We start from the raw sequence: 461,373 nt of genomic DNA on the forward strand, positions 1-461,373 counted from the left end.
TTACCGGGGCTTCGATCAAGAGCTTCGCGTTAGCTAACCCCATCAATTAACCTTCCGGCACCGGGCAGGCGTCACACCCTATACGTCCACTTTCGTGTTTGCAGAGTGCTGTGTTTTTAATAAACAGTCGCAGCGGCCTGGTATCTTCGACCGGCATGAGCTTACGGAGCAAGTCCTTCACCCTCACCGGCGCACCTTCTCCCGAAGTTACGGTGCCATTTTGCCTAGTTCCTTCACCCGAGTTCTCTCAAGCGCCTTGGTATTCTCTACCCAACCACCTGTGTCGGTTTGGGGTACGGTTCCTGGTTACCTGAAGCTTAGAAGCTTTTCTTGGAAGCATGGCATCAACCACTTCGTGTTCTAAAAGAACACTCGTCATCAGCTCTCGGCCTTAGAATCCCGGATTTACCTAAGATTCCAGCCTACCACCTTAAACTTGGACAACCAACGCCAAGCTGGCCTAGCCTTCTCCGTCCCTCCATCGCAATAACCAGAAGTACAGGAATATTAACCTGTTTTCCATCGACTACGCTTTTCAGCCTCGCCTTAGGGACCGACTAACCCTGCGTCGATTAACGTTGCGCAGGAAACCTTGGTCTTTCGGCGTGGGTGTTTTTCACACCCATTGTCGTTACTCATGTCAGCATTCGCACTTCTGATACCTCCAGCAAGCTTCTCAACTCACCTTCACAGGCTTACAGAACGCTCCTCTACCGCATCACCTAAGTGATACCCGTAGCTTCGGTGTATGGTTTGAGCCCCGTTACATCTTCCGCGCAGGCCGACTCGACTAGTGAGCTATTACGCTTTCTTTAAAGGGTGGCTGCTTCTAAGCCAACCTCCTAGCTGTCTAAGCCTTCCCACATCGTTTCCCACTTAACCATAACTTTGGGACCTTAGCTGACGGTCTGGGTTGTTTCCCTTTTCACGACGGACGTTAGCACCCGCCGTGTGTCTCCCATGCTCGGCACTTGTAGGTATTCGGAGTTTGCATCGGTTTGGTAAGTCGGGATGACCCCCTAGCCGAAACAGTGCTCTACCCCCTACAGTGATACATGAGGCGCTACCTAAATAGCTTTCGAGGAGAACCAGCTATCTCCGAGCTTGATTAGCCTTTCACTCCGATCCACAGGTCATCCGCTAACTTTTCAACGGTAGTCGGTTCGGTCCTCCAGTTAGTGTTACCCAACCTTCAACCTGCCCATGGATAGATCGCCCGGTTTCGGGTCTATTCCCAGCGACTAGACGCCCTATTAAGACTCGCTTTCGCTACGCCTCCCCTATTCGGTTAAGCTCGCCACTGAAAATAAGTCGCTGACCCATTATACAAAAGGTACGCAGTCACCCAACAAAGTGGGCTCCCACTGCTTGTACGCATACGGTTTCAGGATCTATTTCACTCCCCTCTCCGGGGTTCTTTTCGCCTTTCCCTCACGGTACTAGTTCACTATCGGTCAGTCAGTAGTATTTAGCCTTGGAGGATGGTCCCCCCATATTCAGACAAAGTTTCTCGTGCTCCGTCCTACTCGATTTCATGACTAAGAGATTTTCGCGTACAGGGCTATCACCCACTATGGCCGTACTTTCCAGAACGTTCCGCTAATCTCAAAGCCACTTAAGGGCTAGTCCCCGTTCGCTCGCCACTACTAAGGGAATCTCGGTTGATTTCTTTTCCTCAGGGTACTTAGATGTTTCAGTTCCCCTGGTTCGCTTCTTAAGCCTATGTATTCAGCTTAAGATACCTAACTTATGTTAGGTGGGTTCCCCCATTCAGACATCTCCGGATCAAAGTCTGTTTGCCGACTCCCCGAAGCTTTTCGCAGGCTACCACGTCTTTCATCGCCTCTGACTGCCAAGGCATCCACCGTATGCGCTTCTTCACTTGACCATATAACCCCAAGCAATCTGGTTATACTGTGAAGACGACATTCGCCGAAAATTCGCGATTAAACTCACAAATTTTACCTTAGCCTGATCCGTTACCAGTGAAAGTAACGTTCAGTCTATCTTTCTATCACATACCCAAATTTTTAAAGAACGATCTAGCCAAAGACTAGAAATCAACATTCACCACCATCACGATGGAATGCTCATTTCTAAGCTTTATACAATCAGAAGCAGTAGTGGTGGAGCCAAACGGGATCGAACCGTTGACTTCCTGCGTGCAAGGCAGGCGCTCTCCCAGCTGAGCTATGGCCCCGTATTGCTACAGGATCCCACACAAAAATTGGTGGGTCTGGGCAGATTCGAACTGCCGACCTCACCCTTATCAGGGGTGCGCTCTAACCAACTGAGCTACAGACCCAATTTCGGGCTGCTTCTTATCGTCTTCTTCAATGAATCAAGCAATTCGTGTGGGAACTTATGGAGCAGCTGATGTCGTCGATTAAGGAGGTGATCCAGCCGCAGGTTCCCCTACGGCTACCTTGTTACGACTTCACCCCAGTCATGAATCACACCGTGGTAACCGTCCTCCCGAAGGTTAGACTAGCTACTTCTGGTGCAACCCACTCCCATGGTGTGACGGGCGGTGTGTACAAGGCCCGGGAACGTATTCACCGCGACATTCTGATTCGCGATTACTAGCGATTCCGACTTCACGCAGTCGAGTTGCAGACTGCGATCCGGACTACGATCGGTTTTATGGGATTAGCTCCACCTCGCGGCTTGGCAACCCTCTGTACCGACCATTGTAGCACGTGTGTAGCCCAGGCCGTAAGGGCCATGATGACTTGACGTCATCCCCACCTTCCTCCGGTTTGTCACCGGCAGTCTCCTTAGAGTGCCCACCATAACGTGCTGGTAACTAAGGACAAGGGTTGCGCTCGTTACGGGACTTAACCCAACATCTCACGACACGAGCTGACGACAGCCATGCAGCACCTGTCTCAATGTTCCCGAAGGCACCAATCCATCTCTGGAAAGTTCATTGGATGTCAAGGCCTGGTAAGGTTCTTCGCGTTGCTTCGAATTAAACCACATGCTCCACCGCTTGTGCGGGCCCCCGTCAATTCATTTGAGTTTTAACCTTGCGGCCGTACTCCCCAGGCGGTCAACTTAATGCGTTAGCTGCGCCACTAAGAGCTCAAGGCTCCCAACGGCTAGTTGACATCGTTTACGGCGTGGACTACCAGGGTATCTAATCCTGTTTGCTCCCCACGCTTTCGCACCTCAGTGTCAGTATCAGTCCAGGTGGTCGCCTTCGCCACTGGTGTTCCTTCCTATATCTACGCATTTCACCGCTACACAGGAAATTCCACCACCCTCTACCATACTCTAGCTCGTCAGTTTTGAATGCAGTTCCCAGGTTGAGCCCGGGGATTTCACATCCAACTTAACGAACCACCTACGCGCGCTTTACGCCCAGTAATTCCGATTAACGCTTGCACCCTCTGTATTACCGCGGCTGCTGGCACAGAGTTAGCCGGTGCTTATTCTGTCGGTAACGTCAAGACACCAACGTATTAGGTTAATGCCCTTCCTCCCAACTTAAAGTGCTTTACAATCCGAAGACCTTCTTCACACACGCGGCATGGCTGGATCAGGCTTTCGCCCATTGTCCAATATTCCCCACTGCTGCCTCCCGTAGGAGTCTGGACCGTGTCTCAGTTCCAGTGTGACTGATCATCCTCTCAGACCAGTTACGGATCGTCGCCTTGGTGAGCCATTACCTCACCAACTAGCTAATCCGACCTAGGCTCATCTGATAGCGCAAGGCCCGAAGGTCCCCTGCTTTCTCCCGTAGGACGTATGCGGTATTAGCGTCCGTTTCCGAGCGTTATCCCCCACTACCAGGCAGATTCCTAGGCATTACTCACCCGTCCGCCGCTCTCAAGAGAAGCAAGCTTCTCTCTACCGCTCGACTTGCATGTGTTAGGCCTGCCGCCAGCGTTCAATCTGAGCCATGATCAAACTCTTCAGTTCAAACATCTTTGGGTTTTTAAGAAACCCTAAACTTGGCTCAGCAATCGTTGGTTACATCTTTGATTTCTCGCGGAGTAACTTGTGATGCTGATAATCTTGTTGACTATCAGTCTGACTCCACAAGCACCCACACGAATTGCTTGATTCAGTTGTTAAAGAGCGGTTGGTTAAGATCTTTCGTCTCAACCGAGGCGCGCATTCTACAGCGTCCTCTGTATCTGTCAAGCGGTTATTTTCAGAAGTTTTCAAAGTTTCCTTTGCAACTTCAACCACTTGCGCTTCCGATCTCTCGTTAGCGGGAGGCGAATTCTACAGCGTTGTTCGCTGCTGTCAACACCTCTTTTTCTCCGCTTTCGACCGAGAAGATCGAACCGTCAATCAAGCGACAGCACACTGCCTGACCAACTCCTTCTGGGCTTCGATGAACTGAAGCAACTCGCTGTCGAAAACTGCGTAACTCTTTGTTTACCAAGGAGTTTTCCGTTTCGACTGCGCCGGAAGTGGGGCGAATTATAGACTTCCAGAATCTGCCGTCAACTCTTAATTACGCTTTTCTTGCAGAAGATGGCTTTTTAGCGATTAGACGTGGAATTCGGCGGGTTACCGGGGGTAGGCGCAGCACTAACAGCAGCCCCCCTATTGAGGCATAAACCGCCCACTCCTTTAGATCGGCACGCACAATCCACAACATATGCAGCAATCCGAGTCCGAGAACCACATAAACCAGCCGATGCAACTTCTTCCAGCGAGATCCCAAACGCCGCTGACTGTAGCGATTAGAGGTCAACGCCAACACCAACAAACAAAGGAAGCCAAGCGCCCCGACAATAATGTAGGGACGTTTGCGCAATTCGACACCCATCTGGGACCAATCGAAACCGAGAATGAACGCCGTGTAACCGCTCAAATGCAGAACCACATAAGCGAAACACCACAAACCCAGTTGCCGACGGACAGCAATCCACCCCGCCCAACCGCTAAGTTTCTGCAAAGGCGTCATGCTCAACGTAATAAGCAGTAGCACAAGCGCCCCCAGCCCTAACCGATCAACCAGCACCTTACCCGGATCCGGCCCCAGCACATCCGCCCAGGCCTGGTAAAGCCAAAGCAACGGCCATATCGCCGCCGCGATGAAGACCGCCACTCGCCATATCGGATATCGCATCAGTAATTCTTCCGCAGATCGAGCCCTGCATATAAAGAAGCGACTTCATCCGAGTAGCCGTTGAACATTTGCGTGTCGCGCACGTTGGGCTTGAACAGACCACTCGGCAAACGCCGCTCCCGGGCCTGGGTCCAGCGCGGATGATCGACAGTAGGGTTCACGTTCGCATAAAAGCCATACTCATCCGCGGCAATGCTTTGCCAGGTGGTTTTCGGCTGTTCGCTGACGAGGCTGATCCGCACGATGGATTTGATGCTCTTGAAGCCGTATTTCCATGGCACCACCAGGCGCAAAGGCGCGCCATTCTGGTTAGGCAACTCGCGCCCATACATGCCCACCGCAAGAATCGCCAACGGGTTCATTGCCTCATCCAGACGCAGCCCTTCTACATAGGGCCAGTCGATCAAGGCAAAACCAGAGCGCTGACCCGGCATGGTCTTCGGATCCTGCAGGGTTTCGAAGCGTATGAATCTGGCTTTGGAGGTCGGCTCCACTTCCTTGAGCAGAGCCGATAGGGGAAAACCGATCCACGGGATAACCATCGACCAGGCCTCCACGCAACGAAGACGATAAATGCGCTCCTCCAGCTGGTACGGCTTCATGAAGTCTTCCAGCGCATATCGACCCGGCTTGCCGACCTCCCCATCCACCACAACGCTCCAGGGTTCGGTTTTCAGCGCGCCCGCGTTCGTCGCCGGATCACCTTTATCGGTGCCGAACTCATAGAAATTGTTGTAGTGGGTTGCATCCTTGAATGGCGTGATCGCTTCATCCTTGACGTTGACCGCCCCCCACCGGGTAGAAGGAAGTTTCTCGGCAAACCAGGAAGGCGCCTTGCCAGGCTCGACATCCGGATAGCGCACGGCATCGTCCGCGCTGACCCAGCTCGGCAAGCTGCTCACTGCCAAACCGGCGACGGCAGCACCCAGCACATTTCGACGAGATAGATAGAGGGATTCAGGCGTAACGTCCGACTCGTGGCAGTCGGACGTCTTGGGGACTTTGATCAGCATGGCAACTCCGCAGAATTGGAGAACAGATACACCAATAGACTGCGGAGTATGAGGGAAATTACGTGTTTTTGTGCCGACGAAGACGTAACAGATATTGAACCGGACCCGATGCTGCGTAGGCGAGGAAAACCAGCAGCAGGATGCGCGGCGGATCACTGAATACGACGGCGAACACCAGCACGACCGCAAGGATCGCCACAAAAGGTACGCGCCCTTTCAGGTCCAGCTCCTTGAAGCTGTTGTACTTGATGTTACTGACCATCAACATGCCGGCGGCGGCGACCATTAGCGCCACCAGGAAAGACATCTTCGAGCCCTGAATGCCGTAATCGCTGAACGCCCAGACAATCCCTGCAACCACACCCGCGGCAGCCGGACTGGCCAGGCCGATGAAGTAGCGTTTGTCCGCAGTGCCCACTTGGGTATTGAAACGCGCCAGACGCAGTGCGGCGCCAGCGACATAAATGAAGGCGACCATCCAGCCGACCTTGCCCATATCGCCCAAGGCCCAGCCAAAGGCCAGCAATGCCGGTGCGACACCGAAGGCGACCATATCGGAGAGCGAGTCGTACTCGGCACCGAAGGCACTCTGGGTATTGGTCATACGGGCAACGCGACCGTCGAGACCGTCGAGCACCATGGCGACAAAAATGGCGATCGCGGCAAACGCAAAATACTTGCTCGCACCGATTGCATCACCGGCACTCAACGCGCTCTGGGCACTCATCGAGCTGATGATGGAGTAGAACCCTGCGAACAGGTTCGCAGTGGTAAACAGATTCGGCAGAAGATAGATACCACGATGCCGGACTTTACGACCTTCAGCGTCATGCCCTTCTTCGATGTGTTCATCGATGGGCAGCAGGCTTTCGGCGTCAGAAGCCTGGTTTGGCTCTTCGGGACGTTCGCTCATGGACATTACCTTGCAACGGGGTGGAAAGTTTCGACAGGTGTCTGGGACGAGGGTTCGGCCGCAAACGATGCAGCTTTATACCAGAACCGGCCGCGCAAACGAAAAAACGCGGCCTAGGCCGCGTTTTCCGTACAAGTGCGCGACTTAGTTTTTGGCTTTGTCGACGATCTTGTTGGCACCGATCCACGGCATCATGGAGCGCAGTTGCTCGCCGATGATTTCGATACCGTGAGCGGCGTTGTTACGACGCTTGGCGGTCATCGAAGGATAGCCGGTTGCGCCTTCGCTGATGAACATCTTGGCGTATTCGCCGTCCTGAATACGTTTCAGGGCGTTGCGCATGGCCTGACGGGATTCGGCGTTGATCACTTCCGGGCCGGTCACGTATTCGCCGTATTCAGCGTTGTTGGAGATCGAGTAGTTCATGTTGGCGATACCGCCTTCGTACATGAGGTCAACGATCAGTTTCAGTTCGTGCAGGCACTCGAAGTAGGCCATTTCCGGCGCGTAGCCGGCTTCAACCAGGGTTTCGAAACCGGCCTTGACCAGTTCAACGGTACCGCCGCACAGAACGGCTTGCTCGCCGAACAGGTCGGTTTCGGTCTCGTCTTTGAAGGTAGTTTCGATGATGCCGGTGCGACCACCACCCACGCCAGCAGCGTAGGACAGTGCAACGTTTTTGGCGTTGCCGGAAGCATCCTGGTAGATAGCGATCAGGTCAGGAATACCGCCGCCTTTGACGAACTCGGAACGCACGGTGTGACCCGGTGCCTTCGGCGCGATCATGATCACGTCGAGGTCAGCGCGCGGCACAACCTGGTTGTAGTGGATCGCGAAGCCATGGGAGAAGGCCAGGGTGGCGCCTTTCTTGATGTTCGGCTCGATTTCGTTCTTGTACAGGGCAGACTGGAACTCGTCCGGGGTCAGGATCATGACCAGGTCGGCAGCTGCAACTGCGGAAGCAACGTCGGTCACTTTCAGGCCGTGGGCTTCTGCCTTGGCAACAGTGGCCGAGCCTTTACGCAGGCCGACAGTGACGTCAACGCCGGAGTCTTTCAGGTTGCACGCTTGAGCGTGGCCTTGGGAACCGTAACCGATGATGGCAACTTTCTTGCCCTGGATGATCGACAGGTCGCAGTCTTTTTCGTAATAAACTTTCATGAAATTCCCCTATATATCCAGGCCGTTCAGGCCGTTCGCTAATTTGGTTTAGATGCTGAGTACTTTGTCGCCGCGAGCAATACCGGTTACGCCGCTGCGGACGGTTTCCAGAATCGACGCGGTGCCGATGGACTGAATGAAGCTGTCGAGCTTGTCGCTGGTACCGGTCAATTGAACGGTATACACGCTAGCGCTGACATCGACGATCTGCCCACGGTAAATATCGGTGGTGCGCTTGATCTCGGCGCGCTGGGCGCCGGTGGCCTTGACCTTGACCAGCATCAGTTCGCGCTCGATGTGAGCACTTTCCGACAGGTCGACCAGTTTGACCACTTCAATCAGCTTGTTCAGGTTCTTGGTGATCTGCTCGATGACCTCATCGTGGCCCACCGTGGTCAGCGTCAGACGCGACAGAGTCGGGTCTTCGGTTGGCGCCACAGTCAGGCTTTCGATGTTGTAGTTGCGCTGCGAGAACAGGCCGACTACACGAGACAAAGCGCCGGGTTCGTTTTCCAGAAGCAAGGAAATAATATGCCGCATGATTAAGTACGCTCCGTCTTGCTCAGCCACATATCGCGCATGGAGCCGTCTTTGATCTGCATCGGGTAGACGTGCTCGCTGGTATCGACCGAAATATCGAGCACCACCAGGCGATCCTTCATGGCGAACGCTTCTTCCATCTTCGACTTCAAATCTTTCGATTCGGTGATGCGCACGCCGACGTGACCATAAGCCTCGGCCAGCTTGACGAAATCAGGCAGCGATTCCATATAGGAGTGCGAGTGACGGCTGCCGTAACTCATGTCTTGCCATTGGCGAACCATACCCAGAACACCGTTGTTCAGGATGACGATCTTGACCGGCAAACCGTACTGCAGGCAGGTCGACAACTCCTGAATGTTCATCTGGATACTGCCCTCGCCTGTCACGCAGACGACGTCGGCATCCGGGAAGCTCAACTTGATACCCATGGCCGCCGGAAAACCGAAGCCCATGGTGCCCAGGCCACCGGAGTTGATCCAGCGGTTCGGCTTGTTGAACTTGTAATACTGCGCCGCGAACATTTGGTGCTGACCCACGTCGGAGGCCACAAAGGCATCCCCCTTGGTCACTTCGCACAGGGTTTCGATCACAGTCTGCGGCTTGATGATGCTGCCGTCGCCCTTGTCGTAAGGGAACAGGCCGCGATCACCGCGCCATTCATCAACCTGCTTCCACCAGCTCGCAACGGACTCCTTGTTCGGGGTCTCGCCGATTTCCTTGAGGATCGCGACCATTTCGGTCAGGACGCTCTCGACCGGACCGACGATAGGTACGTCGGCCTTGATGGTCTTGGAGATCGAAGCCGGATCGATGTCGATGTGAATGATCTTGGCGTTCGGACAGAACTTCGACGCGCCGTTGATCACGCGATCGTCGAAACGTGCGCCGACTGCGAGGATCACGTCAGCATGGTGCATCGCCAGGTTAGCGGTGTAGCTGCCGTGCATGCCGAGCATGCCGATGAACTGACGGTCGGTGCCAGGGTAGGCACCCAGCCCCATCAGGGTATTGGTCACTGGCAGGTTGAGCATCTTCGCCAATTCGGTCAGCGGCGCGGAGCCACCACCGAGAATCACGCCACCGCCGGCGTACATCACCGGACGCTTGGCCGCCAGGAGCATTTCGGCTGCCTTGCGGATTTGCCCGGAGTGACCGCGAACGGCCGGGCTGTAGGAACGCAGCTTGGCTTTTTTCGGGAAGATGTATTCGTACTTCTCGGCCGGGTTGGTCATGTCTTTCGGGATATCGACAACGACCGGACCAGGACGACCGGATTGCGCCAGGTAGAACGCCTTCTTCATGACTTCCGGGATTTCCGAGGCGTGCTTGATCATGAAGCTGTGCTTCACGATCGGCCGGGAGATACCGATCATGTCGGTTTCCTGGAACGCATCGGTGCCTACCATGGTGCTAGGCACCTGGCCGGAAATGACCACCATCGGAATGGAGTCCATATACGCGGTGGCAATACCGGTGATGGCGTTTGTTGCGCCCGGGCCGGAGGTCACCAGTACCACGCCGGCTTTACCGGTGGCACGGGCATAGCCGTCAGCCATATGGGTCGCAGCCTGCTCGTGACGAACCAGGATGTGTGTCACTTCCGGTTCTTTGAACAGGGCATCGTAGACATGAAGAAGAGCACCACCCGGGTACCCGTAGATATATTTGACGCCTTCGTCACGCAAAAAGCGGACGAGCATCTCACCGCCAGATAAAAGCTCCACGTTGTTCACCTCTAAAACGCCAGAATACCGTCCACATCAAAGGCGGACGGGTCTTAATAGGTTTACTTCTCGGCAGAGCATGAGCGACGGTGGTCGCCGACTACGTCAGCACTGACTGAGCAAGTATTGGGATCGTCCCAAGTGTTGCGGGCCTTTCCCACCCAGCGCGAGGTAACGCGTTGCGGGTGTAACAGGTCGGCGCGGGTGTGCGCCTCATGATCTGCCGAGTGGGTCTGCTTCTGGCAGTCCCTCTACAGCGGACTTTGGATTCTTCTGTTTCGTCCCCTGCAAGTCAAGTCGTCAATGTGCTTTATTGAACTAAGCACATGAGAAAGCAAGAAAAAACCGCGAAACAGCAACTGTGTTAGCTTCGATTGCGCAACTCAATACAAGGAAATGGCATGCGAACGTTTTTCCTGGCCGCCAGCCTGCTGATCGGCATCTGCCCTGTGTCCATGGCGGCCCAGATATACAAATGGGTCGATGAGCAGGGCGTTACCCACTTCGATGCGCAACCGCCCCAGGGCCGGGAAGCCGCGACCGTGGTCACGCCCTCACCCTCTGCGGGCAAGCCGGCTACGCTGCCACGCAGTAACGCCATCGGTGATCAACAAGCCGTCGACAAGACAGTGAAAAAACAGGTCGCCGAGCAGCAAGCCCAACTGAAGGTGTTCTGTGAGCAGGCTCGGACGAACCTGGCGCAACTGCAGAACAATCCGCGACTGCGGGAGGATGTCGACGGTGAGATGCGCCGCCTGACTGACGAACAACGTCAGGAGCGCACCGCAGAAGCGCAGAGACAGATCGCCGAGAACTGCCAGTAACGCCTGTAGGAGCAGAAGCTCGTCCCTACAAAGAACGGGTCAGCGAGAGGCGGTAATCAACAGGTCGAACTCTTTGAGCAGTACCTGCAACTGCCGATCCCTGCCCTGAACATTGCGCGCGGCGAAGACCATTTCGGCCATCTCCTGAATGCCAGAAGCATTGGGCAGCGGTAAATCCTGCTCCAGGATTGTTTTCATGCGAGGCAGGAAAATCCATTGCAGCCACTGCTCGAAATCCAACGTATCGACCGAGAACGGCTCGACGCTGGACAGCGCCTCAGCGGAAGGCGAGACATCGCCCCACCACCCCTGAACGCGCAGCTCGCGCTCGATCAATAGCAACTGCTCGGCAATCTTGGGAAAGCGTGCGTCCATCACGACGAAACCTTGGCCTTTTGACGGGCCAGTGATGCGCCTGCGGAATCACCCTGTTTCTCACGAGCCTGCGCAATCAGTTCCCACAGGCTGGCCTGAAGCGCCGGACGACCATTGGCGAACGTCAGACCGCGACGGGCGAACTGTTCGGCTTGTGCCGCATCGCCTTGCGCCATGCGGACCTGAGCCAGACGATAAAGCACTTGCGGCTCACGCGGCGCGACACGCTGGGCGCGTTCGAGACTGGAAGAGGCACCGTTGAGGTCGCCACCGGCCTGTTGCTGCTGAGCGGTGGTCAGCAATGCCAGCACCGGGCCGTCCAGCTGTTCGTCGGCAGACAGGCCACCGGCGCTCGACGAAGGAATCCCGCTCGGTGTCGACGGCATGCTGTAGCTGCCCTGATTGATCGGCGCCGACTGAACCGGCGAGGTGTCGATCGGACCCGAGGTCATCGGGCCAGGCGTAATCGGCGAGGTGCTGATCGGTGCCGACGCCACTGCTCCGCCACCCGGCACCATGACCACGACGCCAGTGTCGCCTTGCGGAATCGCTTGCGTCTGGGCTTGCACAGGACGCTTGGTCGTCGTCTGACGAAATCCGCCATTTGCCGAAACCCGTTCACTGTTGGAAACGGCGCTGCCGGCATCCACAACCGGAATCGAACCGCGCTGTACGCTTGAGCAACCGCTGAGCAAAGCCACGGCGGTCACCGCTGGAATCAACCACTTGTTCACTTGAAACCCTCTTTGCTTAATTCATCCAGCCCTTGACCCAATCCATCACCGTTTCACCGTTAACAGGGCTTTCGCCACTGCACGCGGCGCCGGGAGGCGGTTCGCTGCCGCGAATATACGGCATCTGCACGGCGCCTGGGCAGTTGGCATCAGAGCCTTGCCCGGTATGTGAATCGACCCAGGCCTGAACCACATTATCCGGCTGCGGCATATCCAGCGGCAACGGATCGGCCTTGCGCATGAAACTGGTCCAGACCTGCAACGCACCGGTGGCACCGGTAAACGGTGTCTTGCCGTTGTCGTCGCGCCCCAACCACACCACCGCCAGCAAGTCCTGACTGAAACCGGCGAACCAGCTGTCTCGCGAATCGTTACTGGTACCGGTCTTGCCGGCCAGCGTCAGGGTTTTCGGCAACACGTTGTAAACCGAACTGCCGGTGCCTTCACGCATGACCCGCTGCATGGCGCTCTGGATCAGGTATATAGAAGCCGGATCGAAACGCTGCTGAATCTGGAACGGATACCGCTTGAGCGGCTCGCCTTCGGCCGTCAGTACGCTACGGATCCCGCGCATCGGCGTATTGAACCCACCGTTGGCGAGGGTTTGGTACATGGTCGCCACTTCGATCGGCGTCATGCCGCCAGCGCCCAGCAGCATCGACGGAAATGCCGGAAACTCACGACTCACACCCAGGCGAGCCACCGTCTTCAAGACATTCGGCACGCCCACCGCCAACCCCAGACGCGCGGTCGACAAATTGTAGGAATGTGCCAGGCCTTGATAAAGGAAAACCGTGCCATGGGAACGGCGGTCATAGTTCTGCGGTTTCCAGACCTGACCGTCCGCGCCTTTGACCGAGAAGGATTCGTCCGACAGCCAGCTGGTCAACGTGTACTGGGTCGGTTTCTCAAGGGCTGTCAGATAGACCGCCGGCTTGATCAGCGAGCCGATCGGTCGGACAGCATCCAGCGCCCGGTTGAAACCGGCGAAGCTCGCCTGACGACTGCCGATCATGGCCTGGACTTCGCCGGTCTCCGGGTTGGTCACGACCATCGCCGCTTCAACGTCATCGGAGCCTTTACGCCCGGACAAGCGCTTGAACGTATCGTTGACCGACGCTTCGGCTTTCATCTGCAAAATAGGATCGAAACTGGTGAAGATCCGCAGGCCTTCTTCGGTCAAGTCTTCATCGCGATAGTCTTCGCGCAGCTGACGTTTAACCAGATCGATAAAACCGGGGAACGAACTGTCGGCCAGTTTGCCGCGTGTCGTCACGCCCAACGGCATTTTCTTCGCCGCAGCGACCTGTTCGGCGGTGGCGACGCCTTGCTGCTCAAGTACGTCGAGCACCAAGTTGCGCCGCTCGAGCGCCCGCTCCGGATTGCGACGCGGGTTGTAATAGGACGGCCCCTTGACCATGCCTACCAGCATCGCAACTTGATGCAGTTTCAACTCGGACAACGGCTGCCCGAAGAAGAACTGGCTGGCCAGACCGAAACCGTGCACCGCGCGCTGACCATCCTGACCGACGAACACTTCATTGAGGTAAGCCTCAAGAATTTCCCGTTTGTCGTAATGCAGCTCAAGCAGCATTGCCATCATGGCTTCGGTGAGTTTGCGGGTCAGGCTGCGTTCGCTGGTCAGGTAGAAGTTCTTGACCAACTGTTGCGTCAGGGTACTGCCGCCCTGGGTCATCTTGCCGCCCGAGGTGTTGACCCAGATGGCGCGGGCAATCGACTTCGGCGACACGCCCCAATGGCTATAGAAGTCCCGATCCTCCACGGCAATCAGGGTTTCCAGCAAATACGGCGGCACCTGATCGATCTTGATCAGAATGCGGTCTTCGAGATTCTTCGGGTAAATCCCGCCGATCAGCAGCGGTTCCAGCCGCACGACAGAAAGCTTCGAACCGTTGGTCGCCGAGAGTTCGGCCACGTAGTCGCCGGAGAATCGCACGCGCACGGGCTGCGCTTTCTCCAGACCTTCATAGAACTGGAAACCACGGGTATTCAAGTCGACGGTGTTGCCGTTGACTGACGCAGCGCCGGGGCCGTTGCTCACACTTTCGCGGCGATAGCCCAAGGCGTCGAGTTCGGTGAGGAAGTCTTCCTTGCTCAGCTTCTGGCCGGTGAACAGCTCAAGCGGGCGCGCATACACCTTGGCCGGGATGGTCCAGCGCTTGCCGGAGAACTTCTCCTGGACAATAGCGTCGAGGTAAACCGCGAATCCGGCGAGCACCACGAGGCCGACCAGACTGAGTTTAAGGGCCCAGCCCAGCCAAGGGCTCAGGCCCCTGGAAGGTGGTTTTTTGGGGGTGCGGGGGGATCGAGTACGAGTCATGGCGCCGGATTATACGCACTTTATTCATACTCAACAGGAGCCCTCCGAGGTTTGCGTCGGGCGGACTTGCGGCCATAATGGCGACCGTGAATTTTCCCAGACTCTGAAGGAACACCTGTGAGCCAGTCCCTGATCGCCGCCCTGCAAAACCCGGCCCTTTACCCGCATCCGGTAGACGGGTTCCAGGTCATCGAAACCCACATCTCCTGGGTAATTCTCACAGGCCCGTTTGCCTATAAAGTGAAGAAGCCGGTCAATTTCGGCTTCCTCGACTTCACCAGCCTTGAGGCTCGCGAGCATTTCTGCGGCGAAGAGCTGCGCCTGAATCAGCGTCTGACCAGTGATTTGTACCTCGAAGTGTTGCCGATTACCGGCAGTGCCGAAGCACCACAACTGGGCGGCGAAGGCCCGGTCATCGAATATGCGCTGAAGATGCGTCAGTTCCCACAGAGCCAACTGCTCAGCACCCTGCAAGCCAATGGCGAATTGACCACCGCGCACATCGACGAGATGGCCGCACAGATTGCGCAATTCCACCTCACCGCACCAAAAGTACCTGCGGAACACGAAGCCGGCACGCCAGACAGCGTCATGGCGCCGGTGCGGCAGAACTTCGAACAGATCCGCCCGTTCCTGAGCGACAAGGCCGACCTGCTGCAACTCGACGCCCTGCAAGCCTGGGCCGAAAGCAGCTTCGAACGCCTCAAGCCGCTGTTCGCCCAACGCAAGGCCGAAGGTTTCATCCGCGAGTGCCACGGCGACATCCACCTGGGTAACGCCACCGTGATCGATGGCAAGGTCGTGATCTTCGACTGCATCGAATTCAACGAACCGTTCCGTTTCACCGACGTCTATGCCGACACCGGTTTCCTGGCGATGGACCTTGAAGACCGCGGACTGAAAAGCCTGGCCCGTCGCTTCATCAGCCAATACCTGGAGCTGACCGGCGATTACCAGGGCCTGGAGCTGCTGAACTTCTATAAAGCCTACCGCGCACTGGTTCGCGCCAAGGTCAGCCTGTTCAGCATGCCGGCCGAAGCCGACCCGGTGCAGCGCGCCACCACCCTGCGCCAGTACCGCAACTACGCCAACCTGGCGGAAAGCTACAGCACCATTCCTTCGCGCTTCATGGCCATTACGCACGGCGTTTCGGCTGTCGGCAAAAGCCATGTGGCCATGCGACTGGTGGAAGCGCTGGGCGCGATCCGCCTGCGCTCCGATGTAGAACGCAAACGCCTGTTCGGCGAGCAAACCGTCGCGAACGATCCGCAGGCCGGCATTTATAGCGCAGACGCCAGCGCCGCGACCTACACCCGTCTGCATGAAATCGCCGCCGTGATCCTGCGAGCCGGCTTCCCGGTGGTGGTCGATGCCACTTACCTCAAGCGCGATCAGCGTGATGGCGCGGCCAGAATTGCCGAAGCCACCGGGGCGCCGTTCCTGATCCTTGACTGCAACGCGCCACAGGCGGTGATCGAAAGCTGGCTGGCCTTGCGTCAGGCAGACAAAAAGGATCCGTCCGACGCCAACCTGGCTGTGATCGCAGCCCAGCAAGCCAGTCGTGAAGCCCTGACGCCAGAAGAAATCCTCTGCAGCAAGCGCGTTCAGACCAATGAAGCCGGAACCCTTGACACCGTCGTTGCGCAAATTCGCCAACGCTTGCCAGGGCTGTAAGAAAGTATTTCAGCCGTGGAGCCTTCGCCGGCTTCACGGCTGTCAAATAGTGGCACTATACTGGCGTCATAAAACCAACAGGTGATGTGACATGAACCAGCCCAAACTTCTCGACACCCCGCTTTATGCCTTGCTGCACAAAGACGACATCACAGGTTTCAACAACGAACGTCCAAAAGACGGGCCTATCGACATGGTCGGTGGTGATTTCCGAGGCCTGGACCTGCGAGAGCTGAACGCCGACGGCGTCGACTTTACCGATGCCTATTTCCGCTCCGCCGACTTGCGCGGCATCGACTTCACTCACTCCAAGCTGGAAGGGGCCAGCCTGGCCCATGCACAGATTTCCGGCGCCTACTTTCCGCCAGAACTGAGTGCCGACGAAATCTTGATGTCGATGAATTTCGGCACTCGCCTGCGTTATCGCACCCGTTAAAAACGACCGATAACTGACATGTCCAGCGCCCCCGCCTTGCGCTGGACTGTGGGCATTTTCGGCTTGAGAACCTGACACCCTCCTGCCTGTTCCTATCGTGTTCGCGTACTTTTACGCCGCTCATCAATCTTGCCTCTTAGAAGCATTTGCTCCGAAACCGACCAAACAATCACGCTTTTCCTACTGATGGCTACACTCCTCAGAAGCTTGCCCACGCACCGTTCGGCCGTCGCAAGGAGGCTTGATGAATGATGAACTGCAGCACCTGAAGAATCTTGGCAAGACGTCGGCGCAATGGCTGCATGCCGTGGGCATCCACAGCGCCTCGGACTTGCGTCGCCTGGGAGCGGTGGACGCTTATCGGGCCGTGCGCACACGCGGGTTTCGGGCATCCAAGGTGTTGTTGTATGCGATCGAAGGCGCTTTGATGGACGTGCACTGGAACGACATTCCCGCCGAGCGCAAGGAAGCCTTGAATAAACAGCTGGAAGCTATCTCGTCACGCCACAAGAATTGAACGGGCGCAGCGTGTGCTTGCGGAACAAGCAAGTTACGCAGCCAGGCACACCCTGAAACCCAATGTTTACGGGGCTTTTCGGCGACCGAAAGGTGAATTTCAGATAAATGAAGAATCAGCGGTTGACTTGGTAATGAGAATCGCTATGATTATCACAACTGGTCGCGAGACTGGTCGATATTTGAAAAGCCCTTGGTTCGGACTCTCAGATATCTCCTCATCAGGCTAATCACGGTTATTTGACCCGGCTCTTGCCGGGTCTTTTTTTTCCTGTGGAAAAGTGCCTGTTACTTGCCGAACTGCTTGCGCATGTCTGCACAGTAATCCGGTGCCGGCGTGGCAGGTGTGTACCAGACGTAATCGGCCATCGCCGCCGTGACCTCACTGCCCTGTTGCGCCAGCATCAATACCGTTGGCGCTTCGGGCGCGCCCAGATCAAGCGTGTGAATCGGGACACCCACGTCTTTGCGCGCGTGATAAGCGCCGGCAAACAGCAGCGCGGGCGTGGGTGCCGCCAGCAGCCGCTCAGCCATGCGTCGATCACGTTGTTGCTGGACCGCGAGCATCGCCGGCATCTGCGAGGTGGGCAGCAAGCCACAATGAGACTCGCTGATCTGGGCCAATAACTCAGCCTTCACCGGTGCGGCATGGGAACGAGCACCACTCAATATCGGCGGATGGGCGTAGAAAGCACGCACCTCGACGATGTCCAGATTGGCGGCCAGCAGTGGGTACGGTTGGGTCAGGGCGAAACGGACGATCGGGCCGTAGAGATTCCAGTCCCAGCCAGGTTGCCAGGCCAATGCATCGGGCAAATCGATGGGCAGCGTCGAGGCATGACGAGCATCATCGACGCGCGGCTGTTGGTCCGGCGTGAGCATTTCCAACAGCAGACTGCCTTGCGGGCGTTGCTCTCCAAGCACCTGCAATAACCAGCGCTGCAACTCATGGTGATCGCGATTGTCATGCTGTTCACCCACGATCAATCGCGAAGGCTCGGCCAGTCGCAGCACCAGTTCCTGTGCCGTCAGCGCCTGGCCGGTGCGCAGGTCGCGGATTTCGCCGACGACCGGTGGCGGCGTCGAAACATGCTGGCAAGCACTGAGTACCAACACAGCCAGAATCACCATGACGCGCATGCACTCACTCCCATCCTGTATCAGCGGGCGATGATCAGCGGATGCCCGCGCTCCGGGTGCTGTTGCACCAGCACTTCCAGCCCGAACACCGCCTTGAGCGGCTCAGGGCGCAACACCTGCTCGGGAGTATCAAGTGCCACCGGGCGTCCGCCTTCGAGCAGTAACAGGCGATCACAATAGCGCGCCGCCAGGTTCAGATCATGCAGGATCACCAGCACCGCCGCACCGCGATCAGCGAACTCGCGCACCGCTTGCAGCGTAGTGTGCTGATGCAGCGGATCAAGCATCGAAGTCGGTTCATCGAGCAACAGCGTTTGCCCCGCTTCACCCGGCCAGAGTTGCGCCAGCACCCGCGCCAGATGCACCCGCTGACGTTCGCCGCCGGACAATGCCAGATAGCTGCGACCACTCAGATGCCCGGCATCGGCGGCCTGCAACGCAGCGGCGACGATTTCGTCGTCCCGGACCCGGCCGCTCTGATGCGGCAAACGCCCCATACCGACGACCTCCTCGACGCGAAAAGCGAAGTCCAGGGTCGAGACTTGCGGCAACACCGCCAGACGCTGGGCTCGCTGGGCGCCGGTCCAGTCACGCAACTCGCGTTCATCGAGCCATACGCGGCCCTGATTCGCCGACAACTCACCACACAAGGCACCCAGCAGCGTACTTTTGCCGGCACCGTTAGGCCCCAGTACACCGAGGACTTCCCCCGGATTGAGTTCAAGTGTGATGTCCGTCAGGACGATCTTGCGTCCCCGGAGGATTTGCAGATCTTGCGTTCGCAACATCAGGCACGCCCTCGGAGCAGTAAATAGAGGAAGAACGGAGCGCCGATGAACGCGGTGACAATGCCGATCGGAAGTTCGGCGGGTGCCAGCGCCAGTCGCGCCAGCAGATCGGCGAACAACAGGAGACTGGCGCCCGCCAGCACCGAGGCCGGCAACAACACCCGATGATCGGGACCGGCCAGCAGGCGCACCAAATGCGGCACCACCAACCCGACAAACCCGATCATCCCCGCTGCCGCCACTGCCGCCCCGACACCCAGCGCCGTGCAGAACACCAATTCGCGCTTGAGCCTTTCGACGTCGATCCCCAGGTGACCGGCCTCCGACTCTCCCAGCAACAACGCATTCAGGGCCTTGGCCCGACGCGGCAACCACAGCGCCACGCCGACACTGATCAGCAATAATGGCCAAAGTCGCGAATAGCTGGCGCCATTGAGACTGCCCAGGTTCCAGAAGGTCAGCGTGCGCAGGGTCGCATCGTCGGCCAGATAGGTGAACAGTCCCACTGCCGAGCCCGCCAGCGCCGTCAATGCGATACCCGCCAGGAGCATCGTCGCGACATTGGTTTGCCCATTACGCCGGCCCAGTCGATACACCAACGCGGTCACCCCAAGGCCACCCAGAAACGCGCATAGCGATAACAGATAAGGTCCGAGGGATTCCGGCAAACCGCCAAAAACGGAACCGCCGACAATCGCAATCGCCGCGCCCAATGCCGCACCACTGGAAACACCCACCAGGCCCGGATCGGCCAGCGGATTGCGAAACAATCCCTGCATCGCCACGCCCGACAACGCCAACACACCGCCTACCGCCAGCCCCAGCAAGGTACGCGGCAGGCGAATTTGCCCGAGGATCAGTTCGGCCTGCTCCAGCCCGTCGGGCGCAATGGGCAAGCCGATCATGCGCAACGCCGCACGCAAGGTATCGAGCAGCGGCAGGCTCACCGGCCCTAACGCCAATGACAGCCAGATCGCCAGCAAACACAGGAGGCTCAGGCCAATGAACAGCGTTCGGGGTTTTACCAGAACGGTCATTGGGCTGCCGTGCCCGGATAGAAACCGTCACTGACCTTTTTCAACGCATCGGGCAACCGCGGGCCGAGCCCACCCACCAGCAGCGTCGGATCAAGCTCCGTGACACGCCCGTCCCGGGCGGCGCGGGTCGAGGACAGAATCGGGTTTTCCTTGAACAACGCTGCACGCGCTGCGTCGCCGCTCAGTGCGCGGTCGGCAAATACCAGCACCTGTGGGTCCAGACTGATCAAGGATTCATTGGAAAAAGGTTTGTAACCGGTGTGCGTCGCCAGATTGTGCCCGCCGGCCTTCTGGATCAACCAATCGGCAGCGGTGTCCTTGCCGGCGATCAGCGGTTTGCCGCCCGCGTGACCGAGCAGCACCAGTACGCCAGGTGAAGGTTGTGTCAACTGCGCGTGGGTGACCCGAATCCTTTGCTGATCGAGTTGCTGTTGATAAGCCTCGAACAATTGCGCAGCCTTGTCTTCTGCACCGAGCAACTTGCCCAACTGCCGCAAGTTACCCTGCAACGTCGGCAGATCCGGCCGGGCCGAGAACAGTTCGACCTGCACGCCCGCCGTACGAATCTGCGACAGCACCGGCGGTGGGCCCATTTCTTCGGTGCCGACCAGAATTTGCGGGCGTAAGCTCAGGATGCCTTCTGCGGACAACTGCCGCTGATAGCCGATGCTGGGCAACGCCTTGAGGGATTCCGGATGCTGGCTGGTGGTATCGACACCCACCAGTTTCGATTCGCCGCCCAGCGCACTGACCCACTCCGACAAGGCCCCGCCGGCGCTGACCCAGCGTTGTGGCAACTCGGCCGCCGCGGCATGGTGACTGACGAGGAGTCCGACACACAGCGCGGCAACGCGGGTACTCAGGCGCATAAACAGCTTCCTTTAAAGGTTTTCCCGGGCATTGAAGTGACAGGCCAAGTATCCTCGGCATCCGCACCTGCGCCTGATGGGCAAGGCGCCATTTGATAATTGTTTGCATTTGAACGTCAAGCTCGGACATATCCGGTCACGAGCCGACGGAGTTGAGGATAGACATGAAGTTTCTTTGCGCAGGCTCTGAGCTGGCCGAGTCCGGCAGCCGCGGTTTCGACCTAGACGGCCAGAAACTCTTTGCCGTGCGCCGGGCCGGTCAGGTCTACGTCTACATCAACCGCTGCCCACACCGTGGCGTCGGGCTGGAATGGATACCCGACCAGTTTCTTGACCCCAGCAACAGCCTGATCCAGTGCGCCACTCACGGCGCACTGTTCTTGATCGAAGACGGCGAGTGCGTCTCCGGCCCGTGTGCCGGGAAATCCCTGACCACCATTGCAAGCCGCGAAGACGATCAAGGCGTCTGGATCAATCTTTAACCGCCGAACACCACCTCCAGACGCCGGTCGACCACCATTTCTTCGTGGGTCAGGCGCACGCCGTAAGCCAACACCTCGACCCCGCACGACACCGCTTCCCGCAAAGCGGCCGCATAGGCCGAATCGATTTCGTCTGCAGGACGCACGGCATCGATGCCGGTGAGGTTCACGCAATACAACTGCACCGCGCGAATCCCGTCCCGGGCCAAATGGGCCAACTCCCGTAAATGCTTGGCGCCACGCTGGGTGACCGCATCGGGAAACGCCGCGACCGATGAGCCATCGAACCCCAGCGTGACGCTTTTGACTTCCACATACGCCGGCCCGCACGGGTAATCGAGTCGAAAGTCGATGCGACTGCTTTCCTGACCGTAGGCCACTTCACGCTTCAGTTCGGTGAAACCGTTAAGTTCGGTGATGACGCCAGCCCTGAGCGCCTCTTCGATCAAACCGTTGGCTCGTCCGGTGTTCACGCAAAACAGCCGCCCCTGAGGGGTTTCGCCGACTTCCCAGGTGCCCGGCAATTTGCGCTTGGGGTCATTGGAACGACTGAACCACACCTGCCCGCCCTCGACCTGGCAATTGAGCATCGAGCCGGTGTTCGGGCAGTGAATGGTCAACAACTCGCCGTGAACGGTTTCGATATCGGCGAGAAAACGCTTGTAACGTCGAATCAGCCGGCCTTCTTCGAGGGGAGGATGAAAGCGCATCAGCCTTGCCAGCTCTTCAAGCCGCGAGCGATGCGTTCAACCGCTTCCTGCAAGCGCGGGAGACTTTGGGTGTAGGCAAACCGAACGTGATGACCGGCCTGATAACGCCCGAAGTCGAGCCCCGGTGTGATCGCCACGTGCTCCGTTTCGAGAAAATGTCGGCAGAAGGCGAAGGCATCGCCACCGAACTGGCTGATATCGGCGTACAAATAGAACGCCCCTTCCGGCTCGACGGCGATACCGAAACCCAGCTCCCGCAAGGCGGGCAAAAGGAAATCACGGCGACGGCCGAATTCGGCGCGGCGTTCTTCCAGAATGGCGATGGTCGCGGGTTCAAAGCAGGCCAGTGCCGCGTGCTGGGCCATGCTTGGGGCACTGATGTAAAGGTTCTGCGCAAGCTTTTCCAGCTCACCGACCGCCGCTTCGGGCGCCACCAGCCAGCCGAGCCGCCAGCCGGTCATGCCGAAATACTTTGAAAAACTATTGAGCACGAAGGCGTTGTCGTCGACTTCCAGCACACTGGCCGCGTCGGTGCCGTAAGTCAGGCCGTGATAGATCTCGTCCACCACCAGATGGCCGTGGCGTGCCTTGATCGCGGTCGACAGCCCCGCCAGTTCGTCGCGGGTCAGAATTGTCCCGGTCGGGTTAGCCGGCGACGCCACCAAAGCGCCAACGCTGTCGTGATCCCAATGACGATCGATCAAGTCCGGTGTCAGTTGATAGCGCACGTCCGGCCCCACAGGCACCAGCTGCGCAGCGCCTTCCACCAACCGCAGGAAATGCCGGTTGCACGGGTAACCCGGGTCCGCCAGCAGCCAGTGTTTGCCCGGATCCACCAGCAAGGCGCTGGCCAGCAGCAACGCGCCGGAACCGCCGGGCGTGATGAGGATTCGCTGTGGGTCGATGTTCAAACCGTAACGCTGTTGATAAAAGCCTGAAATCGCTTCACGCAGCTCGGGGATGCCACGGGCGGCGGTGTAACGGGTCTTCCCCGCCGTCAGTGCAGCCTGGCCGGCCTGGATGATCGGCTCGGCGGTGGTGAAGTCCGGCTCGCCGATTTCCAGGTGGATCACGTCGTGACCGGCGGCTTGCAGCTCATTGGCCCGCGCCAGCAGCGCCATGACATGGAACGGTTCGATTGCGCGACTGCGGGCACTGTAGGACTGAGCCATTAGCCTTCCTTCAACGGGAAAAAAAAACCGATTCTACCCAAGCGCAGGAACGAGCGAGAACCTAAAGCGGTCAGACGCGTTAAGACCCTGGCCACAAACGACTCATGCGAGTGCGCAAGGTTTGACTAAAATCATTAATTGATCAGGTCTCCAGCACCACCAGTCAAGGCTTTGCAATCTTTTGCAAGCCCTTCGGGCCACTACCTCGACATCCGGGAGTAGCGCGGCCCGATTTGATCTGGTAAGTTCGCCCGCTTGCAGCCGCAGGGCCGGCAGGTGTCGGTGATGGAGCAATCCTGCGCAGATGGATTACAAGAGTAGAGGCGGTCCATTTCATGCCCACCCAAGCAAAGCAGCAAAATCAGTCGATCAGCGGCTTCGAACCCTACAAAGAAGTAAAGGGCGAGGAGTACATGGGCAAACCCATGCGCGCTCACTTCACCAAGATCCTGAACAAGTGGAAACAGGACTTGATGCAGGAAGTCGACCGCACGGTTGATCACATGAAAGACGAAGCGGCCAACTTCCCCGACCCGGCAGATCGTGCCAGCCAGGAAGAAGAATTCAGCCTTGAATTGCGCGCCCGCGACCGTGAGCGCAAGTTGATCAAGAAGATCGACAAGACGCTGCAATTGATCGAAGACGAAGAATATGGCTGGTGCGAGTCCTGCGGCGTCGAAATCGGCGTCAAGCGACTGGAAGCCCGCCCTACCGCCGACATGTGCGTTGACTGCAAGACCCTGGCGGAAATCAAGGAAAAGCAAGTCGGCAAGTAATCTCGACTTGAACGAAGAACGGAGCGTGCGAACGCTCCGTTTTTGTTTCTGATATTTGCCCCGACAGAACCCTGCGGGAGCGAGCCTTTGTGGCGAGGGGATTATCCCCGTTCGGCTGCGGAGCAGTCGCAAACCCGGTTGATGCGTTCTATCTGACGCATCGCGATGACAGAGTTTGGGGGCGCTACGCGACCCGACGGGGATAAATCCCCTCGCCACAAAGGCTCTCCCACAGGGACTTGCGTACGACCGGACAACATAGATCGCCCTTATGACCGCCACCCCCTACATCGGTCGCTTCGCCCCCACGCCAAGCGGCCACCTGCATTTCGGCTCGCTGGTCGCTGCGCTGGCTTCGTACCTCGACGCGCGCTCGGTGGGTGGGCGCTGGTTGATGCGCATGGAAGACCTCGATCCGCCAAGGGAAGAACCCGGCGCGCAAGCGGCCATCCTCAAGGCGCTGGAAAGCTACGGTTTCGAGTGGGACGGCGAACTGGTCCGACAGAGCGACCGGCACGACGCCTACGCCGAAGTGCTCAATCGCCTGTTCAATCATGGCCTGGCCTACGCCTGCACCTGTTCGCGAAAACAGCTTGAGCCCTATCACGGCATTTATACGGGCCTGTGCCGCAATGCCGGCCACGGCACCGAAGACGCCGCGATTCGCCTGCGTGTGCCCGAGCTCGAATACCACTTCATCGACCGCGTGCAAGGCGAATACCGCCAGCATCTGGGCCGGGATGTCGGTGATTTCGTGATCCGCCGCCGCGACGGGCTCTACGCCTACCAACTGGCCGTGGTCCTCGATGACGCCTGGCAAGGCATCACCGACATCGTCCGTGGCGCGGACCTGCTCGACTCCACGCCACGTCAGCTCTATCTGCAAGAACTGCTGGGTTTCTCGCAACCACGCTATCTGCACATCCCGCTGATTACCCAGCCTGACGGCAACAAGCTCGGCAAGTCCTACCGTTCGCCGCCGCTGACCGAAGATCAGGCCACGCCTTTATTACTGCGTGCATTGCGTGCGCTCGGGCAGAATCCGGGCGCCGAACTGGCGTATGCCACCCCACGCGAAGTGCTGAACTGGGGAATCGTCCACTGGGATGCGCTGAAGATCCCGCGCACACTCACCTTGCCCGAAGCGCAACTACAGTGATCACACTTGCAGTGGCGCGCCCATCCGTTACCATCGCCGCACGTTTTCGGGCACGCGCATAAAAAAGAGAGGCCGGGATGTACATCTATCGCTTGGTCCTGCTCCTGGTAGTGGGGATTTATCTGTTCTCCCCGGCCATCATGGATTGGTGGATCGACGCCACTGGCGCCTGGTATCGCCCTTATCTGCTCTGGCTGATTCTGATCGTCGTGACCTTCATCCTGCAGAGCCAAAAAGATGCCGATGAGCTTTAGCCTGACCCAGATGATCCTGATCAGCGCCGCGTACCTGGCGGTGCTGTTCGGCGTGGCCTGGATCAGCGAACGGGGCATGATTCCCCGGGCGATCATTCGCCACCCGCTGACGTACACCCTGTCGCTGGGTGTCTACGCCAGTGCCTGGGCGTTCTACGGCACCGTGGGCCTGGCCTATCAGTACGGCTACGGCTTTCTCTCCAGCTATCTAGGCGTTTCCGGCGCTTTTCTGCTGGCGCCGGTGTTGCTGTATCCGATCCTCAAAATTACTCGCACCTATCAGCTGTCGTCGCTGGCCGACCTGTTTGCGTTCCGTTTCCGCAGCACCTGGGCCGGCGCACTGACCACGATTTTCATGCTGATCGGCGTGCTGCCGTTGCTGGCGTTGCAGATTCAAGCGGTTGCCGACTCCATCGGTATCCTCACCCGCGAACCGGTGCAGCATCGCGTGGCCCTGAGCTTCTGTGCGCTGATTACGCTGTTCACGATTTTCTTTGGCTCGCGCCATATCGCCACCCGCGAGAAACACGAAGGGCTGGTGTTCGCGATTGCCTTTGAATCGGTGATCAAGCTGATTGCGATTGGCGGTGTTGGCCTGTATGCGTTGTATGGCGTGTTCGATGGCCCGCAACAGCTGGAACTGTGGCTGCTGCAAAACCAGACCGCCCTCGCCGCGTTGCACACGCCGTTGCAGGAAGGCCCGTGGCGCACGCTGCTGCTGGTGTTCTTCGCGTCGGCGATTGTGATGCCGCACATGTACCACATGACGTTTACCGAGAATCTCAACCCGCGTTCGCTGGTCAGTGCGAGCTGGGGTCTGCCGTTGTTCCTGCTGCTGATGAGCCTGGCCGTACCGCTCATTCTCTGGGCCGGGCTGAAACTCGGCGCCACCACCAATCCTGAATACTTCACGCTGGGCATCGGCATCGCCGCCAACAGCAAGGCCTTGGCGTTGCTGGCGTATGTCGGCGGGCTGTCGGCAGCGAGCGGACTGATCATCGTCACCACCCTGGCGCTGTCCGGGATGGCGCTGAACCATCTGGTGCTGCCGCTTTATCAGCCACCGGCCGAAGGCAACATCTATCGCTGGCTGAAATGGACCCGTCGGGCCTTGATCGTCGCGATCATCATGGCCGGTTACGGTTTTTACCTGTTGCTGGGTGCCGAGCAGGATCTGGCCAACCTCGGCATCGTCGCGTTTGTGGCGACCTTGCAGTTCCTGCCGGGCGTGCTGTCCGTCCTTTACTGGCCGACCGCCAACCGGCGCGGCTTCATCGCCGGTTTGCTGGCGGGGATTCTGGTGTGGCTGGTGACCATGCTGCTGCCGCTGGTCGGCAATCTGCAAGGGTTCTACATTCCGCTGTTGAACATGATCTACGTGCTGGACGACACCAGTTGGCACATGGCCGCGATTGCGTCGCTGGCCGCCAACGTGCTGATGTTCACCCTGATTTCACTGTTCACCAATGCCAGTCCCGAGGAGGCCAGCGCTGCCGAAGCCTGCGCCGTGGACAACGTGCGCCGCCCGCAACGCCGTGAACTGCACGCGGCCTCGCCCCAGGAGTTCGCCACGCAACTGGCCAAACCCTTGGGCGCCAAGGCTGCGCAAAAGGAAGTCGAGCAGGCGCTGCGCGATCTCTATCTGCCGTTCGACGAGCGCCGGCCTTACGCCTTGCGCCGCTTGCGTGACCGGATCGAAGCCAACCTCTCGGGCCTGATGGGGCCGAGCGTCGCGCAGGACATGGTCGAGACGTTCCTGCCTTACAAGGCCGGCGGCGAAAACTATGTCACCGAGGACATCCACTTCATCGAAAGCCGCCTCGAGGACTACCACTCGCGCCTCACCGGTCTTGCCGCCGAACTCGATGCCCTGCGCCGCTATCACCGTCAGACCTTGCAGGAATTGCCGATGGGCGTTTGCTCGCTGGCCAAGGATCAGGAAATCCTCATGTGGAACAAAGCCATGGAGGAGCTGACCGGAATTGCCGCGCAGCGTGTGGTCGGCTCACGACTGAGCACCATCGCCGATCCGTGGAAAGAACTGCTGCAAGGCTTCATCAACCTGCCCGACGAACATTTGCATAAGCAACATCTGGCGCTCGATGGCCAGACCCGCTGGCTGAACCTGCACAAAGCGGCGATCGACGAACCGCTCGCGCCGGGCAACAGTGGCCTGGTACTGCTGGTGGAAGACCTGACCGAAACCCAGATGCTCGAAGACAAGCTGGTGCACTCCGAGCGCCTGGCCAGCATCGGCCGCCTCGCCGCGGGTGTGGCCCATGAAATCGGCAACCCGATCACCGGCATCGCGTGCCTGGCGCAGAACCTGCGCGAAGAACGTGAAGACGATGGCGAGCTGAAGGAGATCAGCGGGCAGATCCTGGAACAAACCAAACGCGTGTCGCGCATCGTTCAGTCGCTGATGAGTTTTGCCCACGCCGGCAGTCATCAACACAGCGACGAGCCCGTCTGTCTGGCCGAAGTGGCCCAGGACGCCATCGGTTTGCTGGCCCTGAACCGACGCAATTTCGAAGTGCAGTTCTACAACCTGTGCGACCCCGACCACTGGGTCGAAGGCGATCCGCAGCGACTCGCCCAGGTTTTGATCAACCTGCTCTCAAACGCCCGTGACGCCTCGCCTCCCGGCAGTGCGGTACGGGTGAAAAGCGAAGCCGGCGAACACACGGTCGACCTGATCGTGGAAGACGAAGGCAGCGGTATTCCGAAGAACATCATGGACCGATTGTTCGAACCTTTCTTCACCACCAAGGATCCTGGCGAAGGCACCGGTCTGGGCCTTGCACTGGTCTATTCCATCGTTGAAGAGCATTATGGACAAATCACCATCGACAGCCCGGCTGATGTTCAAAGCCAACGCGGCACCCGTATCCGGGTGACCTTGCCGCGTCATGTCGAAGCGACGTCCGCTGTGAACTGAGACCGTCGAGAGTATCGAATCAATGCCGCACATTTTGATCGTCGAAGACGAAACAATTATCCGCTCCGCCTTGCGCCGCCTGCTGGAACGTAACCAGTACCAGGTCAGCGAAGCCGGTTCAGTGCAGGAAGCACAAGAACGCTTCACCATTCCCACGTTCGACCTGATCGTCAGTGACCTGCGCCTGCCTGGCGCGCCGGGCACCGAGTTGATCAAACTCGGCCAGGGCACTCCGGTGCTGATCATGACCAGCTACGCCAGCCTGCGCTCGGCGGTCGACTCAATGAAGATGGGCGCGGTGGATTACATCGCCAAGCCTTTCGACCACGACGAAATGCTCCAGGCCGTCGCGCGCATCTTGCGTGACCGGCAATCGGTGCCGGCCAGCGGTGAACCTGCCGTCGGCAAAGCCGCCAATGGCGCGGCGAAACCGGGCATCGACAACAGCAACGGCGAAATCGGCATCATCGGCTCGTGCCCGCCGATGCAGGATCTGTACAGCAAGATCCGCAAAGTGGCACCGACCGACTCCAATGTCCTGATCCAGGGCGAGTCCGGCACCGGTAAGGAACTGGTGGCGCGCGCCCTGCACAACCTGTCCAAACGCGCCAAGGCACCGATGATTTCAGTGAACTGCGCGGCCATTCCGGAAAGCCTGATCGAGTCCGAACTGTTCGGTCACGAAAAAGGCGCGTTCACCGGCGCCAGCGCCGGACGTGCCGGCCTGGTGGAAGCGGCGGACGGCGGCACCTTGTTCCTCGATGAAATCGGCGAACTGCCATTGGAAGCCCAGGCTCGCCTGCTGCGCGTGTTGCAGGAAGGCGAAATTCGCCGGGTGGGCTCGGTGCAGTCGCAGAAAGTCGATGTGCGTTTGATCGCCGCGACTCACCGCGACCTCAAGAGCCTGGCCAAGATCGGTCAGTTCCGTGAAGACTTGTATTACCGCCTCCACGTGATCGCCCTGAAACTGCCGGCACTGCGCGAGCGTGGCGCCGACGTCAACGAAATCGCCAATGCTTTCCTGGCGCGGCAGAGCGCGCGGGTCAACCGCACCGACCTGAAATTCGCCGCGGACGCCGAGCAGGCGATTCGTCACTACTCCTGGCCGGGCAACGTGCGCGAATTGGAAAACGCGGTCGAGCGTGCGGTCATCCTGTGCGAGAGCCCGGAAATTTCCGCCGAGCTGCTGGGCATCGACATCGAGCTGAGCGGCCTGGAAGACGACGAGTTCATCGGCCTGCCCCCGCAACAGGGCAACGGCGCCGGCAACAACAATCATGAGCCGACCGAAGACCTGTCGCTGGAAGACTACTTCCAGCACTTCGTTCTCGAGCATCAGGACCACATGACCGAAACCGAGCTGGCACGCAAACTCGGGGTCAGCCGTAAATGTCTGTGGGAACGTCGCCAGCGCCTGGGTATCCCGCGTCGCAAGACCGGGGTGGCCAGCGAGAGCTGAGCGGGTAACACATGACTTTGTGAAAAAACTGTTACCTCAGCTTTTTCACGTAACAGAAGCCGGGGCTTACGGTAACGAAGCCCCGGTTTTTTTGGGCCTCGAAAAACCTGCCCAGGTGACGTAACCCCTTGTTTTGCTGGGCCTCACAAAAGTTGGCACGCACCCTGCTATATGTTTGGTACAACAACAATAACAAGCAATGCACAAGACAATAAAAATAAGACGAATCGACTCACGCACAATAAAAACAAGACGGCGAGAGGCGCAGCTAACTGATTCTTTTGGAGAGGCGTTGTATTTGGGGCTTGCCCCACGACCAGGCCGAGAACAACAAAAACTGTCCTGAGACAGAGCCTGAACTGGTTGGATCGCAAGATCACTGCAGCACAGCGACCAAAGCAATCCGTTTGCTCTTGGCTCCCGATTGGGAGGGTCATGAAGGAAAACTTCATGACGCGGGCACTCAACAAAAACAAGAAGCCCGAAACCAATAACAAAAATAGAACATGCAACTACTTCTTGGGGAGCTTCGGCTCCCCTTGTAGTTTCTGCTGTTTACCCCCCGTGCCAGGCATGCCCTTCAAGCGCTTGCGCAGCTTCCTACACCATCCCCCGACTAAATGCTAGAATCCCCGCCCATCATGCGGTCATTCTTCGTTATGGCCGAACATTCCTTCAAACAGTGCATCCCATGCTGAAGAAGCTGTTCCAGTCATTCCGTTCTCCCAAGCGTCATACGCAACACATCCGCAGCACGCCTGAAGTGCTTAACAGCGGCCAACATTCGCTGCAAAAGGCGCAATTCAGCCGTTATGCGGTGAATATCGTCGAACGCCTGCAGAACGCCGGTTACCAGGCTTATCTGGTCGGCGGCTGTGTGCGTGACATGATGCTCGGCATCACGCCAAAAGATTTCGACGTTGCCACCAGCGCTACCCCTGAACAGGTTCGCGCCGAATTCCGCAATGCGCGGATCATCGGTCGTCGCTTCAAACTGGTGCATATCCACTTTGGTCGCGAAATCATCGAAGTCGCGACCTTCCGCGCCAATCACCCGCAAAACGACGAAGAGGAAGACAGCAACCAGTCTTCCCGCAACGAGAGCGGGCGCATCCTGCGCGACAACGTCTACGGCACGCTGGAAGAAGACGCGCAACGCCGCGACTTCACCATCAACGCCCTGTATTACGATCCGGTCAGCGAACGTATTCTCGATTACGCCAACGGCGTACACGACATCCGCAATCACCTGATCCGCCTGATCGGTGACCCGAAGCAACGCTACCAGGAAGACCCGGTACGGATGCTGCGGGCCGTGCGTTTCGCCGCGAAACTGAATTTCGGTATCGAAAAACACAGCGCCCTGCCGATCCGCGATCTGGCGCCGATGCTGCGCGAGATCCCGTCGGCCCGCCTGTTCGAAGAAGTGCTCAAGCTGTTCCTCTCCGGCCACGCCGCGGACACCTTCGAGATGCTGGTCGACTTGCAGTTGTTCGATCCGCTGTTCCCGGCCAGTGCCGAGGCGCTGGAATACAACCCGACGTACACCCACACCCTGATCAGCGAAGCGCTGATCAACACCGACCTGCGGATCAAGCAGAACAAACCGGTGACCCCGGCGTTCCTGTTTGCAGCCCTGCTCTGGCCTGCCCTGCCGGCTCGCGTGTTGCGCTTGCAGGAACGTGGCATGCCGCCGATCCCGGCGATGCAGGAAGCGGCGCATGAGTTGATTGCCGAACAGTGCCAGCGGATCGCGATTCCAAAACGCTTCACCATGCCGATCCGCGAAATCTGGGACATGCAGGAACGCCTGCCACGCCGCAGCGGCAAACGCGCCGATCTGTTGCTGGACAATCCGCGATTCCGCGCCGGTTACGACTTCCTGCTGCTGCGTGAAAGCGCCGGCGAGCAGACCGATGGCCTGGGCGAATGGTGGACCGATTATCAGGACGCCAACGATAGTGAGCGTCGCGACATGATCCGCGACCTCAGCGGCAAGGACGACGGCGCCAGCGGTGCGCCGCGCAAACGTCGCCGCAGCGGCGGTGCCAAGCGCAAACGCGCGGCTGGCGCTCCGAGCGCTACGGGCGAGTAAGCATGGAACGCATCTACATCGGCATGGGCAGCAACCTGGCTGACCCCGCCGAACAATTGCGCAGCGCCGTCGAGGCGCTGGCGCAATTGCCGCAGACCGAGCTGGTCGGGGTTTCAGCGTTTTATCAGAGCGACTCGCTGCTACCCGGCCAACCGCGTTACACCAACGCGGTCGCCGCGCTCGATAGCACGCTCGCACCGCTGGACCTGCTCGACGCGCTGCAAGCCATCGAAAACGGACAGGGCCGCGAACGCCTGGAACGCTGGGGGCCGCGCACGCTGGATCTCGATATTCTGCTGTTCGGCGATCGACTGATCGATGAACCGCGCCTCAAGGTGCCTCACTACCATATGCAGGAACGCGCGTTCGTTCTGTATCCGCTGGCCGAATTGGCGCCGGCGGATTTGCGTTTGGCGGATGGGCGCAGCCTGAGTGAATTGCTCGCAGCCTGCCCGTTCGTCGGGCTGGAACGCCTCCCTCAAAGTTGACACAAAACCACTGTGGGAGCGGGCTTGCTCGCGACGACGGTGTGTCATTCAGTATTGATGCCGACTGATCCACCGCCTTCGCGAGCAAGCCCGCTTGTGTCGTGCATAAGATCTGCGGCTGCTGAATCGCATCAGTTACTCCGGTAACACCCCACGCGTAACAACGCGGTAACACACGCAATTGACTTCCCGAGTTCTCCTCACGACTATAGGCGTCCCGCTGCCGCCAACGCGGCATTGAAGGGCGCAATCCAGGCCTTAAAAGCACGACAACAGACCGTGCGCCTGTATTTAACGAAGAATCACGCGCGTTACTCGCAGTAGTTTCCACAGCGCCTGAATGAGGAACTTTTCATGCCAGCCATCACCCTGACCACTCTGCAAGGTCTCAAGCAAAAAGGTGAAAAAATCACCATGCTGACCTGCTATGACGCGACCTTCGCCCACGCCTGCAATGAGGCTGGCGTCGAAGTGCTGCTGGTGGGCGACTCCCTCGGCATGGTGCTCCAGGGTCACGACAGCACCCTGCCGGTGACCACCGCCGAGATGGCTTACCACGTCGCCGCCGTCAAACGCGGTAACACTGACGCGTTGATCCTCGCCGACCTGCCCTTCATGGCCTATGCCACCCTCGAACAAACCATGACCAACAGCGCCCTGTTGATGCAGGCCGGTGCGCACATGGTCAAGGTCGAAGGCGCGCTGTGGCTGGCAGACTCGATCCGTCTGCTAGCCGAGCGCGGTATCCCGGTGTGCGCACACATGGGGCTGACACCGCAGTCGGTGAACATTCTGGGCGGTTACAAAGTCCAGGGCCGTAACGAGAACCAGGCACGGCAGATGCGCGCCGACGCCATCGCCCTGGAACAGGCCGGTGCCGCCATGCTGCTGCTCGAATGCGTACCGAGCGAACTGGCTCAGGAAATTACCCAGGCAGTGGGGATACCGGTGATCGGCATCGGCGCCGGCAGCGGTACCGACGGCCAGGTCCTGGTGCTGCACGACATGCTCGGTCTGTCGATTACGGGCCGAGTGCCGAAATTCGTGAAAAACTTCATGAACGGCCAACCCAGCATTCAAGCGGCCCTGAACGCTTACGTCACTGACGTCAAAGCGGCGACTTTCCCTGGTATCGAACACGGATTCTCTGCATGAACACCGTTAAAACCGTACGCGAACTGAGGGCCGCCGTGGCCCGTGCCCGCAGCGAAGGCAAGCGCATTGCCTTCGTGCCGACCATGGGCAACCTGCACAGCGGTCATATCGCACTGATTACCAAAGCCAGCCAACGGGCGGATTTCGTGGTCGCGAGCATTTTCGTCAACCCACTGCAGTTCGGTGCCGGCGAAGACCTCGACAAGTACCCCCGCACCCTCGCGGCAGACCAGGAAAAGTTGCTCCAGGCCGGTTGCCACTTGCTGTTCGCGCCGACAGTCGAAGAAATGTACCCCGATGGCATGGCTGGCCAGACTCGCGTCAGTGTTCCGCAACTGTCCGAAGGCTTGTGCGGCGCCAGCCGTCCGGGGCATTTCGAAGGTGTGGCGACGGTGGTCAGCAAGCTGTTCAACATGGTTCAACCGGACCTGGCGATCTTCGGTCAGAAAGACTTCCAGCAACTGGCGGTGATTCGCGCGCTGGTGCATGACCTGAACATGCCGATCCAGATCATCGGCGAGCCGACGGTCCGTGCGGCCGACGGCCTGGCACTGTCATCACGCAATGGGTTCCTCAGCGAAGAACAGCGGGCGGTTGCGCCGGTGGTGTATCGCACGCTGGCCTCGATTGCCGAAGCCATCAAACAAGGTGACCGCGATTATCCGGCGCTGATCGCGGCACAACAACAGCAACTCGAAGCCGCGGGCCTGCGTACCGATTACCTGGAAATCCGTCATGCGCTGACCTTGCGTCCGGCGACGACGGAAGATCGGGATCTGGTGATTCTGGTGGCGGCGTTCCTCGGCACCACACGGTTGATCGACAACCTGCACCTGAACCTCGACGCCACCGCATAAAACACCACAAATCCTTAGGAGCCGGCTTGCTGGCTCCTGCAGAGGGCGGCTCCCTTGCGCCCTGTATTGCTGCCCACAATGCCTTCGGGCAAACTGCCCGCCGTTCGATTCCGACCTGGGGAAACACTCATGCACGCCATCATGCTCAAGGCCAAGCTGCATCGCGCCGAAGTCACCCACGCAGTTCTTGATTACGAAGGTTCCTGCGCCATCGACGGCGAATGGCTGGACTTGTCCGGCATCCGTGAATACGAACAGATCCAGATCTACAACGTCGACAACGGCGAACGCTTCACCACTTATGCGATTCGTGGCGAAGAAGGCTCGCGCATGATTTCAGTTAACGGTGCCGCGGCGCACAAGGCCAAGGTCGGCGACCGTGTGATCATCTGCGCTTACGCTCACTACAGCGAAGCCGAGCTGCTCAACTTCAAGCCGCGCATGCTTTACATGGCGCCGGGTAACGAGTTGAGCCACACCAGCAATGCCATTCCGGTTCAGGTTGCCTGACCGAACCTTCTCTTCCGTTTGTCGGACCGTTCCCCACTTTATGTATAAAAAAGTACCGGGAACGGGTCAGACAAAGTCAAGACAGATCGCAGCGCGAGGTTTACTGTATTCGCCCTGCGCCATGAAATCGTGTCGACGCAGTTGACCGGACGCCCTCACAGCGCTCCGGGATTTTTAGTGTTCAAAAGGCCGTTCAAGTAAAAAGGAAACCCGCAGCGATGGCGTACTACCGCACTCCTCACGACGTGACCGCTCTGCCCGCCTGGCAAGCGCTGAATGACCACCGCCAAGCCATGCAGGATTTCAGCATGCGCGAAGCCTTTAATGCCGACCCGCAGCGCTTTACTCAATTCACCCTCAGCAGCTGCGGCCTGTTTCTCGACTACTCGAAGAACCTGATCAACGCCGAGACCCGCGATCTGCTGGTGGGCCTGGCCAACGAAGTCGACCTCAAGGGCGCGATCAAAGCGCTGTTCGACGGCGAGATCGTCAACTCCTCCGAAGGCCGTCCGGCCCTGCACACCGCGCTGCGTCGTCCAGTGGGTGAAAAGCTGTCGGTCAATGGCGTCAACGTGATGCCCGAAGTACACAAGGTGTTGAACAAGATTACTGACCTCGTGGGCCGCATCCACGACGGCCTGTGGCGCGGTTACACCGAGAAGCCGATCACCGACGTGGTGAACATCGGCATCGGTGGCTCGTTCCTCGGTCCCGAGCTGGTCTCCGAAGCGCTGCTGTCCTACGCCCAGAAAGGCGTGCGCTGTCATTACCTGGCGAACATCGACGGCAGTGAACTCCACGAGCTGACCATGAAGCTGCGTGCCGAGACCACGCTGTTTATCGTTTCGTCGAAATCCTTCAACACCCTCGAAACCCTGAAGAATGCCCAGGCCGCTCGCGCCTGGTACCTGGCTCAGGGCGGTTCGGAAGCCGAGCTGTATCGTCACTTCATCGCCGTTTCCAGCAACAACGCGGCGGCTGTGGCGTTCGGTATCCGCGAAGAAAACATCTTCCCGATGTGGGACTGGGTCGGCGGTCGCTACTCGCTGTGGTCGGCCATCGGATTGCCGATTGCCCTGGCCATCGGCATGTCGAACTTCAAGGAACTGCTGTCCGGTGCCTACACCATGGACCAGCATTTCCAGAGCGCGCCGTTCGAACAGAACATGCCGGTGCTGCTGGCCTTGCTCGGCGTCTGGTACGGCAACTTCTGGGGCGCGCAAAGTCACGCGATCCTGCCGTACGACCACTACCTGCGTAACATCACCAAACACTTGCAACAGCTGGACATGGAATCCAACGGCAAGAGCGTGCGTCAGGACGGCACGCCGGTGTCCACCGACACTGGCCCCGTGATCTGGGGCGGCGTGGGTTGCAACGGCCAACACGCGTATCACCAGTTGCTGCACCAGGGCACCCAACTGATTCCGGCCGACTTCATCGTGCCGATCGTCAGCTTCAACCCGGTCTCCGATCATCACCAATGGCTGTACGCCAACTGCCTGTCGCAAAGCCAGGCACTGATGCTCGGCAAGACCCGCGCCGAAGCAGAAGCCGAGTTGCGTGACAAGGGCATGGCCGAAGCGGACGTGCAGAAACTCGCGCCGCACAAGGTGATCCCGGGCAACCGTCCGAGCAACACGCTGGTGGTCGAACGCATCAGCCCGCGTCGTCTTGGCGCACTGGTGGCGATGTACGAACACAAGGTTTTCGTGCAAAGCGTGGTCTGGGGCATCAACGCCTTCGACCAGTGGGGCGTGGAATTGGGCAAAGAGCTGGGCAAAGGCGTCTACAACCGCCTGGTCGGCAGCGAAGAAACCCCGGCTGACGATGCGTCCACACAAGGGCTGATCAACTACTTCCGCGGTCGTCACCGCGGGTGATTTGACAGTTCACTGCATTACCCTGTGGGAGCGAGCCTGCTCGCGATAGCGGTATGTCATTCAACGATGATGTTGGCTGACCCACCGCTATCGCGAGCAGACTCGCTCCCACAGTTGTTTAGCACACGGCTTGAACCCTTCGGTCACTCGGCGCATCTTTATTACTTGTTTACCAAAACAAGAATAAGGAACCGTCATGTTCGATATCAGCACGTTCCCCAAAGCCGATGCCGTCCGCCGGGCCGCACAACTCAGTCAAGACGACTACAAGCGCCTGTACCGCCAATCCATCGAACACCCCAGCGAATTCTGGGCCGAGCAGGCTTCACGCTTTCTCGACTGGAGCAAACCCTGGGATACCGTCCAGCGCTATAACCTGAAAACCGGTGAAGCCAGCTGGTTTGCCGGCGCAAAGTTGAATGTCAGTTACAACTGCATTGACCGGCACCTGGAAAAACGCGGCGATCAGGTCGCAATCATCTGGGAAGGCGACGACCCCGCCGAGTCCGCCCAGATCACCTACAAAAAACTGCACCACAACGTCTGCCGCCTGGCCAACGTGCTCAAAAGCCGTGGCGTGAAGAAAGGCGACCGCGTGTGCATCTACATGCCGATGATCCCCGAAGCCGCCTACGCCATGCTCGCCTGCACGCGGATCGGTGCGGTGCATTCGGTGGTGTTTGGCGGGTTCTCCCCCGATTCTGTGCGTGACCGGATTCTCGATGCCGACTGCCGCACCGTGATCACCGCCGATGAAGGCGTGCGCGGCGGCAAATTCGTACCGCTCAAAGACAAGGTCGACAAGGCGCTGCAGAGTTGTCCGAATGTCAGCACCGTGATCGTGGTCGAGCGTACTCAGGGTGAAGTGAACTGGGTCGAAGGCCGCGACCTCTGGTATCACCAGGCCCTGCGCGATGTCAGCGACGATTGCCCGCCAGAACCAATGGACGCCGAGGACCCGCTGTTCATTCTTTACACCTCCGGCAGCACGGGCAAACCCAAAGGTGTGCTGCACACTACCGGCGGCTATCTGCTGCAAGCGGCGATGACCTTCAAGTACGTGCTCGACTACCGCGACGACGAAGTCTTCTGGTGCACCGCCGATGTCGGCTGGGTCACCGGCCACAGTTACATCGTCTACGGGCCGCTGGCCAACGGCGCGACCACGCTGATCTTCGAAGGCGTACCCAGTTATCCAAGCAGTTCGCGTTTCTGGCAGGTGATCGATAAACACCACGTGAACATCTTCTACACCGCCCCCACCGCCCTGCGCTCGCTGATGCGCGAAGGCCCCGAACCGTTGAAGGAAACGTCTCGCGCCAGCCTCAGATTACTCGGCAGCGTCGGTGAGCCGATCAACCCGGAAGCGTGGGACTGGTATTTCAATGTCGTCGGCGAACAGCGTTGCCCGATCGTCGATACCTGGTGGCAGACCGAGACCGGCGGCATCATGCTCAGCCCGCTGGTCAGCGCGCAGCGGATCAAACCCGGCTGCGCCACGCAACCGATGTTCGGCGTGCAACCGGTGCTGCTCGATGAAGTGGGCAAGGAAATCAAAGGCGCCGGCAGCGGTGTGCTGGCGATCAAATCCAGCTGGCCGGCACAGATCCGCAGCGTCTACGGCGACCCGCAACGGATGGTCGATACCTACTTCAAACCCTATCCCGGTTACTACTTCACCGGCGACGGCGCTCGCCGCGACGAGGACGGCGATTACTGGATTACCGGGCGTATCGACGACGTGATCAACGTTTCCGGTCACCGCATCGGCACCGCCGAAGTCGAAAGTGCCCTGGTGCTGCACGACAGCATCGCCGAGGCTGCCGTGGTCGGTTACCCTCACGACATTAAAGGCCAGGGCATCTATGCGTTTGTCACGCCCATGAACGGCACCGACCCCACCGACGAACTGAAGAAAGAACTGCTGGCCCACGTCAGCAAGGAGATCGGCAGCTTCGCCAAACCGGACCTGATCCAGTGGGCACCGGCCTTGCCGAAAACCCGTTCGGGCAAGATCATGCGGCGGATTCTGCGCAAGATCGCCTGCAACGAGCTCGACAGTCTGGGAGACACGTCGACCCTGGCCGATCCAAGTGTGGTTCAGGACCTGGTCGATAAACGCCTGAACCAATAAGCCCAGCGCGGCCAGCAATGGCCGCGTTTCATTTTCGCCACTGAGTCGCCATGGAATTCATCCGCAGCCGCATCGAAACCCAGGTCATGAGCCTCACCGGTCTGTCCCTCGGCAAGCTCGACCTGGAAAATCCCAAGGGCGACCCCGGCCTGTTCGGTCCCGATTCGGTGAGTTGGCAGGTTCACGGCGACTTCAGCAGCATGCTCATCGGCGGTATCAGCGCGCTGATGCTGCAAGCCCTGCACCCATTGGCGCTGGCCGGGGTCTGGGACCATTCGAATTTTCGCGAGGACATGCTCGGTCGCTTGCGCCGCACAGGGCAGTTTATTTCCGGCACCACGTTCGGTTCCCGCCGGGATGCGGACTGGCTGATCGAGAAAGTGCGCACCATCCACCTTCAAGTGACCGGCACCGCGCCGGATGGTCGGCCATACGCCGCGAGTGATCCCGATCTGCTGACGTGGGTGCATGTGGCCGAGGTCAGCAACTTCCTCGCGGCGCATTTGCGTTACCGCAATCCGCACCTGTCTGCGGCCGATCAGGACCGCTACTACGACGAAATCGCTCTGGTCGCCGAACGGCTCGGTGCTCGTGACGTGCCCCGTTCGCGACAGGAAATAGCCGATTACCTTGAGCGCATTCGCCCGCAACTGCTGTGCGACGATCGCAGTCGCGAGGTGTTGCGACGGTTGTTGAACGCCCCGGCCCCCAGCCGTCTGGCCAAGCCGTTCGGCGGATTGATGATGCAGGCCGGTATCGACCTGCTGCCGGATTGGGCCAGTGACATGCTGGGCGTCCGCCAGAGTCCGCTGCAACGCACGCTGATCCGCGCCAGCGTCAACCGCAGCGCGCCGATGCTGCGCTGGGCGGTGCGTAATGGCTCGGTGCATCGGGCGAAGCGGCGGATGGGGTTGCCGACCTGAACTCCGGCCCTTGTGGCGAGGGGGCTTGCCCCCGTTCCGGTGCGCAGCACTGGCAAGATTTCGGAAACGCTCGAGATTTTGGAGCCGCTTCGCAGCCCAGCGGGCGCAAGCTCCCGCGCCACAGGCAATCCCCCTTGCCACAGTGTTAAACTCCCGCGCCAAATTCCCTCCCTCCTGCAAGGCGCTCAGCATGTCTTCCTTGAATCAGGCGCTGCGCGCCGCCCTCGATCATCGCCAGGACCTGCTTGCCGAACTGCATCAGCAAGGCACCGATTGCTATCGCCTGTTCCATGGCAGCCAGGAAGGCGCCGGCGGCCTGACCATCGACCGCTACGGCCCGCAACTGTTGGTGCAGAGCTTTCACCAGGCCCTGGAGCGCGATGACCTGCTGCAACTGCACGAGGCGATCAATCAACACCTGGGCTTCGAAACCCTGCTGGTCTACAACGACCGCTCCCGGGGCAACTCGCGCATCGACCGCGAAGACACCGTTTACCGCGCCGACGAAGCCGCCCTGCAAGACCTGGTCGGCCACGAATGGGGCCTGAACTACCGGGTCCGCGGCCGTCACGCCGGTCAGGACCCGCTGCTGTTCCTCGACCTGCGCAACACCCGCGGCTGGGTCAAGGAACACAGCAAGCACAAAAGCGTGCTCAACCTGTTTGCCTACACCTGCGGCGTCGGCCTGAGCGCTGCGGCCGGTGGCGCGAGCGAAGTGTGCAACCTGGATTTCGCCGAAGGCAATCTGGCGGTTGGCCGCGAAAATGGTCTGCTCAATCCGCAGTTGCCGACCATGCAGTTCATCCAGTCCGATTACTTCCCGGCCATTCGCCAGCTCGCCGGCCTGCCCATCAGCCAGCGCCGCGGGCAAAAATTGCCGAGCTATCAACGCCTGGAACAACGTCAATACGACCTGGTGTTGCTGGACCCACCGGCCTGGGCCAAGAGCGCTTTCGGCACCGTCGACCTGCTGCGCGACTACCAGAGCCTGCTCAAACCGGCGCTGCTGACCACCGCCGACAATGGCGTGCTGATCTGCTGCAACAACCTGGCAAAAGTCAGCATGGACGACTGGCGCGAACAGGTTTTGCGTTGCGCCGAGAAAGCCGGGAGGCCGGTGCGCGAGTGGACGGTGATGAAACCGGGCGGCGATTTCCCGTCCATGGATCAACAGCCACCGCTGAAAACCCTGATCCTGCAACTGTGAATCCCAAAGAAAATTTCAGATAAATCCTATAACGCAGGGTGGCTTCGGAACCGGATTCGCGTGCCATACTCCAACGCATTCCGATTCAGACAGATGAAGCCACACATGCCCAAAGGATTGATCCGCGCTATCGGCGCCCTGTTGACTGCTCTGGCCCTCTACAGCCTGCTGGGGTTTCTGATTTTGCCGGGCATCGCATTGCGGGTTGCCAACCAGCAACTGGCCAACTACGCCACGACGCCCGCCACGATTCAGCGAATAGAACTCAACCCCTTCAGCCTTGAAGTCACCCTGTGGGGCCTGATCATCGGAGAGCCGGGCAAGGAACAGGTCGGCTTCGAACGCCTGTACGCCAATCTGCAGATCGACAGCCTCTGGACCAAGGCGCTGCATCTGTCGGATATCGAGCTGGACAAACCCAAGACCGAAATCCTCTTTGGCAAGGACGGCAAGCTCAATCTGCTCGGTCTGTTCAACATCCCCGCCAGCGAACCGACCCCGGCCGACCCGGACGCCAAACCTTTTCCGCTGCGCATAGAGCGGATCAAACTGGCGGACGGTGTCGTGCACTTCAAGGACGATCGCCCCAGCGAAGCCATCGAGTTCCTCTACGACAAACTCGATTTCGAGCTGAACAACCTCAGCACCCTGCCCGAAGACAGCGCCGACATGACCCTTGTGGCCATCGGCCCGAACGGTGGGCAACTCGACTGGACCGGCAATTTCAGCCTGATCCCGATCGCCTCCGAAGGTAAGCTGAAAATCACCGACGGCCAGATGAAAGCCTTTTGGCCTTATGTGCGCGACGCGCTGCCGCTGGTGCTGGAAAACGGCGTGCTGAACCTGAGCACCGACTACAAGCTCAACTTGTCCAAGGAAACCGAACTGCTGCTGAGCAACGTAGCGGTCAGCGTCGCGCCTTTCGCCATCAATGCCCCGGACGGTCGACCGCTGGCGAAACTCGCGCGACTGGACATCACCGACACCACCGTGGACCTGGCCAAACAGCAAGTCGTGGTCGGCAAGATTCGCAGCAATAAACTGGAAACTTGGGCGGCGCTCGAAGCGGACGGCCAACTCGACTGGCAGAAACTGTTCGCCAGCCAACCGTCCAAGGAAGCTACGAAAGCCAAAGCCGAGCCCGTCAGCACGCCGGCAGCCGCCGACTCGCCGAAAGCGCCTGCCGCGCCGAGCAAGCCTTGGCAGGTATTGCTCAAGGACGTGCAACTGCGCGATTACCAGGTGCACCTGGCTGATCGAAAAGCGCAACCCGCCGTGACGCTGGACCTGACCCCGCTGAACCTGGACCTGCAGAATTTCGACAGCCTCAATGGCTCGCCCTTTACCCTCAAGCTCGACACCGGCGTGGGCAAGCAAGGCAAGATCACCGCCGATGGCGAGGTCAATCTGGCCCCGGTCAGCGCCAGGCTCAACGTGCAGACCAAGGACATCGACCTGCGGGTTGCCCAGTCCTACATCAACCCGTTCATTCGCCTCGAACTGCGCAGCGGCATGCTCGGCAGCGACCTCGCAGTCAACCTGAAAAGCACCGAGCCGTTGGCGCTGAGCGTGACAGGACGCGCGCAAATCGATCAGCTGCACACCCTCGACACCCTGAAAACCCGCGACTTTCTCAAGTGGCAGCAGGTGGTGGTCGAAGGCTTGAATTATCAGCACGGCGACAGCCTGTCGATCGACCGGATCAACCTGTTCCAGCCCTATGTGCGCTTCATGATCAACGATGACCGCACCACCAACGTCGATGACCTGCTGATCCCGCAGCCGCCCGACTCCGGGGCCAAAACGGCCGCCGCCAAACCCGCCGCCAGCAAGGACAAACCGCTGGGCATCCACATTGGCGGGGTTGCCATCAATGACGGCTCGGCCAACTTTGCCGACTTCAGTCTGACCCCGAACTTCGCCACCGCCGTGCAACAGCTCAACGGCCAGATCGGCACCATCGACAGCCGTCAGGCGAAACCGGCGACCGTGGACATCAAAGGCAAGGTCGATCGCTACGCACCGGTGACCATCAAGGGCTCGGTCAATCCGTTCGACCCAATGGCCAGCCTCGACATCGCTACCAGTTTCAAACGCGTCGAGCTGACCACGCTGACGCCCTACTCCGGCAAGTTCGCCGGCTACCGTATCCGCAAGGGCCGGCTCAATCTCGACCTGCATTACCTGATCACCAAAGGTCAGCTCAAGGCTGAAAACAAAGTGGTGGTCGAGCAGTTGCAGCTCGGTGAAAAGGTCGACAGCCCGGACGCCGTCAGCCTGCCGTTGAAACTGGCGATTGCCCTGCTCAAGGACGTCGATGGCAAGATTTCCATCGAACTACCGGTCACCGGCGACCTCAACAATCCACAATTCAGCGTCATGCCGATTGTCTGGCAGACCCTGCGCAACCTGATCGTCAAGGCCGCCGCCGCGCCGTTCAAAATGATCGGCGGACTGGTCAGTGGCGGTGGCTCGGAAGACCTGGGCACGGTGTCGTTCGCACCAGGTTCCAGCGACCTGAGCAAGGAGGCCGAGGGCTCGTTGGTCAAACTGTCCCAGGCCCTCAAGGAACGTCCGGCGTTGCGCCTGGAAATCGAAGGCACCGCTGCCGCCAGCAGTGATGGTCCGCCGATCGCCGAGCAACGCCTGGAGCGGGAATACCAGTACAACTACTACAAAATGCTCCAGCGTCGCGGCGACAAGGTGCCGGCGCAGGCTTCGCTGCTGCAAGTACCGGACAGCGAGAAAGGCCCGCTGCTGGAAGGCATCTACCGCACTCGCCTGAAAACCCAGCCACCCGCCGAATGGAAGGATCTGGGCAAGGAAGAACGCACCGCGAAAATGCGCGCGGACGTGATCAAGTTCTGGAGTACCAGCGACGTGCTGTTGCGCCAACTGGGCCAGGACCGTGCCAGCAGCATCAAGGATTATCTGGTCGACAAGGGACAGTTGGCCGACGACCGCGTGTATTTCATCGACGCCAGCCTCGGCGAAGCGGAAAGTGACGGCAAGGTGGTGACACCACTGCATCTGGACGCCGAGTGATGATCAGACAATTGCTGTTCGGCCTGACCCTGGCACTCGCGGCCAGTCAGGCTTCGGCCGCCGATACCCTGCGTTGCGGCAGTCAGTTGGTCAGCGTCGGGGACAGGTCCAGCGAGGTGCTGCAGAAGTGCGGTGAGCCGGTCAGCCGCGATCTGTTGGGCTACAAGCGCAGTGCCAATCGCCGGGAAGAATTCCAGGTCGAGGAATGGACCTACGGACCCAGCGGCGGGATGTACCAGTATCTGCGGTTTGAAGGGAATCGGTTGAAGCAGATCACCAGCAAGCGCGGTAACTGAAGAGCAAAAGATCGCAGCCTTCGGCAGCGCCTACAGGGAATGTGGATATCTGTAGGCGCTGTCGAAGGCAGCGATCTTTTTTTGTGCGCCCACAATAGAACAGGCCCCGAACACGAATGTCCGGGGCCTGTAATGGCCACATCCTTGTGGCCGTCGCATGAACTCTCAAGTCGCGGCGGACGTATGACTCGGCCCGTCTACCGCGTCTTCTCCCGGTCCAGGCGAGAAGTCTTGCCTTACTCGGCTTTCAGGCCGTCAGCGGAGACCGCTTTGACGCCTTTGATTTTCTTGGTGATGGCCACAGCAGTGGCTTTCTGAGCGTCAGTCACCGCGACGGTAGACGACAGGGAAACAACACCTTTGTTGGTTTCAACCTTGATGTCGGTACCAGGAATGCCTTTTTCGGTCACCAGGTCAGCTTTGACTTTGGTGGTGATCCAGGTGTCAGAGGTTGCTTCTTTGGCTTCTGTCACTTCACCAGCAGCCAGCACCATTGGGGACTGGGTAGCCTGGGTGGTTTGAGCAAATGCAGCGTTGGCCATGGTCAGGGTCAGCGCGGTAGCAGTAGCGGCAGCGATAGCGAACTTCTTCATACGAGTAACTCCTGTTTTTTCATAAAGTCTGCTGCATGTCTTGTCAGCAGGGTTACTAGGTATATTGCGAACGCTGTGCCAAGTTTGAGACAGATAAAAAATCGTTATAAATCAATGATATATATAAAAGTGAAATTTTCGGAATCATGCAAATTGCATGACTTTGAAAATATGTACATGCAAGTTGCGGGTTTTGGCGTGGGCCTAAGGCCATGAATTCTCGGGGTTTTCTTTTTTTCCTTTGGGCTATCAAAAAAAATGCCCCGTTTTTAACGGGGCATATTTCAAGCGAGGCAGAACAGGATCTTAGTTAGCAACACATCCGCCTGGGGCATAGTCGGCATCGACCTTGGTCGTACACGCCCAGCCGGTTGTCGGGTCGCGGGTCAGCGTAATGGTCTTGCTAAGAACTGGCGCTGGCGCATTAAGAATCGTGCAACCGATAGTACCTTTGCCGTCAGAGGCTGTACCCGAAGCAGTGATCGTGCAATTGGTGGTAGGCGACGTGCCACCCACTTTGGCCAAATCCGGATTGACCCCCTGATTCAGCACATCTTCAAAATTCACTTTTAAAGCAGAAATCTCAGCAAGCCCGGCCGTAACTTTGGCCCGGGCCTGATATTTCGAATAAGCCGGCAACGCAAATGTCGCCAGAATCCCGATGATCGCCACCACGATCAGCAGTTCGATCAGCGTAAAACCTTTTTGAGTATTCATAGACAAGCTCCATGCATGAGTCGACATCTCATGATCTGAATTAGCCGCAGCACAGCCCGTGCCAATCCGTTAATCCCCTGTTAACGGGGCGCGAGAACAACGCGGCGCTTTTGTCTGCACCCAAGGTCCGCACTAACTGACACTTTTTGTCACCAGAGCAGCGCTGGTTTGGCTCCTTGGGTTGACTAGGCTATAAGTCATGAACTGTCTGCGTCCGGTATCCCAATGAATGACATCGCCCTTAGCGGTCTGGCCAAGCAATTGGTCATGGCCGAACTGCTCACTGACAAAAGCGCGCAACAGGCGTATCAGCAAGCCCAACGCCAGAAACTCTCCCTGGTCAGTTATCTGGTGCAGAACAAACTGGTGAAAAGCCGTCAGATCGCCGAGATCGCCTCCGAGCATTTCGGCATGGCGCTGCTGGACCTCCACTGCCTGGACAAAGAGTCCCAACCCAAAGGGCTGGTCAGCGAAAAACTGCTTCGCCAGCACAACGCCCTGCCCCTCTGGCGGCGCGGCAACAAGTTGTTCGTCGGCGTTTCCGACCCGACCAATTACCAGGCTATCAACGATATCCAGTTCAGCACCGGGCTGAACACCGAAGCCATCCTGGTGGAGGACGACAAGCTCAGCGACGCCATCGAGAAATTTTTCGACAGCCACAATTCCGGCCTCGAAGACATGGCTGACGTCGACCTCGATGGCGTCGACATCGAGTCGATCGACGACCGCAACCAGGACGCCATCGCCGGGCAAGACGCCGACGACGCGCCGGTGGTGCGCTTTGTCCACAAGATGTTGCTCGACGCAATCAAGAGCGGCTCATCCGACCTGCACTTCGAACCCTACGAGAAAACCTACCGCGTGCGGATGCGCACCGACGGCATGTTGCGTGAAGTCGCCAAGCCACCGATTCAACTGGCCAACCGCATCGCCGCGCGCCTGAAAGTCATGGCCAGCCTCGACATCTCCGAGCGACGCAAACCCCAGGACGGGCGGATCAAGATGCGCCTGTCCAAGAGCAAGTCCATCGACTTCCGGGTCAATACCCTGCCGACCCTCTGGGGCGAGAAAGTGGTGATCCGGATCCTCGACCCGTCCAGCGCCCAAATGGGCATCGACGCCCTCGGGTACGAGCCGGACCAGAAAGACCTGTACATGGCCGCACTGAAGCAGCCACAAGGGATGATCCTGGTGACCGGGCCTACCGGTTCGGGCAAGACCGTGTCGCTCTATACCGGGCTGAATATCCTCAACACCGTGGACATCAATATCTCCACCGCCGAAGATCCGGTGGAGATCAACATGGAAGGCATCAACCAGGTCAACGTCAACCCCAAGCAGGGACTGGGCTTTGCCCAGGCGCTGCGTTCGTTTTTGCGCCAGGACCCGGATGTGATCATGGTCGGCGAGATCCGTGACCTGGAAACCGCGGAGATCGCCATCAAGGCCGCCCAGACCGGTCACCTGGTGCTGTCGACCCTGCACACCAACAGCGCCGCGGAAACCCTGACCCGCCTGCACAACATGGGCATTCAGGGGTTCAACATCGCCACCTCGGTCAGTCTGATCATCGCCCAGCGCCTTGCGCGCAAACTGTGCAGCCATTGCAAGAGACCCATCGATATTCCCCGCGAGGCGTTGATCAAGGAAGGCTTCCCCGAGGAACGCATTGGCTCGTTCACGATCTATGAACCGGTCGGTTGCGACCAGTGCAACGTTGGCTACAAGGGGCGCGTGGGAATTTATGAAGTGGTGAAGAACACACCGGACCTGCAACGGCTGATCATGGCCGAAGGCAATTCGCTGGAAATCGATATCCAGATGCGCAAGGACGGCTTCAACGACCTGCGTACTTCCGGGCTGATCAAGGCCATGCAAGGCATCACCAGCCTTGAAGAAATCAACCGGGTCACCAAGGACTGAACATGGCGGTCAAAGCAGCGAAAATCAGCGTTTACGCCTGGGAAGGCACAGATAAAAAAGGCACGAAAATGACCGGCGAACTCAGCGGTCAGAACCCGGCGCTGATCAAGGCGCAATTGCGCAAGCAAGGCATCAATCCCGGCAAGGTGCGCAAGAAGTCCGCCGCGATTTTCAGCCTCGGCCAACGCATCAAGGCGCATGACATTGCCCTGTTCACCCGGCAGATGGCGACCATGATGAAAGCCGGGGTGCCGCTGTTGCAGTCGTTCGACATCATCGGCGAAGGCTTCGATAACCCGGCCATGCGCAAACTGGTGGACGACGTGAAACAGGAGGTCGCGGCGGGCAACAGTTTCGCCGCCGCCCTGCGTAAAAAACCGCAGTATTTCGATGAGCTCTACTGCAACCTGGTGGATGCCGGCGAACAGGCCGGCGCGCTGGACACCCTGTTGGAGCGCGTCGCGACCTACAAGGAAAAGAGCGAAAGCCTCAAGGCCAAGATCAAGAAAGCCATGACGTATCCCCTGGCCGTGGTGTTCGTCGCGATCATCGTCACCGGCATTCTGCTGGTCAAGGTGGTGCCGCAATTCGAGTCGGTGTTCAAAGGATTAGGTGCGCAATTGCCGGCGTTCACGGTGATGGTCATCGGTCTGTCGCAGTTCATGCAGGATTGGTGGTGGGTGATGCTGGGGGCTTTGATTGCTGCGATATTCGGTGCGCGCCACGCCTTCAGGACATCACAAGGCTTTCGCGACCGGACCGACACCTGGCTGTTGAAACTGCCGCTGATTGGCACGCTGATGTACAAGTCCGCCGTGGCCCGTTACGCCCGCACACTGTCGACCACCTTTGCCGCTGGCGTGCCGCTGGTCGAGGCGCTGGAATCGGTGGCGGGCGCGACCGGCAACATCGTGTTCAAGCGTGCGGTGCTGCGCATCAAGCAGGATGTGTCGACAGGGATGCAGCTGAATTTCTCCATGCGCACCTCCGGCATCTTTCCGAACATGGCGATCCAGATGACCGCCATTGGCGAAGAGTCCGGCGCACTGGACGACATGCTCGACAAGGTCGCGAGTTTCTATGAGGCCGAAGTCGACAACATGGTCGATAACCTCACCAGTCTGATGGAGCCGTTCATCATGGTGGTGCTGGGGGTTATCGTCGGCGGCCTGGTGATTGCAATGTACCTGCCCATTTTCCAACTCGGCAATGCGATCTGACATGCCCCTGAACGAAATCCTGACCCTGTACCCGCTGGCGTTTGTCGGCATTGCACTGGTGGTCGGCTTGCTGGTCGGCAGCTTCCTCAACGTAGTGATCTGGCGCCTGCCGAAAATGCTCGCGCGCGAATGGCGACTGCAGGCCTATGAAATTCTCGGCTTGCCTGGCGAAACACCGCTCCCGACCTACAACCTGATGCTGCCCCATTCCCAATGCCCGCACTGTGGGCACCGGATCCGCGCCTGGGAAAACATTCCGCTGCTCAGTTATGTGTTTTTACGTGGGCGATGCGCCAGCTGCGCAACCCCCATCAGCAAACGCTATCCATTGACCGAACTGGCGTGCGGCCTGCTGTCAGCGTTCATCGCCTGGCATTTCGGTTTCGGTGGGCAGGCCGTGATGGTGCTGGTGTTGACCTGGGGTTTGTTGGCCATGAGCCTGATCGACGCCGAGCATCAGTTGTTGCCGGATGTACTGGTGCTGCCACTGTTGTGGCTGGGATTGATCGTCAACAGCTTCGAGTTGTTCGTGCCATTGACCGAGGCACTGTGGGGCGCAATTGCTGGCTACATGGCGCTGTGGTCGGTGTTCTGGCTGTTCAAGCTGATCACCGGCAAGGATGGCATCGGCCACGGCGATTTCAAGCTCCTGGCCATGCTGGGCGCCTGGGGTGGCTGGCAGATTTTGCCGCTCACCATTCTGCTGTCGTCTCTGGTCGGTGCCGTTATCGGCGTTATTTTGCTGAGCCTGCGCAACGCGAAAGCCTCGACGCCTATCCCCTTCGGTCCCTATCTGGCGATTGCCGGCTGGATTGCGTTGCTCTGGGGTGGTCAAATAACCGACTTCTATTGGCAGTTTGTCGGTTTGAAATGAATACCCCTGTGGAAAAACCCTGGATTCTCGGCCTGACCGGTGGCATCGGCAGCGGCAAAAGCGCGGCTGCCCAGCACTTCATCGACCTGGGCGTGCATGTGGTCGATGCTGATCATGCGGCGCGCTGGGTGGTGGAGCCGGGTCGCCCGGCGCTGGCACAGATTGCCGAACATTTCGGCCCCGGCGTGTTGCAGGCCGACGGTCAACTGGATCGTGCGGCATTGCGCAAACTGATCTTCGAAGTGCCTGAGCAACGCCTCTGGCTCGAAGCGCTTTTGCATCCGCTGATCGCCAGGGAAATTGCCGATCACCTAGGCAAGGCACAATCGCCTTACGCGATTCTGGTTTCGCCGTTGCTGATCGAGTCCGGTCAATTCGCCATGACCCAGCGCGTGCTGGTGATCGATGCGCCCGAACAACTGCAGATCGAACGCACCCTGCAGCGCGACCAGACCAGCGAACAACAGGTCCAGGCGATTCTCAAGGCGCAATCCAGCCGCCAGGATCGCCTGAGCCATGCCGACGATGTGGTGGTCAATGACCGCGACCTCGCCTGGCTGCACAGCGAGGTCGAGCGCCTGCATCACTTTTACCTTACTTTGCGTGGAGGCCAGTCATGAGCCAGATCCCAACCGTCGATTGCCCAACCTGCGGCGCCCCTGTCGAATGGACCCCGGAAAGCAAATTCCGGCCGTTCTGTTCGGACCGCTGCAAACTGATCGACCTGGGCGCGTGGGCGTCGGAAGAACACAAGATCCCGGTGAGCCCGGATGCCGAAGACGAACTGTTCAGCGAAGACTTCGAACCACGTCACTGAGGCCGGGATTCAGGGCCGCATAAAGCCGTAGTCCTGACCGTCATCGAGGTTCTCGGCAAGAAACTGCAACTCATCCGCCAGATCCTCGATACTGCGTACCGCCTTGCTCTGCTGCACCACTGCACTGAGCAAGGCACGCAAGCTCAACCCCGGATCAAACCCGACTTCCTGCGCTGCATCCAGACTGTGGCGCAACTCCTGCCTTGCCCATTCGTAGACACTCATTTCGATGCTCCTGAAGGTTTTGCGGAGCATGGATTCGTCGACGTTTTTTGGATTTGATGTGGATCAAGATTTCGGGTCGTCGTCCTTCCAGGGCGCCGAAAGGTAGCGTGTGCGGTTGAAGGTCTCCAGCCATTCCGGGCTGAACACCACCAGTGCGCTGACGACCATGCCGTTGATGAACGCTTCGGGAAAGATGATCAGCCACAGGTAACCGACAAAATCCTCCAGCCAATAGGGCATGACGAAAAGCTCGTTGAACCACAACAACCACAGGGCCAGCAACAGGCACAGCAAGGCCGATAGCGCCGCTGCGAAGAAGCCGGAAACGAAGATGTAAACGAAGGGGTTTCGCGGTTGCGCTCGCTCGACCAGGATGGCACAGCACTCGGTGACCAGCACGGGCAGCAGAATGAACAACGCGCCGTTGACCCCGACGGCGGCGAGGTCCTGGCGTCCGAGCAGGACCAGGCCTGTTTGTGCGACCAGTCCGCCGACGATTGCCATCGGCCAGTCCAGGAGCAGGGTCACTGCGGTCATGCCGATGAAGTGATAGGACACGCCGGTGTCGAAATCCCGTCGTACCAGCCAGAGCATGAACAGGGCGAATACGGTGCCGAACAGCAGGTGCTGGCGGCGGCTGTCGCTGAACAGTTCGACCCACGGGGCACGTGCGACGGCCCAGATCAGGGCTGGGACGTAGATCAGCCATCCGACGGCGAGGGTTTCCGGGGTCAGCAGTTCGGCGCCGATCATGGCTGGGCTTGCTCCTTTTTCTTTGCCGGGAGAGGACAGGTTTTCAGTCTACACCGCCGTTTGTGCCCCCAATCAACCCGAGCGATTATTACGCTTCCTGCAAAACTGAATCAGCCCCAGCCACCTTTATCACCCCCAGCGAAGGACTAGACTTCAAAGCATCAGAACCAACCCCGAGCCGACAAAAATGAAAACCCTGACCACCCTGCTTCTGAGCCTCATTGCCACGTCAGCCATGGCCGCCACCCACGAGTCAGCCGCCACCCCATACAACCCGGCGCAACCGCTGGACATCGCCAAGGTGGTTTCAGTGACCGACACCGCAACCGCGTGCGATGTCGTACCGGCAACCATGGTCTACATCGATCATCAAGGCCAGACCCACAGCGTGACCTACCCAGTCATGGGCAACTGCACCAGCAGCCTGTAAAGCCGGGTAACCCACGACTCACACGATCAGCCGTTTCGCCTGCAACGCCAAATCATGCAGACCGGCCAGACGCGCCATGATCCGTTCGACCACCTCGACCCTGGCCACCGCACCGCTTTGCAGTTCACCCATCGAGTGCAACGCCACGCCAGCCTTTTCCAGACCCAGACGGGTTGAACCGGATAGCTGCTGAAGCCCCTGGCGCGCCTGCTCCGCCGACTGTTCCAGCCCCGTGGCGATTTGCCGGATCTGCGCACTGGAGTCCGCCGCCTGACGGGAGAGATTGCGCACCTCATCGGCGACCACCGCAAACCCTCGGCCATGGCTGCCCGCCCTCGCCGCCTCGATCGCCGCGTTCAGCGCCAACAGGTTGGTCTGACGGGCGATGTCCTGAATGCTGCCGACAATCGCGCCGATGCGCATCGACTGACTGCCGAGCTCATCGAACACTTGATCCAGACGCTGCATGTAGAGGTTCAGATCCTCCAGCACACTGGCCGACGACTGCATGCTCTGCGCACTCGCCTTGACCCGATCACCGGCCGTGCGCGCCAGTTGATTGGCAAAGCGCATGTCCTCCTCGGTTTGCAGCACCGACTCGGTCAATTGCTCCAGCTTGACCTGCAAACCGATGTTGTACGACGGTTGTTCTTTTTCAATGGTCATAGCAGCGTCCAGGTGTAGCTGAGGATCAGGCGGTTTTCGTCGATATCACTGCGGTAGTTGGAACGGGCCATCACGTTACGCACCCGAATTCCGAGGCCCTTGAGGCTGCCGCTTTGCAGCACGTAGCCGAGGTCGAGATCACGCTCGCGATCCTTGCCCTCGAAGCCTTGCCCGGTATCGACATTGTTGCCGGAGATGTAGCGCACAGTGCTGGTCAGCCCCGGCACGCCGAGGGCGGCGAAATCGTAGTCGTAGCGCGCTTGCCAGGAGCGTTCATCGGTGTAGGCGAACTCGTAGGTGGGCACCTCATTGCCCAGCGGCGAGATGTTGGCAAAGACCCGTGGGAAAGCACTGTCACCGAACATTCCCTGATAACCGACATAAAACGTGTGGCCACCGCGCTTGGCGGACAACAGCGAGAAGAACGCCTGGTTATCGATGTTGCCCAGCAGCTTCTTGCCGTCTTCGCGCGAATCGTAGTAACCCAGGTTCGCGCCCAGAATCCAGTCCCCCATCGGTTCGCTATGCTTGAGACCGAGAAAGCGCTGGTTGTAGATATCTTCCAGTTGCCCGAACCAGGCACTGACCGAACTGCGTTTATCGTTGAAGGCGTAATCGGCACCGGCGAAATTGAAGCCGTCACTGCTGACCTGACGTTGCGGCACGTGGCCGAGCATGGCCTGCATCTTTTCGTCGCCGGCCTCGTTGCGCAGGCTGGTCGTGTTCAAGTGGCCACCCTGCAGGGTCAGGCCATTGATCTCGTTGGAACTGATGCTTGCGCCCTGATAGCTGGGCGGCAGCAGACGAATATCGCTGAACGCCAGCACCGGCAGATTGGGCTGCAACTCGCCCACTTTCAGCTCGGTTTTGGAGAAACGCACCTTCAGCGCCGCTTCGAGACGGCTGTAATCATTCGCCGCGCGCCCGTCATCTTTAACGGGCAGTAAACCGGTATTGACCCGATCCGGACTGCTGTCGAGCTTGAGCCCGAGCAAGCCGATCACATCCACACCGAATCCCACGGGGCCTTGGGTGTAACCGGATTTGACGTTGAGGATGAAACCCTGCGCCCACTCTTCAGCCTTCGACTGTTTGTTCGCCCCGACGATGTCGGAGAAGTCCCGACTGAAGTAGTAATTGCGTGCTTGCAAGGTGGCTGTGGTGTCTTCGATAAAGCCGCTCTCGGCCGCCATCGCCCCCGCGGAGAAACCCGAGACGAGCGCCATGGACAACACTGGACCGGTTGCTGGAAAAATCTGTTTCATCGTTTGTTCTCTTATTTTTATTGATCGACAGTTGGAAGTGCTTCAGCCGCCGCGCTTTCGCGACGGGCGTTTAACAACACATGGGTGACCATGCCGAAAATCAGGCCCCAGAAAGCTGCGGACAAACCCAACAGCGACATGCCCGACGCGGTGGTCAGGAAGGTCACCAGCGCGGCTTCCCGATCATTCGGCACCGCCATGGCGCCGGCCAACGCCCCGGCAATCGCGGCGAACAGCGCCAGCCCGGCGAGTGCCGCAATCAGTTCTTTGGGGAACGCCGAAAACAGTGAAACCAGAGTGGCGCCGAAGATCCCCAGCACCAGGTAACACAGCCCGCCGACCACCCCGGCGACGTAGCGCTTGCCAGGGTTTTCATGGGCCTCGCGGCCGGTACAAATGGCCGCGGTGATCGCTGCCAGATTCAGTCCGTGACAGCCGAACGGGGCCAACAACGCCGTGCCCAACGCACTGCTGGCGATGATCGGACCGGCCGGCGTGGCGTAACCGCTGGCTCGCAGCACCGCCATGCCGGGCACGAACTGTCCGGTCAGCGCCACCATCACCAGCGGTAACGCAATGTTCAGGGTGGCGCTCAGGCTGAACTCGGGCGTGATCCACACCGGCGTGGCCAAGCCGATCACCAACGCTTCGCTGTGCAAATCGCCGGCGAGAAAGGCCATCGAGCAGCCCACCAGCAGCACCATCAACACCGCATAACGCGGCATTAACCGTTTGCAGACCAGGTACGTGGCAAACATCGCCAGCACCAGCAACGGCTTGCCCTGCAACGAAACGAACAATCCGGTGCCGAAGCTGAACAGAATCCCCGCCAGCATCGCCGCCGCAATCGCCGCCGGCAGTTTGCCGATGATCCGGTCAAACGCTCCCGACACGCCGACCAGGAAAATGATCAGGCTGCTGACCAGATAAGCCCCCACCGCTTCCGGCATGGAGATCCCCGGCAACAGCGCCACCAACAGCGCCGAGCCCGGCGCCGACCACGCGATGATCACCGGCACGCGGTAACGCAGGCTCAACCCGATACCGAGCACCGCGCTGCCGATGGAGATCGCCCAGACCCACGACGACAGCACTTCCCGCGACAACTGCGCGGTCTCGGCCGCCTGGAAAATAATCACCAACGGGCCGGCGTAGGAAATCACCGTGGCGATAAATCCAGCGACCGCCGCCGACAGGGAAAAATCCCGGACGAACGCCCTCATGAAGCTTCGCCGACAGACCCGCCCGCCGTACCATGACGTAGATTCGCCAACGACTGTCGGGTGCTGCGCTGACTGCTGATGGCGAACACGGTCATGGCGATCGCGGCCACCGCACCGGGCAAGGCGAACGCCATGAAGTTGAGTTGCAGCGGCAGGCTGATCCCGAGCAAGGCCCCGCCCAGCAGCGGTCCGACAATCGCGCCGTTGCGCCCGATGCCCGAGGCCCAACCCAAACCGGTGGAGCGAATGGTCATGGAGTAGAACTGCGCGGCGCAGGCGTACAGCAGAATCTGCGAACCGATGGTGGTGGCGCCGGCAATAGCGATCAGCAAGTACAACACTGGCATCGGGCTGTTGAAGCCCAGCAAAGTGATCGACACGGCTGCCATGGCGAAGAACACCGCCAACACCCGCGGCAGGTTCAGCTTGTCACCCAGAACGCCGCCGCCCACCGCGCCGAAAATCGCGCCGAAGTTGAGCACCAGCAGGAACGACAGGCTTGAGCCCAGGCTGTATCCGGCGTTGGCCATCAGTTTCGGCAGCCACGAACTCAAGGCGTAGACCATCAGCAGGCAGCAGAAAAATGCCAGCCACAGCATCAGCGTGCGCAGCGCCCGGCCCTCGCGAAACAGTTGCAGAACGGGGGTGCCGGTGCCCTTCACTTCGCTCATGTGCAGCTGATCGCTGGTCTGCGCGATGTACGCCGGATCCACCCGCTGAAGAATGGCGCGCGCCTCTTCATTGCGTCCCTGTCGCAGCATGAAACCCACCGACTCGGGCAGGAAGTACATGATCAGCGGCAACAACACCAACGGCAGCACCGCGACGTAAAACACCGACTGCCAGCCGAAGCTCGGGATCAGCACGATGCCCAGCCCCGCCGAGAGCATGCCGCCCACGGAGTAACCGCTGAACATGATCGCCACCAGCGTGCTGCGGATTTTCTTCGGCGCGTACTCGTTCATCAATGCCACGACGTTGGGCATCACCCCGCCGATGCCCAGTCCGGCGATGAACCGGCAAATCCCGAACTCGGTGGGGTTACGCGCAAAACCGTTGAGCACGGTGAAACCGCTGAAGAGCATCACGCAGATCGTGATGGCTTTCTTGCGGCCGATCCGGTCCGAGAGCGGGCCGAAAAACAGCGCGCCAAACATCATGCCGAACAGCGCGTAACTGCCCAGAGCGCCAGCCTGCAAAGGACTGAGCCCCCATTCTTTCATCAGCATCGGCAGCACGACCCCGTAAATCACCAGGTCGTAACCGTCGAAGATGATGATCAGCGCACACCAGAACAGCACCATCCAGTGGAAGCGGTTGAATCGTGCGTTGTCGATAACCTCATGTACGTCAATCTTGCGCATGGCATTTATCTCTTGTTGTTGTTTTTTTCAGAGCGTCGGTAAAGCGGCTAACGTCCCGTAAAGCCGAGGGTAAAGTTGCCAGGCGCGGGGCAATATCCGCTTTGCGCAGATCGCTATCCGTTTTGTGCAGGGCCCTGAATCGGGCGCGAGAAGGAGGGATGTCGCAGCAGGCTTTGCTCCTGCGCGACAAACAGTTTTCCTGGCGATTACTTTGGAGAGCCGGGGTCTATGGATGACCCCGACGACTTACACCTGCTGACCCTTGCGGCCGAACAAGTCAACGCACTGAAGCCCGATCACGGCCGGGCCTTCTCCAGTGCCTCACGCAGTTGCGCCGCCGTGGCGTATTCGTGCTCACCGACCACTTGACCGTCCTTGAGCTCCAGCCACAACACTTTATCCACGGCCCCGGGGTAGCGCGGCGCCACGCGTCCGTCACGGTCGAGCATCACGCGATAGGAATAATCGCGCATGGCCGGCACGGCGAACATCTTCGCGATCAGCCGGGGCATGCGCTGGATATCCGCGACAAATACCGCGTGCCGGGCCTCCAGATAGCCCTTGGGCTGGCCCTGCAGTGCCGCGTCGACCAGCTTCGCGGCGTCCATGCTGCGCGCCACCAGCAGCGTCTGAGTCTGATTGTCGAGCGTGAAGGCCTGATCGAACTGATCAAGCAAGGTCCACGGCGCCAGCCGCTCCCCCACCTCCAGCGCCTGAGCCCAAAGAGGCACAAGACTGAGCAATAACACGGGCCATAATTTCACGACATTCCCCTTCGTTGAGGCGCTTGAGCGCAATGAATCCAGTCTACACCGCCTGTATTGCACACCCCATCGCCGCGACAACGATCAAAGAAGCACCGCAGCTACCACCCGATCAGCGATGACGCCTGCCGGGGCTTTACGTCCTCGTTTCAATGCAAAGCTTTCAGCTTGTCGCATTTGAACGCTAAGCTTGGGCCTATGGATGACTCAGATTATCTACGCCTGCTGACCATTGCGGCCGAGCAAGCCAACGCGTTCCTTTCCAATGCCCGCAAATGGGAGCGTGAGCGTTGGGTGTGCCAGCGCCTGCTGCAAGGCCTGAACATTCCTTACCGCGTCGACGAATTCGCTCCCGCCGGCGAACCGCCGGACGTGCTGTTTCGCGATGCGAATTTCGAAGTGTTTTTCGTGCTCGACGAGGGCCGGCGTCTCAATGATGAGTGGCGCGATGAGCTGCAGCGGCGACGCAGTGCGTTTTCCTTGAGTTCGCTGGTGCGCCGAGAAGCCAAGCCCAGGCGCATTCCGGCCAATGAATTCCTGCTGAGACTCGCGCCGACCTTGCGCAAAAAAGCGCACAACTACAAGGAACGCGGCATGGACCTGGGCGAACTGGACATCATCGCCTTTGCCAGCCTCAAGCGCGAAGTGCTCGACCTCAACAGCCATTTCCCGCCACCCACCGAATACTTGCGTCAGGGCTGGCGCTCGTTGTCACTGGTCGGTCCGACATTCGCCCGGGTTTTGTTTGCGCATCCCGACGCACCGGATTTCCTGCGCAGCAACCTCGGTCGCAGCATCGTCTTCGATGTCGGGATCAGCCTGTGAGTCCACTGCAGGAGCTGATCGCTGAAGTCCCGCAAACCGGCCGTGTACGCTGGATCGGCGTGCGCCCGCAACCGCATGTGCCGATGATCGAGCTGGAGGCCGTGGAAGCGCGTCTCGAGGCCGGCCTGACCGGCGATCGGGCCCGTCCCGGCGTACGCAATGCGCGACAGGTGACACTGATTCAATGGGAGCATCTGCCAGTGATCAGTTCGCTGATGGGCCGACCGGACGACAATCCGGTCCTGCCTGGTGATTTGCGGCGCAACCTCGTTGTCAGCGGGATAAACCTGTTCAGCCTCAAGGGTCGCCGCTTCAAAATCGGCCAGGCGATTTTCGAAACCACCGGTTGGTGCCAGCCTTGCGCACGCCTGCAAAACAACCTCGGCCCCGGCACTTTCCAGGCCGTTCGCGGACATGGCGGAATCACCGCCCGAGTGTTACAAAGTGGAATCATTCGGCTGGACGATACAGTCAGTGTCGAGCCGATTCCCGCCAGCGGCTATGCTCCGTTCAATGTGGGGTAAAAACCCCTGTAGCTTCTATCAATTCAGCAACGTCTACCCGATGACGAGGCCCGATATGACCAGCCGCCTGAACCCCGACGACCAGAAACATGTCGAAGAGTACCTGCACCTGTCCCAGCACCGAGTCGAGCGCCGGCCTTTCCGGCCGTGGATGCTCCTGGTGGTGGTGTTGGCAGTGACCATTGGCCTGGGCTTGTTGAGCCGATTTATCAGTTACCTGACGCTATGAGCTGCATCGCGCTCGCTCGGGTAATTGCACCGATTTCTTTTAGCCTTGCGAGATATCCCCATGACTCATCGTATTGTCATCGTTGGCGGCGGCGCCGGCGGTCTGGAGTTGGCTACCCGTCTGGGTAAGACTCTGGGCAAGCGCGGCACGGCCAGTGTGATGCTGGTCGACGCGAACCTGACCCACATCTGGAAACCGCTGTTGCACGAAGTCGCGGCCGGTTCCCTTAACTCTTCCGAAGACGAACTCAACTATGTCGCCCAGGCAAAATGGAACCACTTCGAGTTCCAGCTGGGGCGCATGAGCGGGCTTGATCGCGCGCAGAAGAAAATCCAGCTGGCGGCCACTTACGATGAGGCCGGCCTGGAATTGGTGCCGGCGCGTGAAGTGCCTTACGACTCGCTGGTGATCGCCGTCGGCAGCACCACCAACGATTTCGGTACCCAGGGCGCGGCGCAGCATTGCCTGTTCCTCGACACCCGCAAACAGGCCGAGCGCTTCCACCAGCAACTGTTGAACCATTATTTGCGCGCCCACGCCGGGCAGACGGATGTGGTGCAGCAGATCAGCGTGGCAATCGTCGGCGCCGGCGCCACGGGCGTCGAGCTGGCGGCCGAACTGCACAACGCCGCACATGAACTGGCGGCCTACGGCCTGGACCGGATCAAACCGGAGAACATGCACATCACCCTGATCGAGGCCGGTCCACGGGTACTGCCAGCATTGCCGGAACGGATCGGCGGCCCTGTGCATAAAACCCTGGAGAAACTCGGGGTCAACGTCATGACCAATGCGGCCGTCAGTGAAGTGACCGCCGATAGCCTGATCACCGCCGACGGCAAAGTGATCAACGCCAGCCTCAAGGTCTGGGCCGCGGGCATTCGTGCGCCAGGTTTCCTCAAGGACATCGACGGTCTGGAAACCAATCGGATCAACCAGCTGCAAGTGCTGCCGACCCTGCAAACCACCCGCGACGAAAACATCTTCGCCTTCGGCGACTGCGCCGCCTGCCCGCAGCCGGGCACCGATCGCAACGTGCCGCCGCGTGCCCAGGCAGCGCATCAACAGGCGTCGCTGCTGGCCAAATCGCTGAAGCTGCGGATCGAAGGCAAGCCGTTGCCTGTGTACAAGTACACCGACTACGGCTCGTTGATTTCGCTGTCGCGTTTTTCGGCTGTGGGTAACTTGATGGGCAACCTGACGGGTAGCGTGATGCTTGAGGGCTGGCTGGCGCGGATGTTTTATGTGTCGCTGTACCGCATGCACCAGATGGCGCTGTATGGCGCATTCCGCACGGCAATGTTGATGCTGGGCAGCAAAATCGGGCGCGGGACTGAGCCGCGGCTGAAGCTGCACTGACACACATCCCTTGTGGGAGCGAGCCTGCTCGCGATAGCGGAGTGTCAATCGCCACATGAGTTGGCTGATACACCGCTTCGCGAGCAGGCTCGCTTGTATGTTTAGACTTGAAGGGGTGGGTGGGACTAAAGCTCGTCATCTGACTCTGACCAGTACAGACCGTGGGAGACTTCGTCCCACCCCTTCACCTAATGCGCCGATAAGGAATGCATCGGCTCGGACCGACGATAGAAACAAGCCAGCGCAACGGTGAACCCCGTCAAGTATCTAAACCCTAGCTCGGAGGGTGTGCCATGACAATCCTGGATTCGCAGGTGGTCGTCGGTGTGGATGTGGCGAAGGACGAGATCGTTATCTATCGATCCGACCTGGAAAAGACCCTAAATATCGCGAACAAGCGATCAACCTTGAAGCAATGGCTCAAGACGCTGCCAGCGCACAGCGCTATCGCGCTAGAAGCGACCAATATCTATCACCTTGATACAACGGAAATGGCCCATGAAATGGGCCATGACGTTTACGTCATCGATGGCAGTCGCCTCAACAGATACCGCGATGGAATAGGCATGAGGGCGAAAACAGATACGTTGGATGCCGAACTGCTGGCCCGTTACTTGAGCCGCGAATCCGACAGATTGAGGATCTGGAATCCGCCACCGAAGGCTTACACACAAATGAAAAGCCTGCTTCGCCGTCGGGCTCAGTTGGTCCGGGCCTGTGTTGCACTCAAGCAGAGCTGGAAAAACGAATCCTTGCTGAAAGAGCACTTCAACCAGCTTCTGGCCGCCATTGCCCAGTTCGAAAAGATGATTCAGAAAACGCTCAAGGAAATTGCTGAGGAAGGTGGGATTGATGATCAGGTGAAGCGTTGCCAGGCCATCGAGGGCGTAGGGCTCCTGACGGCCACCGCAGCGGCCACTGCTTTTATGCGTGGGGAATTTGCCAACAGCGACGAGTACGTCGCTTTCCTCGGCATGGATCCGCGTGTGAGGCAGTCAGGACAAAAGGATCAAAAGCGTCGACTCTCTAAACGAGGGGACTCGGAGTTCCGGCGCTTGTTTCACAATAGCGCTATGGCTGCCAGCCGTTCGCCGACCTGGAAGCCGTACTACGAACGCTATCTGGCCAGAGGTCTAAAAGGCACTCAGGCCTTGGTTATCCTGGCACGCAAGCTGGCCAGAGTGATGTTTGCCCTGATGAAAAACCAAACCGAATACAAGCCAAATTCTATGTTTGGGTGTTCCCCCCAAACATAGAATCTCCCACATTTTTCAATCACAACCTTGAGATCTGTGTCTCACTGTATCTCTCCCCGCAATTTCGCCCCTTCGGTTACAAACTCCCCCCTTGCGCGACACAGTAGCGATACACCTCGCCCGCTAAATGGCCACATCCGAGCAAGGCGTCCCGCCAGCTACGGTGATCGCCGCACTTACGTGGCGTCTTTTATCGAATGGTTGTGTCGTGCAACCCTGGAGAATTGAAATGTCCCGTACCACCAAAAACACTATCGGTTTGCTCGGTGCAGTCCTCGCTGGCGGCATGATGTTGACCGGCTCCGCTTTTGCTTCGCAGCCTTTGACTCAGGGCTACCTGCTGGCCTCGGCCGAACAGGTGGTGAAAACCCCTGAAGGCAAATGTGGCGAAGGCAAGTGCGGCGATGCATCGATGGCAAAAACCGACACCGACGGTGACGGCAAGGTGTCCCGCGCCGAATTCCAGAAAGTTGCGCCTAAGTCCAACTTCGACAAGATCGACACCAACCACGACGGCTTCATCGACGAGCAAGAGGCTTACGACAACGTCAAAGCCAACTTCGAAGCCAACGGCAAGAAAATGCCAAAAGGCCTGTTTGAGCACTTGAAGGACCAGGACGGCGCTTAAGCCTCCCAGAAAAAAAGCCGCGTTTCTCGATCGAGAAACGCGGCTTTTTTGTCTGGCGGATTTACACCCGAAAGCGCTGCACCATGCCCTGCAGAGCATTGGCCAACTTCGACAACTCATGACTGGAAGCACTGGTCTGATCCGCACCGGAGGCGGAACGCACCGACAGATCACGGATATTCACCAGATTGCGATCCACTTCCCGAGCCACTTGAGCCTGTTCTTCCGCAGCACTGGCGATCACCAGATTGCGCTCGTGAATCTCGTGGACCGAGGCCGTGATGGTCTGCAATGCGTCACCGGCCCGTTCAGCCAACACCAGCGTACTCGTGGCACGGGAAGCACTGGCATTCATGGAGTCCAGCGCCAGGTTGGAACCGTTGCGCATGCCCTGAACCATTTGCTCGATTTCCTGAGTCGATTGCTGCGTACGATGCGCCAATGCACGCACTTCATCGGCTACCACCGCAAAACCGCGCCCACTTTCACCCGCGCGCGCCGCTTCAATGGCGGCGTTGAGCGCCAACAGATTGGTTTGCTCGGCGATGGCCCGAATGACATCCAGCACTTTGCCAATGTCCTGGGACTGATTGGCCAGCGACTGCACCAACTCACCGGTGTGCTGCACATCCTTGGCCAAGTCGCTGATCGCGCTGGCGGTTTCGCTGACCCGCTCCTGCCCCAATTGCGCTGACTCGCTGGATTGGCGGGTAGCATCAGAAGTCGACACGGCGTTGCGCGCCACTTCTTCCACGGCCGAGGTCATTTCGTTGACCGCCGTGGCGGCCTGCTCAATTTCGTTGTTCTGCTGTTGCAGGCCTTGGGTGCTGTCGAGAGTGACAGCATTCAATTCATCCGCCGCCGTGGCCAGCTGAGTCGCTGAACCGCTGATGGCTTGCAAGGTTTCTCGCAGGTTCTGCTGCATGGTCGCCAGTGCCTTGAGCAAACGAGTCACTTCGTCGTTGCCATGGGTTGCTATCGGCCGGGTCAGATCGCCCTGCGCCACGCTCTCCGCAGCCGTCAGGGCTTCGTTCAGGGGGCGGACGATGCTGCGGGTCAGCAACATGGCCAGGCCGACAGTGGCCAGCGCCGCGAGGGCGATGAACAGGCTGACGATGGTCCGCGACGTTTCGTAGTGCGCTGCGGATTTCTGGCTCTCAGCGGCGACCTGTTTGGCGAACAGGTCCGCCAGATCACTGAGTTGTTTGCCGGAGCCATCGACCACGGTTTTCATGTCAACCAGCAGCAGCCTGGTCAATTCGTCACGACGCCCCTGCTCTGCGAGAGTGAACGACTGGGCAATGCCGGTGCGATAGGCGGCAAAGGTGGTTTTGAACTGGTCATACAAGGCCTGGCCTTCGGCGGTGTTGACCAACTGGTCATAGACCGCGATCTTCTCGCTCAATTCCTTGTCGCGAGTGTCCATCTGACCGCGGTAGGTCGGAATGTTCTTTGGGTCCTGATCCAGCGCCATGCGCAAGGAAATGGTGCGGATACGCAACATCAGTTCGCGAATCTCGTCACCCCCGCGAATGCTGGGGAGCCACTGCTTCTCCACGGCCACCTCGCTCTCGCGAATGCTCGCCATTTGCCCCAGGGCAAACACCCCGAGCAACGCCACCAACACAGCGATCAAGGCAAAACCCAGCGCGGCACGGGGGGCAATATTCAGCTGACGAAGAAACATAACGAGCGCCTTTCTTGTTGTTGGCTTGAATGGGGGGCCGCGTTTGCGCCCCGACAGCTCGTTATCGGCTAGTTGTACGACGACTTGATAGGATTCGGCTTTTTCGAAGACAAAAAAAATCCCCGTATCTTTCGATACGAGGATTTTTAATATGGTCGGGGTAAGGGGATTCGAACTCCTGACATCCTGCTCCCAAAGCAGGCGCGCTACCGGACTGCGCTATACCCCGGTAAAAAAAAGGCACCTTTGAAAGGCGCCTTCTGCGAACAGAGCTTTTGGCGTCTGATCTTAAGATTCGATTCCAGCGCTAACTGGTTTCAAAAATGGTGGGTCGTGTGGGATTCGAACCTACGACCAATTGGTTAAAAGCCAACTGCTCTACCAACTGAGCTAACGACCCAAAAATGGTCGGGGTAAGGGGATTCGAACTCCTGACATCCTGCTCCCAAAGCAGGCGCGCTACCGGACTGCGCTATACCCCGGTTTGAAATTGGCTCCGTGACCAGGACTCGAACCTGGGACCCAATGATTAACAGTCATTTGCTCTACCGACTGAGCTATCACGGAACTACATATTTCAATTTACAACAGTGAAGCTTTACTGCGTTCTCTTCGACCCGTTCGCATCGCTGCGTTCGTGTGTCTGAGGCGCGCTATTCTACAATCTTAAGCACCTCTGTCAACCCCCTAAATTGCTTTCAAGTTAATGATTTGCAACTTATTTCAGATTCCTGCTTGGGGAGCGGGAACCCTTCAGGGCGACTTACTGCGGGGCGCACTTTACAAGCCTTTTCCTTTCAGTTCAACAACCTGACGAAAAAAAGGCCTCGCAATGCGAGGCCTCTTCAATTTTGTTGCCGGCGTGGATCAGGCGAAGACGATCTCGTCGTTTTCCACAACGCCTTTGGCGGTATCGCCGGGCATGAAACGACCCGACAGAATGAGCTGCGCCAGCGGGTTTTCGATCCAGCGCTGAATGGCTCGCTTGAGCGGCCGTGCGCCATACACCGGGTCGTAGCCAACCGCGATCAGCTTGTCCATGGCCTCAGGGCTGAGTTCCAGCTTCAGTTCCCGCTCAGTCAGGCGACTGCGCAGACGACTCAACTGGATCTCGGTAATGCCCGCGATCTGATCCCGTGCCAGTGGCTCGAAGATCACCACTTCGTCGACCCGGTTGATGAACTCCGGCCGGAAGTGCGTGGAAATCGCATCCATCACCGCTGCGCGCTGCGCCTCACGATCACCGACCAGTTCCTGGATCTGTACCGAGCCCAGGTTGGAGGTCATGACAATCACGGTGTTCTTGAAATCCACCGTGCGGCCATGGCTGTCCGTCAGGCGGCCATCTTCCAGCACTTGCAGCAGGATATTGAAGACGTCCGGGTGGGCCTTCTCGACCTCATCCAGCAGGATCACCGAATAAGGCTTGCGACGCACCGCCTCGGTCAGGTAACCGCCCTCTTCATAGCCCACGTAGCCTGGTGGCGCACCAATCAGTCGAGCCACGGAATGTTTCTCCATGAACTCGGACATGTCGATCCGCACCATCGCCTCTTCGGTATCAAAGAGGAACTCGGCCAACGCCTTGCACAGCTCGGTTTTACCGACACCGGTCGGGCCGAGGAACATGAACGAACCGCTTGGACGATTCGGGTCGGACAACCCGGCCCGCGAACGCCGCACCGCGTTGGATACTGCGATCACCGCTTCGTCCTGGCCGATCACACGCTGGTGCAACAGGCTTTCCATCTTCATCAGCTTGTCGCGCTCGCCTTCGAGCATTTTCGACACGGGGATGCCGGTCCACTTCGACACGACTTCGGCGATTTCTTCCTCGGTCACCTTGCTGCGCAGCAACTGGTTTTCGCTTTTGCCATGCTGGTCGACCATTTGCAGGCTGCGCTCCAGGTCCGGGATCACCCCGTATTGCAGCTCGGCCATGCGGTTCAGGTCGCCTTTACGGCGCGCAGCTTCCAGTTCCTGACGGGACTGTTCGATTTTCTGCTGGATCTGCGCAGAACCCTGAACCTCGGCTTTTTCCGAGTTCCAGATTTCTTCGAGGTCCGAATACTCACGCTCGAGACGAACGATTTCTTCCTGGAGTTTTTCCAGACGCTTGATCGCCGCTTCGTCGCTCTCTTTCTTCAGCGCCTGGGACTCCACCTTCAACTGAATCAGACGACGCTCCAGACGGTCCAGCACCTCCGGCTTGGAGTCGATCTCCATGCGAATGCGGCTGGCGGCTTCGTCGATCAGGTCGATCGCCTTGTCCGGCAACTGACGGTCGGTAATGTAGCGATGACTGAGCTTGGCCGCGGCGATGATCGCGCCGTCGGTAATCGCCACTTTATGGTGAACTTCATAGCGTTCTTTGAGGCCACGCAGAATGGCGATGGTGTCTTCTTCGCTCGGCTCATCCACCAACACTTTCTGGAAGCGCCGCTCGAGGGCCGCGTCCTTCTCTATATATTGGCGGTATTCATTGAGCGTGGTTGCGCCGACGCAGTGCAATTCACCACGGGCCAATGCAGGCTTGAGCATGTTGCCCGCATCCATTGAGCCTTCGCCTTTACCGGCGCCGACCATGGTGTGCAGTTCGTCGATGAACAGAATGATCTGCCCTTCCTGCTTCGACAGTTCGTTGAGCAGGGATTTCAGGCGTTCTTCGAACTCGCCACGGTACTTGGCACCGGCAATCAGTGCGCCCATATCGAGGGAAAGCAGGCGCTTGCCTTTCAGGCCGTCCGGCACTTCGCCGTTGATGATCCGCTGGGCCAGGCCTTCGGCGATGGCGGTTTTACCCACGCCAGGTTCACCGATCAATACCGGGTTGTTTTTGGTGCGGCGTTGCAGCACCTGAATGGTCCGGCGAATTTCGTCGTCACGGCCGATCACCGGATCGAGCTTGCCTTCTTCGGCGCGCTTGGTCAGGTCGACGGTGTATTTATCCAGCGCCTGACGCGACTCCTCGTGGTTGGCGTCGTTGACCGCCTCACCGCCGCGCAGGTTGTTGATCGCGTTCTCCAGGGCTTTCTTGCTCACACCCTGGCCGAGCAACAATTTGCCGAGCTTGCTGTTCTCGTCCATGGCGGCGAGCAACACCAACTCACTGGAAATAAATTGATCGCCCTTCTGCTGGGCCAGGCGATCGGCCTGGTTGAGCAGGCGCGCCAGATCCTGCGACATGTTGACGTCGCCGGTGGGGTTCTGGATTTTTGGCAGCTGATCGAGCTGTTTGGTCAGCTCTTTGCGCAGGCTGTTGACGTCGAAACCGACCTGCATCAGCAGGGGCTTGATCGAGCCGCCCTGCTGCTCAAGCATGGCTTGCATCAAGTGCGCCGGTTCAATGCCGGGATGGTCAAGACCGACGGCCAGCGATTGGGCGTCGGATAGAGCTAACTGTAATTTGCTGGTTAAACGATCGATACGCATGGGTCACCTTCCTTTTGAGCAGGCCGGACCTATAAAACATCCTGAATGAAGAAACCTGCCAGATACCGTTATAGATGCGGTCGATTCTGGGAGTTTCAAGCGTCGTACAGTTGATGTAGATCAGAGAAGTCTAGCGTTCCAGCCAGACAAGGGAGGCAAACCGACCAGTGCGTGGACTGCGGCGGTAAGAAAAGAAGCGCGGATCGGTCACGGAGCAGAAACCGCCGCCATAAACAGCGGTAACGCCGCGAACAGCCAGACGCAAGCGCGCCAGTTCGTAGATATCGGCCATGAACTTGCCGGCATTTGCACTGGGCACAAAGGCTTTGGCGGTTTCAGGCAGTTGCTCGACGAAGGTTTCGCGCACTTCCGGGCCGACTTCAAAGGCTTGAGGACCAATGGCCGGACCGAGCCAGACGAGCACTTCTTCCGACGGCACGGCCAGCGTGTCGAGCGTCGCTTCGAGCACACCCGCCGCCAGCCCGCGCCAACCGGCATGGGCGGCTGCGACACGAGTGCCGGCACGGTCGCAGAACAATGCTGGCAGGCAATCCGCCGTCATCGCCGCGCAGGCAATGCCGGGCGTCGCCGTCCAGCTGGCATCGGCAGTTGCCACAACGCCTGGGTCCGCGTGAGCGACGACAATGCCGTGAACCTGCTTCAACCAGGCCGGCTGGATAGAGAAATGATCGGTGAGGCGACGGCGATTCTCGGCAACAGCGTCGGGGCTGTCGTCGACGTGATCGCCGAGGTTGAGGCTGTCGAACGGCGCCAGACTGACGCCGCCCGCACGGGTGGTCACACAGGCTTTCACCCCGGCAGGCGCAGGCCAGTCGGGAATCAGCCAGTCACTCATCCGATGAACGCCTCGCGGTCTTGCTTGAGCAGGGTCAGCAACCAGACGAAGTCGTCCGGCAGTGGCGATTCCCAGCTCATGCGTACACCAGTGGTCGGGTGATCCAGCTCCAGGAACCGCGCATGCAGCGCCTGGCGTGGGAACGTCTTCAAGGAATCGACCATGGTCTGGCTGGCGGCTGGCGGGATTCGGAAACGACCGCCGTAGGCAGGATCTCCGACCAACGGGAAGTTGATGTAGGACATGTGCACCCGAATCTGGTGCGTACGACCGGTTTCCAGCTTCACCCGCACGTGAGTGTGGGAGCGGAAACGCTCGAGCACGCGGTAATGGCTGACGGCTTGCTTGCCACCTTCCATCACGGCCATGCGCTGGCGTTGCTGGCCGTGACGGCCAATCGGCGCATTGATCTTGCCGCCGGCAGTCACCACTCCGATCACGATGCACTCGTAGATCCGGCTGACGCTGCGGCTCTGCAACTGTGTAACCAGCTGCGTCTGCGCCTGAATGGTCTTGGCCACCACCATCAGACCGGTGGTGTCCTTGTCCAGGCGATGCACGATACCGGCGCGGGGCACATTGACGATGTCCGGCACGTGGTGCAGCAAGGCGTTGAGCAAGGTGCCGTCAGCGTGGCCGGCGGCAGGATGCACCACCAGGCCCGCAGGCTTGTTGATCACGAGGATGTCGTCATCTTCATAGACGATGTCCAGCTCGATGTCCTGAGCGATCCATTCGCCCTGAGCTTCCTGCTCGGCAGTCAGCTCAAGAATGGCGCCACCGTGAACGATGTCTCGCGGGCGGATTACCGCCCCATCCACAGTCAGGCGGCCGTCTTTGATCCAGGCGGAAAGGCGCGAGCGCGAGTGCTCAGCGAATAATTGTGCGGCGACTTGATCGAGGCGTTGGCCGCCCAATTCGGACGGCACCTCTGCGCGAAGTTCAATTTTATCGGACATGCTCGGACTAGGCGTCGGCACAGCCTTTGGTTTCGGCTGCGCGCTTGTGGTTAAATACGGCGTCTTTTGCCCCGAGGCTATTCAACGGGGCGCTCATCATAACAGGACGGCCCCGCCCAAGACAGCGGCCGTCATAGGGACGCAAGCCGCCATGCAAGTGAAACACCTGCTGCTGATCGCCATCCTCGCATTGACCGCTGCTTGCTCATCGAAGGAAGTCGTAGACGAAAACCTGAGCGAAGTCGAGCTGTACCAGCAGGCACAGCGCGATCTGGACAACAATAGCTACACCGCCGCCACAGCCAAGCTGAAGGCGCTGGAGTCGCGTTATCCGTTCGGTCGCTACGCCGATCAGGCTCAACTCGAGCTCATCTACGCCAACTATAAGAACACCGAGCCTGAGGCTGCGAAGTCTGCCGCCGAGCGTTTCATTCGTTTGCACCCACAGCATCCGAACGTGGATTACGCCTATTACCTCAAGGGTCTGACCTCTTTCGACCAGGACGTCGGCCTGCTGTCGCGTTTCCTGCCGCTGGACATGACCAAGCGTGACCCGGGCGCTGCGCGTGACTCCTACAACGAGTTCGCCCAGCTGACCAGCCGCTTCCCGAACAGCCGCTACTCGCCGGACGCCAAGCAGCGCATGATTTACCTGCGCAACCTGCTGGCAGCCTACGAGATTCACGTCGCCGACTACTACCTGACCCGTCAGGCCTATGTCGCTGCCGCGAACCGTGGCCGTTACGTCGTGGAAAACTTCCAGGAAACCCCATCGGTCGGTGACGGCCTGGCGATCATGACCGAAGCCTACCAGCGTCTGCACCTGGACGACCTGGCGGCCACCAGCCTCGAAACACTCAAGCTCAACTACCCGAACCATCCAACCCTGGTGGACGGTCAGTTCGTGCCGACGGTAGATGAAGCCGACAACCGTTCGTGGCTGAGCAAGGCCACCCTGGGCCTGATCGAGTCCCGTCCACCGCTGCCGCCGGGCGAAACCCGCGCCAACCAGGACGTACAGAAGCAATTCCAGGACGCCAAGGACGCGATTCCTAACGATCTCAAGCCTAAAGATGAAAATGGCGACGTGATCGAAGAAGAGGAACACGAGTCCGAAGCCAACAACAGCGACCGCTCGTGGTTCAGCTACATGACCTTCGGCATGTTCGACTGACACACCGGGTTGTGCAAAAAGGGAGACGCTTGAGTCTCCCTTTTTATTTCCGCGATTTATTACGCTGTGCGCCCGTCATGTCCTTGGCTAAACTGCAGAATCACTCGTCATAAAGCAGCTCACCATGCTTCGTCTATTGTTCTGGATCGCCCTGATTGCCGTTGCGGTATGGTTCTGGCGCAAGTTCAAGGCTCAACCCTCTGTGCCCAAGTCCTCTGCCGAACTGGAAGCAGCGCCCATGGTCCGCTGCGCCCAGTGTGGCGTCCACCTGCCTCGCGACCGCGCGCTGAGCCTTCAACAACAATGGTATTGCAGCCAGGCTCACCTTGAGCAAGGCCCAAGCACCCGTGATCGCTGAGACGTCCAGTCCCGGCAGCAAACAGGCCCAGCGACTGCTGCGCCTTTATCATCTCTACCGTTTAAGTGTCGGCATCACCCTGGTGCTGCTGATCTCCAGCAACCTCGACAACCAGTTGCTGACCTATTCCAATGACGACCTGTTGCGCAGTGGCAGCTGGTTGTATCTGGTCCTGAACATTCTGCTGGTGGTCTTCCTTGAGAACACCCGCCGTCCGGCACAACTGTTCAGCCTGGCGCTGATCGATGTCCTGCTGCTGTGCGGCCTGTTCTATGCCGCCGGTGGTGTCGCCAGCGCCATTGGCAACCTGCTGATCGTCTCGGTGGCCATCAGCAATGCCTTGTTGCGAAGTCGTATCGGCCTGCTGATTGCCGCCGTCGGCGCACTCGGCATCGTCGGGCTGAGTTTTCTGCTGAGCTTCAGCCATCCCGCCACCCCTAACGATTACCTGCAAGTCGGTACGCTCGGTGCGCTGTGTTTTGCCGCGGCATTGCTGGTGCAAGGGCTGATCCAGCGGGTGGAAGTCAGCGAAACCCTCGCCGAGCAACGGGCCAGTGAAGTCGTGGGCCTGGAAGCCCTCAATGCGTTGATCCTGCAGCGCATGCGCACCGGCATCCTGGTGCTCGACGAACAGCGGCGAGTGCAACTGGCCAATCACAGCGCCCAGGCCCTGCTGGGCCGGGACAACCTCGAAGGCCGAAGGATCGATGACTGCTCACCCGCTCTCGTCGAGCGCCTGCAACTGTGGCGGAATAACCCGACGCTGCGCCCCCAAAGCCTGAAAATCACCAGCAGCGGCCTGGAACTGCAACCGAGCTTCATTGCGCTGGACCAAAGCCCGCACCACCAGACCCTGGTGTTTCTCGAAGACCTCGCGCAAATCGCCCAACAGGCTCAACAACTGAAACTCGCCGCCCTTGGCCGCCTGACTGCCGGTATCGCCCACGAAATACGCAATCCGCTGGGCGCCATTAGTCATGCCGCCCAGCTATTGCGGGAATCCGAGGAACTGAACGGCGCGGACCGACGTCTGACCCAGATTATTCAAGATCACTCTCAGCGTATGAATCGGGTTATCGAAAACGTCCTGCAACTGTCCCGCCGCCAACAAGCCGCGCCGCAACGGCTCGATCTGAAGCCGTGGCTGGAACAATTCGTTGCAGAAAGTCGCGAAGGCGCGCTCGACCGCCAAAAAATTCATCTGCATATCGGCTCGGGCGACTTCAAAACACTGATGGACCCGAACCAGTTGACCCAGATTCTCGACAACCTGCTGCGCAATGCCTGGCGCCACAGCGCTCAAACCCATGATCAGGCGCAGGTCTGGCTTGATCTGTTCATCGACCCCGACACCCAGTTGCCCATCATCGAAGTGTTGGACGATGGCGCCGGTGTGGCGCCGGATCAGCAAGTGCATCTGTTCGAACCGTTTTTCACCACCAGCGCCCAAGGCACAGGTCTGGGGCTTTATCTGTCCCGTGAACTGTGCGAAAGCAACCAGGCCCGCCTAGACTTCAAGCCACGCCAAGGCGGCGGCTGCTTTCGCATCACCTTTGCTCACGGACGGAAACAGAGTTGAACACCAGCCCCCAGCAAAAAGTCCTGATCGTCGACGACGAACCGGATATCCGCGAACTCCTGGAAATCACCCTGGGACGAATGAAACTCGACACGTTCAGCGCCCGCAACCTTGGCGAAGCCCAGACCTTGTTGAAGCGTGAAACATTCGATCTGTGCCTGACCGACATGCGTCTTCCGGACGGCACCGGCCTTGAGCTGGTGCAACACATTCAGCAACGCTATCCCCAACTGCCGGTTGCCATGATCACCGCTTATGGCAACCTGGAAACGGCGATCAACGCGCTCAAGGCTGGTGCTTTCGACTTCCTGACCAAACCGGTGGACCTCGCCTGCCTGCGCGAACTGGTCACCAGTGCACTGCGTATGCCCGCGCCAGGCGCCACCGTCGATCGTCGTTTGCTGGGCGACTCGTTGCCCATGCGCAATTTGCGTAAACAGATCGACAAGCTGGCCCGCAGTCAGGCGCCGGTGTACATCAGCGGCGAGTCCGGCAGCGGCAAGGAGTTGGTCGCCCGGCTGATCCATGAACAAGGGTCACGCGCCAACCAGCCGTTTATCCCGGTGAACTGCGGGGCAATCCCGTCGGAGCTGATGGAGAGCGAATTTTTCGGGCATCGCAAAGGCAGCTTCAGCGGCGCCATCGAAGACAAACCCGGACTGTTCCAGGCAGCCCATGGCGGCACGCTGTTCCTCGACGAAGTGGCTGATTTGCCGCTGGCGATGCAAGTCAAACTGTTGCGGGCGATTCAGGAAAAAGCCGTTCGCAGCGTGGGCGGGCAACAGGAAACCGTGGTCGATGTGCGCATCCTCTGCGCCACTCACAAAGACCTCGCCGCCGAAGTCGCCGCTGAACGCTTTCGCCAGGATTTGTACTACCGGCTCAACGTCATCGAACTACGTGTTCCGCCCTTGCGCGAACGCCGCGACGACATTGAATCGTTGGCCAGCCATGTTCTCATGCGTCTGGCAGCCCGCGCCGGCGAGCCCGCCACGAAACTCCAACCGCAAGCCCTTGAAGCGCTGAAAAACTATCGTTTTCCGGGCAACGTGCGCGAGCTGGAGAACATGCTCGAACGGGCTCACACTTTGTGCGAAAACAAGCAGATCGAAGCCAGCGACCTGCGACTGGCCGAAGGCAACTGCACCGCAGACAGTGGGGTGCAGGACCTGACGCAGATCGACAATCTGGAGGTCTATCTGGATAACGTCGAACGCAAGCTCATCCTCCAGGCCCTGGAGGAAACCCGCTGGAACCGCACGGCGGCGGCTCAGCGGTTGAATTTGTCGTTTCGGTCGATGCGTTACAGGCTGAAGAAATTCGGGTTGGATTGAGCGATCTTTTGATCTGCTGTCAGATCCGCCCGGCTGGCGCATACGGCGCCGGATCAATGATCGGCGCCCTGCCCAGCATCACATCCACAAACAACTGGCACGACGCCGGCGCCAGCACCAGCCCGTTGCGGTAATGCCCGCAGTTGAGCCATAACCCATCGAACCCCGGCACCCGGCCGATGTAGGGAATCCCCTCCGGCGAACCCGGTCGCAGCCCGGCCCAGTGCCCGACCACCTCCGCCTCCGCCAGCGCTGGAATCAGCTCCACCGCAGAAGCCTTCAGGCTCTCCAGCGCAGACGCGGTCGGTGTCTTGTCGAAGCCTTCATGCTCCAGCGTACTGCCAATCAGAATGTGGCCATCCCGGCGAGGAATCGCGTAACGCCCCTTGGCCAACACCATGCTCGGCAGGAAGTCCGCCGCGCACTTGTACAGAATCATCTGCCCTTTCACAGGCTCGACCGGCAGCTCCAGCCCCAGGCTTTTGAGCAAATCACCACTCCAGGCGCCAGCCGTCAGCACCACTTGATCACCGTGGATGGCCCCCGTCGAAGTCTGCACGCCGACGACGTGATCGCCTTCACGAATAAACCCGCTGACCTCGCACTGCTCGTGAATCGTCACGTTCGGCAGCGCCAGCAAAGCAGCCTTGAGGGATTTCACCAGCCGCGGATTGCGCACATTGGCCACGTCGGCCATGTAGATCGCCCGAGAGAAACCGGCGCCCAGTACCGGCACGGCATCGTGCGCCGCCGAGATATCCACAGCCCGCAGCGGACGGTTTTCCCGCTCGGCCCAGGCCAGCGCCTCGGCCTCATCATCCAGATCCAGCCAGTACAGACCGGTGGTGTGAACCTCGGGATCAACCCCGGTCGCGGCAAACAGCCGCTCGCCCAGCTGTGGATAAAAATCCTGGGACCAATGGGCCAGCGCGGTGACCGCCGGACTGTAGCGCCATGGGTAAAGCGGGGAAACGATGCCTCCGCCCGCCCAGGACGATTCCTGACCGACATTCGAACGGTCCAGTAGCACAACGCTCTGCACTTCGGACGCGAGATTGAACGCCGTCATCAAGCCAATCACACCGCCGCCGACAATCACCACTTGCTGTTGCATGGTCATGTTCCGATCCAAACCTTAAGTAGACAGAGGGCACAAAAGGCGCCCGAAAAAGAAACTCAGCGTCCCCAGCAATCCTTGGTGGTCAGCCCGGTCTTTGCTCCGACCATGCTTCTGACACCGGTGTTGGTGATAGTGAAGTCGCCACACTTGTCAGTGGCCATGCTGCCGGCCTTGCGTGTCGCGGTCAGCAGGAAGGTCTGGTCGGTCAGGGTCGGGGTGATCGTGTAATAGTCATTGCCGGTGCTCAGGCCGGTGGCACCGGTGTAGACATTACTCTTCGAGTAAAACCGTTCGAGAATTTGCGCCTGCTCGGAGAGCAGACCCGCCACTTCAGCCCGACGCCCCTTTTTCACGTATTCGGTGAGGCTCGGGTAGCCAATGGTGATGACGATCCCGATGATCGCAATCACGATCATGATTTCGATCAGGGTAAAACCTCGGTTGGATCTGCGCATGCCTCAACTCTCACTTACTGAATTTGTCGCCACATGATGCGACGGCTGCCGCCGCCGCCCTTCTCGGTCAGCTTGGTCACCGTGGAACCGGTATCGGTCACGATCTTGCCGGTTCCACCGTTGGTAATGGCGCTCAAGAACGGCATCCCTCCAGTGAAAATCACCCCACTGGATATCGTGTCCGCGCTGTCGACTACCCCGTCGTTGTTAGTATCGAGCACCGCGTAATTGAGCATCTTACCGCTGAACGCATCCAGTTCGACCAGTTTGCCGGTGCCGAAACTGGCACAAGGATCCGTGGTGTCGACGTTGGCTGTGGTAAATACGATTCGCCCCAACACCAGGGACGCCTGGCTGATCACCCGCTCACCGGTCAGTACGTTGTTGTAGACCAGTGGCAGGTACCAGCCCTTCTCCGCCGGATAGGTCACTTCGTTCTGGCTGGTGGTGATGAATTGCCCCGAGCTCCCCGAGAACACGCCAGTCACCGATTGGGCCTGCAAACTGGAGGTGGTGATCTGCCCGGAACCGCCGTCCGCGTCCCACACCGCATAGAACGCCTGCAGATCCTTGCTTGTCTTGTCGGCAGTCTCGTTGAACTTGCCGGTGCCGAAAAACACCACTTTGCCGCCCAGTGAATTGTCCGCCAGTAACGGCTGCGCAGTGATGGGCTGGGTGGCGCCGCCCGCTGCCGTGAACAAAGGCTTGCCGGAAAACGCTACGCCCCAGGTATCCGTGCTGGTGCCGCTTAAATCAAATTTCCACAGCCTTCCTTTCAGATCGCCACCATAGGCGGCTTGCACCACATTCTGCGAGTTGACCTTGAGCTTCACCGACGACAAGCCGTTGGTAGTCTCCGTACTGTCGACCACGATTTTCTTGATCAGCGACCCATCAAAGACATCCACCACGTACAACGCTGCCACGCCCGAGTTGCTGCCATAGCCGTTGGAGATGAACGCTGCCCACCGCCCATTCGACAAGCGTGCCACTTCGGGACGGGCGTAGGCATAACCCAGATCATTGAAAACGTTCGTCGGGTTTGCAGTCGCGGGAGCACTGATTTCCCACAACGCCTTGATCACGTTACTGGGCGACGCGTCGAACAACTGCAGCGCGTAAAAAGTCTTGCCACCCGCCCCGGTCCCGCCGAGCGCCAGGGTTTTCCAGGCGCTGTTAAGTTGTGCATCGAATACGCCGACCTGACCGTCGACCAGAAACTTGTGGCTGACGCCGTTGATATAAGCGGTATCGGCGATATAGCGCAGCGATGGCAAGACACTGGAAGGCATGTAGGCATAGCGCCTCGCGCCGTTACCTGAGTTGATGACGCTGACAAACCCGTCGTTGGCATTGACCACCAGACTGGAGTTCATGCTGGTGGCTTTGGTCGCCAGATAGGTGCTGTAGCTGGTGTCGCTCACCAGATCCGATGCGGTTTTATCCGTCGGCGAGGCCAGCACCAGAGGCGAGTTGATGATATCGCCGAGCAGCACACTGCGCACTTTCAAGCCGGTTTTGTTGGTGCCCTTGCTCCACTCCACCAGGTCGCTGCCGGTGATGTCGGTGGGCAGTCCTTGACTCAACACCGTCCGCTGCGCCGGAGCGAAGCTGGTGTAAGCCAGGGGGACGGGAGCATTACTCACGGTGTTCCACGACTGGTAAACAGGCGCCGTTGCACCGGGTACGATGGCCGTGTCAGTGGTCCAGAGCACCGAGGCGGTATTGACCGCGCCACTGGCAGTGAACCCATAGGATTTGATGGTGCCGCGCCAGTCCTTCGGGTCGTAGCTGGTCTGGTAGTAAGCGGAACCGACCCCGACGATTGAGCTGCTGGTGGTGCCGCTCCCACCTGAACCGGCCTTAGTCGTGATGTCGCTCAGGGCGGATGCCAGCGCGGCGTTGAGGCCGACGCTGTCTGTTGCCTGATAATACTTGCCCTGCCCGTATCTGGCGGCGTCCGACAACATCTGATTCGCAGCAGTGAAGCCTACGGTGTAGGTGTTCATGTTCTGTGTGGGGAAATCTGTGGCGTTCCAGTTCTTGCCGGCGGCGTCGGTACCGGTGTTACGCATATCGATGTCGAAGGCGAATTTGGCAATGTCGTCCAGGTACAACGTATCACCCTCGCCATCACCGGAGAGGTTGTCGCCATCGTTCGCCCTGATGCCGTCCCAGTTCGGCAAACGGCTGCCACCCAGCGGGTCGTTGGTCGGGAAGGTCCGGTCGAACGTAGGCAAGCCATCGGTGACCACCACGCCGTAGTTTTTCTGGCAGCGATACTGGATCGGGCTGGTGTAAGTGGTAGGTGTCGAGTTGTAGTAGGGCGCCATGCCGCGCATGTACCGCGTGATCTCGTAATAGGTTTCGGCCAATGGGGTATTGGCGATTGCACTCAAGCCCGTGATCGATGAAATCAGGGCCTCGAAGTTATCGTCCGCTTTATCTTGGGTAATGCTGCCAACGGGAGACAAATCACTGACTGCGCGGGCAATAAAACCACCAGGGCCGGAGTTAGAGCTCGTAGGCGGATTAAACGTCGACAGGCCGATACGCAGCGCGCGATTACTGGTGACGAGTTTTTTGGACACCTCCTTCGCGACATTCATCCGGTAATCGTTGGGGATCGCTCCGGTGGTGTAATCCCGGTTTGCACCATTGGCCTGTGTTACCAGATAAGAGAGGTAATTAGCCGTGTAACGGGTGTTTTCATTGCCCACCGGGTCAGGCAACTTAAGACAAATCGATGACAGCCCCAAAAAACCCCTATAAAAACCGTACCAATTGCCGTTGGTCGAACAACCGCCGCGATACAGGCTCGACAGAGCGATATTGGTATCGTCCATGTCCAGGCTCTGACCAGTGAAACATGAGGAGTTGGAGCTGCAATTCGCAATTGGCGCTTGATTGGCTGCGGGATTGAAATCCGGTGCCCAAATGATGTTGTTCATGCTTCCCGAATCGTCGATCAGCAGCATCACGTTTGGCGGGACCGCAGCAGCGCTCAGCAGGGGCGAGTCCGAGGGCGTAAACGCGTACGCAGGGGCTGACAGGTACAGGCCCAATGCAACGCCAGAAAGCAAACGCCAGATCCCGGAACACCTATCAGTACTTGGCATAGATGCTCTCCACCACACTGCGAACGTTATTGCCGACGATGGCCACTGCCGTGACCCGATAAAGCGTCGCAGAGGTGTTGCTCGGTACATTCACCGCGTTCAACGTGGTGCCGATGTTCTGCACCCCGTAGAAACCGTTGGCGGCGGCGATCCAGGTGACCCCCGAAGTGGAATTGAGACCGGCAGCCGTGATGGTCGATGACTCGGCGGGCGGCAAACATTGATTGCCGCTGCAAACCGGCAACGTATAAGTACTCAGTTGCACCGCACTTTCACCGATGCGCAACGCAGCTTCGGCGATCTGGAACGACTGATTGCGCAGGGTCACGCTGGTGGCCATTTTTTCCTGGAGGGTGGCGTTCTGCATCGATGAAATGCCGATCAGGGTCAGCAACAGTAGGAACACCAGGCTGACCAGCAACGCCATGCCGCGCTGGGTGTGAGAGGTCACGGAAGAGAAATTCATCGGCCCTCCCCTCATGGCAGGCGGTTGCGCAATGCTGCAACCGCGTTGAAGGTTTGCTCGCGAACGCGACTGTCCGGATCTCTCAGCGTCAGTGTCAGGCGCACGCTACGGATTCGCGCAGGGTCGGATGGGTTGGGGCTGTAACTGGAAGCGGCGGTATCGGTGGCCGACGCAGCGAGACCGAAGCTCACGTCGAATTTGCTGACATTGTCGATAAGTACCGCCTGAGCCGGCGTCCCGATGCCAGTGCCCATCGTCAATTGCCCGTTCTTGAGGCTGTAGATCAGCCGCCGAATCGGAAACGCCAGCTGTCCCGTCGCAGGAGACTGCACATTGGAATAAGCCGTCGCCGTGTTTCGGCAATCGGAAACCACCGTCCAGGTCGGCGTGCCGCCGCCTGCTCCCACATCGGCCGTCACCAGGGTCAGCTTGAGCGTGGCATTGTCCCAACTGATCGGCGCTACCTGGCTGAGATAAAAACTTCCCCCCGCGCTGGCATCGGTAATCGTCCCCAGGCAACCAAACATCCCCACCATGCGGATTTCCTGAATCATCTTGCTCAGCACGAAACGCGCATCTTCCTGTATGTTCGCCGCCGCGTTCTGACTGACGTAGGTGTTCTTGGCGGCGATAAAAACCTGCGCCACGCCGAGTACCACGACCAGGCTCAACGCCAGGGCGATCAGCATTTCGATCAGGCCGAAACCTCTGTTGAGCCGGTTCATGGCGTCGACACCGGATCGACCGCGGCACGACTGGTCAGCACAAAGCTGCGGCGGGAATTGGCGGTGTTGGCTGCCCGGGAGTCGTCCCAGGTGATGGTGATGGTGTACACGCGCTGATTGAGCGTGACGCTGCCCGTGGCGGTGCTGCCGAGGAAATTGACGATGTTGGAGGTGAAGTCGTACAGGTCCTGATCCCGCGCGACACTCAGGTTGCCCGACGTCGGCGGCGTGACGGTGTAATCGGCGCCGGAGTTGGCGCGGATGCGGTCCATCATGTCGTAGGCGATGAAACTGGCCTGGCTGGTCATCCGCGAGCTGTCGGTGTACTTCAGCGCATTGAGCTGAAACGCCGCCGCCCCCAACAGGCCCACGCTCAGAATCAACAACGCCACCAGCACCTCGATCAGCGTCATGCCCTCCTGTGCACGCTTGCTCCATCCCCTCATCCGCAACTTCCACCCAATAGAATTCGTCCGTTCAAACACACATTCAGCGTCCTGCTTTGCGCCCCCAGTACATAGCTGATCACCACCGTCGTGGACGGTGCCGACAGCCCCCCCAGATTGTTGAAATCGATGGCGGTCACTCCTGAGGTTAGTGTCAGAGTCGCGCCGCTGCTCATCGCTGGAACAACCCGCAATACATTGGCCGGCGTGCCAGTACTGTCGTAGACCGCCAGTTCCCCGGTCCAGACGCTACCGCCGGCCGTTGGCCGCACCCGGGTAGTAATGCCGCGGTCGATGGCTTCGAGTCGGGCGAAATTCAAAGCTCGCTGCAGATCGCCGATCTCGGTGTCTGCCTTGGTGCCTTGCACCGAACGGGTAAACGCCGGCACCGCCAGGGTAATCAGGATCAGAAAGACCGCGAGCGCGACCAGCAACTCGATCAGCGTGAAACCTTTTGTACGATGCCCCATCGGTGCCCTCCGTTGCCGTCGGCTATACCTGCTGTTACACGCTAGAACATTCGACCGATAGATGTTCGGTTGTTTTGCCATTACTCGCGCAAGGATTGCGCGGGCCACCGCATTCCAGGGAGGGAGATTTCATGCGCCAGCAGGGTTTCAGTCTGGTTGAACTGCTCATGGGACTGATGATTGTCGGAATTGTTCTACATTTGGTCAGTCCGGCGTTCGCAGCGCTTACGGAATCGAACCATCGAGAAGCAGCAGCGCAGTCGTTGATCAACGGTATACGCAATGCCAGAACCCTCGCTATCTCGCGCAATCAGAGCGTTGTGATTCACGGCATCAACGGCGATTGGGGTCAGGGCTGGCGAATCATTCTCGACATCAGTGGAAAAGGGTCGGAGGATCGCAGCAACCCGGTTGTGGTCGAGCACGCGAGCGGCACCGGGGTGCCGATTGTCGGCAATTGGTGGGTCAGGCGATACATACGTTTCAGCAGTCTGGGTGAGCCGCTGATGCCCAAAAAAGCTTTTCAAGCCGGAACGTTGCACCTTTGCGATGCTCGTGCGCCGGTGAGCCAGCTTCAGGTGGTGCTGGCCGCAACCGGTCGAGTCAGCCTGCGCAGCGATAAGACGGCACAGGCATTGTGCGAGAAAGGAGAAAAATCAAAGCAGCGAACGAACGCGTAACTCTTTAGGCATGGAGAACGTGATGTTCTCCTCACGACCGGCCAGCTCATCGGCACTGGTAGCGCCCCAGGCCTGCAGTTGCTGAATCACGCCACGCACCAGCACTTCCGGAGCGGAAGCGCCCGCGGTGATGCCGATACGCTCGACACCATCGAACCAGCTTTTTTGCAGGTCTTCGGCACCGTCGATCAAGTAGGCCGGGGTGGCCATGCGCTCGGCCAGCTCACGCAGGCGATTGGAGTTGGAGCTGTTCGGGCTGCCGACCACCAACACCACATCGCATTCGTCAGCCAGTTGCTTGACTGCATCCTGGCGGTTTTGCGTCGCGTAGCAGATGTCGTCCTTGCGCGGACCACCGATCGCCGGAAAGCGCGTACGCAGGGCGTCGATGACGCGGCTGGTATCGTCCATGGACAGGGTAGTCTGGGTGACGAACGCCAGTTTTTCGGGGTTGTGAACCTGCAACGCGGCAACGTCTTTTTCGTCCTCGACCAGATAGATCGCGCCACCATTGCTGCCATCGTACTGGCCCATGGTGCCTTCGACTTCCGGGTGACCGGCGTGGCCGATCAGAATGCATTCACGGCCATCGCGGCTGTAACGCGCGACTTCGATGTGCACCTTGGTCACCAGCGGGCACGTCGCGTCGAACACTTTGAGGCCACGGCCGGCAGCTTCGGTGCGTACAGCCTGGGAAACGCCGTGGGCACTGAAGATCACGATGACGTCGTCAGGCACCTGATCCAGTTCCTCGACGAAGATCGCGCCGCGAGCACGCAGGTCTTCAACGACGAATTTGTTGTGTACCACTTCGTGGCGCACATAGATCGGCGGCCCGAAGACTTCCAGGGCGCGGTTGACGATTTCGATCGCCCGGTCCACTCCGGCGCAGAAGCCACGGGGGTTGGCGAGTTTGATTTGCATGCTGTGCCTCGTGTCTTGCGCGCAAGAAAATTAAATCATTGCAGGAACCGGCTTGCCGGCTCCCACAGAAAAGCTTCTACAGCGATTTGACGCTGATGATCTCGACGTCAAAGGTCAATGTCTTGCCAGCCAGCGGATGGTTGAAGTCGATGGTCACTTGCTCGTCATCGAACTCTTTCACAACGCCAGGCAGCTCAGTATTGGCCGCATCGTTGAAGATCACCAGCAAACCCGGTGACAGTTCCATGTCCTTGAACTGCGAGCGCGGGATGATCTGTACGTTTTGCGGGTTCGGCTGACCAAAAGCGTTTTCCGGCTGAATCGTCAGCGTACGCTTGTCGCCCGCCTTGAAGCCGAACAGGGCCGCTTCGAAACCTGGCAACAGGTTACCGTCGCCGACCTTGAAGGTCGCCGGGGCTTTGTCGAAGGTGCTGTCGACGGTGTCGCCGTTCTCCAGGCGCAGTGCAAAGTGCAAGGTGACTTCCGTGTTCTGGCGGATGCGTTGCTCAGCCAATACCTGTTCAGTCATGAACGGCTTCTCCGGTTTTCTTGGATTTGAACATGTCCAGCGCCAGCATCACCGCACCCACAGTAATCGCACTGTCGGCAAAGTTGAACGCCGGGAAGTACCAGCGGTTCTGCCAATGCACCAGAATGAAATCGATCACATGGCCCAGGGCAATGCGGTCATACAGATTGCCCAGCGCGCCACCGAGTACCAGGGCCAGCGCAATGGCCAGCCACGTTTCGTTGCGCCCCAGACGTTTGAGCCACACCACCAGCACCGCACTGACCACGACCGCGATCAGGGCAAACAGCCAGCGCTGCCAGCCCGAGCTGTCGGCCAGGAAGCTGAACGCCGCGCCGGTGTTATAGGCCAGGGTCCAGCTGAAGTAATCGGGGATCACCACGATCTGCTGATACATCTTCAGCGAGCCTTCAAAGTAGAACTTGCTGGCCTGGTCGATGACCAGGACCAGCAAACTCAACCAGAGCCAGCCCAGCCGTCCGAAACGGCCAATGGCATTAGGCATAGTGACGAACCTCGCCTGCGCCGCTGATGTTGTCGACGCAACGACCGCAGATTTCCGGGTGCTCCGGATTCACGCCGACGTCTTCACGGCAGTGCCAGCAACGGGCGCACTTGGCGAAGGCCGACTTGACGATTTTCAGCTTCAGGCCGCTGACTTCGGTGACTACCGCGTCCGCTGGTGCCTGAACAAAAGGTGCAACGCTGGCGGTCGAGGTGATCAGCACGAAGCGCAGTTCGTTGCTCAGCTTGGCCAGGTCGGCGCTCAGCGCGTCTTCGGCAAACAGCGTCACTTCGGCTTGCAGGTTGCCACCGACGGCCTTGGCCGCGCGCTGGATTTCCATTTCCTTGTTCACAGCGACCTTCACCGCCATGATCCGCTCCCAGTAGGCGCGGCCCAGCTCAACGTTTTCCGGCAGTTCGGTCAGGCCTTCGTACCAGGTGTTGAGCATCACCGATTCGTTGCGCTCGCCCGGCAGGTATTCCCACAGTTCGTCGGCGGTGAACGCGAGGATCGGCGCGATCCAGCGCACCAGCGCTTCGGAGATGTGGTACAGCGCGGTTTGCGCCGAACGGCGGGCCTTGCTGTTGGCGCCAGTGGTGTACTGACGGTCCTTGATGATATCGAGGTAGAAACCGCCCAGCTCCTGCACGCAGAAGTTGTGGATCTTGGAGTAGACGTTCCAGAAGCGGTATTCGCCGTAGTGCTCTTGCAGCTCGCGTTGCAGCAGCAGCGTGCGGTCCACGGCCCAACGGTCCAGCGCGAGCATTTCTTCGGCCGGCAGGATGTCGGTGGCCGGGTTGAAACCGGTCAGGTTGGAGAGCAGGAACCGCGCGGTGTTACGGATCCGCCGGTAGGCGTCCGCACTGCGTTGCAGGATCTGCTCGGACACCGCCATTTCACCCGAGTAATCGGTAGAAGCGACCCACAGACGCATGATGTCGGCACCCAGGGTGTCGTTGACCTTTTGCGGCGCGATCACGTTGCCCAGCGATTTGGACATTTTACGACCGGACTCATCCACGGTGAAACCGTGGGTCAGCAGCTCGCGGTACGGCGCGTGGTTGTCGATGGCGCAACCGGTCAGCAGCGACGAGTGGAACCAGCCGCGGTGCTGGTCCGAACCCTCCAGGTACAGGTCGGCACGTGGGCCGGTCTCGTGGCCCATCGGGTGCGAACCGCGCAGGACGTGCCAATGCGTGGTACCCGAATCGAACCAGACGTCCAGGGTGTCGCTGATCTTGTCGTACTGCGGCGCTTCGTCACCGAGCAACTCGGCCGCGTCCATCTTGAACCAGGCTTCGATGCCTTCGACTTCGACGCGCTTGGCGACTTCTTCCATCAGCTCGGCGGTACGCGGGTGCAGTTCGCCGCTTTCCTTGTTCAGGAAGAACGGGATCGGCACGCCCCAGTTGCGCTGACGGGAGATGCACCAGTCCGGACGGTTGGCGATCATCGAGTGCAGGCGCGCCTGGCCCCAGGCTGGAACGAACTTGGTGTCTTCGATGGCTTTGATCGCCCGCTTGCGCAGGGTTTCGCCGGTCGCAGGCTCTTTGTCCATGCCGATGAACCACTGCGCGGTGGCGCGATAGATCAACGGAGTCTTGTGACGCCAGCAGTGCATGTAGCTGTGTTCGATGATGGTGGTGTGCAGCAGCGCACCGACTTCGGTCAGTTTGTCGACGATGGCCGGGTTGGCTTTCCAGATGAACTGGCCGCCGAAGAACTCCAGCGACGGTACGTAAACGCCGTTGCTTTGAACCGGATTGATGATGTCATCGTTGACCATGCCATATTTCTTGCAGGTCACGAAGTCGTCTACACCGTAGGCCGGCGAGGAGTGAACCACGCCGGTGCCGGCGCCCAGTTCAACGTAGTCGGCCAGGTAAACCGGCGACAGGCGATCGTAGAACGGGTGACGGAAGTTGATCAGTTCCAGTTCTTTACCGGTGGTGGTCGCGATGACCGAGCCTTCCAGGCTGTAACGGGCCAGGCAGGATTCGACCAGCTCTTCAGCCAACACCAGCAGTTTGTCGCCGACATCGACCAGGGCGTAGTTGAATTCCGGGTGAACGTTCAGCGCCTGGTTGGCCGGGATGGTCCACGGGGTGGTGGTCCAGATCACGATCGAAGCCGGTTTGGCCAGGGACGACAGACCGAAAGCGGCAGCCAGTTTGGCTTCATCGGCAATCGGGAACGCCACGTCGATGGTCGAGGACTTCTTGTTCTCGTACTCGACTTCCGCTTCAGCCAGGGCCGAACCGCAGTCAAAGCACCAGTTCACAGGCTTGAGGCCCTTGAACACGAAACCGCCCTTGACGATTTCGGCGAGCGCGCGGATTTCACCGGCCTCGTTCTTGAAATCCATGGTCTTGTACGGGTTGGCGAAGTCGCCCAACACGCCCAGGCGGATGAACTCGGACTTCTGGCCTTCGATCTGCTCGGTGGCGTAGGCACGGCACAGTTCGCGGGTCTTGTCCGCGCCCAGGTTCTTGCCGTGGGTCACTTCGACTTTGTGCTCGATCGGCAGGCCGTGGCAATCCCAGCCCGGAACATAAGGCGCGTCGAAACCCGACAGGGTCTTCGAGCGAATGATCATGTCCTTGAGGATCTTGTTCAGCGCATGACCGATGTGAATCGTGCCGTTGGCGTACGGAGGACCGTCGTGAAGTACGAACTTCGGACGATCCTTGCCAATTTCGCGCAACTTACCGTACAGGCCAATGCTGTCCCAGCGCTGCAGAATCTGCGGTTCGCGCTGAGGCAGGCCGGCCTTCATTGGGAAGGCGGTGTCCGGAAGGTTTAGCGTGGCTTTATAGTCGGTCATTTATGGCTCTTCATTAGCGATTGGCGCTAGGTGCGACAGGGCACGGGCGGCGGCGACATCCGCATTGATCGCCGTCTTAAGCGCCTCCAGAGAGGCGAAACGCTGCTCTTCACGCAGCTTTTGGTGGAAAACCACCGTCAAACGCCGGTCATACAGATCGCCGGCAAAATCTAAAAGATGGACTTCGAGGTGGGCCTTGCCATCCCCTTGGACCGTTGGCCGCACGCCGATATTGGCGACGCCTGGCCAGGTCTTGCCGTCGATGTCGATGTCGATGTCGACCAGGTAAACCCCGGACAACGGCACACGACGACGCTTGAGTTGAATGTTGGCGGTGGGCGTACCCAGTTGGCGCGCCAGCTTCTGGCCGTGCAACACGCGCCCGGTAATCTGGAACGGACGACCGAGCAGGCGTTCGGCCAAGGCAAAATCTGCAGCGGCCAGGGCATTTCGCACCTGCGTGCTGCTGACGCGAATACCCTCCAGCTCAACGGTTTGCGCCGCTTCGACAGTGAAGCCTTGCATGACGCCGGCCTGTTGCAGGAAATCGAAATCCCCTACCCGGTCACAGCCGAAGCGGAAGTCGTCACCGACCTCAAGGTGCTGGACGCCGAGGCCGTCCACCAGAATGGTATCGACGAACTCGCTGGCACTGAGCTTGCTCAGGCGCTGGTTGAAGGCCAGGCACAGAACCCGGTCGACACCTTCGGCAGCCAGCAGCTGCAGTTTGTCTCGCAGACGGGCCAGACGGGCCGGTGCCGTATCCGGGGCGAAAAACTCCCGCGGCTGCGGCTCGAAAATCACCACGCAGCTGGGTACGCTCAACTCGAGCGCTCGCTCACGCAGCCTCGCCAGGATAGCCTGGTGGCCACGGTGAACACCGTCAAAGTTGCCAATAGTGGCGACACAGCCCCGATGCTGGGGGCGCAGGTTGTGGAGGCCTCGAACCAGCTGCATAACGCGCTTCTTGCTCATAAAGTGGTCGATTATAACCACACCCGGCGGCCGACGACAGGCAACACCGTAACCCAAAGTGATCGAGCCGACAAAACCGCCGCCCCGCCCGTGTTTATCGAGGCCGAAGCCTCAGCTCAACGCCTTGCGATTGAAGTCGCGCAAACGGAAGCCCATCAACAGCAACATGCCGAAATACGAGACCACGCCAGCCCCTACCAGAGCGCCCAGCCGCAGGAATCGCTCAAGCATGTGGCCCTGATCCCAGGCCGGCATAAAGTGCATTCCGGCCAGCAACACCGCAGACATCACCGCAACCGCGACCACCAGTTTGCCGCCAAACTTCGCCCAGCCTGGTTGCGGCTGATACATCTGCTGCTTGCGCAGTTGATAGAACAGCAGCCCGGCGTTGATGCAGGCACCAGCGCTGATCGCCAGCGCCAGACCGGCGTGGGCCAGCGGGCCGATCAGCACCAGGTTGAACAACTGCGTGACGATCAACGTGAAAATCGCGATTTTCACCGGGGTACGGATGTTTTGTTGCGCATAAAAGCCGGGCGCCAGCACTTTGATCACAATAATTCCGAGCAAACCGACCGAATAGGCGATCAGCGCCCGCTGGGTCATGGAGGCATCAAACGCGCTGAACTGGCCGTACTGGAACAGTGAAACCGTCAGCGGCTCGGCCAGAATCCCCAGCGCCAGCGAGCACGGCAACACCAGCATGAAGCACAGGCGCAGGCCCCAATCGAGAATCCGCGAATACTCGGCGCGGTCCTTGCTGGCATAGGTCTTGGCCAGGGTCGGCAGCAGAATCGTGCCCAACGCCACGCCCAGGACCCCGGATGGCAATTCCATCAAGCGGTCGGCGTAATACATCCAGGACACGGAACCAGCAACCAGGAACGAGGCAAAAATGGTGTTGATGATCAGTGAAATCTGACTCACCGAAACGCCGAGAATCGCCGGCAGCATTTGTTTCATGACCCGCCAGACGCCGCTGTCGCGCAGGTTCAGACGCGGCAGCACCAGCATGCCGATTTTTTTCAGGTGCGGCAGTTGGTAAAGCAATTGTGCCAGGCCACCTGCCAGGACCGCCCAGCCCAGGGCCATGACCGGTGGATCGAAGTACGGCGTCAGGAATACCGAAAAGATGATCATGCTGACGTTGAGCAAGGTCGGCACGAAGGCCGGCACCGAGAAGCGGTTATAGGTGTTGAGAATCGCCCCGGCCAACGAAGACAGGGAGATCAGCAATATATAAGGAAAGGTCACCCGCAACAGGTTGGCGGTCAGCTCGAATTTTTCCGGGGTGTCGGTAAAACCTGGCGCGGTCGCCCAGATTACCCATGGCGCCGCGAGCATGCCCAATGCAGTGACCAGGGCGAGCACCAGCGTCAGCAGACCGGAGACGTAGGCAACAAAAGTGCGCGTCGCCTCCTCGCCCTTCTGGTTTTTATATTCGGCAAGAATTGGCACGAACGCTTGGGAAAAAGCCCCTTCGGCGAAGATCCGGCGCAGCAGATTGGGCAGTTTGAAGGCGATGAAGAAGGCGTCCGTCGCCATCCCCGCGCCAAATGTACGCGCAATGAGGGTGTCACGGACGAACCCCAGAATCCGGGAAAGCATCGTGATAGAGCTGACGGCGGCCAACGATTTGAGCAGATTCATTGAAAGAGTTTGTGCCTGTCGATAAACAGCAGGCGAACAACGCGCCCACTTATGCGATACTCCGCGCCGCAGCAGCACAGAGCCAAAGCTCGCGAGTTTACAGGTCAAGCGCCGGAAATAAATATCCCGCCTCTTTATACCTACCACTTAGCGGAACGTCTCAACCGCCCTTGACAAGACATCAACTCATCGGCATGATTCGCGGCCTATTTTGTTTGCTATTTCCTAAAAAGTCTTTCGAGGAGCTCGACGGTGGCCAACACACCTTCCGCCAAAAAACGTGCAAAACAGGCTGAGAAGCGTCGCAGCCACAACGCCAGCCTGCGTTCCATGGTTCGTACCTACATCAAGAATGTAGTTAAAGCCATCGACGCAAAAGACGCTGAAAAAGCTCAAGCTGCTTACGTTCTGGCCGTGCCAGTTATCGACCGTATGGCCGATAAAGGCATCATCCACAAGAACAAGGCTGCTCGTCATAAGAGCCGCCTGAACGGTCACGTCAAGGCTCTGAACCTTGCTGTTGCCGCATAAGCGATAAGCTTGTTGAAAAACCGACCCCAGGGTCGGTTTTTTATTGCCTGTGATTTGGCAAACACAGGACAAAAAAATGTGGGAGCGAGCCTGCTCGCGATGAGTGACTAACATTCAACATCTCTGCTGAATGAAAGTCCGCTATCGCGAGCAGGCTCGCCCCCACAATTTGGATCTTCGCTAGCTTATTGAGCGTGCGTCCACGGCAGAATCGGAATCGCCGTCACCGCATTCTGAGGGCTGCCCTCGATCAAGCGATCGCTGTAGACCAGGTACACCAGCGTATTGCGCTTCTTGTCGAGGAACCGCACCACCTGCATGGTCTTGAACACCAGCGAGGTGCGCTCCTTGAACACCTCTTCACCATCCTTCAACTCGCCCTTGAAGTTGATCGGACCCACCTGACGACAGGCGATAGACGCTTCAGCGCGATCCTCAGCCAGGCCCAGACCACCCTTCACGCCCCCCGTCTTGGCACGCGACAGGTAGCACGTCACGCCCTCCACCTTCGGATCGTCAAATGCCTCGACCACGATGCGGTCATTCGGGCCGACGAACTTGAACACCGTCGACACCTGGCCAATCTCCTCGGCCGAGGCCAGCAGCGGCATTACCAACAGCAGACCCAACAATCCTTTTGTCACGCGCATTCAGGTATTCCTTCAGACCAGGATCAGGTTATCGCGGTGAACCAGTTCCGGCTCCGCCATGTAACCCAACAGACCGACAATCGCCTCAGACGACTGACCGATGATTTTCTGCGCTTCCAGCGCGCTGTAGTTGGCCAGACCACGGGCGATCTCACGACCGTCCGGCGCCACACACACCACCATTTCGCCGCGACGGAAACTGCCCTGGACGAGCTTGACGCCGACCGGCAGCAGGCTTTTGTTGCCTTGGGACAACGCCGTCACCGCGCCCGCATCCAGCACCAGCGTGCCGCGGGTTTGCAAATGGCCGGCCAGCCATTGTTTGCGCGCTGCCAGCATGCCGCGTTCAGGCGACAGCAAGGTGCCGATACGCTCGCCCGCCTTCAGGCGATCCAGGACACGCTCGAGGCGTCCGCCAACGATGATGGTGTGCGCACCGGAACGCGCCGCCAGACGCGCCGCGCGCAACTTGGTTTGCATGCCGCCGCGCCCCAACGCACCACCGGTACCACCCGCCACAGCGTCCAGCGCCGGGTCATCGGCGCGCGCTTCGTAAATCAGCTTGGCATCGGGATTGTTGCGCGGATCGGCATCGAACATGCCGTCGCGATCCGTCAGGATCACCAGTAAATCAGCTTCGACCAGGTTGGCCACCAGCGCCGCCAGCGTGTCGTTGTCACCGAAACGGATTTCATCCGTCACCACCGTGTCGTTTTCGTTGATCACCGGGATCACTTTCAACTCGACCAAGGCACGCAAGGTGCTGCGGGCGTTCAGGTAGCGCTTGCGGTCGGACAGGTCGTCGTGCGTCAGGAGAATCTGCGCGGTATGTCGGCCATGCTCGGCAAAGCTCGATTCCCAGGCCTGAACCAGGCCCATCTGACCGATGGCGGCCGCCGCCTGCAACTCGTGCATCGCACTGGGTCGTACGGTCCAGCCCAGACGGCTCATGCCCGCTGCCACCGCCCCGGAGGACACCAGCACCAGCTCAACGCCCGCCTCATGCAAGGCCACCATCTGTTCGACCCAGACACCCATTGCCGCGCGATCCAGGCCCTTGCCGTCCGCCGTCAGCAAAGCGCTGCCGATTTTCACGACCCAACGCTGCGCACCTGTCACCTTGCTCCGCATCATCTTCAACCTTAGCTTGAGGACAGCGCGACCCAGCGCTGCCCGTAACGTTATTCGTGACTACCGATTTCCAGATACCAAAACGCCGCTCAATTGAGCGGCGCTTAAGTTTACTGCAACGAATCAGTCACGCACGTAAATGATTTCCGGACCGTCCTCATCATCCACGTCTTCCTCGTCCCAATCATCGTCGCCGATGTCATGGACCGACTTCACGCCGCTGCGACGCAGTGCACGCTGGTCGTCCAGGGCTTGCAACTGAGCACGGGCTTCGTCTTCGATGCGCTGATCGAGATCGGCCAGCTCTTCCTTGTAAGCCGGGTCGTTCGCCAGGCGATCGGCACGATCTTCCATGTAACGCATGATGTCGTGGCACAGACGCTCGGTGCCCAACTTGGAAATGGCAGAGATCACGTAAACCGGACCGGTCCACTCCAGGCGATCGACGATTTCCTTGACGCGAGCATCGTGCTCTTCTTCAAGGATCTGGTCGCACTTGTTCAGCACCAGCCAACGATCACGCTCAGCCAGGGACGGGCTGAACTTGGTCAGTTCGCTGACGATCACTTCGGCAGCATCCGGGGCACTGGTGTCGTCAAGCGGCGCCATGTCCACGAGGTGCAGCAGCAAACGGGTACGCGACAAGTGCTTGAGGAAGCGAATCCCCAGGCCTGCACCATCGGAAGCGCCTTCGATCAGGCCCGGAATGTCCGCGACCACGAAGCTCTTCCAGCGATCGACGCTGACCACGCCCAGGTTCGGCACCAGTGTGGTGAACGGGTAGTCGGCGACTTTCGGCTTGGCGGCCGACACCGAGCGGATGAAGGTACTTTTGCCCGCATTCGGCAAGCCCAGCAGACCCACGTCCGCCAACACTTTCATTTCCAGTTTCAGGTCACGCGCCTCACCCGGCTTGCCCGGAGTGGTCTGACGCGGAGCGCGGTTGGTACTGGATTTGAAACGGGTGTTGCCCAGGCCGTGCCAGCCGCCGTGAGCCACCAGCAGTTTCTGGCCAGCCTTGGTCAGGTCGCCGATCACTTCCTGGGTGGCCGCATCGATGACAGTCGTGCCGACCGGAACACGCAACACCAGCTCTTCACCTTTCTTGCCGGTGCAGTCGGTGCTGCCGCCGTTGGAGCCGCGCTCGGCATCGAAGTGCCGGGTGTAACGGTAGTCCACCAGGGTGTTGAGGTTTTCATCGGCGATCATGTACACCGAACCGCCATCACCACCGTCACCGCCGTTCGGGCCGCCGTTTTCGATGAATTTCTCGCGACGGAAGCTCATGCAACCGTTGCCGCCGTCGCCGGCCTTTACTCGAATCGATACTTCATCAACAAACTTCATAACAAAACGCCTCTCGCCATACGGACGAGCCGAAAAAATCTAGACATAAGACTCTTGCAAAAATGAGCGCAGCGACCTCAATCAACGACCGCAAATCCAGCGCTGGAGCCCATTACAAACAGCTTTGCAAGAGACTCACCCCACAAACGAAAAAGCCCCGTCGCAAGACAGGGCTTTTCCAGCAACCACGTAATTATGCCGCGACGACTTCAGTCTTCGGGACAATGCTTACGTAACGACGACCGAAGGCGCCCTTTACTTCGAACTTGATCACGCCGTCGATTTTAGCGAACAGAGTGTGATCTTTACCCATGCCAACACCGTAACCGGCGTGGAATTGGGTGCCGCGCTGACGCACGATGATGTTGCCCGGAATGATAACCTGGCCGCCATACATCTTCACGCCAAGGCGTTTGGCTTCTGAGTCGCGACCGTTACGGGTACTACCACCAGCTTTTTTGTGTGCCATGAGTTCAATTCTCCTAGTGAGGAATTAGGCTGAAATTAAGCCTGAATACCGGTGATTTTGATCTCGGTGTACCACTGGCGGTGGCCCATACGCTTCATGTGGTGCTTACGACGACGGAACTTGATGATGCGGACTTTATCGTGACGACCTTGGGAGATCACTTCAGCCACAACGGTAGCGCCAGCAACAACTGGAGCGCCGATATTCACGTCATCGCCATTGGCGACCAACAGAACGCGATCAAAAGTTACGGATTCGCCGGTAGCGATTTCCAGTTTTTCAATCTTCAGGTATTCACCTGGGGCGACTTTGTACTGCTTGCCACCAGTAACGATTACTGCGTACGACATGGTATTTCTCCGATAATCCTGCTCACCCAGCTCTTTATAAGAAGAGGTATTGGCTGGCATGGCTGCATAAGGCTGGAAGGCCTGTTTGCAATTGCGTAAGGCAGGTGCTGCCCAGGAAGTTCAGGGTGCGCGATTGTACGCAAGCTGCCGGGGCGATGCAAGAGGCCGTCCATCGTGCCTTGACACCCGCCGACGTGGGTCCTAGCATGCCGCGCAACCCTTCTGGAGCAACTGTCGCTGATGCAACCCCAAGCTTTCTACCGCGCGGTGGCGGACGATTTTAGCGCCGTCGACGGCATCATCAAGAAGCAGCTGACTTCCCGAGTGCCGCTGGTATCGAAAATCGGCGACTACATTACCTCGGCTGGCGGAAAACGCCTGCGTCCTTTATTAGTGCTGTTGTGTGGCAAGGCCCTTGGCCGCGAAGGCGACGACCTGCGTCTGCTGGCCGCGACCATCGAGTTCCTGCACACCGCCACCCTGCTGCATGACGACGTGGTCGACATGTCCGGCATGCGCCGTGGCCGCTCGACCGCCAATGCCATGTGGGGCAACGCTCCGAGTGTGCTGGTGGGCGACTTCCTGTATTCGCGTTCCTTCGAAATGATGGTCGAACTGGGCTCCATGCCGGTGATGAAAATCCTTTCGCAGGCCACGCGCATCATCGCCGAAGGCGAAGTGTTGCAGCTGTCGAAGGTCCGCGACGCCAGCACCACCGAAGAAACCTACATGGAAGTCATCCGCGGCAAGACCGCGATGCTCTTCGAAGCTTCGACCCACAGTGCTGCAGCCCTCTGCGAAGCCACTCCGGAACAGGCAGAAGCCCTGCGCACCTTTGGTGATCACCTGGGCGTGGCTTTCCAACTGGTGGACGACCTGCTGGACTACAAGGGCGATGCGGAAACCCTGGGCAAGAACGTCGGCGACGACCTGGCTGAAGGCAAGCCGACCCTGCCACTGATCTACACCATGCGCGAAGGTACGCCGGAACAGGCGGCACTGGTGCGAAAGGCGATTCAGAAAGGTGGCATCGAGGACCTCGAAAGCATCCGCGAGGCCGTTGAAGCGTCCGGTTCCCTTGAGTACACGGCGCAACTGGCCCGTGATTATGTGGCCCGTGCGATCAAATGCCTCGATGCGCTGCCTGCCAGCGAATACCGCGATGCATTGGTGGAATTGAGCGAGTTCGCAGTAGCCCGCACACACTAAAAGCAAGATTAAAAGATCGCAGCCTTCGGCAGCTCCTACGGGCGGACACAAAACCCCGCAGGAGCTGCCGAGGGCTGCGATCTTTTGCTGTCAGCTCCCTCGCCCGAAAAAACCCTATATAATGTGCGCTTTTTAGCGATCCTGAATCCAAGGAGCTTTAGTGAGCACGTTGCCACCCTGCCCGAAATGCAATTCCGAATACACTTACGAAGACGGCGCTCAGCTGATCTGCCCCGAGTGCGCCCACGAGTGGTCCGCCAGCGGCGAAACTGAAGCAGCGTCCGATGACACCGTGAAAAAAGATTCCGTAGGCAACGTCCTGCAGGACGGTGACACCATCACCGTGATCAAGGACCTCAAGGTCAAAGGCACGTCGCTGGTGGTCAAGGTTGGCACCAAGGTCAAGAACATCCGCCTGTGCGATGGCGACCACGACATCGACTGCAAGATCGACGGCATCGGGCCGATGAAGCTCAAATCCGAGTTCGTCAGAAAAGTCTGAGCCGTCTGCAATCCATCCCGCGCCCTGCGTGGGATGGTGCTTCGCCCTCCTCCGCTTCGCCCAGCAATCCCTGGCAATAGCCAAACGCCAGCCGTTTTGACCTTACGCAATCTTTACCCGGAAAAAACCGCAAACCGCCAATAGGTCCTTGCTATTTGACGAATAAGAATTATTCTCATTGGAACAACCCAATGGAGATGAGAACCATGACTTATTTGATCGATGCCTGGCTGGACCGCCCACACCCATACCTCAGGATCCTGCATCGGGAAACCGGGGAAGTCTGCGCGGTGCTTGAAGAGGAAGCCTTGAACGAGTTGCAGGATCAGGGTGATCTGGACGTCAACGGCCTGAGTTCCAGCGAGCCGGTGGTGCTCAAGGAACTGGTACGCAATCTGTTTCTGTTCTGCTATGCCCGGGCGTTGCGCCCGACCAGTGAGCTGCACAACAAGCTTGAAGTATGAATAGCGCCGTAAAAACTGTGGGGCCAGCCTGCTGGCGAGGGTATCAACGCGGTCTTGAAGAAACCCGGTCGCTCCCATCGCCAGCAGGCTGGCTCCCACATTAGACCGTCATGGTGACAGCCCAGACCTTACAGAACGTCGAGCAGCTCGACGTCGAAGACCAGTACGCTGTGCGGCGGAATGCTGCCAACGCCTTGAGCGCCGTAAGCCAGTTCGCTCGGCACGTACAGGCGCCATTTGCTGCCGGCGTTCATCAGTTGCAGGGCTTCGGTCCAGCCAGCGATCACGCCGCCAACCGGAAACTCTGCTGGCTGACCACGATCGTAGGAGCTGTCGAACACAGTGCCGTCGATCAGAGTGCCGTGGTAGTGAGTACGCACGGTGTCTTCACGGGATGGCTTGGCGCCTTCGCCGGCAGTCAGCACTTCGAATTGCAGACCGGAAGCCAGGGTAGTGATGCCATCGCGCTTGGCGTTTTCAGCCAGGAATGCCAGGCCTTCGCCAGCAGCCGCTTCAGCTTTGGCAGCCGCTTCGGCTTGCATGATTTCGCGAATAACCTTGAAGCTCGCGGACATTTCTTCCTGACCCACACGGCTTGGCTTGCCGGCGAACGCGTCAGTCAGGCCTGCGAGGATCGCGTCCAGGCTAACGCCCGGCGGCGGGTTGTCGCGCAGTTGGTCGCCCAGCTGACGGCCAATACCGTAGCTGACGCGGGTTTCGTCGGTGGACAGATTTACTTCGGACATGACACTGCTCCGCTGTGCGGACGGCCCTGGAACTTGCCGTGCGTGCACAGCGCGTCCCGGAGCGCCCGGAACCAAAAGGGCCAGCAGACTAGCACAGATGTCGCTGCGCTGATGAGGGCTGTCAGCGCAGCCCTGTTGTACGGAAAGAGATCGGCACCTTCAGACTTTCTCCAGCACTGCCGCCCAGACCGCACATTTCGTCATGAACCGAGGTATGCACCAGGTTGAACGGCAAGCTGGGGCAGGCATGGAGTATTTCGCGTGCATGCTCGACCGAGCGCAGGTGAAACATCTGGCCGCGGGCGTCGCTCAAGGGGTACGCCGCGCCATGCATGCGCGCTTCCAGCAGGTAGATTCCACCTTCCATGGAGATCAGGTTCAACTCATCGACCTTCCCGGCGATGGCATAAGCATTCAGCTCTTGCAGGTTCATGAACGCACCTCACACAGTGGCGAGCCAACATCCTTACAGGGATAGGCCTCACTGCATCAAAGCACAAGCCACAAACGACACCGCCCGTCTGTTTCGCAACGGACGGGCGGTGTAAAAAAGGCAAAAACGCAGCAATCAGTGCTTGGTCAGCTTATCCAGATAACCCATGGCAAAGGCCGACACCACGAAAGTCATGTGAATGATCACGTACCACTTCAAATGCTCGGGATCGACGTTTTTGGCGTCCATGAAGATCCGCAACAGATGGATCGATGAAATCGCCACGATGGACGCCGCGACCTTCATCTTCAACGAAGACGAATCCATGGTGCCCAGCCAGTTGAGTTTTTCCTTGCTGTCGTCGATATCCAGTTGAGAGACGAAGTTCTCGTAACCGGAAATCATCACCATCACCAGCAAACCGCCCACCAGTGCCATGTCGATCAACGACAGCAGCACCAGGATCAGGTCCGACTCAGCCATCGAGAACACGTTGGGAATGACGTGGAAGACTTCCTGGAAGAATTTCAGCGCCAGTGCCAGCAGACCGAGGGACAGGCCGAAGTAGATCGGCGCCAACAGCCAGCGGGAGGCGTACATTGCATTTTCGATAAAGCGTTCCATTGAATCTCACATGTGGACTGGAAATGGCCGCGAGTATACCAGCCACCTGTTACAGCCAGAAACCATCGGGAAATCCGCCACCTGCACGTGTGTCACAAGGTTTTTCTGCTAGTGTCCAAACCATTGACAGCTCAGCGACAGCGGACAGGAAGACGGGAAATGGGTGTGCGATTGCCTTTGATGAGCGCCGGGGTTTGCCTGGCCGTGCTGATGAGCGGCTGCTCGCCCAGCGATGACAAACGCCAGGTCAGCCTCGAGGAAAAAACCGCGCAGTTCGAGAAGGCCCTGGATGCCATTCAGGACCCGAAACTCAAGGATATCGTGGCCGAACTGGGTGGTTCGCTGCTGTTGCTCGAGCGCGCACAACTCAAACTGGACAGCAAACCCGTGGTCACCGAGTACGGTGAAGACGTCCTTGCGGTGCTCAAGCACTATCCCACGCCCCAGGCGCTGGTCGACACGTACATCAACGGCCTGATCGTGTTGCACAAGGACTCCAGCTCCGACTACCTGACCGACCTGCAGCCAGTGTTCCCCTTCAACTTCGACATTCCGGCCGCGTTTCTCTTTCCCCATGGCCTGGAATGGCAGTCGGTGACCCTGAGCAACAAACGCGTGATCGCGTTCCAGCCGGAATGGTCGGAAACCGACCCCGGCATTCAGCTAAGCCCGTCGAGCTCCAACCTGACCAACCCCGATGACCTGACAGTGACTTATCCGTTCATCGATGGCCTTGACGTCGACAACAAGCACCAACCGCAGCCGGTCAGCCTGCAAGGCAAAGTGGAGGTCATCGCACCCCGCAGGCTTTATAGCTTCGACCTGACAAAAAAGGACGTGGGCCAGACCCGCACCAACGACAACCTCAGCGTCACCTTGCTTAAACTGACAAACAACTACGCCGAGATCGAATTCAACAACAGCGCACCGCTGGCGCCCGAGGTGGGCGGAACGCCGCTCAACCCGCTGATCGTCCAGGCCAAAGACACCACCGGGCAATTTCTTTCGCGCGCCGGCTCTATCAACGAAACCGCCGCGCAAATTGCCTTTTTTCAACAACAGCTCGCAAAAATGCAGCAACAAAAGGCCTGGAGCGAAACGTTCGAAAAACAACTCTATGAAGAGCAACGCGCTTTTGAAAAGCAGCAAAAAAACCATTACTCCAAGGTGTACTTCAACGGGCCGATCGAGACCCTTGAAGTCAGCCTGCTCGACTTCTCGGCGGTCACGGTCACACGCAAGGACCTGGACCTGCCAGTCCGTCGCTTCGACCAGCACACCACCGATAAAACCATCCAGCCACTGACCTTGCCGGTGGTGGTGTACGACGATCAGGCCCCGACCTGGCTCAAAGGTGCGACGCTGACTGAGGAACAACTGAAAAAGAGCGTCAGCATCCGTCAAGCGGTGGAAGATCCTAGCGCGGCGCGCATCGAATTCGACCACGCCCGAAGTTTCAACGATGAATTGCTGGGGACGTCCTTCAACCCCGGGGACAGCCCGGTCAGCTTCTTTACCGAGGACAGCAGCGGTCAACGCGATGAGCCGATCGAGTTACCGCCGGAGGCGTTTCAGATCGATCCTCTTCGCGGCATCATCACCTACGATCTGAACCTGTTTGCGCAAACGCCGGCCTACGCGGTGGGCTCCATGCCGCTGTTCCTGGCGACGGTCGACAAGCAGACACTCGATGCCCACCAACTGCCCAAAGGCCTGGAATTGAAAGGCAATGCGCTGGTGGTTGATCTGAAGCTGTTTCCCGCCCAGGACTGGCGCTTTTTCGCCAGGGACGATAGCGGTCACTATCTCAAGGAGATTCTTTCGGTCATTCACGACGCGAGCGCAGAAGGCCCGGCGTTATTCGGTGTGCATTACTTCTATGGCCAGCCCACTCATCTGGAAACCTATCAGCGAACCGACCTCACCACCGTGCAATACGGCTTCGAGGTCAAGCTCGACAAGGCTGACACGTCCAGCCTTGCCCAATAGCCTTCTCAATGGTCGGGGCGAAACTCGAAGCCGCCCAGGTTGCGGCAACGGCCACCATTGATTTCCCGCAGCTGGGCTTGCAGGTGCAGGCACCAGATTTGTGGATCGTCGGCCAGTTCGTAGCCGTGCAGGGTCAGGCTTTCAACAATGGTGTCGAGGATTGATTCAGCCACGAAAGGGCCATGAAACGGGCCCTGGGCCTTGATGGCTGACGGTTGTTCGCCGGCCATTCCGGCGGCAAACAGCAAGGTCCACATGCCCGTATCGCCAGCCAATGGCTTGATGGCGCATTCGATACGGGTCACAAGACCCAGGCATTGACGGGTGAGGCAGAGGTTGCGCGACATGGCGGCGACCCTCGTTAGATCCGGTATTCAGCCCCCACGGGAGAGCTGTCTCGATCCAGTGATTACTGTCGATATCCTTGAGCTCAGAATAGAAGAAAAGTCTGACCAGCACGTCAACTGAGACCAGAAGGCGCCGAATGGTCATTGTGTGAATATTGACGTCAGAGTGATGGCACTTTTTCAGGTCGACCCGAATACAAATGTGGGAGCGAGCCTGCTCGCGATTGCGGACTGACACTCAACATCTTCGTTGAATGTGAAGCCCTCATCGCGAGCAGGCTCGCTCCCACAGTTTTGTTGCGCGTCAGGCCGGCTTGGCTTCGACCAAGGCTTCCTGCGCAGCTTCTTTCTCGGCCTCTTTCAGGTCTTCTTCGCTGATCATTTCCGCGATCACCCGCAAGCGCTCCACCACCCGCGCATTCACACTGCCCTCAGGGAATTCGCCATTTTCATCCGGCGCACCGGCAGGCTCGCCCACCAACAGGCTCAGCGCTTCGTCAGCCTGGCGCACTGCGTAAACGTGGAATTGACCTGCGCGCACGGCTGCCAATACCTTCTCATCGAGCATCAGCGTCGCCACGTTGGCGTGGGGAATGATCGCCCCCTGCTCGCCGGTCAGCCCGCGGGCTTCGCAGAGACGGAAGAAGCCTTCGATCTTCTCGTTGACCCCGCCTACCGCCTGCACTTCACCGAACTGGTTGATCGAACCGGTGATGGCAAAGCACTGCTTGAGCGGCGTTTTCGACAAGGCCGAGATCAACGTGCACGCCTCACCCAGCGACGCACTGTCGCCATCGACGTAACCATAGGACTGCTCCAGCGCGATACTCGCGGAAATCGCCAGCGGGAATTCCTGGGCGTAACGGCTGCCCAGATACCCGGTGAGGATCATCACGCCTTTGGAGTGAATCGGCTGGCCGAGATTGACTTCGCGTTCGATGTCGACAATGCCGCTGCCGCCCGGATAGACCGTGGCGGAAATCCGTGCCGGCACACCGAACGCCGAGTCACCGACCTCCAGCACCGTCAGCCCGTTGCACTTGCCGACTGCCGCGCCATCGGTGTCGATCAGGATGATCCCGGCCAGCATGTCATCGAGAATCCGCGCCGAAACACGCCCGGTGCGGGTGGCCTTGGCTTTAAGCGCACGCTCGATGTGCCCGGCGTCGGTCATTTCGTCGCCCGCCAGATGACGAATGAAATCCGCCTCGCTGACCAGTTGGAACAGATCGCCGATCCGCGCCGACAAACGCCCCTGATGCTCGGCCAGACGCGCGCTGTACGTCGCCAGACGCGCCACCGCGTCGGCGGTCAGCGGCGCCATGCCTTCTTCGGAGGTGCGGGTTTTCAGTAGCTGGGCGAACTGTTCCAGGCTCTCGTCGACCATCGGGATGTCTTCGTCGAAATCCACCAGGACGCGGAACATCTCCTGGAAGTCCGGATCAAGGTCTTGCAGCGTGTAGTACAGCTGTCGGGCACCGATGATGACGACTTTGACCTGCAACGGAATGTGCTGCGGTGTCAGGGTCACGGTGGCCAGGCGGCCCAACTCGCCCAACGGCGATTCCATTTTCAGCTTGCGCGATTGCAGGGCGCGCTTGAGCGCATCCCACACAAACGGTTCGCTGAGCATTTTTTCCGCTTCGAGGATCAGAAAGCCGCCGTTGGCACGGTGCAGCGCGCCCGGGCGCAGTTGACGATACGTCGTGTAGAGCGCGCCCTGATCGGTGCTGTATTCGATGCGGCCAAACAGGTTTTCGTAAGTCGGGTGCGGTTCGAACACCACCGGCGCACCGCCGCTGGCCGAATGACCGACCATCAGGCTCGGCGCGTATTGCTCTTCCAGCATCTTGCGGGCAACGGCGTCGGCTTTGCTGTCGTCCACCAGTTGCTCGACCACGGTTTTCAGCAGATAGACCTGCATCGCTTGCAGGTAACCGCACACCGCCGCGTTCTCGGCGTATTTCTCCGACAGCGGCGACAACAACGGTTGCAAGGCCAGGGTGATGGTTTCTTCGTTGAGGTGGCGCAGTTGATTGCTCGACTCGCGCTTCCATTGCGGCAGGCTGGCGAGCTCTTCGTTCAGGCGCTCCTCCAGACCGGAAATGTCATCGTGAAAACGCTCGCGATCGGCTTCCGGCAACTGGGCGAATTCCGCTTCATCCAATGCCTTGCCTTCGCTCATCGGGGTAAACGCGATGTTGCTGGCATCGCGGTAAAGCGCGACTTCTTTCTCCAGCGCCAGGCGTTCGATGATGTCCAGCGCCTTGTCGTAGCGCTGGTTGAAAGCGCGGTCGATGGCGCTTTTCTTCTGCTGGTAGGACGGGTGTTCGAATACGGCCGGAAACGTCGCCAGCAGGTTGTCGATCAGCGCGTTGATATCACCGATGAACGCGCCAGCGGTGCCCGAGGGCAATTCCAGGGCGCGGGGTTCACGGGGCTCATCGAAGTTGTTGACGTAGACCCAGTCCGCCGGGGTCTGCAGGCGTTTGCCTTCGGCCTTCAGGTAGCGTTTGACGAACGAAAACCGGCCGGTGCCAGGCTCGCCCATGACGAAGACGTTGTAACCGGGGCGTGGCATGGCCACACCGAACTGCAAGGCTTCGACCGCACGTTCCTGGCCAAGCACACCGCGGAAAGGCTCCAGATCATTGGTGGTAGAGAAGCTGAACTGTTCAGCGGAAAACGGACGGGTCAGCGCTTCGGGCGCTAGACGCAAGCTGGCAGCAACAGGATCAGGCATCGGGCTTCCTTACATCAGGCGGGGCAGATAGCGGCATTCTGGCGCTGCCCGTACCCCACTGGCAAGGCGCGCCTTTAGCCAAAGCATAGCTAAACTGCTATCCCCAGGCGGACCGGGTCTAAATCAACGTTTTCAACGAATATTTCGCAAAATGTCACGGAACCCTTGGAACGTGCCTAAACTCCAAACTGCGCGGCTGGAACAATAACCGGCCCACTGGCGCCAGATCGGGCCAGACCCCTTGTCCATTGGTATGCACATAAAGAGAACAAAGCTATGAAACGGATTCTTCTCGGTACTCTCTTCACCGCTGTATCCCTCAATGCCATGGCTCAGGCGCCAGGCGGCCCGGATTGCGGTTGGGGCAACATGCTGTTCGAAGGTCAGCGTGGCACCCCGGCTCACTTCCTGGCATCCACCACCAACGGCACTTCCGGCAACGCAACCTTCGGTATGACCTCCGGTACCAACGGTTGCTCGACTAATGCGTCGCTGACCTATGGCGGCAAATCCTGGATTGCCATGAATGGCATGATGAACGAGCTGTCCGAAGACATGGCCAAGGGTCAGGGCGAAGCGCTGACCACTTACGCCGTGGTACTGGGCGTGGCGCCGGAAGACCGTGCGCACTTCGCCGCCGTCACTCATGAGCACTTCCAGCAGATCTTCAGCAAGGCTGACGTGACCGCTGACGACGTGCATACCAACACCCTGGCCGTTCTGAAGAGCGATCCACGTCTGGCCAAGTACGCCACTCAAGCTTAAGCTCGACCCGCCCGTTCCTTTCGGGGAGCGGGTTTTGTTTTTTGGACCTGCCCCTTTTTTTGGGTCTTTATTCTCGAATCTCTAAGTTGCCCACTATGCTCAAACGCCTTGCCTGGCTGGCGCTCTGTGTCTGCGCCCCGCTGTCCGCCGCGCCACACATCGACAATCAACGTTTGCAGCAACTGGCCAATGACCCCTTCTGGATTTCCCTCGGTCATTACGAAACCGCCAAACTGGGCGGCTGGCGCAGCTATGTCAGCGACAGGAAATTCTTCCTGGCGCCCGACGGCAACGAACATCCCGACCGTGAACTGGCCGCCACCGTGCAAGCGCTGTACGCCCCGGCCACTGCCGGCGAGCAGCACGCGCAGTGCGTCTATCCGGCCCGTACTCGCTGGCTGAAAGCACAACTCAATCTGACCGACCTGCCTTCCCTGGACTGCGCCGAGTTCAAGCAATGGTTCAAGGATGTCTCACCCCATAGCGCGGTGATGATTTTCCCGGCGGCCTATCTGAACAGCCCGTCATCGATGTTCGGCCACACGTTGCTGCGGATCGATCAGGCGGGTGTGCAGAGCGACAAGACGTCACTGCTCAGCTACGCGATCAATTTCGGCGCCTACATCGAAGGTTCGGACAACAGCATCCTCTACGCCTGGAAGGGCTTGATGGGCGGCTATCCGGGCCTGTTTGCGCTGGTGCCGTATCAGGAAAAACTCTCGGAATACCGCAGCCTCGAAAACCGCGACCTGTGGGAATACCGGCTGAACCTGACGCAGCAAGAAACCGAGCGCATGGTCGAGCATGTCTGGGAGCTCAAGCAGATCCAGTTCGATTATTTCTTCTTCGACGAAAACTGCTCCTATCGCCTGCTGGAATTACTGCAAGTGGCGCGTCCGAGTTTGCGCCTGACCGAACAATTCCCGCTGACCGCGATTCCAACCGACACCGTCAAAGCCGTCAAAGAAGCCGGTCTGGTGGAGTCGATTGAGTATCGTCCGTCCCGCGAGCGTGAGCTGCTGAGCCGCGCCGAACCGTTGAATCCTGAAGAGCAGCAGTGGGTGCTGAAAGTCAGCGCCGACCAGAAACAATTGCAGGAGCCAGCATTCAAGGCGCAATCGCGCGAGCGTCAGGCGCTGATCATCGACGCGGCTTACCGACTGGAACGCTACCGCGCCAACGGCCAGGAGCGCGACCCGCAACGGGCCCAACGCAGTTTCGAATTGCTGCGCGCGATCAACCAGAACCCGCCCCCCGAGCTGAACATTCCCCAACCCGGCCTGCCTGAAGACGGCCATGAATCGCGCACCTGGCAAGCCGGCATCGGCACCCGGGGCGACAAGGCGTTTGGTGAATATGGCCTGCGCATGGCCTATCACGACCTCAACGACAACTCGGAAAGCTTCCCCCTCGGCGCGCAGATTGAAATCCTGCAGATGAAACTGCGCCAGTACGAAGGCAATCAATGGCAGTTGCAGCAACTGGACCTGGCGACCATTCGCTCCCTGACACCGCGTAATGAGTTGTTGCAGCCGCTGTCGTGGCAAGTCACGGGCGGCCTTGAGCGCGTACCGGGCAAACATGACGATGAAACCCTGGTCAGCCACGTCAACGGCGGTGGCGGCGGCACCTGGCAGTTGAGCGAGGACATGCTCGGTTTCGCCTTGGGCACGGTGCGCGTCGAGCACAACAATGACTTTGCCGGTTTCATCGCTCCGGCGGCGGGTTTCAACAGCGGCGTGCTGTGGAAGAACCCGCTGGGCAACTTCAGCCTTGAGGCCAAGGGAGATTTCTTCACCAATGGCGAAGTGCGTCGTAGCGTGAGCCTGAACCAGCAGTGGGAATTGTCGCGCAACCTCGGTTTGCGCCTGAGTGCACAGCGTGAATTCAGCCACCTCGCCTCCCCTGAAAACGAAGTGATGCTTGAGGTGAAGTGGTATCACTACTGACTCAGAAGCACCTGCTCCCCTGTGATGTTGAATGGATTTTTCACAGAGCGACTACAAACGCCTCACGAATCCACTCCTAGACTTCACGTATAGGCCGTCGCACGGCCGGGAGTCCGAGATGTGGCGTTGTGTAGGTATGGTGGTTGTGTTGATGTCGATCGCGGGCTGCCAGACCACCCATGAAGATTTGATTGCCAAGGGCTATCCACCGGCCTTCGCCGACGGCTTCGACGACGGCTGCAGCAGTGGCCGACAAGCTGCCGGGGCGATCACCGGTGAATTTCGCAAGAACGTGCCGCGTTATCTCAAGGACAAGCAATACGCCGAAGGCTGGAGCGATGGTTTTCGCCAATGCCAGGCCATGCGCGAAAGCGAAGATCGCGAGGACTATCGCAGCCACCATTGGGACGAGCGTGAAAGAGCCTGGCAGCACCAGAAAGACCAGGACGCCGCCCGTGCGTTTCGCTCGCAATGAGTCGCTTCCAGACATCCGCCGAAACTAAAAGACAGTGACCATGGCCCAAACCCTATAACGGGAGAAAACCATGAGTCGCGCCTTCGTCAATGAAGATAACGCTGCTGCGCAAGCCGATCAGCCAGTCGAACGGCAGGTCAGCGCGCAGCCCAATTACGTCACCCCCGCCGGACTTGCCCAGTTGCAGGCGAAAGTCGCCGAGCTGCAACAGTTGCACAGCGACCAGTCCGCCATGGGCGAGCAGGCCGACAAGCAGCGCCAGGCTGACCTTGAGCGGGATTTGAGGTATTTCAATCAGCGCCTGCAAAGCGCTCAGGTGGTGACGCCCGCCACCTCAACGCAAAAGGTGCAGATCGGCAGCCGGGTAACGTTCGCCGACGAACACAGCGCCGAGCAAACCGTGCAACTGGTCGGCGAGGACCAGGCCGATGCGGCGGCGGGCCTGATCAACTGGGGTTCGCCGCTGGGCCGGGCATTGCTCGGGGCGCAGCTCGGCGACGAGGTGTTGTGGCAACGCCCGGCGGGCAATCAGATGATCGAAATCATCCGCATCGAACCGGCTTAAACCACGCCTTGGGCGAGCATGGCGTCAGCGACTTTGACGAAGCCGGCGATGTTCGCGCCTTTGACATAGTTGATGCGACCGTTCTCTTCGCCGTAGTGCACACAGGCGTGGTGGATCGACTGCATGATCCCGTGGAGCTTGCTGTCCACTTCACCCCCGGTCCACAACAGGCGCATCGCGTTCTGTGACATCTCCAGCCCGCTCACCGCCACCCCGCCGGCATTGGACGCCTTGCCCGGCGCGAACAGGATTCCCGCCTCGATGAACAGGTCCACGGCCTCAAGGGTGGTTGGCATGTTCGCGCCTTCTGCCACACAGAGGCAGCCGTTGCCAAGCAATGTGCGAGCAGCCTCGGCATTCAGCTCGTTTTGCGTCGCGCATGGCAGCGCGATGTCGCACGCCAGGTTCCAGGGGTGCTGGCCGGCGCGAAACTCCAGGCCGAAGCGACTGGCCAACTCGCCGATCCGTCCACGCTTGACGTTTTTCAACTCCAGCAGCGCCAGCCATTGCTCTTCGGTCAAACCGCTTTCGCAGTGCAGCGTACCTTCGGAATCCGAGAGCGAAATCACCTTGCCGCCCAGGTCCATGACCTTGCGTGCCGCGTACTGTGCAACGTTGCCCGAACCCGAAATCGCGACGCGTTTACCTTCGACGGTTTCACCGTTGCGCTTGAGCATTTCCTCAGCAAAGTACACGCATCCGAAACCGGTCGCTTCTGGGCGAATCAGGCTGCCGCCATAGCTCGGGCCCTTGCCGGTCAATACGCTGGTGAACTGGTTGCTCAGGCGCTTGTACTGGCCGAACAGGAAACCGATCTCGCGGGCCCCCACGCCGATATCGCCGGCCGGCACGTCAACATCTGCACCGATGTGACGGTACAGTTCGCTCATGAATGCCTGGCAGAAGCGCATGACTTCAGCGTCGCTTTTGCCTTTCGGGTCGAAGTCCGAGCCACCCTTGCCGCCCCCCATGGGCAAGGAGGTCAGGGAGTTCTTGAAGGTTTGTTCGAAGGCGAGAAATTTCAGTACGCCGAGGTTGACCGAAGGATGGAAACGCAAGCCGCCCTTGTACGGACCGATTGCACTGTTCATCTGCACCCGGAAACCGCGATTGACCTGCACCTTGCCCTGATCGTCGACCCAGGAAACCCGGAAGACAATGGCCCGCTCCGGTTCGCACATCCGCTCCAGGATCCCGGAGGTCAGATAATGCGGATTGGCTTCAAGAAACGGCCACAGGCTGCGCAGGACTTCTTCCACAGCCTGATGGAATTCAGGTTGATCCGGGTCGCGTTTTTTCAGTCGGGCAAGGAAGGTTTCGACGGATTCGATCATGGAAAAGTCTCGGTAAAATTTATTATCGTTGGAGAAGATTGAGCCGGACTTTAGCAAACGGAATGCGCACCACGACAGCGCAAAATGTCGCAGTTATGAAATTAAATGGTGCGCTGGATATAAATAATGCGTGTTTAAGCCGTTCGTCGCACCTAAACAGGGATTCACAATTCAAGTATTGCACCGTCATGGAGATCGCTTTCACGAGCAAGGCGCGCCGCGGTCTTTCTGAGGCCCATAAAAAAACGGAGCCTTCGGGGCTCCGTTTTTTTTCATGCAGCCAACCCGATATCAGGCCAGTTTTTTGTGCCGTACACGATGCGGCTGGGCAGCCGCTTCGCCGAGGCGTTTTTTCCGATCGGCTTCGTACTCGGTGTAGTTGCCTTCGAAGAACACCGCTTGCGAGTCGTCTTCGTACGCCAGGATATGCGTCGCCACACGGTCAAGGAACCACCGATCGTGAGAGATCACAATGGCGGCGCCCGGGAAGTCCAATAGGGCTTCTTCCAGGGAACGCAGGGTTTCAACATCGAGGTCGTTGGACGGTTCGTCGAGCAGCAGGACGTTGCCACCCTCCTTCAGGGTCAGGGCCAAGTGCAAGCGACCGCGCTCACCACCGGACAGGTCCTTGACGAACTTCTGCTGATCGCCGCCCTTGAAGTTGAAGCGACCGACGTAGGTACGCGACGGAATCTCGTAGTTGCCGATGCGGATCTGGTCCGAACCGTCGGAGATCTGCTGGAACACGGTCTTGCTGCCGTCCAGGTCTTCGCGGCTCTGGTCGACGCACGCCAGTTGCACGGTTTCGCCGACTTCGATGCTGCCCGAATCCGGGGTTTCCTTGCCCATCAGCATGCGGAACAGGGTCGATTTACCGGCACCGTTACCGCCGATCACGCCCACGATGGCGCCCTTCGGCATCGAGAACGACAGGTTGTCGATCAACACGCGATCGCCGTAGCCCTTGGTGACGTTCTTGAACTCGATGACCTTGTCACCCAAGCGCGGACCGGCCGGGATGTAGATCTCGTTGGTTTCCGAACGCTTCTGGAATTCCTGCGATTGCATTTCTTCGAAGCGTTGCAGACGTGCCTTGGATTTGGACTGGCGGGCCTTGGCGCCTTTGCGCACCCACTCCAGTTCTTCCTTCATGGCTTTTTCGTGGGCCGACTGCTGCTTGGATTCGGCCGCCAGACGATCGGACTTGGCTTCGAGCCAACCGGAATAGTTGCCCTCGTAAGGAATGCCCGCGCCACGGTCGAGTTCAAGAATCCAGCCGGCAACGTTGTCCAGGAAGTAACGGTCGTGCGTGATCGCAACGACGGTGCCCGGGAAGTCGTGGAGGAAATGCTCCAGCCAGGCGACGGAGTCAGCATCCAGGTGGTTGGTCGGTTCGTCGAGCAGCAGCATGTCGGGGGCGGACAGCAGCAGGCGGCACAGGGCTACACGACGCTTTTCACCACCGGAGAGGAATTCGACCTTGGCGTCCCAGGCCGGCAGGCGCAACGCATCGGCGGCGACTTCCAGTTGGCGATCCAGGTTATGACCGTCGCTGGCTTGCAGGATGGCTTCGAGCTTGGCCTGTTCGGCTGCCAGCTTGTCGAAGTCGGCATCTTCATCAGCGTAAGCCGCGTAGACCTCGTCCAGGCGCGCCTGGGCGTTCTTGATCACGCTGACCGCTTCCTCGACCACTTCACGCACGGTTTTGGTCGGGTCCAGGATCGGCTCTTGCGGCAGGTAACCGATGTTCAGCTCCGGCATCGGACGGGCTTCGCCCTCGAACTCGGTGTCGACACCGGCCATGATTTTCAACAGCGTGGATTTACCCGAACCGTTAAGGCCGAGCACGCCGATCTTGGCGCCAGGGAAGAAGGACAGCGAAATGTTTTTCAGGATTTCCCGCTTCGGCGGAACAACTTTGCCCAGCCGATGCATGGTGAAGACGTATTGAGCCATGGAGAACCTTGGGTCAGTGACAGATGAATGATTAGGGCGCAGGCGATGCCTGGCCAGGCCGTGCGCGTCGCTCGATTGAAAGCTATCAATATGTGCGCGCTGAAAAAGCCTGATTCTAGGAGCTGGAACGCTCCCGCGTAACCGGCAAAGCTACCTGAATGACGAGAGGCAGTCCAGCCGGGAGGGACTGGCACTTTGCCACAACTCAAGGCATGCTAGCCGCCCTCCGGGCGTCCGGCTTATAGTGCACGTCGCGCCAGTCCAGCCAAACCGCAGGATTACAGTTTGTCCAATGTCACTCCGCCCCTGATCCCCCGTGCACCGACTGTTGCGCCCGGCTCCCCCCTGCGCGGAACCTTGAAGGGTGCGCTGGCGACACTGGTGTTGCTGCTGCTCGCCCTGCTGTTCTGGCAACTGCTGGATCAGCTGCGCGAAACCCAGAAAAACCAGCGTCAGTACACCATCGACTACACCGCCGATCTGGCCGCGCAAGTCAGCCTGAACATGGCACTCAACGCGCAGATCGCCCTCAATCTGCTACCGATCGTCGAACAGCCACAAAGCGCCGACGAACAGCAGGAGTTGCTTCGCAAGCTGCAAAAATCCTTGCCCGACCTGATCAGTCTTGCGCTGTTGAGTCCCTCCGGCAAAATCCTCAGTGACAGCGCCACCGACAGCGAGGACGCCGACTACCTCGCCGACCTGGTTCGTCACAGCCGTCGCCAGGCCCACTATTTCAGCAACGCCGATAACGGTTCGACGGTGCACTTGCTGCTGCATCAGTCCAGCGGCAGCACGCGTGGCTACTGGGCCCTGCGCCTGAAGCCGAGCTTTTTCTCGTCACTGACCAAACAGAACGAAACCGGCATCCGCCCAATGTGGCTGGTGGAAAACCGCTTCAACCACCAAGTCATCAGTCGCGATGATTCGCGCCCCTCGGCCAAGCCGGGCGAGCTGACCGAAGAGGATGTGGCCAACAGCGTGCTGACGGTTCCCCTGAGCAGCAGCGACTGGCAATTGCGCGGTTTGTTCGACCGCAAGCGCGTGATTGAGGAATTGTTACCGGCGTTCATCGGCAAATGCCTGTTGGGACTGGCGCTCTCCCTGCTGCCGCTGATTGCCCTGCTGAACATGCGCCGCCGTCAGCGCCAGGTGACTGAAGGTCGTCGGCGCTACAAGGATATTTTCGAAGGTACCGGCGTGGCGCTGTGTGTACTTGACGTGTCGGGGCTCAAGCAGGCGTTCGACAAAGCCCGGTTGCACAGCAGCGAACAACTGCGTGGCTGGCTGGAATCTGCGGAGCAACGGCAGCAATTGCTGCAGGAACTGCGCATCACCGAGGTCAACCAGGTTGCCCTGCAACTGCTCAACGTCAACACCTGCGAACAAGCCTGGAAACTGCTGATCGACGGCAATCCGCTGGACGGCACTGCCATCGGCAATCAAGTGCTCGACGCGGTGCTCAACCAGCAGAAACAGCTCGAGCTGGAGATAAAACTCCCGGACGCCAACGGTCGCGACCAGCACTTGTGGCTGGTGCTGCGCCTGCCGGAAGACCAGGATGACTATAAAGCGGTGATCCTGAGCATCAACGACATCACCAGCCGCAAGCTCATTGAATTGTCGCTGCTCGAGCGTGAAGGGTTCTGGTCCGATGTGGTGCGCACGGTGCCGGATCATCTGTATGTGCAGGACGTGATCAGCCAGCGCATGATCTTCAGCAACCACCACCTGGGCCAGACACTCGGCTACAACCGCACCGAGCTGCACCAGATGGGCGAGTACTTCTGGGAAATCCTCCTGCACCCCGAAGATGCCGACCACTACCACCGTTCGCGCCAGACCCAGCGTCACGCCGGCTACACCCAATTGCTGCAATGCCAACTGCGCTTCCGTCATCGGAATGGCCAATGGCGGCGGTTCGACATTCGTGAGCAGGCGCTGGCGCGGGACAAACATGACCAGGTCACCCGTATCATCGGTGTGGCCAAGGACATCACTGAGCAGATCGAAGCCAGCGAGTCCCTGCGCGACAGCGAGCAGCGTTACCGGATGCTGGCCGAAAGCATCAGCGACGTGATCTTTTCCACCGACAGCAAGCTCTCGCTCAACTACGTCAGCCCGTCGGTGCAGGCCGTGCTGGGCTACGACACCGACTGGATCTTCCAGAACGGCTGGCAGACGACCATTGCCAACCCACAGCAATTGTCCGGTATCTACAGCCTGATGGACCGCGTCAGCAAGGCGCTGGACAAGCCCGACCAACTGGCGTTGCTGCGCAGTCAGGTGCAAACCCAGCTGTTCCTGTTCGATTGCCTGCGGGCCGACGGGCGCAAGATTCCTATCGAGCTGCGCCTGGTGCTGGTCTGGGATGAACACGGCGCCTTCGAAGGCGTGCTCGGTGTCGGTCGCGACATCAGCCAACAACGCCGCGCAGAGAAAGACCTGCGCATGGCGGCCACGGTATTCGAACACTCGACCTCGGCGATTCTGATCACCGACCCGGCGGGCTACATCGTCCAGGCCAACGAAGCGTTCAGTCGCGTGAGCGGCTATGCGGTGGAGCAGGTGCTCGACCAGTTACCGAACATGCTGACCGTCGACGAGCAGCAGGAAGCGCATCTGCGCTATGTGCTCAAGCAACTGAACCAGCACAGCACCTGGGAAGGCGAAGTCTGGCTCAAGCGACGCAATGGCGAGCATTACCCGGCGTGGGTCGGCATCACGGCGGTGCTCGACGACGAAGGCGATCTGGCCAGCTACGTGTGCTTCTTCAGCGACATCAGTGAGCGCAAGGCCAGTGAACAACGGATTCACCGCCTCGCCTATTACGACGCCCTGACCCACCTGCCCAACCGCACGCTGTTCCAGGATCGCCTGCACACCGCCTTGCAATCGGCGGAACGGCAGAAGTCCTGGGTGGTGCTGATGTTCCTCGACCTGGACCGTTTCAAGCCGATCAACGACTCCCTGGGCCACGCTGCCGGCGATCGCATGCTCAAGGAAATGGCCACGCGCCTGCTCGGTTGCGTCGATGACGACGACACCGTAGCGCGCATGGGCGGCGACGAGTTCACCCTGCTGCTGCAACCGCGCATCAATCGGGAAATCGCCCTGAACCGGGCGATACACGTGGCGGAGCAGATCCTCGCCAGCCTGGTGAAACCGTTCGTGCTCGAAGGCCGCGAGTTTTTCGTCACCGCCAGTATCGGCATCGCCCTGAGTCCGCAGGACGGTAACGAACTCAGTCAGTTGATGAAGAACGCCGACACCGCGATGTACCACGCCAAGGAACGCGGCAAAAACAACTTCCAGTTCTATCAGGCCGACATGAACGCCAGCGCCCTCGAGCGCCTGGAGCTGGAAAGCGACTTGCGCCACGCCCTGGAGCAAAACGAATTCGTTCTGTATTACCAGCCGCAGTTCAGCGGCGACGGCAAACGCCTGACCGGCGCCGAAGCCTTGCTGCGCTGGCGTCATCCACGCCGTGGCCTGGTGCCGCCGGGGGACTTCATTCCAGTGCTCGAAGAACTCGGCCTGGTGGTGGACGTTGGCGACTGGGTGATCAGCGAGGCGTGCCGTCAGCTCAAGTCCTGGCATCAGGCCAAGGTGCGGGTGCCGAAGGTCTCGGTGAACATCTCCGCCCGGCAGTTCTCCGACGGCCAGCTCGGCACGCGGATCGCCACCATTCTCAAGGAAACCGGCCTGCCGCCGGCGTGCCTGGAACTGGAACTGACCGAAAGTATCCTGATGCGCGAAGTCAGCGAGGCGATGCAGATTCTCGCCGGGCTGAAAAACCTCGGGCTGAGCATCGCGGTCGACGACTTCGGCACCGGTTATTCATCGCTCAACTACCTCAAGCAGTTCCCGATCGACGTACTGAAAATCGACCGCACCTTTGTCGACGGATTGCCCTCAGGTGAACAGGATGCGCAGATTGCCCGGGCGATCATCGCCATGGCCCACAGCCTCAATCTTGCGGTGATCGCCGAAGGCGTGGAAACCCATGAGCAACTGGACTTCCTGCGTGAGCATGGTTGCGATGAGGTTCAGGGGTATCTGTTCGGGCGTCCGATGCCGGCGGGCCGGTTTGAAGCGCAGTTCAGCAATGATGCGTTGTTCATGTTCGACTGAAGCGCAATTATTGTGGCGAGGGAGCTTGCTCCCGCTTGAGTGCGCAGCGCTCACAAGATTTTTGGGGCCGCTTCGCAGCCCAACGGGAGCAAGCTCCCTCGCCACAGGCCGGCATGATCACCGCTGATCCCGTCATGAAGCCCACTTGTCTGCGACATGATCTCCTTTCATATGCCATCTAAAACCCATTGGGTTAGAATGCCCCCCTTTTCTGCCCCGATCCTTGAGGACCGCCATGTTCAGCCGTGATTTGACTATTGCCAAGTACGACGCCGATCTCTTTGCCGCCATGGAGCAAGAAGCTCAGCGCCAGGAAGAGCACATTGAGCTGATCGCTTCGGAAAACTACACCAGCCCTGCGGTGATGGAAGCTCAAGGCTCGGTACTGACCAACAAGTACGCCGAAGGTTACCCGGGCAAGCGCTACTACGGTGGTTGCGAGTTCGTCGACATCGTCGAGCAACTGGCTATCGACCGCGCCAAGGAGCTGTTCGGCGCCGATTACGCCAACGTTCAGCCACACGCCGGTTCGCAAGCCAACAGCGCCGTTTACCTGGCGCTGCTGCAAGCAGGCGACACCATCCTGGGCATGAGCCTGGCCCATGGTGGTCACCTGACCCACGGTGCCAGCGTTTCTTCCTCCGGCAAGCTGTACAACGCCGTTCAGTACGGCATCGACGCCAATGGTCTGATCGACTACGACGAAGTCGAGCGTCTGGCCGTTGAGCACAAGCCGAAAATGATCGTGGCCGGTTTCTCTGCGTACTCGCAGATCCTGGACTTCCCGCGCTTCCGTGAAATCGCTGACAAGGTTGGCGCTTACCTGTTCGTCGACATGGCCCACGTGGCCGGTCTGGTCGCCGCTGGTGTCTACCCGAACCCGGTTCCTTTCGCTGACGTGGTGACCACCACCACCCACAAGACCCTGCGCGGTCCACGTGGCGGTCTGATCCTGGCGCGCGCCAACGCCGACATCGAGAAGAAGCTGAACTCCGCGGTATTCCCGGGCGCCCAGGGTGGCCCGCTGGAGCACGTGATCGCCGCCAAAGCGATCTGCTTCAAGGAAGCCCTGCAACCTGAGTTCAAGGCTTACCAGCAACAAGTGGTGAAAAACGCCCAGGCCATGGCCAGCGTATTCATCGAGCGCGGTTTCGACGTGGTCTCCGGCGGTACTGAAAACCACCTGTTCCTGCTGTCGCTGATCAAGCAGGAAATCTCCGGTAAAGACGCCGACGCCGCTCTGGGCAAAGCGTTCATCACCGTGAACAAGAACTCCGTGCCAAACGATCCACGCTCCCCGTTCGTTACTTCCGGCCTGCGCTTCGGCACTCCGGCTGTGACCACTCGTGGCTTCAAGGAAGCTGAGTGCAAAGAGCTGGCCGGCTGGATCTGCGACATCCTGGCTGACCTGAACAACGAAGCGGTGATCGACGCCGTTCGTGAGAAGGTCAAGGCCATCTGCAAGAAGCTGCCGGTGTACGGCGCTTAATCAGCCCGCTAAACCGCAGCAATGAAAAAACCGGCCAGCGATGGCCGGTTTTTTTTGACTGAAATTCCTGACGGCTAATCTGACGGCAGCTCCTACGGGACCAGCACCACTGGTCAGACCGGTAATGCCAATTTGTCTGCTTACCCTTGTAATCCTGAAAAAATCCAGCGTAGACTGCGCCTGCACTGGACATACCGGTAAGACCACAATAATTAAGTCCTGAATCTGATGCGCCCCGCGCACGGCAGCCAGGACACCGACCAGGATTCCTCCCATGCTCAGATGGTGCTCGCGTTCAATCTTCCTCCAAGTGGTTCTCGGACTGGTGCTCGGCATCGTCTGCGGGCTGACCCTTCCCGAATATTCCGCCCAGCTCAAACCGCTCGGTGACGGCTTTATCAAGCTGATCAAGATGCTCATTGGTCTGATCGTGTTCTGCGTGGTGGTCAGCGGCATCAGCGGAGCCGGCGACCTGAAGAAGGTCGGGCGCATCGGCCTGAAATCGGTGATCTACTTCGAAGTGCTGACCACCATTGCCCTGGTGATTGGCCTGGTGTTCGCGTTCACCACCGGCATCGGCAGCGGCGCGAACATTCATCTGGAGCAGTTGTCCGCCGCCGACATGGGCGACATCGCCCAGCGCGGTCAGCATATGCAAACCACCTCGCAGTTCCTGATGAACCTGATCCCGAGCTCGGTCATCGGCGCCTTCGCGGAGAACAACATTCTGCAAGTGCTGCTGTTTTCGGTGCTGTTCGGCAGCGCGCTGAACCTGGTGGGCGAAGCGGCATCGGGTATTTCCCGGTTGATCAACGAGCTCAGCCACGTGATTTTCCGCATCATGGGCATGATCGTGCGCCTGGCGCCGATCGGCGTGTTCGGCGCGATCGCTTTCACCACCAGCAAATATGGCCTGGATTCGCTGCAACACCTGGGCAGCCTGGTCGGTCTGTTTTACCTGACCTGCGTGGCGTTTGTGACACTGATTCTCGGCCTGGTGATGCGCCTTTCGGGCCTGAAGATGTGGCCCTTGCTCAAATACCTGCGTGAAGAATTGCTGATCGTCATGGGCACCGCGTCGTCCGACGCCGTGCTGCCTCAAATCATGCGCAAGCTTGAGCATCTGGGCATCGGCAGCTCGACGGTGGGCCTGGTGATTCCAACCGGGTACTCGTTCAACCTGGACGGTTTTTCGATCTACCTGACCCTGGCCATCGTCTTCATCGCCAATGCCACCGGTACGCCGCTGGCCATGACCGATCTGCTGACGATTCTGCTGGTGTCATTGATCACGTCCAAAGGCGCCCACGGGATTCCCGGCTCGGCGCTGGTGATTCTGGCGGCGACGCTGACCGCGATTCCGGCGATTCCGGTGGCCGGCCTGGTGCTGGTGCTGGCGGTGGACTGGTTCATGGGCATCGGCCGCGCGCTGACCAACCTGATCGGCAACTGCGTTGCCACCGTGGCCATCGCACGCTGGGAAAAAGACATCGATATCCAACGGGCAAATAAAGTGCTTTCGGGTCAGGTCGGTTATACCTTCCAGCCGAAAAAACCGGTTGCCCCGGCGCATCAGCAGGAATTTTAAACAACATGTGCCTGCCTGCGGGCGGGCACATTCATCGCGACTTGGAGCGAACAGTGATTACCTCGTCAACCGTCGTCAATTCAGTGGTAGAAAAACTTCGGGCCGCCCTGGCCCGTGGTCAGTGGCGCTCCGGCGAAATGTTGCCGGGCCAGCGTGAACTGGCCGAGCAACTGGGCATCAGCCGCCCTAGCCTGCGCGAAGCGGTGATCGTGCTGGAGACCCTCGGCCTGGTGCGTTCGATGCCCGGCAAAGGCGTGGTGGTGCTGGACGCCCATCTGAGTGACAGCCAAAGCCACGACAGCGCGGTGGCCGGTGCAAGCCTCGAAGATGTGCTGCAACTGCGCTACACCCTTGAGCCGTTTATCGTCGGCCTGGTGGCGCAATCCATCAGCAGCAAGGAAGTCGGGCAACTGCGCCTGACGTTGATGGACATGCGCGAAGCCCTGGAGGCCAACGACAGCGAGGCGGGCGTAAACGCCTACATCGCCTTCCACGAAGAGCTGTTCACCCTGACCTCGAACCCGATCTTCCAGAGCGTGGTGCAGCAGACGAGCAATGCCCTCAAGCAAAGCGCACAGGTGTTGCGCAACTCCCCCGAGCATCTGGCTGAGCGTCTGGAAGAGAACGAAGCCGTGGTGCGCGCGATTCGCAGCAAGAACAGCGCCCAGGCCAGTGCCGAAATGCGCCGCCATATCCTTCGCGAAGGAAAGCGGATGGGCATCGAATTGAATATTCCGGACGACAACCTCGGCAGTTGAAACCTATAAAACCGGAGACAGGCCATGAACAGCTTCGCTTCACCACACACTCTTGTCGCCCTGCCCTTTTCTCCGCCGGCGGATGATCTCTACTCGCGAGTCTTCGACGCCATTCTCGAGCAACGCCTCCATGCTGCCAGCCGCTTTACTGAAGAGAGCCTGGCGCAAATGTTCGGTGTTCGCCGCAGTGAGATTCGCGGGGTGTTGACGCAACTGTCCCATCAGCAGGTCATCGTCCTTCGGGCCAACCATCGCCCCCGCGTCGCCATGCTCGATAGCGAGTTGATTCGGCAGACACTGCATGCCCGGCGGTTGACTGAGACCATGGTGGTGCGGCTGGCGTGCCAGCAGCCCCGGTCACAGGACTTGAAATGTCTACGAGCCCTGATCGATAGCGAGCGTCACTGTGCAGCGCGTGGGTCGGCGATTCGGTTGTCGGGGGAGTTTCATCTGAAGTTGGCGGAAATGGCGGGGAATGCACCATTGGCGCATTTTCTGGGCAGCCTTGTGCCCCTGTCTTCGCTGGCGATTGCGCAGGTTGAGGTGCAGGTGGAGGGTTATTGCGATTGGCAGGTGCATGCAGGGATTCTGGATGCAGTAGAGCGTAGCGAGGCAGTCAAGGCGGTCATGCTGCTCAGCAGGCATCTGGATTATCTGGAGGAAACATTGCTGAGCACGGGACCGGGCCTGAGCCAGAATCGTGTTGCGGGTTAGATCGCCATCGCGGGCAAGCCCGCGATAGCGTCATCACTGACGCTACACATATTTCAGCCCGCGGCCACCCGCGCAAAGCCCTCTCGAATTTTCTCTTCCGGCAGATCATCGGCGATAAACACGATCACGCTTTCACGCGCCTCGCCGTCCGCCCATTCCGTATCCCAATCGAATCCGTACAACTTCAGCACACCCTGAAATACCATCCGCCGCGGCTCACCGAGAATGCTCAACACACCTTTGTAGCGCAGCAGTTGCTTGCCATGATCTTCCAGCAGTTCGTTCATGAACTCGCTGAGCTTGTCGATATCCAGCGGCTTGTCAGTGCGCAGCACCAGGCTGGAAATGCGGTCGATGGAAGGCGCCTTGCTGACCGGGCGCAAACTCACGCCGCCACCCAGGTCGGCATTGAGATTGAAACCACGCACGTCGAGCAATTCGGCCAGGTCGATCTTGCCGTGGTCGACCACGCGGATAGGCGCGCGACGGTTGATGCGGGTCAGGCGTTCGCTTAATGCGGTGAACGTTGGCTCGTCCACCAGATCGCGCTTGCTCACCAGCAAGCGGTCGGCAAAACCGATTTGTGCCTGGGCGATGGTTTGGGTCAGATGAGTATCGGCATGCGCCGCGTCGACCAGGGTGATGATGCCATCGAGGATGTAACGCTCGCGCAATTCTTCGTCGATGAAAAAGGTTTGCGCCACGGGGGCCGGATCCGCCAGGCCGGTGCACTCGATCACCAGGCGGTCGAAGGCGATTTCACCGCTGTCCAGGCGTTCGAGCAACAGGTAAAGCGCCTTGGTCAGGTCAGTGTGAATCGTGCAGCAGACGCAGCCGTTGGACAGCGTCATCACTTGCACCGGCTCATCACCCAACAGTTGGGTGTCGATGCCGGCGTCGCTGAATTCGTTTTCGATCACGGCAATTTTCAGGCCGTGCTCGGTTTTGAGCAGGTGGCGCAGCAGCGTGGTCTTGCCGGCGCCAAGGAAGCCGCTGAGGATTGTTACCGGGATGGGAGAGGACAAACTGGATCTCCTGTCTCACAAAGTTAAAGTATCAACACAAAATAAATGTGGGAGCTTGCCTGCCAGCGATGGCGGACTGTCAATCAACAAGGATGTTGAATGTTCAGCCGCCATCGCTGGCAGGTTAGCTCCCACAGGGGTTGCTGCTAATCCGGCAACCGGGTCAACAGCACTTGGGCCCACCCTTGCCACCGTAACGGGCTTCCTGACGTTCCCGGAAGAACATTTCGTAGCTCATCACCGGTTTGTCCGGGTGTTTGCTCTGCATGTGCTCGACGTAGTTGTCGTAGTCGGGCATGCCGACCATCAGGCGCGCGGCCTGACCGAGGTATTTACCGAGGCGACTCAGGTCATTGAACATCGTGCATTCCTCGATTACGCATCAGGCAGCGCCTGGAACGGTGCTTCTTTATCCGTACGCTCCTTGGTACCCCAGGCGGAAATACCGACCTTGAGCGCATAGAACAGGATACTGAAGACCACAAACAGGAACAGTGCCGTCAGCGTTGCGTTGGTGTAGGCATTGAAGATCACGTGTTGCATCTGAGTGATGTCCTTGGCCGGGGCGAGGATCTGACCGTTGGCCAGCGCATCGCTGTATTTCTTCGCCAGCGACAGGAAGCCGATCGCCGGGTTGGCGTCGAACAGCTTGATGAAGCCGGCCGTGGTGGTGCAGATCAGCAGCCATACTGCCGGGAGCATCGTGACCCAGACGTAGCGTTGACGTTTCATTTTGATCAGCACGACGGTGCCGAGCATCAGCGCGATACCGGCCAGCATCTGGTTGGATATACCAAACAGCGGCCACAAGGTGTTGATGCCGCCCAGCGGATCGATCACGCCCTGGTACAGCAACCAGCCCCACATCGCCACGCAACCGGCGGTGGCGATCAGGTTGGCCGTCCAGGATTCGGTGCGTTTCAGCGCCGGTACGAAGGAGCCAAGCAAGTCCTGGAGCATGAAGCGTCCGGCACGGGTACCGGCGTCTACCGCGGTCAGGATGAACAGCGCTTCGAACAGGATCGCGAAGTGGTACCAGAACGCCATGGTGTTTTCACCCGGCAGGACACTGTGCAGGATCTGCGCGATACCGACCGCCAGGGTCGGCGCACCGCCCGCGCGGGCCAGAATGGTAGTTTCACCGATGTCCTTGGCCACTGCTTGCAGCGCTTCCGGAGTAATTGCAAAACCCCAACTGCTGACGGTTTGAGCCACAGCCACCACATCACCACCGACGACTGCCGCTGGACTGTTCATGGCGAAGTAGACGCCCGGCTCGATCACCGACGCGGCGACCATCGCCATGATGGCGACGAAGGATTCCATCAGCATGGCGCCGTAACCGATGTAACGGGAGTTGACTTCGTTATCCAGCAGTTTTGGCGTGGTGCCGGACGAGATCAGTGCGTGGAAACCCGAGACCGCGCCACAGGCGATGGTGATGAACAGGAACGGGAACAGACCGCCCTTCCACACCGGACCAGTGCCATCGACGAACTGGGTCAATGCCGGCATTTTCAGCTCTGGCATGGTGATCAGGATGCCGATCGCCAGAGCCACGATGGTGCCGATTTTCAGGAACGTCGACAGGTAGTCACGTGGCGCCAGGATCAGCCAGACCGGTAACGAGGCGGCCACGAAACCGTAACCGACCAGCATCCACGTAATCTGGACGCCATTGAAGGTGAACGCCTTGGCCCAGACCGGATCGGCAGCAATCTGCCCGCCCAGCCAGATCGACCCCAGCAGCAGCAATACGCCGACCACGGAGATTTCACCGATACGACCCGGACGGATGTAGCGCATGTAAATGCCCATGAACATCGCGATCGGGATGGTCGCCATCACCGTGAAAATACCCCACGGGCTCTCGGCCAGGGCTTTGACCACGATCAGCGCCAGCACCGCGAGGATGATGATCATGATCAGGAAGCAGCCGAACAGCGCGATGGTGCCGGGGATGCGGCCCATTTCTTCACGGACCATATCGCCCAGGGAGCGACCGTTGCGGCGGGTGGACATGAACAGGACCATGAAGTCCTGAACCGCACCGGCCAGCACCACGCCGGCAATCAGCCACAGCGTGCCGGGCAAGTAGCCCATCTGCGCCGCCAATACCGGACCGACCAGCGGACCTGCGCCGGCGATGGCCGCGAAATGGTGACCGAAGAGGATGTGTTTGTTGGTCGGTACGTAGTCCAGACCGTCGTTGTTGAGCACGGCGGGGGTGGCCCGTCGCGAATCGAGTTGCATCACATTGTTAGCGATGAACAGACTGTAGTAACGGTACGCAACCAGATAAATGGCCACGGCGGCGACCACAATCCACAAGGCATTGATTGCCTCGCCGCGACGCAATGCCACTACACCAAGGGCGCACGCGCCTACGATTGCCAGCAGCAGCCAGGGTAGGTGGCGTAGCAGGCTATTATTATTTTTCATTTTTTTATTCCAGCCAGGGTGGACAAGAAAGACAGCCACCCCGAGTTTAGCTCGGCTGACGGCAAAGGCCATACCCCGACGTTGGTCTGGACGCCCTCTGGGCTGGCAGGCTTTGACAATGCGGGTCTATAGTCAGCGAACATTCAGAGGATTGCGCCATGAGTGAACACCCTGCCGATCGCCGCCGCTTCAAACGTATTGAGTTCGACGCCCGAACAGAGCTGTGCCAAGGGGACTTCATCTGGCCAGTGAAGTTGATTGACCTGTCACTCAAGGGGTTGCTGATCGAAAAACCCGAGCCGTGGCTGGGCGATCGGGCAAAGGCTTTTTCCGTCGACATTCATCTGAATAAAGACGTCGAGATCAAGATGGATGTGCAGCTAACGCACGACGATCACGGCCAGCTGGGTTTCGTCTGCCGACACATCAGCCTGGATTCCATCGAGCGCCTGCGGCGGTTGATCGAACTCAATCTGGGGGATCAGAAGGCGATGGAGCGGGAATTGGGTGCGCTTATAGAGGTGTGAACATGCCATTGCAGGAGCCCGCTTGCTGGCTCCTGCAATGATGGAGGTTATTCGAACAATGCGTCGAGAGCCTGTTCCAGACGCGTCACGGCAATAATCTGCAACCCCGGCGGCGCCTCTTTCGGCGCGTTGCCCTTGGGCACAATGGCCCGTTTGAAGCCGTGCTTGGCGGCTTCCTTCAAACGCTCCTGACCGCTGGGCACCGGGCGCACTTCGCCAGACAAACCGACTTCACCGAACACCAGCAGATCATGGGGCAGTGGCCGGTTGCGCAAACTGGACATGACCGCCGCCATCAGCGCCAGGTCCGAAGCGGTTTCCAACACCTTCACGCCACCCACCACGTTGAGGAACACGTCCTGATCGTGGGTCGGAATGCCGCCATGGCGGTGCAGTACTGCCAGCAACATCGCCAGCCGGTTCTGATCCAGTCCCAGCGTGACGCGGCGCGGGTTGGCCAAATGGCTGTCATCCACCAGCGCCTGGACTTCCACCAGCATCGGTCGGGTCCCTTCCCACGTCGCCATGACCACACTGCCCGGTACTTCTTCCTGAGCACGGGTCAGAAAAATCGCCGACGGATTGGACACTTCCTTCAAGCCCTTGTCGGTCATGCCGAACACGCCCAGTTCGTTGACTGCACCGAAACGGTTCTTCACCGCCCGCAACAAGCGCAAGCGACCGTCGGATTCACCCTCGAAATACAGCACGGTATCGACCATGTGCTCCAGCACGCGCGGACCGGCCAGCGCACCTTCTTTCGTCACGTGGCCAACCAGAAAAATCGCCGTGCCGCTCTGCTTGGCGTAGCGCACCAGCAATGCCGCGCTCTCCCGAACCTGGGACACGCCGCCCGGTGCCGATTGCAGTTGCTCGGTGAAGATCGTCTGAATCGAGTCGATCACCATGACCTTGGGCTTTTCGACCCGGGCAGTGGCGATGATGGTTTCGATGCAGGTTTCGGTCATGACGCGCAGTTGATCCTGCGGCAATCCAAGACGCCGGGCGCGCATGGCCACCTGTTGCTGGGACTCTTCGCCGGTGACATACAGCGCCGGCATGCTTTTGGCGAGGTTGCACAAGGTTTGCAAAAGAATGGTTGATTTGCCGATGCCGGGGTCACCGCCGATCAGCACCACCGAACCGTCCACCAGACCGCCACCCAAGACCCGGTCCAGTTCACTGGACGCGGTGGAAAAGCGCGGTATTTCCTCGACGCTGACTTCGGCCAGGGTCTTGATCTGCGCCTGTTGGCCGGTCCAGCCGGTGCGACCGCTGGGGGCCGCAGCCCCGCCGCTCTCGACCATGGTTTCGGTCAAGGTGTTCCAGGCCCCGCACTCGCCGCACTGGCCGGCCCACTTGGGGAAGGTTGAGCCGCACTCGGTGCAGCCGTACATGCGTTTGGCCTTGGCCATCTGAACTCCCGGCAAAAAACGCGATGATAGCTCAGCTGGACTGATTCGGCGCGAAGCAGTTGCCCAATGAAACTTGGGCCGAAACTTTTACGATTGCCGGGACTGTCGAGTGACGGCACACAAATCTGTACAACTTTGCGTATCGACACTCCCATTAAAATCCGGACGGCCCTTTCAACAACATTGAAAAGCTGTACAAACCATTTAAATCTCGCTTGGAAAACGTACAACATATTCTTCAATATTATTGTCTTGGCAAGACACACCAACTTACTGGCAATTTAACAGCATGTACAACTTGCCCTGAACCGACGGCTTATACACTCCAACTAACAATGTAAAACTTCAGAGCTCCTATTACTCAATACAACAAGTCGACATCCATTCAACCGCTTCCCTTTCAAACTTTGAAACGATCCGACTATTAGCAGGCCGAACAGGCTGACACCGATAAAGCACGTCCCCGCAATGAAACGGTCACCACGGACAGATCGCAAGGATGATGGCATTTTGTAAACTTTTTTTCGACGACCCGGTCGATAGCAGGCAAGCTCTGTAAGCAGTTGTTTCGGGCGAGAAGCCTTTGGCTGATTTACACTGCATTACCAACCTCATCTGTAACAAGGAAATAACCTATGGGCGTGATAAGTGAGTTCAAGGCCTTCGCGGTCAAAGGCAACGTGGTCGACATGGCCGTCGGGATCATCATAGGCGCCGCTTTCGGCAAGATCGTTTCGTCTTTTGTCGGCGATGTGGTCATGCCGCCAATCGGCCTGCTGATCGGTGGGGTGGACTTCAGTGACCTGGCCATTACGCTCAAGGCTGCCAACGGGGACATTCCCGCGGTGGTGCTGGCGTACGGTAAATTCATTCAGAGCATGATCGACTTCATCATCGTCGCGTTCGCGATCTTCATGGGCGTCAAAGCCATCAACCGCTTGAAGCGCGAAGAGGCCGTTGCGCCCACCCTGCCGCCTGTTCCGACCAAGGAAGAAGAGCTGCTGGGTGAGATCCGCGATCTGCTGAAGGCCCAGAACAATCGGCCTGAATGATCTGATGCACGCAAAAACGGCGCCTTCGTGGCGCCGTTTTTTTACCAGTAGTTTTCCACTGCCACCTGCCCGGGGCGTCGGCTGAGGCTCAAGTGCATGTCGCGCTGTTTCAGCAGTTTTCGCGTTTCATCGATCATCTGTGGGTTACCACAAAGCATGACCCGCGAATGCTCGGCCGTCAGCGCCACACCCGCTACCCGTTCAAGTTCGCCATTGTCGATCAGCGTTGTGATCCTGCCATTCAAGGCACCCGGATGCTCCTCGCGCGTGACAGTGGCGATAAATTGCAGCTTGTGTGCGTACTCGGCCAGATAGTCACGTTGCGCCAACCCCGAGATCAGCTCCTGATAAGCCAGCTCCCTGGCTTCACGCACGCTGTAGACCAGGATGATTCTTTCGAATTTCTCCCAGACTTCGAAGTCCTGCAGGATTGACAAAAACGGCGCCACGCCGGTGCCTGTGGATAGCAACCAGAGATCACGTCCGTCAGCAAAACGGTCAAGCGTCAGGTAACCAAAGGCCTGACGGTCAACCAGCAGGGTATCGCCCTCGCCCAACCGACTCAGCTCACTGGTGAATTCGCCGCCCGGCACCACAATGGAAAAGAACTCGAGGAATTCGTCATAGGGTGAAGAGACCATGGAATAAGCACGCCATACGGTGCTGCCATCGGCCTTGGTGACCCCTAGCCGGGCGAACTGTCCGGCACGAAAGCGAAAGCCTGGATCCCGAGTCGTGCGTAGAGTGAACAGGTTCGGGGTCAACGGCTGGACGTCGAGCAGGGTCTGGCGTGTGAATTTTTCTGCGCTGGCGGTCATGGGGCGCTCCATTGAACAGGTGGCTCCAGTGTCCCGCAAAACATGCGAATTAAACACGGACGATTTGTGGTGACTTTAATGCGCATTATCAACCCCCCCTATCACCGGAAACATTAATTTTACGGACTATTCGGTTAATTCGGACGATTCAAATTAAGGCTGTCATTCAATATTACATCCTATGTAAATCGACATTTATTAGAACCAGATATTTAGTTTTTAACTTGTTTACAAAGCCAAAAAATCTCACCATGCATGTAGGAATCATCCTACACTCGTTGCGTGCTGGATCTCGGATCCAATTTGCACCCCAGAGAATATTGGATAATGGAGATACAAGATGGAGCGATGGAAGGAATCACAACTCAATCAACTGTCGAAAACGACGGATATAGAAAACGCCTATCGGATCGCCCTTGGATTTGCGAAAAACATCGGGTTTAAATTTTTTGCCTTTTCAACTACTTATCAAACGAATAACAACCAGTTCAATACCGTACGACACAACAACTATCCGGCCGACTGGAATCAGGAATATGAACGAAAGAATCTGAGATCAATCGATCCGGTAGTAGCCCATTGCAATCACTCCATGCTGCCCATTCTGTGGAGCGAAAACCTTTTCTCCAACGTTCCTTCACTGTGGGAGGCCCTTGTAGCGCAAGGTTTGGAGCATGGCTGGTCACAATCGTTTCACGACGAAAAGAGTGGTTTGTGCAGCATTCTGAGCCTGGCCAGGAGCCACTCTCCAATCACCGCATTGGAGGTGTATGAAAATTTTGGCTTCTCAATGCTCATGTCCAGTCATCTCCATGAGTTGATCGCACGATCGTTACCCCAAAAAACGGCAAAACCGGCAACCCCGCATCTCTCACCACGCGAAATCGCCGTATTGGAACTGGCAGCAACGGGCAAGACAGCAGAGCAAAGCGCCAGGATTCTTAACCTCAGTGCCCGTACCGTCCATTTCCACACGCAAAGCTGCATCGAGAAACTCGGGGTCTGCAACAAGATTTCGGCAATCATTGCCGCCATCAAGGCCGGTTACCTGGACAGCACTTCGATCCGTTGAGGATCAAAACCTGCGAGTAATCCAATAGAAAAAAACGTACCATCTGCGACGCCTCCAGAGTGTTGACGTGTGAACCTTCACGACGCAGTACGCTCGGAGCCTCGCCCGCTACAACGCCCCTGGGCCGCGGGAAACCCGTTGATTACCCAGAGCCCCGCCCCATGCCTTTGCTCGAAACACCCTTCGCCCGCCTCGACCTTATCCGCCAGCCCGAACAGCAGAACGAACCGCTGCAAGCGTTTGATGCCGCCGACGAATACCTGCTCAATCATCTGGCCGAACAGCAACCGACCGCGAACACTCGCGTGCTGGTGCTCAATGACAGCTTCGGCGCATTGGCCGCCAGCCTGGCAGGCAAGGTTCAGGTAACCACCAGCGGCGATTCGTTCCTGGCCTTCCAGGGGCTGGAAAAGAATCTGATCCGCAACGGCCAGGCATTTGATGCCGTGCCGAGTGTACCTGCCAGCGAAGCAGTCACCGGCCCGTTTGACCGGGTGCTGATCCGGGTACCGAAAACCCTGGCTCTGCTGGAGGAGCAACTGATCCGCCTGCAAAACCAGCTGGCACCCGGCGCCCAAGTGATTGCCGGCGCCATGATCAAGCATCTGCCGCGGGCCGCCGGGGATTTACTGGAGCGCTACATTGGTCCGGTGCAAGCATCATTGGCGGTGAAAAAGGCTCGACTGTTGATCGCTACGGCTGAAGCCAAAGCGCCCGCGACATCCCCCTACCCGACCCGCTATCGTCTCGACACGCCGTCCATCGAGCTGCTCAACCACGCCAACGTATTTTGCCGCGAGGGCCTGGACATCGGCACGCGGGCGTTTCTCCCGCACTTGCCGACGAACCTTGGCCCGGCGCGGGTCGCCGACCTCGGTTGCGGCAACGGTGTACTGGCCATCGCCAGTGCCCTGCAAAATCCCGAAGCGCACTTCACGCTGGTGGACGAGTCCTTCATGGCTGTGCAATCGGCTGCCGAAAACTGGCGCGCAGCGCTGGGTGATCGGGACGTGATCGTGCGTCCCGGAGATGGTTTGGCCGGGCAGGAACCACAATCGCTGGACGTGGTGCTATGCAACCCGCCGTTTCATCAGCAGCAAGTGGTGGGTGACTTTCTGGCCTGGCGGATGTTCCAGCAAGCCCGGGAAGCGCTGGTGGTGGGCGGTGCACTGTATATCGTCGGCAATCGTCATCTGGGTTATCACAGCAAGCTGGCGCGGTTGTTCCGTGGTGTTGAACAAGTGGCAGCCACGCCGAAATTCGTGATTCTTAAAGCCCGAAAGTAATTCCGGGCAAAAAAAAACCCTCCAGCGCAGGAGGGTTGTAAATCCGTGCCGCAAGGCATCGGGATGGGATCTTGCGAATCAGTGCGTCGACAGGCCTGCGGCATTCATGAACATGCGCATCAGGCTCGCGACGATGAAGAGCGCCACTACGCTGCCGGTCCAGATCATCACCAGCCAGCCGAGACGCTGCCACAGCGGTTTTTTCTCCGCTGCTTCGATTTCCTGCAAGGAATGTTTGCCAGCCATCATCGTGATCTCCTCTGAAATGGCGCGGGTTTCAACCCTGCGCCATTGCGGTGTGCGCTAGTGGTAGCCGTCTTCGTGGGTGACCTTGCCGCGGAACACGTAGTAGCTCCAGAAGGTGTAACCCAGGATAAACGGGATGATGAACAACGTTCCCACCAGCATGAAACCCTGACTCTGCGGCGGTGCGGCGGCGTCCCAGATCGAGATCGACGGTGGCACGATGTTCGGCCACAGGCTGATACCCAGACCGCTGTAGCCGAGGAAGATCAGCACCAGTGTCAGCAGGAACGGCGTGTAGTTCGCATTGCGGGCCACGGCGCGAATAAGGCCGTACATGGTCACCAGCACCAGAATCGGCACCGGCAGGAACCAGAACAGATTCGGCAACGTGAACCAGCGCGCGGAGATCTCGGGGTGAGCCAGCGGCGTCCAGATGCTGACGATGCCGATCACAGCCAACACCACAAAGGCCAGTGGCCGCGCCAGGTCATGCATCTGTTCCTGCAACTTGCCTTCGGTTTTCATGATCAGCCAGGTGCAACCGAGCAGCGCATAAGCCACCACCAGTGCGACGCCGCAGAACATCGTAAAGGGCGTCAACCAGTCCAGTGAACCGCCGGCGAACTGACGGTTGACCACCGGCAATCCATCAATGAACGCCCCCAGAGCCACGCCCTGGAAGAACGTCGCGGCGATCGAACCACCGATGAACGCTTTATCCCAAAGGTGACGCTTGTCGTCCTTGGCCTTGAAGCGGAACTCGAACGCCACGCCGCGGAAGATCAGCCCGATCAACATGAAAATCAGCGGCAGGTACAGCGCCGAGAGCACCACTGAATACGCCAGTGGAAAGGCGCCGAACAACGCTGCCCCCCCCAGAACCAGCCAGGTTTCATTGCCGTCCCACACCGGTGCGACGGTGTTCATCATCACGTCACGGTCGGTCTTGCCCGGGATGAACGGAAAGAGAATCCCGATCCCCAGGTCGAAACCGTCCATGACCACGTACATCATGATGCCGAAGATGATGATCACGGCCCAGATCAGCGGAAGATCAATACCCATGACTCAAATCTCCTTTTGCAGGCTGGGGTCGTGGTCGGCATCGACGGAATCGTCGGCAGCGGACAGCGGACGGGCCGGCGTACGTTTCTTGCCTGGACCGCCCTCGGGCGTTTCCGCGCCTTCGCCGATCTTCGGACCTTTGCGCACCAGACGCATCATGTAGCCCAAACCTGCGCCGAACAGCGCGAAATAGACTACGACGAACAGGATCAGCGTGATGCTCATCTGCAGGAAGCTGTGATTGGACGACGCGTCTGCCGTGCGCATCAAACCGTAGACGACCCACGGCTGGCGGCCGATTTCAGTGGTAAACCAGCCGGCGAGTATCGCGATCAGGCCGGATGGCCCCATCCACAACGCCAGGTACAGGAACGGTCGCGAGGTGTACAACCTGTCGCGCTTGCGCAGCCACAGGCTCCACAAACCGGTGAAGATCATCAACATGCCCAGGCCGACCATGATCCGGAACGACCAGAACACGATGGTCGAATTCGGCCGGTCTTCAGGCGGGAACTCCTTGAGCGCCGGCACCTGCTTGTCCAGCGAGTGGGTGAGGATCAGGCTGCCCAGGTACGGGATTTCAACGGCAAATCTGGTCTTCTCGGCTTTCATGTCCGGCCAGCCGAACAGGATCAGCGGAGTCGGTTCATCGCCGTGGTTTTCCCAGTGGCCTTCGATCGCCGCGATTTTCGCCGGCTGGTGCTCCAACGTGTTGAGGCCGTGGAAGTCACCGATGACCGCTTGAATCGGTGCCACGATCAGAGCCATCCACATGGCCATCGAGAGCATGGTGCGGATCGCCGGGTTGTCCTTGCCGCGCAGTAAATGCCAGGCCGCCGATGAACCGACGAAGAACGCCGTCGCCACGAATGCGGCCGTGGCCATGTGCATCAGGCGGTACGGGAACGACGGATTGAAGATCACCGCCAGCCAGTCGGTTGGAATGACCTGGCCGTTGATGATTTCGTAGCCCTGCGGGGTCTGCATCCAACTGTTGGAAGCGAGAATCCAGAAGGTCGAGATCAGCGTGCCGATGGCGACCATGACCGTGGCGAAAAAGTGCAGGTTGCGCCCGACCTTGTTCCAGCCGAACAGCATCACCCCAAGGAATCCAGCCTCGAGGAAGAAGGCCGTCAGTACTTCGTACGTCAGCAACGGCCCGGTCACGGAACCGGCGAAGTCCGAGAATCGGCTCCAGTTGGTGCCGAACTGATAGGCCATGACCAGCCCGGAGACCACCCCCATGCCGAAGTTGACGGCAAAAATCTTCGACCAGAAGTGGTACAGGTCGCGGTAGGTGTCGTTATGGGTTTTCAGCCACAGGCCTTCGAGCACCGCCAGGTAACTCGCCAGGCCAATGGTGATGGCCGGGAACAGGATGTGGAACGAGATGGTGAACGCGAACTGAATTCGGGCGAGATCAAGCGCCTCCAAACCGAACATAAGTCTTCCTCTGTCAGGTAATACCGGCTGAAGGCTTGCGGCCTGCACCCACTGCCCCCACGGATATGGAGTGTGGCGAATTTGAATTCGTTCTTCTTTTAGCAACATCACACGCAGGGAATCTGGCCATCTGGCCGCCGGATCAATTCCAGAAAGGTTTTGATCTGGATCAAGCATCGCTGAAAGAGTAGTCCGGTTTTTGACGATGGACGGTGTGGTCTTTTGCCGCGTGACAGGTTGCCTCATAGCCCACGCAGTCAGTCGCAGCACATTTCCTGTGGGAATCTGCGGTGAGGGGATTTATCCCCTCGCCACAAAATCCCCACACCATGGGTGGGATATCAGCGCTTTCGGGATCGGTGTCTAGCTAACTGAATTTCCCGCCTCTGCAACTTCTGGTTACAGGTTGGTGATAATCTCGGCCTTCACCTCGCTCAAGACCTGCCTCAGATGCCCAGCCAAGCGCCCTTGCTGTTACGTCATCATCGCCCTTTCATCGCGTTCTGGCTGGCTCGGGTGTTTACCGCCAGCGGCTTTCAGATGCTCACTGTCGCCATCGGCTGGAACCTGTATCAACTGACCGGCAACGTGCTGGATCTGGGCCTGGTCGGCCTGGTGGAATTTGCCCCGCGGGTGCTGTTCATGTTGCACACCGGGCATGTCGCCGATCGCTATGACCGCCGTAAAGTCGCGGCCATCTGTCAGTCATTGCAGGCATTGATTGCGCTGACGCTGGCGATTGGCGGCGCTACCGGCCACGTCACCCGGGAAATGATCTTCATCCTGGCATTTCTGCTCGGCGCCGCTCGCTCCTTCGAGATGCCGACCACCCAGGCGCTATTGCCGAGCATCGTTCCCGCTGCGCTGTTCCCCCGCGCCGTCGCCGCAGCACAGTCGGCGCAACAATCGGCAACCATCGTCGCCCCGGCCTTGGGTGGTTTGTTGTATGCCTTCGGCAGCGTCTGGGTCTACGGGCCGACCGTGATCCTTTATGTGATCGCCTGCCTGTTGATGCTCAACCTGCCCGCCCGGCAAACGCCGCTGAACAAAGGCAAGGCGACTTTGGATTCGCTGTTGGCAGGCATCCGTTTCATTCGCAGCCGTCCGGACATTCTCGGTGCGATTTCCCTCGATCTGTTTGCCGTTCTGTTGGGTGGCGCGACGGCATTGCTGCCGGTGTTCGCCAAAGACATTCTGCTGACCGGGCCATGGGGGCTGGGCCTGCTGCGTTCCGCTCCAGCAGTCGGTGCGTTGCTGATGTCGCTTTGGCTGGCGCGCTTCTCGGTGGATCGCAAGGTCGGTCGGGTGATGTTTACCGCGGTGGGTGTATTTGGCGTCGCGACCATCGCGTTTGGCCTGTCGACCTCGTTCTGGTTCTCGCTGGCCGTGCTGGTGGTGTTGGGCGCGGCAGACATGATCAGCATGGTGATCCGCGCGTCCTTTGTGCAACTGGAAACACCAGATGAGATGCGTGGCCGGGTCAGCGCCGTCAACGGCCTGTTCATCGGCGCCTCGAATCAGTTGGGCGAGTTCGAGTCCGGCCTCACCGCCCACTGGTTTGGCACCGTGCCGGCGGTGGTCATGGGTGGCATCGGCACGCTGGTGGTGACGGGAGTGTGGATTAAGCTGTTCCCTACGCTGGCCAACCGTGATCGCATGCATGTGCCGGTGGAAGAAGCCAGGGTTTGACACCGTTTAAACGACCAACTCCCCCGCCACCGTCAGCCGAGTCGCCTTGCCGCAAAGTTGCTCCACCAGCGTCAGGGCGAACGCCAAAGCGCCCCCTGAACCTTGGGCGGTAACGCAGTTGCCATCGACTACCACCGGTTGATCAACGAAGTTGCAGCCAGACAGTTGATGACTGGCCGAAGGCAGACAGGTCATCCGCCGCTGACGCAGGACGCCAAAAGCCTGGAGTGCCACGGCCGGGGATTCGGCGATGGCGGCGAACAGACGACCTGCCGCCGCCTGATCCTTGATCAATTGTTGCAAGGGTTGATGGGCGGCCAGATGCTGCGCACCGACGGCACCGCCGGGCAGTACGATCAAATCAAACGGCTGGGCCAGCAAATCCACCAGCATCGCATCGGCCGTCACTCGGGTGCCGCGGGCACAGGTGAGCATGCGGCGCCCCTCGATGCTGGCCACCACCACTTCGACCTTGGCGCGGCGCAGCACATCGATCAATGTCACGGTTTGCAGGTCATCGATGCCCTCGGCGAGGGTAATCAGAGCTCTAAAGGTCATGGGCGCAGTCCACAGGATGATCTTTAAAGCGTAGTCAGCTTTCCTGACCCTTGTTCGAGCGGGCCGTTACTTGATGTAAAGCTGCGTCGACATCGTGTTGCCCGGCGCGTTGATGGACGTGTTGCTGAAGGTGAAGGTGCCTTCCTGTTTGCCGGCCAGATCGAAGACATACAGGTAGCCGACAGTTTTTCTGCCGACGGTGCACTCGGTCAGGTTGCCGTTATCAAACGCACACACCGGGGTCCGGGTGCCGTTCACTTCAAAACCGTCCAGCCCGACTTGCGCGCGACGACCGTAGCCGACTTCGAGCACGTAAACCTTGATGTTAGGTCCAGTGTGATCGCAGCCCGTTTTCACTTGCCCCGGCGAAATGCTCTCAAAACCGCACGCCGGCGATTCGACCTTGAGCACCTGGACCTGGCTCAACGGTGCCGCCGAAGCAGCCCAAGCGCTTTGCGCCCCCAGCAACAAGGCAATCAATGCTCCAAATACGGCAACCAGACGCTTTTTCATGCAATCCCCATGTCCCCCAAAATCCAGCGCGCAGTATGGCGCACTTGGCTTTAACGCAAAACATCGACGACGATCACAGCCATAAGCAGCCACAGCCCCACGCTGCTGGTATGATGCGCGGCTTTTTCCGACCGACAGAAAATTACCAGGCGCCTGCAGCGGTCTGTGCTTTGCTGTTGAGGTCGATACATTCACGGCGCCGGGCGCGCCACGGGGAGCAGACATGCTGGAAAGGCTGTTTCAACTCAAGGCACACAACACCAACGTGCGGACCGAGATTCTTGCGGGCGTCACGACTTTCCTGGCCATGGCCTACATTCTGTTCGTCAACCCGAGCATCCTCGGCGAGACCGGCATGGACAAGGGCGCGGTGTTTGTCGCGACCTGCCTGGCCGCCGCCATCGGCTCCACGACGATGGGCCTGATCGCCAACTACCCGATCGCCCTCGCACCGGGTATGGGCCTGAACGCCTTCTTTACCTACACCGTGGTCCTGCATATGGGCCATACCTGGCAAGTGGCGCTGGGGGCGGTGTTCATCTCGGCCGTGTGCTTCTTCCTGCTGTCGATCTTCCGCATCCGTGAATGGATCATCAACAGCATTCCGCTGCCGCTGCGGTCGGCGATCGCCGCCGGTATCGGCCTGTTCCTGGCGCTGATTGCCTTGCACAACGCCGGCATCGTCGTCAGCAATCCGGCAACCATGGTCGGCCTTGGTGACCTGAAACAACCGGCGCCCATCCTCGCAACGCTTGGCTTCGCCCTGATCGTTGCCCTCGAAGCACTGGCCGTACGCGGTGCGGTGCTGATCGGGATTCTGGTCGTGACCATCGCCTCGATTGCCCTGGGCTTCACGCCGTTTGGCGGCGTGGTGTCGATGCCGCCTTCGCTGGCGCCGACTTTCCTGCAACTGGACATCAAGGGTGCACTGGACATCGGCCTGGTCAGCGTGATCTTCGCCTTCCTGTTCGTCGACCTGTTCGACAACTCCGGCACCCTGATTGGCGTCGCCAAACGCGCCGGCCTGATGGGCAAGGACGGCCACATGCCGAAAATGGGCCGCGCCCTGATCGCCGACAGTACCGCGGCCATGGCCGGTTCGTTGCTGGGTACGTCGACGACCACCAGCTACATCGAATCCGCTGCCGGCGTGAGTGCCGGTGGCCGCACCGGTCTGACGGCCGTTGTGGTGGCGATTCTGTTCCTGTTGGCGCTGTTCTTCTCGCCGCTGGCCGCCAGCGTTCCGGCGTTTGCCACCGCACCGGCACTGCTGTTCGTCGCGGTACTGATGACTTCCGGCCTGGCCGAAATAGACTGGGACGACATCACCGTTGCCGCACCGGTCGTGGTCACTGCGCTGGCCATGCCGTTCACTTACTCCATCGCCAACGGCATCGCCTTCGGCTTCATCTCCTGGACCGCGATCAAGCTGCTGTCCGGTCGCGGCCGTGAGCTGAACCCGGCTCTGGTGATTCTGTCGATTCTGTTCGTGATCAAGTTGGGTTGGTTCAACGCATGACTTTTGATTCCCAGGCTTACACCGTTCAGCTCGAAGAAAAGGTCTCGCGCCTGCGCGACCTGCTGGCCCCGTTCGATGCACCTGAACCGGCCGTGTTCAATTCGCCGCTGAAAAACTTCCGCCTGCGTGCCGAATTCCGCCTGTGGCGTGAAGGCGGCGAGCGTCACTACGCGATGTTTTCCCAGGAAGACAAACGCACGCCGATCCTGATCGAAGAGTTCCCCATTGCCAGCCTGCGCATCAATGAGCTGATGCCGCAGCTCAAGGCCGCGTGGAAAGCCAGTGCCGCCCTGAGCCACAAGCTGTTTCAGGTGGAATTCCTGACCACGCTGGCCGGCGATGCGATGATTACCCTGTGCTATCACCGCCCGCTGGATGAACACTGGCACGCGGCGGCCACGAAACTGGCGGCAGACCTGAACGTCAGCGTGATCGGCCGCTCGAAAGGCAAACGCGAAGTGATCGGCCATGATTACGTGGTCGAGAAACTGGAAGTCGGCGGCCGCACCTTCAGCTACCGTCAGCCGGAAGGTGCGTTCACTCAGCCCAACGGCACCGTGAACCAGAAAATGCTCAACTGGGCTTACGACGCCCTCGGCGATCGTCCGGACGATTTGCTGGAACTGTATTGCGGCAACGGCAACTTCACCCTGCCGCTCGCGATCCGCGTGCGTAAAGTGCTGGCCACCGAAATCAGCAAGACTTCGGTCAACGCGGCGTTGAGCAACCTCAGCGAAAACGCCGTGGAAAACGTCACGCTGGTGCGCCTGTCCGCCGAAGAGCTGACCGAAGCCCTGAACGAGGTCCGCCCGTTCCGGCGCCTGCAGGGTATCGACCTCAAGAGCTATGAATTCGGCAGCGTCTTCGTCGACCCGCCTCGCGCCGGCATGGACCCGGACACCTGCGAGCTGACCCGGCGCTTCGACAATATCCTGTACATTTCCTGCAACCCGGAAACCCTGGCGGCCAACATCGCCCAACTGCACGACACCCACCGCATTACTCAATGCGCGATGTTCGACCAGTTCCCGTGGACCCACCACATGGAATCCGGGGTGTTGTTGACCCGGCGTTGATTGCATTCGTCCGATACAAAACAGCCGTCAGTACGACGGCTTTTTTGTGCGTGCTCAAACGGGGACATCCGGTTTGCGCGGACGCCCGCCCTTGCGACCATTAGCCCGCGCAGCCTCAGCCTTGGCGGCGCTGCTTTGGCGACCATTGCGCGACGCGATGACCGAGGCGGCCATGTCCATCAGTGGCTTGCTCGCGGAGATCATCCCGGCGATGGACACATGCAGATCCTTGCCCTCATGGCAAAGGGCTGTGCCGGAAAAGCCGACTTTCAGGTCTGCGAAATCCTCGACCTCGAAACTGTCGAATTCCGGATAGTGCTCGACGGGCAGCAGCACGCCACTGCCATCAATGAAACTGACGGCCAGACACGGTTCCAGAAAGGTCACGGCAGTCGCCTGCAAACCGCTTTTGTGGCGCACTTGCCCTCGCCGGACGGCTTCATCCAACACGGCCTCACTGACGGGCCGATCGGCCAGTATTCCTGCCTCTATCGTTTTCATAGTTCTATCTCCACGCCCTCCGAAGCGCCAAACAGCGCCAGCAAGGTCCTGTTCGTCTCGGGCTCATAGCTAGCCGAGCAAATCATGTCAGTCGTACTCGCAATCCTTTTCACCACCAGGACTTCGCTGGTCCGCCAGTCCCATATCTGATGATCGAGGCACACCGTGCGCAGCTTTTCCCACCAGATCGTGCGAGCGCGACGCAAGTGGGCAGGTTGTCTGAGTGCTTGACGCAGGCCTTCCAGCACGGCGATGGGTGGCAGGTTGGAATGAGGCACCACATCCCACAGCTCGACACTGTTGTGCCAAAAGCTGAATTTGAAGCGTGCGCTCCAGGCTCCGGCGTCCACATGCGCGTGCGGCGGACAGTGCTCATCGCGCAACATGATCACCATTGAAAGCCCTTGGTAGCTGAACAATTTCATACTAACCCATCCGTTAGGTTATTGAGCCTCATGACTCACCATTCCTTGATCAATCCGATAACCGGTGCTGACCTTCATTCAGTCCCCGCACTTCAGGCTAGCGCTTGACGTCGCCACGGGAGCGGTAATCAGGGGCAAAAATGGTAAGCAATCCTTTCACCAATTTGATAAACACTGTTTACGGCCCTTCATTTGATCCCCGGTGTAATCAATCATGCAGCGAACATTCGACGATCTTCAGCTCGGCAGCATTGAGCTGTTTTGCCTCGCCGCCGAAGCAGGCAGCTTTACCGCCGCGGCCCTGGTGGCTGGCGTAACGCCCGCAGCGGTAAGCCGTTCGGTGTCGCGCATGGAGGAGCGGCTGGGCGTTCGGTTGTTCGCGCGCACCACTCGCAGCGTCAAACTGACTGATAGCGGGCGCCGGTATTACGAAGAATGTCGTCAGGCGCTAGCGCAATTGGTCGAGGCCCAACGCGAAGTGATGGGCCAGCAGCAGGAGCCTTCCGGCACCTTGCGCATCAGCATTCCCACAACGTATGCCCACCACCGGATCCTGCCGTTGCTGCCGGCGTTTCGGGAGCGCTTTCCGCAGGTCAAAGTCGAATCGCACATCAGCAACCGCAACATCGATTTCGTCGGCGAAGGCTATGACCTGGCCATCCGCGTACGGGCGATTCCGGATTCCGGGCTGATTGCCCGGCAGCTTGAGGACGCGGAACTGGTGATGATTGCCAGTCCTGATTACCTGAAGCGCGCGGGCACTCCGCAAACCCTGGACGACCTCAAACAGCACGAATGCATCCAGTACGACTTGCCCAGCAGCGGTCGGCGGATTGCTTGGTTGTTCAACGACCATGGCGAGCAACGCGAGATTCAGGCCGAGGGCAATTTCAGCTGTTCCGACGATGTATTAGGCGGCGTGACGCTTGCCAAACACGGTGCGGGGCTTTTCCAGACCTATCGTTTCATCGTCGAACACGAACTGGCCGAGGGGTCGCTGGTGGAACTCCTCAAGCCTTATGGCGGACGCTCGCGGCCGTTCACCCTGCTCTATCCACAAAGCCGTCATGTGCCACTTCGGCTGCGGGCGTTTATCGATTTTCTGGTTGAGCATATGCCGCGCTAAAAGATCGCAGCCTTCGGCAGCGCCGACAGTGGAATGCGTTTTCCTGTAGGAGCTGCCCAGGCTGCAATCTTTGCAATTGTCCGATCACCGCACACAAAAGCCCGGTTCGCCACCCCTTCAATTGACCAAATTAACCATTTAGTACAATTTATCTCCACAGGCTGGAGCATCAGTCCATGCCAACAATAATAAGTGGAGAGACCCCGATGAACCCTATCGTTCTGGTGCTCAACGGCCCGAACCTCAACCTGCTGGGCACCCGTGAACCGGCGACTTACGGTCACGAAACCCTGGCGGACATCTCAGCGTTGTGCGGCCGTGCCGCCGAAGAGTTCGGCCTGGCAGTCGAGTTTCGCCAGACCAACCATGAAGGCGAATTGCTCGACTGGATTCACGCCGCCCGCGACCGTTGCGCCGGGATTGTCATCAACCCGGCCGCCTGGACCCACACCTCGGTTGCCCTTCGCGATGCCCTGGTCGCCTGCGAACTGCCGGTGATCGAAGTCCACCTGTCGAACGTCCACGCCCGCGAACCTTTTCGCCACCACTCCTTCGTGTCGGCCATTGCCACCGCGGTGATGGCCGGTTTCGGCAGCCACGGCTATCGCCTGGCGCTTGAACATTTCAGCCTGAGCTTGAAGGGGTGAACGTCGTGACTCAGAACAACGCTGTACTGGCCGGGCTGATCGGCGCCGGCATTCAGGCGTCCCGTACTCCCGCGCTGCATGAGCATGAAGGCGACGCCCAGGGTTTGCGTTATCTCTACCGCCTGATCGACCTCGACCAGCTCAAACTCGACAGCAGTGCCCTGCCCGACTTGCTGATGGCGGCCGAGCGGATGAATTTCACCGGTCTGAACATTACCTTTCCGTGCAAGCAGGCGATCATCCCTTTGCTCGACGAATTGTCGCCGGAAGCGCGCGGCATCGGTGCGGTGAACACGGTGGTGTTGAAGGATGGTAAACGCATCGGCCACAACACCGACTGCCTGGGCTTTGCCGAAGGCTTTCGGCGTGGTCTGCAGGGCGTTGCCGTTGACCGTGTCGTCCAGATGGGCGCCGGAGGGGCCGGTGCAGCGGTGGCCCACGCGTTATTGAGCGAAGGCGTACAACTGCTGAGCATTTTCGATGTGGACAACAGTCGCGCTCAGGCGCTGGCGAACAACCTTAATCAGCATTTCGGCGCGGGCCGCGCGGTGGCGGGTCATGATCTGCCAAGCACGCTGGCGCAGGCCGACGGATTGGTCAACACCACGCCCATGGGCATGAAAAAACTGCCGGGCATGCCGGTGCCGGCGGCGTTGCTTCGCAAACAGTTGTGGGTGGCGGAGATCGTTTATTTTCCGCTGGAAACCGAACTGCTGCGCAACGCCCGCGCCCTGGGTTGCCGGACGCTGGATGGCGGCAACATGGCGGTGTTTCAGGCGGTGAAAGCGTTTGAATTGTTCAGCGGCGTGGTGCCGGATGCGCAGCGGATGCTGGCGCATTTTCAAAGCATGAATGGTTGAAGTTTCAGGCTGAACCGTATTCTGTGACGAGGGCGCTTTTTCCCGCCGGGGCGGCAATGCCGCCCCAACATACTGGCTATTTTGTGAGTGCTACGCACTCAAGCGGGAGCAAGCTCCCTCGCCACAAAAGCCCCCTGAAACTCATCACAAATCAAGCCTGAAGGTATCGCAACACCGAATCGCAAATCATCTCCCGATGACGCTGCTTGATACTTTCGTCCGCCAGCTCGATCTGAAAAATCTCCCCGAACGTATTGCGATTCGACACGCGATAGAAGCAGAACGAACTGATCAACAAATGCACATCCAACGGATCAAGCCCCGCCCGGAACACACCGTCTTCAGCCCCGCGACGCAAAATCACACCCAGTGAATCAAGAATGGTGTTGTTCATCGCCTTGATCGCATCGGAACGCTTCACGAATTCCGCGTTGTGGATGTTCTCGATACTGACGATGCGCACGAAATCGACATTGCGATCATGGTGATCGAAGGTGAACTCCACCAACCGCCGAATCGCTTCCACCGGCGCCAGTTCGGCCAGGTGCAGGCGGTTTTCGGTGCTGCGGATATCGCCGTAGAGTTTCTCAAGCACCTCGATGTAGAGCTGTTCCTTACTGCCGAAGTAGTAATAGATCATGCGTTTGGAGGTGTGAATGCGCTCGGCGATCGCATCGACGCGAGCACCGGAAAGCCCCTGCTGGACGAACTCGACAATAGCTTCTTGCAGAATGTTCTCGCGGGTCTTTTCCGGGTTGTTCTTGCGACTCTTGCGCGGCTCGACCAGGGGCTCGTCGGGCGCTACGGAGAGTTCTGAAATTATTGTCATTGTGGGCTCACGGCCATCACTGCACAGGCTGGCAATTATGAGCCGCGCTGCACAGTGAAGGAAGCCGCGCGGCAGCGGTTTAACCTCGCGTTTACCAAATTCCTACAACTTGGCCTGACGAATGGCGCCGCTGCGGGATTTGGCCATGGCTGCCAGTCGCACCGCCACGTTGGCCGCGCCGTAACCGGCGTAACCATTCTTGCGCTGGATGATTTCAAAGAAAAACCGCCCTTCGAACGGCTCCGTATAAACGTGAAACAGCTCGCCACCCTGGGCATCACGGTCGTAAAGCACGTTGTAATAGGCGAGCTCGCTGAGGAACTCATCATCGAAATCGAACCGCGCAGCCAGGTCGTCGTAATAATTAAGCGGGATATCCAGCAGCGGAACCCCCGCCTCCTTGGCGCGGCTGACTTCGGCAAAGATATCGTCGCAATCAAACGCAATGTGATGCACGCCAGAGCCGCGATAACTCGACAGTGCGTGTGAGATCGCGGTGTTGCGGTTCTCGGAAATGTTCAGCGGCAAGCGGATCGAACTGTCGCGACTGCGCAGTGCCCGGCTCTTCACCAGACCATAAGGGTCCGGCAACACCACTTCGTCGTCGGCTTCGAAATCCAGCAGGCTCTTATAGAACAGCACCCAACTGTCGAGGCTGTCGGCCGGCAACGCCATGGCCATGTGGTCGATGCGCTTGAGGCCACCACTGGCCACGGCGGCCGGTTGCAGATTGAAGTCGGTGCCATAGACGTCGGCGTCCCGGTCCACCAGATAAATCAGGCTGCCATCCGGCGCACGTACCGCCGCCAGCTCCAGCTCATTGGGGCCGACCAGTCCGCGATAAGGTTGACCTTTGTAAGCCACCGCCCGGGCCAGCGCGCTGGCGCTGTCCTTGACCCGCACCGCAGTGGCGCACAGCGACGGGCCATGCGCTTCGAAAAAGCTGTGGGCAAATGAGTAAGGCTCGGAATTGAGAATCAGGTTGATGTCGCCCTGACGCAGCAGGCTCACGCTTTTGGAGCGGTGCTGACCGGCCTTGACGAAGCCCAGTCGCTCCAGCCAATGAGAAAGCTTGGCGCCAAGGCTTTCGTCCACGGCGAATTCGAGAAACTCGATGCCGTTGTATTCGCTGGCTTTAGGCGTCTCGAACAGAATCTCCGGATTGGCCGCTGGCTTGGCTTCCTGCGCCAGTCGTTCGCGGGTTTTCTCTTCCAGGTACAACAACGAACGCAAACCGTCGGCGGCGTTGGCTCGCGGCGGCGCGGCGCGGAAGCCGTCGTTGAATATTTCCAGCGACAACGGCCCGGTGTAGCCACTCTTGATGATCGGCGCGAGGAACCCCGGCAAATCGAATTCGCCCTGGCCCGGGAAGCAGCGGAAATGCCGGCTCCATTCCAGCACGTCCATGGCCAGGATCGGCGCGTCGGCCATTTGCACGAAGAAGATTTTGTCGCCAGGGATCTCAGCAATGGCCGTTGGATCGCCCTTGAGCGACAGCGTGTGGAAACTGTCCAGCAACACACCGAGGCTTGGGTGATCCGCCTGGCGAACGATGTTCCACACCTGCTGCCAAGTATTGACGTGGCGGCCCCAGGCCAACGCTTCGTAGCCGATGCGCAGGCCGCGCGCACCGGCGTGTTCGGCCAGCAGGCGCAAGTCGTCGACGAGGATCTGTTCATCACCGATGGCGTCGGCCGAGGCGTTGCTGCAGACCAGCACCAGGTCGGTGCCCAATTCCTGCATCAGGTCGAATTTGCGCTCGGCCCGTTCCAGGTTGCGTGGCAAGCGGTCGCGGCGGCAGCCTTCGAAATCGCGGAAGGGTTGAAACAGCGTGATGGCGATCCCGAGATCGGCGCACATCTGTTTAATTTCCCGAGGACTACCGTCGTAATAGAGCAGGTCGTTCTCGAAAATTTCCACCCCGTCGAAACCGGCGGCGGCAATGGCTTCGAGTTTTTCCGGCAGGGTACCGCTCAAGGACACGGTGGCAATGGAACGCTGCATGTTTCGACTCCCGGTGGAGGCTTCGGCTACAGGGAATTTGCGCCGCTTTTAAAAGAGTGAGTGAATTATTGAGCGGCCCCATACAATGAGCAATTCAAAGTGTACTACCCAGTTAGTTTTGCGTGCGATTATCGAACACAATGGCCTTTGGCGAATTGACGATTTTTCGTCCACTGCCCACCATCCACTACACATTGAGTCCGGTCACAACCAGCGGTCTCGGTGACCAAAGACTCAAAACACCACATAAAAATAATCGGTGGCCTACATGACTCCTTCCCAAAGCTCTCCCGTGGAGCGCTCCTCCACGACTCCTGCCGTCGGCGGTATCGGCGATAAAATCCGCGGCGCCATGGCTGTCGGCAAAACCCGTTGGGGCATGCTGGCGCTGGTGTTTTTCGCCACCACCCTGAACTACATCGACCGCGCCGCACTGGGCGTCATGCAGCCCATTCTCGCCAAGGAAATGAGCTGGACGGCGATGGACTACGCCAACATCAACTTCTGGTTCCAGGTCGGTTACGCCATCGGTTTCGTGCTGCAAGGCCGGCTGATCGACCGGGTCGGCGTGAAGCGTGTGTTCTTCTGCGCGGTGCTGCTCTGGAGCCTGGCGACCGGCGCCCATGGCCTGGCTACCTCGGCGGTCGGCTTCATGGTCTGCCGCTTTATCCTCGGGCTGACCGAAGCCGCCAACTACCCGGCCTGCGTGAAGACCACGCGGTTGTGGTTCCCGGCCGGCGAACGCGCCGTGGCCACCGGCATTTTCAACGCCGGCACCAACGTCGGTGCGATGTTCACGCCGATGCTGCTGCCGCTGATCCTGCATGTGTGGGGCTGGCAGGCTGCGTTCCTGTGCATGGCATCACTGGGCGGGATCTGGTTGCTGTTCTGGGGCTTGAAGTACTTCAACCCGGAAGATCACCCGAGCGTCAAACAGTCGGAGCTGGACTACATCCAGAAGGAAGTCGAACCGGAACAGGCCCGCGTACCGTTCTCGAGAATCCTGCGCATGCGTGGCACCTGGGCCTTCGCCCTCGCCTACTCGATAACGGCACCGGTGTTCTGGTTCTACCTGTACTGGCTGCCGCCCTTCCTTAATCAGCAATACAACCTGGGCATCAACGTGACCCAGATGGGTATCCCGCTGATCATCATCTACCTCACGGCCGACTTCGGCAGTGTCGGCGGCGGCATCCTGTCCTCGTTCCTGATCGGCCGTGGCATGAATCCGATCAAGGCGCGACTGATGTCCATGTTCCTGTTCGCCTGCTGCATCGTCGGCGTGATCATGGCCGCCGGTTCGAGCAGCCTGTGGGTGGCGGTGTTTGCGATTTCCCTGGCCATAGGTGCACACCAGGCCTGGACAGCGAACATCTGGAGCCTGGTGATGGACTACACGCCTAAACACATGATGAGTACGGTGTTCGGTTTCGGCGGCATGTGCGCCGCCATCGGCGGGATGTTCATGACCCAATTGGTCGGCCACATCCTGACCATCACGAACAACAACTACACCGTGCTGTTCACCATGATTCCGGCGATGTACTTCATCGCGCTGATCTGGATGTACTTCATGGCGCCGCGCAAGATTCCGACCGTTACTGAGTAAAGTTCGACGCAATACCCCCTGTGGGAGCGAGCCTTTGTGGCGAGGGGACTTGTCTCCTCGCCACAAAGGCTCGCTCCCACAGTTTGTTACCGTGATCCTCTACTTGCGGCTTTGCTGCCACGCCGCCGCCAACCCGCTGCAGCAAATCACCGCAATCCCGACCACCGTCGTGAGCGTCGGGGTGTGGGAAAACAGCAACCAGCCCAGCAACCCGGCAAACACAATCTGGCAGTACCCGAACGGCGCCAGCAACGCAGGCGCGGCGTGGCGGAAAGCCTGGGTCAGAAACAGATGCGCCGTCATCCCGCAGGCGCCTAACGCCACCATCATCACTCCATGCCCAATGCTCGGCACTTGCCAGAAAAAGGGCACCAATGCGCTCATCACCAGAGTGTTGCACAGGCCGGCAAAGAAGTTGCTGGTGGTCGGGCTGTCGATCTCACTGAGCTTGCGGGTGAGCAATTGATAGAAGCAGAAAAACAGCGCCGAGCAGAGCGGCAGCAGAACCGCTGGCGTGAACAGATCGCCACCGGGGTGGACGATGATCAACACACCGACAAATCCGCAGATCACCGCGATCCATTGGCCGCGGGTGACGCGCTCACGCAGCAGCGGCACCGACAGTGCAGTCACCAGAACCGGTGCGAGAAAGTTGACCGCCGTGGCTTCGGCCAACGGGATGTACTGCAAGCCGGTGGTGAAAAACAGACTGGTGCCCAGCAGACACAACGCCCTCATCAACTGCAGCGATGGCCGTTTAGTGCGTAGGACGCGCAGCCCGGATTGCGGCAGAAAAATCCCGGCCATCAACAAGGTGTGAACCACGTAACGGGCCCAGACCACCATGACAATCGGGTAGAACCCCGAAAGGTATTTCGACAAGGCATCGTGGCTGGAGAAAAGGAAGGTGGCGACGACGATCAGCAGAATCCCTTTGAAGGGTTGGTTTACGCCGGAGAGCGGGGTGCTGACGGTCATGGGTTGCCCTTGTGCCTCGCGAATTCAATTAAATTTAGAACCTGGTTCCAGATTCTTACATAGCCGCAACGTAAAACCGGGCGAACAGCGCACACAATTTTCAGCAGCGCCGTTAATTGAAGAACTCAGACGCCAGGCTTGCTGCAGACAATTCCTCGGTAAATTTCAGCAAAAGAGGGGCCAACTCATGAAGTCGGGCTCCCGGCATCCGCGCGCTTGGGCCGGCAATGCTCAGTACGCCAATCACCCGCCCATCGGTGGGGTGCCGTACCACGGCCGCAATAGCCGAAGTGCCCACCGCCGAACTTTCCTCGACCCAGGCGTAGCCTTGCTCCCGCGCCAGCCGCAGCCGTTCCAGCAGTTCAATGTTGGACCGCGGTGCGTTCGGTCCCAGGTCTTTCGGCCGGTCGCCACCCTGGCGTTCCACCAGCGACAAGGCCTCGGCGTCGCTCATGCAGGCCAGCCACGCATGGCCCGAAGCCGTGTAGAACAACGGCGCATCACGCCCCATGTCCGGGTCGTAACGCAACCCCGAACGTGCGCCCTGGGATTTGGCGATCCAGATCTGCCGCTCACCTTCGATGAGCCCAAGACGCACCAGTTCCCCGGTTTCCTGGGCCAGACGATCCAGCACGGGCTGAACGATATCGGCGCCGCTGCCCGCCAGGTAACGAAAACCCATCGCGACCAGTTTGGTCGACAAGTGATACCGCTGATTCTCCGGATTCTGCCGCACATAACCCAGCCGAATCAGCTCCGCGAGCAAACGGTGGGTGGCGCTTTTAGGGATGTCCAGTTGCTCCGCGAGCATCTGCATAGGCAAACCGCGAGGGTCACGGGTGAGGCTTTCGAGCACATTGAAGACACGTTCGATCTGACTGCCGGCCATGGGAGGTTCCGAATTCGATTTGCCCTGATTCTAGAAGATGAACCGGGTAATGCGAAATCTGGAACCCGCGGCCCGAGCGACGCAGACACTCGACTGTTTGATAAAAACCCGCCCCCTGAGGGAATTCGATGGGTTATCCATGTTCCTACAGCCTGCAACCTACCGGCCAGCGAGTGAAAGACGGACGACCGGACTGGCGCCGCTCTCACTCACCAGCAACACTCATCCCCACGGACAATCAGAGGATTCCCACATGCTATGGAAAAAAGGCCGACGCAGCGACAACGTGGTCGATGCCCGTGGCGATGATGTCGGCGGTGGCGGCGGGATGCGCTTTGGTGGCGGCAAGGGCCTGAGCCTGACGGCGATCATCCTGATTGTCGGGATCGGCTGGATCACTGGCCAGGACCCGTTGCAGATCCTCGGGCAGCTGACCGGTCAAATGACCGAGCAATCGGCACCGGCCTCGACGCAAACCCGCAAGGCACTGCCGGCCAATGATGAAGGGGCGGAATTCGTACGCTCGATCCTCGGTGACACCGAAGACACCTGGGGCCAGATTTTTCAGCAGGCCGGTCGGCAGTACAAGAACCCGACCCTGGTGCTGTTCAGCAACCGGGTGAATTCGGCGTGCGGCCTGGCGACGTCGGCAACCGGTCCGTTCTATTGCCCGGCAGACCAGAAGGTCTACCTGGACATGGCGTTCTTCCAGGAGATGTCGCAACGCTTTTCCGCCGCGGGTGACTTCGCTCAGGCCTACGTGATCGCTCACGAAGTCGGACACCATGTTCAGACCTTGCTCGGTGTCTCGGCGAAAATTCAGACCGCCCGCCAGCAAGGCCGGCAAATGGAAGGCGACGGTGGTTTGCTGGTGCGTCAGGAACTGCAGGCGGATTGCCTGGCGGGTGTCTGGGCCAACAACGCGCAGCAGCGCCTGAACTGGCTGGAACCGGGCGACATCGAAGAAGCCTTGAATGCCGCCAACGCCATCGGCGACGACCGCTTGCAACAGCAAGGTCAGGGTCGCGTGGTGCCGGACTCGTTTACCCATGGCACGTCAGCGCAAAGGGTGCGCTGGTTCAAAACCGGATTTGCGCAAGGCCAGGTCGGCCAGTGCGATACCTTTGCGGCGAAAACCCTATAGATGAATAAGTGGCTGTTGGTTCTGTTGTTCACCTGTGCAAGTACCCAGGCTGCCGAGCAGGGGGTCAAGGAGATCAGCCCCGGACGGCTATTGTTGAACGAAGGTGAGATGGCGGTGGGCATCGGTCCGGCACCGGCGAAAATCGAACGCGTGCTGATCATCATCCATGGACGGTTGCGCAACGCCGAGACGTATCGCCAGAGTGCCGAGCGTGCGACAGAACTGGCCGGGCAAAGCGCGAATACGCTGGTGATTGCTCCGCAATTTCTCAATGAGACCGACGTGGCACTCCATCCAGTGGCCGACACCGTGTTGCGCTGGCAGGGCAATGACTGGATGGCCGGCGGTGTTTCCACCGCTCCGTTTGCGCTGAGTTCCTATGCTGCTCTCGACCAGATCATCGCCCGGCTCGGTGATCGCCGACAGTTTCCAGACGTGAAAGATGTCGTCATCGCGGGCCACTCGGGCGGGGCCCAGGTGGTTCAGCGTTATGCGTTGTTGAGTCACGAGCAACCGGAGCTCAAGGCCGCTGGCGTGCACGTGCGTTATGTCGTCGCCAACCCGTCTTCTTATGCGTATTTAGACGAGCGACGGCCGGTGGCCTTCAGTCACGCCCGCTGCCCGGGCTTCCATCGCTGGAAGTACGGCTTGAGCGATCTGCCGGCTTATACTGAAGGACAAACGCCCGCACAGCTGGAGGAAAACTACGTCCAGCGTGACATCGTTTATCTGCTGGGGCAGCAGGACACCGACCCGAATCACCCGGGGCTGGATAAAAGCTGTGAAGCCCAAGCCCAGGGTGCTTATCGATTGGCGCGCGGGCGCAGTTTTTTTGATTTTTTAAAGCGCAGCCATCCGAAAGGATTGAACCAGCAACTGATCGAGGTGCCTGGGGTTGGGCATAACGGGGACGGGATGTTTACGTCGCCGGAGGGGCAGAAAGCGTTGTTTCAGTAAAAAAATCAAGCTCAAAGCAATTCCCGCAATGCGACACAATCCGCCGCATGCCAATCGGTCAACTCCGGCCACGGGTTGTCCGGCAGATTCACCAACACCGTCCGCGTTCCCGCCGCCCGCCCGCAATCCAGATCAAAGCGATAGTCACCGACCATCACCATCTCGCTCGCCGGCACCTTCCAGGCCTCGGCCAGTTTCAATAAACCGCCGGGATGCGGTTTGGGTGGCGCTTCATCGCGCCCCAGCACATCTTCCACCGCGAAGCAGTCCGCCAGGCCGATGGCCTCCAGCGTCACATGCGCCAGTTCGCGCGCATTACGCGTGAGAATGCCCAGACGATAACCGCGCCCTGCCAACTCACGCACCAACTCGACGGCACCCGGCGCCGGTTTCGAACCCAGCGCCAGATCCCGTTCATGCTCCAGCAGCCACGCGTGTTTGGCCGCGGCTTCATCGGCTGGCAGCGCCGCGAGGTGGGTCAGAATGTCGTCTTCGGCCGGGATCGCCAATGCCACGCGAATCGCCGCGAAATCATGCACGGCCACCGTCAGGGTGCCGTCCATGTCGAACACCCAGTGCCGCACCTCGGACAGGCTCATGCCCAATCCTTGCGGTGACGAATCAGGCCTTCCTGGGTGACCGACGCCACCAGTTGCCCGGCGCGGTTGAACACGCTGCCACGGGTAAAACCACGGGAATTGCCGGCCCACGGGCTGTCCATGGCGTAGAGCAACCAGTCATCGGCACGCAGGTCCGCGTGGAACCACAGAGCGTGATCGAGGCTGGCAACCTGCATGTCTTTCTGCCAGACCGATTTTCCGTGCGGCTGCATGGACGTGGTCAGCAGACCGAAGTCCGAGGCGTAGGCCAGCAGGTATTTGTGCAGCGCAGGGGTATCGGCCAGGGCACCGTCGGCACGAAACCAGACGTACTTGATCGGATCGGACGGCTGCGGGTTGTAGGGATCTTTCTCGGTGATCGGTCGGAATTCGATCGGTTTCGGGCACAGCAGTTTTTCACGCATGTGCTCGGGAATCAGGTGGGCGCGCTGCTGAGTCAGTTCCAGCTCCGACGGCAGGTTCTCCGGGCCGACCACCACCGGCATCTCGGCCTGGTGCTCAAAGCCTTTTTCGTCGTACTGGAACGAGGCGCTGCACGTGAAGATCGGGTTGCCCTTCTGGATCGCCGTCACCCGGCGCGTGCTGAAACTGCCGCCGTCGCGCACCCGGTCAACCTGATACACCACGGGCAACGCGGAGTCGCCCGGACGCAGGAAATAACCGTGCATCGAATGCACATGGCGCGCGGCTTCGACCGTCTGACTGGCCGCCGACAGGGACTGGCCGATCACCTGACCGCCGAACAACTGACGAAAACCCAGGTCCTGACTGCGGCCACGGAACAGGTTTTCTTCAATCGGTTCCAGGGTCAGCAAGTCGACCAGATCATCCAACACTTGGCTCATTCAGACTCTCCTCACACAACGCTATGCCGCGCAGTCTTGGCTGCGGCGGTCGATTCAGGTTCAGGCCAGGGCCATCATTGTGGCCATTGTAAACGTCCGGGCCGGCTTATCCATGCAAGGTTTGCAGCCATTGTTCACGGGTGATGCGGTACAGCACATGGTGACGCAGGGGATGATCGGCCGCGAGCTTGGGGTGTTCGAAGTCATCGGCTGAATCATGCTGCATACCGATCGCCTGCATGACTTTCTGCGAAGGCAGATTGGCTTCACTGGTAAAGGACACCACTTCTTTCAGCGCCAGCCGGTCAAACCCGCACCGCAGAGCGGTCCATGCGGCTTCACTGGCATAGCCAAGACCCCAATGCTCGCGAGCCAGACGCCAACCGATTTCGATGGCCGGCGTAAACGGCGCGTCGAAACCGACCACACCCAAGCCGGTAAAACCGATGAACGCGCCGGTGTCCTTGCGCTCCAGAGCCCACAGGCCGAAACCATGCTCGGCAAAATGCCCGCGAACGCGTCCGATCAACGAAGCACTGTCCAGCCGACTCAGGGGCGCCGGAAAATAGCGCATCACTTGTGGATCGGCGCACATCGCCGCAAACGCCGGCAAATCTTCATCACGCCACTGCCGCAACAGCAGTCGCGCGCTCTCGAGTTCCAGTATCGGCTCCATCGTTTTTACTCCCCCCTTTCCATGCCGCAAGTCTACATCGCTGGTAGGATCGTTCACTCATTCCTACCGCCGTACTTGATAAAAGCCCGCCATGCCGCTGCCGCTGATCTACCACGAAGACTACAGCCCCGAATTCCCGGCGGATCACCGCTTCCCGATGGACAAGTTTCGCCTGTTGCGCGATCACCTGGTGGACAGCGGGCTGACCCGGGACGCCGACCTGCTGCGCCCGCAACTCTGCCCGCCGGAGATTCTCGCCCTCGCCCATGACGCTGCTTATATCGAACGTTACATGAGCGGCGAGTTGTCCCGCGAAGACCAGCGGCGCCTCGGCCTGCCGTGGAGCGAAGCACTGGCCCGGCGCACGGTGCGCGCGGTCGGCGGCTCGTTGCTGGCGGCGGAACAGGCGCTGGAACATGGATTGGCCTGTCACCTCGCTGGCGGCACGCATCATGCGCATTACGACTACCCGGCGGGATTCTGCATCTTCAATGACCTGGCGGTGATCAGCCGTTACCTGCTGGAAAGCGGTCGTGTGAATAGAGTGCTGATCTTCGATTGCGACGTGCATCAGGGCGACGGGACTGCACGGATCCTGCACAACACCCCGGAAGCGGTAACTGTTTCCCTGCACTGCGAGAAGAACTTTCCTGCACGCAAGGCCGAAAGTGACTGGGACATCCGGTTGCCCAAAGGCATGGGCGATGCCGACTACCTGAAGGTGGTGGACGACGCGCTGAATTACTTGCTGCCGCTCTACCAACCGGACCTGGTGTTGTACGACGCCGGGGTGGATGTGCATAAGGACGACGCGCTCGGTTATCTGAAGCTGACAGACGAAGGCGTGGCGGCTCGGGATGAAAGCGTCATGCGCCATTGCCTGGGGCGGGATATTCCTGTGGTCGGGGTCATTGGCGGCGGTTACAGCAAGGACCGCAAGGCGTTAGCACGTCGGCATGGCATCCTGCATCACAGCGCGCAACGGGTGTGGACGTCATCAGGTTGTCATTGAGGTATGAGTCTTTACCCACAATGCCTGTGGAACTGCCTGTGGATAACCTGAGTGAAAGGGCCTGCAGGCCCTGCCGGGTATAGGCTTCAGAGCGGTGGTTGTTTTTTGACCAGCCATTGAAAACGCCACCAATCCCTGTGGGAGCGGGCGAGCCCGCTCCCACAGTTATGGTGTACTGCTAGAATGCGCGGCTATTCCGTCAAACCGCAGCGCACTCCCCATGACCCAATCTTCCGCCGCCCTCCCCCCTCACGTCGCCATCATCGGCGGTGGCCCCGCCGGCCTGATGGCCGCCGAAGTGTTGAGCCGGGCCGGAATCAAGGTCGACCTGTACGACGGCATGCCGTCGGTGGGCAGGAAGTTTCTCCTGGCGGGGGTCGGCGGCATGAACATCACCCATTCCGAAGCCTACCCGGCCTTTCTCTCACGCTACGCCGAACGCGCACCGCAGATTGCACCGCTGCTGCGTGCCTTTGGTGCCGAGGCGCTGTGCCAGTGGATTCATGACCTGGGCATCGAAACCTTCGTCGGCAGCTCTGGCCGGGTGTTTCCGACCGACATGAAAGCCGCGCCGCTGTTGCGCGCCTGGCTCAAACGGTTGCGGGATGCCGGCGTAGTTATCCACACCCGCCACCGTTGGCTGGGCTGGGATGACAACGGTGGATTGCGTGTCGAAAGTCCCGACGGCGAAAAAACCATTCGACCCGACGCGACCCTGCTGGCCCTCGGCGGCGGCAGCTGGTCGCGTCTCGGTTCGGACGGCGCGTGGATGTTGCCCCTGGAGCAGCGCGGTGTAGGACTTATGCCGCTGCAGCCAAGTAATTGCGGCTTCGAGGTTCAGGCCTGGAGCGAATTGATGGTCAGCAAATTCGCTGGTGCGCCGCTGAAAAACATCGCCATCGGGCTCAACGACGATGTTCCGCGGCTCGGGGAATGTGTGATTACGGCCACCGGGATTGAAGGCAGCCTGATCTACGCCCTGTCAGCGACGATCCGCGAAGCCATCAATCAACACGGCTCGGCGACCATTCACCTCGACCTGTTGCCGGGCAGACCTGTGGATAAAGTTCAGGCGGCGCTGAGCAAACCGCGCGGTTCACGTTCCATGTCCAAGCATCTGCACAGCCAGCTCGGGATTGATGGTGTGAAAGCGGCGTTGCTGCGCGAACTGACGCCGGCAGAATGCTTCGCCGATCCGGCATCACTGGCTAAAGCGATCAAGGCGTTGCCACTGACGCTGGTAAAAACCCGCCCACTGGACGAAGCCATCAGCAGCGCCGGTGGCGTGATGTTCGAGTCGATGGATGAACGTTTGATGCTCAAGCAACTGCCTGGCGTGTTTTGCGCGGGGGAAATGCTGGATTGGGAAGCGCCGACGGGGGGCTATTTGCTGACCGCGTGTTTCGCCAGTGGGCGAGCGGCCGGGTTGGGGATGGTGGAGTGGCTCAGGCGCAAGGATTGAGACCGAGGCGCGCCCATCGCGAGCAAGCCCGCTCCCACACTGGATCTTTTGTGAACACATAATTTGTGAACACCAGAGATCCAGTGTGGGAGCGAAGGCGGCCTAGCAGACGCCGCAGCGAATCAAGGCTTACGCTTACGCGGCCCAGTATTAAACACGGGCACTTTTCGCACAGGCTTGATCGAAGGCTCCGGCGCCGAAGCATCCCCGCTCTCGACCCATTTGCCCAAATTGCGTTTACCGCCACTGGACGTCTTTGGCTTCTTCGGCTTTTTCGGCTTCTTCACCACCTGACCGCTGGCATCGGTATCCGGCACGCGGTGCTCAGGTTCGAAGTCATGTTCCACCTGACGAGGCAACGTCTGACGCGTCAACGTCTCGATGGCCGACAGCAGATTCACTTCATCGGCACACACCAGCGAAATAGCCTGCCCGGTGGCGCCCGCACGGCCGGTACGACCGATGCGGTGGATGTAGTCCTCTGCCACGATCGGCAGGTCGAAATTGACCACCAACGGCAGGTCTTCGATATCCAGACCACGGGCCGCGACGTCAGTGGCGACCAGAATCTGCACTTCACTGGCCTTGAATCGGTCCAGCGCACGCTGGCGAGTCGCCTGCGGTTTGTCGCCATGGATGCCGTCGGCGTTGATGCCCAGGCCCTGGAGTTTTTCCACCAACGCGTCCACGCCATTGCGAGTCTTGGCGAACACCAGCACCTGCTTCCACTTGCCCTTGCGCAGCAAGTGGATGAACAGTTCCGGCTTGCGCTTCTTGTCCACCGTCACCACCCACTGTTTCACAGTGTTGGCCGCCACGTTGCGCGGGCTGACTTCGATGCTCAGCGGATCGTTGAGCATTTGCCCGGCCAGCAGGCGAATCGCATCGGAGAAGGTCGCGGAGAACAGCAGCGTCTGACGTTTCTTCGGCAGCACCCGGTAAATGTTCCCCAGCTCCTCGGAAAAGCCCAGGTCGAGCATACGATCCGCTTCGTCCAGCACCAGGGTTTGCAGCTGGTTGAACTTCAGCGCGTTCTGGCGGAACAGGTCGAGCAAACGGCCCGGCGTCGCCACCAACAGGTCGACGCCTTTGCGCAGCTTCATCATTTGCGGGTTGATGCTGACGCCGCCGTACACCGCGTAAGTGCTCAGCGGCAGGTTCTCGGCGTACTGACGCACGGCCTCGTGAACCTGCTCGGCCAATTCGCGGGTTGGCACCAAAATCAGGGCGCGCACCGAGTTGGCAGTGACTTTCGGCCCTTCCATGGCCAGCAATTGCAGGAGCGGCACAGCGAAACCGGCGGTCTTGCCAGTGCCGGTCTGGGCGGCGGCCATCAGGTCGCGACCGGCCAGCACCGCCGGAATGGCTTGCGCCTGAACCGGCGTCGGGGTCTGGTAGCCGAGCGTCTCGAGAGAGCGCAGCAAGGGTTCGATCAGGCCAAGGGTGGCGAAAGTCATGGGATTACCGTAGGAGAATTCAGCGCGGTTGTGCGAAACAAGTGTGCAATGGCGCGCAGTTTACCCTAATTCACGCTCGATTCTGTCTGCACCACGGCAGCCGGTCGTTGCGGCGCCCGGCGCCACTGCGGCAAACCGATCAACACCACGGCACTGATGATCACCAGCATGGCCAACGCTTCTTCGATACCGATGGTTTCGCCGACAAACACGATCCCCAGCAACACCGCCACCGCCGGGTTGACGTAGGCGTAACTGGTAGCCGCCGCCGGACGCACGTTTTTCAACAGGTACATGTAAGCGTTGAAGGCGATGATCGAACCGAAGAAGGTCAGATAGGCCAGCGCCGCCCACCCTTCGATCGGCGGCATGGCCTCCAGATGCTCACCGCTCAAGGCACTACCAATCAACAACGCCACGCCCCCCACCAGCATTTCCACGGCACTGGCCATCGCGCCCTGGGGCAGCGGCAAGTGTTTGCTCCACACCGAACCAAACGCCCAGGAAGCTGCCGCGAAGATCAGCAACAGGGCACCCAGCGGGCTCGATTGCAGGTTGGAACCGAGGTTGAGCATGGCGATGCCGATCAGCCCGAGCACAATCCCGGCCCATTCGAGACGGGTATTACGCGCGCCCCAGAAATAGCCGCAGAGCAAGGTAAACAACGGCACCGTCGCCACCGCCAGCGCGGCGACACCGGACGCGACGCCCATGTGCTCCGCCACACTGACCCCGCCGTTACCGCACGCCAACAGCAAAATCCCGATGATCCCCGCCGCTTTCCACTGCGCCCAGGTCGGGGCCGGCGCCCCGCGCCAGCGCAGGAACGCGTACATCAAGGTCCCCGCGATGACAAAGCGAATACCGGCGAGCAGCAAGGGCGGCCAATACTCCACGCCGATACGGATCACCAGGTAAGTCGAGCCCCAAATCACGTACAACGCGAAAAAGGCAGCGATCAACGGCAAGGGAAAACGGCGCAGGCCAGGCATGGGGGCAGCTCGCAGGCAAGGACAAATGAACAGCTATTCTAGAAAGGCCAACCGCATAAAATAAGTTACAAAACCTGTTTATAGCGCCGGTACACTTTTCAAATCACGGAGATCAGCGCTATAAACCGTGCTTTCGAAAGTCAGTCATTTTTCAGGAATCCGACCATGGACAAATACGACCGCATGCTCCTCAGCGCCCTGCTGGAAAACGGTCGCGCGTCCTACGCCGACCTCGCGCGCAAGGTCAACCTGTCCGCCCCGGCCGTGGCCGAGCGCGTGGCCAAACTTGAAGCCAGCGGGGTGATTACCGGTTATCAGGCGAAAGTCGACATGGCCAAGCTTGGGCTACCGATCCAGTGCGTCATCGAACTGCGCCTGAACCAGCACGGCAACCAGAAGGCCTATGACGACCTGATCAAAATCCCGCAACTGACCGAATGCCACCGGGTGACGGGGGATCCGTGCGTGATCATGCAAGCGGCGGTGGGCTCGATGCCGGAGCTGGAGGAGTTGATCAACCGGATTGCCAAATTCGGGTTCAGCAAGACGTCGATCGTGTTGTCGAGTGCGATAGAGAAGCGGGTGCCGTTGGGGCAGCTGGAAGGGAATGGAAAAGTTTGATCGAACGCGGCCCCTGTGGGAGCGAGCCTGCTCGCGATAGCGATTTACCATTCAATATTGATGTCGACTGATACGCCGCCTTCGCGAGCAGGCTCCCACAGGTACGATGCCATCCTGTAGGACCGAGGCTTGCCCGCGAAAGCGATATATCAGACGCCGCTGTAACTGGCAGACAACAACCCCGGCATATCACGCAGGCGAACCCAAGGTTCTTTGCGCCAATGCAGCAGCCGCAGCGTTCCGCCGGCCCATTCCATCGCTCGCATATGCGGCGCTTGCGTCGAAACGGGCCCCGCCTCCTCCCGCAACATCGGCACCACATGGTGGGTCAGCCAACGCCGCAAATGGCGGTTTTCCGGGCAGTAGTGATAGACCAGCATCGCGTATACGCCTGACTCACTGAGCATCAGGGTTTCTTGCGCTTCATCGCTGCCGGACAGATGCATCATCCGCCGCTGATCAGCATCGAGCTTGAGCGCATGTCTGCCGTTGATATCCACACCCATTAACCGGCCGATATCGCGGGCGCAGAACCAGGGTTCTGCGTGCAGTAAAAGTGCGCGTAGCTGAATGTGATGACGGATGAAGGTTTTGGGGATGAAGTGCACCTCGTGCGCGACGGGTTGCGCAGAGTCTTCGGGGGGATTGGGGGTAACTTTGATCATGGCGAATAATCCATCGAAAAGTTGGAGATGCCAGCATCACTTGCAGGTGATGGGTGGCAGCTGTGTACGAGTCTGCAAGACCGAGTCGATAGACAACCCCGGCAGACCCGAAGGTCACCCCGTACACAGCCACCATAAATCGATGGGCGCCAAGTAAAGCGACGCGATTATAGGTACGACTGTAGTTATCTATCAAACCTCGACGAGCTTGCAGGCCCGGTCGCTGAATTGTCAGCGACATCCCAGAGGTTATCGACGCCGCAGAAGGGGGGCAAGACAGACAATCCTTAAGTTTCGGTAGGATCAATCGTCGAGTTTCAGGCGTGTTTAAACACAAGGTTTGAAATTGAACACCGCCCCTGTGGGAGCGAGCCTGCTCGCGATGGCGGTTTATCTTCAACAGTGATGTCGACTGACACTCCGCCATCGCGAGCAGGCTCGCTCCCACAGGGGATTTGCGGTGTTTCAGTCAGAACCCGCGATGGCGCTTGAGATGCTCATTGATCTTCGCCGCCGGCACTTTCTGCAAGCTGACCAGCAGATCATGGGACAACTCGCGCAACCCATGCTTCTGCCGCAGTTCCTGCGCGAGGTGCGCCGTCAGGTTGGCGGCCATCTCGGCGTCAGCCATGGCCCGGTGAGCCTTGCCAGTGTTGGGCAGGCTGGCGAAGGTGGTGAGCGTCCCGAGCTTGTGATTCGGTGCGGCGGGCATCAGGCGGCGGGCGAGTAACAGCGAGCAGGCGAAGTTCTGCAACCGCGTGCGTTTGATCCGCCCCAGTTCAAAGTCCCAGAACTTCTGGTCGAATGCCGCGTTGTGAGCCAGCAAGGGTGTGATACCGACAAACTCGTTGACCTCGTTCATCACCTGCTCGGCCGATGGCGCCGTGCGCAACATGGCGTTGCTGATGCCGGTCAGTTGTTCGATGAAGGCCGGGACGCGCACGCCGGCGTTCATCAGGCTCTGGTAACGCTCGACGATGCGCCCCTGTTCAAGGATCACCACGGCGATTTCCGTGGCCCGGCAGCTGCTGCTCGGGGAGATCCCGGTGGTTTCAAAGTCGATGACTGCTATGCGTTCCAAACCTGTTTCAACTCCGTAAAAATCAATTCTTGAGCAGCAAGGCGCCTTCGATCGGCACGTAGCGGCTGGCGGCGCGGATCAGCGAGTTGGCCGTCAGGCCTGGCACGCCGTAGGCCACGGCTTGCACGCCGTGCTTGGCGATGATGCGCTCCAGCAGCATGTCGAAATCACCGTCGCCAGAAGCCAGCACCACTTCGTCGACGTGGTCGGCGGCGTCCATGATGTCGAGGGTGATGCCCACGTCCCAGTCGCCCTTGGCCGAGCCGTCGCTGCGCTGGATGTAGGGTTTGAGCTTCACGGTGAAACCGAGGTTGCGCAGGATCTGCTGGAACTGCTGTTGTTTGCTGTCGCCACGGTCGATCGCGTAGGCGTAGGCCTCGACGATCTGGCCCTGTTTGCTGATATCAGCCCACAACGCGGCGTAGTTGAAGTGGCAACCATAGGCCTGACGCACGGTGTAATAGAGGTTTTGAACATCGGCGAACACTGCAATTTTTTTCACCGGTTTTCCTCAAGGCTGGATCAGGCACCGAGCCCGAAAGGTGCCCAGTATGCCAGCCTCGAGGATTGTTCCGCGAATAATCGACCCGAAGCATCTTGGATGCCTCGGACGAATGGCAACCTGTGGCGAGGGGATTTATCCCCGCTGGGCTGCGAAGCAGCCCCCTGCGTCCGTTCACATAAATGGAGAGGGTCGAATACACGACTGCTGCGCAGCCGAACGGGGATAAATCCCCTCGCCACAGAAAATCAATCAGACGAAGGAGTCGTCGTCGCCGCCGAAGAACGATGAGCTGTCATCGCTGTAATCGGCGTCGGCGTAACCGCCCTGATCAGCGGAGTTGTCAGCCACACGCTGATCGTCGCCCCAACCGTTGCCGCCGCTTTGATCGTTGACCTGAGCCGGCTCTTCCTTGATCACTTCAACCACTTCCGGCTGCTGGTTGTGGTGGAACAGGCTGCTGATGCCCTGTGCCAGCATCACGCCACCCGCCACACCGGCGGCGGTTTTCAGCGCGCCACCGAGGAAACCGCCACCGACAGGCTGCTGTTGCGGCGCGTAGTTTTGCTGCGGTGGCGGCGCACCGAAGTTCTGCTGTGGCGGCGGCGAGTTGAACGACTGCCGCCCCGGCTCACGCCAGCCACCATTGGAGGGCGGAGCACTTTGGGCCGGCGCTTCACGGGAACTGCCGCCGAAAATGCTCGACAGGAAGCCACCGCCGCTCGGCGCCGGAGCCGCCGCCTGCGCCTTGGCCGATTGCAGCTCGGCCTGCAATTGCTGGACTTGCTGAGCCAGTTGCTTGTTCTGCGCGTCGAGGCTCTTGACCGCTGCCTCCTGCACCAGAATGGCCTGGGTCATGAAGTAGCCCGCCGCGGGTTGGCGAGTCAGGTGTTCCTTGATCCGCGCCTCGGCCTGGGCGTCGCGCGGGGCTGAATCCGTTTCGGCCTGTTGCAGCCGGGAAAACAGTCCATCGATCAGGGTTTGTTCTTCGCTGTTCATGGCGACCTCGTAGATTGCCGGGGAAATCGTTGACCTTCTCCAGGGAGGATACGGCGCTCGACCTTAATGGAGGCTGAAACAAGTTGTTTCAATGACCTTTACCGAACGTTTACGTTTGCGCCCCGAAGCGCTGCATCGGTTAAAGTGGGCCACTGCTTTCAACCTGCGATACCGACTGATGAATCCGTTCGATGTACTGCGTGACTCTTTGTATTTCTTCAAACGCAATCTGGGCCAGATCGTGCGGCTGTGCCTGCCGCTGGTGATCGTCGAAGCGCTGCTTCAGCAAGTGGTGGATCACTCGACCGAGCCGGACAGTTTTCCCGGCATCAGTGTGATTGTCGGTTTGCTGGTCTATCCGCTGTACACCGCCGCGCTGATCCTGTTTCTCGATGCGCGCAGCCGTGGCGAATCGCCGCGCAACCGTGACCTGCTGTCGAGGTCCGCGTACCTGTGGCCGCGCTTCGCCCTGCTCACTGCGCTCAATACCTTGCTGATCCTGATCGGCCTGTCGTTGTATTTCCTGCCGGGTATCTGGCTGATGGTGACCCTCGCGTTCGGCGAGTACCTGCTGGTGCTGCGCGGCCTGGCGCCACTGGCCGCGATGAAGGAAAGCCTGCGCCTGACCCGCGGCCATTTCCTGCGCATCCTGGTGTGCATTTTGTGTGTGATGGGGCCGTTGTGGTTGCTCAAGGGCTTGACCCTGGAGGTTTACCCGGAGCCGCAGAACCCGGTGATTTCCTTGCTGATCGACAGCGCTCACAGCTTTTTGCAGTTGTTCACCAGCGTGGTGTTGTTCCGTTTGTTCATGCTGATCAGCGACGTTCCCGAGAAAATCGACCGGCCGCTCTAAGCGTGGGCTTCGGCCCCGCTCTCGGTTATGCTCGGGGCCATCTTTTGTAACGCTAATAAGCCGAGCCATGACCCGTCTACTGCGCTACACCCTGCTGGGCCTGGTGATTGCAATCGGCCTGATTGCCCTGCTGATCTACAACCTGACCTGGCGCCCCGAAGCCAAGGAAGTTTTGCCCGTCGGCTGTAATGCTCAAGCACCGACACTGGTGCCCGGCCAGGCGTTGAAAGTGATGACCTGGAACGTTCAGTACCTGGCGGGCAAGCGCTATGTGTTCTGGAATGACCTGGCCGCCGGCAGCGATGAAAAACCGACGCCTGCAGACATGGCCTTCAGCCTCGATGAAGTGGCGCGGGTCATTCGCGACGAACAACCGGACATCGTGTTATTGCAAGAACTCGATGACGGCGCCAAGGCCAGCGATTACCAGAACCAGTTCAAACTGCTCCAGGAACGCCTCGCAGACCTCTATCCATGTAGCACTCATGCCTTCGACTGGAAAGCCGACTTCGTGCCGCAACCGCACATCTTCGGCAGTGTCGGTCGACAACTGGCAACCCTCAGCCGCTACCAGATCGATCACGCCGAACGCCTGCAATTGCCGGTCGCGCCGGCCAACCTTATCAGCCGCCAGTTCCAACCGAAAAATGCGTTGCTGGTCACTTACCTGCCCTTGAGTGACGGCGCTCAGATAGCGGTGCTCAACACCCATCTGGACCGCGCGACCCAACCTGATGAAACGCTACAGACCCAGGTGACGGCGGTGGCCAAAGTCCTCGACAAGTACGAAAGCCGTGGCACGGCATGGCTGATCGGTGGCGACTTCAACCTGTTGCCGCTGGGCCAATATCGACGCCTGACCTCCGAACAACGCGCGCCCTACTCCGCTGACAGCGCGTTGCATGTGTTGTGGGACAAGTACCCGATGATTCCGACCAACAATGAAGCGAGCGGCATCGATCGGGCGCGCTGGCTGACGCATTACCCGAATGATCCGGGGCTGAACGGCCCGGACCGGACCGTCGATTACCTGTTTTACAGCCCGCGGATCAAGCGCGTCGAGGCGACGGTGCGGCAGGACGATACCTTGCGGATCTCCGATCATTTGCCGGTGATTGCGCGGTTCCTCCTGCCTGCGGCGCCCTAATTTCGGGCTGAATGCAAAACCTGTGGGAGCGGCGGTGAACTCAATGTTCCTCCAGCTCGTCATGCAGCAACCCGAAAATATTGCGCTTCATCTCGATAAACGAGCGCTCCATGACCATGTCCAGGGTCCGTGGGCGTTCGATCGGCACGTCCAGAATCTGCTTGATCCGCCCGGGCCTGGCGCCCATCACATAGACCCGATCCCCCAACAAAATCGCCTCGTCGATATCGTGGGTCACGAACAGCACGGTCTTCTTGCTATTACCCCAGACCCGCAACAGCAGCTGCTGCATTTGCAGGCGCGTCTGGCTGTCGAGGGCGCCGAAGGGTTCGTCCATCAACAGGATCTGCGGATCGTTGGCCAGCGCCCGGGCGATCGCCACGCGCTGCATCATGCCGCCGGACAACTGCTTGGCGTAGTTGTCGGCGAACCCGGCGAGGCCGACTTCATTGACGTAGTAATCGACGATTTCCTTACGCTGGGCCGCTGCCATGCCGCGACGCTTGAGCCCGAACTCGACGTTCTGGCGCACGGTCAGCCACGGGAACAGCGTGTAGCTCTGGAACACCATGCCGCGATCCGCGCCGGGGCCCTGCACTTGCTGGCCGCCGACGTAGATCTCGCCTTCCGTGGGCTCGTTCAGGCCGGCAGTGAGGTACAGCAAACTCGACTTGCCGCAACCCGACGGCCCCACCAGCACCGCGAATTGCTGATCCGGGACTTCGAATGAAACCTGATCCAGCGCGGTGAACATTCCGCCATCGGGCTTCTGGTAACGCAGGCTGACCTTGTCCACTTGAAGGCGTGGCGCGGCGTGCGCCGGGGCAGCCATCGGAGTGACGAAACGCGGGTTGACGGCGGTTACTGAGCCCATGCGGCAATCCTCAGACGAAGGAAACGGAACAGTTGATCGGTGACCAGGCCCAACAGGCCGATGATCGCGATGGCGAGGAAAATCACATCCACCTGAAAGCCACGCATGGCCTTGAGGCTCAAGTAACCCAGGCCACTGGAAGCGGCGACCAGCTCGGCGACCACCAGGTAAGTCCAGGCCCAGCCCATGGTCACGCGCAAGGTGTCGAGCACACCCGGCAACGAGGCCGGCGCGATCACATGCAACACGGCATCGCGACGGTTTGAACCCAAGGTGTAAGACGCGTTGATCAGGTCTTTGGAGATGCCTTTGGATACGTCCGCGATCATTACCAATTGCTGGAAAAACACGCCGAAGATGATCACCGAGACACGCTGCTCCAGACCGATGCCTATCCACAGAATGAACAGCGGCACGAACGAGGTCACCGGCAGGTAGCGGATGAAATTCACCATCGGCTCAAGGAACGCCTGAACGATGCGAAAGCTGCCCATCAGCAACCCCAGCGGCACCGCCACCAGCGACGACACAATGAAGCCGACCATCACCACTTCAAGACTGGCCCACACATGCAGGCCAAGCGTGCCGTCGCGGCTCAGGCGCACAGCGGCTTCGACCACCGCGCCCGGTGTCGGCAGGAACATGCCCGGCACCACGCCGCCGTAAGACAAACCGGCCCACAGGCCAACCAACAACACCCAGGCCAGACCGCTCGCGCTCCAGATCACCGACACCGGCAGGCCGGTCTTGGGCGTGATGCAGCGGCTCAGCCATGAATTGCGCTTGAACATGCGAACCTCCTACAGCGGGGTGACGAAGCGGTTGTCGATCAGGTCGTCATTGCTGACGTTGTAGGGTTTGCCCTGCAATTCACTGGCGGTTTCATTGGCCAGTTTGATCAGCGGTTCGCTGTCGCCCGGCTTGCCCGGCGAGCCCAGGAGTTTTTCGCTCATGGCCTGATCGTAGAAGCGTACGCCTTGCGCGGCAGCTTCCAGTTCCTTCGGATCGGCGAGGTAACCACCGACGCCCTTGGCCATGATTTTGTAGGCTTCCTTCGGATGATCCTTGGTGTACTGCACCGCTTTGTACAGACCGGCGACCAAGGCCTTGACGTCTTCCGGCTGTTTCTCGATAACGGTGCAGTTGAGCGCAACCACATCGACGATCACCCCCGGCGTGCTGCTGCTGTCGATCAGCACCTTGCCCTGTTGCTTGCTGCGCACCATCGACAGGTGCGGTTCCCAGGTCACGGCGGCCGGCACGCGACCGGCGATGAACGCGGTGGCGGCGTCGTCGGCCGTCATGTTCTGCACGGTGATGTCGCTCATGCTCATGCCGTGTTTTTTCAGCAAGTACGACAGCCAGAATTGCGAGGTGGAACCTTCGTTGACCGCCACGGCCTTGCCTTTCAGCTCCTGCAGACTCTTGACGTCCTTGCCCACCAGAACACCGTCGCCACCATGGCTGTCATCCAGTGCAGCTACAGCCTTGAAGCAGAATTGCGGGCGGTACTTGAGCACCTCATCGATGGTCGACGCCGAGCCGGACAATTCACCCGACGCTTGCGCGGCCATGTACATCGAGGCTTCTTCGACGACGGGCAATTCAACGGTCAGACCGTTTTCCTTGAAGTAGCCCAGGTCCTGGGCGAGGTAGAGCGTGCCGTAACCGACCCACGTGGTGTGGCCGATGGAGAGGGTGCCGGCCTGGACGCTGGTAGCGACCGTCGCGGCAATGGCGGTGATCGCAAATGGATGAGCAACGCGGGTAAGCAAGGACTTGATCATGGAGCACTCCCAAAGCTGTTGATTTAGTTTTGTCATGGGCAGTACGGCCAGCGGCGTTTGGAGAAGAGCTGCCACGGGTGGTCTCTGATGGACTTTTTTGTGGGCAGCGTTCGGCTGTCTGGCGAGGTCGATGTTGGCGCAAGGCCGGGAGAAGGAAAATCAGGAAATATGTCGTTGGGAGTGATGAAAAAACTGGGTAGTGCGCACTGAAAACGAGCGCTGTTTGCGGGGGTGCACGGGACGGGTGCAAAAGCTTAGAGATAGGTTGCGGGAGAGAAAGCTATCGCGAGCAGGCTCGCCCCCACAGGGGTTCCATGTCGTCCTCTCTACCGAGGTTGACACAGTCCCAATGTGGGAGCGAGCCTGCTCGCGATAAGGTCCGAAGGACCTTCCTGCGATATCAGAGCCGGCCGTATTCCTGAGCCGTACGATCAACCGCTTTCAGGGTTTTGCCAACCAGTTCATCAACCTCTTCACGACTGGCAATCAACGCCGGCGCCATGATCATCCGCCCCAGCGTCGAACGAATGATCACCCCTTCTTCAAAGCCAATCGTGCGGCAGCGCCAGGCAATGTCGTTCTCGTTGGCAAAGCGCTTGCGACTGGTTTTATCTTCAGCCAACTGCAACGCCGCCACCATGCCGACGCCCTGAATATCGCCCACCAACGGGTGATTGCCGAACACCTCGCGCAAGCACTGTTGCAGGTACGGCCCGATGTCATTTTTGACCCGCGTCACCACGCCCTCATCACGCAACGCCTTGAGGTTGGCGATGGCCACCGCTGCCGCCACCGGGTGCCCCGAATAGGTCAGGCCGTGGGCAAATACCCCGCCCTGCTCTACCAATACCTGCGCCATTTTCTTCGACAGAATCAGCCCGCCCATGGGGATGTAGCCGGAGGTCAGGCCCTTGGCGATCGACAGCGTGTCCGGCTCGAAACCGAAGTGCTCGTGGGCGAACCATTCGCCGGTGCGACCGAAGCCACCGATCACTTCGTCGGCGCACAACAGCACGTCGTACTTGCGGCAGATCCGCTGAATTTCCGGCCAGTAACTGTCTGGCGGGAAGATCATCCCGCCTGCGCCCTGGAACGGTTCGGCGATGAAACCGGCGACCTTGTCGGCGCCGAGTTCGAGAATCTTCGCTTCCAGTTGCTGCGCCGCCCGCAGGCCAAATTCAGCCGGGGTCAGGTTGCCTTCGTGGGCGAAGAAATACGGCTCGTCGATGTGCTCGATGTCCGGCAGCATGCCGCCCATTTCGTGCATGAACTTCATGCCACCGAGTGCCGTCGCCGCCAGCGTCGAACCGTGGTAACCGTTCCAGCGCCCGATCATGACTTTCTTCTCGGGCTTGCCGAGGATCGTCCAGTAACGCCGCACGGTGCGGATCAGCACCTCGTTGGCTTCGGAGCCGGAGTTGGTGTAGATCGCGTGGCTGTAGTGCCCCGGCAACAAACTGAACAACAGCTCCGACAGTTCGATCACTTGCGGGTGGGTGGTGTGGAAAAACATGTTGTAGTACGGCAGCTGTTCAAGCTGTCGGGTCGCCGCAGCCGCCAGGTCCTTGCGCCCGTAACCGAGGTTGGTGCACCACAGCCCGGACATGCCGTCGAGGTAACGCCGACCATCGTTGTCCCACAGGTGCAGGCGCTCGCCACGGACCATCACCCGCGGTCCTTCGTCGTTGAGCGCTTTCTGGTCGACGAATGCGTGAATGTGGTGCGCAGCGTCGGCGGCCTGGTAGTCGCGGGTTTCACGTGGTGTGGTCATCGCCAGTTCTCCGTTTTGTTGTGAGCGGCTGTTATGAGCGCAGCTGAAACCAGGTGGTCTTCAACTGGGTGTATTTGTCGAATGAGTGCAGCGACAGGTCGCGACCGAAGCCGGACTGCTTGCCGCCACCGAACGGCACGGTCACGTCGAGCGCATCGACGCTGTTCACCGACACCGTGCCCGCGCGCAATTGACGCGCCACGCGGTGGGCGCGATTGAGGTCGTCGGTCCACAGCGACGCGGCCAGTCCGTAGACGCTGTCGTTGGCCAGTTGCAAGGCGTGTGCCTCGTCGTCGAAGGCGGTGACCGCCAGCACCGGGCCGAACACTTCGTCGCGAAACAGCGGCATGTCCGGGCTCACGCCGGTAAAAATCGTCGGTTGAATGAAGTTGTCGGAACCGTTGAAAATCGACTGCCGACCGCCACACACCTTGGTCGCGCCCAGGCGTTCGGCCTGCTCGATGAACTTCATGATGCGCGCGGTCTGACGGCTGTCGACAATCGCCCCGGCGCTGCTCGACGGGTCCAGCGGATCGCCCGGCAACCAGCGTTCGGCCTGCGCCTTGAGACGCTCGACGAACTCGTCATGAATCGAACGCTGCACCAGCAACCGCGAGTTGGCCGAACACACTTCGCCCTGATTGAAGAAGATGCCGAACGCGGCTTTTTCGGCCGCCAGATCCAGGTCCTGACAATCGGCGAATACCAGGTTGGCGCTCTTGCCACCACACTCCAGCCACACCTGTTTCAGGTTCGATTGCGCGGAATACTGCATGAAATATTTGCCGACTTCGGTGGAGCCGGTGAACACCAGACAATCAACGTCCGGGTGTAAACCGAGGGCTTTGCCGGTTTGTTCGCCGATGCCAGGCAGCACGTTCAACACGCCCGCCGGTAGCCCGGCTTCCAGCGCCAGCTGAGCCAGACGCAGGGCGGAAAACGGCGATTGCTCGGCGGGCTTGAGGATCACCGAATTGCCTGCCGCCAGCGCTGGCGCGAGTTTCCACGCGGCCATGTCCAGCGGGAAGTTCCACGGCACCACAGCGGCGACCACGCCCAGTGCTTCGCGGGTGATGGTTGCCAACACGTTTGGTGCACTCGGGGCGATCTGGCCGTAGAGCTTATCGAGGCTTTCGGCGTACCAGCGAAACACTCCGGCGGCGCCCGGCACGTCGATGTTGTAGGCGTCCATCACCGGTTTGCCCATGTTCAGCGAATCGAGCAGCGCCAGTTCTTCGCGGTGGGTCATGATCAGATCGGCCAGACGCAGCAGCACGTGTTTGCGCTCTGCCGGCGAACGCGCCGACCAGGTGCCGGCCTCGAACACCTGCCGCGCATTTCTGACCGCGACGTCGACGTCTTCAGCGCCGCACGCGGTCACGCTGGCCAGACGCTGGCCGGTGGCTGGATTGATCGCGGCGAAGGTCTGGCCCGACTGCGCCGAGCGGGGTTGACCATCGATCAGGGCCTGGTCGGGAAACGTCAGCGCAGCGGCTTTGTTTTGCCAGTAGGTAAGCTCGAACACGTTCAGATGCTCCAAGGGCTTTTCTTGTGTCTGGATGGTGGCCCAGGCCCGTGTCGAGGAAAAATAGTAAAAATGTCTTCGCAGACCATGAAAAAACTGGGCAGCCCATCTCCACGGTTGCGCGGTATGTGGTTATTGTTCAGGCACAACAACACCGTCGTCAGAACGGACGCAGTCGGCGCAAAAATTGCCTGGATGTCGAGTCCATCCACCCCGAGGTTTGCCGTGGCTGCCTACAACCTGCGTCAATTGAAGTACTTCATCACCACCGTCGAATGCGGCAGCGTCGCCGAGGCGTCGCGCAAGCTGTACATCGCTCAGCCAGCGATCTCCACGGCGATCAAAGGCCTGGAAGACAGCTTCGGCGTGCAACTGCTGATCCGTCACCATGCGCAAGGCGTGTCCCTGACCCCCAGCGGTGCACGCTTCTACCGCAAGGCCCAGGAACTGTTGCGCATGGCCAAGGAGTTCGAACAGAACGCCCTGGCCGACAACGACGTGGTGGCCGGGCAAATCGACATTGGCTGCTTCGAAACCGTCGCGCCGCTGTACCTGCCGCAATTGATTGCCGGGTTCTCGGCGCTGTATCCGGGGGTGAAAATCCGCATCCGCGACGGCGAGCAGCAAGAGCTGGTGCAAGGGCTGACGTCGGGCACCTTCGACCTGGCGATCCTCTATGAACACGACCTCGACGCCACCATCGAAACCGAACCGCTGATGCCGGCGCAGCGGCCTTATGCACTGCTGCCGGCAGATCACCGCTTCGCCCAGCTCAAACAGGTTTCGCTGCGCGACCTGTGCCTGGAGCCGATGATTCTGCTGGACGTGCAACCGAGCCGGACCTACTTCGTCAGCCTGTTCGAAGAGCTTGGCCTTACGCCAAACATTGCCTTCAGCTCACCGTCGATCGAGATGGTCCGGGGCATGGTCGGGCAAGGGTTCGGCTTCTCGATCCTGGTCACCCGCCCGCATTCGGAATGCACCTACGACGGGCAGAAAGTGGTGTGCGTAGACATCGTCGAAGACGTCACCGGCTCGGGGCTGGTGGCGGCGTGGCTGAAGCGCGGGCAACTGACCAAACCGGCGCAGTTGTTCGCGGATTACTGCCGGGAACAATTGACGGCGAAGGCTGCGACAAGAACCTGAGTCAGATGACCTCGCCGTGGCGAGGGCGCTTGCTCCAGTTCGACTGCGCAGCAGGCGTAAAACCATTGCAGTCTGATAAACCGTTATGGGGCCGCTACGCGACCCGACGGGAGCAAGCTCCCTCGCCACAAGCAAGCTCCCTCGCCACAGGCCTTGTGTTCAGTTTCAGGGATTATTTGCGCGGTTTGATCCGCGCGGTCGCTTCGGCCACCAGCGGATCATCCGGCCAGTAATGCTTCGTATCAAATTACGTTCCTTCGATTGACACCGCCAAATCGCCCGTAATCCCTACCTATGATGCTATTTCGGCGACTCCCCATTGACCGTCAAACTCACCCCCATTGATTGACAAAAACTGACGCCAATCAAGAGAAGGTTTGACAGGTGTACCAGAGCACGTCAGGTCTTACAGCACAAAATGTTTGACACTGAACATTCGGCCCACTACTCCCGAATGCAATCAAACAGAGTTTGAACCTGCGTCCCTGAGCGCCCGCCATGCCCAGATCTTTTCTTCAGCGCCCCTTGAAAGGGTGACGCACGTCCCCATTTCTCTGTGAACGCCCCCGCAACCTCTTCGCAAGGGAATGCTCACCATCATGACTACTGGGAAGTTGATCGATCGCTTTGAAGGGCCGTCAGGCCGCGCCGTTCTTGAGGAAGTACTGCTTGAGCAGAAGCTGGTACTCGGAAATCAAGACCTAGCACGCCGCCTCGCAGAGGTAGGAACGCTGGAGGAGATCGCTAAGGATGCTGTGCTCATTACCGAGGACGCGGAGGACTCCGAGGTTTATTTCATCATCACAGGGCATTTCCAGGTGAAGGTCCATGATCGTGAAGTCGCAACACGAGGGGGCGGCGATCACGTCGGAGAAATGGCTGCTCTGGTCCCAACAGCGAAGCGCTCTGCTACTGTACTGGCCACCGAGCCCTCGATTGTCTTGAAGGTCAGCGCGGCAGACTTCAAGTCCATTGCGGACGCGTATCCCTCGGTTTGGCGACAGGTCACTCGGCAACTGGTCGATCGACTACACCAGCGAAACGACATGGTGCTTCCTGCCCATCAGTCATCCCACGTATTCATCATTTGCTCGGTCGAGGCACTCCCTATTGCCCGGGCAATCGAGAATAACCTTGAGCACGACAAGTTCTTCGTAAAGACCTGGACACAAGGCGTTTTCCGCGCATCGCAGTACGCCCTTGAAAGCCTCGAAGAGCAACTGGACGAGTGCGATTTTGCCATCGCAATCGCACAGCCGGACGACTCCGTCACAATGCGCGAGGAAACCAAGAATACGCCGCGCGACAACGTCATTTTCGAGCTTGGCCTGTTCGTAGGACGACTTGGCAGGGCACGAACCTTCCTTCTTGAGCCTAGGGGTGACGAGGTACATCTGCCGTCAGATCTGAAAGGGCTGACAACCATCGGATATCGCCTAACGAAAAGTGAAGACCAGCTGCCCTCCAGCCTATCTCCAGCCTGCAATCAGCTACGCACCATTTTCAACAAGCTAGGACCGAAGTAACGGATATCTGTCAACAAGCAAATTTGGCATGCGCTTGCCTACCGCATTGCAGCGCGCCCAATCACCCGAAGGAGTGATCGATGAGCAAGAGCTGGAACCATGATCGCGCTGCAAAACACATAGACCAGAAGATCGCTGATGTTGAGGAAATCACCATCAAGGATTACGTGCGCGACATGTCGTTGGAATCGATTCCTACCAGTACCGCGTACCGCGTGGATGGGGTCCACATGTATGCGGACATCATGAATCTCGAGGACATGCTGAACATCACTGCAGTCGAGGGCACAGAGTGTCACAAGCGCACGCTGCGCTTTCTTGACCAGCACTACCGGGCAGTCAAGCGAATTCTCAACAAGGTTGATGCGCGCCGCGTCGACTTCCACAGTCAGCGGCTGCACTCCCTTTTCACTAAGCCGTACAACACTGAGTCCGGCGCTGAGACCAAGCGTGTTCAACGCGCCGTTGCGACTGCGCAATTGATCATTGACGTGCTTGCAGAGACGGGCGACGACGATGAGCAAATCCCAGCAGCCAAGGTTCGAATTGGCATCGATACCGGCCTAGCTCTTGCTGTAAACAATGGCCGCAGCGGGTACCGCGAACCCTTGTTCCTGGGCGATCCAGCGAACCATGCCGCGAAACTGGCCAGTAATAACAAGGCCAGGGGTATCTATCTGACCAACAATGCTCGTAAGGCCATCGGCCTTGCGGAAAGCGATGAGCCGGAAAAATCTGCCCTAACCGCGATAGAGATCAAGGCATGTCAGGATGCGGCCAAGCTGGATGTCACGTCCGACGAGATCGTCGAGGAGTGGCGTGAGGATCTGAAAAAGAACCCCATTGGCGGTTACCAGTTTTCCCGCCAAACCCCACCCCTGCGTGATATGGACATTTACTCGCTGACTCCGGCCAACTCGAAGCGACAGGAGATGGTGAGCCTCTACGCCGATATTGATGGCTTCACAGCCTACGTGGCCGATCACATCAACGAGAAGACCGACGATGTCGTGCGGACTTTGCATGTCATCCGCTCCGAGCTGGAGCGGGTCGTGACTTCCGACTTCGAAGGGCGCCGGGTGCGCTTCATCGGAGACTGCGTGCAAGCCCTATCCTGTGACGGCACCGCGCATACTACTGACGAAGAGAAGTCAGTATCCGAGGCCACACGGCTAGCAGGTGCACTGCGCAGCAGCTTCAATCTCGCAATTGAGCGGCTGAACGCCGAAGGTATTGAAACCGGCGACCTCGGCCTCGCGATTGGCTTCGATCTGGGCCCAATAGCCGTCACGCGCCTGGGCGCCAAGGGTAATAGAGTTAGGTGCGCTATCGGGCGTAGCGTGATCGAGTCTGAGAAACGCCAATGCGCGTGTTCGGGGGTGGAAACCGCGATCGGGCAAGTAGCTTACGACGCAGCATCGAAAGCTGTGCAGAACCTGTTTGGGAAGAGTCGTAAGACATCACACCTGGACTACAACGAAGCTACCGAAGCCCTGGCAGATGATGGGGACGCATCTGCGAAGCAAGCTCGCTCGGAAGCCTATGCGGGTTCCGCCGCCATCATTCGCGCAGATGAGCGTCAGGTGCAGCCCCACTCCCGCCAGAAAGTAGACGGCAGCCGTTGAGCACAGCGCTCGACCTGATTGCACAGGTCGCCCCAGATTTCGGGGGTACCTGTGTAACATCCGTTCCGCAGACAGCAACGCTTGATCTTCCGATTCGGCTGGTGGACGGGAGAACGCTCCCCTACAAGCTGCATTTACGCCAAGACGGTGAATGGATAGAAGCACGCGAAAGCACACCACATCACTTGCCAGGCTTTTGCCCGGAACGGCACATCAATTATGATGGTACGTTCTGTCTGTTTTACGCGGGCGCCAATCCGCTTCCTGTCTCAGACGAGCCGTCCGCTCGTGCCTGGCTTGAGACAATCTACAAATACCTAAAGCTTCAAGAGCGCGCTCGCACTCTGCGCAGATGGCCGAATGGTTCCGCGTGGGCACACGGCGACGCAGCTCGACATCAACTGCGAGCGCAGAAGGCTGCGAGCGCAATCAGTGGCAAAATCGCTAACGATCTTGCGGTAAATCAGCTAGGGCTCAAGCGCAGAAAGTCCAAAGAGCGACCTATCTTGGATGTGATCTCCGGAACAGTGCCTTTGTTTAGCGTGTGGGAAAAGTCCCGGCGGGTAATCAACCAAAAAAGGCGCTGCTTCTGCGGCCTGTATGGACGCCGCCGTCCTAAACGAATTCGACGCTGCCATGACCATGCAAAGCAGGCTACCGAACTGGCTTTCGCATTGCGGGACTGGGAAGAGGCTGAGCGGCAATATTGGGACTCCATGCACGGCAAGCCTTGCTGTGGTTCCTGCGATAGCTGCCCACTCAGCCCATAAGTCCCGGTGTAATTCGGGCTGGTCCCCAGGCGAGTCGGCATCTGGACTAGCAGCCCGCCGCTCATACCGGGGACGTTTCGTCTGATCAGGCAACTGGCAGGAGCAACAACAGGATCTTAACCCTGAGCAGTCGAAGGCCATGATGACCGGCCGGTACCCCGTTTTTAGTACTTGGCAGAAGTAACGGCCAGGCCACGGGGGCCTACCTCAAGATGCTCCTAAAAGAGAAAATAAATTAATGTACGCCAGGGCTTCCAGCCCCTCCCCTTCGAACATAACATCACGTCACGTTACAAACCTAAGCCAGGTGCCCATGCCTATGAAAACTAGCAATCGCGTTGTGATCGAGGTTGATCCTGCCCAAAAGCAGCAGATCTACGCCGCACTCAAGGCGCGTGGGTTGACCATGCGTGAGTGGTTTCTGCAGCAGGTGAGTCAGGAGCTTTCCATTCCGCAGCCCACCCCACCCTCCAGTCAGTCGAGCAACGATTAAGTATTTCTCAGGGAGTCGAGCAGATGCTCAAGACAGTCAAGCAGGCATGCACATTCAACCCCATCATTCGCGACTACCCAACTAGGCGAAGAGGAAGCCATCAAGCCCTACTGGGTCAATGGCCCTCGCGCGGTCGATCAGGCTGGCTGGAAGAAAATTATCGGGGACAAACCGACCCTGATCATGCTCGATGAGTTGCCGCCCTACCTTGAAAACGCGAGCACTACTGTCATCGGCGGCGGTACGCTGGCTACCGTGAGCACCTACACACTCAGCTGCCTGATGAGCGCCGCTCTGGAGTTACCGCGTTGCTGCATTGTGATTGCCAACCTATCCGGCAGCTATGTGGCTCAGACCAAGGCAATTGCCGAAGCAATCTCTAACCTCCAGCAAGAAGCCAGTCGCCAAGCGAGCACCATCACCCCCGTGCAGTTGGCGGGTACCTGTTCATCCCTAGCGCCTCTCCGCCTTGATGCTGGCAGATTCAGTCTGGCCTCGCGGTTCGACCTACCGAAATATCGGCGGTTACATTGTCCCCAGAGCTTCAGACCCGGCTGTTACCGGCCACGCCTGTCTGGGTAGGGAACGAGTGGTGGAACAGTCGGTTCCGTCGGGCGTTAACCTGCGGAACAGAAACCCATGCGACTTTCAGGTCGCACTGCCGAAATGGTGAGTCGGCCGCGGGAACTGCCCCCGCAGCCGCTCGCAGAACCGTACGTGACACTCTCGCGTCATACGGCTCCCGTTATCCAACCTTGCTGCCCGGTCACTCGCCAGTGATGAAACAGCCGGGGTACCACAGTCCGCATCTTGTCCAGCCATTGGCTAATGCGCCGCTTGCGCCTATGAAGGGCCTTGTATTTTCGTCGGGCCCAGCGTTCAAGCGCGCGGTCAATGTGCTGGAAGATGCCAAGCATGGCTGTCCGATAGAACGAGCCATAGTATTGCCACCACCCCTGTATCACTGGATTGTAGAGCCGAGCCACGTCGACCAGCGTCACGTGGGTTTGGCGATTGAGTCGCCACCTGCGTACCGCTTGCCGCATCCGCTTTAAGGCATCCGCACTCGCTCCCGGAAGGAAGCTCGTGAAGAGCTGGTCTTGTTTGCTGAGCGCCTTCCTCGGCCTAAAGGTGAAGCCGAGGAAGGTAAAGCTCACATGCGGATAACCTGCGCGACGGTTACTGTCCTTGCAGTACACGACTTTCGATTTCTCCGGGTGCATCGTCAAGCCACAGGCAGCCAGCCGTGAAGCAATGGAGCGCATCACGTACTCCGCTTGCTTTCGACTGCGGCAGTGCACCACCGCATCATCGGCGTAGCGGGCAAACGGGCAGTTGGGGCTGGTACGTTGCATCCAGGTGTCGAAGGCATAGTGCATGAACAGATTCATCAGGAGGGGACTGAGCACTCCACCTTGCGGGGTGCCGCGTTCGCGTGGGACGCGCATGCCGTCATCCGTTTCGAACGGCGCAACCAGCCACCGCTCGATGTACAGAAGTATCCAGTCCTCCTTGATGTGCAGGCGCACCGCCTTCATCAGCAACCCATGATTGATCTGATCGAAGGCTGCCTTGATATCAAACTCCACCACCCAGTCGTATCGCCAGCAGCGCTCACGCGTGATCGCCACCGCCTGCTTCGCTGATCGTCCCGGCCGGTACCCATAGGAGTCCGAGTGGAAGATCGAGTCCAGCTCCGGCTCGATGAGAAGCTTGACCACGGTTTGCGCGACACGATCACCAACCGTGGGCACTCCCAGCTTGCGCGTGCCTCCCGATGCCTTGGGAATTTCTACTTGCTTGACCGGAGGCGGGAAGTACGACCCCGACGACATCCGATTCCACAGCTTGTAGAGATTCTTAGACAGATCCCGCTCGAAATCGGCGATGGTTTCATCGTCGATGCCGGCAGCACCGCGGTTGGCCCTGACCTGCTGGTAGGCGTCCCATACCGTGCGTTTCGCTATGTCATAAGGTTTCGCCGAGCTCACGCCACTCATCCCCGGAGGTTGGCAACGCTCGTCGGCCGGATAACGCCGCCCCTTCGCTCCACCTCCATTACAGAGGCTTCATCGCTACTACGGGAAGCTCCGCCCCTCGTTCCAGCATCGGTATTCTTCCTCATGGTGTTGGCCATTTGTCATTTTCCTTCGCATCTGGAACAAGGTTCTCACGTTCCGTACCAAAGCCTGTATGAAGATCATGCCGCCTATACACCGGCTGCCATCGGGTCCGTAAGCAGGTAACGCCCCGACTTGTCCTGAAGCCAGTACTCCACCTCAGTTTCGGCAGCACCTTGGGCATAACGATGCGTCATCGGACGGTTTGCTTTCGCTCATCTTCTCCATACTCACCTGCCATCCTCAGGGATGACTTTTCCTCGGTCGCTCACCACCACACCTTTTGGATGCAGCAGCACCGGGTGGTTTGAAGTCCGCTCCTGCAAGCCGACTTCGGAAGGCCTACTTCCATCTTCGGCACAGCAGCACAGGTCATCTGACCTGTGTTCGTGACACACAATACTGGTTTCCCTTCTTGGTCTGGTGCATTTCCGGGTCGCGCTTGCCGTCCTTGTTCTTGGTCGAACTGGGCGCATTGATCAGCGTTGCATCGACGATGGTGCCCTGGCGCAGCGACAGGCCGCGGTCGCCCAGAGCCATTGATGACAGCGAGGATGCCGGCCGCCAGCTCGTGTTTCTCCAGCAAGCGGCGGAAGTTGAGAATGGTGGTTTCGTCGGGGATGCGCTCCAGGTTCAGCCCGGCAAACTGGCGCAGGATCGTGGTTTCGTACAGCGCTTCCTCCATCGCTGGATCGCTGTAGCCGAACCAGTTCTGCAGCAGATGCACACGCAGCATCGCCATCAACGGGTAGGCCGGACGGCCACCTTCACCCTTCGGATAATGTGGCTCGATCAAAGCAATCAAGCCCTTCCACGGCACCACCCGATCCATCTCGATCAGGAACAACTCCTTGCGGGTTTGCTTGCGCTTGCCAGCGTACTCGGCGTCGGCGAAGGTCATCTGCTTCATCGGGAAACTCGGTGGGTGGAATCCGGGTATTTTGCCAAAATCTGGAAGTCTTCTTCAGAGTTTCCCTAGTGTGCGCTCTCTTGCTTGGATGGCATTACGTTCTGGCCCAACGTTACTGTAGCGAATCCGCAGCAGTATCAATCAAAGCCTCCTGTATCCCGCGTGAAGAAAGACGCTACGTTGCGCCCGTTCTTCCACGGCTTCGCTTGCCGCCCCGCTACGGCAGATTCGAAGTATTCATCGAAATGTCATCCTTTAGAAACAGTGCGTTAACAAGGAATTTCTACCCTTTGCATCGCGAACCGCAATTGTGCGGCCAGCAATATTGCGAAAGGTGATCAAATGACGCCCCATCCGATACAGGACGCCGTGCTGCGGGTCGACCGGTTGAGCGTCGTCTATCCAGGCGGCGTGACAGCCCTACGCGATACCTCGATTGCATTTCGGCGTGGTGAGTTCACCGTGCTGCTTGGTCTCTCGGGCGCAGGCAAGTCGACCTTGCTCCGTAGTCTCAATCGACTCGTCACGCCCACTGGCGGCAGTGTCACCAGCGAACTCGGTGAACTCGGCAGCGGCTCGGCCTTGCGTCAGCATCGTCGGCGTACCGCCATGATCTTTCAGCACCACCAGCTAATCGAACGTCAAAGCGCACTGGCTAATGTGCTTACCGGTCGGCTGGCCTTTCACAACACGCTCCGCTCGCTGTTTCCTCTGCCGCGTGCCGATCAGGAGATTGCGCTCAGTTGCCTCGCTCGGGTCGGTCTGGCAGACAAGGCGCTAAGCCGGGTGGACAAACTGTCCGGTGGCCAGCAGCAGCGGGTAGGCATCGCGCGTGCGCTAGCGCAACAGCCGGCGATCATTCTGGCCGATGAGCCGGTAGCCAGTCTCGACCCGGCCACTTCGGTCCGTGTTCTCGGATTGCTGCGCGACATCTGCAAGGAAGACGGCATCACCGCCATCGTTTCGCTGCATCAACTCGAATATGCCCGCCGCTTCGCCGATCGCGTCGTCGGGCTGGCCGATTCTCAGATCGTTTTCGATGCCGCGCCCTCGGAACTCACCGATGCGCAGCTTGAGCGCATCTATGCAGGCCGCTCTACGACTCAGCCAGCGAATGCTCCGGCTGAACCACCTGTCATGCTCGAACCTTCACTGGAGATGTCCCGATGAAACGCTTATCCGCGCTCTTATTGACTTGCTTGCTGTCCGCTGTTTCAAGTTTGTCCGCCCTAGCGGCCGATGCCGATCCGGATGTGCTAAAGGTTGCCCTGCTGCCGGACGAAAACGCCTCCGAGCTGATCAAGCGTAACCAGCCGCTGAAGGATTATCTGGAAGAGCATCTGGACAAGAAGGTGCAGCTGATCGTAACCACCGACTATTCCTCGATGATTGAGGCGATGCGCTTTGGCCGTATCGACCTGGCGTATTTCGGTCCGCTGTCCTACGTCATGGCCAAAAGCAAAAGCGACATCGAGCCCTTCGCTGCCATGGTCATCGACGGCAAGCCGACCTATCGCTCGGTGATTATCGCCAATGTGGCGTCAGGCGTGAATGAGTATGCCGACCTTAAGGGCAAGAAGATGGCCTATGGTGACCGGGCATCGACGTCCAGCCATTTGATTCCCAAAACCGTGCTTCTTGAGACGGCCGATTTGACGGGTGGGCAGGACTACGAACAACATTTTGTGGGCACGCATGACGCCGTTGCCGTCAACGTGGCGAACGGCAACGCCGATGCGGGTGGGCTGTCGGAGGTAATTTTCAATCACGTAGCCGAACGTGGCCTAATCGATCCGAGCAAGGTGAAAGTACTTGGTTACAGCGGCGAATACCCCCAGTACCCCTGGGCGATGCGCTCGAACCTGAGCCCCGAGCTGAAAACCAAGGTGCGGGATGTATTCGTCGGTATCGACGATCCCGAAGTGCTGCGCAACTTCAAGGCCGAGGCCTTCGCGCCAATCACCGACGCCGACTACGATGTGATCCGCAACATGGGATCGCTGCTCGGCCTCGACTTCGCCACGATGTGAGCACCGATATGTCTACTCATTACGACGTGCAGGCGCTGCCTGCAGAGCAACGCGAGCACATCCTTCGAGGCTTCGGCCTCGGTTGGTGGCGCCAGCTGGGGCAGGTGGCGATTGTATTCGGAGTGGTGCTGTTGGCCTGCTGGTACGTGGGGCTGCTCGATGCCACCACGCTGCTGAACGGGCTGCCCTCCATCGCGACCCTGGCAGGCGAGGCCATGCCGCCAGACTTTTCGGGCTATCGAAGCTGGATTCGCCCCTTGATCGACACCTTGGCGATGAGCATCGCCGGTACGGCCATCGCAGTGGTGTTCTCGCTGGTGGTGGCCTTCGTTGCAGCGCGCAATACGGCGCCGCACCCCCTTGTGTTCGGTGTTGCCCGGGTGCTGCTCAATGCCCTGCGGTCGGTGCCGGAGCTGATCATGGGCATCATCTTCGTTGCAGCCGTAGGGTTCGGCGCCTTGCCGGGCGTGCTTGCCCTGGGTCTGCATTCGGTCGGCATGGTCGGCAAGTTCTTCGCCGAGGCCATCGAGCACGTCGACGAAGCGCCGGTGGAAGCCGCTCGGGCGGCGGGGGCTACGCCGATGCAAGTGCTGCTGCACGCGGTTTTGCCACAGGTGACGCCGCAGTTCGCCGACGTGGCGATCTACCGCTGGGAATACAACTTTCGCGCCTCCACCGTGATGGGCATGGTTGGCGCCGGCGGTATCGGCTTCGAACTCATGGGCTCGCTGCGCATCATGCAGTACCAGGAGGTTGCAGCAATCCTGCTGGTCATCCTGGCCATGGTCACGCTAGTAGACGCCTTCAGTGGCGTGCTGCGCAAACGTTTCAAATAGGACAAACCATGCTGCCGAAACTCGTTATAACTCACCGAGTACACGATGAGATCCTGCAACTGCTGGCGCCACATTGCGAGCTGATGACCAACCAGACCGACAGCACGCTGACGCGCGAGGAAATTCTGCGCCGCTGCCGCGATGCTCAGGCGATGATGGCGTTCATGCCCGATCGGGTCGATGCAGACTTTCTTCAAGCCTGCCCTGAGCTGCGTGTAGTCGGCTGCGCGCTCAAGGGCTTCGACAATTTCGATGTGGACGCCTGTACTGCCCGCGGGGTCTGGCTGACCTTCGTGCCTGATCTGTTGACGGTCCCGACTGCCGAGCTGGCGATCGGACTGGCGGTGGGGCTGGGGCGGCATCTGCGGGCAGCAGATGCGTTCGTCCGCTCTGGCGAGTTCCAGGGCTGGCAACCACAGTTCTACGGCACGGGGCTGGATAACGCTACGGTCGGCATCCTTGGCATGGGCGCCATCGGACTGGCCATGGCTGATCGCTTGCAGGGATGGGGCGCGACCCTGCAGTACCACGAGGCGAAGGCTCTGGATACACAAACCGAGCAACGGCTCGGCCTGCGCCAGGTGGCGTGCAGCGAACTCTTCGCCAGCTCGGACTTCATCCTGCTGGCGCTTCCCTTGAATGCCGATACCCAGCATCTGGTCAACGCCGAGCTGCTTGCCCTCGTACGGCCGGGCGCTCTGCTTGTAAACCCCTGTCGTGGTTCGGTAGTGGATGAAGCCGCCGTGCTCGCGGCGCTTGAGCGAGGCCAGCTCGGCGGGTATGCGGCGGATGTATTCGAAATGGAAGACTGGGCTCGCGCGGACCGGCCGCGGCTGATCGATCCTGCGCTGCTCGCGCATCCGAATACGCTGTTCACTCCGCACATAGGGTCGGCAGTGCGCGCGGTGCGCCTGGAGATTGAACGTTGTGCAGCGCAGAACATCATCCAGGCATTGGCAGGTGCGCGCCCAATCAACGCTGCGAACCGTCTGCCCAAGGCCGAGCCTGCCGCATGTTGAATCCGGTCTGGCTGAAGAGCCTGGTAGCGATCGTTCAAACAGGCAGTTTTCAGAGCGCGGCGAGGGCGTTGGGGCTGGCCCAGCCGACGGTGTCGCAGCACTTGCAGAAGCTTGAAGAGCAGGTCGGCGTAACGCTGGTGCAGCGCAGTCGTAGCGGCTGCCAGCCTACCACACGGGCGCTGGCCTTCATGCCGCATGCGACCGCCTTGCTCGACATGCACGCCCGGGCGCTAGAAGCCCTGCATGGCAATCGTGAGCGCGTCGGGGCCAGCTCCAACATCGGCACCTACCTTCTCCTGCCATTCGTGCGCAACTATCTGACGACCGCAAATGAGAGGGGCGAGGTGGATCTGCGCATCGCCGCCAACCCGGATGTGGCCGACCAGCTACTGGCGGGCCAGCTCGACGCCGCGATCATGGAATGGTGGCTACCTCACCCCGACTTCGAACACCGCCTCTGGCGGGTCGAGCCGCTGGTGCTTATCGTCAGCCCCGACCATGCGCTGGCTGAAGCAGGGTGCATAGAACGTGATCGTCTGGTGGACCTGCCGATGCTGGGAGGTGAACCGGGTAGCGGTACCGGACGGCTTCTGACCGAATACTTTGGCGAACTGGGCGTGCCTCGCAGCGGTATGCAGCTAGGCAGCACCGAGGCAGTCAAACAAGCAGTGAGGGCGGGACTCGGCGTGTCGTTGGTGATGGCTTCCGCAGTACAAGACGAAGTTCGCAGTGGCGCGCTGGTAGCTCTTCCCATCCCGGGGCTTGAAAAGCGTCTCCAACTGATCTGGCGCAAACCTCCCGGAAATCTGCACCCGCCGGGATTTGTGCGGCACTTATTGGAGGAGGCAGATCTAGCTGGATAAGGTGATGGATGGTTGCGATCCAGCGCTTGGCTTGTCAGCCTAGGGAAACTCTGAAAAAGACTTTCTGATTTGGCAAAATACCGCGACCCCACCCACCGAGTTTCCCGATGAAGCAGATGACCTTCGCCGACGCCGAGTACGCTGGCAAGCGCAAGCAAACCCGCAAGGAGTTGTTCCTGATCGAGATGGATCGGGTGGTGCCGTGGAAGGGCTTGATTGCTTTGATCGAGCCACATTATCCGAAAGGTGAAGGTGGCCGTCCGGCCTACCCGTTGATGGCGATGCTGCGTGTGCATCTGCTGCAGAACTGGTTCGGCTACAGCGATCCAGCGATGGAGGAAGCGCTGTACGAAACCACGATCCTGCGCCAGTTTGCCGGGCTGAACCTGGAGCGCATCCCCGACGAAACCACCAGGTGTCAGTTGGTCGAGATTGGGCGAGGAAGTCATGCCGCTGATTGTGCCAGAGCAGGCGATCAGCGCAGATAAAGCGATGGGCTAATGGCCGGCGCTACAGCACTGTGATCGCACCGGCTGCACCAACCCGCTGCCAAGGTAAACCGAGCACCAAAGCCTGAAGCTGCTCGGTGTCGAGTTCAACTTCCGAGCCGCGGTGGATGCCTGGCCAGTGAAACTTGCCCTGGTTCAATCGCCGCGCGGCCAGCCAGATCCCTACACCGTCATGCACCAACACTTTCATGCGGTTGGCGCGGCGGTTGGCGAACAGATAAGCACAGTGCGGCTTCGCCGCACCGAATACCTCCACTACACGGGCCAATGCGGTCTCGGTGCCGGCGCGCATGTCCATCGGCTCAGTGGCAAGCCAGATGCTATCGATGCGGATCACGGGGCAAGCCCCCGGACAAAGCGGGCGCAGCCGTCAGGATCGGACACTGGCCATTTCACTGTGACTGACTGCTCGCCAAGCGATAGCTCAATAATCACCGATGCTGCAGTCGGCCGTTTGGGCGTAGCCCTCAATGGAACGAACGCCGGCAACGCCGCGGGTAGCTGATCTCGGTAAAGCGGTAGCCATTTTCGAATGACGTTGGCGTTGATGCCATGGCGGATGGCAACGCTGGAGACGGTCGCACCCGGTTGTAGGCATTCCTGAACGACCTGGACCTTGAACGGTTCGGGGTAAGAGCTTCGTTGGCGCATGGAAATCCTAACGTTAAGGACGAACGCGTCCGCTTAAAAATACGCGGACACCATCGCCCTTAATGCTGGAGTTCGGAAGGTGACTTGGCTGGACGCTTACCCAAGATCGCAGATTGCAGGTCATTATTCACGGGACGACCATTACGCAGTAAAGCCGGTGCACCCTCAGCCCATGCTATGCAGTCAGGACCACTAGGCGTGACGGGGGCGTAAACCACGCCCAGCACTGGCGTTGCGTTATGCAGCAATCCGATAGAAATGGCAGAGCCCGGCCGACGATTGAGGAAGTCGCCTGTTCCATCATTGGGGTCAACAACCCAACTAAATGGGTGGCCTGATAGCTCGCAGCCCGTTTCTTCTCCGACAAAATCGCAATTAAGGATGTGCTTCAGTCGCTGTCGCAGAAGTACCTCGATTTCAACATCGACGTCTGCCTTAAAGCCACTGCCCCTTGGGCCGTCTGGTCTATTAAGCTCTGACTCAATAAGTAGGCCTGCTTCGTAAGCAAGCTGCATGACGGGTTCAAGAAGATCGCTCAGCCGCAGTCCTGTCATCAGCTCTTTTCCCAGTAGTTACCCTTGCTGACCAAGCCAAAATCCTCAGAGGAAAATGGCTGCTCATCATCGAACATGCCATTGACCATACACTCCCGACGCAATCCACTCAGCACCCTGAAAAAGCAGGGCTCGCAGAGATGCACCCGATAGTGCTTTCCGTCATGCTGTGATCCATATCCCCATTGGGCTTCAAGCTTGCCGTATTGAAGGCCATAGCCAGGGATACGAGTTCCAGAGCGGCACACGTCGCAGATCACATCCTCAACGACATCGACCAATGCCTGCGACCTAACCTCCATACGCACCTCACGATTACGTTCCACGCGGCACCGGCCGGTTATGGATTCATGCACACCGGCATCATTCGAGCAGCCTCGACTGGCTGAGCATCAGAAACAAGCCAGTAGCTGCTGCCGGTAATGCTGGGAAAAGCTGACCTGGTAAGCGGGCTCATTTGCAAAGCCACCCAGCGAAATGATGTTCGTAGCCTGCGACCCAATACCAGGTTCTGCGCCACCTAACCCAGCATCGCCGATACCCTTGACATGGCCCGAAGCACCCATCGGTTCAGGCCTTGAGTCTGGATTAAATCCAGGCATCTGCACATCTCTCAAAACGGCCAGGTCATCCGGCAAGTCATCTGCAATTCGCTCCGCAAAGCCCTGAAGCTTCGGTTCTGCCAGCATGAATAGCCAAGCCTGGTCATCCGATTCACCTGTGCGTCGCAGTACCCGTCCCAGCACTTGCCGGTAATGCAGTTCGGTGCGGATACGGCTGAGATAGCAGCACACTTGCAGGCGTGGAATGTCGGTGCCTTCGCTGATCATTCCTACGGCGACAATCCAGCGGCAGGTGTTGCTGCGGAATGCATTGATCACTTGCTGCGCATCCGGGGTTTTGTTGGTCACGATACGGCACTCTTCACCCATTGTTTCCAGAGCCTGGGCTATTTGCTGAGCGTGTTCGATGTCGGTAGCCACCACCAAGCCGGCGGCATCAGGCTTGATCTGGCGTAGCTCGTTGAGCTTGCTGTAGCCAAGGTCGAGGATTGGATTGATCACGTCGTCATGGCGCAGCAGTTCCTCATAGGTGACAGGTGACTCCCCCAAAAGCTTGGCGATGCTGGGAAACAGCCTGACGGAGCTATCCGCGCCAAGTTCTTCAGTGAGTTTCACCTTCTGATTATCGAGCAACACAATGCGAGGGGATCGGCACACGCCGTCGGCAATGGCGTCTTTCAAGCCATAGCGGTAATCGCAGATCAAATGCCCTTCGGGCGACGAATAGCGAGCCAAGGCAATGGCCTTGTCGTCCGAACGCCAGGGCGTGCCAGACAGGGCCAACGTGAAGACAGCGCGATCCTGTATCCGGTGCAGTATCTGCTGCCCCCAGGCATTGCTGAGGAGCGGATCGTGGCCGGCGCAATGGTGGATTTCATCGAAGACCACAAGCACCCGGTAGTCATCAAGAAGCTGCCAGAATCCCTCATCACGGTATTCCATGGCCTGATAGGTATAGGCCGCCCCCACGGCACCCATCTGGCCATCGAGACGTCTGCCTAGCACTTCCGAAAAAGTCGAACGAAAACCCTCCACGACCTGGCAGGACGGCGCAAAGCACAGCACCAGGTCAATTCTGTCCTGCTGAAGCAGTCGGCTGGTCAGCTCCGCGGCCATGCGCGTCTTCCCGGCTCCCGGCGTTGCCTGGCAGAAGAAGTGCTGCGTGACGGTAAGGTGCTCCAACGCCTTGGTGATGCAGCTGTTCTGCCAGCTGCGTAGCGATCTGCTCATCGTGGCGCTGCGAGCGTTTTGAGGGTCTTTTCTATGGCGCGTAAATGGCCCAGAAGGCGAGAACTGCGATCCCTGGCCTCCAGGTAATCGCCTTCAACCTTGTCGCGCAAATGCGGCATCTCGTCCAGAAGCAGCTTGAATCGCTCTGCCTCGCCCATTGAAGTGAGAAAGTCCAAGCGGATTTCCTTGTGGAGCGCCTCCAACTGCAAATCCGTATTGGCCGGCAAAGCCTCCACGTCGCGTACCGCCGTGTCTGGTTCGGGCACTCCGGCAGCCATAAGGCTGCTCTCAAAACCGTTGTCGATCAGTTCCAGTTGTAGGTGTGCCGGAATCGGCTGCAGGTGGTAGACCTGTCCTCGGACACGACGGTCCTCGTCCAGTGCAACCCAGCCCGCGCGCACTAGTCGACGGATCTGCTCATACACATAGCGTCGCACATCGGCGATACGGAAATGTGTGCCATTCAGGCGAGCAGCATAGGCATCGCGCAGTTCACGGGTCGTAAAGGTTGTACGCCCTGGCTCCTGAAGCAGCTCATACAGACGCCTGTCGAAGATAAACGAGGCCGATTTCATTGAGGCACCAGAAGAGTTAGCGCGAAAGAAATGCGGATTATAATCCGTGGCCTGTGCGTCCGCAAACGCACGATAGTGCCGCCTCAAGTTGAATTGAGACGGTCATGGATAAGTTGGCGAAAGCGTTAGGGGAACGCATCCGAGTGCAGAGGAAGGCCTGCCGGATTTCCCAGGATGCACTGGCGCTGGCGTGCAATATCGACCGCAGCTACGTAGGGCGGATCGAACGTGGCGAGGTCAACATCACCGTCGAGAAGCTGTATCGCATCGCAAGCGTGCTTGCATGCGATCCATGCGGCCTACTGCCTCAGGCGTCAGAGCTTTAGCCCACCTGATCGACGCTGGCGCTCAAGAAGGCTTGAAATTGCATTAATGCTGTCGGCCCTAACCTCATTATCCAGACTACTAGCTAGAACATTCCCCGACGCTTGTGATGCTGTCGAGGAGGCGTAAATCTATCAATGATGTAGCCGAACCCGGCGTGACTTGTTCTGACGCTCAGCTAGTTCCAGTTCTCTCACGCGCGCCCATAGCTGGAGGTTCTGTGTAAGCGCTCGATCACGCTGCGAACTGACCATCGCCAGCTCTTTTTCTAAAAACAAAACTTTATCTGCTAAACGTTTAATGCTTTTACCACTTGATGAGCCGCAGCCCTTGTCAGCCTCAGCACGACAAGCCTCGATCTTTGCGAGTAATGGCAAATGTGTTTTGCGAGACTTTTTCAGATAACCACGGTCAAATCCAGCCTCATGACTGACGATGCTCGCGGTAAGTTTGGATAGGTCTAGCCCTACATGCTCGGGCATAAAAGGCTTCCCATCGAGAAGGCGCTGCAAAGCTTCCTGACAGGCACCAACCCCCTTGCTTATTCCTTCACCAGACTTCATGACTAAAGCTCCACAGTGTCGATCAGGCGAGTCTTGAAAACCATTAGGCGCTCAATATCGCCCTTCACAATTTGATATTCGCCTGAGTCTTCTGCGTAGTTTGACAACTCGTTTTTCGCATCCTCAATGGCCGCACTTAACCTGGAGGGCTTGATAATCGCACCCTCGCAGGACAAACATTCAGTATAGTCACCGAGCATGAAGGAATCGCAGCGGCCCACCTTGGTGCAACCACCGAGTAGCGTTGGCCGATAGCTAATTGCACCGTTCTTCACCCGAAGCTCTGTATCGGCACGAATATCTTCAATCTTTATCTCGCCAGCTTCAACACGTTCTTTCTGCCTCTGCATGTATGAACCGGTGCCACCAAACAGCGGTTCTTCTTTGAACAGCAGATCTGCAATCAACTGATTGGCCACCGACATCGGCATGGCCATCTGGAACTCGAAAGCAAAGTGGTTATATGGTAGCACGAAGTCTATTTTCTTCTCGTCATAGTAGCCAAAAATGGTGCGCAAGTTATCAAAGCCATTCGCATAATAGCGCGCCATCTGAATGGTCATATGCTTGAACTGCGCTCGCAGAGTCGGTAGCGAGAGAAAGCCGCTACTGCTTCCATAGAAGGCCAACGAACGTCGGAATTGATGGCTAGTCAGCGGCCAGGGCTGGCCTACTGCAAAATCTGGCTCATTGTAAAAGTCACGAGAAGGGTCGCTCTGAGCCAACTCTTGTAAATCCTCTGATTGAATCGATAAGGATTTCAAAGCACTGCCCATCGTTGCTCTCAATGTAAAGTCTGTTACACCAACTTCTGCACAATTCTTCGTTTTACACAGGACGGACGGATTGATGAATAGCGGACAACGATCATCCAGTTCAATCCTATAGAGCCGGGCTAAACCACGACAAATCGCCTGGCCAACCTCGACCGCCTTGACGACTTCGCCTGCCGCGAACCATGCGCTTTCTTTCTTGTAACCGCTAAACTTCGTGGTAGTCGATAATATGTGTACTGATTGCGGTTGATCGCGCATAAAACCTTGATCATCAACCACTGAACATCTCACGACTTGATCAGATAAGCAGTTATAAGACATACGCATCACCTCTTGATCACGCATGCCGGTATATAGGTGTATCACCATTCTCACCACATACTGCATCTTGAGAAGGACTCGCTGCAGCTTTCTCTTTTCGGAACAGGCAAACTCACCGACAAAAACCGCAGCCAGACCATATTCCTCTATTGCTTGCTGAATACCGGGGCGATAGCGCGACTTACCACCAACCCCCAAAGATTTTTGACGGTGCGGAGTAAGACCGAAATACTCATCAGCAAAGCACGATATAAATGAATCAATATTCCCAACACCCAAGTAAAGATGATCGAGCAGGTCGCCACAAATATTTATTAAATTCAAATAAAGGCGTGTCGGAATTACCGGATGCTGTTTAGAATCAGGTCTTCTCAAATCAAAAACTCTTGGATTCAGCACAACATACCCTAGGCGTTCCTCGCCCACACTAATCAATCCGTGCAATATCCCACTAAGAACCGTCTTGTCAAAATTACTTTCACTAACAAAAGCCGCTAGATAAACAGGCACGGTAAAAAGCTGCTGCAAGGACAGCACACCAACCATTGACTTCTTTTTCTGCGCATAGCAGAACTTCATAGCGATGCGCAGCACAACCCAATATGAAATAATCGTAGATGCACTCAGCTTACCAATCCGCCCACCGCCAGCGAAATAAATAAGACAATACAGAAGATATTTGGCTTCTTCGATCAGCGCTTGCTGATCATGACCATAATCACCGAACACCATATCGAAGCGTATTCGGCCAATTTTTTTTGCACTCAGCCTGTACGGGTTAAAGTCCCATACAGACTCGCCGTACACTGCCGTTGCATTGCCATACTCAGTGCGACAGATAACAAAATCCGACGCGGGCTTCCCATACAGCTGAGCCGCACTATCTGGCTGGCTGGTGACTGGAAACTGGCCGCTAGAAAAAAGACTACCTATCGACTGAACAGCAGCACTCAAAATACGATCCCCATTTTTTCATAGCGACCCAACCGGACTTCCCAAAACTTAGTTAACTCGCCGTATTCAAACACCTTAGCTTTAACCTTTTCGACTGTCTGTTTCACCGAGCTAGAGCGCTCACTAAGAGCATCGACTATAAACTCGATCCGGATAGATAACTCTTTGAAAAGTGCCTCAGTATGCGCTGCATCGGGGGCCGATTTACGCACGGCATTGACCACGTATTGCAAACTCAGAATTTTATGCAGATCCTCCTCATCGCCGTGACATAAATAGTTTTCGCAGTACAAACAACCATATTGGGTGCGGCAGTTCGGCTCTATAATCAATCCCACATCAGTGGCAGACGTCGGCTTATTGAAATCCTCGCAGTGACCCGCCGCTATTGCGACACTACTTGCTACAGCCTTGCGGCTTCGCTCACGCACAACATGAGCAGCGTGGCGTATTGCATCCCAAAACAGGCTGAACTCGGATTGCTGCTGTTCAGGTGTTGCCTCTGCATAGGTAGAAAGATTCACCGCTTCGGTGTGATTGAGGGATGCCGCTACAGTGGACGGCGACAAACGTGCAGAGTGCATTTCAGTGCTTTTGTGCTTGCGTATTTTACGAGTTGAAAGTCTTGGTACAGTCGGATCAAGAAAGACCCCGCTAATAAACTCATAAAATTTTTCTAAGGAGCTTGTCACGTTAAGATCACCAAAGCTTTTGCAAGTTCTAAGCTGACCAGACGTAGGCATTGCAAAGAATAGTCGCTCATGTCTCGCACCATCCAAAATCCACGCACGCAGCTTTAAATACTCTTTCAGCAGCGACAAACCCGAGCCCCGCCCAATGTTGTAAAGCGTTGACTTTCCGCCAGCCCGAAATTTCACAGCCGACAACTCTTTCTTGAGAGGGGACTTTTCAACTTTGAGTGCGTCTTCGTAACTAAACTGCTCAAATTCAGCCGGAGTGGCACCTGTAATCATAAAAAAAAGGATAGCATAGGCTTTCGCCGCAAGACTCGCTAGATTAAGACGATGCCAGTTGCGCCCATCTTCATTAGCCGCATCCAAAGATGCCTGGGAGCTTCTTAGTTCGCGCGCGACATTATAATTTCTCGGCTTTTTTCGGCCAAGCCTCTCGAAGGCCGCGAAGTATTCTTCGGCCGTAGCAATTCGCCGCTCAGCTGAGTTATATGAAGGAGCAGCATCCTTAAATGGGCTGCTCGCGCCTCGGTTGGACGGAAATATAACAACTTCATAATCTCTAACTCCAACCACGAGCGGGTAAGGTTTTTTATTCAAGATAAAATCACTGCACTGCTGGGCAATGGCAAAGCAAACATCTCTATACAACTCGACATGAGCAGCGCCTGCTGTTGCAGAACCTCTATCTGGAACAATCCTTACTGCACCAGCAAGAATATGGACACTATTATCTGGATAAAGTAATTTGATCAGGCTGGATGCTCTAGTTTGGTAGCTTGACGCGGTCCGGGGCTTCAGCTTTTTATCGGATATTTTTTGATTTAGATGCGCTGTATAATCTCGATATGCCTTTTGAGCATCCACGCTACTGGAAAATATTTCTCGGTAACCCTCAGCGTTCAACCAATCAATAAAATATTCGGTATGGAAGAAATTTGCCAAGACTGACTTATCACGCAGACCGACAAAAGACTCCAAAACTCTCACAATCAGCTCACGACGACTTTCAACGAACGACTCAATCACCAATGGCGTCCCGCGATCATCATGAACACTTTTATTCTTACCACGAATGAGATATGCAAAACTACCAATATCTAACGGCTTCTTTTTAACCTTAACGGTCAGCTGCAATCGCAAACGCTCAGGTTCGGAAAACTCCTGAACCAACTCATTTAGCGTAATAATTTTTGTATTTTCGCGATGCTCTAACAGCTGCCGACTACTCATTCTTGGACCGTCAATTTCATGACTTCGTAGTTACCGTTAAACAATTTCTTCTCCCACACCTCTTGGGCGATGACTTTTTCGTGAGTCATATTGAATAACTTTAGATAGTTTTCAGTTGTTTCCCTAGACTCGTGATGCATACGTTTTTGAATAAAATCAATATCCTCCCCTAATTTCAAAACGCCTTCTTGAACCAACGGTTGCAGGCGCTGGTAGAGTTGATAGGCAAAAGTCGCTCGCAGCCAGTGATATGTAAAATCTTTTGGAAATTGGCTAGAAGCTGTACTCTGCAATTTTCGCTTTATTGTTTCCGTCACCTGCCCTGTCTGTGGCGACCTAACAATTGCGTAACGCGGATCATTTGAAGCCATGTAATAACAATTGCCTTGATCGGAGAGAAACAAATACATATCGTCCTCTTCTATCAACAGACCGGGATGACTGACTTCTAATTGAGCACGAAATTTTTCCCGCCGTCTCCTCATCATCGGACTACGTGCAAGCGTGACCAATTCTTCAGCAAGTTGCTTTGGAACATACAGAACTTGAGTTTTGTCAAATTTCGTATCAATGCCTGTGCGCGGGCCGGCATGCAATTTATAGGCACATTCCGGCACTAGTTTGTCTTCTGTAAATCCTTTCAAATGCTTCAAGCGTATGGTCAAAACACTTTGCTTACGAGCTCCAGTCATCAGAGACGTGAGAAGAATCAACCGCTCAATCGTTGACCATTTCTTTTCATTAATGGCCTCCAAAAGCGCGCCTAACTCAAGATTGGAGAGAGGTCGAAGATCCTCGCCATCTTCACGCACGAATCCCAAAGGAACGGAGCTACTAGGCGGCGTACGCCGCGTTTGGCTGCGCTTTTCAGCATCGATGATTTTCGCGCCTTTTGGGCTCTGCACGATAAGCCGCACTTGCTTGATCGTATCAACACGCTTTAGATCGAGGTAATGCCAATGCTCGGAAACGTACTTATAAAAGTGATAGACCGCAGCGGTATATTGATTGATGACCTGATTACTGCGACGGCCTTCTTTAATCAGGTGATAGAAGTACTTGTAAGTCGGGCGAAGCGAAGGACGGGCACCGGAAAAGTCGAGCCAATCCAGATTGTTATCCTCACAGAATAGGAGGTAATCCAACAGTTTACTGGCACGACGCCTAACATCATCAGTGCGTCGACTTGCAGGAGCCCTATCACGCATGAGACTCAGCAAGTAGTCGTTCGCTTCGTGCCAAGGGTTGCCATTAGCACTAAACAAAAATGGGAAATTGAACAGGGCACGGTCATTCCCTGAACCGACTTCATCGCATTTATAAAGCAGATTGGATTCAGCCCCCTCAAGCGCTGACTCAATAGAGCCGCGAGGCGCTTCACTGACATGCAGGATAGCGAAGGCATCCTGCAAATTCGGGATGAGAATCAGACGACCTTCGTGACGCGGATTGGTGTAGGACATTCGCCCCCCCTGATGAATCAGTCAATCCTATATGTTATGCGTCAGTTTACAATCGCTACCTGTCAATCTTTTTGTTGTTAAGCGATTCAACCCAAGGGTCTAACTTATGGAATAGCTTCGGATACCGCCCCTTCAAATCCTTCTTCACCTCGGCATAGGTGCTGCGCCAGAAGTTCGCCAGATCCTGGGTCACCTGCACCGGGCGCCGTGCCGGGGACAGCAGGTGCAGCTTCACCACCTGGCGCCCACCGGCGATGCGCGGTGTTTCGGCCAAGCCGAACAACTCCTGCAACCGCACCGCCAGAATCGGCGGCTGCTCGCTGTAATCCAGGCGAATCGACGACCCCGACGGCACGCTCAAATGATGCGGTGCCAGCTCATCCAGCCGCTGCGGCAAGGGCCACGGCAGCAGGTTATGAACGATGTTCGACAAGTCCAGATTGGCAAAATGACTGAGCCGCGAGACTTTCCCCAGATACGGCATCAACCAGTGCTCGAGGCTTTTGAGCAGCGCAGCATCACTGACATCCGGCCACTCACTTTCATTCTTGCTGCCCAGATCCAACTGCCGCAACAACGCCACTCGCGCCTGCCACTGACGCAACTCCGGCGTCCACGGCAACAGCTCCAGCCCCTTGCGCCGCACCAGATTCACCAGCGCCTGACTGCGCGCGGTTTCATCGAGCCCGGTCAACGATTCACGGCTGAGGATCAACTCCCCGACCTTGCGCTGACGCTCGGCGCGCAATACGCCTTCGCGCTCGTCCCAATCCAGCTGATCGACCACCCGAACTTGCTCGGCCAACACCGAATCGAACAGCGCCGGATCGAAATCCGCCGCCAGATAAATTCGCTCTTCACGCTGGCCCTGACGACTGCCCAGGTCGGCGATCACCAGCCATGGCTGCTTCATCAAACTGTCGGCTTCGGCGAACAACGCGGCGCGACCGTTGGCCAGGCGATATTCCGCGCCGCCCGCTCGACGTTGCTGCGCCACACGATCGGGATAGGCCAGCGCCAACAGTGCGCCGAGCCAACGCGGATGATCCGGATCGCCGACCGGCTCCGACGGTTTGCCGCGCAGGTAACCGCGATACTGACGCGCCAGTTGCCGGGCCCGTTGCACGCCGCCCTGAGCACCGCGCGCGGCACGTTCTTCGCCGGACAGCAGCACCAATCGGCTGTGCAAATCGGCGCCGGCACCGCGCAGGATATCGCGCTCGCCGAGCAGTGCCGCGACATCGCTCGCCATGTCCGCCAGGCCGAGCGCCTGACCACGCAGCAACAAATGGGCGATGCGCGGATGCGCCGGCAGTTCGGCCATGGCCTGACCGTGACGGGTCAGCGTTTCACCGTCCAGTGCGCCCAGTCGATCAAGCAAGTCCTGCGCCTGGGCATACGCCGCTGCCGGTGGCACGTCGAGCCACACCAACTGCCCCGGCGACACGCCCCAGCGACCCAGTTGCAACGCCAACCCGGCGAGGTCCGCCGATAAAATCTCCGCACTGGCGTATGCCGCCAGTTGCTCGTGCTGATCCTGCGACCACAAGCGATAACACACGCCCGGCTCCAGCCGCCCTGCCCGACCGGCGCGCTGGGTTGCGCTGGCGCGGGAGATGCGTTGCGTGTCGAGGCGGGTCATGCCGCTGCCGGGATCGAAACGCGGCACCCGCGCCAACCCGGCATCGATCACCACGCGCACGCCGTCGATGGTCAGGCTGGTCTCGGCGATGTTGGTCGCCAGCACCACTTTGCGCTTGCCTGCCGGCGCCGGCTCGATCGCGGCGCGTTGCGCGGCGAGGTCCAGTTCACCGTGCAACGGGCAGAGCAACACCTGCGTACTCTCGCCCAGCGCATCGGCCAGTTGTTGATGCACCCGGCGGATTTCCGCTTGCCCCGGCAGGAACACCAGGAGGCTGCCGGTTTCATCGTTCAGGGCTTCGAGAATCGTTTGCACCAGACGCGGCTCGATGAATTCACCGGGCTGGAACGGCCGGCCCCAGCGCATCGCCACCGGGTACATGCGGCCTTCGCTGCGCAGGATCGGCGCGTCGTCGAGCAGCCCGGCCAGGCGTTCGCCTTCCAGCGTTGCCGACATCAACAGGATTTTCAGCGGCTGATCGTCGCGGAACAGTTCCCGGCCATTGAGGCTCAGGGCCAGCGCCAGATCGGCGTCGAGACTGCGTTCTCCGATTTTCCCATCTACACTATCTTGTCAGATGGCTCAGGATGACGGTGTAGCGCGCATATCAGCTACCCCGAACGGGAGAAACTGAATTGACAATCATCAAAAATTGCTCATTTTCGCGTTTTTATCCTTTCGAGGCTCTCGACGCTAACGTCCGAGAGCTGATGGAAGGATGCTTCAACCTAGATCTCGCTAGCTCCATCAACCGTCCGATGCTGAAGGCATTCAATGCCTACTGCCATCTGATTGATGTGAAGATCAGCTATTTCACGTTATCGACCCCTGAATTTGTAGAAGTCGCAATGGGCTTTATTGGCGCCCTTCATAATGATTGCCTGTTGTACTACAACACTGCGGGTAGAGTACGAATGGCCGGGGCCTTCGTTGATATGATAAACGCGGTGAGTGAGAAAATCCCAATACTGCCTAGCTTTGACAAAATAAAAACAAGAACAAAAGACTGTTATCCCATATGGGAACGTCTAAAAGTACGAATCAAAGAAAAAAGCATTCATTACTGGAACGGTTGGCATGTAGAGTCCACCAAAGGACAGAAACTATACACAGCGATACCTCTCATATGGCATTCACATGGTGAAGAATTCGCAGAAAAAATATTCAATACATACAAGCCTCATATTGAAAAATACGCACGCCCTGACATCACAGTATTTAACTCATTTCTTACATTTTTAAGCAAAAAAAAATCCGACTGGCCCTCCTCTACCTTTCAAAATCCGATCAAAATAAAACAGTGTTTCCTTGATTTTATGATCGATTATTTTCTCAGCGCATCCCAAAAAGGGCTGGACATAGCTACACAAACTCGCCTATATGCGAAATTTATATTTACTATGGATCAAGCATTCATACAAAGTGGAATTTGGGCGAAACCATTTGGAGGTATTCCCGCACCTTCAACGCCAGCCAGCATCGGTATTGAAACACACGTACAAAAATGTGAATCAGGAGATTATATAAAAACAAAGCTAATCACTCACATACCATTAGAAATAACAGATTCAGAAGTAATAAAATTAATTTTTAAACAAATGAAAATTGATGTTGACCTAGTAATAAAATTTTCAAAAAAACAATCCTACTCAACAAGAAAAGCGCAACTGCAGAGAGATCAATTAGCCGAAAGCGGAACAGCAATTTCCGACGTCGCTGCGGCCAGAAAACTCACAACATTAAGAGAGCACGATGTCTGTGCCACGTTGAACCAATTAGGGCTGAAACACATTAGAGAAAGACTAACCGACCGCGGGTCTTCGCTTAGAATTAAAAGAAGTGATATCGCCCCACAATTGGCCCTTCCTGGGCGTAACGACCTTCTTCCATTTAAACTACTTCTTATCCACTCCGACCCACGTATAACTGATTCTTTTCTTGAGGACTTTCAGCTATACAACAAAAACTATAAATTATCCGGCTTTCTGATGGGTGAAAACGGGCATTATCAACTCATCGGTTACAAAGATCGTAGAGGCGGGGATCTTAGTGAACAAAAAATCGATCTATCACCAAGGCAGGCAGTTCTAATTCGTCAAATAATTGCGATAACTGCGCCCCTACGAGATGAGTTAAGGGCAGCTAATGACGACAAATGGCGATTCCTATTCCTACATAGTGCAAGAGCGTTGTCCTATCCTGCCGTTAACAACGTGGCAAGATGGGATAGAATTTCGCCACCAAATAAAGAAAAGTTAATTGACCAACTTTCGCAACACACTTCTAGAACTAGAGAGAAGATTACCGAGTTAATCAGTGCAGTGTCACTCACTTCATTCAGGGCAACCTGCGGAGTGCAAATTTACTTGAAAACCCAAAGTGAGCGAGAAATGGCGAAAGCATTGGGGCATTCGACATATAATCCCGGATTGCTCAGCAGGTATTTACCAGAACCAATTTTAGCTTTTTTTCAAAGCCGATGGGTTCGAATATTCCAACGTGGAATTATCTGTAGGGCGATGAAAGATAGCCCAATGCTACTTAAAGCTGCCAACTTTACATCCATGGACGAATTGCATGAATTCCTGAGCAACCATGCGCTTGGTGACATCCCTAAGCACCTAGGTTCTTCTGACAATACAACCGACCACAAAGCTCCGCAGGAGGAATTTACGTCGACGAAGGATAGTGTTCTCATCTCGGTTGACATTGGTACTCTAACAGCTCTGATATCGCTCAGAATTGCGGTACAAAATTCTAAACATCCTGACGAATTAAATGGGCTTTCATTATATTGGTCTGAATTCACTTGTGTTTTAGTTAAAGAAATAGAGCGAGGATGGGACACTGATTTAAAAAGCTATTTATCAACAGCGCAACTCCATGCCGACGAAACTCGAATGGAGAAACTTATCCATGAATCTGCCTCCTGACATTTCTTTTTTGAATGCCTATTTGGCACACCCGAAAGACGCTTTTAGAAAGGCAAGATGGCTGCTTTCTAATTTCGACGAATCTGTATGGCTGTATAGCCTCGATTTTAAAAAACCCAAAAAAATCGACTGGACCATAAAACTTTCAGATGGCACTCTACTAACTTCTGCATCCAACAAAAGCCTATTAGAAGGTTTGAAATATTTTTTAATCGTGTCGACGCGAAATCATGCTGATTACAGTAGCGAAACGAATGCGATGCAAGGCCAACAACGCAAACGCTTCGCTATCGCCTGTCAGTTAATTGACCTCCTGCTCTTAAACTCCGACCGATATCAACTCGCAAAGTATGGGCTTGGCGGACTAACGCTTGGCAACCTCAAAGAAATGTTGGACACTGTAGCTTCTGATACTGTTGTGTCCGAGTCGATATATAATTGGCCTACAAAATTACGCTCATTTTGCTTAGACTTGCTTAATCGAACCGACCCGAGGCTAGTTGACTCTATATTGGTATCAAACCCAGCGATCGCAACTATTTCCTATGACGATGAGGAAGACGACGAAAACGGGCTTTGTATATCTCCGATTATTGCCCCTAGGATTAGGGCGGCGCTTTATGCAAATAAGTTATACATTAGAAATCAAAATCATGGTTGGGCGCCTGACTCCATCGCCATTTCAAAGATAGTGTATTCGGAGTGCTTATGGGGAAGAACGCGGGCAAAACCAGCATTCAGCATATTATGCTACCGAGACGAGTATAGCCCCTTCGATCGTGAGTATGACGGAGTTCGAGTAACAACTGGCCAAAGAGGCCGTGTACCACGCCATATGTATACCGATTTTCGCACGACCCTTTACAACTTAGGTGTATTACATGAAATTGGATTGCCCGCACCTGCTATTGAGGATCTTTTAGCGGTTGAAAAATACGACGTAGAATTAGCGTCTCAGGGTAAGCACAGAACGCTTCCTTCACCGATGATTTTCAAGTGTCTCAGACAAGCAATTGAATTTCATTTAAGCAGTGGGTCCGAAATTGTCAATGGATTCTGCCGGCTTGTCTTGCACTGCAAGAAACACAGCATTTCTGCCGCGAACCTGCAAGAAAAAGAACTTGTAAAAATTGTAGGGCAAAAGCTGTACAACTTAGGAGTTCGCGAATACGGATTGTCCGCTCATGTCGTCGCTGGAAAACGGAGACGAAGCAAAGGTGAGAAAGCACGCTATTACAACCGGTTACGAACCAATAGAGGACTTACAGAGCTACTTCGAATTTATATCGGCTCAGTCCAGTTCGCTGCAGGGATAATGATGGCACGAAGAGTTACGGAACTCTGCAACCTCATGACGGATACTTGCTTGGATGATACTGAACAATGGCTTATATTTTCTAACGCAAAAAGCACACGCAACCTATTTGGAATTCGTCGAAAAATAGCCAGGCCAATAGAACCTATAACCGTAGACATGATTAAGAATCTCATCCGAATGCAGAAAATACTCGTACGGATAGGATTCTTAGACAAAACCATGACTCTGTTCGCATCACCTCACCTTAAAGGTTTACCAGAGTTCGTTGAGTCAGACAAAGCAACGTATAACCGTAACCTTAATTTTTTCTGTGACTATTTTGAAACCCCGGTTAACGATTTAAACCAACGCTACTACGTCCGACAACACCAACTTAGACGTTTTTTCGCTATGCTATTTTTCTACTGCGGCAGTTTCGGAACTTTAGACACTCTGCAATGGATGCTTGGGCATAATGACCCCTCTCATGTTTGGCATTATATTACAGAATCTACCGACGGCGCTGTCCTTCAGGGTGCTAAAGCTCACTACGTGGCCGAAATGATACATCAAGGCGGGGCTGAAGACTTCCACGATTTGTCCGAGTTACTTAAATCGAGATATGGTAGTTCTGATTTTTGCTTAATCGACACAAATGATTTAGAAGACAGAATTCAAGAGCTTATAACTGAGGGAATTGTAGAGATTGAACCTGAGTTTTTTACAGACGAGACCGGAAAGCACTTCCATGTAGTTGCCAAACTCAAAGTATCGAGAGCTTAAACATGTCTACTTCACGATACGACGAGATCCGATCAACCGTAGTTGAGTTACGATCTCTATTACTAGATTTTATAAAGCAACCTCAACTAGCCAACAACCATGAAAAACTAATAATAGCGATCAAAAGCCAGGGAGCCTTAGCCGCACTAGAACTATCTATTGATAAAAAAGACGGTGGCATCATACATAAGCCACCAATGAGCCTTAACACACTAAAATCATACGCAGATACAACTATAAGCGGGGGATTCAAAGAGCTTGATCACTTAAGAAAGAAAGCTCTTGATTCAATTAGCACACTCCAAAGCAAAAACTTTCGTGCAACCAAACGCACAAAATCAGGACTAAATATACGCCTTAATGAATTGGAAGCAGAATTAGAAGTTCAGCGACAAATCAATTACATACTATTACAAGCCATCTCGACAGCCATGAATGGGTTTCAAACTATAAGAGATGCGCCGGACTCAGCCATTCGTGAGAAAAGAACTGAGGATTCTCTCAAGACCCTCCGAGCCATTATAAGTATGACGCCATCCCTTATTCAAGACATGGAGACATTTGAAAAAAAAGAACCAATTGGCCTTTCTCCTGTGACCAACATCAACTTGTATAGAAAGGAGGAACCTAATCGTGAGTAACATCTCCCAGAGAGCCCTTTTCAGCACATTGGGAAACTTCGAAGTATTCAACTACTTCTCCGTCGACAAGCTCACTACTCGCGACGCAAGCAAAATACCTTTTATGATCTGGCCTAATGGAGCGCCGTGTTTAATAGCCAATCTATATATGCTTTCACTTCTTGATCGTAAAGGTCGCAGCGGGCGAAACGGTCTATCACGAAGGGGCTCAAAGGGTGGAACTCTTGGTGTTTACGCATCACAAATTTCGCAACTAATTAGATTTTGTTATGACAACAATATTTCTCCATTCGCCCTCAACGATTCTCTTTTTTGTTGTTTCATAGAAAAACTTCGAAAAGAAAAGAGTAAATTTAATCCGTCTCAACTTAAGAAGACAGAAACGTCCCTATTGGCTACGGGAAAAATCTGTCTTGATTTTTTAAGTTTTGTAGGCAGGGTTCATGGGGATAATAATTTCGTATCATCAGAAGGTGTGATTCGTGCGGTGGAACTGACATACACAATAACAACAAGATCTGGAAGAAAAATAAACAGAAGCTATCTACATCATCATTCTCTAGGGCAAGAAGTTCGTATCCATCGACGAAACCCTATCACATCAAATCAAATTCAAAAACTTAAAGAGGCCGCGTATACGATTGAGTCATCCAGCTTTATTAAGCATCGCAGACGCTGCATGCTTGACTTGCTGGAATACACGGGGGCACGCAGAGGGGAAGTTGCCAATATAACTGTAGACGACATACTTGCCGCCTATGACATGGAGCATCCCTCACTCCGAATGGAAACATTTAAACAAGGCCATGACGCCGTACGCTATATCCCTGTTACTAAAATGCTTTTGCACGACATCAAAACTTTTGTTGAGACTTCACGCCGTAAAAACATGAAGTCAACCTCCGGCTTTAGATCGGGACCAGATCACCGCTTCTTGTTTACATCAGAGCGTACGGGAAAAAAACTAAGTAGCGAGACCATCACCAATGAGATATCGAAACTCCGAATCCATGCAAATATCAATGAGCAAGTGTGCGCGCATATGTTTCGTCACGCATTTATTACTAACCTGTTTGCATTACTCATCAGGCGCCACCACATGGCAAACGAAGATGACTTTCGCCGCGCCTTACTCGATAGTCACACATTCATGGCAGAAGTTATGCAGTGGACTGGACATTTGGATGAGCGATCTCTAGAGACTTATATAAATCTGGCCTTCGCTTCAGTTGCAAATTACGCAGAAACAATCAGCTCAGTTCATATGATTAGAGCAATACAAACATTTGATAACAAGCATGAAGAACTCATGTATCAACTTGAAACCGGCCTGCCAATTTCAGATTATAAGAAACATGTAGCAACACTAATAGAACTAAGAAATAAAGATTTCGAGATTGCGCGGAATCGTGAAGCCATTGTCGCAGCCTGACTCAACTGGAGCTTTGGTAGCAGCGACTCAAGGCAGTCCGTCAGTGGTGATGTGGGGAAGTTGTCACTAGGTGTGACTTGCATCTTAACCTTCATACCATGTCAGTCTTTCGCAGAATTACCGCATGCAGTTGCTGGCCGTTTTCTAACTTCTAGTATTAGTGTGTCGCATTTAGCAGTGCAAAAATTACGCCTACAAATGGTGGAACGCGCTTAGCTTTTTGGCTCATCGTTCATACCTGATGAAAGCCCTCCTACACCGCTCGAAGCATCACTAACGCCGCATGACGCTTGAGCGACCGAACTTCTACTTTTTTCTCAGCATTAGCTGAATCATAGCGAACAGGCGGTGGAACAGGTAGTCGACCTGATCCATATCGATCACCGCCACTTGGCCGATCTCCGAATGCCGAATCAGGTGACTGTTTCCAATAGAGTTCAGTTCTGTCGCTTCTGTATCCATTCTCTCCCGCAGCGACGGCACGGAAGTCACCGCGTCGAGGATGATCTTGACGGAGCGCTTCTTGTCGCTCGGGTCAGCCAGTGATTTGAGGCGCTCCCATGCGTCCCACAACCGCTCCAGCGCTTCGCGACGCACCAGCGCGAAGATCAGCTCGACCGTAATACTTCGATTCGGATCCGTGATGAACTGCCCCTCGTAAAGTACGACGAGGCCGAGCTGGTTGAGCAGGCGCGGCGATCCGAGCGCCAGATTGAGAAAGGTTTCATAGGTGAGGAACCCCAGGTCATAGCGGCCACCCAACACGGGACCGATGCCATCCGTTGATCACCGCTGCACCGAACAACGCGCAGTCCCGCGGGTCCGTACAATTGCCGAAGCTATCCGAGAGGCTCAAGGTCGCTCCAGTAGTGCCATGCGTGATTTGAAACGACAAGACTTGATTGTGGAACGCAAAAAGTCCGCAGTGTACTGTCAGGAGATCGAAGAGCTGCAGACCAAGCTCGCCAGTCTTGCTTCCATCAACGATGTACTGATAAACGAGAATTGTGTGCTCAAAGCTAGGATGAACGACAGCAAAGTGGTCGAACTGGCCTCAAGGAAACCGCACGGGTAAGTAGATTCCGTTTTTCTGCTCAGCTCCCCCTGCCCCCACCGATTTGTTGTGTGGACTGCTCGATCTGGATTACGGCGATAACCAGCAGCGCCAATCCGGCGTTGCATGAGTAAATTCTTGGTGTTGTTCATCGCGGTTGTCGCACCTACGTGAATAAACCGGACATCGCTCGCTGAGCACTTAGATAATTAGTAGGCCGGCAGCCATGTCGAGCCGGGGGCCGCGTGAATCTGAGCACCGCGTCTATAGTCTCGACTACTCAAAACGCAACCTATCAGCATGTTCAATGAGCAATTCCTCAATCAAGTGAGTGCCCAGGTAGGTCGAAAGCAGCACAATTGGAGGAGTGCCCGCAAAACGCAGTTTTGGTTTGCATAGCCAAAACCGTGCTTTTTCTTTGCTCCCAAACACCGCTTGGGCCATGGCTGCTACATGAGCGAGTCGAAACAATCGATCACTCTGACCCAAAGTCAAGCGCTGTCCGCGCGCTAATCGGCGATGGAGAGTGCTCATCGAAATAACCTGGCTGAGCGCGTCAGTGCTGAAGAGGCTCTGCTCGCACCAAGCCTTTATCCTCGTAGGCTCGAAGCCCGCCGCGATAATTTCGTGAATTCTTTGTTCATCAGCGTCGGCTGGAATGTGTAATGACGCTTCCAGCCGTATCCGATAAACGTGGTAAACCGGTCCGCTCACTCTTCCTGCGAGCATGGATTTCTGCCACCTGCCAGCAGGCCCACAGGTTCAAATTCTCTACCCAGCGACAAAGCGACATCAAGGAATCGTGAAGCCCGCGCCGTGCGCCGATCGACTCCACAGCGAGCCTGTGCAATGAGAGACGCAGTATTCTGCCACTTGAGTGTTTTGACTTTGCGTTTGCCCTTCATAACGATTCCCGTAGTGGGTTAGTTTTTACCCACTGGTGGTGGGTCACCATTCATGGAAGAAACAAAAATTGTCCCCCGCCCATTCACTACTTTTTGCAGTCACCTCCTTCAACTCCACACGATGAGGCGCGGTAATCCTATACAGGCTTCAGACGGGCGCTCGGACGGGTCAGCAAAAGCTCAGTAACGAAATCAGTGTGGGGCCAATAACACGCTGCTCCCTACTGGTCATGGTTAGCGAAGTCACGGCAAGGCCGCATAAAGGAACAACTCGCTCTCATTTAGCACACGATCGGATACTTGGGGAGTACGAGCATGGAGACCATGTTCCGAGTACCAGACATGGCGAGTTTTTTTTCTGCGAAGATCGAGTTCTCCGAGCTTGTAGGTACCTGTCGCTGTTTTGTAAACCACTGCTGATTCGTCAGCTTCGGCCCCCCTGAAACAGACAACATGGATCACGTCCTCTAAGCTCCAAAATCCCCGACCGTCCACACTCGGCGGGCAAAGCATCTGTACGCTTTCAATGAGAACATCCTGTGCGAAATTCAAATAGTTCTGGAGCTCGTAGGCGCAACGGACAATCGCCGCACGGTCTCGTTTGCCCGTTTTAATTGAGGTGATAGTTATCAGAAAGCAGAAGCCTTCAACCTCACAGTGCGACCTTGCATGAACTGCGCGGCTCTTGGGGTCAAGCACGTAAATCACTAGTTGCTCCGTTGCGAATGAGCTGAATCCTCCCAAGGTAGCTTGGGTTTGGACAGTTGCCAGCGTGAGACTTGGTTCCGCAGTCTCCGTTTGGCATGCGGTACCTGTGTATGTGTGTGTGGAGGAACGCTAGGAAGAAAAGGAATCGAAACCCCACATATACATGTTATAGCCCCGCGATGCGGGGTGTCAAAGCATGGCCTTATTGCTCTTTTACGGCTGCGCGGAAGAGCAATGGAATATCTGGAAGCTCTTGGGCAAACTCTGAGAGAAATTAGAGTAGACGCCGGACTTAAACGGGAGGACTGTTCGAGGGCGCTGAGTCGCGAGTATCTCGCCAGCGTAGAGCGAGGCCGTCAAAGCATTTCGATCGCAAAGTTTCGGTCCCTTTGCGACTGCTTAGGCGTTACGCCGAGCATCGTGCTTTTTACGGTAGAGGCCCGCTTGGCATCCTTGAGTTTAGGGGACTATCAGGCTAAACAACGCAGCGAGCTCGATGAATACCTCAAAGCAGGGAGGCTACGCAGCGAATTCAGTGCCAGCGCGATTCAAGGCGTACGAGGGAAACGTGCTGAGAACAATCGCAATGCCATTCAAAAACTCCAATCCGAAGGGCTCAGCAAAATAGAGGTATCTCGTAAGCTCGGGTTTGGAACAACAACAGTGGACCGACATTGGCGCAAAACGAACTAATCGCCCCTAGTTTCGTAGATACATCCAAGCCTTAGAATGAGGCCCATTAGGAGGTGTCACGAGCAACCAGCATCATCTCGAAGAATTCAAAATCCAGGCGGTCAACCAAGTGACCGAAAAAAATTTTCCCGACGATCCGTGAAGAACCCATTTTTAGCCACTTACCTCGTCCGCTTGTTGCGTTTGGGTGAGCACGAAGGGCGCACATATAGTTTTTAGAACTTCGAAACTTTTTATGAAGAAGTATTCGGACTACCGAGGGATCCGCTTTATCTCTTGGTCACTTACAACACTCGACTGGTCTAGTGCGCCCCCGGCGATCTGAATGGCAGAATAGTTCGGCAGCCAGGTAGAAGGAACGCGAATCGAATGCCCATATCCTGTGGAGTTATCTGATGGCAGCAAGAGCCCGAACGCCAGTTTCAGTTCACTCGATTACGCCCACTGCGCTTGGCTCGATAGAGCGCATCATCGGCACGAGTCAGAAGATTTTCCACATTGTCACCAGCCTTGGCGAGGGCGACACCAAAGGACGCAGTTACAGTGTCGAGCACCTCATCCGTGCCACGAGCCTTGATCCGCAGGGACTGAATTTTTAGGCGGAGCTGCTCAGCGAAAGTATGAGCACTGGTGAGATCAAAACACTCCTGCAGGACTATACAGAACTCTTCACCACCATAGCGTGCCGCTAGGGCCTGAGGCGGGAGTGAGCTCCGTAACACCTGACCAACATGCTCAAGTACGCGGTCGCCTAAAGGGTGACCGTACTGGTCATTGAATTGCTTGAAATGATCGATATCCAGCATAATCAACGCCACCCCATGAGAAACGTTACTCAGCGCCCGCTCTAGTAAGCGAGTGAAGGTGGCTCGGTTCAGCACCTTAGTCAAACCATCCAGCGTCGCGGCCAGTTGGGCGAGCTCGAGCTTGTTCCTCAGACTTTTAATCTCATTTTGCGCAGAGTGCAGTTGGGAGAGGAAAAGCTCTTGCCGATCTTGCATGTGCTGCGTGCTCTGCTGCAGCTCGCTTAATATTGCGGGCAACCTCTCATTGACCGGCTCCTCAAGCATTTCCATGCACTGCCCAAGACTCGCCTGAAAGTTGAGATTGCCCTCCATATTGTGCGAGACATCACGCTCCATGTCGTCAACCAGATCGATTGCTTGCTGCTGTCCAGCGCGGGCGTCCTCCAATTCGTCACGAATGATGTAGTCGCGAAAAAGCTTCGAAGCGGATTCAGGAGGGAAACAGTCGAAATCTTTAACAACCCTATCCAATTGACGATTAAGCTCCGGTTCCTGACCTTTGCTGTAGGTGTACCAGAGAGCATAGTGCACGGGATTCGGTGGAATGTTGTGACGCACCATGAGTGGTATGGCCTGCTTCAGCAGAGCCGCCGCCTCGCGGGAGTCCTCTGGATACAGCGCTAGGGCAGTCGCACGCGTCTCTGATTGGCTCATAACGTTACTGTGGTTGGTTTTTATTGGCATATATGAAGTCGGGCAGCATATGCTTACTTACACCAAGCAGCCACACATAATTTATGCCTAATCCCTGCTGGACTAGCAATAAACCGCGTTCGACTACAGCAATTTTCTGGTGAAGTAGCCCCCGCCATCCTAGTTTGGTGAGTTCAGTTGCGTAGGATCTACCTAATTGAAATGGGTGGCTGATAGTTGATAGCTTTTTTTCGAGCGTCCGCCTAAACAGGTGTCCGATTACATTAGACAACTACAAACACCATAGGACAGAGGAGGAAGCTGAACCTCAGTTGCATCCCACTCTATTCACTTTACCTAATTGATATGCCTGCCTATGCGCTCAAGCCGATCCAACCGTGGATGCCCACGTAAAGGCCGACACCGATGATCAGCGCGCTGGATAGGTAAGGCGCTCGACGGGCAACAGCAGCCATCCAAGGCCAGCGGTTGGAGGCCTGCTTGGCGCCAATAGCCGCCGCTGCGCCGACAGTCACCAGTGTGAGTGCCAGACCAATGCTAAAACACAGGACTAGCACGCCACCCAAGGCGACCTCTTTGACCTGAAGACATAGCAAGAGAACGGTGATGGCAGCCGGACAAGGAATCAAACCACCAGTCAAACCGAACATGACGATTTGGCCGGTGGTGACTTCGCGGTTAGTGAAGCGTTTACGGATATCGTTGGCATGGGCACGTTCATGTGCGTCCTGATACCCATCAATCGACAGTTCCAACCCTTCCAGTTCGGAATGCGCGTGGCCGTGATCATGCTCCTGGTAGTCCAAGTCATAATCATGGGAGTGCCCCGCGTGCCCAAGACTCAAGCGAGCACTGAACTCATGAGGCTCGGGGATATCGACTGCCGACTCCAGGAAGCCCTCGCGCTCGACGAAGGTGAACGACAGGGTGCTGCCGTCAGGACGAGTAGTCATCAGACGAACATCTGAGGCTGCCCAAGCGTGCCCGGTCAATGTCTTCAGGCGCCAGTGCGGTGGCGCGCCGTCTTCGAAGATCGACAGCTCAACACGACCATGGCCAGTATCGATTCCGTGGGTCTCATCATGATGGCCGTGCTCATGCTCGCCATGGTGGTGATCATCACCTTGCTCGAACTTGAACATCTGCTCGCCGCGCCAAGTACGCCACAGCATCCACAGCGCAATTACGATGATCAGGGCGGAGGATGCTAGCTGGAAGTATGGCTCAGTGGTTTGAGCGTCCAGGCCTTTGCCCAGATACATGCCGCCGATGGCGACCAGCCACACTACGGCGGTGTGCGATAGCGTTGCAGCCAGCCCCAACAATACGGCCTGTTTTACCGAGCCACGGATGGCCACGATGAAAGCCGCCATCATGGTTTTTGAGTGGCCAGGTTCTAGGCCATGCAAGGCCCCGAGCAAAATGGCGCTCGGGAAGTACAGCCAGGCGTGCGAACCACCCTGTTGCAAGAGTTCAGCGAAGTTGGGCATATCAGACCTAGAGGTACTTGGTGATTTGTTTGAAAGCTTCCAGCGGTGCACGCTCGCCATTGCCCAGCGCCGAAACGGTGTCCTCAAGGCAGTGGTCAATGTGATCTTGGATGAGCGTTCGTTTTGCCTGACATATGGCTTTCTCAACTGCATGCAACTGCTGAGCAATGTCCACGCACTCACGACCCTCTTCGATCATGGTGATGATCCCGCGTAAATGGCCGTCCGCTCGTTTGAGGCGCTTGATGATCGCCTCATGACTTTGGTGGGTGTGGGGATGGCTGTGTTCGTGTTCGTGCTCACTCATGACTTGAGCCTCAGGCCTCAATGAATTACGCTGGCACCGTATCCCCCCCAGGGGGATGTGGTCAAACGAATCAAAGCCCTACAAAACGAGTTGAAACCCGAGCACTATGTTCAGCAGAACACTGACAATGACGGTGGTAATCGCACTTGCTCTCGCCATGTTTGTGGCTTGGGCCGGGCACACCTATACGTTGTCGGTGACATCGAAACAGCCAGCCTGGGAGATTGCGCAAGACGCACATCACTCCCATGAGCAGCAGGCAGAGATGTCGAGCGCGAGCTACTCGGATCATTACCACTCGCCGTTGACCCCTGATCATCAGCACGAAACGCCACAGCTCACGTCCGCGTTGAGTTTGGCTGCACAGCCAAAGCTATCCATACGAGTTGATGCGCGCAGATATTCCGTCCCTCGTCCGCCGATTTTCTTGATCGAGCGTCCGCCCCGTCCTTCGTTCGCATCCTGACCATGGCCGCACTGCGGCCTTTGATCCCTGCAACGTAGGATTGATCTATGCATTCGCACTCAATGAGTGGCGTTGTCGCATTCACTGCGCCATCGCACCGCCCGCTACTGCTGTTGTTTTTACTTGTCGCTGCACTTTTCCTCGGGATGCCCGAGGCGATGGCTCATGCCGTCGCGGAAGGTGACAAGGGCTTCATCCAGGAGAGTTCCGGCGTCATGTTGCTGCCATTCATCTACATGGGCGCCAAGCACATGATGACGGGCTACGACCACCTGCTTTTTCTGTTTGGGGTGATCTTCTTCCTCTACCGTCTGAAGGACGTGGGGCTCTACGTCACGCTATTCGCTGTAGGCCACTCGGTCACGCTGCTGTTTGGCGTGCTGACCGAGATCAGCATCAGCTCCTACATCATCGACGCCATCATTGGTTTCTCTGTGGTGTACAAGGCGCTCGATAACTTGGGTGCATTCCAGCGCTGGTTCGGCTTCCAACCCAACACCAAGGTGGCCACGCTGATCTTCGGCCTGCTCCACGGTTTCGGCTTGGCGACGAAGATTCAGGAGTACGAGATCTCTCCTGATGGACTGATTCCGAACCTGATCGCCTTCAACATTGGCGTTGAGATCGGCCAATTGCTGGCCCTCAGCGCGATTCTCATTCTGATGGGGTATTGGCGGCGTACAGGTGGTTTCTGGCGCCACGCCTACACCGCCAACGTCGCCATGATGAGTGCCGGCTTCCTCCTGATGGGTTACCAGATCACCGGCCTGTTTGTCTCCGCGTAAGGAATTCTGACTATGTTCAATACTCCGCTTCCATCTGTTAATGAATTGCCCAGCACTCGCAAACTGGTACGTTCGACTGTCATAGCAATGCTGGTTGCTGCCGGTCTTCTGGTAACGGTCGTAATGCCTTCGGAATACGCCATTGATCCGACAGGTGTGGGCCGAGCACTGGGGCTGACCCAGATGGGCGAATTGAAGATCATCCTTGCCCAGGAGGCTTTAGCGGATGCAGCTGCGCCGCAAGCATCTGCTCCTGCTCCTGCTCCTGCTCCTGCTCCGCAGGTTGCGCAAGTTCAACCTGTTGCGAAACCTGCTCCTCAATCTGAAGCAACATCAGCTCCTGCTTTGAAAACGAATCAAATCACCGTCACGCTGAAGCCTGGTGAAGGGAAAGAAATCAAGCTGGAAGTGCTGAAGGGCAAGACTGTCAGCTATGCATGGACAGCGCTTGGTGGGCCAGTGAACTACGAGACCCATGGTGAGCCCTACAATGCTAAAAAGGGCTATTTCCACAGTTATGGCAAGGGCAAACAAGTCAAAGATAACCAGGGGGAATTTACTGCGATTTTTGACGGTACTCATGGCTGGTTCTGGCGTAACCGCAGCAACAGTGACGTGACCATCTCACTCAAAGCGACCGGCGATTACTTGAGCGTCAAGCAGTAATCCGAGACGGCGATGGCTGTGCTGCAGTCGAGAGGCAGCGTTCAATCACGGAAAATCTCTTTCATCCATTTCTTTAAAGGGTATCCCCATGAAAACCCAAACAACACTGTTCCGTTCGATGCTCCTGATCTGCTTCCTTGGCCTGATGACGGCATGCGATGGTGGTAAAAAAGTTACTACCACCGAAAGCGCTGAACACGGCCACTCACACGAGTAACACCCGGCACAAACAAAGCTACATTTGCGAAGCTCTTGAAGGGCTGGCATTTGGATCGGCGTGGCCGGCACTTCTCGGACTGTCCTATCTGGGGATTCAAGCCGGCCAAGTTGGGCCAAAGGGACTACTCGTCGCCGGATGTTAGGCACTGATACTTACGAAGGCTTCGATATCTATCGTAGCCATGCAACCGATACCGAGCGCTATGCTGTCATGGCGCAAACCCAACCTTGGCCTCCACCTATTGGTAGGCTTCGGACTGGCAGAAACTGCCGGCGCGGCATATCGATCTGACGGACGAGACGAATGAGCCCCTGATGTTCCAGTGAGCAGATGATCTGACCTGAGGAATTATTGATTCTTCAGCAACAGTAAGAGAAGAGCTGTTGAAGCAATCAATGCCCCCACCACGAAGGTGCTGTCTGATCCGATGCTTTGCCATAGCCAGCCCGCAAGAACACTGGCGATCAGCATGCATGCACCACTGACCAAATTGAAAATACCGAAGGCGGTGCCCTTAAGTTTTCCAGGCGCTTTATCGGCTACAAGCGAGGCAAGAATGCCTTGGCTGAATCCCATATGAAGCCCCCACAATGCAACGCCCAGCATCATCGTAATGGCAGAGCTGGACTGAGCAAGCACCAGATCCGCTAGGATGAGTAACCCCATCCCCACAACGAGCAGTTTCGTACGGCTGATACGATCAGATAGCCAACCGGCGGGGTAAGCAGACAAGGTATAGAAAAGTGCCATGACCACCATCACCAGAGGAATCCAGGTGGCCGAAAAGCCTAACTGCTGGGCCCGTAATACCAGAAACGCTTCACTGAACCGGGCTAGCGTAAATACTCCACCAATGACAACAACCCACCAATATCCAGACGAGAAGTCGAGCAAGGCTCTCCAGTGAATCGGAGAGCGAAATTTGTGTTCGCTGGGGGCGTGTACGGGCTCTTTTACTCCCGTGACAATTAGAGTCACCGCTATCGCTGCAGGAATCACTGCAACCCACAGTACAAGCTGTATATCTGCGAGCCACAACATCAGCAATATGGCCAGAGCGGGGCCAAGAACGGCTCCTACGGTATCCATCGATTGTCTTAACCCAAAGCAGGCGCCCCGGATCTCTGGTGGCGAAACATCTGCGACCAGTGCATCACGCGGCGCGCCACGAATCCCCTTACCGATACGATCCAGAAAGCGAGCAGTGAATACCACCTCGACTGTATGAGCCAAAGGGAAAAGCGGCTTGGTCAGGGCGGCCAAACCATATCCAAGTAGCATTAGTCCTTTGCGTCGCCCTATAAAGTCGCTGATGGCGCCAGAAAATATTTTGACGAACATGGCCGTCGACTCGGCGATCCCCTCTATCACTCCGACAGTCAATGCACTCGCGCCCAACGTAGTGACTAAAAACACAGGCAGTAAACTGTGTACCAGCTCAGACGATAGATCCATGAACAAGCTAACAAAGCCCAACGCCCAGATCGTGCGCGGAATCCGAAGGCGCTCAACATTTGTATTAGGGCTATCGCTGTTCATATTTTCATCCTGTACTCGTCGGTGCCGCAGAAAAATATGGAAGGCAGCGCCCCTTCTACATGACTATCTCACTCGCTTGGACTGCAGATAGTGGTAGGAAGAAATGGTGCCCAAGATATGGAGGTTACACAGGACACACCTAGGCATCTGCCTGTCAAAAAATTCATTTTGCGGGGATGAGCGTGAAATGCCCCCAGCTTCAGTATTAGCCCAAGCCAGCAAACATTGTGATGGCTAAACCTAAGTACTGGAGATTTGCCATGAAAACCCTGAAGGCTCTTTTGATCGTAACCTTGATGAGTGCCTCTGTAGCTGCGATGGCAGAAGGTGGAGGCGATACAGTAGCTGCAAAGATGGAGGCCGCAAGAGAGTCTGCGATGGTAACGTACCAACAGTCTGAACACGCAACCGCCGTTGCCAGCAATCACCAAGCGGCGTCCAACGATGTCGAATGCACAAATTAATACTACGCAATACTCATCAATTATTTGGCAGCCTCCGACTTGCTCGTGCGCTTTAACTGCCATGGGCCACAGCCAAAGAACCTGCTACAAACAACCACTAAAAAAGCCGCTTACTCGCAGCTTACAGTAGGGGCTATCAGGTTAAAAGAATAAAAAATTCAACTCGGGTTGCGAACAGCATCGACAATCCGAGTATTGGGCGTGCAAGAAATTACTTGCTTGCATCATAATACTTTGCACATATAATTTACATGAAGGTTATGGTCGGCCTAAATTACGAACCATACCTCCAAGGCACAAGTAAAAAGTCTAGTCTGCGACAATTATTAACGTAAAAAAAACGCAATAAATTTGTTTGCGAGTCCCTATTAAATAAATCCCTTGAACTGAATACCCCCTACAAGGGGGCAAGAAAGTAAAAGCTTAGTGCTGAGTTTGCGCCAGAAACGACACGAATAATAAATTTAATTATGAGTGTTCTTTGACAGAATTTTGATCTTTTACACCCTAAGCTGCGCTCATCTATACATCGCGCTATAGCTTGATCGTTACCCTCACAAACTATACCGGTTATCCCTAATAGATGTATGTGAGTCCGATGCAAATGGCGAGATTTTAGACGCTGTAATTTATAGCTTTAATCCGTTTCCAGGAATCCCCTCTATGAGCACCTCTATCAGTTTGAATAAGCTGCCAGAAATAACTTTGGCGTTCTGGGCGATGAAAATCTGCGCCACCACCCTCGGCGAGACTGCCGGTGATTTACTGTCGATGACGCTGAACGTGGGGTATGCGATCAGCTCAATGATCCTGATAAGTGCCTTCCTGATTACACTTAGCTTGCAGCTATTTTCGAAAAGTTATAATCCCGTGTTGTACTGGATCGTTATTCTATCCACCAGTACCGCAGGCACCACCATGTCGGACTTTATGGATCGCACCTTGGGCCTTGGCTATGCGTCCGGCTCGCTAATTCTGATCAGCCTGTTGATCGCCATTTTTGCGATCTGGCGCTTGAGCGAAAAAACGCTGTCGGTAAACAACATCCATACCACTAAGGGCGAGCTGTTCTATTGGGCGGCAATTCTGATTTCCAACACGCTGGGCACAGCGTTAGGCGACTACCTGGCAGATGACTCCGGCCTGGGCTTCGCTGGCGGCGCATTGCTGATCGGGTCAGCGATTGCCGCAGTGATGCTGGCCAAGTTCTACACGCGGATTTCCACAGTGCTGCTCTTCTGGTTGGCGTTTGTCCTGACCCGACCGTTCGGCGCGACACTCGGCGATTTTTTGACCAAGTCTCACGAAAAAGGCGGTTTGGATTTTGGCACAGTTGGTTCATCGTTAGTGTTGGCCAGTGTGTTGGTAGTGCTGGTGTCCTTCGCCGTCAAGGCCCGCAGCGCTGAAGAAATGTACGGCTAAACGGCTTGTGGGGGAGCAGGAGCACTACAAGTGTCGAGTTGGTGCTTGACAGCATGTTGTGTGAGCCGAATTTTCCGCGTACGGATTTCATCCTCACTGATGACTACGTTGTGTGGTCGCCCCAACCTTGAGATGGGCCTAGTCTAAAAATGGAAAATGCTCGATACGACATTTGCTCTTAAGCCAATTAGGCGCTTTGAAAAAGGCACCGAGGAATTTCCCACTACCGTTTACCCCTTCAGAGTGGTCGTCTGACCTATCGGGCCTGATGGTCTCATCACCGGTACTTTATAGGCAGCCCACGAATGATGTCGTCCCTGGTCTAAACGATCATTGAGTTCCTCACGGTGCATCCTCATGCTGTCTATCTGGCGGTATTGTTCTTGGCTCTTTCCGAGTCAGTTCCGATCATCGGAGCCGTTGTTCCAGGCACTGCCGTGATCCTTGCGCTAAGTTCCTTTGTTATTGCTCTGTGCGTTGTTAGTCGCCGCGACATTAGGTGCTGAAGTGGGGATGGTCTTTCGTTCTGGCTAGGGCATCGACACCCGCGCAAAACTCTTGGTTTCTGGCCATTGAGCCTCCACCCTGAACTGATTCAGAGCAGCAAGGCCTTTTTCGAGCGTCACGACGCGAAGAGCTTATTTCTCGTGCGCTTCGTACCGGGCATTCACACCTCCATTCGCTGCTCATATTTTCATCCTGTACTCGTTGTTGCCGAAGAGAGGTCGGGAAAGGCAGGGCCACTTCTACATTGCTATCGTACTCACTGGGAATGCAGATAGTGGTGGGAAGAAATGGCCTCCGGGATACGGAAGTCACACAGAGCGCACCTCGGATATTTATCTGTCAAAAAATTCATTTTGCGGGGAAGAGCGTGAAATACAACCAGCTTTAGTATTAGCCCAAGCCAGCAAACATTGTGATGGCTAAACCTAAACACTGGAGATTTGCCATGAAAACCCTGAAAGCTCTTTTGATCGTAACCTTGATGAGTGCTTCTGTAGCTGCGATGGCAGAAGGCGGCGGCGATACAGTAGCTGCAAAGATGGAGGCCGCAAGAGAGTCTGCGATGGTAACGTACCAAAAGTCTGAACACGCAACCGCCGTTGCCAGCAATCACCAAACGGCGTCCAACGATGTCGCACGTTCGAATTGACAGGACGTTTTACTCATCAAGTTCATTAGCAGCCGACTACTTAATCATGCGCTTTAAGTGCCATGAATTGCAGTCGGGAAAGCTGCCGCAAGGACGCATAACCAGAGTCGCTTATTCGCCGTGTGGCAGTAGGACTCATCCTTTAAAAAACAGTCAAAACGACCTGCTCGGGTTGCGGGGTACACCGACAATCCGAGTAATAGGTCGGCAGCAAAAAAGCTGCTCTAATGATACGCCAACATTTCATCAACCTGCTGCTTCAGCTCTGGTTATTACCGAGCGGGAGTTTCAGAAAAGTTCGTCACCACGTTGAGGCAATAGCCTGCGCCAGGAATGGTAGCAATTAGCGCAATTCCAAATCCATCATCTAACTTTCGACGTAAGCGATAAATATGTTTATCGATAACGTTGTCGTTTGGATCGAATTCATAGTCCCAGGCACTCTCAAGTAGCATCAAGCGAGTAACAACCTCACCACAATGTCTCATGAGTTTTTCTAGAATCAAGGTTTCGCGGTGAGCAAGCGATATCGTGCGCCCCATCCATGTTACCTGCCGAGCTGCAGAGTCAAGGCACAGTTCGCCAATACACAAGGTACTCGCCTTACCAGGTTGCTGATCTCTCGGGCGCAATAATCCTTCCAGTCGAGCTAATACTTCAACAAAGGCATAGGGCTTCGCCAAGTAGTCGTCGCAACCCGCTTTAAGCCCCTCAACACGCTGCTGGGTCGAGGCTAAGGCGCTGAGCATCAATACTGGCGTCTGCATCCCCTCCCTGCGTAGCTCTCGAACTAACGACAAACCGTCCATACCGGGTAGGCATCGATCAACGATCAAAGCGTCATAGATACCCTCGAGCGCCATAGCGAGACCGTCACGACCATCTTCGCTGGCATCGACGACATGTCCGCTTTCTCCGAGTCCTCGCACTAGGTATGAAGCGGTACGGGCATCATCCTCAATGACTAGAATACGCACACAAACCTCGCAAAGACTTAAATAAACTTTTTTTCATTTTCTCGGAAGCTCAGTGTATAGACTGGCTTGGCACACTATGCCATCAAAGGGGTCGCTTGATTTACATCGACCTATGAATTTCAGCCCGGAGCTCAGCGCGACGCCTATGACCCACGTACTGGTTATCGAGGATGATCCCGTCACCTCACGGGAGATTGAGGCAGCCCTTAACGACCATGGCTTTGACGTAACCCTGGTAAACAATGGTCGTGAAGGCTTGGTAGCGGCCATTAGTGATACCTTCGACATCATTGTTCTTGATCGCATGCTACCTGGAGCGCTTGACGGCCTAGGCATGCTTACCGCATTGCGCGCCTCCGGCATCACCACACCGGTTCTGATTCTCAGTGCGCTAAGCGCTTTAGATGAGCGGGTTCGAGGCCTTCGTGCAGGAGGCGATGACTATTTGACCAAGCCGTTCGAGTTCATTGAGCTGACTGCTCGACTAGATGCTCTGAATCGCCGAAGGGCACCTCCTTCCGCAGCAAATCGAGACAGTCGATTGCGCATTGGGAATCTGGAAATTGACTTACTACGACGCTCAGTGCGCCGAGGCGAAAGACAGATTGACTTATTACCTCGTGAATACGCGTTACTAGAGTATCTCGCTCAACATGCCGGGCAAGTCGTCACGCGAACCATGCTCTTCGAAGCTGTCTGGAATTATAGTTATGACGACCGCACCAATGTGATAGATGTTCATATTGGTCGTCTGCGTCATAAGATTGATGGCGAGGGCGATTCTCCAATGCTCCAAACCATTCGGGGGGCTGGTTATGTCCTACGTTCGCCTGAGTGAGATTCCACGTACCATCAGCTTTCGAACAGCCCTTATGTTCCTGGCATTATTTGGGTGCTCGTTTTTTGCGTTATTTGGTTATATTTATTGGCAGACTACCGGATATCTGATCTCAGAGGTGGATACTGCACTGCATCGAGAGGTAGACCGCCAAAACGCCCAAGAGCCTGCGCTACGACGTACAGAAATACTTAAACATACGGAACAAGACCCCGAAGGGCGGCTCCCATATACGCTATTCGACTCTGCAGGTACAACGATTGCGGGGGCGCTATCAACCCTGCCTACGTTCAGTGCATACGATAAGCCTGCGGAATTTTTCTGGGATAAAGCTAACGGGCATGATCGGCCTATCCGCTACCTTGTTCACAAACTGGATGATGGAAGCACTCTTCTGATCGGCCAGGACATTCACGATATTCGTGAGTTTGACGAGCTTTTGGTCAATGCTCTGGTTTCAGGTGGCTCACTACTTATAGTAGTTGGGCTACTAGGAGCGATTGCATTAGGCGTATCTGCTCGCCGTCGTTTAGACGTACTTAGCCGCTCCATAAAAATAATTGTGGAAGGCGATCTCAGTGGGCGTTTACCTACACGGGGAAATAACGACGATATTGACCGTATTGCCGGCGTGGTAAACGGCATGCTGGATGCACTTGAACGGCTGATGAGTGAAGTCAAAGGTGTATGCGACGATATTGCTCATGACTTGCGAACACCGCTGACTCGCTTGATCGCTGGATTGGAACGTGCACAACGGCGTAGCTTGACGCAAAAAGAGTACGCCAGCGCTATCGATACAGCCATTGAGGATGCTAAGGGTCTAATGCAAACCTTCCGGGCACTGCTGCGCATTTCAGAAATAGAAGGCAGTGCTAGACGCAGTAATTTTACCCTTGTTGGTTTCAATCAAATCTGCGCTGATGCAGTTGAGCTCTTTGAGCCTCTCGCTGAAGAACGTGGTATGAATCTAGAGTTCAAGCCATGCGAGGGAGTCGACACAGTAATGGGGGATTCGCAGTTACTGTTTGATGCGGTTTGCAACCTCATCGATAACGCCATCAAGTTTTCACCGGACGGAAGTGACGTTGAAGTAACAGTCTCGGCAGACGCTAACAACTGCGGAATCAGTATCCGTGACCGTGGGCCCGGAATACCGGAGGAGGAACGAGAAGCTGTTTTCCGTCGACTCTATCGTTCAGAGTCCAGCCGTCATACGCCAGGAAATGGCCTGGGCTTAAGTATGGTTTCAGCTGTGGCACGTTTACATGACATGACCCTGCAGGTTCACGATGCCCAGCCCGGATGCCGAGTGGACTTGATAGGTAAAGCACAAAACGCTTGATGCTTTGGATCTATATCTGAAATTTTTATAGCGCGGCGGGCAACCCGTCCGAGGACACACGCCTACCTCTTGACTCAAATGAGGCCCCTGTATTTGAATCGCACGCTATGAACTCTATCGTCCTTGGCTTGCCTTCGTCTTAGAATCACGTCTTAAAATCTTTTCGCCTCCCAATTAGGAGTGACGATTATTGGGGACAACCACATCCCATAGCATCGTCGATCCATATCGACAAACCTGTCAAAAAATTCATCTGCAAGGGAGATGAATTATAAGTCTCCAGGCACAAAATAACGAAATAACGAAATAACGAAACAACAAATACCTTTAAAGCAAGACAGCTAGGCATTACATTCACTATTAAAAAAAGGCTCTGCAATATGAAGTCTGGTCTTTTATGACAATTGAATCACGCGCGTCCATTTTTAATTTTTCAGGATTGGAGGATCATAGTTTTTTGAGGGAGGGGGGGACTACGCAGCTTAGGCTGCGTTGTTACTCCCTATAATTCAGACAGTAAATCCAAGCCCCCCAACAAAGGCAGTCAAATCCGAGAGCCCGTGAGCTATGAAAGACCAGCCCCCCAAAAAGACAAACTATAGTATCGCCTTGGTTAATTACAAGTCGCTCGAGCTAACCAAAACATGTCTCCAACTCCTACAGAATATTATACAAGAAGAAGGTGTTCCAGTTTATGTGGTGGACAATGACTCCAGAGACTCAAGCACAGATTATCTTCGAGCTTTGAAATGGATCAATTTGATTGAGCGAAAAATAGAACATCCTGAAGCCGGGAATATTGCGCATGGTCGAGCTCTTGATCTCGCTTTAAGTCTCGTTGAAACGAAATATCTATTTTTGTTGCATACCGACACCTTCATTTATGACCTTGAAGTTTTTAACATGATGATCGCGCAGTGCATCGACCAACACGAGGTAGCAGCCGTTGGATGCCTAGAGCAGCTGAATAGAGGCTTTCTCCGCTCTACCTGGAGAGTGTCATCACGCTTTCTTAAACATTACACCAGGCGTGGCCTGAAGGCGCTTGGCATAAGATCAAGGGAGCCGAAACCATATAGAGAAATACACCTAAAAAGCTTTTGCACCCTATGGAACGTTAGGCTGGTCAAAAAGCACGGCTTGCATTTTCAAATGGACGAACGCAATCCAGGCTATGAGCTTCAGGATAGGATGAAAGAATTAGATTATAAGATTAAATTCATATCACCTCGAAAGATGTTTCGCTATCTAGATCACATTCAGAGCGGAACGATTTCGTCACTAGGCGGCTACACCAGCAACCACAGAAGAACCAAGATGTACAACCAAATAACACAGGGCTTAAAGTTTTAAAACGCGATGACAGAGTTGTCTTCGCTCAGTCTCAGAAAAGTTCCGTAGTAGTCTGATCTAGGCGTACGGACATCGACTGAACCTCGGTTTGGCGAAACGATTTGGATCATGTCCGAGGCACGACCTAAGCCCGTATCTCATCAACATCTCAAACAAAAATGGCCCTCCCGGGCCCTTTTGTACTCCAACCAAACTTACTTGGCGAGCCAAGACTCTACGGTGTCGGAGCCGTATTTCGCTTTCCACTCTTTCAGTGTTTTGTGGTTGCCACCCTTGGTTTCCACCACTTCGCCAGTTTCTGGATTTTTGTAAACCTTCACTTGGCGTGGCTTTCTCGTACCGGATTTTGCCTCGGTAGCTGGTGCGCGACGACCAGCCTTTGGGTCAAGCAAATTGATCACGTTCAGCAGGCTATAGCCGTACTCGGCGAGTAAAGCGCGCAGTTTTGTTTCAAATTCAATTTCTTTCTTCAGGCCAGCATCGCCCTTCAAGGTTTCAAGTGCCTCAAGTTGCTCGGCGAGGTATTTTTCCAACTGACGAAATTCTGCAAGCTTAGACATGGGCAATCTCTATGTAAGTAGTCTCCTAACAGTACACTAAAACAGCGATACACATGAAGTGGCGACAAGAGAATGTTTTAATAATCGCGAATAGGGGGCATTAATGCGATGGCGCCACGTCTGAGACTGACTCGCGGAACGGAGCTGGGTGCGAGGTGTCATTTGTATTATGACACATCAGTGTCGCAATCCTGTTGAGATAGAGAGGTGGTTTTCGTGAACAATATTATCTACATCGTCGGGGTCGTTGTGATCGTCCTAGTTATTCTTTCGTTTGTCGGCCTTGTATAGCCTTAGCTGCTAAGCGCATCACTGAATCATCTGTTTGGTGCTAACAGACCTTGAAGTGCAAAGACGAATTCCCGGAGATGCCGCCGTCAGACGCCCCAAGCGTTGCCACCTGAGATGCGTTCTGGTGGTGCCAGTGCGGTCTAGTACGAGCCAAGCCACGGCACTTGGAATAACAAGGCGTTTCCGACATGTATCCGGCGACACCTGACGGTCGCTACCTTGTAGTCAAAGGAATGCTCTGGCGTTGCAGCAATCCTTTGCTGAATGCGGATGCCAGCACCTCGTAAATGAACTCTTGGCAGCGCGATGGGAGGTATGTGTCGCGACCTGAATTTGTCGTCACTGAAAATGGTCGCGACAGCTCGATGAGTTCGCTAAAACGGGGATTGGAGCAGGTAGCGGCAATACATGATGTGCCTATTCCCTTGGTCTGAATTGCCTGAGCTGATACTCAAGGGAGTCAAAAAGTTGAAGAATCTCGTCGCCAGCGACATCCCGTCCGCACTCGAGACACTTCAATCTAAGTAAATCTTTAAACGAGGCGAACCGATGCACGGCAGGCTGAAGATCAGCGCCGCAATTTGGACACGTCAGCGTACACGGGTCAACTTCTAGCATTACAACCACCGCTCTCTGGTTCGTCTCAGATATTAAACGATATCTGCAGCCTCTAAATTTGAGAAAAATCAACTAGCTGTCCCATCCAGTCACGGAGGGCGGCGCCAGACTGGACCCTATTTTCGCTTGTGACGGTAACACCGTCACCAACCCAGCCGAGATCAATCCTGACCGCGGCTCACTGGCCATTCTCTACCCCTCGCGACGGGAAGAAAACGACCAGTGGACGCAGATTATCCTGGAGCTCCTTTCCAACCCTTCAGAGAAGCTATCCAAGGTTTCGGTTGATGATCGAGGGCGGGGCGCGCCCTTTTATTTGCAGCGGAGCGGTGGTGATCACCCAATCCATCACGCAGGAATGATTGCACCACCTCCCCACCATCGACATAGACCCGACGCATGCCTTGCCTGGCAAGCGGGTCGCCCCAAGCCTGCCGAATCCGGGATCGGGACCATTTTCCACGGTGGTCACGAGCAAGGATGACCAGAGGAGAGTTATTGCTTAGAAGTGTTTGCGCTGCCGGCCCAGTTCAATAAGCGATGGGTGAAACCATAGCTCGCAGCCTGGTAATAGGTAATCGCACGTGCCACTAGAGGGTCGTCGAACTGAACCGTCACTTCATGGCTTGCGCCCAGGGCGTCATCGTGGCGTCGCAACATTGCTCGTGGGCTGAGAATAGCCAGATCCTTACCATCGAACAGACCAAGATGCTGGTAATTGCCTACCAACACGCGGGGTGGCAAGGTAGAAGGCAGAAGCAAGTTACGACCGAAGAATGTCGACTCGTAGTTAAGTTTCAGCAGCCCGAGCAGGGTTGGAGCCAGGTCAATCTGACTGGCCAGTTGACTTTCTTCACGCGCCGGAATGAGCTTTGGCGCATAGATGAACAAAGGGATTTGGTAGTTACGAATCGGAAGATCTTCCTTACCCGCGCTACCAGCGGTGTGGTCAGCGACAAAGACGAAGATAGTGTCGTCGAACCAGGCTTTCTTTCGGGCTGCTTCAAGAAACTTGCCGATTGCATAGTCGGTGTATTTCACAGCGCCGTCACGACCGTCACCGGATGCAATATCTATCCTGCCTTCAGGATAAGTGTATGGACGATGATTGGAAGTGGTCATCAGTTGCAGCAGGAACGGTTTTTGGTTGGCAAAATTCTCGTCTGCCAGCTTCAGCGTTTGCTGGTAGAGGTCTTCATCAGACATACCCCAGGCATTTTTGAACTGGATCTCAGCTTCATCGACACTGCTTTGATCGACGACCCGATAACCATTTCCGCTGAAGAACGCATTCATGTTGTCAAAGTAGCCACGGCCGCCATACACAAACACGCTGTCGTAACCGACGTGATTCAGCTGTTGGCCCAGGCTGGCGAAACCACTTTCACGGCCAACCCGTTTGACAATAGAGCGTCCCGGCGTCGGCGGGATAGACAACGTAATAGCCTCCAAGCCGCGATCCGTCCTGGTGCCAGTGGCATAGAAGTTGTTGAAGTACAGACTCTCTTTACGCAGTTGATCGAGGTTGGGCGTCAGGTTACCGGGGTCCCCATTGCTGCCCATGTACTTGGCGCTGAAGCTTTCGATAGTCACCAAAATAATATTATGTCGCTGGGTCTTATCGTTCTGGGTCACGATTCGACGGACATCGAGCGAATCCTTACCGATGAACTGCACATCGCCTTCCGCCAACTCTTGGTGGATGTTCTTGCCAACTACGTCATTCGGCAAGGTGCCGTAGAACTGATCGTAGTCCAGCTCGTTATTGCGAAATGCGGCAAAGAACTGGTAGGGACCATTGCTGGCCAGCTCATGCTGATAGGTGTTGCCGCCCTTGCCACGTGGAGTGTCTTGGTCAACGACCAACAGAACGACAGCACTCAAAGCGAAAATCACTGCGATACTCAGGAAGCGCTGGCGCCAGGAAGGCAACGGCGCACCAATCACCCGCTGCAGAGGTTTGTGCAGAGCAATACAAATGACAACCGCGATCACCGCCAGTCCGCTAAGCAATTTGCCGATTGGGTAGGACTCCAGAATGTTGTTCAACACCTCGTCGGAGTACACCAGATAATCCACGGCAATAAAATTGAAGCGTACGCCGAACTCGTCCCAAAACAGCCACTCAGCCACGGCAGTAAATAGCATGACGAAAACGCTGAGCGTCAATAGCCCCTGTAAAAACCAGCGATGCCCACGTGAACGCCACAGCGACGGCGGGCACAGCAGCACATACAGGCTAATGGGTAGTGCGGCGTATAGTAAAAAGCTCAGGTCGTATAAAACACCGATACCAAAGATCGACGCAAATGCAGTACCCGCCTCTGAAAGGTGAGTGGCGAGTAACACCAGGCGGGTGAGGAAAAAAATCACTAGCCAAAGGCCGGTAATCATCAGTAGGAAACGCAGCGGGGCGGAAGCGGGCAAACGCATTAAAAACTCCTTGTTGTGCTCCCCTCCAGAGTGGAAATTGTTGTGCCGATGGATCGGCAAGTCATAAGCATCAGGACATTCCTGTCTCCGAATGCACTGAGTTACGACTCATTGGAGGGGAATTGAACCTATCCGATGTATCAGCAAAATTTCGTGAAAGCGGATTGCTGCTCTCACGTGCAATCAGGTGGTGTAATGAGCGAATGACTGCTCTTGGCCGAGGCTGTGTAAAAACGATTTAGTGCAGTGTTGAGATACAGAACCAGAACAAAAATCGCGTTCCTACGCAAAATTCAGATCTGCTGATCAACCAAGGACACTCAGAATTTACATAGCAACGCAGACTTTAAAACGGTGTCTGCGTTTTTACACAGCCTGGGCCGAAAGCTGTCGGTCGAAAATTTCCGCCTTCGGCCGAGGCTGTGTGAAAACGTTTTTCAGCGCGACAGGTACTAAAAAACGGACTGCAAATAGCGCTTCTACGCGAAATCAACATCTGCTGACGGGCCGATAAATTTCAGATTTAACGTAGAAGCGCACACTTCAATTTTGGAAAAGCGTTTTTACACACTCTGGGCCAAAAGCGGACTTTCGGATTGGCGTATTGCTGCAGCATCAGCACATTATAAGTGCAAGATGTCGCTCGACTGCAGCTAGAGAATCTCCTGCCTCCTTGACAGCTAATCGGATCTCATCTCTCGAGCAACCAAACTTCTTAGCCCAGTACTTGAGCTCCGTGCTATCCGTGACATTGATTATTATTGCGTTGTTGCCGCTGGTATCTTTTGGCTTTTTCATCAGGCTCTCCTTTGCGCGGTGATGATCTGGATCAAGGTTAGTCGGTTCCAACAGATCTTGCCTAGTTTCTCAGTTGCGCACACTGCTGGAACCTACCTAGGTAGCAATGTTCACCCGGCCGCGCTGGCGTACAAAGCCGAAGCTGGTGCATCGCTCAGAGAATCACTGATGAGGACGCTGCCTGACAGACAGCTATTGACCGATTCTGTTGAAAAAGTCGGATTTTCAAATGGCTTGAACTCAGGCACGACCACCACCGGAGAACCTACTCACCACATTGAGTGGTTTTTCGGCCCTTCGGTGACCTTTGCTGCTCTGCTATTGGGTTAATTTGAGGTTTTTTGCTTAGTGCAGGCGCACCTATCCCGTGACTGGTGGCCCTTGAGATGAAAATTTGGCCAGCCGTCGCAGGTTCTGCACCGCAGCGGCCAGAGTGAACTCATCCGTCGCGCCACTCATGCCACGTAGCCGCAGGCGATCCAATTTCAGGATGCGCTTGAGGTGGGCAAACAACATTTCGACCTTTTTACGTTCGTGGCGAGAGCGCTGATATGCCGGCGTTGCGGCAATGCGCCGAGCCACATCGCGAGCGGCTTCATGGACGCTGCGAGCGATCTTGCGAATCGAAGTGTTCGGGCAGCACCTGGCTTTCATCGGACATGTCGCGCAGTCGGTCTGTCTGGATCGGAAGATGACGGTGTTGGCTTTGGTGACGTGCGAACGCTCGTTCTTGAAGGCTCGCCATTCGCTGCGCAATGGGTTGCCGGCTGGGCAGCGGTATTCCTAGGCCTCTTCATTCCAGTGGAAATCGTTACTCGAAAAGCTGTCGTTCTTGCGCTCAGTTTTGTCCCACACCGGCACATGCGGCTCGATGTCTTTTTCCTCCACCATCCAGGCCAGCATCGGCGCGGTACCGTAAGCGGTGTCGCCAATGAGGCGTTCCGGCTTGATGTCGAACTGCACTTCGACCCGATCGATCATCGTCTTGGTGCTCTCGACTTCTGCGGTTCGATGAGCCGGTGTGGGTTCCACATCCATGATCACGCCGTGCTCGGTATCGATCAGATAATTCGTGGAGTAAGCGTAGAAAGCAGGGCCGCCTGGAGCAGCCGTCCAGCGGGCCTGAGGATCCGTCAGCGACAGGCGTTTCGGTAGCGTTTCGGCCAAAGCCTCCTCATCGAGGCCTTCAAGGTACTCACGCACGGCGCGAGTGCTCAGGGCCGGATCGCTCCAGTTGATCTGTTCATCACCCGGTACGCCGCGCTGCCGACTCGCATCCGCCTTGATGATGCTGGCGTCCACGGCAAAGCCTTCACCTTTGACCAAGCCTGCGTCCATGCAACGACGCAGCACTTCATTGAACAACCAGCGAAACAGATCGCTGTCCCGAAAACGGCCGTGTCTATTTTTGGAAAAGGTCGAGTGGTTGGGGACTTCATCTTCAAGGCTTAACCGGCAGAACCAGCGATACGCCAGGTTCAAATGGGCCTCTTCGCACAGCCGCCGCTCTGAGCGAATGCCGTAGCAATAGCCCACGATCAGCATGCGGATCATCAGTTCAGGATCAATCGACGGACGCCCGATAGGGCTATAGAAATCGGCGAGGTAATGGCGCAGGTCACTCAGATCGAGACACTGATCAATGCTGCGCAGAAGATGATTGGCTGGGATGTGATCTTCAAGGTTGAACGAGTAAAACAGTCGCTCCTGCCCACTCGATAACTGTCCCATCATGCTCTGTGATCCCCCGCCGGCCAATGAAGCAATTTTGCCGCAGGTCAAACAGGGGAGCTACTTTTTCAACAGAATCGGCCGGTTAAAGCCCTTCGCGAGAGGCAAAAATCGGCTGTGCAGCCGTTAGACCTGCTAGCACTAATGTCCATCAGAAAGGTCTCGTGCATGCGACGGCCCCAAAAAACCACATAAGAATTCAGTCGAGTTTGCGAATTCTTCCCAAAAACATTGAAACTGCCTCGTTTCGGCTATTTTATTCCTCATACCAAGCGAATTATGGACGAATCTATGCAGCAACGAAATCTCACGCGCGGCTCTGACGAGATCAGAATCAATGTTAACGACACCTTCGAGCTTAAGTATTGGGCAAAAAAATTCGGGGTAACTACGAGCGAGGTCAAATCCGCAGTGAAAGCGGTAGGCGATGCCCTTAGCGCGGTCCATAGTCAACTCGAAAGCAATAAAAAAAATTCCAATGACACATGCTCGACGTGGTGAGTCGTCGATGGGCAGGTTTATTACTCCGAAACTGGTTCAAGGTTATCCAATATCTGGGAAGATCGCGGACGTAGACCAAACCTAAACCACAGGTCGATACAATCGTACTGTGACTCGCAATCCTTTTTGGCTTAGTTCATCTAAAAAATTGAGCGTGACACTTGCATCATTACGACTGGCTATCGTGCTGACAATAGATAAACCCAGCCCTGAGCCGGCTTCACCGGTGCCCAGGCTGCGGTAAAACGGGTCGAACACCAGCTCCTGCTCTTCGGCGCTGATGCCCGGGCCCGAGTCCTTGATCTCGATGAGCACGCCCTGCTCCGCCGGCTCGACACTCAAGTCGACCCGACCGCCCGCTGGGGTATAGCGGATGGCGTTGTCCACCAGGTTCTTGACCAGGATGAAGAGGTCCAGCTCGTTGATGACGACCTGAACGTCCTCGACGCTTTCCACTCCAATATCAATGCCCTTGTTTTCGGCCAGTGGCAGAAGGTCTTCCAGCACGCGGCGAAACAACGCGTGCACCGAAACCGCCGTCTCGGCTCGTTGCGTGACTGATTGTGCGGCGGCTAGGGCCAGTAGTTGTTCGATGAGTTTGCGGCTGCGCTCGATGCCCTGAGCCAAGGGCGCAAAGCTTTGCCGGGCTGCCTCCGACATGGGTGCGGACGACAAACGTTCCGCTTGCAGGGATAGCGCAGTCATCGGCGAACGCAGTTCATGGGCGGCATCGGCGATAAACCGCCGTTGCGCTTCCATGGCCTGCGCGACGCGCTTGAGCAACCGATTAATCGCCACGACGAAGGGCCGGATTTCGCTCGGCAAGTGCTGTTCATCGACAGGATGCAGCGCCTGCTGATCGCGCTGATCGATCTCCGCCGAGAGCGTCGCGATGGGACGGAACAGCTTGCGCACCAGGTCCCCCACCATCAACAGCAGCACCGGGAACAGAATGAAAAACGGCAGCAGTCTGCGCCAGGCGCTTTCCCGCGCTTCCTTGTCGCGCACGTCGGCCTCTTGCGCGACCACGATGCGCTCGCCTGCCGAGGTGGTTCTGACCAGCGCGCGAAAGTTTTCACCGGCTATGTTCAGCGTCGACAAGCCATCGGCCAGGGTCACGGGAAATGGCAACGGAATGCTGGCGTCGTCATTGCCGGTCGCTTTGGCGCTATCAGATAGGTACTGCACGATGATCCTCGACTCTTCGTCGTCGCCAACGATCCGTTCGGCGCCGGGATAGCGCAGGGTCATGTGCTGGCGGTCGAACAGCACCGCCACCTGACGCAAGCTTTCGTCCTGCATTTCATGCGTTTCGTCGAGTGCCGAGATGAACGCGAACGCACCGGCCAGCAAGGCGACGATGAGAATGGCCAGTGACAGCGTGACGGAAAGCCGTGACTGCACCGAGTCGCTCAAACGCCTTTTGAAACCATCCATCCCATCCCCCTGACGTTCTTGATGACATGGTTACCCAGTTTTCGCCGCAACGCGTGAATCAAGAACTCCACCGCGTTGCTTTCCACTTCGTCGCCCCAGCCGTAAATCTGGTCTTCCAGCTCACTGCGCGAAAGGATGGCCCCCGGGCGGATCAACAGCGCCTGTAACAGCGCGAATTCTCGACTGGAGAGTTGGACTTCGCTGATGTCGGCAGTGGAGGCTTGCTTGGAGGCCAAGTCCAACGACACCTCGCCGTTGTCCAGCAGCGATTGCGCGTTACCACCGCGACGGCGCAATACTGCTCGCATACGCGCCAACAATTCGGCCATGGCGAAGGGTTTGAGCAGGAAGTCATCAGCGCCGCCATCGAGTCCGCGCAGGCGATCATCCAGGCCGTCCCGGGCAGTGATGATCAGCAATGGCACGGGGTTGTTGCGCGCGCGAATGGCATCCAGCACATCGAGCCCGTCCTTGCCCGGGAGACCGAGGTCCAGCAGCACCAGGGCATAGTTCTGTGTGTCCAGCGCCGCCAACGCGGTGAGGCCGTTTTTCACCCAGTCGGTAGCGTAGCTCGCATCCTTGAGCACACCTTCGATGGCATCCCCAATCATCAGGTCATCTTCGACCAGCAGAATACGCATGCACCGCTCCGACATAAAAGGCGCGACGGTCATTGCCATCGCACCTACATTGAAGCACTTGCCCCGGTGTTTGTCCGCCGCCGGTTCCGTGCCGACTTACTGCTACTGGCCTTTCATCGAATCGAAAGCCTTGAGCAGGTCGTCCATGGCCGCCTTGCATTCAGCCTGCTTCGGCGCACTGGCGCGCAGGGCATCGAGTGCGTGGTCAATGCCTTTGTCCAGCACATGCCAGTCAGCGGCGGCCCGGGGTTTGATGCCGGCTTCAGCGGAATCCCAGGAGGTTTCCAGATCCTTGATGCGAGTCTTAGCGCCGGGCAGATCGTTTTTCCCGACGAGCGCTGTGACGTCGGCAGCGATGCTGCGGAACTCGCTCAGATCGCCCAGCTTCGAGCCGGACTGCGCCGGCGCGCTCATGGAGTTGGTCGGCGTGCCGGCACTTAGCTTGTCGGCGGGTTTCGAGCAGCCGGCCAAACTGCCGAGCAGCACCAGAGACGAGATGATCGCGACTTGACGAAAAGCCGTTTGGAAGGAGTGCATATTGATTCCTTGGTGGGTGTCTGAGTGGTTATTGAATGGCGGACCTGCGGATGCCGACGCCGATCTGCGCGACAGCCACCAACAGGACGATGACGGTGAGGAAGATGGCGCTGGTCCAGGCGGCGCCCATACCCAGGCCGCCGTAAGTCTTGGCTTGGGTTAGCAAGTCGCCGAGAGAGGCGCCGAACGGGCGGGTCAGGATATAGGCGATCCAGAAGGTCAGCACCACGTTGCCCCCCAGGCGCCAGGCCAGCAGCGTCGCGGCAATCAGAACGCCAAAAATCAAGGCCCCGACGGTGAACCCCAGTCCCAGCGCTTCCGTGGCCAGGTCCCCGGCGGCGGTTCCCAGGGCAAAGGTGCACAGTACGGTGGACCAGTAGAAAAGTTCGCGCCGCGGCGAGTCTATTTCGCGGATCGACAGGTTGTGTTCCATGCGGAACCAAATTAGGAAATTGAATGCCAACAGCACCGAGAACACCGACGTACTGACGTACAGGCTGATATCGAGCATGTCGGTCATAATGTCGGTGATCTGCGTGCCGACGATGCTCACCAGCACCACGGTCAACCAGTAGATCCAAGGCGAATACGCCGTTTTACGCATTTGCAGAAACAGCGCGCCCCCCAGCAGCAGCGCCATGCCGATGCTGGTCCAGCCTGCGCCGAACCCCGCGTCCACGGCCAGGAAGTCGGCGCCGGTTTCCCCCACGGTGGTCGATAGAATCTTGATCACCCAGAAGGCCAGTGTCACTTCGGGGACTTTGTTAAGCCATCCGGCTTTAGCGGGATTCATGTGCGGGTTACCTCTCCTGAACAGCGCTGAACTTGCGCTGAGGGGAAGATACGCCCCAATACTTAGCTGGGACTGAGGATTCGCTCAATATTAAAGAGCGCGGTAAAAACATTTACCGATCTTCCGACTAAACAAGTCATCTTAAGCACCGACTGTCTGAATCGCCCCTGGTTTCGTAGACACATCCGACTGACCCCTTTTGGCTGTGGATTCAACCGGTCGATGCAAATGAGTGGTCAGTTCGAACACAAACGGCAACGCCCCTAACTCAAGTCTGAAAATTCCCGACCGCTACATTGAGCGCACCGCTGACATGCTTCAGTTCCAATGTCGACGCCTGCAGCGACAGACTCTGCCGCGAGCTTTCCTCTGCTACCTCGCGCACCTTCGTCATACTGTTGTTGACCTCATCCGCACCATACTCTGCTGTTCATCCATGGCTTCGTAGGTGCCGGCTGATTCAATCGCTCATTAAATCCAACACTCAGGGTTTCAAGCGACTACAGCCGGTGAGCCTAGGTTCCTCGCGGCTTAGCCCTAGCAGTGGCTTCCGCGATCAAGGGGTCGTCAGGCCAAAAATGCTTGGGGTACCTCCCCTTCAGGTCTTTCTTCACCTCGTCGTACGTCGACTTCCAGAAATTTGCTAAATCCTGGGTAACTTGCACAGGGCGCCGCGCTGGCGATAACAAATGGAGCTTGAGTACCTGACGTCCGTTGGCAATGCGCGGTGTGTCTGCAAGGCCAAACAACTCTTGGAGTCTCACAGCCAATACGGGAGGCCGCTCGCTGTAGTCGATTCGAACGTTCGATCCAGAAGGCACCCCAATCATCTGAGGTGCCTGTGCCTCAAGTTGCTGCGGCAACGGCCACGGCAAGAGGGTGCGCAGAATTGATGGAAGATCGATCTGCCCAAAGTGGCTGAGCCTGGTTACCTTTGTGATGTAGGGGGTAAGCCACTCCCCTAGAGACTCCAGAAGTACTTGGTCACGAAGATCTGGCCAATCACTTGTGCTCCCCTTCTCCAAATCCAGATCCCGTAGAAGCGCTACACGCGCTTGCCACTGGCGCAACTCTGGAGTCCAAGGCAAGAGTTCAATTCCCTTGCGCCGGATGTAATTGATCAACGCCTGGGCGCGAGCTTCGTCATCAAGGTTTGCCATAGGGGCAGAGGAAAGTACCAACTCCCCGACCTTCAGCTGCCGCTCCGCTCGAAGCACACCTTCTCGCTCATCCCAGTCCAGCTCATCCACCTGACGGACTTGCTCCTTTAGAACGGAGTTGAACAGCTGTTCATCGAAGTCCGCCGCCAAATAAATGCGCTCTTCACGTTGGCCTTGGCGACTACCCAGATCAGCGATCACCAACCAAGAATGCTTCATCAGCACATCGCTTTCGGTAAACATGGCTGCACGGCCGTTGGCGAGACGGTACTCAGCACCACCAGCGCGACGTTGTTGAGCGACACGGTCGGGGTATGCGAGAGCCAATAGAGCTCCCACCCACCGTGGATGTTCAGGATCTATGACCGGGTTGGCAATGGGGTGGCGCAGATAAGAACGGTATTGCTTGGCAAGCTGCCTAGCACGTTGCGCACTGCCTTGCTCGGAACGCTCGGCACGCTGCTCTCCAGAGACAATTGCAAGACGATTGTGGATATCTGCACCGGCACCACGCTGAATATCACGTTCCCCCAGTAGCGCGGCAATATCACATGCAAGCTGTCCAAGGCCCAAAGCATGACCTCGGAGAAGCAGGTGGGCTATGCGCGGATGCGCCGGCAATTCCGCCATAGCTTGTCCATGCTTTGTAAGCTTCCGATCCTCACCCAGAGCCCCCAAGCGAACGAGTAGGTCACAGGCTTGGGAATAGGCAGCTGCAGGCGGAACATCCAACCATTTCAGATCAGGAGGAAGGACACCCCATCTGGATAGTTGCAGAGCTAGTCCAGCGAGGTCAGCCTGCTGTAATTCAGGAGTACCGTAGGCTGGCAGTTGATCGTGCTGAGCCTCCGACCAAAGCCGATAACAAACACCAGGTTCAAGACGACCCGCACGTCCCGCTCGTTGAGTCGCGCTCGCTTTCGATATCCGCTGCGTGTCCAATCTGGTCATCCCGCTACGCGGGTCGAATCGAGGCACACGTTCGAGTCCCGAGTCGATAACTACTCGAACACCCTCGATAGTCACGCTGGTCTCAGCGATGTTGGTAGCCAGCACAACCTTTCGCTTCCCTGCAGGAGGTGGATCAATCGCAGCTCGTTGTGCAGTTAGCTCGAGCTCTCCATGCAAAGGACACAGCAAAACGTCTTCTCGATCTCCCAAGCGATCTTTCAGAGACTGGTGTACTCGTCGTATTTCGGCCTGCCCAGGTAGAAACACCAAGAGACTTCCACCTTGTTCCTCCAAAGCATCCAAGCATGTTGAGACTACACGCTGATCAAGATAATCGCCTGATTGATAAGGAGCTCCCCAGATCGTCGTAACCGCGTACATACGGCCTTCACTGGTGACGATAGGGGCATCGTCGAGCAATCGAGAGAGTCGCTCTCCCTCCAGCGTTGCGGACATTAGCAACACCTTAAGGGGGACATCGTCTCGCAGCATCTCGCGGCAATTGAGCGTCAGTGCCAAGGCCAAATCCGCATCAAGATTGCGAAGATGAAACTCGTCGAAGATAACCAGACCCACGCTTTCAAGTGACGGATCCTCTTGTAACCTGCGAGCAAGAATCCCTTCGGTCACGACCTCGATACGCGTTTTCGGCCCTACTTTGCTGTCCAGGCGGATGCGGTAGCCTACGGTCTCACCAACTCTTTCACCAAGCTCACTCGCCATACGTTCCGCTGCTGCACGGGCAGCGAGACGTCGTGGTTCTAGCATCACGATTGTCTGCTCTTTCAGCCATGCCTCACCAAGGAGAGCAAGGGGCACTCGCGTGGTTTTACCTGCTCCAGGAGGCGCTTGCAGAACGACCTCATTACGATCATTCAAAGCGTTCAAAAGGGCCGGTAGGGCAGCATCGATTGGCAAAGTACTCATGTGGACTCCGAACTGTAGGGAGTCAGTATAAGGTGGTCAGGGAATACGATGCATGGGTGAGCCAGCGATCATGACTTGCGCCGAAGAGTGCAGCAGGTATATGAACTAACATTTCGGGGCGGATAACATTCTCCTTGCCCCTCCCTTTCATGAACTGCGTTTCTATCTCCCAAGCCAGTAAATTTCAGCCTTGATAGTGACGACAGCGTTTTCTAGTGAACGATCCTATGGAACAAATCCCTTTCGATACTGACGATGGCAACACGATGTTCATTTGCCTCGAATGCATAGGGGATCCTATGCTCAAGGGATTCAAATCACTGCCCGAGTTCGAGGTCACCTGTACCGCGTGCAATTGCTCAACTCGGCAAGCTGTTACTCCCGCACGCATTGCGCGTTTCATACGCAAGCACCTACCGACACACTTTTCTGTCGACGCTGGGCTCTACGATGATTATGAGATGTCGCTGGCAGAGGTGGTGAGTAGGGCCATTCGATGCGACAACTTACTCGCCTGCAAAGCCATTGCGCATAAAATGGTCAGCCCCCGCGCGCATGAAGACGACTTCTACTGGAAAGGTCAGGTGTATTGCGTGAAGCGCAATCCCTTTGACGATGCAGAACATGAGCGCTGGTGGATTGTCGGTGACTGGCACGACATTGCTTATGAACTGAGCCATGAACGCCGGTTCTTCAGCGACAAGGCACGCAAGTTCTTTGAGTCACTCCTTCACGAGGCTTTGAGTGCAGAAAAACCGTGCAGCCCTGGAACACCAGCGGTTATCAAAACGCTACTTTCAGGTACCAAGCTTTATCGTGCTCGAATCGCAGCCAATCCAACTGAGGTTCAGCATTTCAAAAGCAACCCTCTGGCAGAGTTGGGTGCACCGCCACTGGATCGCGCAAAAAACAATCGGATGAGCGCCGCAGGCTTTTCATGGATGTACGTGTCACAGGACACCACTACTTGCGTTCGTGAGGTGTTACCCAATCAGGGAGACATGGTCGTGGTGGGAGAGTTTGTGTCCACTACACCGCTGAGGGTCTTTGATCTCAATGCGCTGAGTCATCGACTGAAGCATGCGCCATTAAGCTTGTTTAGCCCTGACTATGAACAGCGCAGCAACCACCGACAGCTGTTGAGGTATCTGCACGACGAGATTGCTCAGCCTATCGAACGCCCTGAAACCGGCTACGTGATGACTCAAGCCTTTGCCGAATACATTCGTTGCTACGCGCCGCATCAGTTTGATGGCATCAGTTTTCGCTCTGTGCAGCATCCCGGCGGGGTCAACTACGCGCTGTTCGCTAAAGACAATGCCGAGCGCGTGCGATCAGCTTACAGCCGTCCGGCATTCGATCTGGTGATAAGCAGCGATTCCGTGACACTGCAAATAGCAGAATGAGTCAGTGCACGGTACCGTGCAGCCTAGTTACACCCTCGGACAAAAGCCGTCGCAATTTTAAGAGTTTCGGCGATCTAGCAGCCAGCTTCAATCAAGGCCCAATTTGCAAATTGGAGAGACTGAGCCTAGTGAAAACTGTCGTTTTTGGCTTTAAATCCCACGCTCATTCAATGCCGAATTAGTCGTTCCCTTTCCGACGCACGCTGCCGCCTTCTAAGCTCAGCTGTGGAGAAATACAATTCGCGAAATGGCACTTTTAATGAGGCACGCCCATGAAGAACTGTACATAAACACAGCCCTCAAATTACTGCTCGCTAAATATGTCAGTATCAGCTAGACCTGCTAATGGCCTTTTGCTAATTTCCAAGTGAATCCAAGGCTACTGGATGAAAGCAGGCGACTGATGCCCCGCATCAGGGTACTTTCGGAGGGTAACGATCAGCATCGCCTCCTGACGAGTTTCAAAAAGGCAGGCATGCATTGATTACGACACCACTCGGTAAATATACAGGCATAACCTGGGAAGCAGAATGTCAGCTTGTGTTCAAATTCAAGCACGGAGCAGATGGATATCAGCAAGTTCCCCCGTCTCCGGGTGATTATGGCATCGAAGGCTTTACTAAGCGTACTGGTTATGCCTTTCAATGTTACTGCCCTGAAAAGCAGTACCATCAAGATGAGCTATATGAAAACCAGAGAGACAAAATCAATAAAGATCTCGGTAAACTAAAGAAAAACACCGCAGAATTGCAGAAAATTCTCGGCAACACCAAAATTTCAACTTGGTGTTTCGTCACGCCTGAAATCAACAGAAACAAATTGCTCTCTTATGCTCAGACCAAGCAAGCAGAAGTAAGGGCCTGGGATTTACCGCATTTAGACAAAAATTTCACCATCCTACTGCACGATCATGAATTCTACGTGCAGGAGTTCAACACACTGAGAATATCAGCAGGCTTACCTCCATGCCTGGGCTCGCCAACAGAATCGTTACCGAAAGTGAGCAAGACTCTTGAGCCATTTGACGAAAACCTGGCCAGAAAATGTAGTTTACGGATGCCCGGAAAACCTGCCAGACAGGTGGAAAGCTTGGTAGCTCTCACCACAAAATCTTTTCTAGATCACGATACTTACTTTCAGTCGCTGTACGACCGTTCGCCTCAGACTTATGTAAATATTGCTCGCATCGTAAACGCCTTCGAGTTAGAAGTTCAAGAATGGGGACTCACGTCAGACGCAACACCTGAGCAGCTAACAGAACTGGTAAAGACCAGACTGATGGATTTTTTGGTCACCGACCGCAATCTGAACATTGACAAGTCTACGGCAAGCGAGGTGGTGCGAAGAACCATTGCTCGTTGGCTTGCGATCTGTGAACTGGACTTCAACGAGTAAACTATGGCTCAGCTTAAATTCACAAGGCGGCCCATCCCCGTTCTTTCAGAACTTCGCCCACTATACAAAATATCACAAGCACTTCTTATACTTCATCTGTCGTGCCGTGGTGCAAAAGGCAGCCTTCCAAAAATCCACCTTTTAAACTGGGCGCTCAAGACTCCCGAACGTATAAAGGGTCTTGCAATTGGAGCAGAACACGGTCAACTGCACCTCCCCATTTGGGGTTTTGATCCGGCCATGGCAATTGCATTGAACCTTGCATTCAAGGATTCCCTGATTACACCCACAACGAACGGCTTTGAGCTCAGCCCCAAAGGAAAAGCCTACGTGAACCTGATACTCGCTGACGAAAGTGTACTCAGTGAGGAAAAAGCCGCCCTAAAATCAATCGGAAAAAAAATTACGGAAGACATGGTAGATTCCGTTTCCAAGGGATGGGAATAATTATGTACATCAAGGCGATCAAGATTGATATCCAGACAACCAGCGGCCCGTTTGGATTTTTCACTACTTTTAGTCGAAACCTTAACATTATTAGGGGCCGTAATTCCGCCGGCAAAAGTACAATTGTACATGCGATAATGTATGCTATCGGCATGGAAGAATTACTAGGCGCTCAGAATGAAAATGCGCTGACTTACGCCCTAAAAGATCACCTTGAGCACGAGAACATCAAACATGCTATCCGCTCATCCAAAGTAACAATTGAAATTGAGAACAAAGGCAAAACAATTACTGCCACTCGAAGTGTCAAAGAAGAAGGACTTAGCACAAAGCTGATACAAATACAGGAATGCTCAGGCCTGACTGAGAGACAGACCGCTCCCACTCTCTACAAGTTTCTTCATGATGGTGGCAGCGCGAAAATTGAGGAAGGCTTTTACACCTACTTCGAAAAATTCCTAGGCTTGACGCTGCCATTAGTACCTAAAACCAATGGAAAACCCGAAAAGCTTTATTTGCAGTACGTTTTTGCTGCAATGATGGTAGAGCAAAAACGTGGGTGGACTGACTACATCGCCAACCTGCCCTACTTTGGGATACGAGATGCACGGATTAAAATTGTCGACTTCCTTGTAGGCACTGACGTCTTCGAAACAGATGCAAAGCGTGACATCCTGGATCAAGAGGCAAAGTCGATCCACGAAGAATGGCAAATTTCTTATCGAACGCTTGTCACCGAAACACTAAAGCAAGGCTTACAGTTCTCCAATATTTCAAAAAACCCAAATCCCGACTTTAAGGCCGAACTTGTTGACTTCCACAAAACGACTGAAGGCATAACTGAAAGCATATCGGAGTATCGAGCACGCAAGGTCAGCGAGCATGAAATCATCGGAATGAAATTGACCCAACAGGGTGAAGCGCCAACCCAAGAATTAACACAATCCATAGACAAACACACCAGCGAACTCGAACGCTTCACGGTCGCTTACGAGACCTGTTTAGGCAACCTTGCATTGCTGCGTGTAAACACTACCAGCAATAGGTTAAACACAAAGCAAGCCCGAGACGAGTTGACTAAAAACCAGGCCGCACAGAAGCTCATCAAGTTCGGCGCTTCGCTCAGTTTGTCCACCGCAGAAAACTCTTGCCCTGCATGCCATCAAGCAATAGGACACTCTCTTGTCGATCTGCATGAGAGCACACCTCACATGGACATCGGCACCAACATTGACTATCTGAGCGCTCAACTCAGAATGCTCGAACGCGAGCGAGGCGGTATCGATCAGTCGATCAAGGAAGCTGAGGCACTTAAAGATCAGTTGGCTAAAAACATTGCAGCCACCAAGTCTGCACTGAGAGCTTTGCGCTCAGATCTGACCTCCAACTCCTCCGTATCAAAATCAGGCATCAGACTGCAACTGCAGATCGAGATGGAGCTCGAAGAGCTGTTCAAATTCGAAGCGTACTCGGATCAGGTACTGGACGCCTTCGAACAGCTAGCAAACCGATTCCACGAGAACCAGAAAAGCCGCGCGCAGATGCCTCGCACCCATTACTCAGACTCCGACTTCGCCAAATATCGGCTGTTCGAAAAAATGTTTCGCGCCAATATTAGTGCCTTCGATTACCACAGCGCGGCGATCGAGGACATCGAGTTCAATAAGGAAAACCTGCTGCCGTACTTGGCCAAGATCGAGCTCAGAGAGATCAACGAGCGGAGTGTAACGTCGTCTGCATCTGTAGCCTCAACTACTCCAGCGGTTGCCAGAAGTGATGACGCGCCCAAAGGGAAAGGCAATATCGCTCGGGAGTCCAGTGCTAGTGACTTTGTGCGGCTCATATGGAGCTATTTGCTCTCCATCTATCAGACATCTGCTCACACAACAGTCAACGGTAATCACCTAGGAATACTGCTGCTGGACGAGCCTGGACAGCATTCGATGGCCACCAAAAGCCAACAGGCGCTGTTCCAATTGCTTTCATCGGAGACGGGGCTACAGAGCATCGTGGCAGCCTCTTTTGATGACAGCGAAGCGACTTACAAAGAGGCAACTTCCAACGTCCAGTTCAAGCTTATACAGCTCGGAGACAAGTCTATTTCTCCCGTTACTGATGGTCTGGGTATCTGAGGTTTTGGGAGGATGGGTTTGGTGGGGCGAGGTATCAACCACGCCTCCTCACTCCCCATGGGAAGGCGCAACTGTAACTGCATAGGGTGTCACAAGAAAAGGGAAGAGGGTGCCAGGAGCATTGGGCTACGGATCTGGATGATAGGGGGGGGCAGACCTCAGATTTGACAAAATTCCAGGTTATTTTGATGTAAATGGCAAAACATGGAATTCGTCGAAGATCAGCAGACCCACGCCTTCCAGCGCCGGGTCATCCTGCAAGCGGCGGGTGAGGATGCCTTCGGTGACCACTTCGATACGGGTGTTGGGGCCGACTTTGCTGTCCAGCCGAATGCGATAGCCGACGGTTTCCCCGACCTTTTCGCCCAGCTCACTGGCCAGACGCTCCGCTGCCGCACGCGCGGCCAACCGGCGCGGTTCGAGCATCAGAATGGTCTGCCCGGCCAGCCATGGCTCGTTGAGCAGGGCCAAAGGCACGCGGGTGGTTTTACCGGCGCCGGGCGGTGCTTCGAGCACGGCTTCGTGGCGTGTAGCCAAGGCTTCACGCAGGGCGGGTAAAACTTCATCAATCGGCAAAGAAATCATGCTGGCTCCCAAACAGAGGCGCGAGTATAACGGCGAACTGCTCGGCGTTTATCAGGGTCCTAATTCATAGAGACGCCCTTTCGTTTCAAGACTACTCAGGAGATTTCCTATGCGTGTTCCCTTTCGCTTGATTGGCGGTGTATTGGTTGCAACCCTGCTGACCCAGGTAACGGCTTGCGGATCGATTTTCTACCCTGATCGTCGCGGGCAGATCGACGGCAAGATCGACCCGGCCATCGCCGCGCTGGATGCCGTGGGCCTGCTGTTCTACATCATTCCCGGCCTGATCGCGTTTGCGGTCGACTTCGCCACCGGCGCGATCTACTACGCACCGGGCGAAACCGCGCAGGTGGCGCCGGAAAAACTCAAGGAAGCCATCGGCGCCGACGGCAAGGTCGACACCCACAAGTTGCAGACTATTCTGGAAACCGAGCTGGGCCGCAGCTTCCCGCTGGATGACCCACGCCTGATCCAGCACAAGGGCAGCACCCAGCAACTGGCCCTGCTCGGCCTGCAACCTGCCGCGTAATCGGTACACATGAAGGAATAGCCGTACCTATGATTTCCAGCTCCGAACACGCCCGCCTGTTGCGGCTGGCGACCCGTGCCTCGGTGGCGGTGGCGTGCACGTTGATCGTCGCCAAAGGCATCGCCTGGTGGCTGAGCGGTTCGGTCAGCATGCTCGCCGGGCTGACCGACTCCGTCCTCGACGGCGTTACCTCGCTGCTCAACCTGCTGGCGGTGCATTACGCCTTGCGCCCTGCCGACGACGATCACCGTTACGGGCATGGCAAGGCCGAGTCACTGGCGGGCATGGCGCAGGCGTTGTTCATTGGCGGCAGTGCGGTGTTGATCGCGTTGCAGGCTTTTGACCGGCTCAAGCATCCGGAACCGGTGGGTGCGCCGTGGATCAGCATCGGCGTGATTGTGTTCTCTCTGGCGCTGACGCTGGCGTTGCTGATGTTGCAGCATCGGGTGGTCAAGGCCACCGGTTCCAACGCCGTGCGCGCCGACTCCCTGCATTACCGTTCGGATCTGCTGCTCAATGGCAGCATTCTGGTCGCGCTAGTGCTGGCCGGGTATGGCTGGCATCAGGTGGATGCGTGGTTTGGATTGGGGATTGCCGCTTACATCCTCTGGAGCGCCATTCAGATCGCCCGGGAAAGTTTTACGGTGTTGATGGATGAGGAGCTGCCGCAGGATGTCAGCCAGCACATGCTCGAACTGGCCTGTAGCGTTCCGGGCGTATTGGGTGCGCATGACCTGCGCACACGGGTTTCCGGCAACCAGTGGTTCGTGCAATTGCATTTGGAATTGCCGGGGGAGCTGACCCTGTCAGTCGCCCACGGCATCAGCGATCAGGCGGCGGATGCGATTCATGCCGCTTACCCGCGAGCCGAAGTACTGGTGCACGCCGACCCGCAGGAAGTGGTGAACGTCGCCGGGGAGAATCAGAAACTCACCTGATACCCGCGGCTGCTCAGGCAGTTCCCCTGGGCCTGACGGTAGGCTTGCACCACCGACGGGTCCGGTTGATAAGTGGCCGTGCGCGGATCGAAACCGCTCTGCTGCACCGCATATTGATAGCACTCGTACCCGTCCTGATTGACCTGCTCCGGTGACTGACCGTTGGCCGGATAGGCCACCACGTCATAACCATTGCTGACCGGTTGCGGCTGCGGTTGCACGGGCGGCTCGACCACCACGTAATCCTGAGTCGTTTCCTGGTAGGCGTAATACGACCCGGCCGCGAGAAACAACAGCGCACCACCAATCCACACTTCGCGGGCGTAATCCGGCAGGTAGCCGACGCGAATCCCGCGTGGCGGCTGCACCACCACATAACGCGGGCCCAGCGGCCGGTACCAGTAGCCGCCGGAGTAGAAATAATCCTGGCCCCGATAGGGCACGCGGTAGTCGCGGTCGGGGAAGCGGTCGATCACATGACCGGGACGATACTGCGGCCCTGGCCCCCAACCATTACCATGCCCGTCCGGGCGACCGGCCCAGCGATGATCATCGGGACGCGGGCCGTTGTTCTGCCAGTGTGGGTTGTTGTCGTTACGCCGCGGCACGTCATTGTAGTAACCACGCTGTGGCGGCTGGGTCTGGCGCACGGTATCGGGCCGCCCCTGGATCGGCAGGTCGTTGGCCGGCAATTGGGGTGGCGGCGGCGGTGGCCGAACCGGGTTGTTGAAGTCGCGAGGCTGATTGTTTTGCCACTGGCTGCCATTGCGCGGCTGCCCGTTCTGCTCGAACTGGCGACTGTTGTCGCCGCGAATGATCTCGTTGTTCTGCGGGCGTGGTTGATTGTTGCCGCCATGCCCCTGATTGTTGCCCTGATGGCCGTCGCCGCGTTGCCCGTTGTCGGGACCACGGTTCTGCGGCTCATCGGCCAGCGATTGCGCAGTGACACTGACACATAGCAAACCAACACCGGCCAAACGCCAGATGCGCGACTTCATGCTTTTCCTCACTGCGGGTTAGGGCCTGTACGTAAGACTGGGAAAGCACAGGCCGGTTCTGCAACAGGTTATCAGTCGCGAAACTTATTTATTGAGGGAAGCCGGCGATAAATTGCACGCAAAAGAAAAGGGAGACCCGTCGGCCTCCCTTTGAGAACTTCGTCCGTGCTCGACGCTTATGACGTCGGCTCACCTCACGCCGTCTTCTGGACAGTGTGCAGCTCGGGGGCCGGCACATCCCCGGTGGGGGTGGCGGCCGCGGCAGGCCTGATTGGGCGAGCCGCTGTGGACTGTTTGTCCGAGCAGTGATTCTGGTGATAAGAATAGGCCTGCAGCGGCGACAGATGATTGCGAAGATTGCTCAAATAAACATGACTTGCGCAATTTTTAACCCTGGATAGATAATCTGCCGCAATTGATATGACAAAGGCCTGATTGATGAGCAAACTCGACCGATACGACCTGAGCATTTTGGCGGAATTGCAGCGCGACGCGCGCATCTCCAACCAGGAGCTGGCCGAACGCATCGGCCTGTCGCCTTCACCGTGTTCGCGCCGGGTCAAGCAACTGGAGGACGACGGTTACATCACCCGCCAGGTGGCGCTGCTGGACCGCAAGATGCTCGGCTTGAGCCTGACCGCCTATGTGCTGATCGGCATGGACCGACACACACCGGAGCGGTTCGAGAACTTTGAAGCGGCCATTCGCACGTTGCCGCAAGTGCTGGAATGCAGCCTGGTCACGGGCATGGATGCGGACTATCAGCTCAAGGTGGTGGTGCCGGACATGGACCACTACCAGAAATTGCTGTTGGGGCATCTGACCCGGATTGAAGGGGTGACGAGTGTGCGCTCGAGTTTTGTGTTGAATCAGGTGTTGAACAGCACTGAACTGCCGCTGACTCATCTGCGCAGCTAATTGTGGCGAGGGAGCTTGCTCCCGCTCGGCCGCGCAGCGGTCGTAAAACCAGACAACACAGTGTGACAGATAAAATTCGGGGGCCGCTTCGCGCCCCGGCGGGAGCAAGCTCCCTCGCCACCAGTGCGACACACCGCCGCAGCCCACACCTCCACTACTCTCCCATGCCGTATACTCCAGCGCCTTTTAGCCCCGCCCGCGCTGGAGTTGCCTGATGGATCCTGCCGTATTCGAAGAGTGGATGATGACCGGACTGGTCAGCATTCTGATCATTTTCATGGGTTTCATCGTCTGGGATCTGGCGAAAAAATCCAAGGCCGGGCGCTTTGGCTCGTTCATCCTGTTCTTCGTACTCGGCCTGGGCGTGGCCGCGTTCGTGATCAAAAGCGTGGTAATCGGCCTGATCGAATCCGGGACGTTATAAGCGCGCCGGCACTTCTTTCCACTGGCCCTGATCGAGCCCTTCGATCGACCAGTCCCCGATCCTGACCCGCACCAGGCGCAACGTCGGCAAGCCGACCGCCGCGGTCATGCGCCGGACCTGACGGTTACGCCCCTCGCGAATCACCAGTTCCAGCCAGCTGGTCGGCACGCTTTTGCGAAAGCGCACCGGCGGGTTGCGTGGCCACAGCTCTGGCTCATCCAGTTGCCGCGCTTCGGCGGGCAAGGTCATGCCGTCATTCAGTTCGACACCCTCGCGCAAACGCTGCAACTGCTCAGCGCTCGGCTCGCCCTCCACTTGCACCCAATAGGTCTTGGCCAGTTTGTGTTTGGGATCGGCAATCCGCGCCTGAAGCTGGCCGTCGTTGGTCAGCAACAGCAAGCCTTCACTGTCACGGTCCAGGCGTCCCGCCGGGTAGATCCCGGGGATCTCGATGTAGTCCTTGAGCGTCGCCCGCCCTTCGCCGTCGCTGAATTGCGTCAGCACATCGAAGGGTTTGTTGAACAGGATCAGCTTCGGCTCGGCCGGTGGCGCTTTGGCGACACGGCGCGGGGCTGATGAAGATGGCGCAGGCTTCACGCCAGGGCGGCGGGAAACGGGACGTTGAGGACGGGACATGGCGAAGAGAACATCTAACGGTCAGGGCTGCTAATGCTAGTGCCCCGACCGCCAAATGACCATGACAACCGTTACCGGAACGGCGGCTCGTCGAAGCTGCGCAGCTTGCGCGAGTGCAACGAGTTGAGTTCGGTGCGCAACAGGTCCACCGCCTCGATACCGATCTTCAAGTGCTGGCTGACCGCGCGCTCATAGAAGGCGTTGGCCGAACCCGGCAGCTTGATTTCGCTGTGCAGCGGTTTGTCCGAGACACAGAGCAACGTGCCGTACGGCACCCGCAAGCGATAACCCTGGGCGGCGATGGTGCCGCTTTCCATGTCCACCGCCACGGCGCGGGACAGGTTGATCAGCGGACGCTCCTGAGCCCAGCGCAACTCCCAGTTACGGTCGTCGTAGGTCAGCACGGTGCCGGTGCGCAGGCGTTTTTTCAGCTCGTCGCCCTTCTCGCCGGTGATGTTGGCGGCCGCTTGCTGCAACGCCATCTGCACTTCGGCCAGGGCAGGAATCGGAATGTTCGGCGGCACGACCCGGTCGAGAATCCCGTCGCGGCGCATGTAGGCGTGAGCCAACACGTAGTCGCCAATGGTCTGCGACTGACGCAAACCACCGCAATGACCGATCATCAGCCAGCAATGCGGACGCAGCACCGCCAAATGGTCGGTGATGTTCTTGGCGTTGGACGGGCCGACGCCGATGTTCACCAGGGTCACACCATGACCGTCACTGGCGATCAGGTGATAGGCCGGCATCTGATAGCGGTGCCAAACCACACCGGCCGCAATCGCCGAGGCTTCACCGTGGTCCATGCTCTTTTCGATGATCACGTTGCCCGGTAACACCATACGCACGAAACGCGGGTCGCTGCGCAACTGCTCCAGGCCATGAACGATGAACTGGTCAACGTAGCGGTGGTAGTTGGTCAGTAGAATCCACGGTTGCACATGGCGCCAGTCGCTGCCGGTGTAATGCACCAGGCGACGCAGAGAGAAATCCACCCGCGCCGCATCGAACAGGGCCAGCGGCAGCGGATCGGTGTTTTCCCAATCGTACAGACCGTCAGCGATGCCATCGGTGGCGGCAGACAGGTCGGTGCTCGGGAACACCCGCGCCAGCACGGCAGCGGTCACGCCGGAACCGGCCAGCTCATCGCCCTGCTCGACCACGTAGGGGTAAGGAATGTTCTGCTGGCTGATGCCGACTTCCACGGTCACGGTGAAGTCGTGCATCAACGGTACGAGTTGCTCCAGCAGGTATTTGCGGAAAGCCGCCGGATGGGTGACGGTGACGCTGTAAGTCCCCGGCAATTGCACCTTGGCGTAGGCACGGGTGGTTTGTGGGACTTCGCCTTGGCAATGGTAGGTCAGACGCAGTTCAGGATAACGAAACATCGCACGCTGTTCGGCGTCCGGTTCAACTCGATCCTTGAGATAACGCTTGAGCGCCTGGTTCAGCGCGGTGGTGGCACGATTGTGCAGGTGAGCAAGCCGGTCCACGGCTTCCTCGGCGGTTTGAACGACAACAAAAGCTTCGGTCACGATCAGCATCCTGTGTTCTGACTTGCAGGTCTTCATCTTGCCTGCATCGTCGCGTCACGGGAACAGTGGCGTGTTGATACACAGACACCAGGTTCACCACGCTCCCACATTGAGTCCATGGTGTTTACAAAAGCGGGGTTGACCGGGCGACGATCGCTTCCACATCCAATCCCCGAGGCAACGCACCGTACACTCGGCCGCCGCCATTCAGACGACTGGCGATAAAGGCATCGCTGACCGCCGAGTTGCCCGCCTCCAGCAACAACCTGGCCTGCAGCCCCAAAGCGATATCTTCAGTGAGCTGGCGGGCACGATACTGAATGTCGCTGGTGTCCTTGAAAGCGGCCTGCAATTGGCTGATGTGCGCCGCCAGGCGTTTGTCGCCATGACCATCGCCCAACTCGCTGAACAGCACGTCGAGCACACCCGGTTCTTTCGACAGCGCCCGCAGGACGTCCAGGCATTGCACGTTGCCGGAACCTTCCCACGTCGAATTGACCGGCGCCTCACGGTACAAACGCGGCAGGATGCTGTCTTCGACATAACCCGCGCCACCCATGCACTCGGCGGCTTCGTTGATCATGGCGGGCGCGCGTTTGCAGATCCAGTACTTGCCCACCGCCGTCACCAGACGGGCGAATTTCGCTTCATGTTCATCGTCCAGATGATCCAGCGCCTTGCCCATGCGCAGGCTCAACGCCAGGGCTGCTTCGCTTTCCAGCGCGAGATCGGCGAGCACGTTCTGCATCAACGGTTGTTCACTGAGCCGCTTGCCGCCAACCCTGCGATGAGCGCAGTGATGACTGGCCTGGGTCAACGCCTGGCGCATCAGCGAGCTGGAACCGACCATGCAATCGAAGCGGGTCATGGCCACCATTTCAATGATGGTCGGAACGCCGCGCCCTTCTTCACCGACCATCCACGCCAGTGCACCGCGGAATTCGACTTCACTGGACGCGTTGGAGCAATTGCCGAGTTTGTTCTTCAGGCGCTGGATGTAGAACTGATTGCGCGTGTCGTCCGGACGATGGCGCGGCAGCAGGAAACAGGTCAAACCCTTGTCGGTCTGCGCCAGGGTCAGGAACGCATCGCACATCGGCGCGGAACAGAACCACTTGTGGCCCACCAGTTCATAGGCCTGCCCCGGACCGCCGGCACCGACCGGATACGCCTTGGTGGTGTTGGCCCGCACATCGGTGCCGCCCTGCTTCTCGGTCATGGCCATGCCGATGGTGACACCGGCCTTATGCGCCATGCCGACGTTGCGCGGGTCGTATTCGGTGGCGAGGATTTTAGGCAGCCACTGCTCGGCCAGATCCGGTTGCAGGCGCATCGCCGGGACGCTGGCGAACGTCATGGTCAGCGGGCAACCGCTGCCGGCTTCGGCCTGGCTGTGCAGGTAGGTCATGGCGGCGCGGGCAACGTGAGCGCCGGACTGCGGATGCGCCCAGGGCAGCGACGTCAGCCCGTGTTCGATCGCCGTGCGCATCAGTTCGTGATACGCCGGGTGAAACTCCACCAGGTCGATGCGATGACCATAACGGTCGTGACTGCTGAACACCGGCTTGTTCTGGTTGGCCAGAAACCCCGCGTCCATCAGCGGCCCGCCGGCCAGCGCGCCATAGGCGTCGATCCGCGATTCGGCCCAACCGGCCCCGAAACGCCGCGACCACTCCTGCAACGGCAAATCGATGCGATACAGGTTAGTGCCGTCCAGCGACGGTGGCTGGTTGGTGACTTCGTGGGTTTCGGCGAACTGATGCAGGTTCATGACGGGGCTCCTTTGGTCAGCCAAGGGATTCAGTTAATCACTGCCCCGAGGCCGAACAAAGTGGCATATCCGCCTAACTGTCGGCGCTTTCGCCTTGTTCGGGACAGAGCACCCGACGATAAAGGGCAGCCTGCAAGTCTTCGAACTTCACCGGCTTGCTCAGGTGATCAATCAAGGCACCCGTTGGGCAGCGTTCCCGATCAGCGCTCAAGGCAATCATGAACACCGGCAATTGCTCGCAGCCCGGCAGCGCACGGATCTGGCAGCACAGTGACGCGCCATCCAGCGACGGCAATTGGCCATCGATCAGCACGGCATCAAAGGTTTCACGCTGCAAGAGATCCAGCGCGGCCACGCCAATGTCGGCCGTTCGCACCCGGAACCCGAGCTTGAGCAACATGCCGCGCATCACCAGCTGATTAATGCTGTTTTCATCCACCAGCAGCACGGTGCAGTCCTGCGGCAGGCGCAGACGCGGGAACTCCCGCGTCATCATGGGCGTTGGGACTCGCTCTACCACTGGCAACTCAAACTCGACGTCAAGCTGGAAGCGACTGCCACGACCGGGCTCAGAGCGGTGAGTCAGATGCCCGCCAAGCAAGTCGACCAGTTGCCGACAGATCGCCAGGCCGACGCCCAGACCGCCGTATTCCCGGGTCATCGAGCCGTCGAGCTGGAAAAAGCGCTGGTACAGCGTCGCCTCGCCCAAATCGGTGAAGCCGATACCGGTGTCGATCACTGCAAAGGACAGTGCCACCCGGTCGGGGCCTACGGGTTTACCCGTGACCCGCAACGCCACGCCGCCCACACGAGTGAACTTGATGGCGTTGTCCAGCAGGCATTCCAGGCATTGCGCCAACTTGATGTTATCGCCGTGCAAACGGTCCGGCAGGCCTGGCGCGAGGTCAACCTTGAAGTCCAGTGACTTGCCTGACGCATTGCCTTCGAACTGCACCCGCAGGGCATCGACCACACCGCGCAAACTGAAGGGGGACGCATTGGCCTTGAGCTTGCCGGCCTGCAATTCGGTCAGGGTGAGGATGCCGTTGACCATGCGCATCATGTCTCGCGCCGAACCGGCGGCCGTTTGCTGGTATTGCTCCAGCTCCGGGTCCATCTCGACGGTTTGCATCAATTCCAGCGAACCGATCACACCGTTCATGGGCGTGCGCAATTCGTGGGTCAGCGTGGCGAGGAATTCATCCTTGAGCTTGTTGCTGTGCGCCAGTTGCTGGTTGAGCACTTCGAGCTTTTGCCCGGCATCGAACAAGGTCTGCGCCTGTTGCTCGCGCATGGCGTTGATGCGGTCGGCCAGGGCCAGGGACAGCAGCGCCACTTCGATGGCCGAGCCGATCTGGCTGGAATACATGGTCAGGAACACGTTCGGCAGGTAACCCAACACCATCAGCGTGTTGATGATGCCGCCGAGCAAAAACGCCGACCAGGCGATGATGAAATACCGCGCCACCCGCAGGCCGCGCCACCAGGCGAAAAACCCCGCGGCGAAAATCACCACGGTGAACGTCAGGGCCAGCGTCGTCGCCAGACGCAAGGCCAGGGCGTAACTGGTCATCAACGACAACCCGACGACCACCGCCCCGAATGCAATCAACGCCAGCAGCAAGCGATCGAGCCAGCGATTGAGGGTCGCCGTCTGCAGGAAGCTGCGGGCGAACTGACTGCCGAACAGCCCTGCGCAACCGATGAAGAACGGCGTCGCGGCGTTGGCCCACCAGGGATTGTCCGGCCAGAAATATTGCACGGCCGCGCCGTTCACTGACAGTTGATACAGCCCGAACGAGGCAATGTAGAAGATGTAATAGAGGTAGCTGGTGTCGCGCACGCTGAGGTAGATGAACAGGTTGTAGACCAGCATCCCCAGCAACACGCCGTAAATCAGGCCCAGCACGTAGAGCCGCACCGGCTGTTCTTCAAGGAATGCCGTGCTCGACCACAACGTGACCGGCGCCTGGATCGACCCTTCGCTCTGCAGGCGCAGGTACAGGGTTTGCAGTTGGTCCGGGGTGAAGTTCAGATCGAACAAATAGTTGTTCTGGCGAATTTCGCGACTGTCGAACGGCAAGGCATCGCCGGTCTGACGGGCCAATCGATAGGCACCGGCAGCATCGGGCAAGTACAGGTCGAGGTGATCGAGGGGAGGATAGGCCAGCTCCAGCAACCACGTCCGTTGGGTCGCGGGGTTGGTCGGGCGGTAATTCAAGTCGATTTTCAGCCAGAACACCGAACGCGAGTAGCCGGCGTTGAGGGTGGCTTTATCGTGGGGCTTGAAGTGTCCGGCCGCCGCTTGCGCACGGATATCGTCGATGGTCGCCTGACCATCGGCATCTTCGAACACTTGCAGGGTTCGGCCCAAGGGCAGGCTTTGAGTGAATTCATCGAATTCGACTGCGCTCGCCATAAGGGGCAAGCAAAACAGCAACATCAGCAAATAGCGCATTTAAGCCCCAGCGTGGCCTGTCCGGTTATCTCAGGAAGCCCCTCATTCCCTTTGAGTAGACGTAAAACCGGTATTACCTGTTATTGGTTTGGATCCACTCTAGCATAGCCGTTGATGGCCATTGAACACCATTGAAATATTTCCTGCAAAGGCTCTAGTACGGGCGTTCCAGCGGAACACATTGAGCCAGAGCTGTTTGCTCGGTCAGATTCTGACAATCCCGGCAAGTGGCATTGCCAGCCCATGACTCTCTATCGGCAGGACTGGCGGGCACTGCACCCGAAAATCGATGTTTGGTGGTAAGCTCGCGCACCATGAATATCTACAGCTCTCGCCCCGTTGTCCTCTGTCTCTCCGGCCACGACCCAAGTGGTGGCGCCGGCTTGCAGGCAGATATCGAAGCCCTGCTTGCCCAGGGCTGTCATGCGGCCCCGGCCGTCACCGCCCTGACCGTGCAAGACACGGTCAATGTCACTGACTTTCGCGTCCTCGACCGAGAGTGGGTGCTGGCTCAGGCCAACGCCGTGCTCAACGATTCCGAAGTCGCTGCCGTCAAACTGGGCATGCTCGGCTCCCTGGAAATGGTCGACACCGTCGTCGAACTGCTGCAGGCGCACCCGCACTTGCCGATGGTCTGCGACCCGGTGCTGCGCGCCGGCGGTGGCGGACGACTGGGCAAGGATGAAGTCGGCTACGCCATGCGCGAACGCCTGCTGCCTTTGGCCATCATCGCCACCCCTAACCTTCCCGAAGCCCGCATCCTCGCCGAACTGCCCGAAGGCACCGCGGACGAGTGCGCTGAAAAACTCCTGCCCTACGTCAAACACCTGCTGATCACCGGCGGCCATGGCGATGAAGATGAAATCCACAATCGCCTGTACAGCCGCGACGGTGGTCGCGAAACTTTCACCTGCCAGCGCTTGCCCGGCAGTTACCACGGTTCCGGTTGCACACTGGCCAGCGCCCTCGCCGGTCGTCTGGCCCAGGGTGAAAACCTCGTCAGCGCCGTGCAGACCGCGCTTAACTACACGTGGCGCACCCTGCGCGATGCAGAGCAGCTGGGCAAAGGTCAGTTCGTGCCGCGCCGCCTGCCACTGGATTTCTGTTCGTAACGCCATGAGGCATGTCCGATGAAACTACGTGGCCTTTACGCCATTACCGATAGCCAGTTGCTGGCCGGTAAATTCCTGTCGTACGTGGAAGCCGCGCTGGAAGGCGGCGTCACCCTGCTGCAATACCGCGACAAGAGCAGCGACGAGGCCCGCCGCTTGCGAGAGGCCGAAACCCTGCGCGATCTGTGCGAACGCTACAAGACTCAGTTGATCATCAATGACGACGCCGAGCTGGCTGCGCGCCTGAACGTCGGCGTGCACCTGGGCCAGACCGATGGCCCGCTGACCCCGGCCCGTGCGTTGCTGGGTCGCCAGGCGATCATCGGTTCAACCTGCCACGCGCAACTCGAACTCGCCGAACAAGCCGCCAAGGAAGGCGCCAGCTACGTCGCCTTCGGCCGTTTCTTCAACTCCAATACCAAACCCGGCGCACCGACCTGCAGCCTTGAGTTGCTCGATCAGGCCCGCAGCAAACTGCACCTGCCGATCTGCGCAATCGGCGGCATCACCCTGGACAACGCTGCGCCACTGGTGGCCCACGGGGTCGATCTGCTGGCGGTGGTCCACGGCCTGTTTGGCGCCGAAAGCACGGCGGAAGTCACCCGTCGCGCCCGCGCCTTTAATGCCCTGCTTTCCAAGTAGCCTTAAAAGTCTGATTTGAGAGTCCCATCATGTCTCGTTCCGAAACCCTGTTTGCCAATGCCCAGAAACACATTCCCGGTGGCGTGAACTCGCCTGTTCGCGCATTCAAGAGCGTGGGTGGCACGCCGTTGTTCTTCAAACACGCGGAAGGCGCCTACGTCACCGACGAAGACAACAAGCGCTATGTGGATTACGTCGGCTCCTGGGGCCCGATGATCCTCGGCCACAGCCATCCGGACGTGCTGGACGCGGTACGCAAACAGCTGGAGCACGGCTTGTCGTACGGGGCCCCGACCGAGATGGAAACCGAAATGGCCGACCTGGTCTGCTCGATCGTGCCGTCGATGGAAATGGTGCGCATGGTCAGCTCCGGCACCGAAGCGACCATGAGCGCGATTCGCCTGGCCCGCGGTTTTACCGGCCGCGACAGCATCATCAAGTTCGAAGGCTGCTACCACGGTCACTCTGACAGCCTGCTGGTCAAGGCCGGTTCCGGCGCCTTGACCCAAGGCGTGCCGAGCTCGGCCGGCGTACCGGCATCCTTTGCCAAGCACACCCTGACCCTGCCGTTCAACGACATCGACGCCGTGGCAACCATGCTCGCCGAAGTTGGCCAGGACGTGGCCTGCATCATCGTCGAGCCGGTGGCCGGCAACATGAACTGCGTACCGCCGGCGCCGGGCTTCCTCGAAGGCCTGCGGACCCTGTGCGACAAGCACGGCGTGGTGCTGATTTTCGACGAAGTGATGACCGGTTTCCGCGTCGCTCTCGGCGGTGCTCAAGCGCATTACGGCGTCACGCCAGACCTGACCACGTTCGGCAAGATCATCGGTGGCGGCATGCCGGTTGGCTGCTTCGGCGGCAAACGCGAAATCATGTCGCACATCGCGCCACTGGGCCCGGTTTATCAGGCGGGCACCTTGTCGGGTAACCCGCTGGCGATGGCGGCCGGTCTGACGACTTTGCGCCTGATCAGCCGCCCCGGCTTCCACGCCGAACTGAGCGACTACACCAGCCGCCTGCTCGATGGCCTGCAACAGCGCGCCGATGCTGCCGGCATTCCGTTCGTGACCACGCAGGCCGGCGGCATGTTCGGCCTGTACTTCAGCGGCGCCGACGACATCGTCACGTTTGATGATGTGATGGCCAGCGACGCGAAGCTGTTCGGCCGTTTCTTCCACCTGATGCTCGAAGGCGGCGTGTACCTGGCGCCGAGTGCATTCGAAGCCGGCTTCACCTCGATTGCCCACGGCGAAACCGAGTTGAAACTGACACTGGATGCCGCCGAGCGCGCATTTGCCGCACTGAAATAATGCTGAGCCGCTGACGTTGGCGATTGCCAGCGTCAGCTTTTGCCTACATTCCAGCGTCTTTTCTTACTCATCTGCCGATAATCCCCCGTAAACCGGGCGATATATTCCCCGCGCAGCAGAAAAACGAGTAAAGACTTTGTAAGGTTGGCCCTGCTTATTTCATAATGCGCGCTTATTGGATCCCTCGATGGGTCCGCGCGCCCCTCAGAGGTAAGTCGATTCCCATGAACCGCACCGGCCGCGCCCTTGCATTGGGCTGCCTGTTGCTCCTTCAGCCCCTGCTCGCGCTCGCACAAGCAGGCGGCAACTCGTTGTTAATCCCAGCGATGGGTCGCTGCACCCTCAATACCCAGCCGCAAGACCTGGAACAGGCGCTCGCCGCCTGCCAGAAAGCGTCGGATGACGGGGATGCGCAAGCGCAATACGAGTTGGGTGAGTTCTACTACGACGGCAAAAACACCCCGCGCGACCTCAAGAAAGCCCTGGATTACTTCGAAAAGGCCTCGCTGCAAGGCCATGCCCAGGCGCAATTCAAACTCGGCACCATGTTCTTCCACGGCGAAGGCGTACCGGCCAATAACGTCCAGGCGTATATCGTGCTGAAAATGGCCGCGGTCAATGGGGCGGAAGAAGCGCTGGATACTGCGGACGAAGTCGCCGAGAAGATGCCGCGTGAAGAACTTGAGGTAGCGACTCAGGTGCTTGGGCAGATCTTCCGCAAGTACCTGATGGAATTGCAAAGCGCCGATGGGCGTACACCGTTTTCGCCACTGCCCTGATTGACGCAGGCCCCTGTGACGAGGGAGCTTGCTCCCGCTCGGCTGCGCAGCAGTCGTAACGTCAAACAATGCGGTGAATCAGAAAAACGGTGTTTGCAGAGTTTAGGGCCGCTTCGCGCCCCAGCGGGAGCAAGCTCCCTCGCCACAAACAACCCAGTTCATTTCAAAAGCTTTCCTGCTTACTTCTCCGGCATCGGCATCGGAAACGGCATGACATTGCCGACCGCGCCGCGGGCTTCGCTGATTTTCGGCGTGCCAAGACGCTCGACTTCGTCGATGCGCACGATCGAATGCATCGGCACAAAACTGCGCACGACACCTTCGAACTGAGCCTTGAGCTTCTCTTCGCTCGGGTCGACGACCACTTGCGTGCGCTCGCCAAAGACGAACTCTTCCACTTCCAGGAAGCCCCACAGATCACTTTGATAGATCTGCTTGGCGTACATTTCGTACACCTGGCCCTGGTTGAGGAAAATCACCTTGTAGATTGGAGCTTCACGTTTGGTCATGGTGGGCGAGCAACACATCGGGGGATAAAAATGAGGGCGCGAACTATAGCATAGCCACCGGACGCACAGCGGTAGGAACCTTGGAGCATGTTCCCTATAATGCGCGGTTCTTTGAATCACGTGATGACTGTATCCATGGCCAAGAAGCTTTACATCGAAACCCACGGTTGCCAGATGAACGAGTACGACAGCTCGCGCATGGTCGATCTGCTGGGCGAACACCAGGCCCTGGAAGTCACCGCTCGCGCTGAAGACGCCGACGTGATCCTGCTCAACACCTGTTCGATCCGCGAACGCGCCCAGGACCGGGTGTATTCCCAGCTCGGCCGCTGGCGTGAACTGAAACTGGCGAACCCGGAGATGGTGATTGCCGTCGGCGGTTGTGTCGCCAGTCAGGAAGGCGCCGCCATCCGCGATCGCGCTCCTTATGTCGACGTGGTCTTCGGCCCGCAAACACTGCACCGCCTGCCGGAAATGATCGACGCCGCCCGCGCCACCAAATTGCCGCAAGTGGACGTCTCGTTCCCGGAAATCGAAAAATTCGACCATTTGCCGGAGCCGCGCATCGATGGCCCGAGCGCTTACGTCTCGGTCATGGAAGGCTGCAGCAAATACTGCACGTTCTGCGTAGTGCCCTACACTCGCGGCGAAGAAGTCAGCCGACCGTTCGATGACGTGATTGCCGAAATCATCCACCTCGCTGAAAACGGCGTGCGGGAAGTGACGTTGTTGGGCCAGAACGTCAACGGCTATCGCGGCACCACCCACGACGGTCGCCTCGCGGATCTGGCCGAGTTGATTCGTGTCGTCGCGGCTGTCGATGGCATCGATCGGATTCGCTACACCACGTCCCATCCGCTCGAGTTCTCCGACAGCCTGATCCAGGCTCACGCCGAAGTGCCGGAGCTGGTGAAGCACCTGCACCTGCCGGTGCAATCCGGTTCGGACCGCATTCTTTCGGCGATGAAGCGCAACCACACCGCGCTGGAATACAAATCCAAACTGCGCAAGTTGCGCGCGGCCGTGCCAGGGATCTGCATCAGCTCGGACTTTATCGTCGGCTTCCCCGGCGAGACCGAAAAAGACTTCGAACAAACCATGAAACTGATCGAAGACGTCGGTTTCGACTTCTCCTATTCGTTTGTCTACAGCCAGCGCCCGGGCACGCCGGCAGCCGATCTGGCCGACGAAACGCCGGAAGAGCTGAAAAAAGAACGACTGAACGCCCTGCAACATCGCCTGAACCAGCAGGGTTTCGAGATCAGCCGACAAATGGTCGGTTCGATCCAGCGGATTCTGGTCACCGATTACTCGAAAAAAGACCCCGGCGAGCTGCAAGGCCGGACCGAGAATAACCGGATCGTCAACTTCCGCTGCGACAATCCAACCCTGATCGGCCAATTCGCCGATGTGCACATCGATGCGGCGCAACCGCACTCGCTGCGGGGTTCACTGATCCAGTAACCCCCGTCACAGAGAACCTTTGTGGCGAGGGGATTTATCCCCGTTGGGTTGCGCAGCAGCCCCAAAAACAGGACTGCTGAGCAGCCCAACGGGGATAAATCCCTTCACCACAGTTCAGGCGTCAAATTTCAGCATCCATTTAAGAGCTTTCGCACCCGCCTCACTGGCGTTATCCTTGATTTCATCTTAATTGCCCCAGGGCGGCTAAATACGACCTTGAACGCACCCATAGAACCACATCGTTTCATCCTCGAGCCCTTTGAGGCTCGCCGCTTCGCCAATCTGTGCGGGATGTTCGACGAGCACCTGCGCTTGATCGAGCAACGCCTGACCATCGAGATCCGCAACCGCGGAAACCAGTTCGAGCTGATCGGCGACCCCAAACACACCACCTCCGCGGAAAACCTCCTGCGCCGTCTGTACCGGGAAACCAAAGGTACCGAGCTGTCGCCGGACGTGGTTCACCTGTTCCTGCAGGAATCGGCCGTCGAAGCGCTGGACAACGTTTCCCCGTCCGAACCCTCCGTGGCCCTGCGCACCAAGAAAGGCATGATTCGCCCTCGTGGCTTGAATCAGTTGCGCTACGTGAAGGAAATCCTCGGTAACGACATCAACTTCGGCATCGGTCCGGCCGGTACCGGCAAGACCTATCTGGCCGTCGCCTGCGCGGTAGACGCGCTGGAACGCGAGCAGATCCGGCGCATCCTGCTGGTCCGACCGGCGGTTGAAGCGGGCGAAAAACTCGGCTTCCTGCCGGGCGACCTGTCGCAAAAGATCGACCCGTACCTGCGCCCGCTCTACGACGCACTCTACGAAATGCTCGGCTTCGAATACGTCGCCAAGCTGATCGAGCGCCAGGTGATCGAAGTTGCGCCGCTGGCCTACATGCGCGGTCGCACGCTGAACAACAGTTTCATCATCCTCGACGAAAGCCAGAACACCACCGTCGAGCAGATGAAAATGTTCCTGACCCGGATCGGCTTCGGCTCCACGGCGGTCATCACCGGTGACATCACCCAGGTCGACCTGCCCAAAGGCACCAAGTCCGGGCTGCACCATGTGATCGAAGTGCTGAAAGACGTGCCGGGCATCAGCTTCACCCATTTCATGCCCAAGGACGTTGTGCGCCATCCACTGGTGCAGCGGATCGTCGAAGCCTATGAGCGCTTCGAGAATCGCGTGGCCGACGAAACGCCAAAGGACAGTCGCCGCGATGCTTGAGCTTGATCTGCAACTCGCGACTGAAGCGCCCGCCCCCAGCGAAGCCGAGTTCCGCCAATGGTGCGAACTGGCCCTGCGCCAGCGTACCGCCGACTCCGAAATGACCATTCGCCTGGTTGACGAAGCCGAAGGCCGCGAACTGAACCACACCTGGCGGCAGAAAGATTACGCCACCAACGTGCTGTCGTTTCCGGCCGATGTGCCTGATGAGTTTCTCGATATCCCGCTGCTGGGCGATCTGGTGATCTGCGTGGCGGTGGTCGAGCGCGAAGCCGCGGAACAAGGCAAGGAGCCAACGGCCCACTGGGCACATCTGGTCATTCACGGCTGCTTGCATCTGCTGGGTTACGACCATATAGATGACGACGAAGCCGAAGAAATGGAAGCGCTGGAACGAACGTTGCTTGCCGAACTGGGCTATCCCGATCCGTACGCGGACGACGAAATTGAAACATCCACTATCGTGACAACAAAGGATTCAGAGTAATCGCTATGAGCGAAGATCGATCGAGCAACGGGCAGAAGTCATGGCTGGGTAAACTCACCCAGGCTTTTGCCCACGAGCCGAAGAACCGCCAGGAGCTGCTGGAGCTTCTGCGCGATGCGCACCAAAACAAGTTGCTGGACAGCGAAGCGCTGGCCATCGTCGAAGGCGCCATCCAGGTTGCGGACTTGCAAGTACGGGACATCATGGTCCCGCGCTCGCAGATGATCAGCATCAAGGCGACCCAGACACCCCGCGAGTTTTTGCCGGCCGTGGTCGACTCGGCCCACTCCCGTTACCCGGTCATCGGCGAAAGCCACGATGACGTGATGGGCGTGCTGCTGGCCAAGGACTTGCTGCCGTTGATCCTCAAGGAGAACGGCGACAGCTTCAACATCAAGGACCTGCTGCGTCCGGCCACCTTCGTGCCCGAGTCCAAGCGCCTGAATGTGCTGCTGCGCGAGTTCCGCGCCAACCACAACCACATGGCCATCGTTATCGATGAGTACGGCGGTGTGGCGGGTCTGGTGACCATCGAAGACGTACTGGAACAGATCGTCGGCGACATCGAAGACGAGCACGACGTCGAAGAAGACAGCTACATCAAGCCTCTTCCCAGCGGTGATTTCCTGGTCAAGGCCCTGACGCCGATCGAAAACTTCAACGAGTTCTTCGACAGCGAATTCTCCAACGACGAGTTCGACACCGTCGGTGGCCTCGTGATGAGCGCGTTCGGGCACTTGCCAAAACGCAATGAAATCACTGAAATCGGCCCCTATCGCTTCCGCATCCTGAACGCCGACAGCCGTCGGATTCACTTGCTGCGCCTGACGCCTATTGCCCGGTAATTCTAAGGATTGAAATGCATCGTATGACCCGCCCCGGCTGGCCCGGTAACCTGCTGGCCGTGGCGGCCGGTGCACTCACCACCCTGGCCCTGGCGCCGTTCGACATTTGGCCGCTGGCGTTGCTGGCGGTCGGCTTTTTCTACGCCGGCTTACGTGAACTGAGCCCCCGCCAGGCCCTGGGCCGTGGCTGGTGCTTCGGTTTCGGCCTGTTTGGCGCCGGCACCAGCTGGATCTACTACAGCATTCACAACTTTGGCGGCGCTTCGGTGCTGCTCGCCGGGTTCCTGATGCTGCTGTTCACCGCGGCGATTGCCTGGTTCTTCGCACTGCCGGCCTGGATCTGGGCGCGCTGGTTGCGTCGCAACGAGGCGCCGCTGGCCGATGCCATGGCGTTTGCGGCGTTGTGGGTCGGCCAGGAAGCGTTTCGCGGCTGGTTCCTCACCGGCTTCCCGTGGCTTTATTCCGGTTACAGTCAGCTCGACGGCCCGTTGGCCGGGCTCGCCCCCGTAGGCGGGATGTGGCTGGTGTCCTTCACCCTGGCCTTGACCGCCGCACTGATCTACAACGCTTCGCGCCTGATCAAGACCGGTCGCAAAGCCTTTATCGTGGCGGGTGCGCTGCTGTTGGTCGGCCCTTGGGTCGCCGGCATCACGCTTAAAGGCCATGCCTGGACCAGCCCGTCTGGCCCTGCGCTGAGCGTCGCGGCGATTCAAGGCAATATCGAACAAAGCATGAAGTGGGACCCGGCGCAGCTCAACGCGCAGCTGGCGCTGTACCGCGACATGAGCTTCAGCTCGAAACGGGTCGACCTGCTGATCTGGCCGGAAACGGCGGTCCCGGTGCTCAAGGAGTCCGCCGAGGGCTACCTGAGCATGATGGGCAATTTCGCCGCAGAGCGTAAAACCGCACTGATCACCGGCGTACCCATCCGCCAGGAAGTCCGCCACGAGAAGCGTTTTTTCAACGGCATCACCGTCGTCGGCGAAGGCGACGGCACTTACCTCAAGCAGAAGCTGGTGCCGTTCGGCGAATACGTGCCATTGCAGGACATACTGCGCGGCCTGATCGCCTTCTTCGACCTGCCAATGTCGGACTTTGCCCGCGGCCCCGCCGATCAGGCGATGCTGCAAGCCAAGGGCTATCAGATTGCGCCGTACATCTGCTACGAAGTGGTTTACCCGGAGTTTGCCGCCAGCCTCGCGGCTCGCAGCGATCTGTTGCTGACCATCAGCAACGACACCTGGTTCGGCACTTCCATCGGCCCGTTGCAACATTTGCAGATGGCGCAGATGCGCGCGCTGGAGGCCGGCCGCTGGATGATCCGTGCCACCAACAACGGCGTGACCGGGCTCATCAACCCGTTCGGTCAGATCACCACGCAGATCCCGCAGTTCGAACGCGGCATCCTGTACGGCGAAGTGGTTCCAATGCATAACCTGACGCCTTACCTGCAATGGCGTTCGTGGCCGTTGATCATCGTGTGCGTGTTGTTGTTTGGCTGGGCGTTGATCGCGAACCGGATGGCCAAAACCGTTTAATCGCAGCGCCTGCAAAAGATTTTCAGCGGTAAAACAATGAATACCCGATCTGGCCCACCGCCTCATTCATCAGCTGCCCGCTCTGCCAGATCGACTTGAACTCAGGCATCCAGCCACCCAATGGCCGGGCATTGTCCACGCTTAGGAACCCCACTGGTGCGGGCACCACCTCAAATCCTGCTTTCTGGAAACTCCAGACCGCCCGCGGCATGTGCCAGGCCTGCGTCACGACCACAACACGCTTGATCCCCTGTGGCAGCAACACCTCGGCACTGAACTGCGCATTTTCCCAGGTTGTACGGCTGCGCCCTTCCTGCCAACGCACGGTTACACCGAAATCATCGAGTAACGAGTCCGCCATCAATCGGGCTTCTGTCGGTGGCGTGCCGTAATGCAGGCCGCCACTGGTCAGGATCGGCAAGCCTGACGCCTTGGCCAGTCTTGCGGCATAACGTTCTCGCTCCAGACCGACACCGGTCGGCTGATCGTCGCCCCAAGCCAGATCGCCCCGCTCACGCCCGGAACCCAGCACCACGATCGCATCAGCGCGCTGACTCAGGGTCGCCCATTCGGTGCGATCCAGCGCCGGCTCCCGCTCCAGCGCCTTGGCGCTCCATTGCACTACCACCGGCAAACTCATCAGCCAGAAGCCACCGAAGCCCAGCGCAAAGCACAGTCCGGCCAGCCGTGGCCTCGAGCGGCGAAACCACCAGGCAAGCGCCAGCAACAGCAATAAAATGCCGGGCGGCAGCAGAAGTTGTTTTACGAAATAACGAAAAGGCATCGAGCATCTCCAGAAGATGCTCGAAGCCTAAGTGGATTGACGCAATGCGACAACAAATGCGGAAGGACTATGCTTCAAAAAACCATGTGTCATGGCTTCAAGTGCCCTTACTTGAATTGCAGAGACCGGACCTTTACCGCGTCCCTGCCCGGTGCCTTGTCCTTGAGCCAGATGATCTTGGCCGAACGTGGTGCGTCTAGTTGCTTCACTGCTTCTGACAAGCATCCGTGTGTTTCACGTTCACAGCGGTCCAGATACGCCTTGACCAGTGCAAATTCTGCGGGGCTCAGGCCACGCAACTCCAGCTCAAGGGGGCATTCATCGCGCAATCGGCCAGCGGTTTTTGCCGCGTCCAGGGCCATTCCCAGACGATCGATCAGTCTTTCGTACAGCTCCGGCTTTGTAACTTTTTGCTGTGACTCAACCATCCCTCACCTCATTGAAGATAAGACTCACTCCCCATTTAGAGCTTAGCTTCGCTGAACAAACCGGCTGGATGCCGCGACCAACGGCCCTCGCGACCCTTTTTGCAGGACGCGCGGCAGTAATCAGGGTTTCCCTCGGTAGAGTGCGGTCATGTATGCTACGGCGCTTCCTGTAACTCCACTTCCAGCTCGCTTGGGCACCGCAACGCCGATTTGGCGTGATCACCGTCCAGCGTTGCATTGAAGAGGATTAGGCCACCCCTATTCAGTTCAAAAGTAGCCATGCACGAACAATATCAGCCCCGTGAAATCGAAGCCGCCGCCCAGTCATTCTGGGACGAGCAAAAGTCCTTTGAAGTCAGTGAACAGCCAGGCAAGGAGACGTTCTACTGCCTGTCGATGTTCCCTTACCCCAGCGGCAAGCTACACATGGGGCACGTGCGCAACTACACCATCGGCGACGTGATCTCCCGCTACCAGCGCATGCAAGGCAAGAACGTCCTGCAACCCATGGGTTGGGACGCCTTCGGCATGCCGGCGGAAAACGCCGCGATGAAGAACAACGTAGCGCCCGCCAAGTGGACCTACGAAAACATCGCCTACATGAAAACCCAGCTGCGCAGCCTGGGCCTGGCGGTGGACTGGTCCCGTGAAGTGACCACCTGCAAACCGGATTACTACCGCTGGGAACAATGGCTGTTCACCCGCCTGTTCGAAAAAGGCGTGATCTACAAGAAAAGCGGCACCGTGAACTGGGACCCGGTCGACCAGACCGTCCTGGCCAACGAACAGGTGATCGACGGTCGCGGCTGGCGTTCCGGCGCGCTGATCGAAAAGCGCGAAATCCCGATGTACTACTTCAAGATCACCGCCTACGCGGATGAGCTGCTGGAGAGCCTCGACGAACTGACCGGCTGGCCTGAACAGGTCAAGACCATGCAGCGCAACTGGATCGGCAAATCCCGCGGCATGGAAGTGCAGTTCCCGTACAACGTCGACTCCATCGGCGAAACCGGCGCACTGAAAGTCTTCACCACCCGTCCGGACACCCTGATGGGCGCGACCTACGTTGCCGTGGCCGCCGAACACCCCCTGGCCACCCTGGCCGCACAGAACAACCCTGAGCTGCAGGCGTTCATCGCTGAATGCAAGGGCGGCAGCGTCGCCGAAGCCGACGTCGCCACTCAAGAGAAAAAGGGCCTGCCGACCTCGCTGTTCGTCGAGCACCCGCTGACCGGCGAGAAACTCCCGGTATGGGTCGCCAACTATGTGCTGATGCACTACGGCGATGGCGCGGTGATGGCTGTTCCGGCTCACGATGAACGTGATTTCGAGTTCGCCACCAAGTACAACCTGCCGATCAAATCCGTGGTGCGCACCAGTTCCGGTGACACCAACCCGGCCCCTTGGCAGGATGCGTACGGCGAGCACGGCACGCTGATCAACTCCGGCGAATTCGACGGCCTCGACTTCCCAGGCGCGTTCGACGCCATTGAAGTCGCGCTGCTCAAGAAGAACCTCGGCGCCTCGCGCACCCAGTTCCGCCTGCGCGACTGGGGCATCAGCCGCCAGCGTTACTGGGGTTGCCCGATCCCGATCATCCACTGCACCACCTGCGGTGATGTGCCGGTCCCGGAAGATCAACTGCCGGTCGTGTTGCCCGAAGACGTGGTACCGGACGGCGCTGGTTCGCCATTGGCGCGCATGCCTGAGTTCTACGAGTGCAGTTGCCCGAAATGCGGTGCACCGGCCAAGCGTGAAACCGACACCATGGACACCTTCGTCGAGTCCTCGTGGTACTACGCCCGTTACGCCTCGCCACACTATGAAGGCGGTCTGGTGGAAAAATCGGCGGCCGATCACTGGTTGCCGGTGGATCAATACATCGGCGGTATCGAACACGCGATCCTTCACCTGCTGTACGCGCGCTTCTTCCACAAGCTGATGCGCGACGAAGGCCTGGTGAGCTCCAACGAGCCGTTCAAGAACCTGCTGACCCAGGGCATGGTGATCGCCGAGACTTACTATCGTCGCGAAGCCAACGGTGCCTACACCTGGTTCAATCCGGCGGACGTCGAACTCGAACGCGACAGCAAGGCCAAGGTCATCAGCGCCAAGCTGATCGCAGATGGCCTGCCGGTGGAAATCGGCGGCACCGAGAAGATGGCCAAGTCAAAGAACAACGGCGTCGACCCTCAGTCGATGATTGATCAGTTCGGTGCAGATACCTGCCGCCTGTTCATGATGTTCGCCTCGCCACCCGACATGAGCGCGGAATGGTCCGACTCCGGAGTAGAAGGTTCGCACCGTTTCCTCAAGCGCGTCTGGCGCCTGGCTCAAGCCCACGTCACTCAGGGCCTGCCGGGCAACCTGGACGTCGCCAGCCTGAACGACGAGCAGAAAGCCGTTCGCCGTTCGATCCACCTGGCCATCAAGCAGGCCAGCCACGACGTCGGCCAGAACCACAAATTCAACACGGCCATCGCCCAGGTGATGACGCTGATGAACGTACTGGAAAAGGCCCCGCAAGGCACTGAACAGGATCGCGCGCTGGTTTATGAAGGTCTGGAAGCCGTGACGTTGCTGCTGGCTCCGATCACCCCGCACATCAGCCACGAGCTGTGGAATCAACTGGGTCACGCAGACCCGGTGATCGACGCCGGTTGGCCGGTGGTGGACGAAACCGCACTGGTTCAGGACAGCCTGACGCTGGTCATCCAGGTCAACGGCAAGCTGCGCGGCCAGATCGAGATGCCGGCCACCGCGACTCGCGAAGAAGTCGAAGCCGCTGCCCGTGTCAACGAGAACGTGCTGCGCTTCGTCGATGGCCTGACTATTCGTAAAGTGATCGTAGTGCCCGGGAAACTGGTCAATATCGTCGCCAGCTAATTGGATCAGGCGCCAGGGAGCCTGGCGCCGAGTAAAACCTTTCGGGCCGCACGGTCGGCCCACATGGTTTCAAGGGGAGCAACAAGATGATCAAACGCAATTTGCTGGTGATGGGCCTTGCGGTCCTGTTGAGCGCCTGCGGTTTCCAGCTGCGCGGCACCGGTACCTATGAACTCGCCTTCAAGGAACTCGACCTGAGTGCACGCAACTCCTATGGAGAAACCGTGACCATGATGCGTCAGTTGCTGGAGAGCAGCGGCGTCAATATCCACACGGGCGCACCTTACAAACTGGTGCTGGCCGATGAGCAGGAAAGCCAGCGCATCCTCAGTTATGCGGGCGCCGGTCGTACTGGCGAGTACCAGGTCACTACAGTACTCAACTACGACATCCGTGGTGAGCACAATCTTGCGCTGCTGAGCGACAAGCTCGAAGTGCAGAAAGTCTTTATCCACGACGGCAACAACCTGGTGGGTTCCGATCAGGAGGCCACCGATGCTCGCAAGGAGATCCGACGCGAACTGGTACAACGCATGATGTTGCGCTTGCAGCAACTGTCGCCGGCCCAGCTGGATCAGTTGCAACAGACCGCCGAGGCCAAGGCCAAGGCTGAAGCTGCGGCACTGGAAGCCGCACAGAAGGCTGAAGCGGAAACGCCGCGTCAGTCGCCTATCGAAATCCCGCAGCAGTAAGACTTACGGGGCGCTCAGGCGCCCCGTTCGCCCTCTCTTATGAAACTCGCCCCCGCCCAACTCGCCAAACACTTGCAAGGTGCTCTCGCGCCGGTCTACGTCATCAGTGGCGACGACCCGTTGCTGTGCCAGGAAGCCGCTGACGCCATTCGTGCCGCCGCTCGCCAACAGGGTTTCGACGAACGCCAAGTGTTTGCCGCCGACGCCAGTTTCGACTGGGGCACGTTGCTGCAGGCCGGCGCAAGCATGTCGTTGTTCGCTGAAAAACGCCTGCTGGAGCTGCGTCTGCCGTCCGGCAAACCCGGTGACAAAGGGGCGGCCGCGTTTATCGAATACTGCTCGCGACCAGCTGAAGACACCGTGTTGCTGATCAGCCTGCCGAAACTCGATGGCAGTGCGCAGAAAACCAAGTGGGGCAAGGCGCTGGTCGAAGGCCAGCACACTCAGTTCGTGCAAATCTGGCCGGTGGATGCCAACCAGTTGCCGAGCTGGATCCGCCAGCGCTTGTCCCAGGCCGGGCTCTCCGCCAGCCAGGACGCCGTCGAGCTGATCGCCGCGCGCGTCGAAGGCAATCTGCTGGCCGCCGCCCAGGAAATCGAAAAGCTCAAGCTGATGGCCGAAGGCGGCCAGATCACCGTCGAGACCGTACAAGCGGCGGTAGCCGACAGTGCGCGCTTCGATGTCTTCGGCTTGACCGATGCGATTCTCAACGGTGAAGCAGCGCATGCCCTGCGTATGCTCGAAGGCTTGCGCGGTGAAGGCGTCGAGCCGCCGGTGATTCTCTGGGCCCTGGCCCGTGAACTGCGCCTGCTCGCCAACCTGTCGCTGCAATACAGTCAGGGCGTGCCGCTGGACAAAGCCTTCAGCTCTGCCCGACCGCCGGTCTGGGACAAACGCAAACCGCTGATGAGCAAAGCCCTGCAACGCTACTCGGCACAACGCTGGGCGCAGCTGTTGCTGGAAGCACAGCGGATTGACGCACAGATCAAAGGCCAGGCTGCGGGTTCGCCGTGGATGAGTCTGAGTCGGTTGTCGCTGTTGATGGCCGGGCAAAGATTGTCGTTGCCAGCGGAGTAAGATCAAAAGATCCTGCTTCCTACACAAAACACATCCATTTGCACTGTAGACAGAACCCCAACTTCGGCAGATGATTTCCCCCGCAACCCCCACTCACTTGCGAGAAATCATCATGAGCAAAAAGCCATCTAAAAATGGCCCCAACAAGGCCAAATCCATCATCGCCCAGCCACTGTTCCGCAGCCGTCAGGAACGAGCCGGCAAGGGCAAAGGCAGCTACCGCCGCGAAGCCTTCCAGTCTGACAACTGGGAGGCTTCTTACTTTCTGGCGGCCTGAAAGGCAAGCCAGCGCTCAACATGTTAAGGTCTGCACCTGATTCGTATTCCCTGGACCCGTGCATGCCCTTTTGTATTTCCCGTCGTTGGCACCTGCGCCAATTGATAGCTGCCTCCAGCCTCGTTCTGCTTGTCGCCTGCGCGGAAAAACCGACCGCCGCCGACGCCCAACCGCTTCAGACCCTTCCCGTCGCGACAGCCCCTGCGGTGATCCCGCCCGTGGTGCCGACCGGAGAAAATCTCGACATCCTGCCGACCCAGACCTTCGCCGAATGGCAGGCGGGTTTTCGCAAGGATGCCCTGGCCGCCGGCATCCGCGCCGACCTGTTTGATCGCGCCTTCGCCAATGTCAGCCTGGACACCAGCGTAATCCGTGCCGACCGCAGCCAGCCGGAGTTTTCCCGCCCGGTGTGGGAATACCTCGACGGCGCCCTGTCGCCGCTGCGTGTGCGCAAAGGCCAGGCACTGGTCAACCAATACGCCGACATCCTGCAAAGCATCGAACAACGCTACGGCGTCGATCGTCAGGCGCTGGTCGCGGTGTGGGGCATGGAAAGTAACTTCGGCCAGTTTCAGGGCAGCAAGTCGGTGATCAACTCCCTGGCGACCCTGGCCTACGAAGGCCGGCGCCCTGGTTTCGCCCATGCGCAATTGATCGCGGCCCTGCAGATCCTGCAACAGGGTGATATCGAGCCGGAGCAGATGCTCGGTTCCTGGGCCGGCGCCATGGGCCAGACCCAGTTCATCCCGACCACCTACAACACCCATGCCGTGGACTTCGATGGCGACGGTCGCCGCGACATCTGGGGCAGCTCCGCCGACGCCCTGGCCTCGACCGCCCACTACCTGCAAAGCTCTGGCTGGCAAAAAGGTCAGCCGTGGGGCTTTGAAGTTCAGCTACCGGGGAGCTTCAACTACGTGCTGGCTGATGGCACGATCCGCAAGACTGTCGCCGAATGGCGGCAACTGGGCGTGACGCTGCCTAACGGCGGACAGGTTCCAGCGGGCTCCGAATACCTGTCCGCGGCGCTGTTGCTGCCGGCGGGTTACCGCGGCCCGGCATTCCTGGTGCTCGACAACTTCCGTGCGATCCTCAAGTACAACAACTCTTCGTCCTATGCGCTGGCGGTCAGTTTGTTGTCCGAACGTTTCAACGGCGCGGGTCTGATCAACGGCACCTGGCCCAAGGATGATTTGCCGCTGAGCCGTACCGAGCGGATCGAGCTGCAAAACCTGCTGAGCGCCCAGAAATACGATGCAGGCACCGCCGACGGCATCATTGGTGCCAACACCCGCAAGGCGATTCGCAGTGCGCAGCAGTCGTTTGGCTGGCCGGCGGATGGGTATCCGACGCACAAGTTGCTCGAAGGCCTGCGTAACCGCTAAAAACAAAAGATCGCAGCCTTCGGCTGCTCCTACAGGGTTTTGCGTTCACCTGTAGGAGCTGCCGAAGGCTGCGATCTTTTTTGTAGCCCCGCTACTTACCTGACTACCACATCCTGCTCCAGCACCAATTCCTTGCTCCCCGCATCCAGCCTCACCAACGCCCCCAGCGGCAACGTCAGGTTCGGATCGCAATGCCCGCTGCGCCACCCCGACAGCACCGGTATCCGCAACGGCTCAAAGGTCTGCTTGAGCAAACGCTCCAGCGCGACCGTATCGACCCCCGCCACATCCCCTACCAGAACCCCGCGCAGCTTGCCCAGCGTGCCGGCCAGACGCAGATGAGTCAGCAGCCGGTCAATCCGATACAACGGCTCGTTGATGTCCTCGATAAACAGAATGACGCCCTCGGCATCGATTTCATAAGGCGTGCCCATGGTCGCGGCAATCATCGCCAGATTGCCTCCCAACAAGCGCCCGTGAGCGATACCAGGCTCGATGGTCGTCAACGGATAGGCTACCGGGTGCGCCAGCACGCTGCCCGCCTTCACCTGCCCTCTGAGCATGTTGAAAAACGAAGCCTCGGTAGGCTTTTGCTTGTCACCCAACAGATCGGCATTGAGCAACGGACCATGAAAGGTCACGAACCCCGCATAACGGCTGATCGCCAGGTGCAGCGCCGTGATATCGCTGTAGCCGATGAACGGCTTGGCGTTGTTTTGCAGCAACTCGAAATCGATGCGGTCGAGCAAACGCGGTGTGCCGTAACCGCCGCGCAGACAAATGATTGCATCGACCTCACAGTCGGCGAACGCCGCGTGCAAGTCATTGAGGCGCACATCGTCGCTGCCGGCCAGGTAGCCGTCCTGCTCGTAGACACCGGGAAAAATTCGCAGCGCGTAACCGCGAGCCCGCATCCAGGCCACGGCTTTGTCGGTGTCCAGGGCTGCAGGGCCGGCAGGCGCGATTACGCCGATCAGCCCTTCCCGGGGCAACGCCGGCACCGGCGTATGTGGAAACAGTGTGTGGGTCGGTCGAACGGTCATCCATGAATCTCCCTGCGCGAAATCTTCAGCACACAGTAGTCAGGAACGGGGACAAACAGAAGAGGGTCAGTCGCCCCGCAGGTCGCAGGAAAAAACGGTGATCGCCGTAGGCAAGGCGAAAAAATGCCCGCAAGGCCGGAAAGCCATGCGGGCATTTTGTATTTCTCACCGCGTGATCAGGACGACATCAGCTCGGCTTTAACCAGCTTCGCCTGCTCGTCGGCGTGGTACGAGGAACGTACCAGCGGGCCGGAAGCGACGTTCTTGAAGCCCATTTTGTAACCTTCCTCGGCGAACCAGGCGAAGGTGTCCGGGTGCACGAAACGCTGCACCGGCAAGTGGCTGCGGGACGGTTGCAGGTACTGGCCCAAGGTCAGCATGTCGATGTCGTGTTCACGCATGCGCTTCATGACTTCGATGACTTCTTCGTCTGTCTCGCCCAGACCCAGCATCAGGCCGGACTTGGTCGGAATGTGCGGCATCATCTGCTTGAAGCGTTGCAGCAGGGTCAGCGACCACTGGTAGTCCGAACCCGGACGCGCAGCCTTGTACAGGCGCGGCACGGTTTCCAGGTTGTGGTTGAACACATCCGGTGGCTCGGCGGCGGTGATTTCCAGCGCGACGTCCATGCGGCCACGGTAGTCCGGAACCAGGGTTTCGAGCTGCACATTCGGCGACAGCTTGCGGATCTCGCGGATGCAGTCGGCAAAGTGCTGGGCACCGCCGTCACGCAAGTCGTCGCGGTCAACCGAGGTGATCACCACGTATTTCAGTTTCAGGTCGGCAATGGCGATGGCCAGGCTTTCCGGCTCATTGACGTCCAGTGGTTTCGGACGGCCGTGGCCCACGTCGCAGAACGGGCAGCGACGGGTGCAGATATCGCCCATGATCATGAACGTCGCGGTGCCGCCGGAGAAGCACTCGCCCAGGTTCGGGCAGGACGCTTCTTCGCACACGCTGTGCAGCTTGTGTTTGCGCAGCAGGGCCTTGATGCGGTCGACTTCCGGGGAAACCGGGATGCGCACGCGGATCCAGTCGGGTTTCTTCGGCAGTTCGGTGGTCGGGATGATCTTCACCGGGATGCGTGCAACCTTCTCGGCGCCGCGCAGCTTGACGCCGGCTTCTACCTTGGCACGCGGGGCCGGACGCTCGGTGACATCCAGCGTCGGGATCATGGTTTGCACTGCATCAGTAGTCATATCAGTCGATTCCGCCCGTTAGGGTCGTCTGCTCAGCATAGTCGAGGTGTTTGACGAGCTGCGCGCGCAGCCGGGCACTTACCTCGGCAAATTCAATCGATCCTGCGTGATCGCTCAGCTGGGTCATCGCCAGCCCGGCGTAGCCGCAGGGATTAATCCGTCGAAACGGTTCCAGGTCCATGTCCACGTTCAGGGCCAGGCCATGAAAGGAACAACCGTGGCGGATCCGCAGACCCAGGGAAGCGATTTTCGCGCCGTCGACGTAGACGCCCGGCGCATCCGGCTTCGCCGCGGCAGTGACGCCGTAACTGGCCAGCAGCTCGATCAGGCAGTGTTCCATGCGGGTGACCAGGTCACGCACGCCGAAACCGAGCTTGCGTACATCGAGCAACAGGTAGGCCACCAACTGACCGGGGCCGTGATAAGTCACCTGGCCACCACGATCGACCTGCACCACCGGAATATCCCCTGGCAGCAACAAGTGCTCGGCCTTGCCGGCCTGGCCCTGGGTGAACACCGGTGGGTGTTCCACCAGCCAGATCTCGTCAGCGGCATCGCTACCACGCTCGTTGGTGAAGCGCTGCATGGCATGCCAGACCGGCTCGTATGCCATCTGGCCGAGGTCGCGAAAGCCCAGCGTGCCAGACATCACAGCACCATGTGCACGAAACCGGTAGCCCGCAACTCGCTGTTGATGTCGTACAGCTGTTCTTGACCGGTGGCGATGATGTGCAGCTGGATAGTCGTGTACTTGCCGTTGGTACTCTGGCGCTCGGCCAGGGTCTTGTGGTCAACGGTCGCGTGTTTCTCGAGGATCGCGATGATCTTGTCCTTGAAACCCACGCCGGTGTCGCCGATCACCTTGATCGGATAATCCGCGCAGGGGAATTCGATCTTTGGCGCATTTACTTCGGTGTCTGTCATGGCGTAACGGCCTCGTAAGCCGTGGCAACGGACATGGCCCCGCTCCGGATTGGAGCGGGGCCATGAGAGTCCACACTAATTCAGTTGAACAAGCCGTAGAAGAATAGACGGATGCTATCCCACATGCGACGGAAGATACCACCCTCGTCGACCGCGTCCAGGGCGATCAGATCAGCGCTGTGCACCACCTTGTCGTCCAGTTTCACTTCGACTTTGCCGATCACGTCGCCCTTGGCGATTGGCGCAACCAGTTGCGGGTTCATGGTCATGCTGGCGGCGAGCTTTTTCAGCTGGCCTTTTGGCAGGGTCATGGTCAGGTCTTCAGCCAGGCCGGCCTTGACTTGATTGGTGCTGCCTTTCCAGACAGGGGCCTGGGCCAGCTCGGCGCCTTTCTGATAGAAGGTCTGGGTTTCGAAGAAACGGAAACCATAGGTCAGCAGCTTCTGGGTTTCCGATGCGCGGGCCACTTCGCTGTTGGTGCCGAACACCACCGCGATCAGGCGCATGCCATCACGAACGGCCGAAGACACCATGCAGTAGCCGGCTTCTTCGGTGTGGCCGGTTTTCAGACCGTCAACGGTCTTGTCACGCCACAGCAGCAGGTTGCGGTTAGGTTGCTTGATGCCGTTCCAGAAGAACTCTTTCTGCGAGTAGATCGCGTAGTGAGCCGGGTCTTCGTGGATGATCGCGCGAGCCAGCACGGCCATGTCGTGGGCCGACGAGTAGTGCTCCGGGTTCGGCAGGCCGGTCGGGTTCATGAAGTGGCTGTTGGTCATGCCCAGGTCGGTCACGGTTTTGTTCATCATGTCGGCGAAAGCGTCTTCGCTGCCGGCGATGTGCTCGGAGAGCGCAACACTGGCGTCGTTGCCCGACTGAATGATGATGCCGTGCAGCAGGTCGCTGACCGTCACTTGCGAACCGACCTTGATGAACATCCGCGAACCGCCGGTGCGCCAGGCGTTTTCGCTGACGGTCACCGGATCGTTTTCGCCGATCTGGCCACGACGGATTTCCAGGGTCGCGATGTACGCGGTCATCAGCTTGGTCAGGCTGGCAGGCGGCAGACGCTGGTCACCGTTGTTCTCGACCAGCACGTTGCCGCTGCTGGCATCCATGAGCACGTAGGCTTTGGCGGCCAGTTGTGGCGGCGACGGCATCATCTCGACCGCAAAAGCGGCAGGCGAGAGGAGCAGCGGGACTAGAAGGCACAGGCGTTTGGCAAAGGTGGTGATGTTCATCCGTCTCTCGAAATCGCTAATGGAAACTGCCCGAGGGCAAAACTAATCAGACAACCTTCTAACGGGTTGTCGCGTGTTCAGTCGTTCACTCAGAACCCTTGCCGGGCTTTTGTTCTTCAACGAGCCAACAACCAGGTTCACCCCTGAAACTGCAAGTGAACCGTCAATCAAGTACTACGTATTACTCGGCGGTGACCACGCTCGGCGAACCGAGATTGGCCAGGCGCACACTGTTCTGCACTTGCTGGATTTCACCCGGCGAGCCGATCGGCCCCAGGCGCACCCGATGCAGTGTCTGTTGATTGCGCACGATCGAGCTGATGAACACCGGAGCGCTCACCATCCCGCTGAGCTTCGATCTCAGGAGTTCTGCAGCGTCCGGGTTGGCGAACGCGCCCACCTGCAGATACTGGCCAGAGGCTGGTACAGAAGCGTTTTTTTTTGCATCGATCTGCACGGGCACGACGGCCGCGGCGTGTTGCTGCGGCGGTGGCGTCCATTGTTCGACCGTACCGGCCGAAGCGGTAATCGTCGGCGCGGTATTTTGCGCGACTTGCGGCTCGTTGAGCATCAAAGGTGCCGGACGGCCCTTGGCCGCCCACCATTGCTGCGGATCGATGCCTTCGACCTTGACCCGCGCAGTGCCGGTTTCGGCATAGCCGAGTTTTTTCGCCGCCGCGTAGGACAAGTCGATGATGCGGTCCGAGTAGAACGGGCCACGGTCATTGACCCGCAGGATCACGGTCTTGTTGTTGTCCAGGTTGGTCACCCGAACGTAACTTGGCAGTGGCAAGGTCTTGTGGGCGGCACTCATGCCATACAGGTCATAGACCTCGCCGTTGGCGGTGTTCTGGCCGTGGAACTTGGTGCCATACCAGGACGCCGTGCCCGAGGCGACGTAGGTCTTGGATTCCTGCAGCGGGAAGTAAGTCTTGCCCAGTACGGTGTACGGGTTGGCCTTGTAAGGACCGGTGTGCAGGGTCGGCGTGGCATCCGGGATGCGCGATACGTCGACATCCCACCACGGTGCGCCATCTTTGTGGGCGCGGTTGATGTCCAGCCCCGGCGCCGAGCGCACGGCGGTGGAAGAAGACTTCTGTGTCGGCGAGCGGCTGGTCGAACAACTGGCGACCAGCACCGCCAACGCGGCGAATGCCATCAGCTTCAGGGGTTTATTCATAGGCAATGCCCGCATTACTTGACGCCCCGTGCTTGGACCAGCTGTTCAGACAGTTGATGTACCGCCATGGCGTACATCACGCTGCGGTTATAACGCGTGATTGCGTAAAAATTCGTCAGGCCCATCCAGTATTCAGGGCCATTGTCACCTTCCAGGCGGAATGCCGTGACCGGCATATCATCGCGCAGCGCATCATGACTTGACCACCCCAGCGCCCGCAACTCCCCGACGGTTTTAGTCGGTTCGATGCCGGTGGTCAAACCTTCGTCGACCTGCTCGCCACGCACATCCGCGCGGCTGACCACCGGTTCACCGGCCACCCAGCCGTGACGTTTGAAGTAACTGGCAACGCTGCCGATGGCATCGTCGGGATTGGTCCAGATATTAATGTGGCCGTCACCGTCGAAATCCACCGCATAGGCGCGGAAGCTGCTCGGCATGAACTGCGGCAAGCCCATCGCCCCGGCGTAGGAGCCCTTGAGGGTCAGTGGATCGACCTGTTCTTCTCGGGCCAGCAACAGGAACTCACGCAATTCCTTGCGGAAGAATTCGGCACGGGGAGGATAGTCGAAACCCAGGGTCGACAAGGCGTCGATTACCCGGTAATTGCCGGTATTGCGACCGAAAAAGGTCTCAACGCCGATGATCGAGACAATCACCTGGGCCGGGACACCGTATTCCTGCTCGGCGCGTGCCAGTACCGCCTCGTGCTGCCGCCAGAAATCCACGCCGCGGGCAATGCGCGCGTCGGTAATGAACATCGGACGATATTCGTTCCACTGCTTGACCCGCTCGGCGGGTTTCGAGATCGCGTCCAGAATCGTTTGCTTGCGCTCGGCTTCGCGGAACACGCCCATCAGCTGTTCACCGGCAAAGCCGTAGTCGCGGGTCATTTCACCGACGAATTCGGCCACCTGGGGTGTGCCTTCGTAATCGCCGGCCAACGCGTCCTGCGCAGTGCCAAGGATGCTTACCAGGCCGACCCATGGCGCGTATCGAGTCGCCCAGCCACGCATTACTTGCATTGAAATCTTCACCTTATTCAAACTTGCGCGATCCACTTACGATGGGTATGGATCGACATCAAAACCCCAAACGCTGACAGCAGCGTTACCAGCGAAGTTCCTCCGTAGCTAATGAACGGCAACGGCACCCCCACAACCGGCAACAGGCCACTGACCATACCTATGTTGACGAAAACGTAAACAAAAAACGTCATGGTCAGGGCGCCCGCGAGCAATTTGCCGAACAATGTCTGGGCCTGGGCGGTAATCACCAGCCCGCGGCCGATCAATAGCAAGTAAATCAGCAGCAGCGCGCAGATGCCGACCAGGCCGAACTCCTCGCCCATGACCGCAATAATGAAGTCGGTGTGGCTTTCCGGGAGGAAGTCCAGGTGCGACTGGGTGCCCAGCAGCCAGCCTTTGCCGAATACGCCGCCGGAGCCAATGGCCGCTTTCGACTGGATAATGTTCCAGCCCGTGCCCAGCGGATCGCTTTCCGGGTCGAGGAACGTCAGGATTCGCTGCTTCTGGTAGTCGTGCATGATGAAAAACCACATCCCCACGGCCACCGGCACGGCCGCGGCCAGCACGCTGAGAATCCAGCGCCAGCGCAGGCCACCCATGAACAGCACGAACGCACCGCCCGCGAGAATCAGCAGCGAAGTACCGAGGTCGGGCTGGCGCACGATCAGAATGAACGGCAAACCAATCAGAAACAGACTGACGCCCACATGCTTGAGCTGCGGCGGCAAGGTGCGCTTGGACAAGTACCAGGCAATGGTCGCCGGCATCAGGATCTTCATGAACTCCGAAGGCTGGAAGCGGATCACCCCGGGAATGTTGATCCAGCGCGTGGCGCCCATGGCGTTGTGGCCCATGACGTCCACCACCACCAGCAACAGCACGCCGAGCACGTAACCCACCGGCACCCAGCGAGCCATGAAGCGCGGCTCGAACTGGGCGATGACGATCATCGACACCAGGCCGATGCCGAACGACGTGGCTTGCTTGGCCAGCAGATCCCAGCTCTTGCCGCTGGCCGAATACAGCACGAACAGGCTACCGGCCGCGAGGGTCAGCAGCAGGATCAGCAACGGGCCGTCGATGTGCATGCGTTGCAACAGCGTCGCGCGGCGACGCATCACATCCTCACTGGAAAGGATGCGATCGAAATTACTCTTCACGGGCCGTAGCCTCCGCACTGATTGGGCTGGCGTATTCGGCTTTCAGTCGGCCGTCCTGGTCCAGGAGCCAGGCGTCCATGACCTGGCGCACCACCGGTGCGGCGACGCCGGAACCGGACTCGCCGTTCTCGACCATCACCGACACCACGATTTGCGGGTTGTCGGCCGGCGCGAAGCCGACGAACAAAGCGTGGTCACGGTGACGTTCCTGAACCTTGGAGCGGTCGTACTTCTCACCCTGCTTGATCGCAACCACCTGGGCCGTACCACTTTTGCCGGCGATCCGGTATTGCGCGCCGATCGAGGCCTTGCGCGCGGTACCACGGGCGCCATGCATTACCTGCTGCATACCATGGTTGACCTTGGTCCAGTCGGACGGATCGCGCAGGATGATGTCCGGCATCGGATTGTCATCTTTGGGCCGTTCGCCTTCGACGGTCTTGGCCAGGTGCGGACGGTTCCATACACCTTTGTTGGCCACCAGCGCCGTGGCCTGGGCCAGTTGCAGCGGCGTGGATTGCATGTAGCCCTGGCCGATCCCGAGAATCAGTGTTTCGCCCGGGAACCAGGCCTGACGACGGGTCGCGCGCTTCCACTCACGGGACGGCATCAGCCCCGGCGACTCTTCGAACATGTCCAGGGAGACCTTCTGGCCGATGCCGAACTTGCCCATGTAGGCCGACAGGCGATCAATCCCCAGCTTGTGCGCCAGGTCATAGAAGTAGGTGTCGTTGGACCGCATGATCGCCGTGTCCAGGTCGACATAGCCGTCACCGGTACGGTTCCAGTTACGGTATTTGTGGTCGTAGTTGGGCAGTTGGTAGTAACCGGGGTCGAAGACCCGGGTCGACGCCGTGACCACGCCCGAATCCAGACCGGCAATCGCCACCGCCGGCTTGATGGTCGAACCCGGCGGGTACAGACCACGCAGCACGCGGTTGAACAGCGGCCGGTCGATGGAGTCGCGCAACTCGGAATAGGCTTTGAAGCTGATGCCGGTGACGAACAGGTTGGGGTCGAAACTCGGCTGACTGACCATTGCCAGTACTTCGCCGGTTTTCGGGTCCAGCGCTACCACCGCGCCACGGCGACCGCCGAGCGCTGCTTCGGCGGCTTCCTGCAATTTGATGTCCAGGCTCAGGACGATGTCCTTGCCGGGAATCGGATCGGTACGCTTGAGCACCCGCAATACGCGGCCTCGCGCGTTGGTTTCGACTTCTTCGTAACCCACCTGACCGTGCAACTCGGGCTCGTAGAAGCGCTCGATGCCGGTCTTGCCGATGTGGTGGGTGCCGCTGTAATTGACCGGATCGAGGGACTTCAGCTCCTTCTCGTTGATCCGCCCCATGTAACCCACCGAGTGCGCAAAGTGCGCGCCCTGTGGGTAATGCCGCACCAGTTGCGCAACCACTTCAACTCCCGGCAAACGGAACTGGTTCACGGCGATGCGGGCGATCTGTTCTTCGGTCAGCTCGAACAGAATCGGCACCGGCTCGAATGGCCGTCGCCCCTGGCGCATGCGTTTCTCGAAGATCACCCGATCCTCGGGCGTCAGCTCCAGCACTTCGACGATCACATCGAGCACTTGCTGCCAGTCGCCGGAACGCTCGCGGGTCATGCTCAGGCTGAAGCTCGGCCGGTTGTCGGCCACCACCACGCCATTGCGGTCGAAGATCAGCCCACGGGTGGGCGGAATCGGCTGCACATGGACGCGGTTGTTTTCCGACAGGGTCGAGTGGTACTCGTACTGAATCACCTGGAGGAAATACAGGCGCGCGATCAGCACGCCGATCAGCGCCACCACTGCAATTGCCCCGAACACGACGCGGCCACGCACCAGACGGGCGTCTTTTTCGTGGTCCTTGATGCGGATCGGCTGGGGCATGAGGCAGAACTACTTGTGGTAAGGGTGGCCGGACAGAACTGTCCAGGCACGGTACAGCTGTTCGCCGATCAGAATCCGCACCAGCGGGTGCGGCAACGTCAACGGCGACAAGGACCAGCGCTGATCGGCCCGCGCACAGACTTCCGGCGCCAGCCCTTCGGGGCCGCCGACCATGAAATTCACCGTGCGCGAATCCAGCCGCCAGCGATCGAGCTCGACCGCCAACTGCTCCGTGCTCCAGGGCTTGCCGTGGACTTCGAGGGTGACAACGCGCTCGTTCGGCCCGACCTTGGCCAGCATGGCTTCGCCTTCCTGACGGATGAAGCGCGCCACGTCGGCGTTCTTGCCACGGGTATTGAGCGGTATTTCCACCAGTTCCAGCGCCAGCTCGGACGGAAGACGCTTGGCATATTCATGCCAGCCTTCTTCCACCCATTTGGGCATGCGTGAACCGACGGCGATCAGTCGCAGTCGCACAGCGGTCCCTTATTGCTGGTCTTTGTTGAGCTTGGTGAAGTGCTCATGGGTGTTTTCCGGGCTGTGGTGCGCAGCGCTGGCCGAACGGCTCTGCTCTGCACCGGCCCACAGGCGCTCCAGGTCATAGAACTGGCGAGCCGAGGCGGTCATCATGTGCACGATGACGTCGTCCATATCCAGCAGGACCCAGTCGCTGTCGCCCTTGCCTTCTTCACCCAGTGGCTTGACGCCCTTAGCCTTGACCGCTTCGCGGACCTTGTCCAGCATCGCGCCGATCTGGCGGTTGGAGGTACCGGTGGCGATGATCATGAAGTCAGTGATGCTCTGCTTTTCACGAACGTCGATCACCTGAATGTCCTGGGCCTTCACGTCTTCCAGGGCCGCTACGGCAACCTTCACCAGTTCTTCGCCGACCAGCTCAGGGCCGGTTGGCACTTCTACTGGCAGCGGGGCGCTCTTGAATGTGCCTTTGCGCTTAACTTTAGCTACGTCTTTGTCAGTCATATAAAACTCGTTTTGCTCATGTGTTCGGGTGGTTCAATACACGTTGGTATCACGTGCCTTGAAGCACTCCCATTCAGTTCGGCGCACGGTAGAGTCCGTGCGCATCGATGTAGGCCAGGACCGCGTCGGGCACCAGGAAACGTACCGACTTACCGCTGGCCAGCAGTTGACGGATCTGGGTGGCGGATACCGCGAGCGGCGTCTGCCAGACGAATGCAATCTGTCCGCTCGGCCCTTTGAGGGCCAGCGGGTCGCTCACCGAGCGCGCTGCCAGCAGGTTGCGCAAGGCATCCGGCGGTTCGCTGTCGGCATCCGGGCGTTGCAGCACCAGGATGTGGCAATGCTGGAGCAACTCTTCCCAGCGGTGCCAAGTGGGCAGGCCGCAAAATGCGTCCCAGCCCAAAAGTAGAAAAACCTGGTCTTCAGCGGCCAGTTCGGCACGCATCAGTTCCAGGGTATCGATGGTGTAGGACGGTTTGTCCCGCAGCAATTCACGGGCGTCCACCACCAGCGGGGCCACACCGGCCACCGCGCACTCGACCATCGCCAGACGGTCCTTCGCCGAGACCTGCGGCGTGCCTCGATGAGGCGGCCTGGCACTGGGTGTCAGTCGCAACTCATCGAGCGCCAGCGATTCGGCGACTTCCAGCGCACCGCGCAAATGGCCGATGTGCACCGGGTCGAACGTCCCGCCCAGCATGCCGATACGTCGAGGCGCAGGTTCGCTGGCAGTTACCGGGGCCGACGGATTAAGGTCGCCCAAGTCAGACCGACGCCTGGCCGCGCAACTGGCCATCACCGACCACGATGTACTTCTCGCAGGTCAGGCCTTCGAGACCCACCGGGCCACGGGCGTGCAGCTTATCAGTAGAAATGCCAATCTCGGCACCCAATCCGTATTCGAAGCCGTCAGCGAAGCAGGTCGGCGTATTGATCATCACCGACGACGAATCCACTTCCGCGACGAAACGCCGAGTGTCTGCAAGGTTTTCGCTGACGATCGAATCGGTGTGATGGGAGCCGTACTTGTTAATGTGCTCGATGGCCTGGTCCAGACCGTCGACCACGCGGATCGAAAGGATCGGCGCCAGGTATTCAGTGTGCCAGTCGTCTTCAGTGGCCGCCGCGGCATCGATGATCGCCCGAGTGCGCTCGCAACCACGCAGCTCAACGCCTTTTTCGCGGAACTGTGCAGCCATCGACGGCAGGAAATCTTTGGCAACGGTTTGATCCACCAACAGCGTTTCCATCGCACCGCAGATGCCATAACGGTAAGTCTTGGCGTTGAAGGCAATGCGTTGGGCTTTCGGCAAATCGGCGTGAGCACTGACATAAACGTGGCAGATGCCGTCCAGATGCTTGATCACCGGCACGCGAGCGTCGCGACTGATCCGTTCGATCAGGCCACGGCCGCCACGGGGCACGATGACGTCGACGTATTCAGGCATGGTGATCAGCGCACCCACCGCGGCGCGGTCAGTGGTTTCGACCACTTGAACCACGGCGGACGGCAGATCGGCTTCGGCCAGACCGCGCTGGATGCAGGCGGCGATGGCGCGGTTGGAATTGATCGCCTCGGAACCGCCACGCAGGATGGTCGCGTTGCCCGACTTCAGGCACAGGCTGGCAGCATCGATGGTCACGTTGGGCCGGGATTCGTAGATGATCCCGATCACGCCCAGCGGCACGCGCATCTTGCCGACCTGAATCCCCGACGGACGGAAGCTCATGTCGCGAATGGCCCCGACCGGGTCCGGCAACGCTGCAACCTGACGCAGACCGACGATCATGCCGTCGATACGCTCCGGGGTCAGCGCCAGGCGTTCCAGCAGCGCAGGCTCCAGACCATTGGCGCGACCCGCGGCCAGATCCAGCTCGTTGGCAGCCGTCAGCTCGGCACGCGCGGCGTCCAGCGCATTGGCAGCAGCCTGCAAGGCGCGGTTTTTCTGCGCGGTGCTGGCACGGCCGATGATGCGCGACGCTTCGCGGGCAGCGCGACCCAGGCGGGTCATGTAGTCGAGAACGGACTCAGTCATGGTCGGTGGTGGTCTTTGCTAAGGTCTTGGTAAAGAGTAAAGCGGCAGATTATAGCTGTCGCGTCCCCCGACTAACAGCGGTGACGGGCGGATGGTCGAAATGGAGGGCAATTTGCCGACGTTCAGCCGTGATTAAGCTGCAAATTGTTATCATCACGACTCAATCAGCTTTGATAAATGCCGCTCATCATGTCCAACCTGACTGTTCGTGCGCCCGCTGCGAGTCTGCCTACAGGGCTCCCGGACGCGTTTTTCGACCGGGATGCGCAAACGCTGGCCCGGGATTTACTGGGCAAAGTCATCCGTCACCGGGTAGGTGACTTGTGGCTCAGCGCCCGGATCATCGAGACCGAAGCCTATTACTTCGAAGAAAAAGGCAGCCATGCCTCTCTCGGCTACACAGAAAAGCGTAAGGCTTTGTTTCTGGATGGCGGCCACATCTATATGTATTACGCCCGGGGCGGCGACTCCCTGAATTTCAGCGCTCAAGGTCCAGGCAATGCGGTTTTGATCAAATCCGCCTATCCATGGGTCGATGAGTTGAGCGGCCCGGCGAGCCTGGCGCAAATGCTGTTGAACAATCCCGATGCCCAGGGTCGTCCTCGCCCCTCGCAAAAACTTTGCGCCGGGCAAACATTGCTGTGCAAGGCGCTGGGTTTGAAGGTGCCGGTCTGGGACGCCAAGCGCTTCGATCATGAAGTGCTGCTGGTGGAGGATGTCGGCCCGGCACCTGGCCATATCATTCAAACCACACGCCTGGGCATTCCCCATGGGCGTGACGAACACTTGATGTACCGCTTCGTCGACGCGGCTTACGCGCCGTATTGCACGCGGAACCCGCTACGACGGGGACAGGTCGAAGGTCGCGATTATTTTTTGCTGACATGAACAATCAAAGAACTTGAAGCATCCGCAATCCCTGCGGGGCTTGTGTGGTGTTTGGGAAGGTTTGCTCGCCCTGAAGGCGTTTATAGAAATTCAATGGAGTTGTTTTTATGGGCCCTTGGCTCGATAGCGTGACCGGATGGCTGGCGACAAACCCGCAGTGGCTGGCCGCGGCGGTTTTCATTGTGGCCTTCGTGGAATGCCTGGCGATTGCCGGGCTGATCGTACCCGGCACGGTGTTGCTGTTTGCCGTCGCGGTGCTGGCCGGTAGCGGCGCGCTGTCGTTGAGCGAAACATTGTTGCTCGGATTCGCCGCCGGCGTACTGGGCGATATCGTTTCCTACTTTGTGGGGCGACATTTCCATCAGAACATTCGGCGCCTGCCCGGCCTGCGCCATCATCCGGAATGGATCGCCGGCGCCGAGGCTTACTTCCAGCGCTATGGCATTGCCAGTCTTTTGGTCGGGCGTTTCATCGGGCCGTTGCGGCCCATGCTGCCGATGGTTGCCGGGATGTTCGACATGCCCTTCCCGCGCTTCGTCGCTGTCAGCCTGCTGGCCGCTGCCGGTTGGAGCGTCGCCTACCTGTTGCCCGGCTGGGCCACGGGGGCTGCGATTCGTTTGCCGTTGCCGGAAGGTTTCTGGCCTGAGGCCGGGATCGTTGCCGGCAGCATCGCGGTGATGGTGGGCTTGAGCGTGACCAGCAGCCTGCGCCGCCATCGCAAAGCGACAATACTGATCACCAGCATGAGCTTACTGATCCTCGCGGGGCTGTTTATCGGCTACCCGCACCTGACCGCCCTCGATCAGGGCGTCATGACGCTGGTGCAGGAACACCGCAGCCCGACGCTCGACGAAGTCGCCGTCACCTTCACGCTGATTGGCGAGTTCCGCAACATGCTGCTGTTCAGCGCCCTGCTGACCGGGCTGCTGCTGGTGGCCCGGCAATGGCGACAGGCGATTTTTGCGGGGAGCACATTGCTCTTCACGGCGCTCGGCAACACGTTTACCAAACAGTTTTTCGCCCGCGTGCGCCCGGAAGTCTTGAGCGATCCGTTGGTGAGCTACAGCATGCCCAGCGGTCACGCCTCCGGGGCCTTCGCACTGTTTCTGACCCTCGCCGTTCTGGCTGGTCGCGGACAACCCCCGCGGATGCGTCTGACCTGGTTGCTGTTGGGCTGCCTGCCGGCACTCGCGATCGCGCTGTCACGCGTCTATCTGGGCGCGCACTGGCCCACGGATGTGCTGGCCGGCGCAATGCTGGCGGCGTGTGTCTGTGCGGCGAGCCTGGGGCTGAGTCAGCGCCGGACACCGCTCAATGCCATGCCGCCGAGGATCTGGTGGCTGGTGTTGCCGGCGATGGTGGCGCTGTTCGGGTTCTTTGCGTTGCGGCATTTACCGCATGCGATGGTGAGATACGCCTACTGAAGATCAAAAAATCGCAGCCTTCAGCAAGTTCCTACGCCTTACCCATGCAGGAGCTGCCGAAGGCTGCGATCTTTTCATCAGGCAAACAACTCACCCTGCAACTCATCCAGCAGTGCCTGGATCGCATCCAGTCGCTGCTGCGGATCGTCGAGTTGCAGCAGGTCGATTTTGTCCAATTCGGCAAACGGCAACAGGTACGCCAACTGATTGGCCAGCGATTGTTGCCCGGTCGCCTCGGTGCCCATGTTCAAGGCTTCGACCATCGGGTGTTCGGCCAGGGCCTTGAGCAGTGCAACCAGGTCGGCGTCCTCATCCTGCAACGGTTGCTCGGGCTCGTCTTCCAGCCACTCGACCTCGGCGACCGTCAACTGATCGCGCTGGACCTCGGTGCGCAACACGTGAAAACGCCGTCCGCCCTGCACCCGAATGCCCAGCAAGCCGTTGTCCTGCTGTTTGAAGTCGGTAATCAGTGCTTCACAGCCGACCAGCGCATAGCCCGCGGGAGCGATGCCGACTTCTTCGCCATCAAGAATGCACACCACGCCGAAACCGCCGCCCTGTTTCATGCAGCGGCTGATCATGTCCAGGTAGCGCGCCTCGAAGATCTGCAAGTCGAGGATGCAGCCAGGAAACAGCACCGTGTTCAGCGGGAAAAGCGGCAAGCTCATAGACATTTCCTTACACCACCATCGACACTGCCAACGGCAGGAACACCGCCGTGGCCACGCCCATCAGACTCATTGCCAGCGCCGCGAAGGCGCCGCATTCTTCACTTTCCTGCATGGCCACCGCGGTGCCGACCGCATGGGCAGTCATGCCCAGCGCCATGCCGCGCGCCTCGGGGCTGTGGACGCCGAGCCGATTCAGCAGGCTCGGCCCAAAGATCGCCCCGATCACGCCGGTGATCAACACAAACACCGCCGCCAGCGCCGCGACGCCGCCAATCTGCTCGGCCACCAGCATGGCGATCGGCGAGGTCACCGACTTCGGCGCCATGGTCATCAGGATCATGTGTTCGGCACCGAACGACCAGCCCAGCAACACGCCCATGCCGGTGGCGACGACACCGCCTATCACCAGCGTAGTAAATATCGGCCAGAACAACTGCCGGATCCGCCGCAGATTGAGGTAAAGCGGTACAGCCAGCGCGACGGTGGCGGGGCCGAGCAAAATGCTGAGGATCTCGGTGCTCTTGCGGTACTCGGCGTACGTCAGGCCGCAGCCCACCAAAACGCCAATCACCAGCAACATGGAGACCAGCACGGGCTGCAGAAAGATCCAGCGGGTTTTCTCGAACGCCGCCAACACCAGTTGATAAGCGCCGAGGGTAATGCCGATGCCGAACAACGGATGATGAATCACCGACGTCCAGGCGCCTTGCCAGTCCAGGATCATTGCGAGTCCTCGCGGTGCGCGTGACGCTTGACCATGCGCTGCATCAGCACACCGGCGAAGGCCATGGACAACAGCAGCGACAACACCAGCGCACCGACAATGGCCCAGAAGTCCGCGGCAATGTCCTTGGCGTACACCATCACGCCCACAGCCGGTGGCACCAGCAGCAACGGCAGGTAACGCAGCAGGCTGCTCGCGGCCAGGTTGAGCGGTTCGCCCACCTGCCCACGACAGATCAGGTACACCAGCAGAAGCAGCAGGCCGATAATCGGCCCCGGCAGCACCGGCAATAACAAATGGTTGATGGCTGTGCCCAGCAATTGGAACAACACCAGCCAGGTCAGGCCACGTAACAACATCCGTCCTCTCCCCGAAAAATCGCGCCCGGCATTATAAGCATGCCAACGCTATGGACCGGCATTCGCCAAAAGCATGGTCGGTTGACCGGAGCAATTCGCCATGTTGATCTAAAGTGGTAATCCGGGAGGTCAAATCCCCCCACCTCAAAACTATAAAACCGATGAACCCAAGGAGAGTCTCAATGCCCTATGTTCCCGTTGCAGAGCTCAAAGATTATGTCGGCAAGGAACTTGGACGTTCCGAATGGCTCACCATCGATCAGGAGCGCATCAACCTGTTCGCCGAAGCCACAGGGGACTATCAGTTCATCCATGTCGACCCGGTCAAAGCCGCGCAAACGCCATTTGGCAGCACCATTGCACACGGTTTCCTGTCGCTATCGCTGATCCCCAAACTGATGGAAGACATCCTCATCCTGCCCGAAGGCTTGAAGATGGTGGTCAATTACGGCCTGGACAGCGTGCGGTTCATTCAGCCGGTCAAGGTCAACTCGAAAGTGCGGCTCAAGGTCGACCTGACCGAAGTCACCGAGAAGAAACCCGGCCAATGGCTGCTCAAAGCCACCGCCACGCTCGAGATCGAAGGTTCGGAAAAACCGGCCTACATCGCCGAGCCATTGTCACTCTGCTTCGTGTAAACCCTCCCGGATGCGAAGCAGCTCACGCTGTTTCGCGACCTCTCTCTATTTAAGGTCATAGAGCTGCGGCATACTCGGTCGCCTAATTGCCCGGATCCCGCTATGCGCTCACTTGCACTCATTGCCTTGACCCTGATGCTCACCGCTTGCGGCGACGGCGAATCGCTGTTGCCGCCCGATGCGCGCCTGCCGGATGGCGGACGCTATCGCGGCGACCTGGTCAACGGATTGCTGCAAGGCCAGGGTCGCGTCGACTACCCGAACGGCAGCTGGTACGCCGGCAGTTTCGACAAGGGTCAATGGCATGGCCCGGGCGAATGGCACGGCAGCAACGGCGAAGTGTATCGCGGTAATTTCAACCTCGGGCTGTTCGACGGCCAGGGCACCCTGACCACCAGCGGCAGCAGCTACACCGGCGGTTTCAAGGCGGGTCGGCGCGAAGGCGAAGGCACCCTCAAAGAAAACGGCATGACCTACCGCGGCGAGTTCAAGGCCGATCAATATTCAGGGCTCGGCCGTCTGGAGCTCGATGACGGCAGCTCGTATCAAGGCCAGTTCGCCCATGGCAAGCCCAACGGCGAAGGCCAGCGCGGTGACGCCAGCGGCAATCAGTTCACCGGACATTTCAAGGACGGTCAGCTGGAAGGCAACGGGACTTTCAACAGCGCCGAAGGCGACATCTACGTCGGCGGCTTCAAGAACAACCAACTGCACGGCAAGGGCCGCTACGAGAATGCCGACGGCGATGTCTGGCTGGGCCAATTCAAGGAAGGTTCGCTGAACGGCAAGGGCGAGTTGATCGGTGCCGACGGTAGCCACTACATCGGCCAGTTCAGCGACTGGCGCTTCACTGGCCAGGGCCGGCTGAACCTGCCCGACGGCAGTTTCTACATCGGTCAGTTCGACGGCGACAGTTATCAAGGTCATGGCACGCTGGTGTTGACCGATGGCACCGTACAGAGCGGCACCTGGGTCAATGGCCAGCGAGTGCGCGATGCCGATGGCAAGCTGCTGCCCGACAGCCTCGAGCTTGGCCTGCTGGCTCAGGGGCGCTTGCTCGAAGATGCGCTGGCCAATGTGCCGGCCTCGACCCCGGCGATCGAGTTGTACACCCTGACGCTGGGCGGTGACGGCAAGCAGAGCGTGTTCCTGCGCGAATCCGATTATGTCAGCAATATGCTGACCAGCCGCTTCGGTGCGTTTGGCCAGATTCGCCTGGTGAACCACCGCGACCATCTCGTCGATCGGCCGATGGCCACCCGGGAAAACCTGCGCCGCGCCGCGCTGACGCTGGCCGAACGCAGCGGTCCGGAAGACTTGATCTTCATCTACCTGACCAGCCACGGCACCAGCGAACACGAACTCGTACTCGATCAGCCGCGCATGGAACTGTCCGACCTGCCGGCGGACGAACTCGCTGCCGTGCTCGCACCGCTGAAAAACCGCGACAAGATCATTGTGATTTCGTCTTGCTACTCCGGTGGTTTCATCCCCGCCCTCAAGGACGAACGCACGCTGATCATGGCGGCCGCGCGGGCCGACCGTGTGTCCTTCGGTTGCACGGAAGAAGCCAACTTCACTTACTTCGGCGATGCGCTGTTCGCCCAGGCCCTGAATCAGACCGACGACCTGGAACAAGCCTTCAAGCTGGCCAGGGCCACCGTGGCCGAGCGGGAACTGGCGGACAGCTTCGAAGCCTCTGAACCGCAGATCTGGGCACCGAAAACCGTACTCTCCCACTGGCAGCTGTTACGCAAACAGCAGGCACGAAAAGCGCTACAAAGTGTCTCTATCAGCAACAAGGATGCAAAGAGCAACTAAGCTGATCAGTATCAAGGGGGAAACACTATGTACTTGACGCCTCAGCATGTATTGCTTGCCGGAGCTACCGGCCTGACCGGTGAACACTTGCTTGATCGCCTGCTCAACGAGCCTACGATCACGCGCGTATTGGCCCCCTCGCGCCGGCCGTTGGCCAAGCACCCCCACCTGGAAAACCCGGTCGGCGACCCGGCGGAATTCCTGCCGCAACTGAACGGACGCGTCGACATCGCCTACTGCTGTCTTGGCACCACGATCAAACAGGCTGGCTCGGAAGAGGCGTTTCGCGCGGTCGATCTCGATATGGTGGTGGCTTTCGCCAAACGGGCGCGGGAAATGGGCGCGCGGCACTTGATCGTGATCAGCGCCCTGGGGGCCGATCGCAGATCCTCGATTTTCTACAACCGGGTTAAGGGCGAGATGGAATACGCATTGCGCGCGCAAAACTGGCCGCAACTGACCATTTGCCGACCTTCGGTGTTGCTGGGCGATCGTATCGAGCCACGGCCGGCCGAGCTGTTCGCCGGTCCGTTGTCCCGCCTGATCCCGGGCAAATACCACGGCATCGAAGCCTGCCAACTGGCTCGCGCGATGTGGCGGCTGGCACTGGAGGAGCAGGATGGGGTGCGGATTGTCGAGTCGGATGAGTTGCGCAAGCTCGGCAAGTAACCCGCGAACCTGTGGCGAGGGAGCTTGCTCCCGTTGGACTGCGCAGCAGTCCCGATTTATGGGGCCGCTTCGCAGCCCAACGGGAGCAAGCTCCCTCGCCACAAAAAGCCTCGCTTACTCCTACAACCCGCCGGTCGCCTGAAAACTCACGCCGATCACCGTCAACACCGACAACGGCAACAGCAACGTATCCAGCAAAGCACTGGCCGGCAGATCAATACCAGGATAGCTCGGTGCTTCTGCCCCAAAACGATCCATCGCGCAGCAACCGCCATTCATGGCGTACAAATCCAGTCGCGTTCCCGCATACACCACCGGAGCCCCCGGCTTGGCAGCATCCAGCGTGCGCACCGTGGCACAGCCCGCCAGTTGCAGCGCCAGCACAACCATCAGCAGCTTATTCATCGCTGGTCAGATGGTGTTCGCCCCAACGTGGCAGCATGTCTTGCGGGATGTTCAGCAGGTTGAGAATCCGTGCCACGACGAAGTCGATCAGGTCATCGATGGTTTGTGGCTGATGATAGAAGCCCGGCGACGCGGGCAAGATCGTCACACCCATGTTCGACAACTTGAGCATGTGCTCCAGATGAATACTCGAATACGGCGCTTCGCGCGGCACCAGGATCAGCTGGCGACGCTCTTTCAGTGTGACGTCAGCGGCCCGTTCGATCAGGTTGTTACAAGCACCGGTCGCGATAGCCGACAGCGTGCCGGTCGAACACGGCACCACCACCATCGCCGACGGCGCGCCGGAGCCCGAGGCCACCGGCGACATCCAGTCCTCCTTGCCGTACACCCGAATCTGCCCCGCGGCAGCGCCGGTGTATTCGGTGAGAAAGGCCTGCATCATCTGGGTTTTCGGCGGCAACGTAACGTCGGTTTCGGTGGCCATCACCAGCTGCGCAGCCTTGGAGATCAGGAAGTGCACCTCGCGATCTTCGCGAATCAGGCAGTCCAGCAGGCGCAAGCCGTACTGGGCGCCCGAAGCGCCGGTCATCGCCAGCGTGATGCGTTCCGGGCCATTGTTCATTTGAGCGCCTCGGCCAGTTTGCCGTGCAGGCCGCCGAAGCCGCCGTTGCTCATGATCACCACGTGAGTGCCGGGTTGAGCCTGGCTTTTCACGCGCTCGATAATGCCTTCCAGAGAATCGCTGACAATCGACGGCACCGTGCACAGCGCCGCGGTAGCGCTCAGGTCCCAGCCGAGGTTGGCCGGTGCGTACCAAATCACTTGATCGGCATCGACCACGCTTTCCGGCAAGCCATCACGGTGAGCGCCGAGCTTCATGGAATTGGAGCGCGGCTCGATGATGGCGATCAATGGCGCGTCGCCAATGCGTTTACGCAGACCGTCGAGGGTCGTGGCGATGGCAGTCGGGTGGTGAGCGAAGTCGTCGTAGATGGTGATGCCACGGACTTCGGCGACTTTTTCCATCCGGCGCTTCACGCTTTTGAACGCGCTCAACGCAGCGATGCCCATGGACGGCACGACACCGACATGCCGCGCCGCCGCCAAGGTGGCCAAGGCGTTGGCGACGTTGTGTTGACCGGTCATGTCCCACTCGACCACGCCTTGAGCGACGCCTTCGAACATCACTTCGAATGTCGAACCGTCTTCACTCAGCAGTTTGACCTGCCACTGACCACCAGCGCCGGTGGTTTGCACCGGGGTCCAGCAGCCCATCTCGATCACACGCAGCAAGGCCGGTTCGGTGGTCGGGTGGATCACCAGGCCTTCACTCGGGATAGTCCGCACCAAATGGTGGAACTGTCGCTCGATAGCCGCCAGATCAGGGAAGATGTCGGCGTGATCGAACTCCAGGTTGTTCAGAATCGCCGTACGGGGGCGGTAGTGAACAAACTTGGAGCGCTTGTCGAAAAATGCACTGTCGTATTCGTCGGCTTCGATCACGAAGAACGGCGTGCCGCCCAGACGCGCCGACACCGAGAAATTCTGCGGCACGCCGCCAATCAGGAAACCGGGGCTCATGCCCGCGTGCTCCAGCACCCAGGCGAGCATGCTGCTGGTGGTGGTTTTGCCATGCGTGCCGGCGACGGCCAGCACCCAGCGACCTTGCAACACGTGATCGGCCAGCCACTGCGGGCCGGAGACATACGGCAAGCCCTTATTCAGGACGTATTCGACCGCCGGATTGCCGCGGGACATGGCGTTGCCGATGACCACCAGATCCGGGGCCGGATCGAGTTGCGCCGGGTCGTAGCCCTGGGTCAACTGAATGCCCTGAGCCTCAAGTTGAGTGCTCATCGGCGGATAGACGTTGGCATCGGAGCCGGTCACATGATGGCCCAGCTCTTTGGCCAGAACCGCCATCGAACCCATGAAAGTGCCGCAGATACCAAGAATATGAATGTGCATTAGTCGACCTCGTAAAACATGGCCGCAGGTTAGCTTAGAGAGGCAGAAATCGCACTCTTTAGCTGAGACTTGCCACCACCACTGTGGCGAGGGAGCTTGCTCCCGCGGGGGCGTGCAGCGGCCCCCACCTGCGCTCGCGATTACTCTGGCTTATTGCATTCCTTGATTGCGACGGGAGCGAGCTCCCTCGCCACAAAAGCGGTTTACCGGGCAATCCCGTGCTTGCGCAGTTTTCGGTAAAGGGTATTGCGGCTGACACCAAGCTGTTCGGCGGTATGCGTCATATGCCAGCGCGTCTGTTCCAGCACATTCAACAACGCCAGCCGCTCGGCATCGTCCAAGGGGTGTTCGGAAGGCTGGTCAACGGCAACCACCGGCATCGGTCGCGCCTGACGAATCATCACCGGCAAATCCTCCAGCCCGATCCGCCCGCCGTCGCACAACGCTGCCAACGTGCGCAGCACATTGCGCAACTGCCGCACATTTCCGGGCCAGGCAAAACCCAGCAACGCCTGGCGTGCCGGCTCATCAATCAGCACCGTCTCCCCGCCCGCCTCTTGCGCCAGCAGAAAATCGAGCAACTGGGATTTGTCACTGCGCTCGCGCAACGCCGGCAGTGCGATCTCCAGACCGTTGAGCCGGTAATACAAATCCTCGCGGAAGCTGCCGTCCTGCACCCGTTCCAGCAAATTACGGTGAGTGGCGCTGATGATCCGGACGTTGACCGACTCCGGCTCACCGCCAATCGGCACGACTTGCCGGTCTTCGAGCACCCTTAATAGCCGGGTCTGCAATGCCAGGGGCATGTCGCCGATTTCATCCAGAAATAATGTCCCGCCATCTGCCTGCTGCAACTTGCCGCGCATGCCTTCCTTGCGCGCACCAGTGAAGCTGCCGCCGCGATAACCGAACAGTTCGCTCTCGATCAGGCTTTCGGGGATGGCCGCGCAATTGAGCGCAACGAAGGCCTTTTGCGCCCGCTGACTGGCCTGATGCACCGCCTTGGCGAAGGCCTCCTTGCCGGAGCCGGTTTCGCCGTTGATCAGCAGCGGTACGTCCCGTTCGAAGACGCGAAGGGACTTGCGAAAATCTTCCTGCAACCCGACGTCGCCCAAACATATGCCCGACAACCGCGACGGCTCGCTGATCACCGGAGCAGGCACCACGGGCACCGGAATGCTGCGCGGCTGACCACGCAACACGGCAAACAGACTTCGCCCGTCGCGGGTGCGCAGCGGCCAACTGGCGCTGGCATTCACACTCGCTCGGCCCAGCAACTCGTCCAGCGAGCAATCGAAAAACGCCTCGACCGGTTTCCCCAGCAGTCCGCCGCGAACATGGCCCAGCAGGTTGAGCGCACTCTGGTTAACCGCGCAGATCCGCCCTTCCCCGTCGAACGCCAGCAACCCTTCGCTGAACAGCCCGACGGATTCGGCCTGCAGGTGGAAGCGCAGCAACCACTGATTGTCGAAGTAACGCAGGAAGTAGCAGCTCTCGATCATCTTCGCCGACAGATTGACCAGCGCCATGGTGTGAAACTGGCTTTGCCGCGAGACGTCGTGACGCGCCGAGGACACGTCGAGCACCGCCAGCAATTCGCCATGCGGGTCGAACACCGGGCTCGCCGAGCAGGTCAAGCCGGTGTGGCGGCCGCGAAAGTGTTCGTCCTGGTGGATGGTCAGCGATTGGCGTTCCACCAGGCAGGTGCCGATGCCGTTAGTGCCTTCACAGGCTTCGCTCCAGTCGGCGCCGAGCCAGAGGCCGGCGCGTTCGAAAATCTTCCGCTCGGCGGGCGCAGTCACGCAGTTGAGGATCACCCCGCGCGCATCGGTCAGCAGCACCGCATGACCGGCGCCGGAGAGTTGCTGATGCAGGCTGCTCATTTCGTTGCCGGCGATGTGCAGCACTTGCTGCAAGCGTTCGCGGCTCTCAAGGACGCGGCCATGCTCCAGCACCGTCGGCGCCATGGTCAGGGCGGGGTCGAGGTGATAGTCCTCAAGACAGCGCAGCCAGGACCGGGCGATGGACGGGTCGCTGCCGGGACCGTGCAGGTGGGATTTGCCCTGGGTCACGGTCAGCACTTGCTGGGCATGGCGACTCAAATGGTTGTCGTGCATTTCTTATTATTCTCTCCGAGAGCTGTGCTGAAACCCCACTAAGGAGCCTGGAACACATCCTGTGGCGAGGGAGCTTGCTCCCGCTCGAGTGCGAAGCGCTCGCCAAACCTGACCGGCAGACATATCCGGGGCCGCTTCGCAGCCCAGCGGGAGCAAGCCCCCTCGCCACACACGTTATCCGTGTGGCAATTGTGGTCCAGCATCCTCCAGCCATCGACCCAATGCAATGCTGGCAAGACCGCCCGGTCACAGGCTGTCCCACAAACGGCACAAAGTGTCACGGGCACCGTACCGAAAGCGTCACAGGCGCTGCCCGTCCGTCCGACAAAAATCGCGCAAAGCCTTGATTTGCCTGACCTGCAGGGCAGTGGCCCGGCCTTTGCTCTACGCTTAAAGCAAGCGCACAGGCGCTCTTCCTTACAAATACAAAAAGCCAAGGAGAAAACATCATGCGTTACGCTCACCCCGGTACTGAAGGCGCTATCGTTTCGTTCAAGAGCAAATACGGTAACTACATCGGCGGCGAGTTCGTCGCGCCTGTCAAAGGTCAGTACTTCACCAATACCTCGCCAGTGAATGGCCAACCGATTGCCGAATTCCCGCGTTCCACGGCCGAAGACATCGACAAGGCCCTGGACGCTGCCCACGCCGCTGCCGACGCCTGGGGCGCCACGTCCGCCCAGGCTCGCTCGCTGGTGCTGCTGAAAATCGCCGACCGCATCGAACAGAACCTCGAACTGCTGGCAATCACCGAATCCTGGGACAACGGCAAAGCCGTGCGTGAAACGCTCAACGCCGACATCCCGCTGGCCGCGGACCATTTCCGTTATTTCGCCGGTTGCATCCGCGCGCAGGAAGGCAGCGCTGCCGAGATCGACGGCAACACTGTGGCTTATCACATCCATGAACCACTGGGCGTTGTCGGGCAGATCATCCCGTGGAACTTCCCGATCCTGATGGCCGCCTGGAAACTCGCCCCGGCCCTGGCCGCCGGTAACTGCGTGGTGCTCAAGCCTGCCGAGCAAACCCCGCTGGGCATCACCGTGCTGATGGAGCTGATCGGCGACCTGCTGCCGCCGGGCGTGCTGAACGTGGTGCAGGGCTTCGGCAAAGAGGCCGGTGAGGCTCTGGCCACCAGCAAGCGCATTGCCAAGATAGCCTTCACCGGCTCGACCCCGGTCGGCTCGCACATCATGAAATGCGCCGCCGAAAACATCATTCCGTCCACCGTGGAGCTGGGTGGCAAGTCGCCGAACATTTTCTTCGAAGACATCATGAAGGCCGAACCGTCGTTCATCGAGAAAGCTGCCGAAGGCCTCGTGCTGGCATTCTTCAACCAGGGCGAAGTCTGCACCTGCCCGTCCCGGGCACTGGTACAAGAGTCGATCTACGACGAATTCATGAAAGTAGTCATGAACAAAGTCCTGCAAATCAAACGTGGCGACCCACTGGACACCGACACCATGGTCGGCGCACAGGCGTCCGAGCAACAGTTCGACAAAATCCTTTCGTACCTGGAAATCGCCAAGGGCGAAGGCGCCGAACTGCTGACCGGCGGCAAGATCGAAAAACTCGAGGGCAGCCTGGCGACGGGTTATTACATCCAGCCGACCCTGCTCAAGGGCACCAACAAAATGCGCGTGTTCCAGGAAGAAATCTTTGGCCCTGTGGTGAGCATCACCACGTTCAAGGACGAAGCCGAAGCCCTGGCCATCGCCAACGACACCGAGTTCGGCCTGGGTGCCGGCCTCTGGACCCGCGACATCAACCGCGCCTATCGCATGGGCCGCGCCATCAAGGCCGGTCGCGTGTGGACCAACTGCTACCACTTGTACCCGGCGCATGCCGCGTTCGGCGGTTACAAAAAATCCGGCGTCGGTCGTGAAACCCACAAAATGATGCTCGACCACTATCAGCAGACCAAAAACCTGCTGGTGAGCTACGACATCAATCCGTTGGGGTTCTTCTAAAAACCGGGGGCCACACGGGTATTCCCGTGTCGCCCTTTCGATAGCCATCGCGGGCTTGCCCGCGATGGCGCCCTGAACGACAACATCAAATCATCGCCCTGCCGCTCTGGCACGGGCTTTGCGTGCCCGCTCTACAGGTAAATGCAGTTCCCGAAAGTCCAACAGATCAAACAATAAAAAAGACAGCGAGGACTTATGACTTCTTCCACACAGCTCAAACCCACACTCGGCACCCTGCATTTATGGGGCATTGCCGTCGGCCTGGTGATTTCCGGCGAATACTTCGGCTGGAGTTACGGCTGGGGCACCGCAGGCACCCTGGGTTTCCTCGTCACCGCGCTGATGGTGGCGACGATGTACACCTGCTTTATCTTCAGCTTCACCGAATTGACCACCGCCATTCCCCATGCGGGCGGGCCGTTTGCCTACAGCCGGCGGGCCTTTGGCGAGAAAGGCGGCCTCATCGCCGGCATCGCCACCCTGATTGAGTTCGTCTTTGCGCCACCCGCCATTGCGATGGCCATCGGCGCTTATCTGAACGTGCAATACCCGGAACTTGACCCCAAGATTGCAGCCGTTGGCGCCTATTTCGTCTTCATGACCTTGAATATCCTCGGCGTCAGCATCGCCGCGACCTTCGAACTGGTGGTCACCGTTCTGGCCGTCGCCGAGCTGCTGGTGTTCATGGGCGTGGTCGCGCCGGGCTTCAGCTTCAGTAACTTCGTGCTCAACGGCTGGTCGGGCTCGAACGAGTTCACCATTGCCTCCATCCCCGGCATCTTTGCGGCGATCCCGTTTGCGATCTGGTTTTTCCTCGCCATTGAAGGCGCGGCGATGGCAGCTGAAGAAGCCAAGGACCCGAAACGCACGATTCCCAAGGCCTACGTCAGCGGCATTCTGACCCTGGTGTTCCTCGCGATCGGCGTGATGGTGATGGCGGGCGGCGTGGGCGACTGGCGTCAACTGTCGAACATCAACGACCCATTGCCCCAGGCGATGAAAGCCGTGGTCGGCAACAATTCGACCTGGATGCACATGCTGGTCTGGATCGGCCTGTTCGGGCTGGTGGCGAGCTTCCACGGGATCATTCTCGGTTACTCGCGCCAGTTCTTCGCCCTGGCCCGTGCCGGTTACCTGCCTCGCTCGCTGGCCAAACTGTCGCGCTTCCAGACCCCGCACCGGGCCATTCTGGCCGGCGGCGTGATCGGCATCGCGGCGATCTACAGCGACGGCCTGGTCAACCTGCAAGGGATGACCCTGACGGCGGCAATGATCACCATGTCGGTATTCGGCGCCATCGTGATGTACATCATCAGTATGCTGAGCCTGTTCAGACTGCGTAAAACCGAGCCGAACCTGGAGCGCTCCTTCCGCGCGCCGGGCTATCCGATCGTCCCGGGGATTGCGCTGTTCCTGGCGGTGGTGTGCCTGGTGGCGATGGCGTGGTTCAACCCGCTGATCGGCTGCGTGTTCCTCGGGTTCATGGCGGCCGGTTACCTGTATTTCCAACTGACCGCCAAGCAGCGCTTCGATGCGCCGGCGGATGCGATGCTCGAAGGCGTCTGAGTTGCACCGGCGCCGGGCCATGAGCCCGGCGCCTGCTTTATTGAAGTGCACGCAGTTCCTCAGTGGGAGCCAGCCTGCTGGCGATTGCGGCCTGACAGTCAGCATGGATTTCGACTGACACACTGCAATCGCCAGCAGGCTGGCTCCCACAAGGGTTTGGCGGTGTATTTGAGACATTTACAGAATCAGGAGGACACCGTGGCCACATTTGCCCATTCCGTCGGCGCCCAGACCTATCGCTTCGCCAGCCTGAAAGAGGTCATGGCCAAGGCCAGCCCGGCGCGTTCCGGGGACTTTCTGGCCGGCGTCGCCGCCCTCAACGATGGCGAGCGTGTGGCCGCGCAAATGGCCCTGGCCGATATCCCGCTGACTCATTTCCTGCAGGAAGTGCTGATTCCCTATGAGGCCGATGAAGTCACCCGACTGATCATCGACACCCACGACAAACAAGCCTTCGCCGCGGTCAGCCACCTGACGGTCGGCGGATTCCGCGACTGGCTGCTCAGTGACGCTGCCGACGAACAGAGCCTGCGCGCCCTCGCCCCCGGACTGACGCCGGAAATGGCCGCGGCCGTGTCGAAAATCATGCGCGTGCAGGACCTGGTGCTGGTCGCGCAGAAAATCCGCGTGGTCACGCAATTCCGCGGCACCATGGGATTGCGCGGACGCTTATCCACACGCCTGCAACCCAATCACCCCACCGACGAACCGGCGGGCATCGCCGCGAGCATTCTCGACGGTCTGTTGTACGGCAACGGCGACGCGATGATCGGCATCAACCCGGCCACCGACAGCATCGCCTCGATTTGCGCAATGCTGGAAATGCTCGACGCGATCATCCAGCGCTATGAGATTCCTACACAGGCCTGCGTGCTGACCCACGTCACCACGTCCATCGAAGCGATCAATCGCGGCGTTCCACTGGACCTGGTGTTCCAGTCGATCGCCGGCACCGAAGCGGCCAATGCCAGCTTCGGCATCAACCTGAACGTTTTGCAGGAAGGCTACGACGCCGGTTTGAGCCTGAATCGCGGCACCTTGGGGCAAAACCTGATGTATTTCGAGACCGGCCAGGGCAGCGCCCTGTCGGCCAACGCCCACCACGGCCTCGATCAACAGACCTGCGAAACCCGCGCCTACGCCGTGGCGCGACATTTCAAACCGTTTCTGGTGAACACGGTTGTAGGGTTCATCGGCCCGGAGTACCTCTACAACGGTAAACAGATCATCCGTGCCGGTCTGGAAGACCACTTCTGCGGCAAATTGCTCGGCGTGCCGATGGGCTGCGACATCTGTTACACCAATCACGCCGAAGCCGATCAAGACGACATGGACACCCTGCTGACCCTGCTGGGCGTGGCCGGGATCAACTTCATCATGGGCATCCCCGGATCCGACGACATCATGCTCAATTACCAGACCACCTCGTTCCACGACGCGCTCTATGCCCGACAAACCCTGGGCCTGAAGCCGGCTCCGGAGTTCGAACAGTGGCTGGCCAGAATGGGCATCTTCACCCAGGCAGACGGCAAGATTCATTTCGGCGACAGCCTGCCGCCCGCCTTCCGCCAGGCGTTGGGGCAACTGGGATGAGTGTCGAAATGGATAAACCGCCTGTTGATGCAGAAAATCCATTGCTGGCACTTCGGCGCCTGACCCCGGCGCGGATTGCCCTGGGCCGCACCGGCACCAGCATGCCCACCAGCGCACAGCTGGATTTTCAGTACGCCCACGCCCAGGCCCGGGATGCGGTGCACCTGCCCTTCGACCATGCCGGGCTCACCGCCCAATTGGCCGAGTGCGGATACGAAAGTGTGCTCCTGCACAGCGCCGCCGCAAACCGGGACACTTATTTGCAGCGCCCTGACCTGGGGCGGAAATTGAGCGATGAGTCGGCGCAAATCTTGCGCAATCATGCTTCAGCCCATCCCGGCGGCGTCGATCTGGTGATTGTCGTGGCCGATGGTTTGTCGGCACTGGCTGTGCACCGTCACACGGTGCCCTTCCTGGCGCGCATGCGAGAGCAGATCGAAGTCGATGGCTGGACGGTTTCTCCGGTGATTCTGGTAGAGCAAGGCCGGGTCGCTGTGTCCGATGAAATCGGTGAGCTGCTGGGCGCAAAAATGGTGGTGATCCTGATCGGCGAACGCCCTGGACTCAGCTCGCCAGACAGCCTGGGGTTATATTTCACCTACAGTCCAAAGGTCGGCCTGACTGATGCTTACCGCAACTGCATCTCCAATGTGCGACTGGAAGGCTTGAGTTATGGCATGGCGGCACACCGTTTGCTTTATTTGATGCGTGAAGCCTGTCGGCGGCAGCTGTCGGGGGTCAACCTGAAGGACGAAGCGCAGCTTCAGACGCTGGAGTCGGACGCAGGAGCGGACATCAAAGGTAATTTCCTACTGAATTCGCCGAAGGCCTGAACCGTTTCCGCATTGCGTTTCTCATTCGGTTTCAGGCAGGATCGAAACACGGCTGCCCGAGTGAGAACCGTTCGCCGTCAGAGCAAGACAGCCACTTGAAGACGAGACCTATCGATGCGGATTATTCAAGCGACCCTCGAACACCTGGACCTGCTGACCCCGTTGTTCGTCAAATATCGCGAGTTTTATGGTTCCCTGCCGTATCCGGACTCGTCTCGGGCGTTCCTCGAGAAACGTCTGCGCCGCAAGGAATCGGTGATCTACCTGGCCCTGGCCGATGACGACGACAAGAAGCTGATGGGTTTCTGTCAGCTGTACCCGAGCTTTTCGTCGCTTTCGCTCAAACGCGTGTGGATCCTCAATGATATCTACGTCGCTGAAGACGCCCGCCGTCAGTTGGTCGCCGACAATCTGATGCGCACCGCGAAAAAAATGGCCAAGGAAACCAACGCCGTGCGCATGCGCGTTTCCACCAGCAGCGACAACCAGATCGCGCAGAAAACCTACGAATCCATCGGGTTCAAGGAAGACACCGAGTTCAAGAACTACGTGTTGCCGATCAGCGACGAGCTGTAACGCCTCCACGCTGTGGCGAGCTCTTTGTGGCAAAGGAGCTCGTCGGATCGCCGCACCGTCCCGCTCGGCTGCGCAGCCGTCGTAAAATCGGCCAATGTAATTCCCTTGGCTGACCGCGAACCCAGGTTCTGGGAGTGCTTCGCCCTCCAGCGGGAGCACGCTCCCTCGCCACAGGTGGTGTGTGCAGCCTGTCGGACTGTGATTTTCGAGACATCCCCCGCTACAAACTCGACGCGCTTTTCACTTTCCAGCCCGTATAATGCCGACCTTTCCGGCTTGTAAGAAAAACTACACCCGTCTGTAGCCTTACGCGAAGTCATCCGCACAGGCCTGCCGAGTCGGGCCGTCACCACAGGTGCCCCCCATGGATTTCAACCCGCTCGACCTTATCCTGCATCTCGATGTTTACCTCGACTTGCTGGTGAACAACTACGGGCCATGGATCTACGCCATTCTGTTTCTGGTGATCTTCTGCGAAACCGGCCTGGTGGTGATGCCCTTCCTGCCGGGTGATTCCTTGCTGTTTATTGCGGGTGCCGTGGCGGCGGGTGGCGGCATGGACCCTGTGCTGCTGGGCGGTTTGCTGATGCTCGCGGCGATCCTCGGTGACAGCACCAACTACGTCATCGGACGAACGGCAGGCGAACGTCTGTTCAGCAATCCGAACTCGAAAATCTTCCGTCGCGATTACCTGCAACAAACCCACGATTTCTACGACAAGCACGGTGGCAAAACCGTGACCCTGGCGCGGTTCCTGCCGATCATCCGCACCTTCGCACCGTTCGTCGCCGGCGTGGCAAAAATGCCTTATCCGCGTTTCTTTGCCTTCAGCGTCCTCGGCACCATCCTTTGGGTGGGCGGCCTGGTGACCCTCGGTTACTTCTTCGGCAACGTTCCGTTCATCAAGCAAAACCTGTCGCTGCTGGTAGTGGCCATCATCCTGCTTTCGCTGGTGCCAATGATCATTGGCCTGGTCCGCAGCCGCTTCGGCAGCTCCGCCTCCAAAGCCGAACCCCGCTGAGCGATGTGGTCGCTCAGCGCCTGGCGTCGCCGGCGCATTCTCGCCAGACACCCGATTGCCGATGACATGTGGCAGCGGGTGCGCCATCACCTGAGTTTTCTCGACGGCATCAGCGCCGCTGAAGACCAATGGCTGCGCGAGGCCAGTGTGTTGTTCCTGGAAGACAAACACCTGACCGCCCTGCCCGGCGTCGAACTCCATCAGGAACAGCGCTTGCTGCTCGCCGCCCAGGCGCAATTGCCCTTGCTGAACCTGGGCGATCTGAACTGGTATCAGGGTTTTCACGAAATCGTCCTCTACCCCGACGACTTCCTCAGCCCCCAGCGCCATCGCGACGCCAGTGGCGTGGAGCACGAATGGGACGGCGAGCACAGCGGTGAGGCCTGGCAGCAAGGCCCTATCATCCTCGCCTGGCCCGGCGTGATGGCCAGTGGCGGCTGGGAGGGCTACAACCTGGTGATCCACGAACTCGCGCACAAACTCGACATGCTCAACGGCGACGCCAATGGCCTGCCGCCGCTGCACGCCGACATGCGAGTCAGCGACTGGGCCAGGGTGATGCAAGAGGCCTACGACGACCTCGACCGGCAACTGGAGCGCAACCCTGACGCCGAAACCGCCATCGACCCGTATGCGGCGGAAAACCCCGCCGAGTTCTTTGCGGTGACCAGCGAATACTTCTTCAGCGCTCCGGATTTGCTGCACGAGGCGTATCCTCGGGTGTATGAACAGCTGAAGCTGTTTTACCGACAGGACCCATTGGCCCGGCTGCGGCAACTTCTGGCCGAAGACCCGGTCTATCAGGCACGCGACTAAGGTCTACAAGACCCTTGGTGCATGGCATCGACGGCGGAATATGCCTATAATCGCCGCCACTTTTTGGTCAATCCGGCCAAGTGTTTTTGGTCAACTAACGGGGGCACCGCCCAATGAGCTACAGCAAGATTCCGGCTGGCAAAGACCTGCCGAACGACATCTACGTCGCGATCGAGATTCCGGCCAACCACGCGCCGATCAAATACGAAATCGACAAAGACAGCGATTGCCTGTTCGTTGACCGTTTCATGGCCACCCCGATGTTCTACCCGGCCAACTACGGTTACATCCCGAACACCCTGGCTGACGACGGTGATCCCCTCGACGTGCTGGTCGTGACCCCTTACCCGGTTGCTCCAGGCTCCGTCATCCGCGCCCGTCCGGTCGGCATCCTGAACATGACCGACGACGGCGGCGGCGATGCCAAAGTCATCGCAGTCCCGCACGACAAGCTGTCCCAGCTGTACGTCGACGTGAAGGAATACACCGACCTGCCACCCCTGCTGATTCAGCAGATCGAGCACTTCTTCGCGAACTACAAAGATCTCGAAAAAGGCAAATGGGTGAAAATCGAAGGCTGGGCCGGTGCAGACGCCGCCCGCGAAGCGATCACCAAGTCGGTTGCTGCCTATAAAGGCTGAGACGCCACTGGCCTTGCGCCACTGACGACTTGAAAAAACCCCGGTTGATCCGGGGTTTTTTGTGCGTGTTTGAATCAGCTTAAACAGCACGTTTAACTGGCGGGTGCAGCGGTTTTTCCTTGTTTAATTCTTACCAAAGACGTCTTACATCAAGACTTAAATTTCACGTCAAATTTGAACGTTTTGTTGAATCAAAGCCTTATGCCGCGCGGCTAGACTCGTGTTTATGAAAAAGAACAAAACCTGCGGCCCACGATTCAGAATGCTCCTGAAAGAGGTCCAAATCACGACCACGAGATTTGCCGAATTCCTGGGCATTTCCGACCCTCAAACTGTCCACAACTGGTATTCCCGCGGAGTGCCCGACTACCGCATGGAGGATGTCGCCAGAAGACTCTCCGTGAACAGCGAATGGCTGAAAACCGGGGAAGGGCCAAAAGACGCCAGGGAATTACGTCTGGTCGACGACTCCGGCAACGCCTTCGACGCCCAGTCGATCCGCGGCACCTATCGGGTCATCGAACCCGTCGACATCGAACTGCCCTTTTACAAAGAAACGGCCATCACACCCGGCGCTGACAAAACCCACGTCATCAAAGACCCCAGCGAATCGATCCGCCTGCCTCGAAGCGGTCTCGACTCCCTGGAAATCAATCACGCCGACGCCATCTGCGCCCGGATGGTCGGCAACAGCATGGCCGAAAGAATCGAAGACGGCTCCATCGTCGCCATTGATCGCGGGCTCACGCAAATTGTCGACGGAGAGATCTACGCCATCGAGCACGACGGCATGTTGCGCATCAAGTACCTGAGCCGGGTGCCGGGCAACGCGATTCGCATGCGCAGCCACAACAGCGCCGAATACCCGGACGAGGTCATCAGACCTCCGCAAATCGAAGAAGAAAACATCAGGGTGCTGGGATGGGTGTTCTGGTGGTCGACGCTAAACAAACGCAGGCCGCCGGTGCCATTCCTGTAACACTGCATTGTTTTCATACGGATATGCTCACTTCCACTGGCATCACACGATCCCTGTGGAAGCGGGCTTGCCCGCGAAGACGGCAGAACATTCGCTCAAACCCCGGATCAGCCACTCCATCCAAGGCACCTGGCAGCCCTGCCCCGCACACCAAGCTGGGAATTCTCCAAAAAAATCAGTATGCTGCGCCCCACATTTGCGCATCGACCCGCCCCGCGGCTCCGATCGCACCGACAAGGCAGATGATTTTCTCGCCGAGTCCCACAGCCGGACGCAAGATCCGGGTGTACGTTTTGAAGGCTGGCGCGGTTTACCAAAAATGAACCAAGCCAGTCCCCGAGAAGCCGGCCACAAGCCGGCTTTTTAATGTCTGGAAGAAAGCACGCAGCATCAATGCATGTAATGCAGAATCGGTCAGCGGCCTGCTGACCAATTATGGATAACTAAACCCCTTAACCAACGTCAACTCCCCCACCGCCCGCATCGGCACCAGAAAAGTCTCCATCTTCTCGTCCGGCGTCCCCTCCTCCGTAATCACCGTCACCTGCGCCGTGGTCAGCGGTTGAACCGCATTTTCCTGCCCGTCCTCATCACTGCGATACCCGCCCCCGAAGTAATTCACATACACCAAATACTGCCCCTTGATCGGCGCTGGCATGGCAAAAATTTCCGGGCCATACCCCGTCGTCACGTCCACATCCAGCGCCGCACCATTCGCCACAACCCGGTCGCCATACCAGATGTGCGCGCCATCGGGCGTGACGAGGTGCAAGTCCAGATCCGTACCGTCGCTGTCCCAGGCCAGTAACACGCGCAATTTCGCCGGGGTGGCGCCGCCACTGGTATTGAGAAATTGCGTGCGGTGGCGCTGCTGGCCATCGGGGCTGCGGACTTCGACGCTGTTGCTGCCGTTGGGGAAGGAGAACGGTCGATCGAAGCGGCCAGCGGAGTCGATCTTCAGCGGCATGCTGACGCCGTTGACGATCAATCGGCCGGGTTCAGTGGACTTGGGTGTGGCTTTGATCTGGCCGGTGATGCGTGCGGTGTTGGCCTGTCCTGCCGGCGTGTTCACCGAGGAAGCCGGGTAGTTGACAGTCTGGCGGAAGTTTTCGCCTTCGCCCTCGACTGCACCGGTGCGCCAGCCGCCGACGGGGGTGTCGAGTTTGGCGGCGCTTTCAGCCGCGGAAACCGTCGGCAACATGCAAACAGAACAAAGGAACAGGAAGACCTGTGGATAACGGAGTTTCATGGCCTATTCCAGCAAGAGGTGGCGGGCGAGCCCTTCAATGTAGGTTTCATCCTGGCCGTTGGGATGAGCTTCAAAAGCCAGGTGCAGGTATTCGTGGGTCAGGTCGAGGCGGTCTTGCAGCGACAGCACGCCGCGCACGTAGATGCGCTGACGCTCGCGGTCGACATAGGGGCGGCCGAAGGCGAGGCGACAGACGGCGAACGTGCTGACTTCGTTGTAGCCGACCTCGCTGTCCAATCGCGCACGCCAGCCGCGGCGTTGGGTTTGCAGCCAGTCTTGCGCGGCGGGCAGCACGTCGCAGGAGGCGACGGGGTTGTCCCAGCGGCTGAGGCTGGCGCGCGGGTAGGCGTGCAGCAGGATGGCGTCGTAGCGTTGGCCGGCGTTGGCTTGCTCGACGGCTTGTTGCCAGGAGAGTTTGTCCGGGCCGGGTTGGTCGGAGTGGTAGGTGACGGTGCTGCCGGCGAGGACGAGGTCGCTGGTCCACGCGGCGATGTTGCGTGATTCGGCGGTGGCCGGGCGTGGTGCGACCCGCTGGCGACTGCTGCTGTCGTCGATGCTCAGGCAGTCGCCGTGGCGGGTGGCGTTTTGCAGCAGGTAGGTGCGAATGGCGACGGCCAGGGCTTTGGCGGCTTCGGCGGGTTCAGGTTTGGCTTCCCGTTGCAGCACTCGGGCGACGTATTCTTCGCGATCCAGACGGGCGACCAGATTGTCGCCCACCAAAAACAGCTCACCGTCGCTGTGAATATCCAGTTGATTGCCATTGGCGAATTCAACGCGATAGTCGCCCTGCAAAGGCCCGGAAGACACAACCCTATCCCCCGCCAGAACGCGTCCAATCGGATAACGAGAAAACAAGCCGACTTCAACGCAGCGCCCCGCATCCAACGGCCAATCAACCGGCAACACCGACGCCAACGCCTGACCGTAATTGCGCAGAACCATCTGACTGGTCCCGCGCCCACCGGCCCAGATCGGCGTGCCATCCACGGTCCAACCGGCAAACCCACCCTGACGCGACGATGGATCGTGATCACCCAACCAGCTCCAGGTTTTCACCCGCAACCGGCTACCGAGTTCGCCGACGACATTGCCGTCAGCGGCATTCAACACCACATCAAGCAACACCCGCCGCGCCTGATCCTGTGCGGGCATCACGGCCAACATTCGCAGTAGTTCCACCACCGAAACCCGCGTGGATGGTTGCAACGAAGGCAAGTCCAGCAGCCACTCGGGCGCTTTCCGTGCCTGCCAATACGTGCGCCAACCTGTGCCGGAAATACCCAACCGAGCAGGCTCAAAATACAAACCGCAGGACTTCACCAGCGCCTGATCACGTTCGATCTTGCCGCCCGCGGTGCAACAATAAACTTCTTCTTTCGACTGCCCGCGACATTCATACGCCGGCTCTCGGGCACCGCTGTCCACCAGCCAGCCGTAGACAAACAACTTCCACACACTGCCCAACGGCGTCTGCAAAGCGTCGGGCAACGGCTCGCGAGAAATCACCTGAGTCGGGCTCAGCGCCAGCAATTCACCCTTGAAGCCCAGTCGCAACGGTTCGTCCTGCGCTGCCGCCAGCGCAGGGATCAAACACAGCAGCCACCAGACCAAACGTCGGGTCATGTCAGTTGACCGTGACCTGACCCAGCGCCGGTTTCTGTTCCAGAGCCTGATGCTGTGGCGCGTAGACCTGAGTGAAACGCACTGGCGGCAGGTTGAACTGGCCTTTCTGCGAGAAGCGCACCAGATGACGCAGCCGCAATTCACCACTCAAGGCGTCCACCGGAATCGCGTAAGCCATCTGACCCGGTTCGAAGCGCGCCTTCTCCAGCGCAGTCGGTTCAGTACCGGCCTTGCCCATCAATTTGATGCCCCACGTGGTGCGCTCGACATCCGCGCCCGGCGGCAGAGGCACTTCGATCATCCCGTAACGCAGCGGCTTGGCGGCTTTGCTGGTGATGATCACTTCGTCCAGATACAGGCTGTCGCTGGACAACGGCTTGCTGCCAACCGCTTCGAGTTTGAAGGTGAAGGCCGCGTCACCCGGCACCAGACGCGACAGCCGACGGGTGATGGTCACGGCCATCGGATCAACCGGCGGTTGTTTAGTCTGGAAACTCAACGCTGCCCGCAACGGGCGCTCTTGCGTCCCGGTCAGCGACAACACTGCCGGTACGGGCGCAGCGCCCTGCCACGTCCAATACATCTCACCGGTATCACCGTAGTTTTTCTTCCAGCCGTCACCCGGTGCCAGTGCGATGGTGGGCGAAGCCTGCTCGATGCTGCGTTGCAACCAGGTCAGCGCCAACGCGCGCTCCAGGGTCGATTGCTGCGGCAACAGACGTTGCAACAAGGCTTGCGCGTGAGCCTGATCGAAGGCTTGCAACGACAGGTTCAACGCTTCGGTAAACGGCTGGGAACTGACCGCCAGACGCTGTTGCGCATCGGCCAATTGACGATTGAAAGCATCGGGCAATGTCACCTTGGACTGACGAGCCAACGATGCCGTCAACGCACGCGCAGCCGCCAACCCGAGCGCCGAATCCGGATCACTCATGACGAGGCTGTCTTCGCCATCCTCCATCAGGTTCGCGGCGTTGCCCTCGCCCGCTTTCGCCAGATCATCCATCAAACCGCTGAGCAAGGTGTTCACCGGCAATTGCATCTGTTTGGCGAACGACAGGATCAGCGCTCTCTGCAACAGCGGCGTATTTTTGGCCTGTTTCGAATAGACCTCCAGCACCCGCTGCCAATGCTCCGGCGGCAGGCTCAGTTCCAAGGCTTTGCTGGCGTGCCAGTCGGCGTAATACGCGTAAGCCGTGAGAAACGCGTCCGGCTCACCGTCCATGCCCCACCAGGTGAAGCTCGCCGAAGGCCCGGCCATTTGCACCAGGCGCAGACGGCTGTTTTGCATGATCAACCGCAAGCGATCGCGGATCTGCGGGTTCGACGATAAGGTCGGGTACGCGATGCTCAACGGCAGCAAACGACTGGCCGTCTGCTCGACGCCGCCGTACGGATAGCTCAGCAAATCGTCGAGCGCCGAGCGGAACATCGCTTGCGGGCTGTCATCCAGCCGCAGGCGAATGTCCGTTGCGTCCACCGGCAAGGTCAGCGGCGTATCACCGCTGGCCACGTCCAGGCTTTGGCTTTGTGTGACCTGCCAGCCTTCGCCGGTCGCGGTCAGGCGCACGGCCAGCGCGTCAGCGGTTTTGCCGTCCTGCACCAGCTCGGCGGTCCACTCGCCCGTGGCCAAGTCGAACGCCGGCAACGCGATGTAGTTGATGCCGTTGTTCAGCGTCACCGGCACCCGCTGTTCGGCACCGGCGAAATGAATCACCAGCTCAGCCTTGACCGGTTTGTCCGCCTGGCTGAAGGCGAACACACCGAGATCCGGCTTGTCGCCCGTACGGAATTTGCTCGGGCCGCTCCACTTCAGGTACAGCGGTTTTTCCGAGCGCACGAATTGCTTTTTCTGCCCGACCTGACCGTCATCGGCGATGGCTCGCGCGGTGATGCGCCAGCGGGTCAGCGAGTCCGGCATCTTGAAGGTGAAGCGGGTTTTGCCGTTGGCGTCGGTGATCAATTCCGGCTGCCATGCGGCGGTGTCGACGTCTTCACGACGTGGCCGCTCCAGCACTTTCACCCCGCGCTCGCTGCGGTTGGCTTTGCCCGGTGCACCGGGGCTACCCGGCAACGCGACGTCGTAGCTGATGAACGACAGACTGGCGCTGGTGCGCACGTTGTTGCGGCGCGGGTGGTAGAAGAACTGGTCGATGGTCGGCGCGACTTCCGGTTGCAGCGCGTAGACCATTTCGTCGACCACGCTGACCGTCAGGTGCGCCGGAATCGGCTCGCCGGCGAATTGGGTGGTGAGGTCGACGGACACGGTATCGCCCGGTTGATAGGCCTCTTTATCGGTGGTGATAGCCACGTCGATCTGCGGCGCAATCACCTTGATGCCGGCGTTCTGGAAGCTGTATTGACCGCCCTTGGTGTACAGAACCGAGAACGTCAGGTTCGGCGCGAAATTGTCCTTCACCGGGATGCGTGCTCGGTATTGGGTGTCGCTGAGTTTTTCCATCTTCAGCCAGTCACCGCCCTTGGACAGCAGCGCAGTCGCCTCGACCTTGTCGCGCTCCAGCGACAGCAGTGCATCGCTGACGGGCTCCGGGAAAGTGATCAACGCAAGGGCTTCGTCGCCTGCCTTGTACTCGGGTTTGTCGAGGACGATTTCAACGGTGCCGGGCACGGCTTTGACGCCATCGCCGGTGACTGAATGGCCTGTGGCGCCGACCACGCGACCGTGGTCATCCTTCAAGGTCAGGTTGTAAGTGCCAGGACGCTCGAACGCCAGCGTGAAGCCCTTATCGGATGCGGCAAGTTTGCCTTCACCGGTGCTCTGATCTTCCAGACGCACCCAGCTGTAGCCGCTCGGCGTGACCGCTTTGCTCTGCTCGCTGCCACCTTCGTTGGCGTAGCTGAAAACAACCTTGTCACCCACCGCACTGAAGCGCTGCGGCGCCCGCAGACTGAAACTCGCGGCCCCCCGGTCGATGAGGATTTCCTTGGTGGTCCTGACCCGATACGCCGCACCATCGCTGGCGAAAACGGTGAGCATGTAGCGGCTCGGTTTCTCGGCGGCGGGCAGGTCGAGGGTCGCGTTGCCTTTGGCGTCGGTGGTCAATTCGGTACTGGTCAGTTCCACCGGGAATTGCCCGAGGTATTGCAGCTCGTTATCGACCATCGACAGTTGCTGGGCGCGCAGGCTCAGGGTCAGTTTGGCATTCGCGACGGGCTTGCCGTCCGGGTACAGCAGCACCAGGCTGCCTTTGACCGGCTCGCCGGTGCGGTAATCCTGCTTGGCCAGGTTCAACGAGATTTCGAAGTGCGGCTTGATGTATTCGGCAACCCGGAAAGCGCTGCTGTAGGCCTGGTCCTTGTAGCTGAAACGCAGTTCATAACCGCCGGCCACGGCGTTATCCGGCAACTGGAATCGGCCTTGAGTGCCAGCCTTGGAATCAAGCTTCAGCGCCAGCGATTGCAGCGCGGTGCCGGTGGCATCGAGTACCGTCACGTTGACGTCGGCAGCGGTCGGTGCCACGGAATCCCGGGCGTTCTTGAACTCGCGACCGACGATTTTCAGCGACACCCAATCCCCCGGCCGATACAGCGGCCGGTCGGTGAAGGCATAGAGTTTGGTGTCGTAGATTTCGCTGTCGTAATAGAAGTTCTCGGAGACAAACACCCCGCCCTCTTCGTCCTCGCCGATCACGAACGAACGCTCGGGGCTGACGTGTTTCAGTCGCAGCAAACCATCGGTATCGGTGGCGCCGCTGCTCATCACGCCGAGGCCATCGGTCCACAGCACATTCACTTTCGGCACCGAACTGCCTTCATGTTTGCGCGCAGCCCACACCAGCAATTCATCACCGGCAATCTTGCTCACGGCCACGGTGTTGGAGACGAAGACCATGGTGGTCGCTCGGTACTTGCCGATCAGCGCTTCCACCAGATACAGGCCCGGTTTCAGGTTGCCCAACGGGATGTACACGTTGCCTGGCGCGACAGTGACGAACTCGCTGGACGAACCGGCCAGATTCACGCCTTCTGGCGGCTGGATCGGTTTGGCTTGCCACAGCGGATAACGGAACTGGCTGACCACCGGCAGGCCTGGAATCAGTGCGAATTGCGGCTGGGCGTCGTAAGGCGTTGGCGCGGCAATCGCGGTGCCCATCTTCAGTTCAGGCACTTCCTCGGTGACTTGTTTGCGCGACTCGTAGGAAAACGCCCGCTGCATCACGCGACGGGATTTTCGGTACCAGTTGTCCCACAGGTACGCGAGGGTGTTCGACAGACCTTCACCCTTGAATTGACCGTCGCTGACCACGCGATGCAGGTTCTTCTGGCGCTTGAGGAAATCCAGCGGCTTGTCGATGCGATACACCCGAATGTCCGCGCCGCCGTAGGGCTCCATGCGGAAGCGGCGATAGTCACGGCCCGGCGCTTCGAGGCGCACCATTGCCTGCTCGTCACTGGCAAAACTGCTGTCCGCCAGCAGAAAAAAACTTTCACCGGCCACCGGCGTGTAGCCGCTCGGCTCGACGGTATCTTCGGCGTTCACTGCCGAAAAAGGCAGGACCAACACCAACAATAGAGACAGAAAGCGCAGCATGCGGGCACCGGTCATTGGGAGAGAAAGTTCAGTCGATAGACGCCGATGAAGTTGGGGTTGGCTGCGTCGGGTATCCATCGGGTGTCCTTCCATGTCATGAGTTGCTGCAGGCTCGCGGATCGCATGCCGTTGTCAGTGGGGGTGGTGGTGCCGGTGTGATAGGCGATGTAGCGGCCCATCCAGATCATCAGGTGCTGGTCGTCGCCCTGATCGAAAAACATCAGGTCGCCGGGCCGCGCTTGCGCCACGTCGCGGCCCACCAGATGGCTGTTGAACTGAATCAGTTTGATCGCGTTGACGTAAGGCCCGACCTTGCCGCCGCCCTGCTGCCATTGCTGGGCGAGGCCGCGTTGGGCGTCGCTCAGTTGCAGCTCCGGCGGCAGGTAGCGGTTGGACAGGCCATTGCTGCGCAGCCATTTGTCGTCATGGACTTTCAGCGCTTCGTTGGCGGCAAAACGCACCAGCCCTGCGCAGTCCTGCTGATACCAGCGCGGGCTCGGGCCTTGGGTCAGTTGCTCCTGGGCGATGCGCACGAACCAGGCGCGAAACACCTGGGATTGCTGCGGGTCGAGCGGCGCGGCGTCACTGGCAAATGCGCGACTGCCGAGCAACATCGCCAGCAGGCCGAGGCCTCGGATAAGTGCGGTCACAGGGCCTTCCATTCCAGTGGCAGCCATTGCCAGTGGCCGTCGGGCTCGCTGCCTTCCGGCAACGTCAGCGCGTATTTTCCGTAGCCACCGAGCTTGCGCAGTTTCGGGATCAGGTAAGTTTGCGCGGCGTTATAGAACACCGGCTCCATGTCCTGCGGCAGGCTGTCGAGGGTTTCCTGTTGCATCAGTTGCGCCATGGAATCCGGGCCGAAGTAGACCGGCATCAGCAGGTCTTTCGGCACCACGTCGGCCATCGGCGGGAAACGTTTGTCGAGGGTGCCGAGGGCTTTGTCCACCAGCTTGTCATCGAGGGAAAACAGCAGTGTCGAACCGTGGCGCGCCAGGCTGACTTTCATGAAGGCCTTGCCGGTGATCGCGTCCGGGTTCTCGGCATCCTTGGCTTTGTAAGGGCCGAAGTTGGAGCTGACCTGACGCTGCCACTGGTGGTGTTCACCTTCCTGTTTTTCCACCACCGGGAACGCGTGTTCTTCGACGTTACCTTCGTAGGCGCCGACCATCGAACCGAAAAGGCTGCCCAGGTCGCCGTCGAGTTTGGCGCTGTCATCATCGTTCAGGCTGGCCACCAGCAGCGGCGTGTACAGCCGCGAATCGGCGTACCAGCAGAGGCCGGCAGCACCGGCCATGTGTTCGGTCAGGGCATGGGCCACGGTTTCTTCGGCGCCGAGTTTCACCAGCAACGGTTTCTGTTGTTCGGCGGCGAGCGGTAGCGCCACACAAGCGCTGGCCCCCATCGGCATGGCTTGCCAGATCGGTTTGAAATCGAAGTCCGGCTGGTTTTCCAGTTCGTCCATGGCGAGGAAGCTGTGCCAGCCCTTGTCGTCCATATCGAAACGCAGGCCGGCGAAGTTCGGGATGAAACGCTGGTAACCCATGGCCAGGACGCTGGAATTGACCGAGAGGCGTTGTTTCACTTCAGGGGCGCGGGGTGGCAGGCCGAAGGCTTCGGGGAACAGTTTCTGCCCGCCAAGCAGTGCTTCCAGCGATTCAGTCGAGACCATGCCGGGTTCATCGACCGGACCGTGGCCGGTCTCGTAGAGTTTGGCCGGGTTGGACAGCACCACCAGTTTGTCGCCATGGGAGGCGAACAGCAGCGCTTTGCTGTGGTTGTAGGTGAGCTGATAAAGCGGCACCACATCACCGCCGACCTTGATCTCACTGAGCTGGGTCAGCTGCGAATCATCCAGCGCCACTTTCGCCAGCGGCTCCAGCACTTTGGCCAGACCACCACGATCCATCACCAACAAAAAGTCTTTCAGGCGGCCATCCGCCCCGCGCCACAACGCTACGTCCGCCGGTTGATCGAAAAGCTGTTCGATCAGGCTGTCCTGCAATTTCAGGTCATGTTCGTAGATGATCCGGCGCAGACTGCCGATCAAGCCAAGGCGATCGGCATGGGCTTCGTAATAGAAGACGAAATCTTCGGTGAGGGTTTCCTTGAGGAACGGCACCGCCAGCAAGTCTTTGGGCAACTGGCTCAAGGAGTGGGTTTCGAGCAGACCGTCCGGCCGGCTCATGCCCAGTTTATCGCTGGCCAACTCCGCCGGAGGCGCCTTGGGTTTGTGCATGAACCAGCCCAACCCGGCCGCGACACCGGCCACTAGGACCAGCCCGACCAGCAGCGCCGGCCAGCGGCGAGGAGTTTTGGCTGCAGGCGTTTCGGCGGCCGGAGAAACAGTGTTATCGCTCATGTTCACAAAACCCGATGTCATCCGTGGAGCGGGATGCTTAATAGTTGAAAGTCTTGACCAGCAGCAGGTCACCGATCGCGCGCAGGGGCACGATGAAGGTTTCGCGTTTTTCGTCGACGGTGTTTTCGTTGAGCACCAGATTGATCTGCGAGGTGATCACCTCGTTCTGGTTGCTGGTCTCATCGAAGTTATAGCCGCCGCTGCCGAAGTTGCCCCAATAGTTCACGTAAACCAGATAGGTGCCATGCAGCGGCGCGGTCATGGTGAACATTTCCGGGCCGGGGCCATCGACGCCGTCCGGGTCCAGGCCTCCGCCGTTGCTCATCGCCGGGCGAGCCCAGAACGCATGCTGGCCGTCGGGGGTAACAATGTGCAGGTCGAGTTCAGCCTTCGGATCGTCCCAACCCAGCACCACGCGAATCCGCGCCGGGGTGCGCAGGTTATTGGCTTCGTAGAACTGAACGCGCTTGAGGGATTTGCCTTCGGCACTGCGCACTTCGACGCTATTGGAACCGGCGCCAAACGCGTACGGCCGGGCGAAACGTCCTTGGTCGTCGGTGTAGAGGTTCAATGGATTGCCGTTGACCGCCAGCGTGTGCGGCCCGCGTTGCGTGCCAATGGCCTTGAGCTCGCCCTGGATCATCGTGCGATTGCGCTGCACGCCCCGGTCGATGGGCGGCGTGGGATAGGCCACTTGTGGGTTTTCGCTGCGATCGAGCAGGCCGTTGTAGCGCCAGCCGCCCACCGGCTCCGACAGCTCGGCCGCCGGCTCGGCGCAGGCAGCCGTCGCGCAGACCCACCCCATCAGGCATAGAAAAAATGAACGCATGTGACGCCTCCTGCCATGCATAACGAAACCTTGCGCCTGATCCTCGGCGCGTTACAGATCCAAAAACTGCGTTTCGTCAGAAAGACCCGTGACTATTGGGTCGTAGAAGCCGCGAAGGTTAGCCATTTGGAGGATTTTTAACAATCGGATACATCTCGAATTGCGGGGGTTATCACGATGTTGTCAGGCGTGAGCCGAATAGCAGCCTTATTCGGCTCACAAAATGAGCCGAACAATTCTGTTCTCGCGGATGTATCCGAAACCCTGTGGGAGCTGGCTTGCCTGCGATGACGGTGTATCAGGCAGCGGGGGGTTGATGGTGTACAACCAAATCCCCAGCTGACAACGGCCGCTCATTTGCCCATAACCCCCATGTCTGCTAGTGTCGCGCCGGTTTAACGTCAACCGGAAATCGCCGCCATGGCCCGTAAAAAAGCTGCACTGGATTTCGAACAATCCCTCGCCGACCTGCAAACGCTGGTGGAGCGACTGGAGAACGGCGAACTGTCGCTGGAAGACTCGCTGACCGCTTTCGAGCAGGGCATCGGTCTGACCCGCGATTGCCAGGCAGCGCTGGCCCAGGCCGAGCAAAAGGTTCAAGTGCTGCTCGAGCGTGATGGCGAGCTGGCCGAGGAACCCTTCGACGCGGATCAACCAGAATGATTGCAGCGTATTCGGCGACCAGCCAGGCCCGCGTCAATGCGGCACTGGAAACCTTGTTCAACGCGCCAAGCCCGGAACTCGCGCGGCTGTACGAAGCCATGCGCTACAGCGTGATGAACGGCGGTAAACGCGTTCGTCCATTGCTGGCCTACGCCGCGTGCGAAGCGTTGGGCGGCAAGGCTGAGCAAGCCAACGGCGCGGCCTGCGCGGTGGAGCTGATTCACGCTTACTCCCTGGTTCACGACGATCTGCCGGCGATGGACGACGACGATCTGCGGCGCGGCCAGCCAACCACCCACAAAAAATTCGATGAAGCCTGCGCAATTCTCGCCGGCGACGGTTTGCAGAGCCTGGCGTTCAGCGCCCTGCTCGACCCGCGCCTGAGCTCATCGGAGGCAGAGATTCGCCTGCAAATGGTCAGCGCTCTGGCGTTGGCGGCAGGCCCGGCGGGCATGGTCGGCGGCCAAGCCATCGACCTCGGTTCGGTGGGCTTGAAGCTCGATCAAAAAGCCTTGGAAACCATGCACCGGCACAAGACCGGCGCGCTGATCGAGGTCAGCGTCAAACTCGGCGCCCTGGCCAGCGGCCGTGCCGAGAAGGACGAACTGAAGTCCTTGAAGGCGTATGCACAGGCCATTGGCCTGGCATTTCAAGTGCAGGACGACATTCTTGACGTCGAAAGTGACACCGAGACCCTTGGCAAACGCCAGGGCGCCGACATCGCTCGCGACAAGCCGACCTACCCGGCCCTGCTCGGCCTCGATGCGGCCAAGGCCTACGCCCTGGAACTGCGCGACCAGGCCCTGCACGCGCTGCGACCGTTTGACGCGGCCGCCGAGCCGTTGCGCGACCTGGCCCGTTATATCGTCGACCGCCGCAGCTGACGGCGTATCCGCCAAAAAAGACCAACGCGTGGGCAGGGGCCGATGCATCAGGTAAACTGCCGCCTCTTCTATACCTATAACGATTCGCCTGATGCCCACGACGTTTCATGAGATTCCCCGCAAGCGCCCGACCACGCCCCTGCTCGACCGTGCCAACACGCCGGACGGCCTGCGCCGGTTAGGCGAAGCCGAGCTGGAAACCCTGGCCGATGAGTTGCGCCTGGAATTGCTCTACACGGTCGGTCAGACCGGCGGGCATTTCGGTGCAGGCCTGGGCGTCATCGAGCTGACCATCGCGTTGCATTACGTCTTCGACACCCCGGACGACCGGCTGGTGTGGGACGTGGGTCATCAGGCTTATCCGCACAAAATCCTCACCGGCCGTCGCGAGCGCATGGCCACCCTGCGCCAGAAGGACGGCGTTGCAGCCTTCCCGCGTCGTTCCGAGAGCGAGTACGACACCTTTGGCGTCGGCCACTCCAGCACCTCGATCAGCGCAGCGCTGGGCATGGCCATTGCCGCCCGCCTGCAGAACAGTGATCGCAAGGCCATTGCGGTGATCGGCGACGGCGCGTTGACCGCCGGCATGGCGTTCGAAGCGCTGAACCACGCGCCGGAAGTGAACGCCAACATGCTGGTGATCCTCAACGACAACGACATGTCGATCTCGCGCAACGTCGGTGGCTTGTCGAATTACCTGGCGAAAATCCTTTCCAGCCGCACCTACGCGAGCATGCGCGAAGGCAGCAAAAAAGTCCTGTCGCGCCTGCCCGGCGCCTGGGAAATCGCCCGCCGCACCGAAGAATACGCCAAAGGCATGCTGGTCCCCGGCACGCTGTTCGAAGAGTTGGGCTGGAACTACATCGGCCCGATCGATGGCCATGACCTGCCAACCCTGATCGCCACCCTGCGCAACATGCGCGATCTGAAAGGCCCGCAATTCCTGCACGTCGTCACCAAGAAAGGCAAAGGCTTCGCCCCGGCGGAAGTCGACCCGATCGGTTACCACGCGATCACCAAGCTCGAACCCGTCGATGCGCCGGCCGCTGCGCCGAAAAAGGCGGGCGGGCCGAAGTATTCCGGTGTGTTCGGTGAATGGCTGTGCGACATGGCGGCGTCTGATCCACGCCTGGTCGGTATTACACCGGCGATGAAGGAAGGCTCCGATCTGGTGGCGTTCAGCGAGCGTTTTCCGCTGCGCTATTTCGACGTAGCCATCGCCGAGCAACACGCCGTGACCTTCGCGGCCGGCATGGCCTGCGAAGGTGCGAAACCGGTGGTGGCGATTTACTCGACCTTCCTGCAACGCGGCTACGATCAACTGATCCACGACGTGGCGGTGCAAAACCTCGACGTGCTGTTCGCCATCGACCGCGCAGGCCTGGTGGGCGAAGACGGCCCGACGCACGCGGGCAGTTTCGATCTGTCGTTCCTGCGCTGCATCCCCGGCATGCTGGTGATGACCCCGAGCGATGAAAACGAACTGCGCAAAATGCTCACCACCGGCCACCTGTACAACGGCCCGGCGGCGGTGCGTTACCCGCGCGGCAACGGCCCGAACGCAACCATCGAAAAAGACCTGCAACCGATCGAAATCGGCAAAGGCGTGGTTCGCCGCCAGGGCAGCAAAGTTGCCCTGCTGGTGTTTGGCGTACAACTGGCCGAAGCGCTGAAAGTCGCCGAGACGCTGGATGCCACCGTGGTCGACATGCGTTTCGTCAAACCGCTGGATGAAGCGCTGGTTCGCGAGATTGCCGGCAGCCATGAGTTGCTGGTGACCATCGAAGAAAACGCGATCATGGGCGGTGCCGGTGGTGCGGTGAGCGAATTCCTCGCCCGGGAAAACATCCTCAAGTCGATGCTGCACCTGGGCTTGCCGGACAGCTATGTCGAGCACGCCAAGCCGGCGCAAATGCTGGCCGAGTGCGGGTTGGATGAAGCCGGCATTGAAGCGTCGGTGCGTGAACGCCTGGAACTGCTGAACATCTGACCCGCTGAATAAATGCAATACCCTGTGGGAGCGAGCCTGCTCGCGATTGCGGTCTGTCAGTCAATGTAGATGTTGACTGACAGACCGCAATCGCGAGCAGGCTCGCTCCCACATTGGTTTTCTGTGCCCTTCAAAACTTGTATTCGCTTTAAAGCGTCAACGGACTGCCCATGAAACTCTCCCCCCTCGCCCTGACGCTGACGCTTCTACCGTCCGGACACCTGCTGGCCGACACCTTCGAACGCGACCAGGCCCTGAAGCTGCCCGACGTGCTGATCAGCGCCAACCGCCAGGTCGAAGCCCGCAACGACAGCAGCGCCGCCAACACCGTGTTCACCCGCGAAGACATCGACCGCCTGCAACCGGGCAGCGTCACCGACTTGCTGCGTAGGGTGCCGGGCGTGCAGGTCGGCCAAACCGGCGGGCGCGGCAGCCTGCCGGGGATTTACATTCGGGGGACAAAGTCGGCGCAGAGCCTGGTGCTGGTGGACGGTCAACGCATCGGCAACTCGACGTCCGGCGACAGCAACCTGCAACACCTCAACATCGAACAGATCGAGCGCGTGGAAGTGCTGCGCGGCTCCCGTTCGGTGATTTACGGCAGCGATGCGATTGGCGGGGTCATCCAGATTTTCACCCGCCGTGGCGTAGAACAAGGCCTGCAACCGCGTCTGCATATGGGTTTTGGCAGCAACCAGACGTGGGAGCGCAGCCTCGGATTATCCGGTGGCAATGAGCAAACCCGCTTCAACCTGGGCGCCAGCCTTGATGAAACCGCCGGGATCAATCGCACCCACGAGTCGTACCCGAGCGATGGCGATCACGATGAGTATCGCAACAAGTCGTTGAGCCTGAGCCTGAGTCACGCCCTCACCGATGACGTCGAAATCGGCGCCAACCTGCTGGATAACCGTGGCAAAAGCGCATTCGACAATCCGTTCGGCCGCTTTGATACCACCACGTTCAAATCGCTACAGCAGCAGCCTTACAACGAATTCACGGTGAGCAGCGTCAGCAGTTACGTCGACGCGCGCATCAACGACCAGTGGAAATCCCGCGTCGAATTCGGCCACAGCGAGAATCGCGAGAAGTCCTTCGACAAGCTCAGCGACGAACGCAGCGTGTTCAACACGTATCGCGACTCAGTGAACTGGCAGAACGACCTGACGCTGAACGAGCGCAACAGCCTGATCCTCGGCGGCGACTGGTACGAAGACCGCATCAACAGCAGCACCGCATTCGACGAGGACAGCCGCTGGAACCGTGCGGCGTTTATTCAGCATCGTTATCAGGCGGACAGCTTCTCCACAGAATTGGGCCTGCGTCGGGACCAGAACCAGCAGTTCGGCAGTCAGAACAGCTGGAGCGGCACGTTCACCTTGCCGCTGAACCCGGACAACGACGTGCTGCTGACCTACAGCGAAGGCTTTCGCGCACCGACGTTCAATGACTTGTATTACCCGGGTTTCAGCAATCCGGACCTGAAGCCTGAAACCTCGAAAAGCTATGAGCTGCAATGGCGCAGTCAGCTGACCGATTTCAGCCGCCTCGAAGCCTCGCTGTATCGCACCGACCTCAAGGACGCGATCATCTTCGGCAGCAACGACCGCCCGCAGAACGTCGCCTCCGCGCGGATCAACGGGTTTGAAGCGGCGTTGAAGCAGGAGCTGTTCGGCTGGCAGAGCAATCTTGGCGTGGCGATCATCGACCCGCGGGATCGCGACAGTGGCCACACCCTGGCGCGTCGCGCACGGCGGACGTTGAGCCTGGACCTGGATCGGCAGTTCGATCGACTGAGCCTCGGCGCCAGTTGGCAAGCGGTGAGCAGCAGTTATGACGATGAGAAAAATCAGCAGCCGTTAGGCGGGTATGCACTGCTGGGACTGCGCAGCAGTTGGGCGCTGAATCGTGAGATCAAGCTTGAGCTGAAGGTCGATAACCTGCTGGACAAGGGTTACAGCCGGGCGCTGTACAGCCATGACGGCAGCCAGTTTGGCTATCGCGAGGAAGGACGGGCGTGGATGTTTGGGGTGACGTGGACACCGGAGCTCTAAGAGCAACCCGATCACCTGTGGCGAGGGAGCTTGCTCCCGCTCGACTGCGCAGCAGTCGCAAAACAGGCTGACGCGATCCCACCTGAAGTAACGCACTGACGGATTTGGGGCCGCTTCGCAGCCCGGCGGGAGCAAGCTCCCTTGCCACAGGTCAGCGGTCCGGCGCGATGATGTGGCAAAGCTTCGCAGTCGCTTCGATCATCTGCCCACTCGGCCGTTCCAGGCCCTTGTCCAGCACCAACCGCAATTGATCCTGCGCCACCGCCGCCACCTGCGGCCAGGCCTTCCACGCCTCCAGCTGCGCCTGATCGCTGGCCAGGATCACCTCGGGATTACGCTGCAACACCGCCTCCACACTGACCTGCGGCGCGGGCAATGTCAGGTCGGCAAACACATTGCGCGCACCGCACACTTCCAGCGCATCACTGATGATCTGCCCGCCGCCGACGGTGTACAGCGGACGATCCCAGACCTGATAAAACACTCGTAACGGTTCGTCCCGTCGATAGCGCTGGCGCAGTGCATCGAGGCGCTGACGCAGATCGCTGGCCAATGAAACGCCACGCTCGGGACGGCCGAGCTGCAGGGCGATCGCCTCGATTTGCGCGGTCAGTTGTTCAAGGTTGTGCGGATCGGCGACGTAGGTCGGGATGTTCAAGCGCTTGAGTTGTTCACGCTGGGCCGGGCCGACGCTGCCGGGCCAGAGCAGCAGCAAATCAGGTTTCAGGCTGAGCAGCCGTTCCATGTCCAATTGGCCGTAGCGGCCAACGGAAGGAAGGTCCTTGAGTTCAGCAGGACGATCGCCGGCATCGAGCACACCGACCAGAAGATCGGCTGAACCCAGTTCAACAACGATTTCAGACAGAGACGGCGCGAGACTGACGACGCGTTCGATAGCAGAGGCCATGCCGCTGACGGCCAGCAGCAGAACCGCCAGCCCGATGCGGCGCATCAGCCGAGTTGACGCGGAATACGGTAGAGATAGAACAGCACCGTTGTCGACAGCGCCAACAGCACCAACGGCACCGCTTCGAGCCCGACGAACACCGCCAGAGCGCCAATCCAGGCAGGCAGGCCGGCCGCGAGAAACGCTGAACGGCGCTTAGCGGCGAGGGTAATCCAGGCTGCAGGCTCTTCAGGGGTATCGAGGGCTTTCTGGGTGGCGATCAGCGCGTGTTTGTAGCCGCCAAAAAACTTCAGGCTGACAAACATCGACGCCACACCGGCGATGAACAACGGCATCGCCAACACTGGCAAAAGCGCCTCGCCCTGGCCGAATACGCCGTTGATCACGAACAGCGGCACCAAGGCCAGCGCCAGGTATTGCCACCAGCTGACGGCCAGTCGCCGCCGCACCTGACCGCGGGTCACGCCCGGTCTACCTCGCCCTGGTGCTCGTTGCCCATCATGTGGTCAAGCTTGCTGGCCTTGGTGGCCAGGTAGAGTTTGTTGTGCGGATTGTGGCCGGTGTGCAGCGGAACGCGCTCGGCAACCACAATGCCCATGTCGGTCAACGCTTTGACCTTGCGTGGGTTGTTGGTCATCAGACGCAGGGATTTCACCCCCAGATGCTCGAGCATTGGCAGGCACATGGCGTAGTCGCGCTGGTCCGCGGCGAAGCCCAGACGCTCGTTGGCTTCAACGGTGTCGGCACCGCCGTCCTGCAATTCATAGGCGCGGATCTTGTTCAGCAGGCCAATGCCACGGCCTTCCTGACGCAAGTACAGCAACACGCCACGGCCTTCCCGGGCGATGGCCTGCAACGCGGCCTCGAGTTGCGAGCCGCAGTCACAGCGCTGGCTGAACAAGGCATCGCCCGTCAGACATTCGGAGTGCAAGCGGCCGAGTACCGGGGCACCGTCGTCGAACTCACCGAGGCTCAGCACGACGTGCTCACGCCCGTTCTCTTCATCGAGAAAGCCGTGCATGGTGAATTGCGCAAAAGGCGTTGGCAGCTTGGAAGCGGCGACAAAAACGACAGGCACCGGTGTGCTCCTGATCAATAGGTACTGGAGATTCGCAGACGCGGCATTGTAACAGCACGTTCCTACAGACGCTTAGGCTGAATTATGGAGCATAACGATCTAAAAGTTTGATCCCCGCCCTGTTCTAGCCCTGTGGGAGCGAACACAGGAATCATCACCTGCGCAGGATCTTTGTTCAGTTCGAATCGAAGGGATAGGGTTGTTTCCAGCGTTCGAAGATCGGTTTCAGCCGGCCGTTTTTGACCAGCACCTCCATTCGCCGGTCGAACAGAGCCATCAACTCCCGCGCCTTGGGCGTATCGGCAAAACACAGGTACAGCGGCAATTCCGCGATGTGCGTGCGTCGGAACTGGGACGGATCCTTGGCCTGGCGGACGATGTAATCCACCTCGGTCAGCGCGTCGATGTAGAAATCGGCGCGGTCGTGGGTCAGCATCGACAGAATGCCAGTGCGCCGAACGACTTCGTTATAGCGGTTTATGTTGGGCAGGTAATTCTGGAAATCATAGCCGCGAACCCAGGCCAGTCGATAGTTGCCCAGGGTCTCCGGGGTCGGCGCCGGGTTACTGGCCAGCCCCAGGGCGTAGATGTGATCGGTGTCGTAATTCCAACGCGGATACAGCAGGTCGCTGACTTCTTCGCGATAGCCGCCGACACAGGCGTCCACTTCACCCCGCTGGGCCAGGCCGATGGCGCGAATGTAAGGTTCGGTGCGGATGTCCAGCTTGACCCCGGCCGGCTCGAAGACTTCACGCAGCACGTCCCAACCCAGACCATGGCCATCGGCGGCGGTGTAGTCTTCCCAGTCTTCGCTGGCCAGATGAATCACCGCTGGCGTCGTCACTGCCTCCCCCGCCAGGGCGAGGGAAGCAAACAGGGCGAAACCCGTCAGAGCCAACCAGCGTCGAGCCATCCTAGTCTCCTGCTTCGCCACTCATCAGGCGAAAATCCATACCAGCCCCTGCATCGCCAACCACGCGAACACCCCGGCCAATACGTCGTCGAGCATGATCCCGACGCCGCCGTGCACGTGCCGGTCGATCCAGTGAATCGGCCACGGCTTGAGAATGTCGAAGAAGCGGAACACCAGAAAACCCGCGAGCAACCAGTACCAGCCTTCCGGCACCAGCCAGAGAGTGATCCACATCCCGACCATTTCGTCCCAGACGATGCCTTCGTGGTCGTGCACCCGCAAATCGTCGGCCACTTTGCCGCACAGCCAGAAGCCGAACAGCATGGTGATGCCCAGCATCAGCCAGTAACCCCAGTCGGGCAGCATCTGCCACAACGGAATAAAGGGTAGCGCAACCAAGGAACCCCAGGTGCCCGGTGCCTTTGGCAAGGTGCCCGAACCGAAGCCGAACGCCAGGAAATGCCATGGATTGCGCCAGACCGACGGCGGTACGAACTCCGCCGGAACCTGTTTGGGATGATCTGTCACGGTGTCTCCCGAAAATGTTGATAGCCCCGGGTTTGCGGGGTGATGTCTTGTCCGGCAGCATCCAGCAGCACGACACCCTGCCCCGTCACCACACGCCCGACCACATGAATTGGCCAGCCATCTGCCACCATCCGCGACAACTCGACGGACGGTAAGGTGAAGGCCAGCACGTAATCGTCTCCGCCGCTCAGGGCAGCGTGTTCGGCACCCGGTTGACCGAGGAAGGCCACTAAAGCCTTCGACAGCGGCAATCGGTCCCGTTCAACCTGAATGCCGACCTTCGACGCGAGCGCAATGTGCCCGCAATCGGCGAGCAGGCCGTCGGAGATGTCCAGCGCCGACGTCGCCTTGCCGCGCAATGCCTGACCCAACGCGAGTTGCGGTTGCGGCGACCAGTAATGCGCCAGCAACGGATCGGCGATGGCGGCTTCGGCAGTTCGCTGACCGAGCACCAGGGGCAAGGCCCCGGCGGCGTTGCCCAGCTCACCGCCGACACACAGCAAATCGCCGACCTGAGCGCCGCTGCGGGTCAGCGCCTTGCCTGCCGGCACACGTCCGAACACTGTCATGGTCAGGCTCAACGGCCCGCGGGTGGTATCACCGCCCACCAGCGCCACACCACAGCTCTGGGCCATGAGGCTCAAACCACGGGCATACGCTTGCAGCCAATCGGCGGTCGCCGAAGGCAAGGTCAGGGCAAGGGTAAAGGCGATGGGCGTGGCGCCCATGGCAGCCAGATCACTGACGGCTACGGCCAGCGAGCGCTGACCGAGCAGAAACGGGTCGCAAGGGTCTGCGAAATGCACACCGGCCACGAGCGTGTCGGTGGAAACAGCCAACTGCTCCCCGGCGGGAACAGCCAGCAAGGCGCAGTCATCGCCGATCCCGAGGGCAACGCCCTCACCGCCCTGCGCACAAGGCGCGGCGGCGAAGAAATTGCGGATCAGCTCAAACTCACCCATTGCGATTTCAAGCGCCGATCAGCGCTTGAACGCCTTCACTTCAGCTTCACGCAGACGCGGGGCCAGCTTGTCGAGTACACCGTTGACGAATTTGTGGCCGTCGGTGGAACCGAAGACTTTCGCCAGCTCGATACCTTCGTTGATCACAACGCGGTACGGCACATCAACGCGCTCGAGCAGTTCCCAGGTGGACAGGCGCAATACCGCCAGTTCAACCGGGTCGAGCTCTTCGATGGTCAGGTCGAGGCAAGGCTTGAGCGCGGCGTCGATTTTGTCCTTCTGCGCAGGAACCCCGTGGAGGATTTCACGGAAGTAGGCGCCGTCGACATCGCTGAAATCGTTATCGACCCGGAACTGCGCTTCGATCTCGTTCAGCGACTGCTTGGCCATGTGCCACTGGTACAGCGCCTGAGTCGCGAGCTGACGGGCTTCGCGACGCTTGACGCTTTTCGATGGCTTGCCGGCGTCCGCAGGCTTTGGATCGCGCGGGTTGAAACGATCGCTTTCGTCGCTAATCACTTGGCCTCCAACTGCGCCAGCAGGCTGACCATTTCCAGAGCGGACAGGGCAGCTTCGGCACCTTTGTTACCGGCCTTGGTGCCGGAACGTTCGATGGCTTGCTCGATGGAATCAACGGTCAGCACGCCGAAAGCGACCGGTACGCCGAACTCCATGGACACCTGGGCCAGGCCCTTGGTGCATTCACCCGCCACGTATTCGAAGTGCGGAGTACCGCCACGAATGACCGCGCCCAGAGCGATGATGGCTGCGAACTCGCCCTTCTGAGCGACTTTCTGCGCAACCAGCGGGATTTCGAAGGCGCCAGGCGCACGGATGATGGTGATGTCGCTTTCGCTCACGCCATGGCGAACCAGGGCATCAACTGCACCGCTGACCAGGCTTTCAACGACGAAGCTGTTGAAACGGCCCACTACCAGAGCGTAGCGGCCTTTAGGGGCGATGAAGGTACCTTCGATGGTCTTCAGGGTCATTCGTTAGATCTCTTAAAGAGCCGGGACGCGTTTTCTACGCGTCCCTCAGTGATATTTGAACCGCGAATACAGGGCCGGGAACAACCGGTCATTATTCGGAGGGCACGTATTCTACAACTTCCAGATCGAAACCGGATATCGCATTAAATTTCATCGGCGCACTCATCAGGCGCATTTTGCGCACGCCCAGGTCCCGCAGGATCTGCGAACCGGCACCGACAATGCTGTAGGTGGTCGGTTTTTTCACCGGCGCGTGCTCCGCCGTTTCACGGATGTGTGCCAGCAACACGTCGCCATCGAGCGGGTGACCGAGCAACAGCACCACGCCGCTGCCGGCCTCGGCAACCGCGGCCATGGCGGCACGCAGGCTCCAGCGGCCAGGCTGCTTGACCATCAACAAATCGCGCAGCGGGTCCATGTTGTGCACGCGAACCAGGGTCGGTTCTTCGGCGCACACGTTGCCCAGGGTCAGGGCCATGTGCACGTCGCCTTCCACGGAGTCACGATAGGTCACCAGGTTGAATTGGCCCAGTTCGCTGTCCAGCGGTTGCTCGGCAATCCGCTGAACGGTACGTTCGTGGATCATCCGGTAGTGAATCAGGTCGGCGATGGTGCCGATCTTGATGTTGTGTTCTGCAGCAAAGGCTTCGAGTTCGGCGCGGCGGGACATGGTGCCGTCGTCGTTCATCACTTCGCAGATCACGCCGCTCGGCTCGAAACCGGCCATGCGTGCGAGGTCGCAGGCGGCTTCAGTGTGGCCGGCGCGAGCCAGGGTGCCACCGGCCTGGGCCATCAGCGGGAAGATGTGGCCGGGGCTGACGATGTCTTCAGCCTTGGCGTCTTTCGCGGCAGCGGCCTGCACGGTACGCGCACGGTCGGCGGCGGAGATGCCGGTAGTCACGCCAGTAGCCGCTTCGATCGATACGGTGAACTTGGTGCCGAAGCCGGAACCGTTGCGTGGTGCCATCAACGGCAGCTTCAACAGTTCGCAGCGCTCGCGGCTCATCGGCATGCAGATCAGGCCACGGGCGTGCTTGGCCATGAAGTTGATGTGTTCAGGCTGGCAGCACTCGGCGGCCATGATCAGGTCGCCTTCGTTCTCGCGGTCTTCGTCATCCATGAGGATGACCATCTTGCCTTGGCGGATGTCTTCAACCAGTTCTTCGATGCTATTGAGCGCCACAAGGCACCCCCTTGGGTCAGGATTTTAGGTAGCCGTTGGCGGCCAGAAAGCTTTCAGTGATGTTACTGGAAGTTGGCTCTGCGGCCTTGTCGCCCAACAGCAGGCGCTCCAGGTAACGGGCAAGCAAGTCGACTTCAAGGTTCACCCGGCGACCTGGCTGGTACGACGCCATGATGGTTTCGCTCAGGGTGTGCGGAATGATGGTCAGCATGAACTCGGCGCCATCGACCGCGTTCACGGTCAGGCTGGTGCCGTCGACGGTGATCGAGCCTTTATGGGCGATGTACTTGGCGAGTTCCTTCGGCGCACGAATGCGGAATTCCACGGCGCGGGCGTTCTCGGTGCGGGCAACCACTTCACCCACGCCATCGACGTGACCGCTGACCAGATGCCCGCCGAGGCGAGTGGTCGGGGTCAGGGCTTTTTCCAGGTTGACCGGGCTGCCGCTTTTCAGGTCGTTCATGGCGGTGCAGTCAAGGGTTTCGCGACTGACGTCCGCGGCAAAGCCATTGCCCGGCAGTTCAACCGCCGTCAGGCACACGCCGTTGACCGCGATGCTGTCGCCCAGCTTGACGTCGCTCAGGTCGAGCTTGCCGGTTTCTACGTGTACCCGCACATCTCCGCCTTTTGGGGTCAATGCACGAATACTGCCGATGGATTCGATGATGCCGGTAAACATGGAGTCCTCCTCGAGAACAGGGCCGTCGCGTGGCGCAGGCCGGAAATTATACGCTCGCCGCTGGCGCAGGAATGGCAATGACTCGCCAGTCATCGCCAACCGCGCGAATTTCAGTGATTTTGAGCTCGGGCGCGTCTTTCATCTGCGCCAGCGGCCAGTCCAGCAATGGACGGGCCGAAGAACCGAGGAACTTGCCGGCGATGAAGATCTGGAACTCGTCCACCAGACCTTGCTGGGCAAATGCCCCCGCCAGACGCGGGCCCGCTTCGACCAGCACTTCATTGACGCCGCGATTAGCCAGTTCGACCAGCAACTTGCGCAAGTCGACCAAACCATCGTCGCCAGCCACGATCAGGCATTCCGGACCGTTGGCGTATTGTTCTTCGATGGCCATGCAGGTGGCGACCAGCGCCGGGCCTGCCTTGAAGAACGGCGCGTCCAGCGGCACGCGCAAACGGCCGTCGATCAGCACGCGCAGCGGCGGGCGGCTCATGGCCAACGCAGTTTGCTCGGCGTCCAGCCCCAGCTCATCCGCACGCACGGTCAAACGGGCCTTGTCGGCCAGCACTGTGTCGGCGCCGGTCAGCACCACGCTGGCCTGGGCGCGCAGGCGTTGAACCGCCGAGCGCGCAGCCGGGCCGGTGATCCATTGGCTTTCGCCGCTTTCCATCGCCGTGCGACCGTCGAGGCTCATGGCCAACTTGACCCGCACGAACGGCAAACCGTGTTCCATGCGTTTGAGGAAGCCTTGATTGAGCTTGCGCGCCTCGCCTTCCAGCACACCGCTTTCGATAACGATGCCGGCCTGAGCCAGACGCTGCATGCCACGACCGGCCACCGACGGGTTCGGGTCCTGCATCGCCGCGACCACGCGGGCGACGCCGGCATTCACCAGCGCATCGGCACAGGGCGGTGTATGGCCGTGGTGGCTGCACGGTTCGAGGGTCACGTAAGCGGTGGCGCCACGGGCCTTGTCGCCCGCCGCGCGCAGGGCGTGGACTTCGGCGTGGGGTTCGCCGGTGCGCTCGTGCCAGCCTTCGCCGACAATTTGCCCGTCCTTCACGATCACGCAACCGACCCGAGGGTTGGGGTGTGTCGTGTAATAGCCTTTGCGCGCCAGTTCCAGGGCGCGGGCCATGTAATGGGCGTCGAGGATGGCTTGTTCTGGGGAGGAGGTCATTCTTTCACCGGCTCACGGGCCAGGCGATCGATCTCTTCGCGGAACTCGTTGAGGTCCTGGAAGCGCCGATACACGGAGGCGAAACGAATGTAGGCGACTTCGTCGAGCTTTTGCAGCTCGGCCATCACCAGTTCACCGACCACGAGGGACTTGACCTCGCGCTCGCCGGTGGCGCGCAGCTTGTGTTTGATGTGCACCAGCGACGATTCGAGGCGCTCGACACTCACCGGGCGCTTCTCCAGCGCACGCTGCATGCCGGCGCGCAGTTTTTCTTCGTCGAACGGCTGGCGGCTGCCGTCGGTTTTGATCAGGCGCGGCAACACCAGTTCAGCGGTTTCGAACGTCGTGAAACGCTCGCCGCAGGCCAGGCATTCACGCCGGCGGCGCACCTGTTCGCCCTCGGCGACCAGACGCGAGTCGATGACCTTGGTGTCGTTGGCACCGCAGAAGGGACAGTGCATGGTGGCAGGCAACAAAAAAAGGGAGGGCCATGGTAGCGCATCCCTGTGGCAAGACAAGCCATAGGGTTTGCGGTATACAGACTGGCTATAGAGAACGATCCATGGATTTCACCTTGCTGGAGCCGCAAATGTCCCTCAGACCGCTCGTATTGCTCAGCCTTTTCAGCCTGTTGGTGGCCTGCAGCAGCGATGCACCCAAGCCTCAGCCGCCGACGCCAGGGCCTGCCCCGCAGGCGGCGCAGAAGAAAGCCAAAGAGTCCGCCAACCTCGGCCCGCTGCCCGCGTATCAGCGTGAATTGAGTGGCACCCTGCAAGGTGTGCCGTCAGGCGCCGAAGTCGAGCTGGCGCTGCTGGTGATCGACGAAAAAGACCGCCCGCAGCAATTGCTCGCCAGTTCCAGCCTGATCGGCACCAATCAAGTGTTGCCGTTTCATCTGCGCTTCAACCCGGAATCTTTCCCGGTCGGCGCCCGCGTTGAACTGCGGGGTCGCGCCAGTCAGTCCGGCCAGCTGATTTTGCATCTGCCTGCGCAGGCCATCACGCAACCAACCACGCAGACATTGGGCCAGCTGCAATTCGTCAAAGCGCCATGATTGCACCGCTCGACCTGCAACAGGCATTAAGTGAATTGCTGGGTGACGCCCGGCTTGTCCCTGTCGCCTTGCCCGATACCGAGCTGAAACTCTGGCTGATCGACGGCGACAACATGGGTCGCGCCTTCAGCCCGGAAGAAACCCGGCGGATTCTGCATGAGCCGCCGTACTGGAGTTTCTGCTGGGCCAGCGGGCTCGCGGTGGCCCGTTATCTCGCCGACTTCCCCGAATGGGTCAAAGGCAAACGGGTACTCGATTTCGGTGCCGGTTCCGGGGTCGCGGGGATTGCCGCCGTGAAGGCCGGGGCGCTGGAGGTGGTGGCCTGCGACCTGGATCCGCTGGCGATTGCCGCCTGTCGGGCGAATGCTGAACTCAATGACGTGGAACTGAGCTACTCGACGGATTTTTTCGCCGAGGCGGACCGGTTTGATCTGATTCTGGTCGCCGATGTGTTGTATGACCGGGCGAACCTGCCGCTGCTCGATGAGTTTTTAAGCCGCGGGCGGGAAGCGCTGGTGGCGGATTCGCGGGTGAGGGATTTCAGGCATCCGCTGTATCGACGCATCGAAATGCTGGAAGCGATGACCCTGCCGGATCTGGCTGAGCCGGAAGAGTTTCGGCATGTGAGCCTCTACCACGCTCGGCGCGTCTGAAGCCGCTAAAAGATCGCAGCCTGGGGCAGCGCCTACATTGACCGAATGCGCCCCCTATCCTGCAGGAGTTGCCGAAGGCTGCGATCTTTTGCGCCAGCCCTTATAGTGAGCAGATTCACGCTTTTACGAGATCCCCCATGAGTCAGGAAACGCCGTACATCTTCGACGCTACGACCGCCGATTTCGACCAGTCGGTGATCGAGAACTCTTTCCACAAACCGGTGCTGGTGGATTTCTGGGCCGAATGGTGTGCGCCCTGCAAAGCGCTGATGCCGATGCTCCAGACCATTGCCGAGAGCTATCAGGGCGAGTTGTTGCTGGCCAAGGTCAACTGCGACCTCGAACAGGACATCGTTGCCCGCTTCGGCATTCGCAGCCTGCCAACCGTGGTGTTGTTCAAGGATGGCCAGCCGGTGGACGGTTTTGCCGGTGCGCAACCGGAATCCGCCGTACGGGCGATGCTTGAGCCTCACGTACAAATGCCGCCCCCCGCGGCGGCTGATCCATTCGATCAGGCCCAGGCGCTGTTTGACGAAAGTCGTTTCGCCGACGCCGAAGCCATTCTCAAAGTGCTGCTGGGCGAAGACAACACCAACGCCAAGGCACTAATTCTGTATGCCCGTTGCCTGACTGAACGCGGCGAGCTGGGTGAAGCGCAAGCCGTACTCGACGCGGTGAAAAGCGATGAACACAAGGCAGCATTGGCCGGCGCAAAAGCGCAGATCCAGTTTCTCGGCCAGGCCAAGGACTTGCCGGATGCCGCGGACCTGAAGGCGCGTCTGGCGCAGAACCCGCAGGACGATGAAGCGGTGTATCAACTGGCGATCCAGCAACTGGCCCGTCAGCAGTACGACGCGGCGCTGGATGCGTTGCTCAAGCTGTTCATCCGCAACCGCAGCTACAGCGAAGGCTTGCCGCACAAGACCTTGCTGCAGGTGTTCGAACTGCTGGGCAATGATCACCCGCTCGTGACCACGTACCGTCGCAAGTTGTTTGCTGCGCTGTATTAAGCCGGGTTGATCCAGCTATAGAGCGGCGTATCCCCGCCGCTCGACACTTTCACCTCCGCGCTATGGCGTAACCGCACCAACAGGCGTTTGCCCGACGATGGGCTGCCCGTCAGTCCTTCCAGTTGCTCAAGCAAATCAGGCCCGCTCAATTGTCCGGCCTTGCGCAGCAAATCCTTTGCGATCTGCCACTGCGCATCGTCCTGATTGACCGGCTTCGCTGGCGCCACGCTGGTTTCAGGCTTGATCACCTGCAACTGTGCGCCGAGCCGCGCCCAGTCACCGTCGTCCATCTCCAGGGTCAAATCCACTGGCCAGTCGCCGATGCTTCCGCGTATTCGCAACATAAGTCTGCTCCTGCACATTTCTGACCCACATGCTCCCATGGGACTTGTGCAACGCCAAGCGGGCGGTCAAACTCTCAGCACTTTCGTTATAAGATTACATAACAGTTTATTCATTTTACTTCCGGAGACCCGCCATGCGTCGTCTGCTGCTCGCTTTACCGTTTGCCCTGTTGCCGTTGGCTGTCGCCCATGCCGCTGATGAACATGATCATGAACATGAGCACGGCAGCCTTGGCGCCCACGAACATGGTGTCGGTCGCCTGAACGCGGCGCTGGACGGCCAGACCCTGGAGCTGGAACTGGAAAGCCCGGCGATGAACCTGGTGGGTTTCGAACACGCTGCCACCACCGACGCCGACAAGGCCAAAGTCGCCGCCGTCCGTACGCAACTGGAAAAACCGCTTACCCTGTTCAACCTGCCGAAGGCCGCCGGTTGTGTGGTGGCGACCCAGGAACTGGAAAGCCCGCTGTTTGGTGACAAACCGGATGCCGATGATGATCACGACGCCGATGCCAAAGACGAACATCACCACGATCACAGCGAAATCCACGCGCACTATCAATTCACCTGTGCGGCCCCGGGTGCCCTGAAAACCCTGGACCTGGCGAACATCTTCAACACCTTCCCGGCCACCCAGAAAATTCAGGTACAACTGATCAGCCCGAGCGGGCAGCAAGGGGTTGAAGTGACGGCCAAGGCGGCTGCCCTCAAGTTCTGACCCCAACACACATCCAAATGTGGTAGCGAGCCTGCTCGCGATAGCGGCGTAACAGTCACCATCGATGTTGAATGTCATGCCCCGATCGCGAGCAGGCTCGCTCGCACAGGGTTCACCACCAACCTGACCGGTTTCACATGACCCAAGCACTTATCGAACTGTCCGACCTGGGCTTCAGCTGGCCCGGTCACCCGCCGCTGCTGGACATCCCGGCGTTCCGCCTGGAACCCGGCCAAACCCTGTTCCTCAAAGGCCCCAGCGGCAGCGGCAAGACCACCCTGCTCGGCCTGCTCGGCGGCGTGCAGAAGCCCGATCGCGGCAGCATTCGCCTGCTCGGCCAGGAACTGACCGAACTCGGCGCCGGTGCGCGTGACCGCTTCCGTGTGGATCACACTGGTTACATTTTCCAGCAGTTCAACCTGCTGCCGTTTCTCTCGGTGCGCGAGAACGTCGAGTTGCCCTGCCACTTCTCCAGGTTGCGCGCCGAGCGGGCAATCCAGCACCACGGCAGCGTCGACCAGGCCGCTGCCACCCTGCTCGCTCACTTGGGCCTGAAGGATGAAAGCATCCTCGGCCGCCGCGCCGATTCGCTGTCCATCGGTCAGCAACAACGCGTCGCCGCCGCCCGCGCCTTGATCGGTCAGCCGGAACTGGTGATCGCCGACGAACCGACTTCCGCGCTGGATTACGACGCTCGCGAAAACTTCATTCGCCTGCTGTTCGCCGAATGCCGCGAAGCCGGGTCGAGCCTGTTGTTTGTCAGCCACGACCAAAGCCTCGCGCCGCTGTTCGATCGCCACCTGTCGCTGGCCGATCTCAATCGCGCCGCCACCCCGTCCGAGGTCTGAGATGTATTTGTTTCGTCTAGCCATGGCCAGCCTGGCAAACCGCCGCTTCACCGCGATCCTCACTGCATTCGCCATTGCCCTGTCGGTCTGCCTGCTGCTGGCTGTGGAACGGGTGCGTACTGAAGCCAAGGCCAGTTTTGCCAGCACCATCAGCGGCACCGACCTGATCGTCGGCGCCCGGTCCGGCTCGGTGAACCTGTTGCTGTACTCGGTGTTCCGCATCGGCAACGCCACCAATAACATCCGCTGGGACAGCTTCGAACACTTCGCCAACAACCCGAAAGTGAAGTGGGCGATCCCGATGTCGCTCGGCGATTCCCATCGCGGTTATCGGGTGATGGGCACCACCGAGGCGTACTTCGAGCACTACCAATACGGCCATCAGCAACACCTGGAACTGGCCGACGGCCGAGCCTTCGCCACCGACCCGTTCGAAGTGGTGCTCGGCGCCGAAGTGGCCGATGCGCTGCACTATAAACTCGGCGACAAACTGGTGCTGGCCCACGGCGTGGCGGTGATCAGCCTGGTCAAGCACGACGACAAGCCGTTCACCGTGGTCGGCATTCTGAAACGCACCGGCACCCCGGTGGACCGCACGCTGCACATCAGCCTCGGCGGCATGGAAGCGATTCACATCGACTGGCACAACGGCGTGCCCGCCCGGGGCCAAGGCCGGATCAGTGCCGATCAGGCGCGCAACATGGACCTGACGCCGCAAGCGATCACCGCGTTCATGCTCGGCCTTAACAGCAAGATTTCGACCTTCGCGTTGCAGCGCGAAATCAACGAATTCCGCGGCGAACCCATGCTGGCGATCCTGCCGGGCGTGGCGCTGCAAGAATTGTGGAGTTTGATGAGCACGGCAGAAAAAGCCTTGTTCGTGGTCTCGCTGTTCGTGGTGCTGACCGGGTTGATCGGCATGCTCACGGCGATCCTCACCAGCCTGAATGAACGTCGGCGCGAGATGGCAATCCTGCGCTCAGTGGGCGCTCGGCCGTGGCACATCGCAACCTTGCTGGTGCTGGAGGCGTTCGCCCTGGCGCTGGCGGGCGTGATCGCTGGCGTGGCGCTACTTTATGTGGGTATCGCCGCCGCGCAGGGTTATGTGCAGGCCAATTACGGTTTGTATTTGCCACTGGCGTGGCCAAGCGAATATGAATGGACGCTGCTCGGTGGCATCCTGATCGCCGCGCTGCTGATGGGCAGCGTGCCGGCGTGGCGCGCGTATCGCCAATCCCTGGCCGATGGCCTGTCGATCCGACTATGAGGACGTTAATGATGCCCCGCGCTCTGCTTGCGCTGTTGATGCTGGTCGCCCTGCCGCTATGGGCGGCCGAGCCGAAAGAACTGACCTGGTCGGAAATGATTCCGCCGGACGCGATGCCGGAAGTACCGAACATGACACCCCTGCACGACCTGTCGCAGATGAGCAGTGCGCTGTCCGCCGAGTCGGCGCCAGCCGCTAAACAGGATATGCCGAACGCGCCGGTGGTGAAGAGCCTCGACGGCCAGAACATCCGTTTACCGGGCTATATCGTGCCGCTGGAAGTGAGTGAGGAAGGCCGTACCACGGAGTTTCTGCTGGTGCCGTATTTCGGCGCCTGCATCCATGTGCCGCCACCGCCGTCGAACCAGATTGTGCATGTGAAGAGCGAAGTCGGCGTGAAACTCGATGAGCTGTATCAGCCGTACTGGATCGAAGGAGCACTGCAGGTTAAAGCGTCGACCAGTGAGTTGGCGGATGCGGGGTATCAGATGGAGGCGGACAAGATTTATGTGTATGAATTGCCGGAGTGAGCCCGGCAGTTCTGTGTTGTCTGATCAATCGTCATCACGGGCAAGCTCGCTCCCACAGGGACCACCCAAATCCTGTGGGAGCGGGCTTGCCCGCGATGGAATGATCAAAAGTTCCACAAAAACCAACCCCATGACTGTTTCATTGAGCTGAATCAAAAGTCCGTACCAGACGGCTCCGTACCATTGGACATCGAACATTTTCAACGTCCTTTGGAGCCTCCATGCACAAGTCCTTGCTCAGCGCTTCGCTGTTTGCCCTCGCGCTCGCAACCCCACTCGCCTACGCCCACGAATCCGGTGACATCATCGTTCGTGCCGGTGCAATCACCGTCAACCCGAAAGCTGACAGCTCCAGCGTCAAGGTCGATCAAGGCCCTTTGGCCGGCACCGACCTGGGTGGCAAGGCCACCATGAGCAGCGACACGCAACTGGGTCTGAACTTCGCTTACATGCTCGACAGCCACTGGGGTATCGAGCTGCTCGCCGCCTCGCCGTTCGAGCATGACGTAAAAATCAAAGGCACCGCCCTCGGCGCGGGCAACGGCAAACTCGGCACCCTGAAACACTTGCCGCCGACCTTGAGCATTGTCTACTACCCACTGGACGGCAAGTCTGCATTCCAGCCGTACGTTGGCGCCGGTATCAACTACACCTGGATTTACGACGAGCACGTCGGCAGCGAGGCCAACGCCAAGGGGTTCAGCAACTTCAAGGCGGATAACTCCTGGGGCATGGCGTTTGAGGTCGGTGCTGACTACATGATCACCGACAACATCTTGCTCAACGCCCAAGTGCGTTACATCGACATCGATACCACCGCGACCGTGGAAAACGACGCAGTGAAACCAGGCACCCGTGCCAAGGTCGATGTGGATGTCGACCCGTTCATCTACATGGTGGGCCTCGGTTACAAGTTCTAAATCGTTCACGTGGTGGGAACGAGCTGAAAAAAAGGCGCCTTCACAGGCGCCTTTTTCATGAGGGCGAAAAACTCAGCGACCGAGCAACCGCGCCAGGCCGACAGCCATCGGTGTCTGTTCGGGGCAGGTAAACCGCTCCAGCAGACGCTGATTGTTCGCCCGCGAATGCCGGATATCACCAGAACGCGCCGGGCCGTAGCTCACGGGTGGCAGGTCACCGACCACCACTTTCAACGCTTCCAGCATTTGCTTGAGCGTGGTCGCCCGGTTCCAGCCGACGTTGACCGCACCGATTCCAACCTGCGGCTTCTCGATGGCTTGCACCAGCACGTCGACCAGGTCCTCGACGTACACGAAGTCCCGCGTCTGCTCGCCGTCGCCAAATACGGTGATCGGCAGGCCCTTCTGCGCCCGCTCGCTGAAAATGCTGATCACCCCGGAGTACGGCGAGGACGGATCCTGGCGTGGGCCGAAGATGTTGAAGAAGCGGAAAATCACCGGTTCCAACCCATGCTGGCGGCGGTAGAAATCGAAGTAGTGTTCGCTGGCCAACTTGTCCGACGCATACGGCGTCAACGGTGCCTTGGGCGTGTCTTCGTCGATCGACTGGCCTTCGCCATTGTTGCCGTAGACCGCAGCACTGGAGGCAAACAGCACGCGTTTGACGCCGCTCTGGCGCATGGCTTCGCAGACATTCAGCGAGCCGATGAAGTTGCTCTGGTGCGTCTTCACCGGGTCGTCCACCGAGGCTTGCACCGATGCTACCGCCGCCAGATGCGCGACCGCACTGCAACCGGCCATGGCGCGAGCGACCAGGGCCGCATCGGCGACATCACCGACGATCAGCTCGACGCGAGGATTATCCAGCGGCAGGTTGCTACGTTTGCCGGTGGACAAGTCATCGAGAATCCGCACCGTATAACCCTTGGCGAGCAAGGCGTCGGTCAGGTGGGAGCCGATGAAACCGGCGCCGCCGGTGATTAAAACGGGGCCGTCAGCCATGGCGATAGAACCTGTCCAGTAAACTCGGGAGCGCGGCACGCCAGGCGCGGGGCTTGATCCCGAAGGTGTGGAGGATTTTCTTGCAGGCCAGCACCGCGTGTTGCGGCTCTTCGGCAGCGTCCGGGCGCGCAGCGTGAGCCTGGGCGGTCGGCGCTTCGATGGCCAGCGGATGCAGCGCGCGGGCTTCAGTGAGAATGGCCTGCCCCAGCGCCAGCGGCGTGGTCGCCTCGTGCCCCGCGTAATGGTAGGTGCCCCACAGCGGCGCCGCGCAATCGAGTTGCTTGAGCACGGAAATGATCACCCGGGCCGCGTCGTCGACCGGCGTCGGGTTGCCCCGGCGATCATCGGCCATCAGCAGCTCGTCAGGTTGTTCCGCGCGGGACAGGAAACGTCCGAGGGTGCCGTCGGGGCTGTCATCGAGCAGCCAGCCGAACCGCAGCAGCACGTGCTGCGGGCAAGTCGCGCGCACGCTTTGTTCGATCCGCCACAAGGCCTGACCACGCAGGCCCAAAGGCACCGGCTCGTCTTTTTCGCTGTAGGCCGTCGCCCGGGAGCCGTCAAACACGCGATAGCTCGAGGGTTGCAGCAGAACGATGTTGTGGTGCTGGCACAGTTCAGCCAGGCGCTCGATCGCACGCTCTTGCCCGGCCAGACGCGTTTCGCTGACCGTCTCCGCCTGAAACCAGTCGAAGTAGTAGGCGAGGTTGATCAACGCGTCCGGCCGGGTGTCGTCGAGCAATTGCGTCAGGCTCGCGGCATCCCAGCCGTCTTGCGGTGGGCGGGGGGCGAGGAAACCGATGTCTTCCTCCGCACCGAGGCGAATCAGCGCCTGCCCAAGGGCATTTCCGCCGCCCAGTAACATAAGGCGCATTCGCATAGAGTCAGCAGGCCCAGTCTGATTGGAACAATGGCTTTATCGATACCGCTCGCGGGCGATGTCGTCGATAGTTGCCGGAATCGTTGCATTTTGCGGGTTTAGTGCGCAACCGTCATCCGTAAAGTGTAGATCCTGTGTTCAATGCGGCCCCAGTGGCGAGGGCGCTTGCTCCCGCTCGGCTGCGAAGCCGTCGTAAATCGGGCGGCTCGCAGTGTCAGCATGAACAGAGAGGCAGGTTTTGGGGCTGCTGCGCAGACCAGCGGGAGCAAGCGCCCTCGCCACAAAGCCGGTGATAAACCGAGCGGTACTTGCATCTTCCCATCCCCACCCGCATAAATTGTTCCATGAATCTGCCCATTCCCACGGACGCGGCCCTGACAGGCTTCCACCCCGCCGTCAGCGCCTGGTTCAGCAGCACCTTTCCGACGGCTACCGCCGCCCAGGCCCGGGCGTGGCCGCTGATCCGCCAGCACCGTTCGACCCTGATCGCCGCGCCCACCGGCTCCGGCAAAACCCTCACCGCGTTTCTCGCCGTCATCGATGACCTGGTTCACCGTGCCCAGGAAACCGCAGGCGGTTTGCCTGACGAAACCCTGGTGGTCTACGTCTCGCCGCTCAAGGCCTTGTCCAACGACATCCAGATCAACCTGCAAAATCCGCTGACCGGCATCCGTGAACAGTTACGCGTGATGGGCTTGCCCGAGCTGCAGATCACCACCGCCGTGCGCACCGGGGACACGCCGCAAAAAGACCGCTCGGCGATGCGCAAGACCGCGCCGCACATTCTGGTCACCACCCCGGAATCCCTTTACGTGCTGCTCGGTTCCGACTCCGGCCGGCAAATGCTCGGCACCACGCGCACGGTGATCGTCGACGAAATCCATGCCATCGCCGCCAGCAAGCGTGGCAGTCATCTGGCCTTGAGCCTGGAGCGTTTGCAGGCGTTGTGCGCAACACCGCTGATGCGCATCGGGCTGTCCGCCACGCAAAAACCGATCGAAGCCGTCTCGCGCTTTTTGGTGGGACGTGATCGCGAATGCGCGATCATCGACATCGGCCACGCGCGGCCGCGGGATCTGGGCATCGAAGTACCGCCGGTGCCGTTGTCCGCCGTCATGGCCAATGATGTCTGGGAACTGGTCTACGACCGCCTCGCCGTCCTCGCCCGCGAACACCGCACCACGCTGATTTTCGTCAACACCCGACGCCTGGCCGAACGTTTGAGCCGGCATTTGAGCGAGCGTCTCGGCAAGGAAGCGGTCGCCGCCCACCATGGCAGCCTGGCCAAGGAGTTCCGCCTCGACGCCGAACAGCGGCTCAAGCGCGGCGACCTGCAAGTGCTGATCGCCACGGCGTCGCTGGAATTGGGGATCGACATCGGCGATGTCGATCTGGTCTGCCAGATCTCTTCACCGCGCTCGATCGCCGGTTTTCTGCAACGGGTCGGCCGCTCCGGCCACCAGGTCGGTGGCACACCGAAAGGCCGGTTATTCGCCACCACCCGCGACGACCTGATCGAATGCACCGCCCTGCTCGACTGCGTGCGCCGGGGCGAACTCGACACGTTGAACATTCCTCAAGCTCCCCTGGATGTACTGGCCCAGCAAATCATCGCCGAAGTCAGTTGCCAGGAATGGCCGGAACAAGCGCTGCTGGAAATGTTCCGCAAAGCCTCGCCGTACGCAGGCCTCGACGAAAAACATTATCAGGCGCTGCTGCAGATGCTCGCCGAAGGCTACAACGGTCGCCAGGGCATTCGCAGCGCGTTCCTGCACCGCGACGCCGTGACGCGCACGTTGCGTGGTCGCCGGGGCAGCAAACTGACCGCCGTGACCAGCGGCGGCACCATTCCGGACAACGCCGACTACAGCGTGCTGCTGGAACCGCAAGGGCTGAACATCGGCAGCGTCAACGAAGATTTCGCGGTGGAAAGCATTGCTGGCGACATCTTTCAGTTGGGCAATACCTCGTACCGAATCCTGCGGGTCGACACCGGTAAAGTCCGGGTCGAAGATGCTCACGGGCAGCCGCCGACCATTCCGTTCTGGCTCGGTGAAGCGCCGGGGCGCAGCGCTGAATTGTCCTTCGCCGTGGCCCGCCTGCAAGCGCAACTTGATGCCCTGCTCGGCGCTACGCCCGGCAACTTGCAACCCGCCCTCGACTGGCTGACCGACACCCTCGGCCTCAACCTCGCCAGCGCCGGACAACTGGTGGACTACCTCGCCCGCGCGCGCCTGACACTGGGCGCCCTGCCGTCCCAGGACACGCTGCTGATGGAGCGTTTTTTCGACGAGTCCGGCGGCACGCAACTGATCATCCACACGCCATTCGGCAGCCGTATCAACCGCGCCTGGGGCCTGGCCCTGCGCAAGCGATTCTGCCGTACCTTCAATTTCGAATTGCAGGCCGCCGCCAGCGAAGACGCGATCGTCCTGTCGCTGTCCACCAGCCACAGTTTTGAGCTCGACGATGTCTGGCGCTACCTGCACAGCAACAGCGCCGAGCACCTGCTGATCCAAGCAGTACTCGATGCGCCGCTGTTCGGCGTGCGTTGGCGCTGGAATGCCGGGGTCGCGCTGGCGCTGCCGCGTTACACCGGCGGGCGTAAAGTCGCGCCGCAGATTCAACGAATGAAAAGCGAAGACCTGATCGCCAGTGTGTTCCCCGACCAGATTGCCTGCGTGGAAAACCTCGCCGGCGAGCGCGAGGTTCCCGACCATCCGCTGGTGGAACAAACCCTCGACGATTGCCTGCACGAAGCCATGGACTGCGAAGGCTGGCTGGCCTTGTTGCGCCGGATGGAAAACGGCGACGTTCGCCTGATCAGCCGTGACCTGCCCGCGCCCTCGCCACTGGCGGCAGAAATTCTCAGCGCCCGACCTTATACCTTCCTTGACGACGCGCCGCTGGAAGAGCGCCGAACCCAAGCCGTGCTCAACCGGCGCTGGACCGATCCGCAGTCCACCGACGACCTCGGCGCACTGGATGCCGAGGCGATTCAAGCGGTACACGATGAGGCCTGGCCGACGCCGACCGGCCTTGATGAAATGCATGAGGCGCTGATGAGTCTGGCGTGCATCAGCGATGCCGAGGCACAGGCCAATCCGCAGTGGCCCGAGTGGCTGAACGCACTTGCCGACAGCGGGCGCGCCAGTCGGTTGCAGGTCGATGCCGAGCGATCACTGTGGCTGGCAGTGGAACGACTGACGTGCCTGCGGGCGATGTATCCACAGGCACAATTGTTCCCCCCGCTGGAGGCGCTGCCGGGATTCGATGAGGCCTGGGAGCCGGACGACGCGTTGCTGGAAGTCATCCGCGCGCGGCTCAGCGCTTTTGGTCCGTTGCCGCTGAGCGCGATTGCCGAACCGCTGGGATTTCCTCCGATACACATCACCCAGGCGCTGGCACAACTGGAGCGCGAAGGTTATGTGCTGCGCGGGCGATTCACCCCCGGCACCGATCAGGAGGAATGGTGCGAACGGCATTTGCTGGCGCGGATTCATCGCTACACGGTCAAGCGCCTGCGGCGGGAAATCGAACCCGTGGCGCTGCAGGATTTCATGCGTTTCCTGTTTGACTGGCAGCATCTTTCTGCGGCGACTCAGGGCCAGGGCAGCACCGTGTTGCCAGCGATTGTCAGTCAATTCGAAGGCTACCCTGCCGCAGCTTCCGCCTGGGACAGCGACATTCTGCCGGCGCGGATCAAGGATTATTCGGCAAGCTGGCTGGATGACCTGTGTCGCAGCGGCAAACTGGTCTGGACGCGCCTGACTGCAAGCAGCAAAAGCACCAGCACCGCGTTGCGCAGCACGCCCATTGTGCTGCTGCCGCGCAGTCAGGTCGGGTTGTGGAGCAGTCTGACCGAGCAGACACCCGTCAGCGAACTGTCGCCGAAAACGCAAAAGGTTCATCAAGCACTCAGTCAGCATGGCGCGCTGTTTTTCGATGAGCTGATTCACGAGGCTCATCTGCTGCGCTCTGAGCTGGAAATCGCCTTGCAGGAACTGGTCGGCGCCGGGCTGGTGAACGCCGACAGCTTTGCCGGTTTGCGGGCGCTGATTACGCCGGCGAGCAAACGCCAGGCCCGCAGCAGCCGTCGCGGACGCGGGGCGTTTATCGGCGGCATGGACGATGCCGGTCGCTGGGCCTTGCTTCGACGCGGGCCGCCAGCGCCCACCGTGGACAACAAACATCCAACACCGAGCGACACGCTGGAACACATCGCATTGACCTTGCTGCGCCGCTATGGCGTGGTGTTCTGGCGCCTGCTGGAACGCGAAGCAGACTGGTTGCCGAGCTGGCGCGAATTGCTGCGCACGTTCCATCGGCTGGAGGCCCGCGGCGAGATTCGTGGTGGGCGGTTCGTGAATGGCCTGGCAGGTGAGCAGTTCGCCTTGCCCGAGGCGATCCCATTGCTGCGGGAAGTTCGGCGGCGGGCACACGACGGCAGTTTGATCGCTGTGTGCGGGGTGGATCCGCTGAACCTGGCGGGCACGCTGTTACCCGGCGCGAAAGTACCGGCGTTGGCGAGCAATCGACTGGTGTATCGCGATGGTCTTCCGGTGGCTGCCGAGATCGCCGGAAAGCAGGTTTTCTGGTTGGAATCGACGATCGAAATACGCAACAAACTGATCCGGCATTGATGCTGTCCCGGCCGGTCCCAAGAAAAATCATTGAGTACGCGGCTGATCCGGCAGCAACACCGGCGAATTCTCCGGCGCTGCGCCGTCATTTTCCGGCTCCCCCATCCCCCGCTTCGGCATTAAAACCTGCTGTGGATAAGTCTGCGCGAAATGCACCCATGGGCTGTTATCCACAAGCTTCTTCAAACGCTGGTTAAACGCCCGGCTCACCGCATACTGCCCACCCGATACCGTACGGAACTGCGCCGTCAGCACCACGCCGTTGAGGTCCATTTTGTCGACGCCAAACACATCCAGCGACCCTTGCAGGTTGTACTTGAGAAATGCGTCCTCACGGATCGACTCCCCCGCCTCGCGAATCAGCTCGATGGCCTTGTCCACGTCGGTGTCGTAGGTGAACTGCACCGAGAAAAACGCATAGGCGAATTGCCGCGACTGGTTTGTCACGGCCTTGATCTGCCCGAACGGCACCGAGTGCACAAACCCTTTGCCGTCGCGCAGGCGCAAGGTGCGGATGGTCAGGCCTTCGACGGTGCCGGCATGCCCGGAATCGAGCACGACCCAGTCGCCAATCGACAGGGTGTCTTCGATGATGATGAACAGGCCGGTGATGACGTCCTGCACCAGTTGCTGCGAGCCGAAACCGATGGCCAGGCCGACCACCCCGGCACCCGCCAACAGCGGTGCGACGTTGATACCGAGGTTGGCCATGGTGGTGATTGCGCAGATCACCACGAGGATGATTTTGATCGCGTTGCGCAGCAGTGGAAGAATGGTTTTTACCCGCGTACTGGGCTGTGTCGTGCGTTTATTGATCGGCGGCTTCAGCGCTTCCTGAATCGCTGTATCGAGCACCACCCACAGCAACCAGGTCACCAGGAAGATCAGGCCCATGCTGCTCAGCGACTCACTGATCGCCCGGCCCACCGAGTTGCGCTCGGCGAACTCGAACAGCGAGACGCCCCAGATACGCCCGAGAATTTCGATGAACGCCACGGCCATGACAATCCGCAGCAGTGCATGCAGCAAGCTGAGAAAGCGTTCTTTGTAGGCACTGCTGCGCTGGATCGCTTGGGCTTTTCCGGAATTGAACAGGTGCTGGAAAATCGTGCTGAGGAACACCGTGGCGATCAACAGAATGGTGGTGAACAACGCACAACGCAGGGCTTTCTGATTGTCCTCGCCGACGCCGATGAGGTTGATCGCCGACACCATCACCATCAGCAGAATCGGCCAGTACCAGAGCCGGGAAAAGATCCGCAGGGATTCCTGCAAGGAAGGCTGTTTCAAGCGCTGCGCCAGCGCCCGGTTGCGGATCAGATGCGCCACCGGACGCCTCAGGCGAATCACCAGCAATCCAAAGATGATTGAAGCAAACAGCCCGGTGAACACGGCGATGCTGCTGGTGATGTTGCCGCCCAGCTGCCGGGCGATCTGCGGGCTGGTCAAGGCGTCGCTGAGCGCCGCAAGGAAGCCGATCAGGAACAGCGGTTTGGGGCAGTAATCACGAATGATCTGCACCGCCCGGCGCTTGTGCCCGGTGTTGAACATGACGATCACGCACAAGAACATCGAGGTGGAGAAAATGCCGCTGCTGGTGGCGTAGGCAAAACACAGGGCCAACGCCCGGCCCACCGAGTTCGGCAGAAAATGGCTGACGTATAACGTCAGCGGCAGGCAGATCAACGCGGGAATCGTGAACGGCAGCAGGTAGCCGAGCAGGTCCTGGCTGCGTTGCCGTTTTCGAAAAAAACGCCCGGCACTCAAGCGCTTGTCCAGCAGGGCGCCGAGCACTGTGAGCAAGGCGAACACGCCGAGCCAGACGCCGGACAACAACAGGAAATCGCCGACCACGCTCATCGGTGATCGAGACGAAGGTCGATTCACCAGTTTGTCGACTTCATCCGCCGCCCGATCCGCTCGCAGGCGCCAGGCGTCGACCAGGTCTTCGTTGAGGTCGAGCTTGTCCTGAACGTCGTCGATGCTGGAACTGATCGCCCCGAGCAAGCCGCCCTGGACCAGCGGTTCAGGTTTCGCTGGCTCTTCCGCTGCGGCGGGAAGTCCCGGCAGCGTGGTGGCTTCCAGTTCGTTGCTGCCGAGAAACAGCAACGCCCCCAGTAATATCGCGGTCTTGAACTTGAGCAAAACGGGGAGCTCCTTGAAAAGGGTCTGTTAGGAACTGATTGGCAAATGCCCGGCAAGTTCGGTTCTGGCCGCGAGATAACCCAATCACTGTGGCGAGGGAGCCTGCTCCCGCTCGGCTGCGCAGCCGTAGCAAATCAATGCTCGCGGTGTATCTGAATAAACCGATTGGCAGGTTTTGGGGGGCGCTTCGCTCCCCAGCGGGAGCAAGCGCCCTCGCCACAGAGTTGCACTCGCCCTCGGATATTTGACCTGAACGCAAATATCAAATGCCCACCCCTCTATTTTTCCGCACAACCCAAACCCGGACACTGCGCTCCATCAATCAATCCACCGGAGTTGCAGCCATGCCCATTGCCTTGCTCGCGCTGACCCTCAGCGCCTTTGCCATCGGGACGACCGAGTTCGTCATCGTTGGCCTGTTACCCACGATAGGCGCCGACCTTGGCGTCAGCCTGCCGTCTGCCGGCCTGCTGGTCAGTCTCTACGCCCTGGGCGTTGCCATCGGCGCACCGGTGCTGACCGCTCTCACCGGCAAAGTCCCGCGCAAACTGCTGCTGTTGTCGCTGATGGTGTTGTTCACCCTCGGCAACCTGCTGGCCTGGAAAGCGCCGAGCTACGAATCGCTGATCATTGCGCGAATCGTCACCGGCCTGGCCCACGGGGTGTTTTTCTCGATCGGCTCGACCATTGCCACCAGCCTGGTGCCGAAGGAAAAAGCCGCCAGTGCGATTGCGATCATGTTCACCGGCCTGACGGTCGCGCTGGTCACCGGCGTGCCGCTGGGGACGTTTATCGGTCAGCATTTCGGCTGGCGTGAAACCTTCCTCGCCGTCTCTGCGCTGGGTGTGATCGCCTTCATCGGCAGCCTGCTCTACGTGCCGAAGAACATCGCGCACAGCAAACCGGCTTCGCTGTTGCAGCAATTGCAGGTGCTCAAGCAACCGCGTCTGCTGCTGGTGTATGCCATGACGGCGGTCGGTTACGGCGGCTCGTTCATCGCGTTTACGTTCCTGGCGCCGATTCTTCAGGACATCTCCGGTTTCAGCGCCAGCACCGTCAGCCTGGTGCTGCTGGTCTACGGGATCTCGGTGGCAGTCGGCAACATCTGGGGCGGCAAACTGGCCGACAAACGCGGCCCGATCAGCGCCCTGAAAATCATCTTCGCCCTGCTCGCCGCCGTGCTGTTCGTGCTGACGTTCACCGCCGGCAACCCATGGCTGGCGCTGGCCACCGTGCTGGTCTGGGGTGCGGTTGCATTCGGCAACGTGCCGGGCTTGCAGGTGTATGTAGTGCGTCAGGCCGAACATCACACGCCGCAGGCGGTGGACGTGGCGTCTGGGCTGAACATCGCCGCGTTCAACCTCGGCATTGCCGGTGGTGCGTGGGGCGGTGGTTTGATCGTCGCTCATATGGGCTTGATCCATACCGCATGGATCGGTGGCCTGGTAGTGCTGGTGGCACTGGCGCTGACCGCGTGGAGCGGTCGTCTTGATCGTCTCGGCCCGGTGTATGCCGAACCGGCTGAAGGTTCGACCCGCGTCGTCGCCGGCCACTGATAAAGCTCGCTCCCACAGGATCCTCGGTGGTCTTTCGAGCGTTTACCGTCTGTAGCCCCGTCGAAACTTTCTCGCTTGCCCCGCAGTCATCAAAAGACAGGGGCAACCGAGGACCATCAGACGGGAGGCGACATGGCGGGGATTCACATTGGTATTTCAGGCTGGCGCTACACACCCTGGAGGGGGGATTTCTACCCGAAGGGGCTGACCCAGAAGCGCGAATTGCAGTTCGCGTCACGGTCGGTCAACAGCATCGAAATCAATGGATCGTTTTACGCCCTGCAACGGCCCGAACGGTACGCCCAGTGGTACGACGAAACCCCGGCAGACTTCGTCTTCAGTATCAAAGCCCCGCGGTTCATCACCCACATCAAACGCCTTCGAGATGTCCATAAACCCTTGGCGAATTTCTTTGCCTCCGGGGTACTGGAACTCAAGGAAAAACTCGGTCCTGTCCTCTGGCAATTCCCGCCCAGTTTCAAATTCGACGCTGAGCTGTTCGACCACTTTCTCGAGCAATTGCCCCGCAACACCGAACAGGCCGCCACCCTCGCCCGCCAGCACGATTCACACGTGAACGGTCACGCCAGCATGAAGGCGTATAAGAAAAAGCCGCTGCGTCATGCCGTCGAGATCAGAAACGACACCTTCATCGACCCGGCGTTTGTCCGCCTGCTCAAACGCCACAACGTCGCCTTGGTCATTGCTGACACCGCCGGTAAATGGCCGTATCGCGAAGACATCACCAGCGACTTCGTGTACCTGCGCCTGCACGGCGCCGAAGAACTCTATGCCAGCGGTTACACCCCCGAAGCGCTGGAACGCTGGGCCGCGCGGATCGAGGCCTGGAACCACGGCCGACAACCCTCCGACGCGCATCTGATCGCACCACGGCAAAAACCCAAGGCACGCAAATCCCGGGAAGTGTTTTGCTATTTCGACAATGACATCAAAGTCCGCGCGCCCTTCGATGCCCGCCGTTTGCTCGAACATTTTCATCTCGACAAGAACCTCGCCACCGCCCCCGGCGAGCCGGATGCCGAAGGGGTGCTGCCATGAATGGGCCCGAGCCGTTCAGTGCCATCGATGACCAGCCGCCAGCCATGGCCGCCGTGCGCCGCTTCACCGTGCTGACGGTCAACACGCACAAGGGTTTTACCGCGCTGAACCGGCGCTTCATCCTGCCGGAACTGCGTGAAGCGGTGCGCAGCGTATCCGCCGATGTGGTGTTTTTGCAGGAAGTCCACGGCACCCACGAACATCATCCCCGGCGCTACAGCAACTGGCCGACAATGCCGCAGTATGAATTCCTTGCCGATACGCTGTGGCCGCAGTTCGCCTACGGACGCAATGCGGTGTACCCGGCGGGCGATCACGGCAATGCGCTGCTGTCGAAATTCCAGATCATTCGCCACGACAACCTCGACGTGTCGATCAGCGGACACGAGAACCGCGGCATCCTGCATTGCGTATTGCGCCTGCCCGGCGACGGCCCGGAGGTGCACGCCATCTGCGTGCATCTGGGCCTGCGCGAAACCCATCGCAACGAACAGCTGAAGCTGCTGGCCCAGCGCCTCGAAGAGTTGCCGGCTGATGCGCCGGTGATTGTCGCCGGCGACTTCAACGATTGGCGCCAGCGCGCCGATACGCTGCTCAAACCCTGTGGGCTGCGCGAGGTGTTCGCCGAACACCACGGCAAACCGGCGCGCAGTTTTCCGGCGCGCTTGCCGGCCTTGCGCCTGGACCGCATCTACGTGCGCAACCTCAAGGCCAGCCACCCGAAAGTCCTGGCGGCACGGCCCTGGTCACACCTTTCCGACCACGCACCGCTATCGGTGGAGATCGAGCTATGAGCAGCGCACCGATGGAAAAGACCACTGCGGAACACCTGGCCACCCACCCGTCGATCCGTGAACCCGGCGTGGTCGACGTCCAATACGGCTGGCAAGGCAACAGCCTGGTGGAACTGCTGGAGAACGGCGAAGCGTATTTTCCGCGGGTGTTCGAGGCCATGCGCCAGGCCAAGACTGAAATCCTCCTGGAAACCTTCATCGTGTTCGAGGACAAGGTGGGCAACGAGCTGCAGCAAGTGCTGATCGAGGCGGCGCAACGCGGCGTGCGCGTCACCGCCAGCCTCGACGGTTTTGGCTGCGGCGAGCTGACCACCGGTTATCTCGCGGCATTGAGCGAGGCCGGCGTGCGCATTCAGATATTTGACCCGGCACCGAAACGGCTCGGCTTTCGCACCAACTGGTTTCGGCGCCTGCACCGCAAGATTGTGGTGGTCGACGGCACGATTGCGTTCATCGGCGGAATCAACTTTTCCGCCGATCATCTGGCTGACTTCGGTCCCGAGGCCAAGCAGGATTACTCGGTTGAAGTGCAAGGCCCGGCGGTGGCGGACATTCATCATTTCGCCCTGCTGCAAAGCGGCCGCCCGGCGCGGGCCAAATACTGGTGGCAGCGGCGCCGGCAGCGGCGTTCGGAACTGGCCTTCAGCGACCACGATGGCCAAGTCAGGCTGGTGTACCGCGACAACGGCGATCACCGGACCGATATCGAAGAGGTTTATCGACAGGTGCTGCGCAGTGCCCAGCGCCGCGTGGTCATCGCCAACGCCTATTTCTTCCCGGGCTATCGCCTGCTGCGCGAGATTCGCAACGCCGCTCGCCGTGGCGTCGAGGTGCGGCTGATTCTGCAAGGTCAGCCGGACATGATGGTGGCCAAACTGGCCGCGCGCATGACCTATGACTACTTGCTCAAGGCCGGCGTGCAGATTCACGAGTATTGCGAGCGGCCGCTGCATGGCAAAGTCGCATTGGTGGACGAGGACTGGAGCACCGTCGGTTCGAGCAATCTCGACCCGCTGAGCCTGTCGATGAACCTGGAAGCCAACGTGCTGATCCGCGATCGTGCCTTCAACCGCGATTTGTTCGAACGCCTCGAAATGCTGAGTAACAACCACTGCAAAGCCATGTCGGCAGATAAATCCCCGCGCGGGCGGGTCTGGCACATGACCGTCGGTTTTCTGGTGTTTCACTTTCTGCGGCACTTCCCGGCGTGGGCCGGCTGGCTGCCGGCACACAAGCCGCGCCTGAAACCCTTCACCCACGTTGCCGGGAGTGATCTTCATGGACCGCGCTGAAACACACTCGGCGCCTCACGCCGACAGCACGACACCTGCCTCGGTAAAAAAAACCCGCTGGAGTCGCTGGAAAAAACCGCTGACGATGCTGTTTTTCCTGGCACTGATCGTGTTGTTCACGATGCTGGCCCAGCGCATCGAATGGAACGAGGTGTTCGATACCCTCGCCGACTTCAAGGTGCGCACGCTGATCATTGCCTCCGGGCTGACGCTGGTGAGTTTCCTGGTGTACGCCTGCTTCGACCTGATCGGCCGCACCTACATTCGTCAGGACCTGACCTGGAAGCAGATACTGCCGGTGGGCATCATCAGCTACGCGTTCAACCTTAACCTCAGCGCCTGGGTCGGCGGCATCGCCATGCGTTATCGCTTGTATTCGCGGCTCGGCGTGAGCAAAAGCAACATCGCGAAAATCCTCGGCCTGAGCCTGGCGACCAACTGGTTTGGCTACATGGTGATTGCCGGCGCGGTGTTCAGCAGCGGACTGGTGCGCATGCCGCCCGGCTGGAAACTCAGCACTGGCGCGTTGCAAGGGGTGGGCGTTTTGTTATTGCTGGTGAGCGCGGGTTATCTGGCGGCGTGCCGGTTTTCCAAGCGGCGCGAGTGGGCCATTCGAGGCGTGGAAATCAACCTGCCTTCCTTGCGCATGGCGATCCTGCAACTGTGCCTCGGCGCGCTGAACTGGTCGCTGATGGCGGCGGTTATTTTCACTTTGCTGCCGAGCAAACTGGATTATCCGTTGGTGCTCGGGGTGTTGCTGATCAGCGCCATTGCCGGGGTCATCACCCACATTCCGGCGGGGCTTGGGGTGCTGGAAGCGGTGTTTGTGGCGTTGCTGCAGCATGAGGTGTCGCGGGGGAGCCTGGTGGCGGGGTTGCTGGCGTATCGGGCAATTTATTTCATCTTGCCGTTGCTGATTACGCTGGTGATGTATCTGGTGGTCGAGGCCAAGGCCAAGTCGTTGCGGATCGCGAAAAAGCCCAAGTGATTACGGCTCTTGTGGCGAGGGAGCTTGCTCCCGCCGGGTCGCGAAGCGGCCCCCTTTATCTCTGAAAAGAAGAGGACTGCTGCGCAGTCCAGCCGGAGCAAGCTATCTCGCCACAAATCACTTGGACTGAATGATGCTCAACCGCTCACCCACCACCATCTCAGTGATCCAGTCCACCAGAATCGAGGTGTACGCCTGCTGCGAAACCGGCTCGCTCAACGCGTGATCGGCGCCGTCGATAATCCGGTGCGTCAGCGAATGCGTCTGCTGGCACGCGGCGCGATAGCTCATGATCGTCGCGTGTGGCACCCAGTCGTCGGTCTCAGACTCCACCAACAGCACATCCCCGGTAAATTGCGAACACGCGTGCAACGCGCGATTGCTATCGGCGCGAACCAGGGTGCTGCGGTAATCGCGCAAATCCATCTTGTCCAGATCGCGCTTGGGTGTATGCCATTGCTCGTCGCGATACAGCGCCGGCACCCGTAGCGCCAGCCAGCGTACCGGACGCAATGACGTCAGGATCGACGCCAGGTAACCGCCATAACTGGTACCGACCACGGCGATCGCCGAAGTATCGAGTGCCGGATGCGCAAGCAATCGGTCGTAAGCCGCCAGCAGGTCGCGCAGGTTGTCTTCTCGCGTGACCCGCGTCAGCGGAATGCCGGTGCCGCCGGTGTGCCCGCGCAAGTCGAACGTCAGGCACACGCAGCCCAGACCGGCGATGCCTTTGGCCCGTTCAAGGTCGCGTTCCTGGCTGCCACCCCAGCCGTGCACGAAGAGCACGCCGGGGACTTTCGATTTGGGGCTGAGAAAAGTCCCGCTCATCTGTTCATCGTCGATGTCGATCTGAATGGTTTCGCTTCTAGCCGTCATAGGATTGGACCGTTACGTACTTGAGAAGAAATTCACTGTCTTGCGCCGGCCCGCGGTACACCTCGATGGCGTCCGCCGGCAGCGCCTGATCGATGTAGGTTTCCACCGAAGACACACGGATGGCGCGCATGGTCGGGTGGTTGACGAAACTCTGCAATGCCGCCACTTCCGCGCTGCTGGCGCCCCCCATGCGCCAGGACTGTTCGAGCACGCCACTGCGCTGCAGGCCGTTAGCGTCAAGGCCTTGCGCGATGTCGTAGTTGCGCCGCGACGCGTAGAAGCCGGGATAGGCTTCGTCCGCGGCACTGTCGAACACCTGCGCCTGGCGGATTGCCAATCGCACCTCATCGGGCAAGTCCAGCTTGAGCAAATCGTCGTAGTCACCCTGCACCACGAGCAGGTTGGACCCTCCATAAACCTGCTCGCCCTGGGCGTCGCTGGTCAAGTATTGATCACCGCAGTAGCTCAACACTTTGTCGCCGATGAAGCTTTGGCCGACGCTGTGGGTCACCACGTCGGTCAGGTCCTGTTCCAGCACCACACCTTCGGTGAACAGCGTTTGAGCATCGGGCCTGGCAAGGATTTCGTCGAACTGATCAAGGCTGTTGATCACCTCCTGACCCCGCCCGGCACAGGCATGAATCGGCTTCATGCGAATGGGGCCGCTGTAGAGCAAATGTTCCGCCGCAGGGCGCGCATCGTCGAGGGAAAACACGCTGAGGCCATCCAGCACCACACTGCGCACCCGCTCGGAAAACAGCGGCGACCAACCTTGCGGAGCGTGAGCGTTTTTATTCCGCAGGCCGTGGCTGATGGCTTTGGTGCAGATGAAATCATGCTCGACGTAGCCACCCCATAAATCCTCCGGTCCGCTGACGCCCAACTGCCGCGCGGCAGCGGCACCGACCAGGGTTTGGGTGGGCAACAGATAAAGGTCACGACCGCTGTGCAGTTCGGGATCGAAACTGCCACCGAATTTGAGCCCGAGGATCTGCGCCAGCCAACGGGCCAGCGCGCGGTTGGATTCGACTTCATGTTGTGGCGCGTCGGGGCGCACCGAATGGGCGACTACCAGTTTCTTGCGGTTTGTTGGGGTCATGCGTCCCCCTTCAATCGGCGCTCGATGAATGTAGTGGTAGGGGTGCAGAGATCAGGCCAATCGCACCCGGTGTGAAATGAACGGCAAATCAATAAGTTGTTGAAAAGGTGATAGCACTACGCCTGTCTTATTCTGCACGACACCTGTTTCAGTTCCGGCATTTTGCACGACCCAAGCCATGCTCAGATCCAATGTGGCGTTCGGGCTAACGAGCCACGGCTGCCGTCGGCGAAACGCCAAACCGCGACCGATAATCACTCGGCGCCAGACCCGTTATCTTCTTGAACGTCGCGCGAAAAGCGCTCGGGTCCTGATAACCCACGGTCCAGGCAATGTGATCGATGGTGCCGTTGGTGAATTCAAGCATTTCCCGGGCCTTGCCGACCCGCAGGTGCTGACAGTACTCGGTGGGTTTCAACCCGGTCGCCGCACGGAATCGGCGCAGGAACGTGCGCTCTTCCAGCCCTGCCCGTTCGGCCATCGCCGCCAGCGACACATCAGTCGCCCCGGTGCTTTGCAGCCAATGCTGTACCTTGAGAATCGAGGCGTCGCCATGGCTGAGGATCGGTGAAAAATTACTGCCGCATTCGCTCGCGCTGTCGCTGTGTTCCACCACCAGAAAACGCGCCGTGCCGGTGGCGATGCTCGGTCCCAGCAGGCGGTCGACCAGACGCAAACCCAGCTCGGACCAGGCCATTAACCCAGCCGTGGTAATCAGGTCGCCGTCGTCGACGATCGGTGTATCGGCCTTGAGTCGGATCGCCGGGTAACGCTCGGCGAACGCCTTGGCCGAGGTCCAGTGGGTGGTGGCGCTGCGGCCGTCGAGCAGGCCGCTTTCGGCCAATAGAATCGAGCCCACGCAGACGCCACCAAGGGTCGCGCCTTGTGCATGTTGCTGCCGAATCCAGCTCAGCAAGCCTTGCGGCGCCTGGCCTTCGGAAAAACCGGCAATCGACGGCGGGATCAGCACCGCCACCAATGCACCGTCCGGCGCGGGATGGCTGTCGTAGACGCGCTTGGGTGCCTGACCGCCATCGACTTGCCAATGGCTGACCCGCAACAGCGGCAACTGTGAAGCCTGATAGTCGGCAGCAATCTGGTTCGCCACTCCGAACAAGTCCGTCAGCCCGTGCACTGCCGCCATCTGCGCGCCCGGATAAATCAGCACGCCCAGCTCGGCGATTGCCCTTTGTGCGTCCATTGTCAGTTTTACCCCTTCTATTGTCGGTGCGGCCAATCCTCGGACGGCCTGCCAGAGCCGATACTTCATTCCACACCCAACACCCACTCGAGGAAACAGTCATGGCCAAGCAAGCACTCATCGTAGTCGATATCCAAAACGACTACTTCCCCCAAGGCAAGTGGCCGCTGGTCGGTGCGGATGCCGCCGCAGACAACGCCGTACGCCTGATCAAGGCCTTCCGCGATGCTGGCGATTCGGTGGTGCACATTCGCCACGAATTCACCTCCAACGACGCGCCGTTCTTCACTCCGGGCTCCGAAGGCGCGAAGCTGCACCCCAAAGTTCTCAACCGAGCCGACGAGCCGGTGGTGCTCAAGCATTTCGTGAACTCGTTCCGCGAAACCGAACTGAAGTCGATCCTCGACGAACAAGACATCAAGGAACTGGTGGTGATCGGCAGCATGAGCCACATGTGCATCGACGGCATTACCCGCGCAGCCGCCGACATGGGTTACACCGTCACGGTCATTCATGACGCCTGTGCCTCACGTGACCTGGAGTTCAACGGCCTCACCGTTCCGGCGGCCCACGTTCACGCCGCGTTCATGTCGGCCTTGGGTTTCGCCTATGCCAGCGTGGTGTCCACCGACGAGTTCCTGGCGGCGCATCACTGATCAACGCTTGCGCGTCGGGTGCTGCCACCCGACGCTCCCGAAACACAGAAAGCCCGGTGCCGTGCATCGGGCGTTTGGGGTGAAACAGGTGCAAACCTGTCTCGGGACTGGACAACCACAAGACTTACCGCCGAAAAGCCGGATAATGGCGGCCAAATCGTCTAGCCCGTTATTCTGGTAATCCCCCATGGAAATCAAGGTCAACTTTCTCGACAACCTTCGGCTTGAAGCCAAGTTCGACGACTTCACGGTGGTGGCCGATCAACCTATCCGCTACAAGGGCGATGGCTCGGCACCGGGTCCGTTCGACTACTTCCTGGCTTCGTCGGCGCTGTGTGCGGCGTACTTTGTGAAGTTGTATTGCAGCACCCGCAATATCCCCACGGATAACATCCGCCTGTCGCAGAACAACATTGTTGACCCGGAAAACCGCTACAACCAGATTTTCAAGATCCAGGTCGAGCTGCCGGCGGACATCTCCGACAAGGACCGCCAGGGCATCCTGCGCTCCATCGACCGCTGCACCGTGAAAAAAGTGGTGCAAGCCGGGCCTGAGTTTGTGATCGAAGAAGTGGACAACCTCGACGCCGATGCCCAGGCATTGTTGATGCCTGCTTCCAGTTCAGAGGCGAGCACTTATATTGCCGGCAAGGATCTGCCGGTGGAGCAAACCATCGCCAACATGTCGGCCATTCTGGCAGACCTGGGGATGAAGATCGAAATCGCCTCGTGGCGCAATATCGTGCCCAATGTGTGGTCGCTGCATATCCGCGATGCGCACTCGCCAATGTGCTTTACCAACGGCAAGGGCGCGACCAAGGAAGGCGCGCTGGCCTCGGCGCTGGGCGAGTTTATCGAGCGACTGAACTGCAACTTCTTCTATAACGACCAGTTCTGGGGCGAAGACATCGCCAACGCTGCGTTTGTGCACTACCCGGACGAACGCTGGTTCCAGCCTGGCCGTAAAGATGCGTTGCCCGCCGACATTCTCGACGAGTACTGCCTGAAGATTTACAACCGCGACGGCGAGCTGCGTGGTTCTCATCTGATCGATACCAACTCGGGTAATGAAGAGCGCGGCATCTGCTCGCTACCGTATGTGCGTCAGTCGGACGGTGAAGTGGTTTATTTCCCGTCCAACCTGATTGAAAACCTGTTCCTGAGCAACGGCATGAGTGCCGGTAACACGCTGGCCGAAGCCCAGGTGCAGTGCCTGTCGGAGATCTTCGAGCGCGCGGTCAAACGCGAAATCATCGAAGGTGAATTTGCACTGCCGGATGTGCCGGCCCACGTGCTGGCGAAGTACCCCGCAATTCTGGCCGGCATTCAGGCGCTGGAAGAACAAGGGTTCCCCGTGCTGGTGAAGGATGCGTCCCTGGGGGGTGAGTTCCCGGTGATGTGCGTCACGCTGATGAACCCGCGTACCGGCGGTGTGTTTGCCTCGTTCGGCGCGCACCCGAGCCTGGAAGTGGCGCTGGAACGCAGCCTGACCGAATTGCTTCAGGGCCGCAGTTTCGAAGGCCTCAACGACTTGCCACAGCCGACGTTTGAAGGTCATGCGGTGACCGAGCCGAATAACTTCGTCGAGCACTTCATCGACTCCAGCGGCGTGGTGTCGTGGCGCTTCTTCAGCTCAAAGTCGGATTACGAATTCGTGGAGTGGGACTTCTCCGGCCAGGGTGAAAACTCGAATACCGAAGAAGCCGCAACCTTGTTCGGCATTCTCGAAGGCATGGGCAAGGAAGTGTACATGGCGGTGTACGAGCATATCGGCGCGACGGCCTGCCGCATCCTGGTGCCGGACTATTCGGAAATTTATCCGGTAGACGATCTGATCTGGGATAACACCAACAAAGCGCTGTTCTTCCGCGCCGACATCCTGAACCTGCATCGCCTGGACGAGGCCGAACTGCAGGCACTGGCAGAGCGTCTGGTGGAAAGCGAGCTGGACGACTACACCGACATCACCAGTCTGATCGGCATCGAATTTGACGACAATACCGCCTGGGGTCAGCTGACGATCCTGGAATTGAAGCTGATGATTTATCTCGCCTTGCAGCAATTTGAAGAGGCGAAAGAAGCGGTGGAGATGTTCCTGCAGTACAACGACAACACGGTTGAGCGTGGCTTGTTCTATCAGGCCGTCAATGTGGTGCTGGAGATGAAACTGGACGAAGACCTGGAACTGGAGGACTACGAGGCCAACTTCCGCCGGATGTTCGGCAACGAGCGGATGGATGCAGCGATCGGCTCGGTGGACGGCAGCGTACGCTTCCATGGCTTGACGCCGACCAGCATGAAACTGGAGGGGCTCGACCGCCACCTGCGGTTGATCGACAGCTACAAAAAGCTGCACACGGCGCGGGCCAATGTGACCCCTTTATCCCGCTAACAGCGTCCACAAAAAAGCGAAGCCAGATCACTGGCTTCGCTTTTTTTGTTACTGACTGAATAGCCGCTTCTTAGAACGGGATATCGTCATCAAAGCTGTCGAAATCCGGAGCCGGCTGAGGAGCGGCCTGCTGCTGTGGAGCCGGACGCGACTGTTGAGGTGCCGACGACTGTTGCGGACGCGGAGCCTGCTGGCGTGGAGCCGGGGCGGACTGCTGATAGTTGTTGCCCCCGCCTTGTTGGTCGCCCTGCTGTGGACGGCCACCGAGCAGTTGCATGGTGCCTTGCATGTCGACCACGATTTCAGTGGTGTAACGCTTGATACCGTCTTTTTCCCACTCGCGGGTCTGCAGCTTGCCTTCGATGTAGACCTGCGAACCTTTACGCAGGTACTCGCCGGCGATTTCCGCTACCTTGCCGAACATCGACACACGGTGCCATTCAGTCTTCTCGACTTTCTGGCCGGTTTGCTTGTCGGTCCACTGTTCGCTGGTCGCCAGACTCAGGTTGGTCACGGCGTTACCGTTAGGCAAGTAGCGAACTTCGGGATCCTGGCCGCAAGTGCCGACCAATATGACTTTGTTAACCCCACGGGCCATAACGTTCTCCTAGGCTACGCACGCTGCCCCGGCCGGGTTGTTCACCAGGCGCTCAAGGGTGGTGCGATCCAATAGTTCGGTGTCCAATTTTATGTAAATCGCCGCTTCATCTTCGACGATTACTGCATCTGTTACCCCTACGACGGCCTTCAGGCGCTCGACCAGACCCGCTTCGCGGATCGCCTCGGGCGACAACGGCAAGCGCAGGCTCGTCACGTAAGGTGGTTCGCGCATGGTAACAGCAAAGGCCAGCCAGAGGGCAGCCAGGCCGGCGCATCCGAGGAATACCGCCGACAAACCGCCGTGCTGGAACATCCAGCCGCCGAGGATCCCGCCCAGCGCCGAACCGAGGAACTGGCTGGTGGAATAAACCCCCATCGCCGTGCCCTTGCCGCCCGCCGGTGAAACCTTGCTGATCAGCGATGGCAACGAAGCTTCCAGCAGATTGAACGCGGTAAAGAACACCACCGTCCCGATCACCAGAGCCCGCAAGCTATCGCCGAACTGCCAGAAGAATAGCTCAGTGAGCATCAGCGTCAGCACCGCGCCCAATAAAACTCGTTTCATTTTGCGTTTCTTCTCGCCGTAGATAATGAACGGGATCATGGCGAAGAAAGAAATCAGCAGCGCAGTCAAATAGACCCACCAGTGCTGCTCTTTGGGCAGCCCGGCTTTTTCGACCAGGGCCAATGGCAACGCCACGAAGCTCGACATCAACATCGCGTGCAACACAAAAATGCCCAGGTCCAGGCGCAGCAGGTCCGGGTGCTTGAGCGTCGGCATCAGCGCCTGACGCGCGACGCCGGACTCGCGATGCTGCAACGGCCCGGTGGAGCGCGGCACCATGAACATCACGATCACGATGCCAAACAGCGCCATGCCACCGGTGGCGAAAAACAATCCGGACAGGCCGAAAGCGCGGGTCAGCAACGGTCCTACCACCATGGCGACCGCGAACGACAGACCGATCGTCATGCCGATCATGGCCATGGCTTTGGTCCGATGCTGTTCGCGGGTCAGGTCTGACAGCAACGCCATCACGGCCGCGGAAATGGCCCCGGCGCCTTGCAGGATTCGTCCGGCGATAACGCCCCAGATCGAATCGGCATTGGCCGCCAGCACGCTGCCGAGGGCGAAGACGATCAGCCCCAGGTAAATCACCGGGCGACGCCCGATGCGGTCGGAAATGAAACCGAAAGGGATCTGGAAAATCGCCTGGGTCAGGCCGTAAGCGCCAATCGCCAGCCCGATCAGGGCCGGGGTCGCTCCCGCCAGATCCATCCCATAGGTCGCCAATACCGGCAACACCATGAACATGCCAAGCATACGGAAGGCGAACACAAGGGCCAGACCGCTTGCTGCGCGGGTCTCACTGCCACTCATGCGTTCGCTGTGGGGATCGTGCATGGAAAAACCTCATGTGAACCGGCGGCGATTCTACCAGTCCCATCGATTGACAGGGTATATCGCGACGCTTTGACGCGCTCCGCTGACAGACTCTTCATGTACGACAGTCATCCACTCGTTTGATAGTGTGCATCCATCCAGTATTTGGCCGTATACTCCTACGTTTTCGACGCCCGCCGAGCGAGGCCACTTTGGACAAGATCCTGATTCGTGGGGCCCGAACCCACAACCTGAAGAACATCGACCTGACCCTGCCGCGGGACAAACTGATCGTCATCACCGGCCTGTCCGGATCCGGCAAATCGTCCCTGGCATTCGACACGCTGTACGCCGAAGGCCAGCGCCGCTATGTCGAATCGCTGTCGGCCTATGCCCGGCAGTTTTTGTCGATGATGGAAAAACCGGACGTCGACACCATTGAAGGCCTGTCGCCAGCCATTTCCATCGAACAGAAGTCGACTTCGCATAACCCGCGTTCGACCGTCGGCACCATCACCGAAATCTACGACTACCTGCGCCTGCTTTACGCTCGCGTGGGTATTCCGCGTTGCCCGGATCACGACATTCCGCTGGAAGCACAGACGGTCAGCCAGATGGTTGACCTGGTCCTCGCGCAGCCGGAGGGCAGCAAGCTGATGCTGCTGGCGCCGGTGATTCGCGAGCGCAAAGGTGAACATCTTTCAGTGTTCGAAGAACTGCGGGCCCAGGGCTTTGTGCGGGCCAGGGTCAACGGCAGGATCTGCGAACTGGATGAGCTGCCGAAGCTGGATAAACAAAAGAAGCATTCGATTGATGTAATAGTCGACCGCTTCAAAGTCCGCGCCGACCTGCAACAGCGCCTCGCCGAATCGTTCGAGACCGCGCTGAAGCTGGCGGACGGCATTGCGCTGGTTGCGCCGATGGACGATGAGCCGGGTGAAGAAATCATCTTCTCCGCGCGCTTCGCCTGCCCGATTTGCGGCCACGCCATCAGCGAGCTGGAACCCAAACTGTTCTCCTTCAACAACCCGGCCGGCGCCTGTCCGACGTGCGACGGCTTGGGCGTGAAGCAGTTCTTCGACATCAAGCGACTGGTCAATGGTGAACTGACCCTGGCCGAGGGCGCGATTCGCGGCTGGGACAGGCGCAACGTCTATTACTTCCAGATGCTCGGGTCGCTGGCGTCGCACTACAAGTTCAGCCTCGAAGTGCCGTTCAATGAACTGCCCGCCGATCAGCAGAAGTTCATCCTGCACGGCAGTGGCTCGCAGAACGTCGACTTCAAGTACCTGAACGACCGTGGCGACATCGTCAAACGTTCGCACCCGTTCGAAGGCATCGTACCGAACCTGGAGCGTCGCTACCGCGAAACCGAATCGGCCTCCGTGCGCGAGGAACTGGCCAAGTTCCTCAGTACCCAGCCGTGCCCGGATTGCCGTGGCACCCGCCTGCGTCGTGAGGCACGACACGTCTGGGTCGGCGAGAAGACTTTGCCGGCCGTCACCAATCTGCCGATTGGCGATGCGTGCGAATACTTCGGTGTACTGAAACTGACCGGGCGTCGCGGCGAAATTGCCGACAAGATCCTCAAGGAAATCCGTGAGCGCCTGCAGTTCCTGGTCAACGTCGGTCTCGACTACCTGTCGCTGGATCGCAGTGCCGACACGTTGTCTGGCGGTGAAGCTCAGCGGATTCGCCTGGCCAGTCAGATCGGTGCCGGTCTGGTTGGCGTTCTGTACATCCTCGATGAACCGTCGATTGGTCTGCATCAGCGCGACAACGATCGGCTGCTGGGCACGCTCAAGCACCTGCGCGATATCGGCAACACGGTGATCGTGGTCGAGCACGATGAAGATGCGATTCGCCTGGCTGACTATGTGGTGGATATCGGTCCGGGTGCCGGCGTGCATGGCGGGCATATCGTCGCCGAAGGCACGCCGGCCGAGGTCATGGCTCATCCTGATTCGTTGACCGGCAAATACTTGTCCGGCCGGGTGAAAATCGCCGTACCGGCCAAACGCACACCGCGCAACAAGAAGTTGTCGTTGTCCCTCAAGGGGGCGCGCGGCAACAACCTGCGTAACGTCGATCTGGACATTCCGATCGGTCTGCTGACCTGTGTCACCGGCGTGTCTGGCTCGGGTAAATCGACGCTGATCAACAACACACTGTTTCCTTTGAGCGCGACGGCACTCAACGGTGCAACGACGCTTGAGGCTGCGGCTCACGACAGCATCAAAGGGCTGGAGCATCTGGACAAGGTCGTCGACATCGACCAAAGCCCGATTGGCCGCACCCCGCGCTCCAACCCGGCGACGTACACCGGGTTATTCACACCGATTCGCGAACTGTTCGCCGGCGTGCCGGAATCCCGTTCGCGCGGTTACGGGCCGGGGCGTTTCTCCTTCAACGTGAAGGGCGGACGCTGCGAGGCCTGTCAGGGCGACGGCTTGATCAAGGTTGAAATGCACTTCCTGCCGGACATCTATGTTCCGTGCGATGTCTGCAAGAGCAAGCGCTACAACCGTGAAACGCTTGAGATCAAGTACAAGGGCAAGAGCATCCATGAAACCCTTGAGATGACCATCGAAGAAGCTCGGGTGTTTTTTGACGCAGTTCCGGCACTGGCGCGCAAGCTTCAGACACTGATGGATGTCGGCCTGTCGTACATCAAGCTCGGGCAATCGGCGACCACGCTGTCCGGTGGTGAAGCGCAGCGGGTGAAACTGTCCCGCGAACTGTCCAAGCGCGATACCGGCAAGACGCTGTATATCCTCGATGAACCGACTACCGGTTTGCACTTCGCGGATATCCAGCAACTGCTCGACGTGTTGCATCGACTGCGCGACCACGGCAACACCGTGGTGGTGATCGAGCACAACCTGGACGTGATCAAGACAGCTGACTGGCTGGTGGATCTTGGACCGGAAGGGGGCTCCAAAGGCGGGCAGATCATTGCGGTCGGCACGCCAGAGGAAGTCTCCGAGATGAAGCAGTCTCACACCGGTTTCTACCTCAAGCCATTGCTGGCTCGCGACAAGGCCTGAATCAGGCCCATGAAAAAGCCCCTGTCACTTTGTCGATGACAGGGGCTTTTTTGTGTCCGGGTGCAATCAGGTGTGAGATTGCAGGTAATTCTCAAGACCGATCAACTTGATCAGACCCAACTGCTTCTCGAGCCAGTAGGTGTGATCTTCTTCGGTATCGTTCAACTGAATGCGCAGCATCTCGCGGCTGACGTAGTCTTTGTGCTGCTCGCAGAGTTCGATGCCCTTGCAGAGTGCGGCACGGACTTTGTATTCCAGACGCAGATCGGCAGCGAGCATGTCCGGTACCGTGGTGCCGACATCGAGATCGTCTGGACGCATGCGTGGCGTGCCTTCCAGCATCAGGATCCGGCGCATCAGGGCATCGGCGTGCCCTGCTTCCTCTTCCATCTCGTGGTTGATTCGTTCGTAGAGCTTGGTGAATCCCCAGTCCTCATACATCCGCGAGTGAACGAAATATTGATCACGGGCAGCCAGTTCGCCGGTCAGCAACGTGTTGAGGTAATCGATTACGTCTGGGTGGCCTTGCATCGCCCTACATCTCCCTGCTTGAAAGTCTGTAGTTTGAACCACAGCGACTGTTTGGTCACTGTGTAAGCGCGATAAAAGCGAAGATATTCTGAGAAAAGTGGTTTAAATAGCGCAAAAACCGCCCAGATGAGGGCGGTTCTGCTTCTCGTTTAGACTTCGTTAAGCTGTACGTTAAGAGCCTTTGCGATTGCTTCTCCATACGCCGGGTCGGCCTTGAAGAAATGCTGCAATTGGCGATCAACCACATCGCTTGAAACACCAGACATCGCCCCGGCAATGTTGTTGACCAAGAGCGCCTTCTGTTCATCATTCATGAGCCGGAACAGCGCACCGGCATGGCTGTAGTAGTCGTTGTCTTCGCGATGATCGTAACGATCAGCCGCGCCATTCAATGCCAGAGCTGGCTCAGCATAGCGAGACGCTTGTTTTGGCGAATCGACGTAGCTGTTCGGCTCATAGTTCGGCGTAGCGCCGCCATTGCTGCCAAACGCCATGGAACCATCACGCTGGTAGCTGTTGACCGGGCTGCGAGGCGCATTCACCGGCAGCTGCTGGTGGTTGGTGCCTACACGGTAGCGGTGCGCATCTGCATAAGCGAACACGCGGCCTTGCAGCATGCGGTCTGGCGACAGGCCGACACCCGGCACCATGTTGCTCGGACCGAACGCCGCCTGCTCGACTTCGGCGAAGTAGTTCAGCGGATTACGGTTGAGCTCCAGCTCCCCGACTTCGATCAGTGGAAACTCTTTCTGCGACCAGGTCTTGGTCACGTCGAAAGGGTTCTCGTGGTGCGCCGCAGCCTGGGCCTCAGTCATGATCTGAATGCATACGCGCCATTTCGGGAAATCACCGCGCTCAATTGCACCAAACAAGTCGCGCTGAGCGTAATCCGGATCGGTACCCGCCAGGCGTGCAGCCTCTGCCGGCGCCAGATTCTTGATACCTTGCTGGGTCTTGTAGTGCCACTTCACCCAGTGACGCTCGCCGCTGGCGTTGATCAGGCTGTACGTGTGGCTGCCGAACCCGTGCATGTGACGGTAGCCGTCAGGAATGCCACGGTCCGAAAACAGGATGGTGACCTGGTGCAGCGCCTCAGGCGAGTGCGACCAGAAGTCCCACATCATCTGCGCGCTTTTCAGGTTGCTCTGAGGCAGGCGTTTTTGAGTGTGGATAAAGTCCGGAAATTTGAGCGGATCGCGAATGAAGAACACCGGCGTGTTGTTGCCTACGATGTCCCAGTTGCCTTCCTCGGTGTAGAACTTCAGGGCGAAGCCACGTGGATCCCGCTCTGTATCGGCCGAACCGCGCTCACCGCCTACGGTGGAAAACCGCAGGAACGTTGGGGTTTGCTTGCCAACGGATTCAAACAGCTTGGCACTGGTGTACTCGGTGATGTCACGCGTGACGGTGAACGTACCGTAAGCACCCGAGCCTTTGGCGTGCACGCGGCGCTCCGGGATGTTTTCACGGTTGAAGTGCGCAAGCTTTTCGATCAGGTGGAAGTCGTCGAGGAGCAATGGGCCACGAGGGCCGGCGGAACGAGAATTCTGGTTGTCGGCGACAGGAGCGCCACTGGCGGTCGTAAGTATTTTATTTTGGCTCATGCGATCTCTTCCTCTGTCAGTCTTTAACTGCCGGCTAATCGGCTGAGAGGGAGTATCGATCAGAAACGTTACACCTACTAATTCATTAACCTGCAGGCTTCGATAGAAAATAACTAACGAAGCGAGCCGTTAAGGGCAAAACTTTTCAATCGCCCACAAAAAACCGGGCACAGGGCCCGGTTTTTCGTTTCAGACTGACGTCTTACTCAGCGGATACAGCTTCACCGCCGGTAGCACGATCAACCAACTCGACGTACGCCATAGGCGCGTTGTCGCCAGTGCGGAAACCGCACTTGAGGATGCGCAGGTAGCCACCCTCACGGGTAGCGTAACGCTTGCCCAGGTCGTTGAAGAGCTTACCAACGATAGCTTTCGAACGAGTACGGTCGAAAGCCAGACGGCGGTTAGCCAGGCTGTCTGTCTTGGCCAAAGTGATCAGCGGCTCAGCAACGCGACGCAGTTCTTTAGCTTTCGGCAGTGTAGTTTTGATCAGCTCGTGCTCGAACAGCGACACTGCCATGTTTTGAAACATGGCCTTGCGGTGCGAGCTAGTGCGGCTCAGGTGACGACCACTTTTACGATGACGCATGGTTCATTCCTTACCAAACACGACGTTCGGTGATTACGACGATCAGGCAGTCGCCTTGTCGTCCTTCTTAAGACTTGCAGGCGGCCAGTTGTCGAGGCGCATGCCGAGGGACAGACCGCGGGAGGCCAGAACGTCCTTGATTTCAGTCAAGGATTTCTTGCCAAGGTTCGGAGTCTTCAACAGCTCTACTTCGGTACGCTGAATCAGGTCACCGATGTAGTAGATGTTTTCCGCCTTAAGGCAGTTAGCCGAACGTACAGTCAGTTCCAGATCGTCAACCGGGCGAAGCAGGATCGGATCGATCTCGTCTTCCTGCTCGACAACCACAGGCTCACTGTCACCTTTAAGGTCGACGAACGCAGCCAACTGCTGTTGCAGGATGGTTGCAGCGCGGCGAATAGCCTCTTCAGGATCCAGGGTACCGTTGGTTTCCAGATCAATAACCAGCTTGTCCAGGTTAGTACGCTGCTCGACACGGGCGTTTTCCACCACGTATGCGATACGGCGAACCGGGCTGAACGAAGAGTCAAGCTGCAAGCGACCGATGCTGCGGCTTTCGTCTTCATCGCTCTGACGCGAGTCTGCCGGTTCATAACCACGACCACGAGCTACGGTGAGCTTCATGTTCAGGGCGCCGTTAGACGCCAGGTTAGCGATTACGTGATCGGGGTTAACGATCTCGACATCATGATCCAGCTGAATATCGGCAGCGGTAACCACCCCCGAACCCTTCTTCGACAAGGTCAGCGTAACTTCGTCACGACCGTGCAGCTTGATAGCCAGACCTTTAAGGTTCAACAGGATTTCAATTACGTCTTCCTGTACGCCTTCGATGGCGCTGTACTCATGGAGTACACCGTCAATCTCGGCCTCGACTACTGCACAGCCGGGCATTGAGGACAACAGGATGCGTCGCAGCGCGTTGCCCAGGGTGTGGCCGAAACCACGCTCGAGAGGCTCGAGAGTGATCTTGGCGCGGGTTGGACTGACAACCTGCACATCAATATGGCGGGGTGTCAGGAACTCATTTACCGAAATCTGCATGGATGCACCTATTTTCTAGCCCTTACTTGGAGTAGAGCTCGACAATCAGGCTTTCGTTGATGTCGGCGGACAGATCACTGCGAGCTGGAACGTTCTTGAAAACGCCCGACTTCTTCTCAGTGTCTACTTCTACCCATTCTACGCGGCCACGTTGGGCACACAGATCGAGAGCTTGGACAATGCGAAGTTGGTTCTTTGCTTTCTCGCGAATCGCGACCACGTCACCAGCACGAACCTGGTACGACGGCACGTTTACGGTCTGACCGTTAACGCTGACGGATTTGTGCGATACCAGCTGACGGGATTCGGCACGAGTAGAGCCAAAACCCATACGGTATACAACGTTGTCCAGACGGCATTCGAGCAGTTGCAGCAGGTTCTCACCAGTTGCACCTTTCTTGCCAGCAGCTTCTTTGTAGTAGCCGCTGAATTGACGCTCGAGAACGCCGTAGATACGACGGACCTTCTGCTTTTCACGCAGTTGGGTGCCGTAATCGGACTGGCGACCGCGGCGTTGGCCGTGGATACCAGGTGCTGCTTCAATGTTGCACTTCGATTCGATCGCGCGCACGCCGCTCTTCAGAAAGAGATCGGTGCCTTCGCGACGAGCGAGTTTGCATTTTGGACCAATGTAACGAGCCATTCTTTACAATCTCCTGGATTACACGCGGCGCTTCTTCGGCGGACGGCACCCGTTGTGCGGGATTGGCGTCACGTCGGTGATGCTGGCGATCTTGTAGCCACAGCCGTTCAAAGCGCGGACTGCAGATTCACGACCTGGGCCTGGACCTTTGACGTTAACGTCGAGGTTTTTCAGACCGTATTCCAGCGCAGCTTGACCAGCACGTTCAGCAGCTACTTGAGCAGCAAACGGGGTGGACTTGCGGGAACCGCGGAAACCCGAACCACCGGAGGTAGCCCAGGAAAGAGCGTTGCCTTGACGGTCGGTGATGGTCACGATTGTGTTGTTAAAAGAAGCATGGATGTGGGCGATGCCATCAACCACTGTCTTTTTAACTTTTTTACGAGGACGAGCAGCAGGTTTAGCCATGATTAATTTCCTGTCGATTCGCTGGGGCGATTACTTGCGGATCGGCTTACGCGGACCTTTACGGGTACGCGCGTTAGTCTTGGTACGCTGACCGCGCACTGGAAGACCACGACGATGACGCAGACCGCGATAGCAACCGAGGTCCATCAAACGCTTGATTTTCATGTTGATTTCGCGACGCAGGTCACCTTCAGTGGTGAACTTCGCCACTTCGCCACGCAGCTGTTCAATCTGCTCGTCGCTCAGATCCTTGATCTTTGCGGCTGGGTTTACCCCAGTCACTGCACAGATCTTCTGTGCAGTAGTGCGACCAACACCATAGATGTAGGTCAGCGAGATAACAGTATGCTTGTTATCTGGAATGTTAACGCCTGCAATACGGGCCATTCAGTGGGACTCCAATTGACAGCTACCTACGCCCCGGAAGCCAAGAAATAGGGCGCGAGATAATATCGCTGTAATAACAAATAATCAACCCGGTAGCGCACTAGCTACCGGGCTTGAAGCACAATCACACTCAGCCTTGGCGCTGTTTGTGACGCGGTTCCGCGCTGCAAATTACTCGAACAACACCTTCGCGGCGAATAATCTTGCAGTTACGGCACAGCTTTTTCACCGATGCACGAACTTTCATCACCAACTCCTCGAACCTTATGGGTACTCAGCGCAACATGCCGCTGCCGTAACCCTTCAGGTTGGCTTTCTTCATCAGGGATTCGTACTGGTGCGAAACGAGGTGCGATTGTACTTGGGACATGAAGTCCATCACAACCACGACGACGATCAGCAACGAGGTCCCGCCAAGGTAGAACGGTACGTTTGCCGCAACCACCAGGAACTGGGGAAGCAGACACACGGCCGTCATATATAGAGCACCGAACAGGGTCAAACGAGTCAGAACGCCATCAATGTAGCGTGCCGACTGCTCACCTGGACGGATGCCCGGAATAAAGGCACCGGACTTCTTCAGGTTTTCCGCTACGTCTTTCGGATTGAACATCAACGCCGTATAGAAGAAGCAGAAGAAAATAATCCCTGCACTAAACAGCAGAATATTCAACGGCTGACCAGGAGCGATCGACTGCGAGATGTCCTGCAACCAGCCCATACCTTCAGACTGACCGAACCAGGTACCCAACGAAGCCGGGAACAGCAAAATGCTGCTCGCGAAAATAGCCGGAATAACACCGGCCATGTTCACCTTCAGCGGCAAGTGGCTAGTCTGCGCAGCGAAGACCTTCCGGCCCTGCTGACGCTTGGCGTAGTGAACAGCAATACGACGCTGGCCACGCTCAATGAACACCACAAAACCGATAATCGCTACTGCCAGCAAACCGATGGCAACCAGGGCAAAAATGTTGATATCACCCTGACGTGCAGACTCGAAAGACTGCCCGATCGCTCTCGGAAGACCGGCGACGATACCTGCGAAAATCAACATCGAGATACCGTTGCCAACACCACGCTCAGTAATCTGCTCACCCAGCCACATCATGAACATCGCACCAGCCACAAAAGTGGATACCGCGACGAAATGGAAGCCAAAGTCACCAGTGAACGATACGCCCTGCCCCGCCAGACCAATGGACATGCCAATTGCCTGAACGAGAGCGAGGACGACAGTGCCGTAGCGGGTGTACTGGGCAATCTTGCGACGCCCAGCTTCACCTTCCTTCTTCAACTGCTCCAGCTGCGGGCTGACGGCTGTCATCAGTTGCATGATGATCGATGCCGAGATGTACGGCATGATCCCCAGTGCAAAGATGCTCATCCGCTCCAGCGCGCCGCCGGAAAACATGTTGAACAAGCTAAGAATGGTCCCCTCATTCTGTCGAAACAGGTCCGCGAGTCGGTCCGGGTTGATACCTGGAACCGGGATGTGTGCGCCTATTCGGTAGACGATAATCGCCAGGAACAGAAAACGCAGACGAGCCCAGAGTTCAGACATACCGCCTTTGCCGAGCGCAGAGAGAGCACCTTGCTTAGCCATTTATTCCTCGAACTTGCCGCCAGCTGCTTCGATAGCCGCACGCGCACCTTTGGTGGCGCCGATTCCCTTTCCGATGGTAACAGCGCGAGTCACTTCGCCGGACAGCATGATTTTCACACGCTGTACGTTGACGTTGATCACGTTGGCATCTTTCAAGGACTGCACGGTGACGATGTCGCCTTCCACTTTAGCCAGCTCGGACAAACGCACTTCTGCGCGATCCATGGCTTTCAGGGAAACGAAACCGAACTTTGGCAGGCGACGATGCAGCGGCTGTTGACCGCCTTCAAAGCCTGGAGCAATGGTGCCACCGGAGCGGGAGGACTGACCTTTGTGGCCACGGCCACCGGTCTTGCCCAAACCACTACCGATACCACGGCCCGGACGATGCTTTTCGCGACGGGAACCCGGCGCTGGACTCAGATCATTGAGTTTCATCGATTAACCCTCGACACGCAGCATGTAGTAAGCCTTGTTGATCATCCCGCGATTCTCGGGAGTATCAAGTACTTCTACAGTGTGACCGATGCGACGCAGACCCAGACCCTTAACGCACAGTTTGTGGTTAGGGATGCGGCCGGTCATGCTTTTGATCAGCGTAACTTTAACGGTAGCCATGATCAGAAGATCTCCTTGACGCTTTTGCCACGCTTGGCGGCAATGGATTCAGGAGACTGCATAGCTTTCAAACCTTTGAAAGTGGCGTGAACCACGTTTACCGGGTTAGTCGAGCCGTAGCACTTGGCCAGAACGTTCTGAACGCCAGCAACTTCGAGGACAGCACGCATAGCGCCGCCAGCGATGATACCGGTACCTTCAGATGCAGGCTGCATGTACACCTTCGAAGCGCCGTGACCGGACTTCATTGCGTACTGCAGAGTGGTGCCGTTCAGATCAACTTGGATCATGTTGCGACGAGCAGCTTCCATTGCCTTCTGGATCGCAGCAGGCACTTCACGTGACTTGCCACGGCCGAAGCCAACACGCCCTTTACCATCACCAACCACGGTCAACGCGGTGAAAGTGAAGATACGGCCGCCTTTAACGGTTTTGGCTACGCGGTTAACTTGAACCAGCTTCTCGATGTAGCCTTCGTCGCGCTTTTGGTCGTTATTTGACATAACTTAGAACTCCAGCCCAGCTTCACGAGCAGCATCAGCCAGCGCTTTAACGCGGCCGTGGTACTTGAAGCCAGAGCGGTCGAAAGCCACTTGCGAGACGCCAGCGGCCTTAGCACGCGTAGCGACCAGCTGGCCAACCTTAGTGGCCGCGTCGATGTTGCCAGTAGCACCATCACGCAGTTCTTTATCCAAAGTCGAGGCAGATGCCAGAACTTTGGCGCCGTCGGCCGAAATGACCTGGGCGTAGATGTGCTGCGACGAGCGGAACACGCAGAGACGCACGACTTCGAGTTCGTGCATTTTCAGGCGTGCTTTGCGAGCGCGACGCAGTCGAGTAACTTTTTTGTCGGTCATTTGCTATGCCCTACTTCTTCTTGGCTTCTTTACGACGGACGACTTCGTCCGCGTAGCGCACACCTTTGCCTTTGTACGGCTCTGGTGGACGGAAGTCGCGGATCTCGGCGGCCACTTGACCTACCAGCTGCTTATCGATGCCCTTGATCAGGATATCGGTCTGGCTAGGAGTCTCAGCGGTGATGCCTTCCGGCAGTTCATAATCCACTGGGTGCGAGAAGCCAAGAGCCAGGTTCAGCACTGTGCCTTTTGCTTGCGCTTTGTAACCAACACCGACCAGCTGGAGCTTACGCTCGAAGCCTTGGCTTACGCCTTGGACCATGTTGTTTACCAACGCACGAGTGGTACCAGCCATTGCGCGAGTTTGTTGATCGCCATTGCGAGCAGCGAAACGCAGCTCACCAGCTTCTTCAACGATCTCAACGGACGAATGGATGTTCAGTTCGAGAGTGCCCTTGGCACCCTTCACCGAAAGCTGTTGGCCTGCGAATTTGACTTCGACACCGGCTGGCAGCTTAACGGGGTTCTTAGCGACGCGTGACATGCTTATCCCCCCTTAGAACACAGTGCAAAGAACTTCGCCGCCGACACCGGCAGCGCGCGCAGCACGATCCGTCATCACACCTTTGTTGGTGGAGACGATAGACACACCGAGACCGCCACGAACTTTTGGCAGATCATCGACGGACTTGTACTGACGCAGGCCTGGACGGCTAACGCGCTTCACTTCCTCGATGACCGGACGGCCTTCGAAGTACTTCAGCTCGATGGACAGCAGTGGCTTGATTTCGCTGCTGATCTGATAACCCGCAATGTAACCTTCGTCCTTCAGGACTTTGGCAACAGCTACCTTCAAAGTAGAAGATGGCATGCTTACGACGGACTTTTCAGCCATCTGGGCATTACGGATTCGAGTTAGCATGTCCGCTAACGGGTCCTGCATACTCATGGGCTAGACGCTCCTAATACACAAAAAATTAGCCTTGCGGCTACTACGTGTCGCCGAGTACATCCGCGCGAAAAAAGCACGGGCTCAGGCGAGCCGGGTATTCTAGACACACCCCACAAATGAATCAAGCCCCAAAAGGGGCTTGATTCAAGTTCAAGGTCACCGGCGGTCAGGATCTTGCGATCCCGAACACCGAGACTTTGACAGTGCTTACCAGCTGGCTTTAACCAGACCAGGTACGTCACCACGCATGGCCGCTTCACGCAGTTTGTTACGGCCGAGGCCGAACTTGCGGTAAACGCCGTGTGGACGACCGGTCAGGCGGCAGCGGTTACGCATGCGCGAAGCGCTTGCGTCACGTGGCTGCTTCTGCAGAGCGACTGTAGCTTCCCAACGTGCTTCTGGACTTGCGTTCAGATCAACGATGATAGCTTTCAGTGCTGCACGCTTTTTGGCGTACTTGGCAACCGTGAGCTGACGCTTCAGCTCGCGGTTTTTCATGCTCATCTTGGCCATTTTCCTACTCCAATCAGTTGCGGAACGGGAATTTGAAAGCACGCAACAGGGCGCGACCTTCGTCATCGTTCTTGGCAGTGGTGGTCAGGGTAATGTCCAGACCGCGGAGAGCATCGATCTTGTCGTAGTCGATTTCCGGGAAGATGATCTGCTCTTTAACGCCCATGCTGTAGTTACCACGACCATCGAAGGACTTGGCATTCAGGCCGCGGAAGTCGCGAACCCGAGGCAGGGAGATCGACAGCAGACGATCCAGGAATTCATACATACGCTCACGGCGCAGGGTCACTTTGACGCCGATCGGCCAACCTTCACGGACTTTAAAGCCAGCGATGGATTTCCGAGCGTAGGTCACAACGACTTTCTGGCCGGTGATCTTTTCCAGGTCAGCAACAGCGTGCTCGATGACTTTTTTGTCACCGACCGCTTCGCCCAGACCCATGTTCAGGGTGATTTTTGTAACGCGTGGAACTTCCATCACGTTCGAAAGCTTAAGTTCTTCCTTAAGCTTCGGTGCGATTTCCTTCCAGTAAATCTCTTTTAGTCGTGCCATGGTCTCATCTACCTAGCAGTGTTCAAGCATCAACCGCTTTTTGGGTCGACTTGAAGACACGAATTTTCTTGCCGTCTTCTACTTTAAAACCAACGCGATCAGCCTTGTTGGTTTCGCCGTTGAAAATGGCGACGTTAGAAGCATCCAGTGGAGCTTCTTTTTCGACGATACCGCCTTGCACGCCCGACATAGGGTTAGGCTTGGTATGACGCTTTACCAGGTTCAGACCGCCAATAACCAGACGGTTGTTAGCGAGAACCTTAAGCACCTTACCGCGCTTACCTTTGTCTTTGCCGGCGATCACGATGATCTCGTCGTCACGACGAATCTTTTGCATGTCGGATCTCCTTACAGCACTTCTGGGGCGAGCGAGACGATCTTCATGAACTTCTCAGTACGAAGTTCACGGGTCACTGGCCCAAAGATACGGGTGCCGATCGGCTCTTGCTTGTTGTTCAGAAGAACAGCAGCGTTGCCATCAAAGCGGATAATGGAGCCATCAGCACGACGTACGCCGTGACGAGTGCGGACTACAACAGCAGTCATCACTTGGCCTTTTTTCACTTTACCGCGAGGAATTGCTTCCTTCACGGTAACTTTGATGATGTCACCGATACCAGCGTAACGACGATGGGAGCCACCCAGCACCTTGATGCACATAACGCGGCGTGCGCCGCTGTTATCGGCCACATCGAGCATGGATTGAGTCTGAATCATATAATTTCTCCGACCCCTAGTCCTTAGACTTCCACAGCGCGTTCGAGAACATCAACCAGCGCCCAAGACTTGGTCTTGGCCAAAGGACGAGTTTCACGAATAGTGACTTTGTCGCCGATGTGGCACTGATTGGTTTCGTCGTGCGCGTGCAGCTTAGTCGAACGCTTAACGTATTTACCGTAGATCGGGTGCTTTACGCGACGCTCGATCAGAACGGTGATGGTCTTGTCCATTTTGTCGCTGACAACACGGCCAGTCAGCGTACGGACGGTTTTTTCGGCTTCAGCCATGATTACTTACCTGCCTGCTGTTTGAGCACAGTCTTCACGCGAGCGATGTCACGCTTAACTTGCCGGAGCAGGTGAGACTGCCCCAACTGGCCAGTTGCTTTCTGCATACGCAGATTGAACTGGTCGCGCAGCAGGCCGAGCAGTTGCTCGTTAAGCTGCGGCGCGTCTTTTTCACGAAGTTCGTTCGCTTTCATCACATCACCGTCCGTTTAACAAAAGCGGTGGCGAGCGGCAGCTTTGCAGCAGCCAGGGCAAAAGCCTCACGCGCCAGCTCTTCAGAAACGCCCTCGATTTCATACAGGACTTTGCCTGGCTGAATCTGGGCAACCCAGTACTCCACACTACCCTTACCTTTACCCATCCGAACTTCGAGGGGCTTTTTGGAAATAGGCTTGTCCGGGAATACACGGATCCAGATCTTGCCGCCACGTTTAACGTGACGGGTCAGTGCACGACGCGCTGACTCGATCTGACGAGCGGTGAGACGACCACGAGCTACAGACTTCAGCGCGAACTCGCCGAAGCTGACTTTGCTACCGCGCTGAGCCAGACCACGGTTGTGGCCTGTCATCTGCTTGCGGAACTTCGTACGCTTTGGTTGCAACATTTGGCGTACCCCTTACTTAGCAGCTTTTTTACGAGGCGCTGGTGCTTGTGGTTTCAGTTCTTCTTGGCGACCACCAATTACTTCGCCCTTGAAGATCCAAACCTTTACACCGATCACACCGTAAGTGGTGTGAGCTTCGTAGTTGGCATAGTCGATGTCGGCACGCAGGGTGTGCAGTGGCACACGACCTTCGCGATACCATTCAGTACGTGCGATTTCAGCACCGCCGAGACGACCGCTCACTTGGATTTTGATGCCTTTGGCACCAATGCGCATGGCGTTCTGTACAGCGCGCTTCATAGCGCGACGGAACATTACGCGACGCTCCAGCTGCTGAGCTACGCTCTGCGCAACCAACATACCGTCGAGCTCCGGCTTGCGGATTTCTTCGATATTGATGTGCACAGGCACACCCATTTGCTTGGTCAGGTCCTGACGCAGTTTCTCAACATCTTCACCTTTCTTCCCGATAACGATACCTGGACGAGCGGTGTGGATGGTGATACGTGCAGTTTGAGCCGGACGATGGATATCGATACGGCTTACGGACGCGCTTTTTAGTTTGTCTTGGAGATACTCACGCACCTTCAGATCAGCGAACAAATAGTCCGCATAAGTCCGACCGTCTGCGTACCAGACGGAGGTGTGCTCCTTGACGATTCCCAGGCGAATGCCAATGGGATGTACTTTCTGACCCATCTCTTCGACTCCGTTACTTGTCAGCAACCTTGACAGTGATATGGCAAGACCGCTTGACGATGCGATCAGCACGGCCTTTGGCACGTGGCATGATTCGCTTCAGCGAACGCCCTTCGTTGACGAAAACGGTGCTGACTTTAAGGTCATCAACGTCTGCGCCTTCGTTATGCTCGGCGTTGGCTACGGCCGACTCCAGCACTTTCTTCATGATCTCGGCGGCTTTCTTACTGCTGAAAGCCAACAGGTTGAGCGCTTCGCCCACCTTCTTCCCGCGGATCTGGTCGGCGACCAAGCGGGCTTTCTGGGCGGAGATTCGAGCGCCCGACAACTTAGCGGCTACTTCCATCGTTCCTTACCCCTTAACGCTTGGCTTTCTTGTCTGCCACGTGCCCACGATATGTGCGGGTACCGGCAAACTCGCCCAGTTTGTGGCCGACCATGTCTTCGTTCACGAGAACTGGAACATGTTGACGACCGTTATGCACTGCAATGGTCAGACCGACCATTTGTGGCAGGATCATCGAACGACGCGACCAGGTTTTAACTGGTTTGCGATCGTTCTTTTCCGCCGCCACTTCGATCTTCTTCAGTAGGTGAAGATCAATAAAAGGACCTTTTTTCAGAGAACGTGGCACTGTCGTATCCCTCTATTTACTTGCGACGACGGACGATCATTTTGTCGGTACGCTTATTACCACGAGTCTTCGCGCCCTTAGTCGGGAAGCCCCATGGCGATACCGGATGACGACCACCAGAGGTACGACCTTCACCACCACCATGTGGGTGGTCAACCGGGTTCATGGCAACACCACGAACGGTTGGGCGAACGCCACGCCAGCGTTTGGCACCAGCTTTACCCAGCGAACGCAGGCTGTGCTCGGAGTTCGAGACTTCACCCAGGGTCGCGCGGCATTCAGCCAGCACTTTACGCATCTCACCAGAACGCAGACGCAGGGTCACGTAGACACCTTCACGAGCGATCAGCTGAGCCGAAGCACCAGCGGAACGAGCGATTTGCGCGCCTTTACCTGGCTTCAATTCGATGCCGTGTACGGTGCTACCAACTGGAATGTTACGCAGTTGCAGAGCGTTGCCCGGCTTGATCGGTGCCAGAGCACCTGCGATCAGCTGGTCGCCAGCACTCACGCCTTTAGGGGCGATGATGTAGCGACGCTCGCCATCTGCGTACAGCAGCAGAGCGATGTGAGCAGTACGGTTTGGATCGTATTCGATACGCTCGACAGTGGCAGCGATGCCATCTTTGTCGTTGCGACGGAAATCGACCAGACGATAATGCTGCTTATGGCCACCACCGATGTGACGAGTGGTAATACGACCATTGTTGTTACGACCACCAGTCTTCGATTTTTTCTCGAGCAGCGGTGCGTGAGGAGCGCCTTTATGCAGCTCCTGGTTGACCACCTTGACCACAAAACGGCGGCCAGGGGAAGTCGGTTTGCATTTAACGATTGCCATGATGCACCCCTTCCTTACTCAGCACTGCTGCTGAAATCGAGATCTTGGCCTGGCTGAAGGGAGATAACTGCCTTCTTCCAGTCATTACGCTTGCCCAGACCGCGAGCAGTGCGCTTGCTCTTACCCAGAACATTCAGGGTAGTAACACGCTCTACTTTCACGCTGAACAGGCTTTCGACGGCCTTCTTGATTTCCAGCTTGGTTGCGTCAGTTGCAACCTTGAAAACGAACTGGCCTTTCTTGTCAGCCAGAACCGTAGCCTTCTCGGAAACGTGCGGGCCAAGCAGAACTTTAAATACGCGTTCCTGGTTCATCCCAGCAGCTCCTCGAATTTCTTCACGGCCGACACGGTGATCAACACCTTGTCGTATGCGATCAGACTAACTGGATCGGAACCTTGCACGTCACGTACATCAACGTGTGGCAGGTTACGAGCAGCCAGGTACAGGTTCTGATCAACTACTTCAGACACGATCAAGACGTCAGTCAGGCCCATGCCGGTCAGTTTGTTCAGCAGATCTTTGGTCTTCGGTGCATCAACAGCGAAGTCCTGAACCACAACCAGACGATCAGTACGCACCAGCTCAGCAAGGATGGAGCGCATTGCTGCGCGATACATCTTCTTGTTCAGCTTCTGGGTGTGATCCTGAGGACGAGCTGCGAAAGTGGTACCGCCGCCACGCCAGATTGGGCTACGGATAGTACCGGCACGAGCACGGCCAGTACCTTTCTGACGCCATGGGCGCTTACCGCCACCACGAACGTCGGAACGGGTCTTTTGCTGCTTGCTACCTTGACGGCCGCCAGCCATGTAGGCCACGACTGCTTGGTGAACCAGCGTCTCGTTGAATTCGCCGCCAAATGTCAGTTCGGAAACTTCGATCGCTTGAGCGTCATTTACATTTAATTGCATGTCAGCTTCCCCTTAACCGCGAGCCTTGGCTGCTGGACGTACAACCAAGTTGCCGCCAGTAGCGCCAGGAACAGCACCCTTGACCAACAACAGATTGCGTTCAGCGTCCACGCGCACTACTTCGAGGGACTGCACGGTCACGCGCTCAGCGCCCATATGACCGGACATTTTTTTGCCCTTGAATACACGACCAGGAGTCTGGCACTGGCCGATAGAGCCTGGAACGCGGTGGGACACGGAGTTACCGTGGGTATTATCTTGCCCGCGGAAGTTCCAACGCTTGATCGTACCCTGGAAGCCTTTACCCTTGGACTGACCGGTTACATCAACCAGCTGACCAGCGGCGAAGATTTCAGCGTTGATCAGATCGCCGGCCTGGTACTCGCCTTCTTCAAGACGGAATTCCATTACGGTACGACCAGCGGCTACGTTCGCCTTAGCGAAGTGGCCAGCCTGAGCAGCTGTTACACGCGAAGCACGACGCTCGCCTACAGTGACTTGCACTGCACGATAGCCATCGGTCTCTTCAGTTTTGAACTGGGTGACGCGATTCGGCTCGATCTCAATGACCGTGACCGGAATGGAGACACCTTCTTCGGTGAAAATACGGGTCATACCGCATTTACGACCGACTACACCAATAGTCATGTTGTAAACCTCATGAGTGTACGGGGCTTTCACCCGCTATGGCCGCCCATTTCAGAGCGTTACACGACTAAGACCGAGTCTTAGCCGAGGCTGATCTGCACTTCCACACCGGCCGCAAGATCAAGCTTCATAAGAGCATCAACGGTTTTATCCGTTGGCTGGACGATGTCCAGAACGCGCTTATGAGTACGGATCTCGTACTGGTCACGCGCGTCTTTGTTGACGTGCGGGGAGACCAGAACGGTGAACCGCTCTTTACGGGTAGGCAGTGGAATTGGACCACGCACTTGAGCACCAGTACGTTTCGCGGTTTCCACGATTTCCTGGGTGGATTGGTCGATCAGGCGATGGTCAAAAGCCTTCAACCTGATACGGATTTGCTGATTTTGCATTGGATTTCAGACTCCGGCTGCTATTCCCACCGGGCGCAATACGCCCGTTAAAAGGAGGCGCAATTCTATAGACGCCCCAGATAGGTGTCAACCCAATAAAAAAGCCCCCGCTAAGCGGGGGCTTTTTCAACTCATCAAAGCTTACTCAAAAAGAGCTTACTCGATGATTTTGGCTACGACGCCAGCGCCGACGGTACGACCGCCTTCACGGATAGCGAAACGCAGACCGTCTTCCATTGCGATGGTCTTGATCAGGGTGACAACCATTTTGATGTTGTCGCCTGGCATTACCATTTCAACGCCTTCCGGCAGTTCGCAGTTACCAGTCACGTCAGTAGTACGGAAGTAGAACTGTGGACGGTAGCCTTTGAAGAACGGAGTATGACGACCGCCTTCTTCTTTGCTCAGAACGTAGACTTCAGCTTCGAACTTGGTGTGCGGCTTAACCGAACCTGGCTTAACCAGAACCTGGCCACGCTCAACGTCGTCACGCTTGGTACCACGCAGCAGAACGCCGCAGTTCTCGCCAGCACGACCTTCGTCGAGCAGCTTACGGAACATTTCAACACCGGTGCAGGTGGTGACGGTAGTGTCACGCAGACCAACGATTTCCAGTGGATCCTGAACCTTGACGATACCGCGCTCGATACGACCAGTTACAACAGTACCGCGACCGGAGATCGAGAATACGTCTTCGATTGGCATCAGGAACGGCTTGTCGATAACACGAACTGGATCTGGAATGTAGCTGTCCAGAGTCTCAACCAGTTTACGAACGGCAGTGGTGCCCATTTCGTTGTCGTCTTGGCCGTTCAGAGCCATCAGAGCCGAACCGATGATGATCGGAGTGTCGTCACCTGGGAAGTCGTAAGTGCTCAGCAGGTCGCGCACTTCCATCTCAACCAGTTCCAGCAGCTCAGCGTCGTCAACCATGTCAGCCTTGTTCAGGAAGACAACGATGTACGGAACGCCAACCTGGCGGGACAGCAGGATGTGCTCACGGGTTTGTGGCATCGGACCATCAGCGGCCGAGCAAACCAGGATAGCGCCGTCCATCTGAGCAGCACCGGTGATCATGTTCTTCACATAGTCAGCGTGACCTGGGCAGTCAACGTGAGCGTAGTGACGGATCAGCGAGTTGTATTCAACGTGCGCGGTGTTGATGGTGATACCACGAGCCTTTTCTTCTGGAGCGCTGTCGATTTTGTCGAAAGCAACAACAGCCGAACCGAAAACTTCGGAGCAGACGCGAGTCAGAGCAGCAGTCAGAGTGGTTTTACCATGGTCAACGTGACCGATGGTGCCAACGTTGACGTGCGGTAGGGAACGATCAAATTTTTCTTTAGCCACGACAATTAACTCCTAGCCTAAAGGGGCTGAATCAGCCTTGTTTTTTGGTAACGGTTTCGACGATGTGCGACGGAGCCGTATTGTATTTTTTGAATTCCATAGAGTAGCTTGCGCGACCTTGGGACATGGAACGGACGTCGGTCGCATAACCGAACATCTCACCCAGCGGAACTTCAGCACGAATTACTTTGCCGGAGACCGTGTCTTCCATACCCAGGATCATGCCGCGACGACGGTTAAGGTCGCCCATCACGTCACCCATATAGTCTTCAGGCGTAACAACCTCTACCGCCATGATCGGCTCAAGCAACTCACCACCGCCCTTCTGGGCCAGTTGCTTGGTCGCCATGGAAGCAGCCACCTTAAACGCCATCTCGTTGGAGTCGACGTCGTGGTAGGAACCATCAAACACGGTAGCCTTCAGGCCGATCAGCGGATAGCCGGCAACTACGCCGTTCTTCATCTGCTCTTCGATACCCTTCTGGATAGCCGGGATGTATTCCTTAGGAACCACACCACCCACTACTTCGTTCAGGAATTGCAGACCTTCCTGACCTTCGTCAGCAGGAGCAAAACGAATCCAGCAGTGACCGAACTGGCCACGACCGCCGGACTGACGAACGAACTTGCCTTCAATTTCGCAGCTCTTCGTGATGCGCTCACGGTACGAAACTTGAGGCTTACCGATGTTGGCTTCGACGTTGAACTCACGGCGCATCCGGTCTACCAGGATGTCCAGGTGCAACTCGCCCATGCCGGAGATGATCGTTTGACCAGTCTCTTCATCAGTCTTGACGCGGAAAGATGGATCTTCCTGAGCAAGTTTGCCCAGAGCGATACCCATTTTTTCCTGGTCGTCCTTGGTCTTAGGCTCAACGGCAACCGAAATAACCGGCTCCGGGAAGTCCATGCGAACCAGGATGATTGGCTTGTCAGCGTTGCACAAAGTTTCACCCGTGGTGACGTCCTTCATGCCGATCAAGGCCGCGATGTCACCAGCGCGTACTTCCTTGATTTCTTCACGGGCGTTTGCGTGCATTTGCACCATACGACCCACGCGCTCTTTCTTGCCTTTAACCGAGTTGATCACGCCGTCGCCGGAGGCCAACACGCCCGAGTAAACGCGGACGAAGGTCAAGGTACCCACGAATGGGTCGGTAGCGATCTTGAACGCCAGAGCCGAGAACGGCTCGCTGTCGTCTGCGTGACGCTCCATTTCCTTGGTCTCGTCATCCGGGTCAGTACCCTTGATGGCAGGAATGTCGGTAGGAGCAGGCAGGTAGTCGATAACGGCGTCGAGAACCAGGGGAACACCCTTGTTCTTGAAGGAAGAACCGCAAACAGCCAGAACGATCTCGCCAGCGATAGTACGCTGACGCAGAGCGGCCTTGATTTCCGCGTTAGTGAGTTCTTCACCTTCGAGGTACTTGTTCATCAGCTCTTCGCTGGCTTCGGCTGCAGCTTCAATCATGTTGCCGCGCCATTCGTCAGCCAGTTCCTGCAATTCAGCAGGGATAGGCTTGCGAACAGGAACCATGCCTTTGTCGGAGTCATTCCAGTAAACAGCTTCCATGGCCATCAGATCGATCTGACCCTGGAAATTGTCTTCGGAACCGATAGCCAACTGGATTGGCACCGGGGTGTGACCCAGACGCTGCTTGATCTGACCGATCACGCGCAGGAAGTTCGCACCAGCACGGTCCATCTTGTTTACGTAAACAAGACGTGGAACGCCGTATTTGTTGGCCTGACGCCATACGGTTTCCGACTGAGGCTCAACACCCGAGGTACCGCAGAACACAACAACCGCGCCGTCGAGAACACGCAGGGAACGTTCAACTTCAATAGTGAAGTCAACGTGGCCCGGGGTGTCGATGACGTTGAAGCGGTATTGGTCTTTGTGCTGCTTCTCGGAACCCTGCCAGAAGGCGGTAATGGCAGCAGAAGTAATGGTAATACCACGCTCCTGCTCCTGCACCATCCAGTCGGTGGTCGCGGCGCCGTCATGCACCTCGCCCATTTTGTGACTTTTGCCAGTGTAAAAAAGGACGCGCTCGGTGGTGGTGGTTTTACCAGCATCCACGTGAGCTACGATACCAATGTTACGGTAGCGATTAATCGGTGTTGTACGAGCCATAAAGCCCTCGCAAAATTAGTGACGCTAAAATTAGAAGCGGTAGTGCGAGAAAGCCTTGTTGGCTTCAGCCATACGGTGCACGTCTTCACGCTTCTTAACTGCAGCACCTTTACCTTCAGCAGCGTCCAACAGTTCGCCAGCCAAACGCAGAGCCATAGACTTCTCGCCGCGCTTACGGGCGAAGTCTACCAACCAGCGCATTGCCAGAGCGTTACGACGGGACGGACGAACTTCGACCGGAACCTGGTAAGTAGCACCGCCTACACGGCGCGACTTTACTTCGACCAGCGGAGCGATGGCGTCGAGAGCTTTCTCGAAGATTTCCAGGGGGTCGCTGTTCTTGCGTTCTTTAACCTTTTCCAGCGCGCCATAAACGATACGCTCGGCAACGGCTTTCTTGCCGCTTTCCATCACGTGGTTCATGAACTTGGCCAGGATCTGGCTGCCGTATTTTGGATCGTCAAGCACTTCGCGCTTGGCTGCTACGCGTCTTCTTGGCATGGATAAGCCCTCAAACGGTCTTCAGGTTCGCTCGGAATCGGTGCCCTTTCGGGACGCCTCCGACCTTACTCTTATCGACTCAGAAAAATAGATGATTCAGTTTTTACAAAAAGCCACTACTACTTAGGCTTCTTGGTACCGTACTTCGAACGACCCTGGTTACGACCTTTAACGCCGGAAGTATCCAAAGAACCGCGAACGGTGTGGTAACGAACACCTGGCAAGTCTTTTACACGGCCGCCACGAATCAGTACGACGCTGTGCTCTTGCAGGTTGTGGCCTTCACCGCCGATGTACGAGGAAACCTCGAAACCGTTGGTCAGACGCACACGGCATACTTTACGCAGTGCCGAGTTAGGTTTTTTCGGCGTAGTGGTATACACACGGGTGCATACGCCACGACGTTGCGGGCAGTTCTGCAGCGCAGGCACGTCGGATTTCTCGACGATACGCTTACGCGGCTGACGTACCAGCTGGTTGATAGTTGCCATCTACTAGCTCCACTGTTGTCTTGCGACGCTATTGTCTTGCAAGAAAAGCAAAATGGCAGGAACGAATTCCCGCCAAATTTAGGGGTACAAGAGTCTAAAGAGGATCTTGCCCCCAGTCAAGGCAAGGCCCCGACCTCCCCGCTCATCCAACCTCGACAATTTGTCTCGATTCGATGAACGGAATGGCCAGGGCCTCACACTCATTTATCGCAGAACTCAGTTACCGCTCGAGTTCAGCGCTTCGGTCAGTGCAGCTTCCACTTCACTGGCGCTTACGCGCAACGGTTTGTCAGCATCACGGCGGCGCTTACGCTCGCTGTGATAAGCCAGACCGGTACCCGCCGGGATCAGACGACCCACGACGACGTTTTCTTTCAGGCCGCGCAGGTAGTCGCGTTTGCCGGTTACCGCCGCTTCGGTCAGTACGCGAGTGGTTTCCTGGAAGGAAGCCGCCGAGATGAACGATTCGGTGGACAGCGATGCCTTGGTGATACCCAACAGTACGCGAGTGAACTTGGAAACGAATTTCTCGTCGCCAGCCAGACGCTCGTTCTCTACCAGAACGTGAGTCAATTCCATCTGGTCGCCCTTGATGAAACTGGAATCGCCGGATTCAGCGATCTCAACTTTACGCAGCATCTGACGCAGGATGGTCTCGATGTGCTTGTCGTTGATCTTCACGCCTTGCAGACGATAAACGTCCTGGATCTCGTTCACGATGTACTTGGCCAGCGCACTCACACCCAGCAGACGCAGGATGTCGTGTGGATCGCTCGGGCCGTCGGAGATAACTTCGCCGCGGTTTACCTGTTCGCCTTCGAAGACGTTCAGGTGGCGCCACTTCGGAATCAGCTCTTCGTACGGATCGCTACCGTCGTTCGGGGTGATAACCAGACGGCGCTTGCCTTTGGTCTCTTTACCGAACGCGATGGTGCCGCTGACTTCAGCCAGAATCGAGGCTTCTTTCGGACGACGGGCTTCGAACAAGTCGGCAACACGCGGCAGACCACCGGTGATGTCGCGGGTCTTCGAAGTCTCTTGCGGAATACGAGCGATAACATCACCGATCGCGATTTTCGCACCGTCCGCCACACCGACAAGGGCGTTGGCAGGCAGGAAGTACTGAGCAATTACATCGGTACCCGGCAGCAAGAGATCCTTGCCGTTGTCATCAACCATCTTCACAGCAGGACGGATATCTTTACCGGCAGCTGGACGGTCTTTGGCGTCGAGTACTTCAATGTTGGTCATACCGGTCAATTCGTCAGTCTGACGCTTGATCGTGATGCCTTCTTCCATGCCCACGTAGGTCACGGTACCTTTCATTTCGGTAACGATTGGGTGAGTGTGCGGATCCCACTTGGCCACGATTGCGCCAGCGTCGACCTTGTCACCTTCCTTAACCGAAATCACAGCACCGTACGGCAGCTTGTAGCGCTCGCGCTCACGACCGAAGTCATCAGCGATTGCCAGCTCACCGGAACGGGATACAGCTACCAGGCAGCCATCCACTCGCTCAACGTGTTTCAGGTTGTGCAGACGGACGGTACCGCCATTCTTCACCTGAACGCTGTCGGCTGCGGAGGTCCGGCTTGCCGCACCACCGATGTGGAACGTACGCATGGTCAGCTGGGTACCCGGCTCACCAATGGACTGGGCAGCGATAACGCCGACCGCTTCACCGATGTTCACCTGGTGACCACGAGCCAAGTCACGGCCATAGCACTTGGCGCAGATGCCGTAGCGGGTTTCGCAGCTGATCGGCGAACGCACGATCACTTCGTCGATGCTGTTCAGCTCGATGAACTCGACCCACTTCTCGTCTACCAGCGTGCCGGCAGGAACGATAACTTCTTCGGTACCTGGCTTGAATACGTCACGGGCAATGACACGACCCAATACGCGCTCACCCAATGGCTCAACAACGTCACCGCCTTCAATGTGCGGAGTCATTACCAGGCCATGCTCGGTGCCGCAATCGATCTCGGTCACAACCAGATCCTGCGCCACGTCTACCAGACGACGAGTCAGGTAACCGGAGTTCGCAGTTTTCAACGCGGTATCCGCCAGACCTTTACGAGCACCGTGAGTCGAGATGAAGTACTGAAGTACGCTCAAACCTTCACGGAAGTTCGCAGTAATCGGCGTTTCGATGATGGAACCGTCCGGCTTGGCCATCAGGCCACGCATACCGGCCAGCTGACGGATCTGCGCAGCAGAACCCCGTGCACCCGAGTCGGCCATCATGTACATCGAGTTGAAAGACTCTTGGTCGACTTCGACGCCATGACGGTCGATGACTTTCTCTTTCGAGAGGTTGGCCATCATCGCCTTGGAAACTTCGTCGTTAGCCTTGGACCAAAGGTCGATCACTTTGTTGTACTTCTCGCCCTGAGTTACCAGGCCGGAGGCGTACTGACTTTCGATCTCTTTCACTTCGTCGGTGGCAGCACCGATGATGCGGGCTTTTTCATCCGGGATAACGAAGTCGTTAACACCGATGGAAACGCCGGAAATGGTCGAATAAGCAAAACCGGTGTACATCAACTGATCAGCGAAGATCACGGTCTCTTTCAAACCAACCACGCGATAGCATTGGTTGATCAGCTTGGAGATCGCCTTTTTCTTCATCGGCTGGTTGACGACGTCGTACGACAGGCCAGGTGGAACAACCTGGAACAACAGCGCACGGCCGACAGTGGTGTCGACGATACGGGTGTTCTTGACGCTGCCACCGTCACGATCGTTAACGGTTTCGTTGATCCGCACTTTGACCTTGGCGTGCAGTGCGGCTTCGCCGGCACGGAACACACGGTCAACTTCCTGCAGATCCGCGAACACACGACCTTCGCCCTTGGCGTTGATCGCTTCACGAGTCATGTAGTACAGACCCAATACAACGTCCTGCGAAGGAACGATGATTGGCTCACCGTTGGCTGGCGACAGAATGTTGTTGGTCGACATCATCAACGCACGCGCTTCCAGCTGGGCTTCCAGCGTCAGCGGTACGTGCACGGCCATTTGGTCGCCGTCGAAGTCGGCGTTGTACGCAGCACAGACCAGAGGGTGCAGCTGGATAGCCTTACCTTCGATCAGTACTGGTTCAAACGCCTGGATACCCAGACGGTGAAGGGTCGGTGCACGGTTGAGGAGAACCGGGTGTTCACGGATCACTTCAGCGAGAACGTCCCAAACTTCCGGCAGCTCGCGCTCGACCATCTTCTTGGCTGCTTTGATGGTGGTCGCAAGACCACGCATTTCCAGCTTGCCGAAAATGAACGGCTTGAACAGCTCGAGAGCCATTTTCTTCGGCAGACCGCACTGGTGCAGACGCAGGGTCGGACCTACGGTAATTACCGAACGGCCAGAGTAGTCAACACGCTTACCGAGCAAGTTCTGACGGAAACGACCCTGCTTACCCTTGATCATGTCAGCCAGGGATTTCAGAGGACGCTTGTTCGAACCGGTGATGGCGCGACCACGACGACCGTTGTCGAGCAGTGCGTCGACGGCTTCCTGCAACATACGCTTTTCGTTGCGCACGATGATGTCCGGAGCGGACAGATCCAGCAGGCGCTTCAAGCGGTTGTTACGGTTGATCACTCGACGATAAAGATCGTTGAGGTCGGAAGTCGCGAAGCGACCGCCATCCAACGGGACCAGCGGACGCAGATCTGGCGGCAGAACCGGCAGAACGGTCAGCACCATCCATTCTGGAAGGTTGCCGGAACCCTGGAAGGCTTCCATCAACTTCAGACGCTTGGACAGCTTCTTGATTTTGGTTTCGGAGTTGGTTTGCGGAATTTCTTCACGCAGACGGCCAATCTCGTGTTCCAGGTCGATAGCGTGCAGCAGTTCGCGGACAGCTTCGGCACCCATGCGGGCATCAAAATCGTCGCCGAACTCTTCCAGCGCTTCGAAATACTGCTCGTCGTTCAGCAGCTGACCCTTTTCAAGGGTGGTCATGCCTGGATCGATAACGACATAGCTCTCGAAGTAGAGAACGCGCTCGATATCACGCAGGGTCATGTCCATCAGCAAACCGATACGCGACGGCAGCGATTTCAGGAACCAGATGTGGGCAACTGGCGAGGCCAGTTCGATGTGCGCCATGCGCTCACGACGAACTTTAGCCAGCGCGACTTCAACGCCGCACTTCTCGCAGATCACACCACGATGCTTCAAGCGCTTGTACTTACCGCACAGGCACTCGTAATCCTTTACCGGGCCAAAGATCTTGGCGCAGAACAGGCCGTCACGCTCAGGTTTGAACGTACGGTAGTTGATGGTTTCCGGCTTTTTAACTTCACCGAACGACCACGAACGGATCATCTCAGGCGATGCCAATCCAATACGGATGGCGTCGAACTCTTCGACTTGACCCTGGTTTTTCAGCAAATTCAGTAGGTCTTTCAAGGCCTTTCCTCCTGGCGGAGCAGAGAGCGGGCAATCCTGCCCCGCTCTCGATTCGCGTCACGTGTTATTCGGTTTCCAGATCGATATCGATGCCGAGGGAACGAATTTCCTTGATCAACACGTTGAAGGACTCGGGCATGCCCGGCTCCATACGGTGATCGCCATCCACGATGTTTTTGTACATCTTGGTACGGCCGTTCACATCGTCCGACTTCACTGTGAGCATTTCTTGCAGAGTGTAAGCAGCACCGTATGCTTCCAGTGCCCAGACCTCCATCTCCCCGAAACGCTGACCACCGAACTGCGCCTTACCACCCAGCGGCTGCTGGGTAACCAGGCTGTACGAACCGGTAGAACGAGCGTGCATCTTGTCGTCTACCAAGTGGTTCAGCTTCAGCATGTACATATAGCCAACAGTAACCGGGCGCTCGAACTTGTTGCCGGTACGGCCGTCGGTCAGCTGCATCTGGCCGCTTTCTGGCAGGTCTGCCAGTTTCAGCATGGCCTTGATTTCGCTTTCCTTGGCACCGTCGAACACTGGAGTGGCCATTGGAACGCCGCCACGCAGGTTCTTCGCCAGATCCAGGATTTCCTGGTCGGAGAAGCTATCCAGATCTTCGTTACGGCCGCCGATCTGGTTGTAGATCTCGTCGAGGAATTTACGAAGCTCGGCGACTTTGCGCTGCTCTTCGATCATCCGGTTGATCTTCTCGCCCAGACCTTTGGCCGCGAGGCCGAGGTGGGTTTCAAGGATCTGACCAACGTTCATACGCGAAGGTACGCCCAACGGGTTGAGGACGACGTCGACCGGGGTGCCATTGGCATCGTGCGGCATGTCTTCAACCGGCATGATCACGGAGACCACACCTTTGTTACCGTGACGACCGGCCATCTTGTCGCCCGGCTGGATGCGACGACGGATTGCCAGGTAAACCTTAACGATTTTCAGCACGCCTGGAGCCAGGTCATCGCCCTGCTGCAGTTTGCGCTTCTTGTCTTCGAACTTGTCGTCCAGCAGACGGCGGCGATCAACGATATAGGCCTGAGCCTTCTCGAGCTGCTCGTTCAGAGCATCTTCAGCCATGCGCAGTTTGAACCACTGACCATGCTCAAGACCGTCGAGGACTTCGTCGGTGATGTCCTGACCTTTCTTCAGACCGGCGCCGCCTTCGGCTTTGTGGCCGACCAGAGCGGAACGCAGACGTTCGAAAGTGGCGCCTTCAACGATACGGAACTCTTCGTTCAGATCCTTGCGGATCTCGTCGAGTTGAGTCTTCTCGATCGACAGTGCACGAGCATCACGCTCAACGCCGTCGCGGGTGAAGACCTGTACGTCGATGACAGTGCCCTTGGTGCCGGTAGGCACGCGCAGGGAGGTGTCTTTAACGTCGCTGGCTTTTTCACCGAAGATGGCACGCAGCAGTTTTTCTTCCGGAGTCAGCTGGGTCTCGCCTTTCGGAGTGACCTTACCAACCAGGATGTCGCCTGCGCCAACTTCAGCACCTACGTAAACGATACCGGCTTCGTCCAGCTTGTTCAGTGCAGCTTCACCCACGTTCGGGATGTCTGCAGTGATTTCCTCTGGCCCAAGCTTGGTGTCACGTGCCACACAGGTCAGTTCCTGAATGTGGATCGTGGTGAAGCGATCTTCCTGAACCACACGCTCGGACAGGCAGATGGAGTCTTCGAAGTTGAAGCCGTTCCATGCCATGAACGCGATGCGCATGTTCTGACCCAGCGCCAGTTCACCCATATCGGTGGACGGACCGTCGGCCATGATGTCGCTACGCTGAACCCGATCACCCTTACGCACCAGCGGACGCTGGTTGATGCAGGTGTTCTGGTTGGAGCGGGTGTACTTGGTCAGGTTGTAGATGTCGACACCAGCTTCGCCGGTTTCAACTTCGTCATCAGCAACACGAACCACGATACGGCTGGCATCGACGGAATCGATAACGCCGCCACGACGAGCCACGACGCAAACGCCGGAGTCACGAGCTACGTTACGCTCCATGCCAGTACCTACCAGCGGCTTGTCAGCGCGCAGGGTTGGTACAGCTTGACGCTGCATGTTCGAACCCATCAACGCACGGTTGGCGTCGTCGTGCTCGAGGAACGGGATCAGCGACGCTGCAACCGAAACTACCTGCTTCGGCGATACGTCCATCAAGGTGACGTCTTCCGGCGCCTTGACGGTGAACTCGTTCAAGTGACGAACAGCTACCAGCTCGTCGATCAGGACTTTCTTGTCGTTCATCGTGGCCGAAGCCTGAGCGATCACATGATCAGCTTCTTCGATGGCAGACAGGAACACGATCTCGTCGGTGACCAGAGCGTCTTTCACCACGCGGTACGGGCTCTCGAGGAAGCCGTACTGGTTGGTGCGCGCATAAGCGGCCAGGGAGTTGATCAGACCGATGTTCGGACCTTCCGGCGTTTCAATCGGGCATACACGACCGTAGTGAGTCGGGTGTACGTCACGCACTTCAAAGCCAGCACGCTCACGGGTCAAACCGCCAGGGCCGAGTGCAGACACACGACGCTTGTGGGTGATCTCGGACAGCGGGTTGTTCTGGTCCATGAACTGGGACAGCTGGCTGGAACCGAAGAACTCTTTCACCGCCGCAGCCACTGGCTTGGCGTTGATCAGGTCTTGCGGCATCAGGCCTTCGCTTTCAGCCATCGACAGACGCTCTTTGACCGCACGCTCAACACGTACCAGGCCAACGCGGAACTGGTTCTCGGCCATTTCGCCTACGCAGCGAACACGACGGTTACCCAGGTGGTCGATGTCATCGACGATGCCTTTACCGTTACGGATGTCGACCAGAGTCTTCAGTACCGCGACGATGTCTTCCTTGCACAACACGCCCGAACCTTCGATCTCGGTACGACCGATACGACGGTTGAACTTCATCCGGCCGACCGCAGACAGGTCATAGCGCTCAGGGCTGAAGAACAGGTTGTTGAACAGGGTCTCGGCAGCGTCTTTGGTTGGCGGCTCGCCTGGACGCATCATGCGATAGATCTCGACCAGCGCTTCCAATTGGTTGCTGGTGGAGTCGATCTTCAGGGTGTCGGAGACGAACGGACCGCAGTCGATATCGTTGGTGTACAGAGTCTCGATGCGAACAACCTGGGCCTTGGCGATTTTTGCCAGGATCTCGGTGTTCAGCTCGGTGTTGCACTCTGCCAGGATTTCGCCGGTTGCCGGATGCACGATGGCCTTGGCGGTAGTGCGACCCAGAACGTACTCCAGAGGCACGTCAAGGGTCTTGAGACCGGCTTTTTCGATCTGGTTGATGTGGCGCGCAGTAATACGGCGACCAGCCTCAACGATGACCTTGCCCTTCTCGTCCTGAATATCAAGAACAGCGATTTCACCACGCAGACGCGAAGCAATCAGTTCCAGACTGAGGGTTTCGCCGCTCAGGTGGAAAACGTTGGTGGTGTAGAACGCGTCGAGCACTTCTTCAGTGGTATAGCCGAGCGCGCGCAGCAGTACCGATGCAGGCAGCTTGCGACGACGGTCGATACGCACGAACACGCAGTCTTTCGGGTCGAACTCGAAGTCCAGCCACGAACCGCGGTAAGGAATGATGCGCGCGGAGTACAGCAGTTTGCCGGAGCTGTGCGTCTTGCCACGGTCGTGGTCGAAGAACACGCCCGGGGAACGGTGCAGCTGGGAAACGATTACACGCTCGGTACCGTTGATTACGAAGGTACCGTTCTCAGTCATCAGGGGGATTTCACCCATGTAGACTTCTTGCTCTTTGATGTCCTTGATCGCTTTGTTCGACGATTCTTTGTCGAAAATGATCAGGCGCACTTTTACCCGCAAAGGTACGGCGTAAGTTACACCGCGCAATACGCATTCTTTGACATCAAATGCCGGTTCGCCCAGGCGATAACCGACGTACTCCAGCGCAGCATTGCCGGAGTAGCTGATGATCGGGAAAACGGATTTGAAGGCCGCATGCAGGCCCACGTCGCGGAACTGATCTTTAGTCGCTCCCGCCTGCAAGAATTCACGATACGAATCCAGCTGGATTGCCAGGAGATACGGCACATCCATGACGTCCGGCAACTTGCTAAAGTCCTTGCGGATACGTTTTTTCTCAGTATATGAGTAAGCCATCAGCGTTCCCCAGCTTGGTCACCTGCTTGTTTGGCCCCTCCCGACGGGAGCAGCCAGAAAATCGTGCAAACCCCATGGTTTGCGCCACCGCATCGGGTGGTTACAGCTCGTTACCAGCACCGACCCAGTCGGTTGCCAATAACGGAAAAAGGCCGGTGGCAAGAGCCACCAGCCATCAGCCTTTCGCTTAACGCTCGGGCTGGAGGAGCAAAGTCGATGCTTACTTCAGCTCGACTTTAGCGCCTGCTTCTTCCAGAGTAGCTTTGGCTTTGTCAGCTGCGTCTTTGGCAACAGCTTCCAGAACCATGGCAGGAGCGCCGTCAACTACAGCCTTGGCTTCTTTCAGGCCCAGACCGGTCAGTTCACGTACTGCCTTGATCACGTTAACTTTCTTCTCGCCAGCTTCGGTCAGCATGACGTTGAATTCAGTTTGTTCTTCAACAACGGCAGCAACAGCGGCTGGACCAGCGGAAGCAGCGGCAGCGGAAACGCCGAACTTCTCTTCCATGGCCTTGATCAGCTCAACGATTTCCAGAACGGATTTTTCGCCGATTGCTTCGATGATTTGGTCGTTAGTCAGAGACATGACTATAAATTCCTGTATTGGGGTGACAGCCTACGCGGCCATCGAAATAAACAATAAACGCTGAAAGGAGTCGCTCAGCCTTAGGCTGCGGCAGCTTCTTTCTGGTCGCGAAGGGCCGCCAGAGTACGAGCCAATTTGCTGGTTGCGCCTTGAATCACGCTCATCAGCTGAGAAATTGCTTCGTCACGGGTCGGCAGACTTGCCAGTACGTCGATCTGATTAGCTGCGAGGAACTTGCCCTCGAACGCAGCTGCCTTGATCTCGAACTTATCCTGACCTTTTGCGAATTCTTTGAAGATACGAGCAGCAGCGCCCGGATGTTCTTTAGAGAATGCAATCAAGGTCGGGCCAGTGAACACGTCGTTGAGCACGTCATATTGAGTGCCAGCAACGGCGCGCTTGAGCAGGGTGTTACGTACAACACGTACGTAAACGCCAGCTTCACGAGCCTCTTTACGGAGTCCGGTCATAGCGCCTACTGTCACACCGCGGGCATCAGCCACAACAGCAGACAGGGCAACATTGGCAGCCTCGTTGACTTCAGCGACGATGGCCTTCTTGTCTTCGAGTTTAATTGCCACGGGTTTAACTCCTGCTTGTTACCGTTTCATCCAACCGAAGCCGGATGTCGTTTTGGTGTCTGATTCGGTAAGGAACCGGGAGCACCATCTGCGTAGGCTTGAGGTTTAAGACTTGCGTCGCCTACGGTCTTGGATAGCCCCCGCCAGGCAGGGACCCCAATCTTTCAATTGGCGCAATCGCTTGCGCCAACCTGTGTCTTACGCGTCGAGCGAGCTTTGGTCGATGACCAGACCTGGGCCCATAGTGGTGCTCAGGGTAACGCGCTTGACGTAAATGCCTTTCGAGGAAGCTGGCTTGATACGCTTCAGATCAGCGATCAGGGCCTCAACGTTTTCCTTCAGCTTGACGGCGTCGAAGCCGATCTTGCCAACGGAAGTGTGGATGATGCCGTTTTTGTCGGTGCGATAACGAACCTGACCAGCCTTGGCGTTCTTAACCGCGGTAGCTACGTCTGGGGTTACGGTGCCGACTTTAGGGTTAGGCATCAGGCCACGTGGACCGAGGATCTGACCCAACTGACCTACAACGCGCATTGCATCCGGGGATGCGATAACTACGTCATAGTTCAGGTCGCCGCCTTTCATTTCGGCAGCCAGGTCGTCCATGCCTACACGGTCAGCGCCGGCAGCCAGAGCGGCCTCAGCAGCTGGACCTTGGGTGAACACAGCAACGCGAACAGTCTTGCCAGTGCCGTGTGGCAGCACAGTAGCGCTACGAACGACCTGGTCGGATTTACGCGGGTCAACACCCAGGTTCACAGCAACGTCGAACGACTCGCTGAACTTGACAGTCGACAGCTCAGCCAGCAGGGCAGCAGCGTCTACAAAGTTGTAGGCCTTGCCTGCTTCGATTTTGCCGGCGATAGCCTTTTGACGCTTGGTCAACTTAGCCATTACACACCCTCCACGTTAAGGCCCATGCTACGAGCAGAACCGGCGATGGTGCGCACGGCTGCTTCCATATCAGCTGCAGTCAGATCCGCGTTTTTAACTTTCGCGATATCTTCCAGCTGAGCACGAGTTACGGTGCCAACCTTAACGGTGTTCGGACGAGCGGAACCGCTAGTCAGACCGGCCGCCTTCTTCAGCAGAACCGAAGCAGGGGTGGATTTGGTTTCGAAAGTGAAGCTACGGTCGCTGTAGACAGTGATGATCACTGGAGTCGGCAGACCTGGCTCAATACCCTGAGTACGGGCGTTGAAGGCCTTGCAGAATTCCATGATGTTCACGCCGTGCTGACCCAGAGCAGGACCAACAGGTGGGCTTGGGTTAGCCTGAGCGGCCTTCACTTGCAGCTTGATGTAAGCGGTAATCTTCTTGGCCATGAGGCACTCCAATTACGGGTTCGAACGCCTCGAAAGGCTCCCCGGTTACTTGCGCGTTTATCCCAGTGACGACAAAACCCCACAGCCTAGGGCTGCGGGGTTGGGATGCTTGCCCAGCTAGACCTTTTCGACCTGGCTGAACTCGAGCTCTACCGGAGTAGAGCGACCGAAAATGAGCACTGCCACTTGGATCCGGCTCTTCTCGTAGTTAACTTCTTCAACCGTGCCGGTAAAATCGGCAAACGGCCCGTCGTTGACACGTACCGACTCGCCCGGCTCGAACAACGTCTTCGGCTTCGGCTTGTCACTACCATCAGCAACACGACGCAGAATCGCTTCTGCCTCTTTATCTGTGATCGGTGCAGGCTTATCAGCAGTACCGCCGATGAAACCCATCACCCGAGGAGTATCCTTGACCAAGTGCCAAGTACCCTCGTTCATGTCCATCTGAACCAGCACATAACCTGGGAAGAACTTGCGCTCGCTTTTGCGCTTCTGGCCATTACGCATTTCAACCACTTCTTCAGTGGGAACCAGAATTTCGCCAAAGCCATCTTCCATGCCAGCCAGCTTTACGCGCTCTACTAACGAGCGCATGACATGCTTCTCGTAACCGGAGTAAGCATGCACAACGTACCAACGCTTAGCCACGGGACACCCTTAGCCGACAATCAAGGAAACAAGCCAGCCGAGCAGGGAATCAAGCCCCCACAACAGCAACGCCATAACCAGAACAACAGCCACAACAATCAACGTGGTCTGCGTGGTTTCTTGGCGAGTTGGCCATACGACTTTACGAATCTCGGTGCGAGCTTCCTTAACCAGTACGAAGAAAGACTTGCCCTTGACCGTCTGCAGGCCTACAAAGGCAGCTACAGCGGCGATGACAAGTAATGCAAGTACGCGGTACAGGATCGGCGAAGCAGAGTAATACTGATTGCCAACAACGCCAACAACCACCAAAGCGACTACTACTAGCCACTTGAGCAGATCGAAGCGAGAGCCTTGAGCTTCAGCTTTAGGAGTCATCTATGAAGATCCTGTGAAAAGAAAGCCAGACACACCAAGTGAATCTGGCAGGTCAGGAGGGAATCGAACCCCCAACCTACGGTTTTGGAGACCGTCGCTCTGCCAATTGAGCTACTGACCTAAAACAAAATCAGGCCGACCATTATGCCGGCCCGAAAAAGACATTACAACAACTTACTCGATGACTTTGGCCACAACACCAGCGCCGACGGTACGACCGCCTTCACGGATGGCAAAACGCAGACCATCTTCCATCGCAATGGTTTTGATCAGTGTAACGGTCATCTGAACGTTATCACCTGGCATCACCATCTCAACACCTTCTGGCAGCTCGCAGTTACCAGTCACATCAGTCGTACGGAAGTAGAACTGCGGACGATAACCCTTGAAGAATGGCGTATGACGACCACCCTCCTCCTTGCTCAGAACGTAAACCTCAGCAGTGAACTTGGTATGCGGCTTGACGGTGCCCGGCTTGACCAGAACCTGGCCACGCTCAACATCATCACGCTTGGTACCACGCAGCAAAACGCCGCAGTTCTCGCCAGCACGACCTTCGTCGAGCAGCTTGCGGAACATCTCAACACCAGTACAAGTAGTTTTGACAGTGTCACGAAGACCAACAATCTCAACTTCTTCCTGAATGCGGACAATGCCACGCTCAACACGACCAGTCACAACAGTACCGCGACCGGAGATCGAGAACACATCCTCGATCGGCATCAGGAACGGCTTGTCGATAGCACGCTCAGGCTGCGGAATGTAACTATCCAGAGTCTCGACCAACTTTTTGACGGCAGTGGTACCCATCTCATTGTCATCTTGACCGTTCAACGCCATCAGCGCAGAACCAATGATGATCGGAGTGTCATCACCTGGGAAATCGTAGGTGCTCAGCAGGTCGCGCACTTCCATCTCAACCAGTTCCAGCAGCTCGGCGTCGTCAACCATGTCAGCCTTGTTCAGGAAGACAACGATGTACGGAACGCCAACCTGGCGGGACAACAGGATGTGCTCACGGGTTTGAGGCATCGGACCATCAGCGGCCGAGCAAACCAGGATCGCACCATCCATCTGAGCTGCACCGGTGATCATGTTTTTTACGTAGTCAGCGTGACCAGGGCAGTCAACGTGTGCGTAGTGACGCACGGCCGAATCATATTCAACGTGAGCGGTGTTGATGGTGATACCACGAGCTTTTTCTTCAGGGGCGCTATCGATCTTGTCGAAGTCAACCTTTGCCGAGCCGAAAACTTCGGAGCAGACGCGGGTCAAGGCTGCAGTCAAAGTAGTTTTACCGTGGTCGACGTGACCAATGGTACCCACGTTGACGTGCGGCTTATTACGTTCGAACTTTTCCTTAGCCATCAAAATCACCCCTAGGAGAAGAATTGAGCAGGTCAAACAAGCCATTAAAACAAAGGCAGATATTTTCATATCTGCCTTGTTATATGGAGCTCTTGAGCGGATTTGAACCGCTGACCTCACCCTTACCAAGGGTGTGCTCTACCAACTGAGCTACAAGAGCGTAACACTGTGCAGGATCTGCAAACTTGGAGCGGGTAGCGGGAATCGAACCCGCATCATCAGCTTGGAAGGCTGAGGTTCTACCACTAAACTATACCCGCGGAGCTTGCAGCTCTCGCTAAAAATGGTGGAGGGGGAAGGATTCGAACCTTCGAAGTCGTAGACGTCAGATTTACAGTCTGATCCCTTTGGCCGCTCGGGAACCCCTCCTAAGCGATCCGGCATTCTATATCATGCCAGCCTTCTGTCAAGCATTTTCTCATTAAAAACCTGAGGTTAGCTGCGTTGACCTCGCTTTGCACCGTAGACCTTTAAAGGTCTTCACTGCGAAGCGGGCGCCATTCTATGCAAACTATTCAGCGGGTGCAACCCCCTCGCATGGCATTATTTTATGTTTTAACTCATTGAATTCTCTAGAAAGGTTTTGCAGCTGCAGATCATCCAGCCATCGCCGACTTTCTGGGGCCACACGCACCCAGTAACCAGCAAATTCGGGGAGATCCTTTGGCAGGGGCTGATATTTGATCTCCATGCCATTCAAGCGTCGCTCAACAGCCTGAAGGGCCTCTGGGCGAACAAAACCACCCAAATACAAACAGCTATTGTCCGCCTGAGCAGCCTTTCCTTTGTCCCTGGATGCATCAGCCGCCTCGCTCAACAAGCGAATATCCTGCTGAGCCCCCCGGTACAAACTCAAGGGGGTGACATCCTTCGCGCGCAGAGGAGCCTCTTGTTGGTGCCAGATGTAATAGAAGACGTTGAGCACAAGCAGCAGCAGGAACAACCAACGCATACGAACCTCAGGACAAAGGACATGCCATAGCCAAACCTACAAATACCAGATCCGGAACCACCCTGGCTTCAGGCACGATCTCGGAAACCAGCCCCGCATCCCCCCCGGTAAGGAATACAGAAAAATCTGCTCCCCAGTAACTACGCGCAAGCTCTAACTGAGTCAGAACAAACCCCCTGAGCATGAGCAAACACCCCCGCTCAACTGCTTCGACGGTTGTCCGCCCAGGAACGAGACTTTCCAGAGCGCGCTCTGCAGCGAGATCGCCATAACGAATTTTACGTGTATGGGTACGCAACTGATTCCGCATCAACGGCATACCTGGACAAATGAATCCTCCGAGATGCTCTCCATCACCGGCGACGTAATCCGCAGTGACAGCAGTACCGAAATCCAGCACCAGGCAAGCACGCGATGCCAAATGGAATCCTCCAAGCATCGCCAACCAACGATCTAGCCCCAGGCGCTCGAACTCTTCATAGCCATTGCGAACCCCCAACATTTCGCGAGCGGGCGTCGCGCAAGCTACCGACACTCCAAAAGTCTCTGTCAGCAGAGAAACCAACGCACCGGTTTCCTCTGCCGTTCTGACACTAACCAGCCGACAGAACTTGAGAGCTAGCCCCTTGAGCGCATTCAAACTCTCCAGCAATGCGAGATTCGAATCGACGACTCCTTCACCGACCGCCTGACAGGCATCCGCGCCAAGTACTCGCCACTTAATGAAACTGTTTCCGCAGTCGAGCTCAAGAATCATCACGCAACCTCAAGCTGAGCTCACCACCGCTAAATACTTTTTCCACACCACCCACCTTCAAGCGCAGAGCCCCTTGCCTATCGATACCCAGCACTTCGCCATCTATCTGGTTAACGCCAGCGATCAACGACACCGCCCGCCCCTGCCATAGATGATTCTGCTCCCACTCAGCTTGAATAGCAGGAAATCCGTCGACCTGATGCCGCCCCAAATACACCTGGAGCATCTGGCCCAGCCGAGCGACCAGATGATTACGATCAAATGCGCGCCCCGACTCGAGCCGCATGGACGTCCACTGCTGATCAACCTCATCGGTCATCTGCATATTCACATTAATTCCAACACCCAGCACCACGTAACACACATCAGCGGGATCCCCGACCAATTCGAGTAATATTCCCGCGATTTTTTTCTGACCCACCAGAACATCGTTCGGCCACTTCAAGCCCGCATCTGAGACACCCAGCTCTTTCAAGGTTTGCATGACGGCAAGCCCGACAACAAGGCTCAAGCCTTCGAGCTGGCGCAGACCACCATCAATACGCAGCACCAGACTGTAATAGACATTTTCCGCGAAAGGACTCACCCACTTACGCCCACGGCGCCCACGTCCAGACGTCTGCCGCTCGGCAAGCACAAGAAATGGCGCTGCCTGGCCACGATCAATTGCACGTAACGCTTCAGCATTAGTGGAGTCAATTGAGTCGAAAACAAGAATGGGCCAATCACAAGAAGGGGCTTGCTCTGCAATCGCGACAGAATCAAGCAGCGTCAACGGCGAAGCCAGTTGATAACCGCGCCCTCGCACCTTGTGGATGGACAAGCCAAGCTCAGCTTCTAAAAGCTGAAGCTGTTTCCATACAGCGCTACGACTGACACCCAAAGCGGCGCCCAGGGCCTGACCTGAATGAAATCGGCCATCCTTCAGAAGCTTTAACAATGTCAGCATGCAAGTCCCGCCTCACAATGAGGCCCGCATGATAGCTACGCCTTGAGTTGTTGCATAGAAACCGTACCAGGCAGATTTTCCTGCGGGCAAAACAAAACCCCAACTGCTTTCGCAATTGGGGTTTCGGAATTTAATCTTGACGATGACCTACTCTCACATGGGGAAACCCCACACTACCATCGGCGATGCATCGTTTCACTGCTGAGTTCGGGATGGGATCAGGTGGTTCCAATGCTCTATGGTCGTCAAGAAATTCGGTAGCCAGGTCGTGGGCCTTTACAGGTTCACGCTCCAGCGAATGGGTATGCGATAGTTTGTGTGTTTGTTCTCGAACTTTCGGTTCGTTTCGTCTTCACACACCGCAATCTGGTGCTCTTTCGAGTCAGCAAATTGCTTGGGTGTTATATGGTCAAGCCTCACGGGCAATTAGTATTGGTTAGCTCAACGCCTCACAGCGCTTACACACCCAACCTATCAACGTCGTAGTCTTCGACGGCCCTTCAGGGGACTCAAGGTCCCAGTGAGATCTCATCTTGAGGCTAGTTTCCCGCTTAGATGCTTTCAGCGGTTATCTATTCCGAACATAGCTACCCGGCAATGCCACTGGCGTGACAACCGGAACACCAGAGGTTCGTCCACTCCGGTCCTCTCGTACTAGGAGCAGCCCCTCTCAAATCTCAAACGTCCACGGCAGATAGGGACCGAACTGTCTCACGACGTTCTAAACCCAGCTCGCGTACCACTTTAAATGGCGAACAGCCATACCCTTGGGACCGGCTTCAGCCCCAGGATGTGATGAGCCGACATCGAGGTGCCAAACACCGCCGTCGATATGAACTCTTGGGCGGTATCAGCCTGTTATCCCCGGAGTACCTTTTATCCGTTGAGCGATGGCCCTTCCATACAGAACCACCGGATCACTAAGACCTACTTTCGTACCTGCTCGACGTGTCTGTCTCGCAGTCAAGCGCGCTTTTGCCTTTATACTCTACGACCGATTTCCGACCGGTCTGAGCGCACCTTCGTACTCCTCCGTTACTCTTTAGGAGGAGACCGCCCCAGTCAAACTACCCACCATACACTGTCCTCGATCCGGATAACGGACCTGAGTTAGAACCTCAAAGTTGCCAGGGTGGTATTTCAAGGTTGGCTCCACGCGAACTGGCGTCCACGCTTCAAAGCCTCCCACCTATCCTACACAAGCAAATTCAAAGTCCAGTGCAAAGCTATAGTAAAGGTTCACGGGGTCTTTCCGTCTAGCCGCGGATACACTGCATCTTCACAGCGATTTCAATTTCACTGAGTCTCGGGTGGAGACAGCGCCGCCATCGTTACGCCATTCGTGCAGGTCGGAACTTACCCGACAAGGAATTTCGCTACCTTAGGACCGTTATAGTTACGGCCGCCGTTTACCGGGGCTTCGATCAAGAGCTTCGCGTTAGCTAACCCCATCAATTAACCTTCCGGCACCGGGCAGGCGTCACACCCTATACGTCCACTTTCGTGTTTGCAGAGTGCTGTGTTTTTAATAAACAGTCGCAGCGGCCTGGTATCTTCGACCGGCATGAGCTTACGGAGCAAGTCCTTCACCCTCACCGGCGCACCTTCTCCCGAAGTTACGGTGCCATTTTGCCTAGTTCCTTCACCCGAGTTCTCTCAAGCGCCTTGGTATTCTCTACCCAACCACCTGTGTCGGTTTGGGGTACGGTTCCTGGTTACCTGAAGCTTAGAAGCTTTTCTTGGAAGCATGGCATCAACCACTTCGTGTTCTAAAAGAACACTCGTCATCAGCTCTCGGCCTTAGAATCCCGGATTTACCTAAGATTCCAGCCTACCACCTTAAACTTGGACAACCAACGCCAAGCTGGCCTAGCCTTCTCCGTCCCTCCATCGCAATAACCAGAAGTACAGGAATATTAACCTGTTTTCCATCGACTACGCTTTTCAGCCTCGCCTTAGGGACCGACTAACCCTGCGTCGATTAACGTTGCGCAGGAAACCTTGGTCTTTCGGCGTGGGTGTTTTTCACACCCATTGTCGTTACTCATGTCAGCATTCGCACTTCTGATACCTCCAGCAAGCTTCTCAACTCACCTTCACAGGCTTACAGAACGCTCCTCTACCGCATCACCTAAGTGATACCCGTAGCTTCGGTGTATGGTTTGAGCCCCGTTACATCTTCCGCGCAGGCCGACTCGACTAGTGAGCTATTACGCTTTCTTTAAAGGGTGGCTGCTTCTAAGCCAACCTCCTAGCTGTCTAAGCCTTCCCACATCGTTTCCCACTTAACCATAACTTTGGGACCTTAGCTGACGGTCTGGGTTGTTTCCCTTTTCACGACGGACGTTAGCACCCGCCGTGTGTCTCCCATGCTCGGCACTTGTAGGTATTCGGAGTTTGCATCGGTTTGGTAAGTCGGGATGACCCCCTAGCCGAAACAGTGCTCTACCCCCTACAGTGATACATGAGGCGCTACCTAAATAGCTTTCGAGGAGAACCAGCTATCTCCGAGCTTGATTAGCCTTTCACTCCGATCCACAGGTCATCCGCTAACTTTTCAACGGTAGTCGGTTCGGTCCTCCAGTTAGTGTTACCCAACCTTCAACCTGCCCATGGATAGATCGCCCGGTTTCGGGTCTATTCCCAGCGACTAGACGCCCTATTAAGACTCGCTTTCGCTACGCCTCCCCTATTCGGTTAAGCTCGCCACTGAAAATAAGTCGCTGACCCATTATACAAAAGGTACGCAGTCACCCAACAAAGTGGGCTCCCACTGCTTGTACGCATACGGTTTCAGGATCTATTTCACTCCCCTCTCCGGGGTTCTTTTCGCCTTTCCCTCACGGTACTAGTTCACTATCGGTCAGTCAGTAGTATTTAGCCTTGGAGGATGGTCCCCCCATATTCAGACAAAGTTTCTCGTGCTCCGTCCTACTCGATTTCATGACTAAGAGATTTTCGCGTACAGGGCTATCACCCACTATGGCCGTACTTTCCAGAACGTTCCGCTAATCTCAAAGCCACTTAAGGGCTAGTCCCCGTTCGCTCGCCACTACTAAGGGAATCTCGGTTGATTTCTTTTCCTCAGGGTACTTAGATGTTTCAGTTCCCCTGGTTCGCTTCTTAAGCCTATGTATTCAGCTTAAGATACCTAACTTATGTTAGGTGGGTTCCCCCATTCAGACATCTCCGGATCAAAGTCTGTTTGCCGACTCCCCGAAGCTTTTCGCAGGCTACCACGTCTTTCATCGCCTCTGACTGCCAAGGCATCCACCGTATGCGCTTCTTCACTTGACCATATAACCCCAAGCAATCTGGTTATACTGTGAAGACGACATTCGCCGAAAATTCGCGATTAAACTCACAAATTTTACCTTAGCCTGATCCGTTACCAGTGAAAGTAACGTTCAGTCTATCTTTCTATCACATACCCAAATTTTTAAAGAACGATCTAGCCAAAGACTAGAAATCAACATTCACCACCATCACGATGGAATGCTCATTTCTAAGCTTTATACAATCAGAAGCAGTAGTGGTGGAGCCAAACGGGATCGAACCGTTGACCTCCTGCGTGCAAGGCAGGCGCTCTCCCAGCTGAGCTATGGCCCCGTATTGCTACAGGATCCCACACAAAAATTGGTGGGTCTGGGCAGATTCGAACTGCCGACCTCACCCTTATCAGGGGTGCGCTCTAACCAACTGAGCTACAGACCCAATTTCGGGCTGCTTCTTATCGTCTTCTTCAATGAATCAAGCAATTCGTGTGGGAACTTATGGAGCAGCTGATGTCGTCGATTAAGGAGGTGATCCAGCCGCAGGTTCCCCTACGGCTACCTTGTTACGACTTCACCCCAGTCATGAATCACACCGTGGTAACCGTCCTCCCGAAGGTTAGACTAGCTACTTCTGGTGCAACCCACTCCCATGGTGTGACGGGCGGTGTGTACAAGGCCCGGGAACGTATTCACCGCGACATTCTGATTCGCGATTACTAGCGATTCCGACTTCACGCAGTCGAGTTGCAGACTGCGATCCGGACTACGATCGGTTTTGTGGGATTAGCTCCACCTCGCGGCTTGGCAACCCTCTGTACCGACCATTGTAGCACGTGTGTAGCCCAGGCCGTAAGGGCCATGATGACTTGACGTCATCCCCACCTTCCTCCGGTTTGTCACCGGCAGTCTCCTTAGAGTGCCCACCATAACGTGCTGGTAACTAAGGACAAGGGTTGCGCTCGTTACGGGACTTAACCCAACATCTCACGACACGAGCTGACGACAGCCATGCAGCACCTGTCTCAATGTTCCCGAAGGCACCAATCCATCTCTGGAAAGTTCATTGGATGTCAAGGCCTGGTAAGGTTCTTCGCGTTGCTTCGAATTAAACCACATGCTCCACCGCTTGTGCGGGCCCCCGTCAATTCATTTGAGTTTTAACCTTGCGGCCGTACTCCCCAGGCGGTCAACTTAATGCGTTAGCTGCGCCACTAAGAGCTCAAGGCTCCCAACGGCTAGTTGACATCGTTTACGGCGTGGACTACCAGGGTATCTAATCCTGTTTGCTCCCCACGCTTTCGCACCTCAGTGTCAGTATCAGTCCAGGTGGTCGCCTTCGCCACTGGTGTTCCTTCCTATATCTACGCATTTCACCGCTACACAGGAAATTCCACCACCCTCTACCATACTCTAGCTCGTCAGTTTTGAATGCAGTTCCCAGGTTGAGCCCGGGGATTTCACATCCAACTTAACGAACCACCTACGCGCGCTTTACGCCCAGTAATTCCGATTAACGCTTGCACCCTCTGTATTACCGCGGCTGCTGGCACAGAGTTAGCCGGTGCTTATTCTGTCGGTAACGTCAAGACACCAACGTATTAGGTTAATGCCCTTCCTCCCAACTTAAAGTGCTTTACAATCCGAAGACCTTCTTCACACACGCGGCATGGCTGGATCAGGCTTTCGCCCATTGTCCAATATTCCCCACTGCTGCCTCCCGTAGGAGTCTGGACCGTGTCTCAGTTCCAGTGTGACTGATCATCCTCTCAGACCAGTTACGGATCGTCGCCTTGGTGAGCCATTACCTCACCAACTAGCTAATCCGACCTAGGCTCATCTGATAGCGCAAGGCCCGAAGGTCCCCTGCTTTCTCCCGTAGGACGTATGCGGTATTAGCGTCCGTTTCCGAGCGTTATCCCCCACTACCAGGCAGATTCCTAGGCATTACTCACCCGTCCGCCGCTCTCAAGAGAAGCAAGCTTCTCTCTACCGCTCGACTTGCATGTGTTAGGCCTGCCGCCAGCGTTCAATCTGAGCCATGATCAAACTCTTCAGTTCAAACATCTTTGGGTTTTTAAGAAACCCTAAACTTGGCTCAGCAATCGTTGGTTACATCTTTGATTTCTCGCGGAGTAACTTGTGATGCTGATAATCTTGTTGACTATCAGTCTGACTCCACAAGCACCCACACGAATTGCTTGATTCAGTTGTTAAAGAGCGGTTGGTTAAGATCTTTAGTCTCAACCGAGGCGCGCATTCTACAGCGCCCTCTGTATCTGTCAAGCGGTTATTTTCAGAAGTTTTCAAAGTTTCCTTTGCAACTTCAACCACTTGCGCTTCCGATCTCTCGTTAGCGGGAGGCGAATTCTACAGCGTTGTTCGCTGCTGTCAACACCTCTTTTTCTCCGCTTTCGACCGAGAAGATCGAACCGTCAATCAAGCGACAACACACTGCCTGACCAACTCCTTCTGGGCTTCGATGAACTGAAGCAACTCGCTGTCGAAAATTGCATAACTCTTTGTTTACCAAGGAGTTTTCCGTTTCGACTGCGCCGGAAGTGGGGCGAATTATAGACTTCCAGAATCTGCCGTCAACCCTTATTTCAGCCTTATTCGGATTTAAGCGAAATCCGCGCAAATGCCTTCTTCCCGGCCTGGCAAACATGGGTAGCGCCCAGTACATATATAAAGGTGCGATCGACAACCTCACCATCTATACGAACACCGCCAGAATTCAGGAGATCACGCGCCATCGCCGAGTTCTTCACGAGGCCGGCTTTATTAAGGACAGCCGCGATCGGCATATCTTCGGTAGCAGTCAATTCGATTTCCGGCAGATCGTCCGGCAGCTCCCCGTCCTTCATACGGTTACCCGCCGCACGGTGAGCATTGGCTGCAGCCTCCTCGCCATGGAAGCGTGCAACGATCTCTTCGGCCAGCTTGATCTTGATGTCACGCGGATTGGCACCCACCTCGACATCAGCACGGAATGCATTGATCTCGTCCATAGAGCGGAAGCTGAGCAATTCGAAGTAACGCCACATCAGCGCATCCGGAATGGAAACCAGCTTGCCGTACATCACACCCGGCGCTTCCTGAATACCGACGTAGTTGCCCAACGATTTGGACATCTTCTTTACGCCATCCAGGCCTTCGAGCAACGGCATGGTCAGAATGCACTGAGCTTCCTGACCATAAGCACGTTGCAGCTCACGCCCCATCAGCAGGTTGAACTTCTGGTCGGTGCCGCCCAGCTCGACATCCGCGCGCAAGGCGACCGAGTCGTAACCCTGAACCAGCGGATAAAGGAACTCATGAATGGCAATGGGTTGATTGGTCGTATAGCGCTTATCGAAGTCGTCACGCTCGAGCATGCGCGCAACGGTGTACTGCGATGTCAGGCGAATGAAGTCGGCCGGCCCCATCTGGTCCATCCAGGTGGAGTTGAACGCCACTTCGGTTTTCGCCGGATCAAGAATCTTGAAGACTTGAGTCTTGTAGGTCTCGGCATTCTCGAGAACCTGCTCACGGGTAAGTGGTGGACGCGTTGCGCTCTTGCCGCTTGGATCACCGATCATCCCGGTGAAGTCACCTATAAGGAAGATCACCTGATGCCCCAGCTCCTGGAACTGACGCAGCTTATTAATAAGCACAGTGTGACCCAGGTGCAAATCCGGCGCGGTCGGATCGAAGCCTGCCTTAATACGCAGCGGCTGGCCACGCTTGAGCTTTTCGATCAGCTCGGACTCGACCAACAGTTCTTCCGCACCACGTTTGATCAGCGCTAGCTGCTCTTCAACCGACTTCATAACAGACCCGCAAGGCTCGAATTCAAAGGGAACCAACCATACAAGATCGCGCGTCAAATACAAAGTTTGGCCGGCGCAATGACGCCAATCCGCTGGCAGAGTGACCACGGACTTGCTTCAGAGATGATTTGGTTATATTTTATACAGTTATTTCATCTTCATCATGTCATTCATCTTTTCCAATTCATCTTTTTCAAAGTCAAAATTACCTATGACCAAAGAATCGTCTAAAGCGCCACCGCTTTACCCGAAGACCCACCTGCTCGCAGCAAGTGGCATCGCCGCCCTTCTGAGCCTGGCGCTTCTGGTATTTCCTTCCAGTGATGTAGAAGCCAAAAAGACGACTCTGAGTCTTGAACTGGAAAGCCCTGCTGAACAACTGACACAAGATCAAGACGCCGCCGAAGCGGCCCAAGCCACAAATGAGTCCGCAACGTCCCCTTTCGCGCAAATCGAAAACAGCGCCGAAGACACCCCGGAAACCGCTCAGGCCGAACCTGTGCCAGTGGTCGAGGAAAAGAAGGCACCCAACCACAGGGAAGTGATCGTCGCCAAAGGCGATACGCTTTCTACGCTGTTCGAAAAAGTCGGACTTCCAGCTGCGTCGGTGCATGAAGTACTGGCCAGCGACAAGCAAGCCAAGCAGTTCAGCCAGCTGAAACATGGCCAGAAACTCGAATTCGAATTGAGCCCTGAAGGCCAGCTGACCAACCTGCACAGCAAGGTCAGCGACCTCGAAAGCATCACACTGACCAAGAATGACAAGGGTTACGTATTCAACAGAATCACCGCCAAGCCTACCGTGCGCTCAGCCTACGTTCATGGTGTGATCAACAGCTCGCTGTCACAATCTGCCGCTCGCGCCGGCCTGTCGCACAGCCTGACCATGGACATGGCCAGCGTGTTTGGCTATGACGTCGACTTCGCCCAGGATATCCGCCAGGGTGACGAGTTCGACGTGATCTACGAACAAAAGGTTGTCAACGGCAAGGCCGTCGGTAACGGGCCGATCCTCTCAGCGCGCTTCACCAACCGCGGCAAGACCTACACCGCCGTGCGCTACACCAACAAACAAGGCAACAGCAGCTACTACACTGCTGACGGCAACAGCATGCGCAAGGCGTTTATTCGTACACCGGTGGATTTCGCTCGCATCAGTTCCAAGTTTTCCATGGGTCGCAAGCACCCGATCCTGAACAAGATCCGCGCCCACAAAGGTGTCGACTACGCAGCTCCTCGCGGTACGCCAATCAAGGCTGCCGGCGACGGCAAAGTGTTGTTGGCCGGTCGACGCGGCGGCTACGGCAACACCGTGATCATTCAGCACGGCAACACCTATCGCACACTGTATGGTCACATGCAGGGATTTGCCAAAGGCGTCCGGACCGGTAGTTCTGTAAAGCAGGGCCAAGTGATTGGATACATCGGTACCACCGGCCTGTCTACTGGCCCTCATTTGCACTACGAGTTCCAGGTCAATGGTGTGCACGTTGATCCGCTGGGTCAAAAGGTGGCGATGGCCGATCCGATTTCCAAAGCGGAACGCGCTCGCTTCCTCGCGCAGAGTCAGCCGCTGATGGCGCGCATGGACCAAGAGAAGTCCACCCAACTGGCTTCGAGCAAGCGCTAAGCCATGACGCTCTATATAGGTGTGATGTCCGGGACCAGCCTCGATGGCCTGGATATCGCGCTGGTCGAGATAGCGCCAGCGATCAAGCTGATCGCCACGCACTACATTCCCATGCCTGACTCCCTGCGCAGCGAGCTGCTTGGCTTGTGCGCCAGTGGCCCGGACGAAATTGCCCGCTCAGCCATGGCCCAGCAGAATTGGGTAAAGCTGGCGGCGCAGGGCATTCATACCCTTCTTGATGAACAGAACCTGAAACCCGAAGACATTCGCGCGATTGGCAGCCACGGCCAGACCATTCGCCACGAACCGTCGCGCGGCTTCACGGTGCAAATCGGCAACCCCGCCCTGCTGACAGAATTGACCGGTATCACGGTAGTCAGCGACTTCCGCAGCCGCGATGTGGCGGCCGGCGGTCAAGGCGCCCCGCTGGTTCCAGCCTTCCACGAAGCCTTGTTTGAAGAACAGGCCGGCAACCGCGCGGTATTGAATGTTGGCGGTTTCAGCAACCTCAGCCTGATCGAGCCCGGCAAACCTGTGGCAGGCTTCGACTGCGGCCCGGGGAATGTGTTACTGGACGCCTGGATTCATCAGCAACGTGGCGAAAACTTTGATCGCGACGGCCAATGGGCCGCCAGCGGCAAGATCGAACCTGTTCTGCTGAAAGCGCTGCTTGAGGATCCGTTCTTCCTGACCAAAGGCCCGAAAAGCACGGGTCGTGAAGTGTTCAACCTGCCTTGGCTGACACAGCATTTATCAACGCTGCCGCCCTTCGCCGCCGAAAACGTGCAAGCAACGCTGCTTGAACTGACCGCACTGACCATTACCGAATCGCTGCAAAGCGCTCAATCGGATACCCGGGAGTTGCTGGTTTGTGGCGGCGGCGCACACAACGCCACATTGATGAAGCGGCTGGCCGGCCTGCTGCCTGACGCGACAGTCAGCAGCACAGCCACTCACGGCGTTGACCCCGACTGGGTAGAGGCCATGGCCTTCGCCTGGCTGGCCCACTGCTGCCTCGAAGGCATCGCCGCCAACCGCCCAAGCGTCACCGGTGCCCGCGGCCTGCGCGTACTCGGCGCCATCTACCCCGCCTGAAGCAGAACCCCGGACAGCAAAACGCCGCATGACCCTGAGGTCATGCGGCGTTTGTTCATGCGGTGAAGCGCGATCAGATCGAGAACGAAGAGCCGCAGCCACACGTGGTGGTGGCGTTCGGGTTCTTGATGACGAAACGCGAACCTTCCAGACCTTCCTGGTAATCCACCTCGGCGCCTGCCAGGTACTGGAAGCTCATCGGATCGACGACCAGACTCACACCCTCGCGCTCGACGATGGTGTCGTCATCGGCCACTTCTTCATCGAAGGTAAAGCCGTACTGAAAACCTGAACAACCGCCGCCCGTAACAAATACGCGCAGCTTCAAGCGATCATTCCCCTCTTCATCGACCAGGCTCTTCACCTTGTGCGCGGCACCGTGGGTGAATTGCAAAGCCGTGGGGGTGAAGGATTCGACGCTCATGCTAACTATCTCCCGGCGTTACGCCGCCATAATGCGTGATGACGCGCATTATCCGCTTCTCCTAGAAAATTGGTCAACTATTGTTACGGTATATCAATAAACCCGATTGCCGGCAGGAAATGCAAAAAGGCCCGTTCGACGGGCCTTTTTACTGAGCGGGATAAACCTTACGGCAACATGCCGGCGTGGGACAGGCCCAGACGTTCATCCAGTCCAAACAGGATGTTCAGGTTCTGCACTGCCTGACCCGACGCGCCTTTGACCAGGTTATCGATTACCGACAACACCACCACCAGATCACCGTCCTGCGGACGATGCACGGCGATACGGCAGACGTTGGCACCGCGTACGCTGCGGGTTTCCGGATGGCTGCCTGCCGGCATCACATCAACGAACGGCTCGTTGGCATAACGCTTTTCAAACAGCGCCTGCAGATCCACCGAGCGATCCACGACCGTCGCATAGAGTGTCGAGTGGATGCCGCGAATCATCGGGGTCAGATGCGGAACGAAAGTCAGCCCGACGTCCTTGCCTGCTGCGCGACGCAGACCCTGGCGAATTTCCGGCAAGTGACGGTGACCTTTGACGGCGTAGGCCTTCATGCTTTCCGATGTCTCGGAGTACAGCGAACCTACGGAAGCGCCACGACCGGCACCGCTGACGCCGGATTTGCAGTCAGCGATCAAGCGAGTGGTATCGGCCAGGCCGGCTTCGAGCAATGGCAGGAAGCCCAGTTGCGTAGCGGTCGGGTAGCAACCTGGCACGGCGATCAGGCGCGCCTGTTTGATTTGCTCGCGATTGACTTCCGGCAAGCCGTAGACCGCTTCTTCCAGCAGCTGCGGCGCACCGTGCGGCTGGCCGTACCACTTGGCCCATTCGTCAGCGTCTTGCAGACGGAAGTCTGCCGACAGGTCGATGACCTTGGTCCCGGCCGCCAGCAGTTCACCGGCCAGCGCATGGGCGACACCGTGAGGCGTGGCGAAGAACACCACGTCGCAGGCGCCCAGGGTCTTGATGTCCGGAACGCTGAACGCCAGGCCATCGTAATGACCGCGCAGGTTCGGGTACATGTCAGCCACGGCCAGACCGGCCTCGGATCGGGAAGTGATCACCACCACTTCTGCCTGCGGATGCTGCGCCAACAGACGCAGCAGTTCGACACCGGTGTAACCCGTGCCGCCGACGATACCGACCTTGACCATAAACCTGCCCTCAACGAACCCACTGGAAAGCCGTCGATAATAGGGCCCGTATCGTCCTGCGACAACCGGCAAGGTGACGTGCGGACGCTCTACCCTCTACTATCTTCGCTACCGTGAACCTGGGAATAACTAAAAATGCTTTATCTGTGGCTCAAAGCGCTTCACATCATCAGCATGGTCTGCTGGTTTGCCGGCCTGTTTTACTTGCCGCGCCTGTTCGTCTATCACGCCCAAAGCGAAGACGCTGTCAGCAAAGAACGCTTCAGCCTGATGGAGCGCAAGCTGTACCGCGGCATCATGGGCCCGGCGATGATCGCCACGCTGATTTTCGGTATTGCACTGATTGCGCTGAACCCAAGCATATTCAGTCAAGGCGCCTGGATTCACGCCAAATTGACGCTGGTGGTCATCCTGATCGGCTACCACCACATGTGCGGCGCGCAGGTGAAACGTTTTGCCCGTGGCGAGAACACCCGCAGCCATGTCTTTTATCGCTGGTTCAATGAAGTGCCGGTTCTGATATTGCTGGCTATCGTAATTCTGGTCGTCGTTCGGCCGTTCTAACTTCAATCGGCACCACTCACCGGGGTACTTCCAATGTCGCTGCCCGCTTTGCTCGAACAACGTTTGCGCCTGCCCGTCGTGGCAGCGCCGATGTTCCTGATTTCCAATCCACAATTGGTACTCGCCTGCTGCCGTAATGGCGTAGTGGGCAGCTTTCCCGCGCTGAACCAGCGCGAGAGCAGCGGTTTCAAAGCCTGGCTGGAAGAAATCGAGGCTGGCCTGGCGACACTGGACAACCCCGCGCCCTATGCCGTGAACCTGATCGTCCACAACAGTAATCCACGGCTGCAGGCGGACCTGGACATCTGCATCGAGCACAAGGTGCCGATCGTGATCACCAGCCTCGGCGCCGTGAAAGAACTGGTCGATGCCGTCCACGGTTATGGAGGCCTGGTCTTCCATGACGTAACGACCCGACGCCACGCAGAGAAAGCCGCCGAAGCGGGCGTTGATGGCTTGATTGCCGTGGCCGCGGGCGCCGGCGGACACGCGGGAACCTGGAGCCCGTTTTCGCTGATTGCCGAAATCCGCCAGTTCTTCGACAAGACGCTGCTGCTGGCCGGCTGCCTCAACCATGGCCACGAGATACTCGCGGCACAATTGCTCGGTGCGGATCTGGCCTACTTCGGTACACGATTTATCGGCACCGCTGAAAGTCATGCGCCTGACGCCTACAAAGAGATGCTGCTGAACGCCAGAGCGGCAGACATCATCCATACACCGGCCGTGTCGGGCGTACCGGCGAGCTTTATGCGTCAGAGCCTGGAAGCGGCCGGTTTCGACATGGCGGCGCTGCAAAACAAGGGCGAGGTCAATTTCGGCTCCAAGCTCAAGCCATTGAGCGATGAAGCCAAGGCCTGGAAAACCGTGTGGTCCGCCGGCCAGGGCGTCGGAGAAATCGATGATTTGCCGAGCGTGGATCAATTGGTCGCCCGGCTGGACGCTGAATACCGCAAGGCGCTGGAACTGGCGGCACAACTGCCGAAACGCTGGCCACGCTGACAGGAAAATTTGGCCAGCCATCCTCGGCTGGCCTTACACTCCGTGATCGCAGCACCTTAACTATTCAAACACTCGCGACAAGGATGCCTCGCAATGAGCGACAACCGTTTCAAGATCGTATTCGACGGCGCTCTGCTGCCGGGCGTTGAGATCACCACCGCCAAACTCAATCTGGCGGCGTTGTACAAAAGCGAAGTGGCGGCCATCGAACGGCTGTTCACCGGGCAGACCGTAACGCTCAAGCAAAACCTGTCGCAGACAGAGGCGCAAACCTACCTTCAGGCGCTGACGAAAACCGGCATCGATGCCCGTATCGAAGCCGAACCCTCGATTGAACTGAACCTGGACGATGTTCAACACCACGCCGCCGTAAGCAGCCAACCAGTATTCGCAGACCCCGAGTCTCCCTACGCACCGCCGCGGGCCACCGTTGGTGAAAGCTTGCCGCAGTTCGCCACGCTCAAGCCATTCAGCGTCGAAGGACGCATCGGCCGTTTGCGTTATCTGGCCTGGACCATGGTCCTGACGCTGGTCATGCTCGGTATCGGGTCGGTCGTGGCGATTTTCGCCATCGCCCTGATCAGCAGCGATTCCACCGCAGGCCTGATTGTCGGAGGCCTGGTGGCATTTTTTCTGTGCATCGCCATCGCAGTCGTCAGCATTCAGATCAGCGTTCAACGGCTACACGACATTGGCTGGTCCGGCTGGCTCTGGTTGCTGAATCTCGTGCCATTCGTGGGCAGTTTCTTTCCGTTCGTGATCATGTGCGTGCCAGGCACCAACATCGCTAATCGCTACGGCCCTCCACCACCGCCGAACACCACGGCAGTCAAAGTGCTGTCTTCGCTGTGGGTCGTGGTCATTGCCCTCGGCTTTGTTGGTCTGTTGGCGGGTGGCTTCAGTGCAATCCAGCAAGAATACGAAAACGCGGCCGAAACCAGCTATGACAGCGGCTCGGTAACCACCGACGAAGTGGAAGCCGAGCCCGCCGAAGAGGCGGAACAAGTGCCGGATTCCACAGACGATGAAGCCGAAGAAGCCCCGGCCCCTGTAGACTCTGCGAAAGAATGAACAGCGCTCCCCGCCCGTGACACCTGCGTCGCCGGCGCGGAGCCGTTGCGATGGAGAACTGCATGACCCGTTACGCTCTGATCACTGGCGCTTCCAGCGGCATCGGCCTGGCGATGGCCGAAGCGCTGGCCCGCCGTGGCCGCAGCCTGATTCTGGTGGCCCGACAACGTGATCAGCTGGAAAGTATTGCAATTGAACTGACCCAACGTTTTGGCGTGGAGGTGTTATTCCGCGCCTGCGACCTCGGCGAGCCACTGCGCCTGTCCGGGTTTCTGCTGGAACTGGAAGAAGGTGACCGGCAGATCGACCTGCTGGTGAACTGCGCCGGCATCGGCACCTGCGGCCCTTTCCTGGCGCAGGACTGGATGACCGAGCAAGACCTGATCGAAGTGAACATCCTGGCCCTGACCCGCCTGTGTCATGCCATCGGTAACAGCATGGCGTTGCAGGGTGGCGGACAGATCCTGAATGTCGCTTCGGTCGCGGCCTTCCATCCCGGCCCCTGGATGAGCACTTACTACGCCAGCAAAGCCTATGTGCTGCACTTCTCCGAAGGGTTGCGCGTCGAGCTGAAGAAATGCGCGGTCAAGGTTTCCGTACTCTGCCCCGGTCCGACCCGCACCGCGTTTTTCCGCACCGCGCAGTTGGACAGCGACAAACTGGTCCGAAGCAAACTGTTGATGAGCCCCGAGGAAGTCGCGCTGTATACGGTGCGGGCTCTGGAAAAGAATCGCGCCATCATTATTCCGGGCCGGCTGAACCGCTGGCTCGCTTTCCTGCCACGGCTTGGCTCACGCTGGTTGATCAGGACCCTCACAGGCATGGTCAACAAGGCCTATTGCCCGCGCTGATCAAGCTTCAGGGTAAAAGGCTGGGCGCGGGGATCACCCATGAGTACACTCAGGCCAGACCAAATAACGGAGAAAACAGCTGTGGATACTCTGTTCACCAAGATCATCAACCGGGAAATCCCGGCGAAGATCATTTACGAGGACGACCAGGTACTGGCCTTCCACGACATCGCCCCACAGGCACCGGTGCATTTTCTGGTGATCCCGAAGAAACCGGTGCGCACCCTCAACGACCTCACCGAGGACGACAAGGCATTGGCCGGGCATATCCTGTTCACTGCCCAGCGCCTGGCAAAGGAACTGGGTTGCGAGAAAGGTTTTCGCGTTGTCATGAACTGCAATGAAGAAGGCGGACAGACTGTTTACCACATTCATATGCACGTACTGGGTCAACGCCAGATGCATTGGCCGCCGGGTTGATTGCAGCTCTGCGGGTGTTTGTGGTGAGGGAGCTTTTGCTCCCGCGGGGCTGCGTAGCGGCCCTGAAACCTGAGCCCCCGACTTATCAGGAAAAACAAATCAGCCTTCATTGCGACTGCTTCGCAGTCGGACGGGAGCAAGTTCTCTCGCCACAGAAACCTGTCCCGCCACGCCCTTCATCCCGGCTCATGACCCAGCGCAAACCTTCCCTGGCCGATTGGGGTAAACTGGCCGCCGAGATTCTTCCCGGAGGTCAGCATGACTACCCAACGTCACTACTCGCCGATTGACCGTCTTCTGCTGCAAGCCGATGCTGCGATGCGTACCCTGCTGCCCTTCAGTGGCCAGCCGTACCGTCCGTCTCCCGCGATCGTGCAGCCGGAAACGCAAATGAGCGACGAAGACACCCGGCACGTTGCCGGTTTGATGCGTATCAACCACACCGGCGAAGTCTGCGCCCAGGCGCTGTATCAGGGTCAGGCCCTGACCGCCAAGTTGCCGCAGGTGCGCGCGGCCATGGAACATGCCGCTGAAGAAGAAATTGACCACCTGGTCTGGTGCGAGCAACGCATCAAGCAGTTGGGCAGCCACACCAGCATTCTCAATCCGCTGTTCTATGGCATGTCATTCGGGATTGGTGCGGTAGCCGGGTTGATCAGCGACAAGGTCAGCCTGGGGTTCGTTGCGGCAACGGAGCATCAGGTGTGCAAGCATTTGAATGAACATCTTGAGCAGTTGCCGGCCGAGGACGAAAAGTCCCGGGCGATACTTGAGCAAATGCGGATTGATGAAGAGCACCATGCCGAAAGTGCGTTGGAGGCTGGGGGCTTTCGTTTTCCGGCGCCGGTGAAGTTCGGGATGAGCTTGATGGCCAAGGTGATGACCAAGAGTACTTATCGGATCTGATTTCAGATTTTTTGTAGGCGCAAGCTTGCTGCTCCTACAGGGGCAAGACACAAAAAAGGCGACTGCCGTGAGGTAGTCGCCTTTTTTTGTGTTCAAAGTCTTAGGTCGGCATGTTGCGCGCGTAGAAGATTTCGAGCATTTCGTGTTTCACACGGTCGGTCACTTGAGCACGCTGCTCAGGGGACAGGCTGTTGGTCGCATCACCGAACAGGTAGTTATCCAGTTCGAAGTTCTTCAACAGCATTTTGGTGTGGAACAGGTTTTCCTGGTACACGTTCACGTCGGTCATCTGGTACGCGTCGCGGGTGTCGTCGGAGAGGTAGTTCTGAATCGAGTTGATCTCGTGATCGATGAAGTGCTTGTTGCCTTCGACGTCACGGGTGAAACCGCGCACACGATAATCCACGGTCACAATGTCCGAATCGAACTGGTGAATCAGGAAGTTGAGCGCTTTGAGCGGTGAAATGACGCCACAGGTCGACACGTCAATGTCCACACGGAAGGTCGCAATGCCGTCGTCCGGATGGATTTCCGGGTAGGTGTGCACCGTGATGTGGCTCTTGTCGAGGTGGGCCAGGATAATCTCGGGCAACGGGCCCGGGGATTCTTCGATCTGGCTGTCGGTCGGGGTCACCGGCTCTTCAGAGATCAGAATCGTGACGCTGGCGCCTTGCGGATCGTAGTCCTGACTGGCGATGTTCAGGATGTTGGCACCAATGATATCGACAACTTCCGTGAGGATCTGCGTCAGGCGTTTCGCGTTGTACTCTTCATTGATGTACTCGACGTAAGCCTGCTGGTCTTGCGGGGTTTCCGCGTAGCAGATGTCATAGATGTTGAAGCTCAAGGTCTTTGTCAGGTTATTGAACCCGTGGAGCTTGAGTTTGCTTTTCACCGTTAAAAACTCTCTATGTATTGCGGCCCGGGCCGCGTGATCAAGCATGCCCGTCAGATGCGAACGACGCACCTGCGTAGGACGGTTAACACCTCTTCGCGATGGCGATTTTGGTTGTCTGTTTGGGCGAGCGGCCGGTCGGCTGACGGACCACTACCCTGAAAAAAGTGGCGCATTATGCAGACGTCAGCTTGGGATCGCCAGAGTCTGCACTGCTTTTATGATAGTTGAATGTCGATTCAACCGAGTTCGATGATTTCGTAGTCGTGGGTAATCGCAACACCGGCCGCGCCGAGCATGATCGACGCCGAGCAATACTTCTCGGCAGACAACTCGATGGCGCGTTTGACCTGGGCTTCTTTCAGCCCGCGGCCCTTGACCACGAAATGCATGTGGATCTTGGTGAAGACCTTCGGGTCCTCGGTCGCACGCTCGGCTTCGAGGAAGGCTTCGCAGCTTTCGACGGCCTGACGGGACTTCTTGAGAATGCTGACCACATCGAAATTGCTGCAACCGCCGACACCCAGCAGGAGCATTTCCATCGGCCGGACACCCAGGTTACGACCACCGGCATCGGGCGGACCGTCCATGACCACGACATGACCGCTGCCGGATTCGCCGAGGAACATGGCTTCGCCAGCCCATTGGATGCGTGCCTTCATCACCAAGACTCCACTGTCTAAAAAAGGGTCGCCAGCTTAGCACAGGGCCTTGGATTGACAGCGCTCGCCGTCCTAAGACATAACCACCGGCTTTGTAGGTAAATTCTCGAATATTGCAGGAAGTGTCTGGTAAGCTGGCGCCAATTCGCTGGCGCATAGCCAGCTTCGCTCCGACCTCAGTGCCTCATAAAAAAACCAAACACACCGTGCAGTCTTTTCGGGATACAACCATGGTTGCTATTGCCCCTACACCCAAAATCAAGAACGTCGACAAGCTGTTGATGCATTGCCAGCGCCGTCGTTATGCGGCCAAGAGCAACATCATTTGCGCCGGTGATCGCTCGGAGACGCTGTTCTTCATCATCAAAGGCTCGGTCACCATTCTGATCGAGGATGACGACGGCCGTGAAATGATCATCGCCTACCTGAACGCCGGGGACTTTTTCGGGGAGCTGGGTCTGTTTGAACAGGCCGGCCTGGAACAGGAGCGCAGCGCCTGGGTGCGCGCCAAGATCGAGTGCGAAGTCGCGGAAATCAGCTACGCGAAATTTCGCGAGTTGTCCCAGCAGGATCCAGACATTCTTTACGTACTCAGCGGACAAATCGCACAGCGCCTGCGCAACACCACACGCAAAGTCGGCGACCTCGCATTTTTCGACGTGACTGGCCGCGTTGCCCGTTGCCTGCTGGAATTGTGCAAACAGCCCGATGCGATGACCCACCCTGATGGCATGCAGATCAAGGTGACTCGTCAGGAAATCGGGCGGATTGTCGGGTGTTCCCGGGAGATGGTCGGTCGCGTGCTCAAGGACCTGGAAGAGCGCAACCTGGTCGACGTCAAAGGCAAGACCATGGTGGTCTTCGGTACGCGCTAAACCTTGAACATGTCTGCCAGCAACTGGCGATAGAGCGCATCGAGACGCTCCAATGCATCGGGCGCCGCAAACTTTTCATGCAAGGCGATGTGGCTCTCGGCACGAACCCGCTGTTCCAGACCGCACGCCTCGTTGAAGCGATTGACCGCCGCGACCATCGATTCGCGCTCGTTATCCAGCAACAAGGCGCCGTGCACCAACCCGACCGGTCGTGAACCACCCTTGCTCTGGCGCCAGCGCTGTGCGGTGCCGACCATCTTGCGTCCGTCGAGATTGACGTTGAAACGGCCATCGCAAAACGCGCCGTCCACTTCGCCCAACGACGAAACGCCGCCCAGTTCATCCAGCAACTGACAGATCGGGTCGCAGAGTCGGCGATAGGCGCTTTCGATACGATTCTGGTCGCCCTCGCTGCGTGGCGGCGCGTAGACCAGCGCGATATTGATGGTTGATGCCGATTGCGGCACTGGCTCGCCGCCGGTTTCGCGCAACAGTACTGGCCAGCCTGCAGCGGCAGATACCTCGCAGGCGGCTTCGAAGTTGGGCAGACGATTCAAGCGACGTGGCATGACCAGCGCTTTGTCACTTGGCTGCCAGAACAGCAGACCGAATTCCGAGTCGCCGGTGCAGACTGAGGCCAATAGATCCTGTTCGGCCAGGAGACCAGCCTCGACAGTCAGTGAAGTCGGTTTGAACATGAACAACTCCTTAAGACATGAAGTCGTGAGGAATTGGAGCTCCCTTCGCGAGCAAGCCCGCTCTCACATTAGATCGGCGTTGTCTGTACCAGCGCGGTCTGATGTGGGGGGCGGGCTTGCTCGCGAAAGGGGCGCCGCGGCTTGTCTATCTGTACTCAGTCGAGTGTAGAACCACTCACCGCCGTACCACGCTCCGGGAAGAACAGACGCTGCAGCTCGGTGCCCGGGCTTTCGGCGCGCATGAACGCTTCGCCCACCAGGAACGCATACACGTCGCTGATTTCCATCAGTTCGACATCGGCCCGATTGAGGATGCCGCTCTCAGTGATCACCAAACGATCGCGCGGAATCCGCGGCAACAGGTCCAGGGTGGTTTCGAGGCTGACGTCGAAGGTGTGCAGGTTGCGGTTGTTCACGCCGACCAGCGGCGTGTCGAGGGTTTTCAAGGCCCGCTCCAGCTCGTCGCCATCGTGGACTTCCACCAGCACATCGAGGCCGACGCTTTTCGCCACCGCCGCCAGCTCGGCCATCTTCACGTCGTCCAGCGCGGAAACGATCAACAGCACGCAGTCAGCGCCCAATGCACGGGCTTCGACGATCTGGTACGGATCGATCATGAAATCCTTGCGGATCACCGGCAGTTTGCACGCCGCCCGGGCCTGCTGCAGATACGCATCGGCGCCCTGGAAATAATCGATATCGGTGAGTACCGAGAGGCAGGTTGCGCCGCCCTTCTCGTAGCTTTTGGCGATGTCGGCAGGAACGAAGTTCTCGCGAATAACGCCTTTGCTTGGCGAAGCTTTCTTGATTTCAGCAATGACCGCCGGCTGTTTCAGCTTGGCCTGCGCGATCAATGCCTTGGCAAAACCACGGGGTGCATCGGCCGCCTTGGCCAGACTTTCCAGCTCCGCCAGACTCACGCGAGCGCTACGCTCGGCGACTTCCTGGACTTTGCGCGCCAGAATGTTTTCCAGAACCGTCGGTACACTCATCCCTCATTCTCCACTTTGAATACCGCGGTAAATGCACCCAACTCCTCAAGTTTTTCCCGGGCGAGGCCTGTGTGCAGCGCATCGTGCGCCAGGGCAACGCCTTCTTTCAAACTGCTTGCCAGGTCAGCGGCGTATAGCGCGGCACCGGCATTGAGCACGATCATCTCGGCAGCCTTCTGACCGCTCTCGGTCTTGCGTTTGCCGAGGGCATCGCGAATCAGCTCGAGCGAAGCGGCCGGGCTTTCCACCGCCAGGCCGTGCAGGCTCTGACTCTTCATGCCCAAATCTTCGGGTTCGACCCAATACTCGGTGATCTGGTCATTCTTCAATTCCGCCACGTAGGTCGGCGCGGCCAGGCTGAACTCGTCCAGGCCATCCTTCGAGTGCACCACCAACACGTGCTTGCTGCCCAAACGCTGCAAGACTTCAGCCAACGGCCGGCACAGCGCCTGGCTGAACACGCCCACCACCTGATGTTTCACGCCGGCCGGATTCGTAAGCGGGCCAAGCATGTTGAACAGGGTACGCAAACCAAGGTCCTTGCGCGGACCGGCGGCGTACTTCATGGCACTGTGATGAGTCTGGGCAAACATGAAGCCGATGCCGACGTTGTCGATGCAGCGCGCTACCTGAACCGGGGTCAGGTTCAGGTAGATGCCCGCTGCTTCCAGCAGATCGGCGCTGCCGCTTTTGCCCGACACCGCACGGTTACCGTGCTTGGCCACGGTGCAACCGGCCGCGGCCACCACGAAGGAAGACGCCGTCGAGACGTTGAAAATGTTGGCCCCGTCACCGCCGGTGCCGACCACATCGACGACGCCGTCGAGGGTCTTGAGGTCGACCTTGTCCGCCAGCTCGCGCATGACCGACACGGCGCCGACGATCTCGTCGATGCTTTCGCTCTTCATGCGCATGGCCATCATGAACGCGCCGATCTGCGCATCCGAGCACTGCCCGGTCATGATTTCGCGCATCACATCGCGCATCTCTTCGGTGCTGAGGTCGAGGTGATCGACGATTCGGCTCAGGGCTGTCTTGATATTCATGGGAAGTCCTTAGCGCGTGCCGCCGGTTTGTTTGAGGAAGTTGGCGAACAGCTCGTGGCCCTGCTCAGTCAGGATAGACTCAGGGTGGAACTGCACACCTTCGATGTTCAACGTCTTGTGACGCAGGCCCATGATTTCGTCGACCGAGCCGTCTTCAAGCTGGGTCCAGGCGGTCAGTTCCAGACAATCCGGCAGGGTTTCGCGCTTGACGATCAACGAGTGATAGCGCGTAACCGTCAGCGGATGATTCAGGCCTTCGAACACACCTTTGTCTTCGTGGAAAACCGGGCTGGTCTTGCCGTGCATCACCTGACGGGCGCGGACTACGTCGCCACCAAACGCCTGGCCGATGGACTGATGGCCGAGGCACACACCCAGAATCGGCAATTTGCCGCCAAAATGCTTGATCACGTCAATCGAGACACCGGCTTCGGTCGGCGTGCAAGGACCCGGTGAAACCACGATCCGCTCAGGATTGAGGGCTTCGATTTCGGCAATGGTGAGTTCATCGTTGCGCACGACTTTGACCTCGGAGCCGAGCTCGCCCAGGTACTGCACAACGTTGTAAGTAAAAGAGTCGTAGTTATCGATCATCAGCAACATGGCTTGAGAACCTCTTGAATTCACTGACTATAAAGACTGCCTTCGAATGAGTGACCCGCAGCGTCCAGCGCTTTGTCAGGCAAAGCGGCATGGCATACGGGGCACGTTCATGGGTCAGCTTTCCGGGGTTTGTTCAGCCAGGGCGACTGCACGGAACATTGCACGGCGCTTGTTCAGGGTTTCTTCCCATTCCAGCGCCGGCACCGAGTCGGCGACGATGCCGCCACCGGCCTGCACGTGCAGTTCGCCGTTCTTGATCACCGCGGTGCGAATGGCAATCGCGGTGTCCATGTTGCCGTTCCAGGCGAAGTAACCGACCGCGCCGCCGTAGACGCCACGCTTGACCGGTTCCAGTTCGTCGATGATTTCCATCGCGCGAATCTTCGGCGCGCCGGACAAGGTGCCCGCCGGCAGGATTGCCCGCAATGCGTCCATCGCCGTCAGCCCGGCCTTCAGTTGGCCAGTGACGTTGGACACGATGTGCATCACGTTGGAATAACGCTCGATGACCATTTTCTCGGTGAGTTTCACAGAACCGATTTCCGAGACGCGACCGGTGTCGTTACGACCCAGGTCGATCAGCATCAAGTGCTCGGCAATTTCCTTGTCGTCGGACAGCAGGTCTTTTTCCAGTGCAAGATCGGCTTCTTCGTTGGCCCCGCGCGGACGCGTGCCGGCGATCGGGCGCACGGTGATCAGGTTGTCCTCGACCCGCACCAGCACTTCCGGCGAACTGCCGACAACGTGGAAGTCGCCGAAGTTGAAGAAGTACATGTAAGGCGTCGGGTTGAAGCAGCGCAGCGCCCGGTACAAATCAATCGGCGCAGCCTTGAAGTCGATCGACATGCGCTGGGACGGCACGACCTGCATGCAGTCACCGGCCAGGATGTATTCCTTGATGGTGTCGACGGCTTTTTCGTAATCGTCCTGGGTGAAACTGGAGCGGAACACTGGATCAGCCGATTGCTGCTTGCTGAAATCCAGGCCGCGGCGTGGGGTGATCGGCTGGCGGAGTTTTTCCAGCAGCTCTTCCAGGCGCGCCTGACCTTGCTCGAAGGCATCGTCCTGCGACGGGTCGGCCAGGACAATCGCGTGCATCTTGCCGGCGAGGTTGTCGAACACCACCACCGCATCGGACACCATCAGCAGAATGTCCGGTACGCCCAGCGGATCCGGGTTCGGGCACTTGCCCAGACGCGTCTCCACATAACGCACGCAGTCGTAGCCGAAGTAACCCACCAGGCCACCGTTGAAGCGCGGCAGGCCGGCGATGGTCGGTACGTTGTAGCGGGCCTTGAACTCTTCAACGAAGGCCAGCGGATCTTCCGCCTCATGGCTTTCGATCTCGACGCCATCATGGGTCACGCTGACGTGATGGTCATGAACCCGCAGCACGGTGCGGCACGGCAGGCCGATGATCGAGTAACGGCCCCATTTCTCCCCGCCCTGCACCGATTCGAGCAGGTAGGAATTGGGTTCGTCAGCCAGTTTCAGGTAGATCGACAGCGGCGTGTCGAAGTCGGCCAGGGTTTCGCAGGCAAGCGGGATGCGGTTATAGCCAGCAGCGGCCAAACGCAGGAATTCTTCGCGGATCATGGGGTAGCCTCGTGGCTTGAGGTGCTAACAGTCAGGTATGCAAACGCGCCGGTAAACCGGCCAGGAACAAGTCAGGCGCGCCAACGCCAGCGGGCCAGGGCCTTGATGACTTTCATCCAGAGTTTGCGAGTGACCACCACGATGGCGTTTCCAGAAGGGGGTTGAACAGCGTCGGCCAACGTTATCTCAGCGGCCGGATCCAGGCAACCGGGAATTAGCTTGCGCAGGTCGTCGATGACCAGTGCCGGTGACTCTTCGGCAATCGGCCGGCCATGGTTGTAGCCGTAACTGAGCGCCACACATTTGACCCCCGCCGCTTTCGCCGCCAGCACATCGCTGCGCGAGTCACCGACGAACAACGATTGCGACGCCGGAATGTTGGCCATTTTCATCACGAAAAACAGCGCGGCCGGGTCGGGTTTCTTCTGCGGCAGGGTGTCGCCGCCGATGATCCATTTGAAATAGCGGCCGATCTTCATCTGATCCAGCAACGGCGCGACGAAGCGCTCCGGCTTGTTGGTGATCAGGGCCATTTCCACGCCTTGTTTGTTCAGCCACTTGAGGGTGTCACGCACGCCGGGGTAAACCACCGTCAGGTCGTGACCGTCCTCATAAAAGCCGTTGAACAATTCCAGGGCATGTTCGGCTTCGACCTCATCGACACCCTCGGCGTCGATGTGATTGGCCAGGGCCCGGCGCACCAGCATCTGCACGCCGTTACCGACCCAGTCACGCACCGATTCGATGCCGACAGGCCGACGCCCGAGATTGAGCAGCATGTTATCCACCGCCGCGGCGAGGTCTGGGACCGAATCGACCAGCGTGCCGTCCAGGTCGAACATCACCAGCCGTGGCAGACGCCCCGGGAACAGCTGCTCAAAGCCGCTCATGGGCGGGCCAGCGCCAGTTCGGAACGCATCTTCTCGATGACTTCCTGGTAGTTCGGCGCATTGAAGATCGCCGAGCCGGCCACGAAGGTGTCAGCGCCAGCCGCCGCGATTTCACGAATGTTGTTCACGTTCACGCCGCCGTCGATTTCCAGGCGGATGTCACGGCCCGAGGCATCGATCAATGCGCGAGCTTCGCGCAGTTTGTCGAGGGTGCCGGGGATGAATTTCTGCCCGCCGAAGCCCGGGTTGACGCTCATCAGCAGAATCATGTCGACCTTGTCCATCACGTACTTGAGCACGTCCAGCGGGGTCGCCGGGTTGAACACCAGGCCCGACTTGCAGCCGCCCTCGCGGATCAGTTGCAGGGAACGGTCGACGTGCTGCGTCGCCTCCGGGTGGAAGGTGATGTAGGTCGCGCCGGCTTCGATGAAGTCACCGACGATGCGGTCCACCGGGCTGACCATCAGGTGCGCGTCGATCGGCGCGGTCACGCCGTACTTGCGCAGTGCGGCGCAGACCATCGGGCCGATGGTCAGGTTCGGCACGTAGTGGTTGTCCATGACATCGAAGTGCACGAAGTCGGCGCCGGCGGCCAGAACGTTGTCCACTTCCTCCCCCAGGCGGGCGAAGTCGGCGGAGAGAATCGATGGAGCAATTACGAAGGGCTGCATGACGCACCTTTTCTGAGCAGAATCACGATGGCGCGCATTGTATACCTCATGCTTTGGCGCGCGCACCGTGACGCGATAATCAGTAAGCCGCGCGGTAGATCTTCTCGATATCAATCGCGCTCAATTTGCGCGGATTATTGCGCATCAGCCGCTCGATCCCCGCCGCTTCCACGGCCATGGCCGGGATCGCATCCTCGGGGACGCCGAAACTGCGCAGGCCCGGCGGGATTTCCACGGCGGCGCACAATGCGGTCATCGCCTCGACGGCTTTGTCCGCGGCGTCATTGGCGCTCAGATGAGCGGTCTTCACCCCCATGGCTTCGGCAATATCCTGCATGCGCTCGACGCAGGCCATTTTGTTCCAGGTCATGACATACGGCAGCAACAAGGCGTTACTGACACCGTGGGCGATGTTGAAACGACCGCCCAGCGGATACGCCAGCGCATGCACCGCGCCGACGCCGGCATTGCCGAATGCCATCCCCGCCATCAGGCTGGCGGTGGCCATGTCCTCGCGCGCCTGCAGATTGGAGGGGTTCGCGTAGGCCTTGGGTAACGCTTTGGTGATCAACTTGATCGCGCCGATGGCCAGTGCGTCGGTAATGGCTGAAGCATTGAGGGACAAATAAGACTCGATGGCGTGCACCAGCGCGTCGACGCCACTGGCGGCGGTGACGCTGCGCGGGCATGTCAGGGTCATTTGCGGGCTGACCAGCGCCACATCCGGCAACAGATAGTCGCTGACGATGCCTTTTTTCAGCTGAGCGACCTTGTCGAAAAGGATCGCGACGTTGGTCACTTCCGAGCCGGTGCCGGCGGTAGTCGGGATGGCGATCAGCGGTGGGCCTTTGCGTGGCACCTGGTCGATGCCGAACAGATCTTCCAGCTCGCCGTGGTAACCGGCGTAGGCCGCGACGCTTTTGGCAATGTCGATCGCACTGCCGCCGCCCAGACCGATCAGCCCGTCATGCCCGCCTTCACGGTAAACGCGCATGCAGTCTTCGACGATGGCGATTTCCGGGTCCGGCAACACACGGTCGAAAATCTCGTAGCTCCGATCACCCAGCTGGGCCAGCGCCAGCGCGACCGTACCGGACTTGACGAGCGCGGCGTCGGTGACGATCAGCGGGTTGTCGATATCCAGGCGCGTGAGCTCGGCGGACAGTTGCTCGATGGCAGCCGCGCCGGTGATCAGTTTGTGGGCGATTTTGAAAGAGGAAAGACTCATCGTGCGCAGCCTCTTATAGATAGGGGAGCTGGGCACAATAGTAGCTGGGGATTGGGGTTTGTCTGCTATTCAGGTTGTGAATGCCCCAACATCCCGAAACACCTTGAATTCCTGTGGGAGCGAGCCTGCTCGCGATAGCGGAGTATCAGTCGACATCAATATTGAATGTCAGTCCGTCATCGCGAGCAGGCTCGCTCACACAGGAGATGGTGTGTGGGTTTAGACCTGGGCAGTGCGCAGTTTTTCGCTGCGGCCACGCAGCCATTCCAGGGTCAGCAGCAGGATCACCGAGAACGCAATCAGCAGCGTTGCCGCGGCGGCAATGGTCGGGCTGAGGTTTTCGCGGATACCGCTGAACATCTGCCGTGGCAAGGTTGCCTGCTCGGGACCGGCGAGAAACAGCGTCACCACCACCTCATCGAACGAGGTCGCAAAGGCAAACAGCGCGCCGGAGATCACGCCGGGCGCAATCAGCGGCAAGGTCACGCGACGGAACGCGGTCAGCGGCGACGCCCCCAGACTTGCGGCGGCCCGCACCAGGTTCTGGTTGAAACCCTGCAACGTCGCCGACACCGTGATAATCACGAACGGCACACCCAGCACCGCATGCACCACGATCAGCGAGAAGAAGCTGTTGCCCAGCCCCAGCGGTGCAAAGAACAAATAGCTGGCCACACCAATGATCACCACCGGCACCACCATCGGCGAAATCACCAGCGCCATCACCAGCGGCTTGCCCGGGAAGTCGCCGCGGGTCAGGCCAATCGCCGCCAGCGTACCGAAGATCATCGCCAGCACGGTCGCTGCCGGGGCGACGATGATGCTGTTCTTCAATGCGCGCATCCATTCCGCCGAGGTGAAGAAATCCTGATACCAGTGCAACGAGAATCCTTGCAGCGGGTACACCAGGAAACTGCCCGAGTTGAACGACAGCGGAATGATCACCAGCACCGGCAGAATCAGGAACAACAGAATCAAGCCGCAGAGAATCCGCAAGCTGTAGAACCACACCCGTTCGATGGGCGACATATAAGGACTCAGCATTTCATTCTCCCCTTAGCTCAGGCGCAGGCGACTGGCGCCCACCAGCCAGCTGTAAATCAGATAAAGCACCACGGTCGCCAACAGCAACAGCCCACCGAGCGCAGTCGCCATGCCCCAGTTGATGCTGGTGTTGGTGTAGAAGGCGACGAAATAGCTGACCATCTGATCGTTCGGGCTGCCCAGCAACGCCGGGGTGATGTAGTAGCCGATGGCGAGGATGAACACCAACAGGCAACCGGCACCGACACCCGCATAGGTCTGCGGGAAGTAGACCCGCCAGAAGCTGGCGAACGGGTGGCAGCCGAGGGAAATCGCGGCGCGCATGTAGGTCGGCGAGATGCCTTTCATGACGCTGTAGATCGGCAGAATCATGAACGGCAGCAGGATGTGCACCATCGAGATGTAGACCCCGGTGCGGTTGAACACCAGCTCCAGCGGTTTATCGATGATGCCCATGGCCATCAGGCCGCTATTGATCAAACCGCCTGATTGCAGCAACACGATCCACGCGGCAACCCGGACCAGGATCGAAGTCCAGAACGGCAGCAGCACCAAAATCATCAACAGGTTACTTTGGCGCGAAGGCAAGTTTGCCAGCAGGTAAGCCAATGGATAGGCGAGTACCAGGCAAATGGTGGTGATGATCAGGCCCATCCAGAAGGTCCGGGCGAAGATGTCGAGGTAGATCGCCTGATCGGGCGTGGCCGGGGCGATTTCGCCGAGGTCGTCGATGCGGTGATCGACCGCTGCCAGCAGGTAGTACGGCGTGATATTGCTGGTGTTGCGACGAACCGCTTGCCAGTAGGCCGGGTCGCCCCAGCGTTCGTCGAGACCTTCCAGCGCTTCTTTATAAGAGGCCGGTTCGGTGGCGAACGGCAAGGCGCGAGCGGTTTTGGTCAGCAGGCTGCGGTAGCCGGCCAACTCCATGTTCAACCGCTTGGACAGGTCGCCCAAGGTCTGATTCTTGCGCGCTTCAGCGAGGTCTTCGCTGGCCGCTTTGTACACCGGTTCAGCGGGCAGGCCGCGGCCGTCCCAACCGGCAATGGCCGCCACGGTGCGCGGCATGCCGCCGACCACTTCCGGGTTGCCCACGCTTTTGTAGAGCAGCGCCACGATCGGCACCAGGAACACCAGCAACAGAAACAGCACCAGCGGCGCGATCAAGGCCTGGGCCTTCCAGCGATTGATCCGCTCGGCGTGCTTGAGCCGCTGCTTCAAGGTGGGGTCAGTGCCCGCGTTCAGGGGAATGGCGGTGGCCATGGCGTACTCCGGAAATCTTTGATCATTCGTTGAAGTGGGAGCGAGCTGGTGTGGCGAGCGAGCTTGCTCGCGCTGGGCTGCGAAGCGGCCCCAAAATTCTGCTGAAAACGGCTAATTCTGTGAGTGCTGCGCACTCAAGCGGGAGCAAGCTCCCTCGCCACAAAAGCTCGCCCTCACAGGAGGGCGAGCCCTCTGCTTACTTCGCAGCCCAGGAATTGAAGCGCTGTTCCAGTTGCTCGCCGTTGTCAGCCCAGAAGCTGACGTCGATCTGCACCTGGTTGGCGATGTTTTCCGGAGTGGTAGGCATGTCTTTCAGGACATCCTTGGCCAGCAACGGAACAGCCTGGGTGTTGGCCGGGCCGTAGGCGATGTTTTCCGAATAGGTCTTCTGCTGCTGTGGTTGTACCGAGAACGCGATGAATTTCTTCGCCGCTTCAGCACGAGCCTTGTCCAGGCCTTTTGGAATCGCCCATGCGTCGAAGTCGTAGATACCGCCGTTCCACACGACTTTCAAATTGCTTTCTTTCTGTACCGCTGCAATCCGCCCGTTGTAGGCCGAGCTCATGACCACGTCACCGGAAGCGAGGTACTGCGGCGGTTGCGCGCCAGCTTCCCACCACTGAATGCTTGGTTTGAGCTCATCGAGCTTTTTGAACGCGCGGTCCTGACCGTCTTTGCCGGCCAGCACTTTGTAGACGTCCTTCGGCGCAACGCCGTCGGCCATCAGAGCAAATTCCAGGGTGTACTTGGCGCCTTTACGCAGGCCACGCTTGCCCGGGAATTTCTTGGTGTCCCAGAAATCCACCCAGCTGGTTGGTGCGCTTTTCAGCTTGTCGGCGTTGTAGGCCAACACGGTCGACCACACGAAGAAACCCACGCCGCAAGGCTGGATGGCGCCTTTGACGTAATCTTCGGTCTTGCCGAACAGCGCCGGGTCGAGTTGCTCGAACATGTCTTCGTCGCAACCACGGGACAATTCTGGCGATTCAACTTCCACCAGGTCCCAGGACACGCTCTTGGTGTCGACCATGGCTTTGACCTTGGCCATCTCGCCGTTGTACTCGCCGGCGACAATCTTGCCGTTACCCGCCGCTTCCCACGGTGCGTAGAAGGCTTTGACCTGCGCAGCCTTGTTCGCCCCGCCAAAGGACACCACGGTCAGGTCCGGGCCCGCCGCCATCGCGTGTGCCGCACCCATCATGCCCATGACCAGGGCGGTGAATTTCAGGGATCTCAACATTTATTGTTCTCTCCACGTGCAGGGTTGGTTGAAGCAGGGGGCGATCAGTTCGCCTCTAAAAGTGGGTCGAGCGCGCGAACGTGTTCGACTTGCCAGCCAAGCGGTACCACGTCGCCAACAGCGAGCGCGGGATCGAGCTCGGCAATCGGTTGTTTCACGAAGAAGTCGGTCTTGCCACAGACTTCCAGGCGAACCCGGACGTGGTCGCCCAGATAGATGAATTCCGCCACCCTCCCTGAGAAGCGGTTGACGCAGGACTCGCTCGAACCATTGAGGCTCACGCGTTCCGGACGAATCGACAGCGTGACGGGTTCGCCGGTCTTGCCGACGTTGACCGCCAGCGCTTCAACCTTTTCACCGCGACCGAGCTCGACCACGCAACGGTCGCCGGTCTGGCTGTGCAGACGGCCATTGAGACGGTTGTTCTCGCCGATGAAGTTGGCGACGAAGGTGTTCTTCGGTTCTTCGTAGAGGCTGCGTGGCGGGGCGATCTGCTGGATTTCGCCCTGATGGAACACGGCCACGCGGTCGGACATGGTCAACGCTTCGCCCTGATCGTGGGTCACGTAGACCACGGTCACGCCGAGGCGCTGGTGCAGGTGTTTGATTTCCATCTGCATGTGTTCGCGCAGTTGTTTGTCGAGTGCGCCGAGGGGTTCGTCCATCAACACCAGTTGCGGCTCGAACACCAGCGCACGGGCCAAAGCCACACGCTGTTGCTGACCGCCGGACAGTTGCGCCGGATAGCGCTGGGCGAAGGTGTCGAGCTGAACCATGCTCAGGACACGTTTGACCCGGTCACTGACATCGCTCTTGTTCAAGCCGCGCACGGTCAGCGGAAACGCGAGGTTCTCGGCGACGGTCATGTGCGGGAACAATGCGTAGTTCTGGAACACCATGCCGATGTCGCGCTTGTGCGGCGGCACGTTGTTGATGGCACGCCCGGCCAGGAGAATTTCGCCGGCGGTTGGCGTTTCGAAACCGGCGAGCATCATCAGGCTAGTGGTCTTGCCCGAGCCGGACGGCCCTAGCAAGGTGAGGAACTCGCCTTTGCGAATATCCAGGTTGAGGTCTTTGACGATCAGGTTCTCGCCGTCGTAGCTCTTCTGCACTCCACGAAAGCTGACCAGAATGTCGCTGGCCCCTGCGTTTGAATCGACCTGGCTCATACCCACACCTTTGTTGTTGATGACTGCTGTGGGCTAAGCCTAGTGGACGCTGGTGACCACGCAAATCGGGGCGCAGGAGAGAATCGCCTCAGCCGGATGGAAGGTTGGGGGTAGGGATTGCCCTACAAGGATGGCGGGGATGGATATGTCGATTCGGGATAGCGACAGGCGGTGAGCTGCAAACCGCAAGAACCGGTAAAAGCGGCGCTGGAGGCATGTCGCAAATGGACATGCCGACATAGTCCCTTCGACAGCTCCTGCGGGTGATCGCGAACAGTTTTCAGAGGAGCTTGTGCTCCATCGCGTACTTCACCAGTTCGGCCAAGGAGGTGATGTTGAGTTTCTGCATCAGCCGCGCCTTGTGGGTGCTGATGGTCTTGCTGCTCAAGGCCAGTTGCTGGGCGATTTCGTTGACGTTGGCGCCCTGGGCCAGGCGTTCGAACACCGAGAATTCACGCTCCGACAACAATGAATGCAGCGGCCGCGAATCGGTCAGGCCGACTTCGAAGACCATGCGGTCGGCCAGCTCCGGGTCGATGTAACGCCCGCCCGCCGCGACTTTGCGGATCGCCGTCAGCAGCAGCGCGGGGTCGCTGTCCTTGGTTGCGTAGCCTGCAGCACCGACCTTCAAGGCCCGCGCAGCCATTTGCGCCTCGTCGTGCATCGACAACACCAGGATTGCGGGCGGATTGTTCAACGCACGGATCCGTGGGATCGCTTCCAGACCATTGACCCCAGGCATGGAGATATCCAGCAACACCACTTCGCAGGGAACATGGCGCAAGGTCTCGAGCAACTGCTCGCCATTGCTCGCCTCCCCCACTACCAGCAAATCCTTGGCCAGGCCGATCAATTGTTTAATGCCTTCGCGAACGATGGTGTGGTCTTCGGCTACCAGTACACGGATCACTTGCCTCTCCTCAATAATTGCCTTGTCGCCAAAAGATCGCAGCCTTCGGCAGCTCCTACAGGGGTAGGCGCTCAGCGCAGGAGCTGCCGAAGGCTGCGATCTTTTAGCGGTCCAGCGGCACGCGCACACTCAGGGTCGTGCCCTCACCCGGCTCACTTTCAAGCGACAACTGCCCACCCATGATCAACACCCGCTCGCGCATACCGACAACCCCAAAGGATGTCGGCCTTCCGCTAGCGGGGACAAATCCTACGCCATCATCGCTGACGGTCAGGCACAACTCGTCACCTTCCAGCGCCAACGTCAGTTCGACAGTATGCGCCTGGGCATGGCGCATGACATTGGTCAGCGCCTCCTGAAGGATCCGGAACAGGCCAATCGCCTTGGCATCACTGAGCACCGGCAAGTTGTCCGGCACCTGCACCAGACATGGAATCTGCGTGCGCGCCTCGAAGCGTCGGGCCTGCCATTCGATGGCCGAGGCAATGCCGGCATCGAGAATCGGTGGGCGCAGCGCTGTAGCAACATCGCGCACCAGCTGGAACAGCTGAGCGATCAAGCGCTTCATGCTATTCAATCGTTCGTTCAGACCAGGGTCGAGCTGGGCGTAGGCCAATTCGCACATGGACGTTTCCAGCTTCAACACGGTCAACATCTGACCCAGCTCGTCGTGAACTTCCCGGGCGATACGGCCCTTTTCCTCTTCCCGCACGCTCTCCAGGTGCGCCGACAACTCACGCAGTTGCTCGCGGGAGCTGGCCAGTTCCAGTTCGATACGCTTGCTCTCGCTGATGTCCCAGACGATACCGTCCCAGACATAGGCGCCATCTTCGAGACGCCGAGTGATGGCTTTGATCTCGGCCCAGCGCTGCTCGCCCTGACGCGTGAGAATCCGCCCCTGCCAGGACCAGTCGCTGTCAGTGTCCAGGGCGTGATCCTGCGTCCGGTGGTAGCTGGCCTTGTCGTCCGGGTGCACCAGGCTGCGCAGCCCCTTGTCGCGATGGGCCAGGGTCGCCGGCGAATAACCCACCAGGCTCTCGCTGCCTTCGCTGATGTAGGCAAAGTCGATTTGCCCCGTCACCGGCGCCCGCTCCAGGCGAAAGACCAATCCCGGCACGTTGGCGGCGATCCCTTGCAGGCGTGCCTCGCTTTCCTGCAACGCGGCCAGGGCGCGACGGCGCTCTGTCACGTCATTGAGGTAGACCACCAGGTATTCGCCGTCGCGGAAACGCAAGAAGCTCAACGACACATCCGTCGGCAAAAGGCTGCCATCGGCCCGCAGGCAATTGGTTTCGAAACTTTGCGGGCCTTCTTCGCTGGCGCGGGCGCGTTTCCACAGGTTCAGCCAGCGGTCCATGTGCAGACCGGGCTCGAAGTCGATCAGCGGTCGGTCAATAATGCCGCCCGCCGGATAGCCGAGCATGGTTTCGGCGGCCCGGTTGGCATAGCGCACATGGCTGTCCCAGTTGACCCAGAGAATGCCGACGGTGCTCTGATCGATGGAAAACTGCGTGAGGCGCAACGCTTCCTCACTGGCGGCTCGCAAGGCAATGTCTTCCCGCGCCGCTAACAGACGATGCTCCAGGCTGTGCTGCTGCCGACGCTGCCAGAACACAATCGCCATACAGCTCAGCATCAGCACCGCCAACAGCAGACTGAGGTTCTGCCAGAAACCCGGGGACTCCGTCAGTCGCGGGTACTTGGGTTGCAGCCATTGATTGTGCAGTTGCTCCAGATCCTTGGCCGGGATCGCTCGCAGCGCGCTTTCGACAATGCCGGCGAGTTCCGGCCAGTCCCGCCGCGTGGCCACGCGCAGCAATTGCGGCAGACCGATGTCGCCGACCACTACCAGCCCGGAGAACTCCGGCTCGACAGACAGCCGCCCCAACTGTGCTTCGTCGACCACGGCGTAACTGGCCTGCTGACTCAGCAACAGTTGCAAGGCCTGGCGTTCGATCGGGACGCCCTGGAGGTTCAGGTGCGGGTAATTACTGCGCAGGTAATCGGCGGTGGCGCTGGGCATGCGCACGGCAACGCGGGTCTGGCTGTCGAGTTTTTCCAGCTCCACCCCGCCGGCCGTCTTCTGGTCGCTGACCACCAGTTGCGGCACCCGCATGTAAGGGTCGGAAAACTGCCACAGGCGCAGGCCACCGGGGGTTTGCGCCAGCCCCGGCGCGAGGTCGATTTCACCTTCACGGGCGGCGGCCTCCAGCTGCGCGAGATCGGGAAAGTTGCGCCAGCTGAGCTCGACCTTGAGCGACTTGGCCAACCACTTCATCAACTCGACGTTGACCCCGGACAGCCGCTGCAAGCGGCGATCGTATTGCGCATAGGGCACTTGCAACACCAGTCCGACGCGCAATTCGCCATGCTGCGCCAACCACTCCTGCTGACGTGCGGACAATTGTGCGACGTGGGTCGGTGGCGCAGGCGCCGCCCAGCCCATCAAGGGAAACCACAAACAGCCGATAACCCACAGGCAGCGAAAACGCTTCATCGAAGTCTCACACACTGACAAATACTGACCAACCCATTAGGCTGCCGGAATAACTTCTGGCCTGGAATATCCGATGCCCCCTGTCTACCGCCTGGCACTGCCAGCATTGTGCCTGTCGCTGATCCTGCCTTGCGCCTTTTCCGTCCAGGCCGCCGATCCCGCACCCGCCGCCGCGGAAAAATCCGCAGAGGAAAAACCGGTCGAACGTCAGCCGTTGCTTGAGCGTAGTCAGGAAGAAGCAACAGCACTTGAGCGAAAAATTCCCGCTCAGGAACAACAACAGCTACAGGCCGGCAGCGACACTTTTCTGGCCTTGTGGAAGCCGGCCAATACCGCTGACCCCAAGGGTGCGGTGATTATCATCCCGGGCGCAGGCGAAACCGTTGACTGGCCGCAAGCAATCAGCCCCCTGCGACGCAAACTGCCCGACGCCGAGTGGAGCAGCCTGAGTATCACCTTGCCCGACCTGCAAAGCGATGCCATTGCGCCACGTACCGTCGAAGTCGCGCCAACACCCAAGGCGCCTGACGTCGGCAGCAAGGACTCGACAACCGCCGCCCCTATCGAGCAAGCGGCTGGCGGTGAGGCGGAAGTCGTCGACAAGGCCATCGCCGAAACCGGCGACGAGCAGGCCAAGGCCGACGCCGAGCGAATCTTCGCACGCATTGATGCGGCCATTGCCTACGCCGAACAACAGAGCGCTCGCCGCATTGTGGTGCTCGGGCATGGCACCGGCGCGTACTGGGCCGCACGTTACCTGAGTGAGAAGCAGCCCTCGCAAGTCGAGAAATTCGCGATGGTCGCCGCCCAGACGCCCGTTGCGGCAAAGCCCGAACTGGCTGAATTGACGCCGACCCTTAAATTGCCGACGGCCGACATCTTCTACATGGACAAGCCGCTGGACCGCAACGCGGCGCTGGAACGCTTGCAGGCCAGCAAGCGTCTGAAGGCTTCGGCGTTCAGTCAGGTATCACTCAAGGCGTTGCCGGGGAATAGCAAGGCTGAGCAGGAGCAGTTGGTGCGGCGGGTGCGGGGTTGGTTGAATCCTCAGCCGGCGGACTGATAAACCGCGGTGCGCCTTTCGCGAGCAAGCCCGCGAAGGCGTCAGTGCTGTCGATACAGAACTCACCGGCTAGCGAAAATCCCGCCGCTGACGGATCAACGTGTAGGCGGTATGCAATTCGCGCGTCTTGTCTGTTGCTTCGCGCACCTGCAACGCCGACGCCCCGCTGCCGGCAATCTTGTCTGGATGATGGCGACTCAGCAGACGTCGATAAGCGCGTTTGATCTGCGCCGGCTCGGTGGTGGCGGACACGCCCAGTATCAGCAGCGCTTGCTGATAAGTGATGGCATTGCTGACTTGCGCTTGCTTATGCGGCTCATAATCCGCCGCCAATGCCTGCACCTGATACGACCTCCAGCCCAACCATTTACCCCATTGGGCAATCAGCTCGCGCTCGGCATGACCGGCGTGGCCATCGGCCCAGATCATCCGCCAGCAGGCGCGCAACACACCTTCCGCCGCATGGGGCTGTGCACTCAAGCGCCGCAGATAGCCGCGCAACCGGTCATGCCCCGACTTGCCGCGGTTGAACGCCATAATCGCCCGGCGTTTTGCCACTTCGCTCATTTCCAGCGCCTGCATTTCCTGACGCGCCTGCTGAATATGACCTTCGACTACCCGCCCGTCACACTTGGCCAACCGCCCCAGCAACACGAAAAGCAGTTCATCGTTACGCAGCACCGGACGGCCACCGAGCGCTTCGCGCAAATGCCCCCAGCTCTGCAGTTTCAAACGCCGATCCAGCGCCTGCCCCAACAACGCGCCGAGCATGGCCCCCGGAATGCTGGCGATGGCAAAGCCCGCTCCGGCTCCAATCAGAGTCCCTGGCCACAGCATGTCAGCGACTCGCTTCAATCAGCGTTTCGACTTCAGCCAGACGCTCGTGAGTGCCGACATCCACCCAACGACCATTCAACCGCTCACCCGTCACCTGTCCGTCAGCCATGGCTTTTCGCAACAGCGGTGCAAGCTTGAAAGCGCCGGCCGAGCAGCCGTCGAACAACTGCGGATGCAACACCGCGATGCCGCTGTAAGTCAGGGTCGGTGTTTCAGGCTGGCCATCGTGCACTTGCCCGTCGACCAGAGTGAAATCGCCCGCCGGATGGTGGTTCGGGTTATCCGCCAGCACCAGATGAGCAAGGCCGTTGATAGGCTGATGCAGCACGCTGAAGTCGTAGTCGGTCCAGATGTCACCGTTGACCACCACAAACGCCTCATCACCCAGCAACGGCAACGCACGGAATATCCCGCCACCGGTTTCCAGTGGCTCACCTTCCGGCGAGTACTGAATGCTCACGCCATAGGGCGAGCCATCACCCAGATAGTCTTCGATCTGCTGACCCAACCATGCATGGTTGATCACGATCTCGGTAAAACCGGCGGCGGCCAGCGCACGCAAGTGGTACTCGATCAATGGCACGCCGCCGGCACGAACCAGCGGTTTGGGCGTCGTCAGGGTCAACGGGCGCATGCGTTCGCCCTTGCCCGCGGCCAGAATCATTGCCTTCATGCAGTCGCTCCAGCACGCAGACTGAGGAGCAGCACATCCAGCTCAGCCAATTCAGGGCGGCGAGCGATCACGGCATCTATATAAGCAAAGAACCGCGGCACGTCGGCCAGGTAACGCGGTTTACCGTCGCGGTGACAGATGCGCGCGAAGATGCCGATGACTTTCAGGTGACGCTGCACGCCCATCAGGTCACTGGCGCGCAAGAAGTCTTCGAAGTCCGGCTGAACCGGGATGTCCAGGGCGCCCGCTTGCTGCCAGTAATCTTCCAGCCAGCCGCGCACACGTTCCTCGGGCCAGCTCAGGAAAGCGTCCTTGAACAGGCAGGTCACGTCGTAGGTCACCGGGCCGTAGACCGCGTCCTGGAAATCCAGCACACCGGGATTCGGCTCGCTGAGCATCAGGTTGCGCGGCATGTAGTCGCGATGCACCAGCACTTTGGGTTGCGCCAGCGCACTGTCGATCAACAGCTCGGTCACGTTCTTCCAGAGTATTTGTTGCGCAGCGTCGAACTCGATGCCCAACTCACGCTTCACGTACCACTCAGGAAACAATTCCAGCTCGCGACGCAACAGCGCCACGTCGTAACTCGGCAGCGGCGCAACCATCGGCAATTGCTGAAAAGCGAGCAGTGCCTGCAAGGCATCCTTGAACAAATCGTCGGCGTTTTCGCTGTCGATGACATCCAGATACGTCTGGTTGCCGAGGTCGTTGAGCAAAAGAAAACCGCGTTCGAGGTCTTCGGCATAAATTTTCGGCACATTTATTCCGGATTTCGCCAGTAAAAAAGCGATATCCACGAAGGGTTTGCAGTTTTCCTGGGGCGGTGGCGCGTCCATTACGACGAAACTTCTGCCTGCGCCTTCCCAGCGAAAATAGCGCCGAAAACTCGCATCACTGCTGGCCGCGGTCAACGTGGCCGGGGGTACGGCGCCCCAACCTTGCTCTGCAAAGAGGGTCGCCAACTGCTCATCGAGCCAAACTTTCAGGTGTTGCAAACGTACATCTTGGTCAGGCATTGCAAGGGTCTCCGACGGCGCTAGCCGTCAAGCGGGTCATGCTTTATTATCCAGCATCTTTTTCAGACCATCGAGAGGCGTGCGGCCCACACCGCGGGCAGATGGCACGCAGGAAGCCCGGACTAATAAGATGGCATTGAAATCCCCCGCGTTTCGTAAAAAATTTCCGTTGTTGGTTACCGGCAGTCTGCTGGCCCTGCAACCTCTAGCCACTTCATTCGTGGTCGCCGCGGAACAGTATGACTGCTCAGTCTCTGCTTCGGGTGCCTGGGACTGTGCGCCAAAGACGCCGGCGGCTGCATTGCCACCGCGTCCCGTCCATGACGGCAGCGCAGTCTCCGCGACCGGTGAAGCACCGGCCGAGAGCGGCGCCAGTGAAGACACTGGCCCCAAGACTGCGCTGGTCACCGAAGCCAAAGGCCGCGGTCTCAAGTCACGTAGCGAAGACTACAGTCACCTCGACTGGGTTCCGCGCGAGAAGCTCACTGCAGCGCAATTGGCCGAAACCGGTCCTTATTGCTCTGGTTCCTATATCGAACCGATTCGTCCTGGCATGAATGACAAGACGAATAAAAGTGACGCTCCGACCTTTGTCGGCGCCAAGGCCTCCCGCTATAAGCAGGACGAGCAGATTGCCACCCTGGCGGGCGACGTGGTCTTGCGCCAGGGCAGCATGCAGGCTGAAGCCGACGAAGCGAACCTCTATCAGGCCGAGAGCCGTGGCGAGCTGGACGGCAACGTACGCATTCGCGACAACGGCGCGCTGATCGTCGGCGACCACGCCGAAGTACAGCTCGACACCGGGGAAGCCAAGGTCGACAACGCCGAATACGTGATGCACAAATCCCGTATCCGCGGTAACGCGCTGTACGCCAAACGTGCCGAGAACGCGATCATCCGCCTCAAGGATGGTACGTACACCACGTGCGAACCGAACAGCAACGCCTGGCAGCTCAAGGGCAACAACATCACCTTGAACCCGGCCACCGGTTTCGGTACCGCCACCAACGTGACGCTGCGGGTCAAGGACATTCCGGTTCTGTACACGCCGTACATCTATTTCCCGATCGACGACCGTCGTCAGTCCGGCTTCCTGCCGCCGACCATCGGCACTGGCAGCGATACCGGCTTCCTGCTCGTCACGCCGTACTACTTCAACCTGGCACCGAACTACGATGCCACGTTGTACCCGCGCTACATGAGCAAGCGCGGCCTGTTGATGGAAGGCGAATTCCGTTACCTGACCAAATCCAGCGAAGGTCAGTTCGGCGCCGCGTACCTCAATGATGACAACACCGATCGCAGTCAGCAGACCGACTACGAAAAAACCCGCTACATGTACAACTGGCAACACAAGGGCGGTCTTGACTCTCGCGTTTTCACCCAGGTCGATTACACCAAGATCAGCGATCCGTATTACTTCCAGGATCTGCAGACCGATCAGATTGGCGTGAAAAGCGACGATTACGTCAACCAGCAGGGTTCCGTCACCTACCGTGGCGACAGCTACACCGCTCGTTTGAACGCCCAGGCGTATCAGCTAGCAACCGTTTCGAACATCACGCCGTATGATCGTTTGCCGCAGCTCACCTTCAATGGTCAGTTGCCGGTGCATCCGCAAGGCTTGAATTTCGACTACGAAACAGAAATCGTACGGTTTGAGCGGGATCTGGAAACAGGTCAGTTTTCCGATGAAAACGGCGTCCTGTCGCCTCGCCTGGACACCAACGTGGCAGGCCTGGCGCGTGCCAACGGTAATCGTCTGAACCTCAAGCCAGGTGTGAGCCTGCCTTTGGATTGGACGTATGGTTTCGTGAAGCCATCGCTCAAGTATCAGTACACTCAGTACGACCTTGATCTTGATGGCACCGGCAAGAACGATCTCCTGACGAATCGCAATAACGCCTCGGCCCTCGGCGAGTCGTTCAGCAGTTCGCAAAACCGTGGCGTCCCGATTGCGAGCATTGACAGCGGCCTGTATTTCGACCGCGACACCACCTGGTTCGGTAAAAACTATCGCCAAACCCTGGAACCTCGCCTGTTCTACCTCTATGTACCTGAGGAAGACCAGAAGGACATCCCGGTCTTCGACACCGGCGAATACACCTTCAACTATGCGTCTCTGTTCCGCGACAACCGCTTCTCCGGCTCCGACCGCGTCGGCGACGAGAACAAACTGTCGCTGGGCGTGACCAACCGCTGGATCGAGGAAGACGGCTTCGAGCGCCAACGCATCAGCGTCGGCCAGGCCTTGTATTTCAAGGATCGCGAAGTCCAGTTGCCGGGTATCGATGCAAAAACCCGCGACGATGCGAATGCCAATGTTTCACCGTATGCGCTGGAATACGAATACCGCTGGAACCGCGATTGGCGCACGACCGCCGATTACAACTGGGACCCGGACAGCCGCAGCCCTCGCTCGGGCAGCGCGATGTTCCACTACCAGCCTGAAGACAACCCGAACAAGGTCATCAACGCCGGCTATCGCTATCGTAATGACCAGGTCCGTTACGACCAGAACACCGGCAAGTGGTCGGTGGGCGGTGGTGACTACGGCACTCCGGGCACCCCGGGCTACGTGAAGGACTACTACAAGATCCAACAGCACGATTTCTCGGTGATCTGGCCGATCGTGCCGCAGTGGAACGCCATCAGTCGCTGGCAGTATGACTACAACCGCAACCGTACCCTGGAAGCCTTCGGTGGTTTCGAGTACGACAACTGCTGCTGGAAACTGCGCCTGATCAATCGGTACTGGGTGTCGTATGACGAGTTCAGTCAGAACGCCCCGGAAAACGAAAAAGGCGACCATGGCATCTTCCTACAAATCGTTCTGAAAGGTCTCGGCGGCCTCACCGGCGCCAAAGTAGAGAGCTTCCTCGACAAAGGCATCCAAGGTTATCGTGAACGTGAAGACCAAGCTTTCTGATTGTCTGCGCCCGCTCGTGCTGGGCGCGCTGTTCCTGGGTACTGCGGCGAATGCCGCGGTACAGTCCATCGATAGAGTGGTGGCCATTGTCGATAACGACGTGGTCATGCAGAGCCAACTGGACCAGCGCGTTCATGAAGTTCAGCAAACCATCGCCAAACGCGGCGCTTCCGCGCCGCCGGCCAGCGTGCTGGACCAGCAGGTGCTTGAGCGTCTGATCGTCGAGAACCTGCAACTGCAGATCGGCGAACGCTCCGGTATTCGCATTACCGATGAAGAGCTGAACCAGGCCGTCGGCACCATTGCCCAGCGCAATAACATGTCGATTGAACAATTCCGTGCCGCCCTGACTCGCGACGGTCTGTCCTACGACGACGCCCGTGAGCAGATTCGCCGCGAAATGATCATCAGCCGTGTGCGTCAACGCCGTGTGGCCGAACGCATCCAGGTCTCCGAGCAGGAGGTGAAGAACTTCCTCGCTTCCGATCTTGGCAAGATGCAGCTGTCCGAAGAATTCCGTCTGGCCAACATCCTGATTCCTACGCCGGAAAGTGCCAATTCCGAAGCGATTCAGAATGCGGCGAAACAGGCTGATGCGGTTTACCAGCAGCTCAAGCAAGGCGCTGACTTCGGTCAGTTGGCAATCGCCAAATCCGCCAGCGAAACCGCACTGGAAGGCGGCGATATGGGCTGGCGTAAAGCCGCTCAATTGCCGCCTCCGTTCGATCGTATGCTGAGCACCATGGCGGTTGGCGACGTTACCCAGCCAATGCGCACGCCGGGCGGCTTCATCATCCTGAAGATCCTCGACAAGCGTGGTGGCGAGACCCAGACACGTGACGAAGTGCACGTGCGTCATATCCTGGTCAAACCAAGCCCGATCCGCGACGAAGCAAAAACCAAAGCCTTGGCGCAATCGCTCTATAGCCGTATCGAAGCGGGCGAAGATTTCGGCGAACTGGCGAAAAACTACTCGGAAGATCCGGGTTCCGCCCTCAACGGTGGCGACCTGAACTGGATCGATCCGAATGCATTGGTGCCTGAATTCCGCGAAGTGATGGCCAACACCCCGCAAGGTCAGCTGTCCAAGCCGTTCCAGACTCAATATGGCTGGCACGTTCTGGAAGTCCTTGGCCGTCGCGCCACCGACAGCACCACCCAGGCCCGTGAGCAGCAAGCCATGACCGTACTGCGTAACCGCAAATACGACGAAGAGCTGCAAACCTGGCTGCGTCAGATCCGTGACGAAGCGTACGTAGAGATCAAACTTCCTGGTGCAGACCAGGCAGCGCAGTGAAACCCAAGCGTTTCGCGCTGACACCCGGTGAACCGGCCGGCATAGGTCCTGACCTGTGCCTGCTGCTCGCCTCGCAAGCCCAGCCACACCCCCTGATTGCCATTACCAGTCGCGACCTGCTCACAGAGCGGGCCGCGCAGCTCGGTGTGGTTGTCGATTTGCTGCCAGTCACGCCTGGTGCCTGGCCGGATGTACCCGCACCAGCCAACAGCCTGTATGTCTGGGATACGCCGCTTAGTGCGCCAGTCATTGCCGGTCAACTCGACAAAGCCAATGCGGCTTTCGTTCTGGAAACCCTGACCCGCGCGGGTCAGGGCTGCCTGGACGGGCATTTTGCCGGGATGATTACCGCCCCTGTGCACAAGGGTGTGATCAATGAATCAGGCATCGCCTTTTCCGGTCATACGGAATTTCTCGCTGACCTGACGCATACCGCACAGGTGGTGATGATGCTCGCGACTCGCGGATTGCGCGTAGCCCTGGTCACCACTCACCTGCCCCTTCGCGAGATCGCCGATGCAATCACGCCGGAGCGTCTGGAACGGGTCACGCGGATTCTGTACGCCGACCTGCAAGAAAAATTCGGCATCGCCCGGCCACGCATCCTGGTCTGCGGGCTCAACCCGCACGCCGGTGAAGGTGGACACCTGGGCCATGAAGAAATCGACATCATCGAACCTACATTAGAGCGCCTGCGCGGCGAGGGCATGGACCTTCGCGGCCCCCTGCCCGCCGACACTCTGTTTACCCCCAAATATCTGGAGCACTGCGACGCGGTGCTGGCGATGTACCACGACCAGGGCTTGCCCGTGCTGAAATACAAAGGCTTCGGCGCGGCAGTCAACGTGACCCTCGGCTTGCCGATCATCCGCACCTCGGTCGACCACGGCACTGCCCTGGACCTGGCCGGCAGCGGTAAAATCGACACCGGCAGCCTGCAAGTCGCCCTGGAAACCGCCTACCAGATGGCCGAGACCCGTTTATGACCGAGCATTACCAACACCGGGCGCGCAAGCGTTTCGGCCAGAACTTCCTGCATGATGCCGGCGTTATCGACCGCATCCTGCGCTCCATCCATGCCAAACCCGAAGACCGCCTGCTGGAAATCGGCCCTGGCCAGGGTGCGCTGACTCAAGGCCTGCTGAACAGCGGTGCCCAGTTGGACGTGGTGGAGCTGGACAAAGACCTGATCCCGATCCTCAACCAACAGTTCGCCGGCAAGAGCAACTTCAACCTGCATCAGGGTGACGCGCTGAAGTTCGACTTCAACAGCCTGAACGCCGCACCGAACAGCCTGCGCGTGGTTGGCAACCTGCCATACAACATCTCTACGCCGCTGATTTTTCACCTGCTGAACAACGCGGGCATCATCCGCGACATGCACTTCATGCTGCAGAAAGAAGTGGTCGAGCGTCTGGCGGCAGGCCCTGGCGGCGGTGACTGGGGTCGCCTGTCGATCATGGTCCAGTACCACTGCCGCGTAGAGCACCTGTTCAACGTTGGCCCGGGCGCGTTCAACCCGCCGCCTAAAGTCGATTCGGCCATCGTACGCCTGGTGCCACACGCAGTACTGCCACACCCGGCCAAGGATCACCGCCTGCTGGAGCGCGTCGTGCGCGAAGCCTTCAACCAGCGCCGCAAGACCCTGCGCAACACCCTGAAATTGCTGCTGAGCAACGACGAAATCACCGCCGCCGGTGTCGACGGCAGCCTGCGTCCTGAACAGCTCGATCTGGCCGCCTTTGTGCGCCTGGCCGACAAGCTCAGCGAACAAGTCCTACAGAAGCCCGCCGCCGACTGACAGGCAACAAGCGTTATCGGGTAGGACACCAGCCCCCATGTCTGGTTTACTACCCGATACTTGGCCTAGACTGAGACATCAGCTACGCCCCGCGCCCCGCTTCGTTTTTAAGGCCTCTTGCATGTCCGATTCTCGTTATCAGGTCGACGTCAGCGTCGTCACCCGCTATCTGGCAGAACAATCGCAACCCGAGCAAAACCGCTTTGCCTTCGCTTACACCATTACCGTGCACAACAGTGGCGAGTTACCGGCCAAGCTGTTGTCCCGGCACTGGGTCATCACCGATGGCGACGGACATGTCGAAGAGGTTCGCGGTGCCGGCGTCGTGGGTTTGCAACCGCTGATCCTGGCCGGCGGCGACCACACCTACAGCAGTGGCACAGTGATGACGACCAAGGTCGGCACCATGCAAGGCAGCTATCAAATGATTGCCGAGGACGGTAAGCATTTCGACGCCATCATCGCCCCATTCCGCCTGGCGGTGCCTGGGGCCCTGCACTGATGGCGACGTATGCCGTAGGCGACCTGCAAGGGTGCCTCGACCCCCTGAAATGCCTGCTTGAGCAAGTCGCCTTCGACCCTGCCCGGGACAAACTGTGGCTGGTCGGCGATCTGGTCAACCGTGGTCCGCAATCGCTGGAAACCTTGCGCTTCCTTTATAGCCTGCGCGAGTCACTGGTATGCGTACTGGGCAACCACGACTTGCACTTGCTGGCTGCCGGCCACAACATCGAACGCCTGAAGAAAGCCGACACCCTGCGCGAGATTCTTGAAGCGCCAGATAGCGCGGAACTGCTGGAGTGGGTGCGCCAGCAAAAGCTCATGCATTACGACGAACAGCGCAACATCGCCCTGGTCCACGCCGGCATACCGCCACAATGGTCGCTGCGCAAAGCCTTGAAGTACGCCGCCGAGGTCGAAGAGGCGCTGCGCGACGACAACCGTTTTGCGCCTTACCTCGATGGCATGTACGGCAACGAGCCGTTGAAGTGGGACAGTGATCTCAAAGGTGTAACCCGCCTGCGCGTGATCACCAACTATTTCACCCGCATGCGTTTCTGCACCAGCGAAGGCAAGCTGGACCTCAAGAGCAAGGAAGGTCTCGACACTGCACCGGAGGGTTACAAACCCTGGTTCCAGTTCAAGGAGCGCAAGACCAAGGGCGTGAAGATCATCTTCGGCCACTGGGCAGCACTTGAGGGCCAGTGCAACGAGCCGGGCATCTTAGCCCTCGACACCGGTTGCGTCTGGGGTGGTTCGATGACCCTGATGAACGTCGACACCTTTGAACGCCTGCAGTGCAAATGCGACGAGCATGGCCATGCCCTGCCGCCAGTCGCCTCCCCTATTCCCGAACAAACGTCAGCCAGCGCCCAGCGCTAGACTGCGCTTTCAGCCGAGCCACAGGAGCCCGCCATGAGCGAATTCAAACGCATCCCCCCAGAACAGGCCCAGGCCCTGCGCGAACAAGGCGCGGTGGTGGTCGATGTTCGAGATCCTGCAACATATGCCGCACTGCATATCGCCGGCTCGAAGCATCTGGACAACGTCTCCATCTCGGATTTCATCCGCGCCGCCGATCTTGATGCACCGACGGTCGTGGTCTGTTATCACGGCAATTCCAGCCAGAGCGCGGCGGCCTACCTGATCAGCCAGGGTTTCTCCGACGTCTACAGCATGGATGGCGGTTTTGAGCTGTGGCGTACGACTTATCCTTCGGAAACAGCACAAGGCTCTTCCGAATAATTTTTTTGTAACGCGCAAGCCCCCGGCTCCCGCGGGCTAGCGCCGTGGCAGACGAACGGTCAGCCACAACTAATTACGTATCCGCCCTTTACCTCCTGAATTCCCAACTATCCTTAAGCGCAGGCCATCCAAAACAGGGGAGAGCCGGTACACCGGCGCGCGGATCATCGGGAGTAGCTTTCGGAGTCGTCAGCTTCGAGAGAGTTCTGGGGGGTAAACAGCAACTGCCTGTTCGGTTGCTGCCAGCATCGACTGAATGATCCGGCGTCGGCTCCACGTATCGAGCGAGGTGACGTCATGAGTATCTTTAGCCACTTCCAACAACGCTTCGAGTCCACACGCCAGGAAGAACTCTCGCTACAAGAGTACCTGGAGCTGTGCAAAAACGACCGCAGCGCCTACGCTTCCGCCGCCGAGCGTCTCTTGCTGGCCATCGGAGAACCGGAGCTGCTCGACACCTCGACCAACTCGAGGCTTTCGCGAATCTTTTCCAACAAGGTAATCCGTCGCTATCCGGCCTTTGAAGACTTCCACGGGATGGAAGAATGCATCGACCAGATCGTCTCGTATTTCCGCCACGCCGCTCAGGGCCTGGAAGAGAAGAAACAGATCCTCTATCTGCTCGGCCCTGTCGGTGGCGGTAAATCGTCCCTGGCCGAGAAGCTGAAACAGCTGATCGAGAAGGTGCCTTTCTACGCGATCAAAGGCTCGCCGGTTTTCGAATCGCCCCTGGGTCTGTTCAACGCCACTGAAGATGGCGCGATCCTCGAGGAAGACTTCGGCATTCCGCGACGCTATCTCAACACCATCATGTCGCCATGGGCCACTAAACGCCTGGCCGAATTCGGTGGCGACATCAGCCAGTTCCGCGTGGTGAAACTCTATCCGTCGATCCTCAACCAGATCGCCGTGGCCAAAACCGAGCCGGGAGATGAAAACAACCAGGACATCTCGGCACTGGTGGGCAAGGTCGATATCCGCAAACTGGAAGAGTTCCCGCAGAACGACGCCGACGCCTACAGCTACTCGGGCGCACTGTGCCGGGCCAACCAGGGCCTGATGGAATTCGTCGAGATGTTCAAGGCGCCGATCAAGGTGCTGCACCCATTGCTGACCGCCACCCAGGAAGGCAACTACAACAGTACCGAAGGCCTGGGGGCGATTCCGTTTACCGGGATCCTGCTGGCCCACTCCAACGAATCGGAATGGCACACCTTCCGCAACAACAAGAACAACGAAGCCTTCATCGACCGGATCTACATCGTCAAAGTGCCGTACTGCCTGCGGGTCAGCGACGAAGTGAAGATCTACGACAAGCTTCTGTTCAACAGTTCTCTGGCCAAGGCGCATTGCGCGCCGGACACCCTGAAAATGCTGGCCCAGTTCACCGTGCTTTCACGCCTGAAGGAGCCGGAAAACTCCAACATCTATTCCAAGATGCGGGTGTATGACGGTGAAAACCTCAAGGACACCGATCCAAAGGCCAAGTCGATCCAGGAATACCGCGACAATGCGGGTGTCGACGAAGGCATGAACGGCCTGTCGACGCGCTTCGCGTTCAAGATTCTGTCGAAGGTCTTCAACTTCGATCCGCACGAAATCGCCGCCAACCCGGTGCACTTGCTCTACGTGCTGGAACAACAGATTGAACAGGAGCAATTCCAGGCCGAAACCCGTGAACGCTACCTGCGGTTCCTCAAGGAATACCTGGCGCCGCGTTATATCGAGTTCATCGGCAAGGAAATCCAGACCGCCTACCTCGAGTCTTACAGCGAGTACGGCCAGAACATCTTCGATCGTTACGTGCTGTATGCCGACTTCTGGATCCAGGACCAGGAGTATCGCGACCCGGAAACCGGCGAGATTCTCAACCGCGTGGCACTGAACGAAGAACTGGAGAAAATCGAAAAACCGGCCGGCATCAGCAATCCGAAGGATTTCCGCAACGAAATCGTCAACTTTGTGCTGCGCGCCCGAGCCAACAACAACGGCAAGAACCCGACCTGGCTCAGCTACGAAAAACTGCGGGTGGTCATCGAGAAGAAAATGTTCTCCAACACCGAGGACCTCCTGCCGGTCATCAGCTTCAACGCCAAGGCCAGCAAAGAGGACCAGCAGAAGCACAACGACTTCGTCACACGGATGGTCGAGCGGGGCTACACCGACAAACAGGTACGACTGCTGTCCGAGTGGTACTTGCGGGTCAGAAAATCACAATAACCCGCTGCCGGTCAGACCGGTTGTCGTCAGCCAGAGACCTGTGTGCGCATTTTCTGTTACACAGGCCTCTGGAAGGTGTTCGAAAGTCGGTAGCGAGTTCAGGCAGCATCCAAAGCGCTTGGGGGAGCGTTGAATATCCCTTGGCTCCCGGTCCGATGCTGCATCACCGCTCGCCCCTTTCAGGACAGCTTCTAAGGAGCAGTCATGAGCTATGTGATCGACCGACGTCTCAATGGCAAGAACAAGAGCACGGTGAACCGCCAGCGGTTTCTGCGGCGTTACCGTGATCACATCAAGAAGGCTGTCGAAGAGGCAGTCAGCCGGCGTTCCATTACCGATATGGAACACGGCGAGCAGATCAGCATTCCCGGCCGCGACATCGACGAGCCGGTGCTTCACCACGGTCGCGGTGGCAAGCAGACCGTCGTACACCCGGGCAACAAGGAATTCTCCAGCGGCGAGCACATCGCCCGTCCACCCGGAGGCGGCGGTGGCAGAGGCCCGGGCAAGGCCGGCAACTCGGGTGAAGGAATGGACGAATTCGTCTTTCAGATCACCCAGGAAGAATTCCTCGAGTTCATGTTCGAGGACCTTGAGCTGCCGAACCTGGTCAAGCGTAACCTGACCGGCACCGATACCTTCAAGACCGTACGCGCCGGGATCAGTAACGAAGGCAACCCGTCGCGGATCAACATCATCCGCACCTTGCGTTCGGCCCATGCACGGCGCATTGCCCTGTCCGGCAGCAGCCGGGCGAAACTGCGTGAAGCCAAAGAGGAATTGCTGCGGCTGAAGCAGGAAGAACCGGACAACTTCGGCGATATTCAGGAAATCGAGGCAGAAATCGAAAAACTCAGTGCGCGCATTCATCGCGTACCGTTCCTCGATACCTTCGACCTCAAGTACAACCTGCTGATCAAGCAACCCAACCCCAGCTCGAAGGCCGTGATGTTCTGCCTGATGGACGTGTCCGGCTCCATGACCCAGGCAACCAAAGACATCGCCAAGCGCTTCTTTATCCTGCTGTACCTGTTCCTCAAGCGTAACTACGACAAGATCGACGTCGTGTTCATCCGCCACCACACCAGCGCCAGGGAGGTCGATGAGGAAGAGTTTTTCTACTCCCGCGAAACCGGCGGCACCATCGTTTCCAGCGCGTTGAAACTGATGCAGGAGATCATGGCCGAACGCTATCCGAGCAACGAGTGGAACATCTATGCCGCGCAAGCCTCCGACGGCGACAACTGGAATGACGACTCGCCAATCTGCCGTGACATCCTGATCAACCAGATCATGCCGTTTGTGCAGTACTACACTTACGTTGAGATCACCCCGCGCGAACACCAGGCCTTGTGGTTCGAATACGAACGCATCGCCGAAGCCTTTTCTGACACTTTTGCCCAGCAACAACTGGTCTCGGCCGGGGATATCTATCCGGTCTTCCGTGAACTCTTCCAGCGCAGGTTAGTGACATGACCGCCAAAGAGCAGAAGCGCCAACCCATTTCCACCGGCTCTGAATGGACGTTCGAGCTGATCCAGGCCTACGACCGCGAAATCAGCCGTATCGCGGCTCGCTACGCCCTCGATACCTACCCCAACCAAATCGAAGTGATCACAGCCGAGCAGATGATGGACGCCTACGCCTCTGTGGGCATGCCACTGGGGTATCACCACTGGTCATACGGCAAACACTTCCTCAGCACCGAGAAATCCTACTCTCGCGGCCAGATGGGGCTGGCCTACGAGATCGTGATCAACTCTGACCCGTGCATTGCCTATCTGATGGAAGAAAACACCATCTGCATGCAGGCCCTGGTGGTGGCCCATGCCTGCTACGGGCACAACAGTTTCTTCAAAGGCAATTACCTGTTCCGCACCTGGACCGACGCGAGTTCGATCATCGATTATCTGGTGTTCGCCAAGCAGTACATCATGCAATGCGAAGAGCGCCACGGCATCGATGCGGTCGAGGACCTGCTGGACTCCTGCCATGCGCTGATGAACTACGGGGTAGACCGCTACAAACGCCCTTACCCGATATCCGCCGAAGAGGAACGTCGTCGGCAAAAGGATCGGGAAGAGCATTTGCAGAAGCAGATCAACGATCTGTGGCGCACCATTCCAAAAGGCGCGGACAAGTACAGCGACAAGGACAACGCGCGCTTCCCCGCCGAACCTCAGGAAAACATCCTGTACTTCATCGAAAAACATGCGCCGCTGCTGGAACCGTGGCAGCGCGAGATCGTACGCATCGTGCGCAAGATCGCGCAGTACTTCTATCCACAACGCCAGACCCAGGTGATGAACGAAGGCTGGGCCACGTTCTGGCATTACACCTTGATGAACGATCTGTACGACGAAGGCCTGGTCACCGACGGTTTCATGATGGAGTTCCTGACGTCCCACACCAGCGTGGTCTTTCAGCCGGGTTTCGACAGCCCGTACTACAACGGCATCAACCCCTACACCCTGGGCTTTGCGATGTACCGGGACATCCGGCGCATGTGTGAACACCCGACCGAAGAGGATTACCGCTGGTTCCCGGAAATCGCCGGTACCGATTGGCTATCGAGCATCAAGTTCGCCATGAGCAGCTTCAAGGATGAGAGTTTCATCCTGCAGTACCTTTCACCCAAGGTCATCCGCGACCTGAAGTTGTTCAGCATTCTCGATGACGACCAGAAGGACGATCTACTGGTGCCGGCCATTCACGATGAAGACGGCTACCGCACGATCCGTGAAACCCTGGCAGCGCAGTACAACCTGGGCAATCGCGAGCCCAACATCCAGATCTACAGCATCGACCGCCGTGGCGACCGTTCCCTGACCCTTCGTCACCAGCAACACGACCGCAAACCGCTGGGCGAGTCTACCGAGGAAGTGCTCAAGCACTTGCACCGTCTCTGGGGCTTCGACATTCACCTGGAAACCCTGCAAGGGGATCAGGTGATGAAAACCCACCATGTTCCGCCCAGAAGCGAGCACAACGAAGGCGATTACGGCCGGCTGGACCTGGCTGTCATCCATCTTTGATCCGGTTTCTGCCTCCGGAAGTTCGACGCAACGGTTATTCTGTCGAGCTAACGGAGGTTTTTTATGCAGATTTATAAAGTCGGCGGTGCGGTTCGTGACCGGCTGCTGGGCAAGCCTGTCACCGATATCGACTGGGTCGTGGTCGGGGCCACCACTGAAGAAATGCTCGCCAAGGGCTTTCGCCCGGTAGGAGCGGACTTCCCGGTGTTTCTTCATCCGAAAAGCGGTGAGGAATACGCCCTCGCCCGGACCGAACGTAAAAGCGGACGCGGCTATGGCGGCTTCACCTTTCACGCCAGCCCCGAAGTGACGCTTGAAGAAGACCTGATCCGTCGTGACCTGACAATCAACGCCATGGCCGAAGACGATCAGCAGAAGCTGACCGACCCCTATCACGGCCAACGCGACCTTGAGGCTCGCTTGCTTCGTCACGTTTCCCCCGCGTTTGCCGAAGATCCCCTCCGTGTTCTGCGTGTTGCGCGCTTCGCCGCACGATATGCCGAGCTCGGCTTTACCGTTGCACCAGAGACGCTGGAGCTGATGCGTGAGCTCAGCGAGTCAGGAGAACTCGAAGCGCTGACAGCAGAACGCAGCTGGAAGGAAATTTCCCGCGCACTGATGGAAGATCAGCCACAAGTGTTCATCCAGGTACTGCGCGACTGCGCCGCGCTGAAGGTGCTGATGCCGGAAGTCGACGCACTGTTCGGTGTCCCGCAGCCCGAAGCCCACCACCCGGAAATCGACACGGGCGCCCACACCTTGAGCGTGCTCGAACAAGCCGCACTGCACAAACAGCCGCTGACTGTGCGCTGGGCCTGCCTGCTGCATGACCTGGGGAAAGGACTGACGCCGGAAGAAGAATGGCCCCGGCACATCGCACACGAACACAAGGGCCTGAAGCTGATCAAAGCAGTCAATGAACGCTTCAAGGCGCCGAAGGACTGTCAGGAGCTGGCGCTGCTGGTGGGCCAATTTCACACTCACGGGCATCGCGCTCTTGAGCTAAAGCCTTCGACCTTGCTGGAGTTGTTGCAGAGTTTCGATGTTTACCGTCGGCCACAGCGGTTTGAAGAGTTTATTGCGGCGTGTGAAATGGACGCACGTGGGCGCAAAGGGCTGGAGCAGAGAAGTTATCCACAGGCGGATTATTTGCGTGGCGCGGCGAATGCTGCGCGAAGCGTGGCGGTTCAGCCGTTGCTGGAGAAGGGATTCAAGGGGCCGGAGCTGGGTGAGGCGATCAAGCGCGAGCGGCTCAAGGCGCTGAAAGCCTACAAGGAGCAAATCTAAGCAAGATCAAGAGATCGCAGCCTTTGGCAGCTCCTACACAGGAATATGCGTTTCTCTGTAGGAGCTGCCGGAGGCTGCGATCTTTTGCCTTAAAGGAAACTGGACGGGGTCAGCTGCACGCCGCGCCACTCAAACGCCACTGGCGCCAACACTTGATCAATCTGCGCTTCACTCCACAACGTCGCGAAGCTTTTGCCCACACCCGGATGCACACGATCCGGCGCAATCAGCGACAACGGCCACAGCACAAAGGCATTTTTCAGAATCTCGGCACGCGGCAGAATCAAACCATCGAAGTTGCCCACCAGGTCGCCGAACAGCAACACGTCGATATCCAGTGGCAAACCCTTGCGGTCCGGCGCATAGCGGCCATTGTCAGCCTCAATGAATTTCAACCGGCGGTCCAACTCCATCAGCGGCAGATCGGTGTAAGCCGAAACCACAAAATTGAAGAACGGCCCGCTCTTGATCCCCACGGGCTGGCTTTCGAACACCGCCGAGCAGCGTATATCCACCAGAAAACCCGCCAGGGCTTCCAGGCCAGCCTGCAAATGGGTTTCGCGCTCGATATTGCTACCGAGCCCGAGATACACCTGAGTCAGCGACATCCGCGCTCGATCTCCACGCCCACACCATCGGTGGCCGCCGGGACGGCGCCTGGCTTGGTCAACTTGAGGCGCATCCAGGTGATGTTGAATTCGCTCATCAGCACTTCCACCAGTCGCTCGGCAAAGGTCTCGACCAGCTGGAACTGCGCCTGCTCGGCAAAGGCCTGGATGCGCGACGAAACGCTCGCGTAATCGAGCGCCAGGGTCAGGTCGTCACCGGCCGCGGCCGGGCGATTATCCCAGGCGAAGCTCAGATCAAGACGCAGGCACTGTCGGATGCCACGCTCCCAGTCGTAGGCACCAATCACGGTGTCGACTTCCAGGCCCTCGATAAACACTCTGTCCAAGCACTCTTCTCCGCTGCACGACAAGGGCGCAATGCGCCGTTAGAATCAGGGCGTCCTCGCCCGGAATAGTTAGCATGTTTTGGTTACTGGCGACCTTCGCCTACCTGCTCGGCTCTCTGTCCTTCGCCATTTTGCTCAGCCGCCTGACCGGTAACCCCGATCCGCGAATGAGTGGCTCGGGCAATGCCGGCGCCACCAACATGTTGCGCCTGGCCGGCAAGAAACTCGCCATCCTGACCCTCATCGGCGACCTCTGCAAAGGCCTGCTGCCGGTGTTGATCGCAGGCATTGCGGGCCTTTCGCTGCAAGAACAGGCCTGGATCGGCGTTTGCGCCGTCATCGGTCACCTGTTCCCCCTGTACTTTCGCTTTCGCGGCGGCAAGGGCGTCGCCACCGCCGCTGGCATGTTGCTGGGCCTTTACCCGCCTGCGGCCCTGCTGGCAGTCTGCGCGTGGCTGCTGACGTTCTTCCTGACCCGCACCAGCTCACTCGCCGCCCTGATCGCCACACCACTTACCCTGCCGCTGCTGGCCTGGCAAGAACCGGCGGCATTGCTGCCCATGAGCGCACTTACGGGGCTGATCGTCTGGCGTCATCGCGGCAATCTACGCGACCTGTTTGCCGGGCGCGAACGGCATTTTTAGATACCGCACGTGAGCGCCGCTCATCACAGCCCCGACAATTGCTCCATCGGCCAGCGCGCCTGAACGCTGATCGCCAGGCTTTCATGCTGACCGGCCTGCAAACGCTGGCAGCCAGCGAACGCGATCATCGCGCCATTGTCGGTGCAGAACTCCGGACGGGCGTAAAAGACGTCGCCCTTCAGGTCGCCGAGCATTTTCTCCAGAGAAGAACGCAGCGCCTTGTTCGCGCTGACGCCGCCAGCGATCACCAGACGCTTCATACCCGCCTGTTTCAGGGCACGCTTGCACTTGATGGTCAAAGTCTCCACCACGGCCTGCTGGAACGCCAGCGCGATGTCGCAACGGGCTTGCTCGCTGTCGTCCCCGGCGTTGACGCTCTGCTGCCAGGTGTTCAGGGCAAATGTCTTCAGGCCGCTGAAGCTGAATGCCAGACCCGGGCGGTCGCACATCGGACGCGGAAAGGTGAAACGCCCTGCAACGCCCTGTTCCGCCAGGCGAGCGATTTCCGGACCGCCCGGATAATTCAGCCCCATCATCTTTGCCGTCTTGTCGAACGCTTCACCGGCCGCATCATCAAGGGTCTCGCCCAAGAGCGTGTATTGACCGATCCCGTCGACCTGAACCAGCTGCGTATGACCGCCGGACACCAACAAAGCGACGAACGGGAACTCTGGTGGTTTCGACTCCAGCATTGGCGCCAGCAAGTGGCCTTCCATGTGGTGCACGCCGAGGGCCGGAATGCCCCAGGCAAAGGCCAGCGCCTGAGCGCAGGAAGCCCCCACCAGCAGCGCACCAACCAGCCCGGGACCCGCGGTGTAAGCAATCGCATCGATCTCGGTCGGCACGCAGTCAGCTTCAGCCAACACCTGACGAATCAAGGGCAGCATGCGTTTGACGTGATCGCGCGACGCCAGCTCCGGCACCACGCCACCATAGGCGCGATGCAGGTCGATCTGGCTGAACAACGCATCGGCCAGCAGGCCGCGTTCACTGTCGTATAATGCGACACCTGTCTCGTCGCAAGAGGTTTCTAAGCCCAGTACTAGCATGGGTTTGCGCCCTGTTTAGGCTGAATTCGAAGGCGCGCATAATAGTCGCCACGGGATGCGCCGACTAGCGGTTTTCGATCAGAGGCTTTGCATTCCGGTCGATGAGGGGTTAACATCCGCAACCCTTAAAAACCGACGTCTTCAAGTGCTCTTTTGCCGCGAGGATGTTGACCCCGGTAATGAATGAAGGTAGCTCTGGATGCCAGCCGTCAAAGTAAAAGAGAACGAACCCTTCGACGTAGCTCTGCGTCGTTTCAAGCGCTCCTGCGAAAAAGCCGGTGTACTGGCTGAAGTTCGTAGCCGCGAATTTTACGAGAAGCCAACTTCTGAGCGTAAGCGCAAAGCAGCAGCCGCTGTTAAGCGTCACGCCAAGAAAGTTCAGCGCGAACAGCGCCGCGCCGTTCGTCTGTACTAATACACAGACGATCGTAGCAAGCTTCTGCCAAGCCCGGCCCTCAGCCGGGCTTATGGCATTTGCGGAAATCGCTTGATGCTTCACCGTCAAAGCCGCACATGCGACCGAGACAAACCCGCTTCACAGCGTCAGACCTGGCTCTTTTGCCAGCGGTGCACGTCTTTTCTGACGAGCCTTCCAAGGCTACTGACGAGCACACCCACTGATTCCTCTCACGACGATCAGCCCAAGGCACCTTCTTGCGTGCCCGCTTATGAGCTATCCGAGGCCATCGACTGGCCGCAGCGGATTCAGCGAAACACTTTCAAATAGTCGAATACTGATTGGCATTAACGTCAGTGGATTTTCGGCAGATACACTTCCCGACAGCGATTACGCAGACGACACTGGTCGAGCCGCACATTTTGCGCGCCTCAAACTACGACCTGTATTCGGCCGCCCTTCGTTTCGGGTCCATTTCAGCGCAGATGACGAGAACGCCATGGCCGGGCTAATTCCCCAGAGCTTCATTGACGACCTTCTGAACCGCACCGACATCGTCGATGTGGTCAGCTCGCGCCTGCAACTGAAAAAGGCCGGCAAGAACTACACTGCCTGCTGCCCGTTCCACAAAGAGAAAACCCCCTCCTTCAGCGTCAGTCCCGACAAGCAGTTCTATTACTGCTTCGGCTGCGGCGCTGGCGGAAACGCCCTCGGCTTCATGATGGACCACGACAACCTGGACTTCATCCAGGCTGTCGAAGAACTGGCCAAAGCCGCCGGCATGGAAATCCCCCGCGAAGAAAGCGGCCGGCCGCACAAACCGCGGCAGCCGACCGATTCGCCGCTATACCCGCTTCTCACCGCCGCAGCCGATTTCTACCGCCAGGCACTGAAAAGCCATCCATCGCGTAAAGCCGCTGTGGATTACCTGAAGGGTCGCGGACTGACCGGCGAGATTGCCCGGGATTTTGGCCTCGGTTTCGCCCCGCCTGGCTGGGACAATCTGTTCAAGCACTTGAGCAGCGACACCCTGCAACAGAAAGCCATGGTCGATGCCGGCCTGCTGATCGAAAACGCCGAAACCGGAAAACGCTATGACCGCTTCCGCGATCGCGTGATGTTTCCGATCCGCGACAGCCGCGGGCGCATCATCGCTTTCGGCGGCCGGGTACTGGGCGATGACAAACCGAAATACCTGAACTCACCGGAAACCCCGGTATTCCATAAGGGCCAGGAACTCTACGGCCTTTATGAAGCACGCAAAAACAACCGCAATCTCGATGAAATCATCGTCGTCGAAGGCTACATGGATGTCATAGCCCTCGCCCAACAAGGCTTGCGCAATGCCGTCGCCACGCTGGGCACCGCCACCAGCGAAGAGCATTTGAAACGACTGTTTCGCGTTGTGCCCAACGTGTTGTTCTGCTTCGACGGCGACCAGGCTGGCCGCAACGCCGCGTGGCGAGCGCTGGAGGCCACCCTGCCCTGCCTGCAAGACGGGCGCCGTGCACGTTTCCTGTTCCTGCCTGAGGGCGAGGACCCGGACACGCTGGTCCGCTCCGAAGGCACTGACGCGTTCCGCGCGCGAATCAATCAGCACGCACAGCCACTGGCAGATTATTTCTTTCAGCAGCTGACCGAGGAATCCGATCCGCGCTCGCTCGAAGGCAAGGCCCACATGGCCACCCTCGCCGCGCCGCTGATCGACAAGGTCCCGGGTGCGAACCTGCGCATCCTGATGCGTCAGCGCCTGACCGAAATCACCGGCCTCAGCGGCGAGGCCGTGAGCCAACTGGTACAAAGCGCGCCTCAAGACGCGCCACCGGCCTACGACCCGGGCATCGATTACGACGCCATGCCGGACTACAGCGACTACCATCAGCCGCAGGCACAAGAGATGTATGTGCCGCAGCAGGAATGGACGCCGAAGAAACCCGGTGCCGGCGGCAAGAAATGGGACAAGAAACCCTGGGACAAGAATGGCAAGCGTGGCGGTGATCGCGATCAACCGAGCGCTCCGCGCACACCGATTGCCGTGGAAGCCCCGACACTGATTGCACTTCGCACGCTCATTCATCACCCGGAACTGGCCGGCAAGGTAGAAACCGCCGATCACTTCGCCAATGAGAGCAACACCTACGCACAACTGCTGGTGGCCCTCATCGAGGCGGTGCAAAAAAATCCTAAGCTAAACTCAATTCAGTTAATGGCCCGCTGGCACGGGACAGAACAGGGACGTCTGCTCAAAGCATTGGCGGAAAAGGAATGGCTGATTAAGGGCGATAACCTTGAACAACAGTTTTTAGACACCATTACTAGGCTATCAGCCGGTCAACACACCGATAGCCTTGAAGCACTTATCAGAAAAGCAAGGCAGCCAGGATTGACCGCAGAGGAAGCAAATCAGATCGCAAATCAGATGCGCGACCTATTAAAACGCAATATGGCTACACCAAACCCGACCTCAACTGGCGCGTGAGGTCATAGCTCAGGTATAATCCTCGGCTTGTTTTTTGCCCGCCAAGACCTTCAGTGGATAGGGTGTTATGTCCGGAAAAGCGCAACAGCAGTCTCGTATCAAAGAGTTGATCACACTTGGTCGTGAGCAGGGCTACCTGACTTACGCGGAGGTCAACGACCACCTGCCGGAGGATATTTCAGATCCGGAACAGGTGGAAGACATCATCCGCATGATCAATGACATGGGGATCAACGTATTCGAGGTTGCGCCAGATAAGGATTCCCTTATGCTGGCCGACGCCGATACCGACGAAGCCGCGGCCGAAGAGGCAGCAGCAGCGTTGGCAGCGGTCGAGACCGACATTGGTCGCACCACCGACCCAGTGCGCATGTACATGCGTGAAATGGGTACGGTAGAGCTCCTCACACGTGAAGGCGAAATCGAAATCGCCAAACGTATTGAAGAGGGCATCCGCGAAGTGATGGGCGCAATCGCGCACTTCCCTGGCACGGTTGACCATATTCTCTCCGAGTACACTCGCGTCACCACCGAAGGTGGCCGCCTGTCCGACGTCCTGAGCGGTTATATCGACCCGGACGACGGCATTGCGCCGCCTGCTGCAGAAGTGCCGCCGCCAGTCGATCCGAAAGCCGTGAAAGCGGACGACGACACCGACGACGATGACGCCGAAGCAACGGATGACGAAGAAGAAGCCGAAAGCGGCCCGGATCCGGTCATCGCGGCACAGCGTTTTGGCGCTGTCTCCGATCAGATGGAAATCACCCGCAAGGCGCTGAAAAAGCACGGTCGCAACAACAAGGCGGCGATTGCCGAACTGTTGCTGCTGGCTGAGCTGTTCATGCCGATCAAACTGGTACCGAAGCAATTCGAAGGCCTGGTCGAGCGTGTTCGCAGTGCCCTGGATCGTCTGCGTCAGCAAGAGCGCGCGATCATGCAACTGTGCGTTCGTGATGCCCGCATGCCGCGTGCCGATTTCCTGCGCCAGTTCCCGGGCAATGAAGTCGACGAAAGCTGGACCGATGCACTGGCCAAAGGCAAAAGCAAATACGCTGAAGCCATTGGTCGCCTGCAGCCGGACATCATTCGTTGCCAGCAGAAGCTGACCGCGCTGGAAACCGAAACCGGTTTGACGATCGCCGAGATCAAGGACATCAACCGTCGCATGTCGATCGGTGAGGCCAAGGCCCGCCGCGCGAAGAAAGAGATGGTTGAAGCGAACTTGCGTCTGGTGATCTCCATCGCCAAGAAGTACACCAACCGTGGCCTGCAATTCCTCGATCTGATCCAGGAAGGCAACATCGGTCTGATGAAAGCGGTAGACAAGTTCGAATACCGCCGCGGCTACAAATTCTCGACTTATGCCACCTGGTGGATCCGTCAGGCGATCACTCGCTCGATCGCCGACCAGGCCCGCACCATCCGTATTCCGGTGCACATGATCGAGACGATCAACAAGCTCAACCGTATTTCCCGGCAGATGTTGCAGGAAATGGGTCGCGAACCGACCCCGGAAGAGCTGGGCGAACGCATGGAAATGCCTGAGGACAAGATCCGCAAGGTATTGAAGATCGCTAAAGAGCCGATCTCCATGGAAACCCCGATCGGTGATGACGAAGACTCCCATCTGGGTGACTTCATCGAAGACTCGACCATGCAGTCGCCAATCGATGTTGCTACCGTTGAGAGCCTTAAAGAAGCGACTCGCGAAGTCCTGTCCGGCCTCACTGCCCGTGAAGCCAAGGTTCTGCGCATGCGCTTCGGTATCGATATGAATACCGACCACACCCTCGAGGAGGTTGGTAAACAGTTCGACGTGACCCGTGAACGGATTCGCCAGATCGAAGCCAAGGCGCTGCGCAAGCTGCGCCACCCGACGAGAAGCGAGCATTTGCGCTCCTTCCTCGACGAGTGATCACAAAACCCCCGGCCCAGGCCGGGGGTTTTGCTTTGTGCAGATAAAATCCCTCGCACCTCCCTCCCGCCGAATAGCCCGTCTACACTCGAAGCATTCCCCGAGCCATAACGAGACCGTTATGCCCAGACTGCCGACCGTGCTTTTTTTGCTGTCGCTGATGACCTGGACCGCAACGGCTGGCGCGCTGACTCTGACCGACGAAGAACGTAGCTGGCTGGCGGCCCACCCGGACTTGCGCCTGGGTGTGGATGCGTCATGGCCACCCTTCGAGTTTCGCGATGATCAGGGCCGCTATCAGGGCCTTGCGGCGGACTACATCAACCTGATCCGCCAACGCCTGGCTATCAAGCTCACGCCCATCGAACCCGTGAGCTGGACGGTTGTTCTCGAACAGGCCAAGCAAGCCAAACTGGACCTGTTACCGGGCATCATGTCGACCCCGGAACGCCAGGCATACCTGTCATTTACGCGTCCCTACCTCGACTTTCCAATTGTCATACTTGCCCACGTCGGCGGCGCGCAACCGCGCAAACTCGAAGACCTGTACGGCCTGAAAATCGCCGTGGTGGAAAACTACGCGCCCCATGAACTGCTGCGCACTCAGCATCCCGATCTGAACCTGGTCGGATTGCCCAACGTCAGCTCAGCCTTGCAGGCACTGGCGACCGATGAAGTGGACGCGGTGGTCGGCGATCTCGCCTCCAGTGTCTGGAGCCTGCGACAGCTCAAACTCGACGGACTGTATGTCAGCGGCGAAACACCCTATCGCTATCAACTGGCCATGGGTGTGCCCCGGGAAAACAAGATTCTGGTCGGCATCCTCGACAAAGTCCTGGCAGACATGACCCCGGCTGAAATCAGCTCCATTCAGGAGCATTGGGTCGGCAATGTTCTCGATCATCGAACATTCTGGTCCGATCTGCTGGTGTACGGCCTGCCGGGACTGCTGCTACTGATGACGGTGCTGGCGGTCGTGATTCGGATCAACCGCCGCCTCAGTTCGGAAATCGCCCGCCGCGTCGACCTGGAACAGGAGCTGCGCAGCAGCGAATACCATTACCGCGGGCTGGTGGAGAGTCTTTCGGCCATTGCCTGGGAGGCGCGGATCACCGACTTCACCTACAGCTATGTGTCGCCCCACGCCGAAGAATTGCTCGGCTACCCCTTGGCCCATTGGCTGATTCCAGGCTTCTGGCGCAACATCATCCACCCCGCCGACCTGACCCGTGCCCAGACCTTCTGCGATCAGGAAGTGCTGGCCGGGCGCGATCACAGCCTCGATTACCGGGTCATCACTGCCGATGGACGCTGCATATGGGTACGCGACATCGTCAGCCTGATCGAGCACGGTCATGAGCCGGTGATGCGCGGCCTGATGATCGACATCAGCGAGGCCAAGCGCACCGAAGAGGCGCTGCGCCTGTCGGAACAGAAGTTCGCCTCGGTCTTCCAGCAATGCCCGGACATCCTGGTCATTGCGCGTCTTTCCGACGGCTGCCTGCTGGAGGTCAACGAAGCGTTTGAAGAACAGATCGGCCTCAAGGCAGAAGACGTCATCGGCCAGACGGCCACCGACCTCAATATCTGGGGCGTCCCCGGCGTCGGGCCGGGCTTGCTGCAGCGCTTGCAGGCCGGCAGCATCCGTAACCTGGAAATGCCCTTTCGCCGCAACAATGGCCAGGTTTTTACCGGCCTGATCTCTGCCGAACCCTTCGACCTCGACACCACCCCGGCGCTGGTGGTGGTCGTGCGGGATATCAGCCAGCTCAAGGAAACCCAGCAACAGCTGCAAACCTCCGAAGAAAAATTCGCCAAGGCTTTCCACGCCTCGCCTGACGGTTTGTTGCTGTCCCGGCAGAGCGACGGTTTGCTGCTGGAGGTCAACGAGGGTTTCAGCCGCATTACCGGCTTCAATAGCGCGATGTCCGTGGACCGCTCGGCGTTGGAGTTGGGAATCTGGGTCAATCTCAACGAACGCAAACAGATGCTCGACCTGCTGCATCGGGACGGTTTCGTCCGCGACTTCAGTTGCCATATCCGTCGCAGCGACGGGCAGATCCGCCTCTGCGAAGTGTCGAGCCGTCCGCTGCCGATTGGCGACGAAGATTGCATGCTGACCATCGCGAGGGACATCACCGAGCGCCACCTGATGCAGGAAAAACTGCAACAGGCGGCGACCGTGTTCGAGAGCACCGCCGAGGGCGTGTTGATCACCGACACCCAGCAGCACATCAGCGCGGTCAACCGCGCGTTTACCGAAATCACCGGCTACAGCGAAAGCGAGGCCCTCGGCCACACCCCTCGCTTGCTCGCCTCGGGCCTGCATGACAGCGCTTTCTACGCGGCCATGTGGCATCAACTGACGGCCGAAGGCCATTGGCAGGGCGAGATTTCCAACCGGCGCAAGAACGGAGAGCTCTATCCAAGCTGGCTGACCATCAGCGCCGTGCGCAACCGCGACAAGTTCATCACCCACTTTGTCGCCGTATTCGCGGACATTTCCAGCCTCAAGCACGCGCAGGCCAAACTCGATTACCAGGCGCACCACGACCCGCTGACGGGCTTGCCGAACCGCACGCTGTTCGAGAGCCGACTGCTGACTGCACTCAACAATCAGCAGGAAAACGGCGGCCAGGGCGCCGTATTGTTCCTCGATCTTGACCGCTTCAAACACATCAACGACAGCCTCGGCCACCCGGTCGGCGACCTGCTGCTCAAGGGCATCGCCGTGCGCCTCAAGGACCAGTTGCGCGACATCGATACCGTGGCGCGCCTCGGTGGTGACGAATTCATCATCCTGCTGCCCGGCCTGCAACAGTCGAGCGACGCCGACAACATCGCAACCAAGTTGCTCAACTGCTTCTCTGCGCCATTCCAGGCGGGCGAGCACGAGTTCTTCATCAGCGCCAGCATTGGCACCAGCCTCTACCCCAAGGACGGTTGCGACGTCGCCACACTGGTCAAGAACGCCGACGCGGCGATGTACCGCTCCAAGGCCAAGGGCCGCAACCGGGTCGAGAGTTATACCCGTGACCTGACCGCTCAGGCCAGCGAGCGGGTCGCACTGGAACACGAACTGCGCCGTGCCATCGAGCGCAATGAACTGTCGCTGCATTACCAGCCGAAAATCAGCCTGGACGACAATCGCCTGGTGGGTGCAGAAGCCCTCATCCGCTGGCATCACCCGACTTTCGGCGCCGTGCCGCCGGAGCACTTCATTCCCTTGGCCGAAGAGAACGGGATGATTCTGCAGATCGGCGACTGGGTGCTCGAGACCGCATGCCGGCAGATGTACGAATGGAACCTGACTTATGAATGCCTCGGCCCATTGTCAGTCAACCTCGCCGGCGCGCAACTGCGCCAGCCCAACCTGCTCGGCCGGATCGAACAACTGCTCAAGGACAACCGTCTTCAGCCCGGATTATTGCAACTGGAAATTACCGAAAACTTCATCATGAGCCAGGCCGAGGAAGCGCTGGCGGTGCTGCATCAACTCAAACACCTGGGCGTGCAACTGGCCATCGATGACTTCGGAACCGGCTATTCATCCCTGAGTTACCTCAAGCGCCTGCCGCTGGACATCCTCAAGATCGACCAGTCGTTCGTCCGCGGCCTGCCGGATGACCCCCATGACGCGGCCATTGTTCGCGCGATCATCGCGCTGGGGCGCAGCATGCAATTCACCGTCATAGCCGAGGGCGTCGAGACGTTCGCGCAGCAGCAATTCCTCGCGGAGGAAGGCTGCGAACAGATTCAGGGCTACATCGTCAGCCTGCCCTTGCCGGCGGACGAATTCGCCGCGACGTTTCTTCGTATAGCCGTATCGGATTTTTCGGATAGCACAGCCGAGAAACCGTCGCTATAATCCGCGGCCTACTGAGGGCCTATAGCTCAGTTGGTTAGAGCAGAGGACTCATAATCCTTTGGTCCACGGTTCAAGTCCGTGTGGGCCCACCAAACAAAAAAGCCGCGCTGAATGCGCGGCTTTTTCGTGTCTGAAGTGGCTGACTTTTTGTAGCCCTGATTTTTAAGTCGCTCAGTTTGCAAAGTTTTCGATCTTTACCTGACCCTCAGGAAAGGTCGCGATGATTTCCAGTTCGCCGCCCATTGCGCGTATGTAGTTGCGCAACGTGCTGATGTACATGTCAGTGCGGCGCTCCATCCTCGAAATCGCCGCCTGATTGACATGCAGGGTTTTGGCCAACGTTTCCTGGCTCAATGCCTGAGCCTGTCGCAACTCGTGCAACGGCATTTCCGCTCGCATCTTTCGAACCAGCGCGTCGACACGATCCTGAGTCTCAGGCGAGCGCCCCGCCACTAAATCAGCGAATTTTTTAGCCATTGTCATAGCCCTCGTTCTTCAAAGTTTCCAAATGCTCGTCGTACAGACGTTCGGCTAGCGGCACGTGCTTCAGATACCAACGATCGTGGCCGGTTTTATCACCGCCGATCAACAGGATCGCGCATCTCCGAGGATCAAAGGCATACAGCACACGGTAGGGTCTGCCAGCATGTTGCACCCTTAACTCTCGGAGGTTGCCATGCCGGGAGCCCTTGATATCGCTGGTGTAAGGAAAACCCAAGTGCGGTCCCTCATAACCTAGCAACATCACTGTTGCCTGTACGGAGTCCTGCTCTGCTTCGTTGAGGCGATCCCACCAGCCTTCAAATTCATCGGTGTATTCCACTTCCCAACCCATACCAATATGTCACCCAAGGAATATGATCTCAAGGGAATAACTCTAGGCGTAAGCGGCCGAGCGACCACTCGGGTTGCCAATGAAATTGTTAACGGTGGTTGCTCGCTGGAGCTGGGTGTTCGCGTCTGGCGTTTGGTTTTGTTTACTTCTGGTGTCGGAATATCGGATGACGTCCGCAGACCTTGTAGGCAAACTCCGAATCGTCCTTTTTGGGCACTTTGATGCCTTGTTGCGCTTTTCTTCGACGGGATAGTCTCGGGACGTCGCTGACCATTCAGCGATCGGGCTTGGAAACCCGTCGAAATTATTCGCAACAGCGCCTCTTCACGATTGCAAAGGCTTTCCTGGCTTGAGCTCTTGAGTTATGGCGGCTGTGCGCGGGACGTCTTCGGACGTGCCGGTTTCCTAATTTCCCGGTTTTCCAACCTGCGCACAGCTGTCACCCATTCGCTTGGAAACGAATGCGACAGCCTCCCAAATTAGGAGCTACACAATGACAAAAGCGAACCCTTCAGCATCCTCAGAACTGAAAACCATCGGCCTCACCCCCTTCATCTACTGCTCGAACCAACCGCTGTTCCATGTCACGCGAGACGTTCCCCTCAGTGATGCGTTAGCCATGGCCTCCGATTTTCTGTTCCTTTCCAAGGAACTGACCAGAGACGCTGCCTTTAACCGCGATACCGACCGACATATCTGGGCCGCGCATTATTTGACGGCGATGAGCAAGGCAGTGATTGATGATGCGGTGAAGGTGCTGGAGCGAGTGCCCGATCGGACCGAGGCGAAGCCCAAAAAATAGCGACGAATTGGCCGTGGAATGAGCCCCGAGAATTCGGGGCTTTCACATCAGGATCGACCGGTACGCTACGCCCAGACACCCAACGCGGGAATGGCTTGCACTGGCCCCAACCGCTCAATCATTTCCCGGGTAAAAACGACCTCATACGTATCCGCCGCCCTGCCCCACTGCTCTACGATGACCATGCTGTCGACCAGCACGCTTCCCAATTCGGTAATCGTATCCGCCAGATCCTCGACGACTTCCTGAGTTCGACTCCATACACGATCCGTCATCGCTTTAAGCTCAGCCGAAATACGCTCAGATGACGCAGGGTCCGTTTCGGGACAGGTGATATTGCGCAGCAAATGCTGCAACTCTTTTACTTTGGCGTAATCCTGCTCCGCCCCCTGCGCGCCTTTCAGGATGGCTACGGCTTTCGACTTGTCGACGCGCTTCCCGGATGAAGACAATGTCTGCCCCATAGCGCCGGCCAACAGGACCATCATCCGCGCTTCCAAATGCGCTTTCATTGCTTCCATCGACGAAATCGGGCGCGCCAGGGTAATGGCGGCGCCCCCTTGATGCCGCAAGTCCATGGTCACCGACAGGGTCACGCCGCCCGTTGCAAACCCCAATGCGCGGGCCACGACGTAGTGGCCCATTTCGTGATGGGCGATCTGTAATGCGTGATCCCGTACAACGGAAGGCATCCTGTTCGTCATGTCCATCGCCTCACATCCCTCGATAGCCCATTCGACTATGCCTGACGGTTTGCGTCCACCCTTCCAGCGTTGCGCGCCGGTGTCGGTGTCCAGTGCGAAGACTTTGCCGTAGACGGTGCAGGTGTAGGCCGTCTCGCAGGTGAAAATGCCTGAACGGTACTGAGGCTAGACCAAACATCCTGCATGCGATTGGTGCTGTAACATGCGGACCCATTGATGTGTGTTGCTGGAGACAACCTTTGCCTGACACTCGCCCGCCTGTGCTTGACGAAATAGACCGCCAATTGATCGCGGCCCTGCAGCTCAATGCCCGCGAAAGCGTGGCCATGCTCGCCCGGCAGCTGGGCATCGCTCGTACCACCGTGACGTCACGGCTGGCGCGGCTGGAAAAAGCCAAGGTCATCACCGGGTATGGCGTGAGGTTGGGTCAACGGGTGGTGGACGGCGGCTTGCAGGCGTACGTCGGGATCACGGTGCAACCGCGCTCGGGCAAGGAAGTGTTGCGGCGGTTGAGTGCGATGGCACAGGTGCAGCAGTTGTGTGCGGTCAGTGGTGAATTTGATTATGTGGCGTGGTTAAGGACCGATTCGCCGGAGCAGCTGGATCAGTTGCTGGATCAGATCGGGAGCGTGGATGGGGTGGAGAAGACGACCACGTCGATCATTTTGAGCAGCAAGATTGATCGCGGGCAGCCGGTTTAAACGCGATTCCCTGTGGGAGCGGGCTTGCTCGCGAAGAGCGCGTGTCAGCCGGCATTAGTGTTGGCTGATCCGCCGCATTCGCGAGCAAGCCCGCTTCCACATTAGCCAGTGTGTAGTCATAGATCGTCACTTTGATCAATTAATTAGCAAAACGACGACACATTGCGTCTTATTAACGTGTTCTACGCTCTCTAGAATGGCTGCCATCTTTTCCTATACTCAGACGCGCATCCCGCGTCCGGTCGCCAGCAAGGTCAGCCATGAACAAGAACAATCGCCATCCTGCAGACGGTAAGAAACCAGTCACCATTTTCGGCCCGGACTTTCCATTCGGCTTCGACGACTGGATCGAGCACCCGGCCGGCCTCGGCAGTATTCCCGAGCACAACCACGGCGCCGAAGTGGCGATTGTCGGCGCAGGCATTGCCGGATTGGTCGCTGCCTATGAACTGATGAAACTGGGCCTCAAGCCCGTCGTCTACGAAGCCTCTAAATTGGGCGGCCGCCTGCGTTCCCAGGCGTTCAACGGGACCGATGGCATCGTCGCCGAACTGGGCGGCATGCGCTTCCCGGTGTCGTCCACGGCGTTTTACCACTATGTCGACAAGCTCGGTCTCGAGACCAAACCCTTTCCCAATCCGCTGACGCCGGCCTCTGGCAGCACCGTGATCGACCTGGAAGGCAAAACCCACTACGCACAGAAGCTGGCCGATCTTCCTGCATTGTTCCAGGAAGTGGCTGACGCCTGGGCCGACGCCCTGGAAGCCGGCTCGCAGTTCTCCGATATCCAGCAAGCGATCCGCGACCGTGACGTGCCGCGTCTCAAAGAGCTCTGGAACACCCTGGTCCCGCTGTGGGACGACCGCACGTTCTACGACTTTGTCGCCACCTCGGAAGCCTTCGCCAAGCTCTCGTTCCATCACCGCGAAGTGTTCGGCCAGGTCGGTTTCGGCACCGGCGGCTGGGACTCGGACTTCCCGAACTCGATGCTGGAAATCTTCCGCGTCGTGATGACCAACTGCGACGATCACCAACATCTGGTCGTCGGCGGCGTCGAACAAGTGCCGCAAGGCATCTGGCGCCATGTGCCGGAGCGTTGCGTGCACTGGCCCGCAGGTACCAGCCTCAAGTCGCTGCACCGAGGCGCGCCACGCTCCGGGGTTAAAAAAATCGCTCACGCCCCGGACGGTCGTTTTGCGGTCACCGATAACAACGGCGACACCCGCGAGTACGCCGCAGTGCTGACCACCTGCCAGAGCTGGCTGCTGACCACGCAGATCGAATGCGACGAAACCCTGTTCTCGCAGAAGATGTGGATGGCCCTCGACCGCACCCGCTACATGCAGTCGTCGAAAACCTTCGTGATGGTCGACCGCCCGTTCTGGAAGGACAAGGATCCGGAAACAGGTCGTGATCTGATGAGCATGACCCTCACCGATCGCCTGACCCGTGGCACTTACCTGTTCGACAACGGTGACGACAAGCCCGGGGTGATTTGCCTGTCGTACTCGTGGATGAGTGACGCGCTGAAAATGCTGCCGCACCCGGTGGAAAAACGCGTCGAACTGGCCTTGAACGCGCTGAAAAAGATCTACCCGAAAGTCGATATTGCGGCGCGAATCATCGGCGATCCGATCACCGTATCGTGGGAAGCCGACCCGCATTTCCTCGGGGCTTTCAAAGGCGCACTGCCCGGCCACTATCGCTACAACCAGCGCATGTATGCTCACTTCATGCAGGACGACATGCCGGCCGAACAACGCGGGATTTTCATCGCAGGCGACGACGTTTCGTGGACGCCGGCGTGGGTCGAAGGCGCGGTGCAGACCTCGCTCAATGCGGTGTGGGGCATCATGAAACACTTCGGCGGTGAAACTCACGCCGAGAACCCGGGTCCAGGAGATGTGTTCAACGAGATCGGTCCGATCGCCCTGCCCGAGTAAAAGGAGTTCCAAATGCGCGTAGCCCTTTACCAATGTCCGCCGCTGCCCCTGGACGTCGCCGGCAACCTGCAACGCCTCCATCAACTGGCGCTGGAGGCCAAAGGTGCCGACTTGCTGGTGCTGCCGGAGATGTTTTTGACCGGTTACAACATCGGCGTCGATGCCGTCAGCGTCCTGGCGGAGGTGCACAACGGAGAGTCGGCACAGCAGATCGCGCGCATTGCCAAAACGGCAGGGATTGCCATTTTGTACGGCTATCCCGAGCGCAC

424 protein-coding genes, 13 tRNA genes, 4 rRNA genes, 7 pseudogenes and 1 other annotated feature (1 of these 449 only partly in view) are annotated in these 461,373 nt (G+C 58.3%); of the genes and pseudogenes, 186 read left to right on the forward strand and 262 right to left on the reverse strand.

Annotated features, from left to right (window positions below; all coding sequences use genetic code 11):
- Positions 1 to 1,888: a sequence feature (23S ribosomal RNA rRNA prediction is too short), on the reverse strand.
- A 236-nt stretch (positions 1,889 to 2,124) separates the two neighbouring features.
- The 9 genes from B723_RS00005 to B723_RS00045 all read right to left on the reverse strand — a co-directional run bounded on the left by B723_RS00005 (position 2,125) and on the right by B723_RS00045 (position 10,443).
- Positions 2,125 to 2,200, reverse strand: a tRNA-Ala gene (locus B723_RS00005).
- Between the two features lie 28 nt (positions 2,201 to 2,228).
- Positions 2,229 to 2,305: transfer RNA gene (locus B723_RS00010), tRNA-Ile, on the reverse strand.
- An 82-nt stretch (positions 2,306 to 2,387) separates the two neighbouring features.
- Positions 2,388 to 3,924, reverse strand: a 16S ribosomal RNA gene (locus B723_RS00015).
- A gap of 544 nt (positions 3,925 to 4,468) precedes the next feature.
- A complete protein-coding gene (gene msrQ, locus B723_RS00020; RefSeq protein WP_017340786.1) occupies positions 4,469 to 5,089 on the reverse strand; it encodes a protein-methionine-sulfoxide reductase heme-binding subunit MsrQ in 621 nt (206 codons plus the stop codon).
- Complete coding sequence (gene msrP, locus B723_RS00025; RefSeq protein WP_017340787.1) at positions 5,089 to 6,102, reverse strand: protein-methionine-sulfoxide reductase catalytic subunit MsrP; 1,014 nt, start codon at positions 6,100 to 6,102, stop codon at positions 5,089 to 5,091. The genes msrQ and msrP overlap by 1 nt, the downstream gene beginning before the upstream one ends.
- A gap of 58 nt (positions 6,103 to 6,160) precedes the next feature.
- Positions 6,161 to 7,015 carry a CDP-diacylglycerol--serine O-phosphatidyltransferase gene (pssA, locus tag B723_RS00030; RefSeq protein ID WP_017340788.1) on the reverse strand — a complete coding sequence of 285 codons (855 nt, stop codon included), beginning with the start codon at positions 7,013 to 7,015 and terminating at the stop codon, positions 6,161 to 6,163.
- Between the two features lie 144 nt (positions 7,016 to 7,159).
- Positions 7,160 to 8,176, reverse strand: coding sequence for a ketol-acid reductoisomerase (gene ilvC / locus B723_RS00035; RefSeq protein WP_007948647.1), 1,017 nt, complete (start codon positions 8,174 to 8,176; stop codon positions 7,160 to 7,162).
- Positions 8,177 to 8,224: 48 nt separating this feature from the next.
- On the reverse strand, positions 8,225 to 8,716 hold the full coding sequence (gene ilvN / locus B723_RS00040) for an acetolactate synthase small subunit (RefSeq protein ID WP_003176102.1): 492 nt from the start codon (positions 8,714 to 8,716) through the stop codon (positions 8,225 to 8,227).
- Between the two features lie 2 nt (positions 8,717 to 8,718).
- The gene (locus B723_RS00045) at positions 8,719 to 10,443 is read right to left on the reverse strand and encodes an acetolactate synthase 3 large subunit (RefSeq protein ID WP_031319122.1); all 1,725 of its coding nucleotides are present in this window, start codon (positions 10,441 to 10,443) and stop codon (positions 8,719 to 8,721) included.
- Between the two features lie 401 nt (positions 10,444 to 10,844).
- Here B723_RS00045 and B723_RS00050 point away from each other — a divergent pair, with 401 nt between their 5' ends.
- Positions 10,845 to 11,267 carry a DUF4124 domain-containing protein gene (locus B723_RS00050; RefSeq protein WP_017340790.1) on the forward strand — a complete coding sequence of 141 codons (423 nt, stop codon included), beginning with the start codon at positions 10,845 to 10,847 and terminating at the stop codon, positions 11,265 to 11,267.
- Between the two features lie 39 nt (positions 11,268 to 11,306).
- Here B723_RS00050 and B723_RS00055 read toward each other — a convergent pair whose 3' ends face one another.
- From B723_RS00055 to mrcB, 3 genes are read right to left on the reverse strand one after another with little or no spacing between them, the layout of a single operon-like run.
- Complete coding sequence (locus B723_RS00055; protein WP_017340791.1) at positions 11,307 to 11,642, reverse strand: YqcC family protein; 336 nt, start codon at positions 11,640 to 11,642, stop codon at positions 11,307 to 11,309.
- Entirely contained in the window at positions 11,642 to 12,376 is a 735-nt protein-coding gene (locus tag B723_RS00060) for a tetratricopeptide repeat protein (RefSeq protein WP_017340792.1), read from the reverse strand. Before B723_RS00060 ends, B723_RS00055 begins: the two co-directional genes overlap by 1 nt.
- Before the next feature lie 16 nt (positions 12,377 to 12,392).
- Positions 12,393 to 14,717 carry a penicillin-binding protein 1B gene (gene mrcB / locus B723_RS00065; RefSeq protein ID WP_017340793.1) on the reverse strand — a complete coding sequence of 775 codons (2,325 nt, stop codon included), beginning with the start codon at positions 14,715 to 14,717 and terminating at the stop codon, positions 12,393 to 12,395.
- 117 nt (positions 14,718 to 14,834) lie between these two features.
- Between mrcB and B723_RS00070 the strand changes: the two genes are divergently transcribed.
- From B723_RS00070 to B723_RS00080, 3 genes are all read left to right on the forward strand, one after another.
- The gene (locus B723_RS00070; protein ID WP_017340794.1) at positions 14,835 to 16,391 is read left to right on the forward strand and encodes an AAA family ATPase; all 1,557 of its coding nucleotides are present in this window, start codon (positions 14,835 to 14,837) and stop codon (positions 16,389 to 16,391) included.
- A gap of 91 nt (positions 16,392 to 16,482) precedes the next feature.
- A complete protein-coding gene (locus B723_RS00075) occupies positions 16,483 to 16,827 on the forward strand; it encodes a pentapeptide repeat-containing protein (RefSeq protein ID WP_017340795.1) in 345 nt (114 codons plus the stop codon).
- 244 nt (positions 16,828 to 17,071) lie between these two features.
- Positions 17,072 to 17,344 (forward strand): TfoX/Sxy family protein, encoded by a 273-nt coding sequence (locus B723_RS00080; RefSeq protein ID WP_007971093.1) that lies wholly within the window; start codon positions 17,072 to 17,074, stop codon positions 17,342 to 17,344.
- Between the two features lie 287 nt (positions 17,345 to 17,631).
- Here B723_RS00080 and B723_RS00085 read toward each other — a convergent pair whose 3' ends face one another.
- From B723_RS00085 to B723_RS00100, 4 genes are read right to left on the reverse strand one after another with little or no spacing between them, the layout of a single operon-like run.
- Positions 17,632 to 18,483 carry a ChaN family lipoprotein gene (locus tag B723_RS00085; protein WP_017340796.1) on the reverse strand — a complete coding sequence of 284 codons (852 nt, stop codon included), beginning with the start codon at positions 18,481 to 18,483 and terminating at the stop codon, positions 17,632 to 17,634.
- Positions 18,484 to 18,503: 20 nt separating this feature from the next.
- Positions 18,504 to 19,271 carry a heme ABC transporter ATP-binding protein gene (locus B723_RS00090; RefSeq protein ID WP_017340797.1) on the reverse strand — a complete coding sequence of 256 codons (768 nt, stop codon included), beginning with the start codon at positions 19,269 to 19,271 and terminating at the stop codon, positions 18,504 to 18,506.
- Positions 19,271 to 20,254, reverse strand: a complete 984-nt coding sequence (locus B723_RS00095) for a FecCD family ABC transporter permease (RefSeq protein WP_193393008.1) — start codon at positions 20,252 to 20,254, stop codon at positions 19,271 to 19,273. The genes B723_RS00090 and B723_RS00095 overlap by 1 nt, the downstream gene beginning before the upstream one ends.
- A 50-nt stretch (positions 20,255 to 20,304) precedes the next feature.
- Positions 20,305 to 21,177: a heme/hemin ABC transporter substrate-binding protein gene (locus tag B723_RS00100; RefSeq protein ID WP_017340799.1), complete on the reverse strand. Its 873-nt coding sequence runs from the start codon at positions 21,175 to 21,177 to the stop codon at positions 20,305 to 20,307.
- Between the two features lie 164 nt (positions 21,178 to 21,341).
- Between B723_RS00100 and B723_RS00105 the strand changes: the two genes are divergently transcribed.
- Positions 21,342 to 21,659 (forward strand): Rieske (2Fe-2S) protein, encoded by a 318-nt coding sequence (locus B723_RS00105; RefSeq protein WP_017340800.1) that lies wholly within the window; start codon positions 21,342 to 21,344, stop codon positions 21,657 to 21,659.
- On the opposite strand, the gene sfsA is transcribed toward B723_RS00105, so the two are convergent.
- Positions 21,656 to 22,369, reverse strand: coding sequence for a DNA/RNA nuclease SfsA (sfsA, locus tag B723_RS00110; protein ID WP_017340801.1), 714 nt, complete (start codon positions 22,367 to 22,369; stop codon positions 21,656 to 21,658). The genes B723_RS00105 and sfsA overlap by 4 nt on opposite strands.
- Positions 22,369 to 23,541, reverse strand: a complete 1,173-nt coding sequence (locus tag B723_RS00115; protein ID WP_017340802.1) for a pyridoxal phosphate-dependent aminotransferase — start codon at positions 23,539 to 23,541, stop codon at positions 22,369 to 22,371. The genes sfsA and B723_RS00115 overlap by 1 nt, the downstream gene beginning before the upstream one ends.
- Before the next feature lie 335 nt (positions 23,542 to 23,876).
- On the opposite strand from B723_RS00115, the gene dksA reads away from it, so the two are divergent.
- The 16 genes from dksA to B723_RS00195 all read left to right on the forward strand — a co-directional run bounded on the left by dksA (position 23,877) and on the right by B723_RS00195 (position 44,720).
- Positions 23,877 to 24,317 carry an RNA polymerase-binding protein DksA gene (dksA, locus tag B723_RS00120; RefSeq protein ID WP_007902025.1) on the forward strand — a complete coding sequence of 147 codons (441 nt, stop codon included), beginning with the start codon at positions 23,877 to 23,879 and terminating at the stop codon, positions 24,315 to 24,317.
- Between the two features lie 271 nt (positions 24,318 to 24,588).
- Positions 24,589 to 25,476, forward strand: a complete 888-nt coding sequence (gene gluQRS, locus B723_RS00125; protein ID WP_017340803.1) for a tRNA glutamyl-Q(34) synthetase GluQRS — start codon at positions 24,589 to 24,591, stop codon at positions 25,474 to 25,476.
- Between the two features lie 77 nt (positions 25,477 to 25,553).
- A complete protein-coding gene (locus B723_RS32705; protein WP_003176118.1) occupies positions 25,554 to 25,730 on the forward strand; it encodes a hypothetical protein in 177 nt (58 codons plus the stop codon).
- Positions 25,714 to 28,668 carry a sensor histidine kinase gene (locus B723_RS00135; protein WP_031319123.1) on the forward strand — a complete coding sequence of 985 codons (2,955 nt, stop codon included), beginning with the start codon at positions 25,714 to 25,716 and terminating at the stop codon, positions 28,666 to 28,668. Before B723_RS32705 ends, B723_RS00135 begins: the two co-directional genes overlap by 17 nt.
- A gap of 22 nt (positions 28,669 to 28,690) precedes the next feature.
- Complete coding sequence (locus B723_RS00140) at positions 28,691 to 30,127, forward strand: sigma-54-dependent transcriptional regulator (RefSeq protein WP_017340804.1); 1,437 nt, start codon at positions 28,691 to 28,693, stop codon at positions 30,125 to 30,127.
- A gap of 691 nt (positions 30,128 to 30,818) precedes the next feature.
- Complete coding sequence (locus B723_RS00145) at positions 30,819 to 32,222, forward strand: polynucleotide adenylyltransferase PcnB (RefSeq protein ID WP_017340805.1); 1,404 nt, start codon at positions 30,819 to 30,821, stop codon at positions 32,220 to 32,222.
- Between the two features lie 2 nt (positions 32,223 to 32,224).
- The gene (gene folK, locus B723_RS00150; protein WP_017340806.1) at positions 32,225 to 32,710 is read left to right on the forward strand and encodes a 2-amino-4-hydroxy-6-hydroxymethyldihydropteridine diphosphokinase; all 486 of its coding nucleotides are present in this window, start codon (positions 32,225 to 32,227) and stop codon (positions 32,708 to 32,710) included.
- 354 nt (positions 32,711 to 33,064) lie between these two features.
- The gene (gene panB, locus B723_RS00155) at positions 33,065 to 33,865 is read left to right on the forward strand and encodes a 3-methyl-2-oxobutanoate hydroxymethyltransferase (protein ID WP_017340807.1); all 801 of its coding nucleotides are present in this window, start codon (positions 33,065 to 33,067) and stop codon (positions 33,863 to 33,865) included.
- A complete protein-coding gene (gene panC, locus B723_RS00160; protein WP_017340808.1) occupies positions 33,862 to 34,722 on the forward strand; it encodes a pantoate--beta-alanine ligase in 861 nt (286 codons plus the stop codon). Before panB ends, panC begins: the two co-directional genes overlap by 4 nt.
- A gap of 129 nt (positions 34,723 to 34,851) precedes the next feature.
- Positions 34,852 to 35,232 (forward strand): aspartate 1-decarboxylase, encoded by a 381-nt coding sequence (gene panD / locus B723_RS00165; RefSeq protein ID WP_003228271.1) that lies wholly within the window; start codon positions 34,852 to 34,854, stop codon positions 35,230 to 35,232.
- A 218-nt stretch (positions 35,233 to 35,450) separates the two neighbouring features.
- Positions 35,451 to 37,115, forward strand: a complete 1,665-nt coding sequence (pgi, locus tag B723_RS00170) for a glucose-6-phosphate isomerase (RefSeq protein WP_017340809.1) — start codon at positions 35,451 to 35,453, stop codon at positions 37,113 to 37,115.
- Positions 37,116 to 37,311: 196 nt separating this feature from the next.
- Complete coding sequence (acs, locus tag B723_RS00175; RefSeq protein ID WP_017340810.1) at positions 37,312 to 39,249, forward strand: acetate--CoA ligase; 1,938 nt, start codon at positions 37,312 to 37,314, stop codon at positions 39,247 to 39,249.
- Positions 39,250 to 39,299: 50 nt separating this feature from the next.
- Positions 39,300 to 40,172 carry an oxygenase MpaB family protein gene (locus tag B723_RS00180; protein ID WP_017340811.1) on the forward strand — a complete coding sequence of 291 codons (873 nt, stop codon included), beginning with the start codon at positions 39,300 to 39,302 and terminating at the stop codon, positions 40,170 to 40,172.
- A gap of 190 nt (positions 40,173 to 40,362) precedes the next feature.
- Positions 40,363 to 41,379, forward strand: a complete 1,017-nt coding sequence (locus B723_RS00185; protein WP_017340812.1) for a class I SAM-dependent rRNA methyltransferase — start codon at positions 40,363 to 40,365, stop codon at positions 41,377 to 41,379.
- Between the two features lie 93 nt (positions 41,380 to 41,472).
- Positions 41,473 to 44,424: a DUF748 domain-containing protein gene (locus B723_RS00190; RefSeq protein ID WP_017340813.1), complete on the forward strand. Its 2,952-nt coding sequence runs from the start codon at positions 41,473 to 41,475 to the stop codon at positions 44,422 to 44,424.
- On the forward strand, positions 44,424 to 44,720 hold the full coding sequence (locus B723_RS00195) for a DUF2845 domain-containing protein (RefSeq protein ID WP_017340814.1): 297 nt from the start codon (positions 44,424 to 44,426) through the stop codon (positions 44,718 to 44,720). Before B723_RS00190 ends, B723_RS00195 begins: the two co-directional genes overlap by 1 nt.
- Positions 44,721 to 44,956: 236 nt before the next feature.
- On the opposite strand, the gene B723_RS00200 is transcribed toward B723_RS00195, so the two are convergent.
- Together B723_RS00200 and B723_RS00205 are read right to left on the reverse strand one after the other, a co-directional pair.
- Positions 44,957 to 45,313 (reverse strand): BON domain-containing protein, encoded by a 357-nt coding sequence (locus tag B723_RS00200; RefSeq protein WP_017340815.1) that lies wholly within the window; start codon positions 45,311 to 45,313, stop codon positions 44,957 to 44,959.
- 306 nt (positions 45,314 to 45,619) lie between these two features.
- Complete coding sequence (locus B723_RS00205) at positions 45,620 to 46,030, reverse strand: pilin (protein ID WP_017340816.1); 411 nt, start codon at positions 46,028 to 46,030, stop codon at positions 45,620 to 45,622.
- 225 nt (positions 46,031 to 46,255) lie between these two features.
- On the opposite strand from B723_RS00205, the gene pilB reads away from it, so the two are divergent.
- The 5 genes from pilB to yacG are packed head-to-tail and all read left to right on the forward strand — an operon-like array spanning position 46,256 to position 50,867.
- Complete coding sequence (pilB, locus tag B723_RS00210) at positions 46,256 to 47,956, forward strand: type IV-A pilus assembly ATPase PilB (RefSeq protein ID WP_017340817.1); 1,701 nt, start codon at positions 46,256 to 46,258, stop codon at positions 47,954 to 47,956.
- Positions 47,957 to 47,958: 2 nt separating this feature from the next.
- Entirely contained in the window at positions 47,959 to 49,176 is a 1,218-nt protein-coding gene (locus B723_RS00215; RefSeq protein ID WP_017340818.1) for a type II secretion system F family protein, read from the forward strand.
- Between the two features lies 1 nt (position 49,177).
- Positions 49,178 to 50,050: a prepilin peptidase gene (locus B723_RS00220; RefSeq protein ID WP_017340819.1), complete on the forward strand. Its 873-nt coding sequence runs from the start codon at positions 49,178 to 49,180 to the stop codon at positions 50,048 to 50,050.
- Positions 50,047 to 50,670 (forward strand): dephospho-CoA kinase, encoded by a 624-nt coding sequence (gene coaE / locus B723_RS00225; protein WP_017340820.1) that lies wholly within the window; start codon positions 50,047 to 50,049, stop codon positions 50,668 to 50,670. The genes B723_RS00220 and coaE overlap by 4 nt, the downstream gene beginning before the upstream one ends.
- Positions 50,667 to 50,867, forward strand: a complete 201-nt coding sequence (gene yacG / locus B723_RS00230) for a DNA gyrase inhibitor YacG (protein ID WP_017340821.1) — start codon at positions 50,667 to 50,669, stop codon at positions 50,865 to 50,867. The genes coaE and yacG overlap by 4 nt, the downstream gene beginning before the upstream one ends.
- A 9-nt stretch (positions 50,868 to 50,876) precedes the next feature.
- Here yacG and B723_RS00235 read toward each other — a convergent pair whose 3' ends face one another.
- Both B723_RS00235 and B723_RS00240 read right to left on the reverse strand, forming a co-directional pair.
- Complete coding sequence (locus B723_RS00235) at positions 50,877 to 51,092, reverse strand: hypothetical protein (protein WP_017340822.1); 216 nt, start codon at positions 51,090 to 51,092, stop codon at positions 50,877 to 50,879.
- A gap of 63 nt (positions 51,093 to 51,155) precedes the next feature.
- Positions 51,156 to 51,845 carry an energy-coupling factor ABC transporter permease gene (locus B723_RS00240; RefSeq protein WP_017340823.1) on the reverse strand — a complete coding sequence of 230 codons (690 nt, stop codon included), beginning with the start codon at positions 51,843 to 51,845 and terminating at the stop codon, positions 51,156 to 51,158.
- A gap of 187 nt (positions 51,846 to 52,032) precedes the next feature.
- Here B723_RS00240 and B723_RS00245 point away from each other — a divergent pair, with 187 nt between their 5' ends.
- A complete protein-coding gene (locus B723_RS00245) occupies positions 52,033 to 52,275 on the forward strand; it encodes a DUF2790 domain-containing protein (RefSeq protein WP_017340824.1) in 243 nt (80 codons plus the stop codon).
- 18 nt (positions 52,276 to 52,293) lie between these two features.
- Here the strand turns inward: B723_RS00245 and B723_RS00250 are convergent, their stop codons facing one another.
- From B723_RS00250 to B723_RS00270, 5 genes are all read right to left on the reverse strand, one after another.
- Complete coding sequence (locus B723_RS00250) at positions 52,294 to 52,941, reverse strand: methyl-accepting chemotaxis protein (protein WP_017340825.1); 648 nt, start codon at positions 52,939 to 52,941, stop codon at positions 52,294 to 52,296.
- The gene (locus tag B723_RS00255; RefSeq protein ID WP_017340826.1) at positions 52,938 to 54,206 is read right to left on the reverse strand and encodes an OprD family porin; all 1,269 of its coding nucleotides are present in this window, start codon (positions 54,204 to 54,206) and stop codon (positions 52,938 to 52,940) included. The genes B723_RS00250 and B723_RS00255 overlap by 4 nt, the downstream gene beginning before the upstream one ends.
- Positions 54,207 to 54,223: 17 nt before the next feature.
- The gene (locus B723_RS00260) at positions 54,224 to 55,429 is read right to left on the reverse strand and encodes a benzoate/H(+) symporter BenE family transporter (protein ID WP_017340827.1); all 1,206 of its coding nucleotides are present in this window, start codon (positions 55,427 to 55,429) and stop codon (positions 54,224 to 54,226) included.
- Positions 55,426 to 56,793: an aromatic acid/H+ symport family MFS transporter gene (locus tag B723_RS00265; RefSeq protein ID WP_017340828.1), complete on the reverse strand. Its 1,368-nt coding sequence runs from the start codon at positions 56,791 to 56,793 to the stop codon at positions 55,426 to 55,428. The genes B723_RS00260 and B723_RS00265 overlap by 4 nt, the downstream gene beginning before the upstream one ends.
- A 296-nt stretch (positions 56,794 to 57,089) precedes the next feature.
- Complete coding sequence (locus tag B723_RS00270; protein WP_017340829.1) at positions 57,090 to 57,557, reverse strand: hypothetical protein; 468 nt, start codon at positions 57,555 to 57,557, stop codon at positions 57,090 to 57,092.
- A 198-nt stretch (positions 57,558 to 57,755) separates the two neighbouring features.
- Between B723_RS00270 and B723_RS00275 the strand changes: the two genes are divergently transcribed.
- The 6 genes from B723_RS00275 (at position 57,756) to B723_RS00300 (ending at position 62,378) form a co-directional block, all read left to right on the forward strand.
- Positions 57,756 to 58,382, forward strand: coding sequence for a DUF1780 domain-containing protein (locus B723_RS00275; protein WP_017340830.1), 627 nt, complete (start codon positions 57,756 to 57,758; stop codon positions 58,380 to 58,382).
- The gene (locus B723_RS00280; RefSeq protein ID WP_017340831.1) at positions 58,379 to 58,906 is read left to right on the forward strand and encodes an MOSC domain-containing protein; all 528 of its coding nucleotides are present in this window, start codon (positions 58,379 to 58,381) and stop codon (positions 58,904 to 58,906) included. Before B723_RS00275 ends, B723_RS00280 begins: the two co-directional genes overlap by 4 nt.
- Positions 58,907 to 58,961: 55 nt before the next feature.
- Positions 58,962 to 59,135 carry a DUF3094 domain-containing protein gene (locus B723_RS00285; protein WP_008028730.1) on the forward strand — a complete coding sequence of 58 codons (174 nt, stop codon included), beginning with the start codon at positions 58,962 to 58,964 and terminating at the stop codon, positions 59,133 to 59,135.
- 60 nt (positions 59,136 to 59,195) lie between these two features.
- Positions 59,196 to 60,494 carry an NAD(P)/FAD-dependent oxidoreductase gene (locus B723_RS00290; protein WP_017340832.1) on the forward strand — a complete coding sequence of 433 codons (1,299 nt, stop codon included), beginning with the start codon at positions 59,196 to 59,198 and terminating at the stop codon, positions 60,492 to 60,494.
- Between the two features lie 293 nt (positions 60,495 to 60,787).
- Positions 60,788 to 61,750: an IS110 family transposase gene (locus B723_RS00295; RefSeq protein ID WP_052909672.1), complete on the forward strand. Its 963-nt coding sequence runs from the start codon at positions 60,788 to 60,790 to the stop codon at positions 61,748 to 61,750.
- Positions 61,751 to 61,979: 229 nt separating this feature from the next.
- Positions 61,980 to 62,378 carry a hypothetical protein gene (locus B723_RS00300; RefSeq protein ID WP_017340833.1) on the forward strand — a complete coding sequence of 133 codons (399 nt, stop codon included), beginning with the start codon at positions 61,980 to 61,982 and terminating at the stop codon, positions 62,376 to 62,378.
- Between the two features lie 61 nt (positions 62,379 to 62,439).
- Here B723_RS00300 and B723_RS00305 read toward each other — a convergent pair whose 3' ends face one another.
- The 8 genes from B723_RS00305 to rluD all read right to left on the reverse strand — a co-directional run bounded on the left by B723_RS00305 (position 62,440) and on the right by rluD (position 69,312).
- The gene (locus B723_RS00305) at positions 62,440 to 64,065 is read right to left on the reverse strand and encodes a methyl-accepting chemotaxis protein (protein WP_017340834.1); all 1,626 of its coding nucleotides are present in this window, start codon (positions 64,063 to 64,065) and stop codon (positions 62,440 to 62,442) included.
- A gap of 152 nt (positions 64,066 to 64,217) precedes the next feature.
- A tRNA-Pro gene (locus tag B723_RS00310) sits at positions 64,218 to 64,294 on the reverse strand.
- Positions 64,295 to 64,389: 95 nt separating this feature from the next.
- A tRNA-Lys gene (locus B723_RS00315) sits at positions 64,390 to 64,465 on the reverse strand.
- 5 nt (positions 64,466 to 64,470) lie between these two features.
- Positions 64,471 to 64,547, reverse strand: a tRNA-Pro gene (locus tag B723_RS00320).
- A 9-nt stretch (positions 64,548 to 64,556) separates the two neighbouring features.
- Positions 64,557 to 64,632, reverse strand: a tRNA-Asn gene (locus tag B723_RS00325).
- 300 nt (positions 64,633 to 64,932) lie between these two features.
- A complete protein-coding gene (gene clpB, locus B723_RS00330; RefSeq protein WP_017340835.1) occupies positions 64,933 to 67,497 on the reverse strand; it encodes an ATP-dependent chaperone ClpB in 2,565 nt (854 codons plus the stop codon).
- Positions 67,498 to 67,627: 130 nt separating this feature from the next.
- On the reverse strand, positions 67,628 to 68,353 hold the full coding sequence (pgeF, locus tag B723_RS00335; protein WP_017340836.1) for a peptidoglycan editing factor PgeF: 726 nt from the start codon (positions 68,351 to 68,353) through the stop codon (positions 67,628 to 67,630).
- On the reverse strand, positions 68,350 to 69,312 hold the full coding sequence (gene rluD / locus B723_RS00340) for a 23S rRNA pseudouridine(1911/1915/1917) synthase RluD (RefSeq protein ID WP_017340837.1): 963 nt from the start codon (positions 69,310 to 69,312) through the stop codon (positions 68,350 to 68,352). The genes pgeF and rluD overlap by 4 nt, the downstream gene beginning before the upstream one ends.
- Before the next feature lie 151 nt (positions 69,313 to 69,463).
- On the opposite strand from rluD, the gene B723_RS00345 reads away from it, so the two are divergent.
- The 4 genes from B723_RS00345 to B723_RS00360 all read left to right on the forward strand — a co-directional run bounded on the left by B723_RS00345 (position 69,464) and on the right by B723_RS00360 (position 73,757).
- On the forward strand, positions 69,464 to 70,486 hold the full coding sequence (locus tag B723_RS00345; protein ID WP_017340838.1) for an outer membrane protein assembly factor BamD: 1,023 nt from the start codon (positions 69,464 to 69,466) through the stop codon (positions 70,484 to 70,486).
- Positions 70,487 to 70,610: 124 nt separating this feature from the next.
- Positions 70,611 to 70,844: a PP0621 family protein gene (locus tag B723_RS00350; protein ID WP_017340839.1), complete on the forward strand. Its 234-nt coding sequence runs from the start codon at positions 70,611 to 70,613 to the stop codon at positions 70,842 to 70,844.
- Entirely contained in the window at positions 70,834 to 72,423 is a 1,590-nt protein-coding gene (locus tag B723_RS00355) for a sensor histidine kinase (RefSeq protein WP_017340840.1), read from the forward strand. Before B723_RS00350 ends, B723_RS00355 begins: the two co-directional genes overlap by 11 nt.
- Positions 72,420 to 73,757 carry a sigma-54-dependent transcriptional regulator gene (locus B723_RS00360; RefSeq protein WP_017340841.1) on the forward strand — a complete coding sequence of 446 codons (1,338 nt, stop codon included), beginning with the start codon at positions 72,420 to 72,422 and terminating at the stop codon, positions 73,755 to 73,757. The genes B723_RS00355 and B723_RS00360 overlap by 4 nt, the downstream gene beginning before the upstream one ends.
- A gap of 19 nt (positions 73,758 to 73,776) precedes the next feature.
- On the opposite strand, the gene thiO is transcribed toward B723_RS00360, so the two are convergent.
- Genes thiO through B723_RS00395 form a run of 7 tightly spaced genes read right to left on the reverse strand, consistent with a single transcriptional unit; the run spans position 73,777 to position 80,558 of the window.
- Positions 73,777 to 74,877, reverse strand: coding sequence for a glycine oxidase ThiO (thiO, locus tag B723_RS00365; RefSeq protein ID WP_017340842.1), 1,101 nt, complete (start codon positions 74,875 to 74,877; stop codon positions 73,777 to 73,779).
- A gap of 56 nt (positions 74,878 to 74,933) precedes the next feature.
- Positions 74,934 to 75,332, reverse strand: coding sequence for a type IV pilin protein (locus B723_RS00370; protein ID WP_017340843.1), 399 nt, complete (start codon positions 75,330 to 75,332; stop codon positions 74,934 to 74,936).
- Between the two features lie 14 nt (positions 75,333 to 75,346).
- On the reverse strand, positions 75,347 to 78,451 hold the full coding sequence (locus B723_RS00375) for a pilus assembly protein (RefSeq protein ID WP_031319127.1): 3,105 nt from the start codon (positions 78,449 to 78,451) through the stop codon (positions 75,347 to 75,349).
- Positions 78,438 to 78,917, reverse strand: a complete 480-nt coding sequence (locus B723_RS00380; RefSeq protein WP_017340845.1) for a pilus assembly PilX family protein — start codon at positions 78,915 to 78,917, stop codon at positions 78,438 to 78,440. The genes B723_RS00375 and B723_RS00380 overlap by 14 nt, the downstream gene beginning before the upstream one ends.
- Before the next feature lie 11 nt (positions 78,918 to 78,928).
- On the reverse strand, positions 78,929 to 79,642 hold the full coding sequence (locus B723_RS00385) for a PilW family protein (protein WP_017340846.1): 714 nt from the start codon (positions 79,640 to 79,642) through the stop codon (positions 78,929 to 78,931).
- Positions 79,639 to 80,088 (reverse strand): type IV pilus modification protein PilV, encoded by a 450-nt coding sequence (pilV, locus tag B723_RS00390; RefSeq protein ID WP_017340847.1) that lies wholly within the window; start codon positions 80,086 to 80,088, stop codon positions 79,639 to 79,641. The genes B723_RS00385 and pilV overlap by 4 nt, the downstream gene beginning before the upstream one ends.
- Positions 80,085 to 80,558, reverse strand: coding sequence for a GspH/FimT family pseudopilin (locus B723_RS00395; RefSeq protein ID WP_017340848.1), 474 nt, complete (start codon positions 80,556 to 80,558; stop codon positions 80,085 to 80,087). Before B723_RS00395 ends, pilV begins: the two co-directional genes overlap by 4 nt.
- 131 nt (positions 80,559 to 80,689) lie before the next feature.
- On the opposite strand from B723_RS00395, the gene B723_RS00400 reads away from it, so the two are divergent.
- Positions 80,690 to 81,238 carry a GspH/FimT family pseudopilin gene (locus tag B723_RS00400; protein ID WP_017340849.1) on the forward strand — a complete coding sequence of 183 codons (549 nt, stop codon included), beginning with the start codon at positions 80,690 to 80,692 and terminating at the stop codon, positions 81,236 to 81,238.
- On the opposite strand, the gene ispH is transcribed toward B723_RS00400, so the two are convergent.
- The 6 genes from ispH to murJ all read right to left on the reverse strand — a co-directional run bounded on the left by ispH (position 81,215) and on the right by murJ (position 88,645).
- Complete coding sequence (gene ispH, locus B723_RS00405) at positions 81,215 to 82,162, reverse strand: 4-hydroxy-3-methylbut-2-enyl diphosphate reductase (protein ID WP_017340850.1); 948 nt, start codon at positions 82,160 to 82,162, stop codon at positions 81,215 to 81,217. The two genes, B723_RS00400 and ispH, sit on opposite strands and share 24 nt — an antisense overlap.
- Positions 82,163 to 82,238: 76 nt before the next feature.
- Positions 82,239 to 82,676 (reverse strand): FKBP-type peptidyl-prolyl cis-trans isomerase, encoded by a 438-nt coding sequence (gene fkpB, locus B723_RS00410; RefSeq protein WP_193393009.1) that lies wholly within the window; start codon positions 82,674 to 82,676, stop codon positions 82,239 to 82,241.
- Positions 82,677 to 82,683: 7 nt separating this feature from the next.
- Positions 82,684 to 83,196 (reverse strand): signal peptidase II, encoded by a 513-nt coding sequence (gene lspA / locus B723_RS00415; protein ID WP_017340852.1) that lies wholly within the window; start codon positions 83,194 to 83,196, stop codon positions 82,684 to 82,686.
- Positions 83,189 to 86,020: an isoleucine--tRNA ligase gene (gene ileS / locus B723_RS00420; RefSeq protein ID WP_017340853.1), complete on the reverse strand. Its 2,832-nt coding sequence runs from the start codon at positions 86,018 to 86,020 to the stop codon at positions 83,189 to 83,191. Before ileS ends, lspA begins: the two co-directional genes overlap by 8 nt.
- Positions 86,021 to 86,977 (reverse strand): bifunctional riboflavin kinase/FAD synthetase, encoded by a 957-nt coding sequence (gene ribF / locus B723_RS00425; RefSeq protein WP_017340854.1) that lies wholly within the window; start codon positions 86,975 to 86,977, stop codon positions 86,021 to 86,023.
- Between the two features lie 129 nt (positions 86,978 to 87,106).
- The gene (murJ, locus tag B723_RS00430; protein WP_017340855.1) at positions 87,107 to 88,645 is read right to left on the reverse strand and encodes a murein biosynthesis integral membrane protein MurJ; all 1,539 of its coding nucleotides are present in this window, start codon (positions 88,643 to 88,645) and stop codon (positions 87,107 to 87,109) included.
- A gap of 252 nt (positions 88,646 to 88,897) precedes the next feature.
- Here murJ and rpsT point away from each other — a divergent pair, with 252 nt between their 5' ends.
- Positions 88,898 to 89,176 carry a 30S ribosomal protein S20 gene (gene rpsT, locus B723_RS00435; protein ID WP_008154937.1) on the forward strand — a complete coding sequence of 93 codons (279 nt, stop codon included), beginning with the start codon at positions 88,898 to 88,900 and terminating at the stop codon, positions 89,174 to 89,176.
- Positions 89,177 to 89,361: 185 nt separating this feature from the next.
- Here rpsT and B723_RS00440 read toward each other — a convergent pair whose 3' ends face one another.
- The 5 genes from B723_RS00440 to rplU form a co-directional block, all read right to left on the reverse strand.
- A complete protein-coding gene (locus tag B723_RS00440) occupies positions 89,362 to 89,826 on the reverse strand; it encodes a CreA family protein (RefSeq protein ID WP_017340856.1) in 465 nt (154 codons plus the stop codon).
- A gap of 12 nt (positions 89,827 to 89,838) precedes the next feature.
- The gene (proB, locus tag B723_RS00445) at positions 89,839 to 90,957 is read right to left on the reverse strand and encodes a glutamate 5-kinase (RefSeq protein WP_017340857.1); all 1,119 of its coding nucleotides are present in this window, start codon (positions 90,955 to 90,957) and stop codon (positions 89,839 to 89,841) included.
- Positions 90,958 to 91,080: 123 nt separating this feature from the next.
- On the reverse strand, positions 91,081 to 92,304 hold the full coding sequence (gene cgtA / locus B723_RS00450; RefSeq protein ID WP_017340858.1) for an Obg family GTPase CgtA: 1,224 nt from the start codon (positions 92,302 to 92,304) through the stop codon (positions 91,081 to 91,083).
- A gap of 193 nt (positions 92,305 to 92,497) precedes the next feature.
- The gene (rpmA, locus tag B723_RS00455; RefSeq protein ID WP_017340859.1) at positions 92,498 to 92,773 is read right to left on the reverse strand and encodes a 50S ribosomal protein L27; all 276 of its coding nucleotides are present in this window, start codon (positions 92,771 to 92,773) and stop codon (positions 92,498 to 92,500) included.
- Positions 92,774 to 92,808: 35 nt separating this feature from the next.
- On the reverse strand, positions 92,809 to 93,123 hold the full coding sequence (gene rplU / locus B723_RS00460) for a 50S ribosomal protein L21 (RefSeq protein ID WP_003176051.1): 315 nt from the start codon (positions 93,121 to 93,123) through the stop codon (positions 92,809 to 92,811).
- 240 nt (positions 93,124 to 93,363) lie between these two features.
- On the opposite strand from rplU, the gene B723_RS00465 reads away from it, so the two are divergent.
- The 3 genes from B723_RS00465 (at position 93,364) to B723_RS00475 (ending at position 95,298) form a co-directional block, all read left to right on the forward strand.
- Positions 93,364 to 94,332, forward strand: a complete 969-nt coding sequence (locus tag B723_RS00465; RefSeq protein ID WP_017340860.1) for a polyprenyl synthetase family protein — start codon at positions 93,364 to 93,366, stop codon at positions 94,330 to 94,332.
- Positions 94,333 to 94,492: 160 nt separating this feature from the next.
- A complete protein-coding gene (locus B723_RS00470; protein ID WP_017340861.1) occupies positions 94,493 to 94,834 on the forward strand; it encodes a zinc ribbon domain-containing protein YjdM in 342 nt (113 codons plus the stop codon).
- Between the two features lie 206 nt (positions 94,835 to 95,040).
- On the forward strand, positions 95,041 to 95,298 hold the full coding sequence (locus B723_RS00475) for a hypothetical protein (RefSeq protein WP_017340862.1): 258 nt from the start codon (positions 95,041 to 95,043) through the stop codon (positions 95,296 to 95,298).
- A gap of 128 nt (positions 95,299 to 95,426) precedes the next feature.
- Here B723_RS00475 and B723_RS00480 read toward each other — a convergent pair whose 3' ends face one another.
- From B723_RS00480 to B723_RS00490, 3 genes are all read right to left on the reverse strand, one after another.
- Entirely contained in the window at positions 95,427 to 96,044 is a 618-nt protein-coding gene (locus B723_RS00480) for an FKBP-type peptidyl-prolyl cis-trans isomerase (protein WP_017340863.1), read from the reverse strand.
- Positions 96,045 to 96,165: 121 nt separating this feature from the next.
- Positions 96,166 to 96,477: a DUF6482 family protein gene (locus tag B723_RS00485; protein WP_017340864.1), complete on the reverse strand. Its 312-nt coding sequence runs from the start codon at positions 96,475 to 96,477 to the stop codon at positions 96,166 to 96,168.
- Positions 96,478 to 96,612: 135 nt separating this feature from the next.
- Positions 96,613 to 97,101 carry a TIGR00645 family protein gene (locus tag B723_RS00490; protein ID WP_007943976.1) on the reverse strand — a complete coding sequence of 163 codons (489 nt, stop codon included), beginning with the start codon at positions 97,099 to 97,101 and terminating at the stop codon, positions 96,613 to 96,615.
- Between the two features lie 159 nt (positions 97,102 to 97,260).
- Here B723_RS00490 and B723_RS00495 point away from each other — a divergent pair, with 159 nt between their 5' ends.
- On the forward strand, positions 97,261 to 99,090 hold the full coding sequence (locus tag B723_RS00495; protein WP_017340865.1) for a hypothetical protein: 1,830 nt from the start codon (positions 97,261 to 97,263) through the stop codon (positions 99,088 to 99,090).
- A 5-nt stretch (positions 99,091 to 99,095) separates the two neighbouring features.
- On the opposite strand, the gene B723_RS00500 is transcribed toward B723_RS00495, so the two are convergent.
- The gene (locus tag B723_RS00500; RefSeq protein ID WP_017340866.1) at positions 99,096 to 99,437 is read right to left on the reverse strand and encodes a hypothetical protein; all 342 of its coding nucleotides are present in this window, start codon (positions 99,435 to 99,437) and stop codon (positions 99,096 to 99,098) included.
- A gap of 304 nt (positions 99,438 to 99,741) precedes the next feature.
- On the reverse strand, positions 99,742 to 102,180 hold the full coding sequence (locus B723_RS00505; RefSeq protein ID WP_017340867.1) for a Lon protease family protein: 2,439 nt from the start codon (positions 102,178 to 102,180) through the stop codon (positions 99,742 to 99,744).
- Between the two features lie 276 nt (positions 102,181 to 102,456).
- Between B723_RS00505 and B723_RS00510 the strand changes: the two genes are divergently transcribed.
- The 4 genes from B723_RS00510 (at position 102,457) to B723_RS00525 (ending at position 105,934) form a co-directional block, all read left to right on the forward strand.
- Positions 102,457 to 102,945 carry a DUF3015 domain-containing protein gene (locus B723_RS00510; protein ID WP_017340868.1) on the forward strand — a complete coding sequence of 163 codons (489 nt, stop codon included), beginning with the start codon at positions 102,457 to 102,459 and terminating at the stop codon, positions 102,943 to 102,945.
- 95 nt (positions 102,946 to 103,040) lie between these two features.
- Positions 103,041 to 104,894 (forward strand): DUF4105 domain-containing protein, encoded by a 1,854-nt coding sequence (locus B723_RS00515; RefSeq protein ID WP_017340869.1) that lies wholly within the window; start codon positions 103,041 to 103,043, stop codon positions 104,892 to 104,894.
- A 118-nt stretch (positions 104,895 to 105,012) separates the two neighbouring features.
- Complete coding sequence (locus B723_RS00520; protein ID WP_017340870.1) at positions 105,013 to 105,369, forward strand: hypothetical protein; 357 nt, start codon at positions 105,013 to 105,015, stop codon at positions 105,367 to 105,369.
- A 70-nt stretch (positions 105,370 to 105,439) separates the two neighbouring features.
- A complete protein-coding gene (locus B723_RS00525; protein ID WP_017340871.1) occupies positions 105,440 to 105,934 on the forward strand; it encodes a GreA/GreB family elongation factor in 495 nt (164 codons plus the stop codon).
- Here the strand turns inward: B723_RS00525 and gdhA are convergent.
- Positions 105,931 to 107,268: an NADP-specific glutamate dehydrogenase gene (gdhA, locus tag B723_RS00530; protein ID WP_017340872.1), complete on the reverse strand. Its 1,338-nt coding sequence runs from the start codon at positions 107,266 to 107,268 to the stop codon at positions 105,931 to 105,933. The genes B723_RS00525 and gdhA overlap by 4 nt on opposite strands.
- Positions 107,269 to 107,559: 291 nt before the next feature.
- The gene (ettA, locus tag B723_RS00535) at positions 107,560 to 109,224 is read right to left on the reverse strand and encodes an energy-dependent translational throttle protein EttA (RefSeq protein WP_017340873.1); all 1,665 of its coding nucleotides are present in this window, start codon (positions 109,222 to 109,224) and stop codon (positions 107,560 to 107,562) included.
- Between the two features lie 285 nt (positions 109,225 to 109,509).
- Here ettA and B723_RS00540 point away from each other — a divergent pair, with 285 nt between their 5' ends.
- The 5 genes from B723_RS00540 (at position 109,510) to B723_RS00565 (ending at position 117,907) form a co-directional block, all read left to right on the forward strand.
- Positions 109,510 to 113,358, forward strand: coding sequence for a bifunctional diguanylate cyclase/phosphodiesterase (locus B723_RS00540; protein ID WP_017340874.1), 3,849 nt, complete (start codon positions 109,510 to 109,512; stop codon positions 113,356 to 113,358).
- 235 nt (positions 113,359 to 113,593) lie between these two features.
- Positions 113,594 to 114,847 (forward strand): serine hydroxymethyltransferase, encoded by a 1,254-nt coding sequence (glyA, locus tag B723_RS00545; protein WP_017340875.1) that lies wholly within the window; start codon positions 113,594 to 113,596, stop codon positions 114,845 to 114,847.
- A gap of 274 nt (positions 114,848 to 115,121) precedes the next feature.
- Entirely contained in the window at positions 115,122 to 116,435 is a 1,314-nt protein-coding gene (locus B723_RS00555; RefSeq protein WP_017340877.1) for a C4-dicarboxylate transporter DctA, read from the forward strand.
- Between the two features lie 53 nt (positions 116,436 to 116,488).
- Positions 116,489 to 117,193 (forward strand): FadR/GntR family transcriptional regulator, encoded by a 705-nt coding sequence (locus tag B723_RS00560; protein ID WP_031319131.1) that lies wholly within the window; start codon positions 116,489 to 116,491, stop codon positions 117,191 to 117,193.
- A gap of 24 nt (positions 117,194 to 117,217) precedes the next feature.
- Positions 117,218 to 117,907 (forward strand): GntR family transcriptional regulator, encoded by a 690-nt coding sequence (locus B723_RS00565; RefSeq protein WP_017340879.1) that lies wholly within the window; start codon positions 117,218 to 117,220, stop codon positions 117,905 to 117,907.
- 53 nt (positions 117,908 to 117,960) lie between these two features.
- Here B723_RS00565 and yjiA read toward each other — a convergent pair whose 3' ends face one another.
- The 3 genes from yjiA to B723_RS00580 all read right to left on the reverse strand — a co-directional run bounded on the left by yjiA (position 117,961) and on the right by B723_RS00580 (position 121,374).
- Positions 117,961 to 118,932, reverse strand: coding sequence for a GTPase (gene yjiA, locus B723_RS00570; protein WP_017340880.1), 972 nt, complete (start codon positions 118,930 to 118,932; stop codon positions 117,961 to 117,963).
- A gap of 163 nt (positions 118,933 to 119,095) precedes the next feature.
- Positions 119,096 to 119,293, reverse strand: coding sequence for a YbdD/YjiX family protein (locus B723_RS00575; protein WP_008052036.1), 198 nt, complete (start codon positions 119,291 to 119,293; stop codon positions 119,096 to 119,098).
- A gap of 14 nt (positions 119,294 to 119,307) precedes the next feature.
- Entirely contained in the window at positions 119,308 to 121,374 is a 2,067-nt protein-coding gene (locus B723_RS00580) for a carbon starvation CstA family protein (RefSeq protein ID WP_017340881.1), read from the reverse strand.
- A 158-nt stretch (positions 121,375 to 121,532) separates the two neighbouring features.
- Here B723_RS00580 and B723_RS00585 point away from each other — a divergent pair, with 158 nt between their 5' ends.
- Positions 121,533 to 121,901, forward strand: a complete 369-nt coding sequence (locus B723_RS00585; protein WP_017340882.1) for a PilZ domain-containing protein — start codon at positions 121,533 to 121,535, stop codon at positions 121,899 to 121,901.
- A 47-nt stretch (positions 121,902 to 121,948) separates the two neighbouring features.
- On the opposite strand, the gene radA is transcribed toward B723_RS00585, so the two are convergent.
- Entirely contained in the window at positions 121,949 to 123,316 is a 1,368-nt protein-coding gene (gene radA / locus B723_RS00590) for a DNA repair protein RadA (protein WP_008040321.1), read from the reverse strand.
- 635 nt (positions 123,317 to 123,951) lie between these two features.
- Between radA and mscL the strand changes: the two genes are divergently transcribed.
- Positions 123,952 to 124,368: a large-conductance mechanosensitive channel protein MscL gene (gene mscL / locus B723_RS00595; RefSeq protein ID WP_017340883.1), complete on the forward strand. Its 417-nt coding sequence runs from the start codon at positions 123,952 to 123,954 to the stop codon at positions 124,366 to 124,368.
- Positions 124,369 to 124,409: 41 nt separating this feature from the next.
- Here mscL and B723_RS00600 read toward each other — a convergent pair whose 3' ends face one another.
- Positions 124,410 to 125,186 carry a ferredoxin--NADP reductase gene (locus tag B723_RS00600; protein ID WP_017340884.1) on the reverse strand — a complete coding sequence of 259 codons (777 nt, stop codon included), beginning with the start codon at positions 125,184 to 125,186 and terminating at the stop codon, positions 124,410 to 124,412.
- Between the two features lie 340 nt (positions 125,187 to 125,526).
- On the opposite strand from B723_RS00600, the gene B723_RS00605 reads away from it, so the two are divergent.
- Positions 125,527 to 126,258, forward strand: a complete 732-nt coding sequence (locus B723_RS00605; RefSeq protein ID WP_017340885.1) for a helix-turn-helix transcriptional regulator — start codon at positions 125,527 to 125,529, stop codon at positions 126,256 to 126,258.
- Positions 126,259 to 126,419: 161 nt separating this feature from the next.
- Positions 126,420 to 127,544 (forward strand): methyltransferase, encoded by a 1,125-nt coding sequence (locus tag B723_RS00610; RefSeq protein ID WP_017340886.1) that lies wholly within the window; start codon positions 126,420 to 126,422, stop codon positions 127,542 to 127,544.
- A gap of 78 nt (positions 127,545 to 127,622) precedes the next feature.
- Here the strand turns inward: B723_RS00610 and B723_RS31785 are convergent, their stop codons facing one another.
- Genes B723_RS31785 through B723_RS00620 form a run of 3 tightly spaced genes read right to left on the reverse strand, consistent with a single transcriptional unit; the run spans position 127,623 to position 130,298 of the window.
- Positions 127,623 to 127,790, reverse strand: a complete 168-nt coding sequence (locus tag B723_RS31785; RefSeq protein ID WP_080995174.1) for a DUF2474 domain-containing protein — start codon at positions 127,788 to 127,790, stop codon at positions 127,623 to 127,625.
- 57 nt (positions 127,791 to 127,847) lie between these two features.
- Positions 127,848 to 128,855: a cytochrome d ubiquinol oxidase subunit II gene (gene cydB / locus B723_RS00615; RefSeq protein WP_017340888.1), complete on the reverse strand. Its 1,008-nt coding sequence runs from the start codon at positions 128,853 to 128,855 to the stop codon at positions 127,848 to 127,850.
- Between the two features lie 3 nt (positions 128,856 to 128,858).
- A complete protein-coding gene (locus B723_RS00620) occupies positions 128,859 to 130,298 on the reverse strand; it encodes a cytochrome ubiquinol oxidase subunit I (RefSeq protein WP_017340889.1) in 1,440 nt (479 codons plus the stop codon).
- Between the two features lie 450 nt (positions 130,299 to 130,748).
- Between B723_RS00620 and B723_RS00625 the strand changes: the two genes are divergently transcribed.
- Positions 130,749 to 131,987 carry an MFS transporter gene (locus B723_RS00625; protein ID WP_017340890.1) on the forward strand — a complete coding sequence of 413 codons (1,239 nt, stop codon included), beginning with the start codon at positions 130,749 to 130,751 and terminating at the stop codon, positions 131,985 to 131,987.
- A 6-nt stretch (positions 131,988 to 131,993) separates the two neighbouring features.
- Here the strand turns inward: B723_RS00625 and B723_RS00630 are convergent, their stop codons facing one another.
- A complete protein-coding gene (locus B723_RS00630; RefSeq protein ID WP_017340891.1) occupies positions 131,994 to 132,545 on the reverse strand; it encodes a DJ-1 family glyoxalase III in 552 nt (183 codons plus the stop codon).
- Positions 132,546 to 132,611: 66 nt separating this feature from the next.
- Positions 132,612 to 133,058 carry a DUF4879 domain-containing protein gene (locus B723_RS00635; RefSeq protein WP_017340892.1) on the reverse strand — a complete coding sequence of 149 codons (447 nt, stop codon included), beginning with the start codon at positions 133,056 to 133,058 and terminating at the stop codon, positions 132,612 to 132,614.
- Positions 133,059 to 133,281: 223 nt separating this feature from the next.
- Here B723_RS00635 and B723_RS00640 point away from each other — a divergent pair, with 223 nt between their 5' ends.
- Together B723_RS00640 and trmA are read left to right on the forward strand one after the other, a co-directional pair.
- Entirely contained in the window at positions 133,282 to 134,577 is a 1,296-nt protein-coding gene (locus tag B723_RS00640; RefSeq protein ID WP_017340893.1) for an NCS2 family permease, read from the forward strand.
- Positions 134,574 to 135,653, forward strand: a complete 1,080-nt coding sequence (trmA, locus tag B723_RS00645; RefSeq protein WP_017340894.1) for a tRNA (uridine(54)-C5)-methyltransferase TrmA — start codon at positions 134,574 to 134,576, stop codon at positions 135,651 to 135,653. Before B723_RS00640 ends, trmA begins: the two co-directional genes overlap by 4 nt.
- A 54-nt stretch (positions 135,654 to 135,707) precedes the next feature.
- On the opposite strand, the gene B723_RS00650 is transcribed toward trmA, so the two are convergent.
- Positions 135,708 to 136,154, reverse strand: coding sequence for a DUF2442 domain-containing protein (locus B723_RS00650; RefSeq protein WP_017340895.1), 447 nt, complete (start codon positions 136,152 to 136,154; stop codon positions 135,708 to 135,710).
- Positions 136,151 to 136,579, reverse strand: a complete 429-nt coding sequence (locus tag B723_RS00655; RefSeq protein ID WP_017340896.1) for a hypothetical protein — start codon at positions 136,577 to 136,579, stop codon at positions 136,151 to 136,153. Before B723_RS00655 ends, B723_RS00650 begins: the two co-directional genes overlap by 4 nt.
- 214 nt (positions 136,580 to 136,793) lie before the next feature.
- On the opposite strand from B723_RS00655, the gene B723_RS00660 reads away from it, so the two are divergent.
- The 3 genes from B723_RS00660 (at position 136,794) to B723_RS00670 (ending at position 139,212) form a co-directional block, all read left to right on the forward strand.
- Positions 136,794 to 137,705: a LysR family transcriptional regulator gene (locus B723_RS00660; RefSeq protein WP_017340897.1), complete on the forward strand. Its 912-nt coding sequence runs from the start codon at positions 136,794 to 136,796 to the stop codon at positions 137,703 to 137,705.
- A 206-nt stretch (positions 137,706 to 137,911) separates the two neighbouring features.
- Positions 137,912 to 138,352 carry a type II 3-dehydroquinate dehydratase gene (gene aroQ / locus B723_RS00665; protein WP_017340898.1) on the forward strand — a complete coding sequence of 147 codons (441 nt, stop codon included), beginning with the start codon at positions 137,912 to 137,914 and terminating at the stop codon, positions 138,350 to 138,352.
- A gap of 5 nt (positions 138,353 to 138,357) precedes the next feature.
- A complete protein-coding gene (locus B723_RS00670) occupies positions 138,358 to 139,212 on the forward strand; it encodes a shikimate dehydrogenase (RefSeq protein WP_031319132.1) in 855 nt (284 codons plus the stop codon).
- Between the two features lie 151 nt (positions 139,213 to 139,363).
- Here the strand turns inward: B723_RS00670 and B723_RS00675 are convergent, their stop codons facing one another.
- Together B723_RS00675 and quiC are read right to left on the reverse strand one after the other, a co-directional pair.
- The gene (locus tag B723_RS00675) at positions 139,364 to 140,041 is read right to left on the reverse strand and encodes a TetR family transcriptional regulator (RefSeq protein WP_017340900.1); all 678 of its coding nucleotides are present in this window, start codon (positions 140,039 to 140,041) and stop codon (positions 139,364 to 139,366) included.
- 102 nt (positions 140,042 to 140,143) lie between these two features.
- A complete protein-coding gene (quiC, locus tag B723_RS00680; protein WP_017340901.1) occupies positions 140,144 to 142,045 on the reverse strand; it encodes a 3-dehydroshikimate dehydratase QuiC in 1,902 nt (633 codons plus the stop codon).
- A 352-nt stretch (positions 142,046 to 142,397) separates the two neighbouring features.
- On the opposite strand from quiC, the gene B723_RS00685 reads away from it, so the two are divergent.
- Positions 142,398 to 143,654: an MFS transporter gene (locus B723_RS00685; protein WP_238588327.1), complete on the forward strand. Its 1,257-nt coding sequence runs from the start codon at positions 142,398 to 142,400 to the stop codon at positions 143,652 to 143,654.
- 99 nt (positions 143,655 to 143,753) lie between these two features.
- On the opposite strand, the gene B723_RS00690 is transcribed toward B723_RS00685, so the two are convergent.
- Together B723_RS00690 and B723_RS00695 are read right to left on the reverse strand one after the other, a co-directional pair.
- The gene (locus tag B723_RS00690) at positions 143,754 to 144,632 is read right to left on the reverse strand and encodes a DMT family transporter (RefSeq protein WP_017340903.1); all 879 of its coding nucleotides are present in this window, start codon (positions 144,630 to 144,632) and stop codon (positions 143,754 to 143,756) included.
- Between the two features lie 112 nt (positions 144,633 to 144,744).
- Entirely contained in the window at positions 144,745 to 145,521 is a 777-nt protein-coding gene (locus tag B723_RS00695; protein WP_017340904.1) for an IclR family transcriptional regulator, read from the reverse strand.
- 253 nt (positions 145,522 to 145,774) lie between these two features.
- Between B723_RS00695 and ypfJ the strand changes: the two genes are divergently transcribed.
- Positions 145,775 to 146,665, forward strand: coding sequence for a KPN_02809 family neutral zinc metallopeptidase (ypfJ, locus tag B723_RS00700; RefSeq protein WP_017340905.1), 891 nt, complete (start codon positions 145,775 to 145,777; stop codon positions 146,663 to 146,665).
- Complete coding sequence (locus B723_RS00705) at positions 146,666 to 147,622, forward strand: alpha/beta hydrolase (RefSeq protein ID WP_017340906.1); 957 nt, start codon at positions 146,666 to 146,668, stop codon at positions 147,620 to 147,622. It begins immediately after the preceding gene.
- A gap of 11 nt (positions 147,623 to 147,633) precedes the next feature.
- Here B723_RS00705 and B723_RS00710 read toward each other — a convergent pair whose 3' ends face one another.
- From B723_RS00710 to B723_RS00720, 3 genes are all read right to left on the reverse strand, one after another.
- Positions 147,634 to 148,221, reverse strand: a complete 588-nt coding sequence (locus B723_RS00710; RefSeq protein WP_017340907.1) for an HAD family hydrolase — start codon at positions 148,219 to 148,221, stop codon at positions 147,634 to 147,636.
- Positions 148,218 to 149,087, reverse strand: coding sequence for an acyl-CoA thioesterase II (gene tesB / locus B723_RS00715; RefSeq protein ID WP_017340908.1), 870 nt, complete (start codon positions 149,085 to 149,087; stop codon positions 148,218 to 148,220). The genes B723_RS00710 and tesB overlap by 4 nt, the downstream gene beginning before the upstream one ends.
- Positions 149,088 to 149,193: 106 nt before the next feature.
- The gene (locus B723_RS00720) at positions 149,194 to 149,763 is read right to left on the reverse strand and encodes a GNAT family N-acetyltransferase (protein ID WP_017340909.1); all 570 of its coding nucleotides are present in this window, start codon (positions 149,761 to 149,763) and stop codon (positions 149,194 to 149,196) included.
- Positions 149,764 to 149,854: 91 nt separating this feature from the next.
- Here B723_RS00720 and B723_RS00725 point away from each other — a divergent pair, with 91 nt between their 5' ends.
- On the forward strand, positions 149,855 to 150,775 hold the full coding sequence (locus B723_RS00725) for a histone deacetylase family protein (protein WP_017340910.1): 921 nt from the start codon (positions 149,855 to 149,857) through the stop codon (positions 150,773 to 150,775).
- 220 nt (positions 150,776 to 150,995) lie between these two features.
- The gene (locus B723_RS00730; RefSeq protein WP_017340911.1) at positions 150,996 to 152,237 is read left to right on the forward strand and encodes a TIGR03862 family flavoprotein; all 1,242 of its coding nucleotides are present in this window, start codon (positions 150,996 to 150,998) and stop codon (positions 152,235 to 152,237) included.
- A gap of 122 nt (positions 152,238 to 152,359) precedes the next feature.
- On the opposite strand, the gene B723_RS00735 is transcribed toward B723_RS00730, so the two are convergent.
- Positions 152,360 to 153,694 carry a DEAD/DEAH box helicase gene (locus B723_RS00735; RefSeq protein ID WP_017340912.1) on the reverse strand — a complete coding sequence of 445 codons (1,335 nt, stop codon included), beginning with the start codon at positions 153,692 to 153,694 and terminating at the stop codon, positions 152,360 to 152,362.
- Positions 153,695 to 153,759: 65 nt separating this feature from the next.
- Positions 153,760 to 154,686 carry a drug/metabolite exporter YedA gene (yedA, locus tag B723_RS00740; RefSeq protein WP_017340913.1) on the reverse strand — a complete coding sequence of 309 codons (927 nt, stop codon included), beginning with the start codon at positions 154,684 to 154,686 and terminating at the stop codon, positions 153,760 to 153,762.
- A 165-nt stretch (positions 154,687 to 154,851) separates the two neighbouring features.
- Between yedA and B723_RS00745 the strand changes: the two genes are divergently transcribed.
- Positions 154,852 to 155,307, forward strand: a complete 456-nt coding sequence (locus B723_RS00745; protein ID WP_017340914.1) for an Lrp/AsnC family transcriptional regulator — start codon at positions 154,852 to 154,854, stop codon at positions 155,305 to 155,307.
- 149 nt (positions 155,308 to 155,456) lie between these two features.
- Here B723_RS00745 and B723_RS00750 read toward each other — a convergent pair whose 3' ends face one another.
- From B723_RS00750 to B723_RS00765, 4 genes are all read right to left on the reverse strand, one after another.
- Complete coding sequence (locus B723_RS00750) at positions 155,457 to 155,972, reverse strand: BRO-N domain-containing protein (protein WP_017340915.1); 516 nt, start codon at positions 155,970 to 155,972, stop codon at positions 155,457 to 155,459.
- A gap of 469 nt (positions 155,973 to 156,441) precedes the next feature.
- Positions 156,442 to 157,053, reverse strand: a complete 612-nt coding sequence (locus B723_RS00755) for a 3'-5' exonuclease (protein WP_017340916.1) — start codon at positions 157,051 to 157,053, stop codon at positions 156,442 to 156,444.
- Positions 157,054 to 157,075: 22 nt separating this feature from the next.
- Entirely contained in the window at positions 157,076 to 157,555 is a 480-nt protein-coding gene (locus B723_RS00760; RefSeq protein ID WP_017340917.1) for an NYN domain-containing protein, read from the reverse strand.
- A gap of 252 nt (positions 157,556 to 157,807) precedes the next feature.
- Entirely contained in the window at positions 157,808 to 158,554 is a 747-nt protein-coding gene (locus B723_RS00765; protein ID WP_017340918.1) for a DUF2076 domain-containing protein, read from the reverse strand.
- Between the two features lie 178 nt (positions 158,555 to 158,732).
- Here B723_RS00765 and B723_RS00770 point away from each other — a divergent pair, with 178 nt between their 5' ends.
- Together B723_RS00770 and B723_RS00775 are read left to right on the forward strand one after the other, a co-directional pair.
- A complete protein-coding gene (locus tag B723_RS00770; protein WP_031319133.1) occupies positions 158,733 to 159,407 on the forward strand; it encodes a YciC family protein in 675 nt (224 codons plus the stop codon).
- Between the two features lie 67 nt (positions 159,408 to 159,474).
- On the forward strand, positions 159,475 to 160,554 hold the full coding sequence (locus tag B723_RS00775) for an endonuclease/exonuclease/phosphatase family protein (RefSeq protein ID WP_017340920.1): 1,080 nt from the start codon (positions 159,475 to 159,477) through the stop codon (positions 160,552 to 160,554).
- A 40-nt stretch (positions 160,555 to 160,594) separates the two neighbouring features.
- Here B723_RS00775 and B723_RS00780 read toward each other — a convergent pair whose 3' ends face one another.
- The 5 genes from B723_RS00780 to B723_RS00800 form a co-directional block, all read right to left on the reverse strand.
- Complete coding sequence (locus B723_RS00780) at positions 160,595 to 161,428, reverse strand: ABC transporter ATP-binding protein (protein ID WP_017340921.1); 834 nt, start codon at positions 161,426 to 161,428, stop codon at positions 160,595 to 160,597.
- Entirely contained in the window at positions 161,416 to 162,219 is an 804-nt protein-coding gene (locus tag B723_RS00785; protein ID WP_008149230.1) for an ABC transporter permease, read from the reverse strand. Before B723_RS00785 ends, B723_RS00780 begins: the two co-directional genes overlap by 13 nt.
- Positions 162,220 to 162,228: 9 nt before the next feature.
- Positions 162,229 to 163,215 carry an ABC transporter substrate-binding protein gene (locus B723_RS00790; protein WP_017340922.1) on the reverse strand — a complete coding sequence of 329 codons (987 nt, stop codon included), beginning with the start codon at positions 163,213 to 163,215 and terminating at the stop codon, positions 162,229 to 162,231.
- 400 nt (positions 163,216 to 163,615) lie between these two features.
- On the reverse strand, positions 163,616 to 164,986 hold the full coding sequence (locus B723_RS00795) for an aspartate aminotransferase family protein (RefSeq protein ID WP_017340923.1): 1,371 nt from the start codon (positions 164,984 to 164,986) through the stop codon (positions 163,616 to 163,618).
- Between the two features lie 31 nt (positions 164,987 to 165,017).
- Complete coding sequence (locus tag B723_RS00800) at positions 165,018 to 166,511, reverse strand: aldehyde dehydrogenase (RefSeq protein WP_031319134.1); 1,494 nt, start codon at positions 166,509 to 166,511, stop codon at positions 165,018 to 165,020.
- A 225-nt stretch (positions 166,512 to 166,736) separates the two neighbouring features.
- On the opposite strand from B723_RS00800, the gene B723_RS00805 reads away from it, so the two are divergent.
- Positions 166,737 to 167,657 (forward strand): LysR substrate-binding domain-containing protein, encoded by a 921-nt coding sequence (locus tag B723_RS00805; RefSeq protein WP_031319135.1) that lies wholly within the window; start codon positions 166,737 to 166,739, stop codon positions 167,655 to 167,657.
- Positions 167,658 to 167,829: 172 nt separating this feature from the next.
- Here B723_RS00805 and B723_RS34015 read toward each other — a convergent pair.
- Positions 167,830 to 167,895 (reverse strand): annotated as a pseudogene (locus tag B723_RS34015) (hypothetical protein); the annotation flags it as partial.
- Positions 167,896 to 168,256: 361 nt separating this feature from the next.
- Between B723_RS34015 and pycTIR the strand changes: the two are divergent.
- From pycTIR to B723_RS33410, 4 genes are all read left to right on the forward strand, one after another.
- Entirely contained in the window at positions 168,257 to 169,183 is a 927-nt protein-coding gene (gene pycTIR / locus B723_RS00810) for a Pycsar phage resistance system effector protein PycTIR (RefSeq protein ID WP_010562503.1), read from the forward strand.
- A gap of 80 nt (positions 169,184 to 169,263) precedes the next feature.
- Positions 169,264 to 170,808: a Pycsar phage resistance system uridylate cyclase PycC gene (gene pycC / locus B723_RS00815; RefSeq protein ID WP_003127475.1), complete on the forward strand. Its 1,545-nt coding sequence runs from the start codon at positions 169,264 to 169,266 to the stop codon at positions 170,806 to 170,808.
- Positions 170,805 to 171,578 (forward strand): E2 domain-associated cysteine-rich protein, encoded by a 774-nt coding sequence (locus B723_RS34020; protein WP_073624886.1) that lies wholly within the window; start codon positions 170,805 to 170,807, stop codon positions 171,576 to 171,578. The genes pycC and B723_RS34020 overlap by 4 nt, the downstream gene beginning before the upstream one ends.
- Positions 171,579 to 171,897: 319 nt before the next feature.
- Positions 171,898 to 172,071 (forward strand): hypothetical protein, encoded by a 174-nt coding sequence (locus B723_RS33410; protein ID WP_016712140.1) that lies wholly within the window; start codon positions 171,898 to 171,900, stop codon positions 172,069 to 172,071.
- Between the two features lie 731 nt (positions 172,072 to 172,802).
- Here B723_RS33410 and ltrA read toward each other — a convergent pair.
- The gene (ltrA, locus tag B723_RS00825; protein WP_010562502.1) at positions 172,803 to 174,071 is read right to left on the reverse strand and encodes a group II intron reverse transcriptase/maturase; all 1,269 of its coding nucleotides are present in this window, start codon (positions 174,069 to 174,071) and stop codon (positions 172,803 to 172,805) included.
- 519 nt (positions 174,072 to 174,590) lie between these two features.
- A pseudogene (locus tag B723_RS00830) lies at positions 174,591 to 175,101 on the reverse strand (IS5-like element ISPst7 family transposase); the annotation flags it as partial.
- Between the two features lie 342 nt (positions 175,102 to 175,443).
- Here B723_RS00830 and phnC point away from each other — a divergent pair.
- From phnC to B723_RS00860, 6 genes and pseudogenes are all read left to right on the forward strand, one after another.
- Entirely contained in the window at positions 175,444 to 176,271 is an 828-nt protein-coding gene (gene phnC / locus B723_RS00835) for a phosphonate ABC transporter ATP-binding protein (RefSeq protein ID WP_003118432.1), read from the forward strand.
- Positions 176,268 to 177,131, forward strand: a complete 864-nt coding sequence (phnD, locus tag B723_RS00840; RefSeq protein WP_010466255.1) for a phosphate/phosphite/phosphonate ABC transporter substrate-binding protein — start codon at positions 176,268 to 176,270, stop codon at positions 177,129 to 177,131. Before phnC ends, phnD begins: the two co-directional genes overlap by 4 nt.
- Before the next feature lie 8 nt (positions 177,132 to 177,139).
- The gene (phnE, locus tag B723_RS00845) at positions 177,140 to 177,967 is read left to right on the forward strand and encodes a phosphonate ABC transporter, permease protein PhnE (RefSeq protein WP_010466252.1); all 828 of its coding nucleotides are present in this window, start codon (positions 177,140 to 177,142) and stop codon (positions 177,965 to 177,967) included.
- An 8-nt stretch (positions 177,968 to 177,975) separates the two neighbouring features.
- Positions 177,976 to 178,986 (forward strand): phosphonate dehydrogenase PtxD, encoded by a 1,011-nt coding sequence (ptxD, locus tag B723_RS00850; RefSeq protein WP_017339643.1) that lies wholly within the window; start codon positions 177,976 to 177,978, stop codon positions 178,984 to 178,986.
- Positions 178,980 to 179,849, forward strand: a complete 870-nt coding sequence (locus B723_RS00855; RefSeq protein ID WP_003127731.1) for a LysR family transcriptional regulator — start codon at positions 178,980 to 178,982, stop codon at positions 179,847 to 179,849. Before ptxD ends, B723_RS00855 begins: the two co-directional genes overlap by 7 nt.
- A gap of 107 nt (positions 179,850 to 179,956) precedes the next feature.
- Positions 179,957 to 180,262: pseudogene (locus B723_RS00860) on the forward strand (IS5/IS1182 family transposase); the annotation flags it as partial.
- A 97-nt stretch (positions 180,263 to 180,359) separates the two neighbouring features.
- Here B723_RS00860 and tnpB read toward each other — a convergent pair.
- The 6 genes from tnpB to B723_RS00890 form a co-directional block, all read right to left on the reverse strand.
- Entirely contained in the window at positions 180,360 to 180,695 is a 336-nt protein-coding gene (gene tnpB, locus B723_RS33550; protein WP_010562499.1) for an IS66 family insertion sequence element accessory protein TnpB, read from the reverse strand.
- Positions 180,692 to 181,009 (reverse strand): IS66-like element accessory protein TnpA, encoded by a 318-nt coding sequence (tnpA, locus tag B723_RS00870; protein ID WP_010562498.1) that lies wholly within the window; start codon positions 181,007 to 181,009, stop codon positions 180,692 to 180,694. Before tnpA ends, tnpB begins: the two co-directional genes overlap by 4 nt.
- A gap of 59 nt (positions 181,010 to 181,068) precedes the next feature.
- Positions 181,069 to 181,563, reverse strand: a complete 495-nt coding sequence (locus tag B723_RS00875; protein WP_017340928.1) for an inositol monophosphatase family protein — start codon at positions 181,561 to 181,563, stop codon at positions 181,069 to 181,071.
- Positions 181,563 to 181,865: a hypothetical protein gene (locus tag B723_RS00880; protein WP_003298444.1), complete on the reverse strand. Its 303-nt coding sequence runs from the start codon at positions 181,863 to 181,865 to the stop codon at positions 181,563 to 181,565. The genes B723_RS00875 and B723_RS00880 overlap by 1 nt, the downstream gene beginning before the upstream one ends.
- A 90-nt stretch (positions 181,866 to 181,955) precedes the next feature.
- Complete coding sequence (locus tag B723_RS00885) at positions 181,956 to 183,356, reverse strand: DEAD/DEAH box helicase (RefSeq protein WP_003127305.1); 1,401 nt, start codon at positions 183,354 to 183,356, stop codon at positions 181,956 to 181,958.
- Entirely contained in the window at positions 183,353 to 183,931 is a 579-nt protein-coding gene (locus tag B723_RS00890; RefSeq protein ID WP_003127304.1) for a hypothetical protein, read from the reverse strand. The genes B723_RS00885 and B723_RS00890 overlap by 4 nt, the downstream gene beginning before the upstream one ends.
- A 104-nt stretch (positions 183,932 to 184,035) precedes the next feature.
- Here B723_RS00890 and B723_RS00895 point away from each other — a divergent pair, with 104 nt between their 5' ends.
- Positions 184,036 to 184,257, forward strand: a complete 222-nt coding sequence (locus tag B723_RS00895) for a helix-turn-helix domain-containing protein (RefSeq protein WP_010562496.1) — start codon at positions 184,036 to 184,038, stop codon at positions 184,255 to 184,257.
- Positions 184,258 to 184,389: 132 nt separating this feature from the next.
- Here B723_RS00895 and B723_RS00900 read toward each other — a convergent pair whose 3' ends face one another.
- From B723_RS00900 to hrpB (B723_RS00920), 5 genes and pseudogenes are all read right to left on the reverse strand, one after another.
- Positions 184,390 to 184,818 (reverse strand): hypothetical protein, encoded by a 429-nt coding sequence (locus B723_RS00900; RefSeq protein WP_010562495.1) that lies wholly within the window; start codon positions 184,816 to 184,818, stop codon positions 184,390 to 184,392.
- Positions 184,819 to 184,820: 2 nt separating this feature from the next.
- Positions 184,821 to 186,869 carry a hypothetical protein gene (locus B723_RS00905; protein WP_003132545.1) on the reverse strand — a complete coding sequence of 683 codons (2,049 nt, stop codon included), beginning with the start codon at positions 186,867 to 186,869 and terminating at the stop codon, positions 184,821 to 184,823.
- Positions 186,866 to 188,794: a hypothetical protein gene (locus tag B723_RS00910; RefSeq protein WP_003132543.1), complete on the reverse strand. Its 1,929-nt coding sequence runs from the start codon at positions 188,792 to 188,794 to the stop codon at positions 186,866 to 186,868. Before B723_RS00910 ends, B723_RS00905 begins: the two co-directional genes overlap by 4 nt.
- A complete protein-coding gene (locus tag B723_RS00915; RefSeq protein WP_003132541.1) occupies positions 188,791 to 190,257 on the reverse strand; it encodes a site-specific integrase in 1,467 nt (488 codons plus the stop codon). Before B723_RS00915 ends, B723_RS00910 begins: the two co-directional genes overlap by 4 nt.
- Before the next feature lie 55 nt (positions 190,258 to 190,312).
- Positions 190,313 to 192,445: pseudogene (hrpB, locus tag B723_RS00920) on the reverse strand (ATP-dependent helicase HrpB); the annotation flags it as partial.
- 89 nt (positions 192,446 to 192,534) lie between these two features.
- On the opposite strand from hrpB (B723_RS00920), the gene B723_RS00925 reads away from it, so the two are divergent.
- Genes B723_RS00925 through B723_RS31790 form a run of 4 tightly spaced genes read left to right on the forward strand, consistent with a single transcriptional unit; the run spans position 192,535 to position 198,985 of the window.
- Complete coding sequence (locus tag B723_RS00925) at positions 192,535 to 194,832, forward strand: hypothetical protein (protein WP_017340930.1); 2,298 nt, start codon at positions 192,535 to 192,537, stop codon at positions 194,830 to 194,832.
- Positions 194,816 to 196,912 carry a hypothetical protein gene (locus tag B723_RS00930; protein ID WP_017340931.1) on the forward strand — a complete coding sequence of 699 codons (2,097 nt, stop codon included), beginning with the start codon at positions 194,816 to 194,818 and terminating at the stop codon, positions 196,910 to 196,912. The genes B723_RS00925 and B723_RS00930 overlap by 17 nt, the downstream gene beginning before the upstream one ends.
- Positions 196,913 to 196,914: 2 nt before the next feature.
- A complete protein-coding gene (locus B723_RS00935) occupies positions 196,915 to 197,553 on the forward strand; it encodes a hypothetical protein (RefSeq protein ID WP_017340932.1) in 639 nt (212 codons plus the stop codon).
- On the forward strand, positions 197,546 to 198,985 hold the full coding sequence (locus B723_RS31790) for a tyrosine-type recombinase/integrase (RefSeq protein WP_031319138.1): 1,440 nt from the start codon (positions 197,546 to 197,548) through the stop codon (positions 198,983 to 198,985). The genes B723_RS00935 and B723_RS31790 overlap by 8 nt, the downstream gene beginning before the upstream one ends.
- A gap of 306 nt (positions 198,986 to 199,291) precedes the next feature.
- On the opposite strand, the gene B723_RS33540 is transcribed toward B723_RS31790, so the two are convergent.
- Positions 199,292 to 199,750: a hypothetical protein gene (locus tag B723_RS33540; RefSeq protein ID WP_017340934.1), complete on the reverse strand. Its 459-nt coding sequence runs from the start codon at positions 199,748 to 199,750 to the stop codon at positions 199,292 to 199,294.
- Positions 199,751 to 199,859: 109 nt separating this feature from the next.
- On the opposite strand from B723_RS33540, the gene B723_RS00950 reads away from it, so the two are divergent.
- Entirely contained in the window at positions 199,860 to 200,060 is a 201-nt protein-coding gene (locus B723_RS00950; RefSeq protein WP_017340935.1) for a hypothetical protein, read from the forward strand.
- 255 nt (positions 200,061 to 200,315) lie between these two features.
- Here B723_RS00950 and B723_RS00955 read toward each other — a convergent pair whose 3' ends face one another.
- Both B723_RS00955 and B723_RS00960 read right to left on the reverse strand, forming a co-directional pair.
- A complete protein-coding gene (locus tag B723_RS00955) occupies positions 200,316 to 200,768 on the reverse strand; it encodes an antitoxin Xre/MbcA/ParS toxin-binding domain-containing protein (protein WP_017340936.1) in 453 nt (150 codons plus the stop codon).
- Positions 200,769 to 201,187: 419 nt separating this feature from the next.
- Complete coding sequence (locus B723_RS00960) at positions 201,188 to 201,652, reverse strand: hypothetical protein (RefSeq protein WP_017340937.1); 465 nt, start codon at positions 201,650 to 201,652, stop codon at positions 201,188 to 201,190.
- 234 nt (positions 201,653 to 201,886) lie between these two features.
- Between B723_RS00960 and B723_RS00965 the strand changes: the two genes are divergently transcribed.
- Positions 201,887 to 202,345, forward strand: a complete 459-nt coding sequence (locus B723_RS00965; protein WP_017340938.1) for a helix-turn-helix domain-containing protein — start codon at positions 201,887 to 201,889, stop codon at positions 202,343 to 202,345.
- Positions 202,346 to 202,767: 422 nt separating this feature from the next.
- On the opposite strand, the gene B723_RS00970 is transcribed toward B723_RS00965, so the two are convergent.
- The 3 genes from B723_RS00970 to B723_RS00980 form a co-directional block, all read right to left on the reverse strand.
- Positions 202,768 to 203,805: a GGDEF domain-containing protein gene (locus B723_RS00970; protein WP_031319140.1), complete on the reverse strand. Its 1,038-nt coding sequence runs from the start codon at positions 203,803 to 203,805 to the stop codon at positions 202,768 to 202,770.
- 353 nt (positions 203,806 to 204,158) lie between these two features.
- Positions 204,159 to 205,295, reverse strand: coding sequence for a nickel/cobalt efflux protein RcnA (locus B723_RS00975; protein ID WP_017340941.1), 1,137 nt, complete (start codon positions 205,293 to 205,295; stop codon positions 204,159 to 204,161).
- A gap of 7 nt (positions 205,296 to 205,302) precedes the next feature.
- On the reverse strand, positions 205,303 to 205,602 hold the full coding sequence (locus B723_RS00980; protein ID WP_017340942.1) for a metal-sensing transcriptional repressor: 300 nt from the start codon (positions 205,600 to 205,602) through the stop codon (positions 205,303 to 205,305).
- A 513-nt stretch (positions 205,603 to 206,115) separates the two neighbouring features.
- Here B723_RS00980 and B723_RS00985 point away from each other — a divergent pair.
- From B723_RS00985 to B723_RS33885, 3 genes are all read left to right on the forward strand, one after another.
- On the forward strand, positions 206,116 to 206,853 hold the full coding sequence (locus B723_RS00985) for a HupE/UreJ family protein (RefSeq protein WP_031319141.1): 738 nt from the start codon (positions 206,116 to 206,118) through the stop codon (positions 206,851 to 206,853).
- Between the two features lie 12 nt (positions 206,854 to 206,865).
- Positions 206,866 to 207,519 (forward strand): hypothetical protein, encoded by a 654-nt coding sequence (locus B723_RS00990; RefSeq protein ID WP_031319142.1) that lies wholly within the window; start codon positions 206,866 to 206,868, stop codon positions 207,517 to 207,519.
- Between the two features lie 88 nt (positions 207,520 to 207,607).
- Positions 207,608 to 207,736, forward strand: a complete 129-nt coding sequence (locus tag B723_RS33885) for a hypothetical protein (RefSeq protein ID WP_256578041.1) — start codon at positions 207,608 to 207,610, stop codon at positions 207,734 to 207,736.
- A gap of 351 nt (positions 207,737 to 208,087) precedes the next feature.
- Here B723_RS33885 and B723_RS00995 read toward each other — a convergent pair whose 3' ends face one another.
- On the reverse strand, positions 208,088 to 209,278 hold the full coding sequence (locus tag B723_RS00995) for an MFS transporter (protein WP_017340946.1): 1,191 nt from the start codon (positions 209,276 to 209,278) through the stop codon (positions 208,088 to 208,090).
- Between the two features lie 260 nt (positions 209,279 to 209,538).
- Between B723_RS00995 and B723_RS01000 the strand changes: the two genes are divergently transcribed.
- From B723_RS01000 to B723_RS01010, 3 genes are all read left to right on the forward strand, one after another.
- Positions 209,539 to 209,742: a co-regulatory protein PtrA N-terminal domain-containing protein gene (locus B723_RS01000; RefSeq protein WP_052909673.1), complete on the forward strand. Its 204-nt coding sequence runs from the start codon at positions 209,539 to 209,541 to the stop codon at positions 209,740 to 209,742.
- 681 nt (positions 209,743 to 210,423) lie between these two features.
- Positions 210,424 to 211,164 carry a membrane protein gene (locus B723_RS01005; RefSeq protein WP_031319074.1) on the forward strand — a complete coding sequence of 247 codons (741 nt, stop codon included), beginning with the start codon at positions 210,424 to 210,426 and terminating at the stop codon, positions 211,162 to 211,164.
- Positions 211,165 to 212,116: 952 nt separating this feature from the next.
- Entirely contained in the window at positions 212,117 to 212,320 is a 204-nt protein-coding gene (locus tag B723_RS01010; protein WP_017340948.1) for a co-regulatory protein PtrA N-terminal domain-containing protein, read from the forward strand.
- 272 nt (positions 212,321 to 212,592) lie between these two features.
- Here B723_RS01010 and B723_RS01015 read toward each other — a convergent pair whose 3' ends face one another.
- Positions 212,593 to 213,297: a response regulator transcription factor gene (locus B723_RS01015; RefSeq protein WP_017340949.1), complete on the reverse strand. Its 705-nt coding sequence runs from the start codon at positions 213,295 to 213,297 to the stop codon at positions 212,593 to 212,595.
- Between the two features lie 145 nt (positions 213,298 to 213,442).
- Between B723_RS01015 and B723_RS01020 the strand changes: the two genes are divergently transcribed.
- The 3 genes from B723_RS01020 to B723_RS01030 all read left to right on the forward strand — a co-directional run bounded on the left by B723_RS01020 (position 213,443) and on the right by B723_RS01030 (position 216,833).
- Positions 213,443 to 214,135, forward strand: coding sequence for a response regulator transcription factor (locus B723_RS01020; RefSeq protein ID WP_031319143.1), 693 nt, complete (start codon positions 213,443 to 213,445; stop codon positions 214,133 to 214,135).
- On the forward strand, positions 214,113 to 215,480 hold the full coding sequence (locus B723_RS01025; RefSeq protein ID WP_031319144.1) for a sensor histidine kinase: 1,368 nt from the start codon (positions 214,113 to 214,115) through the stop codon (positions 215,478 to 215,480). Before B723_RS01020 ends, B723_RS01025 begins: the two co-directional genes overlap by 23 nt.
- A gap of 567 nt (positions 215,481 to 216,047) precedes the next feature.
- Entirely contained in the window at positions 216,048 to 216,833 is a 786-nt protein-coding gene (locus B723_RS01030) for a glycosyltransferase family 2 protein (RefSeq protein WP_017340952.1), read from the forward strand.
- A 194-nt stretch (positions 216,834 to 217,027) separates the two neighbouring features.
- On the opposite strand, the gene B723_RS01035 is transcribed toward B723_RS01030, so the two are convergent.
- The 5 genes and pseudogenes from B723_RS01035 to B723_RS01050 all read right to left on the reverse strand — a co-directional run bounded on the left by B723_RS01035 (position 217,028) and on the right by B723_RS01050 (position 223,267).
- Positions 217,028 to 217,393, reverse strand: coding sequence for a histone-like nucleoid-structuring protein, MvaT/MvaU family (locus tag B723_RS01035; RefSeq protein WP_017340953.1), 366 nt, complete (start codon positions 217,391 to 217,393; stop codon positions 217,028 to 217,030).
- Between the two features lie 1,250 nt (positions 217,394 to 218,643).
- Positions 218,644 to 218,718 (reverse strand): annotated as a pseudogene (locus B723_RS33555) (dihydrofolate reductase family protein); the annotation flags it as partial.
- Between the two features lie 79 nt (positions 218,719 to 218,797).
- Complete coding sequence (locus tag B723_RS01040; RefSeq protein ID WP_017340955.1) at positions 218,798 to 220,735, reverse strand: LTA synthase family protein; 1,938 nt, start codon at positions 220,733 to 220,735, stop codon at positions 218,798 to 218,800.
- Between the two features lie 615 nt (positions 220,736 to 221,350).
- Positions 221,351 to 221,533: a DUF3606 domain-containing protein gene (locus B723_RS01045; protein ID WP_017340956.1), complete on the reverse strand. Its 183-nt coding sequence runs from the start codon at positions 221,531 to 221,533 to the stop codon at positions 221,351 to 221,353.
- A gap of 360 nt (positions 221,534 to 221,893) precedes the next feature.
- A pseudogene (locus tag B723_RS01050) lies at positions 221,894 to 223,267 on the reverse strand (transposase).
- Positions 223,268 to 223,555: 288 nt separating this feature from the next.
- Here B723_RS01050 and B723_RS01055 point away from each other — a divergent pair.
- The gene (locus B723_RS01055; RefSeq protein WP_017340959.1) at positions 223,556 to 223,765 is read left to right on the forward strand and encodes a DUF3606 domain-containing protein; all 210 of its coding nucleotides are present in this window, start codon (positions 223,556 to 223,558) and stop codon (positions 223,763 to 223,765) included.
- A gap of 81 nt (positions 223,766 to 223,846) precedes the next feature.
- Here the strand turns inward: B723_RS01055 and B723_RS01060 are convergent, their stop codons facing one another.
- The 5 genes from B723_RS01060 to hrpB (B723_RS01080) all read right to left on the reverse strand — a co-directional run bounded on the left by B723_RS01060 (position 223,847) and on the right by hrpB (B723_RS01080) (position 230,211).
- A complete protein-coding gene (locus B723_RS01060) occupies positions 223,847 to 225,202 on the reverse strand; it encodes an ATP-binding protein (protein WP_017340960.1) in 1,356 nt (451 codons plus the stop codon).
- Positions 225,178 to 225,843, reverse strand: a complete 666-nt coding sequence (locus B723_RS01065) for a response regulator (RefSeq protein ID WP_017340961.1) — start codon at positions 225,841 to 225,843, stop codon at positions 225,178 to 225,180. The genes B723_RS01060 and B723_RS01065 overlap by 25 nt, the downstream gene beginning before the upstream one ends.
- A 102-nt stretch (positions 225,844 to 225,945) precedes the next feature.
- Positions 225,946 to 226,380, reverse strand: coding sequence for a hypothetical protein (locus B723_RS01070; protein WP_017340962.1), 435 nt, complete (start codon positions 226,378 to 226,380; stop codon positions 225,946 to 225,948).
- Positions 226,381 to 226,408: 28 nt separating this feature from the next.
- A complete protein-coding gene (locus B723_RS01075) occupies positions 226,409 to 227,173 on the reverse strand; it encodes a membrane protein (RefSeq protein ID WP_017340963.1) in 765 nt (254 codons plus the stop codon).
- A gap of 515 nt (positions 227,174 to 227,688) precedes the next feature.
- On the reverse strand, positions 227,689 to 230,211 hold the full coding sequence (gene hrpB, locus B723_RS01080) for an ATP-dependent helicase HrpB (protein ID WP_017340964.1): 2,523 nt from the start codon (positions 230,209 to 230,211) through the stop codon (positions 227,689 to 227,691).
- 227 nt (positions 230,212 to 230,438) lie between these two features.
- Between hrpB (B723_RS01080) and B723_RS01085 the strand changes: the two genes are divergently transcribed.
- The 4 genes from B723_RS01085 to B723_RS01100 all read left to right on the forward strand — a co-directional run bounded on the left by B723_RS01085 (position 230,439) and on the right by B723_RS01100 (position 235,591).
- Positions 230,439 to 231,617 (forward strand): RES family NAD+ phosphorylase, encoded by a 1,179-nt coding sequence (locus B723_RS01085; protein WP_017340965.1) that lies wholly within the window; start codon positions 230,439 to 230,441, stop codon positions 231,615 to 231,617.
- Positions 231,618 to 232,157: 540 nt separating this feature from the next.
- Entirely contained in the window at positions 232,158 to 233,012 is an 855-nt protein-coding gene (locus tag B723_RS01090) for a hypothetical protein (protein WP_238588303.1), read from the forward strand.
- A gap of 3 nt (positions 233,013 to 233,015) precedes the next feature.
- Entirely contained in the window at positions 233,016 to 233,459 is a 444-nt protein-coding gene (locus B723_RS01095) for a hypothetical protein (RefSeq protein WP_017340967.1), read from the forward strand.
- Positions 233,460 to 233,461: 2 nt separating this feature from the next.
- On the forward strand, positions 233,462 to 235,591 hold the full coding sequence (locus tag B723_RS01100; protein ID WP_033037430.1) for an ATP-binding protein: 2,130 nt from the start codon (positions 233,462 to 233,464) through the stop codon (positions 235,589 to 235,591).
- A 204-nt stretch (positions 235,592 to 235,795) separates the two neighbouring features.
- Here the strand turns inward: B723_RS01100 and B723_RS01105 are convergent.
- Positions 235,796 to 236,176: pseudogene (locus B723_RS01105) on the reverse strand (DEAD/DEAH box helicase); the annotation flags it as partial.
- Positions 236,177 to 236,285: 109 nt separating this feature from the next.
- Between B723_RS01105 and B723_RS01110 the strand changes: the two are divergent.
- Entirely contained in the window at positions 236,286 to 236,705 is a 420-nt protein-coding gene (locus B723_RS01110) for a hypothetical protein (RefSeq protein ID WP_017340970.1), read from the forward strand.
- Between the two features lie 29 nt (positions 236,706 to 236,734).
- Positions 236,735 to 237,643: a cation diffusion facilitator family transporter gene (locus B723_RS01115; RefSeq protein WP_017340971.1), complete on the forward strand. Its 909-nt coding sequence runs from the start codon at positions 236,735 to 236,737 to the stop codon at positions 237,641 to 237,643.
- Here the strand turns inward: B723_RS01115 and B723_RS01120 are convergent.
- A complete protein-coding gene (locus B723_RS01120) occupies positions 237,628 to 238,641 on the reverse strand; it encodes a DUF6515 family protein (protein ID WP_017340972.1) in 1,014 nt (337 codons plus the stop codon). The genes B723_RS01115 and B723_RS01120 overlap by 16 nt on opposite strands.
- 438 nt (positions 238,642 to 239,079) lie before the next feature.
- Here B723_RS01120 and B723_RS01125 point away from each other — a divergent pair, with 438 nt between their 5' ends.
- Both B723_RS01125 and B723_RS01130 read left to right on the forward strand, forming a co-directional pair.
- On the forward strand, positions 239,080 to 239,559 hold the full coding sequence (locus tag B723_RS01125; RefSeq protein WP_007894448.1) for an Lrp/AsnC family transcriptional regulator: 480 nt from the start codon (positions 239,080 to 239,082) through the stop codon (positions 239,557 to 239,559).
- Positions 239,560 to 239,773: 214 nt separating this feature from the next.
- Positions 239,774 to 239,983: a DUF2788 domain-containing protein gene (locus tag B723_RS01130; RefSeq protein ID WP_007937369.1), complete on the forward strand. Its 210-nt coding sequence runs from the start codon at positions 239,774 to 239,776 to the stop codon at positions 239,981 to 239,983.
- On the opposite strand, the gene B723_RS01135 is transcribed toward B723_RS01130, so the two are convergent.
- From B723_RS01135 to B723_RS01150, 4 genes are all read right to left on the reverse strand, one after another.
- Positions 239,978 to 240,619, reverse strand: coding sequence for a pseudouridine synthase (locus B723_RS01135; protein ID WP_017340973.1), 642 nt, complete (start codon positions 240,617 to 240,619; stop codon positions 239,978 to 239,980). The genes B723_RS01130 and B723_RS01135 overlap by 6 nt on opposite strands.
- 71 nt (positions 240,620 to 240,690) lie before the next feature.
- On the reverse strand, positions 240,691 to 242,190 hold the full coding sequence (gene amn / locus B723_RS01140; RefSeq protein WP_193393003.1) for an AMP nucleosidase: 1,500 nt from the start codon (positions 242,188 to 242,190) through the stop codon (positions 240,691 to 240,693).
- Positions 242,191 to 242,278: 88 nt separating this feature from the next.
- Positions 242,279 to 243,925: an acyl-CoA dehydrogenase family protein gene (locus B723_RS01145; protein WP_017340975.1), complete on the reverse strand. Its 1,647-nt coding sequence runs from the start codon at positions 243,923 to 243,925 to the stop codon at positions 242,279 to 242,281.
- 73 nt (positions 243,926 to 243,998) lie between these two features.
- On the reverse strand, positions 243,999 to 246,383 hold the full coding sequence (locus B723_RS01150) for a hybrid sensor histidine kinase/response regulator (RefSeq protein WP_017340976.1): 2,385 nt from the start codon (positions 246,381 to 246,383) through the stop codon (positions 243,999 to 244,001).
- Between the two features lie 314 nt (positions 246,384 to 246,697).
- On the opposite strand from B723_RS01150, the gene B723_RS01155 reads away from it, so the two are divergent.
- The 4 genes from B723_RS01155 (at position 246,698) to B723_RS01170 (ending at position 250,229) form a co-directional block, all read left to right on the forward strand.
- Positions 246,698 to 247,495 (forward strand): hydroxymethylpyrimidine/phosphomethylpyrimidine kinase, encoded by a 798-nt coding sequence (locus B723_RS01155; protein WP_017340977.1) that lies wholly within the window; start codon positions 246,698 to 246,700, stop codon positions 247,493 to 247,495.
- An 18-nt stretch (positions 247,496 to 247,513) separates the two neighbouring features.
- Complete coding sequence (gene thiE / locus B723_RS01160; protein ID WP_017340978.1) at positions 247,514 to 248,137, forward strand: thiamine phosphate synthase; 624 nt, start codon at positions 247,514 to 247,516, stop codon at positions 248,135 to 248,137.
- 29 nt (positions 248,138 to 248,166) lie between these two features.
- On the forward strand, positions 248,167 to 249,450 hold the full coding sequence (gene hemL / locus B723_RS01165) for a glutamate-1-semialdehyde 2,1-aminomutase (protein WP_017340979.1): 1,284 nt from the start codon (positions 248,167 to 248,169) through the stop codon (positions 249,448 to 249,450).
- 224 nt (positions 249,451 to 249,674) lie between these two features.
- Positions 249,675 to 250,229, forward strand: coding sequence for a tetratricopeptide repeat protein (locus tag B723_RS01170; RefSeq protein WP_017340980.1), 555 nt, complete (start codon positions 249,675 to 249,677; stop codon positions 250,227 to 250,229).
- Between the two features lie 179 nt (positions 250,230 to 250,408).
- Here B723_RS01170 and B723_RS01175 read toward each other — a convergent pair whose 3' ends face one another.
- A complete protein-coding gene (locus B723_RS01175; RefSeq protein WP_007894425.1) occupies positions 250,409 to 250,738 on the reverse strand; it encodes a DUF1820 family protein in 330 nt (109 codons plus the stop codon).
- 135 nt (positions 250,739 to 250,873) lie between these two features.
- On the opposite strand from B723_RS01175, the gene miaB reads away from it, so the two are divergent.
- The 5 genes from miaB to lnt all read left to right on the forward strand — a co-directional run bounded on the left by miaB (position 250,874) and on the right by lnt (position 256,293).
- Positions 250,874 to 252,202: a tRNA (N6-isopentenyl adenosine(37)-C2)-methylthiotransferase MiaB gene (gene miaB / locus B723_RS01180; protein ID WP_031319146.1), complete on the forward strand. Its 1,329-nt coding sequence runs from the start codon at positions 250,874 to 250,876 to the stop codon at positions 252,200 to 252,202.
- 216 nt (positions 252,203 to 252,418) lie between these two features.
- Positions 252,419 to 253,423, forward strand: a complete 1,005-nt coding sequence (locus B723_RS01185; protein ID WP_031319147.1) for a PhoH family protein — start codon at positions 252,419 to 252,421, stop codon at positions 253,421 to 253,423.
- Positions 253,416 to 253,910, forward strand: a complete 495-nt coding sequence (ybeY, locus tag B723_RS01190; RefSeq protein ID WP_017340983.1) for an rRNA maturation RNase YbeY — start codon at positions 253,416 to 253,418, stop codon at positions 253,908 to 253,910. The genes B723_RS01185 and ybeY overlap by 8 nt, the downstream gene beginning before the upstream one ends.
- A gap of 5 nt (positions 253,911 to 253,915) precedes the next feature.
- A complete protein-coding gene (locus tag B723_RS01195) occupies positions 253,916 to 254,755 on the forward strand; it encodes an HlyC/CorC family transporter (protein WP_017340984.1) in 840 nt (279 codons plus the stop codon).
- Positions 254,756 to 254,769: 14 nt separating this feature from the next.
- Entirely contained in the window at positions 254,770 to 256,293 is a 1,524-nt protein-coding gene (lnt, locus tag B723_RS01200; protein WP_017340985.1) for an apolipoprotein N-acyltransferase, read from the forward strand.
- 22 nt (positions 256,294 to 256,315) lie between these two features.
- Here the strand turns inward: lnt and B723_RS01205 are convergent, their stop codons facing one another.
- A complete protein-coding gene (locus B723_RS01205; protein WP_017340986.1) occupies positions 256,316 to 257,077 on the reverse strand; it encodes a YdcF family protein in 762 nt (253 codons plus the stop codon).
- A 107-nt stretch (positions 257,078 to 257,184) separates the two neighbouring features.
- On the reverse strand, positions 257,185 to 257,505 hold the full coding sequence (locus tag B723_RS01210) for a hypothetical protein (RefSeq protein WP_017340987.1): 321 nt from the start codon (positions 257,503 to 257,505) through the stop codon (positions 257,185 to 257,187).
- A 279-nt stretch (positions 257,506 to 257,784) separates the two neighbouring features.
- Here B723_RS01210 and leuS point away from each other — a divergent pair, with 279 nt between their 5' ends.
- The 5 genes from leuS to B723_RS01235 all read left to right on the forward strand — a co-directional run bounded on the left by leuS (position 257,785) and on the right by B723_RS01235 (position 263,822).
- A complete protein-coding gene (gene leuS / locus B723_RS01215; protein WP_017340988.1) occupies positions 257,785 to 260,391 on the forward strand; it encodes a leucine--tRNA ligase in 2,607 nt (868 codons plus the stop codon).
- A gap of 86 nt (positions 260,392 to 260,477) precedes the next feature.
- A complete protein-coding gene (gene lptE, locus B723_RS01220) occupies positions 260,478 to 261,083 on the forward strand; it encodes an LPS assembly lipoprotein LptE (RefSeq protein ID WP_017340989.1) in 606 nt (201 codons plus the stop codon).
- A 39-nt stretch (positions 261,084 to 261,122) separates the two neighbouring features.
- On the forward strand, positions 261,123 to 262,160 hold the full coding sequence (gene holA, locus B723_RS01225) for a DNA polymerase III subunit delta (RefSeq protein ID WP_017340990.1): 1,038 nt from the start codon (positions 261,123 to 261,125) through the stop codon (positions 262,158 to 262,160).
- A gap of 112 nt (positions 262,161 to 262,272) precedes the next feature.
- Positions 262,273 to 262,437, forward strand: a complete 165-nt coding sequence (gene arfA, locus B723_RS01230; protein WP_017340991.1) for an alternative ribosome rescue factor ArfA — start codon at positions 262,273 to 262,275, stop codon at positions 262,435 to 262,437.
- A 62-nt stretch (positions 262,438 to 262,499) separates the two neighbouring features.
- Positions 262,500 to 263,822 (forward strand): lytic murein transglycosylase, encoded by a 1,323-nt coding sequence (locus tag B723_RS01235; RefSeq protein ID WP_017340992.1) that lies wholly within the window; start codon positions 262,500 to 262,502, stop codon positions 263,820 to 263,822.
- 95 nt (positions 263,823 to 263,917) lie between these two features.
- Here B723_RS01235 and B723_RS01240 read toward each other — a convergent pair whose 3' ends face one another.
- The 13 genes from B723_RS01240 to B723_RS01300 form a co-directional block, all read right to left on the reverse strand.
- Positions 263,918 to 264,865 carry a S66 peptidase family protein gene (locus B723_RS01240; RefSeq protein ID WP_017340993.1) on the reverse strand — a complete coding sequence of 316 codons (948 nt, stop codon included), beginning with the start codon at positions 264,863 to 264,865 and terminating at the stop codon, positions 263,918 to 263,920.
- Positions 264,866 to 265,041: 176 nt separating this feature from the next.
- Positions 265,042 to 266,064 (reverse strand): lipoyl synthase, encoded by a 1,023-nt coding sequence (gene lipA, locus B723_RS01245; RefSeq protein ID WP_007946663.1) that lies wholly within the window; start codon positions 266,062 to 266,064, stop codon positions 265,042 to 265,044.
- A gap of 1 nt (position 266,065) precedes the next feature.
- On the reverse strand, positions 266,066 to 266,713 hold the full coding sequence (gene lipB, locus B723_RS01250; protein ID WP_017340994.1) for a lipoyl(octanoyl) transferase LipB: 648 nt from the start codon (positions 266,711 to 266,713) through the stop codon (positions 266,066 to 266,068).
- Entirely contained in the window at positions 266,713 to 266,988 is a 276-nt protein-coding gene (locus B723_RS01255) for a DUF493 domain-containing protein (RefSeq protein ID WP_017340995.1), read from the reverse strand. The genes lipB and B723_RS01255 overlap by 1 nt, the downstream gene beginning before the upstream one ends.
- Before the next feature lie 80 nt (positions 266,989 to 267,068).
- Positions 267,069 to 268,226 (reverse strand): D-alanyl-D-alanine carboxypeptidase family protein, encoded by a 1,158-nt coding sequence (locus B723_RS01260; protein ID WP_017340996.1) that lies wholly within the window; start codon positions 268,224 to 268,226, stop codon positions 267,069 to 267,071.
- 181 nt (positions 268,227 to 268,407) lie between these two features.
- Positions 268,408 to 269,421, reverse strand: a complete 1,014-nt coding sequence (locus B723_RS01265) for a septal ring lytic transglycosylase RlpA family protein (protein WP_017340997.1) — start codon at positions 269,419 to 269,421, stop codon at positions 268,408 to 268,410.
- Positions 269,421 to 270,431, reverse strand: coding sequence for a lytic murein transglycosylase B (gene mltB, locus B723_RS01270; protein ID WP_017340998.1), 1,011 nt, complete (start codon positions 270,429 to 270,431; stop codon positions 269,421 to 269,423). Before mltB ends, B723_RS01265 begins: the two co-directional genes overlap by 1 nt.
- Positions 270,432 to 270,448: 17 nt before the next feature.
- Positions 270,449 to 271,552, reverse strand: coding sequence for a rod shape-determining protein RodA (rodA, locus tag B723_RS01275; RefSeq protein WP_050558263.1), 1,104 nt, complete (start codon positions 271,550 to 271,552; stop codon positions 270,449 to 270,451).
- Between the two features lie 31 nt (positions 271,553 to 271,583).
- The gene (gene mrdA / locus B723_RS01280) at positions 271,584 to 273,479 is read right to left on the reverse strand and encodes a penicillin-binding protein 2 (protein WP_017341000.1); all 1,896 of its coding nucleotides are present in this window, start codon (positions 273,477 to 273,479) and stop codon (positions 271,584 to 271,586) included.
- 9 nt (positions 273,480 to 273,488) lie between these two features.
- Positions 273,489 to 273,956 carry a 23S rRNA (pseudouridine(1915)-N(3))-methyltransferase RlmH gene (gene rlmH / locus B723_RS01285; RefSeq protein ID WP_007937439.1) on the reverse strand — a complete coding sequence of 156 codons (468 nt, stop codon included), beginning with the start codon at positions 273,954 to 273,956 and terminating at the stop codon, positions 273,489 to 273,491.
- A gap of 9 nt (positions 273,957 to 273,965) precedes the next feature.
- Positions 273,966 to 274,460 (reverse strand): ribosome silencing factor, encoded by a 495-nt coding sequence (rsfS, locus tag B723_RS01290; RefSeq protein WP_017341001.1) that lies wholly within the window; start codon positions 274,458 to 274,460, stop codon positions 273,966 to 273,968.
- A gap of 73 nt (positions 274,461 to 274,533) precedes the next feature.
- A complete protein-coding gene (gene nadD / locus B723_RS01295) occupies positions 274,534 to 275,256 on the reverse strand; it encodes a nicotinate-nucleotide adenylyltransferase (protein WP_033037434.1) in 723 nt (240 codons plus the stop codon).
- Positions 275,225 to 276,496, reverse strand: a complete 1,272-nt coding sequence (locus tag B723_RS01300) for a glutamate-5-semialdehyde dehydrogenase (RefSeq protein WP_017341003.1) — start codon at positions 276,494 to 276,496, stop codon at positions 275,225 to 275,227. Before B723_RS01300 ends, nadD begins: the two co-directional genes overlap by 32 nt.
- Positions 276,497 to 276,685: 189 nt before the next feature.
- Between B723_RS01300 and B723_RS01305 the strand changes: the two genes are divergently transcribed.
- The gene (locus tag B723_RS01305; RefSeq protein WP_031319149.1) at positions 276,686 to 277,384 is read left to right on the forward strand and encodes a DNA-3-methyladenine glycosylase; all 699 of its coding nucleotides are present in this window, start codon (positions 276,686 to 276,688) and stop codon (positions 277,382 to 277,384) included.
- A 107-nt stretch (positions 277,385 to 277,491) separates the two neighbouring features.
- Complete coding sequence (locus tag B723_RS01310; protein ID WP_017341005.1) at positions 277,492 to 278,808, forward strand: bifunctional DedA family/phosphatase PAP2 family protein; 1,317 nt, start codon at positions 277,492 to 277,494, stop codon at positions 278,806 to 278,808.
- A 77-nt stretch (positions 278,809 to 278,885) separates the two neighbouring features.
- On the opposite strand, the gene B723_RS01315 is transcribed toward B723_RS01310, so the two are convergent.
- Genes B723_RS01315 through B723_RS01325 form a run of 3 tightly spaced genes read right to left on the reverse strand, consistent with a single transcriptional unit; the run spans position 278,886 to position 280,562 of the window.
- Positions 278,886 to 279,476 (reverse strand): LON peptidase substrate-binding domain-containing protein, encoded by a 591-nt coding sequence (locus B723_RS01315; RefSeq protein ID WP_017341006.1) that lies wholly within the window; start codon positions 279,474 to 279,476, stop codon positions 278,886 to 278,888.
- A gap of 10 nt (positions 279,477 to 279,486) precedes the next feature.
- A complete protein-coding gene (locus tag B723_RS01320) occupies positions 279,487 to 280,203 on the reverse strand; it encodes an LrgB family protein (protein WP_017341007.1) in 717 nt (238 codons plus the stop codon).
- On the reverse strand, positions 280,200 to 280,562 hold the full coding sequence (locus B723_RS01325; protein WP_017341008.1) for a CidA/LrgA family protein: 363 nt from the start codon (positions 280,560 to 280,562) through the stop codon (positions 280,200 to 280,202). The genes B723_RS01320 and B723_RS01325 overlap by 4 nt, the downstream gene beginning before the upstream one ends.
- Positions 280,563 to 280,744: 182 nt before the next feature.
- On the opposite strand from B723_RS01325, the gene B723_RS01330 reads away from it, so the two are divergent.
- The 3 genes from B723_RS01330 to B723_RS01340 all read left to right on the forward strand — a co-directional run bounded on the left by B723_RS01330 (position 280,745) and on the right by B723_RS01340 (position 283,690).
- The gene (locus B723_RS01330) at positions 280,745 to 281,200 is read left to right on the forward strand and encodes a MaoC family dehydratase (protein WP_017341009.1); all 456 of its coding nucleotides are present in this window, start codon (positions 280,745 to 280,747) and stop codon (positions 281,198 to 281,200) included.
- A gap of 102 nt (positions 281,201 to 281,302) precedes the next feature.
- Positions 281,303 to 283,021 carry a C13 family peptidase gene (locus tag B723_RS01335; RefSeq protein WP_017341010.1) on the forward strand — a complete coding sequence of 573 codons (1,719 nt, stop codon included), beginning with the start codon at positions 281,303 to 281,305 and terminating at the stop codon, positions 283,019 to 283,021.
- A 27-nt stretch (positions 283,022 to 283,048) separates the two neighbouring features.
- Positions 283,049 to 283,690 carry an oxidoreductase gene (locus B723_RS01340; protein ID WP_017341011.1) on the forward strand — a complete coding sequence of 214 codons (642 nt, stop codon included), beginning with the start codon at positions 283,049 to 283,051 and terminating at the stop codon, positions 283,688 to 283,690.
- Between the two features lie 120 nt (positions 283,691 to 283,810).
- Here B723_RS01340 and B723_RS01345 read toward each other — a convergent pair whose 3' ends face one another.
- The 4 genes from B723_RS01345 to B723_RS01360 all read right to left on the reverse strand — a co-directional run bounded on the left by B723_RS01345 (position 283,811) and on the right by B723_RS01360 (position 288,183).
- Positions 283,811 to 284,095, reverse strand: a complete 285-nt coding sequence (locus tag B723_RS01345) for a YceK/YidQ family lipoprotein (RefSeq protein ID WP_017341012.1) — start codon at positions 284,093 to 284,095, stop codon at positions 283,811 to 283,813.
- The gene (gene ubiX, locus B723_RS01350) at positions 284,088 to 284,720 is read right to left on the reverse strand and encodes a flavin prenyltransferase UbiX (RefSeq protein ID WP_008035761.1); all 633 of its coding nucleotides are present in this window, start codon (positions 284,718 to 284,720) and stop codon (positions 284,088 to 284,090) included. The genes B723_RS01345 and ubiX overlap by 8 nt, the downstream gene beginning before the upstream one ends.
- The gene (gene mpl / locus B723_RS01355; RefSeq protein ID WP_017341013.1) at positions 284,717 to 286,066 is read right to left on the reverse strand and encodes a UDP-N-acetylmuramate:L-alanyl-gamma-D-glutamyl-meso-diaminopimelate ligase; all 1,350 of its coding nucleotides are present in this window, start codon (positions 286,064 to 286,066) and stop codon (positions 284,717 to 284,719) included. The genes ubiX and mpl overlap by 4 nt, the downstream gene beginning before the upstream one ends.
- 203 nt (positions 286,067 to 286,269) lie before the next feature.
- Positions 286,270 to 288,183: a sigma-54-dependent Fis family transcriptional regulator gene (locus B723_RS01360; protein WP_017341014.1), complete on the reverse strand. Its 1,914-nt coding sequence runs from the start codon at positions 288,181 to 288,183 to the stop codon at positions 286,270 to 286,272.
- A 449-nt stretch (positions 288,184 to 288,632) separates the two neighbouring features.
- Between B723_RS01360 and exaC the strand changes: the two genes are divergently transcribed.
- The 9 genes from exaC (at position 288,633) to B723_RS01405 (ending at position 298,178) form a co-directional block, all read left to right on the forward strand.
- Entirely contained in the window at positions 288,633 to 290,153 is a 1,521-nt protein-coding gene (gene exaC / locus B723_RS01365; protein ID WP_017341015.1) for an acetaldehyde dehydrogenase ExaC, read from the forward strand.
- A gap of 195 nt (positions 290,154 to 290,348) precedes the next feature.
- Complete coding sequence (gene eat / locus B723_RS01370; RefSeq protein WP_017341016.1) at positions 290,349 to 291,719, forward strand: ethanolamine permease; 1,371 nt, start codon at positions 290,349 to 290,351, stop codon at positions 291,717 to 291,719.
- Positions 291,720 to 291,917: 198 nt separating this feature from the next.
- Positions 291,918 to 293,312, forward strand: a complete 1,395-nt coding sequence (locus B723_RS01375; protein ID WP_017341017.1) for an ethanolamine ammonia-lyase subunit EutB — start codon at positions 291,918 to 291,920, stop codon at positions 293,310 to 293,312.
- An 8-nt stretch (positions 293,313 to 293,320) separates the two neighbouring features.
- On the forward strand, positions 293,321 to 294,145 hold the full coding sequence (gene eutC / locus B723_RS01380) for an ethanolamine ammonia-lyase subunit EutC (protein ID WP_017341018.1): 825 nt from the start codon (positions 293,321 to 293,323) through the stop codon (positions 294,143 to 294,145).
- A 114-nt stretch (positions 294,146 to 294,259) separates the two neighbouring features.
- Positions 294,260 to 294,721: a GNAT family N-acetyltransferase gene (locus tag B723_RS01385; RefSeq protein WP_017341019.1), complete on the forward strand. Its 462-nt coding sequence runs from the start codon at positions 294,260 to 294,262 to the stop codon at positions 294,719 to 294,721.
- A gap of 364 nt (positions 294,722 to 295,085) precedes the next feature.
- The gene (locus B723_RS01390; protein WP_017341020.1) at positions 295,086 to 295,742 is read left to right on the forward strand and encodes a DedA family protein; all 657 of its coding nucleotides are present in this window, start codon (positions 295,086 to 295,088) and stop codon (positions 295,740 to 295,742) included.
- Positions 295,743 to 295,745: 3 nt separating this feature from the next.
- Entirely contained in the window at positions 295,746 to 296,558 is an 813-nt protein-coding gene (locus B723_RS01395) for a zinc-dependent peptidase (protein ID WP_017341021.1), read from the forward strand.
- Between the two features lie 113 nt (positions 296,559 to 296,671).
- Positions 296,672 to 297,199, forward strand: coding sequence for an inorganic diphosphatase (gene ppa / locus B723_RS01400; RefSeq protein ID WP_003205933.1), 528 nt, complete (start codon positions 296,672 to 296,674; stop codon positions 297,197 to 297,199).
- 226 nt (positions 297,200 to 297,425) lie between these two features.
- The gene (locus tag B723_RS01405; RefSeq protein WP_031319150.1) at positions 297,426 to 298,178 is read left to right on the forward strand and encodes a S24 family peptidase; all 753 of its coding nucleotides are present in this window, start codon (positions 297,426 to 297,428) and stop codon (positions 298,176 to 298,178) included.
- Between the two features lie 433 nt (positions 298,179 to 298,611).
- On the opposite strand, the gene B723_RS01410 is transcribed toward B723_RS01405, so the two are convergent.
- The 6 genes from B723_RS01410 to B723_RS01435 are packed head-to-tail and all read right to left on the reverse strand — an operon-like array spanning position 298,612 to position 308,790.
- The gene (locus B723_RS01410; RefSeq protein WP_017341023.1) at positions 298,612 to 299,427 is read right to left on the reverse strand and encodes a YfaP family protein; all 816 of its coding nucleotides are present in this window, start codon (positions 299,425 to 299,427) and stop codon (positions 298,612 to 298,614) included.
- 3 nt (positions 299,428 to 299,430) lie between these two features.
- The gene (locus tag B723_RS01415; RefSeq protein WP_017341024.1) at positions 299,431 to 301,050 is read right to left on the reverse strand and encodes a DUF2300 domain-containing protein; all 1,620 of its coding nucleotides are present in this window, start codon (positions 301,048 to 301,050) and stop codon (positions 299,431 to 299,433) included.
- 1 nt (position 301,051) lies between these two features.
- Positions 301,052 to 305,617 carry an alpha-2-macroglobulin family protein gene (locus B723_RS01420; protein ID WP_017341025.1) on the reverse strand — a complete coding sequence of 1,522 codons (4,566 nt, stop codon included), beginning with the start codon at positions 305,615 to 305,617 and terminating at the stop codon, positions 301,052 to 301,054.
- A complete protein-coding gene (locus B723_RS01425) occupies positions 305,614 to 306,264 on the reverse strand; it encodes a DUF1175 domain-containing protein (protein WP_031319152.1) in 651 nt (216 codons plus the stop codon). The genes B723_RS01420 and B723_RS01425 overlap by 4 nt, the downstream gene beginning before the upstream one ends.
- Complete coding sequence (locus tag B723_RS01430; RefSeq protein WP_017341027.1) at positions 306,249 to 307,961, reverse strand: DUF2138 domain-containing protein; 1,713 nt, start codon at positions 307,959 to 307,961, stop codon at positions 306,249 to 306,251. Before B723_RS01430 ends, B723_RS01425 begins: the two co-directional genes overlap by 16 nt.
- A gap of 37 nt (positions 307,962 to 307,998) precedes the next feature.
- Positions 307,999 to 308,790, reverse strand: coding sequence for a YfaP family protein (locus B723_RS01435; RefSeq protein ID WP_017341028.1), 792 nt, complete (start codon positions 308,788 to 308,790; stop codon positions 307,999 to 308,001).
- 420 nt (positions 308,791 to 309,210) lie between these two features.
- On the opposite strand from B723_RS01435, the gene B723_RS01440 reads away from it, so the two are divergent.
- The 4 genes from B723_RS01440 to B723_RS01455 all read left to right on the forward strand — a co-directional run bounded on the left by B723_RS01440 (position 309,211) and on the right by B723_RS01455 (position 314,381).
- Positions 309,211 to 309,453 (forward strand): exodeoxyribonuclease VII small subunit, encoded by a 243-nt coding sequence (locus B723_RS01440; RefSeq protein ID WP_007894317.1) that lies wholly within the window; start codon positions 309,211 to 309,213, stop codon positions 309,451 to 309,453.
- Positions 309,450 to 310,337 (forward strand): (2E,6E)-farnesyl diphosphate synthase, encoded by an 888-nt coding sequence (gene ispA / locus B723_RS01445; RefSeq protein ID WP_017341030.1) that lies wholly within the window; start codon positions 309,450 to 309,452, stop codon positions 310,335 to 310,337. Before B723_RS01440 ends, ispA begins: the two co-directional genes overlap by 4 nt.
- A gap of 91 nt (positions 310,338 to 310,428) precedes the next feature.
- The gene (gene dxs / locus B723_RS01450; RefSeq protein ID WP_017341031.1) at positions 310,429 to 312,327 is read left to right on the forward strand and encodes a 1-deoxy-D-xylulose-5-phosphate synthase; all 1,899 of its coding nucleotides are present in this window, start codon (positions 310,429 to 310,431) and stop codon (positions 312,325 to 312,327) included.
- 170 nt (positions 312,328 to 312,497) lie between these two features.
- Positions 312,498 to 314,381, forward strand: a complete 1,884-nt coding sequence (locus B723_RS01455) for a TonB-dependent receptor domain-containing protein (RefSeq protein WP_017341032.1) — start codon at positions 312,498 to 312,500, stop codon at positions 314,379 to 314,381.
- Positions 314,382 to 314,532: 151 nt separating this feature from the next.
- On the opposite strand, the gene B723_RS01460 is transcribed toward B723_RS01455, so the two are convergent.
- The 12 genes from B723_RS01460 to nrdR all read right to left on the reverse strand — a co-directional run bounded on the left by B723_RS01460 (position 314,533) and on the right by nrdR (position 323,264).
- The gene (locus tag B723_RS01460; protein ID WP_017341033.1) at positions 314,533 to 315,333 is read right to left on the reverse strand and encodes a cobalamin-binding protein; all 801 of its coding nucleotides are present in this window, start codon (positions 315,331 to 315,333) and stop codon (positions 314,533 to 314,535) included.
- The gene (locus tag B723_RS01465; protein WP_017341034.1) at positions 315,333 to 315,752 is read right to left on the reverse strand and encodes a hypothetical protein; all 420 of its coding nucleotides are present in this window, start codon (positions 315,750 to 315,752) and stop codon (positions 315,333 to 315,335) included. The genes B723_RS01460 and B723_RS01465 overlap by 1 nt, the downstream gene beginning before the upstream one ends.
- Positions 315,749 to 316,366: a GTP cyclohydrolase II gene (ribA, locus tag B723_RS01470; protein WP_008033730.1), complete on the reverse strand. Its 618-nt coding sequence runs from the start codon at positions 316,364 to 316,366 to the stop codon at positions 315,749 to 315,751. The genes B723_RS01465 and ribA overlap by 4 nt, the downstream gene beginning before the upstream one ends.
- 175 nt (positions 316,367 to 316,541) lie before the next feature.
- Entirely contained in the window at positions 316,542 to 317,279 is a 738-nt protein-coding gene (locus B723_RS01475; RefSeq protein WP_017341035.1) for a substrate-binding periplasmic protein, read from the reverse strand.
- 24 nt (positions 317,280 to 317,303) lie between these two features.
- Complete coding sequence (locus B723_RS01480; protein WP_008033735.1) at positions 317,304 to 317,807, reverse strand: phosphatidylglycerophosphatase A family protein; 504 nt, start codon at positions 317,805 to 317,807, stop codon at positions 317,304 to 317,306.
- Positions 317,804 to 318,769, reverse strand: coding sequence for a thiamine-phosphate kinase (gene thiL, locus B723_RS01485; RefSeq protein WP_017341036.1), 966 nt, complete (start codon positions 318,767 to 318,769; stop codon positions 317,804 to 317,806). Before thiL ends, B723_RS01480 begins: the two co-directional genes overlap by 4 nt.
- 18 nt (positions 318,770 to 318,787) lie before the next feature.
- Positions 318,788 to 319,288 (reverse strand): transcription antitermination factor NusB, encoded by a 501-nt coding sequence (nusB, locus tag B723_RS01490; RefSeq protein WP_008033741.1) that lies wholly within the window; start codon positions 319,286 to 319,288, stop codon positions 318,788 to 318,790.
- The gene (ribH, locus tag B723_RS01495; RefSeq protein WP_003228649.1) at positions 319,285 to 319,761 is read right to left on the reverse strand and encodes a 6,7-dimethyl-8-ribityllumazine synthase; all 477 of its coding nucleotides are present in this window, start codon (positions 319,759 to 319,761) and stop codon (positions 319,285 to 319,287) included. The genes nusB and ribH overlap by 4 nt, the downstream gene beginning before the upstream one ends.
- A gap of 91 nt (positions 319,762 to 319,852) precedes the next feature.
- Positions 319,853 to 320,944, reverse strand: a complete 1,092-nt coding sequence (gene ribBA / locus B723_RS01500; protein ID WP_017341037.1) for a bifunctional 3,4-dihydroxy-2-butanone-4-phosphate synthase/GTP cyclohydrolase II — start codon at positions 320,942 to 320,944, stop codon at positions 319,853 to 319,855.
- 16 nt (positions 320,945 to 320,960) lie between these two features.
- Positions 320,961 to 321,623: a riboflavin synthase gene (locus B723_RS01505; protein ID WP_017341038.1), complete on the reverse strand. Its 663-nt coding sequence runs from the start codon at positions 321,621 to 321,623 to the stop codon at positions 320,961 to 320,963.
- Between the two features lie 46 nt (positions 321,624 to 321,669).
- A complete protein-coding gene (gene ribD / locus B723_RS01510) occupies positions 321,670 to 322,803 on the reverse strand; it encodes a bifunctional diaminohydroxyphosphoribosylaminopyrimidine deaminase/5-amino-6-(5-phosphoribosylamino)uracil reductase RibD (RefSeq protein WP_017341039.1) in 1,134 nt (377 codons plus the stop codon).
- Positions 322,800 to 323,264: a transcriptional regulator NrdR gene (gene nrdR / locus B723_RS01515; protein WP_003228656.1), complete on the reverse strand. Its 465-nt coding sequence runs from the start codon at positions 323,262 to 323,264 to the stop codon at positions 322,800 to 322,802. Before nrdR ends, ribD begins: the two co-directional genes overlap by 4 nt.
- 128 nt (positions 323,265 to 323,392) lie before the next feature.
- Between nrdR and B723_RS01520 the strand changes: the two genes are divergently transcribed.
- The 3 genes from B723_RS01520 to trxA all read left to right on the forward strand — a co-directional run bounded on the left by B723_RS01520 (position 323,393) and on the right by trxA (position 325,520).
- A complete protein-coding gene (locus B723_RS01520; protein WP_031319153.1) occupies positions 323,393 to 323,857 on the forward strand; it encodes a YbaY family lipoprotein in 465 nt (154 codons plus the stop codon).
- A complete protein-coding gene (locus B723_RS01525) occupies positions 323,854 to 324,510 on the forward strand; it encodes a class I SAM-dependent methyltransferase (RefSeq protein WP_017341042.1) in 657 nt (218 codons plus the stop codon). The genes B723_RS01520 and B723_RS01525 overlap by 4 nt, the downstream gene beginning before the upstream one ends.
- 137 nt (positions 324,511 to 324,647) lie before the next feature.
- The gene (gene trxA / locus B723_RS01530; protein ID WP_017341043.1) at positions 324,648 to 325,520 is read left to right on the forward strand and encodes a thioredoxin; all 873 of its coding nucleotides are present in this window, start codon (positions 324,648 to 324,650) and stop codon (positions 325,518 to 325,520) included.
- Here trxA and B723_RS01535 read toward each other — a convergent pair.
- Positions 325,517 to 325,864, reverse strand: a complete 348-nt coding sequence (locus tag B723_RS01535) for a hypothetical protein (protein ID WP_017341044.1) — start codon at positions 325,862 to 325,864, stop codon at positions 325,517 to 325,519. The two genes, trxA and B723_RS01535, sit on opposite strands and share 4 nt — an antisense overlap.
- 134 nt (positions 325,865 to 325,998) lie before the next feature.
- Between B723_RS01535 and B723_RS01540 the strand changes: the two genes are divergently transcribed.
- From B723_RS01540 to B723_RS01555, 4 genes are all read left to right on the forward strand, one after another.
- The gene (locus B723_RS01540; protein WP_017341045.1) at positions 325,999 to 326,583 is read left to right on the forward strand and encodes a DUF2796 domain-containing protein; all 585 of its coding nucleotides are present in this window, start codon (positions 325,999 to 326,001) and stop codon (positions 326,581 to 326,583) included.
- Positions 326,584 to 326,720: 137 nt separating this feature from the next.
- Entirely contained in the window at positions 326,721 to 327,431 is a 711-nt protein-coding gene (locus B723_RS01545) for an ABC transporter ATP-binding protein (RefSeq protein WP_017341046.1), read from the forward strand.
- A gap of 1 nt (position 327,432) precedes the next feature.
- Positions 327,433 to 328,698, forward strand: a complete 1,266-nt coding sequence (locus B723_RS01550; RefSeq protein WP_017341047.1) for an ABC transporter permease — start codon at positions 327,433 to 327,435, stop codon at positions 328,696 to 328,698.
- 11 nt (positions 328,699 to 328,709) lie between these two features.
- Entirely contained in the window at positions 328,710 to 329,228 is a 519-nt protein-coding gene (locus B723_RS01555; protein ID WP_031319154.1) for a DUF3299 domain-containing protein, read from the forward strand.
- Between the two features lie 24 nt (positions 329,229 to 329,252).
- Here B723_RS01555 and B723_RS33325 read toward each other — a convergent pair whose 3' ends face one another.
- Positions 329,253 to 329,426, reverse strand: coding sequence for a hypothetical protein (locus tag B723_RS33325; protein ID WP_017341049.1), 174 nt, complete (start codon positions 329,424 to 329,426; stop codon positions 329,253 to 329,255).
- A gap of 23 nt (positions 329,427 to 329,449) precedes the next feature.
- Here B723_RS33325 and B723_RS01560 point away from each other — a divergent pair, with 23 nt between their 5' ends.
- The gene (locus tag B723_RS01560) at positions 329,450 to 330,148 is read left to right on the forward strand and encodes an OmpW/AlkL family protein (RefSeq protein WP_017341050.1); all 699 of its coding nucleotides are present in this window, start codon (positions 329,450 to 329,452) and stop codon (positions 330,146 to 330,148) included.
- A gap of 72 nt (positions 330,149 to 330,220) precedes the next feature.
- Here the strand turns inward: B723_RS01560 and B723_RS01565 are convergent, their stop codons facing one another.
- Together B723_RS01565 and B723_RS01570 are read right to left on the reverse strand one after the other, a co-directional pair.
- Positions 330,221 to 331,150, reverse strand: coding sequence for an NAD-dependent epimerase/dehydratase family protein (locus B723_RS01565; protein WP_017341051.1), 930 nt, complete (start codon positions 331,148 to 331,150; stop codon positions 330,221 to 330,223).
- Entirely contained in the window at positions 331,143 to 332,027 is an 885-nt protein-coding gene (locus B723_RS01570) for a sugar nucleotide-binding protein (RefSeq protein WP_017341052.1), read from the reverse strand. The genes B723_RS01565 and B723_RS01570 overlap by 8 nt, the downstream gene beginning before the upstream one ends.
- Positions 332,028 to 332,371: 344 nt before the next feature.
- On the opposite strand from B723_RS01570, the gene B723_RS01575 reads away from it, so the two are divergent.
- Entirely contained in the window at positions 332,372 to 336,670 is a 4,299-nt protein-coding gene (locus B723_RS01575; protein ID WP_017341053.1) for a DEAD/DEAH box helicase, read from the forward strand.
- Positions 336,671 to 336,697: 27 nt separating this feature from the next.
- Here B723_RS01575 and B723_RS01580 read toward each other — a convergent pair whose 3' ends face one another.
- The gene (locus B723_RS01580; protein ID WP_017341054.1) at positions 336,698 to 338,815 is read right to left on the reverse strand and encodes a mechanosensitive ion channel family protein; all 2,118 of its coding nucleotides are present in this window, start codon (positions 338,813 to 338,815) and stop codon (positions 336,698 to 336,700) included.
- A 344-nt stretch (positions 338,816 to 339,159) separates the two neighbouring features.
- Between B723_RS01580 and B723_RS01585 the strand changes: the two genes are divergently transcribed.
- The 5 genes from B723_RS01585 to B723_RS01605 all read left to right on the forward strand — a co-directional run bounded on the left by B723_RS01585 (position 339,160) and on the right by B723_RS01605 (position 344,504).
- Complete coding sequence (locus B723_RS01585) at positions 339,160 to 340,371, forward strand: MFS transporter (RefSeq protein WP_017341055.1); 1,212 nt, start codon at positions 339,160 to 339,162, stop codon at positions 340,369 to 340,371.
- 132 nt (positions 340,372 to 340,503) lie between these two features.
- Positions 340,504 to 341,430: a DUF72 domain-containing protein gene (locus B723_RS01590; RefSeq protein WP_017341056.1), complete on the forward strand. Its 927-nt coding sequence runs from the start codon at positions 340,504 to 340,506 to the stop codon at positions 341,428 to 341,430.
- Complete coding sequence (locus B723_RS01595) at positions 341,427 to 342,224, forward strand: endonuclease/exonuclease/phosphatase family protein (protein ID WP_017341057.1); 798 nt, start codon at positions 341,427 to 341,429, stop codon at positions 342,222 to 342,224. The genes B723_RS01590 and B723_RS01595 overlap by 4 nt, the downstream gene beginning before the upstream one ends.
- Complete coding sequence (gene clsB / locus B723_RS01600; RefSeq protein ID WP_017341058.1) at positions 342,221 to 343,516, forward strand: cardiolipin synthase ClsB; 1,296 nt, start codon at positions 342,221 to 342,223, stop codon at positions 343,514 to 343,516. Before B723_RS01595 ends, clsB begins: the two co-directional genes overlap by 4 nt.
- Positions 343,503 to 344,504 (forward strand): lysylphosphatidylglycerol synthase domain-containing protein, encoded by a 1,002-nt coding sequence (locus B723_RS01605; protein WP_017341059.1) that lies wholly within the window; start codon positions 343,503 to 343,505, stop codon positions 344,502 to 344,504. The genes clsB and B723_RS01605 overlap by 14 nt, the downstream gene beginning before the upstream one ends.
- Before the next feature lie 117 nt (positions 344,505 to 344,621).
- Here the strand turns inward: B723_RS01605 and B723_RS01610 are convergent, their stop codons facing one another.
- The 3 genes from B723_RS01610 to B723_RS01620 form a co-directional block, all read right to left on the reverse strand.
- On the reverse strand, positions 344,622 to 345,380 hold the full coding sequence (locus tag B723_RS01610; protein ID WP_017341060.1) for an alpha/beta hydrolase family protein: 759 nt from the start codon (positions 345,378 to 345,380) through the stop codon (positions 344,622 to 344,624).
- Positions 345,370 to 346,479 (reverse strand): DUF3182 family protein, encoded by a 1,110-nt coding sequence (locus B723_RS01615; RefSeq protein ID WP_017341061.1) that lies wholly within the window; start codon positions 346,477 to 346,479, stop codon positions 345,370 to 345,372. Before B723_RS01615 ends, B723_RS01610 begins: the two co-directional genes overlap by 11 nt.
- Positions 346,480 to 346,684: 205 nt before the next feature.
- Entirely contained in the window at positions 346,685 to 347,680 is a 996-nt protein-coding gene (locus tag B723_RS01620; RefSeq protein WP_017341062.1) for a GlxA family transcriptional regulator, read from the reverse strand.
- Between the two features lie 101 nt (positions 347,681 to 347,781).
- Between B723_RS01620 and B723_RS01625 the strand changes: the two genes are divergently transcribed.
- Both B723_RS01625 and B723_RS01630 read left to right on the forward strand, forming a co-directional pair.
- Positions 347,782 to 348,336, forward strand: coding sequence for a cysteine hydrolase family protein (locus B723_RS01625; RefSeq protein WP_017341063.1), 555 nt, complete (start codon positions 347,782 to 347,784; stop codon positions 348,334 to 348,336).
- Between the two features lie 187 nt (positions 348,337 to 348,523).
- Positions 348,524 to 350,728 carry an OsmC domain/YcaO domain-containing protein gene (locus tag B723_RS01630; protein ID WP_017341064.1) on the forward strand — a complete coding sequence of 735 codons (2,205 nt, stop codon included), beginning with the start codon at positions 348,524 to 348,526 and terminating at the stop codon, positions 350,726 to 350,728.
- Positions 350,729 to 350,798: 70 nt separating this feature from the next.
- On the opposite strand, the gene B723_RS01635 is transcribed toward B723_RS01630, so the two are convergent.
- On the reverse strand, positions 350,799 to 351,326 hold the full coding sequence (locus B723_RS01635) for a single-stranded DNA-binding protein (protein ID WP_017341065.1): 528 nt from the start codon (positions 351,324 to 351,326) through the stop codon (positions 350,799 to 350,801).
- A 9-nt stretch (positions 351,327 to 351,335) separates the two neighbouring features.
- Positions 351,336 to 352,733 (reverse strand): MFS transporter, encoded by a 1,398-nt coding sequence (locus tag B723_RS01640; RefSeq protein ID WP_017341066.1) that lies wholly within the window; start codon positions 352,731 to 352,733, stop codon positions 351,336 to 351,338.
- A gap of 191 nt (positions 352,734 to 352,924) precedes the next feature.
- On the opposite strand from B723_RS01640, the gene uvrA reads away from it, so the two are divergent.
- Positions 352,925 to 355,759 carry an excinuclease ABC subunit UvrA gene (uvrA, locus tag B723_RS01645; protein ID WP_017341067.1) on the forward strand — a complete coding sequence of 945 codons (2,835 nt, stop codon included), beginning with the start codon at positions 352,925 to 352,927 and terminating at the stop codon, positions 355,757 to 355,759.
- 66 nt (positions 355,760 to 355,825) lie between these two features.
- Here the strand turns inward: uvrA and bfr are convergent, their stop codons facing one another.
- The 56 genes from bfr to tyrS all read right to left on the reverse strand — a co-directional run bounded on the left by bfr (position 355,826) and on the right by tyrS (position 399,467).
- Complete coding sequence (gene bfr, locus B723_RS01650; protein WP_008030905.1) at positions 355,826 to 356,290, reverse strand: bacterioferritin; 465 nt, start codon at positions 356,288 to 356,290, stop codon at positions 355,826 to 355,828.
- Positions 356,291 to 356,439: 149 nt separating this feature from the next.
- Complete coding sequence (locus B723_RS01655; RefSeq protein ID WP_017341068.1) at positions 356,440 to 357,894, reverse strand: catalase; 1,455 nt, start codon at positions 357,892 to 357,894, stop codon at positions 356,440 to 356,442.
- A 202-nt stretch (positions 357,895 to 358,096) separates the two neighbouring features.
- Positions 358,097 to 358,483: a 50S ribosomal protein L17 gene (rplQ, locus tag B723_RS01660; RefSeq protein ID WP_007943777.1), complete on the reverse strand. Its 387-nt coding sequence runs from the start codon at positions 358,481 to 358,483 to the stop codon at positions 358,097 to 358,099.
- Between the two features lie 42 nt (positions 358,484 to 358,525).
- The gene (locus B723_RS01665) at positions 358,526 to 359,527 is read right to left on the reverse strand and encodes a DNA-directed RNA polymerase subunit alpha (protein WP_003186012.1); all 1,002 of its coding nucleotides are present in this window, start codon (positions 359,525 to 359,527) and stop codon (positions 358,526 to 358,528) included.
- Between the two features lie 22 nt (positions 359,528 to 359,549).
- Positions 359,550 to 360,170, reverse strand: coding sequence for a 30S ribosomal protein S4 (gene rpsD, locus B723_RS01670; RefSeq protein WP_003210056.1), 621 nt, complete (start codon positions 360,168 to 360,170; stop codon positions 359,550 to 359,552).
- 18 nt (positions 360,171 to 360,188) lie between these two features.
- A complete protein-coding gene (gene rpsK, locus B723_RS01675) occupies positions 360,189 to 360,578 on the reverse strand; it encodes a 30S ribosomal protein S11 (RefSeq protein ID WP_002555466.1) in 390 nt (129 codons plus the stop codon).
- Positions 360,579 to 360,608: 30 nt separating this feature from the next.
- The gene (gene rpsM / locus B723_RS01680; RefSeq protein WP_003186020.1) at positions 360,609 to 360,965 is read right to left on the reverse strand and encodes a 30S ribosomal protein S13; all 357 of its coding nucleotides are present in this window, start codon (positions 360,963 to 360,965) and stop codon (positions 360,609 to 360,611) included.
- Between the two features lie 130 nt (positions 360,966 to 361,095).
- Entirely contained in the window at positions 361,096 to 361,212 is a 117-nt protein-coding gene (gene rpmJ, locus B723_RS01685; protein WP_002555468.1) for a 50S ribosomal protein L36, read from the reverse strand.
- 27 nt (positions 361,213 to 361,239) lie between these two features.
- Positions 361,240 to 362,568 (reverse strand): preprotein translocase subunit SecY, encoded by a 1,329-nt coding sequence (secY, locus tag B723_RS01690; RefSeq protein WP_008073883.1) that lies wholly within the window; start codon positions 362,566 to 362,568, stop codon positions 361,240 to 361,242.
- On the reverse strand, positions 362,569 to 363,006 hold the full coding sequence (gene rplO, locus B723_RS01695; protein WP_007896782.1) for a 50S ribosomal protein L15: 438 nt from the start codon (positions 363,004 to 363,006) through the stop codon (positions 362,569 to 362,571).
- A 3-nt stretch (positions 363,007 to 363,009) separates the two neighbouring features.
- A complete protein-coding gene (gene rpmD, locus B723_RS01700) occupies positions 363,010 to 363,186 on the reverse strand; it encodes a 50S ribosomal protein L30 (protein WP_003186033.1) in 177 nt (58 codons plus the stop codon).
- Positions 363,187 to 363,188: 2 nt separating this feature from the next.
- Complete coding sequence (gene rpsE, locus B723_RS01705) at positions 363,189 to 363,689, reverse strand: 30S ribosomal protein S5 (protein ID WP_007943782.1); 501 nt, start codon at positions 363,687 to 363,689, stop codon at positions 363,189 to 363,191.
- Between the two features lie 3 nt (positions 363,690 to 363,692).
- Entirely contained in the window at positions 363,693 to 364,043 is a 351-nt protein-coding gene (gene rplR, locus B723_RS01710) for a 50S ribosomal protein L18 (protein ID WP_017341069.1), read from the reverse strand.
- Between the two features lie 10 nt (positions 364,044 to 364,053).
- A complete protein-coding gene (gene rplF, locus B723_RS01715) occupies positions 364,054 to 364,587 on the reverse strand; it encodes a 50S ribosomal protein L6 (RefSeq protein ID WP_003176412.1) in 534 nt (177 codons plus the stop codon).
- A gap of 12 nt (positions 364,588 to 364,599) precedes the next feature.
- Positions 364,600 to 364,992: a 30S ribosomal protein S8 gene (rpsH, locus tag B723_RS01720; RefSeq protein ID WP_003186040.1), complete on the reverse strand. Its 393-nt coding sequence runs from the start codon at positions 364,990 to 364,992 to the stop codon at positions 364,600 to 364,602.
- Positions 364,993 to 365,202: 210 nt separating this feature from the next.
- On the reverse strand, positions 365,203 to 365,508 hold the full coding sequence (gene rpsN / locus B723_RS01725) for a 30S ribosomal protein S14 (protein WP_003176414.1): 306 nt from the start codon (positions 365,506 to 365,508) through the stop codon (positions 365,203 to 365,205).
- 13 nt (positions 365,509 to 365,521) lie between these two features.
- Positions 365,522 to 366,061 (reverse strand): 50S ribosomal protein L5, encoded by a 540-nt coding sequence (rplE, locus tag B723_RS01730; RefSeq protein WP_003176415.1) that lies wholly within the window; start codon positions 366,059 to 366,061, stop codon positions 365,522 to 365,524.
- A gap of 22 nt (positions 366,062 to 366,083) precedes the next feature.
- Complete coding sequence (gene rplX, locus B723_RS01735; protein ID WP_003176416.1) at positions 366,084 to 366,398, reverse strand: 50S ribosomal protein L24; 315 nt, start codon at positions 366,396 to 366,398, stop codon at positions 366,084 to 366,086.
- Positions 366,399 to 366,409: 11 nt separating this feature from the next.
- The gene (rplN, locus tag B723_RS01740; protein WP_002555479.1) at positions 366,410 to 366,778 is read right to left on the reverse strand and encodes a 50S ribosomal protein L14; all 369 of its coding nucleotides are present in this window, start codon (positions 366,776 to 366,778) and stop codon (positions 366,410 to 366,412) included.
- A 23-nt stretch (positions 366,779 to 366,801) separates the two neighbouring features.
- Positions 366,802 to 367,068: a 30S ribosomal protein S17 gene (gene rpsQ / locus B723_RS01745; protein WP_003176419.1), complete on the reverse strand. Its 267-nt coding sequence runs from the start codon at positions 367,066 to 367,068 to the stop codon at positions 366,802 to 366,804.
- A gap of 2 nt (positions 367,069 to 367,070) precedes the next feature.
- Complete coding sequence (rpmC, locus tag B723_RS01750; RefSeq protein ID WP_008030901.1) at positions 367,071 to 367,262, reverse strand: 50S ribosomal protein L29; 192 nt, start codon at positions 367,260 to 367,262, stop codon at positions 367,071 to 367,073.
- Positions 367,262 to 367,675: a 50S ribosomal protein L16 gene (gene rplP, locus B723_RS01755; RefSeq protein WP_007896757.1), complete on the reverse strand. Its 414-nt coding sequence runs from the start codon at positions 367,673 to 367,675 to the stop codon at positions 367,262 to 367,264. The genes rpmC and rplP overlap by 1 nt, the downstream gene beginning before the upstream one ends.
- A gap of 12 nt (positions 367,676 to 367,687) precedes the next feature.
- A complete protein-coding gene (gene rpsC, locus B723_RS01760) occupies positions 367,688 to 368,374 on the reverse strand; it encodes a 30S ribosomal protein S3 (RefSeq protein WP_003176422.1) in 687 nt (228 codons plus the stop codon).
- A 13-nt stretch (positions 368,375 to 368,387) separates the two neighbouring features.
- A complete protein-coding gene (gene rplV, locus B723_RS01765; protein WP_003103908.1) occupies positions 368,388 to 368,720 on the reverse strand; it encodes a 50S ribosomal protein L22 in 333 nt (110 codons plus the stop codon).
- A 13-nt stretch (positions 368,721 to 368,733) separates the two neighbouring features.
- Positions 368,734 to 369,009 carry a 30S ribosomal protein S19 gene (rpsS, locus tag B723_RS01770; RefSeq protein WP_002555486.1) on the reverse strand — a complete coding sequence of 92 codons (276 nt, stop codon included), beginning with the start codon at positions 369,007 to 369,009 and terminating at the stop codon, positions 368,734 to 368,736.
- A gap of 16 nt (positions 369,010 to 369,025) precedes the next feature.
- Positions 369,026 to 369,850 carry a 50S ribosomal protein L2 gene (gene rplB, locus B723_RS01775; protein ID WP_003210080.1) on the reverse strand — a complete coding sequence of 275 codons (825 nt, stop codon included), beginning with the start codon at positions 369,848 to 369,850 and terminating at the stop codon, positions 369,026 to 369,028.
- Positions 369,851 to 369,864: 14 nt separating this feature from the next.
- Positions 369,865 to 370,164 (reverse strand): 50S ribosomal protein L23, encoded by a 300-nt coding sequence (gene rplW / locus B723_RS01780; RefSeq protein WP_002555488.1) that lies wholly within the window; start codon positions 370,162 to 370,164, stop codon positions 369,865 to 369,867.
- The gene (gene rplD, locus B723_RS01785) at positions 370,161 to 370,763 is read right to left on the reverse strand and encodes a 50S ribosomal protein L4 (protein ID WP_007896707.1); all 603 of its coding nucleotides are present in this window, start codon (positions 370,761 to 370,763) and stop codon (positions 370,161 to 370,163) included. Before rplD ends, rplW begins: the two co-directional genes overlap by 4 nt.
- A gap of 12 nt (positions 370,764 to 370,775) precedes the next feature.
- Positions 370,776 to 371,411 carry a 50S ribosomal protein L3 gene (gene rplC / locus B723_RS01790; protein ID WP_003186059.1) on the reverse strand — a complete coding sequence of 212 codons (636 nt, stop codon included), beginning with the start codon at positions 371,409 to 371,411 and terminating at the stop codon, positions 370,776 to 370,778.
- An 80-nt stretch (positions 371,412 to 371,491) separates the two neighbouring features.
- Complete coding sequence (rpsJ, locus tag B723_RS01795; protein ID WP_003186070.1) at positions 371,492 to 371,803, reverse strand: 30S ribosomal protein S10; 312 nt, start codon at positions 371,801 to 371,803, stop codon at positions 371,492 to 371,494.
- A gap of 156 nt (positions 371,804 to 371,959) precedes the next feature.
- The gene (gene tuf, locus B723_RS01800) at positions 371,960 to 373,153 is read right to left on the reverse strand and encodes an elongation factor Tu (protein WP_052909674.1); all 1,194 of its coding nucleotides are present in this window, start codon (positions 373,151 to 373,153) and stop codon (positions 371,960 to 371,962) included.
- Between the two features lie 31 nt (positions 373,154 to 373,184).
- Positions 373,185 to 375,290, reverse strand: coding sequence for an elongation factor G (gene fusA / locus B723_RS01805; RefSeq protein ID WP_017341072.1), 2,106 nt, complete (start codon positions 375,288 to 375,290; stop codon positions 373,185 to 373,187).
- 30 nt (positions 375,291 to 375,320) lie between these two features.
- Entirely contained in the window at positions 375,321 to 375,791 is a 471-nt protein-coding gene (rpsG, locus tag B723_RS01810) for a 30S ribosomal protein S7 (protein WP_002555493.1), read from the reverse strand.
- A gap of 119 nt (positions 375,792 to 375,910) precedes the next feature.
- The gene (gene rpsL, locus B723_RS01815; RefSeq protein WP_002555494.1) at positions 375,911 to 376,282 is read right to left on the reverse strand and encodes a 30S ribosomal protein S12; all 372 of its coding nucleotides are present in this window, start codon (positions 376,280 to 376,282) and stop codon (positions 375,911 to 375,913) included.
- A 216-nt stretch (positions 376,283 to 376,498) separates the two neighbouring features.
- A complete protein-coding gene (rpoC, locus tag B723_RS01820) occupies positions 376,499 to 380,698 on the reverse strand; it encodes a DNA-directed RNA polymerase subunit beta' (protein WP_017341073.1) in 4,200 nt (1,399 codons plus the stop codon).
- A 64-nt stretch (positions 380,699 to 380,762) separates the two neighbouring features.
- A complete protein-coding gene (gene rpoB / locus B723_RS01825) occupies positions 380,763 to 384,836 on the reverse strand; it encodes a DNA-directed RNA polymerase subunit beta (RefSeq protein WP_017341074.1) in 4,074 nt (1,357 codons plus the stop codon).
- A gap of 220 nt (positions 384,837 to 385,056) precedes the next feature.
- Positions 385,057 to 385,422 carry a 50S ribosomal protein L7/L12 gene (gene rplL / locus B723_RS01830; RefSeq protein WP_017341075.1) on the reverse strand — a complete coding sequence of 122 codons (366 nt, stop codon included), beginning with the start codon at positions 385,420 to 385,422 and terminating at the stop codon, positions 385,057 to 385,059.
- Between the two features lie 80 nt (positions 385,423 to 385,502).
- Positions 385,503 to 386,003 (reverse strand): 50S ribosomal protein L10, encoded by a 501-nt coding sequence (gene rplJ, locus B723_RS01835; protein WP_007896629.1) that lies wholly within the window; start codon positions 386,001 to 386,003, stop codon positions 385,503 to 385,505.
- Between the two features lie 198 nt (positions 386,004 to 386,201).
- Entirely contained in the window at positions 386,202 to 386,897 is a 696-nt protein-coding gene (gene rplA / locus B723_RS01840; RefSeq protein WP_003186095.1) for a 50S ribosomal protein L1, read from the reverse strand.
- Positions 386,897 to 387,328, reverse strand: a complete 432-nt coding sequence (gene rplK / locus B723_RS01845) for a 50S ribosomal protein L11 (protein WP_017341076.1) — start codon at positions 387,326 to 387,328, stop codon at positions 386,897 to 386,899. The genes rplA and rplK overlap by 1 nt, the downstream gene beginning before the upstream one ends.
- Before the next feature lie 117 nt (positions 387,329 to 387,445).
- Entirely contained in the window at positions 387,446 to 387,979 is a 534-nt protein-coding gene (gene nusG, locus B723_RS01850) for a transcription termination/antitermination protein NusG (RefSeq protein WP_007896622.1), read from the reverse strand.
- A gap of 9 nt (positions 387,980 to 387,988) precedes the next feature.
- Positions 387,989 to 388,357 (reverse strand): preprotein translocase subunit SecE, encoded by a 369-nt coding sequence (secE, locus tag B723_RS01855; RefSeq protein ID WP_007896620.1) that lies wholly within the window; start codon positions 388,355 to 388,357, stop codon positions 387,989 to 387,991.
- A 45-nt stretch (positions 388,358 to 388,402) separates the two neighbouring features.
- Positions 388,403 to 388,478: transfer RNA gene (locus B723_RS01860), tRNA-Trp, on the reverse strand.
- Between the two features lie 53 nt (positions 388,479 to 388,531).
- Positions 388,532 to 389,725 carry an elongation factor Tu gene (tuf, locus tag B723_RS01865; protein ID WP_007896619.1) on the reverse strand — a complete coding sequence of 398 codons (1,194 nt, stop codon included), beginning with the start codon at positions 389,723 to 389,725 and terminating at the stop codon, positions 388,532 to 388,534.
- 84 nt (positions 389,726 to 389,809) lie between these two features.
- Positions 389,810 to 389,885 (reverse strand) — tRNA-Thr (locus B723_RS01870).
- A gap of 26 nt (positions 389,886 to 389,911) precedes the next feature.
- Positions 389,912 to 389,985, reverse strand: a tRNA-Gly gene (locus tag B723_RS01875).
- 24 nt (positions 389,986 to 390,009) lie between these two features.
- Positions 390,010 to 390,094: transfer RNA gene (locus B723_RS01880), tRNA-Tyr, on the reverse strand.
- Between the two features lie 142 nt (positions 390,095 to 390,236).
- A complete protein-coding gene (locus B723_RS01885; protein WP_017341079.1) occupies positions 390,237 to 390,677 on the reverse strand; it encodes a hypothetical protein in 441 nt (146 codons plus the stop codon).
- A gap of 7 nt (positions 390,678 to 390,684) precedes the next feature.
- Entirely contained in the window at positions 390,685 to 391,434 is a 750-nt protein-coding gene (locus B723_RS01890; protein ID WP_017341080.1) for a pantothenate kinase, read from the reverse strand.
- Positions 391,424 to 392,383: a bifunctional biotin--[acetyl-CoA-carboxylase] ligase/biotin operon repressor BirA gene (birA, locus tag B723_RS01895; RefSeq protein ID WP_017341081.1), complete on the reverse strand. Its 960-nt coding sequence runs from the start codon at positions 392,381 to 392,383 to the stop codon at positions 391,424 to 391,426. Before birA ends, B723_RS01890 begins: the two co-directional genes overlap by 11 nt.
- A gap of 134 nt (positions 392,384 to 392,517) precedes the next feature.
- A 5S ribosomal RNA gene (gene rrf, locus B723_RS01900) occupies positions 392,518 to 392,633 on the reverse strand.
- A 155-nt stretch (positions 392,634 to 392,788) separates the two neighbouring features.
- Positions 392,789 to 395,680, reverse strand: a 23S ribosomal RNA gene (locus B723_RS01905).
- Between the two features lie 236 nt (positions 395,681 to 395,916).
- Positions 395,917 to 395,992: transfer RNA gene (locus tag B723_RS01910), tRNA-Ala, on the reverse strand.
- A 28-nt stretch (positions 395,993 to 396,020) separates the two neighbouring features.
- Positions 396,021 to 396,097 (reverse strand) — tRNA-Ile (locus B723_RS01915).
- Positions 396,098 to 396,179: 82 nt separating this feature from the next.
- A 16S ribosomal RNA gene (locus tag B723_RS01920) occupies positions 396,180 to 397,716 on the reverse strand.
- Together the 16S, 23S and 5S rRNA genes with 2 tRNA genes alongside form the textbook arrangement of a ribosomal RNA operon.
- Before the next feature lie 551 nt (positions 397,717 to 398,267).
- Complete coding sequence (gene tyrS, locus B723_RS01925; protein WP_017341083.1) at positions 398,268 to 399,467, reverse strand: tyrosine--tRNA ligase; 1,200 nt, start codon at positions 399,465 to 399,467, stop codon at positions 398,268 to 398,270.
- Positions 399,468 to 399,678: 211 nt separating this feature from the next.
- Between tyrS and B723_RS01930 the strand changes: the two genes are divergently transcribed.
- Complete coding sequence (locus B723_RS01930; RefSeq protein ID WP_017341084.1) at positions 399,679 to 401,097, forward strand: peptidoglycan DD-metalloendopeptidase family protein; 1,419 nt, start codon at positions 399,679 to 399,681, stop codon at positions 401,095 to 401,097.
- A 3-nt stretch (positions 401,098 to 401,100) separates the two neighbouring features.
- The gene (locus B723_RS01935) at positions 401,101 to 402,192 is read left to right on the forward strand and encodes an anhydro-N-acetylmuramic acid kinase (RefSeq protein ID WP_017341085.1); all 1,092 of its coding nucleotides are present in this window, start codon (positions 401,101 to 401,103) and stop codon (positions 402,190 to 402,192) included.
- Positions 402,193 to 402,265: 73 nt separating this feature from the next.
- On the opposite strand, the gene erpA is transcribed toward B723_RS01935, so the two are convergent.
- Positions 402,266 to 402,616 (reverse strand): iron-sulfur cluster insertion protein ErpA, encoded by a 351-nt coding sequence (erpA, locus tag B723_RS01940; RefSeq protein WP_007906865.1) that lies wholly within the window; start codon positions 402,614 to 402,616, stop codon positions 402,266 to 402,268.
- Between the two features lie 167 nt (positions 402,617 to 402,783).
- Positions 402,784 to 403,818, reverse strand: coding sequence for an N-acetyl-gamma-glutamyl-phosphate reductase (gene argC, locus B723_RS01945; protein ID WP_017341086.1), 1,035 nt, complete (start codon positions 403,816 to 403,818; stop codon positions 402,784 to 402,786).
- 135 nt (positions 403,819 to 403,953) lie between these two features.
- Here argC and hemJ point away from each other — a divergent pair, with 135 nt between their 5' ends.
- The 6 genes from hemJ to coq7 all read left to right on the forward strand — a co-directional run bounded on the left by hemJ (position 403,954) and on the right by coq7 (position 408,632).
- On the forward strand, positions 403,954 to 404,382 hold the full coding sequence (gene hemJ, locus B723_RS01950) for a protoporphyrinogen oxidase HemJ (RefSeq protein ID WP_017341087.1): 429 nt from the start codon (positions 403,954 to 403,956) through the stop codon (positions 404,380 to 404,382).
- A 33-nt stretch (positions 404,383 to 404,415) separates the two neighbouring features.
- Entirely contained in the window at positions 404,416 to 405,384 is a 969-nt protein-coding gene (locus tag B723_RS01955) for an NAD(P)H-dependent flavin oxidoreductase (protein WP_017341088.1), read from the forward strand.
- Between the two features lie 93 nt (positions 405,385 to 405,477).
- On the forward strand, positions 405,478 to 406,455 hold the full coding sequence (locus tag B723_RS01960) for a DUF805 domain-containing protein (RefSeq protein WP_017341089.1): 978 nt from the start codon (positions 405,478 to 405,480) through the stop codon (positions 406,453 to 406,455).
- Between the two features lie 62 nt (positions 406,456 to 406,517).
- Positions 406,518 to 407,306 (forward strand): SDR family NAD(P)-dependent oxidoreductase, encoded by a 789-nt coding sequence (locus tag B723_RS01965; protein ID WP_017341090.1) that lies wholly within the window; start codon positions 406,518 to 406,520, stop codon positions 407,304 to 407,306.
- Between the two features lie 81 nt (positions 407,307 to 407,387).
- The gene (locus B723_RS01970) at positions 407,388 to 407,726 is read left to right on the forward strand and encodes a histidine triad nucleotide-binding protein (RefSeq protein ID WP_017341091.1); all 339 of its coding nucleotides are present in this window, start codon (positions 407,388 to 407,390) and stop codon (positions 407,724 to 407,726) included.
- Positions 407,727 to 407,984: 258 nt separating this feature from the next.
- Positions 407,985 to 408,632 (forward strand): 2-polyprenyl-3-methyl-6-methoxy-1,4-benzoquinone monooxygenase, encoded by a 648-nt coding sequence (gene coq7, locus B723_RS01975; RefSeq protein ID WP_017341092.1) that lies wholly within the window; start codon positions 407,985 to 407,987, stop codon positions 408,630 to 408,632.
- Positions 408,633 to 408,732: 100 nt separating this feature from the next.
- Here coq7 and speD read toward each other — a convergent pair whose 3' ends face one another.
- Both speD and B723_RS01985 read right to left on the reverse strand, forming a co-directional pair.
- On the reverse strand, positions 408,733 to 409,527 hold the full coding sequence (speD, locus tag B723_RS01980) for an adenosylmethionine decarboxylase (RefSeq protein ID WP_017341093.1): 795 nt from the start codon (positions 409,525 to 409,527) through the stop codon (positions 408,733 to 408,735).
- Between the two features lie 239 nt (positions 409,528 to 409,766).
- Positions 409,767 to 410,189 (reverse strand): OsmC family protein, encoded by a 423-nt coding sequence (locus B723_RS01985; protein WP_007941657.1) that lies wholly within the window; start codon positions 410,187 to 410,189, stop codon positions 409,767 to 409,769.
- A gap of 230 nt (positions 410,190 to 410,419) precedes the next feature.
- Between B723_RS01985 and crp the strand changes: the two genes are divergently transcribed.
- The gene (crp, locus tag B723_RS01990; protein ID WP_017341094.1) at positions 410,420 to 411,064 is read left to right on the forward strand and encodes a cAMP-activated global transcriptional regulator CRP; all 645 of its coding nucleotides are present in this window, start codon (positions 410,420 to 410,422) and stop codon (positions 411,062 to 411,064) included.
- Here crp and B723_RS01995 read toward each other — a convergent pair.
- From B723_RS01995 to B723_RS02060, 14 genes are all read right to left on the reverse strand, one after another.
- A complete protein-coding gene (locus tag B723_RS01995; protein WP_017341095.1) occupies positions 411,061 to 411,762 on the reverse strand; it encodes a lipoate--protein ligase family protein in 702 nt (233 codons plus the stop codon). The two genes, crp and B723_RS01995, sit on opposite strands and share 4 nt — an antisense overlap.
- A gap of 155 nt (positions 411,763 to 411,917) precedes the next feature.
- Positions 411,918 to 412,754, reverse strand: a complete 837-nt coding sequence (gene trpC / locus B723_RS02000; RefSeq protein WP_017341096.1) for an indole-3-glycerol phosphate synthase TrpC — start codon at positions 412,752 to 412,754, stop codon at positions 411,918 to 411,920.
- Entirely contained in the window at positions 412,751 to 413,800 is a 1,050-nt protein-coding gene (trpD, locus tag B723_RS02005) for an anthranilate phosphoribosyltransferase (protein WP_017341097.1), read from the reverse strand. The genes trpC and trpD overlap by 4 nt, the downstream gene beginning before the upstream one ends.
- 9 nt (positions 413,801 to 413,809) lie before the next feature.
- Positions 413,810 to 414,403: an aminodeoxychorismate/anthranilate synthase component II gene (locus B723_RS02010; RefSeq protein ID WP_017341098.1), complete on the reverse strand. Its 594-nt coding sequence runs from the start codon at positions 414,401 to 414,403 to the stop codon at positions 413,810 to 413,812.
- Between the two features lie 114 nt (positions 414,404 to 414,517).
- Positions 414,518 to 415,999 (reverse strand): anthranilate synthase component I, encoded by a 1,482-nt coding sequence (gene trpE, locus B723_RS02015; RefSeq protein WP_017341099.1) that lies wholly within the window; start codon positions 415,997 to 415,999, stop codon positions 414,518 to 414,520.
- Positions 416,000 to 416,070: 71 nt separating this feature from the next.
- Positions 416,071 to 416,889 carry a phosphoglycolate phosphatase gene (locus B723_RS02020; protein WP_017341100.1) on the reverse strand — a complete coding sequence of 273 codons (819 nt, stop codon included), beginning with the start codon at positions 416,887 to 416,889 and terminating at the stop codon, positions 416,071 to 416,073.
- Positions 416,886 to 417,560 carry a ribulose-phosphate 3-epimerase gene (gene rpe, locus B723_RS02025; RefSeq protein WP_008035979.1) on the reverse strand — a complete coding sequence of 225 codons (675 nt, stop codon included), beginning with the start codon at positions 417,558 to 417,560 and terminating at the stop codon, positions 416,886 to 416,888. Before rpe ends, B723_RS02020 begins: the two co-directional genes overlap by 4 nt.
- Positions 417,561 to 417,639: 79 nt before the next feature.
- The gene (locus B723_RS02030) at positions 417,640 to 418,788 is read right to left on the reverse strand and encodes an iron-containing alcohol dehydrogenase (RefSeq protein ID WP_017341101.1); all 1,149 of its coding nucleotides are present in this window, start codon (positions 418,786 to 418,788) and stop codon (positions 417,640 to 417,642) included.
- A gap of 219 nt (positions 418,789 to 419,007) precedes the next feature.
- Entirely contained in the window at positions 419,008 to 419,832 is an 825-nt protein-coding gene (locus B723_RS02035) for an ABC transporter permease (RefSeq protein ID WP_017341102.1), read from the reverse strand.
- A gap of 12 nt (positions 419,833 to 419,844) precedes the next feature.
- The gene (locus B723_RS02040; protein ID WP_017341103.1) at positions 419,845 to 421,092 is read right to left on the reverse strand and encodes an ABC transporter permease; all 1,248 of its coding nucleotides are present in this window, start codon (positions 421,090 to 421,092) and stop codon (positions 419,845 to 419,847) included.
- 196 nt (positions 421,093 to 421,288) lie between these two features.
- Entirely contained in the window at positions 421,289 to 422,332 is a 1,044-nt protein-coding gene (locus tag B723_RS02045) for an ABC transporter substrate-binding protein (protein ID WP_017341104.1), read from the reverse strand.
- Positions 422,333 to 422,376: 44 nt separating this feature from the next.
- Positions 422,377 to 423,501 carry an ABC transporter ATP-binding protein gene (locus B723_RS02050; protein ID WP_017341105.1) on the reverse strand — a complete coding sequence of 375 codons (1,125 nt, stop codon included), beginning with the start codon at positions 423,499 to 423,501 and terminating at the stop codon, positions 422,377 to 422,379.
- Between the two features lie 280 nt (positions 423,502 to 423,781).
- Positions 423,782 to 424,411, reverse strand: coding sequence for a response regulator (locus B723_RS02055; protein WP_017341106.1), 630 nt, complete (start codon positions 424,409 to 424,411; stop codon positions 423,782 to 423,784).
- Between the two features lie 103 nt (positions 424,412 to 424,514).
- Complete coding sequence (locus B723_RS02060; protein ID WP_017341107.1) at positions 424,515 to 426,908, reverse strand: PAS domain-containing sensor histidine kinase; 2,394 nt, start codon at positions 426,906 to 426,908, stop codon at positions 424,515 to 424,517.
- 73 nt (positions 426,909 to 426,981) lie between these two features.
- On the opposite strand from B723_RS02060, the gene B723_RS02065 reads away from it, so the two are divergent.
- Positions 426,982 to 427,971 carry an alpha/beta hydrolase family protein gene (locus tag B723_RS02065; RefSeq protein ID WP_017341108.1) on the forward strand — a complete coding sequence of 330 codons (990 nt, stop codon included), beginning with the start codon at positions 426,982 to 426,984 and terminating at the stop codon, positions 427,969 to 427,971.
- A 69-nt stretch (positions 427,972 to 428,040) separates the two neighbouring features.
- On the opposite strand, the gene B723_RS02070 is transcribed toward B723_RS02065, so the two are convergent.
- From B723_RS02070 to B723_RS02080, 3 genes are read right to left on the reverse strand one after another with little or no spacing between them, the layout of a single operon-like run.
- Positions 428,041 to 428,808, reverse strand: a complete 768-nt coding sequence (locus B723_RS02070) for a DnaJ domain-containing protein (protein ID WP_017341109.1) — start codon at positions 428,806 to 428,808, stop codon at positions 428,041 to 428,043.
- 1 nt (position 428,809) lies between these two features.
- Positions 428,810 to 429,481 (reverse strand): N-acetylmuramate alpha-1-phosphate uridylyltransferase MurU, encoded by a 672-nt coding sequence (gene murU / locus B723_RS02075; protein WP_017341110.1) that lies wholly within the window; start codon positions 429,479 to 429,481, stop codon positions 428,810 to 428,812.
- Positions 429,478 to 430,497 (reverse strand): aminoglycoside phosphotransferase family protein, encoded by a 1,020-nt coding sequence (locus B723_RS02080; RefSeq protein ID WP_017341111.1) that lies wholly within the window; start codon positions 430,495 to 430,497, stop codon positions 429,478 to 429,480. Before B723_RS02080 ends, murU begins: the two co-directional genes overlap by 4 nt.
- A gap of 130 nt (positions 430,498 to 430,627) precedes the next feature.
- Here B723_RS02080 and B723_RS02085 point away from each other — a divergent pair, with 130 nt between their 5' ends.
- From B723_RS02085 to B723_RS02135, 11 genes are all read left to right on the forward strand, one after another.
- On the forward strand, positions 430,628 to 433,426 hold the full coding sequence (locus B723_RS02085; RefSeq protein ID WP_017341112.1) for an LPS-assembly protein LptD: 2,799 nt from the start codon (positions 430,628 to 430,630) through the stop codon (positions 433,424 to 433,426).
- Positions 433,407 to 434,723, forward strand: a complete 1,317-nt coding sequence (gene surA / locus B723_RS02090; protein ID WP_017341113.1) for a peptidylprolyl isomerase SurA — start codon at positions 433,407 to 433,409, stop codon at positions 434,721 to 434,723. Before B723_RS02085 ends, surA begins: the two co-directional genes overlap by 20 nt.
- A complete protein-coding gene (pdxA, locus tag B723_RS02095; RefSeq protein WP_017341114.1) occupies positions 434,720 to 435,709 on the forward strand; it encodes a 4-hydroxythreonine-4-phosphate dehydrogenase PdxA in 990 nt (329 codons plus the stop codon). Before surA ends, pdxA begins: the two co-directional genes overlap by 4 nt.
- On the forward strand, positions 435,706 to 436,524 hold the full coding sequence (rsmA, locus tag B723_RS02100) for a 16S rRNA (adenine(1518)-N(6)/adenine(1519)-N(6))-dimethyltransferase RsmA (RefSeq protein ID WP_017341115.1): 819 nt from the start codon (positions 435,706 to 435,708) through the stop codon (positions 436,522 to 436,524). Before pdxA ends, rsmA begins: the two co-directional genes overlap by 4 nt.
- Positions 436,525 to 436,645: 121 nt before the next feature.
- Positions 436,646 to 437,026 carry a Co2+/Mg2+ efflux protein ApaG gene (gene apaG / locus B723_RS02105; RefSeq protein WP_017341116.1) on the forward strand — a complete coding sequence of 127 codons (381 nt, stop codon included), beginning with the start codon at positions 436,646 to 436,648 and terminating at the stop codon, positions 437,024 to 437,026.
- Positions 437,026 to 437,907, forward strand: a complete 882-nt coding sequence (locus tag B723_RS02110) for a symmetrical bis(5'-nucleosyl)-tetraphosphatase (RefSeq protein WP_017341117.1) — start codon at positions 437,026 to 437,028, stop codon at positions 437,905 to 437,907. Before apaG ends, B723_RS02110 begins: the two co-directional genes overlap by 1 nt.
- Positions 437,908 to 437,940: 33 nt before the next feature.
- The gene (gene glpE, locus B723_RS02115) at positions 437,941 to 438,270 is read left to right on the forward strand and encodes a thiosulfate sulfurtransferase GlpE (RefSeq protein WP_017341118.1); all 330 of its coding nucleotides are present in this window, start codon (positions 437,941 to 437,943) and stop codon (positions 438,268 to 438,270) included.
- Between the two features lie 297 nt (positions 438,271 to 438,567).
- On the forward strand, positions 438,568 to 440,490 hold the full coding sequence (locus tag B723_RS02120) for a PrkA family serine protein kinase (RefSeq protein WP_017341119.1): 1,923 nt from the start codon (positions 438,568 to 438,570) through the stop codon (positions 440,488 to 440,490).
- Between the two features lie 204 nt (positions 440,491 to 440,694).
- On the forward strand, positions 440,695 to 441,966 hold the full coding sequence (locus B723_RS02125) for a YeaH/YhbH family protein (protein WP_017341120.1): 1,272 nt from the start codon (positions 440,695 to 440,697) through the stop codon (positions 441,964 to 441,966).
- Complete coding sequence (locus B723_RS02130) at positions 441,963 to 443,525, forward strand: SpoVR family protein (protein ID WP_017341121.1); 1,563 nt, start codon at positions 441,963 to 441,965, stop codon at positions 443,523 to 443,525. The genes B723_RS02125 and B723_RS02130 overlap by 4 nt, the downstream gene beginning before the upstream one ends.
- A 63-nt stretch (positions 443,526 to 443,588) precedes the next feature.
- Positions 443,589 to 444,812, forward strand: coding sequence for a multifunctional CCA addition/repair protein (locus B723_RS02135; protein WP_017341122.1), 1,224 nt, complete (start codon positions 443,589 to 443,591; stop codon positions 444,810 to 444,812).
- An 89-nt stretch (positions 444,813 to 444,901) separates the two neighbouring features.
- Here B723_RS02135 and folK (B723_RS02140) read toward each other — a convergent pair whose 3' ends face one another.
- Complete coding sequence (folK, locus tag B723_RS02140; RefSeq protein WP_017341123.1) at positions 444,902 to 445,420, reverse strand: 2-amino-4-hydroxy-6-hydroxymethyldihydropteridine diphosphokinase; 519 nt, start codon at positions 445,418 to 445,420, stop codon at positions 444,902 to 444,904.
- Complete coding sequence (gene folB, locus B723_RS02145; RefSeq protein WP_017341124.1) at positions 445,411 to 445,767, reverse strand: dihydroneopterin aldolase; 357 nt, start codon at positions 445,765 to 445,767, stop codon at positions 445,411 to 445,413. The genes folK (B723_RS02140) and folB overlap by 10 nt, the downstream gene beginning before the upstream one ends.
- Before the next feature lie 74 nt (positions 445,768 to 445,841).
- On the opposite strand from folB, the gene plsY reads away from it, so the two are divergent.
- Positions 445,842 to 446,411: a glycerol-3-phosphate 1-O-acyltransferase PlsY gene (plsY, locus tag B723_RS02150; protein WP_017341125.1), complete on the forward strand. Its 570-nt coding sequence runs from the start codon at positions 445,842 to 445,844 to the stop codon at positions 446,409 to 446,411.
- Between the two features lie 23 nt (positions 446,412 to 446,434).
- Here plsY and tsaD read toward each other — a convergent pair whose 3' ends face one another.
- A complete protein-coding gene (gene tsaD, locus B723_RS02155; protein WP_017341126.1) occupies positions 446,435 to 447,460 on the reverse strand; it encodes a tRNA (adenosine(37)-N6)-threonylcarbamoyltransferase complex transferase subunit TsaD in 1,026 nt (341 codons plus the stop codon).
- Between the two features lie 199 nt (positions 447,461 to 447,659).
- On the opposite strand from tsaD, the gene rpsU reads away from it, so the two are divergent.
- The 5 genes from rpsU to B723_RS02180 all read left to right on the forward strand — a co-directional run bounded on the left by rpsU (position 447,660) and on the right by B723_RS02180 (position 456,211).
- Positions 447,660 to 447,875, forward strand: coding sequence for a 30S ribosomal protein S21 (gene rpsU, locus B723_RS31815; RefSeq protein WP_002551877.1), 216 nt, complete (start codon positions 447,660 to 447,662; stop codon positions 447,873 to 447,875).
- Between the two features lie 481 nt (positions 447,876 to 448,356).
- Positions 448,357 to 450,336, forward strand: coding sequence for a DNA primase (gene dnaG / locus B723_RS02165; protein WP_017341127.1), 1,980 nt, complete (start codon positions 448,357 to 448,359; stop codon positions 450,334 to 450,336).
- Between the two features lie 67 nt (positions 450,337 to 450,403).
- Complete coding sequence (gene rpoD / locus B723_RS02170; RefSeq protein WP_017341128.1) at positions 450,404 to 452,251, forward strand: RNA polymerase sigma factor RpoD; 1,848 nt, start codon at positions 450,404 to 450,406, stop codon at positions 452,249 to 452,251.
- A 121-nt stretch (positions 452,252 to 452,372) separates the two neighbouring features.
- Complete coding sequence (locus tag B723_RS02175; protein ID WP_017341129.1) at positions 452,373 to 456,119, forward strand: bifunctional diguanylate cyclase/phosphodiesterase; 3,747 nt, start codon at positions 452,373 to 452,375, stop codon at positions 456,117 to 456,119.
- A 15-nt stretch (positions 456,120 to 456,134) separates the two neighbouring features.
- Positions 456,135 to 456,211, forward strand: a tRNA-Ile gene (locus tag B723_RS02180).
- A 79-nt stretch (positions 456,212 to 456,290) separates the two neighbouring features.
- Here the strand turns inward: B723_RS02180 and B723_RS02185 are convergent.
- Together B723_RS02185 and B723_RS02190 are read right to left on the reverse strand one after the other, a co-directional pair.
- Complete coding sequence (locus B723_RS02185) at positions 456,291 to 456,596, reverse strand: XRE family transcriptional regulator (RefSeq protein ID WP_017341130.1); 306 nt, start codon at positions 456,594 to 456,596, stop codon at positions 456,291 to 456,293.
- Entirely contained in the window at positions 456,589 to 456,954 is a 366-nt protein-coding gene (locus tag B723_RS02190; RefSeq protein ID WP_017341131.1) for a type II toxin-antitoxin system RelE/ParE family toxin, read from the reverse strand. Before B723_RS02190 ends, B723_RS02185 begins: the two co-directional genes overlap by 8 nt.
- 493 nt (positions 456,955 to 457,447) lie before the next feature.
- Between B723_RS02190 and B723_RS02195 the strand changes: the two genes are divergently transcribed.
- A complete protein-coding gene (locus B723_RS02195) occupies positions 457,448 to 457,756 on the forward strand; it encodes a DUF3077 domain-containing protein (protein WP_017341132.1) in 309 nt (102 codons plus the stop codon).
- A 65-nt stretch (positions 457,757 to 457,821) separates the two neighbouring features.
- Here B723_RS02195 and B723_RS02200 read toward each other — a convergent pair whose 3' ends face one another.
- Positions 457,822 to 458,460 carry a peptidase M41 gene (locus B723_RS02200; RefSeq protein ID WP_031319159.1) on the reverse strand — a complete coding sequence of 213 codons (639 nt, stop codon included), beginning with the start codon at positions 458,458 to 458,460 and terminating at the stop codon, positions 457,822 to 457,824.
- A gap of 239 nt (positions 458,461 to 458,699) precedes the next feature.
- Between B723_RS02200 and B723_RS02205 the strand changes: the two genes are divergently transcribed.
- The 3 genes from B723_RS02205 to B723_RS02215 all read left to right on the forward strand — a co-directional run.
- A complete protein-coding gene (locus B723_RS02205) occupies positions 458,700 to 459,161 on the forward strand; it encodes an Lrp/AsnC family transcriptional regulator (RefSeq protein WP_031319160.1) in 462 nt (153 codons plus the stop codon).
- Between the two features lie 260 nt (positions 459,162 to 459,421).
- A complete protein-coding gene (locus tag B723_RS02210; RefSeq protein ID WP_017341135.1) occupies positions 459,422 to 461,104 on the forward strand; it encodes a flavin monoamine oxidase family protein in 1,683 nt (560 codons plus the stop codon).
- Positions 461,105 to 461,116: 12 nt separating this feature from the next.
- Positions 461,117 to 461,373 carry the 5' portion of a carbon-nitrogen hydrolase family protein gene (locus tag B723_RS02215; protein WP_017341136.1) on the forward strand. Its footprint extends 538 nt past the window's final position, so the window shows 257 of its 795 coding nt (coding positions 1–257); its start codon is at positions 461,117 to 461,119; the stop codon falls past the right edge of the window.

This window comes from Pseudomonas fluorescens NCIMB 11764, assembly GCF_000293885.2.
In the GTDB taxonomy this organism is placed as follows: Bacteria; Pseudomonadota; Gammaproteobacteria; order Pseudomonadales; family Pseudomonadaceae; genus Aquipseudomonas; species Aquipseudomonas fluorescens_B.

Bases quoted from the DNA above. Each gene is read 5' to 3' on its own strand.
- msrQ (WP_017340786.1), bottom strand. From the start codon at position 5,089: ATGCGATATCCGATATGGCGAGTGGCGGTCTTCATCGCGGCGGCGATA.
- msrP (WP_017340787.1), bottom strand. From the start codon at position 6,102: ATGCTGATCAAAGTCCCCAAGACGTCCGACTGCCACGAGTCGGACGTT.
- pssA (WP_017340788.1), bottom strand. From the start codon at position 7,015: ATGAGCGAACGTCCCGAAGAGCCAAACCAGGCTTCTGACGCCGAAAGC.
- ilvC (WP_007948647.1), bottom strand. From the start codon at position 8,176: ATGAAAGTTTATTACGAAAAAGACTGCGACCTGTCGATCATCCAGGGC.
- ilvN (WP_003176102.1), bottom strand. From the start codon at position 8,716: ATGCGGCATATTATTTCCTTGCTTCTGGAAAACGAACCCGGCGCTTTG.
- B723_RS00050 (WP_017340790.1), top strand. From the start codon at position 10,845: ATGCGAACGTTTTTCCTGGCCGCCAGCCTGCTGATCGGCATCTGCCCT.
- B723_RS00055 (WP_017340791.1), bottom strand. From the start codon at position 11,642: ATGGACGCACGCTTTCCCAAGATTGCCGAGCAGTTGCTATTGATCGAG.
- mrcB (WP_017340793.1), bottom strand. From the start codon at position 14,717: ATGACTCGTACTCGATCCCCCCGCACCCCCAAAAAACCACCTTCCAGG.
- B723_RS00075 (WP_017340795.1), top strand. From the start codon at position 16,483: ATGAACCAGCCCAAACTTCTCGACACCCCGCTTTATGCCTTGCTGCAC.
- B723_RS00080 (WP_007971093.1), top strand. From the start codon at position 17,072: ATGAATGATGAACTGCAGCACCTGAAGAATCTTGGCAAGACGTCGGCG.
- B723_RS00085 (WP_017340796.1), bottom strand. From the start codon at position 18,483: ATGCGCGTCATGGTGATTCTGGCTGTGTTGGTACTCAGTGCTTGCCAG.
- B723_RS00090 (WP_017340797.1), bottom strand. From the start codon at position 19,271: ATGTTGCGAACGCAAGATCTGCAAATCCTCCGGGGACGCAAGATCGTC.
- B723_RS00100 (WP_017340799.1), bottom strand. From the start codon at position 21,177: ATGCGCCTGAGTACCCGCGTTGCCGCGCTGTGTGTCGGACTCCTCGTC.
- B723_RS00105 (WP_017340800.1), top strand. From the start codon at position 21,342: ATGAAGTTTCTTTGCGCAGGCTCTGAGCTGGCCGAGTCCGGCAGCCGC.
- sfsA (WP_017340801.1), bottom strand. From the start codon at position 22,369: ATGCGCTTTCATCCTCCCCTCGAAGAAGGCCGGCTGATTCGACGTTAC.
- B723_RS00115 (WP_017340802.1), bottom strand. From the start codon at position 23,541: ATGGCTCAGTCCTACAGTGCCCGCAGTCGCGCAATCGAACCGTTCCAT.
- dksA (WP_007902025.1), top strand. From the start codon at position 23,877: ATGCCCACCCAAGCAAAGCAGCAAAATCAGTCGATCAGCGGCTTCGAA.
- gluQRS (WP_017340803.1), top strand. From the start codon at position 24,589: ATGACCGCCACCCCCTACATCGGTCGCTTCGCCCCCACGCCAAGCGGC.
- B723_RS32705 (WP_003176118.1), top strand. From the start codon at position 25,554: ATGTACATCTATCGCTTGGTCCTGCTCCTGGTAGTGGGGATTTATCTG.
- B723_RS00135 (WP_031319123.1), top strand. From the start codon at position 25,714: ATGCCGATGAGCTTTAGCCTGACCCAGATGATCCTGATCAGCGCCGCG.
- B723_RS00140 (WP_017340804.1), top strand. From the start codon at position 28,691: ATGCCGCACATTTTGATCGTCGAAGACGAAACAATTATCCGCTCCGCC.
- B723_RS00145 (WP_017340805.1), top strand. From the start codon at position 30,819: ATGCTGAAGAAGCTGTTCCAGTCATTCCGTTCTCCCAAGCGTCATACG.
- folK (WP_017340806.1), top strand. From the start codon at position 32,225: ATGGAACGCATCTACATCGGCATGGGCAGCAACCTGGCTGACCCCGCC.
- panB (WP_017340807.1), top strand. From the start codon at position 33,065: ATGCCAGCCATCACCCTGACCACTCTGCAAGGTCTCAAGCAAAAAGGT.
- panC (WP_017340808.1), top strand. From the start codon at position 33,862: ATGAACACCGTTAAAACCGTACGCGAACTGAGGGCCGCCGTGGCCCGT.
- panD (WP_003228271.1), top strand. From the start codon at position 34,852: ATGCACGCCATCATGCTCAAGGCCAAGCTGCATCGCGCCGAAGTCACC.
- pgi (WP_017340809.1), top strand. From the start codon at position 35,451: ATGGCGTACTACCGCACTCCTCACGACGTGACCGCTCTGCCCGCCTGG.
- acs (WP_017340810.1), top strand. From the start codon at position 37,312: ATGTTCGATATCAGCACGTTCCCCAAAGCCGATGCCGTCCGCCGGGCC.
- B723_RS00180 (WP_017340811.1), top strand. From the start codon at position 39,300: ATGGAATTCATCCGCAGCCGCATCGAAACCCAGGTCATGAGCCTCACC.
- B723_RS00185 (WP_017340812.1), top strand. From the start codon at position 40,363: ATGTCTTCCTTGAATCAGGCGCTGCGCGCCGCCCTCGATCATCGCCAG.
- B723_RS00190 (WP_017340813.1), top strand. From the start codon at position 41,473: ATGAAGCCACACATGCCCAAAGGATTGATCCGCGCTATCGGCGCCCTG.
- B723_RS00195 (WP_017340814.1), top strand. From the start codon at position 44,424: ATGATCAGACAATTGCTGTTCGGCCTGACCCTGGCACTCGCGGCCAGT.
- B723_RS00200 (WP_017340815.1), bottom strand. From the start codon at position 45,313: ATGAAGAAGTTCGCTATCGCTGCCGCTACTGCTACCGCGCTGACCCTG.
- B723_RS00205 (WP_017340816.1), bottom strand. From the start codon at position 46,030: ATGAATACTCAAAAAGGTTTTACGCTGATCGAACTGCTGATCGTGGTG.
- pilB (WP_017340817.1), top strand. From the start codon at position 46,256: ATGAATGACATCGCCCTTAGCGGTCTGGCCAAGCAATTGGTCATGGCC.
- B723_RS00215 (WP_017340818.1), top strand. From the start codon at position 47,959: ATGGCGGTCAAAGCAGCGAAAATCAGCGTTTACGCCTGGGAAGGCACA.
- B723_RS00220 (WP_017340819.1), top strand. From the start codon at position 49,178: ATGCCCCTGAACGAAATCCTGACCCTGTACCCGCTGGCGTTTGTCGGC.
- coaE (WP_017340820.1), top strand. From the start codon at position 50,047: ATGAATACCCCTGTGGAAAAACCCTGGATTCTCGGCCTGACCGGTGGC.
- yacG (WP_017340821.1), top strand. From the start codon at position 50,667: ATGAGCCAGATCCCAACCGTCGATTGCCCAACCTGCGGCGCCCCTGTC.
- B723_RS00235 (WP_017340822.1), bottom strand. From the start codon at position 51,092: ATGAGTGTCTACGAATGGGCAAGGCAGGAGTTGCGCCACAGTCTGGAT.
- B723_RS00240 (WP_017340823.1), bottom strand. From the start codon at position 51,845: ATGATCGGCGCCGAACTGCTGACCCCGGAAACCCTCGCCGTCGGATGG.
- B723_RS00245 (WP_017340824.1), top strand. From the start codon at position 52,033: ATGAAAACCCTGACCACCCTGCTTCTGAGCCTCATTGCCACGTCAGCC.
- B723_RS00250 (WP_017340825.1), bottom strand. From the start codon at position 52,941: ATGACCATTGAAAAAGAACAACCGTCGTACAACATCGGTTTGCAGGTC.
- B723_RS00255 (WP_017340826.1), bottom strand. From the start codon at position 54,206: ATGAAACAGATTTTTCCAGCAACCGGTCCAGTGTTGTCCATGGCGCTC.
- B723_RS00260 (WP_017340827.1), bottom strand. From the start codon at position 55,429: ATGAGGGCGTTCGTCCGGGATTTTTCCCTGTCGGCGGCGGTCGCTGGA.
- B723_RS00265 (WP_017340828.1), bottom strand. From the start codon at position 56,793: ATGCGCAAGATTGACGTACATGAGGTTATCGACAACGCACGATTCAAC.
- B723_RS00275 (WP_017340830.1), top strand. From the start codon at position 57,756: ATGGATGACTCAGATTATCTACGCCTGCTGACCATTGCGGCCGAGCAA.
- B723_RS00285 (WP_008028730.1), top strand. From the start codon at position 58,962: ATGACCAGCCGCCTGAACCCCGACGACCAGAAACATGTCGAAGAGTAC.
- B723_RS00290 (WP_017340832.1), top strand. From the start codon at position 59,196: ATGACTCATCGTATTGTCATCGTTGGCGGCGGCGCCGGCGGTCTGGAG.
- B723_RS00295 (WP_052909672.1), top strand. From the start codon at position 60,788: ATGACAATCCTGGATTCGCAGGTGGTCGTCGGTGTGGATGTGGCGAAG.
- B723_RS00300 (WP_017340833.1), top strand. From the start codon at position 61,980: ATGTCCCGTACCACCAAAAACACTATCGGTTTGCTCGGTGCAGTCCTC.
- B723_RS00305 (WP_017340834.1), bottom strand. From the start codon at position 64,065: ATGTTTCTTCGTCAGCTGAATATTGCCCCCCGTGCCGCGCTGGGTTTT.
- clpB (WP_017340835.1), bottom strand. From the start codon at position 67,497: ATGCGTATCGATCGTTTAACCAGCAAATTACAGTTAGCTCTATCCGAC.
- pgeF (WP_017340836.1), bottom strand. From the start codon at position 68,353: ATGAGTGACTGGCTGATTCCCGACTGGCCTGCGCCTGCCGGGGTGAAA.
- rluD (WP_017340837.1), bottom strand. From the start codon at position 69,312: ATGTCCGATAAAATTGAACTTCGCGCAGAGGTGCCGTCCGAATTGGGC.
- B723_RS00345 (WP_017340838.1), top strand. From the start codon at position 69,464: ATGCAAGTGAAACACCTGCTGCTGATCGCCATCCTCGCATTGACCGCT.
- B723_RS00350 (WP_017340839.1), top strand. From the start codon at position 70,611: ATGCTTCGTCTATTGTTCTGGATCGCCCTGATTGCCGTTGCGGTATGG.
- thiO (WP_017340842.1), bottom strand. From the start codon at position 74,877: ATGACCATGCAACAGCAAGTGGTGATTGTCGGCGGCGGTGTGATTGGC.
- B723_RS00370 (WP_017340843.1), bottom strand. From the start codon at position 75,332: ATGCGCAGATCCAACCGAGGTTTTACCCTGATCGAAATCATGATCGTG.
- B723_RS00375 (WP_031319127.1), bottom strand. From the start codon at position 78,451: ATGCCAAGTACTGATAGGTGTTCCGGGATCTGGCGTTTGCTTTCTGGC.
- B723_RS00380 (WP_017340845.1), bottom strand. From the start codon at position 78,917: ATGAATTTCTCTTCCGTGACCTCTCACACCCAGCGCGGCATGGCGTTG.
- B723_RS00385 (WP_017340846.1), bottom strand. From the start codon at position 79,642: ATGAACCGGCTCAACAGAGGTTTCGGCCTGATCGAAATGCTGATCGCC.
- pilV (WP_017340847.1), bottom strand. From the start codon at position 80,088: ATGAGGGGATGGAGCAAGCGTGCACAGGAGGGCATGACGCTGATCGAG.
- B723_RS00395 (WP_017340848.1), bottom strand. From the start codon at position 80,558: ATGGGGCATCGTACAAAAGGTTTCACGCTGATCGAGTTGCTGGTCGCG.
- B723_RS00400 (WP_017340849.1), top strand. From the start codon at position 80,690: ATGCGCCAGCAGGGTTTCAGTCTGGTTGAACTGCTCATGGGACTGATG.
- ispH (WP_017340850.1), bottom strand. From the start codon at position 82,162: ATGCAAATCAAACTCGCCAACCCCCGTGGCTTCTGCGCCGGAGTGGAC.
- lspA (WP_017340852.1), bottom strand. From the start codon at position 83,196: ATGCCTAATGCCATTGGCCGTTTCGGACGGCTGGGCTGGCTCTGGTTG.
- ileS (WP_017340853.1), bottom strand. From the start codon at position 86,020: ATGACCGACTATAAAGCCACGCTAAACCTTCCGGACACCGCCTTCCCA.
- ribF (WP_017340854.1), bottom strand. From the start codon at position 86,977: ATGCAGCTGGTTCGAGGCCTCCACAACCTGCGCCCCCAGCATCGGGGC.
- murJ (WP_017340855.1), bottom strand. From the start codon at position 88,645: ATGAATCTGCTCAAATCGTTGGCCGCCGTCAGCTCTATCACGATGCTT.
- B723_RS00440 (WP_017340856.1), bottom strand. From the start codon at position 89,826: ATGCGCGTGACAAAAGGATTGTTGGGTCTGCTGTTGGTAATGCCGCTG.
- proB (WP_017340857.1), bottom strand. From the start codon at position 90,957: ATGCGGAGCAAGGTGACAGGTGCGCAGCGTTGGGTCGTGAAAATCGGC.
- cgtA (WP_017340858.1), bottom strand. From the start codon at position 92,304: ATGAAGTTTGTTGATGAAGTATCGATTCGAGTAAAGGCCGGCGACGGC.
- rpmA (WP_017340859.1), bottom strand. From the start codon at position 92,773: ATGGCACACAAAAAAGCTGGTGGTAGTACCCGTAACGGTCGCGACTCA.
- rplU (WP_003176051.1), bottom strand. From the start codon at position 93,123: ATGTCGTACGCAGTAATCGTTACTGGTGGCAAGCAGTACAAAGTCGCC.
- B723_RS00465 (WP_017340860.1), top strand. From the start codon at position 93,364: ATGCAACCCCAAGCTTTCTACCGCGCGGTGGCGGACGATTTTAGCGCC.
- B723_RS00475 (WP_017340862.1), top strand. From the start codon at position 95,041: ATGACTTATTTGATCGATGCCTGGCTGGACCGCCCACACCCATACCTC.
- B723_RS00480 (WP_017340863.1), bottom strand. From the start codon at position 96,044: ATGTCCGAAGTAAATCTGTCCACCGACGAAACCCGCGTCAGCTACGGT.
- B723_RS00485 (WP_017340864.1), bottom strand. From the start codon at position 96,477: ATGAACCTGCAAGAGCTGAATGCTTATGCCATCGCCGGGAAGGTCGAT.
- B723_RS00490 (WP_007943976.1), bottom strand. From the start codon at position 97,101: ATGGAACGCTTTATCGAAAATGCAATGTACGCCTCCCGCTGGCTGTTG.
- B723_RS00495 (WP_017340865.1), top strand. From the start codon at position 97,261: ATGGGTGTGCGATTGCCTTTGATGAGCGCCGGGGTTTGCCTGGCCGTG.
- B723_RS00500 (WP_017340866.1), bottom strand. From the start codon at position 99,437: ATGTCGCGCAACCTCTGCCTCACCCGTCAATGCCTGGGTCTTGTGACC.
- B723_RS00505 (WP_017340867.1), bottom strand. From the start codon at position 102,180: ATGCCTGATCCTGTTGCTGCCAGCTTGCGTCTAGCGCCCGAAGCGCTG.
- B723_RS00510 (WP_017340868.1), top strand. From the start codon at position 102,457: ATGAAACGGATTCTTCTCGGTACTCTCTTCACCGCTGTATCCCTCAAT.
- B723_RS00515 (WP_017340869.1), top strand. From the start codon at position 103,041: ATGCTCAAACGCCTTGCCTGGCTGGCGCTCTGTGTCTGCGCCCCGCTG.
- B723_RS00520 (WP_017340870.1), top strand. From the start codon at position 105,013: ATGTGGCGTTGTGTAGGTATGGTGGTTGTGTTGATGTCGATCGCGGGC.
- B723_RS00525 (WP_017340871.1), top strand. From the start codon at position 105,440: ATGAGTCGCGCCTTCGTCAATGAAGATAACGCTGCTGCGCAAGCCGAT.
- gdhA (WP_017340872.1), bottom strand. From the start codon at position 107,268: ATGATCGAATCCGTCGAAACCTTCCTTGCCCGACTGAAAAAACGCGAC.
- ettA (WP_017340873.1), bottom strand. From the start codon at position 109,224: ATGGCTCAATACGTCTTCACCATGCATCGGCTGGGCAAAGTTGTTCCG.
- glyA (WP_017340875.1), top strand. From the start codon at position 113,594: ATGTTCAGCCGTGATTTGACTATTGCCAAGTACGACGCCGATCTCTTT.
- B723_RS00555 (WP_017340877.1), top strand. From the start codon at position 115,122: ATGCTCAGATGGTGCTCGCGTTCAATCTTCCTCCAAGTGGTTCTCGGA.
- B723_RS00565 (WP_017340879.1), top strand. From the start codon at position 117,218: ATGAACAGCTTCGCTTCACCACACACTCTTGTCGCCCTGCCCTTTTCT.
- B723_RS00575 (WP_008052036.1), bottom strand. From the start codon at position 119,293: ATGTTCAATGACCTGAGTCGCCTCGGTAAATACCTCGGTCAGGCCGCG.
- B723_RS00580 (WP_017340881.1), bottom strand. From the start codon at position 121,374: ATGAAAAATAATAATAGCCTGCTACGCCACCTACCCTGGCTGCTGCTG.
- B723_RS00585 (WP_017340882.1), top strand. From the start codon at position 121,533: ATGAGTGAACACCCTGCCGATCGCCGCCGCTTCAAACGTATTGAGTTC.
- radA (WP_008040321.1), bottom strand. From the start codon at position 123,316: ATGGCCAAGGCCAAACGCATGTACGGCTGCACCGAGTGCGGCTCAACC.
- mscL (WP_017340883.1), top strand. From the start codon at position 123,952: ATGGGCGTGATAAGTGAGTTCAAGGCCTTCGCGGTCAAAGGCAACGTG.
- B723_RS00600 (WP_017340884.1), bottom strand. From the start codon at position 125,186: ATGACCGCCAGCGCAGAAAAATTCACACGCCAGACCCTGCTCGACGTC.
- B723_RS00605 (WP_017340885.1), top strand. From the start codon at position 125,527: ATGGAGCGATGGAAGGAATCACAACTCAATCAACTGTCGAAAACGACG.
- B723_RS00610 (WP_017340886.1), top strand. From the start codon at position 126,420: ATGCCTTTGCTCGAAACACCCTTCGCCCGCCTCGACCTTATCCGCCAG.
- B723_RS31785 (WP_080995174.1), bottom strand. From the start codon at position 127,790: ATGGCTGGCAAACATTCCTTGCAGGAAATCGAAGCAGCGGAGAAAAAA.
- cydB (WP_017340888.1), bottom strand. From the start codon at position 128,855: ATGGGTATTGATCTTCCGCTGATCTGGGCCGTGATCATCATCTTCGGC.
- B723_RS00620 (WP_017340889.1), bottom strand. From the start codon at position 130,298: ATGTTCGGTTTGGAGGCGCTTGATCTCGCCCGAATTCAGTTCGCGTTC.
- B723_RS00625 (WP_017340890.1), top strand. From the start codon at position 130,749: ATGCCCAGCCAAGCGCCCTTGCTGTTACGTCATCATCGCCCTTTCATC.
- B723_RS00630 (WP_017340891.1), bottom strand. From the start codon at position 132,545: ATGACCTTTAGAGCTCTGATTACCCTCGCCGAGGGCATCGATGACCTG.
- B723_RS00635 (WP_017340892.1), bottom strand. From the start codon at position 133,058: ATGAAAAAGCGTCTGGTTGCCGTATTTGGAGCATTGATTGCCTTGTTG.
- B723_RS00640 (WP_017340893.1), top strand. From the start codon at position 133,282: ATGCTGGAAAGGCTGTTTCAACTCAAGGCACACAACACCAACGTGCGG.
- trmA (WP_017340894.1), top strand. From the start codon at position 134,574: ATGACTTTTGATTCCCAGGCTTACACCGTTCAGCTCGAAGAAAAGGTC.
- B723_RS00650 (WP_017340895.1), bottom strand. From the start codon at position 136,154: ATGAAAACGATAGAGGCAGGAATACTGGCCGATCGGCCCGTCAGTGAG.
- B723_RS00655 (WP_017340896.1), bottom strand. From the start codon at position 136,579: ATGAAATTGTTCAGCTACCAAGGGCTTTCAATGGTGATCATGTTGCGC.
- B723_RS00660 (WP_017340897.1), top strand. From the start codon at position 136,794: ATGCAGCGAACATTCGACGATCTTCAGCTCGGCAGCATTGAGCTGTTT.
- aroQ (WP_017340898.1), top strand. From the start codon at position 137,912: ATGAACCCTATCGTTCTGGTGCTCAACGGCCCGAACCTCAACCTGCTG.
- B723_RS00675 (WP_017340900.1), bottom strand. From the start codon at position 140,041: ATGACAATAATTTCAGAACTCTCCGTAGCGCCCGACGAGCCCCTGGTC.
- quiC (WP_017340901.1), bottom strand. From the start codon at position 142,045: ATGCAGCGTTCCATTGCCACCGTGTCCTTGAGCGGTACCCTGCCGGAA.
- B723_RS00685 (WP_238588327.1), top strand. From the start codon at position 142,398: ATGGCTGTCGGCAAAACCCGTTGGGGCATGCTGGCGCTGGTGTTTTTC.
- B723_RS00690 (WP_017340903.1), bottom strand. From the start codon at position 144,632: ATGACCGTCAGCACCCCGCTCTCCGGCGTAAACCAACCCTTCAAAGGG.
- B723_RS00695 (WP_017340904.1), bottom strand. From the start codon at position 145,521: ATGGCCGGCAGTCAGATCGAACGTGTCTTCAATGTGCTCGAAAGCCTC.
- ypfJ (WP_017340905.1), top strand. From the start codon at position 145,775: ATGCTATGGAAAAAAGGCCGACGCAGCGACAACGTGGTCGATGCCCGT.
- B723_RS00705 (WP_017340906.1), top strand. From the start codon at position 146,666: ATGAATAAGTGGCTGTTGGTTCTGTTGTTCACCTGTGCAAGTACCCAG.
- B723_RS00710 (WP_017340907.1), bottom strand. From the start codon at position 148,221: ATGAGCCTGTCCGAGGTGCGGCACTGGGTGTTCGACATGGACGGCACC.
- tesB (WP_017340908.1), bottom strand. From the start codon at position 149,087: ATGAGCCAAGTGTTGGATGATCTGGTCGACTTGCTGACCCTGGAACCG.
- B723_RS00720 (WP_017340909.1), bottom strand. From the start codon at position 149,763: ATGGAGCCGATACTGGAACTCGAGAGCGCGCGACTGCTGTTGCGGCAG.
- B723_RS00725 (WP_017340910.1), top strand. From the start codon at position 149,855: ATGCCGCTGCCGCTGATCTACCACGAAGACTACAGCCCCGAATTCCCG.
- B723_RS00730 (WP_017340911.1), top strand. From the start codon at position 150,996: ATGACCCAATCTTCCGCCGCCCTCCCCCCTCACGTCGCCATCATCGGC.
- B723_RS00735 (WP_017340912.1), bottom strand. From the start codon at position 153,694: ATGACTTTCGCCACCCTTGGCCTGATCGAACCCTTGCTGCGCTCTCTC.
- yedA (WP_017340913.1), bottom strand. From the start codon at position 154,686: ATGCCTGGCCTGCGCCGTTTTCCCTTGCCGTTGATCGCTGCCTTTTTC.
- B723_RS00745 (WP_017340914.1), top strand. From the start codon at position 154,852: ATGGACAAATACGACCGCATGCTCCTCAGCGCCCTGCTGGAAAACGGT.
- B723_RS00750 (WP_017340915.1), bottom strand. From the start codon at position 155,972: ATGATCAAAGTTACCCCCAATCCCCCCGAAGACTCTGCGCAACCCGTC.
- B723_RS00765 (WP_017340918.1), bottom strand. From the start codon at position 158,554: ATGAACAGCGAAGAACAAACCCTGATCGATGGACTGTTTTCCCGGCTG.
- B723_RS00770 (WP_031319133.1), top strand. From the start codon at position 158,733: ATGAATCCGTTCGATGTACTGCGTGACTCTTTGTATTTCTTCAAACGC.
- B723_RS00775 (WP_017340920.1), top strand. From the start codon at position 159,475: ATGACCCGTCTACTGCGCTACACCCTGCTGGGCCTGGTGATTGCAATC.
- B723_RS00780 (WP_017340921.1), bottom strand. From the start codon at position 161,428: ATGGGCTCAGTAACCGCCGTCAACCCGCGTTTCGTCACTCCGATGGCT.
- B723_RS00785 (WP_008149230.1), bottom strand. From the start codon at position 162,219: ATGTTCAAGCGCAATTCATGGCTGAGCCGCTGCATCACGCCCAAGACC.
- B723_RS00790 (WP_017340922.1), bottom strand. From the start codon at position 163,215: ATGATCAAGTCCTTGCTTACCCGCGTTGCTCATCCATTTGCGATCACC.
- B723_RS00795 (WP_017340923.1), bottom strand. From the start codon at position 164,986: ATGACCACACCACGTGAAACCCGCGACTACCAGGCCGCCGACGCTGCG.
- pycTIR (WP_010562503.1), top strand. From the start codon at position 168,257: ATGACTACTGGGAAGTTGATCGATCGCTTTGAAGGGCCGTCAGGCCGC.
- pycC (WP_003127475.1), top strand. From the start codon at position 169,264: ATGAGCAAGAGCTGGAACCATGATCGCGCTGCAAAACACATAGACCAG.
- B723_RS33410 (WP_016712140.1), top strand. From the start codon at position 171,898: ATGAAAACTAGCAATCGCGTTGTGATCGAGGTTGATCCTGCCCAAAAG.
- ltrA (WP_010562502.1), bottom strand. From the start codon at position 174,071: ATGAGTGGCGTGAGCTCGGCGAAACCTTATGACATAGCGAAACGCACG.
- phnC (WP_003118432.1), top strand. From the start codon at position 175,444: ATGACGCCCCATCCGATACAGGACGCCGTGCTGCGGGTCGACCGGTTG.
- phnD (WP_010466255.1), top strand. From the start codon at position 176,268: ATGAAACGCTTATCCGCGCTCTTATTGACTTGCTTGCTGTCCGCTGTT.
- phnE (WP_010466252.1), top strand. From the start codon at position 177,140: ATGTCTACTCATTACGACGTGCAGGCGCTGCCTGCAGAGCAACGCGAG.
- ptxD (WP_017339643.1), top strand. From the start codon at position 177,976: ATGCTGCCGAAACTCGTTATAACTCACCGAGTACACGATGAGATCCTG.
- B723_RS00855 (WP_003127731.1), top strand. From the start codon at position 178,980: ATGTTGAATCCGGTCTGGCTGAAGAGCCTGGTAGCGATCGTTCAAACA.
- tnpA (WP_010562498.1), bottom strand. From the start codon at position 181,009: ATGCGCCAACGAAGCTCTTACCCCGAACCGTTCAAGGTCCAGGTCGTT.
- B723_RS00875 (WP_017340928.1), bottom strand. From the start codon at position 181,563: ATGACAGGACTGCGGCTGAGCGATCTTCTTGAACCCGTCATGCAGCTT.
- B723_RS00880 (WP_003298444.1), bottom strand. From the start codon at position 181,865: ATGGAGGTTAGGTCGCAGGCATTGGTCGATGTCGTTGAGGATGTGATC.
- B723_RS00885 (WP_003127305.1), bottom strand. From the start codon at position 183,356: ATGAGCAGATCGCTACGCAGCTGGCAGAACAGCTGCATCACCAAGGCG.
- B723_RS00890 (WP_003127304.1), bottom strand. From the start codon at position 183,931: ATGAAATCGGCCTCGTTTATCTTCGACAGGCGTCTGTATGAGCTGCTT.
- B723_RS00895 (WP_010562496.1), top strand. From the start codon at position 184,036: ATGGATAAGTTGGCGAAAGCGTTAGGGGAACGCATCCGAGTGCAGAGG.
- B723_RS00900 (WP_010562495.1), bottom strand. From the start codon at position 184,818: ATGAAGTCTGGTGAAGGAATAAGCAAGGGGGTTGGTGCCTGTCAGGAA.
- B723_RS00910 (WP_003132543.1), bottom strand. From the start codon at position 188,794: ATGAGTAGTCGGCAGCTGTTAGAGCATCGCGAAAATACAAAAATTATT.
- B723_RS00915 (WP_003132541.1), bottom strand. From the start codon at position 190,257: ATGTCCTACACCAATCCGCGTCACGAAGGTCGTCTGATTCTCATCCCG.
- B723_RS00930 (WP_017340931.1), top strand. From the start codon at position 194,816: ATGAATCTGCCTCCTGACATTTCTTTTTTGAATGCCTATTTGGCACAC.
- B723_RS00935 (WP_017340932.1), top strand. From the start codon at position 196,915: ATGTCTACTTCACGATACGACGAGATCCGATCAACCGTAGTTGAGTTA.
- B723_RS00950 (WP_017340935.1), top strand. From the start codon at position 199,860: ATGCGTGATTTGAAACGACAAGACTTGATTGTGGAACGCAAAAAGTCC.
- B723_RS00955 (WP_017340936.1), bottom strand. From the start codon at position 200,768: ATGCTCGCAGGAAGAGTGAGCGGACCGGTTTACCACGTTTATCGGATA.
- B723_RS00965 (WP_017340938.1), top strand. From the start codon at position 201,887: ATGGAATATCTGGAAGCTCTTGGGCAAACTCTGAGAGAAATTAGAGTA.
- B723_RS00970 (WP_031319140.1), bottom strand. From the start codon at position 203,805: ATGAGCCAATCAGAGACGCGTGCGACTGCCCTAGCGCTGTATCCAGAG.
- B723_RS00975 (WP_017340941.1), bottom strand. From the start codon at position 205,295: ATGCCCAACTTCGCTGAACTCTTGCAACAGGGTGGTTCGCACGCCTGG.
- B723_RS00980 (WP_017340942.1), bottom strand. From the start codon at position 205,602: ATGAGTGAGCACGAACACGAACACAGCCATCCCCACACCCACCAAAGT.
- B723_RS00985 (WP_031319141.1), top strand. From the start codon at position 206,116: ATGCATTCGCACTCAATGAGTGGCGTTGTCGCATTCACTGCGCCATCG.
- B723_RS00990 (WP_031319142.1), top strand. From the start codon at position 206,866: ATGTTCAATACTCCGCTTCCATCTGTTAATGAATTGCCCAGCACTCGC.
- B723_RS33885 (WP_256578041.1), top strand. From the start codon at position 207,608: ATGAAAACCCAAACAACACTGTTCCGTTCGATGCTCCTGATCTGCTTC.
- B723_RS00995 (WP_017340946.1), bottom strand. From the start codon at position 209,278: ATGAACAGCGATAGCCCTAATACAAATGTTGAGCGCCTTCGGATTCCG.
- B723_RS01000 (WP_052909673.1), top strand. From the start codon at position 209,539: ATGAAAACCCTGAAGGCTCTTTTGATCGTAACCTTGATGAGTGCCTCT.
- B723_RS01010 (WP_017340948.1), top strand. From the start codon at position 212,117: ATGAAAACCCTGAAAGCTCTTTTGATCGTAACCTTGATGAGTGCTTCT.
- B723_RS01020 (WP_031319143.1), top strand. From the start codon at position 213,443: ATGACCCACGTACTGGTTATCGAGGATGATCCCGTCACCTCACGGGAG.
- B723_RS01025 (WP_031319144.1), top strand. From the start codon at position 214,113: ATGTCCTACGTTCGCCTGAGTGAGATTCCACGTACCATCAGCTTTCGA.
- B723_RS01030 (WP_017340952.1), top strand. From the start codon at position 216,048: ATGAAAGACCAGCCCCCCAAAAAGACAAACTATAGTATCGCCTTGGTT.
- B723_RS01035 (WP_017340953.1), bottom strand. From the start codon at position 217,393: ATGTCTAAGCTTGCAGAATTTCGTCAGTTGGAAAAATACCTCGCCGAG.
- B723_RS01040 (WP_017340955.1), bottom strand. From the start codon at position 220,735: ATGCGTTTGCCCGCTTCCGCCCCGCTGCGTTTCCTACTGATGATTACC.
- B723_RS01045 (WP_017340956.1), bottom strand. From the start codon at position 221,533: ATGAAAAAGCCAAAAGATACCAGCGGCAACAACGCAATAATAATCAAT.
- B723_RS01055 (WP_017340959.1), top strand. From the start codon at position 223,556: ATGCAGCAACGAAATCTCACGCGCGGCTCTGACGAGATCAGAATCAAT.
- B723_RS01060 (WP_017340960.1), bottom strand. From the start codon at position 225,202: ATGGATGGTTTCAAAAGGCGTTTGAGCGACTCGGTGCAGTCACGGCTT.
- B723_RS01065 (WP_017340961.1), bottom strand. From the start codon at position 225,843: ATGCGTATTCTGCTGGTCGAAGATGACCTGATGATTGGGGATGCCATC.
- B723_RS01070 (WP_017340962.1), bottom strand. From the start codon at position 226,380: ATGCACTCCTTCCAAACGGCTTTTCGTCAAGTCGCGATCATCTCGTCT.
- B723_RS01075 (WP_017340963.1), bottom strand. From the start codon at position 227,173: ATGAATCCCGCTAAAGCCGGATGGCTTAACAAAGTCCCCGAAGTGACA.
- hrpB (WP_017340964.1), bottom strand. From the start codon at position 230,211: ATGAGTACTTTGCCAATCGATGCTGCCCTACCGGCCCTTTTGAACGCT.
- B723_RS01085 (WP_017340965.1), top strand. From the start codon at position 230,439: ATGGAACAAATCCCTTTCGATACTGACGATGGCAACACGATGTTCATT.
- B723_RS01095 (WP_017340967.1), top strand. From the start codon at position 233,016: ATGGCTCAGCTTAAATTCACAAGGCGGCCCATCCCCGTTCTTTCAGAA.
- B723_RS01100 (WP_033037430.1), top strand. From the start codon at position 233,462: ATGTACATCAAGGCGATCAAGATTGATATCCAGACAACCAGCGGCCCG.
- B723_RS01110 (WP_017340970.1), top strand. From the start codon at position 236,286: ATGCGTGTTCCCTTTCGCTTGATTGGCGGTGTATTGGTTGCAACCCTG.
- B723_RS01115 (WP_017340971.1), top strand. From the start codon at position 236,735: ATGATTTCCAGCTCCGAACACGCCCGCCTGTTGCGGCTGGCGACCCGT.
- B723_RS01120 (WP_017340972.1), bottom strand. From the start codon at position 238,641: ATGAAGTCGCGCATCTGGCGTTTGGCCGGTGTTGGTTTGCTATGTGTC.
- B723_RS01125 (WP_007894448.1), top strand. From the start codon at position 239,080: ATGAGCAAACTCGACCGATACGACCTGAGCATTTTGGCGGAATTGCAG.
- B723_RS01130 (WP_007937369.1), top strand. From the start codon at position 239,774: ATGGATCCTGCCGTATTCGAAGAGTGGATGATGACCGGACTGGTCAGC.
- B723_RS01135 (WP_017340973.1), bottom strand. From the start codon at position 240,619: ATGTCCCGTCCTCAACGTCCCGTTTCCCGCCGCCCTGGCGTGAAGCCT.
- amn (WP_193393003.1), bottom strand. From the start codon at position 242,190: ATGAAGACCTGCAAGTCAGAACACAGGATGCTGATCGTGACCGAAGCT.
- B723_RS01145 (WP_017340975.1), bottom strand. From the start codon at position 243,925: ATGAACCTGCATCAGTTCGCCGAAACCCACGAAGTCACCAACCAGCCA.
- B723_RS01150 (WP_017340976.1), bottom strand. From the start codon at position 246,383: ATGCGCTATTTGCTGATGTTGCTGTTTTGCTTGCCCCTTATGGCGAGC.
- B723_RS01155 (WP_017340977.1), top strand. From the start codon at position 246,698: ATGAATATCTACAGCTCTCGCCCCGTTGTCCTCTGTCTCTCCGGCCAC.
- thiE (WP_017340978.1), top strand. From the start codon at position 247,514: ATGAAACTACGTGGCCTTTACGCCATTACCGATAGCCAGTTGCTGGCC.
- hemL (WP_017340979.1), top strand. From the start codon at position 248,167: ATGTCTCGTTCCGAAACCCTGTTTGCCAATGCCCAGAAACACATTCCC.
- B723_RS01170 (WP_017340980.1), top strand. From the start codon at position 249,675: ATGAACCGCACCGGCCGCGCCCTTGCATTGGGCTGCCTGTTGCTCCTT.
- B723_RS01175 (WP_007894425.1), bottom strand. From the start codon at position 250,738: ATGACCAAACGTGAAGCTCCAATCTACAAGGTGATTTTCCTCAACCAG.
- miaB (WP_031319146.1), top strand. From the start codon at position 250,874: ATGGCCAAGAAGCTTTACATCGAAACCCACGGTTGCCAGATGAACGAG.
- ybeY (WP_017340983.1), top strand. From the start codon at position 253,416: ATGCTTGAGCTTGATCTGCAACTCGCGACTGAAGCGCCCGCCCCCAGC.
- B723_RS01195 (WP_017340984.1), top strand. From the start codon at position 253,916: ATGAGCGAAGATCGATCGAGCAACGGGCAGAAGTCATGGCTGGGTAAA.
- lnt (WP_017340985.1), top strand. From the start codon at position 254,770: ATGCATCGTATGACCCGCCCCGGCTGGCCCGGTAACCTGCTGGCCGTG.
- B723_RS01205 (WP_017340986.1), bottom strand. From the start codon at position 257,077: ATGCCTTTTCGTTATTTCGTAAAACAACTTCTGCTGCCGCCCGGCATT.
- B723_RS01210 (WP_017340987.1), bottom strand. From the start codon at position 257,505: ATGGTTGAGTCACAGCAAAAAGTTACAAAGCCGGAGCTGTACGAAAGA.
- leuS (WP_017340988.1), top strand. From the start codon at position 257,785: ATGCACGAACAATATCAGCCCCGTGAAATCGAAGCCGCCGCCCAGTCA.
- lptE (WP_017340989.1), top strand. From the start codon at position 260,478: ATGATCAAACGCAATTTGCTGGTGATGGGCCTTGCGGTCCTGTTGAGC.
- holA (WP_017340990.1), top strand. From the start codon at position 261,123: ATGAAACTCGCCCCCGCCCAACTCGCCAAACACTTGCAAGGTGCTCTC.
- arfA (WP_017340991.1), top strand. From the start codon at position 262,273: ATGAGCAAAAAGCCATCTAAAAATGGCCCCAACAAGGCCAAATCCATC.
- B723_RS01235 (WP_017340992.1), top strand. From the start codon at position 262,500: ATGCCCTTTTGTATTTCCCGTCGTTGGCACCTGCGCCAATTGATAGCT.
- B723_RS01240 (WP_017340993.1), bottom strand. From the start codon at position 264,865: ATGACCGTTCGACCGACCCACACACTGTTTCCACATACGCCGGTGCCG.
- lipA (WP_007946663.1), bottom strand. From the start codon at position 266,064: ATGACTACTGATGCAGTGCAAACCATGATCCCGACGCTGGATGTCACC.
- lipB (WP_017340994.1), bottom strand. From the start codon at position 266,713: ATGTCTGGCACGCTGGGCTTTCGCGACCTCGGCCAGATGGCATACGAG.
- B723_RS01255 (WP_017340995.1), bottom strand. From the start codon at position 266,988: ATGACAGACACCGAAGTAAATGCGCCAAAGATCGAATTCCCCTGCGCG.
- B723_RS01260 (WP_017340996.1), bottom strand. From the start codon at position 268,226: ATGAACATCACCACCTTTGCCAAACGCCTGTGCCTTCTAGTCCCGCTG.
- B723_RS01265 (WP_017340997.1), bottom strand. From the start codon at position 269,421: ATGCGGGCATTGCCTATGAATAAACCCCTGAAGCTGATGGCATTCGCC.
- mltB (WP_017340998.1), bottom strand. From the start codon at position 270,431: ATGCAAGTAATGCGTGGCTGGGCGACTCGATACGCGCCATGGGTCGGC.
- rodA (WP_050558263.1), bottom strand. From the start codon at position 271,552: ATGCGTCGCCGCGCGACGCTGTTGCAACGCATGCACATCGACGGCCCG.
- mrdA (WP_017341000.1), bottom strand. From the start codon at position 273,479: ATGCCCCAGCCGATCCGCATCAAGGACCACGAAAAAGACGCCCGTCTG.
- rsfS (WP_017341001.1), bottom strand. From the start codon at position 274,460: ATGACTGACAAAGACGTAGCTAAAGTTAAGCGCAAAGGCACATTCAAG.
- nadD (WP_033037434.1), bottom strand. From the start codon at position 275,256: ATGGCCAGTTGCGCGGCCAGGCGTCGGTCTGACTTGGGCGACCTTAAT.
- B723_RS01300 (WP_017341003.1), bottom strand. From the start codon at position 276,496: ATGACTGAGTCCGTTCTCGACTACATGACCCGCCTGGGTCGCGCTGCC.
- B723_RS01305 (WP_031319149.1), top strand. From the start codon at position 276,686: ATGTCCAACCTGACTGTTCGTGCGCCCGCTGCGAGTCTGCCTACAGGG.
- B723_RS01310 (WP_017341005.1), top strand. From the start codon at position 277,492: ATGGGCCCTTGGCTCGATAGCGTGACCGGATGGCTGGCGACAAACCCG.
- B723_RS01315 (WP_017341006.1), bottom strand. From the start codon at position 279,476: ATGAGCTTGCCGCTTTTCCCGCTGAACACGGTGCTGTTTCCTGGCTGC.
- B723_RS01320 (WP_017341007.1), bottom strand. From the start codon at position 280,203: ATGATCCTGGACTGGCAAGGCGCCTGGACGTCGGTGATTCATCATCCG.
- B723_RS01325 (WP_017341008.1), bottom strand. From the start codon at position 280,562: ATGTTGTTACGTGGCCTGACCTGGCTGGTGTTGTTCCAATTGCTGGGC.
- B723_RS01330 (WP_017341009.1), top strand. From the start codon at position 280,745: ATGCCCTATGTTCCCGTTGCAGAGCTCAAAGATTATGTCGGCAAGGAA.
- B723_RS01335 (WP_017341010.1), top strand. From the start codon at position 281,303: ATGCGCTCACTTGCACTCATTGCCTTGACCCTGATGCTCACCGCTTGC.
- B723_RS01340 (WP_017341011.1), top strand. From the start codon at position 283,049: ATGTACTTGACGCCTCAGCATGTATTGCTTGCCGGAGCTACCGGCCTG.
- B723_RS01345 (WP_017341012.1), bottom strand. From the start codon at position 284,095: ATGAATAAGCTGCTGATGGTTGTGCTGGCGCTGCAACTGGCGGGCTGT.
- ubiX (WP_008035761.1), bottom strand. From the start codon at position 284,720: ATGAACAATGGCCCGGAACGCATCACGCTGGCGATGACCGGCGCTTCG.
- mpl (WP_017341013.1), bottom strand. From the start codon at position 286,066: ATGCACATTCATATTCTTGGTATCTGCGGCACTTTCATGGGTTCGATG.
- B723_RS01360 (WP_017341014.1), bottom strand. From the start codon at position 288,183: ATGCACGACAACCATTTGAGTCGCCATGCCCAGCAAGTGCTGACCGTG.
- exaC (WP_017341015.1), top strand. From the start codon at position 288,633: ATGCGTTACGCTCACCCCGGTACTGAAGGCGCTATCGTTTCGTTCAAG.
- eat (WP_017341016.1), top strand. From the start codon at position 290,349: ATGACTTCTTCCACACAGCTCAAACCCACACTCGGCACCCTGCATTTA.
- eutC (WP_017341018.1), top strand. From the start codon at position 293,321: ATGGATAAACCGCCTGTTGATGCAGAAAATCCATTGCTGGCACTTCGG.
- B723_RS01385 (WP_017341019.1), top strand. From the start codon at position 294,260: ATGCGGATTATTCAAGCGACCCTCGAACACCTGGACCTGCTGACCCCG.
- B723_RS01390 (WP_017341020.1), top strand. From the start codon at position 295,086: ATGGATTTCAACCCGCTCGACCTTATCCTGCATCTCGATGTTTACCTC.
- B723_RS01395 (WP_017341021.1), top strand. From the start codon at position 295,746: ATGTGGTCGCTCAGCGCCTGGCGTCGCCGGCGCATTCTCGCCAGACAC.
- ppa (WP_003205933.1), top strand. From the start codon at position 296,672: ATGAGCTACAGCAAGATTCCGGCTGGCAAAGACCTGCCGAACGACATC.
- B723_RS01405 (WP_031319150.1), top strand. From the start codon at position 297,426: ATGAAAAAGAACAAAACCTGCGGCCCACGATTCAGAATGCTCCTGAAA.
- B723_RS01410 (WP_017341023.1), bottom strand. From the start codon at position 299,427: ATGAAACTCCGTTATCCACAGGTCTTCCTGTTCCTTTGTTCTGTTTGC.
- B723_RS01415 (WP_017341024.1), bottom strand. From the start codon at position 301,050: ATGACCCGACGTTTGGTCTGGTGGCTGCTGTGTTTGATCCCTGCGCTG.
- B723_RS01420 (WP_017341025.1), bottom strand. From the start codon at position 305,617: ATGACCGGTGCCCGCATGCTGCGCTTTCTGTCTCTATTGTTGGTGTTG.
- B723_RS01425 (WP_031319152.1), bottom strand. From the start codon at position 306,264: ATGGAAGGCCCTGTGACCGCACTTATCCGAGGCCTCGGCCTGCTGGCG.
- B723_RS01430 (WP_017341027.1), bottom strand. From the start codon at position 307,961: ATGAGCGATAACACTGTTTCTCCGGCCGCCGAAACGCCTGCAGCCAAA.
- B723_RS01435 (WP_017341028.1), bottom strand. From the start codon at position 308,790: ATGCGTTCATTTTTTCTATGCCTGATGGGGTGGGTCTGCGCGACGGCT.
- B723_RS01440 (WP_007894317.1), top strand. From the start codon at position 309,211: ATGGCCCGTAAAAAAGCTGCACTGGATTTCGAACAATCCCTCGCCGAC.
- ispA (WP_017341030.1), top strand. From the start codon at position 309,450: ATGATTGCAGCGTATTCGGCGACCAGCCAGGCCCGCGTCAATGCGGCA.
- dxs (WP_017341031.1), top strand. From the start codon at position 310,429: ATGCCCACGACGTTTCATGAGATTCCCCGCAAGCGCCCGACCACGCCC.
- B723_RS01455 (WP_017341032.1), top strand. From the start codon at position 312,498: ATGAAACTCTCCCCCCTCGCCCTGACGCTGACGCTTCTACCGTCCGGA.
- B723_RS01460 (WP_017341033.1), bottom strand. From the start codon at position 315,333: ATGCGCCGCATCGGGCTGGCGGTTCTGCTGCTGGCCGTCAGCGGCATG.
- B723_RS01475 (WP_017341035.1), bottom strand. From the start codon at position 317,279: ATGGCTCGACGCTGGTTGGCTCTGACGGGTTTCGCCCTGTTTGCTTCC.
- thiL (WP_017341036.1), bottom strand. From the start codon at position 318,769: ATGGGTGAGTTTGAGCTGATCCGCAATTTCTTCGCCGCCGCGCCTTGT.
- ribH (WP_003228649.1), bottom strand. From the start codon at position 319,761: ATGACCCTGAAGACCATCGAAGGTACCTTCATCGCCCCTAAAGGCCGC.
- B723_RS01505 (WP_017341038.1), bottom strand. From the start codon at position 321,623: ATGTTTACCGGCATCATCGAATCCATCGGCAGTATTCGTGCATTGACC.
- ribD (WP_017341039.1), bottom strand. From the start codon at position 322,803: ATGACCTCCTCCCCAGAACAAGCCATCCTCGACGCCCATTACATGGCC.
- nrdR (WP_003228656.1), bottom strand. From the start codon at position 323,264: ATGCACTGTCCCTTCTGCGGTGCCAACGACACCAAGGTCATCGACTCG.
- B723_RS01520 (WP_031319153.1), top strand. From the start codon at position 323,393: ATGTCCCTCAGACCGCTCGTATTGCTCAGCCTTTTCAGCCTGTTGGTG.
- B723_RS01525 (WP_017341042.1), top strand. From the start codon at position 323,854: ATGATTGCACCGCTCGACCTGCAACAGGCATTAAGTGAATTGCTGGGT.
- trxA (WP_017341043.1), top strand. From the start codon at position 324,648: ATGAGTCAGGAAACGCCGTACATCTTCGACGCTACGACCGCCGATTTC.
- B723_RS01535 (WP_017341044.1), bottom strand. From the start codon at position 325,864: ATGTTGCGAATACGCGGAAGCATCGGCGACTGGCCAGTGGATTTGACC.
- B723_RS01540 (WP_017341045.1), top strand. From the start codon at position 325,999: ATGCGTCGTCTGCTGCTCGCTTTACCGTTTGCCCTGTTGCCGTTGGCT.
- B723_RS01545 (WP_017341046.1), top strand. From the start codon at position 326,721: ATGACCCAAGCACTTATCGAACTGTCCGACCTGGGCTTCAGCTGGCCC.
- B723_RS01550 (WP_017341047.1), top strand. From the start codon at position 327,433: ATGTATTTGTTTCGTCTAGCCATGGCCAGCCTGGCAAACCGCCGCTTC.
- B723_RS01555 (WP_031319154.1), top strand. From the start codon at position 328,710: ATGCCCCGCGCTCTGCTTGCGCTGTTGATGCTGGTCGCCCTGCCGCTA.
- B723_RS33325 (WP_017341049.1), bottom strand. From the start codon at position 329,426: ATGTTCGATGTCCAATGGTACGGAGCCGTCTGGTACGGACTTTTGATT.
- B723_RS01560 (WP_017341050.1), top strand. From the start codon at position 329,450: ATGCACAAGTCCTTGCTCAGCGCTTCGCTGTTTGCCCTCGCGCTCGCA.
- B723_RS01565 (WP_017341051.1), bottom strand. From the start codon at position 331,150: ATGGCTGACGGCCCCGTTTTAATCACCGGCGGCGCCGGTTTCATCGGC.
- B723_RS01570 (WP_017341052.1), bottom strand. From the start codon at position 332,027: ATGCGAATGCGCCTTATGTTACTGGGCGGCGGAAATGCCCTTGGGCAG.
- B723_RS01575 (WP_017341053.1), top strand. From the start codon at position 332,372: ATGAATCTGCCCATTCCCACGGACGCGGCCCTGACAGGCTTCCACCCC.
- B723_RS01585 (WP_017341055.1), top strand. From the start codon at position 339,160: ATGCCCATTGCCTTGCTCGCGCTGACCCTCAGCGCCTTTGCCATCGGG.
- B723_RS01590 (WP_017341056.1), top strand. From the start codon at position 340,504: ATGGCGGGGATTCACATTGGTATTTCAGGCTGGCGCTACACACCCTGG.
- B723_RS01595 (WP_017341057.1), top strand. From the start codon at position 341,427: ATGAATGGGCCCGAGCCGTTCAGTGCCATCGATGACCAGCCGCCAGCC.
- clsB (WP_017341058.1), top strand. From the start codon at position 342,221: ATGAGCAGCGCACCGATGGAAAAGACCACTGCGGAACACCTGGCCACC.
- B723_RS01605 (WP_017341059.1), top strand. From the start codon at position 343,503: ATGGACCGCGCTGAAACACACTCGGCGCCTCACGCCGACAGCACGACA.
- B723_RS01610 (WP_017341060.1), bottom strand. From the start codon at position 345,380: ATGACGGCTAGAAGCGAAACCATTCAGATCGACATCGACGATGAACAG.
- B723_RS01615 (WP_017341061.1), bottom strand. From the start codon at position 346,479: ATGACCCCAACAAACCGCAAGAAACTGGTAGTCGCCCATTCGGTGCGC.
- B723_RS01620 (WP_017341062.1), bottom strand. From the start codon at position 347,680: ATGGACGCACAAAGGGCAATCGCCGAGCTGGGCGTGCTGATTTATCCG.
- B723_RS01625 (WP_017341063.1), top strand. From the start codon at position 347,782: ATGGCCAAGCAAGCACTCATCGTAGTCGATATCCAAAACGACTACTTC.
- B723_RS01630 (WP_017341064.1), top strand. From the start codon at position 348,524: ATGGAAATCAAGGTCAACTTTCTCGACAACCTTCGGCTTGAAGCCAAG.
- B723_RS01635 (WP_017341065.1), bottom strand. From the start codon at position 351,326: ATGGCCCGTGGGGTTAACAAAGTCATATTGGTCGGCACTTGCGGCCAG.
- B723_RS01640 (WP_017341066.1), bottom strand. From the start codon at position 352,733: ATGCACGATCCCCACAGCGAACGCATGAGTGGCAGTGAGACCCGCGCA.
- bfr (WP_008030905.1), bottom strand. From the start codon at position 356,290: ATGCAAGGCCACCCAGACGTAATCGATTACCTCAACACGTTGCTGACC.
- B723_RS01655 (WP_017341068.1), bottom strand. From the start codon at position 357,894: ATGAGCCAAAATAAAATACTTACGACCGCCAGTGGCGCTCCTGTCGCC.
- rplQ (WP_007943777.1), bottom strand. From the start codon at position 358,483: ATGCGTCATCGTAAAAGTGGTCGTCACCTGAGCCGCACTAGCTCGCAC.
- B723_RS01665 (WP_003186012.1), bottom strand. From the start codon at position 359,527: ATGCAGATTTCGGTAAATGAGTTCCTGACACCCCGCCATATTGATGTG.
- rpsD (WP_003210056.1), bottom strand. From the start codon at position 360,170: ATGGCTCGTTACATTGGTCCAAAATGCAAACTCGCTCGTCGCGAAGGC.
- rpsK (WP_002555466.1), bottom strand. From the start codon at position 360,578: ATGGCTAAACCTGCTGCTCGTCCTCGTAAAAAAGTTAAAAAGACAGTG.
- rpsM (WP_003186020.1), bottom strand. From the start codon at position 360,965: ATGGCCCGTATTGCAGGCGTTAACATTCCAGATAACAAGCATACTGTT.
- rpmJ (WP_002555468.1), bottom strand. From the start codon at position 361,212: ATGAAAGTTCGTGCATCGGTGAAAAAGCTGTGCCGTAACTGCAAGATT.
- secY (WP_008073883.1), bottom strand. From the start codon at position 362,568: ATGGCTAAGCAAGGTGCTCTCTCTGCGCTCGGCAAAGGCGGTATGTCT.
- rplO (WP_007896782.1), bottom strand. From the start codon at position 363,006: ATGAAACTCAATGATCTGAGTCCAGCGCCGGGTTCCCGTCGCGAAAAG.
- rpmD (WP_003186033.1), bottom strand. From the start codon at position 363,186: ATGGCTACCGTTAAAGTTACGCTGATCAAAAGCATGACCGGCCGCATC.
- rpsE (WP_007943782.1), bottom strand. From the start codon at position 363,689: ATGTCAAATAACGACCAAAAGCGCGACGAAGGCTACATCGAGAAGCTG.
- rplR (WP_017341069.1), bottom strand. From the start codon at position 364,043: ATGACCGACAAAAAAGTTACTCGACTGCGTCGCGCTCGCAAAGCACGC.
- rplF (WP_003176412.1), bottom strand. From the start codon at position 364,587: ATGTCACGCGTCGCTAAGAACCCCGTTAAGCTGCCAGCCGGTGTCGAA.
- rpsH (WP_003186040.1), bottom strand. From the start codon at position 364,992: ATGAGTATGCAGGACCCGTTAGCGGACATGCTAACTCGAATCCGTAAT.
- rpsN (WP_003176414.1), bottom strand. From the start codon at position 365,508: ATGGCCAAGATGAGCATGAAAAACCGCGAGCTGAAGCGTCAGCTCACG.
- rplE (WP_003176415.1), bottom strand. From the start codon at position 366,061: ATGGCACGACTAAAAGAGATTTACTGGAAGGAAATCGCACCGAAGCTT.
- rplX (WP_003176416.1), bottom strand. From the start codon at position 366,398: ATGCAAAAGATTCGTCGTGACGACGAGATCATCGTGATCGCCGGCAAA.
- rplN (WP_002555479.1), bottom strand. From the start codon at position 366,778: ATGATTCAGACTCAATCCATGCTCGATGTGGCCGATAACAGCGGCGCA.
- rpsQ (WP_003176419.1), bottom strand. From the start codon at position 367,068: ATGGCTGAAGCCGAAAAAACCGTCCGTACGCTGACTGGCCGTGTTGTC.
- rpmC (WP_008030901.1), bottom strand. From the start codon at position 367,262: ATGAAAGCGAACGAACTTCGTGAAAAAGACGCGCCGCAGCTTAACGAG.
- rplP (WP_007896757.1), bottom strand. From the start codon at position 367,675: ATGTTGCAACCAAAGCGTACGAAGTTCCGCAAGCAGATGACAGGCCAC.
- rpsC (WP_003176422.1), bottom strand. From the start codon at position 368,374: ATGGGTCAGAAAGTACATCCCATTGGCATTCGCCTGGGAATCGTCAAG.
- rplV (WP_003103908.1), bottom strand. From the start codon at position 368,720: ATGGAAGTAGCCGCTAAGTTGTCGGGCGCTCGAATCTCCGCCCAGAAA.
- rplB (WP_003210080.1), bottom strand. From the start codon at position 369,850: ATGGCAATCGTTAAATGCAAACCGACTTCCCCTGGCCGCCGTTTTGTG.
- rplW (WP_002555488.1), bottom strand. From the start codon at position 370,164: ATGAACCAGGAACGCGTATTTAAAGTTCTGCTTGGCCCGCACGTTTCC.
- rplD (WP_007896707.1), bottom strand. From the start codon at position 370,763: ATGCAATTAAATGTAAATGACGCTCAAGCGATCGAAGTTTCCGAACTG.
- rplC (WP_003186059.1), bottom strand. From the start codon at position 371,411: ATGACTATTGGTGTAGTCGGTCGTAAATGCGGTATGACCCGTATTTTC.
- rpsJ (WP_003186070.1), bottom strand. From the start codon at position 371,803: ATGCAAAATCAGCAAATCCGTATCAGGTTGAAGGCTTTTGACCATCGC.
- fusA (WP_017341072.1), bottom strand. From the start codon at position 375,290: ATGGCTCGTACAACACCGATTAATCGCTACCGTAACATTGGTATCGTA.
- rpsG (WP_002555493.1), bottom strand. From the start codon at position 375,791: ATGCCAAGAAGACGCGTAGCAGCCAAGCGCGAAGTGCTTGACGATCCA.
- rpsL (WP_002555494.1), bottom strand. From the start codon at position 376,282: ATGGCAACTATCAACCAGCTGGTACGTCAGCCGCGTAAGCGTATCGTC.
- rpoB (WP_017341074.1), bottom strand. From the start codon at position 384,836: ATGGCTTACTCATATACTGAGAAAAAACGTATCCGCAAGGACTTTAGC.
- rplL (WP_017341075.1), bottom strand. From the start codon at position 385,422: ATGTCTCTGACTAACGACCAAATCATCGAAGCAATCGGCGAAAAATCC.
- rplA (WP_003186095.1), bottom strand. From the start codon at position 386,897: ATGGCTAAGTTGACCAAGCGTCAAAAGGCTATCGCCGGCAAAATCGAA.
- rplK (WP_017341076.1), bottom strand. From the start codon at position 387,328: ATGGCCAAGAAGATTACCGCTTACATCAAGCTGCAAGTGAAGGCCGCT.
- secE (WP_007896620.1), bottom strand. From the start codon at position 388,357: ATGACTCCTAAAGCTGAAGCTCAAGGCTCTCGCTTCGATCTGCTCAAG.
- tuf (WP_007896619.1), bottom strand. From the start codon at position 389,725: ATGGCTAAGGAAAAGTTCGAACGTAATAAGCCGCACGTCAACGTGGGT.
- B723_RS01885 (WP_017341079.1), bottom strand. From the start codon at position 390,677: ATGCGTTGGTTGTTCCTGCTGCTGCTTGTGCTCAACGTCTTCTATTAC.
- B723_RS01890 (WP_017341080.1), bottom strand. From the start codon at position 391,434: ATGATTCTTGAGCTCGACTGCGGAAACAGTTTCATTAAGTGGCGAGTA.
- birA (WP_017341081.1), bottom strand. From the start codon at position 392,383: ATGCTGACATTGTTAAAGCTTCTGAAGGATGGCCGATTTCATTCAGGT.
- tyrS (WP_017341083.1), bottom strand. From the start codon at position 399,467: ATGAAGTCGGTTGAAGAGCAGCTAGCGCTGATCAAACGTGGTGCGGAA.
- B723_RS01930 (WP_017341084.1), top strand. From the start codon at position 399,679: ATGACCAAAGAATCGTCTAAAGCGCCACCGCTTTACCCGAAGACCCAC.
- B723_RS01935 (WP_017341085.1), top strand. From the start codon at position 401,101: ATGACGCTCTATATAGGTGTGATGTCCGGGACCAGCCTCGATGGCCTG.
- erpA (WP_007906865.1), bottom strand. From the start codon at position 402,616: ATGAGCGTCGAATCCTTCACCCCCACGGCTTTGCAATTCACCCACGGT.
- argC (WP_017341086.1), bottom strand. From the start codon at position 403,818: ATGGTCAAGGTCGGTATCGTCGGCGGCACGGGTTACACCGGTGTCGAA.
- hemJ (WP_017341087.1), top strand. From the start codon at position 403,954: ATGCTTTATCTGTGGCTCAAAGCGCTTCACATCATCAGCATGGTCTGC.
- B723_RS01955 (WP_017341088.1), top strand. From the start codon at position 404,416: ATGTCGCTGCCCGCTTTGCTCGAACAACGTTTGCGCCTGCCCGTCGTG.
- B723_RS01960 (WP_017341089.1), top strand. From the start codon at position 405,478: ATGAGCGACAACCGTTTCAAGATCGTATTCGACGGCGCTCTGCTGCCG.
- B723_RS01965 (WP_017341090.1), top strand. From the start codon at position 406,518: ATGACCCGTTACGCTCTGATCACTGGCGCTTCCAGCGGCATCGGCCTG.
- coq7 (WP_017341092.1), top strand. From the start codon at position 407,985: ATGACTACCCAACGTCACTACTCGCCGATTGACCGTCTTCTGCTGCAA.
- B723_RS01985 (WP_007941657.1), bottom strand. From the start codon at position 410,189: ATGAAGGCACGCATCCAATGGGCTGGCGAAGCCATGTTCCTCGGCGAA.
- crp (WP_017341094.1), top strand. From the start codon at position 410,420: ATGGTTGCTATTGCCCCTACACCCAAAATCAAGAACGTCGACAAGCTG.
- B723_RS01995 (WP_017341095.1), bottom strand. From the start codon at position 411,762: ATGTTCAAACCGACTTCACTGACTGTCGAGGCTGGTCTCCTGGCCGAA.
- trpC (WP_017341096.1), bottom strand. From the start codon at position 412,754: ATGAGTGTACCGACGGTTCTGGAAAACATTCTGGCGCGCAAAGTCCAG.
- trpD (WP_017341097.1), bottom strand. From the start codon at position 413,800: ATGAATATCAAGACAGCCCTGAGCCGAATCGTCGATCACCTCGACCTC.
- B723_RS02010 (WP_017341098.1), bottom strand. From the start codon at position 414,403: ATGTTGCTGATGATCGATAACTACGACTCTTTTACTTACAACGTTGTG.
- trpE (WP_017341099.1), bottom strand. From the start codon at position 415,999: ATGATCCGCGAAGAATTCCTGCGTTTGGCCGCTGCTGGCTATAACCGC.
- B723_RS02020 (WP_017341100.1), bottom strand. From the start codon at position 416,889: ATGAGCGGCTTTGAGCAGCTGTTCCCGGGGCGTCTGCCACGGCTGGTG.
- rpe (WP_008035979.1), bottom strand. From the start codon at position 417,560: ATGCAGCCCTTCGTAATTGCTCCATCGATTCTCTCCGCCGACTTCGCC.
- B723_RS02030 (WP_017341101.1), bottom strand. From the start codon at position 418,788: ATGAGTCTTTCCTCTTTCAAAATCGCCCACAAACTGATCACCGGCGCG.
- B723_RS02035 (WP_017341102.1), bottom strand. From the start codon at position 419,832: ATGCTGAGTCCTTATATGTCGCCCATCGAACGGGTGTGGTTCTACAGC.
- B723_RS02040 (WP_017341103.1), bottom strand. From the start codon at position 421,092: ATGGCCACCGCCATTCCCCTGAACGCGGGCACTGACCCCACCTTGAAG.
- B723_RS02045 (WP_017341104.1), bottom strand. From the start codon at position 422,332: ATGTTGAGATCCCTGAAATTCACCGCCCTGGTCATGGGCATGATGGGT.
- B723_RS02050 (WP_017341105.1), bottom strand. From the start codon at position 423,501: ATGAGCCAGGTCGATTCAAACGCAGGGGCCAGCGACATTCTGGTCAGC.
- B723_RS02060 (WP_017341107.1), bottom strand. From the start codon at position 426,908: ATGAAGCGTTTTCGCTGCCTGTGGGTTATCGGCTGTTTGTGGTTTCCC.
- B723_RS02065 (WP_017341108.1), top strand. From the start codon at position 426,982: ATGCCCCCTGTCTACCGCCTGGCACTGCCAGCATTGTGCCTGTCGCTG.
- B723_RS02070 (WP_017341109.1), bottom strand. From the start codon at position 428,808: ATGCTGTGGCCAGGGACTCTGATTGGAGCCGGAGCGGGCTTTGCCATC.
- murU (WP_017341110.1), bottom strand. From the start codon at position 429,481: ATGAAGGCAATGATTCTGGCCGCGGGCAAGGGCGAACGCATGCGCCCG.
- B723_RS02080 (WP_017341111.1), bottom strand. From the start codon at position 430,497: ATGCCTGACCAAGATGTACGTTTGCAACACCTGAAAGTTTGGCTCGAT.
- B723_RS02085 (WP_017341112.1), top strand. From the start codon at position 430,628: ATGGCATTGAAATCCCCCGCGTTTCGTAAAAAATTTCCGTTGTTGGTT.
- rsmA (WP_017341115.1), top strand. From the start codon at position 435,706: ATGACCGAGCATTACCAACACCGGGCGCGCAAGCGTTTCGGCCAGAAC.
- apaG (WP_017341116.1), top strand. From the start codon at position 436,646: ATGTCCGATTCTCGTTATCAGGTCGACGTCAGCGTCGTCACCCGCTAT.
- B723_RS02110 (WP_017341117.1), top strand. From the start codon at position 437,026: ATGGCGACGTATGCCGTAGGCGACCTGCAAGGGTGCCTCGACCCCCTG.
- glpE (WP_017341118.1), top strand. From the start codon at position 437,941: ATGAGCGAATTCAAACGCATCCCCCCAGAACAGGCCCAGGCCCTGCGC.
- B723_RS02120 (WP_017341119.1), top strand. From the start codon at position 438,568: ATGAGTATCTTTAGCCACTTCCAACAACGCTTCGAGTCCACACGCCAG.
- B723_RS02125 (WP_017341120.1), top strand. From the start codon at position 440,695: ATGAGCTATGTGATCGACCGACGTCTCAATGGCAAGAACAAGAGCACG.
- B723_RS02130 (WP_017341121.1), top strand. From the start codon at position 441,963: ATGACCGCCAAAGAGCAGAAGCGCCAACCCATTTCCACCGGCTCTGAA.
- B723_RS02135 (WP_017341122.1), top strand. From the start codon at position 443,589: ATGCAGATTTATAAAGTCGGCGGTGCGGTTCGTGACCGGCTGCTGGGC.
- folK (WP_017341123.1), bottom strand. From the start codon at position 445,420: ATGTCGCTGACTCAGGTGTATCTCGGGCTCGGTAGCAATATCGAGCGC.
- plsY (WP_017341125.1), top strand. From the start codon at position 445,842: ATGTTTTGGTTACTGGCGACCTTCGCCTACCTGCTCGGCTCTCTGTCC.
- tsaD (WP_017341126.1), bottom strand. From the start codon at position 447,460: ATGCTAGTACTGGGCTTAGAAACCTCTTGCGACGAGACAGGTGTCGCA.
- rpsU (WP_002551877.1), top strand. From the start codon at position 447,660: ATGCCAGCCGTCAAAGTAAAAGAGAACGAACCCTTCGACGTAGCTCTG.
- dnaG (WP_017341127.1), top strand. From the start codon at position 448,357: ATGGCCGGGCTAATTCCCCAGAGCTTCATTGACGACCTTCTGAACCGC.
- rpoD (WP_017341128.1), top strand. From the start codon at position 450,404: ATGTCCGGAAAAGCGCAACAGCAGTCTCGTATCAAAGAGTTGATCACA.
- B723_RS02175 (WP_017341129.1), top strand. From the start codon at position 452,373: ATGCCCAGACTGCCGACCGTGCTTTTTTTGCTGTCGCTGATGACCTGG.
- B723_RS02185 (WP_017341130.1), bottom strand. From the start codon at position 456,596: ATGGCTAAAAAATTCGCTGATTTAGTGGCGGGGCGCTCGCCTGAGACT.
- B723_RS02190 (WP_017341131.1), bottom strand. From the start codon at position 456,954: ATGGGTTGGGAAGTGGAATACACCGATGAATTTGAAGGCTGGTGGGAT.
- B723_RS02195 (WP_017341132.1), top strand. From the start codon at position 457,448: ATGACAAAAGCGAACCCTTCAGCATCCTCAGAACTGAAAACCATCGGC.
- B723_RS02200 (WP_031319159.1), bottom strand. From the start codon at position 458,460: ATGACGAACAGGATGCCTTCCGTTGTACGGGATCACGCATTACAGATC.
- B723_RS02210 (WP_017341135.1), top strand. From the start codon at position 459,422: ATGAACAAGAACAATCGCCATCCTGCAGACGGTAAGAAACCAGTCACC.